This is a genomic window from Moheibacter sediminis (assembly GCF_900176425.1).
Taxonomy (GTDB): domain Bacteria; phylum Bacteroidota; class Bacteroidia; order Flavobacteriales; family Weeksellaceae; genus Moheibacter; species Moheibacter sediminis.
Genome location: NZ_FWXS01000002.1, coordinates 57,672 through 464,982, shown reverse-complemented (window position 1 = coordinate 464,982; position 407,311 = coordinate 57,672). Strand labels below are relative to the sequence as shown.

The window sequence follows — 407,311 nt, the reverse complement described above, 5'->3', positions numbered from 1 at the left end:
GCTGAGAGGACTGGAAGTTTATCCCAATACGAGGCTTCAGATCTTTGACCGGTACGGAAAGATCTTCGTGGACAGGATGATCGAATCGAGCTTCAGTTGGGACGGGAAATACAATAACCAGCCGCTTCCAAGTGGTAGTTATTGGTATATACTTATTCTTGAATCGGGAGAGAAGTTGAGTGGAAGTGTGAATATCAGGAATTATTAAATTAAAATTGTTTCATCGCAAAAAACTGCCTCAAAGGGACGGTCTTTATTTTTTAATTTTGTTGTTTTTCAAATTGTTACTTAACTCTTCAGAATCAATTTCAGGTGTAATAACTGTGACAGAGTGTTATGCTTTTTCGTGAATTAAAAATTTAAAGCAGTGTTAAAGGTTTAATTTATTGGGAAATTAAACCATTTCACTCAGTATTTGCTGAATGTCTGCATGTGCAAATAATGTTTTGGAATCGCTCATCGCATAAGGCAAAATCAATCTTCCGTTAAATACCAAAGCACCACATGAATACAAGACATTGGGTACATATCCGAAACTTTCCTCGCCAACGGGCTCCAACAACGGCTGTTTCAATCTTCCTAAGACTTTATCTGGATTTTTTTTGTCGAGTAGTATTGCGCCGATACAATACCTGCGCATTGCCCCGACGCCGTGTGTAAGCACCAGCCAGCCTTCGTCCAATTCAATCGGCGAACCACAATTTCCAATTTGTACAAATTCCCATGCGTAGGTGGGCTTGGCAAGTGGTATTGCCTCTTTCCAATAAAGCGGGTCATCTGAAGCCATGAGGTAAATGGTTTCATTATCCTGTCTTCCCAGCATCATATAATTTCCGTCGATTTTTTTTGGGAACAAAGCCATTCCTTTATTTTTAGCTTTCGGACCGCTGAGGCTTGAAACTTTGAAATGTAGAAAGTCTTTGGTTTCAAGTAGTTCAGGAACGACTTTTCTGCCGTTGTATGCTGTAAAAGTTGCATAATATTTAAAATCGCCATTGTCTTCTTCAAACCTTACAAAACGTGCATCTTCGATTCCATTGGTCTGGCTGGGAGACATCGGATAAATTACCCTTTCAGAAATATCTTGATCACCCGAAAAAGCCATATCGTAATTGGAAAGTGCCAGATTTCTGATGTTGTTGATGGTATCCTCAACTATCATTGGACTGATTTTCATAGAAGTTTTTTGATGGATTTCCAGTAGTGAATTTAATTCCTCAAAAGAAAATTCATCGGATAATGTTTTGAATATTAATTCGCTTATTTCATTGTTTAATCCCGTACCATTTAAATTTCTGATAAATCTATTTTTCTCGTAAGGACGGTTCAAGGTTTTTTCAGGTTCCATGATAAATGGCTGCGGTTCTTTGATGGAAATTTCAAAATTTTCGTCAATGGTTCCTTCACGAAAAACGACGGAAGAAATATGACCTTCGCCAACTGCTCTTAAACTCAAAATGAAATTTAAACTTTTATCATTTAAATTTTTATTAGGATTAATAACAATCGAAGGATTGAAAAGGGCAGTAGATTCCAACGCATAAAATTGACTGAAATATGCACCGATAATCAATTTTACGTCATCATCGATTTGCATATTTGTTGGGATTCTGTGTTGAACATGTCCAAAATGCCTCAGAAAAATTTCTTCAATGTCTTTATGAAAATGCTTATATTTTTGAAAAACCCGGCGGTACATATCGTCAGTATGTTTTCGGTCAGTTGAAAGTATGCGAAGCAAAATGTGCTCAACCTGGTCGGGATTTCCGGGAACAAATGGTCTTAACAACCAACGTTTTGCAGAGGGTTTGATTCTGATTTTGGATTTTTCAACTTTCATAAGCACCAATTTAATGTTTAAATTATTAAAATTAACCACAACTAAAAGTGAAGTTTAATTTTTAACAGAGAGCAAAGCCATGAAATTGTGGATTCTGCGCCTTGGTTTTTATTAATTCCGCTGATATGCAAACCGTCTCTGCAGCCGCCTGTAGAAAAATCATACAGAGAAACACCATGTGAATTGTCTCCTAAAAACCAATCGAAAGCTTTCTTTGCATAGTGGTTATATTTATTATGGTTGGTGATCTTTGCAGCTGTTAAACAAGCATCTATCATTCCGTGTGCTTCTAATGGTTGTTGATCGAATTGATTTTTCTGACCTATTGAAAACCATCCATCATTTCCAACGGGAGAAAAATATTCATTTTCAAACTGATGCCCGATTAGCCAATCCAAAAGCTGAATTCCTTTGTTAATTAATTTGTTGTCATTCAATAAATAACCAGAACAAAGCATCGCTTCAGGGATTCTGCTGTTTCCATACGTGACCAAATCGTTAAACCATGGCCACTCCGTATTTTCCGAATTACTTTCAAAATAATTTAACAATCGCTGTGATTGTGTTCTGAGTAATTCAAAAATATTTTTATTGTCAGAATGTTTACTCAGATAGTCACCGACGCCCAAAAGTCCGTAAGAAATCGCACGCGGATGTGTAAGATGATGAATGATATTAATACTGTTATGAAACAAAGTTTCGACATGACCTAAAATATTTGAATTATATGTATGGGCTAAAACAGCTCCCAAAGCCCAAACCGTTCTGCCTTGGCTATCTTCTGAACCTTCAGTTTCAAGCCATTTTCTTTCATAACTCATAAAATTTCTGAAACGACCAGCTTCGGGATTGTAAGCATGGTCAATAAAAGAAAGGTAAGTATTACATATATGGTTGACCTTTTCATTTTCGCCTAACTTTTTTTTTAAAAGCATTGTCAGAAACAATGCACGAGCATTATCATCTATACAATAACCGTGATTTCGGTTGGGAATGTGAAAACGCGCGTGCTGCAGGATTCCCGTGTCATCAGTCAAGTTGAATAAATGATTTAAATTGAGTTCCGGAAAAACAGGAGATTTCTCATTTAATTCTGGAATTTTATAAAATTTGGCATTTTGAGGTTCTGTTTGTTGGATAAGAGAAATGTATTGCTTTCCAATATTTTCCCAGAGAAACTGCTTTGAATATTCACAAGCTTTGTTTTGATATTGTTTTAATTTTTCTTCATCCGAAAGCAAATCCGTCACAATTGCGGAAAGTTTTTCCGAATCATGGAAATCGAAAAAGATACCACGTTCATCAGTCAAGGCTTCTTCCGCATGCCAAAACGGGGTGGAGACCATCGCATTACAAGCGCCCATTGCATAAACCAAAGTTCCGGAAGTGATTTGTTTTTTTGATAAATAAGGAATGACATAAATATCGGATGATTGCAAAAAGCTGAACAATTCTTCATTGGAAACAAATCGGTCAATGAAAATTATATTTTTTTCGAGTTTTAATTTATTGGTCAGCATTATCAAAGAATTGCGGTAATCTTCTCCTTCATTTTTGACAACATGCGGATGGGAAGCACCCAAAACGATGTAAATCGTATCTGGATGTTTTTCCATGATTTTTGGTAAAGATTCGATAACGGTCTCAATACCTTTATTCTTCGAAAGCAAACCGAAAGTCAGAAGTACTTTTTTTCCTTCAATTCCCAATTCTTTTTTATAGCATTTGGTTTTGAACTTTTTGATGTTGTGTATGCCGTGTCCAATGATTTCAATTTTCTCATTTTCAACATCATAAATTTCCTTCAGCATTTTTTTTCCTCTTTCTGACATCACAATCACTTTTGATGAATGCTGGGCAATTTCTTGCATAATTTCTTTTTGTTCATTCGAGGGCGTATCGAGAACTGTGTGAAGCGTCGTGAAAATAGGAACATTAATTCTTTTTAAAAGTTGTAACACAAACCTTCCATATTCGCCTCCATAGATTCCATATTCATGTTGTAAATAAACAGCATCTAGCTGATTGGAATTGATGAAATCTGCAGCAGAAATATAATCTCTGATGATATTTTGTCGGATTTGAAATTTGACCTCCGAAGGATAGGTATATCCGGTTTCTGAATCATTCATGGCAATGACCCAAGCATCTGTTTCATCTTCTGAAATATGTTGACGTAAATCTGAAGAAAATGTAGCGATTCCACATTTACGTGGCAAATAAGAACCTATAATTGCAACTTTATTTTTCATCTTTTTGAATTTAGAAATTATTAAATTCTCCTGTCGAGAACACTCAATGAATTGTATGCAGGTTAGGAAAGAAACAAATTCATTTAAGTTGAATCCCCGATGTGGTTCATCAGATATAATTTTTCAAAAGAAATGAAAAAGAGGTGGTGGTTGGCACTTAATTTTGGAGTAAAATTTTTAACCATATCAATAGTGTTTAATTAATCCTAAAAAATGCACTCATAATAAATTCTATAAAACAAATACTTTACCAAAAAATAGGATTGCAAAAAAAACTTTGAAAAGGTTTTTTCTTGTCATAAAACTGTTTGATTACAAACTACCTATAAGATTAAAAAAAATAGAAATAAAAAAAGCAAGCAACTGATTTATGATTAATAATTTATACATACAAAGCATAACGCTATATATTTTGTAGCATTTACTTTATTGAAATAAAAAAGGAGTGATTTCTATAAAAGAAATAGTTTTAGAAGTATTGTTTATTGTAGGAGATTAAAAATTTACTTAACTAAAAAGATAATTTTTTAATTAACAAGATAAATTTAAAAACATATTTTTGAGATAATATTAAAAACCTATAACAACAATAACTTTTATGGCAAATAAGGATCGTACCTATAACAAAAAAATTAGAATATTATCACTTGATGGCGGGGGAATCAGGGGAATTATCACTTGTATCATACTTCGTTATATAGAAGAGCAATTACAAAAATATGATGATCCTAATGCTAAGTTGGGAGATTATTTTGATTTGATTTCCGGAAGCAGTACCGGCGGTTTGATTGCGTCGATCTTGTTGGTTCCCAACAGTCAGAAAAAAGCTAAATACTCTATCGAAAAGGCATTGGAACTTTATGCTGAAAAAGGAGAAAGCATATTTAACGTCAAGCTGTGGCAAAAGATCATTAATCCTTTTGGTGTCTTGGATGAACGCATTTCGGAAAAGGAATTGGAAAAGCAGCTGAATGAGTTTTTCGGAAACCTTAAGTTAAGTGAATTTATAAAACCATGTTTGATTACATCTTATGATACGGAAAACCGGAGAGCAAAACTTTTCAATACCTTAGACGGAGAAGATTTGGTGGATAACTTCTATGTAAAGGATGTCTGCAGGGCGACCTCTGCTGCACCCACTTATTTCGAGCCGGCCTATATCACATCTCTGTACGGACAAACCTATACATTGATAGACGGTGGGGTATATGCTAATAATCCCACTTTATGTGCCTATGCGGAAGCCCGAAAAATACCGTTTGCAAAAGTTTTGAAAGATGAATTAAAGCCGGATTATCCGATTGTCAATGAAATGATTATCATTTCCATAGGAACCGGTACTGTCCTGAAGCCCTATTCTCATAGGGAACTTAAGAATGCAGGGAAAATAAAGTGGATACAGCCTTTGATTGATATGCTCCTGTCGGCAAATGCTGAAACGGTTGATTATCAAATACTTCAGATGTATGAAACGCTTGGCGTGAGAAACAAACTGAATTATCATCGTATAAATCCTGCTCTGAAAAATGCTTCTTCTGAAATGGATAATGCTTCAAAAAAGAATATAGAAGCACTCATTCAGGCAGGACTGGCTTACATCGATGATAATCGTGAAGAATTAAATACCATTGTCAAAAAACTTATCTCTCATAAATGATCCATTTTTAAAAAAATAGCTACTTTAGTCATTACCTAAATAACCAACTTAATAATATGGGACAAAGAAGTTTTGTAAACTCGAGAGAGATAAACAGTCCTTTTGGGAAAGAAAGTATTTTTCATAATTACTATGACGACCCGATTGGGTTTACATTTTATGAAGGCGAAACACCTGAGGAAGACCAATATACATACACTATTATAGCTTTGGAATCAGGTTTGGAAGTATTTGAAAAATACAAATCAGACCAATATCAACCCAAGTCAAAAGAGATTTACATCTTTGTTGAAAAGCAAAATAGCGGAAAAAATAACTTGTTCGGTACAGCTTGTCGGGTTAAAATGGGCGATGAAAGGAGGGAATTGATGTGGAAGCTTTATGATAAAAAAACACAAATCTCCGTAAATGACGATACCAATCTTGCCGGGAGTATAGAACAGTGGGCAGAAGATATTTCTTACTTCAAAAGAGAAACAGACGAGGCTATTGATAAAGATGTTTTGGCTCATGCTGTAAAACTTGAGCTGAGCAATAAAACCGATGCCAATAAAATATTTCAAACATTATTTGGACTGAATGACAAACTCGCTGATTGGATTCGATCAGGCGTTGAAGCTATGGACGGTTGGAAACTGACCGAAGAAAACTACGATTTTGAGAAATATGGTGAAAAACTGAAACCCATTATTCCGGTCAATTTCTTCAGCCAGGCACCTGATTATCTTTATACAGGGAATCAAAACAAAAAAATCATCAAAGATTCCGGGTTAAATGCTCTAACACAGCTCTCCGACAATTTAGACCAGATTATCTTTACAAAAGCATATGTGCTTGTAAAAATAACTCCCGGATTTCATGATAACGTTGCCTATGGTGTTGTTTGGTTTATTAAAGAATTTTTAGAAGAGAGTCTTCCCGAAAATCTAAAAACACTTTTAAAAAAGATAAAAACCATATTTGCCCAAGCCAAACAGTTCATCCAAAAAATAGGAAAGGAACTGCAAAAAATGGCAGCAGTGTACAATGCTTTCCTGTGCGGACTGGTAAACGGTTTGATTTCACTGCTTCAAATGGTCGTTTGGTTGGTGGCTTTTGTAATTGATAATATTCCATTCCTGGAACTTGAAAATTTATCCAAAGAAAAGCTGACCGAATATGAAGAAAAACTTGAGTTTGTAGAAGATTTGATTGACCTCATCCGGGAAAACATTTCCGGTGTTTTTGAGGGCTTATTGGCAAGCTTAGATACTTTGGGTGAAGACATACAAGCATTTGCCCTGGTTGTGGGGCGAAAAATCAAAAATCTTTCACGGTACTGGTGGGCGTTCATCATCGGCGCAGTAGCTTTTGAGTTGATCATCGATGCAGTTTTTGCTTTCTTTACAGGTGGTACTTCATTGATCGCAAGTATATCACGTGTTTCCACGCAATTGGCTAAAAAAGGAATAAAAGTAGCGGAAACCACGGTAAAAAACATTGCGTCTTCTGCGAGCTCACTTTATACTTCTGTCAAAGCATTTTTTCGGGAAATCATAGAAGCCATAAAAAGCGGGAAATTTATAGATTATCTCAAGAAAAAGTTCTTTGAAATAACAGGAGATGTACAAGGATTACGCAAAATGGCGCTAAGTAAATGGTTGAAGAAATTTGACAAAAGTTTTTTTGCGCATATAGATGGTGAGGCAGGAATAAGAGAATATAGAAGCCACAATGTTAATTTAACCTTTGAATATTTGGAAGGACAAGGTGGTCACAATGCAAATGTGTTAAGCAAAAGCATCCGTCGGAGACCTTACACTAAATTTGATCCCGATCCGCCGATAGACGATTTGCCATTTAAAGCGGAGATTGATGTACTCTACAGAGGATACTGGCTTCCCAAAAACCAAACTTCTTCTATATTTCCTAAAAACTGGAAATTAGACCGCATACAGGAAGAAATTGCTTATGTTTATGAGAATACTGTTGCGAAAGGGGTAGGATTAAATCCTGATTCAGCAGGCAAAAGATTTAAGCAATATAAATTCAAGGACTCATCTAACAAATTTGATATAATAATTGAAATAGATGATTCGGGAAATATAATGAATTCGTATCCAAAATAATTTAAAAAAACAAATTAAAATGAAATATAGCTTTAATAAATATGACTGGGATGGCACCACAGTACTTGGAATAGAAATAGAAAATACTATAAGAAATATGGGTGGTTGGGATTGGACAGCTACCAAAGCACAGGAAATCATAGACGGTGTAAAATCTACGATAGATACAGATGTAGAGTATCAATGGGCAAATGAAGATGTGTTTTTGGTAAGTCATCCAACAGAAGGTGTTATTTTTTGGGATTTAATGAAAACAAGAGGTCAAGGGAGTGGTGTGAGAACAACACAAGATTTGGTTTTGCCATACGAAGAGTTTATTGCTTTTATGGAAGACTTTAAGAAGTTTATAGAAGAAAACAGTTGAGAAAACAGTCCGTTCTTTGAAATAATGAAATAAACCTTATACCGTATTTGATCCCGATCCGCCGATAGACGATTTGCCATTTAAAGCTGAAATAGATGTTAAATACCGTAGCGAGTGGTTACCCAAAAAGCAAACTTCTTCTATGTTCCCTAAGAACTGGAAATTAGACCGCATACAGGAAGAAATTGCTTATGTGTATGAAAATACTGTTGCGAAGGGAATTGGGCAATTAGAAAAAAAACCTACGGACTTATTTAATAAATTTATTGGAGAGTCCTCAAACGGTTTTGACATATTAGTTGAAGTTGACGATGTGGGAAATATTATGAACGCATACCCATATTTAAGATAATAATTGAAAAAATAATTGAAATGAAATATACATTTTTTATACAAAAAATATCAAAATCAACAATTTATTCTGTAAGAATAGAAGATGCAGAATTTTATGTCCTTGGTAATCTTACTGATATTTCTTGGATACCCGCCAAAGCACAGGAAATCATAGACGGTGTAAAATCTACGATAGATACAGATGTAGAGTATCAATGGGCAAATGAAGATGTGTTTTTGGTAAGTCATCCAACAGAAGGTGTTATTTTTTGGGATTTAATGAAAACAAGAGGTCAAGGGAGTGGTGTGAGAACAACACAAGATTTGGTTTTGCCACACGAAGAGTTTATTACTTTTATGGAAGACTTCAAGAAGTTTATAGAAGAAAACAATTGAGTTTTAAAACCGCTTAAAATAGGGCGGTTTGTCTATTTTTTAAACAATTCAAATACAAAATAAAATTTTAAATATTATGAAAAAAAGCAAATATCATTTCTTGGGGATTTTTATTCTTTTTCAGTTGTTGTTTTGGGACAAACAAAATTCATGGAAGAAAGAGCAATTCCATTGAAATCAAATAATTTATGGGGATGGGCAGATATTTATAACGCAAAAGAGATTGTTGAGCCAAAATACGATTCGGTTTTTTATTACTACAAAAAAGGATTCATAGTAATAAAAAACAAAAAATCAGGCGTTATTGAATGTGATAATTACAATCAGTGCAATCAAATTTTAGAACCTCTATATGATGATATAAATTATTATCCCCGTCACGGCTATGTTACAACAATTAATGACAAAAAAGGATTTATAAATAAAGAAAAATCAATTTTAATTGATAATTTATATGACAAAATTATACTTGTTGATGAGTTTATTTATGTAATAAACAATGAAAAATTTAAAAGTGGAGTATATAGCATGGAGGACAAGAAGCAAATAATATCATCAAATTACGAAATCATTTCTATTGAATATGAACATTTTTGGAAAGATAGGACTGAAGATAAAGAAAAAGCATTCATTAAGTTTGATATATTTTCAGGATAAAAACAATAAGCTTTATTATTTAAGCAAAAACTATCAACTTTCGGAAATTAAGAGGAAATCTAATTTGAATATAGATGAAATACAAGCAAAGATAAAAGATATTAGCCTAAAAGAAAGTAAAACAAAAGACAGCATAATAATAGCCTCTAATAAATATAATTATTGCAACAGATACGAGGAAGGAAAAAAAATAAAGTGAAAGGCATAAAATATTATGCAACAAATAATTGCATTCAAAGATATTTAATAATTAGCAATAAAGAGAAAACAAAATTTTGCTTATTAAACTTCAATGATTCTATCATTTTACAGTCAGAATTTGACGAAACTTTTATTAAAAGATGACCAAGGTAGAAATATTTTTACCATTTCAACAAGAAATGATGATTATGGAAAAATCTATTTTTGGGCTTTAGATGTGGGCGAACCGAGAAGAGAATTTGTAGCCGATTCTTTAGAAGAATTTTTCGGAGTTGATTCGTTTGAATAAAAAATATTTGAGAAATGAATAATACAGGAAAAACAATTATTTTAATTTTGTTGTTTGGGATATTTACAGAAGTTCGCGCTCAACAATCAGAAGAATGCAACCAAGTTTTAAAAGATAAAATCAAAATTAGTTGGAACAATGATCCCAGAGAAAAACTATATGAATTTACAAAATGTGGTATAGACTCAATTGATATAAACACTTACTATACAAAGTTGATTGCTAAGTTCTGGATAGAAAACCCACATGATTCTACAAGTGTTTCAGAGCTTAATATGCGTGATATATATGAAGATTTCCTTTCCTATAAGGAAACTTCTGAATTCAGCAAGCTCAAAGAAATAACAATCATTTCAAAGAAGCTCGCTTCAACTATAGTAAATCTTGAGGAGTGGGATGAATTTGAGCCATTGCTGTTAAAAGTCGAAATACCCAAAATTTATGTTGATAAATTCTTTGAGTATATTCAAGAGTTTGATTTATCTGAGTATACTTATACTCAAGCATTTGAAAAATTCATGAATAGTCATTGAAGAAAAATTAATCTCTCACAAATAATAACTATATGGAAACAAAATTAGGTTTTACAAAAATGAATATTTCTGAATTCAGAACTTATATTTCTCAGCTCAGAATAGCACGGACCATTCTAACTATCCAGCAACATCACACCTATATTCCTTCCTATATTCATTTCAAAGGAAATAACCATTTTGAGTTACAAAGGGGAATGAAAAATACACACATCAATCAAAACGGATTGGCAGACATAGGTCAACATTTTAGCATTTTCCCTGATGGGGAAATTCTTACGGGACGTTCTTTGGAAAAATCACCTGCCTGTATTTATGGGAATAATGCCAATTCCATCTGTATTGAAAATGTAGGATATTTCGACAAAGGCCATGATGAAATGACAGATGCCCAAAAAGAAGCAGTTATCGTGGTAACTGCCGCTCTATGTGAAAAGTTTAATTTCACACCTGATACTAATAAAATAGTATATCATCATTGGTTTAATTTAGCAACAGGAAAAAGAAATAACGGTTCGGGAAATAATAAATCATGTCCCGGAACTAACTTTTTTGACGGGAATAAAGTAGAAGATTGCGAAAAGAATTTTATACCACTTGTCAAAAAAGCTATTGAAAAAGAAGAGGAAATAATTTCTGTAATAAGATATGCTTATGTAACGGCTTCAACACTTAATATAAGAATCGGAGCTGGAACAAGGTATGCTTTGGCAACTGACCGTTCTGCCGCCCTGTTCGGTGCTATTTTAAGAGTTTATCAGGAAAAAGACGGGTGGTATAAGATTTCTTCATCTGCCAGTCATTGGGTTTCCGTTAAATATACCAAAGAGGTAAGACGAGCTATTGTTAATACAGATGATCTAAATATAAGATCCGGAATCGGTACCAAATTTCCTATCGTTGCAAAATTAATGAAAGGACAAGAAGTATTTGTCTATGAAGAAAAATCAGGTTGGGTAAAAATTGATCTGGAGCAAAAATGGGTAAATAAGAAGTATATTTCCGAGTAATTTTTACTCTCGAATTTTAGAAAAGAACTGATATTCCTATATTCTTTGCAATTCACCTGCTGTTTGTAATGCTGTGATATAAGGATTTTGAGAAGCAAGAACCGAAAACATAGCACCCAAATTCATTTTCTGGTTTCGGAATTTCGTTCCTTCTTCGCGTGGAATGGAAAAAGGATATTCCTTTTCCTCTTTTTCTAGTATTTTTCCTGACATATTTATAGAAATCCTCCTCCTTTTGTATGCATGCCATAAACTTACAACAGAATGAACAAAAATTAATAAAGCGTCTTTATTATTTCACCGGAATTTTTCTGAAACATATATAAGATGATTAATTGTGAGATTCATAGATAAAGAAAGGCACAAAAAATGTCACGAAATAATAAAAAATAGAAATAAAAAAAGCAATCAGCTGATTAACAGATGATTGCTTTTATATAGTGGTAGACCCACAGGGACTCGAACCCCGAATATCGGTACCAAAAACCGGTGTGTTACCATTACACCATGGGTCTTCCTTAAATTGCGAGTGCAAATATAATCAAATTATTTATCTGCACAAAAAATAATATTACTTTTTTCTTATTCCCACTCGATTGTTGCGGGTGGTTTAGAGCTTATGTCGTAAGCTACACGGTTTATTCCTTTGACTTCGTTGATGATACGGCTTGAAACGGTTTCTAAAAATTCGTAAGGTAATTTTGACCAAGTTGCCGTCATAAAGTCAATTGTATTAGCCGAACGAACCACTGCGGTGTATTCGTAAGTCCTTTCGTCCCCCATTACCCCTACGGATTTTACCGGTAAAAGCACAACGAATGCCTGACTTACCTCATCATATAAATTGTTTTTGTAAAGTTCTTGGATGAAAATATCATCGGCTTCTTGCAGTATTTCTACTTTTTCTTCATCTACTTCTCCTAAAATACGAATTCCCAATCCTGGTCCCGGAAACGGATGACGATAAACCAATTCTCTGGCTATTCCCAATTCAACGCCCACTTTTCTTACTTCGTCTTTGAATAATTCACGCAAAGGTTCCAGCAATTTTAATTTCATCGTTTCCGGTAATCCTCCTACGTTGTGGTGTGACTTGATGGTCGCTGAGGGACCTTTTACCGATTGTGATTCAATTACATCCGGATAAATTGTTCCCTGTGCTAAAAAGGATGCATCATCAAATTTTGTTGATTCATCATTGAAAACTTCTACAAATTCACGTCCGATGATTTTTCTTTTTTCTTCAGGGTCAGAAATTCCTTTTAATTTAGACATGAATTGTTCGCGCGCATCTACCATTTTGATGTTCATGTGGAAATGTTTTCCGTAATTTTCCATGACTTTTTTTCCTTCATCTTTACGCAACAATCCAGTATCGACAAAAATACAAGTCAATTGATCGCCGATGGCTTTGTGAATCAAAACCGCTGCTACAGAAGAATCAACGCCTCCCGAAAGACCTAAAATGACACGTTGGTTACCTACTATATCTTTAATTCTTTGAATTTCATTTTCGATAAAATCAGTCAATGCCCAATTCTTTTCTGCTTCACAAATGTTGAATACGAAATTTTTGAGCAACTGGGCTCCGAATTCTGTATGAGAAACTTCAGGATGGAACTGAACGGCATAAATTTTTCTTTCTTCATTTGCCATCGAAGCGATTACATTTTCAGATTTTCCGGCGATTTCAAACCCTTCCGGTAACTGATAAACTTCATCGAAATGACTCATCCAAACTGTAGATTTCGCAGGAATTTCATTCAATAAATCATTTGATTTTAAAATATTTAATTCTGCTTTTCCGTATTCGCCTTTTACTCCTTTTTTTACTTCACCACCGAGCAAATGCGCTGTGAGCTGCATTCCGTAGCAAATTCCTAAAACAGGAACGCCTAATTCAAATAATTCTTTATCAACTAAGTGTGCTTCCGATCCGAAAACGGAAGATGGCCCGCCGGAAAGGATAATTCCTTTTGGATTGTGGTTTTTGATTTCTTCAAGTGAAGCATTGAAAGGGAGAATTTCTGCATATACTCCAAATTCCCTAACTCTTCGTGCAATCAGCTGGTTGTACTGAGAGCCGAAGTCTAAAATGATGATTCCGTTTGTCATTGTGTGAAGTTTGCGCAAAAATACGAGTCAATTGCGAATTTTCAATCACGAATTTCAATTAAAATAGGTGGAATCTGAATTTATTTCACCAATTCTTCTATGTCTTTGTCTCCATCCAAATTTCTCATTTGACGTTCCACCCATTTCGCACGTTTGCTGACATAACCACTTGGTGGATTTACTTTATATTTTTTTGGATTGGGAAGATTAACGACAATTCTTGCTGCTTCATTTTTCGTAAGATTGGAAGCAGGCTTTTTAAAATAACGCTGAGAAGCTGCTTCGATGCCAAAAGTTCCGATTCCTGTTTCAGAGACATTGAGGTACATTTCGAGAATTCTTTCTTTACTCCAAACTAACTCAATCATAAAAGTGAAATATGCTTCCAACCCTTTACGGAACCAGCTCCTGCCTTGCCATAGAAATACATTTTTTGCAACTTGCTGTGAAATGGTGCTCGCGCCACGCACTTTTTTTCCTTCTTTTTTCTCGTTAAATTCTAGTGCTTTTTCTATGCTTTTTTTATCGAATCCGTTGTGGGTTGCAAACAATTGATCTTCTGAAGCAATGGCGGCGAGTTTGGCACTTTTAGGCATTTCATCATAAGAAATATAATCACGTGCGAGCCCGCGTCCTTCTATCAAACTACCGATTTGAGTAACTGTTATAGGCGGATTTACCCATTTCAAAATAACGATGTAAGCCAATTGTGCAATAAAGAGGATAATAAATGTTCTTTTGATGATTTTCCAGACTTTTTTCATCTTAAAAAATTGAGTTTCGAAATGCGAAGTTCGGGATTTTTTTTGAGTTGAAATTTCGTTAAAGAAGATTAGGAAATGAACTTTCTGTTGAGCAAACCTGCTTTCAAAGCAGATTAAGTTTTCATTTATTTCTAAATAAATTCAAATTTGCAAATCAATAATATTTTAAATTTACTAAATTCGCAATCCATTAAAAAAAATAATATGAAAGAAATCGTAGAAAAAATCAATTCAGAATTTGAAGCATTTAAAGCTGATGCAGAATTACAATCAGAAAAAGGAAACAAAGCAGCTGGTACTCGTGCTCGTAAATCTTCTTTGGCTATTGAGAAATTACTAAAAGAATTTAGAAAAGTTTCTTTAGACGAATCTAAAAAATAATCATTAAACTCCCTTCGGGGAGTTTTTTTTAGTTTTGAAAACTGATTCAACTAATTCATCAGCAATGATTTCTAACTTTAATTAAGTTATTCATAATTAAATCAATAATTTATTTTGCTCCCTAATCAAAATATTTCATAATTGTCAAGAATTCTAAACTCAAGCAGAATTCTTATTTTTGCACCAAATAAATTGATTCAATGGCATTCCATTCGCTGCAGGTAGCATCCGTACGAAATTTAACTCCCGATTCTGTCCAGATAACTTTTGACGTTCCAGACCATTTGAAACCTGAATTTAATTTTGTTTCAGGGCAATACATTACTTTAGATATCAACGGTTTAAGACGAGATTATTCCCTTTGTTCAAGCCCGTTGGATGAAGAATGGAGCATCGGCGTGAAAGCAATGTCAGAAGGAAATATTTCTAAATATTTAACCCGTGAATTGAAAATTGGCGATACTTTACAAGTTTCCACACCCAACGGAAGATTTGGAATACCCACCAAACCTAACGAAAAAAGAACTTTGCTTGCATTTGCAGCCGGAAGTGGAATCACGCCCATTTTGAGCATCATTAAATACTCTTTACAAACCGAAGAATGGGTAAATTTCTATTTATTTTACTCTAATAAAAGTCCGGAATCGGTCATGTTTCTTGAAGAAATGAAAGCTTTAAAGGAACAATATCCCAACAATTTTCATCCGCATTTGTTTTATACACAGCATAAACTGGAAGATTGGTTGTTTGAAGGAAGGCTAGACAAACATAAATTTGAATTGATTTTAAATCAATTGGTTGACATTAATGAAGTGGATGAAGCCATGGTTTGCGGTCCGAATGAAATGATTAAGGAAATTTCACAGGAAATCTTCAATGCCGGAATTCCTAAAAAACACATTCATTTTGAAATGTTTACTCCAGACGAAAATCCTTTTGAATTTTTGGTAGAGGAACCAAGTGCACCCGATGAGGTGGAAGTTACAGTAGAACTTGACGGAGAAGTGAGCACCATCACTTGGCACAAAGAAAAAAACCTGATTGATGCAATGATCGACGAAGATGTGGATGCGCCTTATTCTTGTAAAGGAGGCGTTTGCAGCAGTTGTTTATGTAAGTTGGAAGAAGGGGAAGTGCAACTCGCAGATAATTTCGTTTTGACAGATTCCGACATCGAAGAAGGATTAATTCTTGCCTGTATTTCTCGTCCGAAATCCGGAAAAATCCGAATTAATTTTGATGCCGTTTAAATCCATAGACTACCGCCAAGAGGAATTTTGGAATGTGTTTACACATGGGGTAGGGGCTTTATTGTCTTTTTTCGGTTTGTTTGTTTTGATATATTTTGCTTCCCAAAGCGGAAGTAAAATTGAATTAATTTGTGCTTCAGTTTTTGGATTGAGCATGGTTATTCTTTACCTAGCATCGACAATTTATCATGCAGTTTCAAACGAAAAAAGAAAACTCATTTTCCAAAAGCTCGATCATCTCTGCATTTATATTTTGATTGCGGGAACTTATACACCGATTGCTTTACTGGGACTAAAAGGAGCGTGGGGGTGGAGCATTTTCGGTTCTATTTGGGGCATGGCAGCCTTGGGTTTTGTTTTTAAATTTTCTCCGCTCCGCAAATCAGAAAAACTTTCGCTCATTTTGTACGCAGCCATGGGCTGGCTCATCATCATCGCTATCAAACCTTTGGTAGAAAATCTTTCTTCCGAGACGCTTTGGTTGATGGGATTAGGCGGATTGTTTTATACCGTTGGCATTTATTTTTATGTCAAAGAAAAAATACCTTATAATCATGCAATCTGGCATTTTTTTGTGCTGGCCGGAAGTACCTTTCATTATTTCGGAATTTTGTTGTATTTTATATAAACTTCGACTAGTTTATACATTTGAGATTTTATGTTTTTCTTTTCTATAAAGAAGTAAAAATAATCCTAGGGCAAAAACAATACAACTCACTAACATGTAAATTCCATCTTTCAATATGAAAAATGAAAAACCTACCATAGGTGCTGCAATAATTACCATTAAGGAACTGATGGGGAAAGTTCTAATGAAGTTTGATGCGTGAGCTGCCAGTCCCAAAAAAAGCAAAGATGGTCCGATAATAATAAATGGATACAATATAGATGGAGTGTTGCTTATATGTTTGCTTAATTCTTCTTTAGCGAGATCATCATTTCCAAAACTCCACATGATAAAATCAATTGTACAAAGACCTATATGAGCAATAACTCCCAATGTTGTTAAAAAAGAGGCGAAAGAATTTAGATTATTTTTGGGAAATACTTTATTAAATGAAATTAGAAATACAGCTCCAATTAAATTAAACCAATGTGCAAAATCAATTGGTTTTTGAAAATATGCCAATTTAGAACCTTGAGAAAACATGATGTAGCTCAATACAAAAAAGAATAATCCAATTAAGCAATTGATTTTTGGTTTCATATTTTTTTGCTAAAGACGGCTGCTTTTATAATTTGTTACACTTATTTGAAATCACATATTTAGATAATAATTTGAATAATTTCATACCATCACTTTCCTTTTTACATTGTAAAAATCAAACTTCGGATGTTGGAGAAATGCTTCGATCCCGATTTGGTTGTAAAGCTCTATTTCCGATTTGTAAATAGGGTAGAGCGCTGAAAGATTGATTTTATAATCGAGTCCTATGTCAATATTGAGAAATTCATCCTGCTCCAAAATGGTTGGCGTGAAAATGAGAAAGGCATCCATTTCTGATTCTTCGTTTATTTTTTCTCCAAAATTGATTGTATTTCCGTAAGTAAAAGGAAATTTCCCACGCAAATGATTGGCGATGTAACCGATGACGATGCCCCAGTCGATGCTTTCAGATTGCACACAAATGAAAAGTTCGGCACGTGCATTTTTCCAATCATCATGCTCTACAAGCGAAAGTCCGTAAGTAACTGCGGTCACATAACCAATCGTCGGAAAGTCTTTGTAAACAATTGCTGTTACATTGTTCACACCTTCGATAAGGCTGTCGTTTTTGAAAAATTCAGGCTCGCGCTGAAAGATTTTATCTAAATGTTGTAAATATTTTTCTACGGGTGTCATTAATTGTAATTTAAAATTGATTTGGAATAATGGGTTTAGGGTTTTTCGTCTTGATTTCGGCAAACCAATAAATCATACTACCTAAACCGAAGACCATTACAAAAACGATTACCAAAATCCAGATCAATCTCATGTTTTCTTTTTCAAGATTTGGATTTTTGGCGGCGTGCAATACAAAGAACACAATATTGGCTAAGGATAAAATAAAGCTCAAAATCATCAGTACAAAAAAGAATAACATACCTCCTGTGAAAAATAAAGAAGGATCTGATTCTGGTTCTTCCACTATAGCATAGATTACAGTTCCAAATGCAAAAATAAAATATCCTAAAAGGGTTATTATAATCGAAATCATTGGTCCAATTGCAAGAAATGTTTGTAAGGATTTGTTGTTGAGTATTTTCATAGTATTTTATTTAATTAATTTTCCAAATTCTTCTTCAATTCTCTTCGCATCTTCTTCGGCAGTATTTTTTGAAATCAATAAAAACAAAGTTCCTTTTTCGCCATGGTGTTTAATGATTTGATAATCCGGACGTACATTTACATAATTCATCTTGATGATATAAAAATCTTGATCGGTTCCGGTTTTTCTTGCATAAACAATTACATTTTCGAAAAGAGGTTTACTATCTTTACTGATAGATTTAAATTCTCCCAGATTACTGGCAAACTTATAATCGTTAAAACTTAACGATTTTACATTTAACTCTTCATTGTAAAACCTCAACATTCCATCTTCTTTATCAAAGCGATTGTATTTCGAATATTTATTATAAATAGAAGAAGAACAACTTGTTATCAAAAACAAAACCGATAGAATTAAAACTATGTTTTTCATGTATTAATTAATTAAATCCTGCACGTTTCAACAACGCATCATTACTTGGTTCTTTTCCCCGGAAAGATTTGTACAATTCCATCGGATCGATGCTTCCACCACTTTCTAATAAATGTTTGAATTTTTTGGCAGTTTCAGAATTGAAAATACCGGTTTCCTGAAAATAAGCAAATGCATCAGCCTCCAAAACTTCCGACCATTTATAAGAATAATATCCGGACGAATATCCGCCATGAAATATATGCGAAAACGAAACACTCATGTTCGTTCCCTCGACAATCGGATACAATTCCGTAGGTTCAAATGCTTTTCTTTCGTAATCGGAAACAGAATTAATTCCAAGCTCTTCAACACCATGCCAGGCCATGTCCAGCAATCCGAAACTTAACTGACGGACTGTTTGATAACCTTCCATAAAACTGGATGATTTTTTTACTTTTTCAATTAATTCTTGCGGAATGGTTTCTCCCGTTTTGTAATGTTGTGCAAATAATTCCAAAGCTTCAGGTTCATAGCAGAAATTTTCCATGAACTGCGACGGTAATTCTACAAAATCATAATAAACATTTGTACCCGATAAACTTTCATAAACCGTATTGGCCAACATTCCGTGCAAAGCGTGCCCGAACTCATGAAACAAAGTCGTCACTTCATTAAAAGTCAAAAGTGAAGGTTTATCTTTAGTAGGTTTTGTAAAATTACAAACTATAGAAATGTGCGGACGTTTTGAATTTCCCTGCACATTTGATTCGCCACGAAATTCCGTCATCCAAGCGCCTGCACGTTTCCCTTTTCTCGGAAAAAAATCAGTGTAGAAAAGTGCTAAATGATTGTTTTGTTTGTCAGATACTTCATAAATTTCTACATCTTCATGATATTTCTGGATGTCAAACCTTTTTTCAAAACGAATTCCAAATAACCTTTCAGCGATTGTAAAAGTACCATTTACTACATTTTCCAAAGAAAAATAAGGTTTCAATTCTTCTTCCGAAAGACTGTATTTTTCTTGTTTTAATTTCTCTGCGTAATAAGCATGATCCCAACGCTGCAGAGTTTCGATATTGTCTTTTTTTTGAGCGAATATTTTCAATTCGTTTACATCATTTTCTCCGAATTTTTTAGATTTTGAAAGTAAATCCAGCAAAAAATCTTTAACAATTTGTGGAGAATTTGCCATTCTTTCTTCTAAAACAAAATCCGCATGGGTTTTGTATTCCAATAATTTAGCACGCTCCAAACGCAATTCTACAATTCTTTTTACAATTTTTTCGTTATTGAATTCATTGTTTTGAAAAGACCGTTTTCCATAAGCCAAAAATAACATTTCACGCAAATTGCGGTTGTCATTGTAGGTCATAAACGGAAGGTAACTCGTCGCTTGCAAAGTAAAAATCCATCCCGTTTTTTCTTTGGATTCGGCTTCTTTTTTTGCTTCTTGTATGGCATAATCTGGCAAACCTTTCAATTCATTTTCATTTGTGAGATGTAATTCATATGCATTTGTTTCCGCCAAAACGTTTTGTCCAAACTGAAGTGAAATTGAAGATAATTCTTTGTCTATTTCGCGTAATTTTTCTTTTTTGTCTTCAGATAAATTTGCTCCGTTTCGGCTGAAATTTTTGTATTTTTTTTCGAGTAAACGAAATTGTTCGTCTGATAAATTCAATTCAAATTTCTGATCGTAAACTGATTTAATTCTTTCAAATAAGACTGGATTTAAACGAATGTCATTTGAAAATTCTGACAAAAGCGGAGAGATTTCTTGTGCAATTTGCTGCATTTCATCATTGGTTTCAGCAGAATTTAGATTAAAAAAAATTGAAGAAATTCTGCTCAATCTTTCACCGCTGATTTCCATGGCTTCGATTGTGTTTTCGAAAGTTGGGATTTCTGAATTGTTGCAGATTTCATTGATTTCCGCTTTAGCCATTTCAATTGCTTTTTCAAAAGCAGATTTGTAATATTCGTTTTTTACACTTAGAAATGGAGCGCTGTCAAAAGGGGTGTTAAAAATATCTAAAAGTGGATTATTCATTGAAATGTATTAAAGTTCAAATTTAATGTGTTTTTCAAAAATTAAGCATAAATAAACCGTTGTTTACTGTTGTAAATAATGATTTATTTTAGATTTTTATAGAAGTTTATAAATTGGTGTAGGTAAATTAAAGTATAAATGAGGGGATTAATGATTTTTGAAAATAGCTTTATAGCTGTTTGTCTCAGCTTTTCCCATCTGGTAAAAAATGAAATTAGATCAATTATTTAAACGAGGTAAATTATATTCCAATCTCTATCTGGAAACGCACGTACCAATTGGTCTCTTTCGTTCCGATGTAGAAATCCTGGATTTCGTAAGTGGCCTCAGCCTGTAATTTGAAAGCATGTTCCCAAATGTATTTGGTCAAACCTAAGCTGAATTGTTGTGTATTGGGTTCAAACATTTCGATTTTGTCATCTACCCATTGATTTGAATATCTTCCGATCAATTCAAAATTATTTCGAAATAAATAACTTCCCTGAAAGTCCATTCCTTCTCCCACAAACACATAACGTACGTCATTGTTGTCTTCAGGATTGAAAGTAACCGGATTTTTGGAAGTTCGGTTCATATAAGCTGACATAAAAGACCAGCCGTTGTATTTGAAAATCAAATCTGCAAATGCCGAGCGCATTGTGCGGGATTCAAACAAATCTCTTCCAGTTTGACCGCGTTCTCTTTTCGCTTGGTTATTTTGATGATAAGCTCCCGAAAGCATCAATTTAGGTTTGGGTTCTCGCATCAAATCTCCTTCAAAATAAGCTCCAGTTTTTTTGAATGCACCGAATGGATAAATTTCGGCTTTTCCTGTCAAAGCAATTCCGGTGTCTTCATTGTCAGTCCAGTTGCGTCCGTCACCCATGCTGACAGCACCGCGGAAATTATAGGAAAATTTATCCTGAAATTCGTTTGTATTGTGAACTTGAAAACCAAAATCACGATCAATATTGAATCTTGAATTATTGATGGTTCGATCCGTTAACTGTAAACCTCCGGAAGAATTCAAACGTTGTCTGTTACCGGGAAGCTTAGTCTGTCCGAAACTAAAATCCCAATGATCATTGGGTTTATAAACCAAAACCGCATCGCGGATGATGTTGATGTTTCTTCCGTCTTCCACTTCACCCACATCTTCAGGCGCAAAGGAAAGCTGTATGGAATACATAAATTCAGGGCTTCCCACATAACCATCGAAACGCAAACGCAATCTGCGGATTTGTCCATCAATAGATTCTTCTTCGCCTTCATTGTCAAAATAAGTGACTCTATTTTGCATGCGAAAACGAATGTTCAATTGAAAAATACTGTCAGGAGAAGTTAATCCCAAACCTTTTCCGTAGCTATAATAAGGCAGAGCGGCATGTTGAACTTCAGTTCTCAGCGTATCATATTTTACAATCTGTGCAGACGCAGAAACCCCCACGAGCAGAATTCCAACCAACAAATAAAGTTTATTCATCCATTTTTAAATTGACGTGCAAAATTAATGTGAATTAATTCAACCTAAAATTAAATTAATGTTAATCAATCAGGAAATATAAATTGGCAGTTCCGGGTGCGTATTGGTAGTTTTTGGTTTTCTGTTCCTCAATTCTGTCAGTTAACAAAATACCATCCAAATGGTCACGCTCATGCTGGAAAATCACTGAAGTAAATCCTTCTAAAATTTCTGTAATGGATTCGCTTTTCAAATTGAAATATTTCACCTGAACGATGTAATGGCGCATGACTTCACCTCTGTCTTCGAATGACAAATCACCTTCAGGACCTTTTTGCATCAATTCAGAACCCCAAATAATTTCAGGATTGATAAACAATTCAAAAGGTTTTCCTTCTTTATCAAATCTTTGGACTAAAAGCATTCGGCGATTGATGCCAACTTGTGGAGCAGCAATTCCAACGCCTTTGTGAGCAGGGTCATTTACCGAAAGCAACATTCTCTCTGCCAGTAATTTTGTGAATTTATTTTTTGGGTCAACGGTTTTCGAACTCGAATTCAAAACAATCGAATCATTTGAATTAACCAAATTATAAACACGCATCATTTCAGAAGAATTGGATTGAATCAATGATTTTTCATCTTCTGTAAATTTTTCATATTTCTGTGCGAAATTAAATCCAAACAATAAAAACAGAAAAACTGAGCTAAATAATAATTTCAAAATGAAGTAATTTAAGTTCTGTATTTTAAAATTAATGCTTTCAGAATTGCCCAGGTTTCAGCATCTATAATACCATCGAAACGTTCCGGACGGAAATGGTATTGAAATGCTGTGATGACTTTTTTCGTTTGTTCGTCCCACATTCCTGTTTTCTGGATTTCATAGCCGTACTTTTCTAAATCAGCCTGTACCGATTGAATAAATGTAAAAGAATCTATTTCAGCATAAGGAAACTGAGAAAGATAAATTGATTTTTGGCTTTCTTCGTACCACGCACCAATATTGTATTGATCATAAAGTCTTTTCCAAGGGAATTTCGGTCCCGGATCGTGTTTGCGCTGCGGTGCAATGTCAGAATGTGCTACCACATTTACAGGATCGATTTTGTATCTGTCGATGATATCACGCGATAATTCAGCAACTTTTTTGATTTGATATTCCGGAAAATCGAAGAAATACCTTGTGGCAGTTGCCAAATCAGGATTTCCTGTCAAAGTTTTGTCAGTCGTATAACCTTTGTTCACAATCTCAATCCCGACGGATGAAAAATTAATATTATTTACACCTTTCCAGAAACTCGCACCTGCATGCCATGAACGTTTTGTTTCATCTACCAACGCATAAATGGTATCGTTATTTAAATCACCTATTAAATAATGCGAACTTACTTCATTATTGGTTAAGGCTCTCAGTGAAGATGCATTATCCATTGCGGTGTAATGAAGCACCAAATAACGGATTCTTTCATCCTGTCCTTTTGCAGGATAATGTTGCGTGGAAACTTTGTAATTGTCTAATTTGGCAAAACGCGCATATTCGTACTTCTCTGTAATGCTATTGATAACTACTGTATCTCTGACAATTTGTTTGATGACTTTTGGAGGCTGGGAAGCACACGAAGCAATCAATAAACTTAGAATAGCGACTAGAAAAGGGATCTTATAGGTCATAAATGAATTTGAAATGTTACTGAAACAAAGTTAATTAAAAAGAAATTAGAAAAAATGTATAAAAATTATTGAAAATTGTTTGCATAAAAGAAACATTCAATTTACTTTTGCATCCGCTTTCCTACTAGAAAGAAGGACAGCAGGGAGAGGTGCCGGAGTGGTAACGGAGCAGATTGCTAATCTGTCGACGGGTAACCGTCGCCAGGGTTCGAGTCCCTGTCTCTCCGCAATTTTGAAATAACACGGGGTGTAGCGTAGTCCGGTCATCGCGCCTGGTTTGGGACCAGGAGGTCGCAGGTTCGAATCCTGCCACCCCGACAACTTACAGTAAGTAAAAAAACCGCAAATTCATTGAATTTGCGGTTTTTCTGTTTTGTTACTTTATAAATAAAATCTAAATATGAGTGAAATAAGATTTTTTTAATTCTTACTCATTTGAAATGATTTTTTCTACGGATTTTATGATGTAATCCATATCAAAATTATTAGTGTTTATCGATATACTTTCGTCATTATAAGGTTCGTATTTTTTGTCATAAGTTACCTCGAATAAGCCAATTGTAGGGGTTTGAGAAGCACTTGCTAAGTGCATCATACCGCTGTCAGCTCCTATGAAAACGGAAGTATTTCGGATGACTGAAGCGATTTCCCGAATGTCTTTGCTGTAAAATGTATGTGCCTGAAAATTGATTTGAGAAACATTTTCGACCGGTAAAATTTCTACAATATTATAATCAGGGAAAGCTATTTTTAATTTTTCATAAAATTCAGTCCACCATTCTTTTGAATAACATTTTGCTCCCGTCGCGAAAGTAAATATACTGATGATTTTTTTGTCGTTTTTTACAATTGAGTCAATTATCGTTTTTCCTTTCTCAATTTCCGAATGATTTAACTTTATATCTAAATAAGGCATTGTGTTTTTTGAAGTATCTATGCCTATTTGACTCAGATCATGTCTTAAATTATAAATGGGATGTTTCGCAAAGTGTATATAATCAGCTGGTTTTTCATCTGTTTCAGCATAACTGTCACCATAGAATTTAATTTTAGATTTGGTAAATTTTGTTGAGAGCCTGCCGGAAGATGATTCACTGTATATATTTATGACTAAATCATAAGATTTCTTTTTCAAAGATATCCATGAACTAACGTATTTGAATTTTTGATTAAATGGCTTTTTCGGCAGTTGTATAATCTTGTCTATATTTTCATAATTTTCAAATATGACAGGAGCCAAACCGCCTCTTACAAACATATCTATTTTACAATTTGGAAAAGTATTTATAACCTCTTGAACCAAAGGTGTTATCAGCAACAAATTACCCAATCTTTGATTGGGTCTGCATATTAATATTTTTTGAATATTTATGTTCTGATAATTAGTCTTGGTTTTACCCACGCTAGCCGTCAGCCCACGAGTTATACGGCGTCTAATGCTATTGATCCTTCCGGGAATTTTCATGACCAGTATTCTTTAAAATAATTGAGGTAACCTTCTTTATATTCCAAGGGAATTCTAAAATTAAATATATTCATTGGCTTAAAAAAATCCATTTTTACCGATTGCGAACATACAAAAAATATTATCTTCTTTTGAATCTCGATTGTTTGTTTTTAGAGCTTTTAGGTTGTGATGATTTCTCTGTGTCAGATTTAAATTTTCTTGTAGGACGCGGTTGTTTTGGTTTTACAGGCGTTAATTCAAAATTTTTCATCGGATAAGGATTGTTGGCCGCTTCCGGGATTTTCATTCCGATGATTTTCTGGATGTCTTTTACATACTCTTTCTCGTCGATGTCACAAAGAGAAATTGCAATTCCTTCCGCTCCGGCACGACCGCCACGACCAATCCTATGAACATATGTTTCCGGAATATTAGGTATTTCAAAATTTACAACATATTTAAGTAAATCGATATCGATTCCACGTGCTGCAATATCGGTAGCGACCAAAACCTGAATCTTTTTATCCTTGAAATTATTCAGCGCATTTTGTCGTGCATTCTGAGATTTATTTCCATGAATGGCTGCGCCTGAAACACCCAATTTTGCCAAAGCTTTTACCAATTTATCTGCACCATGTTTCGTTCGTGTAAAAACCAAAACGCTTTCTTTGATTTGATCTTTTATCAATCCATGTAACAAAGGAATTTTATTGTCTTTGTCTACATAATAAATTGCTTGCTGAATGGTTTCTGCGGTGGTGGATTCTGGCGTAACTTCTACTTTTACAGGTTGGTATAAGATGGTATTCGCCAATTCTTGAATAGGTTTCGGCATCGTAGCCGAGAAGAAAAGATTTTGTCTTTTTGGAGGAAGAATTTGTAATAATTTTTTGATATCATGGATGAATCCCATGTCCAACATTCGATCTGCTTCGTCCAGCACAAAAATATCAACATCTTTTAAAGAAATAATTTTTTGACCGATTAAATCGAGCAAACGTCCGGGCGTTGCTACCAAAATATCAATTCCGTTTCTCAATTTCCCAACTTGGGGATTTTGTTTCACACCTCCAAAAATTACTGCGTGTTTAAGCGGAAGATGTTTTCCGTAATCTGCAAAACTTTCTTCAATCTGAATCGCCAATTCACGCGTTGGTGTAACGATGAGCGCTTTTATATTTTTTCTTTGATTTTGAACTTTATTTTGTTCCAAAAGTTGAAGGATAGGAATAGCAAAAGCAGCCGTTTTTCCTGTTCCGGTCTGTGCGCATCCCAATACATCTTTTTTTGCTAAAACATTTGGAATAGCTTGTTGCTGAATAGGTGTAGGGTTTTCATAACCCAATTCATCCAATGCTTTTTGTATAGGTTGTATTAGATTTAATTCTTTAAAAGTTGTCATATTTTTTATACATAATGAGTGAAGTATGATTTGGAATTTGGATCCAAATGATACATTTTTTTGTTTGATTAAAATGGGCTGGATTTTGGTTAAATTTTTCTTTCTAATTAGCTTCTTTTTTTGAAAGAATAGCCCCGCTGTGAAGATTGACGAAAAGATTTTACTTTTCTTAAATGGGTTTAACCGCTGCAATATTACGACAAATTAACGAGTAGTTAATTATAATTTACAATTAACAAATATGTATGATTTTTTGATGCTTTACATTTTCAAATTAAAAACTATCTTTACAAAAACTTTGCAGATGATGATGGACGCCGTCAAACAAAAGAATTATGAGATTGTAAAACAAGTGTTTACGAATTTTTTGGAAGAACAAGGTCACCGAAAAACACCTGAACGATATGCGATTTTAGAAGAAATATATTCGACTGATGAGCATTTTGACATCGATCGCTTGTACATCATGATGAAAGATAAAAAATACCGTGTCAGCCGCGCTACGCTTTACAATACGATTGAATTGTTGTTAGATGCAAAGTTGGTTCGCAAGCACCAATTTGGAGACCAGCAAGCGCATTACGAAAAATCTTATTTCGACAAGCAGCATGACCACATTATCCTTTCTGATACCGGAGAAGTGATAGAATTTTGTGATCCTAGAATTCAATCTATAAAGTCAACGATTGAAGAAGTTTTTGGCATCAAAGTGGACAGCCATTCTCTCTATTTTTACGGTAGAAGAAATTAATATTAAATGAATTTTTTCCGGATAATTCTTATTTTTTTGATAGGATTTTGTGTCTATGGACAAAACAATCCTCAAAAACCACCTGTCAAAAAAATCAAACACATCCATTCCGATGTGATGAAAACCACTCCTCTCAAATTTGAGGGAAATCCTTTCGCATACGGAAATGTAGTTTTTGACCACGACGGCACTAAGCTATACAGTGATTCTGCGGTTTGGTACCAGGATTTGAATTTTTTCCGCGCATGGTCAAGAGTGAGAATTATAAATGATACGGTTTCCATGGCTTCCGATAGTTTGGAGTATGACGGAAATACACGCATCGCAAAAGGTTTCGACAATGTTCATTTGAAAGACCAGAAATCAGAATTATTTGCAGATTATGTGGAATACAATCGTTTGACGGATGTAGCTGTGGCAACTGGAAATGTAGTGATGATTGATCCAAGTCAGCGCATCGAAACACCTCACATGATTTACGACAGGAAAACAGGAATTGCTAGAACAGATGCCGGCGCAATCATTCGTGGAAACGACGGCACAGTCACGCATACTCAGACTTTGGTTTACAATGCCAATTCCAAAGTGATTGAATTCGACAGACAAGTAAGCATTGAAACTCCTGAATATAAAATAGACTCAAAAAAAATGACGATGAATCAGACAACTGGTGAAACGGTATTTTTAGATTACAGTCGTGTTTCTGACAGAAAAGATCCGACCAATTATATTCTGATGCCGGAAGGAGGAGGGGTTTTCAACAAAAGAACAGGTGAAGCCTTTTTGAATAAACGTTCCACAGTTTATAGGCAGGGAAAAGAATTGCATGGAAATCAAATGTATTTCAATGACAAAACCGGTTATGGTTGGGCAAAAGGTGATGTGTTGATGGATGATCCGGATGAACAAAGATTTATACGTGGAGAATATGCTGAAGCATACCGGGATTTAGATTCAGCCTACGTTACTCAAAATGCTTACGCTGTAAAAGCTTTCAAAACCGATTCTTTGTACTTCCATGCAGATACGCTGATGGCGGTTCAGCGAAAGGATTCTACCCGAATCATCAAAGGATATTTCAATGCGAGATTTTTCAAAAGCAATGCACAAGGAAAAGCAGATTCTATAGTTTATAATGAAACAAAAGGTATTTTAAAATTTTTCCGTGATCCGATTATGTGGTCTAGCGAACAGCAAATTACCGGTGATACCATTTATGCTTATAATAATGTCATCAAAGAAGTGATGGATTCTGTCCGCGTTTGGAACAATGCTTTTGCAATTTCAAAAGTAGATTCTCTGACTGAGAAAGATTTTAATCAGGTCAAAGGCAAATTTATGTTGGGTCTTTATTTGGATAACAAATTAGATTGGATTGAAGTTCACGAAAATGCACAATCGGTCACATTTGTAGACGAGGAAGCCGACCCTGCAAAAAACAAACCCAAAGAACGGATTGGAATTAACTTATCTGACTGTGGAATTATAGAAGCTGACATCAATGGAAATGATGTTGATGTGCTTTCCTGTAGGATTCAAGCAACTTCTAAACTTTACCCGGAATCAAAACTTCCAGATAAATCAAAATACCTCAAAGACTTTCAATGGAGAGGAGATGAGATGATGAAAAGATGGCAGGACATTTTTGACAATCCTCCTGAACATCTGTTGATAAAGCCAAATCCGGAAAACCCACAAGGTGAAATTATTTTGTTAGATGATTTGACCAATGAAAATTCGGATGAATCAAAAGAAAATGAAGAATAATCCGTTTAGATTTATAAATTTACAACCATGAAGACTAATAAATATTTACTATTTCCGATCATACTATTGTTGACAAGCTGCTATATCTATAAGCCTTATTCTGAAAAAGAAATTGTAGAAACTATTAAAAAGAATAACACTTCTCCCGCAGAGCAAAAATCAATAAGAACTGAAAGAAGCAGTGACGTAGCAGCACAAAAAACAAAAGAGCAACAGGGAACACCTCAAATTTCTTTGGAAGACACAGAGCCTCAAAAAGTACTAGAAAAAGATCAGCAGCCATCAAAATCAGATGAAAAATCAAATATGGGTTTTTCTAGATCTGATGGAAGTTCAGACGACAAAAGCAAAAGAAATACAAATAAAGGAATTGTAAAAGCTGAAGATACCAAATCCACAGAGGCAGGAATCAAATCCAAACTACTACCGAATAAATACTATAAAATAACTGCATTAGACCACCAATATAAAATTCAGGTAGACAAATGGGAAGGCGATACTTTGGTTTCTCATAAAATACGTAAACCTGGAAAAGTTTACCGCCATCATATGAATGACATTCAGGAAGAATCTATTTTAGAAAGAAGATTCTCAAAACCTTTCTCTGATTTATTTACAATTGGTGCTTACGCTTCAGGTGCAGCCATTGTATTGTTATTGATTTTATAGATGAACACAAATCTTAAAAGGGATTTTTTTAAATTTCAAGCAAAAACCACTCAGTTCGCTTCTGGATTTGAAGTCGATTATGCAAAAGGAAGTTATATCTATGGAAAAGATGGAAAAGCCTATTTAGACTTTGCAGCCGGCGTTTCAGTAAATACTTTAGGGCATTCACATCCCAGAGTCAATCAAGCAATCATCGATCAGGTCAATCGTCACCAGCACGTCATGGTTTATGGCGAATATGCCCAGGACAATCCTGTTCAATTGTGCAAAAGATTGGCCGAAGTTTTGCCTGCGCCATTAGATACAACCTATCTCGTCAATTCGGGTACAGAAGCCATAGAAGCTTCTATGAAACTGGCAAAACGCTATACAGGACGCGAAGAAATCATAGCCTGCAAAAACGCTTACCATGGCAATACGCATGGCTCATTAAGTTTGGGAGGAAGAGAAGAAAAAAAACGTGCTTTTCGTCCGTTATTACCCATGATTAATTTTATCGAATTCAATTCGGAAGAAGATTTAAATAAAATTACTTCTAAAACCGCCGGCGTAGTAGTAGAAACTATTCAGGGAGCATCCGGATTTCGTTTGCCGCAGGATAATTATTTAAAGAAATTAAAAGACCGGTGCGAAAAAGTTGGAGCCTTATTAATCCTTGACGAAATCCAACCCGGATTCGGGAGAACCGGTAAATTATTTGCATTTGAACATTACGATTTCGCTCCCGATGTACTTGTTATTGGGAAAGGAATGGCTAGCGGAATGCCCATTGGAGCCTTTGTTTCAAGTGCAGAAAAGATGGAATCGCTTTCACACAGTCCTACCTTAGGGCATATCACTACTTTTGGAGGAAATCCCGTTGTAGCCGCCGCTGCTTTAGCAACATTAGATGAATTGATTGAATCTGATTTAATGATTCAAATCGATGAAAAAGAAAAATTATTCAGAAAATTATTAGTTCATCCCAAAATAAAAACCGTTGCAGGAAGAGGACTGATGCTCGCTCCTGAATTAGAATCACCCGAATACGCTCTCCAGGTCGCCAAAAAATGCATGGAAAAAGGGCTCATTGTTTTTTGGCTCATGTACAGCATCCAAAACCTCAGAATTACGCCGCCTGTCACCATTTCTTTAGATGAAATAAAACAAGGCTGCGAAATTATTTTAGAAGTTTTAAATGAAAATTAGAAATTTTCCAGAACAAGCGGCATATTTATTAAAGCATAATATTCAGCAAAATCTCAAATATCTTTATTAAAATTATCACAGTAATTATTAATATAGTTACTATAATTATAATTATGAGCGTCATTATTAGTAAAATGAATGTTGCGCAAATTACTTTTCTGTATTCGAAACTCAAAATCAGCAACCCAACACCCGCAAAACAAAAATTTCCGTATTTTTGAAAACGGTTTTTTGCTCAACTCAAAATACAGAATGTAAAACCCGCAAAGCAAAACATAAAACAATGTCACAAACAATAGAGAAAACCAATTTCGATATTCGCAAAGATATCTACCAACCCCAAAACGCCATCCGTGTAGTTACCGCAGCCTCACTATTTGACGGCCACGACGCAGCTATCAATATTATGCGCCGTATGATTCAGCGCACCGGAGTTGAAGTCATCCATTTAGGACACGACAGAAGTGTAGAAGAAGTGGTTGACACTGCCATTCAAGAAGATGCACAGGCAATCGCTATGACTTCATATCAGGGCGGTCATAACGAATATTTCAAATATATGTTTGATTTATTGAACGAAAAAGGAGCAGGGCACATAAAGATTTTTGGCGGTGGAGGCGGAGTGATTCTTCCTTCTGAAATTGAAGATTTGATGAATTATGGCATTTGTAGAATTTACTCTCCAGACGACGGTCGCGATTTAGGTTTGCAGGGGATGATTAACGACTTGGTAATGAAATCTGATTTTCCAACTGGTGACAAATTGACCCAAAACATGATTGATACTTTAGAAGAAAAAGACAATCATTACCTTGCCCAAACCATTTCAGCATTCGAAAACAATATCCAACAATACGAATCTCTTTACGAAGAAATAAAATCCAAAGCCAAACAAAGCCAGGTTCCCATTCTGGGAATGACGGGAACGGGTGGTGCAGGTAAATCATCTTTAGTTGATGAATTGGTACGCAGATATTTACTCGATTTTCCTGATAAAACTATCGGAATTATCTCCGTAGACCCAACGAAACGTAAAACAGGAGGTGCTTTGTTAGGAGACAGAATTCGTATGAATTCAATTAATTCTTCCAGAGTTTATATGCGTTCCATGGCGACCCGTCAGGCAAATTCATCAATTTCAAAACACATCGCTCCAGCATTAGATGTTTTGAAAGCTGCCGGATTTGATTTAATTATTTTGGAAACTTCTGGTATCGGTCAGTCCGGCGCTGAGGTAATGGAGTATGCAGATCTTCCTTTGTATGTGATGACTCCCGAATACGGTGCTGCGACTCAGTTAGAGAAAATTGACATGCTCGATTTTGCGCAAATTGTAGCCATCAATAAATTTGATAAAAAAGGTGCGGAAGATGCTTTGCGTGATGTCAAGAAACAATTCCAGCGCAATCACGAACGTTTCAATGAAATGCCTGATCAAATGCCGGTTTATCCGACACGTGCTTCCCAATTCAATGATGCCGGAACCAATCAGTTGTACAAAGCTTTGATGGAGAAATTAAATGAATTCTCTCAAGGAAAATTTGATTCAAACTTACAATTTGACAAAGTAGCGAAAGAACAAATCACTGCAGTAATCCCCCCAAAACGTGTGCGTTACCTTTCAGAAATTGCAGAAAACAATCACGCGTATGACAAATGGGCAAATGAACAAAGCAAATTGGCTCAAGAAATTTACGCATTAGACATTTCATCTAAAATTTTAAATGAAGAAGGGAAATCTTCTGATTTAGAAGTGATTAAAACTAAAAAATTAGAAAAATTAACACCCGAAAATAAAGAAGTGATTCAAACTTGGGAAGACAAGAAGAAAAGATATTCCGACGAAATCTATTCTTTCAAAGTTCGCGACAAAGAAATCAAAATTAAAACCCATACAGAATCTCTTTCTCACACACAAGTTCCCAAAGTAAGTTTGCCTAAATACGAAGCTTGGGGCGACATTCTGAAATGGACTTTACAGGAAAATCTTCCGGGAGAATTCCCATATACTGCCGGGATTTATCCGTTCAAAAGGACAGGGGAGGATCCAACACGTATGTTTGCCGGAGAAGGTGGACCGGAAAGAACAAACCGTCGTTTTCATTACGTGAGTTTGGGGATGCCGGCAGCGCGTTTGTCCACGGCTTTTGACAGTGTAACATTGTACGGACAAGACCCTGAAGTTCGTCCTGATATTTATGGTAAAATTGGAAATGCAGGTGTTTCAATTGCAACTTTGGATGATGCTAAGAAACTATATTCCGGGTTTGATCTGTGTGCACCCTCGACTTCTGTGAGTATGACCATCAATGGTCCGGCTCCGATGTTATTAGGATTTTTCATGAATGCCGCAATCGATCAGCAATGTGAATTGTACATCAAAGAAAATAAACTGGAAGATAAGGTAGAGCAGAAATTAAAAGAAAAATTCGACGGTAAAAATCTCTCCCGTCCACAATATAACGGCGGTCTTCCAGAAGGAAATAATGGTTTAGGTTTGATGCTTTTAGGTTTAACTGGAGACGAAATTTTACCTGCGGATGTTTATCAGGAAATCAAAACCAGAACTCTATCAACCGTTCGCGGAACCGTTCAGGCAGACATTTTAAAAGAAGACCAAGCACAAAATACATGTATTTTCTCGACAGAATTTGCATTAAGATTAATGGGAGATGTTCAACAATATTTCATCGACAAAAAAGTAAGAAATTTTTATTCAGTTTCAATTTCCGGATATCACATTGCAGAAGCAGGCGCAAATCCTATTTCACAGTTGGCATTTACTCTGGCTAACGGATTTACGTATGTTGAATATTACCTTTCAAGAGGGATGCACATTGATGATTTTGCACCGAATCTATCTTTCTTTTTCTCAAATGGAATTGATCCTGAATATGCCGTAATCGGACGTGTTGCGAGAAGAATTTGGGCGAAAGCCATGAAACAAAAATATGGCGGAAATGAACGTTCGCAGATGTTGAAATACCACATTCAGACCTCGGGTCGTTCTCTACACGCTCAAGAAATTGCATTTAATGACATTCGTACAACTTTACAAGCTTTGTATGCTATTTATGACAATTGTAATTCATTGCATACTAATGCTTATGATGAAGCAATCACTACGCCGACTGAGGAATCAGTCCGTCGTGCGATGGCAATTCAGTTGATTATCAATAAAGAATTAGGTTTAGCCAAAAATGAGAATCCGATTCAGGGTTCATTTATCATCGAAGAATTAACTGATTTGGTTGAGGAAGCGGTTTATGCTGAATTTGACCGGTTGACGGATAGAGGAGGCGTTTTGGGAGCGATGGAAACCATGTACCAACGTGGAAAAATTCAAGACGAAAGTATGTATTATGAACATTTGAAACATACCGGAGAATTTCCGATTATTGGTGTAAATACATTTTTAGGAGCTGATGGTTCGCCGACTATGCAACCGAAAGAAGTCATTCGTTCGACAGAAGAAGAAAAACAATATCAAATTGAGGCAGTAAAAAACTACCAGAATTCAAATGAAAACTATTCAAAAGAACAATTGAAAAAATTGAATGAAGTAGCATTGAACAATGGAAATCTCTTTGAAGAAATTATGGAGTCTGTAAAATATAATTCATTGGGAGAGATTACCAATTCGCTTTTCAACGTAGGAGGGAAATATAGACGAAACATGTAGTATATCCCAGCCTTTAAAAGAAATAAGCTGGAAGATTGATACAATAAAAAGAATTTCGAAAGAGATTCTTTTTTTAATTCAATTGAATTAAAAAAAAATGATTAATCCAAAATTAAAGTGTAAATTTGAATTAATAAAAGTTTAAAATTATACCACTATGAAATCTTCTTATCCATCAAAAGAAAATCTTGATTTTGTAAATGATGCTCCCACTATGTATTATAGTGGAAACGCAGCAATTCCATTAAATGATTTAACTTCTATTCAGAAAATGCAAATCATCAAAAATGGTATTTCAAAAAGTTATTTGGAAACCCTCAAAAAGGCAACTTCTTTGGATTACGATTCTTTGGCAGATGCGCTTTCCGTAACTCGTGCTACTCTCATCAACAAAAAGGGTGCTCAGAAATTCAGTGATCAAATCAGTGAAAAAATCGTTTCATTAGCAGATTTGTATTCATTTGGTTATGAAGTTTTTGAAGACAAAGAAAATTTTAACAAATGGATGTTTTTACCCAATCAAGCTTTGGGCGGTTTGGCGCCATTTGATATCATAGACAACTACTACGGAAAAGAAGAAGTCCGTAACCTCATTGGTCGCATCGCTTATGGCGTTTACTCATAGTTATGCTTGTTTATCGAGTTAGTAAAACGCAATATGCGAATGATTTAAATGGAACGGGTGCGAAATTATTTGGGGGGCGCTGGAATCATATCGATACGCCTTGCATTTATACTGCGGAAAGCCGCTCATTAGCAGTTTTGGAATATTCAGTAAATGTAAATATTGAATTCATTCCTAGGGCGTTGAGTATTTGCATTTTCGAGATTGATGAAAAATCAGTTAAAGAAATTAAACAAAAAAAATTACCTGGTGATTGGCAGGAAATACCTGCGCCTTATTCAACTAAAGATTTCGGAACAAAGTTACTTCTAAAAGGAACTCCCATAATTAAAATTCCTTCAATTGTTATCAAAGATGAATTCAATTATATATTGAATCCTAATTATTTAGATAAAAATTTTAAATTGATTGAAATTAAAGATTTTGTTTACGATTTACGTGTCAAAAACAAATGATTTGACGGGATGTAATTCTAATGGTTCGAATGTTTTTCATTCGTTTCCAAGCAATTTTATGGCGTAATTTATAGAAATATAAACTTCCCAAATCCAATCCGAAATAGAAAAAACTAATTCCAGAGGGTGGATTTGCGCTTTTCAAAAAAGTATCTTCTAAATTGAGTGCATATTTGGGCCAATACCAGCAATCATACCATGTCCCAACGATCTCGAGAAAAACTACGCACAGATACATCGTTAGGTAAAAAAAGCGTTCACGAGGTCTTTTCATCAATATTAAAAGTGTAAATGCAGTTAATATAAACCCGAAAATATCACTTTTGAAAATTAGAAATAGAGCAGCGTAGGCAATGATAATTACTATGAAAAATAATTCCAATTTATTACGAAATACCTTTACAACATTCGCTTTACAGAAGTACAAAACTGATACATATAACAATGCATGACCAAAAAACACATACATTGGAACATTTTGCAGTCTATAAGTGTACATTTCTAACAAGAGGGAAAAGAAACATTCGCCAGCAATAGCAATCAGAATGGCATAAATGAGAAATTCTCGAATCTTTTGGGTAGATTTAATAAATACAAGCAAAAATATAATTGCTACAACGATATTTGCAACGATTTGCCCTTGTGGGAAATAAGGAATCACAAATTTACTGTCTAATAACAATCCAAGAAAAATTGCCAGAAAAAGAGCACCAATCGTTTTTAAAGAAGCTTCAAATAAAGAATCGGACTTTTTTGCAAGTAGCATTTGGTTTTAGATTAAATTTTAGAGAGAGAAATATTAATTTACTCGTTTGTATTTTTATTCGCTAATTGTCCACAAGCCGCATCTATATCGCCGCCACGGCTTTTTCTTACCATGACTGTAATTCCGGCTTTTTCAAGTTCGCGAACATATTTATTTTCTGCATCGATGCTTCTATGGTCAAATTTTCCTTCGCCAATCGGATTGTATTGAATCAAATTTACTTTTGAAGGAACTTGTCGGCAGTATTTAATCAAAGCCTTGATGTCTTCATCACCGTCATTAATCCCTCCCCAAACGCAATATTCAAATGTGATTTTTGAGCCTGTTTCTTTGTACCAATATTGCAAACTTTCCATGATTTCAGTCAAAGGAAATTTCTCTGAAAAAGGCATGATAGAATTTCGTTTGTGCTCAATAGCTGTATGCAATGACAAAGCTAATTTGACTTTTAGGTTTTCATCAGCAAGCATTTTGATCATTTTCGGAATACCTGATGTTGAAACAGTAATTCTTCTTGCAGACATTCCCAATCCTTCATCAGTAGTAATTTTTAGGATGGCATCGACGACATTTTTGTAGTTCATCATGGGTTCGCCCATTCCCATAAAAACGATGTTGGAAAGCGGACGATCAAAATATTCTTTGCTTTGTCTGTCGATTAATGCAACTTGGTCAACAATTTCGGCAACTTCTAAATTTCGCATTCTTTTCAACTTGGCAGTTGCACAAAATTCACAATTGAGCGAACAGCCTACTTGAGAAGAAACACAAGCGGTAGTACGGGTTTCAGTCGGAATTAAAACCGATTCAACCATTAATCCATCGTGTAATTTAACACCATTTTTGATGGTTCCATCATTGGATTTCTGCAACAAATCTACACTCGCATTTTGAATCGAAAAAATAGTGTCCAATTCTTCCCTTAATTTTTTGGACAAATTGGTCATGTCTTCAAAATCGTGGGCATTTTTCTTCCAGAGCCACTCATAGATTTGTTTGGCTCTGAAAGATTTTTCCCCTATTGAAGTCAGATGATTTTCTAAATCTTCAAGATTTAGTTTTCTGATATCTTTTTTGGTCTGATTCAAATTATATAATTAGCATTGCGTCACCGTAAGAATAGAATTTATATCCTTCTTTAACGGCTTCTTTGTAAGCTTTCATCAAGAAATCGTGTCCTGTAAAAGCACTTACCATCATAATTAATGTTGATTTTGGTGTGTGGAAATTTGTAATCATACAATTCGCAACACCGAAATCATAAGGTGGATGAATGAATTTATTGGTCCAAGAATCAAATGGATTCAAATGCCCATTTGCCGAAACTGAACTTTCAATCGCACGCATAGAAGTCGTTCCCACAGCACAAACGCGTTTTTTAGCATCGATAGCTTCATTCACACGGATGGCAGTTTCTTCAGGAATGATTACTTGCTCAGATTCCATTTTATGTTTTGATAAATCTTCTACTTCAACCGGAGCAAAAGTTCCTAATCCGACGTGTAAAGTTAATTCAGCAAAATCTACTCCTTTGATTTCCAATCTTTTCAGCAAATGTTTAGAGAAGTGTAAACCTGCAGTCGGAGCCGCAACCGCACCTTCATGTTTTGCATAAATAGTTTGATAACGTTCTGCATCTTCTGGTACAACTTCGCGTTGGATGTATTTCGGAAGTGGCGTTTCGCCCAAATCTTCCAAAGCCTGACGGAATTCTTCATAACTTCCATCAAACAAGAATCTTAACGTTCTACCGCGAGAAGTTGTATTATCTACAACTTCAGCTACTAAGCTGTCATCATCTCCAAAAAATAATTTATTTCCAATTCTAATTTTTCTTGCAGGATCCACTAAAACGTCCCAAAGACGAGTTTCAGCATCCAATTCTCTCAACAAGAAAACCTCAATTTTGGCTCCGGTCTTTTCTTTATTACCCATCAAACGTGCCGGGAAAACTTTGGTGTTGTTCATGATCATCACGTCACCTTCGTCGAAGTAATCCACGATATCTTTAAATAACCGATGTTCAATGGTTTCATTCTTTCTGTTAAGAACCATCAAGCGTGCTTCGTCTCTTTGTTCAGAGGGGTGCTCAGCTAGAAGTTCTTCAGGAAGTTTGAAGTTAAAATCGGAGGTTTTCATTTTCATATATTCGAATTTTATTTTGTTATGGTAATATATGGAATCACTTTAATTTATTTGAGTTTGCAAGCAAACTTTTAGTCATTGGCGATTTCATATTGCAAAATTGTGGTGCAAATATACGATTCGAGTACCCCCTTTGTCAAGTTTATTATTGATTTTTCGCTTTTCGCGCGTCAATGAAGCTCTTTATGAACACAAACAAAGCCAACAAATTACTTAAAATACAAACCAAAAAAATGTATTTCGGAGTATTCCAGTCTTCAATTTTGGTAAATCTCCAAATGCACATCGCAAACATAATTAAGGCTAAAGTAACTGCAATGTGTGCAACCACTTTTGGACTTTTGTTCCAGAACAATCCTAAAATTATAAAAATAATTCCGGCAAAAGTGGGAATCAGTGCGGTCATAGATTGTGGGACAACGGTTAAATAACCAAATAATCCTGCGGCAATCAATACCAAACCGTTGAAATAATTGATAGATAGTGGCTTCATATATTTTATGTTTTTAAATGATTTTTTCAAAGATAATTCATCTGAATTAATTAAAAACCTGATTTTTGTTTGAGAAAGATAGTTTGCATATTTTTGTTTGAATTAAAATTATGGTTTCATGAAAAAATCTTTGTTCGTTTTGGTATTAACCTTCATTCTTTTTGCTCAATGTAAAAAATCGGAAGAAATCGAAATCGGAACCGTAACGGAAAGAAGCGCGGAAGAAATTGCAGCCATGAAAGAATATGCACCTGCATTTAATTTGAATTCAATTGAAGGAACTCAAATTTCATTGAATGAATTAAAAGGTAAATATTTGTTCGTTGACATTTGGGCAACTTGGTGCAGACCATGTTTGCAACAAATTCCTGCGATGAAAGAATTAGAACAAAAATACGAAGGAAAAAATATCGAATTTGTAAGTATTTCTGTCGATAAGGATGCTGATAAAACAAAGTGGGCTAGAATGATTCAAGCCAAAGGAATGGGGGGAATGCAGCTTTTTGCTGGCAAACAGACAACTTTTTCAAGAGATTATGAAGTTTCATCGATTCCCAAATTTTTAATCATCGGAAAAGAGGGGGAAATCATCAACGAAAATCCACCGCGCCCGATGGATTACAGGACAGGGCAAGTTAACCAGGAATTGGTAACGATACTTGACAATTTATTGAAAGAAAAATAAAAATTATGACACAAGACAATACACAGAATCAAGAAGAATTCTATAAAAAATTCAGAGACAGATTAGATGACACTACTGAATTTCCTTCTAATTATACATTTAAATTTATCATTCCATCTGACAACAAACGAATTGCAGAAGTGCAAAGATTGTTTGATGGCGCACGTCCGCAATTTCAAATGAAAGAATCCAAAACCGGAAAATATACGTCTGTCACGGCAGTTGTGTACGTTTTGGATGCTGATCAGGTAATTCATTATTACCAGTCTGCATCTTCGATTGAAGATGTTTACATGCTTTAATTTAATTTTAGATTTCAAATTATAGATTTTAGAACGTTTTTAACTTGAAATAAAAAAAATCTACCTTCTGAAATCTAATTTCTAAATTCATAACTTTGCACCCGCAAAATCAAATTATGTCTTTAGAACAAGAAATCAGTCGCAGAAAAACGTTTGGAATTATTTCTCACCCCGATGCCGGGAAAACTACACTAACCGAAAAATTACTTCTTTTCGGAGGAGCTATTCAGGAAGCAGGTGCGGTGAAGAGCAATAAAATCAAAAAAGGAGCAACTTCCGATTTCATGGAAATTGAGCGTCAGAGAGGTATTTCTGTCGCAACTTCCGTTTTGGCATTTGATTACAGAAACAAAAAAATTAATATTCTCGATACACCTGGTCACAAAGATTTTGCTGAGGATACTTTCCGAACTTTGACCGCAGTCGATTCTGTAATTGTCGTAATTGATGTTGCAAAAGGTGTGGAGGAACAAACCATAAAATTGGTGGAAGTTTGCCGCATGCGAAACATTCCGATGCTCGTTTTTATCAATAAAATGGATAGAGAAGGGAAGGATGCATTTGATTTGCTGGACGAAGTTGAATTAAAATTAAATTTAAGAGTTACTCCGCTTTCATGGCCGATTGGAATTGGCTCTACCTTTAAAGGTATCTATAATATATGGGAAAAGAACATTCAACTTTTTTCAAATGAAAACAAACAAAAAATTTCTGAAGCGATTGCTTTCGGAAATTTAGAAGATCCTGAATTGGAAACAATTATCGGCGAAACTTATGCAGGAGATCTTCGCAATGAAATTGAATTAATTTCAGAAGTATACCCTTCATTTTCGCATGAAGATTATTTAGAAGGACATTTGCAGCCTGTATTTTTTGGTTCGGCTTTGAATAATTTTGGTGTGCGTGAATTGCTTAATGCTTTCGTGGACATTGCCCCACAACCGCAGCCCAAAGAAACCGACACGAGATTGGTTATCCCAACAGATAATACTTTTACCGGATTTGTATTTAAAATCCATGCAAATATGGATCCGAAACACCGCGACCGTTTGGCATTTATAAAAATTGTTTCAGGAAAATTTGAAAGAAATAAGAATTACCATCACGTTCGTTTAGATAAAAATTTGAAATTCAGTAGTCCGAATGCATTTTTTGCCGATAAAAAAGAAGTCGTTGATGAAAGTTTTGCAGGCGATATTGTAGGTTTACACGATACAGGAAATTTCAGAATCGGCGATACTTTGACAGAAGGTGAAAATATGTCTTTCAAAGGAATCCCATCTTTTTCACCTGAACATTTCCGTTATATAAACAATGCTGACCCAATGAAATCCAAGCAATTGGAGAAAGGAATTGACCAGTTAATGGATGAAGGTGTTGCGCAATTATTTACTCTTGAAATGAATAACCGCAAAATCATCGGAACGGTTGGCGCTTTACAATATGAAGTAATTCAATACAGGCTGGAGCATGAATATGGAGCAAAAGCTACCTACGAACCGATTTCCATTCATAAAGCTTGTTGGGTGGAAGTAGAGGATGAGCGTTCAGAAGAGTTCCAAGAATTTAAACGTGTGAAACAACGTTATTTGGCTTATGATAAATTCAAGCAGTTGGTATTTTTGGCAGATTCATCTTTCACCATACAAATGACACAGGAAAAATATCCTTCAGTCAAATTGCATTTTGTGAGTGAATTTTAATCAAAAAGGCTGTCTCCAAACCAGCCATTGCCTTTTCCCAGCAAAAAGTTTTCACAGATAATAAAAAAAATCAAGAAACAGTAAAAGAACAGAAAAGTAATTTTTTGTATCATAATCCTCAGTTTTAATAGTTAGACGGCAAACATTTGACGGGGTTGCGTCATCTTTTTGTTAAATATAGAAATTAAATTTTCTTAAAAAAAACTTAAATTCATAAACTGAGTAAAATTTAACTTAGCTTGTTGCTTTAAATTTGTGAAATGAAAAATATTGTCCTTTTGGTCCTGTTCATGAGTCTATCGGTTAACGCACAGATTCTCAGTCATAAAAAAGAATTTACCCAGCAAGATAGTCTTCGCGGAAGCGATAATTCATACAGAAACTGGTGGAATGTTTTACGCTATGACATAGAAGTAGAACCTGATTTTAATCAGAAATTTATCAAAGGAAAAAATACGATCACTTTTAAAATTGAAGATAATTCCAAAGAAAAAATCATGCAAATCGATTTGCAGCAACCCATGCAAATCGATAAAATAATCTTGAACGGAGAAAATTTTACATTATTCCGAAGAGATGAAAATGTTTATTTCTTTGATTTAAAAAAGTATAAATTAAATTCAAAGGAAAATAAAATTGAAATTCATTTTTCAGGAAATCCACGCGTTGCTGTAAAAGCTCCTTGGGATGGCGGCTGGATTTTCAAAAATGATGAGCAAGGCAGACCTTGGATGTCGGTTGCTTGTCAGGGATTGGGTGCAAGTGTCTGGTATCCGAACAAAGATTATTTGGGCGATGAGCCCGATAACGGAGCAAGTTTATCGATGATAGTTCCCGAAGATTTGGTGGCGATAGGAAATGGTCGTTTGACAGATATGAAAGAAATCGATGGTTCAAAATTGATGTTCAAATGGGAAGTGAAGAATCCAATCAATAATTACAATATCATTCCATACATCGGACATTATTCGGTTATCAAAGACAGTTACAAAGGTGAAAAAGGCAAACTTGACATCGAATATTGGGTTTTAGATTATAACAAAGAAAAAGCTCAAAATCAATTCAAACAAACACATGATATGCTCAAAAGCTTTGAGTATTGGTTGGGAGCTTATCCTTTTTATGAAGATAGTTTCAAACTCGTTGAATCTCCGCATTTAGGCATGGAACACCAAAGTGCGATTGCTTATGGAAACGGTTTTGAAAATGGATATTTGGGAACAGATTTATCGGGTTCTGGTTGGGGATTGAAATGGGATTTTATTCTCGTTCATGAAGCGGGGCACGAATGGTTCGGAAATAATATTACTAATAAAGACGTGGCTGATATGTGGATTCATGAAAGTTTTACCGCTTATTCAGAAACGCTTCATACACAAGAATTGTATGGCATAGAAGCTGGAAATGATTACGTAATCGGAACACGCCAGAATATTTTGAATGACATTCCCATGATTGGAATTTATGGGGTGAATCAGGAAGGAAGCGGCGATATTTATTACAAAGGAGCCAACATGATTCATACTTTTCGACAATTATTGGAAAACGATGAATTGTTCAGAAAAATTCTACGCGGGATGAATGAAAAATTTTACCACCAAACCGTTACCACCAAACAAATCGAAGATTACATGAGCGAAATGAGTAAAATTGATTTGACCGAATTTTTCAATCAATACTTACGCACGATTCAAATTCCGACTTTAGAATATAAAATCAAAGGAAATGACATCACTTACCGCTGGACAAACATTGTTGACAAATTTGATATGCCGATTAAAATCAACAATTCAAACGAATGGCTTTTCCCAACTTCAGAATGGAAAACTGAAAAGCTAACATCCGGATTGGAAAAGGATTTCAAGACTGACAGAAATTTTTACATCAATATCAAAGAGTCTAATTAAGAAAATTTACTCAAAATATTGATTGGCATGTAATATTTTTACATCGCCCTTTTCGTTCAATCTTTTATATTTTTCCATTCCATTTTCAATTTCTCTTTCATATCCAGATTGAGCAGGAAGTGTAGAACTTGATCTGTCCAAATCCTTATTAGAAAGTACTGGGAACAATCTTTTTTGGTGTTTAGGATACTTTTTAGCATCGAATCTGTCAACCACATCCAAAGTGACTTGAGCATATAAAACACCCATTGCACCGACGACCTCAATCACATATATTTTTCCGGCATCTAATTCTGATTTTACAAAATAAGAATTTTCCGAGGCAGCCCAGAAAATATGTTCTCCCGGTTCACATTCATATCGTAAATATCCTTTTCCTGAAAATTTTCCAAGAAATTTATTACCCTCAAAATATCTAAAATTAACCATTGATCCTGCGCCTCCCGTTCTCACCAAATAAACCACCGCTTTTCCTTCACTAGGATTCTCAAGTTCTATAGTTTCATCTTTGTATTTGAAAGTTGAGTAAGTTTTAACTTTAGGTGTCGGGGCAACATATTTTACATACTCGATTTCATCCAATTTTTGTTTGTCATAAACCACTCCCTCTGTTTCCTGAATAGATTTGACCGATGAAAGATAAAGAAACTCAGACTGATTATTTTCTGAATTCATAAATTTCACCTTGCCATCTGTGGCAAATTCTAAATCATAAAAACTAAGAGGCTGATCATTAATTAAAGTCAAAATTCCGACTTTGATTTTGTCGCCAACTTTCAGTTTTTCCTGAGCCAATGCGGTAATTGAAAATAAAAAAATAATTAGTAGAGTAAGTCGTTTCATTTTGGATTTTTAAAAATTTTTCAAATCTATGATATTCTTGTAATTTTCAAAATTAATTTTGAGTAATCATTTGCAAAAATTCATCTTCGGTTAAAACCTGAACAGTTCCCAAAGCTTCCGCTTTTTTGAGTTTACTTCCGGCTTTTTCACCCGCAATCAAGTAATTTAGATTTTTACTGACAGCAGAAATATTTTTACCCCCGTTTTGTTCGACCATTTTCTGTGCTTCCTCACGTGTAAATTGAGTCAGGCTTCCCGTGAAAAGAAAAGTTTTTCCTTCTAATAAATTAGAAACCGGTTTTTCTCCTTCGCCTACCTCCATCTGAACTCCTGCATTTTTCAATCTTTCTATAATGATCTGGTTTTTCTCTTTGGAAAAGAATTCTTGAATGCTGACGGCAATTTTCCCACCGATGTCTTCCACATTTTCCAATTCTTCCAAAGAAGCATTCATCAAATTGTCAATCGAATGAAAACGCTTCGCTAATTTTTTCGCTACAGTTTCACCTACATGACGAATTCCAATGGCATATAAGACTTTTTCAAAAGGAATTTTCTTGGATTCTTCGATTGCATCAATGATATTTTGAGTTGATTTTTCTGCCATTCTTTCTAATGGCAGAATATCAATTTTCTTCAAATCATAAAAATCAGCTACATCTTTCACCAAATTATTTCTGTAAAATAATTCTGCCGTTTCGCCACCTACACTTGCCATATCCATAGCTTTTCTCGAAACATAGTGTTCCATTCGACCGATTATTTGAGGCTTACATCCATCTTCATTTGGACAAAAATGCTGGGCTTCCCCTTCTTTTCGAACGAGTTCAGTTCCACATTCAGGACAATTTTTGATGAATTCAATCTTCTCTGAATCGGGCTGGCGAACATCCAAATTCACTTCTACAATTTTCGGGATGATTTCTCCGCCTTTCTCCACATAAACCATGTCCCCGATGCGAACATCGAGTTTATTGATGATGTCTTCATTGTGTAGTGAAGCGCGTTTCACAACCGTTCCGGCTAGACTTACAGGTTTTAGATTTGCCACAGGTGTAATGGCTCCGGTGCGACCTACTTGATAAGAAATGCTCAATAATTCTGTTTCTGATTTTTCAGCTTTGAATTTATAAGCCATTGCCCAACGCGGTGATTTCGCAGTGAAACCCAACTCTTGTTGCTGGTTGAATGAATTCACTTTGACTACAATTCCATCGGTTTCAAACGGTAGGTTTTTTCTTTCAGTTTCCCAGAAATCAATGAATTGTAAAACTTCTTCCAAACTTGAACATAATTTTGCCGTCTTGGGAATTTTAAATCCAAAATTTTCTGCTGATAAAAGCATTTCCCATTGCGAGTCAAAATTCAAATTTTGACCGATAATCGAATATAAATAACAATCCAATTTCCTTTTGGAAACCTCGCTGCTGTCTTGTAACTTCAAACTTCCGCTCGCTGTATTTCTTGGGTTGGCATACAGTTCCAAACCAGATTCGGCACGCTCTGCATTGATTCGGTTAAATTCTTTGTGAGGCAAAACAATTTCGCCCCGGATATAAAATTTATCCGGAAAATTTCCTTTTAATTTTAATGGAATCGAACGAATGGTTTTGATGTTAGATGTAATTTCATCGCCTTGAAATCCATCTCCGCGTGTTATCGCCTGTTTCAATTTTCCATCTTCGTATAAAATAGAAATGGAAGCACCGTCATATTTTAATTCACAAACAAATTCCACTTTTTCGTCCAGAGCTTTTTCGATTCGTTTTTCCCAATCTTCCAAATCTTCGATGGAGTAGGAGTTATCGAGTGAATACATTCTATTTTCGTGTATAACCGTCGGGAAATTTTTAGTAATTGTTCCGCCAACGCGTTGTGTAGGAGAATTCTCATCAAAGAACTCAGGATGCTGATTTTCCAAATCCTGCAGTTCTTTCAACATTTGGTCAAAATCAAAATCAGAAATCGTCGGATGGTCTAAAATGTAATAATTGTAATTATGCTGATTTATTTGCTCGCGAAGTGTATTGATTTTTTCCTCGATGTTCATTGCAGTTTGCGTTTGTGCAAATATAAATTTTCAGAATGAGAAATATCTAATATTGTATGCGAAGTTAAAACAAGTTCAATTTGACGAAGGAAAAGAATTTACGTCATGCTGAATTCATTTCAGCATCGCATCAGTTCTCTTAGCAGTATGAATTTCAACTTGACATTTATAAAATTAACTGGTATTTTTATTAAAATTTAACCAACCATGCAATTATCCTATGTTTATATTCTTACTAACCAATATAGAACGACTTTTTATATCGGAGTAACTTCAAATTTGAAAAAGAGAATAATACAACATAAAGAAAAGAAAGGCTCAATTTTCACTTCAAAATATAACCTTGATATTTTGGTATATTATGAAGAGCATTTATACATAACGTTAGCAATTCAAAGGGAAAAACAACTTAAAAACTGGAAACGAGAATGGAAGAAAAACTTGATTCGTCAACAAAACCCAACATTTGCTGAACTTGAAATTTAATTTCCTCTTCTGGGTTACGAAACCAATTCACGTGATGCCGAATTCGTTTCAGTATCATTTCGGTTGAATGAACATCATGTGAAGTTGAAACAAGTTCAACTTGACGGGGATTTCCAATTACATTCTCGAAAGCACTTCTTGCTTTTTAGCTTCGTATTCGTCACGGGTAATTAGAAAATTATCCATCAATTTTTTGAGTTTGCTCAAAGTTTCAACGGGATCTTCCTGAACCGGTTTTTCTTCAGTTGGTTGTTGGCTTTGTGGCGTATCTAAACTAATTCTGCCTGCTGAAGCTTTGATGACTTCGATTTCGCGCTGTCTGCGGATTTCATTTTGGATTTCTTCTTGTTCCTGACAATAAGAATAAATTTTTCTTGCTTGGGTTTTAGGAAGATAATCAATTTCGCTGGTCAGATTGTGAATTGTTTTTACAGTAATTGTCGCACCTAACATATTTTCTTTCAAGTTACAATCCTTCAAATCGCGCCAAATGAAATCCTGAAATTCCATCGATAATCCTAAATTTTTAGGACGGCAGAAAATGATTCTTTTGTCCGTGATTGCTACATAATCAGGAGAAATGTTAATGGCTGGCTTCTTTTGAACAGCGATGTAAATTAATTCTTCAGCATTCATCAGAATACCATTTAATTTATCGAGAATTTTCTCAATGTCTTTTTCGTCCTGGTTGTCGTTGATATATTTTGAAATATCCATTCAATTTTAATTTGAAATAAAAGTAACGACAATCCGATGAATCTGGAAATAATTCTTTCATAAAAACGCGTTAAAAGAAAAAAGCCATTCTAATTTTTATTTCAGAATGGCTTTCAAAATTATTTTAAATATATATTTTACTTCTTCACAACATTAATTGCCAATTCGTCCAACTGCATTTGATCAATCGCCGCAGGCGCATCAATCATCACGTCGCGTCCTGAATTATTTTTCGGGAAAGCAATGTAATCACGAATCGTTTCGCTGCCGTCTAAAATAGAAACCAAACGGTCAAATCCAAAAGCAATACCACCGTGCGGCGGCGCGCCGTATTGGAAAGCATTCATCAAGAAACCGAATTGTTCCTGAGCTTGTTCGGGCGTAAATCCTAACAAAGAGAACATTTGCGCTTGCAATTCACGGTCATAAATACGAATAGAACCCCCACCGATTTCATTTCCATTTAAAACCAAATCGTACGCATTCGCTCTGATTTCGCCTGGATCTATGGAAAGTTTATCCATGTCTTCCGGTTTCGGAGAAGTGAACGGATGGTGCATCGCATGCCAACGGTTTGATTCTTCATCAAATTCCAACAAAGGAAAATCAACTACCCAAAGCGGCGCAAATTCGTTCGGATTTCTCAATCCTAAACGTTCTGCCAATTCCATTCTGAGCGCACTCAATTGTTTACGTGTATCGTTTGCTTTTCCTGCCATGAGGATCATCAAATCACCTTTTTTCGCATTCATTTTTTCTGCAAAAGCAGACAAATCTTGTTCAGAATAAAATTTATCAGCAGAAGATTTGAAAGTTCCATCTTCATTCACTCTAACCCAAACAAAACCACGTGCACCGATTTGCGGACGCTGCATCCATTCGAGCAAACGGTCAATGTCTTTTCTTGTATATGAATTCAAAGTAGGAGCAGAAATACCGACTACCAATTCTTCTTTGTCAAAAATGTCGAAACCTTTTCCTTTTGCCAATTCATTCAATTCATGAAATTCCATTCCGAAACGGATATCCGGTTTATCGTTCCCGTATTTGCGCATCGCTTCGTCATATGTCATGCGCGGAAATTTTTCAATTTCTACATTGTGAACAGATTTCAGTAAATGTTTGGTCAATCCTTCAAAAATTTCAAGGATATCTTCTTGTTCCACAAATGCCATTTCGCAGTCGATTTGTGTAAATTCCGGCTGACGGTCAGCACGTAAATCTTCGTCACGGAAACATTTTACGATTTGGAAATATTTGTCTAATCCACCAACCATCATCAATTGTTTGAAAGTTTGAGGCGATTGTGGCAAAGCATAAAATTCACCCGGATTCATTCTTGAAGGAACCACAAAATCACGTGCTCCTTCCGGTGTAGATTTAATCAAAACCGGAGTTTCAACTTCTATGAAATCTTTGTCTGAAAGATATTTACGAACTTCCTGAGCAATTTTATGACGGAAAATCAATTTATTTTTTACAGGATTTCTTCTCAAATCCAAATAACGGTATTGCATTCTCAATTCCTCACCGCCGTCTGTATTGTCATCAATCGTGAACGGAGGAAGTTTTGATTCATTTAAGATTTCTAATTTTTCGATTAATATTTCAACTTCGCCAGTAGGGATATTTGGATTTTTAGAAGCTCTTTCGATGACCGTTCCCGTTGCCTGAATCACAAATTCACGTCCAAGTTTTTTAGCAGTTTCAAAAAGAGATTTGTCAGAACGCTCTTCATCTATGATCAATTGTGTGATTCCATAGCGGTCACGAACATCAATCCAAATCATAAATCCTTTATCACGAAGGACAGACACCCATCCGCTGAGTGTTACTTTTTCGTTTAAGTTTTTTAGGGTCAATTCCCCACAGTTATGCGTTCTGAACATTTTTAGTTGAAATTTTTTAACGCACAAAGGTAAGATTAGAAGTTAGAAATTAGAAGTTAGAAGTTAGATTTTTTTGAATTTTTCATTAATTCAAAATACTTAGTACTTTTTACATCATACTTTCGACAAATTTCATACTTTTGCCGTCCATAACTACACACGTGGTGGAATTGGTAGACACGCCATCTTGAGGGGGTGGTTTCCTACGGATGTATGGGTTCGAGTCCCATCGTGTGTACATAAAGCGTGTTGGATAGTTTCTAATGCGCTTTTTTAATACTGTTAATCAATGCTTTAGATGTTTGTTGGGAACATAAAGAAACATCTAAAAAACATTTAGCGCTACATTTGTCTGACCTAAAAATGACTAATTATACCTCGATCAAATTTTTAATTCAAAGTAAAAATAATCCAGCTAATGTTTATGCAAGACTTTCTATGATCAGGATGGAACCAATAAATTTCATTCTCGGTTGCACCGTGTGTAAAACCCTGAACAGGGGAGAGGACAGGGTTACTATTATATTCCGGAGCATCGATTCCCAGTTCATCATATACCTGGATAACTCCTTCTTCTGCATTTGCCAGGATTCCGTGGGAACTTCCCACAATATCCACCGGGCCTCCCGTACCTTGTGTAAACCAATCCTGTAAGAAGTCTCCGAGGTTTTCATCAACACATCTGAAACACTTAAAAAGGAAAAATAAATTTTTAAACGATTTGAGGAAATAAAAATAAAAGAAACAACCTTTGAGCTGTTTCTTTTTTCTGTTTTTTCATTTTATAAATTACTGAAAATAAACACTGTTTATTCCGTCAAAATACATATCAACACATTTAATACATTTCCCATTGTCAATCTAATATCAGGATAAAAATATTCTAATTTATATTGAAATAACTTTTTCTCATTAATTATAGTATTTGAGTACTCTTCATCTAAATAATAATATGCATTTATTTTTTCTGAATTATCCCAAATAGTTAATTTAATCGAATCTTCATTATTTAGGGTTTTATTAAATTTTATCCACAGCCATGTTTTAGTTGGTTTAGAATAATTACAAGTATTTACAAATATGCACTATCAGAAACTTCATAAGGACGTTTGAATCTTTCTTCATTTATTTGATTACATAAATTATCTGTTTTTTATCGTTGTTTGAACAACTAAACATTAAAATTAACTGTAATAAAAGCATAAAGTTTATTATTTTTAATCTAATTACCATCAGATTTTCCTAATTTTATATAATCTACTTTTAAGTGAGTCGGTTTATAATCCGTAGCTACATCTTCTACATTTGCTTCTCCTGTAAACGATGAGTTATCAAAATCTAAACCACCGGCACCCGCTACTCCTCTTGCAAATTTAGCACAATAAGTAGGGTTACTTTTATCACTAACTCTGATACACTACCCATCTCCTAATAAAATTGCTTTTTATGTTTTCTATAATAAAGATTATCATTTACTTGTATGTAATTTTCATCTGTGTCGCAATCAGAAAAACAGTAAATAATAGATCTGCGATTTCCTATAAAAGGATTATAATCTGTTGAGTAAATAATTATTGAATCTTTATTAGTTTTTTCTGTTCTCCACAGATGTATACTAAAAATATTAAAATCTTTCTTAAATTTCATTATTTCTTCATTTTTAAATATTTCATTTTCAGAAGATAACGCTATATGTCGCGAACTGTCTCCGTTTAATTTATTTTGAATTTCTAATGATAAATTTTTAATTAAATCTTTATTCTGAGCTATCTTATCAAAGTATTTATCTTTTCTTTGAGCTGCACAAGAACTAACAAATAATACTATCAGCATTTGTAAGCTTATATATTTAATGTACGCCATCTTTTTCCAATTTTTGAATAATACCAGTACTAAAATTAGGATCGCCAGGATTTGGAGGCAAATCTTGCGAAGCTCTATAATGAGGGTCATTTGCTCTTCCACTTTTTGAAAGCATTTTAAATATAAATCCAATCCCTTTTGCTAATGCCCCTACCTTTGATTTTGAAGCTAATCCAGTTACTCTATCATTATACTTGCCATTTTTATCTTTAGATTGATAATCTTCGTATAGGATATTACCTATTTTGCCTTGGTCTTTGAGCTCATATAATTTATCCATTAATTTTGAATCTTCATGTATTGGTGAGCCTACTAGAACCAAATTATCAATTTTATAAGAACCATCTAACCCATATTCTTCGGGATTTACTAACAATTGGATTACAGCTTGAGCTACAGTTACAGATCCCTGACTTGCTCCTACAATATTATTTTGCTCTCCATCTTTTAATGGATTATTTATTATGTCTTGTGCTATACCACTTGCTACATTATGAATTCTAGAACCTATGGGTGCAACATCTAATAACGGTTTTTGTCCATTCCACATTACATGCAGCATATCGCCTATTGTAGAAAAAGACCCATCAATTGTTTTTGAATAAGTATTATGCTTTTGAAGATAAATTTTTAAAGATTCCTCAAAACCAGATACATAAGGACTAGGGTCATTCGGATCATAGCCTAATCCTGGGACAAAAATAATTCTTTCTCCATCCGGATCAATAAATACTATTGGATTTTGAGCACAATAAGCATAGGGGGAAATGTTTGGATATTTCTCGGCCAACGGATCCACACTCAACCACACACTTGTCCTCGCATCATAATATCTCGCACCGTAATAGTACCAACCCGTTTCCTCGTCGAGTTCTTTGCCATTGAACTTGTAAGGACTGTTATTTGAGCTTCTGTGCTCTTCAACGAACGTCTCCCCAAAAGCGAAATACTCCATGTGCTGGCTTACTTCTCCTAAAACGTTGGTAATATACGAAGTACTTCCCAAATGATCAGGATGGAACCAATAAATTTCATTCTCGGTTGCTCCGTGTGTAAAACTCTGAACAGGATAGAAGACAGGGTTACTGTTGTATTCCGGAGTATCGATTCCCAGTTCATCATATACCTGTATAACCCCCTGCTCTGCATTTACAATCACTTGGTTAGAAGATCCTACAACATCTACCGGCCCGCCTATGCCACCGGTAAACCAATCCTGCAAGAAGTCTCCCAGATTTTCAGTCGTTCCTATCTTGGAAGAGACACGTTGTGTTCCTGCATAGTAATGTTTGGTATAAGCAAGGGTTTGTTCATTTTCTTCGTCTCCATTGCTGCCAAGTCGTGCTACGACCATACCGCTCGGGTAGAGCATTGCATCGGTTTTGATCTCGTCCGCAACCTTTTTACCGTTGAGGTAGATGCTGACACTTGTATTGTTGTGCTTGAGGATACGTTCACCTCCTGCGTCATAGGTATAGATGGCAATCGGTCTTATTCCTTCGGCATCCGGTGTGATATCTACTGCACGCAGGCGGTTTTCTTCATCCCAAAGATTGGTTCTGAGCTTCTCTACCGTTTCAGACTCGCCTGTGGCTTGGGTAAGGTGTGTCATATTACCATTGGCATCATACTCATACATTTTGATTTTGATGTCATTGCCTGTACTTGTTTCGTAAGGTTTGTCAATGATCTTACGCGGCGCATGAGGCTGTGAATAAGAATATCCCGCTACATTGTATGATGCGGAGTTGTATCCGTCATTAGCTGCATCCATATAATCCAACCTATAAGTGGTTGCAGGAATATCTGTCCAGGTTCCTCCGCTTTGTCCGGGCGCTTTCTGGTGTAATTGCTCTTTACTTAGGATATTGTGCATCTTGTCATAAGACATTTCCAGTGAATATTGCTGCTGTTCGTAACCATCATCCGCAGCATTTCTTCCGGTGAAAATTCCGGTTGCTGTTTTCAGACGGTTCAAATCATCGTAGGTATAGATGTATTCTGTAGCTCCGCCAATCTTTCCTGCACCAGGTAATGCCGCACTGTTCATCACAGAAGTAACATTGGACAATACATCATAATTGTAATTGTTGTCGAGGAAGGTACGGTTGGCATTATTTACGGTCATGTTATCCAGTCTTCTGCGATTGTCCTCATATTCGTAATTGGTTTCCGTTCCGTTTCCGTAGCGCAGGTATGTTCTTTGTCCGAATTTATCATATCCAAGCTGGCTGATGATATTTTCATTCTGCTGTGCTTGTTTTTTACTTGTGATGGCATGAAGCTCGCCGCCACGGTTGTAGAAATAAGTAACTTCTTCCTCATCAGGATAGATGATCTTTTTCACACGGTTCCATGTATCATATTCCCATTTGGTCTGGAACCAGTAAGCCTTATCTCCCGGAACCGCAACAGAACGTAAATTATAGGTAACTTCACCCAATCTACCATATTTGAATTGCTGTACACCTGAAGCATCGATCTGATACCAAAGTCTTCCCACCGTAAAATCATCTGCAGCCGAGGCATCTTCTGCTTGTCCGTAAAAGAACTGAACATTATTATGAGGGTTCAGCGGATAGCTGATGCTGTCCAATCGGTTGAATGTGTATTTGTATTTTATTTTATCACCTTCACTTGCAGCCAACAAATTGGAAGTTTCCTTTTCAATCAGGTTACTTGCATTGTCATACGTGAATTTAGTTATACCATTGTCAGGATGGCGGAGCTCCGTTCTTCTTCCTGCTTTATCGTATTTGCTTTCGGTGATATTTCCATCAGTATCTTTTACTTCCTGTAATTCACCTATGGCATTGTACTTAAATTCCGTTGTAATCGTTCCGGCATTTGTTGATTCTTCAACAACTTTTGTGGTACGTCCTCTTATGTCTGTAAAGCTGTGTTTTGCCTGCCCTGATTCATTAACTACTCTTGTTTTGAACAAGCTTTGATCGATACTATATGAAGTAGTCATTAAGAAGCTTTCCCCAGGCAGTTTGGTGGTCAGTACACGATCGAGTGCATCGTATGTTGCTTCGGTCGGAGGAATGAGGGGTTCACCTGTATTATAGGTGTCGGCATTGTAAAGAAGTGCTGTACCTGTTAAAGGGTTACTTGTATTAAATGCTTCTAAAATTGGATAATATGTTTTTTCAGCACGACCAAATGCATCGGTTTGTACCTTTCCGTTTACCAACCAGTGTCGGGTTTCTCTGTTGTCTATGACCGTTTTTGTAATTTCTGCGGTATCGTTTGTTATGTCACTTTTTATAGAGGTACTTTTCTTAACCTGAATAGGCCTTCCTAAACCGTCCGCCAATGTAATGGTGTATATTTCATTGTCAGTAGCCGGTGTTTCTGGGTTACTACGGAATTCCGGGTCAAAGTGTCTCGTAACAGCGTAATGCAATGCTTTTTCTCTTCCGCCGCTTTCTGATATAACTACATTAAATTTTCCCTTTGCAGGTATCATATACTCATTGAAATCCAAATTTTGTACTCTTGAGGCTACAGATTCTTCTCCTTTGTATTCAAATCGGATTGTCCATGCCGGATCGCTTATTGTCAATCCCTCTACAAATAATTCGTAAGGCCCGGTAATTTCTACCACACGTCCGCGTTTGTCAATGCGGGTACGCATAGGCTGATAGTTCATGTCCTCAGTGTACACCAAAGTTCCAAAAAGGTATTCGTAAGTATTATTTGAACTGTAACCAAATGCGTCAGTGATATTTATCGGGTAGGTATGTACTTTGTCATCATAAGTATATTCGTAGAAGAATTTCTGGTTATTACTATCCACGCTTTCTTCATGGATTACTTTTTGGATGTTTCCAAAATCGTCATATTCAAATGAAACTACTGCACTTTCTTCAGCCTCATTCAGGTACGTACTCACTGAAGTCAGATTTGCTGTGCCGCCGGAAAAGTCATAGGAAGCCCCTCTTTGTCTTAACCATCCTTCTGACGATACAACTCTCATGGATAATGGGAATCCTTTGAAGTATTGCGTGTCATACCCTGAAGTCTGATAAGAAATACTTGTGGTAACTTCATCATCACCCCCTTCACCGTTATCTACGTACCGGGTAATATTTCCATATTCATCAAATCTTTTAATTTCAGTAAATGTTGTCTTGCTGCCTGTTCCTCCCTCTGTAAATGTTTTAATTGTTTTAATAGGCGAAACAAAAAGACTTGATTTGTCAATAGGATTTCCGAAATCACCAGAATTAAAGACATAATCAGATTCTTTTACTATTTGAGTTTGAACTGAAGGATCAATAGTTCCTCTTAACATAATTGCATATGAGCTTTCAGTAGATGTCCACTCTACGATGCTTCCCTGCTGATTTTTACCAAATAGAGATTCTTTCTTAACTGCTCCTTTTAAGTAATAACTGTTATTGTGAAATTCCTGTAATGAATATCTGTAAATCTCATCATTATTTTTTACATCCAGTTGATTTACTTTAACAGTCTCATATCCCATGAATTCTCTTTCACGACGGTCATGTTTTGGATTTTCGTATTCTACTGTTGATTTTGCTTCATCTGGCGTGAACGCATTATCTTCACTAAAATTATCATTAACATTAATGCTTGTTAGTTTCCATTTGGCATTCGGCATTTCATAAGAGTTTTGCTCTCTTTCATAATCTATAGTCCAGGATCCTCCGAGCGGGGTATAAACTTTTTTCAGCAAGTGGGTTTTTCCTGTTTTGTTGAGGCGGACTTTTAGATCACCGTCGTTAGCATTACTGCCGGTAGCTGTATAGAGTATGTCCGGCAAGCCATCTCCGTTTATATCTGCAATGGTTTTTTCAGTCCTGTCTACCGACTTACTAATAGAAATTCTTGGGGTAACAGTAAATTTAGCGATAATCAGACTAAATCCGACAGTAAAAGCAATATTGGCGCCTTCTCCCACACTACGATTCATATTAACTGTAGCGTTGTTGATGGTACCGTAAGATGTGCTAAACCCATTTCCGGTATTCAAATAATATCTAATAGCATTCCCATTTGGATTTTCCACAAAATCTGGCAAACCATCTCCATTTAAGTCAATGAAATTTTGTTCAGTATATGATTCTCCTGCAGAGACAGATACTCCTCCTGCAATACTGTTCATCCAGATGCTAAAGCCTATCCCACCACTGAAATTGGAGTTTTTTGATTTCAATTCTACATTGTTTCGCCAGACATAGCCTGTAGTTTCAAATGAATGTCCTAAATTCAATTTTACGATTACCTGTCCGTTTTCCACATTTACTTTATCCGGTAGACCATCTCCATTCATATCTATCCATAAACTTTTCTCTTCTGTTTCACTCCAATTACCTGAAACATTTATCCCTGCAGAAGAGGGCAACTGTACATCGGCATTAGCAGCGACTTGTATGCCTCTGCTTTTTGCAATTGCTTTTTGGACATCTTGAGTGGATGCCGGCGTTGAAAAATTTATGAACGTACCACTGGCTGTAGCTCCTTCACCGTTAGTTTCACTTTCAGAAGGAATTCCTAAGTTATTAGGAACTACTTCATTTAATTTGCCAATAGAATTTGTATACTGAATCTTATTCTCAGTTATGATATCCGGATAACGATCCCCGTTCAAATCCATGTATTGAATAAGAGTTTTGTTATCATTGTCGCTGATTGATCCTCCTGCACCTACAGGTCCTGCTCCAAAACTGCCTGCATATGAATTACCGTCTCCTTTACTTACTAAAGGCATCCTTCTAACTGCACCTGCGTCTACAATACCATCAAAATTAATTCTGATCGATTCCAGGTCATTTACGCCCAACCTTGAACTGCTCATGGCATTTGCCTGAACGTAAGTTTCGGGATCATTCCCTTCCCATACTTCATAATATGGTCCATCATCCTCAAATTGCTTATTAGCATTTGGCACCAAAATTATAAATGGTATGCTCTGAGGATCAATGCCCAAGTCAGGGCTGTTTGCTTCGAAACAATCCGGATCATCTCCACAGTTATCATATACATCTGAATCAGGAATATTGTTTTCATCTATTTCAGGTAATTTGAGCTTGGATTCATCAATGAGAGAGCCCGGTTCATTTCCATTGTATGCAAAATGTCCCCAAAACCTATAGTTCGGACCAAAGTTGTCATTTCCTATTTTAGCAGACGTATAGCCGTTCCTTGCAAAGAATTCATATTGGGTAGCGTTAATTTTATCATAAATTTCTGTGCCAGGGCTTAAATGATTAGCTAAATGTTTATTTACTGTAAAAAAATCAACATATATTTTAGGGGTGAATTTACTTGTATCATCAATAATCCAATCTCCTATATTACTAAGTTGGATTACTTTGCGAGGACCTAAAAAATTAATATTAATAACTGTAGCCGTCATTAATCTTTTACCTATAACCTGTTTGTTAGAATTCTTAATAACTAAACTAACAGGATATGAACCTTCCGGAAATTCTGCTTCGAGATCTTCTGGAAAAGAAAACATAGAATCATTATATGAAATTATTAATTTCAGCGGGCGATTAATATTTCTTAAGTTTATATCTGATGCTCCTTCTGTCCAAGGTTTGTAATTATATATTCCATAATTCACTACCCCGTTAATTCTTACTGAATTGGTATTTTCTTCAAATTCCACGTAAGGCTTCCAATTGATTTGTTTCCAATCTACATTTGAATCAGAAGTAACTTCAAACCTGATTATTCTGTCATAATTCACTGATGTAAAAGTAGCAGGAATAACAGGACTCATATTTGAAGGGTTCAGCATGTAGGTTGATAGGTTTGTATGATCTACTGTTCTTGTATAAGAGGAACCTGGAATAAATACTCCATCATTATTGAGAGTACCGATAATTACTTTAAAAGTTAAATCATCTGAATATTGATTAGGAGTTATTGTCAACGGATCCCACTTGATGGAAAAAGCTTTGTTTTTAGGGACAGCCAAATCAATTTCACCTGATAAAATAAAACCCTCACTCGCAGAGGAAGAAAAAAAGCTCAATGCATTGGCATCCAGATTATTTGTGCCGGTATATAAAATTGTAGGATCCCATTCTACTCTGTCATGGGTTCCTTCTTCTTTTGATTGAACTCTAAAATATAAACGATCACCTTTTGTCACAGAAAGTAAGGTGTTCATAGCTGCTGTATTGGAAATCACATCTCCGTTTGGATCTAAAGTAAAGTTTAAAGCGTACTTATTTGCACCACATGAGCCTGTTCCAAATGGAACTAATTTCGGAAAACCGATTGTTGGATTACCTTCTGGAGTATTCGGACTACTTCTGTGATGTTCAACTGAAATACATACCCCATCATTATTTTCTAAGGACTCATCATTTTCTAAAGGTATTGGCATAGGTGATAATTTGGCTATACCACTTATATTAATGGTTCCTGTAGTTGGAGCGACCCACTTTTTTATTATATCCTGAAGAGGATTATCCCTTTCAATATCTTCGTCTAACTGATCATTAATGTCGCCTATAATTTCAGAGTTTAAAGATGTGTCACTCGGAATTAGGTTGGGAGTCGTTAAGCTTGCAATATTAAAAGAACTAAATAAGGGTCCGGGATTAAATAAAACTCTCCCATTATTGACGATGTCGATCAGACCGTCTCCATTAACATCGGCATAATACACTTTTGTGACATTTTTGGAAAAATTCTTTGTATATCCTAAATATAATAGAAAATTAGATTCCAGACCTACACTATGTGAGTTAGATGTAGATTCTAAAAAATTGTTAGATCCTGATAAGGATTGTATGGGTCCAAATCCAAAAGGAGTTCCATTTCCCTTATTTTCTCCTAAATTTAGTCTATATTTTAATCCACTTGAAGTTTTGAAAACTTTATCCGGCAGGTTATCTCCATTTATGTCGATAAAGGAAATATAACCTGTATTTTTAGAAAAGCTATAGTCATATGTTACTCCTACAGTATTTTGCTTTGATGCAAAATTAGAACCCAATCCAACACCTGCTGAAAGACCTCCTGAATAACCATTCCCATTATTAAAACCAAAAGGGCTCCCTTTCCATACAAATTTTTCACCTGCACTAGGAAGTTTAGGGCTTACATTAATATTATCATTTATTCCATCCCATGATAAATCAGTATTGGAATTCATAATATTATTATCAGTTACTTCACTGTAATATTCCAAAGTATTGGAATAAAATAGCATATCATCTGCATCGAATTCTGAAATTTTAACCAGTTGTTGTTTAGAAAAGTTTGGAGCATCGTATTCAAACTGGTAGGTTCTGATGCGTTGAGGTTCTTTATAAACATAGTCTATATGAATTTCTGTTAAGTTATCTGAAATGACTTGTACCAAACCTAAACGAGCATTTATGTTTATATCCTTTCTTTCTGTGAAACTTGCAGTTCCGAAAGAATAATTATTTCTGATAAAGTTTACCTGATAGTATGCTCCAGGAGATTCATTCTTATTTTGAGTATATATAATATTTTTCAAATAAAACTCTTTACCAGTATTCCCGGCACCTGCTCCTAAATAAATAGGGGAATCATAACTGTATTCTACATAATTTCCATTTGTATCTTCGGTACGATAAAGTGCCCAGTGAGCAATGTTACCATCCGCTGTCTTAATAACAGCATTTGGTGTTGTAGGATTATTAGGATCTCCATAAATGCTTTTATTTCCCATCTTATCGGTTACTTCCCACCAATAATTTTTAGGAGAAGTTCCATACCTTACAACTTTCAAGTAGCTGCCATGTTCTTTTCTTGGGTAAAATTGTCTTTCGCCAGCTATTCTACAAATATCAGAAGTACGATGAGGATTTGTAAAATCTTCACCAACCTTCATAGTCAACATTTCACCTGCAAGTGAATATATTTCTGTTTCAAACGGTCTACCATTACAGCCACTGCTTTCATCAAACCTAGGAGCGCCCCATCTTGTATCGATACTTATTGCAGGAACCGAAAGATCCCATCCAATCCCCATCCAGCCGTTGCCACCTTCGGAGTTGTAATTCACAGAAAGAGAGGGTTGCATACCTGCACGTCCTGCAGGTAGTTTAATTGGAAAACTTGTATTTGCCGTTCCCATATTGTTAGGGGTGGGAGGAGCTATGCTGACAACTCCGGCGGCCGGGTCGGCGGCTTTTATGTCCTTTATGCTTGTAGGAGTAAAGCTTCCTGTTTCAGGAGATTCGGGTACTTTTATAATTCCGTTTACAAAATCTGTGAAGTGTGAAGTTTTGGATACAATTATTTTCTTATCTAAAAGAATAGTATCACGTTCTAGGGCTATCCATTTTTTCTGAGTTAAATCAAAATAAAATGTTTTGATGTCCTGAGGTTTATAACCAGCCGGTATTTTAGATTCGTCATAAGGTATTTCCAATGTTGCCGGAACAGTAGTAAAGTGCTCCCCGTGAGGAAGTAATCGATAACCGGAATGGTTTCCTGTTACATTTACCATTTCAGGAGAAACAACTGATAAATCCTGGTATCTTAGAGCGGACATGAAGAACGTTGTCTCCTTGTCAATGCTGTTGGCAGCAACTTTTAAGGAAGCTCCCTGATGAGACAGTAAATTTTCAGTTGCAGGAAAAAATTGTTTATTTACAAAAGTATTGTCATTGCTTAATTCAAAAATATTGTCAACTTTGTCATCTTGCTGATTGATTATGGGTAATGTGGTGATTTGGTTACCTTGAGAAATTTTAATTTCATCACCTACATTTTCTATAATTGATTCAAAAATTCCATTTCTTACAGGAATTTCGATTTCGTTAATCATGATGACATCAAAGGTTTTGTCGGCAAATCCAGAGATGTATAATTTTCCATCATACGCATTTAACTGAGTTTGATGTATGGTAAATAAATTATTCTCTGTTGTATCATCTTTTTTATCTTCAATTATCAACTGTACGTTTCTCACCATGTACTGATAATTAGCCCTTTCCAATGTTGAAAAACGAATAAAGTTAACTCCTTCATTCAATTCCTCGTGACTGATTTTTTCTTTTTGGACAGACCATGCATTTGACTTTTTGATAAGGTATCCGCCTCTGGAATAATTATCGTTAATTGTTACTGATGCTCCTGAAGCATCCGCCAATCCATAAATTTCATAAGTTAGGTAAATGTTCTTTTCTGATGATGGAAGTTCATTTAATGAAAGAGGAAATATATTGTCAGAAGGATCATCTATAGGAAATGTTTCGCTTTTACCAATAATACCTTGTTTGTTTACTTCAGGCTCTTTAATATAATCACTATTACTAAAATCAGAGGAAATGTAATCTACCGGAGCAGGTAAAATTTCTTTTTCATTAATAAAAATCTTGTCAATGACTTCATCATGAGTTTCCTTTTCTAAAAGAGAAGAATAGTCTTCTACAGCGTCTTCAGAAAAAGGATTTGAACTATATTCTTCTAAAGGCAAATAAGTATTTTTATCTACTTTATTAGATATTTGTGGTTGTTCTACGAATACGGTCTGTCCAAATATTTGTATAAATGCAACCACCATGCTCGTGGTTGCAAGAAGTTTCTGCTGTTTTCTAATGTATGAAATTGGTGAGATTCTTTCCATGACTATTTTATTTTAGAGAGCTTACTTAACGATTAATTTTTTGGTCAGTTTTTTGTTTTTTGTAATTACCGTAATAAGGTAAGAACCAGACTGAAGGAGTCTGTGGCTCCATTGGTATTTTGAAGAATTTTTCAATAATTCATTATGAACTAAGCTTCCTGCGAAGTCATAGATTTGTATCTGTGCATCTTGTTCTTCAAACAGATTTATTTCTACTGTGAACGAATTATTTATTTGTGTAGGATTTGGATAAATTGTTATAGTTTCCTTTGCAAGTAAATCATCCACTGAACCGTCTTTTTCCAAAGGACGTGAGGAACCTTCTGCCACTACTTGTGTGGTATCTTCTACCTGACAACCATTTTCATTTGTAAGAACAACTGTATAAGTTCCCGGCCTGCTAATTGTAATTTCTGCGGAATTACCTACGCTTATACCTGCACTAAACCATTCGTAAGTTACAACACCTGTAGCAGTAACATTTTCTGAAGCATCAATTGTAACATTAGGATCGTATATGACAGTAAACGGATCATCAATCATTAAATATTGATCCTCGAGTATATTGTCATTCATGCCGGCTGTCGGAGAAACTTCAAAAGCGATTTCACGAAAATATCCAGTGGCGTCTGTTACTTTTAAAGTATGCCAACCAAGTGGCAGGTTTGTAAAACTGATATTTCGGGATAAAATATTTAGTTGAGAATCAATAATTAATTCATTTTCATCAAATATTTCAAAATCGAAATTTGGTTCTCCAAAAGTAATTTGAATATCTATGTTTCCTACTTCAGCGTTGCATTCCATCGGTTGCAGATTCACATCCACTATCATTTTAGGTCCTACAGCAAATGTAAATTGGTCAAACCCCGATTCTTCTTCATCCCAATTCAAATCTGAATAAATGACATAATCCCCGTCAGTAGCATCGTACATGTAAGCTGTACAATCCACACATTGGTTTAAATCAAATGTTGATACTGTTTGTTCATTTGCCGAACGATCAACTAACAGCCAAATAGTGATGTCATCCCAGTATTCCGGCTCATATTCGTTTTGGATCCTGTTAGTTAATTCTGCTGCATTGTATCGAAGTTCAGTTGTTATTTCATCAGAAGTTGTTCTGTAAGGCTGAACCAGCCAAGTCCTTTTCATTTTATGAAGCTCCCAATCATTTATACTTTCATTTTCCTCTGTCACATCAGTGATACCATCATTATCTCCTATGAATATGAAATTATCGTCTTCCAAATAAAACTCATTTGATTCATTATCCTTTGCAAACTCTCCAAGGCTTAATATGATTTCTTCATTTAAAGAATGGCTGCTTTTACTTTGTTTTTGATATAGTTCTGAGGCATCATCTCTACCAATAGCTAAAATGCGGTTACCAAAAACAGAATTATTTTGTTTATCCCAAATAATATCATATTTTGAATTAAAGTAATGAACATCATAAGTCAATGTGATACCATATTTTACAGCCAAATAACTTTCTACTTTTTGTCGTTCTTCTTTACTTAAAGCCTTTCTGTAAATAATAAATTCCGGAATCAAACCTCTAAATGCATCCATAGAAGGATTTGAGTTTGCTTTACCTACATATACAGTGCTTTCACCTCCTGTTCCTATACTATTATTTATTTTTTTAGAATTAAAATCAAACCAGTTAAGCGTATTAATCAAAGCATTCGGAATTTCCTCTTCCTCTTCAGGGTATTCTAAAGAAAAAGTTTCTTTAGTTAAATGATTTGTTGAATAATAAAAACCTTTTTCATTGATTCCATTTCCTTGATAGCCACCCGTTCTCCAGTCAGAATAAATCAAAGAGCTGTTTTCGTTTCCTTCATTGATGTATACCGTGAAAATGGTTGCCACGGCCATATCTTCTACTGAATAAGGGAAATTTAAATTTCCTGCACCTTCAACTCTAATGCAGTGGTTGTAATTAAATAAATCCTCTATAACAGTACCTGTTCGGGTAATGGGATATGCATTTGGACCATAATCTTTTGATAAGGGAACAGTTGAGCCAGTTTTATACCACATATCAATCCCTGAAACCCCTCCGGGAAGCTGACTTAAAACGAAAGAAACAAGTAAAACGGTGAAGAGAGAGAGAAACTTTTTCATGGCTATTATTTTTTAATGAGTTTTTGGGTATGCATTTTTTCAGAGGTAATGACTTTAATTATATAAACACCTTTCGGGTGTCTGCTTAAATCAATGACCTGCTTGTGTTTTCCTTTTTCAAAATTTTGCAAAGGAATGTCCTGAACTATTTTGCCTTGCAAATCGTATAACAAGATTTGAATTGGTGACTTTTCGGTCAATTCGAATTGTACATTTAAGAAATTATTGATAACAGGATTAGGATACACCACTATGTTTTCAATCATAGGAATCGTTTGATCAGCGATTGGATTTTTCAGCATGGAATCAATTTCCCGCTTACTGAAAGCTCCCATAAATTCTAAATCACAATCTATATGTGCATAAAAATTGGATCCGTAATCTGCTGTAAAACCACTATTTCCCTGAGGTATTAAATCAATTTTAGAATAAGCTTCATATTCCACCAAATTTTCATCTGAATTTTGATTTGCTACAGGCTCAATGATATTAGATGCAGTGATATAATCAGCTTTTAAGTGTAATCCTTCTTCATACTCGGTAAGGATATTATCTTGATTTTGATAAAGAATGATTTCATCTTCACAGAATGAAACCCCTGAAACAATAAGTGAAAAATTTTGCCCACTACTAACGCAGGTATTTTCTAATTCTCCTTTATGGGTAATTTCAATTCTGAATACGCCACCGTCTTGAGGCAAATGTTCTACCGGAATTTCAATTTTCTCAATATTATCTACATTGTTAATGCCTCTTGTTGCAGGAGCATTAAGGAGATTTACATCATTAGTGATACCATCAAGTCTTTTCCATGGATAAAGAATATTATTTCCGTTTACGGTTATTGCACTCTCATTCCCATTAGAATCAAGTCTGATTAATCGGATGTCCAAATCATTTACTAATTTATGTGTAATATCATCAATAACAGCAGGTAACGTGACTTCTCCTTCCGGGTCAGTCCAAGCTAAAGTAACTATAAGAGGTTGATATCCGTTAGAAACTATATTTAATTTAAATTCCTCACCATTTTTTAAATTCTCTTCACGAATAATGGTACTTTTTCCTCTTTGGCTTATTATTTCTGCTGCTGAAACAGCATTCATTACGCCCCATCCATATTTATAATCAGGACCTGCTTCACCTACTTCATCTGCTGTATGAATAATTAAACCGCGAATACTCGAAGACCATAAATAAGGTACTTCAAAAGGGTCAAATAAATGTCCAAACTTTTCTTTATAATATTGTTGCAATAATGTAATGGCTCCAGACACTCCAGCTGTTGCCATGGATGTTCCTGAAAGTAGCCCATAAGCACTGTTTGAACTTTCAATTGAAGAATAAACACTATGGCCGTGAGCTGTTATATCGGGTTTTATACGGCCATCGTCAGTTGGCCCCCAACTACTGTAAGGAACTTCTACTAGATTAATATTATAAACCGGATTTGATTCTGATGGTTCATCTTTTGTAAGATCAAATGCAGAAACAACCAACACGTTTTTTGATGTACCGCTACTTTCTAACAAATCAAATCCTTGTTTAGCATTCACCTGAGGAACGACTACAGGAGAGTCATCTCTTACATTTCCGGCGGGTTTTACAATCTGAAGGTATGGTGCGGCACACATAACAGCATCCCATTCTTGAGAATAAGCAGAGTACCTTCCATAATTAACAGTATCCAATGGGGCAGGTGCATATCCAAAACTTGTATTGGCTACTAATAAACCTGCAAGAGCTTCAGTTGCCATTTCAGAGGCAGCTAAATTCCAATCATACGCTTTTATTTTAGATTCAAATGCAACACCTTGCACATTTTCTTGATTTGGGGAACTTACGTTTGTTTGCTTACCTATCAGAGTTCCTGCAATATGAGTTGCATGACGATCTACTCCCGACAATTGTCCGGCAGCATAGGTAATTCTAGTATTACCTAAAATCTGATGTGGTAAGCGTGGGCTTTTTGGTTCCCATAAACCTATTATCATTCCAAGTCCCGTCAGATTAAAACCGTCAAAACCAGAATGAAGAATGTTAGTTCCCAGCGTATTGACTACATTTTGATTCATAGTTTGTAAGTAGATGGGGGCGCCCAATTCATTGGTTCCGATTAATTGGGAAAATGTCCCGTCGTCTCCCTCAATGAATTCTTCGTAGCCATTTCTTATAAGCCGAGCAACTTCACTTCGCTGAAATAAATTTTCTTTTTCATTCTTCTGAATGATATTATGAAGTTTATCTTGATTGATATTTTGAGAAATGGCCGTCTTTTCTGTTTGATTTTGCCCGAATACGATGTTAGCTATCCCTGAGAGAAGTAATAATCCCCCTTGTACTAATAATCTTTTCATGATTTTGAGTTTTTAGGGAATTATTTATTTGACTCTAACTGCTCAACTCTTTTTAATAATTCTTCAAGCAATATTTGTTGCTCTTGATTTTCTTTTTGAAGATTTTTTGTTTCTTCTTTTAAGTCATAATTTTCTTTATATAAACCAATACTGTAAAGTGTCAGTTCTTCAATTTTTTCCAGCAACTTTGCATCCATTTCGCCTAGATCAATACCATCTTTCATAACCTCAGATGCAGTAGGAATGTTGGGCAAGTGTTTGTTTTTCAAAATAAATTTCTCCAACTCGTCAATGTTCATTAAATCGTAATCATCATTAAACACATAATCTGCCCAGTCATTGGTACTGGCTAACTCAACTCTTACTTTTTCTGTTTTAATACCATTTTTTACGATTAACTGATAATTTGCATTCTCAATGTTGGAAAATACTTGAGCTACATTTGTGAAGTTTCCAATAGCTATTTTTCCATTATGTCCATAAATCCAGTTTCCTATATTTAATTGATTACTAGCACTGTTTGAAATAGGAGCGTTTATTACAATATTCGGAGTAACAGTAAGATTTTCACTTCCTATCATAATATTGTTTGAACCTGTTGTTAAATTTTTCCCAGCATTGTATCCAATTCCTATATTTCTTGTTCCAGTTGTAATTCCGGTTGTAGCAGTATAATAACCTAAATGAATATTATATTGACCGGTGGTAACTTTATTTAGTGTTCCATTTCCTAATGCGACATTATAGTTACCGGCAGTAGTAGCAGCAACCAATGCATTGTTTCCTACCACGACGTTTTGTATGCTTGTAGTTCCTGTATTCATGGAATTGTTCCCTATTACTATATTGAGATTTCCTGTTGTATTATTTATCATGGAATTCACACCAACAACTGAGTTTTCATATCCCGTAGTGTTTTTATAAAGTGAATTAGCTCCAAATATTGTATTTTTATAACCTGAGGTATTGGCTTTTAGTGAACCTAAACCTACAACTGTATTTAAAACATTTTGTCCAGCGGGATATAGGCTGACCGGATCATTTCCACCTCCTAAATATAGATTAAGATTGGTAACAGGTGTCGTATCTGAATTATGAAAAACGAAGCGTCCGGAAATATTTATTTTAAGCCTTTCTGTATTATTAGTTTTGATCACTAAAGGTTGAGAATCAGTTGTTCCTAAAAAATTAATTGACGGATTGGTTGCAGGGTTTCCTGTTAGAAGCCATCCACCACTGCTTGACCCAACATCAACTCTAACCACCTTTCCTGTGGAGTCTACACCAATTGGCATCGCTCCTTTAGTTGGGCTGTTTCCTGAAGTAAGTTGAGTTAATTTCAATCCACTGTTACCCAAAGGATCAAAAGTAGAGGATCCCGCATTAATTTCCAAAGTTGTAGTCGGACTAAGTGTACCGATTCCTACATTTCCATTGGTTAATATGTTTATACCTAAGATGCTATTTTGAGGATTTGATCCGTGAGTCATATAAAGTCTATTTAGCTGAACTAAGTTTCCCGTTGCTCCTATACCTCCCCACTTAATAAGTGAAGGTTTTTTTTCTTTGTAGAAATCTATACCTTCCTTCCAAGAAGAAGTAGCAGGATAAATCATATCAATCATGTTATCCATTATTTCTATTTTTCCACTATAAATTTCGTCAAAAATTCCATGATCTCCAGTCACTCCACCTGATGCCTGAATATTATCTGAAACTTGTAGACTTCCATTTATTGTAGTTGTATCATCTATTGTAATTGTTCCACCCGCATTATTGTTTCTTATAACTCCTCCATTAATAAAAAGATTATTTCCATTACCTAAAACAGCATTACCCGTAGGAACAGGAAATACATTCTGAGCATATGCAAAACCTGCAAAGAGAATTAAAACGTATAGAATTGATTTTTTCATGATAAGCTTATTTTTGAGAAATTTATATGTGAATTGAAATTGTTATTTAATGATGCCAATGAATGATATCCATATCAGGAATTGAGTCTACTCTAGCTCTGTTGTTCAATTCATTGCTTTTATTTGTTTTATCAAAGGAATCAGAAAAATCTCTTTTGAGATTAGAAGATTTTGAATTCTCAAATTCTTTAATTGGAATTTCATCATCGCTTTCACAAGCAATAAAGGACAAGAAAATACCAACAAACAGAAGATTTTTTTTCATAATTTAAAGTTTAGTAGTCTTCAAATTTAAAATTATAATATACTGTAAAACAAAATGTTAATGTTTCAATCAATGAATTATTAAGTAATGATTTATAAATTATTCCCTAATAAATAAATCCTTATATAACTGATTTATAATGTCTAATGATGATATTCGATTTGTTAATATCAATGTTAAAGATTTATTAAAAAAAATGATTAATTTGCTAGCTAGGAATTTGAATACAACTCAAAACATTATGATGAACCATACTTTTTTAGTTATATGTGTATTTTTTTTGACAACATTTAATTCATTTCCAGCTTATTCTCAGCATAAGAATTCCAACTTTCCGGAAGGATTTGATCAGTTGAGAAATAAATACATGAGATATGAAGAAAATGATACAGCTGCATTCAAATATTTGCAACAATTTTTAAATAAATCATCGAAAGAAAAAAATTTCAGACAATTATCAAGAGGATATATTGATGCTATATATTTCTCAAAAACAAATAAACTGGAATATGCCGATAGTGCTATTGCGGCAGCGAATTTTAGTAAGCAAGAAGATTTTATTGCAAGAGCATATTTGTCAAAAGGAAGTATTTATTATTTCAATTATAAACAATATCAAAAGGCTTTGAATGAATATCTGAAAGCTCATAAGTTTGCAGAAAAATCTGATGACGATTATCTAAAAAATAGAATAATTTATCAATTGGCGGTCGTGAAAGGATATTTAGGTTACTATCCTGAAGCTATTGAATTGTTATATGGTTGCATTGATTTTTTTGAAAGCAAATATAACAATCCGGAATCCCACCCTAATATAAAATTTAATCATCAAAAAGGCTATTTGAATAGCATCCATCAATTAGCTCAATTTCACTTTAATAATGGAGATAATGCAAAAGTTGATTCCCTGGTAAGGATTGGTTTAAGTCATACACCATCGACTGAAGCATTTAGCCTGGAGCAAAGCTCTTTTTATAAATTAAAAGGCATGCATTACTATTCAGTTAAAAATTATTCAAAAGCTATAGAATACTTAAAAAAATCCATGCCTGAAATAGTTCGTATAAATGACTTCGCCCAACTATCTATCATTCATTTTTATTTAGGTAAATCATTTATCAATATGGGGAATGAAGATGAAGGGATTGCACACTTGTATAAAATTGATTCAATATTTAGCAAGGAAAAGTTTCTATTACCCGAATTAAGAAATACTTATGAAATTTTAATCTCACATCATAACAAAAGCAATCAAATACAAGAAGAACTTTATTATACAAATCAATTACTAAAAGCAAACCATTACTTCTTATCCGATTTTAAGTATTTATCGCAAAGAATATCAAAGGATTATGATAATTACAATTTATCGCAACAAAACAAGGTTTTATATACAAAAACCAATAGATTCTTACTCTTATTAATTTTATGCATAATCGGAATATTTCTATTGATTCTAAAAGTTTATTTGCAGCGCGTTAAACAAAAAAAGATAATTGATAGTTATAATAAAATTATTACAGCTTTGAAAAAAGAAACAGGTTTTTTGAAGCCAAACAGTATTGATATTCCTAAATCCAAAAGTAACATACAAAACTCTGAACTTTTAAAGGAAATTTTGCAAAAATTAGCGTTTTTTGAGTCCAGCGAAAAATATTTGGATTCCGAACTTACGCAAGCAAAATTGGCAGTACACTTCAAAACTAACACAAGTTATTTATCCCAAATAATAAATGAATATAAAGATATGAATTACAACGATTACATAAATACGTTGAGAATAAATTATATCACGAAACAACTATATATAGATAAAAAGTACCTAAACTATTCTATAGAGGCATTAGCAGAAAAGTCTGGATTTAGTTCTCGTCAGGTTTTTTCAAATGTATTTTTTAAAATCAATAATTTGAGGCCTAAAGATTTTATAGTAAATAGAAAAAATGAACTGGCAAAAGTTAAAGAAAATGTGATTCAATGATATTCTAAGATAAAAGTTCTCCATATTCTATTGTTCCAAATCTTTGTGATTGAGAGGAAATATTGCCTATTAGAAAACCAATCAATCAAAGAAGAAAAATAGAGAAGCTGAGCTTTCTATTCTTTCCAGAAAGATTAAATAGCTAAAAAAAGACCGATCGCGATATTCAAATTTTAATGAAGCACGGTGTTATTCACATAAAAAATCAGCAATACATTTTGGTAATGAAAAGTATATTTTGCTTGTAAAAGAGCAGTTTGCGCACTCAATAAACTATTTTTCGCTGAAAAATATCCATAAGCATCCACCATTCCTTGACGAAATTTCTTTTCCGTTTTTTCAAATGATTTTTGTTGTGCAATTACATTTTGTTCTCCTGATAACCAGCTTTCGTAAGCATTTTGTGTTTGCAGATATGCTTCGCTCAAAGCTTTGTAATAAGCTTGTTTTTGCTGTTGGTTTTGTAGTGCTGTCTGCTCAAATTCAATTTTGGCTTGTTGAATTGCAGTTCTGGTCTGGAATTTATTTAAAATCGGAATGTTGATGGAAAGCCCCAGAAAATGATTTCTATTATTTTTAAGCTGGTCTTCAAAAGCAGCTGTTTCCAAATCTACATAAAAAGATGAAAGAGAATAATTTCCATTGATTGTCGGTAAGTATCTGCTTCTCATTTCCTCCACAGATTTCTGTTTTATTTCCAGTTGAATTTCTGCAGATTTCAGTTCAGGTCGCGATGTTAATCCCGTTTGGTACAAATCTGAAAGCGAATCTGAAACAAGAAAGGGATCTAATGTTTCTTCGGGAATGAAATTTACATCTTCTCTTAAATTCAATAAATTCTGTAGGTTTAATTTTGATAATTCATATTTGTTAACAGCAACCAGTAAAGTTTGATTATCTGCAGTTTCATTCGCTTGTAATTCATATAAATCGCTCTTGGCTTTGTTGCCTAATTCTACTTCTTTTTCGATTCGTTTCAAATGAGTCCTTGTATTTTCCAATTGTTGTTGTGCTAATTTTATCTGTTCATCATCGAATTGAATTTGATAAAACATCTGTACGATTTGAATGATTAATTCATTCTTTTTAATTTCCAAATCATAAATAGCCTTTTCTTTTTGAAGTTTTGCAGATTTGATTCGTATGAAATTTCCCCAGTTGAATAATTCTAGGTGAGTTGAAAAATTAAAAGAATTGGAACGAATGTCTGAGCTGACACGTGAATTGGTAGTAGGGTCGATCACAGAGCCGAAATTGTATTGGTTATCAGCATACAGAGATGCGGAGGGAATCAATTGTCCGTAAGCGCCTATAATTCCCTTCTCATGAAATTCCTGATTGAGAGCTGTTTCTTTTATGACCAAATCATTTTCCATTGCATATTGAATGCATTCTTTCAGCGACCAGTTTTTATGCTGGGCTTGGAGAGCGATGTAGTTTAAAAAAGTTATGATTATGATTAATTTTTTCATTTAAATTTAATATTATTCATATTTCAAATATTTCACAGAATTGCTTCTTGTAGCTTTAAAAGCTCTGATAGAAACCACGAATAATGCTAGACACAACAAGACAATCAAACCCATGACATAAGGCCATAACGGCATATCAATTCGGAAAACAAAGTTTTCCAGCCATTTCTGCATCAAATAGAAAGTTATCGGAATACTGCACAAAATAGATATCGCCGCAATAATGATGTATTTTTTGCTGAACATAAAGACAATATTTCTTTGTGACGCGCCCAATGTTTTTCGGATGGAAATTTCACGCATACGTTGCTCAATGATAAAAGAAACAAGTCCGAATAATCCAAGCAATGCAATTGTTATGACGGTTATAGTAAGGATGAAAAATATGATTTTTTGATTTTGATATTGTTGATAGGTTCTTGCAAACTGTTGATCTACGAATTTGTATTGAAAAGGATAACCCGGTTCTATCTGTGTTTTCCATCTTTTTTCGATTTCTTCCAAAGTTGATTCTGTTTTTTCAGGATTAATTTTAAATAATACAGCCTGTAAATTATATTTCTGCCAGCTCACCAATTTCCAATGATAAAATATAGTAGGTCTTATCTCATTTTGAAATCCTTCTACGAAATAATCCTGAACAACACCAACAATTTTAAACTTCTGATTGTTCATGCCAGATTGGACTTCCGCACCCAAAGGTTCTTTCAATCCAAGCTCTTTCACCAGTTTTTCATTTGCCAGAATATTTTGCAGGGTATCTGAAGATATTTCCGGCGAAAGCTTGCGCCCTTTGACCAATTTAACTTTCAATAAATCAAGATAATTATAATCCATAGCGCTGTTGGTCGTTTGAACCGATTTACCCAAATATTCTAGATTGCTGGAATTACTGCTGATGTATCCCGGAACGCGCATTCCGGAGGATATTTCCTCAATGCCATCAATGTTTTTAAACGATTGTTTGATTAATTCATATTTATTGTATTTCAAGGTATCTGTATAATTGTTAAAGTACACCACAATAGTCTGGTCTGCATTGAAGCCCAAATCGCGGGTCATCATATAATTTACCTGAAGGTAAACGATCAAACCTCCTATAAAAAAGAAAGCAGAAATGAAAAATTGAAATCCCATCAAGGCATTTCTTACCCAAACACCTGATTTGCTTCTGGAAAAATTTCCTTTGAGTACTTCTAAAGGCTGAAACTTAGATAAATACAGTGCTGGGAAAAGCCCGGAAATCAAAATGACAAACCCTAAAACCAAAGACAAATATCCCAGCATGGAACCGAATTCCAGTTTTAAACTTTTATTGAGGTAATCGTTATAATATGGCAAGATAATTTCAGATAAAGCAAGCGCCAACACAAACGCAAATACACAGAGAATAAAACTTTCAAACATGAATTGAAAAATCACATTTTTACGTTGTGCTCCCAACGCTTTTCGGACACCCACTTCTTTGGCACGTTTCATCGCATTAGCAGTCGATAAATTGATGAAATTTACACAAGACAGAAGTAAGATTACAATAGATAAAGCAGTCATAATGTACAAAAGAGAAACATTTCCTTTGCCCATCGTACCGCCATCTCCGAGGGAAAACAAGCGCATTTCGCTCAATTTGTCAAATATCATTTTTGTCTCACCAAACTTTTCTATATATTGTTCTGGTGTAACTCCGCCTTCTTTTGAATTTGGAAGAACCTGATTTACATAAAAAATTTCATGATTAATCTTTTTCATCAAATCAGGAGAATAACTTTCAGGCTGTAATTTCACGTAAAGCTTGTATTGGTAATTTCCCCAGGCAGTTGAATAGTCTCGCCAAAGTTCATCCCAATTCAGTGCAATCACAGCTTCCGGCAGTTCAGATGAAGCTGCTTCATTGTCAAAGACGCCTCTTACTATGTATTCTTTGTCCTTAATTTTCAGGATTTTCCCCAAAGCAGATTGATTCTCAAAAAGCTGAGTAGCCCATTTTTTTGAAATCGCAATATTCTGCTGGTTGTTCAATATATCTTTAGAAGAACCTTCTATAAATTTAAATGGGAAAAACTCAAAGAAATTAACAGTTGCCGGTAACAATCCATCTAGATAAGCTGATTTTTTCCCTGATTGCACCAAAGCACTTCCCATCCAGTTGATGTAAAGATAATCTTCAACTTCAGGAAAAATCTCTTTCATTTTTGGACCTTGCGGAATGGTTCCCGAAGACCAGAAATCTCCGCTGCCCATATCATGAACAACCTGATATACATTTTCTTTCTGTGGATTCCATTGGTTATAGCTCAGCTCGTCTTTCCAGTAAAGAATTGTGAGGATGACACCGACCATACCAATGGTCAACCCAAAAATATTGATGAAAGCCGCCAGTTTATTTTTGGCAAAATTTCTAAATGCTATTTTTATCCAGTTTTGTAACACAATCTTTTATTTTTAGTTCTTAATTTTAAAACTATTCGTATTTAAGGTATTTAACTGCATTTGTCCTCATGGCATACATTGTGCGGATTTTGATGATGGTCAACACCAATGAAAAAAGTACAATCAGGCCCACAACAAACGGCCAGATCGGAATTTCAATTCTGTAAGCAAATTCTTCGAGCCATTTTTGTAATAAATAATAGGTGAGAGGTATGCAAAGCAGAAATGAAATTGAAGCAATCACCAAATATTCTTTTCCGATAAGTCTGATTAAATTTCCTTGGGAAGCACCTAAAATTTTTCGAATCGAAATTTCTTTCATTCTTTGTTCCACCACGAGTGAAATCAATCCAAAGAGTCCGCATAACGCAATGGAAATCGCAATAATAGTAAGAATGGCGAACAAGTTTTGCTGTCGGGTATATTCTTTATAAGTATTTGCAAATTCCTGATCGATAAAATGGTATTTGAAGGGATGCCCTTCTGTTTCAATTTCTGATTTCCACTTGCTTTCGATTTCAGCCAAAGTTTTTTCTGAATTTTCTGAGTTAATTTTAATCAATGCGTAATTCATTTGATTTTTAGCCCATGGAATCGTGTTCCAATGAAAATAAACTACAGGATCGATTTCAGTTTGAAACCCTTGCACAAAATAATCTTTGACAACTCCGATGATTTTAAATGTTTTTTCAGCTGGTCCATATTCAATTTCAGCTCCTATCGGATTTGTCAATCCTAACCGCTGTGCTAAAGTTTCATTAATCAAAATACTAGAGATGGTATCTGATGCATATTTTTCAGAAATGTTTCTTCCCTGTACTAATTTCAAATCAAGAATTTCCATAAAATTGAAATCCATCGCCCCAGATAATGCCAGATCTACAGTCTTTCCTGTTTTGATATCTTTAGCAGCACCGCCAATATAGTTTGCCGAAGCTGGAATTTGAAATCCGCTGCTTACATCAACTACTCCGGGTATTTTTTTGAATTCCTGTTTAATTACATTGTATTTCTGGTTAGAACTTCTTTTGGAAAAATTAATTGCTACGACCTGATCTCCTTTGAAACCTAAATCTTTTTTGGACATATAACTTACCTGAAGATAAATTACAATTCCTGCAATTAAGAAAAACAACGAAACGATGAATTGAAGCCCGAGCATCATATTACGAATCCATATTCCCCTGCTGCTGCGTGTGAAATCTCCTTTTAAAACATTAAGCGGTTGGAAATTTGAAAGGTATAGTGCTGGAATAATTCCCGAAATCAAAGTTGTAAGTAATAAAATTAAAAGTAAATCAAAGTAAATTTTGAAACCTTCTATTTTTAATTCTTTCTCAAAATACTCATTGAAGTAGGGGAGTAAAATTTCAGATAAAGCCAAAGCAAGAACCAATGAAAATAAGCAAATGATTACATTTTCAAATACGAATTGAAGCACAAGTTTTGAACGGGATGCACCGAGCGTTTTTCTTATTCCTACTTCCTTTGCTCTTTTGATGGAAGAAGCGGTTGTAAGATTGATGTAATTAAAAGCCGATAAAATCATAATTACTGAGGACAGTCCGGTAAGCAGATAAAGCATGGTTGCGTTTCCTTTCTCAGCTCCGCCGCTTCCGGAAGCTTTACCAAATAAACGTATGGTTGAAAGTTGATCCAAAGCCAATTTGCTGTTGCCATATTGATCCATATACTCTTTCACAGAAATGTTCTGATTTTTAGCAAAAGGTTCTATGGCATTCTTCAGGATAATCTGATTGTAAATTCTGTTTTCGAGAGATTGAATGTCAGTTCCTTTTCTGACTTTGATGTATATACCAATTTGATAAGTTCCCCAGTTGCTGCCATTGTCTTTCATGTTTTGTTTCCAATCTATAGGAGTGACAGCCTTAGGCGAAACGGAGGAAATTCCCGGGATACGGTAAACTCCTTTTACGATGTATTCATTTTGATTAATGTTTAGTTTTTTACCAACCGGATTTTTTCCATCGTAAAGTTGATTCATCCAATCTTCTGAAATAACAATACTTTGCAAATCAGAAAGAGCACCTTTTGCATTTCCATGAATGAATTCAAATGGGAAAAAATCAAAGAAATTAGGTGTGACCGGTAAATAATTTTCTAAGTACAATGAGCGGTTCTCTGTTTTTACCACAGCATTTGAAAGCCAGGAACAAGCCATGAAATCTTCAACCTCTGAAAAGGTTTCTTTAATGGTTGGGCCTTCCGGAATTGAAGCAATTGACATATAGGTTGCTTTGCCGCTCCAGTCAAATTGATGCCCGATGGAGTAAATTTCTTCTCTGTTGGGATTCCATTGGTTGTAATTCAATTCATCATTCCAATAAAGTGAAACGAGAATGATGCCGACCATTCCAACCGTCAGCCCCAATATATTTATCATCGTGAAAAATATATTTTTACGAAAAGAACGAAACGCTATTTTAATCCAGTTGTTAATCATAATTTAATTCAACTCTTAATTTTTCTTGAATTTTTGTGTGTTATTTATGAATGCCGTATTTTAACCAATGCTAACTTCCTTTTTATTGGAGTGTTCAGCGATGATTTGCCCGTCTTTGAGCTCGATGGTTCTTTGGGAAAATGACGCATCATAAGCGGAATGTGTAACCATGACGATAGTAGCACCTTTTGCATGCAAATCAGTGAGTAATTCCATCACTTCATTGCCGTTGCGGCTGTCGAGGTTTCCGGTTGGTTCATCTGCAAGGATTAATTTTGGTTCTGTTACCAAAGCTCTTGCAACTGCCACACGTTGTTGCTGTCCTCCTGAAAGTTGTTGTGGGAAATGCTTTGAACGGTGAGAGATATTCATTCTTTCCAGGATTTCATTTACTTTTTTCTTTCTTTCAGATGGATTTATACCATTGTAAATGAGAGGTAATTCTATGTTTTCAAAAACATTTAATTCATCAATCAGATTGAAATTCTGAAATATAAATCCGATGTTTTGCTTGCGGACTTTGGAACGTCCGTTTTCCCTGAGCTTTGCCATTTCTTGTCCATCAAACAAGTAGCTTCCGGAAGAAATATCGTCCAGCAATCCTAAAATGTTCAGTAAAGTTGATTTCCCACAGCCTGAAGGTCCCATGATGGAAACAAATTCTCCTTTTTTGATGTGCAAATTGACATTGTTGAGCGCTGAAGTTTCTACTTCTTCCGTTCGATATACTTTGTTTAGATTTTCTGTTTTTATCATTTTATTGTTGTTTTAATTAAATATTAAACCTCACAAATTTCAAAAACCTGTGAGGTTTTCTTTGGGAAATGGAATTGATAATGTTGTTATTCTGATTTATTATTTGATTAGTTTAAATTTAAAACTTCTACATTTTTGTAATCCTGATAAGAAGAAGTGATTATCCTGTCTCCGATTTTTAGTCCTTCAATGATTTCGTAATAAATTGGATTTTCTCTTCCAATCTTAATGTTTCTCCTCATAGCTTTTTTATCTCCATCCAATACAAATATCCATTTCCCGGCGGTTTCCTGATAAAATGCTCCTTTCGGAATCAGTAGACTTTCTGTGCTTTCTGAGAGAAATAATTTAATGCTGAAAGACATTCCCATTTTCAGATTTTCCGGGAATTTATTTTTAAAAACCAGATCTACCTGAAACTGTCCGTCCTTTACTTCCGGTAAAATTTTTGAAATCATCACGTCATAAGTTGTACCCTCAAATTCAATGGTTCCGCTGTGTGCAGGCTGAAGTCTGGAAATGTAGTATTCATCTACTTTTGCTGTGAGTTTATAACCGTCCATAATGTCAATTTTCCCTACACTTTCTCCTGCATTGATGTGTTGACCCAAACTAGGGTCAAATGAAGAAATCCTACCGGTAGAAGAAGCCAAAACGATAAAATTTTGTTTATTGCTGCGCAAAATTTCCAGATTCCTTTCCATTTTTGTCAATGCTTCATTGATAGAATTAATCTGTGTAGAACGCGCTTGTTTTTCTTTTTTGACACTCGTTTGGATAACTTCTTTACGTTTTGACTGGTAACTGAAATTTTCTTTGGATTTGTTGTAATCTTTTTCAGGAATGATTTCAGAAGTATATAAATTTTTATCCAAATTATATTGTTGTTCCGAATCGATGTAATCATGCTGAATTAAAATCATTTCTTTTTCAAGTTCCAATTCCTGATTGGTCAAACTGATTTTTAAGTTTTTTAAATTGTTGATTTGTTCAATAATTGCTGTTTCCTGCTGCAGATAACTCAGTTCGGTATTGGGGTTATATATGCGCATAAGCGGTTCACCTGCACGAACCATAGAACCATCTTCTACAAAAACTTCCTGAACTGCACCCCCTTCCACAACATTGATCAAAACTGAATTCAAGGGTTCAATTTTACCATTTAAAATTACAATGTCATCAAATTTCCCATTTTTCACTTCGCGGATTGCAATTCTAGATTGATCTACATTTAATGATTTCTTCTTTAATAATGATGAACTTAAAAATCCAATCAGAATTAGAGCGGGAATAGTAATGAAAATTATTATTTTGTATTTCGATTTTTTATTTTGAACTTTCGTGTCCATTAATGGCTTATTTTTCAGTTAGATACATTCAAAAATATGCCAGCGAATTATAAGTTGTTAATGGGCTGTAAATTAGGAAATACTGTTTTTAGAATAATTTATGACTGTTCGTTTTCGGACATATTTTATTTCAAAAACGAACACTTAAGTTTGAAAAATGCGAAAGAAAGAAGCAACGATTTTAATTGTAGATGACGATCAGGACATATTATTTTCAGCAAAAGTCTGGTTGAAACGATTTTTTAGTCTGGTTTTGACTTGTGATGCCCCTCAGAAAATCCGTTCCATCATTCAGGAAAATGAATTGGATGCGGTTTTGCTTGATATGAATTACCGTAAAGGTTACGAGGATGGAAAAGAAGGATTGTATTGGTTGGATTATCTTCAGGAAGTTTCTCCCAATACAGTTGTGATTCTCATGACGGGTTTCGGAGATGTTGCTTTGGCAGTAGATGGGTTGAAACGAGGAGCTTTTGATTTTGTATTGAAACCTTGGGACAATGATAAATTGTATGCTTCGGTTAAGGCTGCGGTGGATTTGGCACGAAAAAATAAGAAAGTTGACCAGCTCGAAAAAATTACTGAGTCCAATATGGTTTCCTATTTCGAAGGGAAATCTTCAGCGATGACAAGTACATTTAATTTTGTAAGAAAAGTAGCTCCCACAGATGCAACGGTTTTGATTTTAGGTGAAAATGGTACGGGCAAATACATCATGGCTCAAGAAATTTATAGCAAATCTGAACGAAAAAATGCACCATTTGTACACGTAGATTTAGGTTCAATCAATGAGAATCTATTTGAGAGTGAACTCTTTGGTTATGCAAAAGGCGCTTTTACAGGTGCGGAAAAAGATGTAGCCGGAAGGTTTGAACTCGCTGATGGAGGAACTATTTTTCTGGATGAAATCGGGAATTTATCGTTACCACTTCAGGCTAAATTACTCACGATTTTGCAAAATCAAAAAGTAAATAGGTTAGGGGAAAGCAAAGAACGAAAAATAAATGTACGTGTCATTTGTGCGACGAATGCTCCAATTTATAAAATGGTAAAAGAAGGAAAATTCAGACAGGATTTATTGTTCAGAATCAATACCATGGAGATTACAATTCCACCGCTCAGAGAAAGGAAAGAAGATATTTTTCCTTTGGCAGAATATTTACTTCAAAAATTTAAAAATAAATATAGAAAGCAGGATTTAATTTTTTCTAATAATGTTAAAAATGAAATTCAGCAATATACATGGCCTGGTAATATAAGGGAAATGGAGAACGTTCTGGAAAGAGCTGTGATTTTGGCGGATAAAGCGGAAATTGATAATTATGATTTACATTTTTCCCCGATTGATGTTTCAAATGAATTTACTTCCAATCTGACTTTGGAAGAAATGGAAAAGGAAATGGTTCAAAAAGCAATGCGAAAACATCATGGAAATATAAGTAAGGCGGCAGAAGACCTGGGCATTACCAGAGCTGCATTGTACAGAAGAATTGAAAAATTTAATTTGTCATAATGGGAAAGTTATTTGGTTTCAAGATGGCATTGAGGATTTTTCTGATTTGTACATTGGTAGTGTGCAGCGTATTTTTATTGGTTAATGAACTCATTTTCTCTGGAATTTTTCTATTATTGATTGTTTTGATTTTAGGAATTGAATTTTACCAGTTTTTGTTGAAACCTTATCAAGATGTTCATAAAACTTTGTCGGCAATGTACAACGAAGATTTTTCGCTCAAAGCGCCTTCAAAAGATAAAAATGAACTCTTTCATAATCTGTCCAATTTATACGAAAAACAAAGACAATCTTATTTTGAACAGCAATCGATTCAGATTATTTACAATAATTTGCTGAATAGTATTTCGACCGGAATTTTAATTTTGCGAAAAGCTGAAAATCAAGATTGGGACATTTTTTTGATGAATGAATCTTTTGCTAAAACCTTTCAGATGCCTGTTTATAGTTCTTGGAAAAATCTGAATAAGAATCTGCCCGAATTTGTGCTACGTCTAAATGAAACAGAATTTAATGAAGTGCAGCAAACGTTGGAGATTTCAATTGATAATCAGGAAAATCAAACGTATTCGCTCAAAACTTCAAAAATCAAAACTTATAATTATACCTATTTCATTGTTTCGCTTGATTCCGTACAGTCGATCATTGAAAAAAAAGAGAAGCAGGCTTGGTATGATTTGATGAAAGTAATTTCTCATGAAATGATGAATACGTTGACACCAATTAACTCATTGGTAAATAGTTTGCAATATTTTGCAGAGCAGGAAGAGTGGAGTAGTGATGACAAAATAGATTTCAAAGAAAGTCTGAAAACAATCCAGAAAAAGACGGTTCACATGCTCGCATTTGTGGAAAATTACCGTGAGTTGACCAATTTTCCAAGCCCTAAAAAAGTCGAAACCAATTTGGTTTCAATTGTCAATAGTTGTTTGCAAGTAATGAAACCTACGTTTGCTGAAAATGAAATTCGAATCAAAACTGAATATGAAAAAAATGAAATTATTTTTCCGGTTGATTTGATATTGATAGAACGTGTTTTGATTAATTTATTGACAAATAGTGTTTATGCTTTGCAAAATATCAAATTTTCTAAAGAAATAATTATAAAAATTTACAGTCAGAATTTTAGAGTTTTTATAGAAATCAAAGACAATGGACATGGCATAGAAAATGAAATACGAGACAAGGTTTTTATTCCATTTTTTACAACGCGTGAAAACGGAGCAGGAATAGGATTGTCGCTTTCAAAGAACATAATGGAAGCCCATAATGGTCATCTGACCTTCAGAAGTAAGCCGGGAGAAACTTTATTTATAATGAGCTTTAATTAAATTTTAAGTATAAATGAGATATGAGTTGTCAATCCATACATCTATAAACAATTTTGCTTTGGATGATGCTCCTAAAACTTTTTGTCCTTCCAATTCACTTTGCTGCTTTCTGTCTGAATGTTAAATTGTCATTGTTTTCTTTTAAAATTGCACAGCAAAATTCAGCTGATAGACCATTAAACAAAGGATGTAGCGCATAAATAAAATGTGATGTAAATCAATTCATTATAGAATATCAGAGTCCAAAAGCACTAAATATATGGATTGTAACATGCTTAATTAAAATGCGTCTTTAGCCAAAAGTATTTTATGAAGCATTTTTCAGTATTTATGATTTGTTTTCTGTCCCTGATCATTAAAGCACAGGATAAAGCATATATTGAGTGGTACTTACAAAGAGAAGATACAGATATTTTTGTAAAAGAGATAGGCACTGGAGCTGATACGGTAATTGTTGTCCATGGAGGATTTGGAGCCAATCATGATTACATGCTGGATGCGCTGGAAGGTTTAAAAAACGAATTCCGCTTTGTACTGTATGATCAGCGTGGCTCATTGCTTTCACCTGCAGCAAAAGAAAATTTAACCTTTCAGAAGAATGTGGAAGATCTGTATGCGTTGGTAAAAGCTTTGAAATTAGAAAATGTAAAATTATTCTGTCATTCGATGGGTACATTGGTAGGAATGGAATTTGCACGTCAGTATCCTGTGAGTGTATCTCACCTAATTCTTACAGGAAGTATTTTTCCCAAGTCAGACAGCATAGAGAATATATTTTCAAAACGGATGGAAGATCAGGTTGCCTTCCTTGCAAACAGGGTAGAAGTAAAAAAAATGCTTGAACCCTATAAGTTAAAAGGTTTAGAAAATCTTCGGACCATTCAGGATATAGAAACTTCATCATTGACCCATAAAGATCTCACGGAATACTGGCGTATAAGCTTTGCCTCGGTTAATATTTATGATATCAGCAAGTTTAATCTTGTGAAAGGGGGAAGGGCCTATTATAAACAGGAAGCATCTGTTATGTCAGAAACAGTAAACTGGAAATACGACTACAGGGATATTTTAAACAAGATAAAAACAACTTTCATCAATGGTGACCATGACTTTTTTGACTTCCATGCAGAAATCCTGAAACAACAATTGGAAGATTACAGCAGTATAGAATTAAAACTGGCACCTCAAGCCGGCCACAATATCTGGATTGATCAACCCATGCTGTTTGAAAATTATTTAAGAGGGGCTTTGAAGAGATAATATATTGCATAAAGATTAGAATTTCCGGTTTCTTTGTTTGAAGATTAATCGAAATACCTCTCAACAATATTTAAATTCCCCGGAAACTAAATCATATGACGGGAACTACAAGTCGATGATAAATTCACAATTTGACTACATATTCGGTTGATTTGGCTACGGTAAAGAGATTATAAGACCGCAATTTTGCTTCATCAAATTAAATAAATTATGGAAGCAAAAAAAGTATGGTTGGTAACAGGAGCGTCAAAAGGTTTGGGGCTTACTTTGGTCAAAAAGCTACTGAAAAATAACTATCGTGTTGTTGCCGCCTCCCGAAATGTAGAATCTTTAAAAAGTGAGATTAAGGATGGTTCTGATGCCTTTTTACCAATTGAAATTAACCTGTTGGATGATAGTGATGTAAAAAATGCGATCGAAAAAAGCATCGCTCATTTTGGTCGTATTGATGTGGTGGTAAACAATGCGGGTTATGGACAGATAGGTACTTTGGAAGAATTATCTGACGAGGAATCGCGAGAAAATTTTGATGTAAATGTTTTTGGAACACTCAATGTGATTCGAAATGTAATGCCTTATTTAAGAAAGCAAAGATCGGGTCATATTTTTAATATTTCATCTGTGGGCGGTTTATTTGCAGGTTTCCCGGGCTGGGGAATTTATTGTTCGACCAAATTTGCAGTGGCGGGATTCACCGAAGCGTTGGCCGAAGAAGCAAAGGAATTCGATGTAAAGGCTACCATTGTTTATCCGGGCTATTTCAGAACTGATTTTCTGGCGAAAGGTTCTGTGAAAACACCTAAACAAATCATCACTGATTATGAAGCTGCTAGAGCATCTGAAGTTGTACACCTTGAAAACATTAACGGTAATCAGCCCAATGATCCTGAAAAAGCAGCTGATGTACTGATTGACATAAGCAAAGAAAAAAATCCTCCGGTACATTTGCTCTTAGGTAGTGATGCTTATGAAATGATGAAAAATAAAATCGATATCCTCACAAAAGATGCAGAGCAATGGAAAGACTACACGGTGTCAACTGCATTTTGATGCTTAGCTGCTGGCTGGCAATAAATTGTTCAAACCATAACAATACAATCATGGAGTATAACAAAACGATAGAGGAAACCCAGGAATACATCGGGATGTGGGTGACAGGTGATGGATATATCCGTCATGAACTGCTACCCGGCAATCGCTATGATGAAGCACGAGGTAACCGCAAAAGTGCTTACCAGGGCAGCTATCAAGTGAAAGGAAATCATATCGATTACAGAGACGACACGGGTTTCACTGCAGATGGAGAATTTAAAGACGGAATTTTATACATGCCGGAATGATTTTATACAAAGAAAAAAGTTAAATTAGTATGATGGAAAAAACATTCCGCCTTAATTCGATAGCTGAATTTCATAAATTCTGCAACCTTCCTCACCCTGATCATCCTTTGATCAGTCTGATTGATTACAGCAAGGTTTCCTATCCCTTTGATGAAACAAATGTGAAATGGATACAGAATTTTTATACTATCGGTTTAAAGCGGAATGTCAATGCAAAATTCAATTACGGGCAGCAGGAATATGACTTTGATTCCGGGGTTTTGTCCTTTATCGCACCACTTCAATTCCTGAAAATAGAAGTTAACCCGGATATTGTTGCAGAACCTACCGGCTGGCTACTGCTCGTGCATCCTGATTTCTTATGGAATACCCCTTTGGTCAAAAAAATCAAATCATTTGACTTTTTCCAGTATGCGGTCAATGAAGCGCTTTTTCTGTCTGATAAAGAAGAAAATATCATCGTTGAAATTCTTCTGAAAATAGAGCAGGAGTACCAATCAAACATAGACAAATTCAGCCAGGAGCTTATTGTGGCACAATTGGAAATTTTACTCATTTATGCAGAACGTTTTTATGAAAGACAATTCATCACGCGTAAAAAATCTAACTATGAACTGGTAGAGCGATTTGAAAAACTGCTTAGTGATTATTTTGAAAGCGATCCATTACCGGAACAAGGCCTGCCTACGGTTACAAGCATAGCCGAACAACTAAATATTTCTCCAAATTATTTAGGAACGCTTTTAAGATTGCATACCCTGCAAAATACCCAACAGCATATTCAGAACAAATTGATTGACTACGCCAAGGAAAAACTATCCACAACCGGTCTTTCTATCAGTCAGATAGCCTATGAATTAGGTTTCGAGCATTCTCAGTCTTTCAGTAAGCTTTTCAAACAAAAAACCAATCAAACACCATTGGAGTTCAGACAGTCGTTCAACTAAATACAAATTCTTTGATGAGAAAAAACCTTGTAAAACAGCATGGTTCACAGCAAAATTGAGAGCCTGTATTTTACAACTGCATTCATTTTTTCTTTTTAGAATTATTAATGGTATTTCGTTTAATATTAAATATGAACCTGAAGTACCTCTTCCAAGAAATTTAAAATAATTTTTCAGTTACAAAGTATTGAAGATTAGATAATGCTTGAGTTGATTCAATTACATTCTGCTTTTTTCCTCATCGAGTGAAGTATTCTTTACTTTTTTCTCTTTATTCCCGCCAAATCTATAGGTTAGCTGTAAATAAAATCTTCTTGTTTCCCATTTGTTGATCCAATGTGTTTTGACATTGTCCACAGTTGAATAATTATTATACATGCTTTTTTTAAGGATATTGGAACACCCTGCAGCAAATTCTAATTTATCCTCCATAAAAGACTTCTTAACGGAAGTGCTGAAATCATACAACAATGGCCTATACCCTGTCGGGGTTTGATTTCGACCACTCAAAAATCCGCTCAATGTAAATATCCAACTTTTGGGTAAATTAAACCGATGGTACATATTGACTTCATACCCATAGCCATTTCCTTCATAAGCGTAATTTGGAATTTCTGATTTTTCATCAGATAAGTAAGCATCCAGACTGAACTGCATCGTCCACCATTTTCCGAGCTCGTATGGTATGCTTGCAGAAAAACCAAATCGGGAACCGCTCGAAGCATTGCTTTCATAAATAATGTTATAGTTTTCTGAATCTTGATAATCTATTACATTGACAAATCCATCCTTGTACAGATAACCATAAAGTCCAAATGAAAGAGAATTTTTATAGATGTAATTAATTTCAAAACTATCATAAAATTCAGGCTTCAGGGCAGGGTTTCCTTTTTCTATACTGTAGGCATCCAAATATTGATAATAAGGATTCAATCCCAGGTAACTTGGTCTGGAAATTCTCCTGCTATAGCTCAAACGATATTGATGATTGTCATTCTGATAACTCACGGAAGCTGATGGAAACCAATTTGTATAATTGTCTTTGTTAGTTTGATTATTAACTTGTGAAATTGCCTCGTAATTGTAATTTTCCATTCGTAAGCCAGCCAGAAAAGTCCACTTCTCAATAGTATAGTTCAACTGAGAATAAGCTGAAGTAAGTTTTTCTTTGTATAGAAAATCGTTAACCATCAAACTATCCGGAATTATAAAGTTGTTCCCTTCCTCGGCTGTGTACTGATTGAAATAATCCATATCGACATATGAAAATTTTGCACCGGCTTCTAAATTCAATCTTTCGGAAAGTTTTTGATTCCAGTCAACTTGCGCATTCATCAGATTGTAATTGGTTTTATTCAGACCATCTAATTGATTGAAGGCGCCGCTGGAAAAATCATTTCTTTGAAATCCATTGATCGACTTTTCGTAATAACTGTAGTTAATTTGTGCATCAATTTTGGTCTTCAAGCTGTCGGAGGTGAAGTTGTAAAATAAATTACCCGAAATCTGATCTATGGGCGTTTTTACGTTTTTGAGCAGATTAACTTCATTCTGCAACTCACTATTCAGATAATCCAATGTTTTCCCGTTGGTGAGTTCAGTTCCTCTTTCGGTATAAATTTGCCATTCGGTGCTGATGAGTTGATTTTTATTCAGTTTTCTTTCCACGCCCAAATTAAAACTTTTGCTTTCGGTTTCGGGAAGCCAATAGTTGGTTTGTAATATATTTCTTTGGCCATTTTCTAATTCGATGGTCTGATTAACTTCACGGTCATTAAAAGACTTCCCTTTGTAATAAGAACCACTTGCATTGATACTCCATTTTTCGTCATTATAAAAAAAACGACCTCCCGTCTGGTGTTTGAAATATTCGCCATATCCTGCGTATGTGTAAATATTTCCTCCTAAAGTTTGAGAAATATTTCTTTTCAAAACAATGTTTAGTATCCCTGTCGTTCCGGATGCTTCATACCGTGCCGAAGGCTGAGAAATGATTTCTACAGATTTTATGTCATCTCCTTTCAGGGAACGGATGAATTCCCGTAAGGCATCTCCCTGAAGCATTGATTTTTTGCCATTTATCATTATTTGAATGCCTGTACTTCCTCTGAATTTTAAATTTTCATCTTTATCAAGGCTGATTCCCGGCAGTTGCTGCATGGTTTCCAATCCATTGTTCCCGTCCGAAATACCCATTTGTTCGACATCATAAATGATTTTGTCTCCTTTGATTGAAATCGCTTTTTTCTTTGCGGAAATCACAGCGGCGGAAAGCTCAATGCTTTTATCAGTTTTCAGTTTAATGAGAATCGGATTTTGATTTTCGATGACATAAGTTTGCGATTCGTAACCTATGGATTCGATTTCTAAATAAAACGCGGTTGGATTTTGGTTTAATTCAAACTCAAAATTTCCATTTTCATCCGTATAAAATGTATCAACAAACTGCTTGTTTTCTTTTTCAAATACAGAGATATCAGCAAACAAGACTGTTTCATTTGTTTGTTCATCAACTACCTTTCCTTTTACAAGCTCTTGCGCATTTAACTGTAGAAGGCATAATTGCACAAAGGCCAAAACCAATATTTTTTTCATTTTATTAAATTATGATGCAAGTTTATAATCTTCCAAAAGACGAATAATTTATAAAGGATGTTACAGCTATTTTATAAAACAAAAACGGAGATTGATTCTATGAAAAGTTTGGTTGTGTGAAAAAGGCATTTCATATAAAGTTTGGTTGAGTTAGATTTATAAATAAGAAAAACCTATTGTTTTCAGCTTATTTTTACAAGATGAAAAAACAGCAAGAAATATCAGTTCATCTGGGATTTTGGGTATTGTTCTTCGGAATGAATATTTTATTTGAAAAACTGAACAGTGACAAAAGTTTACCTCTTTTATGGTCAACCTTGCAGGAAATAGGGTTTTCGCTTTTGCAAATGATTGTTTTTTACATAAATTATTTATGGATATGCCCGAAAACCATTCCTCAAAAGAAATGGTTTTTATTGATACTGGGACAAGTTTTTCTATTGTTTTTATTCCCGGGATTAAGACACATTATAGAAGAAATTATCATTTATCAAATCACCGGAAATCATAATTACCCAATACAGTCTCAACTCACACCTTACTATGTTTACGATAATTCTTATTATTCTGTCCGCATCATTTTATTTAGTTTTGTTTTTTATTTCCTAAAAATTATTTGGGACAATGCACAAAGAATCAATGAGCTGCAACTTGAGAATAAACACGCAGAACTGCAAAATCTAAAGAATCAGTTGAGTCCACATTTTTTATTTAATACGCTCAACAGTTTCTACTCGGATCTGATGGACACACAACCTAAAATAGCAGAAGATGTCCTGAAACTATCCGATATGCTGCGTTATGTGACTTATGAAAATGAAAAAGACGAAGTTTCTCTGGAAAGCGAAATTCAATTCATTCAAAATTATATAGATTTGTTTTCAAGAAGATTTGACAATCAGATTGCCGTTGAATTTCAGTATGAGAACCATAATAATTTCGTGACAATCCCATCTTTGTTATTGATTCATTTTGTGGAAAATGCTTTGAAACATGGAATCTCTAATGACAATTTCAAACCTATCAGGATTGATCTGAAAACAAAAGAAAACCGTCTTTTGTTTCGGGTAGAAAATTCCTATAAATTGTCTGAAAATTATGATGAATCCGGCATTGGATATAAGAATGTACGACAGCGGTTAGAACTTTTGTTTCAGAAAAATTATACCTTAGAAGTTCAGGACGCAAATGATTTTTATAAAATTGAACTAAATATCCCATTGTCCCAATGAGTAAAATTTTAAGTTGCATCATAGTTGATGACGAACCTCCGGCAGTGCGGGTTTTACAGAAATATGCAGAGCAATTACCTGATTTGAATTGCATTGCTGCTTCTAATAATTCAATCGAAGCATTACAATTGATTCAGGAATTGAAACCCGATGTTTTATTCTTAGATATTCAAATGCCTGAGTTAACAGGGATTCAGCTTTCCACTTTATTGAAAGATAAAGTTTATATCATTTTTACGACAGCTTACGCACAATTTGCACTGGATGGATTTGAATTAAACGCAGTAGATTATTTGTTGAAGCCTATTTCTTTTAATCGATTTATACAATCGGTAGAAAAGGTTAAAACGCGAATTCAAAAACCTGAAAATAATGTTTGGGGAATTGAAGCAGATTTTTTCTTTGTAAAAACAGATGGTAAAAATCGTTTCAAAAAAATAAAATTAGACGATGTTTTTTATCTCGAAAGTATCAAAAATTATGTTGTAATTCACTTGGGAAATGAGGAGATAGTAACTTACAACACATTGAAATATTTTGAGGAGAGTTTGCCTGAAAATCAATTTGTAAAAATTCATAAATCTTATTTGATCTCGATGAATAAAATTGAAAAAACAGATACAAATGAAGTTTGGATTTCCGACAAAAACCTGCCACTAGGAGACACCTATAAGAATGAATTTTTCGATAGAATTAATAAAAGAGTTTTATAGTGATTAAAAACGCAACATTCCTTCACTTAAAATCATACAATGCTGCTTCCAGTAATTTAATTATATATATTTGATAGGTTATTTAACTGATTTAGCTTTCTCAAATCTTCTAATAATAAATCCGGGTTTTGTACCATAGAGTACAGAGCGACTTCAGCAATGATTCCGCTTTTTTATTGACTATTAAATTTACAATTATGAACAAATCATATTTTTTAGAAGAAGTCTTCGACAAAATAAATTCATCTGAAAACCCTTTATCAAAAGGAGATTATGAGAGATGTACTTTTTCTTTTTGTGATTTTTCTAATTTTAATTTTTTAGGAATTAATTTTATCGATTGTGAATTTGTTGACTGTAATCTGAGTTTATCTAAATTAAATGGGCTTTCATTTCAGAATATTCTTTTCGAAAACTGTAAAATGATAGGGATGAATTTTGAAAATTGCAACGAATTTTTGCTCTCATTTCAGTTTCATAGTTGCATTTTAAATCATTCTACTTTTTATGGGTTACAAATTCCAAAAACAATTTTTCGAAATTCAGAATTGAAAGAAGTTGATTTTTCTAATTGTAATTTGAATCAGTCTGTCTTTGACAATTCTAATCTATCTGAAGCAATTTTTGAGAATACTTCTTTGGAAAAATCCGATTTCAGAACAGCTCAGAATTATTCAATCCATCCGGAAAGCAACAAGATTAAATATGCTAAATTTTCTATCCATGGAGTGGCAGGATTGCTTTATAGATATGGGATTGAGATAGAATAATTCAAAAAAATGACTGAAATAGATTAATCAGTTTTTTTGGTCCGATTTTTTTTTATTATAAATTAATTGCACATATTAAAATATAAACTATAAATTTGTGCTGGTTAAAAAACACAAAAAAATGTCAATTCAATTACATCATCATCATTTTCATACTTGCCCTCAAGCGAGCTGATAAGGATATGCTGTAACTTCAAAATATCTAATCCCGTTTGAGTAAATCAAACGGGATTTTTCTTTTAAGACTTTTCACAGATTTACTCAGACATTTAATTAAAAAACAATGAGTAAACTGAAAATTGCCCTTCAAAAAAATGGCAGGCTTAGCGAAAAATCAATCAAATTATTAGAAGAATGCGGAATTAAATTCCCAAATGGCGGTGGGAAATTAATTACAGAATCTACCAATTTTCCATTGGAAATACTCTTTCTGAGAGACGATGACATACCTCAATATGTGGAACAAAAGGTAGCTGACATAGGAATCATAGGCGAAAATGTATTTGCAGAAAGTCTAAAAAACATTAATTCAATTGAAAAACTAGGATTTTCTGCCTGCCGTCTAAGTTTAGCTGTTTCGAAGGATGTTGATTACCAAGGACTAAGTTTTTTCAACAACAAACGCGTTGCCACTTCTTATCCAAATATCTTATCAGGTTTTTTTCGAAATAATGACATCCACACAAACATTGAAATCATATCCGGAAGTGTTGAAATTGCTCCGGGAATTGGTCTTTCTGATGGAATTTGTGATATCGTAAGCAGTGGAAGTACTTTGCTTTCAAACGGATTGAAGGAAGTCGTAAAAGTAATGGATAGTCAGGCGATTTTGGTTGCTAACCCGGATTTAGAAGTAAATAAACAACAAATTCTGGAGAAATTATTATTCCGAATCCGCTCCGTCAGAAATGCAAAAGAAAACAAATACATACTTCTCAATGCTCCGGATGAAAAATTAGAAAAAATTAAAAAAATTCTTCCGGGAATGAACAGCCCTACGATTCTTCCTTTGGCTCAAGAAGGTTGGAGCAGTTTACATTCTGTAATCAGTGAAGATAAATTTTGGGATGTAATTGACGAGCTAAAAGAGGCTGGTGCGCAAGGGATTCTTGTTGTGCCAATCGAAAAAATGATTGTTTAATCTGAAAATTTATTGAAATGAAATTATATAAAAATCCACCTCAGTCCGAATGGGATAATTTGGTAAAAAGACCAGTTCTAGATTCAGAAAACTTAGAAGAATTAGTTAAACAAATAATTGATGAAGTTAAAATAAGTGGAGACAAAGCCTTAAAAAATTTTGCATTGAAATTTGATAAAGTAAATCTCGAAAACTTAATAGTATCTCAAACAGAAATTGAATCAGCATCAGGGAAAATTTATTCTGAACTCAAAACTGCAATTTCAATAGCAGCGGCAAATATTAAAAAATTTCATTTATCCCAAATAAATTCAGAATTATCAGTTGAAACGATGAAAGGCGTAAGTTGCTGGAGAAAATCTGTACCCATAGAAAATGTAGGATTATACATTCCCGGAGGTTCAGCTCCACTATTTTCAACAATTTTGATGTTGGGGATTCCGGCCCAGATTGCAGGTTGTAAAAGAATCATTCTCTGCACCCCATGTGACGAAAATGGACAAATCAATCCTGCAATTTTATACACAGCAACAAATTTAGGAATCACAGAAATTTATAAAATTGGAGGAGCTCAAGCCATCGCAGCGATGGCTTACGGAACAGAATGCATTCCTAAAGTTGACAAAATATTCGGTCCGGGAAACCAGTATGTAACCAAAGCAAAAGAATTGGTACAAAAAAACGGGATTGCAATCGACTTACCTGCGGGACCGAGCGAAGTTTTAGTGATTGCAGATGAAAATGCTGATGCAGATTTTATTGCTTCCGATTTACTTTCTCAGGCAGAACATGGAGCTGATAGTCAGGTGATTTTATTAACCGATGACATTTCGATGCCTGAAAAAATTAAGTATTCATTAAACGGGCAATTGAAAATTTTACCCCGAGAAAATATTGCACAAAAAGCAATTGAAAATAGTTTTGTAGTTGTGTTTGATTCAATTGACAGATGTTTTGAATTCAGTAATTTATATGCTCCTGAGCATTTGATTTTAGCAATTGAAAACGCTGAAAATTACATTGCTCAAATACAAAATGCAGGATCTGTTTTCCTCGGAAATTATACTTGCGAAAGTGCTGGAGATTACGCAAGCGGAACCAATCACACGCTTCCTACAAATGGTTATGCGAAAAGCCATAGTGGTGTTTCTCTGGATAGTTTTGTGAAGAAAATTACATTTCAAAAAATCACAAAAGAAGGACTTCAAAGTATTGGACAAACTATCGAAGTGATGGCAGAAGCAGAACAATTATTAGCTCATAAAAATGCAGTTTCAATTCGATTAAAAAAGATAAATAATGAATAGTAAAATCAAACGATTGCTCAGAAAAAATATTTTTGAACTTTCTCCTTATTCAAGTGCAAGAGAAGAATATGTTGGGAAAGAGGGGATTTTTTTAGATGCAAATGAAAACCCCTACGGGATTTACAATCGTTATCCGGATCCTTATCAAAACCAATTAAAACAGAAATTAGCTGAGATAAAAAAATGTAAATCCAATCAGATTTTTATAGGAAACGGAAGTGATGAAGTGATTGATTTGGCATTTCGTATTTTTTGTGAACCTTATCAGGACACGGCACTTACTTTCGCTCCGACCTATGGTATGTATCAGGTTTCTGCAGACATCAATGCAGTGGAATTAATTCAGATTCCTTTGAATAAAAATTTTCAGATTGATAGAAAAACTGTAGAGAATTGTTTAAAAGATGAAAACCTGAAATTGATTTTCATTTGTTCGCCCAATAATCCCACGGGCAATCTTTTGAACACGGACGATATCGAATTCATTTTGCAAAAATTTAGTGGAATTGTAATAATCGATGAAGCTTATATTGATTTTGCAGCGCAAAATTCTTTCATTGAAAAATTAAATATTTATCCTAATCTGATAGTGAGCCAAACACTCAGCAAAGCCTGGGGATTGGCGGGAATCCGATTAGGAGTTGCTTATATGAATGAGGAAATTCTGGCTTTTTACAATAAAGTGAAATCTCCTTACAACATCAGTTCAATCAATCAGGAAATGACTTTGAAATATTTAAATCAGCAGGAAGAATTTAATTCAAAATTAAATGAAATTTTATTTGAAAGAACGAAACTGATAAATGAATTAAACCATTTGAATTTAGTGAAAAAGGTTTATCCGACGGATGCTAATTTTATTTTGATGGAAGTGAAAAATGCAGATGAATTGTACAAAAAATTAATTGAAAAACAAATCATAATTCGAAACAGAAATTCTGTAATACCAAAATGTTTACGGATTACAGTAGGAACTCCTGAAGAAAATCAAAAATTAATAACCGAGTTAAAAGTAATTGACAATGGCTAAAAAAGTATTATTCATAGACCGTGACGGTACCATCATCAAAGAACCTGAAGATTTTCAAATTGACAGTTTTGAAAAACTGGAATTTCTCCCGCTAGTGATTAGTAACCTGTCCAAAATCTCCAAAGAACTAGATTTTGAATTGGTGATGGTTACCAACCAAGATGGATTGGGAACCGATTCGTTTCCGGAAAACACTTTTCATCCGGTGCAAAATTTCATTCTGGAAACTTTAAAAAATGAAGGTGTTGTCTTTTCTGAGATTTATATTGATGCATCGTTCGAACATGAAAACAAACCAACCAGAAAACCCGGAATTTCGATGCTCGGAAAATACATTTACGGAGATTATGATTTGGAAAATTCTTATGTAATTGGTGATCGGAAAACTGATATGCAACTGGCTGAAAATCTTGGGACTAAATCTATACTTATCAATAAAGAGCTTCTTGCAGATGCAACATTTACTTCACTGGATTGGAGTGAAATCTATCAACATTTAAAAGCTTTGCCAAGAATTGGAATTAAAAAACGAAAAACCTTGGAAACAGATATTTCGGTAGAAATTAATTTAGACGGAAACGGAAATTCATCAATTGATACCGGATTGCCATTTTTCGATCACATGCTGGAACAAATCTCTAAACATGGAAATATGGATTTAAATATCAGAGTAAAAGGTGATTTGGAAATTGATGAACACCACACGGTTGAAGATGCTGCACTCGCACTTGGAGATGCTTTTTTACAGGCTTTAGGAAGTAAAAAAGCAATCGAACGTTATGGGTTTTTATTGCCGATGGATGATTGTTTGGCGCAGGTAGCACTTGATTTTGGAGGACGTCCTTGGATTGTTTGGGATGTAGATTTCAAGCGAGAAAAAATCGGGGATGTGCCCACAGAAATGTTTTTTCATTTCTTCAAATCTTTTAGTGATCAGGCACAATGCAATTTGAACATCAAAGCAGAAGGTAAAAATGAGCACCATAAAATAGAATCTATATTCAAAGCATTTGCAAAAGCCATTAAAATGGCTGTCACTAAAACCGAAAATTACAACATCCCAAGTACCAAAGGAATAATATGATAGCCATTTTAAAATACAATGCCGGAAATGTGAAATCTGTAGAAAATGCGGTAAGAAAATTAGGTTATGAAGTAATCATAACAGATGATGATAAACTATTGAAATCAGCTGATAAAGTGATTTTTCCGGGAGTTGGTGAAGCTGCTTCAGCCATGAAATATCTGAAAGAAAGAGGAATTGATGAAGTGATTAAATCTCTCCAAAATCCAGTTTTGGGAATTTGTTTGGGCATGCAGCTTTTGTGTGAACATTCAGAAGAGGGAGATACCAAAGGATTGGGAATCTTTAAAACGAAAGTTAAAAAGTTTCCGACTGAAAATCTCGTTCCTCATATGGGTTGGAATAATTTCAGCTTTCTCAATGGAGAATTATTTCAAAACGTAAACTTGGAAGATGACTGCTATTTTGTTCACAGTTATTATGCCGAAATCTGTGAAAATTCTACTGCTTTTACAGATTATATTTTGACGTTCAGTGCGGCTTTGCAAAAAGATAATTTTTATGCGACGCAATTTCACCCCGAAAAATCAGCAGACAATGGACTTCAAATTTTAAAAAACTTTCTACAATTATGAGAATTATTCCCGCAATAGATATCATCAACGGAAAATGCGTCCGTTTGACCAAAGGTGATTACAAAACACAAAAAATATATAATGAAAATCCACTCGAAGTAGCCAAAATGTTTGAGGATTTTGGAATTAAATATCTGCATCTGGTGGATTTGGATGGAGCCAAATCGAAGCAAATCATTAATCAAAAAGTTTTAGAAAATTTGGCTTCCAAAACTGATTTGCAAATAGATTTCGGTGGAGGAATTAAATCTCTGAATGATGTGGAAATTGCTTTTAATGCAGGGGCAAAACAAATAACGGTAGGGAGCATTGCAGTTCAAAATCCTGAATTGATGATAGAATGGATAAATCAATTTAGCACAGATAAAATAATTTTAGGAGCTGATTGCAAGAACAGAAAAATCGCAACCCATGGCTGGCTTGAAAGTAATGATTTGGATGTAATTGATTTTATTCAGGAATATGAGAAAAATAAAATAAAATACTGTATTGTCACTGATATTGAAAAAGATGGAATGCTTTCCGGTCCTTCTGTAGAATTATACAAAGAAATTTTATTTGACACCCAAATTTTCCTCATCGCAAGCGGTGGAATTACAACAATAGAAGATCTGAATGTATTAAAAAGCTTAGGGTGTGAAGGCGCAATCATTGGTAAAGCAATTTATGAAGGAACAATTAATCTCAAAGAATTAATCGAATTATGTTAAAGAAAAGAATCATTCCTTGTTTAGATATAAAAAACGGGAGAGTCGTCAAGGGAATTAATTTTGAAGGAATAAAAGACGCTGGAGATCCGATTGAATTGGCTCAACGATATGTAAAAGAAGGAGCAGACGAATTGGTTTTTTTGGACATTACTGCCACATTAGAGAAACGAAAAATTTTATGTGAATTGGTGAGTGAAATTGCTTCGGAAATCAATATTCCCTTTACCGTCGGTGGGGGAATTAATTCTCTTGAAGATGCGAAAATGATTATTAATTCCGGTGCTGATAAAATCAGTATCAATTCTTCTGCTATTCAAAATCCTAAGCTCATTGCAGAAATTGTAAATGAATTTGGAAGCCAATGCGTAGTTCTCGCAATCGACACAAAATTTGTTGACAATCAATGGATTGTTTTCAGAAATGGAGGAAATGTTAATACCCAATTAAATGCTTTGGAATGGGCTGAAAAAGGAGTTGAACTGGGTGCGGGAGAAATCTTATTGACATCGATGAACAATGATGGAACGCAATCCGGATTTGCTTTAGAAATTACTCAACAGGTTTCAGAGAAGGTTTCGGTTCCCGTCATTGCCTCAGGTGGAGCAGGGAAGAAGCAAGATTTTGCAGAGGTATTTGAAAAGAGCAAAGCGACAGGAGCTTTGGCTGCAAGTGTTTTTCACTTTGGACAAATTCCAATACCCGAACTCAAAGAATTTTTAAACAAACAAAACATCCCGGTAAGAATATGAATATAGATTTTAACAAAGCAAATGGATTGGTTCCGGTAATCATACAAGCTGAAAAAAGTCTTCAGGTATTGATGATGGGCTATATGAATGAGGATGCTTACCTGAAAACATTAAAAGAAGAAAAAGTTACTTTTTTTAGCCGCACGAAAAATCGTTTATGGACAAAGGGTGAAACTTCGGGCAATTTTTTATGGGTTAAAAAAATCCATATAGATTGTGACAACGATGCACTGCTTATTCAAGTTAAACAAGAAGGTCCGACTTGTCATACAGGCGCAGTATCATGTTTTTGCAACGATACTTCTAATGGCTTTTTGTATCGTCTGGAGGAAATCATCAATCAACGAATCGATGAAAACACCAAAAACTCTTACACCAATGAATTGTATCAAAAAGGCATTAATAAAGTTGCGCAGAAAGTTGGGGAAGAAGCAGTCGAATTGATAATTGAGGCCAAAGATAATAATGATGATTTATTTAAAAATGAAGCGGCAGATTTATTATATCATTTTTTAATTTTATTAAAATCAAAAAATATGGGTTTCCAAGAAATAGAAAAAGTATTGAGTCAAAGATTATAACAATAGCTTCAAACTTTCTGTTATTTTCGCCTATTTGATTATTCCGTGCTGTAAATTATAAATTTGTATAGTCAATCACTATTAACTAAATTTGAGTAATAAGCAATAACTTTAAACATAACAATATGATGTATCTCCTAATGCCAATTATTTTTCTGGCAGTATTTATAGTTTATATCTTGTATGTCTTAATTGTTGAAAAAGACAAGAAAAAACTAAAATCTGTACTCCCTGTGTTGGCTGTTTTCACTACACTATGGATTTTCTTATATTTTTTTATCCATAATATATAAGGAAGGCAACAAAATTAGAAACCCTTTTTTGAGGAAGATGTCCTAAAAATTGGTATGTATAAAGATTTAGAGTAATTTAAAGCAATCAAGTTCTCTCTTAATTTGCAGGAATATATATCTTTGTTTTTCACAGAAATACATTCTCATGATAAAAAGAAAAATCTCATTTATTATTTTAACCACAGGATTGATTATGACAGCTTGTAAAAAAGATGCTTCAACAGATAAATCAGAAAATCCGTTTTTTACAGAATACGAAACGCCTTATCAGGTGCCTCCTTTTGATAAAATCAAAAATGAACATTTTGAACCTGCTTTCATAGAAGGATTCAAAGCTCAGACAGAAGAAATCAATAAGATTGCAAATGAAACGGCTGAACCGACTTTTGAAAATACCATCATTGCAATGGAAAATTCAGGTAAGTTGTTGAAGAAAACTTTAACTGTATTTTTCAATTTAACTTCCTCAAACACAAATGATACTCTTCAGGCTTTGGCACAGAAAAATGCACCATTGTTATCAAAACACAACGATGATATTTACTTAAACGAAAAATTATTTCAACGTGTAAAATCAGTTTATGAAAATCAGGACAAATTCAATTTAAACCCGGAACAAAAAAAATTACTCGAAGAAAAATACAAGAAATTTGTAAGAAGCGGAGCTAATTTAAATGCGGAAGGGAAAAATAAATTGAGAAAATTAAATGAAGAATTATCGGTTTTATCCGTAAAATTCGGAGACAATCTTTTGTCTGAAATCAATAATTATGAGTTGGTCGTTGACAAAAAAGAAAATTTAACAGGATTGCCAGAGTCTTTGGTTGAATCTGCTGCAAATACAGCCAAAGAAAAAGGAAAAGAAGGAAAATGGATTTTTACTTTGCAGAATGCTAGCGTGATGCCATTCCTCCAATTTGCTGACAATCGTGATTTGAGAAAAGAAATCTGGACCGCTTACCAAAACCGTGGCAACAACGGAAATGAATTCGACAACAAAGAATTGGCCATCAAACAAGCCAATCTCCGTAACGAAAAAGCAAAACTTTTGGGTTATACAAACCATGCGGCTTATGTTTTGGAAGAATCGATGGCAAAAACACCTGAAAAAGCTTTTGATTTGTTGAATCAATTGTGGAAGCCAGCGTTGGAAAATGCTAAAAAAGAAGAAGCTGAAATTGCAGCTTTGATGAAAGCTGACGGAATCAACGATGCTGTTCAACCTTATGATTGGAGATATTACACCGAAAAATTGCGCAAACAGAAATTTGATTTGGAAGAATCTGAAATCAAACCATACTTCGCAATCGACAATGTACGTGATGGTGTTTTTATGGTTACCGAGAAATTATATGGATTGAAATTCGAACAATTGACGAATCTTCCGATTTACCACAAAGACGTTACAACTTGGAAAGTAACCGAAGCTGACGGAAAAGAAGTTGGAATTCTTTACATGGATATGCACCCGAGAGAATCGAAGAGAGGAGGAGCGTGGATGAGCTCATTCCGCGAGCAAAAAATGGAAAATGGCAAAAGAATTCTTCCGGTAGTTACAATTGTATGTAATTTTACACAACCTACTGCAGATGCGCCGGCTTTGTTGACGTATGATGAAACCATTACATTTTTCCATGAGTTTGGACATGCATTGCACGGGCTTTTATCTAACGTAACTTACGAAAGTCTTTCCGGAACTAATGTTTCAAGAGATTTTGTGGAACTCCCATCTCAGGTTATGGAAAACTGGGCAGCCGATCCTGAAGTTTTGAAAATGTATGCAAAACATTACAAAACAGGAGAAATAATTCCGGATGCTTTGATTCAGAAATTGGAAAAAAGCGGAACTTTTGACCAGGGATTTGCGACGACGGAATATTTAGCTGCTTCACTTTTAGATTTAGATTACCACACACAAGCAGGAAATATCACAAAATCCGTTACTGATTTCGAGAAAGAATCTATGCAGAAATTAGGATTAATTTCATCCATTATTCCACGTTATAAAAGTACTTATTTCCAACATATTTTTGCGGGTGGATACTCCGCAGGTTATTACAGCTACATCTGGTCAGGTGTTTTAGATACGGATGCTTATTCTGTATTTAAATCGACTTCTTTATTTAACCAAGAAAAAGCGCAGTCATTTAGAAAAAATATTCTTGAAAAAGGAAATACGGAAGATGCGATGGAACTTTACAAAAAATTCCGTGGCTCAGAACCAAGCATCGAACCGCTTTTGAAAAAAAGAGGTTTAACTGTAAATCAAAATAATTTGAAGAATTAATTCAATTTGAATTGATTATAAAATGAAAAAGGCAGTCGATTTGACTGCCTTTTTTGTATGCTTAATTTAAAGATTAAACGGTTTTAGTTCCGTAACCTTTCATTGTTTTAAAGATGTAAAGCAACAAGTGGATAATTCCAAATGCCATTGAGAAATAATACAAACCTGCGTCATTAATTTGTCCTGTTGAAGGATTGACTTCAGAAACCTGATGATGTGCTACAGCAACGATAATCAAAGCAATAGAAAGAACCAAACCGCTAATTCCTACAAATTTATTGGCATTGTTTATAATTCCGGGTTGATGACTAGTTAAATGACTGTTTTTCAATCCGTAAAATAAATAAACATCCAAACCAACAATCATCCATAAAATCAAACGCATCCAGGTGTCCAATGGCAAAAAAGCCATCATAAAGAAACAAACCAAAATCCCTAAAATCGGAATTAATGGAACCAATGGAACTCTGAAAGCTCTTGGTGCATCAGGCATAGATTTTCTCAAGACCAAAACGCCGGCACAAACTAAAATGAATGCAAATAAAGTTCCGATACTCGTCATTTCTCCCACAACACGTCCTGGAACAAATGCCGCAAAAATACTTACGAATAACAAAAAGAATAAATTCGATTTATGTGGTGTCTGGAATTTAGGATGAATTGAAGAAAATATTTTCGGAACCAATCCATCTTTACTCATCGAATAGAACACACGGCTTTGCCCTAACAATAAAACCAGGATTACAGAAGCATATCCCAATAAAATCGCTACCACAATAGAAGTATTTAACCAAGGGTAAGCAGCATGAACAACACCGTCCGGTCCTAAATCTCCCATATTGCTGATCGCAATGGCAACAGGTGCCAATTTATTGGTTGGATCTGCACCATAAGCCTCATAATTAGCAACTCCCGTCATTACAAATGCAAACAATATATATAAAACTGTACAGATCAATAATGACCCTAAAATTCCTAAAGGCATAGACTTTTTAGGATTTTTAGTTTCCTGAGCTGCAGTACTCACAGCATCAAAACCAATATAGGCAAAAAACACGACGGCGGCGGCCCGAATGATTCCGGAGAAACCGAACTCTCCAAATTTTCCGGTATTTTCAGGAATGAATGGGACATGGTTTTCAGGACGGATGTATTGAAATCCTACTACGATAAATATTAGTACGATTACCACTTTCATAACTACAATAATTGCATTTACAAAGGATGATTCCTGCGTTCCTCTGATCAAAACCAAAGACATAATGGTTACGATGAAAACAGCGGGTAAATTAATTAAACCCGTTACCACGTCTCCGTTTGCCAAAGTCATTGAATCAAAAGGTGTCATCAATAATTCAGGAGGGAAATTAATTCCAACGGATTGTAAAAATTTATCGAGATAACCCGACCAGCTCGAAGCAACTGTAGCGGCTCCAACAGCGTATTCCAAAACCAAATCCCATCCGATGATCCAAGCGACAAATTCGCCCATTGTTGCATAAGAATAGGTGTAGGCACTTCCCGCAACTGGTATCATCGATGCAAATTCAGCATAACATAATCCTGCCAGCGCACAGCCCAAAGCTGCAATGATAAAGGAAATAACGATTGATGGTCCGGCATAGTCAGCGGCGGCCATTCCCGTGATGGAAAAAAGTCCAGCACCAATGATGGCTCCGATTCCCAGTGAAATCAATCCCCAGGTTCCCAATGTCTTTTTGAGAGTGTGTTCTCCGCTGTCGCTGGCTTCTGCCAATAGCGTGGACAAAGGTTTTCTTGTAAAAATACTCATGTGTTTTGTTTTTCGATTTGTGTTATCAAGATGAACAAAAGTAACAAATTCTTTATATTTCCATTGGTAAATTTATCGTTTCGACAAAAAAGAAACAGTTTTTTTAATATTTCGTACCAAATAAAATCCTAAAATTCGATTAAAATTCTTTGTGATTAAAGGTATATCTGATTTTATAATTAACTTGCCCCAAATTTGAAATTGAATGAAGAAATCACTGATAATTCTTGCTGCTTTTGCATTGATTGCAAGTTGTAAAAAAGAAAATGAAAAAGTTGTAGGAACAAATGAAAACGGAGAAAAATTAGTTGTAAATGAAGCAGGAGATACTGTTGTCTTTTCTACTGAAAATGTAAAAGAAATCCCTAACGAAGAAGCTGCTTTGCAAAAAGCAGAAGATGGAACTTATACTTTTAGATACAATTTGAAGAAAGGAGAAACTTATCCTTTTTCTTTGAAAATCAATACGAACCAAAGTTTAAGTGACGGTACGCAATCTCAGAAGATGACAAGCTCACGTACAACTGATGTTTCTTATTTTGTAGAAGATGTTGTCGATAATAAATTCAAATTGAAAGCTACTTTCAAAGCATTTAGTGAGGAATTTACTTCTCCCGAAGGAGAAAAAATGTTTTACAACACAGGTTCAACTCAACCGGCTGATAAAGACATTGCACAAAGCTGGAAAATTTATAAGGCAATTACAGGGGAGACTTTTCAAATGGAAGTCGACAATAAAGGTAAAGTGCTAAATGTTAAAGGATTGGATAAGGTTTCTTCATCGGTTCAATCAAAGCTAAAAAATGATTTTACAGCTGAAGAACAAAAAATGATTGGTGAACTTTTGAAAGGAACTTTAAATTCAGAATTCATCAAAATGCAATTTGAAGAAACATTAAACATTTTTCCAGATAAATCCATGAAGATAGGAGAAAATTGGGAAGATTCTCAAAATATCAGTGAAGGCCCGATCAAAGGAACCAATAAAGTTACAAGAACATTTAAATCAATAGATGGAAACATCGCAACAATTACTGTAGATGGAGTTCAAAATGTAAACGGAAAGGAAACGCAACAAGGTGTTACAATGTCAATGTCAAATAATGCAACACTCAAGGGTTCAATTGATTTAGATTTAGGTTCAGGTTGGATTAAAAAAGTAGATTTAACCAAAAGCGAAACCGTAAAACAAACTATGGAAGGACAAGGTCAGAAAAAAACGATGACACAGACTTCCACTACAAAAACATCTGTAAATTAAATTATGTCACTGCTCAAATTCGTATTTTATTCATTGGTTGCTTATTTGGTTATAAGGATGGTTGTGCGTATTTTTTTCACACCGAAACGCCCGCAGCAAAATCCTTTTTCCAATCCAAATCAAAACCAAAACAGAAGCCAGACTTATTCTAATTCAGAAAGTTTGGAAAAGCCGAAATTTACTATCGAAGCCGAATCGGTAGATTATGAAGTCATAGAAGAAAAAGATGAAAAAAAATAATCTCATTTTCAGTGCCGTAGCAATCATTTTATTTGCAATAATTGCGGTTGCTTATTGTTCGCCGGTACTTTCCGACAATTCGATTATCCAGCCCGATATTGTGAATTATAAAGGAAGTGCGGAAGAAATGCAAAAATTTCAAGAAAAAACCGGAGAAAATACCTATTGGTCCAACGCCATGTTTGGCGGAATGCCCACGTACCAAACCGGCGCGAAATACGATTATGATTTTATCAAAAAAATAGACCAGACGCTCAGGTTTTTACCACGTCCTGCCGATTACATTTTCTTGTTGTTCGCAGGATTTTTCACTCTTGGAATGGTAGTCTTCAAAAACAATTGGAAATATGCTTTGACCGGAGCAATTTTCTTTGCATTAGGTGCTTATTTCTACATCATTATCGCTGCCGGACATAACGCAAAAGTGCATGCAATTGCTTATTTTGCGCCATTGGTAGCGGGAATTATTTTGCTTTATCAGCGGAAATACATTGCCGGATTTTTACTCACGGCTTTGTGTATGGGGTTGGAGTTATCTGCCAATCATCCGCAAATGACGTTTTATCTTTTCCTGGTGATGATGGTATTTTTTGTGGTTGAATTAATTGATGCCATCAAATTAAAAGAAATCAAACCTTTTACCATCGCAACCGGATTGTTAATTGGTGCAAGTATCATCGGTGTCGGATTGAATTCCACTAGATTGATGACGACTTACGAATACAGCAAAGAAACCATCCGAGGAAAGTCAGACATGACTTTGTTAACTGAAAAAGATTCAGGATTAGACCACGATTACATAACACATTGGAGTTATGGAAAACTGGAAACTTTCAATCTTTTCATTCCAAATTTTATGGGTGGTGGAAGCCAGCCTCAAGAAGAAAATCTAAAGAATTATATTGCTGAAATCCAAAAGCAACAACATCTTTTGGACATGAACAATGAATTCAATGCACAAGCATTTGACTATTTGGCTTCAAGTCCGGTTTCGACTTACTGGGGCGACCAGCCGGGAACTTCAGGACCTGCTTATCAGGGAGCGATTGTTATATTTTTATTCTTTTTAGGATTGTTTTTAGTTCGAAATAAATGGTCAAATTACAAATGGTGGTTACTTGGTGCAACTGTTTTAAGCATCATGTTGGCTTGGGGTAAAAACTTCTCATTTTTGACGAATTTGTTTGTGGATTATTTTCCTTTCTACGATAAATTCAGAGCGGTTTCGTCAATGCTCGTCATGGCAGAATTCACCATGCCTTTATTAGCGATTCTGACTTTGTATGTTTTCTTCAAAGATGAAAGTTTGACAGATGAATTCAAAAAGAAAATCCTGATGTATGCCGGAGGGGGAGTTGTAGGTTTATTAATCATTTTCTATTTATTTGGAGGAAATTTATTCAGCTTTTCAACCGAATATGATTTATATACCAAGCAAGATATTATGGGAGCAGTCAAACAAGGATATCCGGATGGTTATGGTGTTTGGGATACTTTATTGAACAACGTGAACAAAGCATTGATTCAAGACAGAATCGATATGTTCAGAGCGGATACATTGAGAACTTTGATTTTTGTAATTCTGACTTTGGCTTTGTTGTTAGCTTATCAATTCAAATACCTGAAAAACAGTTTGATAATCGTTTTAGGAATCGGGTTTTTAGCATTAATTGATGGTTGGCAAATCAACAAACGTTATTTAAATGAAGATAATTTTGTTTCTAAATTATTTGTGGATAATCCTTTTCCGACTGAACTTTCACCAAGATTATTGGAAGGAGCAAGGGAAAATCAACATTTGATGGGCGTTGCACAAAAAGTCCCATTCAACAAAAGTTTAGACAGTTTGCGCAAAGCGGACAAAACGCAATACCGTGTGTTTGACAATGTTTTCAGCACATTCAATGATGCCACGACATCTTATTTTGTAAATTCAATCGGTGGTTACCACGGAGCAAAACTTCATAATTTTCAAGATGTAATTGATTTGTATTTTTCAGGTTCTGAAAAAACTCAGAAATTAGGCATCAATCAGCAAGTGGATACGCAGAAGATCTTAAATTTATTAAATACAAAATACATCGTTCACGGAAACGCGAGAACCCCAATGATTCAAGCAAATCCAGATGCTTTTGGAAATGCTTGGTTAGTTTCGGAAGTGGAGTATGTGAACAATGCAAATGAGGAAATTTTAGCGTTGAAAGACGTTGATTTGAGAAGAACAGTTGTTTTAAATAATAAATTAAACAAATCATTTACATCAGATAATTCATCTTCCATTAAATTAATGAATTACCAACCTAATAAATTGATATACGAAGCCAATGTTTCTTCGCCGAAAATTGCTGTTTTCTCAGAAATTTATTATCCATACGGTTGGACAATAAAAGTCGATGGAAAAGAAAGAGAAATGTTGAAAGCGAATTATTTCTTACGTGCAGTTCAGTTAGAAAAAGGTGACAAACAAATCGTGATGGAATTCAATCCACACACGGTAAAAACAGGGAATATGGTTACGATGGCTTTCAATGTTTTGTTTGTTCTTTTGGTTTTAGGTGGAGGATTTTATTGTTGGAAAAATAGAAATAGTGAACTTAGTGAAAAATCTTTGTGAACTTTGTGTACCACAAAGAATTACACAAAGCACAATTTTATGAAAAAAAAAGTTTTAATCATCACTTACTATTGGCCACCGGCAGGTGGTCCCGGTGTACAGCGTTGGTTGAAATTTGCAAAATATTTACCTGAATTTGGCATTGAACCGATTATTTACACACCGGAAAATCCATCTTATCCGATCATTGATGAATCATTATTGAATGAAGTTTCTCCTGATTTAAAGATTCTAAAAACCAAAATTTGGGAACCTTATCAAATCGCAGAAAAGCTCAATTCAAAATCAAAACAATATAAAGCCGGACAATTTGAGAAAGCTGAAAAACAATCTTTTCTGACGAGGCTGGCGGTTTTTGTACGTGGGAATTTTTTCATTCCTGACGCACGTCAATATTGGGTTGAACCTTCGGTTCGGTTTCTTAGAAAATATTTGAAAGAAAACCAAATTGAAACCATCATCACGACGGGGCCACCGCATAGTTTGCATTTGATTGGTTACAAACTAAAAGAATTTTACCCTGAGTTGAAGTGGCTGGCAGATTTTCGAGATCCGTGGACGCAAATCAGTTACCACTCCGAATTAAAACTGACTTCTTTTGCGCAGAAATCGCATGAAATTTTGGAACGAAAAGTTTTAAAAAATGCTGATGCTGTAATTGCAACGAGTTTTACCGATGCGGAAAATTATAAAAATCTCGGAGCGGGGAGGGTGGAAGTCATCACGAATGGATTTGAAGAGCCTGATTTTAATAATTCATTCAAAATTCAAAATTCAAAATTCAAAATTTCTTATAGTGGTGGTTTGGAATTTGCTAGAAACCCATTAGTTGTTTGGCAAGCTCTAGATGAATTAATCCAAGAAAATTCTGAATTTTCTACGGATTTTGAATTAGAATTTATAGGGAATTTAAGTCAGGAAGTTGAGAATTCTATTATTAATAATAATTTAAGTGATTATTTAATTAAAAAAGGATATGTATCTCATAAAGAATCAATTGAATTAATAAAAAATTCAACTTTATTATTACTAACGAATTTTCCTGACGAGAAATCTAAAGGAATTATTCCTGGAAAAATATTTGAATACATGGCAACTGGAAATCCGATTTTAGCCATTGGACCGGGTGGAGCAGATGTAGAGAAAATTTTAACTAAAACCGAGTCTGGAAGCTATTTCACACATCAACAAAACTCAGAAGTGAAATCTTTTATTTCGGAAGAATATAAAAAATGGAAGACGAATTTTTTTAAAAATCCATCTTCCAAAATCCATCAATATTCCAGAAAATCTTTGACTGAAAGACTTTCACAACTTATTTCAAGTTTATAAATCAATTCTTTTCAGGCGTTTGTTTCAAAACTTCTAAGAAATAATTCCAAAATTTTTGTACGGATTTGATTTCCACACGTTCGTCAGGAGAGTGCGCTCCGTAGATATTTGGACCGAATGAAATCATATCTAAATTTGGGTAATGTCCGCCAATGATTCCACATTCCAAACCGCCGTGTGTTGCACTGATTTTTGGAGATTCGTTGAATTTTTCGGTATAAATTTTCTCCATTAATTTCACGATTTCAGAATTTGTATTGGGTCTCCATCCGGGATAACCACCTGAAAATGTGACTGTAAAATCAGCCAACTCGAAAGTAGATTTAAGTGTCTCAGACAATAATTTTTTATTGGAATCCAACGCAGAGCGTGTCAAACACAATATTTTCATTTCTCCGTTTCCAACTACCACATTTGCAACATTGTTAGAAGTTTCAGTCAACCCTTCAATTTCCGGACTCATTCTGTAAACACCATTGTAAGCGGAAAGTAAAGCAAAAGTGAATTTTTTAGTTTCGTCAAATGAAGCCACATAAGAATTAAATTCCGTATTGGAAATTTCAATTTTCAAATTAGGCTCAACTGATTGAAATTCAGTATGAATATCATTTTTCAAAGTTTCAAAAGCAGATTTCAAATTTTCAACTTCCGAAGTCGAAGCAGAAATGATAAAATGACCTTCACGTGGAATTGCATTGCGCAGACTTCCGCTGTTCATGCTTGCAATCTGCGCTTTGAACTGAAGGGATTCATTTAAAAATCTTGCCAATATTTTGTTTGAATTTCCCAATCCCAAATGAATGTCTCCACCTGAATGACCACCTTTTAAACCTTTAACATCTACTTTTACAGAACTGAAATCTCCGTTCAAAGTTTCAATTGAATATTTTTTTGTGGCGGTTACATCCAAACCACCTGCGCAACCCATTGTCAATTCATCATCTTCCTCTGTATCAAGGTTTAAAAGAATTTCTCCTTGAATAACGGTTTCATCCAATTCAATTGCACCTGTCATTCCGGTTTCTTCGTCGATTGTGAACAAAGCTTCAATCGCAGGGTGCTCAATTTGGGTAGATTCTAAAACTGCCATAATCGTCGCAACGCCAATTCCATTATCTGCGCCCAAAGTTGTTCCTTTCGCTTTCACAAAGCCATCCGTATCAATGTACATTTGGATTCCTTGTGTTTCGAAATCAAAATTCACATCGTTGTTTTTTTGATGAACCATGTCCAAATGCGATTGCAAAACCACTGTTTTACGGTTTTCCATTCCGGCAGAAGCAGATTTTTTGATGATGACGTTTCCGACTTTGTCAACGATTGTTTCCAAGTTTAAATTTTTCCCGAAATCCACCATAAACTGTATGACTTTTTCTTCTTTTTTAGACGGACGCGGAACTTCATTTAGTTTGGAGAAATTTTTCCAGATATTTTGAGGTTCTAAACTCAATATTTCATTCATAATTGTTTGTTTTATTCTTCGATTCTATCAATTTTTTCTTCTAAATTTTCTTTGGCGACCTTAGCTGGTTTCAATCTTTTTTGTCTTTCTGTCCACAAATATTTTTTCTCTGGTTCGCTTAGCAAAAATCCATAAGGTTTTAGTTCAGAGACCGCATCAAATAAGACTTTGATGATAGCCATCAGCGGCAAAGCTAAAATTAATCCTGCAAAACCAAAAAGCATGCTGAACAAAAATAATGACAATATGGAAACGAGTGGATTTAAGCTGACTTTATTTCCCACAATGTTGGGCGTAATGATGTTTCCTTCGAGTGTTTGAATGAACTGAAACCAAGCGACAACGCCAACTGCGTACCAATAACTGTCTTTGGTTGCGAGCGCAAATAAAGCAGGAATTATAGACCCGATGGCGATTCCAATGTAGGGAAGGAGCATCAATAAAGAAGCGAGAATTCCGAAAAACCAAGCGTATTCGATGCCTAAAATCATCAAACCAATAGTGTTTAAAACTGCTATCAATCCCATTACCATGAGCATTCCGCCAAGATAATTGTTCAAAGCTTCATACATTTTGGTCAATGTGGCTTCAACTTTTTCCCGTGGTGCGCTGTAACAAGCTCTTACAAAGAATTCTTTAAAAAAATCGCGGTAATAAAGGAAAAAGAAAATGATCAATGGAACCAAAATTCCCATCGAAAGAAAACTTCCAATCGAACCAAAAAATCTGGTGACAAAACCTCCAATATCAGGCGCGGCTTTATTTAGTTCTTCTTTAGCTTTGGAGATAATATCAGTTCGAGAAAGATTGAGTTTGTCATTGGCGTATTTTTCACCTTCTTTTAAAACGGTTTCAATTTTACCAACAATTTCACTTGCGTCACGTCCGATGTTAATGGTTTGAGAAACAAATAAATAACTTATTCCTAAAAATAAAATAATCGCCAAAACCAATGTTGTGAGTGAAGCCATGAGTCGGTTGAATCCCCATTTTTCAAGAAAATTACAAACCGGAAATAATGTAACCGACAATATCAATGAAAATAAAATCGGTATCAAAATGCTTTGCAAAGCATATAAAAATGCAATTACCAATCCAACAGCCAATAAACTATAAGTAATTGATTTTCCTAATGAACCGGATTTTTCTTCAGCAATTAATGCTTCAGAATTATCGTCAATTTCAAATTCTTCTTTATTTAATAGTTTTGAAATTAATTGTTTAAATGATTTTCGTAAATCCATAGTTAGTTTTGTGTGTATGTCACGAAGATAGTTAATTATAGGCAAATTCAGATTTAATAAATTTGATGGATATTTTTCCTATAATTTATATTATGTTAAATAGAGTGTTTTTAAAGACTAATCTTTCTTTATGAAAATCAACAATTCTCCCTCGTCATATTTTATTGAAACTTTATTTTTAACCGCTTGATTTCTGATGCCTATTCTCTGTGATAAATCTAAGTCTTCATTGTTTAATCCATAAAGCAAACCCTCGGTGAAAATATTTTTTGCAACTGGAAAAGGATACAATGAAATAATTCTTCCTTTATAATCTTCGAGAACTGTTTCTTTTTCTGAAAAAAAATAATAACTGTAATCATCAAAGAAAACCAAATTCAATTTGTCCTTGTATTTCAAACCGGTTGAAAGATTTCCTAAAAAATGATCGTGTTCCATGCCGCTGCTTCCATATATATATACGTCATGGAAATTTCGGTTTTGAATGATTTGTAAAGCTTTTTCAAAATCTGTGAAATTCTGATCCGGTGTTTCTACTATTTCTATTTCAGTTAAAATTTCATTTGGTGATAAAGAATCAAAATCACCACTGACTACATCAGGTTTTATCCCTTTTTCCTGTAAATACCGATAAGCACCGTCTGTACAGAAAATAACTTCAAATTGATTTAAATCCGGAAAGATTTTAGGCGCCTGACCATTTAGGAATAATGCTACTCTATTCATTCGGAAGCCATTTTATTTCCTCATGAGCTGCATCCTGCGAAATCTTTCGAGCCAAAACAAACAAATAATCTGACAATCTATTTAAATATTTGAGTACAAATCCTCTGATTTCTTCCAAATCATTCAAAGCAACGGTAATTCTTTCGGCTCTCCGGCAAATGCAACGCGACAAATGCGCATGAGAGGCAGCTAAATATCCACCGGGTAATATAAAGTGCATCAATGGCGGCAGCTCCTCCTCCATTTCGTCTATCCAATTTTCCAATTGTTCAATATCGATTTCTGAAACCAATTTAGGCAATCGAGATTTCCCGTTGGCCAGGTACATTTTTTCTTGTGGTGTGGCCAATTCAGCGCCGACATGAAATAAATCTTTCTGAATTTTAATTAATTGTTCTATATATATAGGAAGGATTTCTGTACTTCTGATGAGTCCGATGGCTGAATTTAATTCATCTACAGTTCCATAAGCGTCAATTCTCACATGATTTTTAGAAACTTTTACGCCTCCGTAAAGTGAAGTTGTACCCTTATCCCCTGTTTTGGTATAAACTTTCATTTGATTTATATTTTAACATTTCAAATATACAATTTATTAAAATGAACAAAATACTGCAATCGATTGCTTTAGTTTTGGATTATTTTGAATGTGTAAAACGCTGTTAATAAATTTGGTTTGATTTTTGTTGATAAATTTACAAAGCATTTATACATTTAGCGTCGATATAATTTTGAATTTAATAGTCTGTATTTAGGTTACTCAATTAGTGTTAAATAAACATTAATTGAGAAATTTTTTTAAAGAAAAATTCAAAATATTAATTAAAAATTATAGATTCGCAATCTTGTTAACAAAATCAAAGTAATTAAAATTAAAAATGGAAATGGAAACAAAAGAAACTGTTCAAAGTAAATCTACTAAAAAAGGAGGTCTTAATGCTCCTATTACGATTATCATTTTAATTCTTATCTCAATGGGAATTTTTTATGGATTATTTGGAAGCACCAGCAATTTTAAAGGTGGTACGACCGATGGAGATCCTGAAAACTTTATGGGTATTATTTACAAAGGAGGTGTGATTATACCATTCCTTATTTCTTTCTTCTTGATGGTTATTGTATTTGGTATCGACAGATTTTTTGCACTTAACAAAGCTGCAGGAAAAGGAAATATTTCAAAATTCGTTGATACTATCAGAGACTTGGTAAGTAGAAACCAAATCAATGAAGCCTTAGAACTTTGTGATGAGCAAAAAGGTTCTGTTGGAAATGTTGTGAAAGAAGGTTTGACAACATACAAAGCTTTGTCTAATGATAACTCAATGAATAAAGAGCAAAAATTAATCGAATTAAACAAAACATTAGAAGAAGCAATGACCTTGGAAATGCCTGCATTAGAGAAAAATACAGTTATTATTTCAACAATTGCTTCAGTAGGTACGCTTATTGCATTGATGGGTACTGTAATCGGGATGATCAAGGCATTCTTCGCGTTGGGTGAAGGTGGAGGAACTCCTGATGCTGCGGCTTTATCTGTAGGTATTGCAGAAGCACTTATCAACACAGGTATGGGAATTGGTGCATCAGCGATTGCAATTATCGTTTATAACATGATAACAAGTAAGATTGATGATTTGACTTTCAAAATCGATGAAGTTGGAATGAGCATTCAGCAATCTTTTGCATCGCACCATTAATTCATTTTTCAAATTTAACGCGGTTAGTTTTTGATTAGCCGCAACGAGTAACGAATAATTAAATTTAAAAATTGAAAAATGGCAAGAGTTAAACCAAAAAGACAGGGTATCCATATGGATATGACGGCGATGAGCGATATGGCTTGGTTGTTGCTTACATTCTTCATCCTTACCACTCAGTTCAAAAAACCGGACATCGTTTCTGTAAAAACACCGAGCTCTGTTGCTGAAACTAAACTCCAGGACGGAGACTTGATGAGAGTGACCATTAATAATGACGGTAAATATTACTTTAGTATTATTGATGATAGAAATAAGATAGCTGTGCTTGACAAAATGGCTTCCAAACATGGACTTTCTTTTTCAGACAGTGAAAAAAGAGTATTCATGGGATTGTCTGAAGTACCTGTGCCTATCCGAGCTTTAAATTCATATTTAAATCTCTCTGATTCGCAAAGAGAAAAAACTATCCCCGGAATTCCTTTAGATAGTGTAGATCTTCAATTAGTAGACTGGATTACATCTACTATAGAAGTTGATCCGAAAGTTCAATTAGCAATTAAAGGGGATGTGAAAGCACAGTATCCTAAATTTAAAGAGCTGATTAAACAATTACAAGAAAGGGATATAAATAAATTCCAGTTGATCACAAGTTCAGAAGTTAAACCTCAATAAATAAGCCGTGGCACAGATAGAAGAAAAACAGAGTAATGACGGTGGCAAGGTTCGCGCGAAGAAAGCTTCCACCAAGGTCGATATGACCCCATTGGCAGATTTAGGTTTCTTATTGATTACTTTCTTTATGTTTACTACTACATTTAGTAAGCCTAATGTAATGGGACTGAATATGCCTCCAAAGAATATAGAAAAAAACAAACCACCTGAGGTTAAAAATGAGAATACATTGACTTTAATTTTAGGAAAAGATGATAAGGTGTATTGGCATCAGTTGGATAAGACTTTATTGACTTTGGATAAAATAAGTGAAACGAACTATTCTCGTGAGGGTTTGAGAGAAATTATCAAAACAGCAAAAAGCAATGCGCCTGATAAAGAATTGTTTACTATAATCATCAAACCGACCGATGATGCTACCTACGAGAATGTAGTCAATACCCTGGATGAGATGGAAATTACCGAATCAACCAAATATGGTATTGTAGATATCCCTACTTGGGAATTGGATTTATATGAGCAAAAAAGTGGAACCTCTAGTAGTAACCCTTAAAAAGAAGAGAAATTATGTCAGACAAACATTTTAAAACATTAGACGACATCGTATTCGAAAATAGAAATAAAGAATATGGTGCATATGACCTAAGAACTTCTGAGCGTTTCAACTTAACTAAATCCCTTTTGATTGGTTCATTGATTGTATTGTTGTTGGTTGGTGGTATTGTTGGTTATAACTATGCTATCAATCGCTCAGATGAAAAAGAACGTGTGGTAGAAATTGAGTTGACGGATGTAGAAATCCCAGATATTCCTGAGGAAATCATTGAAGACGTACCACCTCCACCACCTCCACCTGAAGTAGAAGTGGCAGAAATTAGAGTGGTTATGCCGGAGCCTGCTCCCAATCCACCTAAACAAGAAACTATCCCTCCCCAGGAAGATATGAAAGATAAAAACTTGGGTGACAAAAATGTAGAAGGTGACAAACCTACAAGTATTCAAATGCCTACAACGCCACCTCCAGGACCTACCGGTGATGGGAAACCAAAGGACAAACCTGCTCCAACAGGTAACTTTACAGCTCGTGAGGTTTCTGAAATGGCGATTTTTCCGGGCTGTGAAAAGTTCAAAGGAAAGAAAGAAGAATTGCAAAAGTGTCTTGCTCAGAAATTGAATGAGCAGTTAGGAGACCAATTATCTGACTTTGCTGAAACCTTAAATGATAGAGGGGAAAGCCAAGCAGTAGCAAAACTTCAGTTCGTAATTGACAAATCAGGTAAAATCATTCAGGTAAAACCTATGTCAGGTGGTAGCGCTGAATTGGGAAGAGAATCTAAAACTGCGTTAGAAAGAATTGCAACAAGACTTTCTAGTAGTGGAAAAACTATTCAACCTGCAAAATTGGAAGATGGATCTCCAGTAAACTTGGTTTTCCAATTACCAGTTAAATACGTAGTTCAATAAGTTTAAATTTTCTTTTAATATAAAAAAGAGAAGCTCAAAAGGCTTCTCTTTTTTTATATAAGAAATGACCTCTTTACAATCTATAAATTAATTTAGTTTTTCAAAAAAATAATTCTCAAGAATTTTTTAAGATGCTTTTATTTATCTTTTTTACAAATCCTGGACCTTCGTAGATAAATCCGGTATAAATTTGAATCAAAGATGCACCTGCATTTAATTTTTCAATGGCATCTTCCGGAGAATGAATCCCTCCTACTCCAATAATTGGAAATGCTTTCCCGCTTTTTTCAGATAAAAATCTAATTACTTCGGTAGAACGTTTCGTCAAAGGTTTTCCACTCAATCCACCTGTTTCTTTTTTGTTTTCAGAGTTTAAATTTTCTCTTGAAATTGTTGTATTGGTTGCAATTACGCCTGCAATCTGTGTCGTTTTTACAATATCGATGATATCCAATAATTGTTCATTGGTCAAATCCGGCGCAATTTTAAGCAAAATCGGACGTGCTTTGGGTTTGGATAAATTTCTATTTTGTAAAGTTTGAAGTAAATTCATGAGTGGTTCTTTGTCTTGTAATTCCCTCAAATTTGGTGTGTTCGGGCTGCTCACATTGACCACAAAATAATCAACTACGCTGTACAAAGCATCAAAACAAATTTCATAATCGTGGATTGCATCTTCGTTCGGAGTCACTTTATTTTTTCCGATATTTCCACCGATTAAAATCTTTTTATTTTTTCGCAATCGCTTCGCTGCTTCCCATGCACCTTCATTGTTGAAACCCATTCGGTTGATTAAAGCTTCATCTTGTTTCAAACGAAACATTCGTTTTTTATCATTTCCCGATTGTGATTTGGGTGTTACTGTTCCGATTTCGATGAATCCAAATCCGAGATTGGATAGTTCTTTGTACAATTTTGCGTCTTTGTCAAATCCTGCCGCCAACCCCACTGGATTTTTAAATTTTAATCCAAAAACTTCACGTTCCAGTTTTTTATCTTCAATTACAAATAAACTTCTGAAAATCTGCGGTACAAATGGAACTTTGTGAATGACTTTTAGAAATGAAAACGTAAAATGATGAATTGCTTCAGGATCAAATTTGAATAATATGGGACGAATGACGGATTTGTACATTGTTAATCGAAAACTCTGGCAAAAGTATGAATTTGAATTTAATCTTCATAAACTTCAGGATTTACAGGAGTTTTCATTCTTTTTCCATTCAACGCCAAAATCATATTTTCCACCGCCAATTTACCCATCGCAGTCCTTGTTTCTTTAGTTGCAGAACCGATATGTGGAAGAACAGCAACATTTTCCAAAGCAAGCAGAGGATTATCAGCAGACATCGGCTCCGGATCGGTCACATCCAAGCCTGCTCCCCAAATTTTACCTGATTTCAAAGCTTCATACAAAGCTTTTTCATCGATAACTTTTCCGCGCGAAGTATTGATGATGACTGCTGAATTTTTCATTTTCTGAAATGCGTCTTTGTTAAAAATCATCTCCGTTTCGGGTGTCAAAGCGGAATGAATCGAAATCACATCACTTTGTGCCAACAATTCATCAAATGAAACATATTTTGCATTTAATTCATTTTCAACTTCTTCATTTCGAGAACGGTTGTGGTAAATGATGTTCATGTCAAATGCGGCTTTGCTGCGCTTCGCTGTCACAAAACCAATTCTACCCAAACCAAAAACCCCCAAAGTTTTTCCGCTCAAATCAAATCCCAAATGGTCATTGAATTCCCGTTTCCAATTTCCGTCTAAAACCCTTTTATAATTGAAAAAAGCTTTTCGGGCTACATTTTGCATCAACAAAAAAGCAATATCAGCTGTCGATTCACTCAAAACATCAGGTGTATTGCTCACCGGAATTCCAAATTCGGTCGCCGCTTTCACATCTACATTCTCAAATCCGACGGAAAGCAAAGAAAGCGCTTTGATATTTTTACTTGAAAATTCAATGATTTCGCGGTCAAATTGCGTACTCATTACAAAAATCCCATCATAACCCGGAATCAATTCCATCAATTCGTGTTTCGTAATCGAATGATTTTCATGCCATTCGTCTAATTCTATTTGATTTTGTTCTAATAATTCTCGGGTGATTTTCGGGACTTTTCTCGTTGCAAATACTTTCATTCCATAAATTTATCACTTTCTAATTTATTCAATTAAATTTTAGGAGCCAATCCCGCTATCCGCTGTATCTTTTTTGTCTTGTCTTTCAGACCGCCAAAAAAGGATGTCGCTGCTATCGGGGCTATTATTTACCGTTAATATTTCAAAAGAGAATTTGTCTTACAGATTTTGTACTTTTGCGCCATGAAGATTTTAGCTTACAAGAATTTGTTTATCGGGATTACCGAAACTTTGAACAACATATTTTTTAACCACAAATATGCAGACCGCGAATTGGAAAAAATGTTGAAATCCAACAAAAAATGGGGTAGCCGTGACCGTGCTTTCATCGCCGAAACTGTTTATGACACCGTTCGCTGGAAACGCATGATCGAAGCATCGATGGGCAAAGAAGTTTCTCCTGATAACCTTTGGGAATTTGTAGGCACCTGGTTTTCACTCAATGATGAAAAACTGCCTTATTGGGACGAATTCAAAAAAATAGACCAAAGAGAAGTCCTGAAAAAAAACCATGCGGCAACTGATAGAAATTTCGCTGTAAAAGCTTCTATTCCAGATTGGTTAAACCAATTGGGAATGAAAGAATTGGGCAAACAATGGGAAACGGAAATCGATGTGATGAATGTTCCTTCGCCTGCTGTAATCCGTACCAATACGTTGAAAACCGACCGTAAAACTTTGCAAAGAAAATTGAAAGAAGAAGGCATCGAATCAGAGATTTTATCTAAATATCCGGACGCTTTGGAATTGGCGCAAAAGGCAAACATCTTCAAAACGGAAGCTTTTCAAAACGGATGGTTTGAAGTGCAGGATGCAGGTTCACAGCTGATTTCTCCTTACTTGAATGTACAGCCAGGAATGCGGGTGGTTGATGCTTGTGCGGGTGCCGGTGGAAAAGCTTTGCACCTGGCTGCTTTGACGGAGAACAAAGGTCAGATTTATGGGTTGGACATCCACGAATGGAAATTGCTGGAATTGAAAAAAAGAGCCAAAAGAAACGGCGCACAAAACATCCAAACCAAAGTAATTGATTCATCCAAAGTTGTCAAAAAAATGGAAAATACTGCTGATAGACTGCTCATCGATGCACCTTGCAGCGGACTGGGAGTACTTAGCAGAAATCCTGATGCAAAATGGAAACTTTCTCAGGAATTCATCGATAGTGTAAAAAAGGAACAGGCTAAAATCTTGGACGAGTATTGCAAAATTGTCAAAGTTAGCGGTGCAATGGTATATGCTACCTGCTCAATTTTGCCAAGTGAAAATCAAAATCAAGTCGAAATATTTTTAGAAAATCACCCTGAATTTAAATTGGTAAGAGAAAAACAATTGCTTCCATCACAAACCGGCTTTGACGGATTTTATATGGCTTATTTGGAGAGAATTAGTTAACTTTATCGGAGTTAATTAATTCTAAACCCTTATGAAAAAACTCTACACTCTTTTTATCTTACTTTCCGGCTCAATTCTTTTTGGGCAGGAATATCGTCCTTTGTTAGACAATAATAATCTCTGGACAACTTCCGAATCAATAAGTGATGGTGGAGGTGGTTACTATCGTTATCAAAATGAAATTAGACTAAACGACCAAACAATAAATCACAACGAAAAAGAATATATAAATTTAGAAATAAGGACACGAATAGGTCACGAATTTGGACCTGATTATGGAGAATGGGGAGAATGGTATGATTCAAGTATTTATTTACATGAAAATTTAGAAGAAAAAAATATATACATCTATTATCGTGATTATGAAGTCGAATTCCTTTTGTACAATTTTGATATAGAAGTTGGAGATACAATTCCTACGCAAGGTTTTTCTCCAAATTTTGGATTTCAACACCCAACAATTGTTACATCAATAAATTATGAAAATCATTACGGGTTAGAAAATGTAAAAACGTTTCAAACAAATCACCAGGATGATGATTTAATAATATATGAAGGGATTGGTGGTTCACATGGCTTATTTACGCTCATTACTTTAGAACATTATTATTCTCTAGAAGATTTTAATCCCATTTTAAATATTATTGAAATGGCAAATAATAAATCTCAAATTTTTCCCAATCCATTCTCTGATAAAATCCAAATTCAAAATTCAAAAGAAATTAAAGAACTTCAATTATTTGATTTACAAGGAAAATTAATTTCTACAAACAAAAACTTAGACGAATTGAATTCTAAATTAAGTTCACTCAACAATGCCGTTTATTTCTTAAAAATCAATTACAAAAACAATAAATCAGAAACAATTAAGCTGATTAAAAACAAATAATTAAATTTGTTTTCAGATTTTGATAAAATGCAGGATGTAGAGAATCTTTTTTTGGAAGTAAGCAAAGCCATTGACGAGCGCGATATGTCAGGTGCAAAAGATTTATTGGAAGAAATTCTTTCCATCGATCCAGGTTACGGACGTGCGCACAATCATCTCGGCTGGATTTACGAAACCAAAATCAAAGATTTTGACCGAGCAAAGCAACACTATAGTTTAGCCATCAAATTCTGCAAAGGAACCTATCCTGTCGCTTATGTGAATTATGGTTATTTACTGATTGAATTTGGTCATTTCGAAGAAGCCGAAAAAGTTATCGAAGAAGGATTAAATACCAATGGCGCAGACAAATCCACTTTAAATTACCAAAAAGGAAAAATTGCCGAACACAGACAGCAATATAAAATGGCAATAAATTACTACCAGTACGCACAAAAAGTCTGTTTCAATAAAGAATTTTTCACGTTACTGGAAAGTGAAATCAACCGCGTAAAATCCAAAATGAGCTTTTGGGAAAAACTTTTTTAAATGCTGGTATTAATTACACTTCCAAAATTATCTTGTCAAATCAAAGAAAAAACCGGAGTAGAATGTCCCGGATGTGGAATTCAAAGGAGTTTTGAATTGCTTATCAATGGAGATTTTATCGAATCTATAAAAATGTATCCCGGTTTGATTCCTTTATTTTTTACCTTGGGTGTTTTGGCTATACATTCCTACAAAGGAAATTTAAAAACGCTCAGACTTCTTAAAATAAGTTTTATATTAACAATCTTAATTATTATCATAAATTATTTAATTAAATTTCCACAATTATGAACGATTTTAATCAATTTGAATCACAGAACAAATTACCAAATGACCCATTGGCACTTATATTGGCGATTGGTTCTATCTTATTTGTTATTTTAGGCTGTTGTTGCGGTCTTTTTACAATCATACCCGGAATTATTTTAGGTATTACTGCCTGGATATTGAGTTCCAAATCCTTACAAACATACAATTCCTCACAAGGGATATATAGCGCAACAAGTTTCCAAAATACAAAAACAGCCAGAGTTTTGGCAATTATCGGTACCGTTTTAAATGGAATAGGTTTATTTATCTCTATACTTTTCTTAATTGGAGCTTTGGCTCAACCAGCCTTCCTAGAAGAATATAGACAACAACTTGAAAATTTTGAGTCTCATAATAATAGTTTTGACAACGATAATTAATTTCATAAAATGTTAAGAGGAATTTACATTTAGATTTCTTAATTTTATGCAGACAAAACAAACTCAAAATGATCTACCATAAATTAGGCGAGATTCCCAACAAGAGACATACCGTTTTTCAAGATGAAAATGGAAGGTACCGTTATGAGCAATTATTTGGAACGGAAGGTTTTAGTGGAATTTCATCATTACTTTATCATCTTCACCGCCCAACGCAAATCATCAGCATTGGCGAACCGATTGATGTAAGTCCAAAAGCTGCCATCGAAAAAAACATCACACCAAGATGTATCAAGGGCTTTGAAGCCAAGCCGACGGATGATTTCTTGGAATCCAAGAAAAATTTATTTTTCAATAATGATTTGATTATGGGCGTTGCTTCGCCTAAAAAGTCAATGACTGATTATTTTTACAAAAATGGTCAGTGCGATGAATTGATTTTCATTCATAAAGGAAGCGGAACTTTAAAAACATTTTTGGGCGACATTAAATTTGAGTACGGAGATTATTTGATTATCCCGAGAGGAACGATTTACCAGATTGAATTTGACACAGAAGACAATCGTTTGTTTTTTGTGGAATCCTTTTCTCCTATCGAAACGCCAAAACGTTACAGAAATAAATACGGGCAGCTTTTGGAGCACTCGCCATTTTGCGAACGCGACATCAAAATGCCTGAATTCCGTGAACCGATTGACGAAAAAGGAGAATTCCTTATCAAAGTCAAAAAAGCTGGAATGATTCATCCGATTACTTATGCCACGCATCCTTTTGATGTAGTGGGTTGGGACGGATATTTTTATCCATATGCGACATCCATTCACGATTTCGAACCGATTACAGGACGCATTCACCAGCCGCCTCCGGTGCATCAGCATTTTGAAGCAAATAACTTTGTGGTTTGTTCCTTCGTGCCGAGATTGTACGATTACCATCCGAAATCGGTTCCGGCGCCATACAACCACAGCAACATTGATTCGGAAGAAATTTTATACTACGTGGATGGAGATTTCATGAGTAGAAACCACATCGAGCAAGGTTACTTCACTTTGCATCCGGGTGGGATTCCACACGGGCCGCATCCGGGAGCAATGGAACGAAGCATTGGAAAAACTGAAACTGAAGAATTAGCTGTAATGGTCGATCCGTTTCATCCACTGAAACTCACACAAGAAGCATTGGATATGGAAGATGATTCTTACAAAACCAGCTGGTTAGAATAAGAGTTTCATTACATATTATTAGATTTAAATTGTTAATATAATCCCGTTTAGGCGGGATTTTTTTTGTTTGAATTAATCCAATAAAAAACCTCGAAAGTTTTTAGAATCTTCGAGGTTATATTTTTATTTCTACTGGAAAATTTAGTCTCTTCCGCGCATTGCTATCATGATGAAATAAAGCAATTGAGCCAAAGAAGCAATCGCTGCTACAACATAAGTTCTTGCTGCCCATTTCAAAGCATCTTGTGCACCTGCATATTCATTTGGCAAAACCATATTTCGTTCTTTCAACCAAGCTAAAGCGCGGTTACTTGCATCATATTCAACCGGTAAAGTTACAAATGCAAAAGCGGTCGTTACCGCAAAAAGCGCAATACCAATATACAACACGTAGGGAATTCCCGCTGAGAAAAATAAAACAATTCCTCCCATCAAAACCCATTGCAATAGATTACTTGAAATGTTTACTGCAGGCACCATTTTGGAACGCATTTCCAACCAGGAATATCCTTTCGCATGCTGAACTGCATGACCAACCTCGTGTGCTGCAACCGCAGCCGCAGCCGCATTCCTTTCGTGGTAAACCACTTCAGAGAGATTAACGGTTTTGTTAGCAGGATTATAATGATCGGTCAGTTGACCTGGAGTTGAAATTACTTTCACATCATAGATTCCGTTATCTGCAAGCATCTTCTCAGCGATTTCTTTACCGCTCATTCCATTTGCAAGATAAACTTTTGAATAATGTTTGAATTTGTTTTTCAGTTGATAGCTGATGTACATGCTCACAAGCATCGGAACACCAATTACTACCAAATAAAGTGGATCAAATACCATAATTTTCTATTTTAATTTAAAGGTTACTTTGTAAAAATACTCTTTTCCATCTACTTCAAAAACTATTCCATCGGAACGGGTGTCAGTCTTGGGTGGAGAAAAATCTTGAATCATTTTGGATTGAATTGGAAAATATTGTTCGATAAAGATTTCATTTTCCGTCATTTTAGTAAAATGAACATTCTCAAAAAGCTTATTCTGAAAGACTATTCTTTTAATAATCGGATTTTCAGGAATTTTATCAATTACCAAAAAAAGTTCAAAACCTCTTTCAAATTCAGAATGAGCTCTGATTTCATACGTGGCTGTCAAAATTTCAGGTTTTATTGGAATTGATGATTTTTGACAAGAGAAAATCAATCCTGAAATAACTATTAATAAAAAATTTATATGCATTTTGAATTGGTAACGATTGTCATTCCGAGGTAAGATATTTGAGATTAATACAAGAAACGAAGTTTCGGAATGGATTCTTCCTTTGTCAGAATGACATAATTTGAAATAATTTATAAATTTTTCCATACCTTTAAATATAGATTTAATTTTCTAAACATGAAAACCAAATTTCTTTACTTTTTTTTAGCTATCTTATTTTCAATCAATTTCATAAGCTGCAAAGATGACGATGATACCCCGGGACCTTCAACCTCGGTCAATGATTTCGTGTGGAAAGCAATGAATACCTGGTATTATTGGCAGGAACAATCTCCAAATTTAGCAGACAATCGTTTTTCTAATGATGCGGATTATACCAATTTTCTCAATTCTCAACAAACCGATGAATTGTTTTATAGTCTGCTTTTTGATTATGGCAATACTGACCGATTTTCTTGGATTGTAGATGATTATGAAGTATTGGATAATTCATTTGCCGGAATTAATTTTTCTTACGGAATGGATTACGGGCTTGTTCGTTTGACGCCGAATTCGAGTACTTTGTTTGGCTACGTTCAATATGTTTTGCCTGATTCTCCGGCTGCTAATGCAGGATTTCAGCGAGGTGATATTTTTACAAGAATTAACGGAACACAATTGACAGATTCCAATTACACCCAGCTTTTACGAGAAATGTCCGCAACATTCGGAATGGGTTATTTGCAAAGTGGAGAATTATTTAATTCAGAGGAACAAATTTCAATTACAAAAACACAAATCAATGAAAATCCGGTTTACATTTCAACGGTTATAGAATCGGACGGACATAAAATCGGATACCTGATGTACAATAATTTTCGTGCAAATTACAATGATGAACTCAATCAAGCCATCACACAATTAAAATCTCAGGGAATTACAGATTTGGTAATTGATTTGCGTTACAATGGTGGAGGCTCTGTACAGACTGCAGCTTATTTCGGGAGCATGGTTACAGGGCAATTTAACCAACAGGATTTTACAAGATTGACATACAATCAAAAAAGGTCTAACAATAATTCAACCTATAAATTTGAAAATACTGCCAAATTGTTCAATGATGATTTACAGCAAACCGGAACATTTAATCTTACAAATTTAAATTTGAGTGAAGTGTATGTATTGACGACCAGAGGTTCAGCTTCCGCAAGTGAAATGCTCATCAGCTGTCTGAAACCTTACATCAACGTAGTCACAATTGGCATGCAGACTTATGGTAAAACGGTGGGTTCCATCACGCTTTATGACTCGCCTTCATCCTACTATACTTCGACTGACGGCATCAGCAACGCTCACAAATGGGCAATGCAGCCCATTGTTTTTGAATACAGAAATTCTCAAAATCAAGCCTCACCCACACAAGGAATTGTTCCCGATCATGAAATCAATGAAATCAGTTATTTAGAAAATTTACCGCAATTAGGAAGTTTGGAAGAGCCATTATTAAATCAAGCAATCACTTTGATTACCGGAGCTCCGAAGACTTCTCCAATTCCTATATTTACCAATCAGGAATTATTTAAAACTTCTAAAACGATGGAACAATTCGGGACTGAATTATATTTAGATAAGGGATTTAATCTAAATCCATAGTTTCCCTATCTTTGCCGACCATTATGAGCATCGAAATAAAAGAAATCTACACAAGAAACGAGTTAAAAGAATTTGTAAAATTCCAGTTTGAACTTTATAAAAACAACCCTTATTTTGTTCCCCCATTAATCAATGAGGAATTAAATGCACTTGATTCTGAAAAAAATCCGGCACTTAAACAAGCCGAAGCCCGTTATTTCCTTGCATATAAAAATGAAAAAATTGCCGGGCGAATTGCAGTTTTCATCAACAGAATTGAAACAAAAGAATTGAAAATTCCTAAAATCCGGTTCGGATTTTTCGATGTGATCGATGATATCGAAGTCACCAAATCACTTTTTGCAAAAGTGGAAGAAATTGCGAAGGCCAATAACCTTAAATACATGGAAGGTCCGATGGGTGCTTCCAATCTCGAAAAAGCCGGGATGCTCACTTTTGGTTTTGATAAAATTGCAACTGCCATCGGGATTTATAATTATGAATATTATCCAAACCATCTTGAGCAATTAGGATTTGAAAAAGAAAAGGAATGGGTGGAAAATTACCTGACCGCTCCCGAAACGCTTCAACAAAAAATCTACGATTTTGCCAAGCTGGTAACTGAGCGTTATAAATTGAAAATACTTCAGTTTAAAAGCCCGAAAGATATGCAGCCTTATATCAAACCGGTTTTTGATTTGCTGGAAGAGTCTTACAAAGATTTAGAAACTTTTGTGCCTATATCAGAAGAACAAAAAGCATTTTATGCCAAGAAGTATTCGACTATTTTAAATCCTGAATTCATTACATTTATAGAAGACGGCGAGGGTGAATTGTGCGCATTTGCAATTACGATGCCTTCTTACGCAAAGGCTCTTCAGAAAGCAAAAGGAAGTTTATTTCCACTGGGTTGGTACCATTTACTAAAAGCACAAAAGAAAAATGATATCGTCGAATTCGTGCTTATTGGCGTTCATCCGAAATACCAACGAAAAGGCGTGACAGCTATTATATTTCTGGAAATGTTTAACACTTTCAAAAAACACAATATCAAATGGCTGGAAACCAATCCCGAATTAGAAGATAACCAAAGCGTACAGGCACTTTGGACAGATTACAATCCCGTTTTACATAAAAGAAGAAAGACTTTTAAAAAGAATATTTAATTAAAAGAATATACATCCGGATCATTTTCAGATAAATTATTCTGGCATGAAAAATGGTTAAGTGTCATATAGTTAGAAATTTAAAACTATTAAAATATGGCATCAAAACAAACTACAAAAGGAAAAGTAGCTCCGAAAAAGGATGCTGCAGAACAACTTAAAGATTTCATGGTAGATGGGCTTAAAGACATCTACTGGGCAGAAAAAGAGTTAGTAAAAAGTCTTCCGAAGATGAAAAACAATGCTACTTCTTCCAAACTCAAAAAAGCCATTCAAAGTCATTTGACGGAAACAAAAGGTCATGTGAAAAAAGTTGAATCTACATTCAAAGCACTTGGTGAAAAAGTGGTTGCTGTGAAATGTGATGCGATGGATGGTTTGCTCAAAGAAGCCGATGGGATTTTGGAGGAAACAGAACCCGGAGCTGTAAGAGATGCTGCTATTATTGCCGCTGCTCAGAAAGTTGAACACTATGAAATTGCTTCTTATGGAACACTTGTTGCATATGCGAAATTGCTCAAAGAAAAAGAAGCAAAAGATTTGTTGGAAGCTATTTTGAAAGAAGAAAAAGCTTGTGACAAAGACTTATCTAAACTTGCAACTTCTGAAATAAATTTAAAAGCCAGATAAATTATTTTATTTAGTCTTTTGAATTTCCCTTGTTTGAATAAATTTCGGGCAAGGGAAATTTATTTTTATTAATAACTGACTAGTCCCTGAATTTCACTCGTAAATTTATTCAATTTTTCTCTTCCATTTAGGAAAGATAATTCTGCTATGAAGCTAAATTGTGTAACGATTCCACCGCATTTTTCGATTAAAGCGGCAGAAGCTTCGGCAGTTCCGCCCGTTGCCAATACGTCATCATGAATGAGCGCACGCATTCCTTTGTGGATATATTGCGGCTGAACTTCTATTGTAGCGCTTCCATATTCCAAATCATACGATTGAGAAATCGTCGGAGGAGGAAGTTTTCCTTGTTTTCTAATCAGTACAAAAGGCACATTTAGTTTTTGTGCAATCATAATCCCAAAGAGAAACCCACGGCTTTCGATACCGCAAACCACATCCACTTTTCCTCGGCTGAATTCGGCAAAAGTATCAGTGATTTCTCCGCATAATTCCGGATTTTGAAACAATGTAGTAATGTCTTTATATTGAATTCCCTGTTGTGGAAAATCTGCTACACGTGCGATGTTCTCATCAATTTTTTGGGCAAATGAATTATTCATTTAATTTTTGATTTAATCGCTGTAAAGCTAATGATTTTGTGGCATAGTAAAGACTTTGTAACAAATAGTTAAATTTAATTTCTTCAAGTTTAAGGATGAATGAAACTAAGAGTTCAAATAATTTAAAAATTCAATTTATAATATTAATTAAATTTCAAAAATTCCTTCTTCATGAAAAGCATAACAAATTTGATTTTCTAAAATAGATGAAGCGTCTAATCCTGTGAAAGCGCTAAAAGCGGGTAAAATCAGTTGATTTTCTGTCACGACATAACATGGAAAACGCATTCTTTTTGTCGCAAATTCAACGTTTATCCCAGGATGAACATGTCCGCTGATGGTTTGGTATTTACTACTTTCGGGCTGATGAATGAAATGCAAATTATCTATTACTAATTCTTTAAAAATATGGTAAATGCCTAAAGAATTTAATTTATTTTCTGAAATTCTGTCATGATTACCTTTAATTAAAATGAATTTGGTTTGATGGTGATTTTGAATTAATTCTTTGAAAAAATCCAATTCATTATTAGCGCCTGCATGAATCAAATCCCCTACTATCAAAACTTGCTTAGGTTGAAAATAATTGATCAAAAGGTTTAACCGATTTAAATCTTCTAAACTGATTTGAACGGGAACCGGAATTCCATTTTTCCGAAAATGTGCTGCCTTTCCCAAATGTAAATCAGACAAAATCAATATGTTTTTACTTGCCCAATACACAACTCTTTGATTAGTTAAAGTCAAATTTTCATTTGCAAAAAATATAGATTTTTCTACTAAATTCATTTTTTTCTTTTGGTTGAATTGATGCTTCTTTCTTGCAATTTTCGAATGCGTGCTGATAAATCCTCACTTGACAAAGATTGACGCAAACTATCGACTTTTATAGGAAAACTAAGGGGCGTAAACGCAGTTGCAAATTTATAAATGATTTTGCTTTTGCTGATTCTTTCAAATGCTGTACGCAAACGATATTCTTCCAACTGCTGATTAAAAACTTCACTGTAAGCCTGTTTCAACAAAAGATTTTCAGGGTCGTGCTCTTCCAAAACCTTAAATATAATCCCCGCCGAAGATTGCAATGATTTATTGGTCCGCTGTGCTCCGGGCAAAGTCTGAATAACCAATCCCGAAATCACGGCAATATCACGAAATTTCCTGCGTGCCATTTCTGTGGCATTTATACTGCTTAACAAATCTTGTGTGAGATTTTCGATATTTAAAATTTGATGCAATTCTTCTTTGTTTAATTTAATTTCAGAATCTGAAAATAATTCAAATCCATAATCATTCATCGCCATCGAAAAACTGATCGGATACAATTTACTGATGCGGTAAGCGATGAGTGCAGACATCACTTCATGCACCAAACGCCCTTCGAACGGATACATAAATAAATGATAGCCTTCGCGGGTTTTGATCAATTCTACTAAAAATTCATCTTCAGCCGGGATGTGCGAATGTTCATTTTGTCGGGAAACTAATGGATGCAGGAACTGCAATTCTTTTTCCTTTGAATTCGGATGCGTGGATTGGGCTAATTTTTGCCGTAAAAAATGACTCAGATTTGAACTCAACGGAAGCCTTCCTCCCAACCAGCTCGGTGTGATTGCCCTTCCTGAAGATAATTTTACATAAGCGGTCATTTCTTTGATTCTTAGGAATTCCAAAACGCGTCCGGCCAAAATAAATTTATTTCCGGGTTTTAATTTTGAAACGAAATATTCTTCAATCATTCCGATGTAACCACCTGAAATGAATTTCACACGCAACATGGCATCGCTTACAATCACACCGAGATTCATTCGATGAAGCATTGCAATTTTTCTGCTTTTTACAATTAATAATCCTTCTTCAGATTTGATTACTTTATGGAATTCATCATAATTTGCACCAATTTTTCCGCCTGATGTAATGAAAAAAATGCACCACTCCCACTCTTCTATGCTCATAAAACTAAATGCATGAGAATTTCGAATTACATCAAAAAGTTCATCTTCTTTAAAACCGCCGCCCAATGCTAATGTAACCAGAAACTGAACCAAAACATCAAAAGTCTGTACCATCGGTTCGCGGTTTTCGATGGTTTGGGTTTTCACAGCTTCTTTTAAGGCAGCAACTTCAATTAATTCCAAAGAATGCGTCGGAACGAAATAAATTTTAGAAACTTCAAATGGCGAATGTCCGCTCCTTCCCGCCCGCTGCATAAAGCGAGCAACACCTTTCGCAGAGCCAATTTGAATAACTGTATCTACCGGTTTGAAATCCACTCCTAAATCAAGAGATGAAGTAGAGACAACCGCTTTGAGTTTTCCTTCGCTCAACGCATCTTCAATCCACTGTCTGATATTTCCGTCGATGGAACTGTGGTGCAAGGCAATCTGCCCTGCAAAATCAGGATAAGCTTCCAATAACAATTGATACCAAGCTTCGCTTTGGCTTCGCGTGTTCGTAAAAACAATAGTCGTTTGGCTATTTAAAATGATGGGAACGACCTGATTGACCAACTTTCCGCCAAGATGTCCAGCCCAGGGAAGTACTTCTACTTCCTCAGGATAAACCGGAATGATTTCTATTTTCTTTTTTTCTTTGGCTAGAATTTTCACTTTCTTTTTAAAATTTGGAAGCAAAACATTCATGGCTTCCTCAAGATTACCGATGGTTGCGGTAATTCCCCAAACCTTGATTTTAGGGTGCTGGCTTTTCAAATATGCCAAAGCCAGTTCCACCATCACGCCGCGTTTGGAACCTAATAATTCGTGCCATTCATCAACCGCTGCACAATGCAACGATTTGAAAAAACGCTCTCTTCCTTTTTGTGCTAAAAGCAAATGAAGGCTTTCCGGTGTGACCAAAAGCACATCAGGCATTTGGCGCGTTTGCCGCTGTTTGTCTTTAATCTCTGTATCTCCATTTCGAACTTCTACCGTCCAATCCAAGCCAATTTCATCAATCGCTTCTTGCATCGCCCGACCCAAATCTTTGGCCAGTGAACGAAGCGGAGTTATCCAAACCAATTTTAAGCCTTTTTCATATTTTTCAGGATGATTCATAAAATCAATCAGAACTCCTAAAAAAACAGAAAAAGTTTTCCCAAAACCAGTCGGCGCAATCACCATTCCGCTATACCCATTGTTCAATTTCTCCCATGTTTTGGATTGAAATTCAAAAGGTTGATTTCCCTTTGATTCCATCCAATCGGCAATGATCGTGTAACCGTCTGTATTTTGGAATTTCTCTTTCAAATCAATGAATCATTAATTTAATTTCTTCTATATCGTCAATGTCAGCCACAGTTTTATCTTTTCGCCACCGCACAATTCTCGGAAAACGCAAAGCAACACCGGATTTGTGGCGGTTGCTGAAACCGATCCCTTCAAAAGCAATTTCAAAAACCAATTCAGGTTTTACTGTTCGTACCGGACCAAATTTTTCAATTGCATTTTTGTTGACAAAACGGCTCACTTCCTGAATTTCCTTGTCCGTCAATCCTGAATAAGCTTTGGCAATCGTAACCAATTTGTCCTCTTTTTTGACTGCAAAAGTGTAGTCTGTATAAAAACCGCTTCTTCGTCCGCTTCCTTTTTGTGCGTAGATCAAAACCGCGTCAATGGTCAGCGGATCGATTTTCCATTTCCACCAATCTCCTTTTTTTCTTCCGGTATGATAAGGTGATTTTTTGTTTTTCAACATCAATCCTTCGTTGTTGACCGAGCGTGAATTTTCTCTGATTTCCTTTAATTTGTCCCAGTTATTTTCTGAAATGATTTGAGACAAAAAGATATTTTTAGAAAGATTTAAATTGAATAATTCTTCAAGTTTTGATCGTCGTTCCTTCATAGATTTACTTCGCCAGTCTTCATTTTCCCATTCCATCAAATCATATGCAAAAACCACAACCGGAATTTCTTCCATCATTTTTTTGGTTAAATTTTTTCGATTCAATCTTTTTTGTAATTCAGAAAAATTCAAAACCTGATTTTCTTTGTAAGCTAAAATTTCTCCGTCGATTACAAAATTCCCTTTCCAATTCATTAATTGTTGTTTGATTTCGGGAAATTGATCAGTCACCAATTCTTCTCCACGTGACCAAATGAAAACTTCGCCGCCCCGTTTGATGAACTGTCCGCGGATTCCGTCCCATTTATATTCAGCCTGCCAGTCATTAATTTCTCCTAAATCTTCAGGTTCTTTTTCCAATGCATACGCCAGACAAAATGGATAAGGTTTCGATAATTGTGTGTCGGCATATTTTCCTTGAATCAAATCATCAAAATTCGCTTCAGTAATGTTCCATTCTCCCATAATGCTGTGTGTAACGGAGCTTGCATCCATGTCGTAATGTTTTGCTAAAGCGTTGATTAAACCTTTTGACGAAACACCGACACGGAAACTTCCGCCTAATAATTTATTGAAAATAAACCGTTCGTTGTGAGGTAGATTGTTCCAAGCATTTAGGACAAATTCTTTCTTTTCTACATCAGATTTATCCTTTAAATCCATAATTAAATTCATCCATTCGGACAAACTTTTTTCGATTGAAATTTCAGGTTGTGGTAAAATCAAAGAAATCGTTTCGCCCAAATCGCCAACTGACGAATAGGATTCCAAAAACAACCATTCGGGAATTTTCGCCAATTCCATCGCCCACTGTTTCATGAAGCCTGTGTTGACGTTTCTTTTGGGACGTTTTCCGGTAAATAATGCCAGAAACCAAAGTTTGTCATCGTTACTTGCATCGATTAAAAATTGATTGATGGCTTCCAGTTTTAAAGTAGTTTTATTGGTGCTGTCGAGTGCGTTGATGAGTGTTGCAAATTCTTTCATATTTCTAGAGAATTTATAGATTCAACTTCCTCATCATCAGAACCGAATTCGGTTTTTAATTCTTCCGCATAAATTCCCATTTCATTCAAATATTTGCTAAAAACCGCTGTTTGTCCGTGCGTTACATAAACTTTCTCGGCTTCTGTAGCTTTAATTGCTTCGAGCAATCCGCTCCAATCTGCGTGGTCGCTGATAGCAAATCCGGCATCAGCACTGCGCCATCTTCTAGCCCCGCGAACCTGCATCCAACCAGAACAAATCGCAGTTGCGCGGTTAGGAATTTTTCGTATTACATTGGAATCAAGCAAAGATGGAGGTACAATTACAATTCCTTTGTTTAAATATTTTGCATCTTCACGCAGATCCATGGTCGAATATTCAGGCAATTTAATTCCAACGCTTTCATAAGCTTCATTTAATTTACCGATGGAATAATGCACATTTATAGGTGAAATTCCTTCAATGGCTTTCATGATTCGCTGTGCTTTTCCTAAAGAATAACCCACAAAAACTGAAGTTTTTCCATTGGATTGATTGTTCAAAACCCAGTTTTGAAGTTGTTCATTTTGTTTTTCTACACTCAACCAATTGTAAATCGGAAGTCCAAAAGTGCTTTCTGTTATAAATTCATGGCATTTAACTACTTCATAAGGTGTAGAAAGATTATCATCCTGAACTTTATAATCACCGGAAATCACAACTACTTTTCCTTTGTGTTCCAAACGAATCTGCGCTGAACCAATGATGTGTCCTGCCGCATGAAAAGAGACTTTCACATCATTAATCAGCAGATTTTCATTGTATCCAATTCCTTGAACTTGAATGTCTTTTCCGATTCTGCTTTTCAAAATCGGAACTGTAAAGTGATGACATAAATATTTTCTCATTCCCCAACGGGCATGGTCAGCGTGTCCGTGCGTAATCAATGCTAAATCTACAGGCCGCCAAGGGTCTATGTAGAATTTACCGGGAACGCAATAAATACCTTTTGGAGTGAATTTGAGCATGAATTTTAGTTAGTTTAATGAATTTGAATTCATTAATAACAAAAAAAATACCGAAGAATAAATCACTAGAATTTATGAAGCAAAAAATAAAAAAAAACCAAATGAAAATTAATTCATTTGGCTTTAGTGACCCGGCTGGGGCTCGAACCCAGGACCCCAACATTAAAAGTGTTGTGCTCTACCAACTGAGCTACCGAGTCTTTATAAAAATACCCTTTTGATATCAATTAAAAACTGATAAATTTTGAAAAAAAAAACGAAACAATAGTTTCGTTTCTTAGTGACCCGGCTGGGGCTCGAACCCAGGACCCCAACATTAAAAGTGTTGTGCTCTACCAACTGAGCTACCGAGTCATTCCGCATTGCGTTATTGTAACGTTAACGGGGTGCAAATATATAAATAACATTTTATATGCAAAACCATTTCTGATTTTTTTTGGAAGTTTTTTTCATTCCTTTTTTAATGTACTGATTTTAAGATTTTTTGCACTTTTGCAAAAAGATTAAATTCATGAAAGTTTCTTTGATTGGGTATATGGGAAGTGGAAAAACCACGATTGGAAAAGAATTAGCTGAAAAATTAAAGACTGATTTTTTAGATTTAGATAAATTAATTGAAAATCATACCAAAAAAACCATTTCTGAATTATTTAAAGAATTGGGCGAAATTCGATTTAGAAAGATTGAAAGAGAAGTTTTGATGGATATTTTAAACACCAAATCTGATTTCATTTTGGCTGTGGGCGGTGGAACGCCTGTTTATTATGACAATATGAATTTGATTAATGAAGAGACAATTTCTATTTATTTACGGGCAAATCCCAAATTCTTATCGGAAAGATTAATTAATGAAAAATTAAGCAGACCGATGATTGCACATCTTGCTGATGAAGACCTGCTTGAATTTATTGCGAAACATTTGTTTGAAAGAAGGAATTTTTATGAAGAGTCAAATTTTAAAATTGATATTCAATTTAAATCAGTAAGTGAAATTTCGGAAGAAATCATTCATCTTGTTGATCTTCCTCAGAGGTAAATTCATCCAAATCCCTGCGGTCTTTTTTCGTGGGTCTGCCCTCTCCTCTTTCACGGTAATAATCTTGTGAAAGTTTTCTGAGTTCTAATTTTTCCAATTCTTCTTTAGGTGTTTTGTCAACAATATGAAGCGTTACCAATTTAGGTCCTATACGGCTTTTAGGGACTTGTAAAACCTGAAATTGGTAATCGATCTGGTCTCTTCTGACCTCAATTGTATCTGATGCTACAATTTCACGCGAAGCCTTTGCTACGGCACCATTTACTTTTATCCGGTTCTTTTTGCAGGCTTCAGTTGCCTGGCTGCGGGTTTTGAAATATCGTACGCTCCAAAGTAATTTATCTAAACGCATTGTTAAATTTCTGCTAAGGAACTATATTTTTGTAAATTCGCAAATTAAATAACAAAAATTATGATGAAAAAATGGGGTTTGACCATTCTTGCTCTGGGAATATTCTTCACAGCTTGTAAAAATGATGACGATGGAATTGATGAACTTCCCGTAGAAGAACAAAATCAAGTCGATGATGATGCCATAATAGAGTATCTTAAAAATCACTATTTTGATTCTGAAAAAGGTTTAATTAAAGAATTTAGTGATATAGATTCTACGGACAATGACTACCCTACGCTTCATTCTCAAGGAACAAAGTTACCTTCCGGTGTTTGGATTGTGAAAAGACCAGGCGTTATTGCTGAAGGACCGATTGCTGATGACAATACAAAAGACAGTATTTTGATATCGCATGAAACAAAAGCATTTAAAGCAAGTTATAAAGACCTACCAGAAGGAGGGAAACCTTATAGACCTATATCAGTATTTTTCTCAACTCTTAATCCTTCAGGTACACCAGCTTGGGATCCTATTTTTTATTATGTTCATTTAAATGCTACACAAATTGATAATGGTATCAATCTTAGACATTATGTGATGGAAGGTTTTACGGAAGGTTTGAAACATTTTAATTCCACTAATACTAACGGATCTGATTTGTATAATTTTCAAGGAGCGATTGTAGTTCCTTCAAGATTGGCATATGGAAGAGATATCGATTATTTAAGTGGATCCAGAAACTATAGCTGTAGAGATTGTAGTTTTGTAGTTAATTTCGAATTGCACAAAGTAATCGAAAGAATTCCTTAAAATATTCTCTGATAATATATTTAAAAGTGTAAATGAATTTTTCGTTTACACTTTTTTATTTTCTTAAATTTGGGACTCTTTTATGGAATTTTTACTCTCAGAATTTAAAAATAACATCAATAGATTGAGTAAGATTTCTCAATCTAAATTTTTGATAGCAGTAAGCGGTGGTATTGACAGCATGGTTTTATGCGATTTATTTCTGAAATTAAAACTGAATTTTTCTGTAGCTCACTGCAATTTTCAACTCAGAGGAAATGATTCTGATTTAGATGAAGAATTCGTCAGAAATTATTGTATCCAAAATCAAATTAAATTTCATTCTAAGACATTTAATGTAAAAGAATATAAACAGTCGGGAAATCATTCCACACAAATGGCAGCGCGTGATTTGCGTTATGCTTGGTTTAAAAAATTGATGCAGGAAAATCAATTTAATCTATTAGTAACAGCCCATCATTTGAACGATTCGTTGGAAACTTTTTTGATCAATCTTTCGCGTGGTTCTGGCATAAATGGTTTGACCGGCATTCAATTCCAGCAAAATGAAATCATTCGCCCGCTTTACAATATTTCCAAAAAATCCATTTTAGAATATGCAGGATTGAATCAAATTCGGTGGCGGGAAGATGTAAGTAATGCAACCGATGATTACATTAGAAATAAAATTCGCAATCAAATAGTTCCTGTTTTGAATGAAATTCATCCTGAATTTTTAGCTAATTTTTCCAAATCCATTCAAATTTTAAAAGACGAAAAGACAATCATTCAAAATCAATTCGAAAATTTATCAGATGAATTGTTCATTTCTGCGAAAAATAATTATTCAGTTTCCATTCAAAAATTGAAAGAATTGCAGCCGTTTAATTCTTCTTTGTTTCATTTGTTTTCAAAATTTGGATTTATGCATCCGCTTGAAATTGAGAGGTTAATGGATGCAAATGAAGGAAGTGAAATCAACTCAAATGAATATAGATTGATCAAAAATCGTGGAGAATTAATTCTTTCCCGACAAACAAAAATAAAGGAATCAGAGGAATTTATAGTGGAAGATGGAAAGTTAATACAAAAACCGCTAAATTTGAGACTTTCAAAATCAGAAGTAAGAGATTTTTCGGCTTCAGAAACGCTGGATGTCGAGAAAATTTCTTTTCCGCTTCGATTGAGAAAGGCAAAAACCGGAGATGTTTTTTTTCCATTTGGAATGAGGGGTTCAAAAAAGTTGAGCAAATTTTTCAAAGACGAAAAATTCTCCAAAATTGACAAAGAAGACAGTTGGTTGTTAGTCGATGATGAAGACCGAATCGTTTATGTAACAGGGATTCGAATCGATGACCGATTTAAAATAACAGAGAACACACACAAATTCTTAAATATTTACTTATGCTAAAGAGGACTTTATTTTTTTTACTGCTGTTGCCCTTTCTGGTCAATGCGCAGGTTTTGACTCCTGTGAAATGGAGCACGGAAACCAAAGATTTAGGTAACAATGAATACGAAATTTCGCTTCATGCCAAAATAGAGAGTGGCTGGCACATGTATTCACAGCAACACCCTACGGATGGAACGGGAATTCCAGCAACTATCACATTTGAAAAGAATTCTAATTATGAGTTAATTGGAAAAACTACCGAATCGGGAAAATTATTAGACAAATACAGTGAACTGTTTGAACAACAGGAGAAATATTATGAGAGCAAAGTTACTTTCAAACAAAAAGTAAAATTAAAATCTGAGAAACCGGTTGAAATTAAATTCAGCGCGGAAACTCAGGTTTGTGATGCTGAAAAATGTTTGCCGCCTGATTGGTTGGATTATTCGGTAAAAATAATTCCAAAAACAAAAGAAGAAAATTCTGATGAAAGTACTAATAAAGAAGACGTTACATCGGTTGATTCAACTGAAATTTCAACGCAAGATTCTACAGAAGTTATTGCAGCAAATATTATGGAATCACAAGATTCGACAAAAACTACTACTGTTTCATCAAATATTCAATCTGATTCTGAAGAAGAAGGCGGACTTTGGGGTATTTTTTTAAAAGGAATAATTGGTGGATTTCTAGCTTTGTTAATGCCTTGTATTTTTCCAATGATTCCATTAACAGTAAGTTTATTTACAAAACAGAGTGGTAATAGAAGCCAAGGAATTTTTAAAGCATTAATCTACGGATTGTCTATTGTTGTAATTTTTGTGGGATTTGCTTCATTAATTACGTTGATATTTGGGGGCTCTGCACTAAATGAATTTGCTACAAATCCATGGTTAAATATTATGTTATTTGCAATATTTATACTATTTGCAATATCATTTTTCGGTGCCTTTGAAATTACACTTCCTTCTAGCTGGGCTAACTTCACTGATAAACAGGCAGACAAAGGAGGCTATGTAGGGATTTTCTTTATGGCATTTACACTTGTTCTGATTTCTTTTTCTTGTACTGTACCTATCATTGGAGGTTTAGCTGCACAAGCTAAAGATTCGGATAGTTATTTAGCTTTAATAATTGGGTCTTTAGGCTTTTCTATTGCATTAGCTCTGCCTTTTGTATTATTTGCCATATTTCCAAGTTGGTTAAACTCGCTGCCAAGATCAGGAGGATGGATGAATGTAGTGAAAGTTTGTATAGGATTTATTGAGTTAGCATTTGCTTTTAAATTTTTATCAAATGCTGATTTAGTTTGGCAAGCACATATTTTAGAAAGAGAAGCTTTTTTAGCTATATGGATTGCAATAGGAAGTCTACTAGTGATATATCTCATTGGAGGATTTAGAATGAAAATGGACTCTCCACAAGACCGGATAGGAGTACCAAGATTATTTTTTGCAACTTTATTTGCCTCTATTGTGATTTATATGATTCCGGGAATGTGGGGTGCGCCTGTAAAATTACTTAGTGGATTGACACCTCCTATTCAATATTCAGAGTCGCCAAATGGAGTAGGATTTTCAGGTGGAACTATTAGCAGTTCTTCTTCGACTTCCACGGGATTAATCCAAGGGCAAAAATACGGTCCTCATCAGATTCCTGCATTTTTGGATATGGCTGACGCCATTGAACATTCCAAAAAAATCAATAAACCAATTATGATTGACTTTACTGGTCATGCCTGTGCGAATTGCCGTAAGGTAGAAGAACGTGTTTGGTCTGATCAGAAAATCAAACAGTTACTCTTGGATGAAGTCGTTTTGGTCTCTCTTTATGTAGATGAAAGAACGGAATTACCAAAAGACCAACAAATTTTTTCCAAAGCTTTAGGGCGTAATTTGAAAACTGTCGGGAACAAATGGACTGCATTTGAAATTGAACAATACAACAATAATGCACAGCCTTATTACATCATTGTAGATGAAAATTTAAATGAATATAACAAACCCTTGGGTGCGATTTATGATGTTGAAGAATATTATAAATGGATGAAACAAGGCATCGATGGTTATAATGCCAATAAGAAATAGCATTTTCAATTCGAGTATAGTCTAAAATCAATGACTGTGACTTAAACTGATAGTCAGATAAGCAATAGCAAAACCCAGAAGTAGTGTTACTATTTTCTGGGTTTTGAATTTATGGCTGTCTGTACTTTCGAATAAAATAACGGTTGCGATGTGAAGGAAAATCCCTCCGACAAATGCAGTTACTTCTTTATGATACTGAGCTAAAATTGTATCTCCAAACAAAACGCCAAGTGGTCCTGCGATTGCAAATAACGACAAGAATAAAATTTTGTTTCTCAATGAATCCGTCATATTGGAAATTGCTCCAAACAAAACCATTGTAATAGGAATGTTATGAATGACAATTGCCCACAAAAGACTATCCGAATGCTGGTGTCCGACAGGCATTCCCTCAAAAAAAGAATGAAGAAAAAGACCAATGAATATACTTACGGGAATTTGCTGATTTTTTTGAAAATGAACATGACCATGCTCTGCTCCTTTACTCAAAGATTCTACAATAATTTGAAATAACAATCCTGCTAAAACAAATAACCCGATTGTATGACTATGTCCTTCATAAACACCAGGAAAAATTTCTAAGACAGTGATTCCCAAAAAATAAGCTCCACTGAAAGTCAGTAAAAACTTAGACAAAATTTTATTGGATGAAAAAAAATAACCTAAAATACTACCGATTACTACGGATAAAATAAGCAGCAAAATGTCAATCATGACGCAAATGTAGAACTCTTTCGTTAAATTATAGTTAATTCATTAATTATCATTAAATTCGTTCAACACAATTAATTAACACATGAGACATTTTTTACTATTGCTTCTGGCAATGGTTTCATCATTTATATTTGCACAAAGTATAATTGTGAATCCTGCTTCTGCACCTGAATCTGCTTTGACCGCGGAACAACTTACGCTCGAAGTTCTTATCGATGGAGGAGAATGTTCGGCAATTGAAAATTTTAGCATCAAACATAACACAAATGCGAGTGCGCAAAACCGTAGTTGGGGCTATTTCGAAAAAGGTAATTCCAATTTTCCTTTTGAGAGTGGTATTGTTTTAACCTCTGGGAAAGCTAAAGAAGCAGAAGGTCCGAATGATGGTCCAGTTGTTTCTTCTGGAAGCTGGGCTGGAGATAATGATGCTCGCATATTGTCTGACTCTGGTTATCAAAGTCATGATGCAACAGTTTTTGAATTTGATTTTATTCCACAGGCAAATGAAATTTCATTCAATTATATTTTTGCATCTGAAGAATATCCTGATTACGCTTGTCCCGGCCCTTTCGGTAATTATAATGACGTATTTGGCTTCATAATAAGTGGGCCAGGAATTGTGAATGATCCCGGATTATCTGGAAAGAATATTGCATTATTACCAAATGGATTACCGGTTACTATCAATAATGTGAATGATGAGTGGTGTGGATATGAAGAGTTTTATGTTGGAGGAACTTCTCCGTGGCCAGCGTTTCAAGATATACGATATGGTGGAAGAACAGTCCCATTAACAGCTTACTCAGAGGTAATAGCAGGACAAACTTATCATATTCGATTATTGGTAAGTGATATTGGGGATAGTAATTACGATTCAGCCGTATTCCTCGAAGCAGGCTCTTTCAGTTTAGGATCAACGCTTATGGATGAAGGCGGAATTGAATTGGAAGATGTGCAAGTAGTTTGCGATGATCCGGAATATACATTGTATGTTGATGTACATAATCCCGATGCTATCATAAAATGGTATTTAGAAGATGAATTAATTCCCGGCGAAAGTGGCGAATCTCTAACAATTACAGAATCAGGAAACTATAAAGTAACCGTAGCGCTTGAAGATGGTTGTGAACAAGAAGATACTGTAAATGTGCTTTTTAGAATTTCTCCTGAAGTAAATAATTATACAGAACCTTTAATGTGTACTGTTGATGGTTCTTACAATTTCAACTTGGAAGATTTTAATTCAGAAATATCCACCAGCTTAGATGTAACATATACTCATTATAATACTGAAGCCGGAGCTGAAACAGCTGATGCAGATGATTTCATAGCATCGCCTCAAAACTTTCCCGTAAATGGGGAGATCACTGTTTATGTAAGAGTTGAAAGTGGATTGGGCTGCTATAGAGTAGCTTCACTAACATTACAAACTTCACTATTACCAGTTATGCAAGCTCAAAATTATTCAGTTTGTGATGAAAACGGAGATGGAGTTGTTGAATTTGATTTGACTACTTATAACGATTTGATGGTGACTTCAAGTTTGACGGACTTGGAATTTGAATATTACACCGATCCGGCACTTACACAGCAAATTACCTCACCAGAAAGTTTTGAAAACACACAAAATCCTCAAATTATTTATGTAAAAACTTTTTACGCTAATGCTAATTCAACATGTTCAGCGACAGAGGAACTGACACTAATTGTAAATGAATTTCCGGAAATTCAAAACTGGACGATGCCTTTGATTTGTGATAATTTGAACGATAATTACGAAATTATAGATTTAACACAAAATGAATTGGTAGTCACAGAAGGAATTAACGTAACACTTCAATATTTCCCCTCATTTGGAGATATGACAAGCGGAACTGAAGAAATTTTTGATCCGGAAAATTATGAATATACAGGCGACCTTACTGAAATTTATGTTTCAATTGAAAACGGCAATCAAACTTGTAAAGAATATGTAGTTTTAACTTTAGGATTTAATTCTGCACCGGATGCTCATGACCTAACATGGGAAAACTGCAGTATAGATGGTCTTTTTGAATATCATCTGCCTGATGTAAACAATGAAATTAATTACAATCCAGACGGACTAGAATTCACTTATTACCTTTCTTATAATAATGCGTTTGATGCCGTGCAACCCATTAACGAAAACTATACGAATTCCAATCCTGATGAAATCATTTACGTAAGAGTTGAAAATGAAAATGGTTGTTTCAACATTTCTGAAATAAATCTTATCACCACTCACCTTTTGCACGAAACTTTAAACGATATTTTAGAAATCTGTGATGATCCACTATCGGAAAATGATGGAATTGCTGAATTTGATTTGACAGAAATGGATGAAGAAATTCAAAATCAATTTGGAGGTTTGAATTATACAGTCAAATATTATACAACTCTTGAGCGCGCTCAGGAAAATTCAGATGAAATTTCAAACACAACCCAATTTGAAAACACAACCAACACACAAACCATTTACGCACGTGTTTTTGATGGTGAAAATGCTTGCATCGGAACAGCTGAATTTTTGCTGAGAGTAAATCCTGTTCCTGAATTTGAATTAACTCCTAGCATAACATTCTGTGTCAATGAAACAAAGTTTTTTGAATTTGAAGAGCAGTTTGATTCCTACACATGGATAAATCCAAATGGAGATATAGTAAGTAACCAAAATTCTGTTACATTCGAGCAGGGAGGAATTTATACCCTGGAAGTTACTTCCAATGGATTTGATTGTCCGGCAGCTCGCGAGATTAATGTTATTGTAGAACCATCTCCTATCGTATCGGAAATTGAAGTTGACGGTAATTTTGTAAGAGTAAATGTTATAGGAAACGGTCCGTTTGAATATAGTTACAACAATGGTCTGACATGGAGTCCTTATAATACGTTTCCAAACATTGAGTCGGGAATATTCTATATGCTGGTTCGTTCAGCAAATGGATGCATCTCAGAAGGAAAATTATTTGGCGTATTAGGAATCCCAAATGTAATTACTCCAAATGGAGATGGTTACAATGATTACATGACGGTTAGAGGATTGGAAGCTTATCCTGATGCTCATATCAAAATATTTGACCGATATGGTAAAATTTTCATTGACAGAAATATGCAGGGACAATTTGAATGGGATGGAAAATACATGGGACGACCGCTTCCATCTGGTAGTTACTGGTACATCATAATTGTTGATAAAGACAAATCTCTTTCTGGTCACATAACAATTAAAAATTAATCAAAATTTAATTTACATTTACAGCGTTTTCTCTTAAATAATACATGATAAAAAAAATCAGCCTTTCAACATTACTAATGCTTTTGGTGATAGTTGCAAAATCTCAAGCGATAGACTATAGATTTAGCTTTCTTGGTAAATATGATTTTACCATGATAGGTAACACAATGAATGAATTCCCAAATGGCGGAGGAGGTGCTTATTGTGATTTTTTAACTCAGACAAGTGCGACTTTAAATTTATCAGCTGGTCAAAATATTGAAGCTGCATATCTTTACTGGGCAGGTTCTGGTTCACTGACTCAAGCAGATTTAGACATAAAGTTAAACGGTAATACAGTATCTGTAGATAGAACTTTTACGGTTACAATGGGAAGTTCTCCTGCTCGTCCTACTTTTGGTGCTTTTTCAGATGTGACTGCATTAGTTCGAGCTACAGGGAATGGAATTTATACAGTTTCCGATTTTGATTTAAGCGCTGTGATACCTCCTTATTGCTCAACAGGTGGTAATTTTGGTGGTTGGTCAATTTTAATTGTTTATGAGGATGCAACTTTAAGTAATAACTTAGTAAACATCTATGATGGATTTACAAGACTTGACAGAAATGATCCTAATGTGGCTATACAATTAAACAATTTAAATGTTTTACACTTGGTAGGGAACAAGATAGCTTTTTTGTCATGGGAAGGTGATGTAGGGAACAGTCAAGATGAAGAATTAAGAATAAACGGTACTCTTGTAAGTAACCCGCCTTTAAATCCTGCCGATAATGTCTTCAATGGCACTAATAGTTTTACAGGAAGTGATGAACTCTATAATATGGATATGGATTATTTTAATATAAATGATCTCACAAATATTGGAGACAATTCTTTACTGATTGAATTACAAACCGGTGGCAGTTTTTCAACTTTTAGCGATGCCGTAATTCTCAACAATATTGTAGTAGTCTTGAATAGTGAAGTTGCTGATGCTACCATCGAGATACAGCATGCCATAGGTGATTGTGATGATAGAGACATTTCCATTGATTACACAGTTTCCAATTTAATTGCTACAGATATTTTACCAGCCGGAACACCCATTGCCTTTTATGCAGACACAACGCTTGTCGGAACTTCTGCAACTGTAAGCGATATAGCCATTGGTGGAACAGAAACAGGAGGCACAATTACAATTACGATTCCAGATACAATACCCGTTAATTTTGATTTGATAGCCAAAGTAGATGATGATGGCACAGGTAATGGAATAGTCATCGAGTTTAATGAAAATAATAACACGGACCAGCAGCAGATAAGACTTAGATTCACCCCAGTTTTTAACGAACCACAACCATTGGTTTTATGCGATGCAAATGACGATGGTGAAGTTCTGTTTGATTTGGATATCGCCGGACAGCAAATCATCGGTGGACAAAATTTTGTAAATATCCGCTATTATGAATCCATGACTGCTGCACAAAACGGCACACCATTTATCACAACTCCAAACAGTTACCCAAACACCTCTCCCACTCAAACTATCTATGCAAGATTAGATGATGGAACGGGATGTTTCATTATAGATGATTTTACAATTCAGATTACGCCTCCTCAAAATTTAGCATATACAATTCCTGATATGATTTCTTGTATAGACGGACCCAATGAAACAGGAATCATAACAGATTTGACAACTCAAAATAATTTTGTTTTAAATGGCGCAAATCCTACCGATTATACAATATCATATCATCTTTCTGAAGCGGGAGCCAGACAAGGAAACGCAATCATAAATACACCAACAAATTATCCTAACATTCAAAGTCCACAAACAATCTGGGTAAGAATGATTGACAATCAGGGTTGTGTGCAGGTAGGTTCATTCATTTTAGAATACAATTTAAATCCTGTTGTTTCAAATCAAATTTTTGAAAATTGTAGTTTCTCAGAATATACTACTTACAACCTTCCTGACATCAACGATGAAATTGTAGCCAATGTTACCGGGTTAGATTTTTCTTATCATTTAACTCATCTTGAAGCTGAAAATGATGAAAATCCGCTTCCTTTAAATTATAACAATACATCTCCAGATCAAGTAATTTTTGTGAGAGTAGAAACAGCAGATGGGTGTTATTCTATATCTGAAGTGACACTTACTACATTAATTTTACATGAGGAAATTCAAAATTTATTTCAACAATGTGACGATCCGACCAGAATAAATGATGAAAAATCTACGTTCGATTTAACCACTATGAATCCGGATATTACCAATGCTTTGGGTGGCACAAATTTCACAATCACCTACCATACCAGCATTGAAAATGCACAAGTGGGCACCGGAGCTATCCAGAATCCTACTGAATTTATGAATACTTCGAATCCTCAGTCAATTTATGCAAGAGCGACAAGCAGTGATGGTTCATGCGGTGGAACCGCAGAATTTGAAGTAGAAGTATTGCGCGTGCCTGAATTTGAAATGCCGCCTTACATTGCATTTTGTGAAGATGAGGAAAGAATTTATCAATTCGAAGAAAATTTTGTGACATATACCTGGAGAGATGCTGAAGGAAATGTAGTGGGAAATTCTGCTATGGTAGAGTTCCAAAATGAAGGAATGCACACTTTAGAAGTGACAAGCAACGTAAATGCCTGTCCAGCGATTCGTAAAGTCGAAGTTATTTTTGACCATTCAGCAACTATCATGGACATCAAAGTAGATGGGAATACTGTTTCCGTTTTCCCGGCAGGCGGCGAGGCTCCTTACCAATATAGTTACAATAATGGATTGACGTGGCACGACTATTTTATATTAGACAACGTTCCTTCAGGTGTCCACAGCATGCTCGTAAAGACAAAATACGGCTGTATTTCCGAAGCTAAATTATTTGGTGTATTGGGAATTCCAAATCTAATCACGCCAAATGGGGATGGATACAACGATTATTGGGAAATCCGTGCATTGGAAATGTATCCGGATGCAACCATCAAAATATTTGACCGATACGGTAAAATGTTCATGGATAGAAAAATGCAAACAAATTTCAGATGGGATGGTAAGTATTTAGGAAATCCACTTCCATCAGGAAGTTACTGGTACATCATCACCATTGAAGAAGGAAAATCAATTTCAGGACACATCACAATTAGAAACAGGTAAAAAATAAAGCCTACTTTTGCAAAAAAATTCTCATTGGAAAATTTCAGAATGCAAGCCAAAACCTTTTTCGGATTCGAAGAAGTTTTAGCAAATGAACTTAAATCTCTTGGTGCCGCAGATGTGGAAATCAAAAATAGATTGGTTGAATTTTACGGCGATCAAGGCTTTTTGTACAAAGCCAATTACAGCTTACTAACAGCCTTAAGAATCATCAAGCCAATCTTTTCATTTTCAGCCAAAACTGAACATCAATTGTATGATAAGTTTAGAAATTTCCATTGGGAAAATTACATAGACATTGACCAAACTTTTATCATCGATTCGACTGTTCATTCTGATTATTTTACGCATTCGCATTATGCAGCATTGAAAGTTAAAGATGCTTTGGTCGATCGTTTTCAGGAGAAATTGGGCAAACGACCGAGTGTTGACAAAGACAATCCGGACATTTGGTTTAATCTGCACATCAGCCACGACAAAGTAACGCTTTCGCTGGACAGCAGCGGAGAATCTCTTCACCGAAGAGGATATAAAGTGGAATCAGGTCCCGCACCCATCAACGAAGTTTTAGCAGCTGGATTATTGAAGCTTGCCGGGTGGGACGGAAAAGGAAATTTCCTCGATCCTATGTGCGGTTCAGGAACGATTTTGACAGAAGCGGCTTTGATTGCTGCAAACATTCCGCCTCAAATCCACCGCAGACATTTTGCTTTCAAAAATTGGAAAGATTATGACAAAGATCTTTTTGATAAAATCAAAGAAATGCGATTGAACAAAGTACGTGAATTCAACGGTAAAATTATAGGTTACGACATCAATTCAACGATGTTGGGAATTGCTGAAAGAAACATTACCAATGCGGATTTGGAAGATTTTATCGAAGTGAAATACCAAGATTTTTTCAAGTCTGAAAAAGATTTGTTTCCGGTTTTGGTTTTGTTTAATCCGCCTTACAACGAAAGAATTGAAAGCGACAATGAAGTCCTTTACAAATCCATCGGCGATACTTTGAAAAATAACTACCCAAATACTTTAGCTTGGTTCATCACTTCCGATTTGTCAGCCAAAAAATACGTAGGACTGAAACCTTCTAAAAAGCTCAAAATATTCAATGGAAAACTCGAATGTGATTTCCTCAGATATGATATTTACGAAGGAAGCAAAAAAGCGGCTAAGAATTAGAATTTCTATTCTTGTACAAATAAATGAAACTAAAAATAATTCCAATAAAACCGCCGGTATGTGAAAATCCATGCATATGCATACCAGCAGAATAGTTTTTATAATTAATTACATCAATTGGAATATGATTTGGGAAAACTGAATTATCCCAAAAAACATATCCAAACAAAAGTCCAGTTAATCCGATGACAATAGTTGTTATTAAATGAATTTGAATCGCTCTGATAACTATTTTAAACTTTGGTTTTAGTAGTAAAGTTGCTACAAAATAAAGTGTGGAAATTAGAAAAGCAATGAATAATATCGCCCATATTCCTATTATAGAAGCTGATAATCTAGGGGTATCAGTTCCATATTCTACAAATCCAAATCGAATAAAAAATAGTTCAGTGAAAATTTCAGGAGAAATTGCATATGTGAATTGGTTATGAATTACAGCATAGATTAATATAAGAATAAACACAATAAAACTAAACAGTAGAGATTTAAAGAATTTTTTCATAATTATTTCTCCAAAACCCGATAAACCGGATACTGTCTGTATGCCGGTTCAAACCACGGCGAATTTTTGAAAACGAATTCCAATTGAGCATCCGCATCTTTTGCAAATTCCGGATCAGATTTTCTTTGGTCTTCTAATTTTTTTCTTACTTCAGGATTTGATTTTAAAAAATCTGCTGCAATATCTTCAAAAACATAGGCGGAAAATCCTTCTTTTTGCGAGAGAATCCCATCGAAAAAATTCCAGGCAAAATAAGAATCCTGTGCCTGTGGTTCCAAAGTTTCAATCAAAAATCGATTCGCCGTCTGGTTCATCGGAATGTACCAATCTCCTTTTCTAAATGTTTTATTTTTAGTTGACTTTGAAATTTTCACATTTGAATTGATATGATGCGATTCGTAAGCGTGTTTGCTTGACTCGTAACTTTCGATAGTATAAACTTCGACTTCAATGTCAGTATCATTTTCCAATTGATTCATTTTCACCTGATTTAATTGAAGCAATTCAATCACTTCCGACCAAGCTTGCGGAATGATGTAAGCTTTTGGTTTTTGGATAAATGTTTCAGGTTCGTAATAATTATACAACGGAATCATTTTTTCAAAAGGTTTGGATTGATCATAATACAAACGTGGCAAACCCGAAACTTCGCTCGTTTTATGTCCCGCTTCGTAACCTTTCAGCAAATATTCCTGATATTTTGATTTGTCCAGCATCCAGGAAATTGGAAATTCTTTTGAATGAATGTTTTTCTTGTTGGTCTCTTCTCTTAATTCTTTAATTTTTTCACTGTTTTTTGAAGTGAATTCGATGAGAGAAAGCATCAGTTCATAAGTCGAATCAACTCTTTGATGATAAGGTTTGAGCATGTGCGTCTCCGGCACGAAACTAAACGTGTTCCAAAGTGTTCCGTAACCGCTGCTGAAGCGGGGAGAATCCATAGAATCAATCCAACCGTTATCAGGCGTTTCGCCACCCCAAACATTTACATAAGGAATTAAATCATATCCTTTTGATTGCATGGATTTGTAAATAGCAGGTTCGAAGACTTTGTTCAGATATTCACCCATTTCTCCTCCCAATCTACAATATTGAGCCGTCAAAAAAGTCATTACATGCTGATAATCTGCGCCATTGCTCACATGATTATCTACCAAAACATCCGGATTTACTTCATGAAAAATTTCCGCAAATGAACGCGCATTTTTAGAATCAGATTTGATAAAATCCCGATTCAAATCTAAATTTTGTCCATTGGCTCTTGAACCAAACTCATCCGGTCCGTTTTGATCCACACGAAAATTCGCGCTTCTGTTCAACATCCCGCCAATATTATAAACAGGAATGATGGCCAAAACGATGTTGTCCGGCAATTTGATTTTATTTTCTGTAATGTCTCGCGCCAGCATCATGCTTGCATCAATTCCATCAGGTTCTCCCGGATGAATTCCGTTGTTGATAAGGATGACGCGTTTGTTATTTTTCCGAGCGGAGTCAAAACTTTCATTTTCTAAATTGCCTATAATAACCAAATGAAGCGGAAATCCCGCATCGGTCATTCCCCTCTCTTCCATTTTTATTTTGGATGAAAATTTATCTAAATTTTCCCAGAAATCGATTGTTTCAAAATAGGTTGAAGTTTCTTTTGCATTGGAAATTTCGTATCGGGTTTTCATATTTTGTGCTTTTAAAAATGATGCGCAAAAAATTATTATGAGTAAATAATTTGAATTCATTTTAGAAATTATTTCACTGCAGTTACTTTGTATCCTTCTTTTCGAAGCAAATTAATCACGCCTTTTTCTCCCGCCAAATGAGCCGCTCCCACCGCAATGAAAATTGGTTTTTCTTTGATTGATTTTTCGATAATAGGAATCCAGGCAACATTTCTATTATCTAAAAAATCATCCAGATTTCCCTGCGGATATTTCGGATCTTCAAAAGTCGCTTTGGTCATATCATACAAATCCTGCACATCTTCAGATTTGTATGTAGTAATCAATTTTTTCATTTCAGATTTGACTTCACCAAAATTATTGACAATGTATTCTATTGCTTTTTTGGATTCCTCATCAGATTGCGAAAGCAATGTCTGAATCTGTAATTCAACTGATTCTAATCCATGAATTTCTTTATTATTTGCTTTGGCTTCCTGCACAAATAACATATCGTAACCTAAATCCATTTCACAATCCAATCCAAACATTCCAATCTGCATCGAAAGTGTAGGAAGATTTAAGTTATTGACCATCTGCAAAGTCATGGGAGAATTTTTTCTGAGAATCGTATCTACTTTTGCCGACAATTCTTTTCCTAATTTTTCTGAAACCGTTTTCCCATCCTGAGAAAGAGAAGCCTGCATCATTTTCATCATCAGCGAAGGATCATCCATGTCTAATTCTAGTAAAACACTTTGGGTTTTGTTAAAAGCATTTTGGATTCTAGAAGTCATTTCCACATCGCCTGCACACATTATGTGCATCGTTCCGAATATGTAGGAATTTTGCTTGAGTCCGTTTCCGCTGATTTCCCAAAGAAGGGATTTTTCATTGATTTGGGCAAAAATAATTTGAGATAAAATTAAAAACGTTAACGTGAAAATGTTTTTCATATTTAAATTTAAGAAATGAATTTTTGTTTGAGTTCAGGGGTTGGAAGCCAACAGGATTCTTTTTTACCAAACCAATTGTAGCGATTTTTAGAAATGAATTTATAAATTAAATTTCGGATAAATTTTGGAGTCCAAAGCAGATATTTTGAAATTTTATAAATTCCTTTCAGCTCCTTCCCTATTCTCAATGCTGCATCTGATTGCGTGTAAAATTTATCCCCATCAATTAAAATCATAGAATTAAATTCTTCATGATTAAAATTATTTTTCTTCAGAAATTCTTGTCCGAAATCCGATTGAAGCGAAGCAAATTGAAAGATGTTTTTATCATCGTTTTCTATTACTTTCTGGATGCTTGAATTACACAGATTACAAACGCCGTCAAACAATATGATTTTATGGGAATTCATAGTGTAAAGTTAATCATTATGAATTTGAAATGGAAACTTAGATTTATAAAGATTGGTTATAAAACGATTGCCCAATTAAAATTTTGCATTGTATTTGTAATTAAATTTACATTAATCTAAAAATTAAAATTATGAAACCGAAATTATTATATGAGTTTTCTGTGGGGGAAAATCATGCAATTAACATAAAGAGAGAATTTGCTGCAAGCTTGGACAAAGTATGGGGGGCCTGGACAAAAGCTGAATTTTTGGATAAATGGTGGGCTCCAAAGCCTTATCGTGTTGAAACGAAAACGATGGATTTCAGAGAAGGCGGCAAATGGTTGTATGCGATGGTAAGTCCGGAAGGTGAAAAACATTGGTGTAATTTCAATTATTCAGGCGTTGCTGATAGTGTAAGTTTCCGTGGCGAGGAAGTTTTTTGTGATGAGGATGGAAACGAAAGAAATGATCTTCCGAAAACAACTTGGGTCAATATATTTAATGAGGAGGCAGGAATCACAACAGCTTCTATCACACTCGAATTCAAAAGTGAAGAAGATTTAAAAGCGATTATCGATATGGGATTCAAAGAAGGATTTGAAATGTGCCTGGACCAACTGGATGAATTGCTGGAAGAGCTAAAATAATCTAATTCTCACTAATTGCTTTCCTGTACGCAATACCCCAATTGGCAATTTCCTCGATGATGGGTTCAAGGGTTTTACCGAAATCTGTGATTTCATATTCGACTGTTACAGGTTTGGTATTGAGAACGGTACGGCTGATGAGATGGTTCATCTCCATGTCCTGCAATTCTTTGGAAAGCATTTTTGCGCCGATGCCTTCTACTTCACGCAATAAATCCATGAACCGCATTCTTTCTCCCCTTATCAATGTACCGAGAATATGAAACTTCCACTTGCCGGAAAGTACCTGCATGGCATCTGTAATGGCGATGATACGGCTTCTGCACTCGGGTGAATTGTTGAGAACGGCTTCTTTTTTCATTTGAATTAATTTTCAGGACAAAATTACTCCTTAAAGTTATAAAATATATGGTTAGTTTCCTCAAGGAAACTAGTTTCTAAAAGGAAATCAATAGCTATTGTAAACTCAATAGACTTTAGATTTGTACCCATAATTAGAAATATAATTTTTATAAAAATGAAAAAAGTAATGATTTTGGCTTTTGCAGCCGGCAGTTTTATGATCTCTTGTAAAGACTCAAACAGTGACCAATCAATAACCCAGGCCGAACAAGAAGTAGCTGCAGAAACAGGGGTAACTTATACACTTGACCAAGAAAACAGTTCTCTGAAATGGAAAGCTTACCACAAAGGAGGTTTGGATCCGAGATTTGGAACTGTGAAAAGTACGGGAACTATCTCTGCGGAAAATGGTACTGTAACCGGCGGTTCTTTCGTTATTGACATAAATTCTTTAACCACCGATCCTGCAGCTGTAGATGCAGCAAAGAGTGGTGGAAAAACTTCAGCGGATTTGGATGCGCATTTGAAAAATGCTGATTTCTTTGAAGTTGACAAATATCCTACTGCGAAATTTGAAATTACAAAAGTTGCGGCATTTGATACAAGTAAAGATAAAAGTAACATTGCAGATGCGAATTTTATGGTTAGCGGTAATTTGACTTTGAAAGATAAAACTGTGAATGTAACTTTCCCTGCAAAAATAACTGTATCAGAAATGGAAGTTGTTTTGTCGTCAAATTTCACAATCAACAGACAAGATTGGGGATTGACTTACGGAGCTGAAGGTGACGTGAAAGACTGGGGGATTTCTCAGGAAGTTGACATCGAACTGAATGTGAAAGCTAAGAAATAATGATATTTAGATTAGTTTTTTTATAGTGTTTAAATTTCAAAAAACATTATTAGGAAATTAAGGAAACTGATTTAAAATCTGAAATATAATTAAAAGAGGTGCATTTTTGTACCTCTTTTTTGTTTTGGATTAAATTATAATATTGAATAAAAACATTTAATTTTACTCTCAAGAAAATGACATCATGAGCAAATTAAAATCTTTATCGGCAAAAGAACAGAAAGAATTATTGGGAAAACTCAAAAACCGTTTTGAGAAAAACATGAATCGTCATAAAGATTTGAAATGGGATGATGTTCAGAAGCGACTGGAATCAAATCCTGAAAAGATTTACGTTTTAGATGAAATGGAATTAACCGAAGGAGAACCTGATGTTGTTGGATTTGATAAAAAATCGGGAGAAATTAACTTTTACGATTGTGCTCCAGAAAGTCCAAAAGGACGCAGAAGTTATTGCTACGACCGTGCTGCTTTGGATGCGAGAAAGGCGCATAAACCTGCAAATTCAGCCGTTGATGCTGCCAATGAAATGGGCATTGAAATTTTAACAGAAGAGGAATACAGAACTTTGCAGGAATTAGGTGATTTTGACTTGAAAACATCGAGCTGGATAAAAACACCGGAAGACATCAGAAAAAAAGGTGGTGCTATCTTTTGTGACAAACGCTATGGCAGGACATTTATGTATCATAATGGCGCAGATTCTTATTATGCGGCAAGAGGTTTTCGTGGTAAACTAATTGTTTAAATATTTTTAATTTTGAAGAAATTTTCACAGCCACAGGGATGTCCAAATTAAAATCTTACAGAGAAAAATTAAATCTTACTCAGGAAGAATTAACTGAGCTGTCGGGTATTTCTGTAAGGACAATTCAGCGCATCGAAGCCGGAACAGAACCCAAAGGTCAAACGCTGAAAATCTTAGCAAAAGCTTTAGGAGTCGAAGAAAAAGAATTGTTGAATCAGGAAGAAACTTCTCTTATTGCCGAAGTTGAAACTCCTGAAATCAATTATTCGTTACTAAAAATTATCAATCTCTCCTCTCTCCCATTCACAGTTTTTCCACCGGCAAATATCATCGTTCCGTTGATTTTAATGTTCGTATTGAAACAATTTAATCCGCTTACAAAACAATTGGTTACAGTTCAGCTTTTATGGATAATAAGTTCGGTTATTTTATTCATGCTATGTGCATTGATCAAGAATTGGTTTTCGCTTGGAAATCCTTTTACAATGATAGTAATGGTCATTTTGGTAATTATAAATGTGTTTATTATTCTAAGAAACACAGCTGAAATCGACAGAAAGAAAAAATTATATTTCAAACTGAATTTCAGTATTATATAAACCCTGTCGGGCAATTGGCGGGTCATTGTCAGGCAAATTTTTAGGTTAAAATTTTTGCAAGGATAATATTTGTCGGAAAATTACTGAAATGACAAAACGAATTTTATTGAGCTTAGTTTTCATAAGTTTAACCCTCAATTTAAACGCACAAATCGCAACTGATTCTCCCCTGTTTCTTGAATTGAAAAAAGAAGACAGTTTATTTTTTGAAAGAGGATTTAATCAATGCGACATCAAATACATGGAAAGTAGAGTTTCCGCTGATTTGAAATTTTACCACGACGTCGGAGGATTTCAGGATAGAAAAGTTTTTCTGGAAAGAACCAAAAACAACATTTGCGGAAATTCAATTCAAAAACCCGTCAGGAAATTACAGCCGGAAACACTTGAAGTTTTTGCACTTTACAATGATGGCGTTTTGTACGGAGCAATCCAATCCGGAATTCATCATTTTTACATCCGAGAAAAAGGAAAAGAAGATGTTTACGGCGGAACAGCAAAGTTTACTTCGGTTTGGACCAAAGAAAATAATATCTGGAAATTGACCGATATCCTGAGTTACGATCATCAGGAAGTAAAAGCAGAAAATCAAACATTAAATAAATTTGATAAAATCATTCAGGAAAGCAATGTTCCTGCGATGGGAATCGGCATTATAGAAAACGGAAAATTGACAAAAGTTGATGTATACGGAACTTTGGATAAACAAAATACGGCGCCTTACAATACGATTTTCAAAGTAGCTTCATTAACCAAACCTATTTTTGCCATGACTGTTTTGAAATTGATTGACGAAGGTTTAATCGGATTGGATGAGCCTTTACATAAGTATTGGATTGACCCACATGTAAAATCAAATAATTGGCATAAAAAACTAACGCCAAGAATTATTCTTTCGCACCAAAGCGGTTTTCCGAACTGGCGTTATCTGAATGAATCTAACAAACTCGAATTTCAATTTGAGCCTGGAACGAAATATCAATATTCAGGCGAAGGTTTTGAATATCTTCGAAAAGCAGTCGAAAACAAATTAGGAAAAACAATCGAAGAATTGGCTCAAGAATATTTGTTTAAATCTGCAAAAATGACCAATACAAGATTTTGGTGGGATGAAAAAATGGATGAATCACTCTATGCTAAAAACTTTGATGAAAAAGGAAATTTAATTCCGACTGAAAAATATTACGAAGCGAATTCAGCCGCCAATCTTTTGACAACGATTGAAGATTATGGAAGTTTCATGACTTATGTGATGAATGGTGCGGGAATTTCTGAAGAATTATTTCAGGAAATGCAGACAAAACAATCAACTGTGAAAGATGGTGAATATTTTGGATTGGGATGGGAAATCCTGGTTGGATTTAGTAATGATGAATACGCTCTGTTTCATACAGGAAGAGATCCGGGGGTGAATACGCTCGCTATCATGTTTCCAAAAACAAAAAACGGATATTTAATTTTTATGAATGGTGACAATGCTATGAAAAATTATGACCAAATCTTAAATGAATTATATCTGGGAAATGAGCTGTGGGAAAAAAAGTGATCACCTGCTCAAAATCTTTTTGGTCACAAATTCATCAAAGAAAAAATCCCTGTAAATATTTGCTATGGGGATTTCATTTTCCCTGATGTAAACTGTATTCAGTGTAAATATATTGACTGTAGCAACTAAAAATTGCAGTAATAATTATAATCAATAAAACAAATAAACTATATTTTTAATATTCGTTTTTTAGGAAATAAGAAATACACATTCCGCTAAAGAAGTAGACAAGAATGTTGAAAAATTTCGCAATAGAGCCTATAGACCTCTATCAAGAAATATAGAGGATACTTTAAATGTTTTAAAATTTATTAACCCTAACATATAATTAATAAATTTCTGAAATAATTTATAATTCTTTTTTTCTTCTGTCATAAATGGATTTTTCGACCGGATTGATTTTGAAAATTCGGATGATGAATCCCATCAAAATGGCATACAATGCGCCTCCAAGTACAAATCCCATGTATTGTTCATAAATAAACCCGACAGTTACAGTAATGATGAATCCAATGGAATAATAATGAAAAGGTTTTAACTTCATTTTATTTTGCGTTAAACGAAATTCGAGTTTCGTTGTTATTAATTAGCGTAAGTCCTGCTTACTTTCTGTATTCCTTCAACCAATTTCAATTCTTCAAGAATTTTATCAAGTTGAGATTTATTTTTGACCGAAACAGAGATTTTCCCGTCAAAGATACCATCTTCTTCAGAAATATTGATACTTCTTATATGAACTGACAGATTTGAAGATATGATTTTGGTTACGTCATTTACCAATCCGATTCGGTCAAGTCCGTGAATGTTGAGAATCGCACGGTACAATTGTGATGAAGAATCGATCCACTTTGCTTTGATAATTCTATATGCTTGATTTGCCTGTAAAGAAACCGCATTTGGACAATCTTTTTTATGCACACGAATTCCTTTTGCAACGGTCACAAAACCAAATACTTTATCGCCCGCAATTGGATTGCAGCAGGATGCTAAATCGTAATCAAGTTTTTCTTCGTCAGGTCCAAAAACCAAAGAATCCAGTTTTTGTCTTTCCGGCTCTTCTGTAACGACTGATTTCGTTCCCATCTTTGGGCGGAAACGGTTTATAAATCCTGTAATTCCCGATTTTCCTTCGGCAAATTTGCGTAAGCTTTTGTTGTCGATTTCTCCCGTTGCAACCTTATAAAAAACATCTTGACTATTTTTCGTCTTAAAGAAAAGCTGTAAATCAGTAGTTATTTTTTCATTGAAATCTATTTTCAAATGTCTAAGTTTGCGTATCAAAATTTCTTTCCCTTCTTCTGAAGTTGCCCTTTTTGCCGCATTCAGCGAAGCTTTAACCTTGGAACGCGCCTTACTTGTGACCACAAATTCCAGCCAGTCAGGTTTTGGTTTTTGGTGAGAAGAAGTGATTATTTCAACCTGATCTCCACTTTGCAATTCATGGCTGAGCGGATATAATTTTCCGTTTACTTTTGCTCCTAAACAAGTATCTCCAATGTTACTGTGAATCGCATACGCAAAATCAAGCGAAGATGCGCCGCGTGGAAGCGAATACAAATCACCTTTGGGCGTAAAAACGTAAATTTCTTTGGCGTATAAATTAAATTTGAAATTGTCTATGAACTCAGTTGCATCCTGGGTTTCATGATTTTCCAGCATATCACGCACCTGATTGATCCATTCATCGACTTTGGAATCTTCAACTTTGTAATTTTCTTTGTATTTGTAGTGAGCCGCAACGCCATGTTCAGCCAATTCATCCATGCGTTCTGAACGCACCTGAACTTCCACCCAACGTGCCATCGGTCCCATAACCGTAATGTGAAGCGATTCATATCCGGTCGATTTTGGCTGGGATATCCAGTCGCGAAGCCTTTTTGGATTGGGGCGAAAAATATCAGTTACAATGGAATAAATCTTCCATGCAATAAACTTTTCATTTTTCTTATCAGATTTGTAAATGATTCTAATTGCAAATCGATCATAAATTTCTTCAAAACCAACATTTTGAGCCAACATTTTTCTATGAATGGAAAAAACAGACTTCGAACGGCCTTTGATGTCAAAATGCAAACCTTCGTCTTCTAGTCTTTCTTTAATTGTGTTCGTAAAATCCTCGATGTATTTTTCACGTTCTTCTTTGGTTTCCTGAAGTTTGCGTTCAATACTGCTGTAATCATCTGGTTTTGTATATTTTAAGCTCAAATCTTCCAATTCAGATTTGATGTTGTACAGCCCCATTCTGTGCGCCAAAGGTGCATAAATGAAAATGGTTTCTGATGCGATTTTGAGCTGTTTGTCTTCATGCATTGATTCCAGTGTACGCATATTGTGCAGACGGTCAGCGATTTTGATCAAAATCACACGTACATCTTCGGAAAGTGTCAGCAATAATTTTTTATAATTCTCAGATTGAATCGAAACATCTTGTTTATTAAGTATTGAAATTTTGGTCAGACCATCTATAATTCTGGCAATTTTGGGTCCGAATAATTCTTCAATGTTTTCAAGCGTATAGTCAGTATCTTCAACGACATCGTGCATCAGTGCAGCAGCAATGCTGGTCGCACCCAAGCCGATCTCATCAGCAACAATTTTTGCCACTTCAATCGGATGAAATATATAAGGTTCTCCCGTTTTTCTTCTTTGGTCTTTGTGGGCATCTGAAGCCAGGTCAAATGCCTTTCTTATAAGTTTTTTATCTTCTTTATTCAGGGTTTGGTAGGTATGCTTCAACATATCCTTGTATCGTCTGGAAATTTCCAGATTCTCTTTCTCGAGCGCGTCTAAAATCTTCTCTTCTGCCATAGGTATAAAGTTAGTTATTTTGCCGGGAAATTACAATATGTCTTTTATCAAAACAGGAGGACGCCCAATCACAGCTTTATTTTCATTCATCACGATTGGTCGTTCTATAAGTTTAGGATTATCGGCCATTGCCTTGACGATTTTTTTGTCAGTCAATTTTTTATCCTTAAAATTCTGTTTCCAAATTTCTTCATTTTTTCGAACTAAATCAATCGGATTTATATTTAATTTTTTTATTAATTCATTCAGCTCATTTTCAGAAACATGCGTTTTCATGTAATCAATTATTTCAAACTCTTTTCCTGATTCTTCAAGAATGGAAAGTCCTTCCCTGCTCTTGCTGCATCTGGGATTATGATAGATTTTGATCATTGTATTTTCTTTTTCACTAAATTTATACAAATAATTTTCAAATGAAGAATTTACTTTACATAATAATTTGTTGTCAATTATTTTCAAATTGCACCACAAAAATACCTCCCGTAAAAGAAGAAAACACGCTTTCTTTTGAGAAAAATGATGAGGATGAATATGACATCATCGTTTTAGATCCACAATATGAAACTTACCTTGTGAGCATTGCGCGACCAATGAATTTCTATTCTGAGAGTTATTATAAAAACCGAAATCAGATTTATGTAAATGAGTGGAATTTAAGACATTCACAACCCTTTAATTATGATCCTGATTTTTATGCACTGAGAATTGATTATGAATCCAATAAAGATTACGGAATCAATTTAGAATATAAACTTTATAATTTCTTTGAATTCATCAAATGGAAATACAAAGTTGATTTATACTTTGGGAGATAAGCATTATCTTTGCATTTATGTTCAATAACGACCTTTTAAAGGATTTAAGTCAGAGAATCAAAGACTTACACTCCTATTTACAGATAGAAAATAAATTAATTGAAGTAGCTAACGAAGAAGAACGTGTGGCTTCGCCTGATTTTTGGGACAATCCAAAACAAGCGGAAATTTTCATGAAAGAACTTCGTTCTAAAAAGAAATGGGTTGAAGCTTATAATGATATTTCAAACGGATTCAATGACTTAGAAGTTTTAGTTGAATTCAATAAAGAAGGTGAAGCTTCTGATGAAGACACTCATGCTCAATACCAATCCACTTTGAAATTACTCGAAGACATAGAGTTCAAAAATATGCTTTCCGAAGAAGGCGATAATTTGAGTGCCGTGCTTCAAATTACAGCCGGAGCTGGTGGAACGGAAAGTTGTGATTGGGCAAGTATGCTGATGCGTATGTACCTGATGTGGGCTGAAAAAAGCGGTTATAAAGTAAAAGAACTCAACTTTCAAGCAGGCGATGTAGCCGGAGTAAAAACAGTTACACTAGAAATCGAAGGTGAATTTGCTTTCGGTTATCTCAAGGGAGAAAACGGCGTTCACCGTTTGGTGAGAATTTCTCCGTTTGACAGCAATGCCAAGCGCCACACGAGTTTTGTATCTGTTTATGTTTATCCTTTGGTAGATGATTCAATAGAAATTGACATCAATCCGAGCGATGTAGAATTGCATACTTCGCGTTCCGGAGGTGCGGGTGGACAAAATGTAAACAAGGTTGAAACCAAAGTTCAGTTAACCCACAAACCAACGGGAATTGTAGTTGTTTGTCAGGTCGAACGTTCGCAGTTGGCTAACAGAGAATTGGCGATGCAGATGTTGAAATCTGAATTGTATAAAATCGAGCTCGAAAAGAAAATGGCCGCCAGAAGTGAAATAGAGGCCAACAAAATGAAAATCGAATGGGGTTCGCAAATCCGCAATTACGTGATGCATCCTTATCAATTAATCAAAGATGTAAGAACAGGAATAGAAACAAGTGATGTTCAATCTGTTATGAATGGCGATTTAGATGAATTTTTGAAAGCATTTTTAATGCTTATGGGACAGAAACAAGAAGATTAAATCCAATGAAAAATTTAACTTCCCTTCTTTTTTTTAGCTTTTATTCAATAATTTTATCCCAGGAAATTCCAAAGTCAGGAAAAGATTTAAAAGATTTTGTTCCTATAAATTGGAGAATTATTGAACAAGTCGAAGGAGATTTAAATAAAGATAAAAAATCAGATATTGTTTTGATTATTGAGGATACAAATCCTGACAATCTTTTTCAAAATGAAAATTTAGGAAGTTCGATTATCAATACAAATCCACGCTATTTGTTGGTTTTATTTAAAACTGAGAAAGGTTATGATTTAAAAGAACTGAACAAAACATTCGTCCCAACCGAAGGAGACATGGAATCTACTTGCTTAGCCGACCCTATAATGGATGGTGGTATTGAAATTAAAAACGGATCATTGGTTTTGTCACTTAATTATTGGATGAGCTGCGGTTCTTGGTACGCAAGTACAAATGCATATACATTTCGTTTTCAAAAGAATGAATTTGAATTAATTGGTTTTGATTCTCAGGAATTTCACAGAGCTTCAGGCGAAATGAATTCCACAAGTATAAATTTTTCTACTAAAAAAATGAGCATCACTTCAGGCGGAAATATGTTTGGCGAAGACAGCGAAGGAAATGAAGTCAAGTCAGAAGAAAAAGTAGAATGGAAATCATTCAAAATAGATAAACTGAAAAATTTAAAAGATCTCAAAGCTCCTTTGGAATGGGAATTTATGGGTAATTTTATTTAAAACTATAAAATGAAAATCGTAATCGGCGGTGCGGGAGAAGTTGGATTCCATTTGGCTAAATGGTTGTCCAAAGAAATGTTGGATGTGGTTGTAATCGACACTGACAAAGAGAAATTGCACAACATTGAAAGTAATCTCGATGTGATGGTTCACCGTGGAGACATCACTTCTTTTGATGCTTTGCGCGCCATCAAAGCGGATGAAGCCGACATTTTCATTACGGTCACACAACTTCAAAATACCAATTTGACAAGTGCGTTGATTGCCAAAAAAATGGGAGCAAAAAGAACCATTGCAAGAATCACCAATCCTGAATTTTTACGAAGAGAAAATGCCGTTCCGGTTCAAAGGATTGGTATTGATGTATTAATCAGCCCTGAACAATTGGCGGCGTTGGAAATTCATCAATTAGTAGAAGAATCTGCGTTTAATACAACCCACGCCTTTGCCAATGGCGAACTAAAACTTTTCGGAACTGTTTTAGATAAGGATTGTAAAGTACTTGGAAAACAAGTTCGTGACGTAATTGATGTTACAAAACAAACGCCTCATTTCATGCCGATTGCAATCATTCGTAATAATGAACGAGGCATTCATGAAACGATTATCCCACGCGGAGATACGATTTATCAATTGAATGACCAGGTTTATTTCATCGCGTTGAAACATGCTACAGCAGAGATTTACAACCTTTTAGGAAAAAAACAAGAATTTTATAAAAACGTAATTGTGTTGGGCGGCGGAAGCATTGGTAAAAAAACTGTAACGCTTCTCAAAGAATCAAAACATAATGTAAAATTAATTGAAAAAGATAGAAACAAAGCTTTTGATTTGGCTGATGAATTGAGTAACGTTTTGATTATCAATGGAGACGGTCGTGACGGAGATCTTTTAGAAGAAGAAGGAATTGGAAATTCAGACGCATTTATTGCGGTTACCGGAAGTTCTGAAGCCAACATCATGTCATGCTTGGTTGCAAAATCCAAAGGTGTCAAAAAAACCATTGCTTTGGTGGAAAATATGGATTATATCCATCTGAGTCAAGAGGTTGGAATCAGCGCATTCATCAATAAAAAATTATTGGCAGCAGACAGCATTTTCCGTTACATCAGAAAAGGTGATGTGGTTGATGTTACCGGACTTTCTGATGTAGATGCTGAAGTTTTGGAATTTAAAGTGGATGAATCTTCGCCAATTGTAAACAAAACTTTAAAAGAAATAAAACTTCCCAAAGAATCAATCGTTGGAGGAATTGTAAGAAAAAATGAAGGGTTTATCCCAACCGGTGACTTCAAAATCATGAGTGGCGACCGCGTTGTAGTATTTGTTCAGCCTTCTGCCATTTCCAAAATTGGAAAATACTTTCAATGAGAACGATAAATTTCAAAATCATATTTAACCTCATTGGCATGCTGATGCTCATCAATGCGCTGTTTATGCTTTTATGCGTTCCGGTTGCTTTGTATTACGGAGAAGAAATTTATAAATCTATGGCATTTTCCAGCTTCATCACCGCCGGATTGGGTGCTGCAGCTTATTTCGGAACTAAAAATGCACATAAAAAAGTCAACAGAAGAGACGGTTATTTGATTGTTAGTGCAGGCTGGGTTTGTTTGATTTCATCAGGTTCACTCCCCTATTTTCTTTCGATTCCTTATTTATCAGAGCAAATATTTCAGGCAAATGATTTCAGTATTACCAACATTTTTTTTGAAACAATCGGAGGTTATACGACAACCGGCGCAACTATTTTTAACGATGTGGAAATATTGCCAAAAGGGCTTTTATTTTGGCGAAGTTTGACGCAATGGATTGGTGGGATGGGAATTATAGTTCTCACGATTGCTATTTTACCACTTTTAGGAATCGGTGGAATGCAACTTTTTGTGGTGGAAGCACCCGTAATTTCTGCAGATAAAATTCATCCGAGAATTACAGATACAGCAAAACGTTTGTGGTTTGTTTATGTAATTTTAACTGTGGTTCAGGCTACACTTTTATTTTTCTCGGGAATGGGATTGTTTGATGCATTGAATCATGCGCTTACAACCTTATCCTCAGGAGGTTATTCTACCAAAAATGTAAGTACATCTTATTGGAATTCTAATCCGATGATTCAGTACATTATGATTATCTTTATGTTTTTATCAGGTGTAAATTTTGTTTTGAATCACTTTTTACTAAAAGCAGATTTCAAAAAAATTATAAAAAATGAAGAATTCAGGTGGTATTTAGGAACAATTTCTTTGGTAACAGTTATAGTTGCATTCATCGTTTTTCAATTCGCTCAGCCTTTTCACAATAGCATTCCCTATGCAGAATTATCAGCTGACGGAAGCCATTATACATTTGAAGAGTCATTGCGATCTTCTTTGTTTCAAGTCGTTTCAGTAATTACGTCAACCGGATTTACATCAGCAGATTACACACAATGGACGCCATTTATATCGATGATATTTTTTGCATTGTTATTTGTAGGTGGTTCCGCAGGTTCTACATCAGGTGGTGTAAAAATAATAAGACACGTTATCTTATTGAAAAACAGCTGGATGGAACTAAAAAGATTAATTCATCCAAATGCTATTTTACCGGTTCGTTACAACAAGAAAAGCATTTCTCAAAACATTGTATATAACATACTTGCGTTTTTTGTGATGTACATGTTCATATGGATTTCGAGTTCGGTTATTTTAGCTTTGATCAATGAAGGATTATATCCCGGTTATGAAGAATTCATTTCAGCCATGAGTCTTTCTGCTGGTTCATTGGGAAATATTGGAACCGGTCTGGGTAACTATGGACCAACCGATACGATGGCTGATTTGACACCTGTTGCCAAATGGTTTTGTGCGTTTCTGATGATTCTTGGACGTTTGGAGATTTTTGCAATTTTGATTTTATTCACACCATTTCTCTGGAGAAATAATTAAATAAAATGATTAAAAAATTAAATAAATATATTGATTTTCTTCAAAGAATTTCCAGCCAAAACAAAATTATTGCTGAACTAAAATCTCACAATAATTCCACTTTAAATACGATTTTAGATACCATTTTTCAGGTAAAAAATTCTAAATTCTCAAATGAAGATTTAAAAATTTTTAATGAGATTGAATCTTATAGAAATAATTTAAGTCAAAGCACACAAGTTATTACATATGAAATATTTGGAAGTGATTCAACTGCTAAAGTTAAATTCATCAGCAAACAAGCTGCTTCACCAGAAATCTGGGCAAAATTTCATTATGCTTTGGCGAAAAATCTCAAAGCAAAAAACTACTTAGAGATTGGAACGAATTTAGGCGTTTCATGTTCGTACATCATTTCTGCATTAAAAGAAAATGATGATTTTAATTTCGTGACGATGGAAGGTATTCAGGCTTTGTGTGAAATTTCTCAAAAGCAATTTTCAACCCTTACTGACGAGAAAAATTTCAAAATTATACAAGGTTTGTACGAAAATACTTTTCCTCAGGTTTTGGATTTACCGTTTGATTTTGATGTGATTTTCATCGATGGAAACCATCAGAAAAGCCCGACTTTGCACTATTTCGAATCATTAAAATCTAAAATAAATTCTCCGGCTGTGGTTGTATTTGATGACATCAATTGGAGCGAAGAAATGAAGGAAGTTTGGGCAATCATCAAAAATGACTCAATAGTCAATTATGCAATTGATTTATATAAATTGGGAATTGTGTTGATTGATAAAAATGATATAAATAAAAACATCAGTAAAAACTTATTTCTGACGATGCAATAAAAAAGAAAATCCTGAGTGACAAAAGCCAAACAGGATTTTCCGTTTTTGGAACCGTTGTGTAAAACTTTCTAATTCTGTAAGGAATCTTCCGCGATACAAACCTTAAACCATTAATAATGAAATGAAGGTTGCTCCAAAAACTGAGAAAATACTTGAAAATAGTTTAATCTAATTAAACAATGCTTTTAAAACTTCTGATTTTCTTATCGAAAATCTTTTGATTTCAAATACCTTAGTAATCTGAAACGTAGAAGTCGGCAATCTATTTAAAATTAAATATTTAAAAATGATTTCCTCTTTTTGTTCAAACTAAATCTATCATTTAGGATGAAACCTAATTTGATTAACATTATATTTTGAACTATGTAAAAGAACGTGAGTTCTATCAAAATGAGATTTTAAATCCTTTAAATTTATTCTTCCTTAAATGATACATTCAATTCAGAAATTCATTTTGATATTTCAAAGTTAACTTAAGATTAAATTTTATGCAAATAAAAACCAAGGTACTTATTTACAATAAATTAACCTTGGTTTTCAACAATTGTTCATTATTTCTGAAACACTTTATCAGAAAGAGATAAAGATTATTTACATCATTAAACCTTTTACTTTATTAACAATATCAGTACTGTCTAATCCGTATTTTTTCATCAATTCTGCAGGTGTACCACTTTCCCCGAAAGTATCATTCGTTGCTACAAATGCTTGTTTCACAGGATATTTTTCTGTCAACAAACGCGCAACACTTTCTCCTAAACCACCAAATTTGTTATGTTCTTCACAAGTCACAACCTTTCCAGTTTTGCGGACAGAGTTCAAAATGATTTCTTCGTCTAGTGGTTTAATTGTATGAATGTTAATTAGTTCCGCAGAAATTCCTTCTTTTTCCAATTCGTTTACAGCCAACATTGCTTCCCAAACCAAGTGACCTGTAGCTACAATTGTTACATCGATTCCTTCGTGGATCATCACACCTTTTCCAATTTCAAAATCTTGTTCAGGGGAAGTGAAAACCGGCACGGCAGGACGACCAAAACGCAAATAAACCGGACCGTGATGTTCCGCGATGGCAATGGTTGCGGCTTTGGTTTGGTTGTAATCGCATGGATTGATTACCGTCATTCCCGGAAGCATTTTCATCAAACCTATGTCTTCCAAAATTTGATGTGTCGCGCCATCTTCACCCAAAGTCAAACCTGCGTGAGAAGCACAAATTTTCACATTTTTGTCCGAATACGCAATCGACTGACGAATTTGGTCATAAACGCGTCCGGTTGAGAAATTAGCAAAAGTTCCCGTGAAAGGAATTTTCCCGCCTATGGTCAAACCTGCCGCAATTCCCATCATGTTGGCTTCTGCAATTCCAACCTGAACAAATCTCTCAGGATTTTCCTTGATGAAATCATCCATTTTAAGGGAACCGATTAAGTCAGCGCAAAGTGCAACTACGTTAGGATTGGTTCTTCCCAATTCCGTTAATCCGTCTCCGAATCCACTTCGGGTATCTTTTTTTTCGTTATATGTTACGTCAATCATCTTAATCTAAGCTATTTAAAAATTCGTCTAATAATTCTTTGTCTTTTTTCGAAAACTTGTCTTTATTGTTGTTGAAATAAAGTTGTTCTGCGCGTATTGCATCGAGCGTTCCTTTGTACCAAACACCCGTTCCGTCAAATTCGCCCATGTACATATCACAGATTTGTCCTGCATAATTTTTTGCATGTTTCTTCAAATCAGCATCTTTGAAATCTGGTATTACCGAATCCATTTTTTTGCAATAAGTCGGCATTCCTTTCCAATAACTAGAATTAGTATCCTGCATCAAAGATTCGATTGCAAAATTAGAATTGTCAGGTGTTACAGTTTTATAATTTGACTCATAATCACTTACATAAACATCATAACTGTAGCCATCTTCATAGTAAGCAGAATCAACAGCAACGGCATACGCAGCTGCATCAGCTTCCGCAGCGGCGGCTTCAATAGCTAGTTCAGCATCAGTTTTAGGTTTTGATTTTTCCAATTTCTCTAAGTCTTTTTTCAAAAATTCGTAGAAGATTGCTGCATCCTTTTTAGGCATCAAACCTGATTTTACATAATTCTTTTTGATGTTTTTGATTTCCTTTAATGCGAAATTTTTGAACTTTTCCTCATCACCTTTTTTCAGATAATAAGTATTTGAACAAAGATTTGACATATAAGTACTTGCAACGCTAAATGAATTATCTCCTTCAAATACCAAATCATAAAATCCTGTATAATTACAGAATTCCGGCTGGTTCATATATTCGCTGTAATAATCATAAGCAGCTACATCAGTTGTAGCATAAGCCGTATCGACCGGATAGTCATAACTATTGTAAACTTTATCTAAAGAATCTTTTTTGATTTGATAAGCAGCCAATTCCTTTTCTACATCAATTTTAATCGTTGAATTGATGTTCGTTATTTTTTGCAATGCAATTCGTTCATTTTTATCTGCGTCAGTCGGGGCAATGGCCAAAAGCAAGCCTTTTACCGGATTTTCTTTTTGCTGGATTAAAAAGCTAACATTGTCAATTTCACTTGTTTCATCGATACAAAAAATCAAATCAACATTCGTTTCAGGTGCACCGTCCATAGCTGCAAATACCTGATAATGGTTGCAACTTCTGTCAAGAATTTTCAAAGGTTCTCTTTCTATTTTTTTCAGAATAGCATAATCATACAAAACCCGTACACTTTCACCATAGTTGTAGTAATTAGTATTACTGATTTTATACGTATTGTCCAAATCTTGATTTGTAACCCCAATCACTTTATTTCCATGAATCAATGAAAAATCAGCCGATGACGAGAGAGAAAAATATGGGAAAATGACCAATGAAGTTTTTGATTTATCAGTAAATTTTTCGGGTAAAAAATGTTTGCCGTTGAAATAGCTGGCTTCATCGCTCTCTACTCCCTCCAGCTTATAGTCCAAACGATATTTGAACGTATGCATTTCCTGTGCAAATAAATTAATTCCAAAAAAAATTAAACCTAAAAAAAGTTTATTTTTCATATTAATAATCTTTTAAATCTGTTTCCGGATTTTGAAGCAAACCTTTTTCCAGCAATTCATCATTAGGCGCTTTTCCATGCCAGGAATGTGAACCCATCATATAATCAATTCCATTACCCATTTCAGTATGTAGAATGATTGCAACCGGTTTTCCTTTTCCTGTTTCAGATTTAGCTTTCTGTAAAATTGCAATCACTTTTTCCAGATTGTTTCCTTCTTTTTCTTCCAAAACCAACCAATCAAAAGCTTCCAATTTTGCTCTCAAGTTTCCTAAATCCAAAACATCTTTGGTATCTCCGTCGATTTGTCTCCCGTTGTAGTCAATGGTCGAAATCAAGTTGTCAACTCCTTTTGCAGAAGCAAACATCAATGCTTCCCAAATCTGTCCTTCCTGTAATTCGCCGTCACCGTGAAGTGTATAAACCAATTTATCATCGTTGTTTAGCTTCTTCGCCAAAGCCGCTCCGATGGCCACGGAAAGTCCCTGTCCCAAAGAACCTGACGCAATGCGGATTCCGGGCAAGCCTTCATGAGTAGTTGGGTGTCCTTGTAAACGAGAATCGATTTTTCTGAAAGTTTTCAATTCCTCTACAGGAAAAAATCCGAAACGAGCCAATGTACTGTAAAATACTGGCGAAATGTGTCCGTTGGAAAGGAAAAATAAATCTTCTCCGATGCCATCCATTTTGAAATCGGTCGAATAATCCATAATTTCTCCGTAAAGTGCCGTAAAAAATTCCGTACATCCCAACGAACCTCCCGGATGTCCGCTGTTTACAGCATGGACCATTCTCAAAATATCTCTTCGGGTTTGTTGAACGTGATCTTCTAATTGTGTTAAAGTCATTTATTTGAATTTCTAAGTTGTGCAAAAATAGCTTTTTCAAAGCGAAATTGACAGCGAATTTTCATAAAATCAACAACAGTTTTCCACAAAATTTGATAACTAATATTTGGGCGTCACCCCGCGGGTTCAAAACGGGATATTATTACAAAAAATTCAGCCGCACGGTCGCGCTATCCGCTATATCTTTTGTTCCGCCAAGGCTCCACAAAAGGATGCCGCTCCTATCCCTGACGCTACTTCCCGTTATAAATCAACCAAAAAGTTGTTTATAAGCAACAGGAATATAATTGATGATGTCCGAAGCCATCAAACTTTCTTCTCCCAATTGTTCTTTCGCCAAATCTCCTGCAAGTCCATGCAAGTAAACTCCAAAAACAGCCGCATTCAAAGCTTCAAATCCTTTTGCAAGCTGTCCTGTGATGATTCCTGTCAAGACGTCACCGCTTCCTGCAGTGGCCATTCCCGGATTTCCGGTTGAATTGAAATAAACTTCTCCGTCTGAAGAAAAAACTGCGGTATGTGCATCTTTGGAAATAATTATTAGTTTATATTTCTGAGCGAATTCTTTTGTTTTTTCGATTCGGTCATAATCGTCTTCCCACTCGCCTATCAATCTTTTCAATTCGCCAATGTGCGGTGTGAGGATTGTATTTTCAGGCAATTTGGAAATCAGATTTTGATTTTGTGCCAACAAGTTAATTACATCCGCATCCAAAACTAATGCTTTTTCTTTTAAATCCGTTTCATTTAAAAATTGTTCAAAAGCCTGCAAAGTTTTTCCATCCATTCCCATTCCCGGACCAATTGCAATCGCATTGAATTTCTCAATTGTAGGAAATTGAATGATTTTATCTTGTGAAAAATCTGTCAAAACCATTGCTTCTGGAAATACCGTTTGTAGAATTTCGTATCCGCATTTCGGAACATACGAAGTAACCAAACCTGCTCCGGATTTCAGGACTGCTTTTGTAGTCAAAACATTTGCACCGATTTTCCCGTGACTTCCACCCACAACCAAGGCGTGCCCGTAATTTCCTTTGTAAGAAAATTTATTTCTAGCTTTGTGAAAATAAGGAATAAACTCATTGCTTAAATAAAAGTATTTAGACTCTTGATTTTGAATGGATTCCAAATCTAAACTGATGTCCAAAATTTCAAAATCTTTTACATATTCCTGGTTCTCAGAAAGCAGCAATCCTAATTTCGGCGTTTGAAAAGTCAGCGTAATTTCAGACTTTACAACTAAGTCATTTTCTTCATTTAATTGATTACAAAACAAACCCGAAGGTACATCCACCGAAATAACCGTATTCTGCACTTCATTGATTTGAGAAATGACCGATTTCCACTCATTGCCAATCGGACGCGTAAGCCCATAACCAAAAATACAATCAACTATAATCGTGTAAGGCGGAAATTCAAACCGGGTCTCATCTGTAAATCGTTCAACAGGAATTTTAGCAACTTTCAACCGTTTTTGGTTCGTTAGATTGTCGAGCGAATAAGAATTATTGTCTTGCAGATAAACTTTCACATTGGATTTTTCTTCTGTCAGCAAACGTGCCAACGCCAAACCGTCACCGCCGTTATTTCCAATTCCACATATGATCGTGAAATGATTTTGCGTCAAATCCAATCTTGCTTTCAGCCAATGCAAAACTGAAGTTGCAGCACGTTCCATCAAGTTGATTAAATCGATATCTTGTGATTCGATGGTTTTGGTTTCTACATCTCTTAATTGCTGTGGCGTAAGGATTTTCATTTGATTTCAAATTTCGTGAATTATAAAAATAAAAAAATCCCGAATTATTTTCGGGATTTTAATATAAGATTTATGATTTTTTATTGTTTTGTGAAAATCAATCTCGTTGGTATTCCTCCCGCAGAAAGATTTAATTCAAACTTACTGATATTACTTGTAGTAGTAATTGGTGTAAACGTAGCAGGTAAAACTGTAGATGTTACATTAGCGATTGTATAACTATTTCCGCTTTTCGTCCAGGTTCCGGCTGCAGTTTCTTTCGCTGTACAATTGTTTTCAACCAATTCAAATCCATTTTCAACAAAAGTATTCGGATTGATGAATTGAAAAGTTCCTCTGTAAGAGCAATAATTATTTACATCACTTTCTACTCCATTGATAAAAATCTGAGTTACTTTCCAAGTTCCAACAATATTAAACTGCGGTTCGTTACTTGTATTATCATCGTCAGAACTACATGAAATCAATCCTAAACTCATGGTAATTGCCAGCATTAAAAAAATTACTTTTTTCATAATTCGATTTTGTTTTATAACGTAATAATAACGTTGATTAGATTTAAAAATTTTGGACAAATATGATTTATTTTAAGGAATTAACGAATTTTTAAATATGCTATCCTTCATACCATTCACCCCTGTGCGGTTTCAAAGCATCACGAACAGCAATCATCCCATCTTCATAAACCACCAAAAAAGCCGTTGAATGCACATCAGAAATCTGCTCTGCTCCCGTTACATTCAGCGGTAATTTTTCTCTTTCTATAAATTGTTTCAAATGAATTTCGTGGTGTTCGGCAGTTTTCTGCGCATCAGGTCCGTGAAAGTCCCAGATAAGTTTTAATCTTTTCATAAGTACATTTTATTTGAAAGGTCTTATGGAATAGCCATGTTTTATCAATGATTTTGGAAACATGGATATTTCACAGTTCAAATGTATAAATACTTTTCAGTTTACACCGAAACCTTTGTCTTTTTCGTACCTTTGCGCGTTATTATTTTGCGCTCAAAAACGATTGAACTGACATTAAATGAAAAAAGACTTATCCAAATACGACGCTAAACAATTTGTGCTTATAAAAGGTGCTAAATTACACAATCTCAAAAATATAGATTTAGCGATTCCTAAAAATAAATTGATTGTGATTACCGGACTTTCGGGCTCTGGAAAGTCATCGCTTGCCTTCGATACTTTGTATGCTGAGGGTCAGCGTCGTTATGTAGAAAGTCTTTCTTCTTATGCACGTCAGTTTTTAGGAAAATTGGACAAACCGCAGGTTGATTATATAAAAGGAATTGCTCCTGCGATTGCCATTCAGCAAAAAGTAATCAGCACCAATCCTCGTTCCACAGTAGGAACCACGACTGAAATTTATGATTATTTGAAACTTTTATTCGCACGTATCGGACAAACTTATTCGCCTGTTTCAGGAAAAGCAGTTCAGAAAGACACAGTGACAGATGTTGTAAATTACATTCAATCTTTGAAGGAAGAAACCAAATTATTGATTCTTTCGCCGCTTCATTTCAACAAAGAAGAAAGGAGTTTCGTCGAGCACCTAAATATTTTACAGCAACAAGGTTTTGCGCGTTTGGAAGTCGATGGGAATCTGGTTAAAATCGAAGATTTGATTGAATTTAAATTTGAACCGCAAAAAGGAAGCTTCATTTATTTGGTCATCGACCGCGTTGCTGTTCAGGAAGACGAATCTTTTTACCATCGTTTGGCAGACTCCATTCAGACAGCATTTTTCGAAGGAAAAGGTTTCATGATTGTCCGAAATGCAGATGATTCTTCCATCAGAAATTTCTCCAATGCTTTTGAATTGGATGGAATTACATTCAACGAACCCACAATTCATTTTTTCAGTTTTAACAATCCTTACGGCGCTTGTCCGACTTGCGAAGGTTACGGAAAAGTGATTGGGATTGATGAAAATTTAGTAATTCCCAACAAAAAATTATCTATTTTCGAAGATGCGGTAGTCGCTTGGAAAGGTGAAAAAATGAGCGAATGGAAAGATCATTTCATCAAACTTGCTTCTAAATTTGATTTCCCGATTCATCGTCCTTATTATGAATTATCTGACGAACAAAGAGAAATTCTTTGGGCAGGAAAAGGAAACTGGGAAGGCATTGATGGTTTTTTCAAAATGGTCGAATCCAATACTTATAAAATCCAATACCGCGTCATGCTTTCGCGTTATCGTGGAAAAACGGCTTGCCCGACTTGCAAAGGAAAACGTTTGCGTCCAGAAGCTGCTTATGTAAAAATTCAGCAAAAAGCCATTCAGGATTTGGTAGATTTACCTTTGGATGAATTAAAAATTTTCTTTGATGAATTAAAATTAAACGATTACGAAGAAAAAGTTGCCAAAAGAATTCTCCACGAGATCCGAAGCAGAATTGAATTTTTACTTGATGTAGGTTTGAGCTATTTGACCATCAACCGCGCTTCCAATACACTTTCCGGAGGTGAAAGCCAACGAATCAACTTAGCCACTTCACTGGGAAGTTCGCTCGTAGGTTCCATGTACATTTTAGATGAACCCTCGATTGGATTACATTCAAAAGATACCGAAAGATTAATCGGAGTTTTAAAAAAATTGCGCGATTTGGGCAATACGGTGATTGTGGTCGAACACGACGAAGACATCATGAAAGCAGCCGATCACATCATCGACATCGGCCCCGAAGCGGGAACCCACGGGGGTGAAGTAGTTTTTGAAGGAACTTATCCTGATTTATTAAAATCAAAAACTTTGACCGCTCAGTATTTAAATGGTCAATTGGAAGTGGAAATTCCACAGAAACGTTTACCATTTAAAAACTACATCGAAGTAAAAGGCGCACGTGAAAATAATCTCAAAAATGTCGATGCCAAATTTCCTTTAAACACCTTGACGGTCATCACAGGCGTCAGCGGTTCAGGGAAAAGTACGTTGATGAAAGATATCTTCACCCCTGCTCTGCAAAGAAATTTAGGAATTTATGGAAATAAAATAGGTGAGTTTGATGAACTATCCGGTTCCATCAATAAAATTCAAAATATTGAATTAATTGACCAAAACCCCATCGGTAAATCTTCCCGTTCCAATCCCGTGACTTATGTCAAAGCTTACGACGACATTCGTGCATTGTACGCCAAACAAAAAGCAAGCAAACTCCACGGTTACGAAGCCAAACATTTCTCATTCAACGTAGACGGGGGACGCTGCGATGCTTGTAAAGGCGAAGGGACCATCACTATCGAGATGCAGTTCATGGCAGACGTGGAACTCTTGTGCGATACTTGCCACGGACACCGTTTCAAAAAGGAAATCCTCGAAGTCAAATACCACGGAAAAAATATTTCCGACATTCTCCACATGACCATCGACGAAGCCGTTGAATTCTTCCAGAAACACGAAGACAAAAAAATAGTAGAGAAAATCCTTCCCTTGCAGGAAGTCGGTTTGGGTTATGTGCAGCTCGGACAGTCCTCCAATACCCTTTCGGGCGGAGAAGCACAGCGGATCAAACTCGCATCCTTCCTTACAAAAGGGCAGACCAAAAACCACTCGTTATTTATATTCGACGAACCATCAACGGGATTGCATTTCCACGATGTCAAAAAACTGCTCAAAGCTTTACGCGCCCTGATTGAAATCGGACACACCGTTTTTGTCATCGAGCACCACATGGACATCATCAAAGCAGCAGATTGGGTCATCGACATCGGACCGGAAGGTGGTAAAAAAGGCGGAACCATCGTTGCACAAGGAACTCCCGAAGAAATCGCCAAAACCAAATCATCTTTTACAGGGCAGTTTCTGGTGGAGAAGTTGTGATTTTAAAAACATTATTTACACTTAAATGATTTTTATGTAAGTTTGGTTATTTCTAATAAGACACTCTACTTAAAAATGAAAAAGAAAAAAATCTCTGTAAACGATGAAAATGTCAGCTTTTATCTTGAAGAAATAAAAAGCATGAGAGACGAGATCAACTGGAGAGTCAAAATGGCTTATACCGGTAGTCTTATTTTTTTATCTGCAATTATTATACCTCTCAGCAGTTTTTTCCAAGCTGACAATACTTTAGTGAGAGATATAAAAGAAAATCCAGACACCCTGACTGTTGTAGGTATCATTGCTTTATTGGCTATTTCAGCATGGGCTGGAGTTCAAAACGCGAATCATATTGTAGAAAAAAGAATTGAATTATATACGCTGGAACTCATGACTGTAGTAACTAAAATTACAGGTCATCCTCATGCATCTTGGTTAGGCTTTTTGTATGGTAATTCATTTTTTAAGAATAACATGAAATCCTCCATTGCTAAAACCCTGAATGCTTCGATAGGTTTTTTTATATATTTCTTACCCAATCTAGTAGCAATATTTGGATGGGTAACCATACTGAAATACGGGAATGTTTCCGCTTATATTTTTTGGTTTTCAGTTGCAACTTTCTTTGTTATTGTAGCAGCAAGTTCTACGATGATGTTTTTCATTTATGTAAATAAAGTAAACCGACTATTTACAAATTTTTACAAAAAAGAAATGGCAGATTATTTTAGACAATTCAAATAATTAATCATAAAATTTTTTTATAATATTTGCCTCATCAGATATAATTCCGTCCACACCAAAATTTACAGCACGGGCTATTTTTTTTTCATCATTGAGCGTAAAGGCCATTACTTTAATTCCTTTTGAATGCATTTTTTTCACGAAGGAAGAATTTAAATACATATAAAAAATGTTTACAGAAGAAACCCCCTCTAACGGTTCAAATTGTCCAAATCTGAAATGATTGTCATAGTAAATCGGTAATATTTTAGATAAACCAAATACTAGTTGATGACATTCAATCTGAGGATATTTCTCGATAACATCTTTCAGATAATCTTTCTCGAATGATTGAATTATAGACCATTCTACAGCTTCATTTTGAACAATACAAGCCAAAGTTTTAGATACAAGATTTTTGTAAATTCCTTTGCGAGGCCATTTTAGTTCAATCATGATTTTTTTCTTACCATCAATGAGTTTAAGGACTTCATTTAATGTCGGAATTTTTTCATTCACAAAGCCATCACCAATATTTAACTTCTTAATCTGTTCATAAGTTAAATCTTCAATATCTTCATCCAATTTGGCAATCCTTTTTAAATTATAATCATGAGAAACAACGACGACATCGTCTTTTGTCAAATGAACATCAATTTCTATTACATCTATATTTTGTTTCAATGCTATTTGAAAAGAAGTTAAGGAATTTTCAAAAGCTAATTTAGAGGCACCGCGATGAGCTATAGCTATGATTTTTTTGTCTTCTTTATTGACAATACTACTCTGTAAAATAAAATTGAGGTAAGGTATAAGAACTGTAATGATAAAAAACGCAAAAAGTCCAATCGTCATATACAATAATATTTTTTTAAAAAAAAACTTTATCATCATACAAATATACTCATTAAATAAGAATTATTTCTAAGATTAATTGGCCTGTTGAATATTCCAATTATAATTATCCAAGCCTAAGATTCACTACTAACTAATACTAAGTTCCAAAAACTTATCTTTGCACCGTTTTTCGATAAAGAATTATGATAACAGTCAATGACATTGCCGTTAACTTCGGCGCGACAACCCTTTTCAGCGGAGTAAGTTTTGTGATCAATGAAAACGATAAAATAGCCCTCATGGGTAAAAACGGAGCCGGAAAATCAACCTTGCTGAAGATAGTTGCGGGCATCAATAAACCCAGTTCAGGAAATATTTACGCTCCCAAAGAAGCAGTCATCGCTTATTTGCCGCAGCATTTATTGACTGAAGACAATTGCACTGTTCGGGAAGAAGTATCCAAGGCTTTCCATGAATTTTTATCAATGAAAAACGAAATAGATGACATCAACGAACAATTAACTGTACGCACCGATTATGAAAGCGACGATTACATGAAATTAATTGAGCGCGTGTCAGAATTGAGCGAGAAATTTTATTCCATCGAAGAAGTCAATTACGATTCCGAAGTGGAAAAAGTACTGAAAGGAATGGGTTTCCTACAGGAAGATTTAGACCGTTCAACTTCTGAATTTTCAGGTGGATGGCGTATGCGCATCGAATTAGCAAAAATCTTGCTTCGTAAACCTGACTTGATTTTATTAGACGAACCAACGAACCATTTGGACATCGAATCGATCCAATGGTTAGAAGAATTTTTGAAAAACCAAGCCAAAGCCGTGATGGTTATATCCCACGATAGAGCGTTTGTAGATAACATTACTAACCGAACGATCGAAGTGACGATGGGACGCATTTATGATTATAAAGCGAAATATTCAGATTATTTAATTCTTCGTCAGGAACGACGTGAACAACAGCAGAAACACTACGAAGAGCAACAAAAAATGATTGCGGAAAACCGTGATTTCATCGAGCGTTTCAAAGGAACTTATTCCAAAACTTTGCAGGTTCAGTCTCGTGTCAAAATGCTGGAGAAACTGGACATCATTCAGGTTGATGAAGTTGATTCTTCGGCTTTGAAATTGAAATTCCCACCTGCGCAACGCACGGGACAATATCCGGTCACCGTTGAAAGTTTATCTAAAAAATACGGAGACTATGTTGTGTTCAAAGATGCTGATATGGTCATAGAACGCGGACAAAAGGTAGCTTTGGTTGGTAAAAATGGTGAAGGAAAATCGACCATGATAAAAGCCATGATGGGCGAAATTGATTTTGATGGAAAATTAGAAATCGGACACAACGCCAAGATAGGTTATTTCGCACAAAATCAGGCGTCTTTGTTAGACGAAGATTTAACAATTTTTGAAACTGTTGACCGCATTGCAGAAGGTGATGTCAGAACGCAAATTAAAAACATTTTAGGTGCATTTATGTTTAAAGGAGATGACATCGACAAAAAAGTAAGAGTCCTTTCGGGTGGCGAAAAAACGCGTTTGGCAATGGTTAAATTATTGCTTGAACCTTACAATGTTTTGATTCTCGATGAGCCTACCAACCATTTGGATATGAAAACCAAAGACATTATCAAAGATGCTTTAAAAGATTTTGAAGGAACAGTAATTTTGGTTTCTCACGACCGTGATTTCTTGGATGGATTGGCGGAAAAAGTTTTTGAATTTGGAAACAAACGCGTGCGTGAACATTTCGAAGATATCAAAGGCTTTCTTGCTAACAAAAAGATGGAAAGCTTGAAGGAGATTGAAAAATGATACAAATCAAAACTCATAAAATAAATAATTCCCCAATCGCAGAGATCATTTCGGATGGAATTCTGATTAAAAATGAACAAGACGGTTTGGATTTGATGGGAAATGTTTATTATCAAGGATTTGATAAAATCATCATTCACAAACACAATCTTACCGATGATTTTTTTGAATTGAAAAATAAACTGGCGGGAGAGATTCTACAGAAATTTTCCAATTACAGAATTCGTTTGGTCATTGTTGGAGATTTTTCTGAATTCAATTCCAAAAGTTTGAACGATTTCATTTTCGAAAGCAACCAAGGAAAACAGATAAATTTTCTCAATTCTGTTTCAGAAGCTTTAGAGAAATTGAGTTAAATTTTAAAATTCAATTTCTATTTACTTTAAATAGGATACTTTATTTATTTTTGTGAGTTATATTGGAAAAAATGATTTTGGAGAAAACTTATCTTTGTGGCTAAATAAGATTTTATGTCATTTGAAACCTTGGGATTATCAAGCAATATCATTCATTCCGTAAAAAAGTTAGGGTATCTGAAACCATTTCCTATTCAGGAGCAGACAATTCCTGTTATTTTACAGGGAAAAGACCTGATGGGAATTGCACAAACGGGTTCGGGAAAAACGGCTTGTTTTGTGATGCCGATTTTGGATAAGCTACAAAATACAGAAATCAAAAAAGACCGTAATATTCAAGTTTTGGTATTGGTTCCTACGAGGGAATTGGCTATACAGATTGATGAAGTTTTCAGAGCTTTTACAGAAAATCTGAAGCGTGAAATCCGTACGATGGCAGTTTATGGCGGTGTTTCTATCAATCCTCAAATGAAAGGTTTATATGGTGTGGAAGTACTGATCGCAACACCAGGCCGTCTTTTGGATTTGATCGACCACAATGCTTTGAGTATTTCGGCAATCCAACATTTGGTAATAGATGAAGCGGACAAAATGTTCCAATTGGGTTTTGGAGAAGAGATGGATAAGCTTTTTGGATTGATGCCTACTCAGAAACAAACGACAATGTTTTCTGCTACTTTAGACGACAAGGTTGCTGAAATGAAGCAACGTCTTTCCAAAAATCCTACACTGATTGAAATCAAAAAAGAGGAAGTTGAAATTGATGACATTGAACAAATCGCTTATCACGTTTCGCCTGAAAACAAAGGACCGTTTTTACGTTATTTAATTAAGGAAAAGAAAGTGAAAAAAGCTTTGATCTTCGTTTCCTCTACGAGGTCTGCTGATAATCTGGTTGAAAAACTAAAGAAAAATAAAATAAAAGCGGTTGCCATTCACAGTCAGAAATCGCAAGGTGCGCGTAGAAATAATCTGGAAGAATTCAGGGTTAACGGTGCACAGATCTTGGTAGCGACTGATTTGATCGGCCGTGGAATACACATCGAATCTCTGCCTTGTGTTATCAATTATGAATTGCCACGTTCACCCTTGGATTACATTCACAGAATCGGTCGAACGGGTCGTGCAGGTGAAAAAGGGACGGCTATCAATATTTTGACAGATGACGAATTGCAACATTTCAGGGTAATCCAGAAAAAAATGGGTAAGAAAGTTACGCTACAACGTACAGAAGGAATTGATATGCATGGATATTAATTTACAATCACTTTTTTTGTTCTTGCTAAAATAACTTCCCTCAACCGTTTTTCATGAGCATCGCCCCAGTTTCCCAATGTGGAAATTACAGGAATCAATGTTTTCCCAAAATCCGTCAGGAAATATTCTACTTTGGGTGGAACCTGCGCGTAGATGATTTTGCAAACCAATCCGTGTTCTTCCAATTCTCTGAGCTGGATGTTCAAAACCCGCCTTGAAGCATTAGGGATTTTACGCTGGAGCTCGCTGGGACGGAGGTGTCCTTCATTGATGAACCATAACAAACGGATTTTCCATTTACCGTAAAGGACTTCACCGATAAGGTCGAGACCGCAATTTAAGTTCAGTGGTATTTTTCTTTCATGCATACTGTAAAATTAACCCAATGTTCCAAAATGCACAATAGGGGAAAAAATTATCCCTATGCAATTCGATTTTCCGTTATTGTCAGAAATTGAGATACTTCGGAATTTTGCACCAAAGAAATAACAAAATGGAAAATCAATTTAATTACAACAACGAACTTCAAGGTAAAATTGCCTTGGTAACCGGGGGAACAAAAGGAGCCGGAAAAGCAATTGCAGAAAGACTATTACAAGCTGGTGCAACGGTTATTATTACCGCAAGGAATGCACCTGAAAAAGAAAACAACAATTTGCATTTCATTTCTTCCGATTTGAGTAAGGCAGAAGGAACTCGAAAAGTAATCAACGAAGTATTGTCAACTTACGGGAGGCTGGATATTCTTGTGAACAATCTTGGCTCTTCATCAACACCTGCAGGTGGTTTTACCGTATTAACGGATGAAGATTGGGAATCAACTCTACAAACTAATTTGCTTGCTCCTGTTCGACTCGACAGAGGATTTTTACCACAAATGATAGAGCGAAAAACTGGTGTAATTATTCACATCGCTTCCATCCAGGGTAAATTGCCTTTGTATGATTCTACTTTGCCTTATGCAGCTGCAAAGGCAGGATTGATAAATTACAGTAAAAGTTTATCAAATGAAGTCACGCCAAAAGGTGTTCGCGTCCTGACTGTTTCACCAGGATGGATCAGGACAGAAAATGTCAAAGTATGGTTGGAAACAATTGCCCAAAATTCAAAAATATCTATTGAGGAAGCTCAGCAAAGTGTTGTGGATGCGTTGGGAGGAGTACCTTATGGCAGACCTGCAGAACCGGAAGAAGTAGCTGAATTGGTTGGTTTTCTTGTTTCTCCAAGAGCCAATTATTTAACAGGAACTGAATTTGTAATAGATGGCGGCACCGTACCAACAATTTAATAATCTTAAAATACAATAATATGAATTTACCAAAAATTGTCTCAGAATTAGTGAAAGCGCAAAACGAATTTAACAGTATAGCTTATGCAAATTGTTTTACTGAAAATGCTGAAGTATTCGATGAAGGCAAAACTCACAACGGAAAAGCAGAAATTGAAAACTGGATTGACAAAGCCAATAAAAAATACGAAGCCACAATGAAACCATTAGATTATAACGAAAATGACAATGTCCTATCGGCAGAAGCCTCAGGAACATTTCCGGGAAGCCCTATTGTTTTAAAATATCATTTGGAACTGAATCAGGGATTGATTCAATCGTTGAAAATCACAGGATGATGTAAATTTCAGCAAATTATTTTATTTAAAAATGTTTTCTTAAACCAGTTTAAGTTTTTTGAAATATAGAAAGCGCAACTTTGTCTTGTTTAAAAATTATAATCATGAAAAGTCAAAAAGTTCAGTTCGCTCAATTATTTTTAAGAATCGCTATTGCTGTTACGATGCTTTCAGCAGTTGCAGACCGCTTTGGATTTTGGGGTGAAAATTCTGTCTGGGGCAATTGGAATAATTTTGAAAAATATACCCGGCTACTTACGTTTTTCTTACCTGAATTTTTGAGTAAAGTTGGCGCTTATACTGCTACCTCATTGGAAATTATTTTTCCGCTGATGCTTCTTTTGGGGTATAAAACCAAGATTGCGGCTTATGGCTCAGGTTTTCTGCTAATGACTTTTGCGCTTTCGATGATGATTGCTTTCGGGATGAAGGTGCCACTGGATTATTCGGTATGGATTGGCTGTGCAGCTTCATTTTTATTGGCAAATCAAAATGAATATTCATTGAGTTTGGACGAATTAAATAAATAAAATATAAACAATTAAATTTAAAAAAATGGAAACAAGATTTAACATGGCAACGACAGAATCCGCAGCTTACAAAGCAATGATGGGATTAGAAGGTTATTTACAAACAGTTTCAATCAGCAAAACGCTCAAAGAACTAATCAAAATCAGAGCCTCGCAAATCAATGGTTGTGCTTACTGTATCGACATGCATACAAAAGATGCGATCAAGTATGGAGAAACAACTCAAAGAATTTTTCTTTTGAATGCGTGGAGTGAAACGAATTTGTTTACCGAAGAAGAAAGAGTAATTCTAGCTATGACAGAGGAAATCACTTTGATTTCTCAACATGGATTGACTGATAAAACTTATGCCGAAGCTGAAAAATTCTTCGATAAAAATACCATAGCGCAAATCATCATGGCCATCGTGACTATCAATGCATGGAACAGAATCGCAATCACCACACGTTTGCAGCCGGGGATGTGATTAAATTAATAATGGGTAATTAAAATGAAAGCGAAGAATTTCTTTTGAGATTATTCGCTTTATTATTTTATAATCTAATTTACAAGGGTTTTGTTTTGAACGGACAACCCTGATTAAAAGGTGAACCATATACAAACGGACATTCATCTTTATCATCCGGAACTCCATCTAAATCGGAATCTGTAGATTTTTCTTTGTTAAATGACAATGACAATTGAGGTTCGTCATCGGGACAGCCAAAATTAAAAATAGAACCAGGTTCATTCGGACAAGCATCGCGATTATCGTGCACACCGTCTAAATCGGAATCAATAAAATTATGCGTCAACAACTTCTGCTGTGTGCAGGAAGTGATAAAAATTAAACTGAGAATTATAAAAGAGGCTTTCATTTTTAGTTAGTGATTTCTACAAATTTAATTTAAAGTCTTGAAAATAACTCGACGGTTTTCAAAATTTTTCTGGTCATCACAAACTTCCTGCGGTCTGCATTCAGGATGTTTCAATTCTGTATCGCCCTTCCCTATTAGTTTCATCTGCGATTCTTTTACACCTTTTTGAACTAAATAATCTGACACAGCCTTCGCACGACTCATTGATAAATTTTGGTTGTATTGGGGCGTTCCCGCCGCATCGGTATGCCCTTCCACGACATAAACTTGTTCAGATTGTGAAGAAATAATCGAAGCCGCCGTATTTAATTTTTCATAAAATTCAGATTTAATTAAAAACGAATCAAAATCAAATTCAATTCCTTCCAACATGCGGTTGATTTCGGTGGTGATTTTTTCCTGTTTGGTTTTCGGACAACCTTTTCGGCTGATCAAACCTCTGTCATAAGGGCATTCATCAATGGTATTGGGAACTTTATCAAAATCAGAATCATAATCATTCTGGAAAATCACTTGGTTATTTGGATTTTCATAAAGAGAGTATTTGCGTCCTCGATTGTTGTTATTATTTACATAAGATTCTTCGATAAATGAAGTATAAGGCGTGGCGATGTTGAGTTCCTCACCTATTTTGATAATTTGATTTCGGTATTTTCCATCATTGATACAACGCGAACCGCATCGTTCTTCTTCCTGAAGTAAAAATTCAATTTTTTCTTTCCCCCAAAGGTATTTCAGGATTTTTAAATCTTGATTGTTATCGACATTTGGAAGCGAAAATTCTTCCTGGTAATTTTCTTCACCGTTAATTCCGGTCAGAATTAATTTTGGATCACGCGTTCCACTGCATTCTTTGCTGACGAAACTTGAAGATTCACTTGAAAGAAATCCATTGAATTGGCTCGGATAAGTTTCAGATAAATTCAGATTTTTAGATTGCACCTGAATGTATCTCAAAAGCGGCGTACGAATGGTATTGAAAAATTTATCCATTTCCTTTTTGGCATCGATTTGGTCAGCAATCAAAACTGATTCTGTTCCTGAAATCTGCGAAATCTGCTGAATCGTCTTACGGTCAATGTCATAACCAATCCCGAAACAGAAATACTGCGCATCTTTGAGGTTTTGTTTTAAATCAAAATAAAGGCTTTTTTCTTCGTTTAATTTCCCATCGGTCACCAAAACGACAATCCTATTGTAAGCTTTATCAGGCTTGTAAGTATAAACTTTTTTGAGTGCCTCGGCCAGTTTGGTTTTACCCGTTCCGCGCTTGTCATTTATCATCTGAATTGCCAAATCGATATTTTCAGGCGTGGCATAAACAGATTCTTTGGCAAAAAAATCACTGCTTCCTGCAAAAAAGAGAATGTTGAATTTCTCTTCGGGTTTCAAATCGTGTAAAATGCGATTTACTAATTCTTTGGAAGTCTCAATCGGAAATCCTTGCATGGAACCGGAAATATCCATCACAAAAACATATTCTCGAGGTGCTATTTGTTCAGGTTTGATTTCTTTTGGCGGCTCCACAACTCCTAAAATATAACGGCAACCTTTTTCTTCATAAACCAACATTCCTGCATCGGCCTCTTTTCCTTTGGAATTGTAATTTAATTGAATTGAATTATTCCATTTATTTCCTGTGTATGAGAAAGTTTGGTACTTTTCTGAAACTTTTTTGTTTACAGTTTCGTGTGAATTAATTTCTGCATGGTCGATCGGTGTGGGACTGATTAAGTTGATTTTAAATTCAAATTCTTTCAAATTCAATTCGTAAGCAGAATTGATAAAAGAGAGAATTTCAAGGTTTTTCGATTCGTTATTAACAGCTAAATTCTGAGTATATTTTAAAACGACTTTGATTTCCTCATTTTCCGGAATGGAAGGTATATTTAATTTGATAAAATTAGAATCGTCCTGATGCTTGAGCGTGACTTTTTTTCCTTTTTTATTTTCAGCTAAAACCTGTTTGCGGATGTTGTCCATATTTCTGACATCCATCGAAATAATTTTATCAGAAAGATAAACAGTCAGTTCATAAAGCGAAGATTCCAAATTTACCGGATAAAGGTAATATCCGTTGATTTTATTTTGAACAGTAAAAGATTGATACAAATGAACATCAGCTGCTTTTCCGACTACATTTACTTCTATGGATTGGAAATTTAACTGTGGTTTACCTGAATCCACCTGAAAATGAGGAATTTCTTTGGTCTGAGAAAATCCAATTGCAGAAGTGAAAATTAATATAAAAAATAGAAATTGACGCATGTAGCTAAAATCGAAAGCAATTTACGCAAAATCAGATAAATTGTGTTTAATTTAAGGTTATTGGTAATAAACATTTATATTATTGTAATAATTTTTGTTACATTAAAAATTTTAGTATAAATTTATCCACGAAATGAACAACACAAGATTTGCAACGGCGATTCACATCTTAACACTTTTGGCTTCAGAGCCAGATGAATGGTTGAGTTCCGAGTACATTGCAGGAAGCATCAATGTCAATCCAGTTGTTATCAGAAGAGAAATCGGTACCTTGAATGAAGCAGGGTTAATCATCACTAAAAAAGGTAAAGATGGCGGCGTTCGGTTGAATAAATCGAGTCAGCAAATCTTTCTTTCCGATATTTATAATGCTGTAAAAAATTCAGAAATTTTGGGCCGGAAAAATAAAAAAACAAATCCAGACTGCCCTATTGGAAAACAAATCAATGAAAAACTCGAAAATTTATTTGAAGAAACAAATGCTGTCGTCAGTGAAAATTTAAACAATCGTACGCTGGCTGAGTTTTTTGAACAATTTAAACACTAATATTTTTTTGAACATAAATGTAACAAATGTAATTACAATTAAATTTTTAATATAAATGAAAATAGCCATCACAGGCGCTACAGGTCAATTGGGAGAAATTACCGTAGCCAAATTAAAAGAAAGAACAAGCGCTGAAAACCTGGTAGCGTTGGTGCGGAAACCAGAAAAAGCAAAAGATTTAGGAATTGAAGCCAGAGTTTTTGATTATTCCCAACCTGAAACTTTAACTGATTCGCTAAAAGGAATTGATACTATATTTTTGATTTCCGGAAATGAAATCGGACAAAGAGAAATCCAACATAAAAATGTGATTAAGGCTGCTGAAAATGCAGGAGTAAAATGGATCGTCTATACAAGTCTTTTACATGCCGATACTTCTACATTGATTTTGGCCGCTGAACATTTGGCAACGGAAGAAGCTTTGAAAGCATCAGGAATTTATTATACTATTTTGAGAAATGGCTGGTATACTGAAAATTATGCTGGTTCAATTTCCGGAGCTATAAAAGCAGGTGCTTTTATCGGAAGTGCAGGCGATGGGAAAATTGCTTCTGCTACGCGTGAAGACTTCGCTGAAGCGGCCGCAGTAGTTTTGACAACTAATGGTCATCAAGCAAAAACTTATGAATTGGCGGGAGATGAAGCTTATACTTTGACCGACTTTGCCTCAGAAATTTCAAAACAAACAGGAAAAGAAATTCCTTTCAATAACTTACCAGAATCAGAATTTACAGAGGTGCTCACTTCGTTGGGCTTACCCGAAGATTTTGCAAAAGTTTTGGCGAACAGTGATATCGGCGCTTCCAAAGGTGACCTTTATGATGACAGTAAAACTTTGTCAGGATTGATCGGTCGTTCCACTACTCCATTTTCAGCTGTTATAAAAGATTTTTTAGCATAAAATAATATCATTTTTATGGAGCATTTGTTTTTAAATCGAATGCTCCATGTATTTAAATTTCAATTGAATTGGTATCATAATTGATTTAATTTTGGTAAAATAAGTAACATGAAAATTAAATTAATTATAGCAGTTGCCGTTTTTGCGGGAGCAGGTTATTTGACTTATAAAATTTTAAAGCCTATCAAACCTTCACAAGATATCGTTCAAAATTTTAATGTAAAAAAATATGCGGGAAAATGGTATGAAATTGCACGTTTGGATTTTAAATGGGAAAAAGGTTTATCAAAAGTTACGGCTGAATATACTTTGAATGAAGACGGTTCTATCAAAGTTGACAACAAAGGATTTCATGCCGAAGACAACGAATGGCGGCAATCCATCGGTAAAGCTAAATTTGTAAATGAAGCAAATGAAGGTGCTTTGAAAGTTTCGTTTTTCGGTCCTTTTTATAGCGGATACAATGTTGTAAAAATTGATGATGAATATAAATATGTATTGGTGTTTGGAGAAAGTTTAGACAATATGTGGATTCTTTCAAGGGAAAAAACGATTCCTGAAGAAATTAAAGATCTTTATACATTAATTGCAGCAAAATCTGGTTACAAAATCAATGAATTAGTCTGGACAGCTCAGGATTAATCAAAGTTGGCTTGTTTTCTAAATTTCATTTCATTAAATTTGAAAAAATGAAAAGCTATGGCTAAATTAATCAAAGTACATCCGGAAAACCCACATGAAAGAGCAATCAATCAAATCGTTGATGTTTTAAAAAATGGAGGACTGATTATCTATCCGTCCGATACGGTTTACGGTTTGGGTTGCGATATCACGAATATGAAAGCGATGGAAAAGCTTGCGAAAATAAAAGGTGTTAAGCTCGACAAGTCACAGTTTTCCTTTGTTTGTAATGATTTGAGCCATTTGTCACAATACACAAAACCAATTTCCAATTCAAATTTCAAATTGTTGAGAAGAGCCTTGCCCGGTCCTTTTACATTTGTTTTGGAAGCTTCCAATAATTTACCGAACGCTTATAAACATAGAAAAACTATTGGAATCCGTGTTCCTGATCATCATATTCCAAGGTGTATCGTGGAGAAATTAGGAAATCCAATTGCTTCAACTTCAATTCACGATGAGGATGAAATCATTGAATACATTACTGATCCGGAATTGATTGCAGAGAAATTTGATAAACTTGTGGATTTGGTTGTGGACAGCGGTGTCGGCGATAACCGAGCTTCAACAATCGTAGATATCACAAATGATGATGTTGTGGTTTTGCGTGAAGGAAAGGGGGATATTAATGAGTTTATGTAGTATCATTTTATTAGTATATTACTAATTTATTTGGAAGTGCAATTCTAAATTTATCGACTTCCAAAATTTCCATTCTTGATTTACAATTTTTGAATTCAAAAAAAGAAATTTGATAATTTTCCTTAGTATTCAGTTCTTGACCAATTAAATCAACGATTTGAAATGAATTTTCAATGCTTTTCTCAAATGGTACGAATAAAAAATTAAAATCCGACTTCTCAATATTTACAATGAATTCATAATCAATATTTTTCTTTCGTTCGTTACGAAATTTTTTAATGATGAATTCAGTTTCAGTATTTTTTGTAATTTCATAAAGTTCTTTATTAAACTCTTTTCCATTCATCATTTTAATACTGTATTTATACTCAAATTGATAAGAGTTATTTTGACTATTTGAAAATTCAAAGAAATGTAACATTCTGTTTTTTTCATCCCTAATCACTCCATTATTTTCATCCGTAACAAAAAACGCATAACTACGTTCATTTTCATTCATGAAACTTAAACTATTAAAGTATTTATTTTCAATAATTTCAGAAGTATTTTTAATCGAAACAGATTTGTCAAATTCATAAATCTGACCAAAGGAAATAGAAAATCCAAGAAGAATGAATGCTGCAACAATACTTTTCATAAGTTTCAATTAGATTTTAAAACTAAAGAAATGTTTTAAATTTACAAAATGAAAATATTACTTTCTCCTGCAAAATTGATGTCTTTGGAAACAAATGGTGAATGGCAAAAATCGACCACACCTAAATTCCTTTCCCATTCTGAAAATGTGATGAATGAATTAGTAAAATTAACTCCAAAAGATTTAGAAAAACTGATGTCAATTTCGACGGATTTGGCAGAAATGAATATAGAGCGCTACGCAGATTGGAAACCAAAACCCACCAAGAAAAAAAGCGTGCAAGGCGTGCTGGCTTTCAAAGGGGAAGTTTACCGTGGATTGGATGCAGAAAGTTTAAATGGAAACGCACAGGACTATTTGAACCAGAATTTGTTCATCCTTTCCGGATTATATGGAATTTTAAAACCGAGCGACCGCGTGATGTTGTATCGTTTAGAAATGGGTTCAAAATTGGATGTAAAAGGTTCGAAAAATTTATATGGATTTTGGAAAGAAACTTTGACTGATTTCGTGAATTCCAAAATGAAAAAGAATGAAATTTTACTCAATTTAGCCAGCAATGAATACGCAAAAGTGTTGGATGCTAAAAATTTAAAAGGGCAAAAAATCGATGTTGAATTTTACGATTATAAAAACGGAGAATTGAAACAAATCATGGTTTTCTTTAAACAAGCACGTGGAGCGATGGCAAGATTTTGTGCTGAAAACAACGTTTCAACCATCGATGAAGTGAAAAATTTTAATGTCAATAATTATTCATTTGATGCGAAATTATCGACTGATGAAAAATTAATCTTCATAAGATAAATTAAATTCATAAAATTATGAATATCAAAAATATAAATTTCATTATTTATGTAGAAAATCAGGAAATCAGCACCGATTTTTACAAAAAATTATTCAGAAAAGAACCTGTTTTAAATGTTCCTGGAATGACCGAATTTGAATTAAATGATAACTGTAAATTAGGTTTGATGCCCAATGCAGGAATGGCTGCAATTCTAAATAATCAAACTCCACATCCAAATGAAGGAACGGGAATCCCGCGTTGCGAATTGTACTTCTATATAACTGATATTGAGGATGAGTTTAAAAATGCAATCGAAATAGGAGCAAAATTAATCAGTCATGTTTCAGAAAGAAATTGGGGTGATAAGGCATGTTATTTTACTGATCCTGACGGTCACATAATTGCGTTTGCAGAAAAAATTAATTTGAATTAAAAATTTCAATTATCTCTTTTACACCTTGATTTTCTGCTTGTTCTACAACCGTCATTCCGCGGTTGTCTTTTATGGTTTTGTCCGCACCATTTTTCAAAAGTAATTTCACCAAATTAACTTTATTGAACATCGCTGCAAAATGCAATGCCGTTCCACCCGTAGAATTGGTTTCATTTACATCGGCTCCAGCTTTGATTAGCTTTTCTGCAATCGATTCGTGGCCTTTGAAACAAACACCCATCAATGCAGTATTCCCTGAGCCATCTTTTTCATTCAATTCCGGATTGAGCGACAAAATAAAATCAGTAATGTCCTCAAAACCATAATAAGTAGCCAATAACAAAGGCGTTGAACCTCTTTGGTCTTTTACGTTGATCAATGATTTATCTTTTTTAAGAATTTCTTTTACAGAATTCAAATCTTCACTTCGGATGGCATAAAAAAGTTTCTCAGACATATTGAATATTTTGATGGATAAAACTACTAAAAAATTAATAAAAATTGTGTTCCAAATGCTTTAATCCTGACAAACCATTCCAATTGCGTTAACTTTGCCAAATGGAATTAGAATCAATTTATCAAAAACTCCAGATTCAGGATATGAATCAAATGCAGAAATCAACATACAAAACTTCTGAAAAAGAGCAAGATACCATCCTGCTTTCGCCGACAGGCTCAGGAAAAACGCTGGCTTTTTTGTTTCCTGTTTTGAGAAACTTAGACAATGACGTTGACGGAATCCAAGCTTTGGTTTTGGTTCCGGCGAGAGAATTGGCGTTGCAGATTGAACAGGTTTTTAAATCCATGGGCACTGATTTCAAAGTTTCGGTTTGCTACGGCGGGCACGATAAAAAAATTGAAATCAACAATCTAACCGAGGCTCCTGCCCTGTTGATCGGTACTCCGGGAAGAATTGCTTATCATTTAAAAACTGAAAATTTTGATCCCTCGACCATTAAAACTTTGGTTTTAGATGAATTTGACAAATCATTAGAATTTGGATTTCAGGAAGATATGGGTTTCATTATTAAATCAATGAAAAGCCTTTCTCAAAGAATTTTAACTTCAGCAACTGCGATGCATGATATTCCAGAATTCACTGGTTTGAGAGATGTAAAAACGGTTGATTTTCTCAAAATGCATGATTCGAAACCGGACATTCAAATGAGAAAAGTGATGACGACCTCTGAAGAAAAATTAGATACTTTGTTTCATCTCATTTGTAAAATCGGCAATAAACGAACTTTGATTTTCTGTAACCACAGAGATGCTGTGGACAGAATTTCGGATTTGCTTTATGAAAAAGGAATCGAACGCGAAACTTTTCATGGTGGCATGGAACAAGACGAACGCGAACGTGCTTTGCTGAAATTCAGAAATGATTCTGCCAGAATTTTGATTACTACAGATCTGGCTTCCAGAGGTTTGGATATCCCTGAAGTAGAGTCGATTGTACATTACCAATTGCCACCAAAAGTGGATGCTTTTATCCATAGAAATGGTCGTACAGCGCGCATGAATGCCAAAGGTTTTTCTTATCTCATCATGACGCCGGACGAAAATTTTCCTTTCATCAAAAAAGATACGCCAGAAGAATCTGTTGACGGATATAACAAAGTGCCGCAAAACTCACCGTTGCAAACCATCTACATCAGCGTGGGAAAAAAGGACAAAGTGAACAAGGTTGACATCGTGGGTTATTTAATCAAAAAAGGAGAATTGACCAAAGAAGACATCGGCTTAATTGAGGTCAAAGACACAACTTCTTATGTGGCTGTCAACCGCAAAAAAGTCAAAGATGTTTTGAATAAATTGTCCAATGAAAAGTTGAAGAACAAAAAAATAAAGATGGAAGTTGCTTATTAAATAATCAATACAATTTATTTAATTTCAATAAAATAGATTTCAAATCCTCTGTTTCAATTAATCCATTGTACTGAAAAATGACTTCAAATTTTGGATTCATAATAACCCAAGCAGGAAAAGCATTCGAGTCAACAGAAATTGCTTTGGCAAATTCATGAATTTTGCCGTTTTTGTTTTCAAACTTAATTCCATTTAGGATAAAGGATTCGGTTGATTCTGCATCGAATTTGACATGATATACTTCATTTTCAAGCAATTTAATCAATTCATCATTTTTCTGAATTTTCTTGTCTTGAATCGCACAAATGCCACACCAACCGGTATACAATTCGATTATGATGTATTTTTTATTTTGAATTAATTTACTTTCGATTTCGTTTATAGAAATGGATTCTTGTGCCGAAGTCACTTTAAAATTCAACAACAGAATAAATATAAATATTTTAAGGCAAAAATTCATTCAATTAAAACAAACTGTATCTAATTCCTAAAAAACCGCGAATTCCTTGCAACGATGCATAATTATATGTCGTATCAAAAGTATAACCATTCGGATTGTTAATCGGGTCATCCACATTTTGGTCAAACGGATCGAAAGCACGCATCAACGGATCTTCACTCGGAATGAAATCAAATAAATTTTTAATTCCTCCATAAATTTCGATACCATTGTTAAATTTCTTGGTCAATTGAATGTTGGCAATTACAAACCAAGGCGAATATTCTGGTCGATAATCATTGGGTAAAATGGGCAAACGCATCGGACCATTCCAGTTTCCGGTCAAATCCACCATGAAATTTTTCGGAAAAGTATAACTCACAATAAAAGTTCCTGACCATTCCGGCGCAAACCATTGCTGATTTTTCTGTAAAATTCCGTTTTCATCTTTCTCTTTTTGGTAAACATCCATGTAAGAAACTCCCAACGAAGCCCGCAAAGGAAAATCAAAAGTTAGGTTTGTATTGAGTGAAATCCCCTGTGAAATCGCATGACCATTTAAATTATCATAAACAATCTGGTTCGGATCAATGTCATAATCGCCTATAATTTTATTGGTAAAATAAGAATAGAATCCGGTTAAATCAACGTCAATATTCACAAAATCAGTTGAAAAACGAGTAACATAATTCAAATTACCATTGTATGATTTTTCAGGTTTTAATTCTTCCAAAATAATTACTTCACGCGATCCTGTCAGCGCAGCATGGTCTTCTGTAAACAAATTCACCACACGAAATCCAGTTCCGAAACTTCCACGCAAAGTTTGTCTTTTATTGAATGAATTCCATTTATAAGCTACACGCGGTGAATGAATGCTTCCGTGGTTTTTGTCGTAATCATATCGATAACCTAACAACAATGTATTTTGTGAATTAAATTTAATTTCATCTTGGATGAAAACGCCTGGCAAAGTAGTCCTCGAAGGTTCGTTTTTCACTCCATCTAGTGAAGCAGTTGCAGGTGTATTGTCATCATAATTGGTGTGGCGAAGCGTTGCACCGAGCATCAAACTATGCTTACCAAAGGTTTTGTCCCAATAAGCCTGCCCGAAAATCACTTCCTGATTGGCCATATAAGGTATATTTCCATACCATGAATTTTGGTCATGGTAGTTATATGAAAATTGAGTTATAATCCGCTCTTTTATTGGGAGTTGATACATTCCAATTGCTTCGATTCTTGAAGTGAAAATAGATTCTCCATAAATCTTGTCGCTTCCTCGATCGGTTCGTTTATTCCATTGCATTTCACCGCCCCAACGGTCTTCATACACATAACGCAAACCCAAGCTCGCAATGCGGTTTTCCTTGCGTTCAAAATTCCATTTGTTAAAAACTGAAATCCTGTCTTGCAAAGTCAAATCGGTAAAATTATCCCCATTGTCATCGACCAAATTATCATATTTGAAATAATTCACACCCAACAAACTATTTGCTTTTCCGATTTTAAATTTAGTTGCGATGTCCGCGCTGTATTCCAACCAAGAAGTAGTAAAGAAATCCGCAGAGAATTTAGGTGCTTTGGAAGCATCTTTCGTAATCACATTGATGATTCCGCCCATGGCTTCCGATCCATACAATGATGATGCCGGGCCTTTTACCACTTCGATGCGGTCAACCATACTGTTAGGAATTCCATTTAAACCATAAACCGTTGAAAGTGAACTTACAATAGGCATTCCGTCAATCAAAATCAAAGTATAAGGACCTTCCATCCCATTGATATGAATATCGCCTGTATTACAAACGTTACAATTCATCTGTGGACGAACTCCGTTGACCATCCCGATTGCTTCAAACAAACTTGGTGTAGGATTTTTTTTAAATAATTTAGAGGTGATAACTTCCACCGGAACAGGACTTTCCAAACGACTTACTTCTTTCATGGTTCCTGTAATTACCGCACCTTCTAGCTCATTGAAATCATCTTCAAAATTGGTTGAATCTTGTTCTTCGGCAATTTGCGAAAACACATTCATACTTGAAAATAGAATCAAACCTAGTATATATAAATTTTTAAATTTCATGCAGCAAATATAATATGTTAGAATAATCTAACAAAATTATTTTATGTTAATTAATTGCACAGCTCCATATTCACACTCGCTCCAGCCATATTTCCGGAAGCTACCGCAGCTGAAACCGATCGGAACATATTGGAATTGTCACCACAAGCAAAAATGCCTTCTACATTGGTCTTTTGAAATATATCAACTACTAATAATTTATTTGGATTTAATTCACAACCCAACGATTCCGGGATTTTACAGCTTTGTTCAGAATCAGGTCGCACATACAAAGCATTTAATTCTATAAATTGATCATTATCTAATTGAACCCCTTTAATAAAACCGTCTTTATGCTGGACTTCAATTAATTTATTTTCAATGACCTGAATTCCTTTTAATTTTAAATATTCCGATTGTTCATTTGTAAATTCTGAAATTCCATTGTTGAAAATAGACAATTCATCAGTTAAATTCCCAACTAGTTTAGCATAATGAAAAGCGGCTTCTGTGTTTGCTAAAATTCCGGTTTTCACTTGTTTAAATTCATACCCATGACAATAAGGGCAATGAATGGCAGAGATCCCCCAACAATCTTTCAAACCCTGGATATCGGCAAGATTGTCTTTTAGACCAGTTGCAAAAATTACTTTTTTTGAATGGAAAAATCTACCTTCAGAACTCAAATCCACTATGAATAACTCAGTGTCTTTAACCACATTTTGAACTTCTCCATCGTAAAATTCAACGGTTTCATATTTTAAAATCTGCGATTTTGCAGTTTCTAAAATTTGGTTTGGAACAATTCCATCTTGCGTCAAAAAGTTATGTGAATGAGGCGTAAAACGATTACAAGGTTTTCCACCATCAATTACCAAAACCGTTCTTACTGAACGCCCAAGGGTCAATGCAGCAGATAAACCAGCCATGCTTCCGCCTATGATGATGACATCGTAAATTTTCATAAATTGTGTTTTTTTAGATTTAATAAATGTCCGATTATCAACCCAATAGCTCCGACGTAAATTAACGGAGAATGAAAATGAAACAAAATGTCAAGCAGTACGGAAATTAAAATCAAAGAGATAGACGACAATAAAATGTACTTAACATTTTGATTCAGGTTTTTAATGCTGAAAATGGCGAATAAACCTATTAAGGCAAAACCCAAATCGATGTAATGATTATGGCTCAATCCCAGTGGAATGATGGTAAGTAAGGGAAAAATAACGCAATGAATCAGACAGATTCCGGCGGATGAAATTCCCAACAAGTCAAGAGTTTTATTTTTAATAATTTTCATTAAAGCAATTTTGTTGCAATAATACAAAATGATTTAATTAATGCAACAATGTTTCATTAAAATTTTTATTAAATTTGCTTTATGGAAATCAAAAGGAGAAATACGCCTGCCAAAGAAATGGTTCTGAAAATACTGCAAGATTCTGATAATGCGCTCAGTCAGGATATGATCGAAAAGGAATTGAAAGGAATTACGAATCGTGTTACGGTTTACAGAATTTTAAATTCGTTTTGTGAAGACGGTTTAGTGCATAAAGTCACTTCCGAAGCAGGGAAGAATTATTTCGCTTTGTGCAAGGATTGTGAAAACCAAAAACATACGCACAATCACATCCATTTCCAATGTGTGAAATGTTCAAAAGTTGAATGTCTGAATCAGAGAATTGAAGTGAGTTTACCGAAAGGCTATCAATTCATCAACATGAACAATATAGTGTCAGGAATTTGCAAAAATTGTCATTAATACATCATTTCTAATTCTTTGTTTTTAAATAATTTAATTTCCTCATTTTCAAGTTTTACATGAAGAAAACCTGATTCATCCACAAATTGAATTATACCGTTAAATAATTCATTTTCTTTTTTAAAAACGCTCACTTTATCTTTCCTAAATAATTTAGAATTGTAAGTTTTCATAATCAGATTCCATTCTTTATTCTGAATCAAATAATAAGAACTTTCCAGTTTTGTCAGTAAACCTGACAAAATTTCCTCAATGTCATAAATCTGATCGGTTTGTGATGCCAAAGAACCGGCTTTATTCAGATTTTCAAAATAAGTTTGATTGACATTTAAACCAATCCCTGTAATTATATTTAACTGATTTTCAGATTTATGCGTTTCAATCAAAACCCCACAAACTTTCTTATTTTTGATAATGATGTCATTAGGCCATTTGACACAAACTTCATCTGAATAGTTTTCTAAAAATTCACAAATGCAATTACAAATCCATTGATTGAAATGAACCAGTTTTTCATAATTTAAATCACTATTAATCAAAAAACTAACTGCTAGATTTTTATCTTTTTCCGTACGCCATACATTTCCTGCATATCCTTTTCCTTCTGTTTGATTGGAAGTCCAAACTACCGTCCATGATTTGGCATCTTTTTTGGACATTTCCAAGATAACCGTATTGGTGCTGGGAATAGAATCATATTGATGAATTTCCATACTTTTTAAATAATATTATTTCTGCGGTTTAAAGTTATTTAAATTCACTAAACTTGAGGATAATTCCTTAATTTTGTAAACTTATAAAAAACGAATGATTAAAAAGAATATCGATTCAAAACTACTCATTGATACTATCATAGACGCAATCGGCGACGTAAAAGGAGAAGACATTACCCTTCTGGATTTGAGAGAAATAGAAAATGCATTTTGTGAATACTTCATCATCTGCACCGGAAATTCGAACACACAAGTGAGCGCAATTGCCGGAACTGTAGAGAGAAAAGTGAGAAATGAAACCAAAGAAAGACCTTGGCATGTAGAAGGAAATGAAAATGCGCAATGGATTTTGATGGATTATACCAACATCATCGTGCATGTTTTTCAAAGAGAATTCAGAGAATATTATGACATCGAAGGACTTTGGGGAGATGCCAAAGAAATTAAAGTAACCGTTTAAAAAAGAAGCAATTGAGCAATAACAATAAAGATAACAGGCGCCCTAAAAATACTTTTAATCCGATGTGGATTTATGCCGCAGTAGGATTGGTTCTTATTGGGTTTTGGTTTTTTTCTAATTCCATGATGACGCCTGTCAAACCACTTGACAGAAGTACCTTCTTTGATTATCTATCAAAAGGTTACGTACAAAATGTAAAACTTCATTTAGAAGAAAATAAGGTTGACGTTTATTTGACGAAAACTGCTTTGGAATCTGAAGAATTTAAAAAAATAGCGCCACAGAATTCTAATTCAAATATGTTGAGCGCGCCTTCACCTCAATATTCATTTATTGTAGCGGATAATGCCAATTTTGAAAAAGAATTTGAACAAATTAAATCTGAAAAAAGTTTAAATACCACTTTTGAAAATGTAGCTCCGGATGCTTTCAGCAAAATATTCTGGAACATTTTGATTTGGGTTTTATTCTTTGCTTTGATTTGGTATTTGCTTTTCAGAAGAATGGGCGGTGCCGCAGGTGGCGGTCCAGGTGGACAAATTTTCAACATCGGAAAATCTCGTGCAAAATTATTTGACGAAAACGAAAAAGTTCGTGTGACATTCAAAGATGTAGCTGGATTGGAAGGTGCAAAAGAAGAAGTGGAGGAAATTGTTGATTTCCTTAAAAACCCTGAAAAATTCACCAAATTAGGAGGTAAAATTCCTAAAGGTGCTTTGTTAGTAGGTCCTCCGGGAACGGGTAAAACCTTGTTAGCAAAAGCGGTTGCCGGTGAAGCTAATGTTCCGTTTTTCTCACTTTCAGGTTCTGATTTTGTGGAAATGTTTGTGGGTGTTGGTGCTTCACGTGTGCGTGATTTATTCAAAAATGCAAAAGACAAATCCCCTGCGATTATATTCATTGACGAAATTGATGCAATCGGTCGTGCCCGTGGTAAAAATAATTTTACCGGAGGAAATGACGAACGCGAAAATACTTTGAATCAATTATTGACTGAAATGGACGGTTTCGGGACAGATACAACAGTTATCGTTTTAGCCGCCACCAACCGTGCTGATATTTTGGATAAAGCATTGATGCGCGCAGGTAGATTTGACCGTTTGATTCATGTGGATTTACCGGAATTAAATGAAAGAAAAGAAATCTTTGAAGTTCATTTGAAACCATTGACTTTAGGTACAGATGTTGAAAGTGAATTTCTAGCAAAACAAACGCCTGGATTCAGTGGTGCAGATATTGCCAATGTTTGTAACGAAGCGGCTTTAGTTGCGGCAAGAAAAAATAAAACCGTTGTTGAAAAACAAGACTTCTTGGACGCTGTTGACAGAATCATCGGTGGATTAGAAAAGAAAAATAAATTAATCAAACCCAAAGAAAAAAAGAGAATTGCTTACCACGAAGCAGGTCATGCGACTGTGGGTTGGCTGCTTCCACATGCGGCTCCTTTGGTAAAAGTTACCATCGTTCCTCGTGGAAAATCATTGGGTGCAGCTTGGTATTTACCAGAAGAAAGACAAATCACTACAACAGAACAAATGTTGGACGAAATTGCATCTACAATGGGCGGACGTGCAGCTGAAGAAGTTGTTTTCGGAGATATTTCTACCGGTGCATTAAGCGATTTGGAGCGTGTGACAAAACAGGCTTCAGCTATGGTCAGCATTTATGGATTGAACAATACACTCGGAAATATTTCATATTACGATTCTTCAGGACAAAATGAATACGGTTTCAGCAAGCCTTACAGCGAGGAAACTGCAAAGACGATTGACTCCGAAGTTTCTAAAATTATTGAAGGTGAATACGAGCGTGCAAAAGAATTATTGCGTACCAATCGCGATAAATTAGATTTATTGGCTCAAAAATTGTTGGAAAAAGAAGTTATTTTCAGAGAAGATCTGGTTGAGATATTTGGAGAAAGAATTGTAAATGAGGAAGATGCAGTAATGGAACCTGCAGGAAATGCAACTTCTCCTATTGATACAAATCCGTCTGAATTAATAGAAACTGTAATTACCAAAAATAGTGAAGAAGCTGTTGATAAAAAGGATTAACAGCTACTTTAGTTTAGTTTAATTTAATTATTTTCGCTTATCCTCAATAATCAATGAGTATGTGGAAAAAACTCAAGCAATTATTAACTGCACAAAGTGATGAATCATCTACAGATGAATCTGATCTGGAATTCGTGGCTTTTCAATCCAACGACCCGATTGATGTTTTGTTTGCTAAAAATTTCAATGCAGGAGGCGGACAGTTTTTCTATTGTGACGGCGAACAGGAAGCACTTGAAACTTTAAAGGAAATTATCGGAAACGAACAAATAGATCAAATCATCTGTTTCGAAGATAAATTACAATCTTTTTTAAATCGTTTAAATGTAAAACATACTTCGATGTTAGGAGATTCTGATTTTTCCTTTATCGAATGTGAATATCTGGTGGCTTATGACGGAGCTATTATGCTTTCTTCTCATCAAACTTCAGGTAGAAAACTGAATGAACTTCCCGATAATTTCATCATTTACGCGAATCCTAAACAATTGGTTTCCAATATAAGTGAAGCACTTCAAAGACTTAAATCCTGTAAAGGAGATAACTTACCATCTAACATAACTTCGATAAGAGGAAAAAATATGCACAATTTTGATTCCTCACCTAATGCGAAAAACATATTTTTGCTGCTGGTAGAACAAATTTGATCAATTTCAATTGGAAGCAAATCTAAGTACAAGTAAAAACGAAAAATCAAAAATGAAAGATTTAGTTCCGCGAATTATTTCAGGAATTGTTTACATCGCTTTGATTTATTTTGGAACCACCGGAAGCCCTTGGTTTTTTACAGGATTGATGGGATTATTCCTTATTATGTGTTTTATAGAATACGTGCAAATTACTGAGTTGTCTGATAAATTATACATCGGACTTTCATTTTTGGCCTCTGCTGGCGTTTTTTATTATTTCACCTATTACTTATTCAACGCACAAAGTGCATTTGTGCTTCAATCCATGAGTTTTGCAGGCCCTGTTTTATTTTTATTGGCTTGTTTTACAATCATGTTTTCGAGTAATGAATTGTACATAGAATTTGGAAAAGCTACTGTTGCAGTGATTTACATCGCAGTTCCATTTGGATTGGCATTGACAATTCCAACTGTTTTTTTAGACTCAGGTGTGGAAATAATTTCAAATGAAATCCTATTCATTTTTGTATTGATTTGGCTCAGTGACATCATGGCTTATGTTTTTGGAAGTTTATGGGGAAAACATCCGATGGTTCCGAAAATTTCAAAAAAGAAAACTTGGGAAGGCGCCATCGGTGGATTTATATTTACAGTCGCATTTGGATTTATTTTAAATGAATACATGTTCCCGGACAGCCGCGTAAACTGGATTGTAATTGGATTAATTGTATCTATCACAGCTCCTATCGGAGATATCATTGAATCCAAATTAAAAAGATTATTTAATGCCAAAGACAGCGGAAAATTGATTCCGGGTCATGGCGGTTTTTTAGATAGGTTGGATAGCTTTATATTTGTTGTTCCAATGGTATATTTTTATTTATTGCTAAACGAAGTTTTATGAGACTACATAGAGAAGGGAAAATTATATTAATCGTATTTTTTCTTTTATTTTTAGGAATTGGATTAAGCATTTTCACATTTATTCCTAATTATTATGCATTAATTTTAATTGTTCCTTTCTGGATTTTATATGGATTTATCATTTGGTTTTTCCGAAATCCAATCAGAAATACAACTTCTCAGGCATTGGACGTAATCGCGCCTGTCGATGGAAAAGTTGTAATCGTGGAAGAAGTTGACGAACCTGAATATTTGAAAGGCCGTTGTCTTCAGGTTTCCATTTTTATGTCGCCTTTGAATGTACACGTGAACCGCTATCCTGTTTCAGGAAAAGTAGTTTACACCAAATACCATCCGGGAAAATTTTTAGTAGCTTTTCACCCAAAATCTTCTACTTTAAATGAAAGAACAACTGTCGTAGTCGAAACAGAGAACGGAAAAGATGTTTTGTTTAGACAAATTGCGGGAGCTGTTGCGCGCAGAATCGTTTTGTATGCAAAAGAACAAGACACAGCTGTTGCCGGAGCAGAATATGGATTTATAAAATTCGGTTCGCGATTGGATATATTTTTACCACTTGGAACAGAAATTTTGGTAAAAGTTGGCGATAAAACTCGCGGAGGAGTTCAGAAAATCGCAGAATTAAAGTAAATTTGTCAGGAATAAAATTCAGAATCAAAAAATTAAATCATAAATGAAAAAATTAGGACTTTTAATCGTTGGAGCTTTTTTATTAACTGCCTGTGATGCAACTCCAAAAGGAAATAAAAGCATTTTGCCGGTTGTACATGATGAAGCAGTTGAACATGTTGACCATCACGAAGGACATGATGCTCATGAAGGTCACGATGCGCATGCCGCTGAAGGACATGGTAACCAAGATGCTCATGCTGCTGAAAAGAAAGATTCTTCCAACAAAACAGAAACACATACAGTTGAGAAAAAAGATTCAGCTCACTAAAAATATAAATTTTAAATTCTGAAGTTTCTGGATCAAAAGTTCAGAAACTTTTATTTTTCAATTAATTCGCATGTTCAAAAAAATAGCAATTCTTTCTCTCCTATTCCTTTCTTTTTTTCAATCTAAAGCTCAAGATTCAGATTTTGGAAATTGGTGGATTTATTTCGGAAATAAACAAATCGATGAAAAATGGAATTGGCATCACGAAGTCCAATATAGAAATTACAACTTCGTAGGAGATTTGGAACAATTGCTTTTGCGTACGGGGATTGGTTATAATCTCACTCCAAATAACAACAATATTTTATTAGGTTATGCTTTCATTCACAGCGAAAATTATACGGGAATTGAGGATGAAAAAATCAATGTAAATGAACATAGAATTTACCAGCAATTCATAACCAAACAAAGTTTTTGGCGATTCAATCTGCAGCACCGTTACCGTTTTGAACAAAGATTTATCGAAGAAGATTTTAAAATGCGTTTGCGTTATTTCTTGGCTTTAAATTTCCCACTGAATCAAAAAGAAATGCTCGATAAAACTGCTTATCTGTCAGCTTATAACGAAATTTTCATCAATACTAAATCAGATTTTTTTGATAGGAACCGAGTATTTGCCGGATTGGGTTACAAATTCAATTCTAATTTGAGATTAGAAGTAGGTTACATGAATCAGATTTTAAATAATTTTTCAAGAGACCAGCTAAATATTATGGCTTTTGTAACACTTTAAAATCAAAAAAATCGAATTCTGTCTTTCAGTTTAACATCTGAAAAATACTTTTCTTTAGATTTTTTACTTGGAGAAATCAAAATTATGTTTTCAGACTTATAAGCCAAAGCGGAATCATCCCAGCTGTCTGTATAAACATTTTTCAGAATTTCATTTTCATGTAGAAATTGAGATTTGTAAAGATTTTGAAGCTTGTATTCTTTATAGTTATCTACCCATTCATTATTATGAGGTTTGGAACCAATAATCAAGATTTCATCTGAAATTTCAGGTAAAATTAATTCGATTGTTTTTCTCAAATAATTTTCCGGTGCAGCTGAAGAAATGACAATCTTATGTTTTTCAACATGAAGCCTTCTCAGTTCATTTATCAATTCTTTTCTTGTAAAAAAAGAAAGAAATCCTGCAAATTTTTGGTTGCAATTATCTGAAACAGAAAATTTTAAGAGTTCCTTTTTAAAGTTATAATGAGAAATGTTCTTTCTGATTTTCCTTTCAAATAAAAGTTTTGAAAATTTTGCAGTCAATTTAAAATCAAATGACAGAGCCGAATAACTGATTACAAACAGAATCCAATATGGAAACGAATTGATACGAATAAGCGTTTCGTCAAAATCAAAAAAAGATTTATTTTCTTCCATCCAATGACCAGGGAAATCTGATTAATACATCACGAAGCCAGAAATAATCAGGCAAAAAAATGGGATTTTGCTGCGTCAAAACCACTGAGACTGCTTTCACAACAACTGAATTTTCAGTTTTTTCTTTCACAAAATCAACTACCGTTTTCATCGAAGCTCCACTATCAACAGCATCATCAACCACCAAAATCAAATTATACAAAGAAAAGTTAATTTTAGAATTGAGTTTAATTTCTCTTTCCAAATCGGACTGACTTCTTTTGCTAAATTTTTTGTGCTCAAAAATTCTCAAATAATCCAAAACAAATTTAGGCAAAATTGAAAATACAAACTTTAATGATTTTTCAGTTATGGGATTGGCTTTTTTCTGTTTTGTGGAAGGTCTTTGTACTTTGATGAAATCTAAATTTATTTCATTTTGCGTTTTATTTTTGAAAAATTGATACACAATTTCAGCCACAGGAATTCCACCATCAGCAATTCCCAAAACCAATATCTTTTTATTTACTTCAATTAATTCTTGAAAATTTTCATTCAAGAAATTTATGAATCCATCTTTTTTAAAATCTAAAACTTTCATTTAATGAGATTTAGAATTAAAAAAATTATGATATGTTTGCTCAATCCAATTCATTTTTTCCTGAATAGATATTTTATAACTTGATTGATATTCTGACCGAAACGTATCATTATTCAAAAGATTTTTCAACCAGTTTACATCAATATTTTCATCACTTAAAACAACGTCTTCAAAATTACTTCCGACAACCCCTTCCCTATTTGAAATCACAGGAATTCCAAAATTCATAGCCTCCATCAATTTGGTTTTAACACCGCTTGGATTCGACGAAAAATTCAGAAAGAACTTTGAAGTTTTATAATTTAATTTTAATTCTTCTGAATTCACATTGAACTGAAAATCAACATTTTCAATTGCTGAGAAAATTTCTATTATTCCTGCCTTTCGATTTTCATCTGAACATTTTCCAACAATTTTTAGTTTGAACTGATTTAAATTATTTTTATGCAAAAAAGAATTAATTTTATGAAGCGCATTAAAATTATCATCCAAATCTAAATTTCCAACATACAGAAAATCAATTATTTTGGGATTAGAATTAAATGATTCAATTTCCTTTAAATGAGCATATACCGGAAGCAAAATATTCGTTTTTTCTTCTATAATCAAATTATTCAAATTATCTTTTTCTGTTTGAGAAATAAATAGAAAACCGTCCAACAAAGAATTTGACAAAATGCTCTTTTGAAATTTATTGTACTTAATTGATTCTGAATAAAAAAAGAATCGTTTCAAGCCTCTTGACACTGAAGAAAGATTTCGGTAATAATCTGCTTCATCATTATGAACTCTCAAATAAAAATCAGGATTATTTTTTAAAATTTTCTTTAATTTTTCAATTCTATTTACAGATTTTAAATGTTCTACCAAAACCAAAGAATACTCATTTGATTTTAGAAATTCTACTTTATCATAATTGATTTTACGAACCAATACTGAAAACGGAATTGAACTTAAAAAACTAAATGAATTTAAAATATTCGGTTTAATTAATTCCACATGAAAACTATCGATAACCGTTTCATTTTTAGCAATAAAATTCCTAAAATATTTCAAACGTTTTTCATCAAAACACGTACAAATTAAATCAACTTTGATATTGTTTTTTTTATAAAAATCAAACTTCGCTGCAATATCATAAACTCCTCCGTAATTGGTTGGAAAAGGCGTATCAAAACAAACGATGAGAATTTTTTTCTGCATTATTTAATTCATTTCAGTAGCATAAGGAATTCTATTTTGGATAGAACGAACTAAAGTTGCTTCATCCGCATATTCCAACTCGTCTCCTACGCCGATTCCGCGTGCAATTGTAGAAAATTGAACTGAGGAGTCTTTCAAAACTTTGTACAAATAAAAAGAAGTTGTATCGCCTTCCATAGTTGAACTCAAAGCAAAAATCAATTCTGAAATTGATTCATTCTGAACTCTTTGCGCTAGTGACTCAATTTTCAATTGTCCCGGACCTACTCCCTCCATCGGAGAAATTCTTCCACCTAAAACATGATAAACACCGCGGTATTGACCTGTATTTTCAATTGCCATCACATCACGAACATCTTCCACAACACAAATTATCGAAGAATCGCGCAAAGGATTGGAACAAATATTACAAATGTGTGCATCGGAAATCGTATGGCATTTTTCGCAATACTGAATATCATTAACCAAGTGTTGAAGGGAATCTGCGAGGTTTTCAGTTTTGGAAGCAGAACGATTGAGCATGTGCAAAACAAGACGCAGCGCAGTGCGTTTTCCGATTCCGGGCAGCTGTGACATTTCTTCAACAGCTCTTTCAAAAACTTTACTTGGGTAATTCATTCCACCAAAAGTACTATTTTTGGATGAAATTTAAACGAGATATGAACTCAAACATCATCCTTTTCTTTGTTGCGATTTACTTCGTGGGTCTTTTGTTTATCGCTTGGCGCACCAGTAAAAATTCTGATAATCAATCATTTTTCATAGGAAACAAGAAAAGTAAATGGTGGCTCGTGGCATTTGGGATGATCGGTACAAGTTTGAGCGGCGTGACGTTTATTTCCGTTCCCGGGACGGTTGGGAAGCTAACTGGAACCGATTACATATACGGCGGATTTGAATATTACATGATGGTCATCGGATTTTTTCTCGGATACTTCATCGTTGCATTTGTCTTGCTTCCTCTTTATTATAGAATGAATCTGACTTCGATTTATACTTATTTAGGAAGAAGATTTAATGTTGAAGCGCACAAAACCGGTTCCATATTTTTTATTATTTCAAGAGGAATTGGTGCAACCGCAAGATTATTTCTGGTTATCAATGTTTTACAAATATTTTTATTGAATCAAATTGGAATTCCATTTTGGCTGACAACGATTGTCATTCTCTTGATGGTAGTACTATACACTTATGAAGGCGGCGTGAAAACCATTGTGGTAACGGATACTTTGCAGACGACTTTTATGCTTTTAAGTTTGGTGGTTTGTATCATTTATGTTTTAACGCAATTGGATTTATCTTTCGGAGAAGCTTACACTACTTTGAGCGAAAATAGTTATACGCATTTGCTTAATATGGACGGAAATTCAGCTACATTTTTTCTAAAAAGTTTAATTGGTGGAATGTTCATAACCATTGCCATGACGGGTTTAGATCAAGAAATGATGCAAAAAAACATAAGTGTAGACAATCTTTATAATTCAAAGAAAAATATGCTAACGTTTGCGTCTACCTTGTTGATTGTAAACTTTGCATTTTTGTTTTTGGGTGGATTACTTTATCTCTATGCAATGCAAAACGGAGCGGTTTATGGCGAGGGAATTTTTGGATTTGCAGACGAATCCGGTGAAATCACCAACATCATGGGCGACGACCTTTTTCCGGCGCTTTCCCTACAAGGTTTTTTCCCTATGTTTATTGCGGTAATTTTCATAATTGGTTTGATATCAGCATTGTTCCCTTCAGCTGATGGAGCATTGACTTCACTTACAAGTTCATTTTGTGTAGATTTATTGAAAATGAACGAAAATGAAAAATTACATGAAAAGCAAAAAAAGAAAATCAGAATTTGGGTGCACATTGCATTTACTTTAATATTCTTCTTGTTGATTTTAATTTTCAAATGGATCAATGACAAATCCATAGTATATCTCATCATGGGAATTGCAGGCTACACTTATGGTCCTTTATTGGGGTTATTTGCATTTGGGATTTTCACCAAACGAACCATTTCAATAAAGTTTTCAATTCTAAGTGTTGCATTGATTGCTCCCGCTGTAACTTATTTAATTAATGAATTTGTTTCAACCAATACAGATTACAAAATCGGTGTGGAATTAATTGTGTTGAATGGATTGTTAACTTTCATTGGACTTTGGTTTGTCAGTAAAAAGAATAATTCTAAATAGAATCCTAAAATTTAACCTTTTATTTATACATTTACGAATTCACAATAAATAGGTAATACATGAAAAAACTTTATCTCTCGGCTTTGCTGGCTTTTTTATCGGTCACAGCATGGTCACAGGAATCCCGTGTGCTGAATATGGCAAAAGGGTATTTCATTCAACATTCTACAGAATTAGGATTAAAAAATGCTGATTTTCAGGAATTAGAACTTCAAACCAATTATACGAATGAAAAAACAAATGTTGAACATGCTTATTTTCAACAATATCATTCAGGAATTCCGGTTTATAATGCGATTGCTAACTTTACTTTGAAAAATGGAGAAATCGCTCAATTCAATCACACATTTCAAAACAACGTTCCTCAAAAAGTTAATACTTCTCAAGCAAATTTAACGCTAGAACAAGCTGCGGCAACTGCTGCTCAGAATTTTGGTTCAACTTTAAACGCTGAAAACGGAGCTAGAATTAACACTAGCTTTGACAATGTTTTGGTTTATTTTCCTACTGAAGACGGAAAACTTACTTTGTCTTGGGTTTTGCATTTAAATGTAAAAATTGAAAATGAAATGCAAATAATGGAAGTTGTGGTAAATGCTCAAACAGGAGCAATTTTATCTCAACACAATCATCTGTTGAGCTGTAGTTTTGAACATGGGCATTTTACTAATCCAACTACAGAGTTTAAACAAAGTGAAAATGTTCAGTGGTTAAAAAATCAATTTGCAGTAAATACATTAAATGATGGCGCTCAATACCGTGTATTTAAACTTCCTATAGAAGCTCCAACTTTTGGAGAAAGAAGCTTGATATCATCCCCTGCTACGACTAATGGTTCTCCATTTGGATGGCATGACACCAACGGTTCTGAGGGAGCAGAACACAACTTTACGAAAGGAAACAATGTAGAAGCCGTAAATGATCAAAACAGTGACGGATTAAATTGGATCTACAATGGTGCACCATATACGTTTGCAGGACACGCACATGCAACAGACGGACTCATATTTGATTTTCCAATTGATTTTAATTCAAGTTTATACCAAAGTCCTGACGCATCTACAACTAATTTATTTTATATGAATAACGTAATGCATGATGTATGGTACCAATATGGTTTTACAGAAGCTGCAGGTAATTTCCAAGTAAACAATTATGGAAATGGCGGTGTCGGAGGTGACGAAGTAATGGCTTTCGGACAAACCGGGGAAGCATTAGGAGAAATGAACAATGCACGTTTCGGAACTCCTTCAGAAGGTGGCAATCCATTTATGATTATGTTTATGTGGACTTCTGCTCAGGGTGATGATCATTTATTTTCTGTAAATACAGCCGGTGAACATCAAGGGAATTATAGTGGAATTTTAGCCGGATTTGGAGGAGGACTCCCAATTCCGCCGATTACTGAAGATTTAGTTGTAATTCAGGATGCCGGAGGTGTCGATGTAAATGATGGTTGTGAAAATATCACAAACGGAGCTGCATTGAACGGAAAAATCGTAATGATTAAAAGAGGAAACTGTGACTTTGTTGTAAAAGTAAAAAAAGCGCAGGATAATGGTGCTAAAGCCGTAGTTATGGTAAACAACGTAGCGGGTGCTCCGATCACAATGGGCGGTGAAGATGCTTCAATCACAATTCCATCTGTAATGATTAGAAACACAGATGGAAACCCTATCATTGATGCCTTATTGGCAGGCACTACATTGAACGGCTCAGTTCCTAAAGAAGGTCACAATGATGGATATAAAGATGGAACATTTGATAATGGAATCGTTGCTCATGAATACGGACATGGAATTTCAACAAGACTTACAGGTGGCCCTGCTAATTCAGGGTGCTTGAATAATCAAGAACAAATGGGTGAAGGATGGAGTGATTATTTTGCATTGGTTATGACCATAGAACCTGGAGATCAAGGTGCTGACGGTAGAGGAATTGGAACATATGCCGTTTCTCAGCCAACTACAGGTGTGGGAATCAGACCAACCAGATATTCAACCAATATGACAATTAACCCATCTACCTATAATTCAATCAGTTCTGTTTCTATACCACATGGTGTAGGGTATGTTTGGGCAACTATGTTGTGGGATATGACTTGGGAGTTGATTAGCCAATATGGATTTGATCCGGATATCTACAACGGTTCAGGTGGAAACAACTTAGCAATGCAATTGGTAACTGACGGATTGAAATTACAGCCATGTGGTCCAGGTTTTGTAACAGGTCGTGACGCAATTTTGGAAGCAGATGAAATCAATAATGAAGGAGCAAACCATTGTAGAATCTGGAAATCTTTTGCAAGAAGAGGATTAGGTTATGGTGCATCACAGGGAAGCCCAAACAGCGTAAACGATGGTGTAGCTTCTTTTGATATGCCTCCGACTGAAGTATTAGATTGTACCAATATGGGTGTTTCAGATCTTACTAATTCTGAATTGAGTATATATCCTAATCCTACACGTGGTGAAGTTTACATCTTGACTGAAAAATCTTATAAAGACACTAACATTTCTATTGTAGATCTGACAGGTAAAACTGTTCATCAGACAAATTTAGATTTGAGCTCTAAACGTGGAACTTTAGATGTAAGCAGCTTACCAACGGGTGTGTATGTTATTAAAATAGATACAAAAGAAGGAATTATAACTAAAAAATTAATCAAAAAATAATTCTAAATTCTTTCAATAAAATTAAAGCCGTTTCGACCGAGTTGAAACGGCTTTAATAATTAATATTATATGATAATAATATGAATTGAAGAAAAAGAATGTGACTGCTCCTCAATGATTCAAAGAATCTTCCAAACTATCACACAATTAAGTTAAAACAATTTATAAGTCAATCCCCAAAAAACGCTGAAATTAATTGGTCCGATGTCTTTTCCGTATCCTGGAATTAAGAGCGGGTCGATACCTTCCTGTTTTTTGCTTCCGATATAAATTTCGGGACGGATAGAAACATCTGCATAAAAATTACTAAACAACTGAATCCTGCCTCCGCCAACAATTTCTACCCAGTAAGCACTCACGTTCTCTGCAGGAAGACTTCCATAATCATCTACTTGGTTTCCGGATAATCGAATCGGATACTGATTGATTTTTTGTTCATACATGGCATAGGCCACACGTGCACCGGTATAAAATCCGTTAGAAGGATCTTGATAATCCTGAGAAATGAACCAATTAAATCCAAGTTTGAAATAAAGTCCGTTCACATCTATATTCCAATCAAGTTCGTCATAAATATTTTTTTCATAACCTACTTCGGCTACGGCATTCCACTTACCTGTTATTCTGTATGAAATCATTGCTTGACCGCCCTGTTTATCAGAAAGCACGGACATAACCGGATTAAACAAATCGACACCTATGAAAAGATTTCCGCTTCTGTTTTTAGGTTTTAAGCTGTCAATTTTTTCAGAAACGACACTGTCAATTTTTACATTGATGCTGTCTTGCTGCGCAAATGACTGTGCTGCAAAAAGATTAATTATTATAATAAATATACAGATTTGTAGCTGCTTCATTTTCTAATACGTTTGATTCGCTTGGAGTTAAGTTTCTGATGGCGTTTTCAGTTGACTCATAATCTAAATCATCATAAGTAAGCCTGAAACCACAGGCCTTCGACACAAAAGAAGTGGTTGGAGTATAATTTACCGTCAATATGTCTGACTGTCCGGTAGGACGTAATTTGATTCTGAAATAATTAACAGATTCATCAAGTCCACCCAAAGGTAATTTAATGCTATCAGTTATTAACCATTTGTACAATGTATCGATGAGTTCTCCTTCAGAAGTTACTCTTTCAACAAATAAAGTATCAGTAAGATTTTCCTGCGTCTGAAGGGTTCTGAAAACTACTGTAAGATTAGGAGTTCCCTCTCCTACACATACGTCATCTTCTTCACAGGAAACTGCAAAAACTGCGGTGAAAATTATTCCTAAAACTAAAATTCTTTTCTTCATCATTTATAGATCAATTCTTTCCAAAAGTACAACATTTTCTACATGGTGCGTTTGCGGAAACATATCTACCGGACGAACCTTTTTGATTTCATACTGGTGTTTCATCAGCTCCAAATCACGCGCCTGTGTTGCCGAATTACAACTTACATAAACAACCCGTTTTGCATTGATTCTCAAAATGGTTTCCACTACATTTTTGTGCATACCATCGCGTGGCGGGTCTGTAATGATAACATCCGGCATTCCATTTTGTTCGATAAAATTATCATCGAAAATGTCTTTCATATCGCCACAATAAAAAGTACAATTGGTAATGTTATTGCGTTCCGCATTTGCATTTGCCGCATCGATTGCTTCCTGCACTGCTTCAACTCCTACAACTTTTTTCGCTTTTTTTGAAACGAATTGCGCGATGGTTCCCGTTCCTGTGTATAAATCGTAAACAACTTCATCTCCTTTCAAATCTGCAAAATCGCGTGTGATTTTGTACAATTCATAAGCTTGAGCAGGATTGGTTTGGTAAAAACTTTTGGGTCCGATTTTGAAATGCAGATCTTCCATTTCTTCCATGATGAAATCTTGTCCTGAAAAAATCTGAACATCCAAATCATAAATCGAATCATTTCCTTTTGGGTTAATGGCATAAAGCAACGAAACTATTTGCGGAAATTTATCTTGTAAATTTTGAAGAAATGCTTCGCGTTTTTCTTTGTCTTCTTTAAATAATTGAACCAAAACCATGATTTCTCCTTTTAAATTTGAACGAATCATCATCGTTCTCAGAAATCCTTCCTGGTTTTGCAAATCATAAAACTCATATCCGTTTTCATTTGCAAAACGTTTGGCTTCCAGGCGAATGGCATTGGAAGGTTCCGCCTGCAAATGGCATTCTTTGATGTCAAGAACTTTACTCCATTGCCCCGGAATATGAAATCCCAAAGCATTTCGGTTGTAATTTTCTTCCGTATTTCTGATTTCTTCCAAAGTCAGCCAGCGCGCATTGGAAAAGGAATATTCCAATTTATTTCTGTAATAATAATCTTCTGATGAACCTAAGATCGGAGTGATTTCCAAATCATGAAATCCACCAATTCTTTGCAAATTATTTTCGACTTCGTCTTGTTTAAATTTCAATTGGGTTTCGTAAGACATATTCTGCCATTTACAACCCCCACAAGTTCCAAAGTGAATGCATTTCGGATCGATCCGGTAAGGCGATTTCTTCAAAATTTCAACCGCATTTCCTTCCAGATAACTGCTTTTCTTTTTGTAAACGTTGACGTTGACAACATCTCCTGGAATTGCATCTTTGACCAAAACCGTTTTACCGTCAGGCGATTTACCTATTGAAATGCCTTTCGCACCTGCACGCAGAATTTCTATGTTTTCTAGAAAAATATTTTTTCCTTTTTTTCTTGCCATGACGCAAAGATACTTTTAATGTATAAATTGTATAAAGTAAAATTTAGAAAGTATTATCTGTAATAGGTTTAATTGTTTTATTTCTAAATATTGAATAATTACCACTTATTTAGAATTTCATATTTAATCCTACAAAAAGAAAATCGGGCACTGAGATTAAATCTCAATACCCGATTCCAATTATAAAGAACTATGATTTTTTGACTAGGCTAGAAATGATAATCTAGATGGATTAATGTTTTGGAGTAAATCCATCGTCGCTTAGTTCACGGTGCTCATAATCAGCAACCATTTCGTCAGCATAATCAATCTTATTCTTTTTGCCGAATCTGCGGATCAGACTGTCAAAGATTGAATAAACAACCGGGACTATAATCAACGTAAGGAACAATGATGAAATCAATCCACCGATGATTACCCACGCCAGACCATTGTTCATTTCAGCAGCTGCTCCACTTGCAATCGCAATCGGGATCATCCCGCAAACCATCGCAATGGTCGTCATCAAAATCGGTCTTAGACGCGCGTGGTTAGCCTGAACCAAAGCATTGTAAGTCGTTTCTCCTTCTTCTTTCCTATGGTTGGCGAAATCGACCAGTAATATCGCATTTTTACACACCAAACCAATCAACATGATCATCCCTAAAATGGTAAATATGTTCAAAGTATTATTGGTCAATGCTAAAATTACCATCACACCAATTAATGAAAGGGGTATCGAAAACAATACCACAAACGGGTATACATAACTGTTGTATAAACCAACCATTACCAGATAAACCAATATAATAGCCGCAAGCAAAGCGATACCCAATGTTCCGAAACCTTCTGACTGCATTTCCATATCACCACCCCAAACATAACTTACTCCTAATGGTTTGGGGATTTGGGAGAATTTTGTTTCCCATTCTGCAGCAACATCACCCAAAGGTCGACCAACTGACTGACCTCTTACAGTCACGGAAGGACTTTTATCTCTTCGATCCAAACCACTTGGCCCTGAAGTTTCAACTACTTCTGCAAATTGAGAAAGTTTAATCTGCTGTCCTTGATTATTGACAAAAATGAGGTTTTTAACATCATCAATGTTGGAGCGATTGAATTGGTCGTAACGGATGTTGATGTCATATTCATATTCTCCTGCACGAAACTTCGCATCTGTGTTTCCGCTGAAAGCTGTTTGCATGGTCATACCTACTGTAGTCAAATCCAGCCCAAGCAATGACATTTTGTCGCGGTCTACTTGCACGCTGATTTCAGGATTTCCATCTTCTACTGATAATTCAACCTCTGAAGCACCGCTGATTTTTTTCAATTCAGCTTCTGCTTTTTTTGCAAATACCATGGCACTATCAACCGACGGTCCTATCACAACCAGTTGTAATGGAGCGTCTTCTACACCCATAATTCCCATCGGGATTGTGCTAACCTTCGCTCCTATCAATTCTTTCTCTAATTCTCTTTTGAGCTTCGCCGCAAAAATGAAAGTACTCTCATCACGCAGCTTTTTATCGGTCAAAATAACTTGAATTTCAGATTGATAAGCAGTTGCTTGCGAACCGCTGAACCCGCTACTTAACTGACCAACAGTTGTAATCATATCGACTACTTCCGACTTTTGACGAATGTATTTTTCAGCTTTTTGTGTAGCAATATTGGTTTGCTCAAGTGAAGCATCTTTTGGTAATTCGATCTGAACGAGGAATTCTCCTTTGTCCATTTTTGGGAAAAATTCCCCACCGACAAATCCCATTCCTACCAAAGCCAGAGAAGAGAAGAATAAAATAACTGCAATAACAATTGTAAGAACTTTAGACCACCAAGCTTTAAGGGACCATTTTAGGATTCCGGAAACCCAGTTAGTAAATCTTGTCAATAATCCTTCAAATGCAAGAATAATTTTTTCGAAGAAATTTTTTCCTGTTATATGTTCTAATTTTCCAAACCTGGAAGAAAGCCAGGGAACAATTGTAAATGAAGCTAATAAAGAGAATCCGGTTGCAATCATTACCGTTACGGCAAATTGTTTAATGATGTTTGAAACGAAATCATTACTAATTGAAATCGGTAAGAATACTACTATAATTACCAATGTGATCGCTACTACAGTAAAACCAATCTCAGATGCACCATCATAAGCTGCACGGACTTTGTTCTTCCCCATTTCCATGTGTCGGTGTATATTTTCGAGCACAACAATCGCGTCATCCACCAAAATACCAACTACCAATGAAAGCGCAACTAAAGACATCAAGTTGAGGGTATAACCCATGAAATAAATCCCGATGAAAGTTGCAATCAATGAAGCCGGAATCGAAACCATAACGATGAATGCGTTTCTCAAACTATGCAGGAACAACAACATTACCGCTGCTACTAAAAAGATTGCTAGAAACAAGTCAAACATTACATTGTTTGCTGCTACCAAGGTCATTTCGCTGGTATCATTTGCCACTTTGAGCTGTACATTCTGAGCTTTATAGTCTGTCTGTATTTTATCAAGTTCTGCACGAACTTCTTCGCTTACTGCTACTGCATTTGCATCAGATTGTTTTTTTATCTGAAGCAAAATCGTGTTGCTTTGATTAAGTCTGGAAACCTTATCTGCTTCTTTCTGACTATCCTGTACATCAGCTATTTCTGATAATCTAACTTGTATTCCATTGTTACTGGAAACTACAAGATTTCTTAACTCCTCAACCGTTTGATATTTACCTGAAAGGCGTATAAGTGTAGTATTTTCACGTGTTTTTACATTTCCTGTCGGGAAGTCAAGATTGGAACTTTGGATCATCTGCATAACCTGCGGTACTGAAAGTCCATAACCCTCCAATTTATTTTGATTTAAACTTACTTGAATTTCTCTTTCCTGTCCTCCAATGATGTCAATCTGTGCCACACCTGGCACACGTGAAAGTATAGGTTGAATTTTTTTGTCGAGCAAATCATAAAATTCTATACTGTTCATATCAGATGTTGCCGCAATAGTTATGATAGGGAAATCATCTGCCGAAAGTTTTAATAATGACGGCGGATCTGCATCTTCAGGCAAATCTGCCAAAATGGTATTGACTTTACGCTGTGCATCATTTAGCGCATAATTGGTATCAGTTCCCGGATTTAACTGAATCATTACCATTGATAAACTTTCAAAGGATTTTGATTCAATTTTTTTAATGTTTTCCATGGAAGCAACTGCATCCTCGATTTTCTTGGTAACTGTGTTTTCCATTTCCGATGGTGATGCTCCCGGATACACCGTGGAAATTGTAATCATGTTGAACTCAAATTTCGGTATGAGTTCGTAACCCAACTGCGTATAGGAAAAAAGTCCTCCTAAAGTCAGAATTGTAAACAATGCGACTACAAGCGTGGGTCTTTTAATGGATATTTCTGCTAGTTTCATTCTTAATTTATTTTAGATTTTAGACATTAGATTTTAAACATTAGACTCTTTTTTCTTGTGTCTAGTGTCTTGCTTCTAAAATCTATTTAATGATTGACACTTTTGATCCGTCGGCTAAATTGACCTGCCCGCTCGTAACGACCGTTTCGCCGTCATTTAATCCGCTAAGAACTTCAATTTTATCACCGAAATTTCTTCCTGATGTAATTGTCGTTAATTTAACAATGCTGTCTTTCACTACAAAAACCTGATTGCTGTTTAAGCCTCCAACAAATGCTTGTCTTGGAACAACTAAAGCCGGTTTGGATGTAATTTCGTCTTTTGATTGAGAGAAAATTGCTGTTCCGTACATACCTGCTTTTAATTCATTTCCTGCACTGTTTGAAACCTGAATTTCAACAGGGAAATTCAAAGATGAGCTTGCTTTTGGAGCAATGAAAGTTACTTTTCCCGCGAATTCTTTTCCTGGAAAAACACTTGCAGTTACTTTGATATTGTCACCGACTTTTAAGTTTACAATCTGGTTTTCATTTACTTCTGCTCTTAATTTCAAGCTTGAAACATTTACGATTTCAAACATTTCTGTACCCGGATTTACATATGAACCAGGCTCGATCAATCTTGAATTTACAACACCGCTGATGGTTGCGCGAATGTTCATATCGCCTACTTTAAGTCTTGATTGATCTAATTGTGCTTTTGCATTTTTCAATTGTAATCTAGATTGATCAACTTGTTGTTGTGTTACACCGCCTGTTTTCAAAGCGTTTTCATAACGTTGATTATCTGTAATCGCATTTTGGTAAGCAGCCTGAGCAGCAGTTAAATCGATGGACTGAGAATCACCGCGAATCACCGCCAGAGTTTGTCCGACACGCACATAACTTCCTTCATCAACGAAAACTTTCAATACTTTCCCTGAAACTTCAGAAGGGAATTTCATTTCCTGAAATGGTTCGAAAGTTCCGTTGGCAACATAATCTACATTCATGTTTTCGAACTGGACTTTTGCTACGTTTACCGCAACACTTTCGTTTACCTGAGCTACGATTTTTGTTTCTTCTTCAGATTTTTTCTTATTATTTACAAGTGTCATTCCACCCCAAACCAAGAGCGCTCCGACGATGACTACAGTGAGTATAATTCTTACAATTTTCATAATCTTTATTTAATTGTTTTGATGTATATATTTTATTGTTGAGTTAATGTTTTTAATTCTCCTTTTGATTTTAATAACTGAACTTCAGCTAGTTTATATTGTAGAACAGCGTTTGAATAATTATTTCGGGCATCTACCAATGTATTTTGAGCTTCTAATAAATCGGTCAAAGTTGCCAATCCAAGCTGGTAATTACTTTGTGTATTGTTTACAACTTTCTGTGCCAAATCAACATTTTGCTGCTGGTTTTCGATTGCGATGTAGTTGTTTTCAATCTGAGATTTAGCATTTTGGTATTCCAAATCCAATCCGAGTTTTGTATCGATGATATCTTCCTGTAATTCTCTGATCTCGATATCTGCCATGCTAACTCTTGCTTTGGTTGCAAATCCGTTGAAAATTGGGATTTTAAGATTTAATCCAATTGAAGAAAAATCAGACCAATAAATGCCATCTTCCAACCCTGCTCCGATTGGGAATTTTGCTCCTTGTCCCATGTAATTGTAACTCGCAGACAAAGATAAAGTTGGATAATAAGCAGCTTTACGTGCTTCTTTCTGTAATCCTAAAAGTTCTTCCTGTTTTTTCAAAACTTTCATTTCGGTACGTCCTTCCACATCAATTTCATCAGCCAATAACATTTGTTCTACTGTAAAATCCTGATCTGCTAATTCAATTGGTTGCGCAATTGGCATTCCCATGTAAAATTTCAAAGAATTTTCCTGAAGCTGAACTGCATTTACCAGTTGCTGACGCTGCGTTTTGATGTTAGTTAACTGAACTTCTACTCTGTCTAAATCAATTTCGCGCGCCAATCCATTATCAAACAAACTTTTGATTACATTTCTTGTCTTTTCAATGTTAACATAGCTGCTGTCAATGGTTTCCAATTGCTCTTTCTGAACGAAAACATTGTAGTAAGCAGTTGCAACACGCTCGATTACTTGTTCTTCTGTCAATTGCGCATTGATTTGATAAAATTCACGTGTTGTTTTAGCCGCTTTCAAACCCGTGAAAACGGTCTGGTCAAAAATATTTTGCGTCAAAGTCGCTCCTGCAACTGAATTCCATTTTTGTCCCATTGCTAAAATGAGAAATGGTTCATCTGATGGTGGCATTCCTGGAAATCCATCAGCCGGAATTGCAGTTTCCTGTAAAATAGGATTGTAAGTAATAGAACCATTTGCACTTAAATTAGGCAAAGCTCCTGCACGTGCTTCCTGTATCTGGTATTCACTATTTTCGATTGCAAGCTTTGCTTTTTTGGCTTCGGCTTTATTTTGCAAAGCATACTCAACCGCATCTTTCAATGTGATTGTCTGCTTTTCCTGAGCAAAAACCGTTGCTGAAAAGAGCAAAGCCAGCAGATTAATTTTCAATATATTCTTCATTATCTATTAATTTTTAAACAATACTTTCATTATAATATCTTTTCTTTCATTGATGATTTTATCAAATTCTTCATCGCTTAATTTCATTGTCGATTGAAACAAAGGCCTTGCAGCCAAAGGAAAAGAAATAAGGGATACCATATTTAATATAAACTGAATAGGTTCCATCTTTTCGATGGTTCCTTTTTTCATTTCTTCTTCAAATTCTCTGTAAAAACGAGCCATAAATTTGTCCCAGTCTTCTTCTTCCTTATAAAAACAACCATCATTTATCCTTGTTATGATGTAAGTTTCCAGATATGGGAATTCTTGCCCTATTTTAAGTGAATCTTCAATAAATTTTTCAATTTTTTGTTTGAATGGCAATTCTGACAATAAAATTGCTTCTCTTTGTTCCTCTTCTGCACGCATTGCATCTTCAAAAATCAAGTTGAATAAATTGTCTCTTGAACGGAAATAATAATTAATCAAAGTTCGGTTGACACCCGCTGCATCTGCTACTTCCTGTGTAGTAGCATTGAATTTACCTTCAACAAAAAACAAGCGTTTGGCGGTCGATCTTATCAACTCTTCCGTTGCTTCATCTTTTTTAAGTGCTGACATTTACGTTTAATCTTTATGTTTAACTTTAATGTTTGACATTTTTGTCAATGCAAATGTATAACACGATTTTAACATGAACAAATGATTGTTGTCAGATTTTATATAAAACTAATTTTAATGTTTGCAGTAAACGTTTTTAGCGAATTTATTCTTCCAGTTCTCTTTAAATTTTTCTCTTTCTTCGGGTGACATATTTCTAATTTTAGAGAAGAACTGATCTCTTTTTAAATCTTTATTTTTCTTGAATCCATGGAATCCTCCGAATAAAATTTTACTCAAAACTAAGATTCCCATAGCCTGCCAGTAAGTGATTTCTTTCACTCCTACGACTTCCGGTAAAATCGAATTCCAAAGCCACATCACAATTCCTGTTAGTGCAAAAAGAATGAAAAATGGTATAATAAAAAGGAATTTTTTGTTTCTGAATTTATGTTTCATGACTGTTTTCTTAATTGTTATTTAAATCGTTATAAAGTTGGTTTAGCCTCATTCTCAAATGCTTTACAGCATACTGTTTTCGGCTGATAATGGTTTTTACATTTTCGTTTTGTTCGTCGGCTATTGTTTGTAAAGTTTTACCTTCAATTTCATTTTCTAAATAAACTTGTTTTTGCTTTTCGGGAAGCTCATCCAAAGCATTGAAAATTTCTTTCCAGATTTCATCTTGAAAATATTTTGCTTCCGGATTTTCATCATTATTTTCAAGTAAAAATTCCTGAATGAGCAAGCTTCCTTCTTCGTCTTCGTAAGTAAAATTTTCTAAGCTTTCAGTTCGTTTTTTCCTATAGTTATCAGTGATTTTATTTCTTGTTACTGAAAATAACCAACTGCTGATATTAACAATGTCTGAGATGTTGGATAAATTGCTGAATTGGTACCAAACTTCCTGCAAAATGTCTTCGGCATCCTCTAAGTTCCTGACTTTGGGACGAATGAAATCCATCAGCTTTCCATCATACTTGTCAACGGTCTTGGAAATGATATTTTCTTTTTCTGATTGGGACATTATGACGGATTCCATGCGTTCCATACTTTATAAGACGTATGAAATTTGGTTTTACTTTAAATTTATTTAAGAATTTTTATAAGTTTTAAGTAAATATCTGAAAATTAGCGTTATTTGATTCAATAATAATTCCCTTAGACTTTAATGAAGATTAAAAATTTAATCCGGAAACATTCATCTGCAAATTGGCTTTGGTGTCAATTACAACTGTCAAATAATTATCAAACAAAAGTATTTCAGAAGGTTTCAGCTCCAGAACATTTCCTTTGAGAAAAATTCCGGGATAATATTCTTTATTGAAACTGTCTTCAAGGCTTTGTTTGGAAGAAATTTCTATTTCCTGCATGGGAATGCCATATTCTTCGCCAATCATTCTTTTAATTTTCCCTTCGAACAAAGTAGCAACTGCTTTTTGGAAAAGATTTTTGGTTTTTAATTTGAAATCAATTTCGCTCAAACCAATTTTATGGTTGACCGCATCATACACCGGAATGCCTTTGATGATGGAAGTTCCCGTTACCTCACCCGTTGTTTGAGCTTCTATAACTATTTGTTGTTTTTCGGAATAAACTTTTATGTCTGTGATTTTGACTTTATTTTTTTCACTTGTGAGTACAAATTCTTTGTTTAGAAATTGTGCTTTTGCGAGATTGGTCGCTTCAATAAAAGAAATACTCGCCGTGGTTTTCAAATTAAAATCAGAAGGAATTGTTTCTTTCAGAATGAAATTGGGAAAAGTCTGAAGAGGAACGGAATTCGTAGGAATCTGCGCGATAAATGTTTCGGAATACAAATCTAAACTTACGGTTCCTTTGATGAAATCTGCATAAATTTTAATAGGCGACATGTAAACTGTCTGGGGTGTGAGTTTGAGCCATGTTTTGAACTCGGGAGAAATATTAAGAGGTGCATTAAATTGATTCCAAACTAATAATAAATAAGGTTTCAGGTCGAAACTTTCTTTGATTTTATCGTCGATTACGGCAGTAAATTTCTGTTGCTGTTCGATAAGTGTAGATTCAATTAAAGAAGCAATTGGAATTTTTACACTTCCATAATCGAGAACTGGTTTGACTCCCCATTCAAATCCATAAGTTTTTGTTTTAGTGTCCAAAGTCCAGTTGTTTTTCAAATCAACGGAAGTTATAAATTTCATTGTGATTTTGAAATTGGTATCGTTGTACACATATTTACCCATCGCGCCATATCCTTTCTCGGCCCATATTTTCAGCGGAACTTCGATAAGGAAACGGTTGTCTTTGATGGAGGTGAGTTTGATGTGTCCGTCTTTTTCTACTTTGGTTTTGAACTGGTCGTTATTGTTGTCTGTAAATGATTTGTCTTCATACAGAACACCTTTCACGGAATTGTTAATGAGGTTGTTGATTTCATCTACGGAAATAGAAATGGGTAGTGTAATACTGGATTTTATTCTGGGAAATGTATAAGATTCTGTTTGTGAAAATGCAAAGCTGCTGATTAAGAGCAGTGTGATGATAATTGATTTCATGCTGAAATGTTTCGTTGCCATACTGAGAACAAAAATAATCATCTAGAGAATTCGAATTTCATAAATTTTTGAGAAATTTGTTGAACCATTATTCTTAAAAAATACTCATCAACCTATAATCAATAAACCGTTTTCAATTTCCACCGCCTCTTTTCCCTGCTGAAACAACCTCGCGGTCAAATTACCTTTTAGTTCGATATTTCCATTCTGAACTTCTAACCAGCTTCCTTCACGAAGTCCCAAAACAGGTTGTGAATTAAACTTATGAAATTCCTTGATTCTCGTTTCTCTGGTTTCCCCTTTGTGCGTAGAATTAGGGTCAGGGTCGAGATAATGCGGGTTCAGATTAAACGGCAAAAACTCCAACGCCTCAAAACTCGGCGGATAAACAATCGGCATATCATTAGTCGTACCGATGGTCAATCCAGTGATATTGCTTCCGGCGCTGCTTCCCATGTACGGAATACCTTTTCCTATAACTTCACGCAACGTCGAAATCAAATCCAATTCATACAAAGTTTTTAGCAATAAAAATGTATTTCCGCCTCCGGTAAAAATTGCTTTTGCATTAAGTAAAGCTTCTTTTGGGTTATTAAATTCATGTAAACCTTTTACTCTTATACCTTTTGCAAAAAAGGCTTTTCGCGGTGCTTCCGTATAGTCGTCATATGTAACGCCTGACGGACGTGCGTACGGAATAAAGATAATTTCATCTACACCTAAAAATCTTACGGCATTATCTATTATATATTCCAGATAACCGCTTCCATGAACGGTGCTTGTGCTTGCAATGAGCAATTTGTAGTTGTTATTAATTTCCATAATTTCCGCAATTTATATTGAAAACCTAAATTATGGAAAGATTTTTGGTATTTTCGTTGAAACTTCTAACTAAAGACAATGTATAAATTCATTCTCACCCTGCTGACTTTGACTTCAATTGTTCCTTTGCTTGCTCAAACTGACAATGATCCGGTTTATGTAAACTATTATTTATTTCCGTCTCGGGACTTTAAGGAAATGGAGGGAAGCGCCGTTTACAGCCAGATAGAAGCCAATGTGATTTTGCCGGGATTTAACCTCGGCGAAAATACAAAAGTTTATACCAACCTTAATTATAAAATTTCCAGTTATAATTTCGAAGAGACTAATGCAGATTATTTGCCCGAACAGTTAAATGACATCCGTTTAGGGTTCATCGTTCGTCATAAAATCACTGAAAACTGGGAAGCAATCTTGGCACCACGCATCAATCTGAGAACCGATTTCGAAGAAAAATTATCAAAAAGAGATTTCTTTCCAAGCGTCCATTTATTAGGTGTACGCACAGCCAAAAACAATCCGGACTTCATGTATGGATTGGGCGTAAGTTACAACAATGAAGGCATCAAAAACCTTGTGGTTCCATTGGCAATTCTCCAATATAAAAATGAAGATATGCGTATTTATACCATCATTCCGAGTTTTGCGTATTTCATGATGACGCCTTCGCCTAAGTTTGAATATGGTCTGAGTGTCAACCTGGAAGCGGGATTATTTCACATAGACAGATTTTCTACTGATAATTCTCCTAATTACCTGAGCACACAAAACATTACAATTGCACCGACGATTGGTTATCAATTCTCTAAAAACTTTTGGTTAAATGTCAGGGCAGGTTATGCATTACCGGGCAAATACCATCTTCTAAATGCTGATTTTGACAATATCCCATTGACCGAAGAAAATTCTTTCAAAGGCGGATTGTATTTTTCAGGAGGTATTAGTTTGAGGGTAAAGGAAAAGGCGGAGTAATTTTTAAGATTTTGTTTGGATTAATTTAAAAACCTCAATCCCGATACAAAATCATATTTTCAAAAAGGATTAATTTACCCTTTGTATTAAACAAAAAATCATAATAAACTTTTAAAGAATCCTGATGAAACTTTGTTTGATTTAATGTTTTTTCATCAAACCATTTGATAAAAAACCTCTGTGAATCGGTTATTTGCTTATCGTACTCTTTTTTTTCAACTTTTTTATTCAAAGAATCAATCGTCAAACTGTCATAATATAGAATCGCAGAAATGTAACTATCAGAAGGTCCTGGAAGTAAACCTTGCGAATTATCAATAAACACATATTGAAACTTCACTTTATTAGGCTCTAAATTATTTACATCAAGAAGACTTTTAAACTTAGTCAGATTTTCAGAAGTTGTAATCGATTTGTTTTTTATCTGCACAGTTTCACTATCAGTATTTGGATTCCTATTTTGACATGAGAGAACAAAGAAAATGCAGGTAATTAAGGATAGATTTTTCATGACTTACTCATTTGACAGACTTTACTTTCCAAATAATTTACTCCAAAACCCCTTCTTGTTATTCTCAGGATATACAGTTGAGTTAGCTTTCCCAGAATCAGTATCAGATAAATTAAAAGATTGTGTATTGAATGCTGTTGTGCGGTAACTTATTGATTTTATTGCCTTATTTTTTGTATCATCAATTGTAGATAAAACAATTGAATCACCATTTTCGAAATTATCAATTTGAATATTATATTCCATTCCTAAAAACAAATCTTCTATAATATATTTTACTTTTTCAAAAACTTCTTTATCATCAAATACAATACTTCCCATTATTTTTATCCAACTATCACTTATTTTCATGAAGTAAAGGTTAAATTTATTAGGGCAATCTAAAAACATCTCATGTTCAGCAGCCTGTAAAGTATAATCATTATCATTGCCAAATTCCTGACTGACCATCATCCAAACTGCCGGAAAAGTAATGTTGATGAGATCTCCGGTTATGCCCCCTTTGTCAGAAAAATAAGTTCTTGTAAAAGGGTAAAAGAACCAACTGTTATAATCCGGATAGATTTGTTTTAATATTATTTGATGCCCGGAATGATGAGATTCCTGCTCTAATATTTTTTCTTTATTTTTAATGACATATCCCTCAGATGTACAGCGACCTCCATAACAATCTATATATACAAAAGCTATTTCCTTTTCAGGAAATTTACTTGATAATTCAGATACTCTGTCATGAATTGCTTCCCCAAAATAATTTTCGACCTCTATTTGATTTTTAAAATATTCATCAGGAAATTTATCAAAAGGATAATCTTTCCAATTTTCATTTGCTTGACAAATCAAACCGGCAAAAGGTTCAAAAAAATGCTTTGACATTAAAGAACTTAAAATTATTCAATAAATAATCTTTTATATCACTTTCATCATTTTCAGTTTTGATGATTATATTAAATGTCCTGTAACTCATTCATTTTTATTAAAGTAGTTGATAAATATCAAATATAAGAATTTTTAAATATTAAGTAAACTAGAAGAGTAATTGATATAATTATCACATTCAATATGCTTTCTTAATTTTCATCATTTAAAAAAGTTTCGAAAATTTCTTTTCTCATTCCATTTTCGTAATTGATATTTATAATGGAACTTAAATTATATTTTGTTGGGAAAAAGATTTGTCTTTTTTCTATGCTTTTCCCCATATAAAATTCTTTCAAAACAGTTTTTCCATTGATGCTGTAAATTAGAATATTTTCGTCCAAATTTTTAATTTCAAAAAGTTTACTGATACAATTAGAATTGCTTTCAAATTTATCAGGGAACCCCGAGTAATTTATTTCCAATTTGAAACATTCATTCTGATTTTTATCTTTAAAAATAATGCCTGATTCAATATCTGGAAAAGTGCTTTTCGAATCATTAAAAAAGAGAAGCAGTTGAGAACTATCGACTTTATTAATTATCAAGGTCACTGACTTTTCAAATCCACTCCCATTTTTTATAGAACTCTTGGCGATTTCAAATAAATTATTTTCACGGTTGGTAAATGCAGTATCATTTTTTATCTGCCATCCGTTTTCATAGACTTCCTTTATTTTTACAACATCTAAATAGCTTTTTAAAACTACTGCATTTAGAGGTTTCTCATCAAAAACATAATAATTTCTAAAGTCTTCGTTTTCTGCAGTTGAATACAGATTTGAATGATATGAACCAGTATAAACTATCGTGTCATAGACTTGTGAAAAAACAAAGCCGGAGAATAGATTGAAAATCAATATTATACAATGTCTAAAATTCATAACTTTTTTGATGATTATAGATAAACGCGCATAAATATATTTATTCAGATAGGTTTTTTTTGAGGGCAGCCGGTATATAGTTAGGAAAAATATCTGTTGAAATGGAGAGTATAGAGTTTTTTATTGATTGTATGATTATTTTACGCTCAGTGATTGTTCTATTGTTAAATAATTCTACAAAGTTTTCAGTTTCAATGTATAGATATCCATAAATCTCGTTATAGTTACCTGCTTTACTGTTTGAGGATGGAAGAGTAGAAAGCAAATTCTGAATTAGTTCAGTGTATTTTTGAAGAAAAGACTGACCCTCATTTGTCAATTTATCATCTCCTATAAAATCAAGATTTGTTCTTTCGTTTGCATCCAGAAAATTTGTAATTAAATTCGTCGCTAAATTAATCTCGTTTGCTTTCTGTTTGATAATATTAAAATCAGGTGAAATCATATTATCAATTATCTTTAAATATACATTATTGCTCCCTTGCAAGATAGAGTTTGTATTTAAATAATTATTATAAATCAATTGATCATATTTATCTTGACACTGACTGAAAATAGACGTAAGGACTATAATTAAAGTATAGAAATTTTTCATGGTTTTTAAAATTACAACAAAGATTATAATTCATTTATAATTTTAATGCCAAAGTAATTTTAATCACTGTAATAAAAAAATTGCTGAATGCAATAAGAGATTTCCTACCCAATCCTGCTCCACGCAATTTTATCCTGATGATACTTCAAAAAGTGGTTTCTTATCGGCGCATTTTCCGGCAAGTTGAGCTGAACATCCGCATTCAAAAGTTCTTCCGCCGAATGTCTTGCTGCCGTCAGCACTTTCTGATCCTTGGCCAAGTTTGCTAATTTGAAGTTAAGGTCACCGCTTTGCTGCGTACCCATCATATCCCCCGGACCGCGCAATTGCATGTCCACTTCCGCAATCTCAAAACCATCATTCGTATTACACATCGTCTGGATTCTCTTGTGTGCAGTTTCATTCAATCCGTCCGCTGTCATGAGGATGCAATAACTTTGTTCCGCGCCGCGTCCCACACGCCCTCTGAGCTGGTGCAGCTGCGACAAGCCGAAACGCTCTGCACTTTCTATCACCATCACCGACGCATTGGGTACATTTACTCCAACTTCTATTACAGTCGTAGCAACAAGTATCTGTGTTTCTCCTTTGATGAACCGTTGCATTTCATATTCTTTGTCCACAGGTTTCATCTTCCCATGGACGATGCTCACCGCATAATCAGGGAGCGGAAAGGACCTCGAAATGCTCTCATAACCATCCATCAGGTCTTTGTAATCCAGTTTTTCCGAACCCTCTATCAGCGGATAAACCACATACACCTGACGGCCTTTTGCAATTTCATCTTTGATGAATTTAAAAACCGCTAATCGATGCGTATCTTTTCTGTGAACCGTTTGGATAGGCTTTCGTCCACTCGGCAATTCATCAATGACCGAAACATCCAAATCCCCATACAAACTCATGGCGAGTGTACGCGGAATCGGCGTCGCCGTCATCACGAGTATATGTGGCGGCAGATTGTTTTTCTTCCAGAACTTCGCTCTTTGCGCCACTCCGAAACGATGTTGCTCGTCGATGATCGTTAATCCAAGATTGTTAAAAACTACATTGTCTTCCAGAAGCGCATGAGTACCAATGAGTATTTTTAATTCTCCTGAATTTAATTTTTCAAAAATGATTCTGCGCTCTTTTATTCTGGTGGAACCTGTTAGCAAAGCTACTTCCACGTCCATATCCGCAAGGTATTCTTTGATGGAATTGTAATGTTGCTGCGCAAGAATTTCGGTAGGTGCCATGAGTGCTGACTGGTAACCATTGTCTGTCGCAATCAGCATCGACAAAAGTGCCACCATCGTTTTGCCGCTTCCCACATCACCCTGCAAAAGACGGTTCATCTGTACAGGTTTTCCCAGATCGGAACGGATTTCCTTGATCACTCTTTTCTGCGCACCCGTCAGTTCAAACGGCAAATGGTTTTCGTAAAATGTATTGAACTGATTTCCTACAGAAGTAAACTCATGACTTCTAAATTTACTTTTATGGCTTAATTTTTTGATCAATAATCCCAGCTGTAAGAAGAAAAATTCTTCAAATTTTAGCCTAGATTCCGCTTTTTTTAAATCTTCAGGATTCTGAGGGAAATGTATCGCCTGAAATGTTTTCTTCCTCGGGAGAAATTTATACTGATTGATAATTGATTCGGACAAAGTTTCCTCCATCAATTGAATTTCGGACAACAACTGCATCTGAAGTTTTTGCATTACACGATTGCTGATGCCTTTTTTCTGCATTAACTCCGTACTGGAATAAACAGGATACAAACCGACGGGAACGGATTGGTGATTTTCCACCGTTTCCATTTCGGGATGTACGATGTTAAATCTTCCATTGAATTCAGAAGGCTTCCCATAAATGACCATCGGAACGCCGACTGATTTTTCGATGGTTTCTTTGAGCCATTTGGTGTATTTGAACCAAACAAGTTCCATCTGTCCGGTTTCGTCTTCGAGTTTAGCGACCAATCTTTTCCCTCTCGCCTGACCAATTTCCTGAATATTTGAAATCTTCCCTATAATCTGAACTTCCGCAGAAGAATCAATCATCTGGTTGATTTTATAATACTTTGAACGGTCCACATACCGAAACGGAAAATGGTTCAATAAATCTTCATAACGGAAAATTCCCAGCTCAGACTGAAGCGTTTTGGCCCGTTCAGGACCGACGCCTTTGAGGTATTCAATCGGAGTTTTGAGGAAATCAGCCATTTAGTCAACTAATTTTTGTGCGACAATAAAAACATGTTTCTCAGGAAATTGGTCGAGCTCCAAATGTTTGCATTCACAATTTGATTCAGCCAAAATTTTTAAATTTTCATTGATCCCAATTGAACTGTAATAAAATTTCTCATCATGCCAATCGCTGTAATGTTCGCCCACAGCATCGCCTAATGTATAGATTAAAATCCCTTCCGGATGGAGAATCGAACAAATTTTGGTCAAAACATTTTTTTGTTCATTCAAAGGAAGGTGAAACAAACTGTCCCAGGCAACGATGAAATCAAATTTTTTATCGGTTTGCCAAGTGATGATATTTTCATTGAGGAATTTAGGTTCGGGATGTTTCTTTTGTGCCAATTCAATCATTTTTGAAGAAGCATCGATTCCGGTAACTTCAAATCCGTACTGAATTAACCTATCAATCATTCTTCCACCCGAACCGCAACCAATGTCCAACGCAGAATTTGTATGTTTTACAAATTGCAAAGCAAGTTCAAGCTGTTTCATTCCATAATCTGAATCGATATGGAACTCATCCCACCAATTCGCTATTTTATCATACAATTCTCCCGTATTGTGCATTCTGCGAATTTAATTAAACAATTCGGAAACGATTTTAAAAGATTCCAATTTTGTTTCCAAATCATGGATGTGGCTCGTGACCATGATTTCGTCAATTTCCGTATCAGCAATGAATTTTTCGAGTTTAGTTTGAACCGTTTCTTTACTTCCGATGAAACTGTAAGTGGTCATGGAATTGACTGCATTTTGAATTTCGGGTACGCTGATTAATTCAGACAATTCACCTGCAGGCAACAATCCGCGCCCTGTATTTCCCGTCACCAAATTGATGATCATGTTGAAATAACTCGAGGAAATGTAATGCGCTTCGTCGTCTGTTTCGGCTACAATTGCGTTGATACAAGCCATCATGTAGGGCTTTTCTAAATATTCAGAAGGCTGGAAATGATTGCGGTAAATGTTAATCGCAGGATGAAATTGGTTCGGCGCAAAATGCGTCGCAAAAGCATACGGCAAGCCCATTTGAGCTGCCAAATATGCGCTGTCAGTACTTGAACCTAAAATCCAAACCGGAACATCTAATCCTTTTCCCGGGAAAGCATTTACTTTTGAATCAGGATTTTTCGGATTGAAATAATTCATTAATTCTTCAACTTCCTGCGGGAAGTTTTGTGCGTTTTTGAGATGATCTCTGCGCAAAGCATGAGCGGTCAATTGGTCGGTTCCGGGTGCGCGTCCCAAACCTAAATCAATGCGTCCTGGATAAAGGGTTTCCAGTGTCCCGAATTGTTCAGCAATGACTAGTGGTGAATGGTTCGGAAGCATAATTCCGCCTGAACCTACCCGGATCTTTTTGGTATTTAATGCTGCCAGTTGGATTAGCAAAGCTGTCGCCGAACTGGCTATGTGCGGCATATTGTGGTGTTCCGCATACCAAATCCGGCTGTAATTTAATTCATCGGCCTGTTGTGCGATTTTGACGCTATTTTCAATTCCTTCTTTGGCATTTGAGCCTTCATTTACGATGGCCAATTCCAATACGGAAACAGGTATTTTCAACATATTTTAATTTTGTAAACAAAGTTACAGCGTGTAAAATTGAGATAACCTGGATTTCAATCAAAAAATCAAATGGGGCGATTTTTTAAGTTTAAATTTCTAATAACCAACCAAAATAGATTTGTAATTAAATAAAAAAACCTTTGAGGTTGGACTTCTAAATCTTAAAGGTTAATGTTTCTTCCTATAAGGACGAATGATCAAACGAACGCTTTTGTTGTACTGGAAATATTGAACAACCCAGTTCATCAGTGCAATTACTTTGTTTCTGAATCCAACTAATGAAACCAAATGTACAAACATCCAAACCAACCATGCAAACCAACCTGCGAATTTCCATCCAGGTAAATCAACGACGGCTTTATCACGACCGATGGTCGCCATGGAACCTTTGTCATTGTACTTGAAAGGCTTCATCGGTTTGCCGGATTTCAAATGGTTTAAATTTTTCGCCAATAATTGACCTTGTTGGATTGCAACCTGTGCAACCATCGGATCACCTTGCGGATTTTTCTCCGTAATCATCAGTGCTATATCTCCAATTGCATAAACGTTATCGTAACCTTTTACAAGATTGAATTCATTGACGAGCAACCTGCCCCCTTTTGCATTTTCATCGTTTCCGACTCCGGGAATCATAGCTCCTTTTACGCCGGCAGTCCAAATCAAAGTTGTAGCTTTCAGGTCTTTACCGTCAGTATCGACATGAATGCCGTCATAATCCTTTACTAAAGTATTGAACCACACCTGTACACCCAATTCTTCCAGATACTTACGTGCCTTGTCCGAAGCATTGTGAGACATGGTAGGCAAAAGTCTGTCTGCTGCCTGTATAAGGTGAACGTTCATCCTTCTGATGTCCAAATCGGGATAATCATTAGGTAAAACGTGCTTTTTCAATTCACCCATTGCACCTGCCAGTTCAACTCCGGTAGGACCTCCTCCGACGATGACGTAATTCATTAAACGGTACCGTTCATCCAAATCATTCGTCAAAAGTGCTGATTCTAAATTCTGTAAAATCAAACTTCTCAAATCCAATGCCTCTGGAACAGTTTTCATTGGCATGGAATGTTTCTGGATGTTTTCGTTTCCGTAATAATTGGTTTCAGACCCGGTGGCTATAATCAAATAATCGTAATGAATATTGCCGATATCCGAATAAATTTTTTGATCCAATGTGTCCACTTTTTCTACATTGGCAATTCTAAAAAAGAAATTTTCTTTTTTCGCAAAGATGGTTCTGATGGCATGTGCAATCGAATCAGGCTCCAATCCGGCAGTCGCAACCTGATAAAGCAAAGGTTGAAATGTATGGTAATTGTGTCTATCCAATAATACGACTTGGAAGTTCTGAGTCGTTAGTTTTTTTGCCAATCTGAGTCCGCCAAATCCGCCACCGATGATGACTATGCGTTTCAGGTTTATATCAGGAATGTTCATTTGATAAATTTTATTTACGCTTTTTCCAGTAACCGGATTTCCTTTTGTGGTGGGCTACTGCAATGATTATTATTTCTTTTTCTTCAATTTTGAAAACCAATTTATATGGAAATCTTTTCAGGTTTACTTTTCTGAAACCCTGATTTAATTTTTGACTTAATAAAGGTTTTTCTTCAATTTCAATTAATGCTTGTTGAAATTTCAATACCAAATCTTTTCCTAATTCCGGTTGAATTTCATTGTACCAATTTACTGCATCATCCAAATCTTGCAATGCAGCAAATAAAATGGTAGTTTTAAATTCCATATTTGGACTTTAATAAAAGTTTTGTTTCTTCTACGCTTAAACCTAAATCCGGGTTTTGTTTATATTCTACCAATCTTTCATTGAGCATCAAAATTTCTTGGTCTGACAATAATTCTTCCACATCTTCTTCAAATGTTTCGATTTCTTCTTCGAAATCAGTTGTTTCAAGAATTTTTTTCAACAATTCCAAATCGTTTTCGTTTGCTAATTTTACAGTAATGGTTGCCATAACTTTATAATTTAAGTTATTATTTGGTTTTATATACTCTTGTTAAATTCAATAATTTCACGGGATTCATCGAAAATCCTTTCACATTTTTACGCAGGAAAATACTTGTCTGGTCATAAAATAAAGGGACGATGGGCGCCGACTGCATCATCAGGCTGTCCATTTGCCGGTAAATTTTTTCCCGCTGTTTTTCGTCATTTATCTGAAAAGATTTTAAATACAATTCGTCAAATTTTTCATTTTTATAATGAGAATAATTCGGTCCTTCCGGCGCAAAATTTTTGCTGTAATACAAGGATAAAAAATTCTCAGCGTCCGGATAATCCGCACCCCAATTTGCTCTGAAAAAGGAAAATTTCCCCGTTGCTTTTCCGTCGCGCATGGTCGGTCCGGGCACGACATTTACTTCAATATTCAAGCCAACTTTCGCCAATTGCGCCTGCATGTATTCGCATACATCAACGTACTCCTGAACGGTTGTCAGTGTAATTTTGGGAAGGCTTCCCTTTTCTTTTTTATAAGTTTGAATTAATTCTCGGGCTTTGGCCGGATTGAATTGGTAGCCAATATCTTCGGCATAACCTTGCAAACCTTTTGGTATAAATCCTCCTTCGGCTGCAGTGGCGACACCGTTCATCATGTATTTCACCATTTTCGGCTTATCAATTCCATAATTGATGGCCTGGCGCAATTTTTCATCAACGGGGGTTCCGTCGTCTAAATAAAAACACAAATAAACAGTACTCAGGTAATCGTATTTTTTCAAGTCCAGAATGTCGTTATATTTCGGATTTAGTTCACCTAAAGGCGTGAGAATTTCGTTTTTGTATGACGGGTCTAAATCCGCCATCATGTCCACATTTCCCTGAATCAATTCTAAGAATTCACTGTGTTTTTCGGGTAAAAAAGTCATGGAAACCGCTTCGAGATAAGGAAGTGAATTTCCTTTTTCATCTTTTTCAAAATAAAGCGGATTTTTTCTCAAGACTAATTTTACGTTGTCTTCCCACAATTGAAACTGAAATGGCCCAGTTCCGATGGGTGTTTTGCGGAATTGTTCTTGTCCGTTTTTGAACATTTCTTTGGGAACGACGGAACAATATTTCATGCTCAACAGTCCAAGAAAAGGTGAAAACACTTCTTTTAGATTCATCTGAAAAACAGAATCATTGACAGCTTTATAAGAATCTACATTGTTCAAAACCCAGCTTCCTGCGCCACCTACTTTGGTGTCCGACAATCGGTCGAAGCTGTAAACAAAATCTTCAGCATTCACAGTTCTGGTAGAATCTTTCCCAAATGACTGGTTTTTATGGAAATAAATATCGTTTCTTAAAGTAAAAGTATAGGTTTTTCCGTCTTCTGAAATTTCCCATTTTTTGGCAATATCGGGAACGATTTGCAGGCTGTCATTGAGCTTGACCAATCCATTGTACATCAAATTGCAAACCCAATTGTTGGCTTGTGTGCGTGCAAATGTCGGATCTAACGAAGATATGTTGTCGTAGCGGTTTAACCTGAAAATTTGGGAATCGTCGATTGTTTTCCGTTCGGAACAGCTAAATAGAATTGTCGTAAGAGACAGTAACAAAAAAAGGACTTGAATTGTTCTTTTCATCTTGCTAAAATACGTTTAATTTTAGAAGTTGAAAATGGGTTTTGATATGATTTCAGGTAGCTTTGGATTTGCACGAGGGATAGTAGCGGCATCCTTTTGTGGAGCCTTTGGCGGAACAAAAGATATAGCGGATAGCCCGACCCGTTGGCTTTCACTCTAACTTTAAATACAGATTCTTGTTTCCAACGGGACGTGCCCAAATGAAAACCATTAAGAAGTTAAGGTAATTAAGATTTTATAATAACCAGAGGCAGATGAGGGCGATGCCGGCAGGTGCGAGCTGAACGGTGAAAATCTTTTTACTTGCGGTGATGCCACCATAAAAGCCGGCTACAGCTACGCAAATGAGGAAAAATGTAGCGATGTTTTTTTGCCAAATATAGTTGTCAATAAAGAAAGACCAGATGAGTCCTGCGGCTAAAAACAGATTGTACAAACCCTGATTTGCAGCCAATCCTTTGGTGTAAGGGAATAGTTCGGCAGGGATTTTTTTGCCAAAGGCCTTTTTACCGATCGTGTTCCAAGCGAACATTTCGAAATAGAAAATGTAAAGGTGTATGGCGATGACGATGCCTATGAATATTTTGGATAGATTGTCCATATTTTAATTTTATTCAAAAATAGACTAAAATCATTTCTTGTGTGCATGAAACTTTCTAAATTGCGATTATGCAGACAACGTATGATCTGATCATTGTGGAAGCCGTTCTGATTGGGATGGCTTGCGCAATTGAAGCAGAACGGAAACAACTGAATTAATTGATTATATAAAAGAGTGTTGCTGTAAACAGTTTGTACAATTAGCTTTATAAGCACTGTTTCTGTGGATGACCGGGATTTTTAAAAGAAAATTATTTTTTCTTTAATATTTCGATCTGTTCGTTTAGCAGGGAAATTATAGTTTCTTTTTCTTCAATCCTTTTTTCGTATTGTTCGATAAGCTTATCAGGAACAGTTATATACTGCCCGAACGCACCGCCATTTTGGTCATGGTTATTGAATGTTGCAGTTGCTTCGCCGTATAATTCGGAAATGTTGATTTCCAACACAGCGGCAATTTCTTCTATTTCGGCAGCGCTAAAGGGAACCCGCCCGTTCTCTCTTCTGCTGTATTGGGATTGATCAAGATCAAGCTTGTAAGCAATAGCGTTTTGAGAAATTCTTTTTCTCTCTCTTATGGTTTTTACTCTTTCAAATACTTTCATCATATTAACTTATAGAAACAGATTAGCATTATCTATCCGCATAACAAATGGCCTGAAAGCATAGAATATGGTTTAGTAAGTAGTTAGTTTTGCTTAGTATAAATTTAAACCTCTAAGTTATGAAAAAACATTTATTATTTCTAAGTCTTTCATTAACTTTTATATCGGCATTTTCCCAGGTGGGCATCAATACAGAAACCCCGCAGAGGACTTTGCACGTTGACGGTTAGCTGCAGGTAACAAGGGAACTTAACGTGGGTGGAGACGACAGTACGGCAGGCAACGCAGGTACCGCAGGACAAGTGTTGGTCTCTAAAGGCGCAGACGAAGCCCCCGCCTGGGAAAACCCTTTGGTACCAACGGTGGCACCTACCGCCAATGGTACCGTCATAGCCATTGACGGGCAGTTGAAAATAGCCCAGGAGATAGCAGTACAGATTCCTACATTTTTCCAACTGACAGGCCCTGCTAATGTAGCGACACCAATCCCAATAGGTAATCTGACCGATGTGATTATAGATAATGAAAATACTTATTCCGGTAATGCTGTAACGAATTCATTTACCGTCAGTGAAGATGGTATCTACCAGGTTGTTATGAGTATACAATTTACTTCTAACCTGACAACACCAGGGGATCGTCCTACTTTCTATGCAGGAGTTTGGAATAATGCGGCAGGCGAATGGATCGCTATGGGAGTTCAGTCTGCTAATGTTAGTGATAATGGTTTCACCGGTTTTCAATATAATACTCTCACGTCTTCTATATCTTTGTTAGCAGGCGAGGTTTATTCTTTTCGGATCGCTAAAACGACCGGTTCCACTATAACTATGTATGGCTATTCCTCTGGATTTGCACTGCCGAGACATGCTTCACATATAATGGTGAAAAGGCTGAGGTAGAGCGGTTGTAATTATAAAGGCTGTCTCAAAAGTGACTAAGCTCCCTTTTGGGGCAGCTTCTTCTGTCATGGGAAATCAAATTAAAAAATAGAACCGGCTCATAAAATCATTTGAAAATCCCTGTTTTTAGTAATCTTTAAATTTAATCAGGTCAACAATTCTTAACTTCGCAATATGCAAAAAGAATATGATCTGATTATTGCAGGGGCAGGGCCAATAGGGATGGCTTGTGCAATAGAAGCAGAACGGAAACAACTGAATTATTTGATAATTGAAAAAGGTGCGCTGGTAAATAGTCTCTATAATTATCCTCTTTATATGACCTTCTTTTCTACGGCCGAAAGACTGGAGATCGGAGGAATTCCTTTTACGAACATCACTTCAAAACCAGGCAGACAGGAAGCGCTTGAGTATTACCGCAGGATTCATGAATATTTCAAACTGAAAGTTAATTTTTACGAAGAGGTTTTGGATATTGATTCAAATGAGGAATTTAAAAATGTAAAAACCAATAAATCAACTTATCAAACTAAAAATGTAATCATCGCAACGGGATTTTACGATATTCCGATTTACCTAAATGTTCCGGGCGAAAATCTGGCGAAAGTTTCGCATTATTTCAAAGAAGCGCACCCTTACACTGGACAAAAAGTAGTAGTTGTTGGAGCTAATAATTCCTCGGTCGATGCTGCTTTGGAATGCTGGCGCAAAGGTGCTGATGTTACGATGGTCATAAGAAAAGGAGAAATTCATGACCGCGTGAAATATTGGGTCAAGCCTGATATCGAAAACCGAATTGCAGAAGGAAGCATCAAGGCTTATTTTCATTCAAGTGTTAAATCGATTCAGGAGAAGTTTGTTACTGTTTCAACGCCTGATGGCGAATTGGAAATCGCAAATGATTTTGTGTTGGCTTTGACGGGTTATCGTCCGGATTTTGAGTTTTTACAGAAATGCGGAATTGAAATTTCCAATGATGGCTTGTGCATTCCGAATTATAATCCCGAAACGATGGAAACCAATGTGAAAGGTATTTATCTCGCTGGCGTGGTTTGCGGCGGAATGGAAACGCACAAATGGTTTATCGAAAATTCACGCGTGCATGCGGAGGTGATTTTGGGGGATATTTCCGCAAAATGTAAATCGTAGAGACAAATAATTATCTGTCTCTACGAATGTTTTAATCATTCAACACCCAAACAAAAGCTTTTTCTTTTGTTGCACGGAAAATAGTTTGATGCTGTTCTTTGGGTTCGTCAGAATATTTCCAAGTGAGATTTGAGAGATTTTCAGTTTTTAATATTTTTTCTAGATCACGCGTGTTTTTATAGATATCTTTTGCATCAGAACCTGCAAACCAAAATCGTTTGTTTTCTGTAGGTAATTTTACCAGATTTTCTCTTGCTGTTTTTACAAGATGACTATCATTCCACCATAGAGAAGGGTCAAATGCTATGTAATAATCAAACATTTCAGGATGAATCATCAAAGTTTCGACTACGAAAAGTCCCGCAAGTGATTCGCCTAGAATTCCTTTTTCGGCAGTTGTACGGTAGCGTTTGTTGATTTCAGGAATCAGTTCATTCTGGAGAAATGCTCTGAATTTTGCAGATTCTCCTACTACTGGTGCGATTTCTTTGTCTTTTTTCACATTTGTTGGCGGAGTCAGGTCTCTTCTACGTTGCGTGTTTTCAATTCCAACCAAAATGACAGGTTTGATTTTCTTTGAAGCAATCAATTCCGCAATCGTATTGGCAATATGTGGAAAATCTTCTGCAGTGCCGCCATCCGGCATGTACAAAACGGTTAAATATTCATCATTTTGTGTATAATCCGGAGGAGTCCAAATATTGACGGTTCTGGTTTCACCCATTTCTTTGGATTCTATGGTAAATGATTGGTGTTCCGGAATTGAGTCTTGGGCTTTTAGATTTTTCTGAAATCCTAAGATTATGATAATCAAAGATGTAAGATAAATTTTTATTGAGTTCATTAAATTATTTCTTAATGATTTTGTTAAATTCAGTTTTTAAACTATCCGAAGTATTTACCAATCTTAATTTTTGTTCTTCGGTCATTTCAGAATGGTGTCTGCTCATCAATTGATTCAAATCATTTTGGATCTTAAAATAATCATGACTTAAATTTACTTTCCATAAATTACCATAAAATTCATTGATTGATTTTTGAGCTTCTTCACTTTTATATGCTTCAAAATTACTCTTGAGATATAAAAACCCTACAATAATTCCAATGAAAATTACTACTAAAAAAAATCTTAAACTCCATTTATTCATATCATTTGTAATTTAAATTATTTAATTAACCCGATTTCTCTCAAACGTTGCGTCAGAAATTCTCCCGCAGTAATGTCATCAAACAATTTTGGATTTTTTTCATCCACACAATTCTCTAAAACATTTAATTTCATTTCACTTATTGGATGCATGAAAAACGGAATCGAAAACCTAGGTTTCCCCCACTCCTCCTTAGGTGGATTTACAACTTGGTGAATAGTTGATTTAAGTTTATTATTGGTATGACGAGAAAGCATATCACCTACATTGATGACCAATTCATCCGGTTCTGCAATAGCATCGACCCATACACCATCTTTGCGCAACACCTGCAAACCGCCAGCAGAAGCTCCCATCAAAAGCGTAATCAGGTTTATGTCACCATGCGCACCCGCTCTGACGGCACCTTTCGGTTCTTCTTTGATGGGCGGATAATGAATCGCTCTCAAAATTGAGTTTCCTTTCTGAACTTTTTCATCAAAATAAAATTCATCTAATCCTAAATACAAAGCCAACGCTCTCAGTACGTAAATCCCGGTTTTCTCGAGCTGTTGATAAGCTTCTTTTCCTGATTCATTGAACCCCTCAACTTCCGAAACATTGATATTATCAGGGTAACCAAATTTCTCTTTTTCTGAATCATCGATATATTGGCCGAAATGCCAGAATTCTTTCAAATCACCTTCTGGTTTGTCCTTCGCATGTTCCTTCCCAAAAGAAGTATAACCGCGTTGTCCACCGATTCCCTCTATTTCATATTTTTCTTTTGTTTCAACCGGGAGTCCAAAAAAATGTTTCACATTTTTATACAAACCATCTACCAGTTCATCAGACAAAAAATGTCCTTTGAGCGCTACGAATCCTATATCTTCGTATGCTTTTCCGATTTCATTTACGAACTTTTTTTTTCTTTCCGGGTCATTTGACAAAAAATCACTCAAATCAACCGATGGGATTCCGCTTGTTGTCATTTTATTATTTTTTAGTATTTAAATTTATTTAATTAAAGTATAATTCTAAATCACTCCTATTCTTTTACCTTCTCATACAAATACCGAATCATTCCGTCAGAAATCCCAATTTTGGGTACATGGATTTGTTTGGCGCGTGACCATTTCATGACTTTGGTATATATTTCCAAAGCATATTCCACCACGTCGGCACGGTCTGGTTTCATATTGAGGTCTTTGAGCCTTTGTTCGTAAGGCATTTCCCGGATTTGACGATAACGGCTTCTCAGGTATGCTCCCTTCATAGGTCTGCCAACCTGGATGCCTGAATATTTATAAACGTGGTTGATGTTTCCTCCGGAACCGATAAGATCTACGTTGTATTTCCGGGCATTTTCTTCAATCCATTTTTTCATCTGCGGATAAGTAGATTTCTCCACTTTTCCTTCAAGCAAACGTACAGTTCCGATAGGGAACGAATGAGAAATACTCACTTTTCCATTAGTAATCAAAGTTAATTCGGTGCTTCCACCACCTACATCTACATAGAGATAATTATTTTCATCCAGAATAAAATGCTGTAATTCTGTGGCAAAAATCAATTCAGCTTCCGTATTTCCATCGATGATTTCTATCTCTACGCCAGTTTTCTTGGCAATTTTCTTGGCTATGGCTTTTCCGTTTTCCGCTTCACGCATTGCGGAAGTTGCGTAGGTGAGACAATGTTCTACTCCATGAATGTCCATCATCAGTTTATAAGCTTTCATCGCATCGCCAAGTCGTTCCGCATTTTTTTCAGAAATGGTTTTATTGGTAAAAACATCTTCTCCCAAGCGGATAGGCATTCTTACCAAACTAGTTTTGTTGAAAACAGGGCTGCTGCCCGGAATTTCATATACATAATTGATCAATAACCTCACGGCATTGGAACCTATATCTATCGCAGCTAACTTTCTTATTTTCATTTACTTATTTTTTTTGTAATGTATGGAACGCTTTATTTAAATTTCTTATCAAACTGAAAGATTTAAGTTTAAGCGTTTAATACGTTAATTATTTACAGAGGATGTTTCATATTTTTCATTTAATTCATGTAAATAGTTATAGGTTGCAAATTGGGAACGCAAAGATGGCAAATCATTGACCCTGTAGTCCAGGCTGAAATCTGCATCATGCTGACGAGCCTTGACATTGTCATTGAAACTCAAATCAAATGTATCCATCACCATTTTCTTCAAATTTGGATCATAAATCGGGCAGGCAACTTCAACTCGGTAATCCAAATTTCGCTCCATCATATCGGCAGAAGAAATGAAAACACGGTCATCTCCCCCATTTTTAAACCAATATAAACGTGGATGCTCTAAAAATTTATCAATCACACTGACTGATTCTATGTTCTCGGACATACCCATCACTCCGGGAATCAAGGAGTGAATTCCTCGGACAACCAGTCGGACTTTTACACCTTCGTCAGAAGCTTTGTAAAGCAAATCAATAATCTCTCTGTCACTTAAACTGTTCAATTTAAGGTTTATGCCTGCAGGTAATCCTTTTCTTTGGTTTTTAATTTCTTTTTTGATGAATTTAATGATTTTCTTTCGGGTATGAATCGGCGAGACCAATAAATGTTCATACGACTGCACAAGATAATTTGCATCAAAAAATTTAAATACTTGCTGCACTTCATCTGTGATTTCTTTTTGAGAAGTCAAAAGTGTATAATCGGTATAAATCTTAGCCGTTCCCGCATGGAAATTTCCGGTGCTGATAAAAGCATATCCTGTTGCCATTCCCGCTTCTGGTAGTCTTTCAATGTATCCGATTTTGGAATGAACTTTCAGACCAGGAACACCAAAAATCACATTTACGCCTGCATCCTGCAAACGTTTTGACCATTTTACATTATTCGCTTCGTCAAATCGGGCCCGCAATTCCAAAACGGCGGTCACTTTTTTTCCATTTCTGGCAGCATTGATGAGTGCACTCATCACTTGAGATTCCGTTGCAACTCTGTAAATGGTAATTTTTATTTTGGTTACTTTGGGATCAATTGCAGCTTCTCTCAGAAATTTCAAAAAGACAGAATAATCATGATAAGGTGCATAAAGCAAATGGTCTTCATGAGAAATCGCTTTGAAATGATTTTTATATTTCTGAATGCTTTTTAAAACAATAGGTTCTATTTTTTCATATTCCAAATCTTTTCTGTCAATATTTGGAAACTGCATCAAATCACGTTTATTATGGTATTTCCCGCCGGGATTGATGCTGTCATAATCATCAATATGGAGCTTTTTCATAAGAAATTCCAAAGTATCGGTGGCAAGTTCACGGTCGTAAACAATTCTAACCGGTTCGCCTTTTCTTCTCCCTTCCAAGCTTCTTGCCACTTTTTCCAACAAACTGTTTTCCAAATCATTGTCCATATCTAATTCAGAATCACGGGTAATTTTGATGGAATGTGCTTCGATGAAATCGTATTTAAATGCTTTGAAAATTTCATCCAAATGAAAACGAATGATATCCTCTATGTACATCACATATTGGTTTTCACCAATTTTCGGCAACTTTACAAATCTTGGAAAAATGTGCACAGGAACGTCAATCAAAGCATAATTTGCTTTTTCAGAATTTGAAAACTTAACCGCGAGATAAAATGCTCCATCGCGGATGGAAGGTGCTTTGAGTTTTTGCTGTAAAATGTAAACACCGATGGAATGACTCAATTCTGAATTAAAATATTGTGCCACAAACGGCAAATATTCTTTCGGAATGTTTTCATCATTTATGAAATAGATATTTTCCTGTTCCAGTTCCATCAGGATCTCATCATACAAACGGTCATATTCATTGCGTTGAACGCCAACTATTTCGTTGATTTCTTCGATTAATTCTTCGTCAGACTGATCTTCGATTATATTTTTATAACCTTTACTTTTTAGCTGAATGGAGCGCAGCAGCGCAGAATAACGCACGGAATAAAATTCATCCAGATTATTTGAATAAATTCCCATAAATCTCAATCTTTCGAGCAAAGGAACATTAGGGTCGGCGACCTCCTGCAAAACCCTGGCATTGAATCTCAGCCAGCTCGTTTCTCTGTTTACATATTTATCCATTATAAATGCTTAGGTTTTATGATAAATTGGGTCATTCCTTTTTCTATTTTGCTCCAGCTTTCCGTTTCAAATCGAAGCCATGCAACCCCCGAAGTGGGAAGATTTTCTATGTAATGATCTCCCATGCGGTTGACAAATTCTGTGAAAGCTTCGTTGTGCCCGAAAATAATCACTGAATTGAGATTGTCGTCTAACTTTTTCACTTCTTTGAGTAAATCAAAGAATGAAAATGTATAAAGGTTTTCTACGATTTCAATTTTGGGTTGGTTGACGAAATATTCTTTTGCGATTCCTGCAGTTTTTCTGGCTCTGACTGCCGGGCTTGAAAACCATTTTTCGGGTTGAAAAGGCAAAGTTTCACTTAATTTTTCGGCAGATTTAATGGTTCTTTCTACGCCAATCTGCTCCAAATCGCGCTCTCTGTCATTTACTCCAAAATCCCAACTACTTTTTGCGTGTCGAAATAGAATTAACTGTTTCATTCGTTTCTAACGTTATTTTATTTAATTCTGATTTGATGGTTTTATTTTGTTGTCAAATAAGTTAATGCAACATCAAATTCTATAGAAACAAATATATGGAATCGGGCTCTAAGAAAAATGAAAACCCCCGATATAATCGAGGGTTTTATATAAATGTTAAGAAAATTTAACCTGTGATTTTATTTGTTCATCACTCTTTTGGTAATTATTTCTCCTTTTTGAGTCAGAACTTTTATGATTAAAACACCTTTGGATTGAGATTTAAATTCGTAATGATTTGTGTTTACTTTTTCATTTCTGAAAATATTTCTTCCGACCATATCAAACAATTCAACTGAAAGTATTTTTTCTGATTTTGAACTCACTACGATGTTGTCATTGTGGGTATAAATCTGAATTGAGTTTGAAGTTAAATCACCAGTTCCCATCGTTTCACCTTCTTCATAAACAATTTCAAATCTTGATGTAAATTCACCTGCTTCAGATTCAAATATGTAATCTGACTCCATCAAATTATGATAAGTATTTGTCTGATTATCTTTGAGATAAATGGTTACTCCGCCTTCGGTAAATAATCCATCAAAATCAGCCAAAGAAATTACAAATTTACCAGCTTCCACCGCTTTGAATCCAAGCGCAACTAAATCTGCAGTTTCAAATGGAAGCGCTCTGCCTTGAACTGTAAATTGTTCTTCATTGATGATGCTGTAAAGTGCTGAACCCTCGTATCCGAAAAGTTTCCCATCAATCTGATTGTCGATTCCTGAGGTTGCGCCCGTCATATAACCAACCAAAATTTGGTTATATTTCTCACTGTTTTCATTTGTTAAATCTAACCAAAATCTATGTTTTTCTATTGCGTCAGCCTTGAAGAAATTGGCAGGATCTCCAACTCTCATCGTATTGTCAAAATTAACTGAAGAACCTGTTGTCGCTACAATAAATCCTTGTCCGACAGAAATAAATTGACCAGGAATATCGCTTCCGCCACCTGCAGCAGTACCTCCAAGGAAGGTATATGTGGCATAATTGTTTCCTGCAACGCCGGTATTGTTCCAATAATAAATTGCTGCTACTCCTGTATTTGCGGTCATGAGCAAATCAGCGTTTATATTTGAAGGATAAGGGTTTCCTAAAGAAGTGAAATTATTTGCAACAGTAGGTACATTCACATTTCCGTTGTTCGCAACACCATTAAATTCTCCAACATAAGGAGTATGTGTCATTGCACTCCAATTGTTAGGTGAGCGGAAAAGATAACCTACGGCCTCATTCATAATGGCATCAGCGGTAAACGGATTTGGATTTATATATCCATTTGATCCATTGTAAACATAAATTCTACCTGTAGAACCGGGATAGTTGGTCACTCCATTTACTGTTTCGGGAGAGAATCCAAAGAGATTTTGGTTATTGACAGGAGAAGACCACATGGTATAGTCTAGTCTTACCATCGGTTTGCTTTCACGAATTACAGTAATTTCTCCTACGTTTGCCACGTCATTAATCTGGATTAAATTCCCTCCGTTTGCTACAATGAAGTTTTCAGCTAAAGCATTATTAATGACTAAATCATTGACAGTAAAGGAAAATCCTGAAGGTATTTGCAGACTTCCGTTTTGTGTAACTTGTAATTGACAAGCTTCTAAATTACTGTTCAAAATCAATTCTCCCCTGATTATTGCTTTTTTGCTAAAATCTGGTAGTCCATTGGACCAAGTCAATCCGTCCCAAATAGTAGATGATGGACAAAATGCCGGCTCATAAACAATCTCGAATCGGTCATTGAATTCTCCTACTGCTGAAGTAAATGTATAAGCTATGGAAAGATTGTGCGTTACATTCAGGTATTTGTCATGTATATAAATTTGTTGACCTTCTGCAAACAATCCGTCCATTTGCGTGATGCTTATTGTAAATTGTCCTGCAGTAGTTATACGAACTCCCATGTTTACTACATCTGAGGTTACAAAAGGCAATGCTCGTCCTTGTATCACATATTTATCATTACTTCCTTCGATGAGACTATATAATACGGTCCCTGTAGAATTAAATAATTTACCATCGATTTGATTATCTACACCATTTGTAGCTCCGGTCATATAACCCGTAAGCGTTCCATTATAAGAAATATTGTTACTGTCTTTTAGGTTAAGCCAATATCTGTGTCTTTCAACTAATTCGGTTTTGAAGAAAGTAGCATCATTGCTACTTCTGATATTATTTGTAAATTTTACTGATGCATCCTCTGTTGCTACAATAAATCCTTGTCCAACAGATATAAACTCATCTGGAATAGCACTTCCACCAGCTGCAGCAGAACCTCCAAGGAAAGTGTAGGATGCATAATTATTTCCAGGAATACCTGTATTGTTCCAATAATAAAGTGCTAAAATTCCTTGATTTTCAGACATCAATAAATCAGCATTTATATTGGATGGATAGGGATTTCCTATAGAAGTAAAATTATCTGCATGAGTAGCAATGCTAACATCTCCATTGAAAGGAATTCCAGTGAACTTACCATTGTAAGCAGTTGCAGTAGTTGCATTCCAGTTATTTGGCGCTCTGAATAAATATCCTTCTGCTTGATTAAATATGCTGTTTGCCGTAAATGGTGTCGGATTTACATATTCATTAGAACCATCATAAACGTAAATTCTTCCTGTAGAACCTGGGAAATTAGTAACACCATTTACTGTATTAGGAGAGAAATTAAATAAATTTTGTCCAATTACAGGTGAAGACCACATGGTGTAATCTAATCGTTTGAAGGGCTGACTGTCACGGAAGACAGTGATTTCTCCTATGTTGTTTATATCTTGTAGCTGGATTAAATTTCCATCAGTGGCAACTATAAAATTATCTGCTACAGCATTATTTGTAATTAATCCCTTAACTGTGAAACTAAATCCTGAAGGAATTTCAAGCCTTCCAGTTCCTGTAATTTCTAATTCACAAGCTTCCAAATTAGCATTTAAGACTAAGTTATCCTGTATAATTGCTTTTTTATCTATGTCAGGCAGTCCATTACTCCAAGCAATTCCATCCCAGGTTGTTACAGGGCAAGAAAAGAAATCACTTATAGTCACATCATCAATTACAATTCCATTACCTGCATGATTAGTTCCTTCAAAGGCTACATAAAATTTATCACTAACCGAAGGTAAATTTAACTCTATATAAGTCCATGTACTTACATTTGAATTATAAGTACCTCCTGGAATCAAAGTCCATGGTCCAGCAGCACTGGTTTTATAATAAATTTTTAATTCGTTTTGATCTGATGGATCTAAACCTTGCTCATTGGCATACCAAAAAGTTAATTTAGGCTCAACCATGTCAGCAATATCGAATGCTGGTGAAACTAATTTAGTCCTGGTAACTGCAAAAGAATTAAAATAGAATAACGCATTTGAAATTCCTCCATGAGCACTCGTAATATTTCCTCCCGCAGCTCCATTGTACAAAGACCAGTTAGTATTTCCATTAACATATTCCATAGTCCAGCAATCTAAAGAAGTACTATTGCTTTCAAACGTTTCGGTGAAAGGAAAACTGTTTATAGTTTCGCATTGGGTCACAAACGAAAATACTTCGGATAAGTTACTCATACCATCCGTTAAACCACAATTTGCTTCTACATAAAAATCATATTCCGTACTGGACATTAAGTCTGTAATACTTACAGTAGCCGTAGAAACTGTCCCACTCTTGAGAGGAGTCGCAGTATTTGGGTTTGCGCCAGAACTAAATACAAACCAATTATAGCTGGCCGCGTTTGAAATAGAACTCCATGAAATCTGAGCTGTATCGTCTCCTACCGAATTTAAAAACAAATCTTCCGGTGCAACGCACATTATTGGCTGACCGATATAGAAATCATCAAATCCTATGAAATAATCTCCTAAAGTCCTGGTAGCTGTTATTTTAATCCTCACATATTCACCATCATAGGCAGACAAATTCAAACTAAAGTTTTGCCATCCGGCTATTCCATTGTTTGGAATGGTTTGAACATTGGTATAGGTCATACCAAAATCGGTTGATACTGAAACAATAAAATTACCAGATCCTGTAGGTGGCGGATTATGCGGAGAAACATTTTCTCCTAAACGATAAATAAAATTTAGAACATCTCCTGATTGAACCTCGCCGACAGAAATCGTACTAAAGTTTCCCGTAGAAACAGAAGCATTTAAATTTTTAAATATGATATTATTTTCGGCACCGGGAAGTCGGCTGGAAGTTGCAATTGCAAAACCATTATTCACCCAACCATTTGGCAGAGAATTATTTATAAAATCATGAGACCATGGTATAGTAGCTGTCAGCGGCGCAACTGTTGTGAATGTATATTCGGTGCAACCTGTTGCATTTCCGTTGGCATTATATGGCGTTATACCTACATAATAAATTGTACTGTAATTTAAAGAGATGGGATAACTTGTTGCATTTCCTGCATCAGCATTATTTATAATGTTGGTTCCACCAGGAGTTGTTCCAACTCTTACTCTATATCCTGTAGGAATACCTGTAGCTGTGGACCATGTCAATGAACTTGTAGTCACAGGTACGTTTGTAGCTCCATTTAAAGGAAAGGTAAGTTCTGCATTACAATTTGGAGGAGAAGCAGTAGCCTGAGCAACTACTACGTCATCTAAATGTATATAATAAGTGCCATTTGCATGAGTTCCTAAAAAACGAAGACGGAAGCTGTTTCCGGATGGCACATTTGTACCCGGAATTGTGAAATTCACAGTAACACAACTAGTTGATGGAATATGATTGGAACTGATAGTATGAGCAGTAGTATAGGTACTGCCATTGTTTAAGGAATATTGTACCTGTAAACTTCCAAAATTCTCAGGGGTAGCAGTTACTGGAGAGGTTTGATTAATTATTTTGTAATTAAAAGATACACTTATATTATTTCCGTTAGAAGCAGAAACCTGATTCGGAGATTCTAAGTTATTGGTAATGACTGTAGAATTTAAAAGTCCTCTGACTGATCTGACAGTACAAGCATTTGTGGTAGTTGGACTATAACCCGTAGTTGACCATCCCATAGCGGAGACAGTTGATCCGGTATCAAAAGTTTGACTAAAATTAATTTGTGCTGAGAGCGAATTGAATGTGAAAAGCAAAATTGCCAAAAACATCAATTTTTGTGAAGAAAATAAATTTTCTTTCATAGGGATTTAAGGTTTGTAATTTGATGCAAAATTAATTTAATTTGTGCTCATTTTCAAAAAATTAAATAATTAATTTAATTTTATAATATTCTGAATTTGAGTCATTTATTTTAATGCTTCAAGCCATTGCAAAAACTAGGGGAAATTAAGTTTATCAATCTTCGTCATTTTATGAATTATAATTTATATTTGAGAGTTTGAACACAGATTAAATAAGACATGAAAACATCTATACTTGCAGAAAATCTCAAAGGTTCGGCAATCATCAAACTTGCCGGAGAAGTAAACGCACTCAAAGCCAAAGGTGAACAAATTTACAATTTGACCATAGGCGATTTTGATTCGACGATATTTCCGATTCCACAAGAATTAAAGCAGGAAATAGTTAATGCTTATGAATCTGATGTGACCAATTATCCCGCAGGAAACGGCGAAGCATCTTTGAGAAAAAGTGTTTCAGAATTTTTATCCAAAATTTTAAAATTAAATTACAAAGAAAATGAAATCCTGATTTCAGGCGGTGCACGCCCGTTGATTTATGCGGTTTACCAAGCAGTTCTAGATATTGACGATACCGTTTTGTACCCTGTTCCCTCTTGGAACAATGACGCTTACACTTACCTCGCAAGAAACAAGGAAATCGTCATCGAAACGCTTCCTGAAAATAAATTCATGCCGACAGCAGAAGACATAGCGCCACACATCCAAAACGTAAATCTGATTGCAGTTTGTTCACCTTTAAATCCGACGGGAACAACATTTGACAAAGAAGCTTTAGAACAAATTTGTGATTTGATTGTAACAGAAAATCAAAGAAGAAATTCACTTGGAATCAAACCTTTGTATTTACTTTATGACCAGATTTACTGGCAGTTGACTTACGGTGAAACGGTTCATTACAATCCGGTTTCTTTAAATCCTGAAATGCGCGATTATACGATTTTCATCGATGGGATTTCTAAAGCTTTTGCTGCGACCGGCGTGCGCGTAGGTTGGGCCTTCGGACCTGATTTTATCATCGATAAAATGAAAGATATGTTGGGGCACATTGGCGCTTGGGCACCAAAACCGGAGCAAGTTGCGACGGGTAAATATTTAGAATTAAATGAAAAAGTTTCAGATTATTTAACTCAAATCAAATCAGAACTTTCTTTTCGTTTAGATGAATTTTACAAAGGATTTAACAAATTGAAAAACCAAGGTTTTCCTGTGGATGTCATCGAGCCAGAAGCCGCACTTTATTTGACTGTGAAATTTGATTTGGTTGGGAAGAAAACAGAATCAGGAGACGTACTAAATTCAATTGCTGAAGTAACAAATTATCTTTTAAAAGATGCAAAAGTCGCTTTGGTTCCATTTTCAGCATTTGGAGCTTCGAAAGATTCAAACTGGTTCAGATTGTCAGTCGGAACTACGAAAAGAGAAGACATCGAAATCATTATTTCTCAATTGAAAAATTCATTGGAAAAATTGAATTAATCCAATACTGAGTACTTCGCAAAAAATTCTGCTTTGAAAATTTCTCCCAAAGGAATTTCCGATTCGTCGATGTAAATCGTGTGGTTGTCAAATGATTGTATATGGTTGAAATTGACAATGTAAGATTTGCTTACACGCATAAATGAATCTGAAATTATTTTTTGATGAATGGTTTTCAGGTTCATTGCCGTGATTAATTTTTGCGTTGTCGTGTGGATGACAACATAATCTTTCAAACCTTCTATAAATTTTACGTCGTCAAATTTAATTTTATAAAACCTGCGGTCAGATTTGATAAGCAGGAAATCTTTATCACTTGATTCGACAGAATTTTTCAACGTATTTTCAGAAAGCAGATTTTGATACGTAATAGCTTTTTGAATGGCTTTTTCCAAGCGAGGTTTGTCAATCGGTTTGAGTAAATAATCAATCGCATCCAGATCATAACTTTTTACCGCATAATTTGAAAAAGCCGTAGTAAAAACAATTAAAGTCTGCTGATCAAGCTGCTGCGCAAATTCAATTCCGGTAACTTCCGGCATTTGGATGTCCAAAAAAATCAAATTAACCTGATTGGATTTCATGAAATTCAAAGCCGCAGGTGCATTGGAAAAATTTCCAATGATTTTTAATTCTGAAATTTCCTCAATCAGCGATACCATTTCTTCTCTTGCAAGCGGCTCGTCATCTACAATTATACAATTCATAACGGAATGATTAGTGTGATTTTATACAATTCATCGGTCGATGCTATCTGAAGCGAATGCTTGTCTTCATACAAAAGTTCGAGTCTTCTTTTGATGTTTGCCAACCCCAATCCGCTGTATTCTTTGTTTTGGTTTAAATTTTCGGTTGGTTTGGAATTAATGCAGGTAAAATGAAGTTTATTGTTATCAATCTTTAAAATTATTTTTATAAAAACTTCTTTGTCGGTAAGAAAAGAACTATGTTTCACAGCGTTTTCTACAAAAGTTGTAAATAAATTCGGAGGAATGAACACATGAAAAAATTTCCTTTGTTCAGATTCAAATTCTATGTCAAATTTGAAATTGTCTCTTCTGATTTTTTCAAGATTCAGAAAATTTGAAATGAAATTAATTTCAGAATTGATGGAAGTCTGGTCTTCATTGTTTTCATAAAGCTGGTAGCGAAGAAATTCAGAAAGTTTGATGATAATTGTGGTTGCTTTTTCCGGATCTTTTCTGATCAAAGCTTTCACATTGTTGAGCATGTTGAATAGAAAATGCGGATTGATTTGATTTTTCAATTCATTCAATTCCATATTCAAAGTCAGATTCTTCAATTCCGAAATTCTTTCATTGTCCTTTACCCATTGTTGTAATAATTTTACAGTAGTCGTGACCATAATGATGGGAATCGAAATCATCATTCCGTCATACATATTTTTGATAGGCCGGTGTTCCCTTCTTATTTCTTCCGGAATTTCAAAATAATTTATTAACAAATAGGACAGTACATTAATTCCTGACAAAACCAACGCAATCAGGCAAAGTAGGTAAAGTAAATATTTCGCCTTGAAGAATAACCGTGGAACGAGCACATAAATATTGATATAAAACATGACAAGAAATATGGCATAAACCAAAAATATTCTTGACCATTTTTCATTTCCTACATCTTCGTTATTTAATGAGGAAACATAAAAAAGAAATAAAAGCCCAAGTGTAAAAAAAACATGTCTATGAATCCGAAACCTATCTTCCACCAGAAAACTGATAACTTTTTTGTCTTTTTCTTCTCTTGTTAAATGCCCCATGTTTTTATTTGCTTTGCAAAAATACATCATATAGAAGCTTACTTCGTATTTTTTATACCAAACTGCTTTTTCCTTCTACTAAAAATTTTCATTTTCCCGTGTTTGTAGAAAAAAACAAAGGTTTGGTAGAAGAAAAAATTTGTGAATCACTTTTCTGAGTTCATTTGTTTTGAAAATGATTAATTCATGAATATGATGAAAGTACAAACATGGTTTGATGAAGTATTGGTAAATCCCATGCTGAATGAAGAGCAACAGGAAGAAAAAATCATCCAACTGACAGATCTGCTCAGGTTTATTGAAAGTTATAAACCTTCGATGGAAATTCTGGATTATTCCAAATCCATCAATATCGTGATGGATGATTATGTAAGGAAAGGAATTATGTTTTATGATTATAAATTGTTGCAGGATCCATTGTTTTTTTCTTCATTTTTCAGTCAGTCTTATCTTGAAATTTTAAAAATTCAAAATAATGTAAATGAATTATGGTTTGTTTTTGTAGATGATAATTTGAATTCAGACAATCAGAAAATAGTTGAGTTTGTCAAAGAGAATGATGTGAAAGATTTATATGACGAAGTATTTCTCTTTGACTTTTTCGAATCTCAAACTCAAAATTTCTCCTAAATGAATTTCACAAAAAAAGTCCTTTTAATTTCTTTTTTGACGCCAGCAGCATTCAATTTTGCACAAAACAAAGACAGTATTCCACAGAAAATAACGGCTTACTACGCCGATAAATTTGCACTTGCAAGACCTTTGAACATTGAATTTAGCCAACTTACGCCCTATAAATTTTCTTCTGAACATTTGGGAAATTATTTTGCCGATGGAAAAGTCCGAAATTTATACCAGGTAAAAGTTAGTACAAGCGGTAATTTCATTGTAAAAAAGAAATGGATGCTCGGTGCTACTTTGAATTACAATTATACTTCGACTTCGGTTGAATTGAATTATCCGGATGGAACGATGCGGGTGCAAGACAATGATTTTCATTTTCATTCTTCTTCATTGAATTTCACATACATTTCAAAATTATGGAATAAACCTGTGATTTATACAGCAAGTGCAGTGGTAGATGGAAGTGAAAAACATTTTGAAAGAGTCAAAGGACTTGCTACAGCAACCCTGCTTCTCAAGGCCAATGCTACCACGAAAACGGCAATCGGCTTGGTGGGAATCATAGATCCCAGTGCTCAGATTCCGGTAATTCCTACTTTTATTTACGATCAGAAATTTGAAAACGGATGGAGAATCGATTTGATTCTTCCAAAACAAGTTTACCTCAAGAAAAGCTTTTCAGAAAACAGCAGGTTTTCTTTAGGATCAGAATTGGGCGGAACTTCTTTTTATCTATACGATGTACTTCAAAGCCAGGAAAAATATGAACTTCGTCAAGTTGAAATCAATTCAGGATTTATGTATGAGCATTTCCTCGGAGGTTCTTTTGTAGCAACATTTAAAACCGGAATGAAAAACATTCCCAATAGCAGAATTTTTAAGAAAAATGAATCCTTTGATTCTTATATTTTTGAAGCCAATCCCAAACCTACATTCTATTTCAATCTTGGGATTTCATTCAATCCCTTTGGAAAATTCATTAAATAATTTGACCTTTTTTTGAAATAAATTCAGATTTAATTCTTTCCCAGTTTCCACCATTTATCGGCTTTGTAGCATTGTCGATGATGGTTGTTTTGAAACCCAAATTTAAAGCATCATTTGCTGTAAACTGAACGCAGTAATCAGCAGCCAAACCACAGACTAAAATTTCGGTTACATTTCTGTCTTTTAAATAGCCGAAAAGTCCGGTGTTTTTTCTTTTTCCATTATCAAAGAATCCTGAATAACTGTCAATTTCGCTATCCATTCCTTTTCTGAAAATGGCCTCGATTTTATTTAAATTTAAATCTTGGTGAAATTCAGCACCGAAACTTCCCTGTACACAATGCACAGGCCAAAGCACTTGTGGTAAACCATTTAAATCTATTACTTCAAATTCTTTTTTATCAGGATGATTTGCTGCGAAGCTTTTATGATTTTTTGGGTGCCAGTCTTGTGTAGCGACTATCAAATCAAAATCATTTTGAAGTTGATTAATGATAGGAATGACATCATTTCCATGAGGAACGGCAAGACTTCCACCTTCCAAAAAATCGTTTTGTATATCGACGATGATGAGTGCCTTCATAATAAATTTTGTGAGCAATTTACTTTATTCTGTTGAATGTAAGTTTTTTTAATTATTTGTCAAAATTCCTTTGAGATGAAAAATACCCATTTTCTAAGTAATTCATCAACTTGACAAAAAATAACAACTAATTTTAACCTATTTTTTGTAAAATTTAAATAGATATCAATCGTTTTTTACAACCAACAAACGATTTTCTTCGATGAATTTGTAGCCAATATTGTAAATAAAACGATATTCAGCGCCGTTTTTATAAACCTTGAAATTGGTAAAAAAATTAAAATCAAAGCCTTTGGATTCTAAAACTTCATTAGTTGTTTGAGTTTTATTGTCTTTAAATTTAAGTTCTGATAATATACGATGATTTTTTCGAAGTCTATTATTCACATTTCGCATTCGGTTGCTTGAATCTTTGTTTTGCTTGTTGTTATAAGTATTCCGGCAACCATCATTACAAAATTTTTTGTCAGCGCGACCAATGATTTTATCTCCACATTCTAAGCAGGTTTGCATAATTGGTTAGGGTTAGATTAAAATGTGAATTTAAGAAAAATTACTTCATGAGCTCCAATGATTAAATACAAATATGTTTTTCCATTGTCCATCAATTTTCTTAAAAACATACGTTGCTCCTTTATTGGATTCGTTAAGTGTAATTAAAGCAAATCCTTTTTTAGACATTAAAGGTTTTGAAAACCAGAAATAGTCAGAATCTTCCTTTTTTATATTTTTATAATTCTGATTATAAACATCATGACATTCTCGTTGGATTCTTTGCTCATCCCACTCTTTTTTCACTCGAACTACTGCCACATCAGATTGTTTGTTTCGATTGATTTCATCTAATTCTTTTTTTGAAATGTCGTAAGGAACGAGTTGATAATTTCGAATTAAATTACGGAATTGAGGGATATTTTGGTACTGATGAATTCTTGCATTCTTAATTTCAAAATCATTCCAATCAATTAACGATGTATCTGATTTTGCCAAACTTAAAAATTCCTCATATGGAAAATCCGGAAAGTCATTTCTTAATTTCTGTAATTCATTTGAAGTCATGGATTTTTCATCAAAGTCTATCGGAAAACTGGAATCTACCAAATGAAAATATTTAAAATTATTAGGAACTACAACAGAAGTTGCATTTTTCATAAGTAATTTTATTTCAGAATTCTGACTGAATCCCATTAATCCAAATAGTAAAATAAATGCAGTGGAAAAGAAAATCTTTTTCATGTTAAAAACTTTGAATAGAGATAGAGAATTGTTGGATGAAATGCTATGATTATAGCAGCTTTTAAGAAATAGAACGATTTTATAATCGTCAATTTTGATGCAGTTATGCATAGTAGGTAGTTTAGATTGGTGCAAATGTATAAAAAAATTTAAATTAAATTAACATAAATTTAAAGATTTTTCAAAAAATCATAAGCTTTTTGGACACCTGTGAGAACCTCATTGTAATGAGATGCCGAAAATTTATTGTCGAGAACTTCTTTGAAATTTTTCCAAAACTCTCCTGTTTTTTCACCATAACATCCAAAAAAATGAAAATCCATATCGATAAATTCATGATTTTGAGAAAGTTGTTTTTTAATAACATTTCCGCCCAAAGAAGAACCTTCCATGACATACAAAATGCCCAAAGCTTCGGCTTCATTTTTTACCGAAATTTCCTCATTGGCTTCAGATGTTTCCATGTCTAAACTTTTCAAATCAATTTCAAGCAAATGAATTTTTCTACGTGAATCCAAATTGATGGCACTTGCTGTTTCTTCACTTATAGCTGCAAATGCTTTGTTTTCATAATTCAAATGAAAAAGATAATTAAACCAAATAATTTGCCTGTAATCGTTGAGTGTGTAAGATTTGTCGAAGATTTTCTGCGATTGAAACTTCGCTTCCACATCATCGTGGAATTGTTTGGTATTTTGCTTTAAATATTCTGAAAGTAAATTTGCCGTCATCTGGTTTAATTTAAATCCTGCATAGGTTTTTGAAATTTAAGAATGAAAGTAGTTCCTACATTTTCCTGACTTTCAAATGTCAGTTTACCACTGAGTTTTTTCATCACACTTTGCGCTATGCTGAGCCCTACTCCACTCCCTACAAAGGATTTCGCATTGTCAAACCTTTTGAAAAGTTTAAAAACATTTTCTCTTTCTTGTTCGGGAATTCCGATTCCGTTGTCAGTAATTTCATAAACTACCCATTGTCCGTTTTCTTTTCCGCGGATTTCCACTTTTGGATTTTCTTGTTGGGAAGAATATTTAACAGCATTGGTTATTAAGTTCTGGAAAAGCTGATATAGCAAAGTGTTCTCGCCCATGATTTCAGGTGTAGGACCGATGTAAATATCTGTGAATGAATTGTATGAAAGTTTTGAATCTTCACAGATTTTTTCGATGAAACCACGCGGATTTATTTTCTGAAGCTGGTACTCTGAATGTTTCATTCGACTGAGCTGCAAAACGTTTGACATCATGGTTGACATGTTGTCGATTTCATTTAATATATAATCAATTTTTGATTTCTCAGCTTCATCCGTTTTATTTTTCCCGAGCATCTGTACATTCAGTTTTATCACAGTCAGCGGCGTCGCAAGATCATGGGAAAGTGTATGTGAAAAACTGTCGAGTTCTTCATTTACCTGACTTAATTCTTTATTTAATAATGAAACTTTCTCAAATTGGTACTGAACGGTTTCTAGAATCGTATCGTGGATTTTCCGAATTTCCAATATGTCTTTTTTAGACCAATATTTAGATTTCCCTTGAATCTCCTCTGAAAAAACCATAAACGAGGTCCTAGGAGAAATTACCTTTTTCTTTTGGTCATAAAAATCCAAAACATTAACTTCCTTTTTTTCAGGATTTCCTGCCCAGTCAATATGTTCTCGGAATTCTTTTCTGAACCATATTAGCATTTTGCTTCGTTCTTTTCCCAAAAATGAAATGGCTACTCCGCTGCATAATAAATTTAACCCCGGAATTTCATCATAATATTTCAAAGCAAATGCATGATTGGTATAAAAAGAAGTCGTCAGATGCTTCCTTGCCCATTTGACAACGTTTTGAATCACTTCATGAGAAGGAGTTTCGCCCGCAGCTTCAATTTCGTCTTCAAAAGCCACTGCAAATCCATCTGCATGAGAAATTTCTAAAACGGTATTTAAATTTTGGAAAAGAGATTCTTTCAGATTGTCATATTGGTAAAGTCTGTTTTTTAATTGGATAGATTTAAGGGTAAACAATGCTTCATTCTCCATTATCATCTGCGATTTTATGGAAGAATAAGCATTCGCCGCCATTACCGTACAAATTTCAGCCTGAATTCTGTTGAACAAATCGATATGTTTTGCTTCTGTGTTATGACATGTAACTAACCCCCAAAGCTTATTATCCACAATAATCGAAGTACTAAAACTTGAAGAAGCGCCGGAATTTTTAATGTAAACCGCATGAATTGGGGACATTGCACGAACGGTAGAATATGTGAGATCTATTTCTTTCAAATTGCTTTTTACAGGAACAGGTTTTGAGTGTACGTCGCTGAAAATCCGTTTGTAGTTCAAAAGATACAATGCGCGGGCTTGTTTAGGAATATCACTTTCGGGATAATACAAATGCATGTAGGATTCCATGTGATCATGCTTTTGCTCTGCAATTACTTTGCCCGATCCGTCATTCATGAACTTATAAATCATCACACGATCGTAATTGGTAATTTTACAAATGTTGTGTACGAGTGCAACCCAGATTTCATCTTCCGTTTTGGCAGCTTGTATTTCTTTGATACCTCTGTAAATGGTGTTTCGGGAAATCTGCTTTTTCGTGTATTCTTCAAGCTCGATATAAATCAAACCTTTGAATTTATAAACCGTCAAATGATACTCTTTATCTTTGAGAATTATTTTATCCAAATCTTTAGTAGTTTCTTTTGGATTTGCATCTACATTTTTATAGGAATATGATTTTAGAATCTTTTGAAAAAGATTTGAATAATCCTCAAATTGTTTTCCTAAAATCTCTTCGTCAACGTCAAAAATTTCCAAAATATTTTCACTATAAAACTGAATAGTTTTATGAGAATCCAATCCGATAAGGTAGCCATAGCTTTGAATGTGAGAAGGGATGTGAATCTGCTCCTCGTGACAGTCTTGAAAATTCATGTTAGTAATTAGCCAAACAAATATAACTTAATTTTTCAACGAATTAATTTATTGAGACAGCTCAAATTTGAAGTTTTAAGTTAAATTTTAAGATTCTTTTTTTGTTTTGATTCTTATATGATTTAAATTAAATTTAAAAAAGAAAATGTTAATTATTTCTTTTGAAATTCGAAATCAATTTTAGTTGTGTCTGCCGAGATTTCAGCATGGAGCTTATCATTTCCATTTTTTCTGTATTGGATTAATTTAGGAAATTCATTCTGTTGATTTTCACAAACAAATGAAATATCTGTATATCCTGTCAACTTAAAATCAGTAGAAATGCTGTCGTTAGGACTTTTAACTTGAAAATACCATTCGCCTTTGACGGGCGAAAGCACTACCCTTTCCTGCCAGATGGTATCTTTTCCTTTTATAGTAAAACCATGTCCGAGATAAGTGGAATCATTGGATTTCTTCCAGCTTTCAAAAGTTGCTTTTCCTTCCTCGTCATTTGTGCGGAACCATTCGCCAATTAGGAAGTCAAAATTAGCTTTCAGAGTAGTTTCATCTTGTGCTTCTGTCTTTTTCTTTTCTTTGGAATTACAAGAAATAAAAATAAAGAAGATGGAAATAATCACGAGTTTTTTCATAGTAGAATTTTATTTTAGTAACTAAATTTAAGAAAAATATTTGGGTTAAATTTTATTAAAAATTTATTTTTCAAGCTATTCACGAAATTATGCTGTGTTACTTGGCTGTTTATAAGATTTTTTAAAGTATTTAATTATGTTAGAAATACTTATGAAATCTATAAGAAATAAATCAAAAAATTCCAATTCTTAATTATGAGTCTCAAATATGATGAGCTTACTTCTTCAGAACAACTTTGATTTCTGTACCGGAATCTTTGTCAGATTTCGCTACAAATATTTTTCCTTTGTGGTAATCTTCGATGATTCTTTTTGCGAGTGAAAGCCCCAATCCCCAACCTCTTGTCTTGGTCGTGAATCCGGGTTCGAATATTCTTTTGTAAAGTCTTTTGGGCATTCCGCTTCCGGTATCGGCAACCGAAACCGTGACATTGTCCCGCGTATCGGAAATGTAAACGCTGAGCGTACCTTTGTTTTGCATGGCATCGGCAGCATTTTTCACCAAGTTTTCTATTACCCAGCTGTAAAGCGCAACATTAAGAGGGATGCGGATTTCTTCTTTTTCTGATTTGAATTGAAATTCGATCTTTTTAGAAATCCTGGCTTGGAGATAATTGACTGTTGTTTCCGTTATTTCAACCAAATTATTCATTTGCAATTCAGGGAGCGAACCAATTTTTGAAAAACGTTCAGTGATTTGATTCAGTCTATGGATGTCTTTTTCGATTTCATCTACAGATTCCGGATTGGCATCTTCCAATCTTAGAATTTCAACCCAGCCCAAAAGTGAAGAAAGCGGCGTTCCAATCTGGTGTGCAGTTTCCTTTGCCATTCCCGCCCAGAGAAAACTTTGTTCGGTATTTTTTAAAGTTCTGAAATACCAATAACTGAAATAAACAAAAAGGATTATGACAAAAATTAATATGATGGGATAGTATTGCAGGCGTGTCAGCAATCTTGAATTTTCATAATAAACATATTGTTTTCCGAACTCGCCTAAATCTATCTCAATAGGCGGATGCTGTTCTTTCATTCTCAAAATCAAAAGGCTCATCTTTATGGAATCATTTTGAATCTCTTCAGCAATGTTAAAAGTTTGGTTGATTTCCCCTATTTCATCCAATAAAAGAACCGGCATCGTGGTATTTCCGGTTGTGATGTTGAGCAGATAATCCTGAACTGCTGAGCTGAAAACCTCGTCGCTTCCCAAAAGTTGTACAGCTTTGGCGTAATTTTCAATTTTGGTTTGTTCTTCTCTTTTTAATTCCTGCGCAAATTGATTTGAATACCAAACCGTCGCCCCGAAAATCAGAAACGCAACGACAAATCCTATCCATTTGCTGAGATTTCTGTTTTTAAGAAGACTAAATCGGTTCATAAAATCCAAATTATGTGTAAATGTAATTAATTTATTTGGGGATTAATTTCATAAAAAAACTCTGTCAATACCTTAAATATTGACAGAGTTTCATTTTTCTTGTTAATTAAATCAATTCCTTATGGATAGATGTCCTACAAATTTTTGAGCTACGATAACTCCGTCGGTAGGCACCTCCAGAATGTACCAATAATCACCTGAAGGAATAGGTCTTCCGCCATATTTACCATCCCAAATATAATTTCCATCGAAATTGGTATCTACGAATATTTTACCATATCGATCAAATATTTTGATAGTTGCTTTAGGAGTAACTTCAATACCTCTTATAGTCCATTGGTCGTTGTGACCATCCCCATTTGGAGAAAGGAAGTTAGGCACATCTAAAATCACTGCCTGATAGCTTGTTACTAAACAACCGTCTTGACGTACATAAACTGTATAAAGTTGTCCTTTGATCAAACCTTCAAATCTTGGGCTTGCCTGCCATAAAACTCCATTGAGCGAGTATTCGAGCATTCCGCCACCGGTTGCCTGTGCATAAACCACTAAGTAATCATTTCCTGATTCAATAGATGTAATAATGGGCTGTCCTCCAGGTCTGACAATTAATTCCTGTGTACTTCGGCAGCCATTGCTTCCAATTACAGTTAAAGTATAAGTTCCTGTTTGGGTTATAGTTATTACAGCACCGGAATATGTCTGGTTATTACCCCAGCTCCACTCATAACTAGCATTTGGGTCATCACTTTCTGCTTCTACTTCTATCGTATCCTGACCTTCGCACAATACCAGTTGAGAAGGTAGGTTCATAATTTCAGGAGATGGAAGTTGTGCATAAGGCAATTCTAATATTACAGTACATCTGTCTGTTTTTTCTAATCTCACGTAGATAATCCCGCTTCCTGAAGGTTCAAAAACTGTTTCATCAGGAATAGGATTGGTTCCATTTTCCGCATTTGTGAGAGTTTCATAATAACTTAGTGTTACTCCAGATTCAATTGCCATACCGGAAGTAAAGGTTGTAATGTCTACAATTTCTTCTTCACAATATTCAATCGGACCAAACGGACCTGTATTATGTGAAACTTCTTCTCCGGCAATAAATTCGATTTCTGCAATTTCAGGACATAGAGAACCATTATCTTTCTCAATTCTCACATAGATGCTTGTACCAATTCCCAAAGGGATAAAATTTGTGATTTGGGTAATCTCGGATATTTGGTCTTCGGCATCATTTAAGCTCGGATAATATTTATAATTTACATCTGGTTCATTGGTTAAAAAATTATTTTGAAATAAATTTAAATTAACTCCATCACCCTCACAGAATGGGATTTCGTAAGGTCCTGTAAGCAATGAAATTGCCTGACCTTCGATGAAATCTACTTCTGCATAATCGGAGCGACATCCATCGGCATTTTCGGCTACAACTAAAATTGTTGTTGGTAAAGTCATTGGATAATTATTCCATTGCGATGAAGGTATTTGTATGTCGCTATTGTAATTTGCTAATGAAGAGTAATAACTAAATGTCAATCCTGTTGTTGAAGTTATTAATTCTCCATTTAATAAGGTTAAATCATATTCAAATGTGCCATCAAAATTTTCATCGCAGAGTTCGATTTGAAGATTGTCATTTAGTGTTAATCCTTCATATATTTCTACGATGAGATCAATAGGATTAGAACATTGATCAGGATCATTCGGCGTAAATGTATAAGTAAAAAACCCCGTTGTAGATGTATCAATTAAAGTATCATTCCATGTTCCTGTAATACCGTTATCAGATATTAATGGTAAAGGATTGGTTGTGGTATTCATACAATAAGTCAAAGGAAAATCGAAAGTTGGAATAATTTCTTCAGAAATCGTAATTTCAATAGTAACTTCTTGTGCACATGAAGAGCTAGATGGAATAAATGTATATTCAAAAATTCCTGGTTGAGTAGTATCTATGACGGAAGGACTCCAAGTACCTGGCACTCCTTCATTAGAATTAGGCAAAATCGGAGCAACAGTATTCTGACAAATTGGATCAATAGGTAAAAAAGTAGGGATAATTTCTTCTTCAATAATAACCTCTAATGTTGTGGGTTGTGTAGCACATTGTCCTGCAGTAGGTGTGAATGTGTATGTGGTTGTATTATTTGGATCGAACGCAGGAGACCATGTTCCAGTGTATCCTTCAATAGATGTCGGAGGCAATGGATTAGTTCCACCTACACATTGAGGAGGAATTGGATTAAATGTAGGTGTATCGCTCGGAGGGGAGCATGGACCAACAATTACAGGAACTCTACTATCACAATCTGTTCCTTGAGGACAACACTGAGCATAAACAATAGTACCCTCTGGACAAGCATCGCCTGGAGCATCATATATAAAAGGAGAACCAGAACCTATCATAGTACCACCCGTTTCTGCTGTCCACCATGTAATTTCATTATCATTTCCGCACCCTCCTGTTAACTCTACTAAATAGTTCATTACGCTATTATTACAAGTAGTGATAACATCTGGATTTATTGGAGCTGGATCAAAAAGTATGATATCGCTTTCTACTGTATTTATAGAGAAGGAAACTTTATTAATATTTAAATCTGGGGAAGACCAACATCCAGTGTTTCCATCTGATGTACCTTGCAAAGTAAATTCAGTAATTGCCGTTTCTATCTTACTATTACAGAAAGTCATATCGAAGGCTATTAAAAAGGGAGTGTTACAATCCATATTTGACTGCCCATAATTATTGCTGGGATTTCCGTCATTTACAGTTCCTCCAGAACAACATGACTGCCCTGCTGTTCCGTCATAATAAAACCCAACTCCGCCTGTATCTCCAGCAGAGCAAGAAGCTCCCGTACAAGAAGTTTGAGAAATCCATCCGGCAGGTAAAGTTACGTTTGCAACAGAGACATTGTCACCTGTTGGGAAAAAGAATCCATGAGGCCAATTGGCATCAGGCTGATAATACCTTAAATTACTCATTGTTATCCTAAGTGTTGTAAAACCACAAGGATCTGTAATAACTAATGCACCATTTTCTACAGAACTTCCATCACCATCTATGATTTCCGCTGTTATAGTTGGATTAGGATTAGGAGAACATGCGTTAAAATTTCCTTGTCTTACAATGTTAGTTACGTTTACTTGTTGAGCTAAAGCAAACTGAGTTAAAAGCAAAAACAATATATATATATGATTTCTCAGCATTTGATAAATTTTATTGTGTTATTGTATCATTTTCAACTTTCGATTTTAAAGTGAACCCCTATCTATATACTTCTGAAGCAGAGGATGTATAGGGTTAACTCCTTGACTGTCGGTGATTTTCAAATGATGATTACAGAGAAATCGTTTATCCTCGGGACTAATTCTCTCATTATATATTACTTTCAATATTTCAGTCCTTTGATAAGTATATTTAGTATGTAGATTCGAGTCGTTTCCATCAGGAATAGATTCTAAAAATTCAATTATTTCTAATGGCAAATCAACTTCGGCACTATTTATAGTTAAATAATATAAATAATCGAGCGTCCTATTATTCGGATGGGATTTGGACAAGTCAATTACTATATAATCCTCTTTTTCAGTATTTTTTTCTTGTGAAAATACTATGCTACATCCTGTCATAATTGCAGGAATCAGCAAATTCATTAATCTCATATCCTATAAAATGTGTTAATTCATCTAAAATCAATCATTTAAATAAAAAGACCGATTTTTTCTCAACCCCTTGAGAATTTCAAATATAGAAAAATTTATTAATGTTTAGTTAAAAATTAACTAATGAAGAATTAATATAAACAATTTGATTTAGAAATTATTTCTTAGCAGGCTCTTCCAAATCGGTATTAAAAACCTTTACTTTATCAGTCTTTTTCAAACCATTTTTGATTTCAGTATAAACTCCGTCAGAGATTCCTGTCTCCACAAAAGTTTTCTGAAAGACCGGGTTATCGTACTTTTCCGTTCCCGGTTTAAGTATTTCCACATAAGCTTTTCCCTTATCATCATAACGAATGTGCGCAGATTCCAAAGCGATGCTGTTTTTAGCCTGAGAAAGTATGATTTCCGCATTGGCACTGTAGTTGGCTCTGAGAAAAATATTTTGTTTCAAATTGACATCTGCTTTAATTTCAAATTGGACGATTCCGCTTGTATCCACACCAGAGGGAGAAATATAATTTAAAATTCCTTCAAAAGTTTCATCAGGCAAAGCACCAATGGTAATACTCAATTTCATTCCTTCTTGTAATTTTCCAACGTCAGCTTCGTCCACATTTCCTTCGAAAATCATTTGGTTCACGTCAGCCATCGTAGCAATTGTCGTTCCCACACTGAAGTTGTTGATTTCCTGAACGGTATTTCCGATTTCTACCGGAATAGAAAGTATCATTCCTGAAATCGTAGCACGAATCTGAATCGTTGCATATTGTTCCAACCCTGGTGCTATACCCGTTTGTGCAATTTTATAATTGCTTTGCGCTTCATTTAAATTTTGCTGCGCCATTTTATAACTTGCATACGCATTGTCATAATCCTGCTTAGGCAAAACGCCTTGGTCATGTAAATTTTTCGTTCTGTTGAATTGAATTTGTTCGTTGTTCAAAGTAATTTTTGCTGCATTGATTTGCTGTTGTGCAGCATTCAGATTCGCTACATTTGGAATCACCTTCAAAGTTGCTATCAATGCACCTTTCTCCACAGTTTGCCCTTCTTTCACGTGAATTTCAGAAATAACTCCGGAAATATTGGGTTTGATTTCAATCACCTCACGTGGCTTTACAGCGCCGGTTGCAACTGCCTTGGTTGAAATATCTTTGGTTTCCGCTTGTGTGGTTTCGTACTTTTCGTTGTCTTTTGTACTGGTTTGATACATATAAAAACCAGCGCCCAAAACAGAAGCGATAAACACAATAATCAATACAATTTTTACAAACTTTTTCATTCTTTTTTATCGTTTTTCGAAATTCGAAGCTCGAAATTCGTTTAATTTTTCAAATCTAAATGCTCATTAATTTAATTCAACAATTAAAAATTTATAATTCAAAATAATTTTATTCGTCCCGCAAAGCATCAATCGGTTTTATTGCTATGGCGCGCTGAGCAGGAATCAATCCGGCTATCATTGCCATAATTATCATGATTAGTAGCGCAACGCCTAAAGTTGTTACATCTACCGACGCATTTATAAAAGGAAATTGATCTTCGCCACCTGCCGCGACCATCGTGTTTATGCCAAAAAGTAGTAATGTTGCTCCAACAATGCCTGATAATCCAGCAATTAGAGTCAAAATGATTGATTCCAAAAGGATTTGTGAACGAATCTGATTAGGCACCGCGCCCAAAGCACGGCGAATGCCAAATTCTTTGGTTCGTTCAGAAACAGTAATTAATAAAATACTTGCAATTGCAATCACGCCGGAAAATAAAGTAAGCGCGCCTACAACGATTGCGAGCAATTGCAATCCGCTCATAAACGAAAACATCTTCGCCATGTTTTCGCCTAAATTAAACCCACCAATTGCTTGTGTATCATCTGGATGAACTCTTTTTCTTTCTTTTAAAAATGTTTTGATTTGTTTTTCAAAATCTACAATATCAACATTATCTTTTGCATTTATAATTACATAATTTACAACACCTTGTCGGTTATAAACTCTTTGAAATGTAGTAAATGGAATGTGAATTTCATTTCGTGGACCAAATGAAATACTCCCGGTTTTGTAAATTCCAACGATGGTATAAACACCCGAACCGATTTTTAAACCTTTTCCGATGGGATTCACCTTAGGAGAAAAAAGTTCATCTTGAATTTCTTTTGAAATTACACAAACTTTTTTGCTGTATTTGATGTCATCATCATTGATAAATCTTCCCTGAATCACCGGTTTTTTGAACATTTCATTCTGAGCAGGATAATCTCCACCAATCAGATAACTATTGTGTTTCACACCGTAACTTACAGTTTGGCTTGGCTGCTGGCTTCGCGGCGCAATCATTTTGATTTGATGGAATTTTCCTTTGATGGCTTCGATATCTTCCATCTTCAATTCCAAAGTTCTTCCGCGCTGATAACCTTCAAACGGAATGGAAGTTTGTTCCATCCAGACAAATAAACTGTTGGTTGCGGCATTGGCAAAAATTTTATCAAAACCATTCTGAATTCCACGCGAAGCACCCAAAAGTGCAACGAAAAGAAACATGCCCCACGCAACACCAATCATCGTCAATATAGTCCGCATTTTGTTTTTGCGGATAGCGGCGTAAACTTCAGACCAGGCGTCTCTGTCAAATATTATCCACTTCATCATTTATCGTCTCTTAATGCATCAATAGGTTTAATTTTCGCAGCATAACGCGCCGGAATGAATCCCGCAAAGAACCCCGCCAAAAACAAAATTATACAAGCTACCACCAAAGATTCGGTGCTTACTCCCGGATTGTAAATAAAATAATCAACCAAACTGTCGTTTATATTTTCTACCAATAAAGTAGCCAATAAAATTCCAATTATTCCAAATAATAACGTAATCACTATGGATTCTTGCATCACTAAAGAAATGATGTTTCTGGGTGTTGCTCCTAAAGCTTTTCTTATTCCGATTTCCTTTGTACGTTCTTTCACGCTGAAAACCATAATGTTACCGATACTTACAATTCCGGCAATCAAACTTCCGCCACCAATCACAAATACTATGATGGTCAAAACAAAAAAGAAAGCGTTGGTATCACTCATTTGTTCCGAAGAATCCCAAATCCTGATTCCTGATTCGTCTGTAGGACTTACAGAATGTCTTGATTTCAAATCGGCTCTTACTTCTTCTGAAAACTCTTTCAATTCAGCTGTTGACAGCCCGTCTTTCGGCGCAACAGTGATGGAAGGCAAATCATCTGTTCCATAAATCGTTTGCAAGGTCGTAATGGGAACATAAATCATTCGCTCTTCACGGTCATCATTGGTATTGCTTGAAAACACACCGACGATTTCATACATTCCCGAACCGATGTTGATGTATTGCCCAATAGGATCCTGACCTTTCATCAAATCCTGAATCACCATTCTACCCAAAACCACTGATTTATTTCTTTTGGTCAAATCTTCTTTTTTCAAAAATCTACCATTATCCAATTTTATATTGATCATTTCAATATAATCCTGATTGATTCCTTTTACCGAATAACTTCCTGATTGTCCGGAAAATTTCACAGTCATGGACTGGTCATATTCGCCTGTGATGTATTTGATTTTATCAGAATAATTATCAAGAATATAATCCAAATCACGGTTTTCTAAAGTTATCTGTCTTCCTTTTTGGTAACCGGCAAAAGACTCAGAAGTCTGTGTTCCGAATATATACATGTTCATCGCACCGGCCTGGAAAAATTCTTTCTGAAAACCGTTTTGCAGCCCATTTCCCATACCAAACAAAACGATGAATACAAACAATGCCAACGAAATCGTCAATCCCGAAAGAAATGTCCTGAGTTTGTTACTCGAAACGGAAGACCATATTTCGCGCCAGCGGTCTATATCAAACATTTATTAATTGAATTTTGAATTAATTCATAACTATAATTTCTCATCCCTTCCATTATCCAGCCTTTTTCAGACTCTTACCTGATTTACTTTTTCGTCACTGATGATGATACCGTCTTTCAGTCTTACAATGCGTTTGCACATGTGTGCGATATCGTCCTCATGCGTTACCATCAAAATCGTTTTTCCTTCGTCATTGATTTCCTGAATCAAATGCATCACTTCCTGCGAAGTTTTGGAATCCAAAGCTCCAGTTGGCTCATCTGCAAGCAATAATTTAGGTTTCGCGGCCAAAGCTCTTGCAATCGCAACCCTTTGTTTTTGACCACCCGAAAGTTCATTTGGCAAATGATGCGCCCAAGGTTTCAATCCCACTCTTTCCAGATAATTCAATGCCATCTCGGAACGTTTGGAACGGCTTACCTTCTGATAGTAAAGCGGTAAGGATACATTCTCCAATACATTTTTGAAATTGATCAAATTATAAGACTGGAAAATAAATCCAAGGAATTTATTTCTATAATTCGCTGCTTTTGTTTCGTTGAGTTTTTCGATTTTAAAATTGTCCAATTCATATAAACCTGTATCGTGCGTATCCAACATACCGATGATGTTCAATAGAGTAGATTTTCCTGAACCGGACGAACCCATAATCGCAACAAATTCACCTTCTTCCACATCCAAATCGATTCCTTTGAGGACATGAAGCGAGTTCGCTCCCATTTTATAAGACTTATTTAAATCACGGATTTTAATCATTATTATTAATTCATGAATTTAATGATAAGTAGCACGAAAGTTTTTTTTGTTACAGTCTAATGCGGGTCCACATCCACATCTATACGCACCGAACGGTAAACCTGAACGGTATTAATAGAATCTAAACTTTTCTGAACCAATTGTTTGATGTGTTTAGCAGATTGATTTTCAGGAATTTTAATCAAAACTTTTCTGATGAATTGATTTCTGATTCGTCCAATCGATGGTTCTTCAGGACCCAATAAATGTTTTTCGTCAAGGAAATTTTTCATCAATTTCACAAATTCACCCGAAACTTTATCAACTTTTTCCTTTTTGATATGTTTAAATGTAAGTTGAATCAAACGCACATAAGGCGGATACAGAAATGATTTCCGTTCATATAAAATTTCATTGACCGTCTTCAGATAATCATAAGTCGTTACATTTTGCAAAACCTGATGGTCTGGATTATAAGTTTGGATAAGAACCTTTCCTTGCTCTTCTCGCCTGCCGGCTCTTCCTGAAACCTGCGTCAACAATTGAAATGCTTTTTCATGTGCACGGAAATCAGGGAAATTCAACAAAGAATCCGCACGAACCACACCCACCAAAGCAACATTTGAAAAGTCTAGTCCTTTCGCAAGCATCTGTGTTCCAACTAAAATATCAATTTCCTGATTTTCAAAAGCTTCAATTGTCTTTTCATAAGCATTTTTTCTCCGCATCGCATCGACATCCATTCGGGCAATTCTTGCTTTCGGGAAAATAGTATTTAATTGTAATTCAATTTGTTCCGTACCAATTCCTTTGGTTGTCAATTCCAAACTCTGGCAATTCGAGCATTTGGACGGTTTCGCTTGCGAATGTCCACAATAATGACATTTAATTTGATTTGAAAATTTATGAAAAGTCAGCGGCACATCACAGTTGGGGCAATAAGGCGAATGTCCACAGCTCATGCATTCCACAACCGGCGCAAATCCACGGCGGTTTTGAAAAATAATCACTTGCTTTCCTTCATTCAAAACGTCTTGGATCTCATCACGTAATTTATGTGAAATATCCCCAGTGATTTCCTTTTGGTTCATGGCTTTTCGCAAGTCAATCAATTCTATTTTTGGCAGCTTGGATTCACCGAAACGATTCAACAATTCCGCATAACCGTATTTATTTTCTTTTGAATTGTAAAAACTTTCCAATGAAGGTGTTGCAGAACCTAATAATACTTTTAATTTAAATAAATTCCCTAAAACCAAAGCCATATCTCTAGCATGAAAAAACGGTTTAGAATCGGTTTGTTTGTAAGCGGATTCATGCTCTTCGTCGACGATAATCAATCCCAATTTCTGAAAAGGTAAAAATAAAGCAGAACGTGCACCGATGATGATTTTATAATCGCCTTTTAACGTCTTTTCCCATAATTCAACACGTTCATTTTGGTTGAATTTGGAATGGTAAATCCCAACTGTTTCTCCAAAATGTTTGCGAATTCTAAGTACCATTTGAGAAGTCAAAGAGATTTCAGGAAGTAAAAAAAGAACAGTTTTATTTTCTTTAAGTTTTTGTTCAATTAATTTAATATAAACTTCTGTTTTTCCGCTTGATGTAATTCCATATAATAAAACAGGTTTGTTATTTGAGAAGTCATTTTCAATGATTTTCAAAGCTTTTTCCTGCTCCAAAGTCAGGGAACTTATTTCATATTGGGTATTGTCTATTTCTCCGATTCGCGAAGTATTCAATTCATAAATTTCCAAAATTCCTTTTGAAGCCATCGAATTCAAAACCGCATGTGTTCCGCCAAATGATTTCAAAAATTTTGAAATTTTGATCGGTTTAGAACTTTGGGTTTCTTCAACGATTAACTGCAATAAAATTTCTCTTTGTTTCGCTGCATTTTTTAATGAGTTGATGGCTTCGTTGAATTTTTTTCCATCTGATTTTAATTCAGAAATTACCTTTACAAATCGTTCGATTTTTGGGGAATATTTTTCTTTCAAAACTTCATCTAAACGAATCCAGCCTTTTTCCCAAAGTGATTTTACAATTTTGATGACCAATTTTTGATTAACAATCGCAGATGCTTCATTGATCGAAATCAAACCTTTATTTCCCAATGAATTAATGAGAATTTGTTCATCTTCGGACAATTCATCATAATTTTCATTGATCGCATCATTCAGGCGGATGAAAGTTTCACTTTCCCATTTCAAAGCGGTCGGAAAAGCATTGCGGAAAACATCACCCAAAGTGCACATATAATAATCCGCCATCCATTCCCAAAATTGAATCTGAAACTTTGTAACCAGAGGATAATCATCTAAAATCGAATCAATTCCTTTGGTTTTGTATAATTCAGGTTTGTTTTGATGGAATGAATGAATTATTCCAGTATAAAGTTTTTTGGAACCAAACGGAACAGACACGCGCTGGCCGATTTGCAGCTGAGATTTTTCCTGCTCAGAAATATGATAGGTAAAAGTTCCCGGCAAAGCCAGCGGAAGAATGATTTCAACAAATAATTGATTTGCCATAAAGGTTTGGCAATTTACAAAAATCAAGCGTTTTGCTTTCTCCTTTTGATTTCTTTTTCGATTAAAGAAAGTTCACGTCCGGTTTGTCCGGCCACGGAAGTGTTTTCCTGCGCACGGCGGATAAGGTAAGGCATCACTTCTTTGATGGGTCCGTAAGGCAGATATTTAGCAATATTATAACCCAAATTCCCTAATTTAAAACTTATGTTATCGCTCATTCCAAATAACTGCCCAAACCAGATTTTATGATAGCCGTTTTCTATTCCATTGTCTTTCATCAGTTTCGTCAGCAACTCAGAGCTGTGTTCATTATGCGTTCCTGCAAAAAGTGAAATCCTGTGGTTATGTTCTACTATAAATTTCAATGCGGCGTCGTAATCTCGGTCGGTTGCAGCTTTATCAGGCTGAATGGGCGAAGGATAATTCTCAACTTCTGCACGTGCACGTTCTTTTTCCATATAAGCACCGCGAACAACTTTAAATCCGATAAAATAATTCTCAGCCTCTGCTTTTTGATAAATATTTTTAAGATAATCCAAACGGTCGTGACGGTACATCTGCAAAGTGTTGCAAACGACGCACCTTTCCTTGTTGTATTTCTGCATCATTTCATCGACCAAATTATCGGCAGAATCCTGCATCCAGCTTTCTTCGGCATCAACCATCATCGTCACATCGGCTTCAAATCCTTTTTTACAAACTTCTTCAAAACGGTCGCAGATCTTTTTCCAACTTAGTTTTTCTTCCTCAGTCATCGGAAGCTTCTTCCCTACTTTTTCAAACAGATCAATTCGGCCAAAACCTGTCGGCTTGAAAACCACAAAAGGAAATTCTACCGGATTTTTATTTGCGATGTCGATGAGGCAAAGTATCTCATTTTTCACACTGTCAAATTCCTCTTCGTGTTCTTGCCCTTCTACCGAATAATCCATGATGGAACCAACGCCGTATTTAGATAATTCTTTTGCGACTTTCAGACATTCGGCAGTGGTTTCTCCACCTACGAATTGTTTGTAAATGGTTCGGCGAATCATTGGTTTTACCAATGGTATTTCTGTTGCAAACGGTAATTTGAACATAACCGTTCCGACTTTTGTCAGAAAGGGATTGGCAATCATTTTAAAAAGGAAATGTGCCTTTTTTAAATCTTTGTCAGATTTTGATTCAAAAGCTGTTTGTGTATCGTCAAATAAGGGCATTTGTAGTCTATTTTGCCCGACAAAAGTACGTAAAGAAATTGTGAATTGAAAGGTTAGATTTTAGAATAAATACAATTCAATAACGAGTTAAAACCTCAAAGAGGTTTCATATTTATAAAAACATACATGTTGAATAATTCGACTCCAGCCGGAGTCGAACTCTGTTTAGATAAGATTTTACTATCAATATGTTAATCCTCCGGATTCGTGGTTGGAGAATAATTTATAAATATTTTTTCAACCGAATCAGTTAAAAAGCCAATCCGTCATCTTCATCTTTGGAAGCATCATCATATTCGTCAAACGAACCGAAGGAATCCGCAGGATTGAATGTCGGCAGATTGATAGAGCTACCAATTTCCTCATTGCCGGAATTAGATTTATTCATTGAACTTTGGAATTCAAAATCCCCACCAAAAGGAGAATCTTCTTCTAAGTTGGCAAACTTGGCTTGGTTTTGTACAAACTTCAAACGCACATTGTCCAAAGCTCCATTTCTATGTTTAGCGATGATGAATTCTGCCTGTCCAGCACAAGGTGTTGCATTTTCGTCGTCCCAAACTTCCAATTTGTAATATTCCGGACGATAGATAAAGGAAACTATGTCGGCATCCTGCTCGATCGCACCCGATTCACGCAAGTCAGAAAGCAAAGGGCGTTTACTTCCACCACGTGTTTCTACTGCGCGGGAAAGCTGAGAAAGGGCGATTACCGGAATGTTCAATTCCTTCGCGATTGACTTCAAACTTCGAGAAATCGTAGAGATTTCCTGTTCACGGTTTCCGTTAGACTTTCCACCTCCTATAGTCATCAGCTGCAAATAGTCAATCACAATCAGCTTCACACCATGTTGTGAAACAAGTCTTCGTGCTTTCGCTCGCAAATCAAAGACCGAAAGTGCCGGCGTATCATCTATATATAATGGCGCATCTTCCAAAGCTTTCACTTTGGTATAAAGCTGCTTCCATTCGTGGTCCTGTAACGTAGCTTTTCTTAATTTTTCAGAATCAATACCCGTTTCACTCGAAATCATACGTGTAATCAACTGCACGCTCGACATCTCCAGAGAGAAAACCGCTACCGGGACCTGACTTTCTACCGCCATGTTTCTTGCCATAGAAAGGATGAAAGCCGTTTTTCCCATACCCGGACGTGCTGCAAGAATGACCAAATCGGATTCCTGCCACCCTGAAGTGATTTTATCAATCCTTTCAAATCCGGACGGAACACCGCTCATTCCTTCCTTTTCAGACATTGCTTTGATCTTGTCAATCGCTTGTCTGACCAATGTATTGGAATCAGTAAAGCTTTTTTTAATTCCACCTTCAGTAATTTCGAATAACTGGCTTTCTGAGAAATCCAATAAATCAAAAACATCTGAAGTATCATCGTAAGCTTTCTCAATTACATTATTTGAAATTTCAATCAAACGGCGAAAAATATATTTTTCAGTCAATACACGCGAATGGTATTCAATATGTGCTGAAGAAGAAACTTTTTGGGTCAATTGCACCAAATAATAATCTCCTCCCACTAAATCCAATTTACCTTCGTTTCTCAATTCATTAGAAACTGTAAGCAAATCAATCGGTTGGGTATTGTGAAACAATTTCTGAATAGCTGCAAAAATGGTTTGATGTGCGATTTTATAAAAAACCTGCGGCGTCAATACATCGATGACTTCATCAATTCCTTTTTTGTCAATCATCATGGCGCCAAGCACGGCTTCTTCCAAATCGACTGCTTGAGGCGGAATTTTACCACGCTCTAAGTTAATGACCTTCTGCGGTTTAGATGTTGTTAATTTTGTAATGTCCGGATTTTCCATAGGACTTGCGAAGGTATGAATTTGAATTTCATTTTGAACTAATTCAGGTGAAATAAAGTTTTTAACACTCCGACTTTAGTTAAAATTTCAATTTTAAGATTTCAGGGCATACAATTTGATTTATGATAAATATCATGTTTATCATGTGTTTAGAGAACAAAGTCGTTAAATATCGAACCTAAATCAAGTTCTATAATCCGGCTGAGTAGAATAATTAACTTTTAATTTTTAATTTATGAAAACAAATCAACACAATTCACTGGACGAAATTGTTTTTGAAAACAAAAACAAAGCGTATGGAGCTTATTACAACCGTATCACTGCGGGATTTGACTTGATGAAATCTCTTTTCATTACTGTTTTTGGTATAGGGATTTTGACTTTGATTCTTTCTTTTACTATTAATAAAGAAAAAATTATAGCTGATACCGGCGGTGTTACAGTAACTCTCCATCCTGATGTTTACAACCCTCCTTCAGAAGATAAAAAAGTAGAACCTATAAAAAATGATGAGCCCGCACCAAAAATAAAAATGGTTAAGAGTGATGAAACCGATATAGTTCCCACTCCCACAAATCAGCCTGAAACCCAAACTCCAATGAGAGATAATGATAACTTGTCAACAGTAATTTCAGGAGATAGAGATATTGACGGTGATGTAAATACAGGAATCAAAACCCCTCAGCCTGGCGGAGAAGATAACGGTCAAGGAAAAGGCGGTAACGACGAGGGTGGAAATGGTGAAAAAGTAGAAGAAAATAATAATACTTACTACGCCAGAGATGTTTCAGAGATGGCTGTTTTTCCCGGGTGTGAAAGATTTACAGGAAATAATTTAAAATTAACCAACTGTATGTCCGAACAATTGCAAAAAGAATTGGCTAATCAGATAACTGATTTTGAATCAACTGCTCAAAGACAAGGAATTAACGAAGCTGTTGCGAAGATTCAATTTGTAATCGATAAATCCGGAAAAATTGTAGGAGTAAAAACCGTGAATGGTGGAAACGTTGAATTGAGCAAAGAAGCTAAAGAAGCTTTAGAAAGAATTTCTAAAAGATTAGTTCAAAAAGGTAAATATATAAAACCAGCAAAATTTAATGACGGAACTGATGTCAATCTTATTCTTACCATACCTGTGAAATTTACTTCTAATTAGATTTTAAATCTGATTAAATTTTGAAAGCCCTTTTATATAATAAAAAGGGCTTTCATTTTTTTCTTTACCTTTGAGGCATGATCAGACAGGTTATATATGTATTCATGGGATTTCTGTACGCAGGCATGGGAGTTTTTGTGATTTTGAGAGAATGGTTTTTAACTGAATTAACACCCGTTGCCGCCAAAGCATTGGGCATATTATTTATAGCTTATGGCACATTTAGAACTTACAGAGCGATCAAAGCAATTCGCACCAAAGATTTTTAATTTTTTAGGGTTAATTTTTCTTGGATTAATTGTTTTTTCCTGCAAAGATAAAAAGGAAGAAATTTCACACCAACGTGGCGAAATGACCATTTGGGTAGATCCCGCAAATAAAAATTTAATCGAAGCTTTGACTGATGTGTATGTGATGAAATTTCCTGAAGTGAAATTTAAATTCGTTTACGAGCCCGAAAATATAATTCTCCAAAATTTAATTAACTCTAAAGCAACTGCAGCTTTTATTAACAAACCACTTTCAGACCAACAAACAAAGTATATCTATCAACAAACAACCATAGAACCCCGTTCGACACTTTTAGCTTATGATGCAGTTATTTTCATTGCAGGAAAGGAAAGCAGCATAGAGTCGGTTTCTATCGATGATTTGAAAAACAGCCTTTTGGCAAATGATAATCGATTTGTTTTTGATGATGGAAACTCAGGAAATTTCAATACGGTTACAAATATTTTAAAAATTGAAATTCAACAAGGACAAAAAGTACGCGCCTTGGAAAATTCACAACAAGTAATCGAGTTCGTAACGCAATCTACCGGAACAGTTGGAATCATCGGCATGAATGTCATCAGTGAAAAAGACAATCCCGAAGTAAAAGAAATTCTAAGCAAAATAAAAGTGCTTCCCATAAAAGATTCTGCAAATGTCTTGAGAGAACCGACAGTTGAAAATATTTTAGAATTCAATTATCCGTTTTTCAAAGGCGTTTATTTCATCGTGAGCGAACCGGGATTTGGTATCGGAAGCGGTTTCTCCCGTTTTGCAGGTTCACAACAAGGACAATTAATTGTCGGACGCGAAGGTTTGCAGCCAAATTTTTTATATGACCGACAAGTTAAAATCAATAACAATCCATTATAATTGTTGATAGTTCGTTTATAAATGTTGATAGATTTTAAGTTAATTTCACTTTGAACCCTTAAAAATTTCGTCAATTTATAATTCACAAATAAAATGAATTGTAAATGGCACGCGCGAAAAAAAAGATATTTGTACTCGACACTTCGGTCATCATTTATGACCATAAGTCTATCATGAACTTTGATGAACACGATGTTGTACTTCCCATCACCGTTTTAGAAGAGTTAGACGATTTCAAAAAAGGAAATGACACCAAAAATTTTGAAGCAAGGGAATTCATTCGTTTTCTGGACAAAACTTCCAAAGACCATTTGATTCAGGATTGGATTCCGCTTCCGGGTGATAAAAAAGGTTCATTCCGGATTGTTATGGAAACCAACGGTATCGAAACCAGCGCCACAAAAATTTATGGCGATTCCATGGACAATAAAATTTTAAATTCATGTTTAATTATTACCAAACAGGAACCCAAACGCCAAATCGTCCTTGTCACAAAAGACGTTAATTTAAGGCTAAAAGCGAAAGCATTAGGAATTCGTGCAGAAGATTATGAAACTGGAAAAGTTCAGATTGTTGACAATCTGCCAACCGGAATTCAGACTTACACAGATTTTGACCAGGAAATAATTGATTCCTTATATAAGGACTACGCTGTTCCTTTGGATGTTATCGAAGGAAAATTGAACATCTATCCCAACGCTTATTATATATTACAAGGAGAAAAATCTTCTGCGCTTGCTTATTACAACCCGTTTGAAATGCAACTGGAAAGAGTTAACAAACAAACGAGTTTCAATGTAAAACCACGAAATGCAGAGCAGGCATTTGCATTTCACTCCATCATGAAAAAAGACATAAAGCTGGTTGCGCTTCACGGCGTTGCCGGGACCGGAAAGACTTTGATCGCGCTTGCCGGAGCTTTGGCTCAGAAAAAAGATTATAAACAAATTTATTTGGCGCGACCAATTGTTCCATTAAGTAATAAGGACATCGGTTATCTGCCGGGCGACATCAAATCTAAAATTGATCCTTATATGCAACCGCTTTGGGATAATTTGAAATTTATTCAGTATCAATACGATGAACATGATAAGGAATACAAACAAATCACTTTGATGGTGGAACAAGAGAAATTATTGATTACGCCGCTTGCCTATATCCGGGGAAGAAGTTTGTCTGACGTAATTTTCATTGTAGATGAAGCGCAAAACTTAACGCCACACGAAATCAAAACTATCATCACGCGTGCGGGAGAAAACACGAAATTCATTTTCACAGGAGATATTAAACAAATTGATACACCATATTTAGATGAACAATCCAACGGTTTGTCTTATCTGGTTGACCGCGTTCAAGGGCAGAAATTGTTTGCTCATATACAATTAATCAAAGGAGAAAGAAGTGAATTGGCAAATCTGGCGAATGAATTACTTTAAGTTTTGAACTTGAATTATTAATTACTTGTTAAAAAAAACTTATTAACTCAGAGACTTATTTTGGTTAAGTTAACTGAGACCACTATATTTGCCCGTTTAAAAATTCTTAATAAGACACGAAATTATGCGAGGAAAATGGCTCATTGCAGGAATTGCAATTATATTAGGGTTTCTTTGTATCAGACAGTTAAGTTACACTTGGTACAGTAACAAAATAGAATCTGACGCCAAAAGATTATCGAAAAATGCTGTTCAGGAACAGGAAGTGCTTGATAGTTTGGCAAAAGACACTCTAAATCTGGGGATCATTCAGTACAACTACCAAAATGCAAAAGAAAAAGAGTTAAAGCTCGGTTTGGATTTGAAAGGTGGTATCAACGTTATTCTTCAGGTACAGGTTAGAGATTTATTGCAAAATTTAGCAAACAACAGTCAAAATCCTGTTTTCAACGAAGCTTTGGATGCTGCTGACATCACACAAAGAAGTCAGGGCGGTAGAGCTTATGTTGATATTTTCTTTGAAGAATTTGAGAAAATTCGTCAGGCAAAAAATCAAACGCTTCCTTACGCTTCTCCAGAAGTTTTCGGAACGCGCCAGAATGCTGAGAAAATCAAATTTAACGATACCGATGAAGTTGTAAAAGAAACTGTAAAAGCAGACATCGATGCGAAAATCGGGACTGCTTATCAGGTAATTTCCTCACGTATCGACCAGTTTGGTGTAGTTCAGCCTGTCGTTCAGCGTTTGGGTAGCCGTGGTGACGGACGTATCTTGGTGGAATTACCGGGAGTTAAAGATACTGAACGTGTAAAAAGATTATTACAAAGTACAGCGAAACTGGAATTTTGGAAAGTTGAAGCAGGAAGACAAGACGTAGTTTCTTTCTTTTATGGTTTGACTCCATCTAAATTTGGAATTACAGACGTTCAAAGCCTGCAGACAATCATGCAGCCTTCTCCAAGTAATTCTACTTTTGTTGTGCAAACCAAAGATACAGCTGTTGTAAATAAAGTTTTGAAATCTTCATTGTTAAAAGCAGAAATGCCTTCATCAATCAGAAATTTCAAATATTTCTGGGCTAACAAAACAATGCAGTTAGGCAAAAACGCTCCGGCAAGTAATTCATTAGAATTATATGTTTTGAGCGGAAATGCTGAAGGAAACCCACTTTTGGGTGGGGACGCTGTAAAAGAAGCAAGAGGTGAAAGAAATGCAGGTTCTATTTCAAATGAACCAATCGTCTCTATGCAAATGACAACTGCGGGAGCACGTGACTGGGGAAGACTTACCACGGAATTGAGCCAGAAAGGCGGACAGTCAAGAGAAAGCGTTGCAATTGTTTTGGATCATTTGGTTTATTCAGCTCCAAGCATCAACGAACCGATTTTAGGAGGAAACTCACAGATTTCCGGAAACTTCACCTTGACAGAAGCACAAGATTTAGCAAACATATTACAAGCAGGTAGCTTACCGGCTTCAGCAAAAATCGTTCAGGCGGAAGTTGTAGGACCATCACTCGGACAAGAAGCCATCAACAGTTCATTGATTGCATTCGTTGCGGTATTTGTCTTGATTTTGGTTTGGATGATTTTCTACTACAGCCAAGCAGGTGTATTTGCAAACATTGCTTTGGTTTTGAATATTTTATTCCTTTTAGGAATTATGGTTTCGATGGGTGCGACCTTGTCACTTCCTGGTATTGCGGGTGTTATCTTGACGATTGCGATGGCAATTGACGCCAACATTATTATCAACGAAAGGGTAAAAGACGAATTATTTTTAGGTAAAAATATAAAAGAAGCAGTTTCTATCGCTTATTCATGGAAAGGTGCAATTTCTGCAATCGTAGATACGAACGTAACTTCAATCCTTACCGCAATTATCTTATTGATTTTTGGTAAAGGTCCGGTTCAAGGTTTTGCAACTACATTGATTATCGGTTTATTGTTATCGATGTTTACTGCAATTTTCTTAACGAGATATTTCGTAGAAAAACGTTTCGAGAAAAATAAAAATGTTTCTTTCTATACATCAATTACAAAAAATTGGTTCCAGGGAATGAAAATTGACTTCATGTCAAAACGTAAAATGTTCTATATAATTTCAATTGTGGTTTCTATTCTTTGTATTGCTTCATTGGCAATCAGAGGATTAGATTTAGGAATTGATTTCCAAGGGGGCAGAACTTATACGGTAAGATTTGAAAAGCCAGTAAATGCAAATGATGTTGCACAAAGTATCGAAGAAACTTTGATAGATGAAAGTGGTACTAAATACACACCGGAAGTGAAGATCTTCGGACCATCAAACCAAGTAAAAATTACAACTAAATACAAAGCTGAAGAAGAAGCGACAGCTGTAGATGATGAAATCAAACAAAAAATCTACAACGGCGTGAAGACTTTCCTTCCTGCGAATATGACTTATGAACAGTTCTCAGCAGACGGAACGACCATCGGTATCTTATCTTCTGTAAAAGTTGGACCGACCATCGCAAGTGACATCACAAGAGACTCAATCATTGCTGTTGTTTTGGCATTGTTAGGTGTAGGACTGTACATTTTGTTCCGATTCAAATGGCAGTATGGTGTAGGTATCGTTGCCGGAGTTGCGCATGATGTTATCGTGATTCTTGGTTTGTTCTCTTTGTTCAAAGGAGTTCTTCCTTTTAACCTGGAAATTGACCAGGCATTTATCGCAGCAATTTTGACAGTAATCGGTTATTCATTAAATGACTCGGTGGTAATTTTTGACCGTATCCGTGAATACATCGGATTACACCCGAAAATGCCGCTTTATGAATTGATTAACAATGCAACCAACAATACCCTTTCAAGAACTATCAACAACTCGATCAGTATGTTCTTGGTAATTTTAATCATCTTCATTTTCGGAGGTGAAACCATCAAAGGATTTATGTTTGCGATGTTGATTGGAGTAATTGTCGGAACTTATTCATCTATTTATATTTCATCTCAGATTATGTATGATTTGAGTAAGAATAAAGAAGATGCTAAAAAAATATAATTGATAATACAAAGTTAAAATAGAAAACTCCGGAAGCAATTTCGGAGTTTTTTTATTACAGATTGTTTACATTTGCAATGATGAATTCATTAACAATACTTCCGGCATTTATCAGTTTTCAAGAATTAACGATAATTCTTCTTTTTGCGGTAATTATATTCGGTCCTAAAAAAATCCCTGAAATAGCAAGAGGATTAGGGCAAGGAATTCGTGCCATGAAAGAGGCAACAGAAGACATCAAACGTGAAATCATGAATCCTGTGGATGACATCAATCCCGTGAAAGACATTCAAGATACAATCGAAGATTCTAAGAAAGAAGTTGAAGAAACTATTGAAGATGCATTGGGTCCGGTAAAACGTAAATAGTGCAGGAAATAATCCAGTTAGATAAAGACTTATTTTTATACCTGAACACATTAGGAACTCCCATGTGGGATGGTTTTTGGACTTTTATCTCAGAACGTTTCTATTGGGTTCCACTCTATATTTTTTTAGTTTATCTGGTTTACAGAAATTTCGGGTGGAAAAACATGTTCATCATTTTAGGACTTACAATTCTGATGATTGCTTTGACAGATCAGATAACTAATTTTTTCAAAGGAACTTTTTTAAGATTACGCCCTTGTTTCACAAAAGAGTTTGAAGGAATCATGCGTCCCGTAGGATGCGAAAGACGTGGAGCTCACGGTTTCACTTCCGCACATGCTTCCAATCACATCGCGCTTGCGATATTCTTAGGCTTAATTTTCAAGGATAAAATTAAATGGTTAATCTATGCACTACTCGTATGGGCAATTGTAATCTCTTACAGCCGTATATATTTGGGTGTACATTTTCCTTTAGACGTAATTTGCGGTGGAGCGATGGGACTGATATTCGGATTGATTTTTTACAAGATTTACATCTGGATCACAAAAAAATACAACCTCTCCTAGCCTATTTCTTTTTCTTTTTCAATCTCTTTTTCAGGATTTTCAAAACATCGCGCAAACCAAATCCCCGCGCATGAAGTGCCATCAGATAATAAAAGAAAACATCAGCAGCTTCTTCTAGGAAATTCTCATCACTTCCTTGCTCGGATGCGATGACCATTTCAACTGATTCTTCGCCCATTTTCTTGGCAATTTGCGAAGTTCCCTTTTGGTAATAGCGTTTGATTTTATCTTCGGGAGCATCAGGACGTTTCCCATGCTCTATCTTTTCTTCTAATTTCTTGAGAAAAGGAAAATCTTTTTTTATTTCAGGATTTATCGGAGTTTCCATCGGAGTTTTCTGAATTGTAAAAATATCAAAAAAACCTAATTCTAATTATTTTTGAGTTAATTTTTTATCTGTTTCAACTAAATTTTATACGAATTACAGATTGTCAGCCAATTACATCTCTTCTCTGATTCTTCTATCACTCCTTTTTCGGTGAATGGTCACTCTTTCATCAGATGAAACATCCATTTTTTCTTTCGATTCCCAACCAAATATTTTGAAGCTGTATTCATGTTTGTCCAAAAGATAATCATAAGGACCTTTCGGAGAAATTAATTTCACCAAAACCGGAGCCATTTCCAAAGAAATAAAAACACCCATGATGAAAAGTGAAGCCAATCCCAAAATTTCATTGTTTTTGCTCAATTCACTCAAAGCCTGCATCCGTGCAGCAAATCCAGTATAATTATCCTCCGTCGGTTTCGCCGCATCCAACTCTTTTTGTTTTTGGGTTGAAAGATTATCCACTTCCTTGTCCAATTCTCCCAAACGCGGTTGCATCTGTGCGATGTAACCTTCGAGTTCTTCTTTTTTTGCTTGTTTTAATTCTTCTTTTCGTTTCGCATTCGGACCATAACCCACTTTTCCGGTTGTAGTTTCCGTAGCCGTTCCTACAACTTCTTTTTCCAATTCTGAAGAAGCAGAATTGTATTCATTTCTTAAAGAATTAATTCTGTTGTAAATTTCATTTCGTTCATTCGTGAAACTACCTGAAAGTTGTGTGTAACGGAAATTGACAGAATCCTGAAGCATCGTTTTATTTCGGTTAATAATGACGTTCAGTTGTTTGTCAATTTCCTTTTCAAAAATCCTTAATTCCAAAGGTTTAGAAATTACAATTCCCAACAAGGCTGCCAAAATAATCCTCGGAGTCGCCGCAAAAAATTGTCTAAAGAAATTTCCTGATTTACGCATCGAAGCCACGATAAATCTATCCAAATTAAAAATCATCAATCCCCACAAAATTCCAAATCCGACGGCTGACCAAATGCTATCAAAAACAGAATACAAAGCATAGCCCGAAGACAGGGCTGCCAATATAGCAGTAAACAAAATCACACCGCCGATTCCTGCATGTTTATTGATTTCAGTAGGAGATTTTTCCAATAAAGTGATGCTGCTTCCCGAACACACCACCAAAAATTTTTGCATCCAATTCATTTTATAGAAGGTACTTTGTTTTACCAATTACCATAAATATCGTGCCAAATGTTACATTATGTTAAAATTATCTAGCTTCATTCAATTCTAAAAATCAAATTTCATTACATTTGGACAACAATTTTAAAAAATAATTCAATGAGCATTATTACGCACATTCACGCGAGACAAATTTTAGATTCAAGAGGAAATCCAACAATAGAAGTTGATGTAGTTACAGAAACAGGAATTCTCGGAAGAGCGGCAGTACCATCGGGTGCTTCGACCGGCGAACATGAAGCAGTTGAACTTCGAGATGGTGGCGATGCCTTTTTGGGAAAAGGAGTTTTGAAAGCAATCCATAATGTGAATGAAATAATTGCTGAAGAATTAGTAGGTTTCAATGTTTTTGAACAAGCATTGATTGACAAAACGATGATCGAATTGGACGGAACGGAAAACAAATCCAAATTGGGTGCAAATGCAATTTTGGGCGTTTCGCTTGCAGTTGCTCACGCTGCTGCAGGTGAATTAGGCTTACCGCTTTACCGTTATGTAGGCGGTACAAACGCAAAAGTTTTACCGGTTCCGATGATGAACATCGTAAACGGCGGTTCTCACTCTGACGCTCCGATTGCGTTTCAGGAATTCATGGTATTTCCTGTTGTAGCAAATTCTTTTTCACACGCTTTGCAAAAAGGTGCAGAAATTTTCCACAACTTGAAAAAAATCCTTCATGACAGAAACCTTTCAACTGCCGTGGGTGACGAAGGGGGCTTCGCTCCTACTTTTGAAGGAACGGAAGATGCTTTGGATACCATTTTGGAAGCGATCAAAAAAGCAGGTTACAAACCGGGCGAAGAAATCAAAATTGCTTTGGATTGTGCTGCTTCTGAGTTTTTCGTAAACGGTAAATATGATTATACCAAATTCGAAGGAGATAAAGGAGCTGTTCGTTCTTCTGCAGAGCAAGTTCAATATTTACAAGAATTAAGCGAAAAATATCCAATTATCTCAATCGAAGACGGAATGGACGAAAACGATTGGGAAGGCTGGAGATTATTAACTGATGCAATTGGCGACAAAGTTCAATTGGTAGGAGATGATTTGCTGGTTACGAATGTGAAAAAATTGAAAAAAGCAATTTCAGAAAAAACTGCGAATTCAATTTTAATTAAAGTAAACCAAATCGGAACTTTGACCGAAACAATCGATGCGGTTCAAATGGCTCAAAATGCAGGTTACACAGCAGTAATGTCACACCGTTCAGGTGAAACGGAAGACAATACAATTGCTGATTTAGCAGTTGCTTTGAACACAGGGCAGATCAAAACTGGTTCAGCTTCCCGTTCAGACCGTATGGCAAAATACAACCAGTTAATCAGAATCGAAGAAATCTTAGGAGAAACAGCAGTTTATCCCGGAATGTCAGCATTTAAAATCAATCAATAAACCATTAGGAATATTGATAAATCTCATATCAAAAATTGAAAGAGTTTATCGTATATTGCTAACAAACTTTTAGATACAATGTCAGATAAAGCAAAATTTATTTATAACGGGGCAGAATTAGACCTCAATATGGGAATCGGAACGATGGACGAGAAATATGTAGATTTTTCAAACTTCCGTTCTCAAACAGATGAAATTATCACCTTAGACCCAGGATACAAAAATACCGGATCATGCAAAAGTGAAATCACTTATTTAGATGGTGAAAAAGGTGTGTTGATGTACCGCGGTTATTCAATCGAACAATTGGCGGAAAAGTCAAGCTTCGTAGAAGTGATGTACCTTTTATTGAAAGGTGAATTACCGACTGCAACAGAATTACAGAAATTCAAAGACGATATCAACGAATATAATTTTGTATCAGAAGACATCGCAAAGATATTGGCGGCTTTCCCAAGCTCAGCCCACCCAATGGGAGTTTTGTCTTCATTGACAAGTGCTTTGACAGCTTTCAATCCAAAAGCAGTGAATGCTAAATCAGAAGAAGAAATGTACCGCGCAGCAGTGACTTTGATTGGTAAATTTGCAGTACTGGCCTCATGGACACTTCGCAAAGTGAAAGGTTTGCCTTTGAACTATTCAGATTCGAAATTAGATTACGTAGAAAATTTCTACCAATTGATGTTCAAAAATCCAAACAAAGATTTACAAATGGATCCGATTGTGATTGATGCTTTGGACAAATTATTGATCTTACACGCAGACCACGAACAAAATTGTTCGACTTCTACAGTTCGTTTGGTAGGTTCAGCACACACAGGATTGTTCGCTTCGATTTCTGCCGGAGTTTCTGCACTTTGGGGGCCGCTTCACGGTGGTGCCAACCAGGAAGTAGTAGAAATGTTGGAAAAAATTAAAGAAGATGGCGGAGATGTTCAGAAATGGGTGGACAAAGCAAAAGATAAAAATGATGATTTCCGTTTGATGGGCTTCGGACACAGAGTTTACAAAAACTTCGACCCGCGTGCACGCATCATTAAAAAAGCAGCAGACCAGATTTTAGAGAAATTAGGAATCCAGGACGAAGCTTTGGAAATTGCTAAAAAATTAGAATTGGCCGCTTTGGAAGACGAATATTTCGTATCAAGAAAATTGTATCCAAACGTAGATTTCTATTCAGGGATCATTTACAAAGCATTGGGAATCCCAACTGAAATGTTCACCGTAATGTTCGCAGTAGGAAGACTTCCGGGATGGATTGCGCAGTGGATTGAAATGCGTCAAAACAACGAACCAATCGGTCGTCCAAGACAAATCTATACAGGTGCACCAAAACGTGACTACATTGATATCGAAAACAGATAATTAAATTTATCTTCATAATTTACAAGAGGTTTTTCTTTCGGGATTTACCTCTTTTTTATTTTTCAAATTGACGTTATTACATGTATTCACATAAATTAAGTCATTGAAGAAAAAGATTGAAATCTATTGAGCATTATTTAAAAAAACAGAGATATTCAATATTTTGGTCTATAGAATTTATAATAAAATAAAATCTGCACCAGGGATATGAAGTGGAGCCGAGGAACGAGACGGTGTAGAGTGAAACGGAAGACCGAAGCGAAGTATAGACCTGAACAGCCCGCCCTGCTTTTTCCGCAGGCGGGGTGCCCAAATAATTTTTAATTTTGTGTATGAATTTATGCTTTTGCGGGGAGAATTTTGCCTTCTACTTCGCCAAATCCAACACGAATTTCACCGTTTTCGCACCAGCCGCGCATGATGACAGTGTCGTTGTCGTTGATGAATTTACGTTCTGTCCCATCTGAAAGTGTCAGTGGTTTGGTCCCGCCCCAGGTAAGTTCGAGCATAGAACCGAATGAATCTTCGGTGTGCCCGCTAATAGTTCCACTTGCGTACATGTCGCCGACTTCGATGTTGCAACCGTTGATGGTGTGATGCGCGAGTTGCTGGCTCATGTTCCAATACATGTATTTGAAATTGCTATTGCAAATTACGTTTTCTACTCCTGACTCAGGTTTGAGGGTGGTTTGAAGTTTGAGATCGATGTTTTTATTCCCTTCGAATTGCAGATATGGGAAAACTTCAGGTTCTTGTTTTGGACCTGCTGTGCGGAAAGGTGCCAGTGCTTCTAAAGTCACAATCCAAGGGGAAATGGACGAACCGAAATTCTTTGCCAAGAAGGGTCCGAGAGGTACGTATTCCCATTGTTGGATGTCGCGTGCACTCCAATCATTGAAAAGTACAAGTCCGAAGATGTTGTCTTCCGCGTCTGCAGTGGAAATGGTTTCGCCCAATTCGGTATAAGCATTAGTAATAAAAGCTACTTCTAGCTCAAAATCTAATCGTTGTGACGGTCCGAAAACGGGAACGTCGGAATCTTTGGGTTTGGATTGTCCCGATGGTCGGTGAATCGGCGTACCGGAAACGACAATTGACGAAGCGCGTCCGTGGTAACCCACCGGAATGTGTCGCCAGTTGGGAAGCAAAGCATTTTCAGGATCACGGAACATCTTCCCTACATTGGTTGCGTGTTCGATACTGCTATAAAAATCTGTATAATTAGGAATGTGCACAGGCAACTGCATAAATACAGTATCTATAAAATGAAATGCTTCTGTTTGGGTTTCTTCGTCTTTGGATAATTCAGAATCTTCTAAGAACAATTGCTGAAGGTATTCACGAAAAGGAACGGTAATTTCTTTGCCTAAAGAGATGAATTCATTTAATCCAAAAGCTTCGAAAAGATTTTCTTCTAATTCAAATTGGTCAAAATATCCTTTTTCATACAAGTATGCCAAATCAATTACCGTATCTCCTACCCGTGTTACACAAACGACAGAATCGTCCTGTAAAATAGCTACGCCGAATGGAATGTTATGAATGGAAAAATCTGACTGGGAATCGTATGTGATAAATGATTTCATTTGTTTGTTTTTATTGTGAGCTCAAAAATACTAATTTTAAAACTATCGCACGAATAGTCTTTGGTCAAAAGAAAAGGATTCCGTTTTCTTAATCTTAACTTTTTTAATTTTAGGATGAAGTGGATTAATCAAATAATTAAATTCACCCTGAACCACCGCAGAAGGAACTTTCAGGATTAAATGTTTAGCGTTCTTCACAAATTCATCTCCAAAAGTTTGGGTGGAATAAGAATTGGGAAGCGATTTCCAATCTTCAGGTAACTGAGATTTTTTGAGATCGGTGATTTCATTTTCAGGAATTTCTATGGTAATTAATTCATAATCCACAGGAATGATTCCAAACGGGATGTGCACCGCAACTTCCGTCATACAAAGCGCAATCGTTTGTCCGGCATAAACCAGAGCCGTCCCTTTACTGTTCCAACGACCTCCCGCTAATTCTGCTCCTTTTCCAGATAAATCATGAGAATATTTCGCCCTGCTCAATCGGTAAACTATCATGCCAAGACACCGTGTTCGATGCGCATCAATTCCTCTTCTAATAAAGCAATCCCAAATGCATTGTCGAGTAATTCTTTAGGCTTGACGTTGCCGAGTGCTATATTGTTGGCAGACAACCAAGAATTAAAATTGTTTTTGTCGCCGAAAATTTCAACACCACGTTGATAAAGTAAACTAATCTGAAGAATTTTCTCAGACTGCAGCGAATCAAAGTTTTTTTCTTCTTTTTTATAACGCTGGATTGTACGTTCTGAGAGATGTAAAAACTGTGACCACTCTTCCGAAGTAAAAGGAAATTTTGAAACCATGTCTTGAAACATGTCAAAATCAATGCCTCCTCTCACCCACTGCATCAGTACGGAACGGTTACGGTTGGCGATTGTTCCGGTGCGTCGGTACTCCACTACTGCTTCTTTTACGATATCCATATCATTTGTCTTTGAAACGAATTTACGACATTTTTCTGTATAAAAAAGACAATTGTCAGGTTTTTACCAATTAATTTTTCCTGAATTATTTTGAAGTAAATATTCATTGGTTTTAGAAAAAGGTTTGCTTCCTAAAAAACCATTATAAGCTGAGAACGGAGAAGGGTGAGCTGATTTGATGATAAAATGTTTCGACTCATCAATGATATTTCCTTTTTTTTGAGCATAAGCACCCCAAAGAATAAAAACCAATTTTTCTTTTTCGTCTGAAAGTTTTTGAATAACGGCATCTGTGAAAAATTCCCAACCTTTATTTTGGTGCGAGCCCGCTTGTGAAGCTCTAACTGTCAGAGTTGCATTGAGCATCAAAACACCTTGTTTTGCCCATCTTTCTAAATTTCCGCTTTGTGGAATTGGAATTCCTAAATCTGAATTTAACTCTTTAAAAATATTTTGCAAACTTGGTGGATGACGCACTCCATCTGTAACAGAAAAACTCAAACCGTTTGCTTGATTCGCTCCGTGATAAGGATCTTGTCCAATAATGGCCACTTTCACTTCATCAAAAGGTGTAAAATCAAAAGCAGAAAAAATCCTTTTTCCAGGCGGATAAACCGTTTGCGTTTGGTATTCTGACTTCACAAATTCAACCAATCGTTTGAAATAAGGCTTTTCAAATTCATCTTTCAAAGCTTCTTTCCAAGAAGATTCAATCTTAACATCCATAAATTCAATTTGAATTTGTCAAATATAGCTTAATTTTGTACCAATGCAGGTATCAGAACAAACTTTACATGACCTTGAATTTCCTAAAATTCTTGAAAATATAGCTCAATTTGCTTTCAATGAACGCACTTCTGAATTGATTTTAAATTTGAAACCTTATGAAAATAAGGAGCAATTGATTATCGATTTAAAAACGACAAATGAATATTTGACAAGTATAGAAAGTGAAAATAAAATTCCGTTTTCTGAATTTTATTACATGAAAGATTTCTTGCCGCGACTGGAAATTGAAAATTACTATCTGAGCGTTGAAGAATTTTTTAAAATTAAATCAAATGCTTTACAGATAAAGGAAATTACAAAATTCATCCTTCAATTTGAAGAGTATTTTCCTAAATTGCAAAAAATCGTTTCAGAAGTAATTTTTGAAAAAACAATTGTAACTGAAATTGATTCGGTTTTCAATAAACATGGTGAAATAAAAGACGATGCAAGTCCAGAATTGCATTCCATCCGTAAAAAATCAAAATTATTAGGCGGGAAAATCACCGAATTGTTCAACAAATCGATGACTGCAAATCTGGCATTTTTGGACGATATCAGAGAATCTGTATTTGATGATAGAAGAGTTTTGGCTGTAAACTCTGCAATGCGAAAACGTGTAAAAGGACGATTTTTAGGAACGTCAAAAACTGGCTCTATTTCCTTTATAGAACCGGAAAGTGTTCAAAAACCACAGCGAGAATTAGATGAATTAAAAGAAGAAGAAAAAAAGGAAATTATCAAAATCCTGAAAGATTTAACCATAAAAATTGCGGTTTACAAACCTTTGCTGGAAGAATATGAAGAGCTTTTGGAATACATGGATTTCACCCAAGCCAAAGCAGAATTTTCATTGCTTACTAAGGCTTGCCTTCCTGAAATCACTTCTGAAAAAGGTTTGGAATTGATTAATGCTTACCATCCTCTCCTCTATTTATCGCACCAACAAAAGAAAATCAAAACGTTTCCGCAAACGCTCAAATTAGATAAAAACCAAAGAATTATCATCATTTCAGGTCCTAATGCAGGTGGAAAAAGTATTACACTGAAAACCATCGGTTTAAATCAATTAATGATTCAAAGCGGAATTTTGATTCCGGTACATGAAAAATCTAAAATCGGATTTTTTGATAAAATATTTACTGATATTGGAGATAATCAATCTATTGAAAATCAATTAAGTACATACAGTTACCGATTGAAACAAATGTCTTATTTCATCAGAAATGTAGATGAAAATAGTTTGCTTTTGGTGGATGAATTTGGAACGGGTTCAGATCCGGAATTGGGTGGAGCTTTGGCAGAAGTCTTCTTTGAAGAGTTTTATGAAAGAAATGCCTACGGAATTTTTACGACGCACTACACCAACATCAAATTGGTTGCCGAAGAATTACCCGAAGCCATAAATGCTTGTATGTTGTTTGACGAAAAGACGTTGACCCCTTTGTATCAATTGGAAGTTGGGCAATCCGGAAGTTCATTTACGTTTGAAGTTGCGGAGAAAAATAAAATTCCTTTCCGATTAATTAACCGTGCTAAAAAGAAAGTGGAACAAGACAAAGTCCGTTTAGACAAAACGATTTTGAAATTACAACAGGAAAAATTCCACATTCAGAAGACCAAAAATGAAGTGGACGAATTGAAAATTTCATCCGAAGAACAAACCAAAGAATTAGAATTTACACAAGAAAAAATCCAACAGAAACTGGTTGATTTCCAACAAGTTTATGACAATGAACTGAAGACACTTCAGGTTGGCAGAAAGATGAATGAACTGGCTGATTCTTATTTGAAATCAAAAAATAAAAAAGTACTTGTAAGCCAGTTTTTGAAATGGGTTGAAATGGAGAATTCTAAAAAAACTCCGATTAATTCAATAGAAAAAAAGAAAGAAAAAATAATTCAAAAAGAAATTCAGAAAGAACTCAAACATAATACAGAATCCATAAAAGAAAAGCAGCTTCAAATTGAAGAAAACAAAGAAAAAGAAATCAAACAATCCATCGAAAATCTAAAAATCGGTGACCGTGTTAAGCTAAAAGACAGCCAAAGTGTGGGAACCATCGAGGAAATAAAAGGAAAAAGATTAACTATTAACTACGGACATTTTACAGCGAAAGTTTCTATATTTGAAATCAATAAAGTTTAATTCAAAGCGAAAATGAAAAAACAATTACTCATTCCTATATTTATGCTGGGGATTTTAGTTAACGCACAACAAAAAATCAATAAGCAAGAACTTGATAAAATAGCAACCGAAGAACAAGCTATTTATGATGAAGCGAAAACTTTCGAGAGAAATAATCTTTCAGAACATGATTTTGGTCCAGGTGTAAATTTTAGTGGATTTTATAATGGAATTCCTGTTTATTTGGCTTCCGATAGCCAATCGCAAATAAACTCTATGGATGTTGATTATCTATATAATAATACGATTCCGGGTGTTGCAGTTACCGGAAATGGGATGATGGTTTATATCTGGGATGGTGGTGCTGTGAGAACTACACACAGAGAATTTGGAGATCGTGTAACTATAGTTGAAGCAGGCTCAGTTTCTGACCATGCGACTGGCGTTGCCGGTGTAATTATTTCAGAGGGAATTACTGCTGCAGCAAAAGGAATTGCATATGAAGCAAATTTAAAATCTCTAAATTTCACCAACGGTAGTACAACAAGTGAAATGGTTGCACAATCTAATTTAGAAGCCAATGCTGATTATATGGTTTCAAATCACTCTTACGGATCTCTAACAGGTTGGTACCAGAACCCGAGTGGAGTTTGGTATTGGTATGGTTACCCTCATCTTTCTGAAACAGAATCTGCCTTGTTTGGTTTTTATCATCCTACCGATGCTACATATGATAATATTGCTTACAATGCTCCGCAACATACAATATTCAAATCTTCAGGAAATAATAGAAGTGAAGGGCCGTCAGGTCCAGTTAATCATTATGCTTTCAATGAAACTGGTGGTTGGGTTATGATTGAAGATGGGACCGTACGTCCTAACGACTGTGTTGCTACAAATGGATTTGATTGTTTATCTTATGCAGGATCTAATTCTAAAAATATAATTATTGTTGGAGCTATCAATCCAATCGGTGGAAATAATCGTTACGAAGACCCATCTGATGTTGTAACAACATGGTTTTCAAGCAGTGGACCTACAGATGATGGTAGAATCAAACCCGATGTTACAGCAATTGGAAGCGGAGTAGCTGCACCAAATAACACATCTGACATCTCTTATACTTCATGGGCGGGAACTTCTTTTTCTTCTCCTGCTGCAGCCGGAGTTGGGGTTCTACTTCAGCAAATTGCAAAGGAAAAATCAGATGGAGCTGAATATTTGAGATCAGATATGATGAAAGGACTATTAACCCACACAGCAAATGAGTCCGGTTCAAATTTAGGACCCGATTATGTCTATGGATGGGGATTGATTAATGCACTATCAGCTGCAGAAACCTTTTTAAACACCAACCAAAATTCTTACACAGCAAACAATTTACTGTCCAATAATGCAACAGAAACACTAACTGTTACGGCTTCAGGAGAGGAACCATTGAAAGTAAGCATTACTTGGAACGACCCTGCGGGAACACCTAGCGGACAGGTTGTTTTGAATGACAGAACACCTAAGTTGGTAAATGATCTGGATTTGAGAGTGAGCAATGGAGGAACTACTTATTTCCCTTGGAAATTAGATGTTGAAAATCCTGCCGCCGCAGCAACTCAAGGTGATAATGTTGTAGACAATATAGAACAGGTTTACATTGAAAATCCTGTAGCAGGACAACAATATACAATAACAATTTCTCACAAAGGCAGTTTAACTGATGGTCAACAAAATTATGCATTGGTTGTTACAGGTGTAAATTCTGAAATGGCTACTAATGAAGTTAATCTAAATCAATCAGTTAATGTATATCCAAATCCTGTCATTGATAATTTGAATTTCCAAATTACTGATAAATTGACAAATGCGACTGTGAGAGTTTTTAATCCGATGGGACAGGTTGTTTACCAAAATGAATATAAATCATTGAACAATACTCAAAGCATTGATTTCAAATCAATTCCTTCCGGGATTTATATGGTTTACATCAAATCTGATGAGGGAACTATTACTAAAAAGGTAATCAAGAAATAATTAAAAATATAAATTTATTGAAGCGTCTGAATTAATTCAGACGCTTTTTTTAAACCTAAAATTTAGAAAATTAATCACAAAAAATATGAGACCAAAAATTAATTTTATCACTTTGGCAGCAGAGAATCTGGAGAAATCAATTGCTTTTTATAAAAATGCTTTCCAACTTTCTATTTCTGACAAAAATGAGAATCTTTGTTTGTTTGAAATGGAGGATGATTTCTATCTAGTGCTTTCTCAGAAGGAAGATTTTGCCAAACAAGTAAATGATTTCAAAGGTTCTTCAGGATTTATTCTAAGCAATAGTGTGGCTTCAAAAAAGGAAATGGAACAAGTGGTTTCAAAGGCTGAAAAATTTGGAGCAAAACGGGTGAAGGAATTGAATGAAGAATGGGGTGATTCAATTACTATCATGGATTTGGATGGTCACCATTGGGAAATTGTTTATACAAAGGATTAATTATCTAAAATAAAAACCTAATCCATCAACTCAGGGTTCTCCGGCTGTTCCAACTGTTTGGAATCTTTAAGTTCGTTGATGACAGATTTATCCCAAAGCTTTACACCGCTTACATAAGCTGTACGTGAAATCATATAAGCTGCAACAGGAGATGTAATGAATATAAAGAACACAATCGCAAACACTTTGGTTGTTACCGAAAAATCAAAAAAATAAATGGCTGTTGCTGCCAAAATACACCCAACTCCGATGGTTCCGGCTTTTACAGTTACCGATAATCTCGTGTAAAAATCTGGCATTCTGTAAATCCCCAACGCCGCAATCAGTATAAAGAAGGCGCCTAAAGTGCATAATATTTTAATCAGTAAATCATTCATTTTTGTCGGTTCTGTTTCCTTTGTCTAAATAATAAGCAAATGCAATTGTACTCAAAAACGCAATCAGCGCCAAGATAGTCGCGGTATCCAGGAATGAGGAATTCTCATAAAGAATACAGAAAACTCCAATCAATCCTACTCCGGAAGTGATGATCAAATCAAGCGCAACAACCCTATCCACAACGTGCGGACCTTTGATGAACCTTACAAAAATGATTATCAAAGCCAGACACAAAATGGGTATCACCACATAAAGAAGGTACTCTTGAACTGTCATATTATCTTATAATTTCTATGAGTTTGGATTCCAATCCGTTTCTCAATCGTTCTATAAATTTTTCTTTGTCTTTCAGGTATAAACTATGGATAAATATATATTTTCTGTCATCACTGATTTTCAAAACCATCGTTCCTGGTGTAAGTGCAATTACATTTACAAGCATGGTAATTTCAAAATCGGTTTTAAGCCTGTGTTCAAACGCCACGATTCCGGGAGACATTTTAAACTTGGGACGCAGAATTTCTCTTGTCACATCGATGTTTGCTTTTATCATATCATAAAAAAAGAACAAGATGAACAAAAGTATTTTGGGTACACGGTAGAAATATTGTTTGTCTTCACTGCTTCCAAATCGGGTCAAAATCCAAAGAATGAAAAATCCTAAAGCAAAGCCAAATAGAAAATTGGTATAATTCAAGTGTCCCGTGAGGGCTACCCAAACCAATGACAACAATATATTTAGTAAAAGATGCTTTATCATTTTGAAATATTTCCGTTTAAAACTGCGTCTATGTACATCGACGGATTCATGAGTTCAGTTGCTGTTTTACTTGCCAGATTGATAATGGTTTCTGCTCCAAACCCAATGTATAAAGATACAAAAGTCAAAATAGTAATCGGAAATATCAGCGCAAACTTGCTCATAAAATTAAGTTTTGAAAATTGATCAATTTCATCGGTCAAAGGTTTTGGAGATTCTTTCCAGAAAACTTCAGACCACATTCTAGCCACTACAAAAAGTGTGATGAAACTTGCAAAAATAATAGTTCCCAACAATACGTACTCTCCTGCTTTAAAAGCTTCGCTAAACAAATAAATCTTTGGCCAAAATCCTGACAACGGCGGGATTCCTACCAATGAAAACAAAACAATCGCAATGAGTAATGATAATTTAGGATAATCTTTGTACAATCCTCCCAAACGCTGCATATCTATCGTTTCTCTGATTTTTTGAATCACACCTGTAATCATGAGTAAATTACTTTTCACAATCATGTCATGAATTAAATAAAAAATTAATCCAACAAATGCCAGTTCCGTATAAATTCCCATTCCCGCAATCAAATATCCGATGTGACAAACAATCAGATACGACATCATCCTTCTGATACTTCGTTTATTTATAGTTCCCAATGCACCGGTAATCATGGTCATAATTGCGATGACAATGAAAACATTCAATATAAATTCATCTGGTCTGAATATCAAAGTAAATACGCGAATCATCGCATAAATTCCCATCTTGGTTAGCAATCCTCCGAAAATTGCAGCAATCGCTGAAGGTGGCGTATGGTAAGAGGATGGCAACCAAAAGTAAAGTGGAAATACAGCAGATTTAATTCCAAATCCGGCAAAGAATAACAATGCAGTTACTGATACCAAACCTTTGTTTTCAACTTTTGTAATTTTTACAGCTAGATCGGCCATATTAAGTGTTCCGGTTATCCCATATAAAATCCCGATTGCAGTTAGAAATATCACAGAAGCGAGCATGTTCATCGTCACGTACTTAACCGCACCTTCCATCTGCATTTTCTTTCCCCCAAGGGTTAACAATACAAAAGATGAAATAATTACGACTTCAAACCAAACGTATAAATTGAATATATCTCCGGTCAGAAATACACCCATCAATCCCATTATCAGGAAATGAAATATAAAGAAATACCCAAATTTAATCCGGCTGATATTTAATGCTACAGTAGAATAAATCCCAACGGTCAAACTCACAAGGGAGGTGAGCAAAACCATGATCACACTCAATGAATCAGCCACAAATGTAATCCCAAATGGAGCTTCCCATCCGCCGGCATTGACGATTAAAAAATTATCCTGAGCTGCCGAGAACAGCATAATGCTTGCTGCAAATGCAACTATATTTCCAATGATACTGATTATTTTTTGCGCTTTCACTTTCTGCCAAAAGAACAGCAACAGGATTGCCGTAATCATGTGGATAAAAATGGGTGCAAGTATAAAATTAGTCATCATATATCTAAATCCTGTATGTTTAGCGAGTCCAAATCATCGGAACCGGTTGTTTCATATACTTTTTTAAGCAGAATAATCGCGAATGCAGTCAATGCAAAACTGATTACAATCGCCGTCAAAATCAAAGCTTGTGGAACAGGATCAGCATACGCATCTATAAAAGTTTTTTGGTTTGCCTCTATAATCGGTGGTTTTCCTTTTGTAAGTCCCCCGGTCAAGAATATAAGAATATTTGCTCCGTTACCCAGCAGTAGCAATCCGATGAGTAATTTGACCATGCTTCTTCTCAACATCAGGTAAATTCCTGCTGAATATAGAATTCCGACCAATAAAACTAAAATTAACTCCATACCAAATCAGACGTTTTCTTTAATTGTAAATAAAATAGTCAACGCAACGCCAATTACCACGAGGTAGACTCCTACATCAAAAAACAAAGCCGTTCCTACAGAACCAATTACCGCAATGGGTTCATCCAACCAAAGTCCTGTCATAAATGATTTTCCGAAAAAAATGGATAACAATCCACTTAACAATGACAATGACAAACCAATCGGAATCAATGTTTTAGGAGAAAATCTAAACATTGCCAAAGTTTCTTTTGTTGTATGCGCGAATGAATGTAATACAAATGCAATCGAAGCAATCAATCCGCCTACAAATCCTCCACCGGAAAGGTAATGTCCTCTCAACAAAACAAATATGGAAAACATCAACAACAACGGTATCAGATAGTTTGTTGCCGTTTTGATGACTATTAAATCCGCTTTGGAATTTAATTTATTGGGTTTAGTCTGCTTCTTCATTGATTCCTCTGTATTTTAATAATCCATAAACTCCTAATGCCGCAATCGACAAAACTATCGTTTCTATCAACGTATCAAATCCTCTAAAATCTACCAGAATTACGTTTACCACATTTTTACCTTTTGCCAGTTTGTAGGCATTTTCAGCGTAAAAATTACTCACTTCCATATCCGCAGGAGAAATCAACGCCTGGAGTGTAATTATCATAATTAATGCTCCAAACCCAATCGAAATAGAAGCATCTCTTAATTGTATTTTTCTGCTTCTGAATGTCAGGAAAGAAGGTAATTTGAACAAAACCAATACAAATAAAACTACGGTCAGCGTATCAATCGTAAACTGCGTCATAGCCAAATCGGGTGCGCCGTAAAACACAAAAATCAAACAGATTCCGTATCCTATAACTCCCATTCCAGCAATCGCTGTCAGTCTTGAAGTCGTTCTCAAAGTGAAATAAATAGAAACGACGATGATAACAAAAATGGTTATTTCATACATTCTCAATCCCGTCAAATCATCAGTATTGATTCGGATGGGTGTCGTCGTAAAAAGTCGGTACCCCACCAATAATGTAATGAATAAAATCATCATAATGATGTAGTTACGTAAATAACCGTTGTGCAGAAATCTTGTATAGATAAATGCAAATATTCTGAATTTATCTCCTAAAAATTCTACGATATTTTGTGGTGAGACTTTGTTAAATTTTTCAATTGAGTTTTCTGCTTTTCTGAAATATTTATTAAACAGGAAAAGAATTAATCCTAAAACAATTGTGATTCCGCTTAACAATAAAACAAAGTTGAATCCATGCCAGATTTTCAAATACAATCCCGAGGGCTTGGCATTTACAGATTGAAATGCAAACGTGAGAATTCCTTTGTCAGCAATAAATGGAAATATACCAAACAATAAAGTCAGCGTACTCAGAATTACTACAGGAAGCCATAAATAAATTTTAGGTTTTTTGATTTCAGTTTCGGTTTCGGCTCTTTTGCCTAGAAATGGTTTTATTCCAACTATAAATCCTGAACAAGCAAGCAAAACATTGGTCGCAACTGCAAAAATCGTTAAATACATTCCCCATTTCGGAAAATGTAAAGTCGATTCATAAATCAAATCTTTACTTATAAATCCAAAAGTTAACGGAATTCCGGCACTTGACAAAGCCGCTACCGCAGAAGCAATCGCCACGACAGGCATTATTTTTCCCAATCCATAAACTTGACTCAAATCTCTTGTATGCAAAGTATGGTCAACGATTCCCGTCACCAAAAATAAAGTTGCTTTGTAAAGTGCATGCACCAAAATGAAAGTCATAGCGGCATACAACGCATATTCGTTTCCTAATCCCAATAAAAATACGATAATCCCCAATGCAGAAATAGTTGAATACGCCAACACAGATTTCATGTCAGATCTGAAAATACTGTGAAAAGCGCCGAAAAACATGGTCATTCCACCGACAATCATCAATGTATAATTCCAAATAAATCCATCGCTCAAAACAGGAGTCAATCGCGCCAAAATATAAATTCCTGCTTTTACCATCGTTGCTGAATGCAGATAAGCCGAAACCGGTGTAGGTGCCTGCATCGCTCCCGGCAGCCAGAAATGAAACGGAAATTGTGCGGATTTGGTAAATGCTCCCGCAAATATGAAAACCAGAATCAACGGAAACCAAGAATGATTTTGGATTAATTCTGATGAATTTAATAATTCATTGATTGAAAAAGTTCCGGTAATATTTGCAATAATTAGAAATCCGCTCAACAATAAAAATCCTCCCAATCCCGTAACACCCAATGCAGTCAACGCGCTCTTACGTGAGCTTTCATCTTCATTGTTAAATCCAATCAGGAAAAATGAAGTGATACTCGTTAGTTCCCAAAACATAAAAATCGTAATGAGATTGTCGGACAAAACCAATCCCAACATCGCACCCATAAAGAGTGTCAAGTAGCAATAAAAGCGACTGAGATAGGGATATTTTTTAAGGTAATAAGATGCGTAAAAATAAATCAAACTTCCGATTCCCGTTATCAGCAAAGCAAATAACAACGATAATCCATCGATTTTAAAATCAAAATTAACGCCCAAGGACGGAATCCATTTGTATGAAATAATGATTTCCTGCTCCCAATGAATAGGGTATAAAAAATATGAAAAATAAACAAATAATAACAACGGAAAAAGCGCTGTGAATTTGTAATATTTAGTGTGGATGTAATTCCCCGAAAAGAGAATCAGAAATCCAAAAATAAAGACTGAAATTAAAATTCCTAACATAGATTTTTTTTCAGAGGAGCGTAAAAATACAAAAAACGATTTAAATGAGTTTTGTATTTCATCGATTAAATGGGATTTAAAAGCAGATTTTATTCAAAAAATAAAGATATTTCACTAAAATTACTTCCCTTTTTCAACTAACTTCCAAAAGGTTAAAGCATCTCCGGGAAATTCAACATTTTTATTTTGAAAAGATTTGAGAAAATTTCTAAAATCCATTTCTGTGAAGGATTGTTTGAATTCATTTCTTAATTCTTGATTGTTATTTATTAAACAAAGATTTCCGGAAATGGATTCATTAAGGAATTGAAGTCCGATTTGCTCTTCAATTTTTTTAATAAGATTTAATTTTTCTTCTTCTGAAATCATTTTTAAAATTAAATAAAAAACCTCCAAAGTTTAAAGATTCGGAGGTTTAAATTTATGGATGAAATATCTTAAAAACTCTTCAACTGCTCTTCGATCTGAGCGATTTTCTCCAAAGCATCTGCTTCTTTCTTTTTTTCGGCATCTACAACTTGTTGAGGAGCGCCCGAAACAAATTTTTCATTGCTTAATTTTCCGCGAACCGATTTCAAAAATCCTTGTAAATATTCTTTTTCTTTTTCTAGTTTTTCACGTTCCGCTTCCAAATCGATGTTTTCTCCTACAGGAATTAAAAATTCAAAAGTTCCGACTCTGAAAGTAAATCCTTTGTCCGGAAATTGATTTGAGAATTGAATTGTCGTATTTCCTAATTTTTCAACCAAATTTTGATTGAATTCATTTTGAGAAGCTTCAACTGCAAATAATTCCAAATTTTCTTTTGGAGAAATTCCCTTTTCATTTCTGATAGCACGGATTCCGGAAACCGTTTCAGCTGTGAAATCAAATTCTTTCAGAATTTCTTCCGAATAATTCTCAGCTTTTGGATACTCAGAAATGATTATCGCATTTTCCGGCGTTCTTTCTTCAATCAGTTGCCAGATTTCTTCCGATAAAAATGGCATGAACGGATGCAAAACTTTCAAACATTTTTCCAAATTCTCAATTGTCAAATCATAGGTTTTTCTATCGATTGGCTTTCCAAATTCAGGTTTGATTGCTTCCAAATACCACGCACAAAAATCATCCCAAATCAATTTATAAACACCCATCAATGAATCTGAAATTCTGAATTTTTCATAATTCGATTCGATTTCTTCCAAAGATGAATTGAATTTTGCATCAAACCAATCCGTAGCAAACTTAGAAGCTTCAGGCGTTTCCAAAGATTCATCAACTTCCCAACCTTTGATCAATCGGAATGCATTCCAGATTTTATTGGCAAAATTTCTTCCTTGCAAACACAAATCCTCATCAAACGGCAAATCGTTTCCGGCTGGCGAAGAAAGCAACATTCCCACACGAACACCATCGGCACCATATTGTTGCATCAACTCAATCGGATCGGGAGAATTTCCCAAAGATTTGGACATTTTTCGTCCCAATTTATCACGAACAATTCCGGTATAATAAACGTTTTTGAACGGATATTCATTTCTGTATTCATATCCCGCGATGACCATTCTTGCCACCCAGAAAAACATAATTTCCGGTGCGGTAACCAATGCCTGTGTAGGATAATAATAATTGATTTCTTCGTTATCGGGCTCATTGATTCCATTAAAAACAGAAATCGGCCACAACCATGACGAAAACCAAGTATCCAAAGCATCCTCGTCTTGTCTCAAATCTTCTTCACCCAAAACCAAATTTCTTTCTCTGGCAATGATTTCGAGCGCTTCTTGTTTGTTCAAAGCTACTACAAAATCTTCCTGTCCGTCGCCATAGTAAAATGCAGGGATCTGGTGTCCCCACCACAATTGACGCGAAATGTTCCAATCATGGACATTTTCCATCCAATGCTTATAGGTGTTTTTAAATTTTGAAGGATGAAATTGAATTGTGTCGTTCATCACATTGTCCAAAGCGGGCTGTGCCAATTCTTTCATTTTCAAAAACCACTGAACAGAAAGTTTGGGTTCGATAACTGCTCCGGTTCTTTCCGAAGTTCCGACTTTATTATTGTAATTTTCTACTTTTTCAAGTAAACCTTTTTCCAACAGTTCCAATTCAATTTCTTTACGAACTTTGAATCGGTCCATTCCTTCATAATGGTAAGCATTCTGGTTCAAAGTCGCATCATCATTAATGGAATCGATGATTTCCAAATCGTGTTTTTTACCCAATTCGTAATCATTGATGTCATGAGCTGGTGTAACTTTCAAACAACCTGTACCAAATTCAATGTCCACATATTCATCTTCGATAATCGGAACTGAACGACCTGCAATCGGCACAATTACTCTTTTTCCTTTCAAATGAAAATAACGTTCATCATTTGGATTGATGCAAACTGCCGTATCTCCGAAAATCGTTTCAGGACGCGTCGTTGCCACGACAATAAATTCTTCAGTTCCCTCAATTTTATATTTTAAGAAAAATAATTTCCCTTGTTTTTCTTTATAAATAACTTCCTCATCGGAAATATTTGTTTTCGCTTCCGGATCCCAATTGACCATTCGGTAACCGCGGTAAACCAAACCTTTGTTGTACAAATCGACAAAAACTTTGATTACCGATTCCGATAGGTTTGCATCCATCGTGAATTTAGTACGCGACCAATCACATGAGCAGCCCAAAGTTTTCAATTGTTCCAAAATGATTCCGCCGTGTTTGTGCGTCCATTCCCAAGCGTGTTCGAGGAATTTTTCTCTTCCGATCTCAAACTTCGAAATTCCTTCTTCTTTCAGTTTCGCAACTACTTTCGCTTCTGTCGCAATCGAAGCATGGTCAGTCCCGGGAACCCAGCAAGCATTAAATCCCTGCATACGTGCGCGACGAATCAAAACGTCCTGAATCGTATTGTTCAACATATGCCCCATGTGCAGAACACCAGTGACGTTGGGCGGTGGAATTACAATTGTGTATGCTTTTTTATCGTTGGGTTTCGAAGTGAAATAATCATTCTGCATCCAATAAGAATACCACTTGTTTTCTACGTCTTTTGGATTGTATTTCGTTTGTAATTCCATTTTTGAATTGGTATATTTTTTGTAATGATTTGCAAATTTAATATTAGAATCTACTTTATATAGATTTTATTTATAAATTTGTTTAATAAAATTTTTTAATCAAGATGAAAAAATTACTTTTTATAGGTGCCTTTGCTTTTGTAGGACTTGGATTCTTATCAGCTCAGGAAATTGAACTAAGCGAATCAACTGTTGATTTAGGAAATGTAAAATTGGGTGGAAAAGCCATTGCAACTGTTAAAGTTAAAAATACAGGTGACAAACCATTGATCATTTCTGAAGCCAAAGCATCTTGCGGGTGTACAGTTCCAAAATACCCGAAAGAGCCGATTGCTCCGGGAAAATCAGCTGATATGACTGTAGAATACACAACTACATCAAAAGCAGGTGCATTCAACAAAACCGTGACTTTGAGTTCAAATGCTGTAACAGAAGGTCGTAAAATTTTCCGTATCAAAGGAGTCGTAGAATAAAGAATCAAACATATCAAAAACGAAATCCTTCAAGTTTTTGGAGGATTTTTTTGTTTTTATAAAATCAATGCAATACCGTGACTTATAAAGAACACCTCAGAAAAAACCTAACCCTTGCCGTTCCCGTTATGATCACCCAAGCCGGACAAATAATGGTCAACTTGGTCGATAATTTCATGGTCGGTGGTTTGGGCGGTCATTTTGACCACATAAAAGACGAGAATATTGGAAAAGTTGCACTCGGCGCAGTTTCGTTGGGAAACGCAGTTTTTGTAACTGCACTGGTTGTAGCATTTGGATTCAGCTTTGCAATGTCTCCGTTGATTGCGGCGGCTGATGCAAAATTGAACAGAGGACGCGTTACCCGGATTTTCTCTCACGGAATGGTGCTCAACATGCTCTTAGCAGTGATTTTATTGATTCTTTTGGAGTGCTCCACTCCCCTGCTTCACTACATGGGACAACCGCCGGATGTGATTGACAAGGCAATTCCTTTTTTATCAATCATGGCTTGGTCAATGATTCCGATTATGATCTTCCAATCTTTCAGACAATTTTCCGAAGGACTTTCCCTCACAATTCCGGTAACATTTGCGACAATCATTGGAAACATTGTCAACATCGTTTTGAATTATGGTTGGATTTACGGTCATTGGGGATTCCCAAGATTGGAAGTGGAAGGTGCAGGCTGGGGAACTTTCTGTGCCAGAATTGCAATGCTTATCAGTTTGGTCATTTCATTGATGTTATTTAAGAAAACTAAAAACTATTTAAAAGAAGTTTCATTTAAAAATTTCAACAAAAATATTTTCAAAAAAATCATTAGTATGGGCGTTCCGACTGCATTGACTTCCTTTTTTGAAATCAGTGCATTTGCCGGAGCAGCATTTGTTTGCGGATATGCGTTTTCACAAGAATTGGCTGAACAGCAAATTGCCAAAACCAATCTTGCCGCACACCAGATTGCCATTAGTCTGGCGTCCACAACATTCATGATGTGCATGGGGTTGGGTGTTGCCGCAACAGTTCGTGTCGGAAATCAATTAGGACTAAAAGATTTCAAGACATTGCGTGAAGCTGGCTGGTCCGCAATTTTCATGGTAACTGTTTTCATGATGTTTTGTGGAATTTTGATGATTATTTTCAGATTTGATTTGCCAACATTTTATTTAAATAACCAAGCTGTAATTATTTTGGCAGCTAAATTACTGATTGTCGCAGCATTTTTCCAGCTTTCTGATGGAATTCAGTTAGTGGTTTTGGGTGCTTTGAGAGGAATGCAGGATGTGAAAATCCCCTCTATCATCACATTTATCTCTTATTGGCTCATCGCAATTCCTTTAGGAGTAACACTTGCGATTTATTTTGAAATGCGCGCATTCGGTATGTGGATTGGTTTGGGATTTGGTTTGACTATCTCAGCAATATTGTTACTTTTACGTTATCATAAACAAACAAAAAAATTATTACATGGAAACTCCTAAATTTTTAATCGCAGACAATTCTGAATTCCCCGAAAAAATATACATTTTACACACAGATTTCCCAAGATTTTTATTGGATATAGAAACCGAAGAAATTGAAATCTATGACGAAATTGAAGAAGATTCTGAAACAGATGTTGAAGCTGAATTGGCAACTTTGTTAGAAGAAGCTTATACATTTTTTGACAAAGAAATGGATACTTACGAAGAAGAATAAAGCATTCAGGTTGAATTAAAATTGAATTTTTCATAAAATATTAGTAATTTGTGGCTTTATAAATCTATTTATGGACATATCAAGACTTTTTGATTTTTTAGAATACCAGCTGAAAAACAGTCCTCGCGAAGACAGCATCGTGATGAAAAAAAATGGCGAATGGCAACCAACTTCTACCATAGAATTTGCCAGCAAAGCCAATATGATCAGCAGAGGATTGCTCAAATTGGGAATCAAACATGGAGATAAAATTGCCATAGCTTCTACAACCAATCGTACTGAATGGAATGTAATTGACATTGGTTTACAGCAAATTGGATGCATCAGCGTTCCTGTTTATCCGACCATTGCACCGAAAGATTTTCAATATATTTTCAATGATTCTGAAATCAAACTGGCTTTTGTTTCTGATTCTGATTTGTTCGAAAAAATTTCATCCATCAAAGAAAATGTTCCTTCACTGGTTTCAGTTTATACTTTTGATAAAGTTGAAGGCGCACCCAACTGGCTTGAAATTCTGGACATGGGCACAGATGAAGCCAATCAACATGAAGTGGATGCTGTAAAGAAACAGGTAAAAGCTGACGATTTAGTTACAATTATCTATACTTCAGGCACAACCGGAAATCCTAAAGGAGTAATGCTGAGCCATAGAAATATCGTTTCAAACGTTTTGTCGAGCAATCCGCGAGTTCCGAAATTTCCTTCTGAACAACCCAAAGCTTTGAGTTTTTTACCATTGTGCCACATATTTGAACGAATGCTGATTTACTTGTACATGTACAATGGGATCGGAATTTATTATGCAGAAAGCATGGAAACCATTGGCGATAACCTCAAAGAAGTTCATCCGGATGTGATGACAGTGGTTCCGCGTTTGGTAGAAAAAGTCTATGCTAAAATTTACGACAAAGGTGCTTCAGCAGGGGGAATTAAAACCAAAATTTTCATGTGGGCTTTGGATTTGGTAAGAGATTACGAACCTTATGGAAACCATGGATTTGTATGGACAATCAAACATAAAATCGCAGATGCCATCGTCTTCAAAAAATGGCGCGAAGGTGTTGGAGGAAATCTGACTTGTATGGTTTCGGGAAGTGCTGCACTTTCTCCGAAATTAAACAGGATGTTCTGGGGAGCTGGAATTCCGATTTTGGAAGGTTATGGATTGACGGAAACTTCTCCGGTAATTTCTGTAAATGGAATGAACAAAGAAGGTTTCGGAATTGGTCAAGTTGGAAAACCAATTGACGGCGTCGAAATCAAATTGGCCGAAGACGGAGAAATTTTGGTAAAAGGTCCAAATGTGATGCTGGGTTATTACAACAAGCCTGAAATGACGGCTGAAGTAATGACTGCCGACGGTTATTTCAAAACCGGAGACATTGGAGAAATGATCAATGGCAATTTGAAAATTACAGACAGAAAAAAAGAAATGTTCAAAACATCGGGTGGAAAATACATTGCGCCGCAGATGATTGAAAATGATGTGAAACAATCACGATTCATCGAACAAATAATGGTCGTTGGTGAAGGTGAAAAAATGCCTGCCGCTTTGATTCAGCCAAATTTTGAAAATTTAAAAGCTTGGGCGCAAAGTGAAGGAATTAATCTTTCTGATTCAAAATCTGAAATCATACAAAATGAAAAAGTTTTAAAATTATTTCAGGATGAAATTGAAAAACACAACAAATCTTTAGGACATTGGGAACAAATCAAGAAGTTTGAATTGACACCCGAAGAATGGACGATTGACGGCGGACAGCTCACTCCTACTTTGAAATTGAAACGAAAAGTAATTCTGGAGAGATACAAAGATTTATATAAGAAAATATACGACCGATTTCCAGGAGAATAATTTATAAAAATCATTGACTTATAATATTCTTGGTCGGAACTTCTTCCGACTAAGAGTTGTTATAGTTGTTTCAAATTATTTTAATCTAAAATTAATTAAATTTATTTTAAAAATTTTAAGATGAATCATTTTCTTGATATTTTTTAAACCAAAATTTAATCATCTAAAATAAAGTCACATATTGAATATTAAAAGTCAACTACTCAAAATTATTCGTATAAATAGACTTCGTTAATTAAATTTGTTTCTATTATGAACAAGAAAATCTCCGTGTTTTGGTTCAGACGGGATTTGCGTTTGGATGACAATACAGGGCTTTCTCATGCACTTTTATCAGAAAATCCGGTTTTGCCTATTTTCATTTTCGATAGTGATATTCTTAATCAATTGGAAGATAACTCTGACCGTCGTGTAGATTACATTCATCAAGCATTAAACGAGATTAATAAGGAGTTAAAAAAATACAATTCCGGATTGAAAACCTTTAATGGGAAACCGATTGATATTTTTAAAGAATTAAATGAAAAATATCAAATTGAATCCGTTTATTGTAATCGGGACTATGAACCACAAGCCATCAAAAGAGACAGTTCCATCCAAGAATTTCTACAAGCAAAAGAAATTGAATTTTTAGATTTCAAAGACCAAGTCATTTTTGAGAAATCTGAAATTGTAAAAGCTGATAAAACACCTTATACGGTTTATACGCCCTATTCCAAGAAATGGAAAACCCTTTTAAAACCAGAAAATTATGCTTCTTTTGAAATAGATTTTCAGAATTTCTTAAGTATTCAAAATACTGAAATTCATACTTTAGAAGAAATTGGATTTAAACCTACTAACATTGAATTTGAAACTCCAAATCTCAATTCTAAAATTATCGATAATTACGATAAGTACCGAGATTTCCCTGCAATGAATCATACAACACATTTGGGAATTGCGCTTAGATTTGGAACGGTTTCGGTTCGAAAATGTATAAATTTTGCAATAAAACATAATGAAACCTGGTTAAATGAATTGATTTGGAGAGAGTTTTTCATGCAAATTTTATATCATTTCCCAAAAGTCGTTACCCAAAGTTTCAAAGCCAAATATGATTTAATTGAATGGCGGAATAATGAATCAGAATTTCAGAAATGGTGTGAAGGAAAAACTGGTTATCCGATTGTAGATGCGGGAATGCGCGAATTGAATACAATCGGATTTATGCACAATCGTGTGAGGATGATCACTGCGAGTTTTCTCTGTAAACACCTGTTGATTGATTGGCGTTGGGGCGAAGCTTATTTTGCTCAGAAATTAAATGATTACGACCTTTCTGCAAACAACGGAAATTGGCAATGGGCGGCAGGGAGCGGTTGCGACGCGGCTCCTTATTTCAGGATTTTCAATCCAACTGCACAAACGTTGAAATTTGATAAAGAGCTGAAATACATCAAAAAATGGAATCCTGATTTTGAATCAGATTCAAATCCACCCATTGTTGAACATACCTTTGCAAGAGAAAGAGCATTAGCTATTTACAAAAAAGCTTTGAATGAAGAAATTTAATATATTTATTCAAAATTTCTAAAGCTGACATGTCCGAATCCTCTCATCTTTTCGCTGCACTTTCTCATTTTTCAGGTTTGTCAGAAACCGAATTCCGACGTTCGCAATCGTTCTGGCAATTCAAAGATTACAAAAAAGGGGAATATTACAACCAACATCAAACAGTTTGTAAACACCTAGGTTTTGTAATGCAGGGCGTGTTTCGTTCGTATATAATTGATGAAAAATCAGGCGAAGAAAAAAATGTTTTCCTTTATTCATCAAATGGATTTGTCGTGACTTTTAAAAGTTTTATCAATCAAATTCCATGCGATTACCATACGCAGGCTGTGACTGATGCGAGAGTGATTTACATTCACATTCAGGATTTGATGAAGCTTTACAAAGAATCTCATGAATGGGAAACTTTTGGCAGACTACTCGCTCAGGAAGCATTCAATGTAACGATGGGAAGAATCGAAGGTTTCATGTTCAAATCGCCCGAAGAACGATATTTAGATTTAATTAAACAACATCCAGAGATTTTCAATTCTGTTCCGCTGTACCATATTTCTTCTTATTTAGGGATTCAGGGACCTTCCCTCAGTCGAATCAGAAAAAGAATTTCGGGTAAATGATACGATTTTAACTTGGGTTAAAATTATCCTCGTTCCATTGTTTGAAATTTGCTTCATAATTAAAATTATAAAACAATGGAAAAATCAAAAACAATTGTTCTCATTCATGGAATGTTTGTGAACAACAAGAGCTGGTCAGAATGGAAAAATTATTTTGAATCAAAAGGTTACAAAGTTCATGCGCCTGCCAATCCGGGACACAAAGGAAATCCTGCTGAACTGAGAAAAAACATTCATCCGCAACTTACCCAAACCGGATTTGAAGATGTGGTAATGAACATCGTAAAATTAATTGATACCTTGCCTGAAAAACCAATTGTCATTGGACATTCAATGGCAGGATTAGTCGTTCAGAAATTAATTGAAATGGATAAAGCCGTTGCAGGAATCAGCATCGATGGCGCACCTCCAAAAAATGTAATGGCGCCACTTTCAACAGTAAAAATCGTTTGGCCGGCAGTCAATATTTTCAAAAAATCTGCTTACATGGGAAGTTTGGATTGGTACAGAAGAGCTTTTTTCAATACTTTGCCTGAAAATGAAATTCAAAAAGCCTTTGATGAAATCGCAGTTCCGGAAAGCAGAAAAATCGGACAAGACACTTTGCTGAAATCATTTTCAAATGTTGATTTCAAAAAACCCCATCAGCCGTTATTGTTCATCGCAGGAGAAAAAGATGCAATTTTTCCGCCCGATTTAACCCAGAAAATTGCGAATAAATATTCAGACAAAAACAGCATCGTCGATTATAAAATGTTTGAAGGAAAAAGTCATTTTCTTTGTGGTGAAAAGGGTTGGGAAGAAATTTCGGAATACATTTTAAACTGGATTGAAAAAAGATGAAAAGATTAATTACAAAGTGGAGGAAGTCAATTCAACAACTTTCTCCGCTTTAATTCGCAATGTCTTTTTCGTTCACTTTTACACTTATAATTTCATTGACTACCCCCGTATTTTCAACCCGAGCCGCGGTCAATTTTTTACCAAAACCCGCTCCTGTATCTAAATACCAAGCATCAGAATTTTCATCAAATTTTGGTTCATCCATCACCACATGCCCTACAAACTGAAGCTTACCAATATTTTTCAAAGGTTTTCGGTTAAATAAAATTTGAACATTGTCATCTTCCACCGGAAAATCCGCGTCTTCAGCTACGCCTGCGTGACTTGCATAAACAACTCCATTCTGCCATTGGTGCGGCAACTTATTCATCCAATTTAAAGTTTGTATATAGTCCAGATTATAATTCTCAAACTTCTGTTTTGCGCTTAAAGTAATGGAATCGCGGTAATATTCCTCAAACAAATATTCATTATTTCCTTTCAAAATGACCATCTTCTCCCCTAACTTTTCTTTGAGGTTAATCAGAAATTCCAACACCGCAAAAGTATGTTTGCCTTTGTTTACAAAATCGCCCAAAATCACAAGTTTTTCTTCCGCCGAATGCCAGTGATTGTCCAGCATTTCCCGTAAAGTATAATAACAGCCGTGTATATCTCCGACGATAAAGTAGTTCATCTGTAAGTTGCGTTGTAACAAATCTAACCAACAAATTTCATACCTACTTTAAATTGAAGTAAAGAACCAATTATATAATAGTAAAATTGAATAAGAAGGTTTTTTCTTATTTACTTCCTTTTCCCTGGCGTTTTCGGGAAGTGGTTTTGTGCTTGTTTTCGAGAATCGGATATTTTTTGAACATTTCTACCTGAAGCGTTGCATTCATTTCAGAAGCTTTTTTAAATGCAGAATCTCCCATTTCTTCTTCGCCCAACAAATAGTAACAGTTGCTCAACTGATAGTACAATTCAGCACGGTTGAAATGTTTCAGCCCACGATAAACTGCTTCGATTGCTTTCTGGTAATCACCAATTGTTATGAGCGTTTCGCTCAATCCCAACCAATTGTAAAAATTATTCGGCTCCAATTCCACCAATCGGTAATAATCCAAAGTCGATTCTTCAAATCTCACCAATTGAATGTGCAAAAATGCTCTGCGTTTCCAATAGTCAACATTCAACGAATCCAAATCTATCGCACGATTCAGATAATATAATGCTTCATCAAAATTCCCTAAACTTTCATACAAATCAGAAGTAGCTACCCAACTTTGATCCAATTGCGGATCTTCGTGGATGGATTGATGAAATGCTTTCAAAGCTTTGAAAGGTTTACCCAATTTCATATAACAGCTACCGATTTTCAGATAAGTATAAGCCGCTGAATCGTCTAATTCAAGTGTTTCTTCGTAAACAGAAATAGCTCCTGCAAAATCTTCTAATTTCTCCAAACTCAACGCTTTTTGCGTGTAAGCCATTATTCCTTTTGGATTAATCAAAGTCGCATAATCAAAAGCGCGGTGCGCTTCTTCATAATTTTTCAGAACCATGTACTGCGTTCCCAACTGGGACCATGCGATTTCTGAGTACGGACGCAAATCGATGTATTGCAAAAGAAATTCAATGCATTCTTTGTTCAAATGCAATTCTTCAAAACACTGGATACATGAGAAAAATGCAAAATCATCGTCCAAGTCCAATTCCAATGCCTTTTTGAAACAATACAATGCCTGACTCAATTCATTGAGATTCAGGTATTCATTACCCATGCAGTTGTAAATGTATTCTAAATCATCACCAAATTCCAGAGCTTGTTCATAATATTGAATGGCTTTTTTCGGAACTTCTTTCAATGACCAGAAACGCGCCATACAAATGATAAAATCTGTATCGTTGGCTCCTACTTCTTTTAATTCTTCAATCAATGAAGCTGCCATTTTCAGGCGGTTGATGGATAAAAGATATTCTAATTTTTTGATTTGAATTTCTGTGCTAGATGGATACATATCCATGGCATAATCAATGGCTTTTTTGGCATAAGGCAAGTCACCTACATCCAAATAGTAAGCAATGATTTCGTAGAATTCTTCCGTATCGAAATACAACTTCTGCTTGTTGTCAAGCATCTGCTCGAAACGTTCAATCAATTCATTATTATTTAAAAATCCGTCATCCATATTTATGTTACGAATTTACGCATAAAGCATAAGTTTTCCGCTATGAGTTATTTCAGTTTTGCACAATAAATGAACAAATCCAAATTTGTAATCTATAATATTCCTTTAATTAGTAAAAGATGACAATTCAGAAATAAACCTATCAGCCAAAGCATCTGCTTTTTCCTGCGTTGGTGCCTCCGTATAAATTCTGATAATCGGTTCTGTATTGGATTTGCGTAAATGAACCCATTGATCTTCAAAATCGATTTTCACACCGTCAACAGTAGATATTTCTTCTGATTGATATTTTTCTTCTACTTTTTTTAGAAGTTCATCTACGTTGATTTCAGGCGTCAATTCGATTTTCTTTTTACCCATGAAATAACTTGGATACGCATCACGCATTTCTTTCACAGATTTTTCCTGCTCCGCCAAATGGCTCAAAAACAAAGCAATTCCAACCAAAGAATCACGACCATAATGCAATTCAGGATAGATGATACCACCGTTTCCTTCACCACCTATTTTCGCGCCGATTTCTTTCATTTTCTCCACTACATTCACTTCTCCAACCGCAGATGCAGCATAAGTTTGGTTGTGTTTGGAAGCGATGTCACGTAAGGCTCTGGAAGAAGAAAGATTAGAAACCGTACCTGAGCCCACTTTGCCCAAAACATAATCTGCCACTGCAACCAAGGTATATTCTTCACCGAACATTTCTCCATCTTCAGAAATAATCGCCAAACGATCTACATCGGGATCAACAACGATTCCAAAATCTGCTTTTTCTTCAATAACTTTTTTAGAAATATCGGTCAAATGTTCTTTCAAAGGTTCCGGATTGTGCGGGAAATGTCCGGTCGGATCGCAATACATTTTCACATATTCAACTCCCAATTTATCCAATAATGGCGGAATGGAAATTCCTCCGGTAGAGTTTACAGCATCAATTACAACCTTGAATTTCTTTTCAGCAATTGCTTTTGCGTTGACCAAAGGCAAAGCTAAAATTTGTTCTATATGGATTTTGATGGCATCATCAAAAGTTTCATAATTTCCTAAATCATCCACTTCTGCAAAATTGAATTCATCTGCTTCAGCGATTCTCAAAATTTCAGCACCATCATTTCCGGAAACGAATTCGCCCTTGGCATTTAATAATTTCAAGGCATTCCATTGTTTTGGATTGTGGCTTGCCGTCAAAATAATTCCACCATCGGCTTGAAAATGAGGAACCATTACTTCTACTGTCGGTGTTGTTGACAATCCCAAATCTACTACATCAATTCCCAATCCCTGCAAGGTTGAGCTTACCAACTGGCTTACCATCTGACCTGAAATTCTGGCGTCACGACCGATAATTACTTTGCATTTTTCTTTTCCGGAATTGGTTTTTAACCAAGTTCCATAAGCCGCTGCGAATTTTACGGTATCGATTGGGGTAAGATTATCATTGATTTTTCCGCCGATGGTTCCCCGGATTCCTGATATTGATTTTATAAGTGACATAATGGAGTTTTAAAAATTTATCTGCAAAAGTAAGCTTATTTGGAAAATAGAAGGTTAAAGCAATATTGTTAAAAATTTTAAGAATTATGATAAAAATCATTACATTTGAACTTAATCAAAATCTTAATTATTTATGGAAACAATGTCTGTATTACTTTTCGGCGCTATTGACGGCGTATGGAGTTTTTTAGTTTATGTGGTGTTTGGCTTAATTGCTGCCGGAATTGCAAAAGCGATTATGCCGGGAAAGGATCCGGGAGGATTTTTTGTAACAGCATTGATCGGAATCGTAGGTGCTTATTTAGGTCATAGTATGCGCTCTTGGCTGGGGATGGATTCTGATGGAGAATTGAACTTTTTTAGTTTTATGGACTGGGTTTTCACAATTCTAGGTGCACTTATTTTGTTGTTTATCTGGAAAATGATTGCAAAAATGTTGAATAAAGAATCATAATTTTAAAATATTATCATTAATTAGGAGGTTTGTCTTTCGGGATGAGCCTCTTTTTTATTGTAAAGTTGTTAGTTTTGGTTTGTGTGATTTTGAGTTTTGAGTTGATAGGCTGGAAATTGTTTTGGAAATGGAATGTTTGAGCTTGTTTAGAGTGATTAAAAGCATGTTAACATTCATTCCGAACTTACTAAGGTTTATTCTGAACTTGCAGATGTGTGTTTAATTGGTTCTAAGTTATTTTAAATGAAAAACAGACACTTCGATAATGGAGGTGTCCGTTTTATATTGTTACTTATTTAGTTTTTATTTCATGCCTTCATAGCCCCGATTGAAGTGAAAATCCTTTTTTGTTTTTTTGAAAACAAAAAAGATTGCAACGAAAAGCGGGAATAGCTACAAAAAATTAGAATTTAATTTTTATGAATGAATCGAACGTTTTGCAGTCGCATCTAAAGCAGCTTCTTTCATCGCTTCGGCAAAGGTCGGGTGTGCGTGGCTCATGCGTGCGATGTCCTCAGCAGACGCGCGGTATTCCATAGCGACAACGGCTTCGGCAACCAAATCGGCTGCACGCGCTCCGATGATATGGATTCCTAACACTTCGTCAGTTGCTTCGTCAGCCAAGATTTTCACAAACCCATCCAAATCCATGCTTGCTCGGGCTCTACCCAAGGCGCGGAAAGGGAAACTTCCTACTTTGTATTTGGCTCCTGATTCTTTCAATTGCTCCTCAGTTTTCCCAACTGCGGCTACCTCCGGCCAAGTGTAAACTACTCCCGGAATCAAGTTGTAATCGATATGTGGTTTTTGACCTGCCAATTGCTCCGCTACCAAAACACCTTCTTCCTCTGCTTTGTGAGCCAACATGGCTCCGGCAACTACGTCACCGATTGCGTAAACATTTGCAACGTTGGTTTGTAAGTGGGAATTGGTTTTGATTCTTCCGCGTTCGTCTGTTTCGATGCCTGCATTTTCTAAACTTAAACCTTGTGTGTAAGGACTTCTACCTACAGAAACCAAGACGTAATCTCCTTCGAAAGTCAACTGTTCGCCTTTTTTATCTTCGGCTTTTACAGTTACGCCACCACCATTATTTGTAACTTCTGTAACTTTGGTTGAAGTGTGGAATTTCATTCCTTGTTTTTTCAATACTTTGGTCAATTCTTTTGACAAAGCACCGTCCATACCAGGGATGATTCTATCCATGAATTCTACAACAGTAACTTCTGAACCTAATCTCAAATAAACAGAACCTAATTCCAAACCGATAACCCCTCCACCTATTACAATCAAATGTTTTGGAATTTCTTTTAATTCCAATGCTTCAGTTGAAGTAATGATTCTTTCTTTATCTGTTTTAGCGAAAGGTAATTCAGTTGAATATGAACCTGTGGCTACAATGATATATTTTGATTCGATTTCTTCTGTGGAACCGTCATCTTTGGTTACGATAACGTGTGTAGCATCTTTGAAAGAACCAATTCCGTTGTGAACTTCGATTTTGTTTTTGCCCATTAAGTATTCAATTCCTTTTACATTGGCATCAACTACTTCTCTTTTGCGTTGAATCATTTGAGAGAAATTCACTTTCGGAGCTTCTACATCGATACCATGCGCAGCAAAATTGTGAACGGCATTGTGGTAATGTTCAGACGAATCCAACAAAGCTTTTGACGGGATACAGCCGACATTGAGGCAGGTACCACCTAAACTTGTTTTTTCAATAATCGCAGTTTTAAAACCTAATTGAGCAGCACGAATGGCTGCTACATAACCTCCGGGTCCCGAACCAATCACCGTTACATCGTATGAATTCATATTGTAATTTTTTATTTTAAAATTGAAAGGGTAAAATTAACAATTCTAATTGAATTAATTCAAGTGATTTTGTCATGTATTACGCAACCTTTTGAGAAAATTACATCTATAGTTTAAATTAATATTTAAAGAAAATGAAGTTAGATTTAAAAAAACTGGGAGTATTAGGAACTGTTTTATTTGGAACAATAGGATTGACCTCTTGCCTGAACAATGATGATGAGCTTCCGGTGGTACAAGATGCAGGTTTTGTTGCATTTTTTAATGTTTCTCCTGATTCAAACGGAGTAAGATTTTATTCGAATGACAGATTAATTAATCAGAATTCGACTAATTATTCTCAATTTTTCGGTTATGTGACTATGGAGGCCGGAACACACCAAATCAAAGTAAATTCAGGGAGTGGCAGTGACCTGGATACGATTTCGATGAATGTCATGAAAGATAAACGATATAGTGTTTTTGCTGTGAATGAATTTGAAAATTTAGAATTAGTTGCTTATGAAGATGCTTTAGTAGCTCCAGGAGCTGGAAAAAGTTCTTTGAGATTTATTCAACTTTCTCCTGATGCGCCACAATTGACAATTGCGATTGAAGGCATTGAGGCACCAGTTGGTAACTTAAATTATAAACAAGCCACTTCTTTCGTTCAGATCAATGAATTGATTAATAAAGATTTATACTTAATTAGTACTGAAACACAGGATACTTTGTTTACAAAAGAAATCAGATTGGAAAATGGAAAAATCTATTCTGTTTTCTCTAAAGGATTTGTAAATACTACAAACACTAACCAAAAATTAGACGTACAGATAGTTCCTGTCAATTAAAAATTCCATTACATTTACTTACAAAGAAAAACCGCTTTTGAAATAAGATTCAAAGCGGTTTTTATATTTTAGAAAAATTAATTTTAATTAATATTGGACATAATCTACATCCATATCTTCAGCTGCTTTTTTGTAATATCCTGAATCTAATTTTTCACGAATTGCATCAAAAGCATTCAAGGTATAATCGATGTCTTCATCAGTATGCGCAGCAGTTGGAATAATCCTGAAAATAATTGTTCCTTTTGGAATTACCGGATATACGACAACCGATACAAAAACACCATGGTTTTCACGCAAATCTTTTGACATCAAAGTGGCTTCGATTGGGCTTCCTTCTAAAATAATCGGTGTAACTGGTGTATTAGTCAATCCTAAGTTGAAATTTTTAGCTCTCAATCCAGCTTGGATTTTCTCTACATTTTCCCAAAGCTTATCTTTTAACTCAGGTTTATTTCTTAATAATTCCAGACGTTTCAACCCTCCGATTACCATAGGCATACACAAAGATTTTGCAAAAATCTGCGAACGCAAATTGTATTGTAAATAACGAATTACAGTTTTATCTCCCGCAAAAAATCCACCAAAGCCTGCCATTGATTTGGCAAAAGTTGAGAAATAAACATCTATCTGATCCTGACATCCTTGCTCCTCTCCTGCTCCTGCTCCCGTTTTACCTAGAGTTCCAAATCCGTGCGCATCATCAACCAATAATCTGAAATCAAATTCTTTTTTCAAATCACAGATTTCTTTCAGTTTCCCTTGTTCAGCCATCATTCCGAAAACTCCTTCGGTAACTACCAAAATCCCACCTCCTGTTTGTTCAGTGATTTTTGTAGCACGAGCTAAATTTTTACGTAAACTTTCGATATCGTTGTGCTGGTAAGTAAATCTTTTTCCAAAGTGCAAACGAACGCCGTCAACGATACAGGCGTGACATTCAATGTCATAAACGATTACGTCATTTTTGGAAACCAAAGCATCAATTGCAGAAACCATTCCCGGATATCCGAAATTTAATAAATAAGCAGATTCTTTACCTACAAATTCAGCCAATTCATTTTCTAATTGTTGATGGTATTTTGTCTGACCAGTCATGGCTCTGGCTCCCATTGGCGCAGCCATACCGTATTTTGCTGCAGAATCAGCATCTGCTTTTCTCACTTCAGGATGATTTGCCAAACCTAAATAGTTATTCAAACTCCAAACTACAACCTCTTTCCCTTTGAATTTCATTCTTGGTCCTAATTCACCTTCCAATTCAGGGAAGATGAAATATCCTTCTCCATAATCTGCAAACTGACCCAATGGACCAGGATTCTTTTTAATTCTTTCAAAAATATCCATTTAATTATATTTTGATTAGTTTATTATTAATGTAAAAATGCTCCCACTGTAACGGGAGCATTTTGTTTTTATATATTTATTAAATACATTTCTTATTTAATGTGTTGAATGGTTGCGTTTGATTCCAATCCATTCAAGCGGCTGTTGGTAAATCCTTGTTGTTCCATCCAGCTGTCACTGAAAACTTTTGTGATGTATCTGGAACCGTGATCAGGAAAAATTAAAACAACGATGTCTCCTTCTTTGAAATCAGCAGCCAATTGTCTGTAAGCCTGAACTACTGCACCACAAGTGTAACCACCCATGATTCCTTCTTTCAAAGCTATTTCTCTTGTACGGTATGCACTTTCTTCATCGGTTACTTTTTCAAATTTATCAATCAAACTAAAATCAGTCGCTTCGGGAACTAAATTTTTTCCTAAACCTTCAATTTTGTATGGATAAATTTCATTTTTGTCAACTTCTCCGGTTTCGTGGTATTTTTTCAAAATCGAACCATAAGCATCTACGCCGATGATTTTGATTTCAGGGTTTTGTTCTTTCAAATATTTTGCTGAACCTGAAAGCGTTCCACCAGTTCCACAACAAGCAATTAAGTGCGTTATTTTTCCTTCGGTCTGTTTCCAGATTTCAGGACCTGTCGTCACGTAATGCGCTTCAATATTTTTTAAGTTGAAATATTGATTGATATAAATTGAATTCGGGGTTTCAGCGGCGATTCTTTTTGCAACTTCATAATAAGAGCGAGGGTCATCTGCTGCTACGTTAGCAGGACAGATAAAAACTTTCGCTCCCAAAGCTTTTAGGTAAGCTATTTTCTCGTCATTGGTTTTATCCGAAACAGCCAAAATACACTTATAACCTTTCAAAATACTAACCATAGCCACACTAAATCCGGTATTTCCTGATGTCGTTTCAACGATAGTAGCTCCTGGTTTCAATAATCCTGATTTCTCCGCTTCTTCAATGATGTGCAGCGCGATTCTATCTTTGGTCGAGTGTCCGGGGTTGTAACTTTCTAACTTAGCGTAAACCTCGCCTGGAATTCCCTGGCCTATTTTGTTTAGTTTTACGATAGGTGTATCACCTATCAATTCCAAAACGCTATTATAAGTTCCAGTCATTACATTTTGTTCTTTACTTACAATCGGCAAATTTAGTACTTTTTGTGAAACTAACCATTTTTCAGGTTATGATTATCAACACTTTTCTCACAAATAAGTTAATTATTTTTTAATTTGTCTTTCGTAATCATTAATATTCAGTTAATTGAAAAATATATTCAATAATTCTTTTATCTTTTTCTGTTAATATTTTTTTTCGTCTTTCCATCATTTTTTCTGCTGCTTCGTAAGATTTTTCCAAATCAAATTTAGCTGAATTTTTTCCTCCGCCCCAACTAAATGATGGTATAAATTTAGGCGGGAAGCCTGCATCGAATACATTGGCGGAAATACCAACGACCGTACCGGTATTAAATTGTGTATTGATGGCAGATTTTGCATAATCACCCATCATCAATCCGCAAAATTGGAGTCTTGTATCGATGTAATCTTTTGATTCATAATCCCAAACTTTAATTTCGGAATAATTATTTTTCAGATTAGAATTATTTGTATCTGCACCTAAATTGCACCATTCGCCCAAGATAGAATTTCCTAAAAAACCGTCATGTCCTTTGTTGGAATAGCCCATCAGAATCGAATTATTGACTTCGCCTCCGACTTTGCAATAAGGTCCGATGGTTGTTCCCGGGTAAATTTTCGCCCCTAGGTTTAATTTTGCATTTTCACACAAAGCCAAACTTCCACGCACCAGAGAACCCTCCATGATTTCAGCATTTTTGCCAACATAAATTGGCCCCTCCTTTGCATTTAGAACTGCAAATTCTACGACTGCTCCTTCTTCCAAAAATATATTTTCAGGATTGATAACACCATTTGTAGATGAAACCGGCTGAGATTTTCTTCCTTTTGTAATTAATTCAAAATCAAACTGAATCGCTTTATCATTATATGTAAATAAATCCCATAAATGATTGATATATGTAACTTCTTCTTTTAAATCTATTTTCTGATTTGATTGATTTCTTGCTTCAAACTCTTCTAATGAAAAATTTCCCGCAATCATTTGATTTTCAAACCAAATACTCTCACTTTTCTTTAAATCTCGAATTGAACTTAAAAGATTTTCATTTGGAAAAAATGATGGATTGATAAATAAATTTTCATCTGAAACATTTAATTCAAATTTTTCTGAAAGATAATCTTGTGTGAAATAACTATAATTTCCTTCTATTAGCTTCTCCCATCGTTCTTTGAAGGTCAAAATACCCATTCTCAATTCAGAAACAGGTTTATTTAGTGTAAGCGGTCGAAGGTTTTCCCATTCTTTGTCATCAAATAAGACGATGTTCATCAAATATGTAGTTTCCAACAAATTTATAAAAATATGTTAATAAACTTTATTCTAATGAATATTTAACGCGCAAACAAAATGAAAATTTAATTTTGTAACATGAAACAAGCACCTATTTTATTCGATAATATCTTTCTTGAACTAAATTCATTTTTGACTGAAAAAAATTACTCCAAAATTTTCATTTTTGTGGACTCCAACACACATGAACATTGCCTTCCTTTGTTTTTGGGTGAATTGGAGGCAGTTGCAGAAATCGAAGTGATTGAAATTCCACCGGGAGAAGAAAACAAAGTCATCGAAATCGTTGCGAATGTTTGGGAATCGCTTACAGAATTGGGTGCATCCCGCAACAGTCTGCTTATCAATTTGGGCGGCGGAGTTATTACGGATATGGGCGGATTCATCGCTTCCACATTCAAACGTGGAATTGATTTTATAAATGTACCTACAACGCTTTTATCACAGGTTGATGCTTCTGTCGGAGGAAAAACAGGAATTGATTTTGCCGGATTGAAAAATCAAATCGGAACTTTTTCTCAACCGAAAATGACGCTGGTTTTTTCAGAATTTTTATTGACTTTACCACCAAGAGAATTGACTTCGGGTTTGGCAGAAATGATGAAACATGGTTTGATTTATCAGAAATCACATTGGGATAGCATTCATCAAATTGAAGGTTTTACAGGAGAAATTCTTCATAGACTGACTCAGGAATCGGTCAAAATAAAAATGGAAATCGTTGAAAAAGATCCGTTTGAATCCGGATTAAGAAAAATCCTGAATTTCGGACATACCATCGGACATGCAGTTGAAAGTTATTATCTTGAAACTGAATTTCCTTATTTGCATGGAGAAGCAGTTGCTATTGGAATGTTGGTAGAATCGATTTTAAGTTTTGAAAATGAAATGATTTCACTTTCAGAATTGGATGAAATTTTCACAAATATTACTCAATTATTTGCAAAAGAGACAATTAAGGAAGAAATAATTCCTGATTTAATTGATCTGATGAAACATGATAAGAAAAATCAAAATAATCAGATAAGTTTTAGTTTACTGAATGGAATCGGAAATTGTAAACATGACATTTTATTGAATGAAAATCAAATTTCGGAAGGAATTTTGCTATACAATAAGAAGTTAGCCTCATTATGAAACATTCAGTCCTAATATTATTCATCCTATTTTCTTGTTCCAAACCTACTATTAAAGAAACTAAAATGGAAAATTCAAAACAAAATACATTCAAAATAGAAAAAACCGACGAACAATGGAAACAAGATCTTTCGCCCGACCAATACGCAGTTTTGCGTGAAGCAGGAACTGAAAGACCTTTTTCCGGCGAATATAATATGCACTTCGAAGAAGGAACTTATAAATGCGGTGGCTGCGGCGAACCGCTTTTCACTTCCGAATCCAAATTTGACGGACACTGTGGCTGGCCGAGTTTTGACAAAGAAATCGAAGAAGGAAAAATCGTCGAAAAATTAGATAAATCTCACGGAATGTTGCGTAGAGAAATTCTATGCGCTAACTGTGGAAGTCACTTAGGTCACGTTTTTGACGACGGACCTACAGAAACAGGGCTTCGTTATTGTGTAAATTCGCTTTCGCTTGATTTTGAAGGGGATTCTATAAAATGATGTTATTCTCATAAGATGCTGATATTTATCGCGTTGAATACTTTCAACTTTTGACTTCTTACTTTTGAGTTTTAATGTAAATTTGTCAAATGAATTATACCCGTTTGACTTTAAAGCTGGGAGGCATTTTGTTTTTTGTAACGATTGCTCTTTTTCTGATCTTATATTTTGTATTTTCTACTCAAGGAAGTATTTCTGAAGCAGATTATTTCAATTATTCCTCTTTGATCAATTGTTTCGTAATGCCTGCGTTATATGCCGGAATTGGATTTTATTCAGCTTTTAGTGCCGCAAAACAACAGGCTTTGAAATTTGGGCAAGGATTCAGAAAAGCATTCATTCCGCAATTCATTGGAGGACTATTAAGTCTTGCTTTTATTTTCATATTTTTCAATACAGTAGGCAGCTGGGCTGAAGATAGTTTGCAACGAGGCTGGTACAGTTTGATTGAAACAAATCCCAATCAGGAATTCATGGAAAAAAATGGTGAATTTGTAGCCGGCATGAAAGATTTGAACTACAATATGTTCACTTTCCGCACGTTTACAATTGCATTCATGACCGTTCTCTTTTTTTACGTGATGATATCGACTATCTTCGCAGTATTTCTTAAAAACAGGAAAATGTGATGCATCTATCCATCGTTATACCTTTGCTCAACGAACAGGATTCTCTGGAAGAATTATTCCAAAGAATAAAAAACGTATGCAACCAAAACGGATTTGAGTTTGAAGTAATTTTCATAGATGACGGCAGTACAGACGACTCCTGGAAAGTGATTCAATATTTAAGCGAAATGCACCCTGAGGTTAAAGCCATTCGTTTCCGTAAAAATTATGGAAAATCACAAGCATTAATGGCCGCATTTAATCAAACTTTAGGCGAAGTTATAATTACAATGGATGCTGATTTACAGGATTTCCCGGAAGAAATTCCAGAACTTTACCATAGTTTAAAATCTAATAATGCGGACATCGTTTCGGGTTGGAAACAAAATCGCCAAGACCCAAGATTGACAAAAAATCTTCCTTCGAAATTATTCAATTCAATTGCAAGAAAAACTTCCGGATTAAATCTGCATGATTTCAATTGTGGATTGAAAGCTTACCGCCGCGAAGTTGCTCACGAACTAGAATTGCATGGTGATATGCATCGATACATTCCTGTTTTGGCAAAGAATAAAGGTTTTGGAAACATCATCGAAAAACAAGTTCGTCATCAGGCAAGAAAATATGGAAAATCTAAATTTGGTTCAAGACGGTTTGTAAATGGATTTCTGGATTTAATTACACTTTCATTCATCTCAAGATTTGGCAATAAACCGATGCATCTTTTTGGTGCGGTCGGGACTTTGATGTTCATCATCGGTTTTTTGGCAGCGGCATATCTGGGAGTTGATAAATTGTACAAAGTTTACATTGTCGAACAAAAAGCAAGGTTGATTACTGACAATCCTTATTTTTATATTTCATTGACTGCCATGATTTTAGGCACTCAATTATTCCTTGCTGGATTTTTAGGTGAAATTTTGGTTCGTTCCAAAAGAAATTCAAAAGAATTTGAAATAAGGGAAACCCTTAATCTCAATTCAAAAAAATATTCCAACACTTAAATTTACTTTTAAATGAATTCATCTAATTCTATTATCAATCAATACAATACAAAATTTCAGGAATTCTGGTATTGGTTTGCTGAAAATAGTAATTCTTTTCATCAAGCAATAAAAACGAGAGAATTACTCGAAGAAAATTTCTTTGATAAACTAACGCCACAATTAAATGAATTGTGCGAGGGTATTTATTTTCTGACTGGAATGATGAATGAGATCACTGCAGAACTGATTTTTACACCTGATGGAGTGATTAAAAATATTGCGTTTGTAGAAGAATTGGTTAATGCTGCACCTGAAATTCCAAACTGGAAATTTACTGCTTTGAAACCTGAAACCGACATAGAAAATGTGGGTATTCAAATGGATGAATTTACATTCAGTTCAGAAACGGTTTCATTTTATCCAAATGAACATGCTGAATATCCGGATGAAATCGACATCACCATCGTTCACAAAAACTTCAATGAAGAAAACAAAGAAGTCATCATCAATGGTGTTTACATATTCATTGATAATTATTTAGGAGAATTAAACAGCGTTACAACCATCGATAATATGACAGTTATCGGAGAAAGTGATGCCACACAAGAAACCATTTCCATCGACAAATTAAAAGATTATCTAATCTGGAGAGAGAAAGAATTTCTGGAAAAATATGAAGGAACCCGTCACAATACCCAAGAAGATGCTTACAATAGTTTACAAGCTGAATTAGAGAATGGGATGCCTTACATTGCAATCGTAAATTCGACTGTTTTGCAATGGGAAAATAAAGCTTCTCATCCTTGGATTTTGAGTGTTGAAATCGATTATGAAGGCGACGAAAGCGGTTTACCGGATGAATTTACTTACGATTTGATGAATGACTTTGAAGATGAAATCTTACAAGAACTTACTGATTCTGAAGGTTATTTAAACATTGGGCGGGAAACGGCTGAAAACCTGAGAGAAATTCATTTTGCCTGCAAAGAATTCAGAAAACCATCTCAAATACTTTACAATTTAATTTCTAAATTTGAAGGAAAACTAAACATCGATTTCCATATTTATAAAGACAAATATTGGCAATCCTTTCAACGATTTGATGTAAATGAATCCAACTAAAATACAGATATGAAAAAATTATTTTTAACATTATCAGCAGCCATTTTGCTCGTGTCCTGCGGTTCAGGATTGGAAGGCGAAGGTGCAGCCACCGCAAAAAAAGAATTTGCAGTTGAACAATTTACTTCAATTGAAGCCAATTGCAACTGCGACATCACAATCATTCCTTCAGCTACATCGAAAGTTGTAGTGGAATCTCACCAAAATTTAATTGACAATTTAGAGCTGAGTTCCAAACGCGGAAATTTAGTTATCAATGAAAAATCAAACGTAGGTGAATATTCATTGTACAACGTAAATATTTATTCACTAGCAGCTCTGAATGAAATCGAACTGAATAATCAGGCACGAATGAAAATTTCAGGAACGCTGAAAGCTGAGAAATTTAAGATTGAAGCCAATGATCAATCGATGATTGAACAAGCTTATGTCGATTTCAAAGAATTTGAATTAGATATTTCAAATCAAACAAATGTAAACATTACAGGTACAGCTATTAATCTAGAAGTAAGTACTTCTGACCAATCCATCGGAAATCTTTCAGAATTACAAACTGTAGAAATCGATTTTTCGGCAAAAAATCAATCCAGTCTTTCGCTTTGGGTAATGAAAGACTTGTCGGGAGAAGCTTCTGATAATGCACAAGTCACCTATAAAGGCGACCCAAACAAAGACACAAAAGAAACCGGACAAGCCACTATTAACAAAAAATAAACCCTTATGAACAATGCTATTGAAAGAGCTCAAATTTGGTTAGGCTCTGAATATGATGAAAATACAAGAAAAGAAGTTCAAAATTTAATCGACACCAATCCAACCGGACTAGAAGATGCTTTTTACCGCAATTTAGAATTCGGAACCGGCGGCATGCGCGGCATCATGGGCATCGGAACCAATCGAATCAACAAATATACCTTAGGCGCTGCCACACAAGGTTTGGCCAATTATTTAAAGAATGAATTTCCAAATAAGGAAAAATCTGTAGCCATCGCTTACGATGTTCGCCACAATTCTGAATTGTTTGCAAGAATTGTTTCAGATATTTTGACCGGAAATGACATCAAAGTTCATTTGTTTGAAAGTTTTCGTCCTACGCCGGAGCTTTCATTTGCCGTTCGTCATTTGGGCTGTGATGCGGGAATTGTTTTGACCGCTTCGCACAATCCGCCTGAATACAACGGTTACAAAGTTTACTGGAACGACGGTGGACAAATCGTTCCTCCTCAAGACACCGGAATTATTTCTGAAGTGATGAATGTAAAACCGACAGAAATTCAATTCAATGGAAACGATGAATTATTAAACATAATAGGAAAAGAAATCGATGATGAATTCATCGATGCCTGTGTGAAAAACGCAAGTTTTACCGATAAAGGTAAATCTGCTTTGAGCATCGTTTTCACTTCTATTCATGGAACTTCGATTGCAACGATGCCTGAAGCGTTGAAACGTGCCGGATTTACAAACGTGCATATCGTGGAAGAACAAGCCACACCAAGTGGTGATTTCCCAACGGTAAAATCTCCAAATCCGGAAGAACCAGAAGCTTTGAAAATGGCTTTGGAATTAGCAGAAAAAGTAAATGCAGACATCGTTATCGGAACCGATCCTGATGCCGATCGTTTAGGAATTGCGGTTCGTGATTTTGATGGAAAAATGGTTTTATTAAATGGTAATCAAACGAACACCGTTTTGACCAATTATTTATTGAATAAATGGAGCGAAGACGGACTCGAAGGAACTGAATTCATCGGTTCGACCATCGTTACTTCTGACATATTTTTCGATTTGGCTAAATTGTACAATGTCGAATGCAAAGTAGGTTTGACAGGTTTCAAATGGATTGCAGATATGATCCGCAAAGCTGAGGGAAAACAAAAATTCATCGGTGGTGGTGAAGAAAGTTTTGGTTTCATGGTCGGTGATTTTGTTCGCGATAAAGACTCAATCTCCTCCACCCTGCTCGCTTGCGAAATCGCAGCTTTTGCCAAAGCTAATGACAGCAGTTTTTATGAAGAATTGATTAACATTTATACAAAAACAGATTGTTACCAGGAAGGTTTGGTTTCGGTTGTAAAAACCGGAAAAGACGGTGCAGAGCAAATTGCACAGATGATGGTAGATTTCAGAAATGATCCCCCAAAAACATTTGACAATTCCAAAGTGATTCGTTTAGATGACTACCAAACTTCGGTTTCTAAAGATTTAATTTCAGGAAGTGAAACGCCGATTGAAATTCCAAAATCCAACGTATTGATTTTCTATACAAAAGACGGAAGTAAAATCGCTGCAAGACCCTCAGGTACAGAACCTAAAATTAAATTCTATTTTTCAGTGAAATCTAATTTGGATGAAATTCAGGATTACGAAAATGTGAAAAATGAATTGCTTGAAAAAATAGAAAGACTTAAAAACGAATTCTAATAACATAAAATTCCGTTGTTATTCCGAGGTACGAGGAATCTAAGATTCTTCCTTAATCAGAATGAAAACAAAATGAAAAAATGAAAATATTTTCCATTCCAGTCACGATTATTTATTATTTCTTTTTTGGATTGACTTTACTACTCATGCATGTTTGGCAATGGTTAGCCTATAATTTGGGCGGGTATAAATCCCATCATTTTTCAGTGAAAGTGATGAATTTACTACTCATTTACTGCACTAAAATTTTAGGAACTACACATCGATTCTCTGGAAAAGAAAAGTTACCCAAAGGTGTTCCAATCATTTTTGTGAGCAACCACCAAAGTATGTTAGACATTTCTCCGATTGAATGGTACTTAAGCGAATTCCATCCGAAATTCATCAGTAAAATCGAATTGGGAAAAGGAATTCCAAGTGTTTCATATAATTTGCAAAGAGGTGGTTCTGCGTTGATTGATCGAAAAGATTCGCGTCAATCTCTTCCTGAAATCAAAAAATTGGCAGAATTGGTTCAGAAAAATAATTATTCAGTAGTTATCTTTCCCGAAGGAACCAGAAGCCGTGACGGGCAATTGAAACATTTTCACGAAAATGGCTTAAAAATGTTATTAAAATTTGCGCCATCTGCTCTGATTGTTCCTATAACCATCAATAATTCGTGGAAAATTGTTAAAAACGGCAATTTTCCCCTATCTTTGGGTGTTCGCTTTTCTTTACAAGTACATGAACCTTTCACTCCGAAAGAAATGAGTTTTGAAGAATTAATGGAGAAAACAAGAGAAGCAATTCAATCAACGCTTGAAACAAGCAAATCAAATTAACTAAAAAATGAGCGCCAAACATAATGTACGTTTAGAAGTAATGAATTTCCTCGACCCGGAAGTAGATTCCTTTTTGGAGAAATTCCTTATCAGTCCAGAGAAAATTTGGCAGCCTACAGATTTCCTTCCCGATTCACATTCCGATAAATTTTTAGAAGAAGTGACCGAATTGCGTGAATTAGCGAAAGAATTACCTTACGATTTCTGGATTACTTTAATTGGCGATACCATCACCGAAGAAGCACTTCCGACTTATGAATCTTGGGTAATGGAGATCGAAGGTGTGAAAAATGAAGAAAGAAACGGTTGGTCGAAATGGTTCCGCGCTTGGTCTGCAGAGGAAAATCGTCACGGTGATGTCTTGAACAAATACCTTTATTTATCTGGAAGAATCAACATGCGAGAAGTTGAAATCACAACGCAATACTTGATTTCGGATGGGTTTGACATCGGTACCAGCAGTGACCCTTACAAGAATTTCGTTTATACTAGTTTTCAGGAATTGGCAACTTATATTTCGCACAACCGCGTTTCGATTTTGGCAAAAGACTACGGAGTTCCAAAGTTGGCGCGTATGTGTAAAATCATTGCGGGAGACGAAATGCGCCACCATTTGGCTTATTGCGAATTCGTAAAAAGAATCTTTGAAGTCGATCCGAGCGAAATGATGCTTGCCTATCATTATATGCTCAAACTAAAAATCGTGATGCCGGCGCATTTCATGCGTGAATCTGGCGAACCTGTTGGCAAAGCATTTGAATTGCTTTCTGATTCCGCACAGCGTCTCGGAATATATACAGCACTCGATTATGTGGACATCATCCGCAAGCTCAATAAAATCTGGAACATCGACAAATTCGAAAGCCTTACAGCCGAAGCTGATAAAGCGCGAGATTACATCATGGGACTTCCTGACAGACTTGAAAGATTGGCTGAACGCATCGTCGTTCCCAAAGAAACACCACAAATCAAATGGATTTACCCTTTATAATTTAATTTTATGAATCTTCTACCCTATCTGGAAAATGGGTTTTCATATCCCGATTATTTAAAAAAAATCGAAGAACAATTACACGATATTGAAAATTCAGGCGATGAAAAAGGTTACGCAAAATACTATTCCATCAATTTAAAAAGAATTGAAAGGCTCGACAAAACTTTTGATTTGACTGATGAGCAAAAAGAAAGGTTGAACAAGTTCAATTCTGATTTCAAATTATTGGTCATAAGCGAAGGCTGGTGCGGCGATGCTGCACAGGTAATGCCCGTTGTTAATGTGATGATGAATGAAATCGGTGTCGAACAAAAGATCGTTTTACGCGACGAAAATCCTGAATTGATGAATGAATTCCTGACCGATGGCGCGAAATCCATTCCGATTTTAATTGGAGTGAACAACGAAGGGAATGAAATTTTTCGTTTCGGACCTCGACCACAGCATGGAATGGAATTGCTCAAAAAACATAAAGAAAATCCGCAGGAATATACAGACGAACAATTTCACCAAGACCTGCAAGTTTGGTACAACCGGGACAAAGGCGTTGGTATTTTTGAAGAATTTCTTTCTAAGATGAATTAAATTTCTTTTTCGATGAATCAGAAAGAATTCTTTTCAGAAAATGGATTTGCATTAATCGATAATATTTATTCTGAAGAAGAAATCAATTCAATTTTGCATGAAATTGAAAATGCAGATTCGCAAAATGATACATTCAGAAAATCATCTGATTTATTCGCCATCAGGCAGATTCTAAAAGAAATTCCTGAAATCAGTCCTATTATTTTCAATGAAAACTTGAAAAATTTAATCCGGGAATTTATCGGAAATGATTTTTTCATTGTCAAAAGCATTTATTTTGACAAACCCGAGACTTCCAACTGGTACGTTGCTTATCACCAGGATTTGACGATTTCTGTGGATAAAAAAGTGGAGCTTGAAAATTTTAATTTCTGGACAAAAAAACAAAACCAGTTTGCGGTTCAGCCTCCGATCGAAATTCTGAAAAATATCGTTACGATTAGAATTCATTTAGATGAAACAAATGAAGAAAACGGCGCGCTGAAAGTCATCCCAAAATCTCATTCCAAGAAAATTTACCGCACCAAAACTACTGACTGGTCCGCAGAAAAAGAAGTTAGTTGCAATGTTTTAAGAGGTGGAATTATGTTCATGAAACCACTTCTGCTACACTCTTCCAGCCGTACCACCAATAACCAGAAACGCCGCGTCATCCACATCGAACTTTCTAATTTTGATTTACCAAATGAAATAAATTGGTCAGAGAAACAGATTATTAATTAGAATTTCTTGGATAAATTTAAAAACATAGAATACCTCCAACAAGGAAATCCAAAACAACAACTCGTTTTTGCTTTATTGAACGAATTCAAAATAATTGAAATTCTAAAAAATTATAATCCTTTGGTTATTGGCACAATTCCGATTGAAATTGATTTGCCGGAAAGCGATGTCGATATAATTTTAGAAACAGATAATTTCAATGAATTGGAAAAATTTCTCACAATCGAATTTCATCATTTTCAAAATTTCACAATCCAACAAAGAATTGACGAAGACAAAACCATTCTAGTCTGTAATTTTATAATTGATAAAGTTCCATTTGAAATTTATGCAGAAAACAAACCCACATATCTCCAAAATGGATTTCTTCACATGATAAAAGAATATGAAATTTTGAGAAAATTCGGAAACGATTTCAAAAACCAAATAATTCAGCTCAAAAAAGAAGGCTTCAAAACTGAGCCTGCTTTTGCAAAACTTTTAAATCTTCACGGTAATCCTTACATCGAATTGCTTCATTGCAAAGTCTAATTGAATTATATTTGTCAGTCAAGAATTCTCAATAATTTAAATTAAATCTAGAAATGAAAATAGACAAAGGCATTATTACCAGCGCAGCTGCACTTATTTTATTAGGCTTATTCTTTTTCACTCCCGTTGGCGATTGGGTAAAAGGTATAATCAATGAAAAAACTTTAGCGGGTCCCAATACTGAAAAACCTTTGCGTGAGTTTTCTTTGAATGATAAAAATCTTACCATTTCCCTCAAAGGCTACAACGGAACACCCGACGGAAATCTTGCAGATTTCCGTGGTCAGGTTGTTTTCCTGAACTTCTGGGGAAGTTGGTGCCCGCCTTGTGTTGCAGAGATGCCAAGCATCCAGAAACTCCATGAAACTTACGGGGATAAAATAAAAATTGTATTGATTACGATGAATGACAAACCGGAAAAATTTATTCCATTTCTGGAAAAACACAATTACAGCATGCCGGTTTATGAAGCCAGCAGCTTGATTCCGAAAGTTTTGATTCCAAAATCATTTCCAACAACTTATATAATCGATAAAAGAGGGGAAGTAGTTTTAAAAGAAATAAAATCAGCCAACTGGGACAGCAAAGAAGTTCATAATTTAATTGAGAAATTAATAAATCAACAATAATTTTAACTAATTCATTTTGTTAACATTCAGATAAAATAATTAGATTTACCAATTATGAAATTTAATAAAAACATATTTTTATTTGCGGGGATTACGTTTTTGTCTTTGAATTTGTCTTGTTCTAATTCTAAAAATATGAATGCAGCACAGTCACAAAACTTTATCGAATTCACGGAAGAAAGAAAATTAAATCATAGTCTCAACTTAAAAGAAACAACCATCATCAATTCTGCTCAGGAACTTACTGAATTGTACAGTAAGTTGCGTGATAAATCTATCCCCAGGTCTGCTCCTATTCCAGCATTTGATGAAAATACAGAATCAATTATAATTTTAAAACCAACTTTAAAAAACCTGACTTATGCAGATATCGAAATCGAAAGTATAGAAAAAGTAAAATCCAAACTTAGGATTAATTACAGAGAGATTGAAAACTGGGAGTTTACAGAAAATAAGTGGAACAATCCTATCGTAATTCTCAGGATCTCAGAAAAACCGAGCGAAATACAACTAAATAGAATCAATTAATTTTTAACACTCAAAAAACATGAAACAAAAATTTTTACTGTTATCATCTTGTTTTCTGATGTTTACCGGAATTACATTTGCCCAGCAAAATAGTTGGACAAAGTTTCACGGAAAAAACATTGAAAATCCAAGAGAAAGAACTAACACTCCCACTGAATATCAACTTGTAAAGTTGAATACGGAGCAAATCAGCCAACAATTATCAAGTGCTCCTGCAAAAAGTCAAAATACAGCTGCCGGAATCAATGTCAAATTTCCAAATGCAGAAGGAACTTTTGATACATATAAAGTGGTTGAGTCATCTACGATGCACCCTGATTTGCAGGCAAAATATCCTGAAATCAAATCCTATACAGGCTATAAAATTGACGACCCTTCTACCAAAATTAAATTTAGTGTATCTCCTTATTTTGGTTTGAATGCTGTTATCAGAAGTACCTCTGGCCTTAAATATATCGACTCTTATTCCAAAGATAATCAAGTGTACATGGTATATAACAGAGCAAATGCAGACCATCAGCATACATTTGAATGTAAACATGATGGTTCAGACATTTATAATACTGATGTTCCTATTGACATAGACTTAGGTGAAAATACAGTAATTGATGGTCAGATGCGTAAATATCGTCTTGCACTAGCCACAACTATTGAATATACAGCTTATATAGCACAACAAGCAGGTGTGGGAAGCGGAACAGATGCTGAAAAAAAAGCAGCAGTAATGGAAGCATTAAACTTGGCTGTTACACGATTAAATGAAGTTTATGAGAATGAAGTTTCTGTTCAATTAGAAATAGTTCCAAATAATGATTTATTGATTTTCATAACTACAGACTCATACAATCCTTTAGATGCAGAATCTATGTTACCGGTAAATCAAACGGTTGTTGATGGGGCAATTGGTTCAGCAAATTACGATATTGGGCACGTGTTTTTCCGAGCAACTGCAGGAAATGATAATGGTATAGCCATGAGACCTTCTGTATGTAATAATAATTTCAAAGCACAAGGTGTAACCGGAGCAGGAAATCCTGTAGGAGATACTTTTGTAATTGATTTTGTTGCACATGAAATGGGACATCAATTTGGAGCAAACCACACACAAAATAATGCTTGCAACAGAAATGGAGGAACTGCAATTGAACCAGGTAGTGCAAGCACTATTATGGGTTATGCCGGAATCTGTCATCCGAATGTTCAAGGTAATAGTGATGCCTATTTTCATGCAGTTAGTGTAAGAGAAATGTACAATTATATAACAGCAGGAGGAAACTGTGGTGCAAATACAGCAACTGGAAACAATGAGCCTACCGTAAATGCAGGTGCAGACCGAACTATTCCAAAAGAAACTCCTTTTGTTTTGACGGGGATAGCAACTGATCCTGATGGAGATTTATTAACTTACAACTGGGAACAAATTGACCCTCAAACCGCTACTATGCCTCCAAGACCAACCAATACAGGTGGTCCAATGTTCCGTTCATTATGGGCAACAGAATCTGCTGAAAGATATTTCCCAAGATTATCTACTCTTATTGCAGGCTACAACCCAGATGTTATAACTCCAGGAAACTTCAGAGCTTGGGAAAAATTACCTGCAGTTGCCAGAAATATGAACTTCTCATTATTGGTGAGAGATAATAATCCTGCAGGTGGGCAAACCGGAAGAGATGATATCAGATTAACTGTAACTGCTGATGCAGGGCCTTTTATTGTAACTTCACAAAATTCTTCTGGACAAGTTTGGAATTTAGGAGAATCTCAAACAATTACTTGGGATGTAGCTAATACAAACGTAGCCCCTGTAAATACTGCAAACGTGACTATCCTTGTATCTACTGATGGAGGTCTGACTTTCCCACATACATTGGTGGAAAGCACTCCAAATAACGGTTCATATACGTTCAATGTACCAAATGGGCTTGGAACAAGTACAACTGCCAGATTGATGATTAAAGCGATTGACAACGTTTTCTTAAACGTAAACTCAACCCACTTTGCAATTAACTCTAACATGAGTGTTGATGACGTAAACAAAGCAGACGCATTGACAATCTATCCAAATCCTTCAACAGGTGTTTTCACAATTGAATTAGACAGTAAATCAAATAACATTTCTTACTCTGTTTATAGTTTAGAAGGAAAATTAATTTCACAAAATAATGTAAATCATAACGGAGGTAAATTCTCTCAAAAATTAAATCTATCTCATTTACCATCAGGAACTTATTTAATACAAGTAAATAATGGTGCTGAGAAAATATCTAAAAAATTGATTATCAAAAAATAACTTTTTTTTTAGAATTAATTCTAAATATTAAACCGCTCAATCTAGATTGAGCGGTTTTTTCATTTACTGTTCCATGATTCCTAATTAATTTATGTAGTTTTGAAAAAACGAATAAAAGAATGAAAATTTTTAAATTAAAAACATTACTGATTCTTTTAATTTCAGGATTTACTTATGCCCAGCAAGGCGGCGGAATGTGGATTCCTACGGAGTTAAACGAATCCGAAATGAAAAAAATGGGAATGAAAATCGATGCACAAGACATTTTCAATCCAAACTCTCCAAGCATCAAAGACGCTATTGCGCATTTTGGCGGAGGTTGTACGTCTGAGGTCATTTCTTCCAGAGGATTATTACTTACCAATCATCATTGCGGTTATGGACAAATTCAGTCACACTCTACACTTCAAAATGATTATTTGAAAAATGGTTTCTGGGCGATGAATGCTTCCGAAGAATTACCCAACAAAGGCTTGACCGCAACTTTCATCGTTGATATAAAAGACGTAACCGATAAAATTTTGCAAGGAGTTTCTGACGACATGACTGAAGAAAAAAGACAGGAATTCGTAAAATCAAACATAGAAATTGTTTCTAAAAATGTAGTGAAAGAGGCTTATCAAGACGTTCTTATCCGTGCATTTTACAAAGGAAATAAATATTACCAATTCATCACAGAAACTTACCGTGACGTGCGATTGGTAGGTGCTCCCCCAAGCAGCATTGGGAATTTTGGAGTTGACACTGACAACTGGTCGTGGCCACGCCATACAGGAGATTTTGCGCTTTTCAGAATTTATTCCGATAAAAACAACAAACCTGCTGAATATTCTACAGATAATGTTCCCTACACTCCCAAACACTTCCTTCCCGTTTCCATCAAAGGTGTCAAAGAAGGCGATTTCACTTTTGTATTTGGTTTTCCCGGAACGACAGATGAATATTTACCTGCCGTTGCTTTAGAACAAACGTTGCAGACAATCAATCCTGCACAAATCGGAATTCGCGATGTAGCTTTAAAAATTTTGATGAATAAGATGAAAAAAGATGACGCAACGAGAATCAAATATGCTTCAAAATATGCCAGAATTTCAAATTACCACAAAAAATGGACGGGAGAAAGTTTAGGCTTAAATAAATCGGGAGCAGTAAATCTGAGAAAAGATTATGAAAAAGAATTTACCCAAAGAATTGAAAAAGATCCGAAGCTAAAAGCTGAATACGGAAATATTTTGAAAGAATTGGGAGAATTATACCAAGGAAAAGAAAAATATGAATTTGCAGAAATTTATTTCGACGAAGCGATTTACAGAAATTCTGAAACTTTCCGCGTTGCATTACAATTACAACAATTATTGAACGCAAAAGGAACTGCTGATTATTCAGGATTGAAAACAAGATTAATTAATTATTTGAAAGGACTTTACAAAGATTATGATGCTAATTTAGACCAGGAAGTTTCATTGGCTTTGATTGATTTGTACAAGAAAAATGTTCCAAAAGAATTTTTACCTGAAAGCACTATTCAGATTGATGCTACAACCTTTGCCAATTCAATACTTTCAGGACAGAAAGAAGTAAATGGAGTAAAATTGACCGAAAATGCTGAACAAGCCTTGTCAAATGATGAGATATTTTTAGCTGCTTTGGAAAATGATCCTTTGATGAAACAGGTTATTGCAATCGGAAAGGCTTATGAAGATAAAGTTTCTCCAAAATACACCGCACTTTCAAATCAAATCAATCAGCTGCAAAGAAAATACATGAAAGCTCAACTGGAAGTTTTTTCTGATAAAAAATTCTTTCCGGATGCCAATTCAACTTTGCGTGTAACTTACGGAAAAGTAAATGGTTACAAACCAGAAGACAAGCCAAGATACGAAGCGGTTACTTATTTGGATGGCGTGATGGAAAAATACAAGCCAGGGGATTACGAGTTTGATGTTTCTCCGAAATTGATTGAATTACAGAAGAAAAAAGATTTTGGTATATATGGTGTGGGCAAAAATAATAAAGCTAAAATGCCTGTGAATTTCATCGCTTCCAATCATACAACCGGCGGAAATTCCGGAAGTCCGGCATTGGATAAAGACGGGAATTTAATCGGATTAAATTTTGACCGTGTTTGGGAAGGAACGATGAGTGATTTGCATTACGATGCAGAAATATGCCGAAACATAATGGTCGATACGCGTTACATTTTATTCATTATCGATAAATATGCTGGTGCCGGCTATTTACTAAATGAAATGAAAATCGTGAAATAATTCTTATTATAAATTGATAATTAGAAACTTCGGTGAACTTAAAAATGGGTTTACCGAAGTTTTTTCTTTTGAATTCTTAAATAAAAATCGAATATTTGCGCAAATTTAAAAACAAAAACATGAAAATTAAATTACTCTCTTTTGCGCTTTTAATGTTTTGTACATTGAGCTTTGCACAAAAAAAAATCAAATATTCAAAGGAAGAAATAGACAAAATGGAAACCTATTTTTTCAATGAAGGTTTTTCCAAACCTGACAAGAAAAAGACTTCAACAATCATTACCAAAGACGGAAAGACTTATGTGGGTTACTGTGACGGTATAGATACAAAAAAAGGACAGATTTACGAAATTACAATCAAAGACAGCATCAGCGGAAAAGAAAATACTTACAATGCCGAAAACGTAAAAGAAATGTATGTATATGCAAGCGGATGGGAAAAAGCAATAAAAGTTTCAAAATATATGTCAAATATGAGAAACTGGGGCACCAAAAGTTTGAATAATAATGTGACCAACGACCGCATTTATTTTGTGAATCAAAAAGTTTCGTTGAAAAATAAAAAAGATGACAAAGAATTTTTGATGCAGCTTATAAATCCTGAATTCAGTCAGTTAATTTCTGTTTATCACGATCCGAGAGCAAAAGAAACTGGTGGGTTCGGTGTTCCTACAGGTCCTATGGGAGGAGTTCAGTTTGGTGGCGGCGTGATAAAATCTTACTATGTAAAAAAAGGAGACAAAATTATGTGGCTGCACAAAGATGATTTCGAGGAAAATTATGATTTCCTGTTTGGAGACAATACTGAATTTATAAAAAAATATCCGAAAAACTCTGTAAAATGGGACTTTTTAAGCTATTTGGTATTGGAATATACCAACATGAGTTTACCAAAAGAATAAATAAATCTTTATATAAATTGAAAAGGGAAACAATGTTTCCCTTTTTTTATTTCTATTTATTTGCAATAATATATTTATCAATGATATAAGGCGTAACAGGTTTTAAGTCCTTACCATTAATTGGATGTTTTCCATCTGCTGAATAAAACTCAATAATCCCATCTACCTTCAAATACCATACAATAGGCTTACCTGCCTCAAAAAAGGTAGTAGTATCCGAAACTTCTATTTTATGCAAGTATTCCAACAATCGCTCATCTATAGGAATTATTTGCGCATTTGGATGAATAATTTCTGCACAATCAACCTTTTCATAACTATTTCCTTTCCAATACATACATTGCGGCTGATTGTAAGCACTGATTCCAAAATAGCCTAAGCCGAGAGTGGCAACTCCCAACCCGAAAATTGCAGTTTTAAATTTGTTTTTAGATTTAATAGAAACTTTTTTACCTGTAAACTCCTCTCCTATTTTTATTTCAGTTGGTTTTTCTTTAGGAAAAATTTTATTATAAAATTCAGCAAAACTATTGTATCCAATAAATACTGATGCAGAATCAAGACTGTATAAAAGTGGGATCGATTTTGTTTCATCACCCAAAATATATCGATCATACATCCTGGTAAATGTCTTATAGCCCAGTTCAGAATTTTCTTCGATAAAATTTCCCCATGCATTTTTCGTGCTTCCCATTGATTCTTTTTTCGCTTTTTCCACAACCAGGCGAACCAATTCTTTTATTTCCTTTTCAAATTCTGCTTTTTCTTCGTCTTCTTCGGTTGACATGATTTTTCATTTTAGTTTTTTAGAGAATTTATTTCAGACATGAGTGCCTGCAATCGCTTTACTATAGCGTGTCCATGAAATGTCTACAACTTGTCTTCTACTTGTCCGACAACTTGGGCAGCTACCGATGTTTCTTTGCTTCACGATTCACTTTTGCCTTTGCAATTAGCTAAAAGCAAATGTACAAAATGGATTGAAACCCAAACAAGTCAGATAACTACAATCACCGGGAAGTAATTGAAAATTATCTGCTTGCTCACTTCCCAAACAAAAATGAAGCGCTTCATTTTTCATTAACGCAAGGCTCTGTCTAAGCCCGTGCTTGGTTATTCCATGCGCTTTTTAAACAAATTAAAATTTATCAAAAATGAAAAGAACTATTTTATTGATGGGAATAATTGCATCTTTTTTTGTATTAACATCATGTCTGGACAATGAGGAATTTGACTTCGTACCAAAGGCTGCCGAAACAGATAATATCTACTACGAAAGAGGCGGCGATAAAAATGACAGCATTCCCTCTGATTCTACAGGCACAGTAAGACCGCCTACAGGAGGGGAGCAAGGACAAAATCCAATAAAGCCCTAATTAAATTTTATTGGGACTAATTGACAAATGTCTTATTTTAGAGGTATGAAACTCAACATTTCCTGCCTCTTTTTATTTATTTTTTTGTATTTTATTTATTCTTGTTCAGACAAAGAATCCTCTGCTTCGATCTTGAATAAAAATAATAATAAAGACTCTCTGCAAATGAAAAATTATTTGCAAAAAACTATATTATTGATAGATAATAATGATATGGATTCCGCAGAAATTTCAGCTACACAACTTCAAATATTATCCAAGAATACCTATAATCATTATTATTCAGGAAAAGTAAATTCGATATTAGGTTATTTGAACTTGATAAAAAAGAATGAAGATTCCGCATACCTTTATTACAGCATTTCAAAAAATCATTTCTTAGAAATAAATGATAGCATTAACACTTCAAAAGTTTTAGGAAATATGGCTATCATACAATCCAATCAAGGTGATTATTCCGGAAGCGAAATCACAGCCATTAATGCGTTGAAATTCATTAAAGACTATGAAAATCAACCTTTTAAATCTTCCATTTTTAATTGCTTAGCCATTTCTTCTTCTAATTTAGATAACCATGATGAATCCATTTATTGGCTAAAAAAATCAATAGAATCCACCGATGACAAATACAGTAAATCACTTTATCTAAATAATTTATCCGTTTCACATCTTTATTTAAAGGATTACACAAACTCAATTAGGATTCTTTCCAATCTCTTAAACGACTCGATTGTTTTAAATAATCCAGATTTAAAATCAAAAGTCATTGACAATTTGGCTTATTCAAAATGGAAACAAAACCCAAAATTAAATTTAGAAAATGAATTAAATAATGCCTTGGAAATCAGGATTGAAAATGATGACAAATGGGGTCAAATTGCAAGCAATGCACACCTTTCAGAATATTTTTCAGATAAAAACCCAACCTCTGCTCTTTTCTATTCGCGGGAAATGTACAGATTGGCGACCGAGCTCAAAAGTCCCGATGACCGTTTGGAAGCTTTGCAAAAATTGATTTCGTTTGAATCTCCACAAAATTCAAAAAAATATGCAATCCAATACGCGTCTTTGAACGACAGTCTTGTAAAAACCCGAAACCAGTCAAAAGATAAATTTGCCAAAATCAGATATGATTCCGAAAAAAATCGTGAGGAAAATGAAATCCTGAGAGCCGAAACTGCAGAACAGCAATTGGAAATCGAACGCAGAAAATTATACGGTGTGCTTTTTGCTTCGGGAATTGTTTTGATTTGTGGCGGATTTATAGCGTTTCAACGTATTCAAAGAATTAAAAATCAAAAGAGAATCAATGATGAAATCCATGCGACTGAAAATAAAATTGCAGGAAAAGTTCATGATGATATTGCCAACAATGTGTATGGTTTGATGTCTTTCATTGAAATAAATAATGATTCATTTAACACTGAAAAACACAATTTAGTAATGGAAAAACTAGATGAAATCTATAATTTGTCCAGAAACATTTCCCGTGAAAACAGCCCGATTGAAACTGGGGAAAAATATCCGGATGAATTGCTGGGTTTATTTTCAAATTATAAAAGTGATAAGAGAAATGTGGTTTTGATTGGTTTTGAAGAAAATCCTTGGGTTAATGTAAAATCTGAACCCAAAATTCAATTTTACAAAATAATTCAGGAATTGTTGACCAATATGAAAAAACACAGCAAAGCCAGTTTGGTTGTGCTCAAATTTGAATTCAATGAAAATAAATTAAACTTTTTCTATACAGACAATGGGATAGGATTTATTGAAAATCAACCAAATACAAAAAATGGCATCCGCATTACGGAAAACCGTATTGAAAAGATAAAAGGTACGATTAGCTTTGTAAGCGAACCCAATAAGGGCTTGAAAGTGAATATATCGATACCAATATGAACAAATTACCTAAAATAAGAAAAGTTATCATCGCCGAAGATGTGGAAAGTATAAGTGCTGGAATTGAAAAGGCTTTAAAAGAATTTAATCCTCAACAGATTGTCCATACAAGATATTGTGACGATGCCTGGCTGAAACTCAAAAAAGCGGAATTAGATAATGACCAATTTGACTTGCTGATTACCGATCTTTCGTTTAAGCAAGATCATCGGGAAGTAAAACTTAAAGGTGGTGAAGAATTGATCACCGCCGTTCGAAAAGACAATATTTCGTGCAAAATTATTGTATTCTCTATTGAAGATAAACCTGTAAAAATCCAATCTTTTTTTAATGATTATTTCATCGATGGTTATGTTTTGAAAAGTCGCCGCGACAATGTGGAGCTGGCAAAGGCATTCCGAAGTTTGATTTTAGGAGAAACTTATATGTCTGATGAAATCAGGGAAAAAATCCATTCCAAAAAAAACATCTCAAAAGTTGAAGAAATCGACTTGCTGATCATACGCCAATTATGTGAAGGAATGACGCAGGACGAAATAAGCCAGTTGTTTCAGCAACGTGACATAAAACCCAACAGCATAAGCACAATAGAAAAACGTCTGAAAAATTTGAAAGAAGATTTCAGTGCAAAAACCAATATAGAGCTCGTTTTGATTTTTAAAGAATTGGGACTTGTTTAATTTTTTATAATCAATTTATTTGATTTCAAAACTCTTTAAAAATAACGGATATTAAATAAAATTTAAAATTCCTTCGATTACGGAAAACCGTAAGGAATTGATTTATACATTTTTTAAGTTTGTCAACACAAATTCTCTGCTAGTATATATATTGTTTATCCTAACCAATATATACCTCTAAAAACCACTTGATTTTCAGGTGGTTTTTTTATTTCAAGAAAAATTAAATATTTTAAAAGATTGAAAAATAGTATTTTAAACCCTGAATTATTTATTCCTTCTCTTCTTCTCAGTATTAAATGAAGTATGCCTCTTTCTATTTCAGTTTTTGTTAATTTTGCACGCGATTCATTTATACTTTTTAAATTCTCAATTTGCAATCTTGATTTTTTGCTTTTTAAAATTTATAAAAGTTCAAGTGCATTCAGCCAAAAAAGCAAAATAAATTTATAAAATGGAAACGAGTATTTTAGATTTACATCCCGGTCTGGTTTGGGGATTTGTTGTAACGGTAGTGATAATGTTGCTGTTGGACTTGGGTGTATTTAACAAAAAAAGCCACGTAGTGACTTCCAAAGAAGCGACCGTTTGGTCGGCAGTATGGATTTCGCTTGCCATGATATTTTCCGGAGTTGTATATTGGGTTTTTAACCAAGATGCGGGCGGACACAAACTGGCGATTGAAAAATTCACACAATTCCAAGCTGCTTATTGGATCGAAAAAGCATTATCAGTCGATAATCTTTTTGTTTTCATTTTAGTATTTTCTTATTTTAAAGTTCCGCGCGAACTGCACCATAAAGTTCTGTTTTGGGGGATTTTAGGTACTTTGATCTTCAGAGCTATATTTATCTTTGCGGGTGTGGAAATCATCAATCTTACTTATTTACCTGCATTTCAAATATTCGGAAAACCTGTTGAAATCAATGTAGTTCTTACTGTGTTTGGATTTTTCTTAATCTATGCGGGAATCAAATCCTGGGGAGGCGGAGACCACGACGAAGAACAAGATTTCAGTAACTCTGCCGGAGCTAAATTGGTTAAAAAATTCTACAAGGTCAGTGATAGTTATGATGGTGATAAGTTTTTTACTGTCAAAAATGGCGTTAAAATAGCAACCCCATTATTAGTTGTCGTTGCAGTAATTGAATTTACAGATGTGATTTTTGCAGTCGATTCCATACCTGCCATATTTGCGATTTCGAAAGATCCATTTATCCTTTATACATCCAACATTTTTGCTATTCTGGGACTGCGTTCATTGTATTTTTTACTGTCTAACTTCATCCATATGTTTAGCAAATTACCTTATGGGTTAGCAATTATTTTGGTATTTATTGGTGTAAAAATGTTGATTGCGCCTTGGTTCCATTTTTCATCTCCTGTTTCATTGGGAATTGTAGGTGGCGTTTTATTATTATCTGTAATCCTTTCGATTATATTTCCTGATAAAAAAGAAGAGATAGCAAATCATTAAAAACTGATATTCATATATATCTTCCAAAACTATCTGATTTTCAGATGGTTTTTTTATTTCTAACAAATCATTCTCATTACGGAAAGCCGTATGGAAATGAAATGAGTAGTTTTTAGGTTTGGGGAAAATTAAAATAATTATTACTTTAACTTCTAAAACAAACTAAATGAAAACTAAAACACTCACTACCCTTGCCCTCCTATCCTTTCTGACATTAATGTCATTTTCAACTCCAATTGAAGACGCACCCCAGACCTCTGTCTATCTCTGCGACAGTTCCGGTGGAAAAAAATATCATTACAGTAAAGGATGCCGTGGACTTTCTAACTGTCAACACGAAATCATAAAAGTAAGTTTGGAAGATGCTAAAAAAAGAGGAAAGACATTATGCGGATGGGAATAATTCTATGCGCTTATCTGTTTGCTTTTTCTTGTTCAAAAAATTTAAATGACTCATTTTCTACTGGAAAAATCGTTTACATCTGTAAAGGCGCTTACAGCAAAAGTTATCATTTTGATTCCGAATGTCAGGGGCTCAGAAGCTGTTCCACAGAAATTTTTGAAATAGAAATAGAATCTGCTCAAAAGAAAGGACGAACTTTATGCGGTTATGAACTTTAAACCTATGGTTATAAACCTTATTTACATTGCCTTACTTCTATTTGTGAGCTGCAGTTCGCCTCAAGTTCAAATTACTGAATCTAATGCGGAAATTACTTCGGCAAAAAATAATTCTGAAAATAATTTCACCGCAAAAGTCATCAGAATCATTGACGGCGACACGATTGAAGTCTTGTACCATGAACTTCCCGTGACCATTCGTTTGGAACACATCGACTGTCCTGAAAAAAAGCAGCCTTTCGGAACGAAAGCAAAACAAACCCTTTCTGAATTATGTTTTGGTCAAAATATCGAAATAGAATTCAATGGCGATAAAGATCGCAACGGACGCTATATATGTGTGCTTTATAATGAAGACGGTACAAATATTAACAAAAAAATGATTAGTCTTGGTATGGCCTGGCATTTCAAAAAATATTCTAAGGATAATTCTTATGCAGAATTAGAAAATGAAGCCCGCAAAAATAAAGTCGGACTTTGGCAGGAATCCAATCCAATTCCTCCTTGGGATTGGAGGAAATAAGAAACTCTACTTATCATGAAAAGAAAAGTAGAGTTTAAATATTATTTTCTAATGAATTTACTGCCCTAAAATCCATGCAAAAATCAAGGGTGCAACAATAGTCGCATCTGATTCTACGATAAATTTAGGAGTGTTGATATCTAATTTTCCCCAAGTAATTTTCTCGTTAGGAACCGCTCCCGAATAAGATCCGTAAGAAGTCGTCGAATCTGAAATTTGACAGAAATAAGACCAGAAAGGAACATCTGTCCATTCCAAATCCTGGTACATCATCGGCACCACACAAATTGGGAAATCTCCTGCAATTCCGCCACCAATTTGGAAAAACCCTACTCCTTTTCCTTCTGAATTGGCTCTGTACCATTCAGTCAACCAAACCATATATTCAATTCCTGATTTTACAGTTGAAGCTTTTAGTTTTCCTTTGATAACATTCGAAGCAAAGATATTTCCGGTTGTCGAATCTTCCCATCCCGGAACGACAATCGGAATATTTTTCTCTGCCGCAGCAACAATCCATGAATCTTTCGGGTCTATTTCATAATATTGTTCCAACACACCGGATTTCACAACTTGGTATAAGAATTCGTGTGGAAAATATCTTTCTCCTTTTGACTCTGCACTATTCCAAACATCTTCCAAATGTTTTTGCAAACGACGAAATGCTTCTTCCTCAGGAATACAAGTATCGGTTACACGGTTGTAATGGTTTTCTAACAAATCCCATTCGTCCTGAGGCGTCAAATCACGGTAATTTGGAACGCGTTTGTAATGAGAATGTGCAACCAAATTCATTACATCTTCTTCCAAATTTGCACCTGTACAAGAAATTATATCAACTTTTCCCTGACGAATCATCTCTGCCAACGAAATGCCTAATTCAGCTGTACTCATTGCTCCGGCAAGCGAAACCAACATTTTCCCTCCTTCATTGATGTGCGTTTCATATCCTTTCGCTGCATCCACCAAAGCGGCCGCATTGAAATGTCTGTAATTGTGCTCTATAAACTTGCTGATCGGTCCTTTGTTCATTTTGATTTTGTTTTACTTGTTTTATTTGTCTTTTTTGATGTATGACTCGTATTGTAACCTAAAATGTCCAAAACTTCTTCGTGTGTCTGTTGTTCTGAAAATACTTCAACATCGTAATTTTCATCGATTAAAAGGTATTTGGGCTGAGGAATCAGACAGTGATGAATTCCGCCAAATCCACTGATATTATCTTGGTAAGCACCCGTGTTGAAAAATCCTACATACAAAGGTTTATTCGGATTAAATTTCGGCAGATAAATCGCATTGACATGCTGTTCTGAGTTATAATAATCATCGCTGTCACAAGTCAACCCTCCTAACAAAACACGTTCGTAACGGTCTTGCCAGCGGTTAACTGCAAACATGACAAATCTCTTTGAAATCGCCCATGCGTCAGGTAAAGTCGTCATAAAGGAAGAATCAATCATGTTCCAAGATTCACGATCATTTTGTTTTTTTTGCTGCAGGACTTTATAAATCATCGCCCCGCTCTCTCCTACCGTAAAGCTACCGAATTCCGTAAAAATATTCGGAACCGGAACTTCCCAATCGTCACAGATAATTTTGATTTGGTTTAAAATTTCTTCAACCATATAAGCATAATCAAACTCAAAACTTGGTGAATTTTTCACAGGAAATCCTCCACCGATGTTCAAGCTGTCCAAATCCGGACATACTTCTTTCAGTTTCACATAAACCTGTAAACATTTGTTCAATTCATTCCAATAATAAGAATTGTCTTTCATTCCGGTATTGATGAAGAAATGAAGCATTTTCAGCTTTACATTTTTTTCATCTTTTACATAATTATTGTAAAACGGAACGATGTCCTTGTAGCCAATACCCAAACGAGAAGTATAAAACTCAAATTTTGGTTCTTCCTCAGAAGCAATTCGGATTCCGATTTCAAATTTCTTGTCAGTTGCTTCCAGAAGAAGCGGTAGTTCTTCATAATTGTCAATGATCGGCATCACTTTTTTGTGACCGTTATTAATCAATCTTGCGATGTTTTCGATGTACTGTGCACGTTTGAATCCGTTGCAAATCACATATTTGTCTTTTGTCAAAAGCCCTTCTTCCAACAAATTCTCGACGATATTGATGTCATAGGCAGATGAAGTTTCGATGTGGATGTCATTTTTCAATGCTTCTTCCAAAACGTGGTGGAAATGTGAACTTTTGGTACAGTAGCAATAATTGTATTTTCCTTTGTAACCTAATTTTTTTCTTGCAGATTCAAACCAGCCTTTAGCTTTGTTGATGTTTTCAGAAATCTTTGGCAGATAAGTAAATTTCAACGGTGTACCGTGTTCTTCGATGAGTGCCATCAAATCGATTCCGTGAAACTGTAAATTTCCATCTACAAGCTTGAACTCTTCTGTTGGAAAATAAAAGGATTGCTCTATTAAGTCTAAATATCTTGTATTCATTGTTTTGTTGTAGTTTATTTAAATTAAAATTTTAAATTGATTTAGCATCAAATTTCAATTTAAACCCGCAATGACCAGATCACTTTACGAAGGATTTTCTTTTCAGAATTCCATTCTTTCAAAAATAATTTTACCAATTCTAAACTAACTTATTATATGAATAATTTTATCTGAGTTTATTTAAAGGAGCAAATATAAATAAAATAAAAAGCGTTTCTCAGATTTTAGTTTTAAGATTTATAATTTGGATTAATTATTGTGATATTTGTGAGTCAAAATATATTTACAATCATGAAACATTTGTTTATTATTCTTTTTCTGGGATTGGGTTTACAAACTTTAAACGCTCAAGAAAAATTTAATTTATACAATCCTGAAGCAGATGCAAAATCTGACATTGCAATCGCAACTTCAAAAGCAAAACAAGAAAACAGACACGTTTTCATTCAAATAGGTGGAAATTGGTGCGGCTGGTGCAAATTATTCAACGATTTGACCACAACGGACGAAGAATTAAAAACTTATATCGCAGAAAATTATGAAGTAGTTCATTTGAATTATAGCAAAGAAAATCAAAATTTAGACGTTTTGGAACAATTGGAGTTTCCGCAGCGATTTGGTTTTCCGGTTTTTGTAATTCTTGACGGAAATGGAAAAAGAATCCATACCCAAAGCTCGGGTTATTTGGAAGAAGGTAAAGGACACAGCAAAAAATTGGTTTTAGAATTCTTGCAATCCTGGTCGCCAAAAGCACTAGATGCAGCGAGCTATAAGAAGTAGTTTATAACTCTAGGAATGCTGATTAAACATTTATTGTAAAATTTAGTGGAGCTTAGGAGATTTGGGTACTAAACGTTATAATGCTCAAAATATCAAAATACCCTATGACTAAATCATATAAAATAGCTTCCATATCCTATAGAACCCTTCTGGTTTTATTTACTTTATTTTTTCTTATAAAGTTTTTGGTTGTTGGAATTGATGATGATAATTCAGGATTATGGTTTCTGTTATTTAGTATCGTGACTTTACCGGCAATTACAATTTTTCATAGCTTAGACAATGAGAATACGTATAAAACTATCATGCAGTTTCTGGTTTGTATTTTGGTTTTATTTAGTTTAGGATTTCTAGCGTTTTTAGCATTTTCAATTTTTAAAAATCGTGATGGAAATTTACTGGTTAACTCAATAGTCCTGATAAATATAGTTGTAAATGTATCTTTATTATTTTATGTAATTCAAGATAAAAAATATAACCACAACGATTAATAGCCTGTATGACATGCTGTATTTGTTACAAAAGTTCGTCTTTATTTTCATTAAACGAATCCCTAAAATCTAAACTCTCTTTGCTGTTGATATTAACAGATACTCCTACAATCCCTCAATTTATTCTATTATAAACCTATACCCTTTACCGTGTACATTTACAATCTTAACAGACGGATCACCACTTAATTTTTTACGTAACTTGGATACCAACACGTCCACATTTCGATTAATGACAAAAACACCTTCAGCTTCCCATATCTCCTGCCTCAACCTGTCTCTTTCCACTACCATATTTTGGTTGGATGCAAATATGCTCAAAGCTTTAATCTCTTTTTCAGAAAGTTCAATGGTTGCATCATTAAGGCAAAGCATACCTTTTACATCATAAAATCGGAATGCTCCTAATTCTTTATATTCCAAAACCTCCGAAATAATGTTATCATTAACGGATACAGATGCCTCTTCATCTATAGTTTCTTTTACTTCAGGTTTATCAGTTTCCGGCTTATTTCGTTGGCGATTCAGATAAAAACCTGCAAAAGCTATGGGAACAAATGCAGTTAAAAGCCAGGCGTAATTAAAAGATGTATCATTAGCTAAAAATTCAATCTGGATAAGATAACACCCTGTTTCCTGTTCTCTTCCTCCGCAGGGTTTCAAATCGCCATTGAATGTATTTATTTCAAAGGCAAAGATGGTTTTATTTCCATGGCAGTCATTTACACTCACTATATAATCCTTTGGCATATCCGTTTTTGTCAATTGTTGATGTACAAGACGCATCAAAGTATCGGGTGTAAAGCCAAAACCGTTCTCAAAAGAAATCTGATAGGTACGTTCATTTATCATTTTGACAGGTAATACCCTTGAGGTAGAATCTTTGGAATGAAGCAATAATTCATGACCGATATTACGAAGCACAACTTCCAGATGCTTATCGGGAAGCTCTTTTTTTGTGTTCATAAATGCCATCGCTGCTACAAATAGCATCAATGAAACGGCAACCGATAAGAAATAGTAAAAATGCTTCATACAGTACAATATTACCCTAAAACCTACAATGTAAATACATTTTACACATTATTTACAATGTTTTACAAGCTTTTTACACTCTTTTCGCATGCACAGAAAGGATTACAGATAGCTTTGTTATATCACACGCTATTTACAACGTACCTCTCTAAAAAATTATCCCTTTTTAATTCATACACAAAGCTAATAAAATTCAATATGAGAAAACTCTGTTTTACTGTTCTGCTTTTTCATGGTCTGACGACAGCCATAGCACAACAATACTCCAATACTGTAAAGGAACAAATAACCCGGGTTGAAAACAATCTTTCGGGAGGTGTCGTCATGGACGGTTACCATATTCAGGAAAGAATGAAGCATTACAATGTAACCGGATTAAGTATCGCTGTTATTGACAACTACCAGATTGTTTGGGCAAAAGGATATGGCTATGCTGACAAAAAGGAAAACAGGAAAGTAACAACCAACACTTTGTTTGAACCCGGCTCCATTAGTAAGTCCTTAAATGCAATTGGAGTTTTACAATTGGCGCAACATGGTAAACTAAATCTCCATGAGGACATCAACCGGTATTTAACCTCATGGACATTTCCTTATGACACACTGTCAAACAACAAAAAAATTACAACTGCACAATTGCTAAGCCATACTGCAGGCGTATCGGTTTATGGTTTTCCCGGTTATGAAAGGAATAGTATCATTCCAGGAATTACAGAGATTTTAGACGGTAAGTATCCCGCAAACACACCACCGATACGTTCTCTGACAGAACCTGGCACAGCATTCAGCTATTCCGGAGGAGGTATTCTCATTTCCCAGCAAATACTTACCGATATTACCCAACAGCCTTATGAGCAGTTTATGTATAAAAATGTCCTTAAGCCATTGGGCATGTCTAATAGTTTTTACAACCAGCCACCTCCAGCCGACCAACAGAAAAATCTGGCAACAGGTTATGAAAGGAACGGGGCTGAAGTCCCGGGAAAGTATTTTGTGTATCCGGAAAAAGCTGCTGCCGGATTGTGGACGACACCAACGGATATCGGTAAATACATCATTGAAATGCAGCTGGCTTACAAAGGGCTATCATCAAAGGTTTTGAATCAGGAAATAGCCGGATTACATTTGACACCTTATGGAGATGAAAGCGCAGCGATGGGAACATTTTTACAGGACAGAAATGGTGAAAAATACTTTTTTCATGATGCCCGTAACCAGGGTTTCAGTGGCTTTTACATTGCAGGCTTAACCAATGGAAAGGGAGTAGTTTTGTTTGTCAATTCAGAGGATGGTACTATTTTATTAGAGTTGCTCAACAGCATAGCACTGGTATATGACTGGGAAGGTTTTGCAAAACCCCAACAGATTAAAGGCAAGTCAGACTAAAAGGAGTTATTGGAAGAATTGATTAATGATTTTAAGTATTTTAGTAATACCGGATTTAATAATACATTCATGATAAAACTAAAAATGATATACAAAAATACCGGATGGATTACGACCGGAGTATGGTTGCTGCTCCTACTCCTTAATTCGTGTAACGGACAAAGCAATCCTCAGAATATAATAGCAGTGAAAGAGAAACCAGTCGATAACAAAGTACATACTATTGATTTTAGTACGAAGGTTGTTAACAAACTAAGCGAAAATATCCTTTGTATGCTGCAAGATAAAAACGGCCATTATTGGTTTGGAACCAATGGCGATGGTATTTATAAGTATGATGGAGTTTCTTTAATACAATTGACAGAGCAGGATGGTTTGGGCAGTAACCATGTTTCGGCTATTCAAGAAGATGCTGCGGGTAATTTGTGGTTCAGTACCAGCCAAGGTCTTTGTAAATTTAATACCGGATTTTTTAGTAATTATGCACATACTTTAAAAGCCATCTCGAAAGAAAACCTGCACTATAAAAGCGATCATCTCTTTTTTGAAAACGAAGGGATTGTGTATCAATACGATGGAGTAATATTTACAAAATTTCCGATTCATCCTTCCCACTATCAAACCTCTGCTTCCAACTTAGACCGGCCTTATGGTATTTATTGTATGCTCAAAGATAAAGCAGGTAATCTTTGGTTTGGTACGGATCAAAAGGGCGTATGCCGCTACGATGGCGAAGCATTTACCTACTTTACTGAAAAAGGATTAAGTGGCGCTGCGGTACGTACAATATTTCAAGACAGCAAAGGCAATCTCTGGTTTGGCAATAATGGTTACGGGCTATTCCGCTATGATGGGAAAAAGCTGACAAATTTCACCGAAGAAAAAGGATTAAGCAATCCTGAATTCCTGAAAAAAACAAATACATCCAAAAACTCTGAAAACCTTGCACGGGTCTGGGCCATCAACGAAGACCGGAATGGAACCCTTTGGATAGGTACAATTGACGCCGGAGTCTGGAGTTATAACACTTCGGATACGCTCACGACAGGCGGGAGAAACTTACGGAATTTCACAACAAAAGATGGCATTGAAAATAACAAAATGAACACCATCTATAAAGACAGTAAAGGTGATTTATGGTTTATAACAGAAGGAGAAGGTGTACGCAAATTCAACGGAGAAAAATTTGAGAAAGTTACTATTGGACAAAAATGAACTATAAAAATAATTATACATGAGGAAGCTTACATTCAAAAATCCAGTTTTCTTTTTACTGCTGGTGTCAACATTTTTCATCTCCTGCAACGGACAAACCCAAACACAACAACCAGATAAAGTGGTCATTGATCGACTATCATTCACAAGTAAAAATATAAAGCTGACCAAAACACAAGGCACCGATATATATCAAAACGTTCATTGTAGTTTGCAAGACAAAGACGGCAACCTTTGGTTTGGTACAACGGGCGAAGGTGTTTACCGATATGATGGAAAAGAATTTACGCAGTTTACAGAAGAAGATGGTTTAAGTAATAATAAAGTTTGGTCTATTCTGGAAGATAGTTTAGGAAATATTTGGTTTGGAACGGACGATGGCATTAGCCGTTACGATGGAAAGATTATTTCAAAAATTCCGTTTACGATTACCAGCTTAAATGGTTTAGAAATTGCAACATCTCAGTCAGGCAAGAATGAAGTGTGGAGTATGATGCAGGATAAAAGTGGAACAATCTGGTTTGGCACTTCGCTGGATTTGTATTGCTATGATGGAAGATCGTTTAGCCGATTTTTGGACAAGATTGGCATTGCAAACCATCAAAATCTTCAGCTTAAATGGATACAATGCTTATTGGAAGATAACAATGGAACAATCTGGATAGGTTCCGGACCCATTGCCGAAGAAGGTATTATACGTTATGACGGAAAATCCATAACGAGTACTAAACCCAATAATGACGGGTGGATCAGGTATATGCTGGAAGATAAGAACGGACACATCTGGTTCAGCGGCAGACATAACGGAGTGTTCCGTTATGATGGTCAGGAATTTAAAATGTTTACAGAAAAAACAAATATCGGTTCCGCCATTTTCAGAGACAAAATTGGAAATATCTGGTTTGACGGAGGCGAAAAAATCAATTCAATAGAAAGCATAGATGGATTATGGCGTTACGATGGAAAAACCTTTGAAAATTTTACAACCAAAGACGATATGAGTAAAAATTCAGTATGGAACATGCTTGAAGATCGCAATGGAAACCTCTGGATTGGCACACGAAACTGCGGGCTCTTTCGTTACGATGGTAAAAGATTTGAAAATTTTTCCGAATAAAATAGTAGTCATAATTAATAGTTTGGTAAAAACAAGGAAATACTAATACAGCGTTTCCTTTTGTCTCAAAAGCTCTTTTTATTTACTCTTTTTTGATAATTTAGCAAATAGCTTATGCCAAAATTGGAGGAAAATTGAAAGTCTCTGTTTTCTTAACTGCCACTATCTTCAAGCCCCGAGCCATTAGTAAATAATATTTTAATGGCAGGACTGAAATCCTGCTATTTTATTATTTAAATTTTAAAATCGAAATTAAAGTTATGAATCTCATTCACAAACTCTTCAAAAACAGATTTCACAGATTTCACATCGTCAATCAAAGAAGAAACCTGCCCTATTTCGATTTCACCATTTATCAAATCGCCTTCAAACATCCCACGTTTGGCTCTGGCTCTTCCGAGTAAATTGATTAAATCTTCTTTTGTTGCACAATTCGAATATGCATTTTGAATTTCTTCATAAAATGAATTTTTAATCAATCGTACAGGAGCCAATTCCTTCAAAGTCAAAACCGTTGCTCCTTCCTCCGCTTTTACTATTTCTTGTTTAAACAAATCATGCGAAGAAGATTCAAAAGTTGCCGCAAAACGTGAACCGATTTGCACGCCGTCTGCTCCTAAAACCATTGCAGCAAGGATTTGTCTTCCTGTTCCGATTCCTCCGGCAGCTATCAATGGAATTTCAATTTTGCGTTTTACATCGGGAATCAGACAAAAAGTCGTTGTCTCTTCTCTGCCATTATGTCCGCCTGCTTCAAAACCTTCTGCCACAACTGCATCTACTCCGGCTTCCTGAGACTTCAAAGCAAATTTCGCGCTGCTCACTACATGAACCACTATAATTCCTTCTTTTTTCAGGGTTTCAGTCCATGTTTTTGGGTTTCCGGCTGATGTAAAAACGACCGGAATTTTTTCTTCTATTATGGTTTTTATATGTTGGTCAATGTCAGGATAAAGCATCGGCAGATTGACACCAAATGGTTTGTCAGTCGCGAGTTTACACTTCTTTATATGTTCTTTCAAAACATCAGGATACATACTCCCGGCTCCCAGCAATCCGAGGCCTCCGCAATTACTCACTGCTGAAGCTAGTCTCCAGCCGCTGTTCCAAATCATTCCGCCTTGTACAATCGGGTATTTTATCTTAAATAAATTAGTTATATTATTTGTCATTTTTTTCGATAAATTTGCCCAAAAATAGGAAATAAACATCAGAAACCTGACACGTATAATTTGGCAGATTTTTTGATACCGCAACAACGTCTCGGTTGAGACAATAAATGAATGATAAAAATTAAGTTACCCATTTTATTTAAAAGAATATGTATTGGACTTTAGAATTAGCATCTTACTTGAGTGATGCGCCGTGGCCGGCTACAAAAGATGAATTGATTGATTACGCAATCCGTACCGGAGCGCCTTTGGAAGTTGTAGAAAACCTACAATCTATCGAAGATGAAGGAGATTCTTATGAAAGCATAGAAGAAATCTGGTCTGATTATCCAACAGATGATGATTTCTTGTGGAATGAAGACGAATATTAAAAAAATCCAAAGCCCGAAATAGGGCTTTTTTAATTTATAAAATTTAACCTGTTCGATTGATTTATCGTACGTCAGGAATTTCCTGACTGTAATTGAATTGGCTATGAAATAACGAATTATGAGTATTATTGAAAAAGTGTTGAAAGGATTTTTGGGGGACAAAAATCAAAAAGACGTAAAAGAATTACAAAAATATGCTGATAAAGCCCTTGAAGCCGAAAATCAAATCAGCAGTCTTTCGATAGATGAATTAAGAAATAAAACGAAAGAATTTCAAAATAAATTACAGGAAGCAACGAAAGCTCAGAAAAATGAAATTTCTGAATTGAAATCCAAAGCGGAAACCACTGAAAATTTTGAAGAGAAAGAATCAATTTATAATCAAATTGACAAAATCAACAAAGAAGCTTACGAAATAGAAGAAAAAATCCTTTTGGAAATTCTTCCCGAAGCTTTTGCGGTGATGAAAGAAACTGCCAAAAGATTTGCCGGTAACTCTACAATGGAAGTTACCGCAACTCCTTTTGACAGAGAACTTTCTGCACAGAAATCTTATGTTGAATTGGTAAGTGAAGACAAAGCCATCTGGAAAAACTCCTGGGATGCTGCCGGAAAACAAGTTACCTGGGACATGGTTCACTACACTGTCCAGTTGATTGGTGGTACTGCTCTTCACCAAGGTAAAATTGCGGAGATGCAAACCGGTGAAGGTAAAACTTTGGTTGCAACCTTGCCTGTTTATCTGAATGCTTTGACTGGTCGCGGTGTGCACTTGGTGACCGTGAATGATTACCTTGCAAAACGTGACTCGGCTTGGATGGCACCTGTTTTTGAATTCCACGGGTTGAGAATTGATTGTATCGATAACCATCAGCCGAATTCTCCGGGAAGAAGACAAGCTTACAAAGCAGACATCGTTTATGGAACCAACAATGAATTTGGTTTCGATTATTTACGTGACAATATGGCAAATTCGCCGGACAGTTTGGTTCAGCGTGAATTAAACTTTGCAATTGTCGATGAGGTTGACTCGGTTTTGGTAGATGATGCGAGAACGCCATTGATTATTTCCGGTCCGGTACCACAAGGTGACCGTCAGGAATTTGATAATTTAAAACCAAAAGTTGATCAACTTTACAACATCCAACGTGATGAATTAAATAAAACCTTGAACGAGGCAAAAAAACGTTTCGAAGGTGGAGATAAAAAAGACGGAGGATTTCATTTATACCAAGTTTTCAGAGGTTTACCTAAATATAAACCTTTGATTAAATTTTTAAGTCAGGAAGGAATTCGTACTCAATTACAAAAAACAGAAGCGCATTATATCGCTGACAACAACCGCGAAATGCCTGAAGTTGACCAACATTTATATTTCGTAATTGATGAAAAAAACAATCAGGTTGATTTGACTGACAAAGGAATTGAGTATTTGTCTCAGGGGATGGAAGACCCAAATTTCTTTGTTTTGCCAGATGTTGGAACTGAATTGGCTACAATTGAAGCTAAAAATTTACCAAAAGAAGAAGAACATTTAGAAAAAGAAGAATTTTTCAGAGATTTTTCAATTAAATCTGAAAGAATTCATACGCTTACCCAATTGTTAAAAGCATATACTTTGTTTGAAAAAGACAATGAATATGTGGTAATGGAAGGTCAGGTAAAAATCGTTGACGAGCAGACAGGTCGTATCATGGATGGTCGCCGTTATTCAGACGGATTGCACCAAGCCATAGAGGCAAAGGAAAACGTAAAAATCGAAGCAGCGACGCAGACTTTCGCTACGGTTACTTTGCAGAATTATTTCCGTATGTACAATAAATTGGCCGGGATGACGGGAACGGCAGAAACGGAAGCAGGTGAATTCTGGGAAATCTATAAATTGGATGTGGTAGTAATTCCAACCAACCGTCAGATCCAGAGAAACGATTTACAAGACAAAGTTTATAAAACAAACCGTGAAAAATTCAACGCGGTAATTGAAGACATCGTTGATTTATCCCAAAACCAAAAACGTCCGGTTTTGGTCGGAACGACAAATGTTGAAACTTCGGAATTGTTGAGCCGTGCTTTGCAATTGAGAAAAATTCAACACAATGTATTGAATGCAAAATTGCATAAAAAAGAAGCAGACATCGTTACCGAAGCAGGAACTGCCGGAATTGTAACGATTGCGACGAATATGGCGGGTCGTGGTACCGACATTAAAATCAACCAAGAAGTAAAAGAAGCAGGTGGTTTGGCAATCATCGGTACGGAACGTCACGATTCGCGTCGTGTTGACCGTCAGTTGCGTGGTCGTGCCGGTCGTCAGGGAGATCCGGGAAGTTCGCTTTTCTATGTTTCTTTGGAAGACAATTTGATGCGTTTGTTTGGTTCGGAAAGAATTTCAAAATTGATGGACAGAATGGGTCACAAAGATGGCGACATGATTCAACACTCCATGATTTCAAAATCCATCGAACGTGCCCAGAAAAAAGTAGAAGAAAATAACTTTGGAGTTCGTAAGCGTTTATTAGAATATGATGACGTGATGAACAAACAGCGTGAAGTCATTTACAGAAGAAGAAAAAATGCTTTGTTCGGCGACCGTTTAGATGTCGATATCGCCAACATGATTTACGATACTTCCGCATCGATTGTAGGCGAAGCGAAGAACAACGAAAATTTCAAACAGTTAGAATTTGATTTGATTAAATATTTCACAATGGATACACCTATCCAGGAAAGTGAATTCAAATCAACTTCCACAAAAGATTTAACTGAAAAGGTTTACCAAGCCGCTTTAGAAGATTATAAATTAAGAATTGAACATCAGGCACAAAATGCTTTCCCAATCATCGCAAGCGTTTTTGAAAATCCTGGAAATCAGTTCTCAAGAATTCAGGTTCCATTTACAGACGGAATCAAAACCTTGATGGTGGTTACCGATTTGAAAGAAGCTTATGAATCTCAAGGGAAAAGATTGATCAAAGATTTTGAAAAAGGAATCGTTTTGAGTCTGATTGATGACCATTGGAAAGAACATTTGCGTGATGTGGATGATTTACGCCGTTCGGTTCAGAATGCGGTTTACGAACAAAAAGATCCTTTGGTGATTTACAAACAAGAATCTTTCTATGTATTCCAAAGAATGTTAGATCGGGTAAACAAAGAAATCATTTCATTCTTATTCAAAGGAGAATTGCCAACGCCGGATCCACAACAGATTCAACAAGCTCGTCAGGAAAAAGTTGAGAAAGTTGAAACCAACCGTGGTGCGGACGAAACGCAACCTCAACAAAGAACTTCGGCCGATGCGCCTACGCAAAGACCTGCAGTGACCGCTCCGAGAAACGTTGTAAAAATTTTACCAAATGACAAAGTAAGTTTACGTAATGTTGCTACCGGAGAGAAGAAAGAAATGAAATTCAAACAGGCAAAACCACTAATCGATGCAGGTGAATGGGTTTTGGTTGAAGAAAATTAATTCTGAAATAAAATATTTGTCAAAGTAAATTTCAAACAGATTAAACTTTGAGAAAGTTGAAGCAATAAAAAACGGACACTAAGTAAAGTGTCCGTTTTCTGTTAAAAAATAACTATATAATGAATAAAGGAATTCTTATTTTGCGACAACTGTTCCTTTGAAGGTCAATTTTTTAGGAGCATCGCTGTCACTTGTAGTTACGGTTACACTTTTGGTAAACGCACCCGCATTCGCTGCATTATAAATTGCATTTACATATCCCGTTTTTCCCGGAGCGATTGGTTCTTTGCTATAATCCGTTGCAGTACAACCACAAGCAGCTTTCACATTCGTTACCAAAACCGGTTTTGCAGTCGCGTTTGTAAATTCAAATTTGATGGTTTTGGGAGTTCCTTGTGGAATTTGTCCAACGTCAATCGTTTCAGATTTCCAAGAAATCACCGCATCAACAAGATTTTCGATGATTGTGTTTACATTTACAACTGAAGCAGAAACCGGAATTACTGCCAATGAAAGTGCAATTAAAGTCGTTTTTAGAATTTTCATAATAAATAATTTTTAAGATTAAACTAATTTTGATTTGTTACATGACAAAAGTAAGTTGAGAATTAATTGCCTCTTGTTAACCGTTTTCAATCTTTTGTTAATGAGTTGTTAATCGCAAATGAACTCGGTTCTTTTTAAGTAATATTGCTCTGAAAATGAACATCAAAAAACTAAATATCATCATCGTTCTCGGCTTGATTGCGACCATCGGGATTCTGATTGCGCAATTGATTTGGACGTACAAAGCATTTACTTTGGAAGAAAAAAAATTCTCTCAAAAGGTTCATATCGCTTTGCTCGAAGTTGCGCGAGAATTGTACGAAAACAACGGTCATGAATTTTCCACCAAAGATTTAATCCAAAGAATTTCAAACGATTACTACATCGTCAACGTAAATGACAACATCGAGCCCAAAGTTCTGGAACATTACCTCAAAACAGAATTTTCAAAATTTAATATCGTAACTGATTATGAATATGCGATTTACAATTGCGAAAGTGATGATATGATGTATGGAAAATACATTTCGATTGATGATGATTTAACGCCGAAAAGAACGATTGAATTTCCGAAATCAAATGATTTGGTTTATTATTTTGCGATTCGATTTCCGCAAGAAACCTCGTATCTGATCAGTTCTTTGCAGTTTTGGTTTGTGCTTTCTTTTGCGCTGATTGTGATACTTTTGGTATATGTTTATTCCATTTATACGATCATTCAACATAAAAAATATTCGGAATTGCAGCGTGATTTCATCAACAATATGACGCACGAATTCAAAACTCCCCTCTCCTCTATCCTACTCGCTTCCAATTATTTGAGCAATCAGGATTTGATTCAAAATGATTCAAAATTAAATAATTATACTTCGATCATTACAACACAAGGAAAAAAGCTCAATAACCACATTGAGAAAATTCTAAACATCGCCCGAAATGACGAATCTGCATTAGCAATCAATCCTATAAAAATTCATTTGTTTTCTTTATTGAATGAAATTGTTGAACCAATGCTGATGAAACATGAAAATTTAAAAGTTGAAATTGAGGTAAATCCTGATGAAACTATAAAAGCGGATGAATTTCACTTTACCAATGTTGTGCATAATTTATTCGACAATTCCATAAAGTACAGCGATGAAAATCCTGAAATAAAAATTACTTCGACAAGAAAAAACAAAGAATTAAGGCTAGATTTTTCTGACAATGGAATTGGAATTCCATCGAAAAATATTTCATTTATATTTGATAAATTTTACCGTGTTTCCAACAAAAAAAGTACAGAAGTAAATGGTTTCGGATTGGGTTTATTTTATGTAAAAAAAATAATTCAGCAGCATCATTGGAAGATTTCTGCCAAAAATAATTCAGACAAAGGCTTGACGATTTCCATTATTTTTCCAAATTCTTAAATCATGAAATACAGAATTTTATACGCAGAAGATGACGAAACGATTGCTTTTTTGACGCAGGACAATTTGGAACCCAATTACGAAGTTGTGCATTGTGCAGACGGGAAATCTGCTCTGGAAATGTTCAAATCAGATTCGTTTGACATTTGTTTATTTGACATCATGATGCCGAAATTGGACGGATTTGAATTGGCGCAGGAAATCAGGAATTTGAATTCTGAAATTCCAATTATTTTTATTTCAGCCAAAACACTGAAAGAAGACCGCATCAAAGGTCTGAAAATCGGTGCGGATGATTATTTGATAAAACCTTTCAGCATCGAGGAATTAGTTCTGAAAATTGAAATTTTCCTGAAACGAACACAGAAAAACAATTTTAAAACTTATTTACCTAAAGTCGGAAAATATGTTTTTGATTCGAAAAATTATAGGCTTTCACATGAAAGTGAAGTCATTACGTTAACTCAGCGCGAATCTGAACTTCTCAAATTTTTCTTAGAAAATAAAAATTCCGTCCTCAAGCGCGAAGAAATTTTGAAAGCACTTTGGGGCGACGATGATTATTTCATGGGAAGAAGTTTAGATGTTTTCATTTCCCGATTGCGTAAAATTTTTGTGGATGATGATTCTGTTTCTATCGAAAACCTGCATGGAATTGGGTTTAAATTTAAAATCACTAATTAAACTTTGTCAAAGTTTGAACAAAAAAGAAAACCCCGGCAAACTAAATTTTCACCGAGGTTTAAAGAAAAAAGTGGAATTTTAAAGGTAGCTCAGATTACCCTTTTATTTTATTTCTGCGTATATCCTTGCTGATTCGCAAATTTCAAAACCGCATCGGTAATTGCTTTTCCTAAATCAGTTTCGCCTTCTCCTGTTTTTTCCAATTCAGTTTGGATGAATTTTTCTCTTTGTGAAGACAAATCAATTATTTCTTTTTGGATTTCAGAGCGCTGTTTGTTTAGCTTTTCGATTTCAGTTTGAAGCTGTTTGGTGGTCATATTTTTATACTTTTCAGGTAATGTAGATTTATCCAAATCTTCCAATTTGATTTGTTTTTGGTTAAATGCATCTACCAAATCCCAACCTGCATTTGAATAATTGCTACCGGCCTTTGCTTCTGCACGGCTCGCTTTATTTTCATAGCTGATAGATTCTGCGGCCTTATCTTGTTGTTCCTGACGCTCTTTCATCATGTTTCCTTCACGTCCATAATACATATAAGTGGCATTTAACCTCGTATTACAATCATCAATTTTCACATCATAAGGCGTGGAAATGTATCTGACTTTTTGGTTTTGGTCGATAAAGAAATATTCGCCTTTCCCTTTTACTGCACCATCTTTCCAAAATCCCATCTGTCCGGACTGGTCATCTCCACAATGAATCGTATTGACAAACACATTTTTTGAAACCGCTTCAGAAATTGCTTCTGTATAATTAATGCTTCCTTCTTGATTAAACGGCTCATTTCCCGCGATGTAAATGAGTTTCATGCTTTTTTTGTTACTGTCCCATTTCAGTTCATCCAAAGATGTTTTGATGACTTGACCGCAAAATTCTGCCCCACCATTGGTTCGCAAAGCAAATAATTTTTCTGATAATAAATCTAAATCAGTCGTCAATGCTGTTACTTGTCGGATGAAACCACTTTCTGCTGATAATCCATCGTTTCCATATTCATACAAACTAATTTCAATCACAGGCATTTTTCCGTCATATCTTAAAGTGGTCAAAGTATTGACAATGTTCCAAAGGCGAGATTTCGCTTGGTCTATCAATCCATCCATGCTGCTTGAAGTATCTAATAACAAAGCAACCTGGATTTTAGTTTCTGCTAAATTTTCTTCCGCTTGAATTGAATTTGAAGCTAAATAAGTTTCATCTTGAATATTTTTTTTAATTCCGGGATTAAATGTAGTTGACAATGCAATTGTAGTTCCTACTGTAAATAATATCGTTTTCATTTTGAATATTTTTTTGGTTTCTATATACATTGATGCAAACGACTTGAAAAAGGTTGGTTGGTTGGAAAATTATTTTGAAAAATCAAATTAAATAAACACCATCTCTAATATTCCTAAACAAAAAACCATCAACCTACAACTATCAACCAAAATATGTATTTTTGCAAAATGTTTTCAACTAATAAAACGGTTGCTTTTCACACGCTCGGGTGCAAATTAAATTTCTCCGAAACTTCCACCATTGCCAGAAACCTTTTGGACAACGGTTATAAGCGCGTAGAATTCAACCAGCCTGCAGATGTTTATGTGATTAATACCTGTTCTGTAACAGCAAATGCCGATAAGGAATGTCGTACCATCGTCAAAAATGCAATGAAAGTAAATCCAAAGGGATTTGTGGCTATTGTTGGATGTTATGCGCAATTGAAACCGCAGGAAATTGCTGAAATGGATGGTGTAGATTTGGTTTTGGGTGCTACTGAAAAATTTAATATTGCAGATTATCTTGAGGATTTAAACAAACAAGAAGATACTTTGATTCACTCTTGCGAGATCAGCGAAGCCGATTTTTATGTTGGCTCGTATTCGATTGGTGACAGAACCCGTGCTTTTCTGAAAGTTCAAGATGGATGCGATTACAAATGTACTTATTGCACTATTCCTTTAGCACGTGGAATTTCCCGCTCAGATACGGTTGAAAATGTTTTGAAAAATGCAAGAGAAATTGCTGATAGAGGAATCAAAGAAATTGTTCTTACAGGAGTAAATATCGGTGATTACGGAAAAGGCGAATTCGGAAATAAGAAACACGAACATACTTTCCTTGAATTGGTTCAGGAACTGGATCAGGTAGAAAACATTGAGCGCGTCAGAATTTCGTCTATCGAACCCAACTTACTAAGAAATGAAACGATAGAATTTGTTTCCAAAAGTGAAAGATTTGTTCCACATTTTCACATTCCACTACAATCAGGGAGCGATGCTATTTTGAAAAAAATGAAACGCCGTTACCTGACAAAATTATATCATGAAAGAATTTCAAAAATCCGTGAAGTTTTGCCTCATTCCTGTGTCGGAGTCGATGTGATTGTTGGTTTCCCGGGCGAAACAGATGAACATTTTTTAGAAACTTATAATTTCTTAAACGGTCTGCCAATCAGTTATTTGCATGTATTTACCTATTCAGAAAGAGACAATACAGAAGCCACAAATTTTGAAGGAATTGTTCCACAAAATGTTCGTAAACAACGCAACAAAATGCTCAGAATTCTTTCTGAGAAAAAACGTTTAGCTTTTTACCAATCTCAATTAGGTACTACCCAAAAAGTTCTTTGGGAATCGGATAATAAAAACGGAAAAATCCACGGATTTACAGAGAATTACGTAAAAGTTGAAACTGATTTTTCTGAAGAATTAATCAATAAAACCGAAACGGTTGATCTGGCTTTTATGAATGTAAATGGCTGTGTCGAAATTTCAAGAAGACCTTCTCGAAAATTTGAAGAAGTTTATGAATAATTATTTTCAAATTAACTAATTTTCAAATTTCATCATGAAAATCTACCAGGTAAGCGGATTAGGCGCCAATCAGAAAGCATTTGATTATTTGAAAATCAATCCTGATTTTGAGCGTGTTTACATTCCCTGGCTTTTGCCGGAAACAGATGAATCTTTGGAGCATTATGCCGAAAGAATGGCTGAAAAAATTGATACTTCGGAAGATTTTATTTTAATGGGACTTTCATTTGGTGGAATTATCGTGCAGGAAATGAATCGTTTTCTGAATCCGAAATTAAACATTTTGATTTCAACCGTAAAGGACAGAAATGAACTGCCACAATTCATGAAATTTTCTGCGAGTACAAATGTCCATAAACTGATTCCGCCAAGCTTTATTTCATCTGAAAAAGGATTTTCTTATGCGATGTTCAGAAAACTCTACAGTTCAAAAATGCCGGATATGAATGAATTTTTTGAATTCAGAGATCCTTATTATTTGAGATGGTCAATTGATAAAATTGTGAAGTGGAAAAACCATGTTGACATGGGAGAATTCATTCATTTTCACGGGGACAAAGATGTTGTTTTTCCTTTTTCAAAACTACATCATGTTGAAAGGATTTCAGGAGGAACCCATTTAATGATTATGCAAAAAGCCAGAAAATTGAGTGATTTGATCAATAAAAAATTAGAAGAAATTTAAAAATTACTTATACCAACCACTGTATTTTACATAATTATTGGCAATTCTTTCGATTTCTCCTTCCTTCAGGCCTTGTGAAACCATTCCGATTTTTTTTGCAGGAATTCCCGCCCAAAGCTCGCCTTCCTTTATATGTGTTCCTTGTGTCACAACCGCTCCTGCAGCAACGATACTATAAGATTCCACCACACAATCATCCATCACGATTGAGCCCATTCCTATCAAAACATTATCATGAATCGTACATCCATGAACGGTTGCGTTATGCCCAACCGAAACGTTATTTCCAATTGTCATCGGGAATTTCTGATAAGTACAGTGTACCATCGCATTGTCTTGGATGTTTACTTTATTTCCCATTTTGATGAAATTCACATCGCCTCGTAAAACCGCATTGTACCAAATGCTGCAATCATTTCCCATTTCTACATCGCCGATAATCACTGCAGTTTCTGCCAAAAAACAATTTTCTCCGAACTGAGGATTTTTGCCCAATAATTCTCTAACTAAAGCCATAAAATTTAACTATCAATTTATGGTTTAAATATAAGGAAGTTGATTTAATTTTGCCTTATGGATAGAGTTTACGTAGAAACAACACACAGCCCGCAAATCATGAAATTTGTGTGCGACGAAACATTGACCAACGGAAGCATGGAGCTTGAAAAAAATGATCAGGCAAGTGAATCTCTTTTGGCACAAGAATTATTACAATTTCCTTTTGTCACAAAAGTTTACATAACGGCTAATTTCGTAGCGATTCAAAAAACGGAAAACATAGACTGGGAAATGGTTATAGAAGATTTGAAAGAAATCGTCAACCGCCATTTGAACGAAGGTACAATCATCGCGCGCCAACAAGCAGACCCTTTTACATTGTATGCTGAAGTAACGCCCAATCCGGCGGTGATGAAATTCGTTTCCAATAAATTAATTTATGCAGGAATCGCGGAAGTAAAATCTGTTGAAGACTCTGAGAAAGTTCCGGTTGCCAAAGAATTATTTCAGTTTGACTATGTAAAAGAAGTTTTTGTCTCGGAAAATTACATTTCGGTAACCAAAACGGAAGATGCTGACTGGAATGGATTGGCTTTGGAATTGCGTTATTTTCTTTTGGATTATTTGCAGTCAGGAAAAGAAATCGTTCAAGCGGATTACGTTTACACTCCGTCTTATCCTTCGTTTGAAAATACTTATGCCAAAGTGGAATATTCGGACATCGAACAGCAAATAAAAGATATTTTGCAAGAATACGTACAACCCGCAGTTGCTGGTGATGGTGGAAATATTGAATTGATTGAATTTGAGGAAGATACAAAAACTGCTAAAATGCTTTTACAAGGTGCTTGTTCGGGTTGTCCTTCTTCGACTTTCACTTTGAAAAACGGTATCGAAGCGATGTTAAAAGAAATGATGCCCGGAAAAGTGGAGCACGTGGAAGCGGTCAATGGGTAAATTTAGATGGATGATGGATGTTGGAAAATTGAAGTGCAAATATGTTTTCAATGTTGTTGACTCGAAACGTTTAACATTGAACTTTAAATTTTTCATATCCTTCTTATTTTCAACGATTTGTTTCGCTCAAAATGCTGAAACGAATTATGCACGTTCCGTCATTACAACTTTAACTTCTGAAGAATTTGCAGGACGTGGATATGTTGATGATGGAATGGAAAAATCTGCAGAATTTATCGCTAATGAATTTGAAAAACTAGGTTTAAAAAAAATAAATGATTCTTATTTTCAGGATTTTACTATGCCCATCAATGTCATCAAAAATGCGAAATTGAAACTGAATGACAAAGAATTGAAATATGGTGAAGATTTTATAGTAAAGCCAAGCTCATATAGTCAAAACTTTCATCAAAAAGAGATTTATCATTTCGAACCTGAATATTTTGCAATTTCGTTAAAATATGAATCATCGTTTATAGATTTCATTCAAAAAGATATGTTGGCACAAAAAGGAAAACATGTAGTTTTTCCTCCGTATCAATTTGAAGTCGATTCACTCAACCAATATTATAAACATTGGGCAAATTTTTATAAGCCCGAAGAAAACCAAAACCGTTCGATTTTCTATTTTACAAAAGACAAATTAACGGCTTCGCTCTCGCAAGTTCAGGACAGTATTGCAGAATTTATCGTCAATGAAAAATATTACAGTAAAAATTTAAATATTGATGATTATGGAATTGAAAGTGAATTCATTAATAATTTTAAATCAAAAAACGTAATTGGTAAAATTGAAGGTGAAAATAAAGATTCTTTAATAGTAATTACGGCGCATTATGACCATTTGGGGAAAGTCGGAAATGTATATTTTCCAGGAGCAAATGACAATGCAAGCGGTACTGCTTTTTTGCTCAATCTGGCAAAATATTATTCCAAAAACAAACCAAAATACACATTAATTTTCATTGCTTTTGGAGCCGAAGAAGCCGGATTAATCGGATCCTATCATTTCGTAGAAAATCCATTAATTGATTTGAAAAGGATAAAATTTCTTTTGAATTTTGATATTATGGGTGCTGGTGAAGATGGTATTCAAATCGTCAATAGTTCTATTTTCACGAAAGAATATGAACTGCTGAATCAAATTAATTCAAAAAATAATTATCTCAAACAAATCAAGAAACGCGGCGAGGCTTGTAATTCGGACCATTGCCCATTTTATGAAAAAGGTATTCCTTCATTTTTCACTTATACTTTGGGCGGCGCAGGACATTACCACGACCCATTTGACAAAGGAGAAACTTTGAATTTATCTGAATTTCAGAACATTCGGGATTTGTTTGTAGAGTTTATAAATAAACTTTAAATCTTAGTTGCAGAAATACTGTAAACCATCGGAATTTTATTTTCTAAATGTTTGATTCTGAATTTTCCAGCTTCGAATTCTTCAGTTTTGTTGAAACAATTATAAGGTGAATAATCATATTCATCCAACGAATTAATTTCCAAACTATTTGAAATCAAACTGTTTATAACTTCTCCCAAACCATGGTTCCAACTGACGAATTCATCTTTTTCTTCTGCGTTTTCGGTGTAAGTACTTTCCACAGTTTCGATTGCTTCTGATTTAAAATAAGTGTATTCAATCCGTTGAAAATCATCATCAAACATCCAAACAAGCGGATGAAATTCAACAATCACAAATTTTCCTTGAGGTTTTAAAAAGTATGAAACAACTTTTGCCCATTTGTCCAAATCTGGAAGCCAGCCAATCGTTCCATAACTCGTAAAAACAATATCAAATTTTTCGTTTAAATGATTGGATAAATCGTAAATATCTGAACAAATAAATCTCGCATCAGAATTATCTTTTTCAGCTAAATTTCTGGCTGCTTCAATCGCTTTGTCAGACAAATCTACTCCAACTGATTTTGCGCCCAAACGGCTCAACGAAATCGTATCCTGACCAAAATGACACTGCAAATGCAAAATGCTTTTTCCTTCAACATTTCCCAATAACTCCAACTCGATTGAATTCAGAGATGATTTCCCTTCAAGAAAACTTTTAACGTCATAAAATTCAGACTCGAGATGAACTGAAGTTCTGTTGTTCCAGGATTTTTTATTGATTTCTAAATAATTTTTCATTTAAATTAATTTTCATTCGACATCGAATAAGGAGCATGTTCCTTTTTCGAAGCCCAGTTTTTGTTAGGTTTATCATTCATTTCAAAATAGAAAAGTCCGCCTTTCATAATTTCATCAAAATTAATATATGCTTTTTCAAATGTTTTATTGTTAAGAGTGGTTTTGTTTATATAGATATTTTCAGGAGATATTTTATTTTGCTGAATGACGAAAGACTTTCCATTTTCCAATTCAATGGTGGCTTTCTCAAACAAAGGTGCACCTATCACATATTGATTGACCGCCGGCGTTACGGGATAAAATCCCAGCGCACTAAAAACGTACCAAGCCGAAGTTTGTCCATTGTCTTCATCACCACAATAGCCATCTGGAGCAGAACTGTATAATTTATTCATCACTTCCCTTACCCAATATTGGGTCTTATAAGGCTCACCTGCATAATTGTACAAATAAATCATGTGCTGAATCGGCTGGTTTCCATGAGCATACTGTCCCATATTGACAATCTGCATTTCACGAATTTCATGAATGACAGAACCGTAATAAGAATCATCAAAAACCGGAGGCAACTCAAAAACTTCATCTAATTTTTGAGTGAATTTCTTCCTTCCCCCCATCAGATCAATCAACCCCTGCACATCATGAAAAACTGACCAAGTGTAATGCCAACTGTTACCTTCCGTAAATGCATCTCCCCATTTGAATGGATTGAAAGGGATTTGAAAAGTTCCGTCTTTGTTTTTACCGCGCATCAAACCGACTTGTTTGTCAAACAAATTTTTATAATTTAAACTGCGCTGACGATAAATATCAATCTCAGAATCAGGTTTCCCTAAAGTTTTCCCCAATTGCCAGATGCAAAAATCATCGTAAGCATATTCCAAAGTTCGCGCTGCATTTTCATTGATTCCAACATCATAAGGTACATAACCTAAGGAGTTGTAATAGTCTACTCCTGCCCTTCCTACCGCAGTCATCGGGCCTTCATGATTCGCGCCGTGAACAACCGCTTTCCACAAAGTTTCAATATCATATTCTCTGATTCCTTTGATGTATGCATCTGCAGCAACCGAAGCAGAATTATTTCCAATCATGATGTTGGCAAAACCAGGACTCGACCACTCAGGCAAAAACCCACCTTCTAAAAATGTGTTCGCCAATCCTTCCTGCATTTCCTGATTGATGGACGGATAAATTAAATTCAGCAAAGGATAAAGTGCTCGAAAAGTATCCCAAAATCCAGTTCCGGCAAACATTTTTCCCGGAAGAATCTGCCCGTTATATGGGCTCCAATGGACAATTTCATTTTTGGAATTAATTTCATACAATTTATTCGGAAACATCAAAGTGCGGTATAAACATGAATAAAAAGTCTTCATTTGTTCCTCCGTTCCACCTTCGACTTTTATTTTCCCTAATTTTTCATTCCAAATAGTCCGCGCATTTTCTTTCGTTTTATCAAATGAATCTCTGCCAATTTCTCTTTTCAGGTTTAATTCTGCTTGTTCAAAGCTGATAAAAGATGAAGCAACTTTTGCATGAATAATTTCGCCTTTTTTAGTTTTAAATTTAACTGCTGCGATTGAATGATTTGAATTCATTTCTGTCTTTCCAGATCGGATTTTATTACCGTCCCAAACTCTGAAATCTTCAATTTTTTCATCAAATTCAATTACAAAATAATTTTTAAAATTGATTAATTCACCACGGCTGTAACGCATACTGTAACCTATAATTTTCTTTTCTTCGGGAATAATTTTCACATAAGAACCTTTATCAAAGGCATCAACAACTATCCATCCGTCATCAGTTTCGGGAAATGTAAAACGAAATTGTGCTGCTCTTTCTGTAGGCGTGATTTCAGTCGTGATGTCATGGTCTGCCAAATAAACGCTGTAATAATAAGGTTTTGATATTTCGGCTTTGTGTGAAAACCAGCTTTCGCGCTCGGTTTCAGAAATTTTTAATCCTTTTGTCGGCATGATGGAAAACTGACCATAATCGTTCATCCAAGGAGAGGGCTGATGTGTTTGTTTGAAACCTTTAATTTTATTAGCTGTGTAAGTGTACATCCAGCCATCGCCCATTTTTCCGGTTTGCGGAGACCAATAATTCATCCCCCAAGGAACACCGATTGCCGGATACGTGTTTCCGTTGGACAATTCATAAGTTGACTGCGTTCCCATCAAGGGATTTACGTAATCGACATAAGAAATTTCAGTTTGGGAAAAAGAGGTTTGGGAAAGAATTATAATGAATAGTAAAAGAATTCGCATTCGTTCAGTTTTATAAATCGAAAGCTACAAAAAAAGTTTTAATTCAGATTTGAAATAATTCTTTGGTAGAAATCATCAAAAGTTTCTTCGTTTTCCAGATTGAGCTTCTTGCGTAATCGATACCGTTTGATATAGATGCTTTTATCTGAAATATTTAGAATACGGCTGATCTCTTTGGAGCTGACATTTAATATAATATACGCCAATAATTGTTCATCGCCTTTTGAAATTCCGGGATAATTTTGGCGGATGTAAAAGAAAAAATCCTGATTGAGCTCGGAAGTCAGAGAGTTGATTTGTTTGATTTGGGTTTGTCCGTTCAACAATTCGGAAAAAGACATTTTCAAGGAATTTATTTCTTCTCGGCTGCCCGGAATATTTTTGAATTTTGATTTGGTTTCATCCAAAAAATTTTCAATTTTCTGAATCTGATTGGCAAAAGAAATCAAATGTTCCTGGCTGAATTTTATTTTTTCTTTCAATAATTCATCTTCTAATTGTTGATTTTTGAGTTTGATTTCTGTAATAATTTGACTTTTTTCGATGCTGTCAATTTTGCGTTTTTTGTTTTTGATGATCAAATATGAAATTCCACCAATAAATAACGCAATCAATAAACTACTAAAAATCAATATTTTATTTATTTTAGAATTGGCTTCGTATTTATTTAATTGCAATTTATTTTCAGTAATATTTTTTTCCAATTCCAAAATCTGCATTTTGTCGTTGTTACTTTGTTCAGTCAATTCAATATTTTTCAGATTGTGTTTTTTACTGAATTCAAGTGCTGATTTATAATCATTAATACTGGAATAAACTTTTATATATTCATCATAAATCAAAGCCAGATAATCATTGAACTGGTATTTTTCTGCGAGCATTTCCGACTCTTTCAATAGATCTAAAGATTGAGAGTAGTAGGTTTGTTCATTGGCAATTTGCGCCAATTTCAAAATGCAGTAAGTATTTGCTTTGGAATTTTTTAGATTAATTAAAATTTCTTTCGCTTTGTTAAAATATGAAATTGCGTTTTCATAGTCTTTTTCATATTTGTACCATTCACCGTAATATATGTACAAAAAAGCTTCCAACTCTGTGTTTTTCAGATGCTTATTTATTTGCTCTGCTTTTTTATAACATTGAAATGATTTTTTTTTGAATTGGGCAATTTCATTTACGGAATAATTGGAGTCCATCATCCGGTTTTCTGCTTCGTACAAGACGCCATAAGCAGCACCAATATTCATACTTACTTTAATTAAATTCAAAGAATCCTTGACAGCTTCAAAGATTTCAGAAGCTTCCTGTAAAGTATTTATTTTTTCAACTGAATTATCGAACAATGTAGATTTGTTCATCAAACTATTTGCTAATAATTTTTGATCATTGATTTGACGGGCAATAGTTTCGGTTTGCAGGTAATTTTCAAAAGCTTTTATTTTATTGGCTTGTCTGTGCCAGAAATTTCCAAGAATTAAATAAGTCATCCCTAAAGTTGACTGGTCATTTTTCTTTTTAGAATATTGAATATTTCGATTTAATTTCTCGAGAATATACTCAGGTTCAAATGGTTTATCATCTTTCAGGACTTTGTTGATGGCTTTAATTTCTCCATTTTTATATAATATTTCGATTTTAGATTTGAGTAATTCTGCATCATTTTGCTGTCCCAACAGAAAATTTGAAAGCAAAAAAAATGTCAGAAATATGGAGAAAGTAGTTTTCATCTTTGGATAAATATAAAGACAAAAGGCACACACTCGCATGCTGCCTCTTGTCTTAATTAACAATTTAAAATATGAAATGAATTATTTTTTGATAATTTTCTCAGTATGAATTCCTTTGTTGGTTTTCACTGAAATTAAATAAGTGCCTGAATTTAAATGAGAAAGATTAATTTTAGAATCTGAATTATTAGAATTCAAAACCAATTTTCCTGTCAGGTCAAAAACATTTACGCTTTCAATTTTCGTTGAATTCTTGATTGAAATATTTAGAATTTGCTTTGTTGGAACCGGATAAAAGGTGATTTGATCAGCATCATTCATTTCTTGCATACTCAATTCGCACAATTCAAGAATTTCTTCTGATGAATTACAACCCGTTGTGTTTCCATTGATTATGTGTTCGCCACCATTGGAAAGATAACCGCAAATGCTAGGAACATTACAAACTGAAAGACCTGGAGAAGCCGTAATTTCAACATAACTCATCGAAGAAGGAATGATGTTATCTACACCACTCAAAGTTGTCAAAGCAGGATTTCCATAAACGAAAAGATATCCTGTATTTAAGTTTATAAGGTTACTCAGTGGCTCTAAGCTGTTTACCAACCCATTGTTTGCGATCCCTAATAATCCCGGCCACTCAATTCCGAGCCTAGAAATATTATTTACCCCTTCCAATGATACAAGAGATGGATTTTCTTGAATGATCAATCCTTCTGCAATTGAGATATTGCTTAGTTTCTCAATGTTGTTTAATAACTGATTTTGAGACAATTCAATTTGCCCCATAACGTTTGAAAGGCTGTTCAATCCTTCCAAACTTACCATAGCATCGTTGTCATAAATCACGATGTCAAGTACTGATTCCAATGAATTCAATCCTTCTAAATTTGTCAAGGAGTGGTTCGTGCCAATATTGAGAACGTAGGTTGAAACTAAATTTTGAAGACCTTGCAGGCTTTCCAATTCAGGATTGGAAGATATTTGCAAAAGAAATGGAACTTCAGTTAAACCGGTCAATGATTCTATTGATTGCAAATTTGGATTGCTTTTGATTTCTAAATTATCAGCGAGAGTCGCTAAATTTTCCAATCCATCGAGTGAAATCAAACTCGCATTTGAATCAACTCTCAGCGTACCATTAACCGCCTGTAAATTTTCAAGTCCTGTCAAATCAATCAAAGCAGGATTCTGTGAAATAGAAGCTGTTGCACCTCCTGGACTATTTACAGCTATTAAATTATTTAATCCTTCTAAACTGCTTAGGCTTTCATTTGAAGTAATGCCTAAATCTCCCACTACTAACAAAGAATTTATTCCTTGAAGATTCACTATCAAAGGGTTTGACTGAATTGTAAAGCCTCCAATTACAGTTGTTAAATTATCTAATCCTTCAAGACTTTGTAATTGGTCATTTAATAATGCCTGAAAATTTCCTGTTTGTGTTAAATTCTCAAGACCATTTAGATTTACAAGAGATGTTTTATCAACTGACAATGAACCATTTATACGAGTTAAGTTACTCAAAGGTTCTAAATTGTAAATATCTGTAACACTTGTTCCTCCGATTTTTATACTTGCATTTAGAATTGAACAATCAGGATATTGAACAACAAAATGATCTAATTCTGCCTGACTTAAAAACTGAATATCTTGAGAAGGACAAGTCGGCAATGTATCCTGACAAGCTTCCAAAACCTCATCAAAAGAATTACATCCGGTTGCATTTCCCGAGATTGAGTATGTCGCTCCGAACGTAGAAATATATGTGCAAATACTGTTTACATCACAAGTAGATAGATTTTGAGAAGAGGATAAAGTAAGGTCTGTAATAGATCCTGGATCAATGTTATCTAATCCAGACAAACTTGTCAAAGAATTGTTTTCATAAATAATTAATGCTGAATAATTTATAGAGGTTAAGCTATTGAATGCTTGTAAATTTTGCAATAAATCATTTCCTGCAATTACAAAATCGTCACCCATCTGAACCAAAGCATTTAATCCGGTCAAATTGGTCAAAGAAGTATTTTCGATGGTCAATCCACCTACAATTCTTTCAATATTTTCTAAGCCTGAAATGTCATTGATATTGGAGGTTCCTTCAGCGATTCCAATGTATAAATTTCCAAAAATAGTAGTGCAATCCGGGTATGTTGTATGAAATAAATCTACTTCAGCTTGTGTTGTCAAAATCACGTCACCAGTTGGGCAATTGGTCGCTTCTTCGCAGAAATATTCAATTTCATCAATTGAATTACAACCTACAGAATTTCCGGAAATCGTGGCTTGTCCATTTCCACTTAAATAATCGCAAATGCTTTGCACATTACAAGTTGAAAGTTGCTGAGAAGAAGTCAAATACAAATGCGTAATTGAGCTAGGATCTATATTATCAAGACCTGAAAGCGAAGTCAATAAGTTATTTGAGTTGATTTGTAATGTTGAATTTAGAATCGTCGTCAATTGTGAAAGTCCTTCTAAACTTGTAAGTGAGGCATTAAAGGAAATATTTAGACCAGGTGTAATGGCAGAACCAGTAAAAGATTCAAGAGCATTTAATCCATCTAAATTGGTCAAACTATTGTTAAAAACAATACTTAAAGAACCTATTTTGGTTATGTTATTTAAGCCGTCAACAGTTACCAAAGAGTTGTTCAGACGAATTTCTAACAAATCTGATATTTCGGTTAAATTTTCCAAACCATGAAGATTTACCAAAGCGGGATTTTGTGTAATTTCAACGGAAGATTGAACAGTTCCTATATTCAAACCTTCAAGGGAAACCAAAACTGCGTTTCCATCAATATCAAGAGTTGAGACTTCTGTAATTCCGCCTAATGCAGATAAATCTGTAAGACTATTATTATATCTGATAGCCAATTCTCCGTCGTCGTCAATTAGATTTTCAAGTCCTACTAGATTTGTTAACGATGTGCTTTGAATTAAAAGACCTTTTACTGAAGTAAGATTTTCGAAAGGTGTAAGGTCGGTTATATCACTTGTATTGTTAGATCCGATGATCAGTCTTCCATCTAACGAAGTACAATTGGGATAATCAACCAGAAACTGATTAACTTCTGCTTGGGAATTAAATTGAAGATAACCATCAATCGTTGGACATTGTGCTGAAATACAACACGAACCAATAAGTGAAACGGTCACGCAAAACCACTTAAATAAATTTGTTCTCATAATGTTATTTTAGAATTATTTTTGAGAACAATTTTAGATGTTTATATCGAAATTGACATTAACACATATATAAACATCATATATACATGATATTTAATTAATTGAAATTTAATGCTTTATAAATTCGGTTTAAACGATTTCAATTTCAAAAACTTCTTCAAAAGCTGATTTAGTTTTTTCTTTTATATGTTCCATTGAAAGTTTTTTGTCTATTTCGCGTTCAATTGAAGTTACGGCTTTGTCTTTTATTCCGCAAGGAATGATATATTCGAAATATTTCAAATCAGTATTTACATTCAATGCAAACCCATGCATCGTCACCCAACGTGAAGCTTTCACGCCCATCGCACAAATCTTTCTTGCATAAGGTTTCCCAACATCTAACCAAACACCTGTTTCTCCGGAAGAACGCTCGCCCTTTAATCCATAATGCGCAATGGTTTTGATGATAACTTCCTCCAAATTTCTCATGTACAAATGAATGTCCGGCTTGAAATTATCCAAATCAAATATCGGATAACCAACCAATTGACCGGGACCGTGATACGTAATATCTCCTCCCCGATTCGTTTTCACAAAAGTTGCGTCTATTTGTTTGAGCAAATCTTCATTCGCCAGCATGTTTTCGATATGACCACTTTTACCTAAAGTATAAACGTGCGGGTGCTCGACAAACAAAAGATGATTTTGAGTTAATTCAAAATCAGATTGTCCGTTTTTTTCTTTCTCACGATTTCTGGATTTGATTACAACCGTTTCTGCCAGCAGATTTTCCTGAAAATCCCAAGTTTGCTGGTAATTCTGATGAATTCCTAAATCTTTGAAAAAAACTTTATTCATTTTACTCAAACTCAATTTTAAAATTATATTTTTCCGGATCTTCCATCAATTCAATCATGGGAACATCCACCGTCATCGTTTTGCCATCTAGGCTGTAAGTAGCATTTTCGATATTTGATTTTTTGATCTTTTTCGGGAAATGATATTCTATCTTGTATTGAAACATTCCCATCATTTGACGGGTCGATTCTGCGGTGCTGTCATTCATTTCACCTAACATTTTTGAAGTTTCACTGGAAGCAATTCTTTGGAAAGATTTCCCGTCATATTTAAATTCCATAAAATTCAACATTCCGGATTGTGCCAAATTATCTGCTGCTGCTTTGTCTTCTTTCGCCAGCTTCTCACCTGCCGTTTTTATTTCTTTCATGTAAGAATTAAAACTTTTCACATCTTTTTCCTCAACACCGAAACTGATTTTCCCTTCATTGTCATTCATCACCATGCGTACTTTCATTTTATCCATCACGTTTAAAAACTCACGTTCAGCATCTCCGGTTTTATCAGGGTTCAATTTGGGATCCATTTTTTCCAAATCAGAGAAAGTCATTACAGAATCAATGGGGAATTGGCCAATTAGCCTGAGTGAATCTTTGCTTTCCTGCGAAAACATCATTCCCATCATTTCGGTGAAATTCATTTCAGTTTCATATTTCACACCACCGTTTTCCTGTATATAAACACGTTCTGTTATCTGACAAGAAACTAATAAAATTGCAATACTAAAAAGGTAGAATAGTTTTTTCATTTAAAATTTAATTTCAACAAATTTAAGGCTTTCAGCTCAATTTTATTCTATAAAATTCAATCCGGAAGCAAAGTAAATCTTGACATAAGATTTAATTGGAATGTTTTTTGTAATAATCATAAACCGAACTTAAAACCAATACAATGAACAAATTAAAATTAATGAAACTGGCAGGTGTTGTAGCCATGCAGGCAAAATCTGCAGATGGCTCAATCGGAGACAAAGCAAAAGCTTTTTCCAGATTGGTGATTGATACTGTGACCGGAAAATATAAACCCAGAACCCGCAATTTATTGATTGGAACTGCGGTTATAGCGTATGTCTTATCTCCTATTGATTTGATTCCGATGTTTATTTTGGATGATGCTGCGATAGTTCTGATTGCCATGAAATATTTTTCTCGTGAAATTGACCGATATTTGGCATGGGAAAAACGGCAAAAAGAAAGTGTCCAAGTCGTTTACACAGACGCTGAGATTATAGATGAATAAATTTTACAGGAGCTTAATTATCATCACAGGCCCCACTGCCATTGGCAAGACGGGGCTTGCTGTTTTTATAGCAAATCAATTGCAGACAGAAATCATTTCTTTTGATTCCCGTCAGTTCTACAAAGAAATGAAAATCGGAACCGCAGTTCCGACCGATGAGGAATTAGCCGAAGTTCCGCATCATTTTATTCAAAATTTAAGTATTCATGATGAATATTCCGTAGGCGATTTCGAAAGAGATGCATTGCAAAAAATTGAAGAATTGTTCCAAAAGTATAATTCAATAGTAATGGTCGGCGGTTCCGGATTGTATGAAAAAGCAGTTACGGAAGGTTTGGATGTTTTTCCGGAAGTGGATGTGTCGATTCGTGAAGAATTGATTTCAGAATTAAATGAATTCGGAATTGCAAAATTGCAGGAAGAATTGAAAATTTCAGATCCTGAATATTTTGAAAAAGTAGATATTCAAAATTCACATCGCGTCATTCGCGCTTTGGAAATCTGTCGTGGAACCGGAAAAACTTTTTCTTCATTTAGAAGAAATAATCTTCAGCCACGAAATTTCAAAGTCATCAAAATCGGTTTGGAACTTCCCCGCCAAGAAATCTATGAGAGAATCAATCAGCGTGTCGATGTCATGATGAATTCAGAATTGCTTGATGAAGTAAAATCTTTGTATAAATTCAAAAACTTAAACAGCTTACAAACTGTTGGGTACCGTGAGTTATTTGATTATTTAGATGAAAAAATAAGTTTTGACTTTGCTGTCGAAGAAATCAAAAAAAATACACGTCGCTATGCCAAAAGACAATTGACCTGGTACCGAAAAGATGAAAATATCAAATGGTTTTCGCCTTTTGAAAAGGCTAAAATACTTGAATTCATCAAAGCTTCTTTAAGGTAAATTTTCTAATTTGCTTTTAAGTTCATTTCTGTCCATAATGAAAATGACAAAATATAAAGGTATCGAAATTATAAATATAATTACATAACCTAATAAGGATCTATCTGATTCTGTTTCTTTTATGGTGTGAAAGAAATTTTTACGATTGTTCAATGTTAAAATTAAAAAGAAAATAAATAATACAGCGAAAATTGTATACCCTATAACCATTTGCGAATAATACGTAATAGCAGCCAATAAATGAATTACTAAAGCGCTGATTCCATTCTTTTTAAATTGTTTAAAAATATGTTCAGCTTCCCTATACATATTATTGGAATATCCACCTGATAATTTTATGGCTTCATCTCCAAATCCTCTTTCTTCAAGAATTTTCAATGCCTCTTCCTTAAATGATTCGGGATAATTATAACGTTTGTAATTTTTAATTACATCTAATAATTTATAATCATCTAAATCTTTTAAGCGATTAATTCTTTCATCCATAATTACTTAATTTAATTGCTCATTCTTTAAATAATCAACCTATTTTACATCCGTTATCCGTTTTTTTATCAGGAGTTAACAAAACCACATCACTATTTTCATTGTAAACACCTAACACCAAACACTCTGAAATGAAGTTTGCAATTTGTTTTGGAGGAAAATTCACGACTGCAATCACTTGTTTTCCGATCAATTCTTCTCTATTGTAAAGCGAAACGATTTGTGCGCTTGACTTTTTGATTCCCAATTCTCCAAAATCCATAGTCAATTGATACGCAGGTTTTCTGGCTTTTGGAAAATCATTTACTTCCAAAATAGTTCCCACGCGCATATCTACTTTTTCAAAATCATCCCAACTTAAAGCATTCATTTTTTATTGAATTAAATTCGAATTTAATGAATTCATTTTAAAATCAAATTTCCACGATAAATGATACTTGTTACCTGATACCAAATTATTTCATAATTTAGCAACCATAATAAACAAAAGTATGGAATTACTCAAAGGGAAAACCGCTATCATAACGGGAGCTACAAGAGGAATAGGAAAAGGAATTGCAGAAATTTTTGCTAAGAATGGATGCAACATCGCATTTACATATGCTTCTTCGGTTGAAAAAGCAAAACAACTTGAAAATGAATGGGAAAGTTTAGGAATAAAAGCCAAAGGATATCAGTCGGATGCATCAGATTTCGATGCGGCTCAAAAATTGGTCGATGATGTATTGGCTGAATTTGGGCAAGTCGATATTGTAGTGAACAATGCTGGAATTACCAAAGATAATTTATTGATGCGCATGAGTTTAGAAGATTATGAAGAAGTGATCCGTGTCAATCTGAATTCCGCATTCAACCTTACAAAAGCAGTTGTAAAACCGATGATGAAACAACGCAAAGGTTCTATCATCAACATGAGTTCCATCGTGGGAAGAAAAGGAAATGCTGGACAAGCAAATTATGCAGCATCTAAAGCAGGATTAATAGGGTTTTCAAAATCAGTAGCTTTGGAATTGGGTTCCAGAAATATCCGCTGTAATGTCATCGCACCGGGATTCATCGAAACTGAAATGACCGAGAAATTAGACGCAAAAGTAGTTGAAGAATGGAGAGCGGGAATTCCACTAAAACGAGGCGGAACGCCTGAAGATATTGCAAACGCTTGTTTATTTTTAGGCTCTGATTTATCAGATTACATTACCGGTCAGGTTTTGAGCGTGGATGGCGGGATGTATACTTAATTAATGAAATCTATTAAATTTATTTTAGGTGTCATTTGTTTACTTGTTGGATTGTTTTTCTTTCTGGCATTTATTTTTGAATATGTACCAAATCAGTTAATAAAATCAAACAATCCAGAAAGAAAATTATTAGGTGGAATTTTCATGATTGCTCTTATTTTCTTTTTCTTTAAATTTGGATTAAAATGGGTAAAGAAGAAATAATTCTATAATTTCAAACTAAACTTTGACAAAGCTGAAAATTTGTCAAAGTTTTTTAATTTTGGGTAATGTCTTTATCGATTCCGCACCACCGAAACTCCGTTTTCAGCATTTTTATTTTTGCTGCATTCACGACTTTTTGGGTCTTTACCGGAAAAGCTAATATGTTTTTTTTGATTTACATTTTCTGGTGGGATGAATTCATCCAATCAATTTTCGGAATTTTCAATCGTATTTTCCGAAAAAGTCAAATCGAAAATCTGACTTCTTATCTTAAAATGCTCAAAGAACGATTTTTCATGTTGTTTATTTATTTCATATTTATTGTTGTAATATTTGCATTTGTATTGACATTTTCATCCAAAAATTTAGAAAATAATTACATCACATTTGAAGTCTTACTTTTTAGAAACTGGGGATTTAACCTGAGTCTACTATTCATTATTCTACGAGAAATTTTCAATTATAAAATGAAAAAATCCACAGAAAAAATTACCGACAAAAATCTTTCATTTGGCGCTTTGATTGTACTTCATGTTTCAATTATTTTGGGTATTTTGCTTTGGGCGCTTGCTTCCGGTCAGTTTAAAATTTTTGAAGGAATCGGTGAAAATGCAGATAAATTTATAATTCTTCCTTTTATTCTGATTAAATTTATTTTTGATTGGATGCGTTTAAAATCAGAATCGAATTAATTGATTTTTCATTTCAATTTTAACACTAATTCAAACATAATTTTAAGAAATCAAATTCTATAATTGAATTAATTCTCCCTAATTTGCTACGGTAACTTCAAATAAAAAATGTCCGATAGAATCAGGGAAAAACTACAAATTTTAGCCGACGCGGCAAAGTACGATGTGTCTTGCTCATCGAGCGGAAGCAATCGAAAAAATACCAATAAAGGAATCGGCGATACCGGTTCCGGAATTTGTCATACCTATACAGAAGACGGTCGATGCGTTTCTCTTTTGAAAATTTTACTCACCAATTATTGCATTTACGATTGTGCATTTTGTGTTTCGCGAAGCAGCAATGACATCAAACGTGCTGCTTTCACGGTGGATGAAGTTGTAGAATTGACCATGAATTTTTACAGGAGAAATTACATCGAAGGATTATTCTTGAGTTCTGGAATTTTTAAAGATGCAGACTATACAATGGAACGAATGCTTCGCATCGTAAAAAGATTGCGTTTGGAAGAAAGGTTCAATGGTTACATTCATTTGAAAACGATTCCCGGAGCAAGTGAAGATATGGTAACGGAAGCCGGATTGTATGCGGATCGTATGAGCATTAACCTTGAAATGCCAACCGAATCGGGATTAAAATTACTCGCTCCAGAAAAATCACACCAAGAAGTAAAACGAGAATTGGGAATTATCAGAAATCGCTCTGTTCAATACAATTCCGAAAGGAAGATCATAAAAAATACACCGAAATTCGTACCTGCTGGACAAAGTACCCAAATGGTCATCGGTGCAACACCTGAAACCGATAAAGACATCATGTACACAGCAGATGAATATTATAAAAAATTTTCTCTTAAACGCGTGTATTACAGCGGTTACATTCCCATAAGCGAAGATTCTCGAATGCCTATGATTGGTACTCAACCACCACTTTTGCGTGAAAATAGATTGTATCAAACCGATTGGCTGATGCGTTTTTATGATTTTGACATCAAGGAAATTTTAAATGAACAAAATCCGAATCTTGATGTCGATGTAGATCCTAAATTAAGTTGGGCTTTGCGAAATCTGCATCATTTTCCGATTGATATTAACACGGCGGATTATAAAATGATTTTGCGAGTTCCTGGAATTGGCATGCGTTCGGCACAGAAGATTGTGGCAGCGAGGAAATTTGGGAAACTTCATATTTATCAATTGAAAAAAATAGGAATTGCATACAACCGTGCGCAACATTTTATTCGATGTCAGGATTCTCCTTATCAATTACGGGATCAAGAAGCATTTAAAATTAAAAATACAATCCTGAAAGAAAGCCAAAGCAAATATTTAAAAAACGCTCAGAATCAATTGACTTTATTTTAAATTGATGAAAATTTATGTTTTTGATGGTTCATTTTATGGGATTTTGACGGCGATTTTTGATTCGTATTTTCGGAAAGAATATCCAATTCAATTGATTTCAAAAGACAATTCTTCATTGAATATGTTTGATGAACAAATTGAAGTCATTACTGATTCCGATAAAGCGAAGAGGGTTTGGAAAGGAATTCAAAATAAAATTTCGAAAACGCATCAGAAACATTTTTACGATTCGCTTCTTTCGGAAAAACCGGAAATTTTCCAGCATTTATTAGATTATGCACATTATATTTTTGACAATCCTGAAGGTTTTGATGGAAATTACGGAAATGAACACGTGCTTGCTTTGGCGCAAATGTCGCAAAAAGTGCATCGGGAGAAACACCGAATGGAAGCTTTCATTCGTTTTCAAAAAAGCGCTGACGGGATGTTCTTCGCGATCATCCATCCAGATTATAATGTGATTCCATTGCTCACAAGACATTTCAAAAACCGTTACACAGACCAGTCTTGGGTTATTTATGATGAAAAAAGAAAATATGGAATTCATTATGATTTGAATTCCGTTCATGAAATCACCATTCATCAAATCGATGCGAAAACCGCTTTGACGAAATCAGATGAAATTTTCATCGATGAAAACGAAAATCTTTACCAACAACTTTGGAAAGATTATTTCAAAAGCACCAACATCATTGAAAGAAAAAACACAAAACTCCATATCCAACACGTTCCGAAAAGGTATTGGCGTTATTTGACGGAGAAGCAGGTTTGATTTATTTATCTTGTATATTTATATAAATAATCTACGCCATGAATAAGATAATTTTTATTTCAATAGCTTCCCTTTTTTTTTATTAACTGTAATAAGATTGAGAATTCTCAAAAATAGGATCAAAGCAAGAGAAAGAGAATTATATTTTTCATTTACATCTCTCAAATTTGAAGATCAATAAGAAAAAATATTGAAATCTTTCTAGTCAACCATCGACAACTGAATTCTATTTCGTTCGATGTCGATTTCAGTTACGGTAACTTCCACAATTTGATTCAATTGAACGACTTGATTGACATCAGAAATAAATTCTTTGGTGATTTTTGAAATATGAACGAGTCCGCTTTGTTTGATGCCGATGTCCACAAAACATCCGAAATTGGTAATGTTGTTGATAATACCTTGTAACTTCATTCCAGTTTTCAGGTCTTCAATTTTTTTGATGTTTTTATCAAATTGAACCATGACTGCTTTCTTTCGCGGATCTAATCCGGGTTTCTTTAATTCTTCCAAAATGTCTTTCAACGTAGGTAATCCAACTTTTTCTGAAACATATTTTTCTAAATTAATCTGAGAAATCAGACTTTCATTTCCGATTAATTCTTGGGTCGAAATTTTCAAATCTTTCGCCATTTTTTCGACTAATTTATACGATTCGGGATGCACGGCTGAATTATCCAAAGGATTTTCTCCATTCGGAATTCTTAAAAATGCAGATGCCTGCTGAAAAGCTTTTCCACCCAATCTTGGCACATTTTTCAAATCTTCTCGAGAACTGAATTGTCCATTTTCTGAACGGTAATTCACAATGTTTTCTGCCATTTTTTCACCGATACCAGAAACATAATTCAACAAATGTTTACTCGCAGTATTTAGGTTTACGCCGACTTTGTTTACGCAAAGCATGACTGTTTCGTCCAATTCATCTTTGAGCAATTTCTGGTCGACATCGTGCTGGTATTGCCCTACTCCGATGGATTTGGGTTCGATTTTTACCAATTCAGCCAAAGGATCTGCCAAACGACGACCTATGGAAACTGCGCCACGAACCGTCACATCATACTGCGGAAACTCATCACGCGCAATTTTGGAAGCCGAATAAATAGATGCTCCTGCTTCGTTGACCACAAAAACTTTCAGATTTCTATCGAATGGAATATTTTGAATCCAGTTCTCCGTTTCACGTGAAGCTGTCCCGTTTCCGATGGAAATAGCCTCGATTTGATAGGCATTGACCAAGGATTTTATTTTGTTGGACGCTTGTTGTTTCTCATTTTGTGGTGCATGCGGATAAACGGTTTCGTTGTGAATTAAATCTCCTTTTTCATCCAGACAAACGATTTTACAACCCGAACGGTAACCGGGATCTATCGCCAAAATTCGTTTTTCACCCAAAGGCGCAGCCAATAAAAGTTGTTTCAAATTATTGGAAAAAACTTGGATAGAATTTTTATCTGCCAATAATTTTGCTTCGTTCAAACGTTCGGTGGAAAGTGAAGGTTCGAGCAATCTTGAATAGGAATCTTTGATAGCATCTTCCATGATTTCTACCAATTCGGGTTGGTTGGATTTGATGATTGTATTTTCTATGATTTGAAGTGCATCTTGTTTTTCGATGCCCACTGAAACTTTTAGGAAGCCTTCGTTTTCTCCTCGAAGGATTGCCAATAGTCTATGTGGGGCGCATCGTTTCAAAGGTTCTGAAAAGTCAAAATATTGAGTAAATTTCTGTGCGTTTTCTTCGTCTTTTTTGGATTTTACTATTTTAGAAGCAATGACCGTTTCATAATTGAATTTTCTTCTGAGTTGATTTCTGACGCGTTCGTTTTCGTTGATCCATTCAGCCATGATGTGTTTGGCGCCTTGGAGGGCTTCTTCGATGGAATGGACTTCATCATTTAAATATCGGTTAGCCAATTCATCTAAATCACGAATCGGATTTTGTTTCATGATGATTTTTGCCAGAGGCTCGAGACCTTGTTCTTTGGCTATGGTCGCTTTGGTTTTCTTTTTCTTTTTGTAAGGTAAATAGTAATCTTCCAACAGGTTTTCGTCGTAGCAATTTTGGATTTTTTGCTGGAGTTCGATGGTTAATTGACCTTGTTCATCGATTGCTTTAAGGATAGTGATTTTTCTTTTTTCAATTTCTTCGAAATTTAATTTGAGTTTGGCGATGGTGGATATCTGCACTTCATCCAAATTACCTGTCATTTCCTTTCGGTAGCGGGAAATGAAAGGTATTGTACAGTCTTCATTGAGTAATTGAATGGTATTGTCAATTTGTTTTGGAGATATGGATATCTGCTGCTGGATATAATCGGTAATCGTCATTTTGTTGTTTTGAAAAGGAGTCAAAAGTACGGGTTTTTGGTGGAAAACTGGAAAATGCACTTCGACAGGCTCAGTGTGACAGATATTGGAGAATTAAAGTCTTCCTTTTAGTTTTTAAAAATCAGATTTTACACTTTTTGGCATATGGTTCAACGCTACTTGCATACGATACAACTCTCTCGACATAGGGACTAACGCTCTCGGGTTATGGCGTAATATTATTGAAATTTGAAAAATATTTCTGGTCCTTCTATGGTTTTAGGGTTGGATTGCGAAAGGGATAGCAGCGGTTACCCCGCAGGGCTGATGGTGCGGAGAACCGCCAGACCGAGGAGTATGAGCGTATAGCCCGACCGCCGGGATGCCCGACTAAAGGGCAGCATGGGGGACTCGCCTAATTAATTTTGGATTTTAGAATTTTGAATTTAGATTTAGGTTTAAAGAAGTTTTTGAAATTGCGTACTTTTGCGCTTGAAAATTAAAAAAAATGCAATTAACAGAACAAGAAATCATTCGTCGTGAGAAATTGACGCAGCTACAGGAGATGGGCATAGAGCCTTATCCGGCTGCGGAATTTGAGGTAACTTCTACTGCAGAAGACATTCATAAAAACTATGAAGAGAAGAAGCAGGTGAAGATCGCGGGGCGTCTGATGAGTGTTCGTGTGATGGGAAAGGCTTCTTTTGCGGAATTGCAGGACAGTACCGGGAGAATTCAGATTTATGTTTCGCGTGATGATATTTCGACCGATGAGGAAGGAACGGCTTATAATGTGTTATTTAAAAAGCTGTTGGACATCGGGGATTTTATCGGGATTGAAGGGTATGAATTCAAAACCAAAGTGGGAGAAATTTCGGTACATGTAACTAAATTGACTTTGCTTGCGAAAACGCTTCGTCCTTTGCCTGTTGTGAAAACGGATGAGGGGGGAAATGTGCATGATGCGTTTACGGATCCTGAATTGAGGTACAGAATGCGTTATGTAGATCTGGTAGTGAATCCGCAGGTAAAAGAAATCTTTGTAAAAAGAACTAAGTTGTACAATGCAATGCGTAATTTCTTCAATAAAAGAGGTTATTTCGAAGTGGAAACGCCCATTTTGCAAGCGATTCCGGGTGGTGCTGCGGCACGTCCATTCATGACGCATCACAATGCTTTGGACATTCCGCTTTACATGAGAATTGCGAATGAATTGTACCTTAAAAGGTTAATCGTAGGTGGATTTGACGGGGTTTATGAATTCTCTAAAAACTTCAGAAATGAAGGGATGGACAGAACGCATAATCCGGAATTTACGGCAATGGAAATCTATGTTGCGTATAAGGATTATAACTGGATGATGGATTTCACGGAACAATTGCTTGAACAATGTGCAATTGCTGTGAATGGTACTTCGAAATCTACTTTTGGTGAACATGAAATCGAATGGAAAGCACCTTATCCACGCATTTCAATGCGTGAAGCTATTTTGAAATTCACTGATTTTGATATCAAAGGAAAGTCGGAAGAGGAATTGAGAACGGCAGCTTTGGGAATGGGCATCGATGTAAATGATACGATGGGCAAAGGAAAACTCATCGATGAAATCTTTGGAGAAAAATGTGAAGGAAATTTCATACAACCAACTTTCATTACAGACTATCCGATAGAAATGTCTCCATTGACAAAAAAACATCGAAGCGAAGAAGGTTTGACGGAGCGTTTTGAATTAATGGTTTGTGGCAAAGAGATCGCAAATGCTTATTCGGAATTAAATGATCCAATTGACCAAAGAGAGCGTTTTGAAGAACAAATGAAATTGTCTGAAAAAGGTGATGACGAAGCGATGTTCATCGACCATGACTTCTTGCGTGCTTTGGAATATGGTATGCCTCCTACTTCGGGATTGGGAATCGGAATGGACAGATTGATCATGTTCTTGACGAATAATCCGTCGATACAGGAAGTTTTGTTTTTCCCTCAAATGAAGCCGGAGAAAAAAGCTGTTGCTTTGAGTGAAGAAGCGAAAGGTGTATTTGAGCTTTTAAATAAGATTGGTAAAACTGATTTGAACAACCTGAAAAACCAATCAGGTTTATCAGGAAAAAAATGGGATAAAGCCATCAAAGAAATCACGGCTTCTAAACTTGCAAAAGTTGAGAAAAATGATGAAGGGCTTTTTATAGAGCCTTCAAATTGATGAAACAATTACAAGTAATTAAAATAGCAAATCTCATAGTCATAGGGCTGTCTTTAGGCCTTATGGCTATGTTTTTTTATGTTGAAGAAAAATTTTCCAATGAAATTGAATATCGGGAGAATTATTCAGAAAACATAACTACAATAGGAGGTATGTCTGCAATAATCTTTTTACTTGGCCTGCTCATTTACTATATCCTTAAAAATGTTTTTTGGTATAAGTTTAATAAATCGAAAAAACTATACAAACTTCAAACAATCTACTTTATATTTCCTCCTTTGAATATATTTCTATCTTATATACTACTTTTTGTTTATTTTAAAAGAAATAAGAGTGATTTGCTTTTAATAAGCATTATAATGAATTTACTTTTCTTTTTGTTTATTTTATTTTCCGGCTACAATATATTTATTCAATCGGGTTACGTACCATACATTGCCTTTTTTTCAGGAGCATTATCATTTTTAATTTTAGCATTTTTAGTTTATAAAATTGACACTTCATCAATTGATGATGAAATAAACCAAATCGGAGAAATCCCATAAATCTATGTCTCGCAAGCTCCTCGCCCGTTTCCAGTTTTTAGCAGAATCTGACCAATATTTGGAATTGTTGGAGCAAGATAAAATCCTTTATTATCTTTCCGGAATGGGAATTGAGCAAGATGGTCAAACGAACTACAGCGAATCTTTAGAGGTTTGGGTAGATGAAGAAAATTTTGACAAGGCTGTTCAGATAATCAAACAAAATGAGTATTTTTCTTCTTGCCCTAAATGCGATTCCAAAGATTTATCTGAAGCTCTCATAGAAAATTTAAAGAAAAATGCATTGCAACTTCTGAAAGTGTTTCTTCCAAATATAATATCTAAAAATGAAAATGTATATTATAAATGTAACAGTTGTAATTATATTTTCAAGAAGTAAAGAATACGAATATACTCATATCATAAGCATTAAAAACCTCATCCAGAAAGGGTAATTCTACGCAATACACTTCCCAGCTATAGCAATTTAAACAACTGAAACAAAATTGTTTAAAAAATTTTGAAAAAAATTATTAGATTAGTAAAACAATTTTATTAATCGTATTTAATTTTTAAATACCTTTATTGTACTAATTTAAAAATAACCGATTTTTATGAAAACAATTTTATCTATTTCAATGCTTGTTTTAGGCTTTTTTTCTCAAGCACAAGAGACATTTAACATTACATGGATGATGGGCATCAGCAATGAAGATGCCAGTCTGACAATCAGTGCGGGTGACACAGTTATTTGGACGTGGGGTGATGGAACCCCACACAGCGTGGAAAGTCTGGATGCAGATGCTCCTGATGATTTTGGAAGCGAAATTATGAGCGGTGTCGGACAAACCTATCAATACACTTTTACAGATTCAGCTGTTATTGATTACAGATGCGGGGTTCATACTACAATGATGACCGGAACGATTACAGTTGAACCAGGAATGAGTGTAGAAGATAAATTTGTAAAAAATCTTAAGTATTATCCAAGTATTGTAAAAGAGTCTTTGAATATCACTTCTCTCGTTCCTGCAGCTTCTTATGAAATTTATGACGCGCAGGGAAGAAAGGTTTTAGAAGGTAAGTTTGCAAATGCGAATCATTCTGTGATCAATACCTCTTCTTTATCTCAGGGAGTTTATTTTGTAAGTGTTATTTCAAAGGATAAATTGAAAACTTCTTTCAAAATTGTGAAAGAATAAATTATTTATTTCAACAAAAAAGCAAGAAGCCAAAGGAAATATTTCTTTGGCTTTTTAATTACCCTTAATTGTAAATATCTAAGCTATTTTTTCCTTTATGATTTAAATTCATGAAAATTATTGCAAATAAAATGATGAAGATTCCCAACCATTGAATTGCTAAAACCTGTTCACTCAACAATATGTAAGCCATCAAAACGGAAACGGGCAATTCCATCGAAGAAATGATGCTTCCCAATCCCAATCCGGTTTTAGGAAATCCAAGATTAAATAAAATCGGTGGCAAAACCGTTCCGAAAAGTGAAAGAAACAAACCGTATTTCCATAAAATATTGAAATCAAAGGCTTTTGCCTGGTAAAAAGTAAATCCCATTTCATCATAAAAATGTGAAATCCCTTCTGAAAAATAAGGCCCGATTTGCGTCAAAAATGAAAATAAGAAAACCACAATTGCTCCACCGCTGAGCATCAAAAAACTTTTGCGAAGCACGGGTAAATTTAATGCAATTTTATTGGAAGTAAACATAGTAGTGGCGAATGACATCGCAGCCAACATTCCAAACATAATTCCTCTCCAGTCGAGATTTATTTCAGAATTGATGACATTGGTAGCCAATAAAGTTCCTACTAGAATGATGAAAGTTGCTATGATTTTTCGCGCAGCAGGAAGTTTTCGATTCAAAATACTTTCCACTACAACCCCAATCCAAACCGACTGCATGAGCAAAACGATAGCAATGGAAACGTTGATAAATTGTACCGATAAATAATAGAATAAACTCGTAAAACCCAATGAAGTTCCTGCCAGCATCAATTTCCAAATGTCTGATTTCTGTGGTTTCGGCAAAGGTTTTTTAGTGGTTTTGGTTTGAATTAAATTCAAAATCAAAAGTGCAATCAACCCAATTGAAAATTGAGAAGTGGTTACTTCCGCCGTTGTAAACCCTTCTTTGTATGCGATTTTCACAATGGTGGCGAGCATTCCGTAAATACTTGCGCCAAACCCTACCAGCAAAACGCCTTTCAGCAAATCATTCTTTCCCATAATTCAAAACAAGCCTGCAAAAGTCTTACATTTTTGCAAGACAGCCAAACGAATATTCTGCTAAAATTTTAGACTAAATTTTGAGAAGTCACAGAAAGTTTTGCCAGTTCATCAAAAGAATTGATTTCAGCAAATACTTTTGAATTTTCGTCCAATTCTCCAAATCCATAATTACAAAAAACGAAATTCAAATCGTTTGCTGTTGAGGAACTGTAATCGGTTTGCGTGTCGCCGACGTAAATTGTTTGTTCCGGATTCAATTCATTTCTTTCTAAGACCAGTCGGATATTTTCTTGTTTATTTTTTCCTGTTCTCCCTGCAGATTCATAATCTTTGAAAAAATGGCTGAATTTTGAAAATTCCAAAAATGCTTCGATGTATCCGTCCTGACAATTACTCACAATATACAGATCATGGTTTTTAGACAATACATTCAAAGTATGTTCTACTTTTTCGTAAATGATTCCGCCTTTTGTAGAAAGAGTTTTGCATTCATGTTCGATGATTTCTTTGAGGATTAAATCAAATTGTTCCGGTGTTCCATTTGGAAATAAAATCGGTAAAATATCAGGTAAAAGCAACCCCATGAATTTAGTCAAATCATCTTCTACTAAAGGTTTTTCAATCAATTGATGCTTATCCAGAACAGAATTCCAGGCTTCAATCAAAGTAGAGCGGGAATCCCAAAGCGTTCCGTCTAAATCAAAAATTATATTCTTCATCATTTATCTTTTCTATTTGTAAATCAGATATTTTTCCCTGATTTTTTTAAATTCTACTAAATCCTTTTGCCAAGTAGCTTTGATTTGCTCTTCACTCATTCCTTGTTCGATTTGTTTCCTCAATTCATCGGTTCCGGCAAGCGTATCAATCCAGAATTTCCCTGATTGCTTAATCCAAAACGGTTCTTTTCCTTCGTAATTTTTAAATGCTTTGATTAACCATTCCAATTTAATTTCAGATAAAAAAGGCGTTTCTGTCAAATCTTCTCCATAACAAACTTCTCCGTTGAATCTCGGTGATTTCGCTCCTGCATTGGGTTTCGGAGTAAATTCATACGACATATTTTTTAGAAAAGGCGAACCGTAAACCTGAAACGGTTTATCCGTTCCGCGTCCTTCACTCCCATGAAATGCTTCAAAAAAACAGGTTGACGGATACAAATTAATGGATTTGTCATTAGGTAAATTAGGCGATGGCGGAATCGGTAAAATGTAATGTCTCTGGTGCGTATAATTTTTCAAAGGAATCACCGTCAAATCCGTCTGAACACCATTTGCAAGCCATTTTTCGCCATTGATCATTTTGGCATATTCGCCGATTGTCATTCCGTAAACGACCGGAACATTGTGCATTCCCACAAAAGTTTTGAATTTGTCTTTCATCACCGGGCCATCTATGTAATGCCCGTTTGGATTGGCTCTGTCGAGCACAATTACTTTTTTACCGTTTTCAGCGGCGGCTTCCATGATGTAATGCAAAGTCGAGATATAAGTATAAAATCTCACGCCAACATCCTGAATATCAAAAAGAATCACATCTAAATCTTCGATTTGCGCTTTCGTTGGTTTTTTATTGTTTCCATAAAGTGAAACGATAGGCAATCCCGTTTTTACATCTTTTCCTGATTTTACGGTTTCCCCTGCATCAACATCACCACGGAAACCATGCTCAGGCGAAAATATTTTTTTCACATCTACTTTCCGGCTTACCAAAAAGTCAACCAAGTGCACATCCTGTTTTAACTTTTCAGCACTCATGGAATAAAGCTGAGTACCGGCAAATAAGACTCCTGTTTGATTTGTAACTACTCCAACTCTTTTATTGAGCATGAGTGTAAGATAAAGCTCCGGATTTTCTGCTCCGGCATAAATTCTTTCGTAATCGTCATTTTGTGCAAATGAAATCTGATTTGCAAAGAGGAATACAGCAATTAATGTATATTTGAAAAGTTTTTGAATCATATTTAAATTTTAATCAGTTTGAATTTCTCCTGGTGGTTTGCTAATAAAATTGCGTTTGGTAAAAGTAGTAAAAATAACCTTTCTACTACCATCATCCGCATAGGACAGATTGCAGTTGCAATAGGCATTATGGTGGCGTTGATTACGCTTTCTACCGGAATCGGAGCGCGCAAAGGCATCAAGCAAAAACTGGCTGATTTCAACGGACACATCACTATAAAACCTTATAACAGTAACCTTTCATTTAATTCGGATTCGCTTTCTCTGAAGCAGGACTTTTATCCCAATTTCCGTGCCGTTCCTGAAATAAATCACATTCAGGCAATTGCCGTGAAAGGCGGAATTATTCGTACAAAAGACAATTTCAGCGGGGTATTTTTGAAAGGTGTCGGAACGGATTTCGATAGAGTTCGTTTTCATAATTACATAACCAAGGGGAAATTTCCAATCATCGGTAAAACTCAGGTTTCAAATGATGTGGTTATTCCCGAAAAAATTGCAAAAGAATTACACCTCGATGTAGATAGTTCTTTTGTCATTTATTTTTCTCAAAATAATGGAAAACCGATTTACAGAAGATTTCAGGTTTCCGGTTTGTTTTCTACAGACATAAAAGATTTTGATGACATCTATATCATCGGTGACATCAAACAAGTTCAGCGTTTGAATAAGTGGGACAGCCTGACTGTAGGCGGATTTGAATTATTTACAGACATAGAAAAACTGGATGAAGTTGCACTGAAAGTCAACGAAAATATCAATTTTCAATTGTATGCGCAATCTGCTTCTACTTCTTTTACACAAATCAATGACTGGATTGCAATTTTCGACACCAATATTTTTGTCGTATTATTTATCATGATGATTGTCGTTGTGATCAATATGGTCATGGTATTGTTAATTTTAATTCTCGAAAGAACACATTCTATTGGGCTTTTGAAAACTTTGGGTGCTACAAACTGGCGCGTACGAAAGATTTTTATCTATTACGCAGTTTTCATCATGATTCCGGGATTGGTTGTCGGAAATGTATTAGGAATTGGATTGTTATTAATTCAGAAATATTTCAAAATCATCAAATTACCCGCAGAGAATTATTACCTCTCTTATGCGCCGGTTTATTTGGACATAGGTTATATTTTAATTTTAAATATCTGTGCGATCATTATTTCTGCAATAGTTTTGATTCTTCCATCTTATTTAATTTCTAAAATCACGCCCAACCAGGCAATGAAAATCAACCAAAGTTGAGAGTTTTATTAATCGATAATTACGACAGCTTTACATACAATTTGGTTCATCTTTTGGAAGAATTAAATTTTGAAGTGGTTGTGAAATTTAATGATGAATTTGAATTAGATGAAGTGAATGAATTTCACAAAATTTTGCTTTCTCCCGGTCCTGGACTTCCCCAAGATGCCGGATTGATAAATGAAATAATTGAAAAATATGCTCCGACAAAAAGTATTTTAGGGATTTGTCTGGGAATGCAGGCAATCGGAGAAGTTTTCGGCGGAACTTTGAAAAATCTCAATCAGGTTTACCATGGAATGACTTCTCAAATAAAACTGACGGTAAATGATGAATATTTATATAAAGGAATAAATTCTGAAATTAGGGTTGGCAGATACCATTCTTGGATTGTCGATTCTCCCCTTCCCGATTGTCTAGAAATTACTTCTTTGGATGAATTTGGAAATATCATGTCGCTTCGCCATAAAATATTTGATGTTCGCGGTGTACAATTTCATCCGGAAAGCTACATGACTCTAATTGGCTCAAAATTAATAATTAATTGGCTTAATGAGTCATAAAATGCTATTATTTATTAATGCAATCGATTAAACTTTAAAGAGAATAATTAAAATATTTTTTAATTTATTTTTTGTAATTCAAAATCTTCGTGTATCTTTGAACCGGAAATAGCAAAAATACTATTTTCATTAGGTTTAAGTTGGTTAGGGGGAATACCCTCGTTCTTTTTGAGCGAGGGTTTCTTCGTTTATATAAATTCGTAAAATAATTATTGTTTTTTGTAACAACTCTCCTATTTTTGCTTACTAATTATCCAGCGTTGTGAAATCCAAAGAAACTGAGTTTACACAATTAATAGAATCAAATCAGGGGATCGTACACAAAGTGTGTAGGATTTACTGTGATACACCCGAAGCACGCGAAGACTTGTTTCAGGAAATCGTATTACAGCTCTGGAAATCATTTGATTCATTTAAGGGTGATTCTAAATTCAGTACGTGGATGTACCGCGTAGGACTGAACACAGCCATAACATTATTTAGACAAAAAAACAGAACGGTCAACACAACTTCATTGGACGATGGAAGTTTTTTCAACATCAAATCCAATGATTATGACGAAGATTATGAAGAAAAGTTAAAGTTCCTTTATGCCTGCATAAAAAAACTAAACGATGTGGAAAGAGCGCTTATTTTACTTTATCTGGAAGATTTGCCCTACAAAGACATCGCAAGTACGATAGGAATTACTGAGGTAAATGCACGTGTAAAAATGAACAGGGCCAAAACTAAACTAAAAGAAATGATGAATCCTCAACCGAAATGATCAACAACGAATCCAACATACACGACGACGAGCTAAATGATTTGAAATCACTCTGGCAAAATCAAACGGACGAAAAATCCTACGATAAAAATCAGATTTTCAAGATGATTCATCGAAAATCTAAGAATTCTGTGCAATGGTTATTTTACATCACCCTTGCTGAGCTCGCACTTGCAATCGTATTTTCAATTTGGGCAATCGTCTCGGGAACTAACATGATTAGTGAACATCTCAAAGAAGTGATGAATGAGGAGACGCTGAAAAGCTATGATTATATTTCACACATCAGTTTAGTAGGTTCTTGTATTTTCGTCGCCATTACATTTATTTATTTCAGAAAAATATCAGCACAATTATCAGTCAAAGCATTGATTGATAAAATTATAGAATTTAGAAAAGTACTCTCCTGGTTAATTATTCTTTGGGTAGTGCTCAGCCTGGCTTTTATTTTCCCGATGTATGTCGAAATGGGACAACAGGTTTTTATGCATGATTATGACAAAGGAAATATGTCTCCACAAGAAATCGAACAAACCGCAAAAGGCGTAGGAATCGGTTTGGCTGCCATTTCATCTTTTTTAATTATTTTATTTTCAGTACTTTATTACGGAATCATATATGGGATTTTCTTGAGACGATTAGGCAAAAATCTGAAAGAATTGAAAAAAATAGAACCTTAATACCTAAATACCTATCTTTGCCAAATGAGTTTACGGGAACAGATCACAAATTCTTGCTCAGCAATTCTTTTTTTGCTGGCGATTTTGCTGCAACCCATTCACCAGCTGGAACATTTAACGCATAACCATGCACATACTGACAAAGCTGAAATCTCATTTATCAATTACCACGAAGCACATTGCAACCTTTGTGACTTCAATTTCACGCCTACTTTAGAATTAAAAATTGAAACTATTGAAATTCCTTTGGTGTTTAGTTCCTCTGAATTAAAACCTGAATTTACGATTTCAAGTTTCTATAAATCTGAATTAAATTTCCACAAACAGCTCCGCGCACCGCCATACAACGTATAATTCCAGCTTAACCGATTGCCTTTGGCAATTTTTTAGAATTTATACGAGTCAAAATTATGCGCACGCTGTATTTAGTATTTATTTCCATTTTTGTGGGAATCAATGCTTATTCACAAATAAAAATTTCCGGTAAAATCACGGATGAACAAAAAAATCCATTGTCCGGAGTTCAAATTCATATTGGAGAATCAGAAACCATTTCTGATGCAAATGGATATTATCAAATCCATTCATTAGAAAAAGGGAATTACGAAATTCATATTTTTCTGGATGGATTTAATGAATTAATTAAAGAAATTAATTTAACTCAAAATCAAACACTTAATTTCACACTTTCGAAATCTGTAATGGTTTTGGAAGAGTCTGTCATTACGCATATACATCAAAAAAATGTCAATAACGTAGAAACAGTCAATCAAGAATTTCTACAAGCTGAATATTCAGGTTCGCTCGCCAAGTCTTTAGAAAAAATTCCTGGAATCCAAGCCATGGAAATCGGTTCCGGAACTTCAAAACCCGTCATTCGCGGATTAGGATTTAACCGCGTTTTGGTTGCCGAAAACGGAATCAAACAAGAAGGGCAGCAATGGGGCGCCGACCATGGACTCGAAGTAAATCCTTGGAGTGTGGAAGAAGTCAAAGTCATCAAAGGCGCTGGGACTTTGGAATACGGAAGCGATGCAATCAGCGGGGTAATTGCACTCAACAATGATTCAAAACCTTTGCCTAATTCTTTTTCAGGAGATTGGATTTTGTTTGGAAGAATTGCCAATCAGGCTATTGGTTCCTCGTTAAATTTACGTCACCGCAAAGAAAATTTCTTTTACAAATTCTCTGCGAGTTACACAGATTTTGCAGATTACAATATTCCGACTGACCATATTGTTTATCTGACTCGACAAATTCCGATTTTCAATGAAAGATTGAAAAATACAGCAGGAAATGAACATTCGGTTTCGGCACAGGTTGGCTACACATCCACTGATTTTGAATCGGTTTTGACGGTGAGTAATTTTTATCAGAAAATCGGATTCTTTCCTGGTGCGCACGGAATTCCAACGTTAGATCGTGTGCAGGACGACGGCGACCGACGCAATGTTGAATTTCCTTATCAAAATGTAAATCACTTCAAAGTTTTGAGTGAAAGCACTCTAAGATTTCATCCGAATTCTTTGAAATTCAGTTTTGGATTTCAGAATAACCAACGTCAGGAATGGAGTTTGTTTCATACGCATTATGGAAACAGTCAAACATTGCCAGAAATTGATCCGGATTTAGAATTGGATTTTAACCTTTCAACTTTTGATGCACAAGTTAAATATCAACATCAATTCAACCGAAAAAATAAATTAAACATCGGTGTTCAATCCCAATCTCAAAAGAATTCAATCAAGGGATACAATTTTCTTTTGCCAGAATTTACAAGGTTTAATATCGCTTCTTACATCACCAACGAATGGGAAATCAATCCGAAATGGAATGTAAATTATGGGGTTCGATTCGATCATACAGAAATTGAAATTCAACCTTTTTATGACAATTACTTGTATGAATTTCTATCACAAAATGGAAATGAGCAAGCCGATGAATTTGCGCAGCGAAGCCAACATTTAGAAAAATCGTTTAATAATATCAATGGTTCTGCCGGAATTTTATTTCAGCCTAATTCTAATTTAGATTTTAATTTGAACTTAGGAAGCAGTTTCCGCATGCCAACTGCAATTGAATTGGCTTCCAACGGGATTCATCACGGTTCATTCCGTCACGAACAAGGAAATCCAAATCTCGATACAGAGCAAGGATGGACAAGTGATTTGAAGATTTCTTATCACCCTCAAAGTTGGAATCTTGAGTTGAATCCATATTTTTATTATTTCAGCAATTACATTTTCTTACAACCTTCTGGCATCTTCTCCCCGCTTCCACATGGCGGACAGATTTACAAATACAGCCAAAGTGAAGCGATGTTAACAGGTGCAGAATTAAAAATCGAAAAGAAATTCTGGGACAGACTGAATGCTTTTGTTTCCGTGGAATATCTGTACAACCGACAAATTACTTCGAGCAATTCTACCGATTATCCGTTGCCGTTCAGTCCGCCGATGGTTTTCTTTACGGAATGGAGTTATGAACTGGTTAAAAACAAAGGATTTGTAAAAAGCCTGGAGATTTCTGCAGATGCGAAAATTGCTTCAAAACAAGAACGAATTGCACAAAATGAAGAAATCACCAATGGCTACACCATTTTCGGTGCAGGCATTAAATCTGAATTGAATTTTAATCAATTCAGAGCTAATATTCTTTTGACAGCAGATAATTTGACCAATGAAAAATATTTCAACCACATGAGTTTTTACCGTGCGTTGGAAATTCCTGAAATGGGCAGAAACATTCAATTGATTGTGAGAATTCCTTTTGGAAAATAAAATGAACTTATTGAAGAAAAATATATGGATTTATATTTTGGTTGGGGTTTTCCTTCAGCCACACATTTTCAATAACCTGCATTTTGCGTTGGTTTCGCACGAACATCGTTGGGAATTTGAAATTTCTAAAGAAAAATCGTTTCATGCTCAGGATAAATTTCACAATTGTGAACAATATTTATTTAAAGTTCCACCCGTAACGGAAGTGAATTTATTTCAGGAGAGAATTATTTTAGTGGATTTTAATTTTAGAGAAATTTTCCCGAAAGAAGAAAAAATCCTCATTCAAAAAATAAATAACCATCATCACAAAAGAGGTCCTCCTAAATTAATTTAAAATTGGAATCAACTTAAATCAAAATTATAAATCAATTTTTAAATTAATATAAATAAAATGAAAAAATACATCATAGCATCTTTGGCAATCGTTTCAGCAATTACGTTTCAATCTTGTTCAAGTGATGACGACAATGGATCTGTAGATACTGAAAAGCCGGTAATCGTTTTGAATGAGCCGACTGATCACGAAGCATTTTTACCTGGAAGTGAAATTCATCTGGATGCAGATTTCTCTGACAATGTGGAATTAGGTTCGTATAAGATTGAAATCCACAGTGCGGCGGATGGACACGAACATAAAGGTGCAAATGCTGTCGGTGAATGGTTTTACAGTGAAACGAATCAAATCGAAGCAGGTTTAAGAAATACACACATTCATAAACACATCGCGGTTCCGACTACGGTAGATGGTTTGCCGATCGTTGAAGGTCATTATCATTTAGGGATTTTCTTAACTGATAAAGCAGGTAATGAACAACAGCATTTCATCGAAATCGTTGTGGGAGAAGACCATGATCACTAAAATTTTAGGATTTTATGGAATTAAAAGAGGTTTGTCTTTAGTGATGAGCCTCATTTTTTGCTTTAAAGTTAAAATTTAACCCTTCGAAGAGGATAAAAAAATTGGTGGGATATAATTTTTTTTTTTTAATTTTTAGGAGATTTAGAAACTCACTATTGTTTCTTCAATACAGCCTTTTGATAATTTCCAACTTTATGATTTAACACAAAAGGAGAATCTTCAGTCCCTTTACCTGTTTTATCTTCGGATTTCAATTGTGTTGAATAAAATTCTACCAAAATGTTATCTTGATTGAATTCATAAGAATTGATGATTAGCGAATTTTCAATTGAAAAAGAACCTACAAGCCTGTTTCCTAAAAGCATTTGAAAAAGTACAATGCCATTCTTTTCATCGATTTGCCATTCATTTTTCTCAGAATTTACAGGTTTCAGTTCATATTTTCTGATATCGCCATCACCTATTAGATAACCGATTTCCCATGACCAGGTTTTATCATCGATTGGAAAAATTTTCAGCTGCATTTCTAAAGTCTGAACCGGTTGATCGGACTGAGCTGTATAGATATTAAGTTCTCCTTTCCAGATACCTTCATGTGATTGGGGGAAAGTTTGTGCAAAAGAAATTGAGCTAATGAATAGAAAAGTGATAATGAGTGATTTCATTATATAAAAATAAATAAAAATCGGGCATTATCAATAAATCTCAATTCCATAATTAATTGGATTGATTTTTGGTTATTTGATGTAAATTATTTTAAATAAGAGACTATGAAAAGGTATGTGACTTTATTGATTTATATGATGACCTTTGGGACATTCATTTCATGCGGAACAAATAAAACTAATGATTCAAATGCCGAAAATAAGTACAAAATTGAGCGAATCGAATATTTTACCTCAGCTTGTTTTGGGACTTGCCCGCAATTTAAAATCGAGATAGAAAAAGACAGAAAAGCTGTTTACACGGCTGTACGTTTTAATTTTAGTCAGGATTTTGATTCCCAAAGCCCGGAAGGCATTTTTACAGGTAAAATCAATGAACAGGATTATAATTTAATCTTAAAAAAACTGAATGATATGGATTTCCCTGTACTTCAGGATCGCTATAAAGTAGATTATACAGATGCCCAAACAGGAAATCTCAAAATCACATACAATGGCGGTCAAGTAAAATCTATCACGGATTATGGGATGCGCGGAACGCCTGAATTGCAGGAGGTTTATGAGCTGTTTTTAGAATTAAGAGAAAGTCAGGATTGGGTGAATAAATAAATTTTCTTAACATTTTGCGAAGTTGATTATATTTGGGTTTCTAAAACTAAATATAATCATGAAAAAATTATTTTTGATATTATTTTTAATTCTTTCTTTTTATTCCTTTTCACAAAATGTAGAATCTTCAACAAGAAAATTTATTGATGAAGCTCAATTTACACAAATAAACAAGGATTGGAATACCATGGCCGAATTTCAGTCAGGTATTGGTGAATATGTCAATTTTTTCCCAATAGAAGTTATTAATCTTAAATCTAATGAAAAGGTAAAAGCACTCCAACTTGATATGTATATTAAGAAACCTGAAGTATACAAAACTGCTTGGGTTGGCTTAGATGAGATAGATGAATTTATATTCTTTATAGAAAAAAATGTTATTCCAAATCTTGACTTAAAATTTAAAAAGCAATCAACAGAATATATATTTAAGTCTAAAGAAATGACTTTCTCTTATTTAGTTGATGAAAAAAGAAAAAGAATTTCTATTACATTAAATAATTATGATGGAACAGGTGTTCCTAATTATTATTTCTGGACAGAAACGCAAGTAAATAAAATTCCAAATCTTTTAGAGGTTTTAAAACAAATTAAATAAAATTTATACTTTATATTTTAATTAAGACAATTCTTTCTCTAAAATCCATTTTCTAGATTACTTACCGTAAATTTGCACTTCGAATTTTCAATTTAATTATGCGTACAAAATCCACGGGAAGAAAACGAATCAACATCGTCACGCTTGGCTGTTCTAAAAATGTTTATGACTCTGAAGTTTTGATGAGCCAGCTCAAAGCCAACGGCAAAGAGGCGGTACATGAAAAAAAGGGAGAAATCGTGGTGATCAACACCTGCGGTTTTATCGACAATGCAAAGGAGGAATCTGTGAATACCATCCTGGACTATGTACAGCAAAAAGAAGACGGGATTGTGGAAAAAGTTTTCGTGACAGGATGTCTTTCTGAGCGTTACAAACCAGATTTGGAAAGAGAAATTCCCGATGTGGATCAATATTTCGGGACACGTGATTTGCCTCTACTTTTGAAAGCTTTGGGTGCAGATTACAAACATGAGTTGGTTGGCGAAAGGCTGACTACTACTCCACGCCACTATGCTTATCTGAAAATTTCGGAAGGCTGCGACCGTCCTTGTTCGTTTTGTGCAATACCGCTGATGCGTGGTGCACACAAATCTACACCTATCGAAGATTTGGTAAAAGAAGCAAAACATCTTGCCAAAAACGGAACGAAAGAATTGATTTTAATTGCCCAAGACTTGACTTATTACGGTCTTGATATCTATAAAAAACGTGCACTTGCTGATTTGTTAAATGAATTGGTAAAAGTAGAAGGAATTGCGTGGATACGTCTGCATTATGCTTTCCCGAGCGGATTTCCGGAGGATGTTCTGGATGTGATTAATTCAGAACCTAAAGTTTGTAATTACATCGATATTCCTTTGCAGCACATTTCTACCGATTTGTTGAAATCTATGCGCCGCGGAACTACTTTCGAAAAAACAAATGCTTTGCTGGATAAATTCCGTGAGAATGTGCCGAATATGGCTATTCGTACGACTTTGATTTGCGGATACCCGGGCGAAACGGAGGAACATTTTCAGGAAATGAAAGAATGGGTGCGCACGCAGCGTTTTGACCGATTGGGCTGTTTTACATATTCGCACGAAGAAAATACACACGCTTACGATTTGGAAGACAATGTGCCACAGGAAGTGAAACAACGCCGTGTCGATGAAATCATGGAAGTTCAATCTCAGATTTCTTGGGAATTGAACCAGGAAAAAATTGGGAAACAATTTAAGGTTTTGATTGACCGCAAAGAAGGTAATTATTTTGTAGGAAGAACAGAATTTGATTCTCCTGATGTGGATAATGAGGTTTTGATCGCAGCGCAAGACGTTTATCTTTCTATAGGGGAATTTGTACAAGTCGAAATTGAAAGCGCGGAGGAGTTTGATCTTTTTGGGAAGTTGATTTAGACAAAGGATACAAGACGCAAGTATCAAGATTTTTTTGTTCTTGATTCTTACTACTTGATACTCGATACAAAAACAAGTGAATTCAAAATACTATTTATCAGTCGTCGTGGCTTTCACGATTTGGGGACTTTTTAGTTTAGTCCTGAAACCGTTGAGTGCTTATTCATCGGTTGATATCTTGCTTTACAGGATGTGCCTGGCTTCGATTTTTATTTTGTTTGTAAGCTTTGTCGTAAGATGGAAAATCACGAAAGCAAACATTATACTTTTTAAAAGCTTTAGCTTCAAAGAGCGTTTTGATATTGTTTTGACAAATCTTTCAAGTGCAGGTTTGCTTGCGCTGAACTGGTTTTTGTTCATCTATGTTATGAACCATATCAGTGTAAATGCCACTTCCCTCGCCTATCTTATCTGTCCGATTTTGACGACGGTACTTGCATTTTTCATATTGAAAGAAAATTTATCGGTCAAACAAAAACTCGCCATCAGCATCAGTATTGTAAGCTGTTTAATGCTTTCTATAGGACATTTGATGGATTTGGTTTACAGCATGATCATCGCGCTTTCGTATGCAATTTATTTGATTTTACAGAAACGCAACAACCAATTGGATAAATTTTTCACACTTACCGCACAAATCGTTTTTGGCTCAATCTTGCTTTCACCATTGTTTTTTACCGGAAATGAAAGTTCGATTGAAAAATCTAATTTGTTTTACATTTTAGTAATTGTAATTGCGATTGTCTTTACCATCATTCCGATGTACTTAAATGTTTTTGCATTGAAGAAATTGAATTCTTCGGTGGTTGGAATTTTCATCAACATCAATCCGATTTTAAGTTTTTTACTGGCTGTTTTGTATTTCCACGAAAAGGTAAACTTAGTTCAAGGAATTGCTTATACTTTGATTTTCTTTTCGGTTTTGTTATTTAATCTGGATGCTTTACAGGGAAATCTGAAGAAAAGATTTATAAAATCTACATAATTCTCCCGTGGATTTTACAGATTTTTGCTGAGTTATTTTAAAATAAAATCCTGCAGACTCTCATCTGCAGGACCTTAACAATAAATGATAATGAAAAAGTAATCTATTGCACCGTAACTTTCGTTACAGTCTCTTTGATTTCTTGTTTAGGCAAGGTTACAGTTAAGATTCCTTGTTCGTAATTTGCCTGTATGTTTTCGAGTTGAATGGTGTTTTTCGGTAATGCAAAATTTCTTTCAAACTTTTGAAAACCAAATTCTTTTCTAGTGTAATTTTCAGTTTTTTCTTCTTCTTGTTTAGTTTTCGAAACGCTCAATTTCAAAATTCCTTCTTTGATTTCCAGGTTAAAATCTTCTTTGTTCAATCCCGGTGCAGCCAATTCCAATTGGTATTCAGTCTCGTTTTCTTTGATGTTGACAGCAGGCGTTGAAAAATGTCTTTTAAATTCTGCAGGTCTGTTCCAATTGTTTTCGTTCCAAAGATTTTCCATCAACCCACCAAATAAATCAGGATTTTTTCTCATTAAAGTATTCATATTCTATTTTTTTTAATTTGTTATACTTCCTTAAAATCAATTAGCATTCCGATTGGAAAAACAATGAAAACAACTGACTTTTTGTCTTAATTTTAATTATATGTTAAAATAATTAAGACATTTTGTCTGAATTTGTATTGAAATTTAATTTTAAAGTCTGACAATTAATTCCTAACTTCGGTTCGGCTAATCATTAAATACCATTTAATTATGAAAAAAACTTTACTTCTTAGTTCTATTTTAATCGCCGGAACCTTTGTGAGCGCACAAGACATCACTGCTGTAACCGGCTTGACAAAAGGAAAAATTGAATTCAATGATTTCAGAAAAATTGATCTGAATAATCTGAATTCATCAAACATCTTACTTTCAAAAGCAGATAACCTGAATTTGATTTCAGAAGCTGGAAAATCTTGCAATTGCGGGAAATACATTGCGGCGATGACCACAAATACTGCAGGGGATATTTTCTTCATCCCGATGACACAAAGCCGTTTGATGACTGTAAATACAACTTCGAAAAGCGGAACTTTCAAAGAAATTGAAAAATCTTCATTAGATACAAAAGATCAGGGAACTTATTTCGCACGTATGACGACTGCGGCTGACGGTTTCATGTATGCTTTGAACAACAACGGAACTGAATTGCTGAAAATTTCTCCAAGCGGAAATGTTCAGAATTTAGGGGCTTCAAGTGGATTCATCGCTGAAATGAAAAAGCTCAGCAATGAAACACATGCTTTCGGAGGAGATATGATTGCTGACGCTTTTGGTAATTTATATGTAATCAGTGCGGCAGGAAACGTTTTTAAGCTGAATCCAAATAATCAAAATGCTTCTTTCGTTGGTAAAATCAAAGGTTTGCCTGAAAATTATACTGTAAACGGTGCGGCTGTTGCAAAAGATGGAAGCGTTGTATTGGCTACGACTTCTGAATCAGGATTTTATACTTTGAATTTCGATTCTTTGGAAGCTAAATTTGCTTCGAATTATGATGTTCCTGTTTATGATCTTTCAAGTCCTTATTTGTTGAAACAAAATGTGGCTGATAATTTAAGCAATTCAAGCTACAGCTTGTATCCTACAATCGTGAAAGCAAGCGAGCTGAACATCGTTTCTAAAGTAAATGAATCTACAAAATTAGACATCACAGTTTGGAATTTAAATAACAAAATGGTTTATTCTAACTCAGTTGCAGTCCAGTCTGTAGGTGATTTCAAAGTAAATTTAAACGGTTCATTACAACCAGGAATTTACATATTGAAAGCAGTAAACCAAAACGGTGCAGAAGTAATCAATACCAAATTTACTTTGGTTAGATAATAGACTACTTTTTGTCAAGCATAGCTCAATTTTCAAATACAGACAATGCGTTCTGTGAAGTCAATTGAGCTATTTCTTTTTCAGAAATCTGGTAAATGTCAACCAACTTTTCAACCACATTTTTCAGATAAGCAGATTCATTTCTTTTTCCACGATAAGGAACCGGAGCTAAATAAGGAGAATCTGTTTCCAGAACAATATGTTCGAGCGGAATTTCATTTAAAAACTGATCTATTTTCCCATTTTTAAAAGTAACTACTCCTCCTATTCCCAATTTCATATTGAAACCAATGGCACGCTCCGCTTGTTCTTTCGTTCCTGTAAAACAATGGAAAATTCCGAAAAGTTTTTCGTCTTTTTCTTCTTCCAGAATTTCAAAAATTTCATCAAAACTTTCGCGGCAATGGATCACAATTGGCAATCCTTTTTCTTTTGCCCACCCAATCTGAGTTTTAAATGCTGTTTGCTGAATCCCTAAAGTAGTTTTGTCCCAATACAAATCAATCCCGATTTCTCCAACTGCTGAAAACGCTCTTTTATCTAACCAATTTTTCACATTTTCCAATTCATCCAAATAAGTTCCAGGCTGTACAGAAGTTGGATGCAAACCCATCATGAGATTCATTTGTTCAGGATATTTCGCTTCCAAATCAAACATTTTTTGTGTGTAAGACGAGTCGATAGCGGGCAGATAAAATCTTTCGATTCCAATAGAGTTTGCGCGATGAATCATTTCATCGCGGTCATTGTCAAATTCATCCGAATAAAGATGTGTATGTGTATCAATCAGCATTTCTCATTAAATTTTTTAATATTTCTTTTTCAGCATTGAAGCTGCCTTTGGGAAATCCGGTTTCGGTTTGTTCAATTTTTTTCATTGTGTTAAACAAGAATGTTTTATATGCAATCGAACTCGTGTTCATCGGTCTGTGTGACAATGACGAATTGATTTTTTCAGCTACCCGGATTTTGATAGAAGTTTCTTCTGTAAAATATTTTTCTGAAAATTTATCCCAAATGTATTCAATCGCCATGTCATTCGGATGAATCAAATCTTCTTTGTAAAAACGATAATCTCGTAAATCGTCCATCATCAATTCATAAGCAGGAAAATATTCTACATTTTCATATTGTGAAATCAAATCATGTAAGTTTGAAATCAACTTGGATTTACTGATGTTATTTTCAATCACACCGTCTTTGACATGACGTACAGGACTGATTGTTGTAATGATTTTCGCATTTGGATTGATATCCAGAATGAAGTTAAAACAATTCCTCATTGAAGATTTTATCTGTGCATCAGTCAATAAAACTTTCTCAAAATGCTGCCCCGGAACTTTGTGGCAATTAGCAACAATCAAGTCCAATTGTTTGATTTTGTAAACCCTTGAAGTTCCGAAAGTCAAAATGAAAATGTTTGCATTTTGAATGAATTCATTGGCTTTTTCCAACTGAGAATTAATGCCTTCCAAAGTCGATTTCATCGAAGTTTTATTGAAAGAAGTATGATGGTCCCAACTGAAAAACAACTCATCACGGTTGAAAATTTCTGATTCGGCGTAAGTGACGTTGGAATGAATTCTAGCCAAAGCGTTTTCCATCGCAACAGGATGAAACAAAGTGCCAAAAGGATTTTGGAGAATTCTGAATTTTCCTAAATTTAATTTATCTCCAATGGCATCCACAAAACAAGAACCGATTCCGAGGATTTTATCGTTGTGAGATAATTTCCATTTCGATTCGGGTAAAAAAAGTTCAGTTCTGAATTGCATTAGATCTGTCTCTCGATAAGGGATGAAGCCAATTGTCTAAGTTGTATTTTTTTCTCTTCAGAGGCAGAAACTTTGTCCAGGTATTCCATTGACTTTTTGGTATATTCTGAAATTAAATCCATAATTGCATGATCCACTTTCAACATACGGAAAATCTTTTCTACCGCATAAACTTTATCGACATTATCGGTTTTCATGCTGTACCAGAATTTCAATTCATCTATTTCTTTTGGCCCCGCTTTCTCTAAGGCTTTGATAAATAAAATTGTTTTTTTATTTTCGAACACATCACCTGCATGAATTTTACCAAAATCCTGCTGACCAAAAACATCTAAATAATCATCTTTCAACTGAAATGCAATTCCAAGGTTTTTCCCAAATTCATATAAATTATGGCAATCTTCCTCACTTCCATCTGCAATCAAAGCGCCTATATTGAGAGAAGCTCCCATCATGACACCAGTTTTGAGGGTAATCATTTTGATGTATTCTTCATATGTAACAACTTCCTGTGTTTCAAAATTCATGTCATATTGCTGACCTTCACACAATTCAACTGCAGTTTTAGAGAACAATTTCGTTACTACTTTAAACTTATCGGCAGGCAAATCTTCGAACATTTCGTAAGCTTTGATAAGCATCGCATCCCCGGAAAGAATCCCCACATTGGTATTGTATTTTATATGAACGGTCTGTTTACCGCGTCGCAAGGGCGCAGCATCCATGATATCATCGTGCATCAAAGAAAAATTATGAAAAAATTCAATCGCCAAAGCAGGCTTCAAAACATCTTCAACTTTTCCATCAAAAACATAAGAACCCAACATCACAATAATTGGACGAAGCCGCTTCCCTCCTATGCTCAAAATGTAATCGCATGGTTCATACAATTCTTTCGGCTCCCATTCATCGAATGAAAATTCTTCTAATGCCTTGCTAACTATTTCCTGATATTCCTCTATAACACTATTCATATAAACGGTATGATTTCTTAGTGGCAAAGATAGCGCATAGGATTTTGAGAAATTAAATGTAACCTTGAAAAATTTATTAAAAATTCTTATCAATAGTTTTTTAAACATAATTCTTCAAAAACAATTAATTTTGCAACGCTTAAAATCAAAATGAAATGGGAAGAGCGTTTGAATTCAGAAAAGGAAGAAAAATGAAACGTTGGGCCACGATGGCCAAAGTTTTTACCCGAATCGGGAAAGATATTGTAATGGCTGTGAAAGAAGGCGGTCCCAATCCGGAAGCCAATTCACGTTTGCGTGCAATCATTCAGAATGCGAAAACGGCCAACATGCCGAAAGAAAACGTGGAACGCGCCATCAAAAAAGCATCGGACAAAGAAACTGCCAACTTCAAAGAAGTTTTATTTGAAGGTTATGCCATGCACGGAATCGCTGTTTTAGTTGAAACTGCCACAGACAACAACAACAGAACCGTTGCCAACATCAGAAGTTATTTCAACAAAACCGGTGGAAGCTTAGGTACACAAGGTTCCGTTGAATTCATGTTTGACCATACTTGTAATTTTACTGTGAAAGGTGAAAATATGGATGTGGAAGAATTGGAATTGGAATTAATAGATTTTGGTGCAGAAGAAGTTTTCGAAGACGAAGGCAACATCATGATTTATGCTCCTTTTGAAAGTTTTGGGTCTCTTCAGAAATATTTTGAAGAAAACAATTTCGAAATCCTTTCGAGTGGATTTGACAGAATTCCGCAGGTCACCAAAGAATTAACCGAAGAACAACAAGCCGATATTGATAAACTTCTTGAAAAAATCGAAGAAGACGATGACGTTCAGAATGTTTACACGACAATGGCATAATAAAAATTATTATAAATTATATATTTTGAATTAAAAATGAGAATGTTTCAATGCATTCAAAATTCAAAATTTAAAACCCAATTAAATGAATCTCAAAAAACAAGTAATAGAAATCGTATCAAATTCAATAACCGAAATTTATGGAATCACTCCGGAAAGGATTGAAGTCCAAAATACACGTAAGGAATTTGACGGAGATTACACGCTTGTTGTTTTCCCATTGATTCAATTATTGAAAAAGAAACCTGAAGATATCGGAAATGAAATCGGAGAATTCCTGAAAGCAAATGGGAACATCAAGGATTTCAATGTGGTAAAAGGTTTTCTGAATTTAAGTTTTGAAAATCAGTTTTTACTAAATGGAATCATTGAAAATGCTGAAAATCCTAAATTTGGTTTTACACCAAAAACAGATGATTCTTCTTCGGTAATGGTTGAATATGCTTCGCCCAATACCAACAAACCGATTCACTTAGGTCACATCCGAAACAATCTTTTGGGTTATTCCGTAGCACAGATTTTTGATGCAGCTGGATTCAAAACACAGAAAATCCAAATCATCAACGACCGTGGAATACATATTTGTAAATCGATGTTAGCTTGGGAAAAATTTGGAAACGGAGAAACACCGGCATCTTCAGGAATCAAAGGCGATCATTTGGTTGGGAAATATTATGTTGAATTTGACAAACATTATCGAGTTGAAATCAAAGATT

At 35.1% G+C, this 407,311-nt stretch carries 371 protein-coding genes and 6 tRNA genes (1 of these 377 running past the window's edge); 197 read left to right on the top strand and 180 right to left on the bottom strand.

Annotated features, from left to right (window positions below; translation table 11 throughout):
- Positions 1 to 208, top strand: a 208-nt coding sequence (locus B8977_RS05050) for a T9SS type B sorting domain-containing protein (protein ID WP_159447453.1), incomplete at its 5' end; no start/stop codon positions are given.
- Positions 209 to 394: 186 nt separating this feature from the next.
- Here the strand turns inward: B8977_RS05050 and B8977_RS05045 are convergent.
- Together B8977_RS05045 and B8977_RS05040 are read right to left on the bottom strand one after the other, a co-directional pair.
- Positions 395 to 1,840: a glycoside hydrolase family 130 protein gene (locus B8977_RS05045; RefSeq protein WP_143736327.1), complete on the bottom strand. Its 1,446-nt coding sequence runs from the start codon at positions 1,838 to 1,840 to the stop codon at positions 395 to 397.
- 41 nt (positions 1,841 to 1,881) lie between these two features.
- Positions 1,882 to 4,092 (bottom strand): glycosyltransferase family 4 protein, encoded by a 2,211-nt coding sequence (locus B8977_RS05040; RefSeq protein ID WP_084016576.1) that lies wholly within the window; start codon positions 4,090 to 4,092, stop codon positions 1,882 to 1,884.
- Positions 4,093 to 4,690: 598 nt separating this feature from the next.
- Here B8977_RS05040 and B8977_RS05035 point away from each other — a divergent pair.
- The 9 genes from B8977_RS05035 to B8977_RS04990 all read left to right on the top strand — a co-directional run bounded on the left by B8977_RS05035 (position 4,691) and on the right by B8977_RS04990 (position 11,640).
- Complete coding sequence (locus B8977_RS05035; protein ID WP_084016575.1) at positions 4,691 to 5,749, top strand: patatin-like phospholipase family protein; 1,059 nt, start codon at positions 4,691 to 4,693, stop codon at positions 5,747 to 5,749.
- A gap of 56 nt (positions 5,750 to 5,805) precedes the next feature.
- On the top strand, positions 5,806 to 7,857 hold the full coding sequence (locus B8977_RS15195) for a phage tail family protein (protein WP_245828437.1): 2,052 nt from the start codon (positions 5,806 to 5,808) through the stop codon (positions 7,855 to 7,857).
- A 19-nt stretch (positions 7,858 to 7,876) separates the two neighbouring features.
- Positions 7,877 to 8,221: a hypothetical protein gene (locus B8977_RS05025; RefSeq protein WP_084016574.1), complete on the top strand. Its 345-nt coding sequence runs from the start codon at positions 7,877 to 7,879 to the stop codon at positions 8,219 to 8,221.
- A gap of 73 nt (positions 8,222 to 8,294) precedes the next feature.
- The gene (locus B8977_RS05020) at positions 8,295 to 8,573 is read left to right on the top strand and encodes an EndoU domain-containing protein (RefSeq protein ID WP_262494074.1); all 279 of its coding nucleotides are present in this window, start codon (positions 8,295 to 8,297) and stop codon (positions 8,571 to 8,573) included.
- A 20-nt stretch (positions 8,574 to 8,593) separates the two neighbouring features.
- A complete protein-coding gene (locus B8977_RS05015; protein WP_084016573.1) occupies positions 8,594 to 8,950 on the top strand; it encodes a hypothetical protein in 357 nt (118 codons plus the stop codon).
- Positions 8,951 to 9,100: 150 nt separating this feature from the next.
- The gene (locus B8977_RS05010; protein ID WP_084016572.1) at positions 9,101 to 9,607 is read left to right on the top strand and encodes a hypothetical protein; all 507 of its coding nucleotides are present in this window, start codon (positions 9,101 to 9,103) and stop codon (positions 9,605 to 9,607) included.
- A 292-nt stretch (positions 9,608 to 9,899) separates the two neighbouring features.
- Positions 9,900 to 10,097 (top strand): SMI1/KNR4 family protein, encoded by a 198-nt coding sequence (locus B8977_RS05000; RefSeq protein ID WP_084016570.1) that lies wholly within the window; start codon positions 9,900 to 9,902, stop codon positions 10,095 to 10,097.
- Between the two features lie 14 nt (positions 10,098 to 10,111).
- On the top strand, positions 10,112 to 10,630 hold the full coding sequence (locus tag B8977_RS04995; protein ID WP_084016569.1) for a hypothetical protein: 519 nt from the start codon (positions 10,112 to 10,114) through the stop codon (positions 10,628 to 10,630).
- Between the two features lie 32 nt (positions 10,631 to 10,662).
- Positions 10,663 to 11,640: an N-acetylmuramoyl-L-alanine amidase gene (locus B8977_RS04990; RefSeq protein ID WP_084016568.1), complete on the top strand. Its 978-nt coding sequence runs from the start codon at positions 10,663 to 10,665 to the stop codon at positions 11,638 to 11,640.
- 36 nt (positions 11,641 to 11,676) lie between these two features.
- On the opposite strand, the gene B8977_RS15075 is transcribed toward B8977_RS04990, so the two are convergent.
- From B8977_RS15075 to mtgA, 4 genes are all read right to left on the bottom strand, one after another.
- The gene (locus B8977_RS15075) at positions 11,677 to 11,853 is read right to left on the bottom strand and encodes a hypothetical protein (protein WP_159447452.1); all 177 of its coding nucleotides are present in this window, start codon (positions 11,851 to 11,853) and stop codon (positions 11,677 to 11,679) included.
- A gap of 228 nt (positions 11,854 to 12,081) precedes the next feature.
- Positions 12,082 to 12,155 (bottom strand) — tRNA-Gln (locus B8977_RS04985).
- A gap of 67 nt (positions 12,156 to 12,222) precedes the next feature.
- The gene (gene guaA / locus B8977_RS04980; protein ID WP_084016567.1) at positions 12,223 to 13,755 is read right to left on the bottom strand and encodes a glutamine-hydrolyzing GMP synthase; all 1,533 of its coding nucleotides are present in this window, start codon (positions 13,753 to 13,755) and stop codon (positions 12,223 to 12,225) included.
- 80 nt (positions 13,756 to 13,835) lie between these two features.
- A complete protein-coding gene (gene mtgA / locus B8977_RS04975; RefSeq protein ID WP_084016566.1) occupies positions 13,836 to 14,519 on the bottom strand; it encodes a monofunctional biosynthetic peptidoglycan transglycosylase in 684 nt (227 codons plus the stop codon).
- Positions 14,520 to 14,723: 204 nt separating this feature from the next.
- Between mtgA and B8977_RS04970 the strand changes: the two genes are divergently transcribed.
- The 3 genes from B8977_RS04970 to trhA all read left to right on the top strand — a co-directional run bounded on the left by B8977_RS04970 (position 14,724) and on the right by trhA (position 16,778).
- Entirely contained in the window at positions 14,724 to 14,900 is a 177-nt protein-coding gene (locus tag B8977_RS04970; protein WP_084016601.1) for a histone H1, read from the top strand.
- A gap of 200 nt (positions 14,901 to 15,100) precedes the next feature.
- On the top strand, positions 15,101 to 16,150 hold the full coding sequence (locus B8977_RS04965; RefSeq protein ID WP_084016565.1) for a 2Fe-2S iron-sulfur cluster-binding protein: 1,050 nt from the start codon (positions 15,101 to 15,103) through the stop codon (positions 16,148 to 16,150).
- Positions 16,140 to 16,778: a PAQR family membrane homeostasis protein TrhA gene (gene trhA, locus B8977_RS04960; protein WP_084016564.1), complete on the top strand. Its 639-nt coding sequence runs from the start codon at positions 16,140 to 16,142 to the stop codon at positions 16,776 to 16,778. The genes B8977_RS04965 and trhA overlap by 11 nt, the downstream gene beginning before the upstream one ends.
- 12 nt (positions 16,779 to 16,790) lie before the next feature.
- Here trhA and B8977_RS04955 read toward each other — a convergent pair whose 3' ends face one another.
- From B8977_RS04955 to B8977_RS04920, 8 genes are all read right to left on the bottom strand, one after another.
- The gene (locus tag B8977_RS04955; RefSeq protein ID WP_084016563.1) at positions 16,791 to 17,357 is read right to left on the bottom strand and encodes a hypothetical protein; all 567 of its coding nucleotides are present in this window, start codon (positions 17,355 to 17,357) and stop codon (positions 16,791 to 16,793) included.
- Between the two features lie 81 nt (positions 17,358 to 17,438).
- Positions 17,439 to 17,993, bottom strand: a complete 555-nt coding sequence (locus B8977_RS04950; protein WP_084016562.1) for a suppressor of fused domain protein — start codon at positions 17,991 to 17,993, stop codon at positions 17,439 to 17,441.
- 10 nt (positions 17,994 to 18,003) lie between these two features.
- Positions 18,004 to 18,399: a hypothetical protein gene (locus B8977_RS04945; protein ID WP_084016561.1), complete on the bottom strand. Its 396-nt coding sequence runs from the start codon at positions 18,397 to 18,399 to the stop codon at positions 18,004 to 18,006.
- Positions 18,400 to 18,405: 6 nt separating this feature from the next.
- Positions 18,406 to 18,834 (bottom strand): hypothetical protein, encoded by a 429-nt coding sequence (locus B8977_RS04940; protein WP_084016560.1) that lies wholly within the window; start codon positions 18,832 to 18,834, stop codon positions 18,406 to 18,408.
- 7 nt (positions 18,835 to 18,841) lie between these two features.
- Positions 18,842 to 20,869, bottom strand: coding sequence for a M3 family metallopeptidase (locus B8977_RS04935; RefSeq protein WP_084016559.1), 2,028 nt, complete (start codon positions 20,867 to 20,869; stop codon positions 18,842 to 18,844).
- Positions 20,870 to 21,110: 241 nt separating this feature from the next.
- Positions 21,111 to 22,331: a porin gene (locus tag B8977_RS04930; RefSeq protein ID WP_084016558.1), complete on the bottom strand. Its 1,221-nt coding sequence runs from the start codon at positions 22,329 to 22,331 to the stop codon at positions 21,111 to 21,113.
- A gap of 61 nt (positions 22,332 to 22,392) precedes the next feature.
- Complete coding sequence (locus tag B8977_RS04925) at positions 22,393 to 23,034, bottom strand: peptide deformylase (RefSeq protein ID WP_245828432.1); 642 nt, start codon at positions 23,032 to 23,034, stop codon at positions 22,393 to 22,395.
- 11 nt (positions 23,035 to 23,045) lie between these two features.
- Complete coding sequence (locus B8977_RS04920) at positions 23,046 to 23,984, bottom strand: N-acetylmuramoyl-L-alanine amidase (protein WP_084016556.1); 939 nt, start codon at positions 23,982 to 23,984, stop codon at positions 23,046 to 23,048.
- A 143-nt stretch (positions 23,985 to 24,127) separates the two neighbouring features.
- Between B8977_RS04920 and B8977_RS04915 the strand changes: the two genes are divergently transcribed.
- Together B8977_RS04915 and B8977_RS04910 are read left to right on the top strand one after the other, a co-directional pair.
- Positions 24,128 to 24,211, top strand: a tRNA-Ser gene (locus B8977_RS04915).
- A gap of 16 nt (positions 24,212 to 24,227) precedes the next feature.
- Positions 24,228 to 24,302: transfer RNA gene (locus tag B8977_RS04910), tRNA-Pro, on the top strand.
- Positions 24,303 to 24,411: 109 nt separating this feature from the next.
- Here the strand turns inward: B8977_RS04910 and B8977_RS04905 are convergent.
- Together B8977_RS04905 and B8977_RS04900 are read right to left on the bottom strand one after the other, a co-directional pair.
- The gene (locus B8977_RS04905) at positions 24,412 to 25,449 is read right to left on the bottom strand and encodes a glycosyltransferase family 9 protein (protein ID WP_084016555.1); all 1,038 of its coding nucleotides are present in this window, start codon (positions 25,447 to 25,449) and stop codon (positions 24,412 to 24,414) included.
- A 121-nt stretch (positions 25,450 to 25,570) separates the two neighbouring features.
- Positions 25,571 to 26,833 carry a DEAD/DEAH box helicase gene (locus B8977_RS04900; protein ID WP_084016554.1) on the bottom strand — a complete coding sequence of 421 codons (1,263 nt, stop codon included), beginning with the start codon at positions 26,831 to 26,833 and terminating at the stop codon, positions 25,571 to 25,573.
- A gap of 307 nt (positions 26,834 to 27,140) precedes the next feature.
- Here B8977_RS04900 and B8977_RS04895 point away from each other — a divergent pair, with 307 nt between their 5' ends.
- The 7 genes from B8977_RS04895 (at position 27,141) to B8977_RS04865 (ending at position 35,970) form a co-directional block, all read left to right on the top strand.
- A complete protein-coding gene (locus B8977_RS04895) occupies positions 27,141 to 27,584 on the top strand; it encodes a Fur family transcriptional regulator (RefSeq protein ID WP_084016600.1) in 444 nt (147 codons plus the stop codon).
- Positions 27,585 to 27,620: 36 nt separating this feature from the next.
- Positions 27,621 to 29,351, top strand: coding sequence for an OstA-like protein (locus tag B8977_RS04890; RefSeq protein ID WP_245828429.1), 1,731 nt, complete (start codon positions 27,621 to 27,623; stop codon positions 29,349 to 29,351).
- 27 nt (positions 29,352 to 29,378) lie between these two features.
- The gene (locus B8977_RS04885) at positions 29,379 to 30,020 is read left to right on the top strand and encodes a hypothetical protein (RefSeq protein ID WP_084016552.1); all 642 of its coding nucleotides are present in this window, start codon (positions 29,379 to 29,381) and stop codon (positions 30,018 to 30,020) included.
- A complete protein-coding gene (locus B8977_RS04880) occupies positions 30,021 to 31,208 on the top strand; it encodes an aspartate aminotransferase family protein (protein WP_084016551.1) in 1,188 nt (395 codons plus the stop codon).
- Positions 31,209 to 31,491: 283 nt separating this feature from the next.
- Entirely contained in the window at positions 31,492 to 34,890 is a 3,399-nt protein-coding gene (locus B8977_RS04875) for a methylmalonyl-CoA mutase family protein (protein ID WP_084016599.1), read from the top strand.
- Between the two features lie 157 nt (positions 34,891 to 35,047).
- The gene (parS, locus tag B8977_RS04870) at positions 35,048 to 35,515 is read left to right on the top strand and encodes a type II RES/Xre toxin-antitoxin system antitoxin (RefSeq protein ID WP_084016550.1); all 468 of its coding nucleotides are present in this window, start codon (positions 35,048 to 35,050) and stop codon (positions 35,513 to 35,515) included.
- A 2-nt stretch (positions 35,516 to 35,517) separates the two neighbouring features.
- Positions 35,518 to 35,970 (top strand): RES family NAD+ phosphorylase, encoded by a 453-nt coding sequence (locus B8977_RS04865; RefSeq protein WP_084016549.1) that lies wholly within the window; start codon positions 35,518 to 35,520, stop codon positions 35,968 to 35,970.
- Here B8977_RS04865 and B8977_RS04860 read toward each other — a convergent pair.
- The 4 genes from B8977_RS04860 to B8977_RS04845 form a co-directional block, all read right to left on the bottom strand.
- Positions 35,957 to 36,736: a hypothetical protein gene (locus tag B8977_RS04860; RefSeq protein ID WP_084016548.1), complete on the bottom strand. Its 780-nt coding sequence runs from the start codon at positions 36,734 to 36,736 to the stop codon at positions 35,957 to 35,959. The two genes, B8977_RS04865 and B8977_RS04860, sit on opposite strands and share 14 nt — an antisense overlap.
- A gap of 38 nt (positions 36,737 to 36,774) precedes the next feature.
- Complete coding sequence (rlmN, locus tag B8977_RS04855; RefSeq protein WP_084016547.1) at positions 36,775 to 37,824, bottom strand: dual-specificity RNA methyltransferase RlmN; 1,050 nt, start codon at positions 37,822 to 37,824, stop codon at positions 36,775 to 36,777.
- A 1-nt stretch (position 37,825) separates the two neighbouring features.
- Positions 37,826 to 38,875: a tRNA preQ1(34) S-adenosylmethionine ribosyltransferase-isomerase QueA gene (gene queA / locus B8977_RS04850; protein WP_084016598.1), complete on the bottom strand. Its 1,050-nt coding sequence runs from the start codon at positions 38,873 to 38,875 to the stop codon at positions 37,826 to 37,828.
- Positions 38,876 to 39,026: 151 nt separating this feature from the next.
- Positions 39,027 to 39,374, bottom strand: coding sequence for a hypothetical protein (locus tag B8977_RS04845; RefSeq protein WP_084016546.1), 348 nt, complete (start codon positions 39,372 to 39,374; stop codon positions 39,027 to 39,029).
- A 118-nt stretch (positions 39,375 to 39,492) separates the two neighbouring features.
- Between B8977_RS04845 and B8977_RS04840 the strand changes: the two genes are divergently transcribed.
- From B8977_RS04840 to B8977_RS04825, 4 genes are all read left to right on the top strand, one after another.
- The gene (locus B8977_RS04840; protein WP_084016545.1) at positions 39,493 to 40,059 is read left to right on the top strand and encodes a TlpA family protein disulfide reductase; all 567 of its coding nucleotides are present in this window, start codon (positions 39,493 to 39,495) and stop codon (positions 40,057 to 40,059) included.
- A 5-nt stretch (positions 40,060 to 40,064) separates the two neighbouring features.
- A complete protein-coding gene (locus B8977_RS04835) occupies positions 40,065 to 40,361 on the top strand; it encodes a DUF493 domain-containing protein (RefSeq protein ID WP_084016544.1) in 297 nt (98 codons plus the stop codon).
- A gap of 116 nt (positions 40,362 to 40,477) precedes the next feature.
- The gene (locus B8977_RS04830) at positions 40,478 to 42,064 is read left to right on the top strand and encodes a peptide chain release factor 3 (RefSeq protein WP_084016543.1); all 1,587 of its coding nucleotides are present in this window, start codon (positions 40,478 to 40,480) and stop codon (positions 42,062 to 42,064) included.
- A gap of 260 nt (positions 42,065 to 42,324) precedes the next feature.
- A complete protein-coding gene (locus B8977_RS04825) occupies positions 42,325 to 43,971 on the top strand; it encodes a M1 family metallopeptidase (protein WP_084016542.1) in 1,647 nt (548 codons plus the stop codon).
- A 6-nt stretch (positions 43,972 to 43,977) separates the two neighbouring features.
- On the opposite strand, the gene B8977_RS04820 is transcribed toward B8977_RS04825, so the two are convergent.
- Together B8977_RS04820 and ligA are read right to left on the bottom strand one after the other, a co-directional pair.
- On the bottom strand, positions 43,978 to 44,814 hold the full coding sequence (locus tag B8977_RS04820) for a hypothetical protein (RefSeq protein ID WP_084016541.1): 837 nt from the start codon (positions 44,812 to 44,814) through the stop codon (positions 43,978 to 43,980).
- Between the two features lie 52 nt (positions 44,815 to 44,866).
- A complete protein-coding gene (gene ligA / locus B8977_RS04815; protein WP_084016540.1) occupies positions 44,867 to 46,864 on the bottom strand; it encodes an NAD-dependent DNA ligase LigA in 1,998 nt (665 codons plus the stop codon).
- A gap of 207 nt (positions 46,865 to 47,071) precedes the next feature.
- On the opposite strand from ligA, the gene B8977_RS04810 reads away from it, so the two are divergent.
- Positions 47,072 to 47,350, top strand: coding sequence for a GIY-YIG nuclease family protein (locus tag B8977_RS04810; RefSeq protein ID WP_084016539.1), 279 nt, complete (start codon positions 47,072 to 47,074; stop codon positions 47,348 to 47,350).
- 117 nt (positions 47,351 to 47,467) lie between these two features.
- Here B8977_RS04810 and B8977_RS04805 read toward each other — a convergent pair whose 3' ends face one another.
- A complete protein-coding gene (locus B8977_RS04805) occupies positions 47,468 to 48,067 on the bottom strand; it encodes a PH domain-containing protein (protein ID WP_084016538.1) in 600 nt (199 codons plus the stop codon).
- A 137-nt stretch (positions 48,068 to 48,204) separates the two neighbouring features.
- Positions 48,205 to 49,956: an aspartate--tRNA ligase gene (aspS, locus tag B8977_RS04800; RefSeq protein ID WP_084016537.1), complete on the bottom strand. Its 1,752-nt coding sequence runs from the start codon at positions 49,954 to 49,956 to the stop codon at positions 48,205 to 48,207.
- Between the two features lie 155 nt (positions 49,957 to 50,111).
- Between aspS and B8977_RS04795 the strand changes: the two genes are divergently transcribed.
- Positions 50,112 to 50,194 (top strand) — tRNA-Leu (locus B8977_RS04795).
- 152 nt (positions 50,195 to 50,346) lie between these two features.
- Here B8977_RS04795 and B8977_RS04790 read toward each other — a convergent pair.
- The 7 genes from B8977_RS04790 to B8977_RS04760 form a co-directional block, all read right to left on the bottom strand.
- Positions 50,347 to 50,565: a hypothetical protein gene (locus B8977_RS04790; protein WP_143736325.1), complete on the bottom strand. Its 219-nt coding sequence runs from the start codon at positions 50,563 to 50,565 to the stop codon at positions 50,347 to 50,349.
- A gap of 819 nt (positions 50,566 to 51,384) precedes the next feature.
- A complete protein-coding gene (locus B8977_RS04785) occupies positions 51,385 to 51,819 on the bottom strand; it encodes a hypothetical protein (protein ID WP_084016535.1) in 435 nt (144 codons plus the stop codon).
- Positions 51,806 to 62,416, bottom strand: coding sequence for an RHS repeat-associated core domain-containing protein (locus tag B8977_RS04780; protein ID WP_084016534.1), 10,611 nt, complete (start codon positions 62,414 to 62,416; stop codon positions 51,806 to 51,808). The genes B8977_RS04785 and B8977_RS04780 overlap by 14 nt, the downstream gene beginning before the upstream one ends.
- 21 nt (positions 62,417 to 62,437) lie before the next feature.
- Positions 62,438 to 64,549: a DUF8202 domain-containing protein gene (locus B8977_RS04775; protein ID WP_084016533.1), complete on the bottom strand. Its 2,112-nt coding sequence runs from the start codon at positions 64,547 to 64,549 to the stop codon at positions 62,438 to 62,440.
- A 5-nt stretch (positions 64,550 to 64,554) separates the two neighbouring features.
- Positions 64,555 to 66,906, bottom strand: a complete 2,352-nt coding sequence (locus B8977_RS04770) for a S8 family serine peptidase (protein ID WP_084016532.1) — start codon at positions 66,904 to 66,906, stop codon at positions 64,555 to 64,557.
- Between the two features lie 20 nt (positions 66,907 to 66,926).
- The gene (locus B8977_RS04765; RefSeq protein WP_084016531.1) at positions 66,927 to 68,822 is read right to left on the bottom strand and encodes a cell division protein ZapB; all 1,896 of its coding nucleotides are present in this window, start codon (positions 68,820 to 68,822) and stop codon (positions 66,927 to 66,929) included.
- Positions 68,823 to 68,868: 46 nt separating this feature from the next.
- Positions 68,869 to 69,087, bottom strand: a complete 219-nt coding sequence (locus B8977_RS04760; protein WP_084016530.1) for a hypothetical protein — start codon at positions 69,085 to 69,087, stop codon at positions 68,869 to 68,871.
- A 241-nt stretch (positions 69,088 to 69,328) separates the two neighbouring features.
- Here B8977_RS04760 and B8977_RS04755 point away from each other — a divergent pair, with 241 nt between their 5' ends.
- The gene (locus B8977_RS04755) at positions 69,329 to 71,068 is read left to right on the top strand and encodes a helix-turn-helix domain-containing protein (RefSeq protein WP_159447451.1); all 1,740 of its coding nucleotides are present in this window, start codon (positions 69,329 to 69,331) and stop codon (positions 71,066 to 71,068) included.
- Positions 71,069 to 71,241: 173 nt separating this feature from the next.
- Here B8977_RS04755 and B8977_RS04750 read toward each other — a convergent pair whose 3' ends face one another.
- From B8977_RS04750 to B8977_RS04730, 5 genes are all read right to left on the bottom strand, one after another.
- Positions 71,242 to 72,540, bottom strand: coding sequence for a TolC family protein (locus B8977_RS04750; RefSeq protein WP_084016528.1), 1,299 nt, complete (start codon positions 72,538 to 72,540; stop codon positions 71,242 to 71,244).
- 12 nt (positions 72,541 to 72,552) lie between these two features.
- The gene (locus B8977_RS04745) at positions 72,553 to 74,970 is read right to left on the bottom strand and encodes an ABC transporter permease (protein ID WP_084016527.1); all 2,418 of its coding nucleotides are present in this window, start codon (positions 74,968 to 74,970) and stop codon (positions 72,553 to 72,555) included.
- 31 nt (positions 74,971 to 75,001) lie between these two features.
- The gene (locus B8977_RS04740; protein WP_159447450.1) at positions 75,002 to 77,374 is read right to left on the bottom strand and encodes an ABC transporter permease; all 2,373 of its coding nucleotides are present in this window, start codon (positions 77,372 to 77,374) and stop codon (positions 75,002 to 75,004) included.
- Positions 77,375 to 77,494: 120 nt separating this feature from the next.
- Entirely contained in the window at positions 77,495 to 78,190 is a 696-nt protein-coding gene (locus B8977_RS04735; RefSeq protein ID WP_084016525.1) for an ABC transporter ATP-binding protein, read from the bottom strand.
- 107 nt (positions 78,191 to 78,297) lie between these two features.
- Positions 78,298 to 79,539: an efflux RND transporter periplasmic adaptor subunit gene (locus tag B8977_RS04730; RefSeq protein ID WP_084016524.1), complete on the bottom strand. Its 1,242-nt coding sequence runs from the start codon at positions 79,537 to 79,539 to the stop codon at positions 78,298 to 78,300.
- A gap of 157 nt (positions 79,540 to 79,696) precedes the next feature.
- Here B8977_RS04730 and B8977_RS04725 point away from each other — a divergent pair, with 157 nt between their 5' ends.
- The 6 genes from B8977_RS04725 (at position 79,697) to B8977_RS04700 (ending at position 85,930) form a co-directional block, all read left to right on the top strand.
- Positions 79,697 to 81,052, top strand: a complete 1,356-nt coding sequence (locus tag B8977_RS04725; RefSeq protein WP_084016523.1) for a sigma-54-dependent transcriptional regulator — start codon at positions 79,697 to 79,699, stop codon at positions 81,050 to 81,052.
- Entirely contained in the window at positions 81,052 to 82,383 is a 1,332-nt protein-coding gene (locus tag B8977_RS04720; RefSeq protein WP_084016522.1) for a sensor histidine kinase, read from the top strand. Before B8977_RS04725 ends, B8977_RS04720 begins: the two co-directional genes overlap by 1 nt.
- A 309-nt stretch (positions 82,384 to 82,692) precedes the next feature.
- Entirely contained in the window at positions 82,693 to 83,643 is a 951-nt protein-coding gene (locus tag B8977_RS04715; protein ID WP_084016521.1) for an alpha/beta fold hydrolase, read from the top strand.
- 210 nt (positions 83,644 to 83,853) lie between these two features.
- The gene (locus B8977_RS04710) at positions 83,854 to 84,693 is read left to right on the top strand and encodes an SDR family NAD(P)-dependent oxidoreductase (protein WP_084016520.1); all 840 of its coding nucleotides are present in this window, start codon (positions 83,854 to 83,856) and stop codon (positions 84,691 to 84,693) included.
- On the top strand, positions 84,660 to 84,983 hold the full coding sequence (locus B8977_RS04705; RefSeq protein ID WP_221405777.1) for an Atu4866 domain-containing protein: 324 nt from the start codon (positions 84,660 to 84,662) through the stop codon (positions 84,981 to 84,983). The genes B8977_RS04710 and B8977_RS04705 overlap by 34 nt, the downstream gene beginning before the upstream one ends.
- Positions 84,984 to 85,015: 32 nt before the next feature.
- The gene (locus B8977_RS04700) at positions 85,016 to 85,930 is read left to right on the top strand and encodes a helix-turn-helix domain-containing protein (RefSeq protein WP_084016597.1); all 915 of its coding nucleotides are present in this window, start codon (positions 85,016 to 85,018) and stop codon (positions 85,928 to 85,930) included.
- A gap of 219 nt (positions 85,931 to 86,149) precedes the next feature.
- On the opposite strand, the gene B8977_RS04695 is transcribed toward B8977_RS04700, so the two are convergent.
- Entirely contained in the window at positions 86,150 to 88,525 is a 2,376-nt protein-coding gene (locus tag B8977_RS04695; protein WP_084016519.1) for an outer membrane beta-barrel protein, read from the bottom strand.
- Positions 88,526 to 88,725: 200 nt separating this feature from the next.
- On the opposite strand from B8977_RS04695, the gene B8977_RS04690 reads away from it, so the two are divergent.
- The 12 genes from B8977_RS04690 (at position 88,726) to B8977_RS04635 (ending at position 100,997) form a co-directional block, all read left to right on the top strand.
- Complete coding sequence (locus B8977_RS04690) at positions 88,726 to 89,757, top strand: sensor histidine kinase (protein WP_084016518.1); 1,032 nt, start codon at positions 88,726 to 88,728, stop codon at positions 89,755 to 89,757.
- A complete protein-coding gene (locus B8977_RS04685; protein ID WP_084016517.1) occupies positions 89,754 to 90,470 on the top strand; it encodes a LytR/AlgR family response regulator transcription factor in 717 nt (238 codons plus the stop codon). Before B8977_RS04690 ends, B8977_RS04685 begins: the two co-directional genes overlap by 4 nt.
- Before the next feature lie 197 nt (positions 90,471 to 90,667).
- A complete protein-coding gene (locus B8977_RS04680; RefSeq protein ID WP_084016516.1) occupies positions 90,668 to 91,240 on the top strand; it encodes a pentapeptide repeat-containing protein in 573 nt (190 codons plus the stop codon).
- Between the two features lie 283 nt (positions 91,241 to 91,523).
- A complete protein-coding gene (hisG, locus tag B8977_RS04675) occupies positions 91,524 to 92,381 on the top strand; it encodes an ATP phosphoribosyltransferase (protein ID WP_084016515.1) in 858 nt (285 codons plus the stop codon).
- Between the two features lie 17 nt (positions 92,382 to 92,398).
- Positions 92,399 to 93,688 carry a histidinol dehydrogenase gene (hisD, locus tag B8977_RS04670; protein ID WP_084016514.1) on the top strand — a complete coding sequence of 430 codons (1,290 nt, stop codon included), beginning with the start codon at positions 92,399 to 92,401 and terminating at the stop codon, positions 93,686 to 93,688.
- A complete protein-coding gene (gene hisC, locus B8977_RS04665) occupies positions 93,678 to 94,718 on the top strand; it encodes a histidinol-phosphate transaminase (RefSeq protein WP_084016513.1) in 1,041 nt (346 codons plus the stop codon). Before hisD ends, hisC begins: the two co-directional genes overlap by 11 nt.
- Complete coding sequence (gene hisB / locus B8977_RS04660; RefSeq protein ID WP_084016512.1) at positions 94,711 to 95,802, top strand: bifunctional histidinol-phosphatase/imidazoleglycerol-phosphate dehydratase HisB; 1,092 nt, start codon at positions 94,711 to 94,713, stop codon at positions 95,800 to 95,802. Before hisC ends, hisB begins: the two co-directional genes overlap by 8 nt.
- A complete protein-coding gene (gene hisH / locus B8977_RS04655) occupies positions 95,799 to 96,377 on the top strand; it encodes an imidazole glycerol phosphate synthase subunit HisH (RefSeq protein ID WP_084016511.1) in 579 nt (192 codons plus the stop codon). The genes hisB and hisH overlap by 4 nt, the downstream gene beginning before the upstream one ends.
- Positions 96,374 to 97,087, top strand: a complete 714-nt coding sequence (hisA, locus tag B8977_RS04650; protein WP_084016510.1) for a 1-(5-phosphoribosyl)-5-[(5-phosphoribosylamino)methylideneamino]imidazole-4-carboxamide isomerase — start codon at positions 96,374 to 96,376, stop codon at positions 97,085 to 97,087. Before hisH ends, hisA begins: the two co-directional genes overlap by 4 nt.
- Positions 97,081 to 97,836 carry an imidazole glycerol phosphate synthase subunit HisF gene (gene hisF / locus B8977_RS04645; RefSeq protein WP_084016509.1) on the top strand — a complete coding sequence of 252 codons (756 nt, stop codon included), beginning with the start codon at positions 97,081 to 97,083 and terminating at the stop codon, positions 97,834 to 97,836. The genes hisA and hisF overlap by 7 nt, the downstream gene beginning before the upstream one ends.
- Positions 97,833 to 98,417 (top strand): bifunctional phosphoribosyl-AMP cyclohydrolase/phosphoribosyl-ATP diphosphatase HisIE, encoded by a 585-nt coding sequence (gene hisIE / locus B8977_RS04640; protein ID WP_084016508.1) that lies wholly within the window; start codon positions 97,833 to 97,835, stop codon positions 98,415 to 98,417. The genes hisF and hisIE overlap by 4 nt, the downstream gene beginning before the upstream one ends.
- A gap of 438 nt (positions 98,418 to 98,855) precedes the next feature.
- On the top strand, positions 98,856 to 100,997 hold the full coding sequence (locus tag B8977_RS04635) for a M3 family metallopeptidase (RefSeq protein ID WP_084016507.1): 2,142 nt from the start codon (positions 98,856 to 98,858) through the stop codon (positions 100,995 to 100,997).
- A 73-nt stretch (positions 100,998 to 101,070) separates the two neighbouring features.
- Here the strand turns inward: B8977_RS04635 and B8977_RS04630 are convergent, their stop codons facing one another.
- The gene (locus B8977_RS04630) at positions 101,071 to 102,789 is read right to left on the bottom strand and encodes an amino acid permease (protein ID WP_084016506.1); all 1,719 of its coding nucleotides are present in this window, start codon (positions 102,787 to 102,789) and stop codon (positions 101,071 to 101,073) included.
- A gap of 205 nt (positions 102,790 to 102,994) precedes the next feature.
- Between B8977_RS04630 and B8977_RS04625 the strand changes: the two genes are divergently transcribed.
- The 4 genes from B8977_RS04625 to B8977_RS04610 are packed head-to-tail and all read left to right on the top strand — an operon-like array spanning position 102,995 to position 108,236.
- Positions 102,995 to 104,050: a DUF6263 family protein gene (locus tag B8977_RS04625; RefSeq protein WP_084016505.1), complete on the top strand. Its 1,056-nt coding sequence runs from the start codon at positions 102,995 to 102,997 to the stop codon at positions 104,048 to 104,050.
- A 3-nt stretch (positions 104,051 to 104,053) separates the two neighbouring features.
- Positions 104,054 to 104,290 (top strand): hypothetical protein, encoded by a 237-nt coding sequence (locus B8977_RS04620; RefSeq protein WP_084016504.1) that lies wholly within the window; start codon positions 104,054 to 104,056, stop codon positions 104,288 to 104,290.
- A complete protein-coding gene (locus tag B8977_RS04615; RefSeq protein WP_143736323.1) occupies positions 104,277 to 106,904 on the top strand; it encodes a YfhO family protein in 2,628 nt (875 codons plus the stop codon). Before B8977_RS04620 ends, B8977_RS04615 begins: the two co-directional genes overlap by 14 nt.
- A 39-nt stretch (positions 106,905 to 106,943) precedes the next feature.
- Positions 106,944 to 108,236, top strand: coding sequence for a glycosyltransferase family 4 protein (locus B8977_RS04610; protein WP_084016503.1), 1,293 nt, complete (start codon positions 106,944 to 106,946; stop codon positions 108,234 to 108,236).
- Position 108,237: 1 nt separating this feature from the next.
- On the opposite strand, the gene B8977_RS04605 is transcribed toward B8977_RS04610, so the two are convergent.
- The 4 genes from B8977_RS04605 to B8977_RS04590 all read right to left on the bottom strand — a co-directional run bounded on the left by B8977_RS04605 (position 108,238) and on the right by B8977_RS04590 (position 112,227).
- Positions 108,238 to 109,698: an aminoacyl-histidine dipeptidase gene (locus tag B8977_RS04605; RefSeq protein WP_084016502.1), complete on the bottom strand. Its 1,461-nt coding sequence runs from the start codon at positions 109,696 to 109,698 to the stop codon at positions 108,238 to 108,240.
- An 11-nt stretch (positions 109,699 to 109,709) separates the two neighbouring features.
- On the bottom strand, positions 109,710 to 110,942 hold the full coding sequence (locus B8977_RS04600; protein ID WP_084016501.1) for an AI-2E family transporter: 1,233 nt from the start codon (positions 110,940 to 110,942) through the stop codon (positions 109,710 to 109,712).
- 117 nt (positions 110,943 to 111,059) lie between these two features.
- On the bottom strand, positions 111,060 to 111,668 hold the full coding sequence (locus B8977_RS04595) for a thiamine diphosphokinase (protein WP_084016500.1): 609 nt from the start codon (positions 111,666 to 111,668) through the stop codon (positions 111,060 to 111,062).
- Positions 111,661 to 112,227, bottom strand: a complete 567-nt coding sequence (locus tag B8977_RS04590; RefSeq protein ID WP_084016499.1) for a cob(I)yrinic acid a,c-diamide adenosyltransferase — start codon at positions 112,225 to 112,227, stop codon at positions 111,661 to 111,663. The genes B8977_RS04595 and B8977_RS04590 overlap by 8 nt, the downstream gene beginning before the upstream one ends.
- 319 nt (positions 112,228 to 112,546) lie before the next feature.
- On the opposite strand from B8977_RS04590, the gene B8977_RS04585 reads away from it, so the two are divergent.
- The 4 genes from B8977_RS04585 to B8977_RS04570 all read left to right on the top strand — a co-directional run bounded on the left by B8977_RS04585 (position 112,547) and on the right by B8977_RS04570 (position 115,504).
- Positions 112,547 to 113,365, top strand: a complete 819-nt coding sequence (locus B8977_RS04585) for a MotA/TolQ/ExbB proton channel family protein (RefSeq protein WP_084016498.1) — start codon at positions 112,547 to 112,549, stop codon at positions 113,363 to 113,365.
- Positions 113,366 to 113,443: 78 nt separating this feature from the next.
- On the top strand, positions 113,444 to 114,040 hold the full coding sequence (locus B8977_RS04580; protein ID WP_084016497.1) for an ExbD/TolR family protein: 597 nt from the start codon (positions 113,444 to 113,446) through the stop codon (positions 114,038 to 114,040).
- Positions 114,041 to 114,047: 7 nt separating this feature from the next.
- Positions 114,048 to 114,593: an ExbD/TolR family protein gene (locus B8977_RS04575; RefSeq protein ID WP_084016496.1), complete on the top strand. Its 546-nt coding sequence runs from the start codon at positions 114,048 to 114,050 to the stop codon at positions 114,591 to 114,593.
- 14 nt (positions 114,594 to 114,607) lie between these two features.
- Positions 114,608 to 115,504, top strand: a complete 897-nt coding sequence (locus B8977_RS04570) for a hypothetical protein (protein ID WP_084016495.1) — start codon at positions 114,608 to 114,610, stop codon at positions 115,502 to 115,504.
- Positions 115,505 to 115,619: 115 nt separating this feature from the next.
- Here the strand turns inward: B8977_RS04570 and B8977_RS04565 are convergent, their stop codons facing one another.
- Both B8977_RS04565 and B8977_RS04560 read right to left on the bottom strand, forming a co-directional pair.
- Positions 115,620 to 116,639, bottom strand: coding sequence for a quinone-dependent dihydroorotate dehydrogenase (locus B8977_RS04565; RefSeq protein WP_084016494.1), 1,020 nt, complete (start codon positions 116,637 to 116,639; stop codon positions 115,620 to 115,622).
- 38 nt (positions 116,640 to 116,677) lie between these two features.
- Positions 116,678 to 117,652, bottom strand: a complete 975-nt coding sequence (locus B8977_RS04560; protein WP_084016493.1) for a 2-hydroxyacid dehydrogenase — start codon at positions 117,650 to 117,652, stop codon at positions 116,678 to 116,680.
- 183 nt (positions 117,653 to 117,835) lie between these two features.
- Between B8977_RS04560 and B8977_RS04555 the strand changes: the two genes are divergently transcribed.
- The 6 genes from B8977_RS04555 to B8977_RS04530 all read left to right on the top strand — a co-directional run bounded on the left by B8977_RS04555 (position 117,836) and on the right by B8977_RS04530 (position 122,373).
- On the top strand, positions 117,836 to 119,044 hold the full coding sequence (locus tag B8977_RS04555) for an RsmB/NOP family class I SAM-dependent RNA methyltransferase (protein WP_084016492.1): 1,209 nt from the start codon (positions 117,836 to 117,838) through the stop codon (positions 119,042 to 119,044).
- A 31-nt stretch (positions 119,045 to 119,075) separates the two neighbouring features.
- Positions 119,076 to 119,933 (top strand): T9SS type A sorting domain-containing protein, encoded by an 858-nt coding sequence (locus tag B8977_RS04550; RefSeq protein WP_084016491.1) that lies wholly within the window; start codon positions 119,076 to 119,078, stop codon positions 119,931 to 119,933.
- A 27-nt stretch (positions 119,934 to 119,960) separates the two neighbouring features.
- Entirely contained in the window at positions 119,961 to 120,461 is a 501-nt protein-coding gene (locus B8977_RS04545; protein WP_084016490.1) for a tetratricopeptide repeat protein, read from the top strand.
- A complete protein-coding gene (locus tag B8977_RS04540; protein WP_084016489.1) occupies positions 120,462 to 120,752 on the top strand; it encodes a DUF2752 domain-containing protein in 291 nt (96 codons plus the stop codon).
- Positions 120,749 to 121,150 (top strand): CCC motif membrane protein, encoded by a 402-nt coding sequence (locus B8977_RS04535; protein WP_084016488.1) that lies wholly within the window; start codon positions 120,749 to 120,751, stop codon positions 121,148 to 121,150. The genes B8977_RS04540 and B8977_RS04535 overlap by 4 nt, the downstream gene beginning before the upstream one ends.
- A gap of 68 nt (positions 121,151 to 121,218) precedes the next feature.
- On the top strand, positions 121,219 to 122,373 hold the full coding sequence (locus B8977_RS04530; protein WP_084016487.1) for a homogentisate 1,2-dioxygenase: 1,155 nt from the start codon (positions 121,219 to 121,221) through the stop codon (positions 122,371 to 122,373).
- A 141-nt stretch (positions 122,374 to 122,514) separates the two neighbouring features.
- Here B8977_RS04530 and B8977_RS04525 read toward each other — a convergent pair whose 3' ends face one another.
- Complete coding sequence (locus B8977_RS04525; protein WP_084016486.1) at positions 122,515 to 123,210, bottom strand: zinc metallopeptidase; 696 nt, start codon at positions 123,208 to 123,210, stop codon at positions 122,515 to 122,517.
- 6 nt (positions 123,211 to 123,216) lie between these two features.
- Positions 123,217 to 123,732 carry a hypothetical protein gene (locus B8977_RS04520; protein WP_084016485.1) on the bottom strand — a complete coding sequence of 172 codons (516 nt, stop codon included), beginning with the start codon at positions 123,730 to 123,732 and terminating at the stop codon, positions 123,217 to 123,219.
- A 30-nt stretch (positions 123,733 to 123,762) separates the two neighbouring features.
- On the opposite strand from B8977_RS04520, the gene B8977_RS04515 reads away from it, so the two are divergent.
- The 3 genes from B8977_RS04515 (at position 123,763) to B8977_RS04505 (ending at position 126,992) form a co-directional block, all read left to right on the top strand.
- A complete protein-coding gene (locus B8977_RS04515; protein WP_084016484.1) occupies positions 123,763 to 125,217 on the top strand; it encodes a S41 family peptidase in 1,455 nt (484 codons plus the stop codon).
- Positions 125,218 to 125,237: 20 nt separating this feature from the next.
- Positions 125,238 to 126,362 (top strand): N-acetyltransferase, encoded by a 1,125-nt coding sequence (locus B8977_RS04510; protein WP_394334466.1) that lies wholly within the window; start codon positions 125,238 to 125,240, stop codon positions 126,360 to 126,362.
- Positions 126,363 to 126,458: 96 nt separating this feature from the next.
- Positions 126,459 to 126,992 carry a YciE/YciF ferroxidase family protein gene (locus tag B8977_RS04505; RefSeq protein WP_084016482.1) on the top strand — a complete coding sequence of 178 codons (534 nt, stop codon included), beginning with the start codon at positions 126,459 to 126,461 and terminating at the stop codon, positions 126,990 to 126,992.
- A gap of 68 nt (positions 126,993 to 127,060) precedes the next feature.
- Here B8977_RS04505 and B8977_RS04500 read toward each other — a convergent pair whose 3' ends face one another.
- From B8977_RS04500 to B8977_RS04470, 7 genes are all read right to left on the bottom strand, one after another.
- Complete coding sequence (locus B8977_RS04500; RefSeq protein WP_084016481.1) at positions 127,061 to 127,594, bottom strand: adenine phosphoribosyltransferase; 534 nt, start codon at positions 127,592 to 127,594, stop codon at positions 127,061 to 127,063.
- A gap of 147 nt (positions 127,595 to 127,741) precedes the next feature.
- Entirely contained in the window at positions 127,742 to 128,383 is a 642-nt protein-coding gene (gene pdeM, locus B8977_RS04495) for a ligase-associated DNA damage response endonuclease PdeM (RefSeq protein ID WP_084016480.1), read from the bottom strand.
- On the bottom strand, positions 128,380 to 130,842 hold the full coding sequence (locus B8977_RS04490) for a ligase-associated DNA damage response DEXH box helicase (protein ID WP_262494073.1): 2,463 nt from the start codon (positions 130,840 to 130,842) through the stop codon (positions 128,380 to 128,382). The genes pdeM and B8977_RS04490 overlap by 4 nt, the downstream gene beginning before the upstream one ends.
- A 1-nt stretch (position 130,843) precedes the next feature.
- Positions 130,844 to 132,424, bottom strand: coding sequence for an ATP-dependent DNA ligase (locus B8977_RS04485; protein WP_084016479.1), 1,581 nt, complete (start codon positions 132,422 to 132,424; stop codon positions 130,844 to 130,846).
- The gene (locus tag B8977_RS04480) at positions 132,421 to 133,431 is read right to left on the bottom strand and encodes a ligase-associated DNA damage response exonuclease (RefSeq protein WP_084016478.1); all 1,011 of its coding nucleotides are present in this window, start codon (positions 133,429 to 133,431) and stop codon (positions 132,421 to 132,423) included. The genes B8977_RS04485 and B8977_RS04480 overlap by 4 nt, the downstream gene beginning before the upstream one ends.
- 127 nt (positions 133,432 to 133,558) lie before the next feature.
- A tRNA-Lys gene (locus B8977_RS04475) sits at positions 133,559 to 133,631 on the bottom strand.
- Positions 133,632 to 133,712: 81 nt separating this feature from the next.
- Positions 133,713 to 133,785 (bottom strand) — tRNA-Lys (locus B8977_RS04470).
- Positions 133,786 to 133,942: 157 nt separating this feature from the next.
- Between B8977_RS04470 and B8977_RS04465 the strand changes: the two genes are divergently transcribed.
- On the top strand, positions 133,943 to 134,467 hold the full coding sequence (locus tag B8977_RS04465) for a shikimate kinase (RefSeq protein WP_084016477.1): 525 nt from the start codon (positions 133,943 to 133,945) through the stop codon (positions 134,465 to 134,467).
- On the opposite strand, the gene B8977_RS04460 is transcribed toward B8977_RS04465, so the two are convergent.
- Positions 134,436 to 134,819: an RNA-binding S4 domain-containing protein gene (locus B8977_RS04460; protein WP_084016476.1), complete on the bottom strand. Its 384-nt coding sequence runs from the start codon at positions 134,817 to 134,819 to the stop codon at positions 134,436 to 134,438. The genes B8977_RS04465 and B8977_RS04460 overlap by 32 nt on opposite strands.
- Before the next feature lie 60 nt (positions 134,820 to 134,879).
- Here B8977_RS04460 and B8977_RS04455 point away from each other — a divergent pair, with 60 nt between their 5' ends.
- The 3 genes from B8977_RS04455 (at position 134,880) to B8977_RS04445 (ending at position 139,070) form a co-directional block, all read left to right on the top strand.
- Positions 134,880 to 135,611, top strand: coding sequence for a hypothetical protein (locus B8977_RS04455; RefSeq protein WP_084016475.1), 732 nt, complete (start codon positions 134,880 to 134,882; stop codon positions 135,609 to 135,611).
- Between the two features lie 82 nt (positions 135,612 to 135,693).
- Positions 135,694 to 137,001, top strand: coding sequence for a tRNA lysidine(34) synthetase TilS (tilS, locus tag B8977_RS04450; protein ID WP_084016474.1), 1,308 nt, complete (start codon positions 135,694 to 135,696; stop codon positions 136,999 to 137,001).
- Entirely contained in the window at positions 136,995 to 139,070 is a 2,076-nt protein-coding gene (locus B8977_RS04445) for a protein-disulfide reductase DsbD family protein (protein WP_084016473.1), read from the top strand. Before tilS ends, B8977_RS04445 begins: the two co-directional genes overlap by 7 nt.
- Before the next feature lie 27 nt (positions 139,071 to 139,097).
- Here the strand turns inward: B8977_RS04445 and B8977_RS04440 are convergent, their stop codons facing one another.
- Positions 139,098 to 139,784, bottom strand: a complete 687-nt coding sequence (locus tag B8977_RS04440) for a ZIP family metal transporter (RefSeq protein WP_084016472.1) — start codon at positions 139,782 to 139,784, stop codon at positions 139,098 to 139,100.
- Positions 139,785 to 139,866: 82 nt separating this feature from the next.
- On the opposite strand from B8977_RS04440, the gene B8977_RS04435 reads away from it, so the two are divergent.
- From B8977_RS04435 to B8977_RS04425, 3 genes are read left to right on the top strand one after another with little or no spacing between them, the layout of a single operon-like run.
- A complete protein-coding gene (locus tag B8977_RS04435; protein ID WP_084016471.1) occupies positions 139,867 to 143,040 on the top strand; it encodes a T9SS type B sorting domain-containing protein in 3,174 nt (1,057 codons plus the stop codon).
- A 44-nt stretch (positions 143,041 to 143,084) separates the two neighbouring features.
- Positions 143,085 to 146,189: a T9SS type B sorting domain-containing protein gene (locus B8977_RS04430; RefSeq protein WP_084016470.1), complete on the top strand. Its 3,105-nt coding sequence runs from the start codon at positions 143,085 to 143,087 to the stop codon at positions 146,187 to 146,189.
- Between the two features lie 48 nt (positions 146,190 to 146,237).
- A complete protein-coding gene (locus B8977_RS04425; protein WP_084016469.1) occupies positions 146,238 to 147,371 on the top strand; it encodes a THUMP domain-containing class I SAM-dependent RNA methyltransferase in 1,134 nt (377 codons plus the stop codon).
- Here B8977_RS04425 and B8977_RS04420 read toward each other — a convergent pair.
- The 4 genes from B8977_RS04420 to B8977_RS04405 all read right to left on the bottom strand — a co-directional run bounded on the left by B8977_RS04420 (position 147,361) and on the right by B8977_RS04405 (position 150,894).
- Positions 147,361 to 147,873: a hypothetical protein gene (locus B8977_RS04420; RefSeq protein ID WP_084016468.1), complete on the bottom strand. Its 513-nt coding sequence runs from the start codon at positions 147,871 to 147,873 to the stop codon at positions 147,361 to 147,363. The two genes, B8977_RS04425 and B8977_RS04420, sit on opposite strands and share 11 nt — an antisense overlap.
- A 2-nt stretch (positions 147,874 to 147,875) precedes the next feature.
- The gene (locus tag B8977_RS04415; RefSeq protein WP_221405776.1) at positions 147,876 to 149,549 is read right to left on the bottom strand and encodes a M14 family metallopeptidase; all 1,674 of its coding nucleotides are present in this window, start codon (positions 149,547 to 149,549) and stop codon (positions 147,876 to 147,878) included.
- Between the two features lie 68 nt (positions 149,550 to 149,617).
- Positions 149,618 to 150,484 (bottom strand): TraB/GumN family protein, encoded by an 867-nt coding sequence (locus B8977_RS04410; protein ID WP_084016466.1) that lies wholly within the window; start codon positions 150,482 to 150,484, stop codon positions 149,618 to 149,620.
- Between the two features lie 8 nt (positions 150,485 to 150,492).
- Entirely contained in the window at positions 150,493 to 150,894 is a 402-nt protein-coding gene (locus B8977_RS04405) for a thiol-disulfide oxidoreductase DCC family protein (RefSeq protein WP_084016465.1), read from the bottom strand.
- Between the two features lie 131 nt (positions 150,895 to 151,025).
- Between B8977_RS04405 and B8977_RS04400 the strand changes: the two genes are divergently transcribed.
- Positions 151,026 to 151,523, top strand: coding sequence for an SRPBCC family protein (locus B8977_RS04400; protein WP_084016464.1), 498 nt, complete (start codon positions 151,026 to 151,028; stop codon positions 151,521 to 151,523).
- Position 151,524: 1 nt separating this feature from the next.
- On the opposite strand, the gene B8977_RS04395 is transcribed toward B8977_RS04400, so the two are convergent.
- Complete coding sequence (locus B8977_RS04395) at positions 151,525 to 151,884, bottom strand: winged helix-turn-helix transcriptional regulator (protein WP_084016463.1); 360 nt, start codon at positions 151,882 to 151,884, stop codon at positions 151,525 to 151,527.
- 156 nt (positions 151,885 to 152,040) lie between these two features.
- On the opposite strand from B8977_RS04395, the gene B8977_RS04390 reads away from it, so the two are divergent.
- The 4 genes from B8977_RS04390 to B8977_RS04375 all read left to right on the top strand — a co-directional run bounded on the left by B8977_RS04390 (position 152,041) and on the right by B8977_RS04375 (position 155,611).
- Complete coding sequence (locus tag B8977_RS04390; RefSeq protein ID WP_084016462.1) at positions 152,041 to 152,718, top strand: YceI family protein; 678 nt, start codon at positions 152,041 to 152,043, stop codon at positions 152,716 to 152,718.
- A gap of 184 nt (positions 152,719 to 152,902) precedes the next feature.
- Positions 152,903 to 153,466 (top strand): DUF4256 domain-containing protein, encoded by a 564-nt coding sequence (locus B8977_RS04385; RefSeq protein WP_084016461.1) that lies wholly within the window; start codon positions 152,903 to 152,905, stop codon positions 153,464 to 153,466.
- Positions 153,467 to 153,504: 38 nt separating this feature from the next.
- Positions 153,505 to 154,065 carry a helix-turn-helix domain-containing protein gene (locus B8977_RS04380; RefSeq protein ID WP_084016460.1) on the top strand — a complete coding sequence of 187 codons (561 nt, stop codon included), beginning with the start codon at positions 153,505 to 153,507 and terminating at the stop codon, positions 154,063 to 154,065.
- Positions 154,066 to 154,153: 88 nt separating this feature from the next.
- Positions 154,154 to 155,611 carry a serine hydrolase domain-containing protein gene (locus B8977_RS04375; RefSeq protein ID WP_084016459.1) on the top strand — a complete coding sequence of 486 codons (1,458 nt, stop codon included), beginning with the start codon at positions 154,154 to 154,156 and terminating at the stop codon, positions 155,609 to 155,611.
- 349 nt (positions 155,612 to 155,960) lie between these two features.
- On the opposite strand, the gene B8977_RS04370 is transcribed toward B8977_RS04375, so the two are convergent.
- From B8977_RS04370 to arsC, 3 genes are read right to left on the bottom strand one after another with little or no spacing between them, the layout of a single operon-like run.
- The gene (locus tag B8977_RS04370) at positions 155,961 to 156,155 is read right to left on the bottom strand and encodes a hypothetical protein (protein WP_084016458.1); all 195 of its coding nucleotides are present in this window, start codon (positions 156,153 to 156,155) and stop codon (positions 155,961 to 155,963) included.
- A gap of 38 nt (positions 156,156 to 156,193) precedes the next feature.
- Positions 156,194 to 158,419, bottom strand: coding sequence for a RelA/SpoT family protein (locus B8977_RS04365; RefSeq protein ID WP_084016457.1), 2,226 nt, complete (start codon positions 158,417 to 158,419; stop codon positions 156,194 to 156,196).
- A gap of 30 nt (positions 158,420 to 158,449) precedes the next feature.
- On the bottom strand, positions 158,450 to 158,791 hold the full coding sequence (arsC, locus tag B8977_RS04360) for an arsenate reductase (glutaredoxin) (RefSeq protein WP_084016456.1): 342 nt from the start codon (positions 158,789 to 158,791) through the stop codon (positions 158,450 to 158,452).
- Between the two features lie 41 nt (positions 158,792 to 158,832).
- Here arsC and B8977_RS04355 point away from each other — a divergent pair, with 41 nt between their 5' ends.
- Genes B8977_RS04355 through B8977_RS04330 form a run of 6 tightly spaced genes read left to right on the top strand, consistent with a single transcriptional unit; the run spans position 158,833 to position 164,846 of the window.
- Positions 158,833 to 159,234 (top strand): DUF6146 family protein, encoded by a 402-nt coding sequence (locus B8977_RS04355; RefSeq protein WP_084016455.1) that lies wholly within the window; start codon positions 158,833 to 158,835, stop codon positions 159,232 to 159,234.
- Positions 159,235 to 159,251: 17 nt separating this feature from the next.
- A complete protein-coding gene (prfB, locus tag B8977_RS04350; RefSeq protein WP_084016454.1) occupies positions 159,252 to 160,349 on the top strand; it encodes a peptide chain release factor 2 in 1,098 nt (365 codons plus the stop codon).
- Positions 160,350 to 160,354: 5 nt separating this feature from the next.
- Complete coding sequence (locus tag B8977_RS04345; RefSeq protein WP_084016453.1) at positions 160,355 to 161,083, top strand: hypothetical protein; 729 nt, start codon at positions 160,355 to 160,357, stop codon at positions 161,081 to 161,083.
- 9 nt (positions 161,084 to 161,092) lie between these two features.
- Entirely contained in the window at positions 161,093 to 162,454 is a 1,362-nt protein-coding gene (gene trkA / locus B8977_RS04340; RefSeq protein WP_084016452.1) for a Trk system potassium transporter TrkA, read from the top strand.
- Positions 162,451 to 164,013 carry a TrkH family potassium uptake protein gene (locus tag B8977_RS04335; protein WP_084016451.1) on the top strand — a complete coding sequence of 521 codons (1,563 nt, stop codon included), beginning with the start codon at positions 162,451 to 162,453 and terminating at the stop codon, positions 164,011 to 164,013. The genes trkA and B8977_RS04335 overlap by 4 nt, the downstream gene beginning before the upstream one ends.
- 5 nt (positions 164,014 to 164,018) lie before the next feature.
- Positions 164,019 to 164,846, top strand: coding sequence for an O-methyltransferase (locus tag B8977_RS04330; protein ID WP_084016450.1), 828 nt, complete (start codon positions 164,019 to 164,021; stop codon positions 164,844 to 164,846).
- 591 nt (positions 164,847 to 165,437) lie between these two features.
- Here the strand turns inward: B8977_RS04330 and B8977_RS04325 are convergent.
- The 6 genes from B8977_RS04325 to B8977_RS04300 all read right to left on the bottom strand — a co-directional run bounded on the left by B8977_RS04325 (position 165,438) and on the right by B8977_RS04300 (position 171,353).
- Complete coding sequence (locus B8977_RS04325; protein ID WP_084016449.1) at positions 165,438 to 166,385, bottom strand: transketolase family protein; 948 nt, start codon at positions 166,383 to 166,385, stop codon at positions 165,438 to 165,440.
- Position 166,386: 1 nt separating this feature from the next.
- Positions 166,387 to 167,892 carry a hypothetical protein gene (locus tag B8977_RS04320; protein WP_084016448.1) on the bottom strand — a complete coding sequence of 502 codons (1,506 nt, stop codon included), beginning with the start codon at positions 167,890 to 167,892 and terminating at the stop codon, positions 166,387 to 166,389.
- Position 167,893: 1 nt separating this feature from the next.
- Positions 167,894 to 168,739, bottom strand: a complete 846-nt coding sequence (locus B8977_RS04315; RefSeq protein ID WP_084016447.1) for a transketolase — start codon at positions 168,737 to 168,739, stop codon at positions 167,894 to 167,896.
- Positions 168,740 to 168,989: 250 nt separating this feature from the next.
- Positions 168,990 to 170,501, bottom strand: coding sequence for an NAD(P)H-hydrate dehydratase (locus B8977_RS04310; protein ID WP_084016446.1), 1,512 nt, complete (start codon positions 170,499 to 170,501; stop codon positions 168,990 to 168,992).
- Between the two features lie 80 nt (positions 170,502 to 170,581).
- Positions 170,582 to 171,016 (bottom strand): lipocalin-like domain-containing protein, encoded by a 435-nt coding sequence (locus B8977_RS04305; protein ID WP_143736318.1) that lies wholly within the window; start codon positions 171,014 to 171,016, stop codon positions 170,582 to 170,584.
- A 100-nt stretch (positions 171,017 to 171,116) separates the two neighbouring features.
- Complete coding sequence (locus B8977_RS04300) at positions 171,117 to 171,353, bottom strand: hypothetical protein (RefSeq protein WP_084016444.1); 237 nt, start codon at positions 171,351 to 171,353, stop codon at positions 171,117 to 171,119.
- Positions 171,354 to 171,531: 178 nt separating this feature from the next.
- Between B8977_RS04300 and uvrA the strand changes: the two genes are divergently transcribed.
- Positions 171,532 to 174,330: an excinuclease ABC subunit UvrA gene (uvrA, locus tag B8977_RS04295; protein ID WP_084016443.1), complete on the top strand. Its 2,799-nt coding sequence runs from the start codon at positions 171,532 to 171,534 to the stop codon at positions 174,328 to 174,330.
- Positions 174,331 to 174,405: 75 nt separating this feature from the next.
- On the top strand, positions 174,406 to 175,074 hold the full coding sequence (locus B8977_RS04290) for a hypothetical protein (protein WP_084016442.1): 669 nt from the start codon (positions 174,406 to 174,408) through the stop codon (positions 175,072 to 175,074).
- Here B8977_RS04290 and B8977_RS04285 read toward each other — a convergent pair whose 3' ends face one another.
- Positions 175,075 to 175,908, bottom strand: a complete 834-nt coding sequence (locus tag B8977_RS04285) for a glycerophosphodiester phosphodiesterase (RefSeq protein ID WP_159447449.1) — start codon at positions 175,906 to 175,908, stop codon at positions 175,075 to 175,077. It abuts the gene before it with no gap.
- A 185-nt stretch (positions 175,909 to 176,093) separates the two neighbouring features.
- Here B8977_RS04285 and B8977_RS04280 point away from each other — a divergent pair, with 185 nt between their 5' ends.
- The 3 genes from B8977_RS04280 (at position 176,094) to B8977_RS04270 (ending at position 179,338) form a co-directional block, all read left to right on the top strand.
- Positions 176,094 to 177,725, top strand: coding sequence for an ABC-F family ATP-binding cassette domain-containing protein (locus tag B8977_RS04280; protein ID WP_084016440.1), 1,632 nt, complete (start codon positions 176,094 to 176,096; stop codon positions 177,723 to 177,725).
- A complete protein-coding gene (locus B8977_RS04275) occupies positions 177,722 to 178,081 on the top strand; it encodes a DUF4180 domain-containing protein (protein WP_221405775.1) in 360 nt (119 codons plus the stop codon). The genes B8977_RS04280 and B8977_RS04275 overlap by 4 nt, the downstream gene beginning before the upstream one ends.
- A 114-nt stretch (positions 178,082 to 178,195) precedes the next feature.
- A complete protein-coding gene (locus B8977_RS04270) occupies positions 178,196 to 179,338 on the top strand; it encodes a DEAD/DEAH box helicase (protein ID WP_084016439.1) in 1,143 nt (380 codons plus the stop codon).
- Here B8977_RS04270 and B8977_RS04265 read toward each other — a convergent pair.
- Positions 179,335 to 179,706 (bottom strand): winged helix-turn-helix transcriptional regulator, encoded by a 372-nt coding sequence (locus B8977_RS04265; RefSeq protein ID WP_084016438.1) that lies wholly within the window; start codon positions 179,704 to 179,706, stop codon positions 179,335 to 179,337. The two genes, B8977_RS04270 and B8977_RS04265, sit on opposite strands and share 4 nt — an antisense overlap.
- A 125-nt stretch (positions 179,707 to 179,831) precedes the next feature.
- Between B8977_RS04265 and B8977_RS04260 the strand changes: the two genes are divergently transcribed.
- The 4 genes from B8977_RS04260 to B8977_RS04245 all read left to right on the top strand — a co-directional run bounded on the left by B8977_RS04260 (position 179,832) and on the right by B8977_RS04245 (position 181,960).
- Positions 179,832 to 180,626, top strand: coding sequence for an SDR family oxidoreductase (locus B8977_RS04260; RefSeq protein ID WP_084016437.1), 795 nt, complete (start codon positions 179,832 to 179,834; stop codon positions 180,624 to 180,626).
- Positions 180,627 to 180,646: 20 nt separating this feature from the next.
- Positions 180,647 to 180,964, top strand: coding sequence for a hypothetical protein (locus B8977_RS04255; protein ID WP_084016436.1), 318 nt, complete (start codon positions 180,647 to 180,649; stop codon positions 180,962 to 180,964).
- A gap of 104 nt (positions 180,965 to 181,068) precedes the next feature.
- Positions 181,069 to 181,494, top strand: coding sequence for a DoxX family membrane protein (locus B8977_RS04250; RefSeq protein WP_084016435.1), 426 nt, complete (start codon positions 181,069 to 181,071; stop codon positions 181,492 to 181,494).
- Between the two features lie 25 nt (positions 181,495 to 181,519).
- A complete protein-coding gene (locus B8977_RS04245; RefSeq protein WP_084016434.1) occupies positions 181,520 to 181,960 on the top strand; it encodes a carboxymuconolactone decarboxylase family protein in 441 nt (146 codons plus the stop codon).
- Between the two features lie 79 nt (positions 181,961 to 182,039).
- On the opposite strand, the gene B8977_RS04240 is transcribed toward B8977_RS04245, so the two are convergent.
- Positions 182,040 to 182,351 carry a thrombospondin type 3 repeat-containing protein gene (locus B8977_RS04240; RefSeq protein WP_084016433.1) on the bottom strand — a complete coding sequence of 104 codons (312 nt, stop codon included), beginning with the start codon at positions 182,349 to 182,351 and terminating at the stop codon, positions 182,040 to 182,042.
- 24 nt (positions 182,352 to 182,375) lie between these two features.
- Positions 182,376 to 184,619: an OmpA family protein gene (locus B8977_RS04235; protein ID WP_084016432.1), complete on the bottom strand. Its 2,244-nt coding sequence runs from the start codon at positions 184,617 to 184,619 to the stop codon at positions 182,376 to 182,378.
- Between the two features lie 133 nt (positions 184,620 to 184,752).
- Between B8977_RS04235 and B8977_RS04230 the strand changes: the two genes are divergently transcribed.
- From B8977_RS04230 to B8977_RS04215, 4 genes are all read left to right on the top strand, one after another.
- Positions 184,753 to 185,166, top strand: coding sequence for an Rrf2 family transcriptional regulator (locus B8977_RS04230; RefSeq protein WP_084016431.1), 414 nt, complete (start codon positions 184,753 to 184,755; stop codon positions 185,164 to 185,166).
- 55 nt (positions 185,167 to 185,221) lie between these two features.
- Positions 185,222 to 186,067 carry an SDR family oxidoreductase gene (locus B8977_RS04225; RefSeq protein ID WP_084016430.1) on the top strand — a complete coding sequence of 282 codons (846 nt, stop codon included), beginning with the start codon at positions 185,222 to 185,224 and terminating at the stop codon, positions 186,065 to 186,067.
- 108 nt (positions 186,068 to 186,175) lie between these two features.
- Complete coding sequence (locus B8977_RS04220; protein WP_084016429.1) at positions 186,176 to 186,709, top strand: lipocalin family protein; 534 nt, start codon at positions 186,176 to 186,178, stop codon at positions 186,707 to 186,709.
- Positions 186,710 to 186,766: 57 nt separating this feature from the next.
- A complete protein-coding gene (locus tag B8977_RS04215) occupies positions 186,767 to 187,390 on the top strand; it encodes an L-threonylcarbamoyladenylate synthase (RefSeq protein ID WP_084016428.1) in 624 nt (207 codons plus the stop codon).
- A 10-nt stretch (positions 187,391 to 187,400) separates the two neighbouring features.
- Here B8977_RS04215 and B8977_RS04210 read toward each other — a convergent pair whose 3' ends face one another.
- Positions 187,401 to 188,027, bottom strand: a complete 627-nt coding sequence (locus B8977_RS04210) for a hypothetical protein (protein WP_084016427.1) — start codon at positions 188,025 to 188,027, stop codon at positions 187,401 to 187,403.
- A 48-nt stretch (positions 188,028 to 188,075) separates the two neighbouring features.
- On the opposite strand from B8977_RS04210, the gene yaaA reads away from it, so the two are divergent.
- Both yaaA and B8977_RS04200 read left to right on the top strand, forming a co-directional pair.
- On the top strand, positions 188,076 to 188,834 hold the full coding sequence (yaaA, locus tag B8977_RS04205; RefSeq protein ID WP_084016426.1) for a peroxide stress protein YaaA: 759 nt from the start codon (positions 188,076 to 188,078) through the stop codon (positions 188,832 to 188,834).
- A 17-nt stretch (positions 188,835 to 188,851) separates the two neighbouring features.
- Positions 188,852 to 189,250: a VOC family protein gene (locus B8977_RS04200; RefSeq protein WP_245828426.1), complete on the top strand. Its 399-nt coding sequence runs from the start codon at positions 188,852 to 188,854 to the stop codon at positions 189,248 to 189,250.
- Here the strand turns inward: B8977_RS04200 and B8977_RS04195 are convergent.
- Complete coding sequence (locus B8977_RS04195; protein ID WP_084016424.1) at positions 189,237 to 189,707, bottom strand: ankyrin repeat domain-containing protein; 471 nt, start codon at positions 189,705 to 189,707, stop codon at positions 189,237 to 189,239. The genes B8977_RS04200 and B8977_RS04195 overlap by 14 nt on opposite strands.
- Before the next feature lie 101 nt (positions 189,708 to 189,808).
- Between B8977_RS04195 and B8977_RS04190 the strand changes: the two genes are divergently transcribed.
- Positions 189,809 to 191,116 carry a DEAD/DEAH box helicase gene (locus B8977_RS04190; RefSeq protein WP_084016423.1) on the top strand — a complete coding sequence of 436 codons (1,308 nt, stop codon included), beginning with the start codon at positions 189,809 to 189,811 and terminating at the stop codon, positions 191,114 to 191,116.
- 4 nt (positions 191,117 to 191,120) lie between these two features.
- Here the strand turns inward: B8977_RS04190 and B8977_RS04185 are convergent, their stop codons facing one another.
- The 4 genes from B8977_RS04185 to B8977_RS04170 form a co-directional block, all read right to left on the bottom strand.
- The gene (locus tag B8977_RS04185) at positions 191,121 to 191,540 is read right to left on the bottom strand and encodes a thioredoxin fold domain-containing protein (RefSeq protein ID WP_084016422.1); all 420 of its coding nucleotides are present in this window, start codon (positions 191,538 to 191,540) and stop codon (positions 191,121 to 191,123) included.
- A gap of 40 nt (positions 191,541 to 191,580) precedes the next feature.
- Positions 191,581 to 193,596 carry a TonB-dependent receptor plug domain-containing protein gene (locus B8977_RS04180; RefSeq protein WP_245828424.1) on the bottom strand — a complete coding sequence of 672 codons (2,016 nt, stop codon included), beginning with the start codon at positions 193,594 to 193,596 and terminating at the stop codon, positions 191,581 to 191,583.
- Positions 193,597 to 193,694: 98 nt separating this feature from the next.
- The gene (locus B8977_RS04175; RefSeq protein ID WP_084016420.1) at positions 193,695 to 194,588 is read right to left on the bottom strand and encodes an NAD(P)/FAD-dependent oxidoreductase; all 894 of its coding nucleotides are present in this window, start codon (positions 194,586 to 194,588) and stop codon (positions 193,695 to 193,697) included.
- Positions 194,585 to 194,926, bottom strand: coding sequence for a MerC family mercury resistance protein (locus B8977_RS04170; protein ID WP_084016419.1), 342 nt, complete (start codon positions 194,924 to 194,926; stop codon positions 194,585 to 194,587). The genes B8977_RS04175 and B8977_RS04170 overlap by 4 nt, the downstream gene beginning before the upstream one ends.
- Before the next feature lie 81 nt (positions 194,927 to 195,007).
- On the opposite strand from B8977_RS04170, the gene B8977_RS04165 reads away from it, so the two are divergent.
- Positions 195,008 to 195,388 (top strand): Fur family transcriptional regulator, encoded by a 381-nt coding sequence (locus tag B8977_RS04165; RefSeq protein WP_245828422.1) that lies wholly within the window; start codon positions 195,008 to 195,010, stop codon positions 195,386 to 195,388.
- Here the strand turns inward: B8977_RS04165 and B8977_RS04160 are convergent.
- On the bottom strand, positions 195,385 to 196,101 hold the full coding sequence (locus B8977_RS04160) for a biotin--[acetyl-CoA-carboxylase] ligase (RefSeq protein WP_084016418.1): 717 nt from the start codon (positions 196,099 to 196,101) through the stop codon (positions 195,385 to 195,387). The genes B8977_RS04165 and B8977_RS04160 overlap by 4 nt on opposite strands.
- A gap of 94 nt (positions 196,102 to 196,195) precedes the next feature.
- On the opposite strand from B8977_RS04160, the gene rsfS reads away from it, so the two are divergent.
- The 7 genes from rsfS (at position 196,196) to B8977_RS04125 (ending at position 201,841) form a co-directional block, all read left to right on the top strand.
- A complete protein-coding gene (rsfS, locus tag B8977_RS04155) occupies positions 196,196 to 196,561 on the top strand; it encodes a ribosome silencing factor (protein WP_185116598.1) in 366 nt (121 codons plus the stop codon).
- A gap of 62 nt (positions 196,562 to 196,623) precedes the next feature.
- Positions 196,624 to 198,615, top strand: a complete 1,992-nt coding sequence (gene ftsH / locus B8977_RS04150) for an ATP-dependent zinc metalloprotease FtsH (RefSeq protein WP_084016417.1) — start codon at positions 196,624 to 196,626, stop codon at positions 198,613 to 198,615.
- A 59-nt stretch (positions 198,616 to 198,674) separates the two neighbouring features.
- The gene (locus B8977_RS04145; RefSeq protein WP_084016416.1) at positions 198,675 to 199,262 is read left to right on the top strand and encodes an LUD domain-containing protein; all 588 of its coding nucleotides are present in this window, start codon (positions 198,675 to 198,677) and stop codon (positions 199,260 to 199,262) included.
- A 52-nt stretch (positions 199,263 to 199,314) separates the two neighbouring features.
- Positions 199,315 to 200,148, top strand: a complete 834-nt coding sequence (locus B8977_RS04140; protein ID WP_084016591.1) for a phosphatidate cytidylyltransferase — start codon at positions 199,315 to 199,317, stop codon at positions 200,146 to 200,148.
- Complete coding sequence (locus B8977_RS04135; protein WP_084016415.1) at positions 200,145 to 200,798, top strand: phosphatidylserine decarboxylase family protein; 654 nt, start codon at positions 200,145 to 200,147, stop codon at positions 200,796 to 200,798. Before B8977_RS04140 ends, B8977_RS04135 begins: the two co-directional genes overlap by 4 nt.
- A gap of 43 nt (positions 200,799 to 200,841) precedes the next feature.
- Positions 200,842 to 201,108, top strand: a complete 267-nt coding sequence (locus B8977_RS04130) for a hypothetical protein (RefSeq protein WP_084016414.1) — start codon at positions 200,842 to 200,844, stop codon at positions 201,106 to 201,108.
- 70 nt (positions 201,109 to 201,178) lie between these two features.
- A complete protein-coding gene (locus B8977_RS04125) occupies positions 201,179 to 201,841 on the top strand; it encodes a DUF2490 domain-containing protein (RefSeq protein WP_084016413.1) in 663 nt (220 codons plus the stop codon).
- Between the two features lie 2 nt (positions 201,842 to 201,843).
- Here B8977_RS04125 and B8977_RS04120 read toward each other — a convergent pair whose 3' ends face one another.
- Genes B8977_RS04120 through recR form a run of 4 tightly spaced genes read right to left on the bottom strand, consistent with a single transcriptional unit; the run spans position 201,844 to position 204,883 of the window.
- Positions 201,844 to 202,482 carry an HAD family hydrolase gene (locus tag B8977_RS04120; RefSeq protein WP_084016412.1) on the bottom strand — a complete coding sequence of 213 codons (639 nt, stop codon included), beginning with the start codon at positions 202,480 to 202,482 and terminating at the stop codon, positions 201,844 to 201,846.
- Positions 202,469 to 203,062 (bottom strand): phosphoribosyltransferase family protein, encoded by a 594-nt coding sequence (locus B8977_RS04115; protein ID WP_084016411.1) that lies wholly within the window; start codon positions 203,060 to 203,062, stop codon positions 202,469 to 202,471. The genes B8977_RS04120 and B8977_RS04115 overlap by 14 nt, the downstream gene beginning before the upstream one ends.
- Positions 203,063 to 204,265 carry a glycosyltransferase gene (locus B8977_RS04110; RefSeq protein ID WP_084016410.1) on the bottom strand — a complete coding sequence of 401 codons (1,203 nt, stop codon included), beginning with the start codon at positions 204,263 to 204,265 and terminating at the stop codon, positions 203,063 to 203,065.
- A gap of 3 nt (positions 204,266 to 204,268) precedes the next feature.
- The gene (gene recR / locus B8977_RS04105; RefSeq protein ID WP_084016409.1) at positions 204,269 to 204,883 is read right to left on the bottom strand and encodes a recombination mediator RecR; all 615 of its coding nucleotides are present in this window, start codon (positions 204,881 to 204,883) and stop codon (positions 204,269 to 204,271) included.
- A 41-nt stretch (positions 204,884 to 204,924) separates the two neighbouring features.
- Here recR and B8977_RS04100 point away from each other — a divergent pair, with 41 nt between their 5' ends.
- Positions 204,925 to 206,454: a sodium:solute symporter gene (locus tag B8977_RS04100; RefSeq protein ID WP_084016408.1), complete on the top strand. Its 1,530-nt coding sequence runs from the start codon at positions 204,925 to 204,927 to the stop codon at positions 206,452 to 206,454.
- 59 nt (positions 206,455 to 206,513) lie between these two features.
- Entirely contained in the window at positions 206,514 to 209,129 is a 2,616-nt protein-coding gene (locus B8977_RS04095) for a T9SS-dependent M36 family metallopeptidase (protein WP_084016407.1), read from the top strand.
- 152 nt (positions 209,130 to 209,281) lie between these two features.
- On the opposite strand, the gene B8977_RS04090 is transcribed toward B8977_RS04095, so the two are convergent.
- The 11 genes from B8977_RS04090 to pepE all read right to left on the bottom strand — a co-directional run bounded on the left by B8977_RS04090 (position 209,282) and on the right by pepE (position 221,747).
- On the bottom strand, positions 209,282 to 209,986 hold the full coding sequence (locus B8977_RS04090; protein WP_084016406.1) for a DUF6048 family protein: 705 nt from the start codon (positions 209,984 to 209,986) through the stop codon (positions 209,282 to 209,284).
- Positions 209,946 to 210,431, bottom strand: a complete 486-nt coding sequence (locus B8977_RS04085) for a DUF6452 family protein (RefSeq protein ID WP_084016405.1) — start codon at positions 210,429 to 210,431, stop codon at positions 209,946 to 209,948. Before B8977_RS04085 ends, B8977_RS04090 begins: the two co-directional genes overlap by 41 nt.
- Complete coding sequence (gene rlmD / locus B8977_RS04080; protein ID WP_084016404.1) at positions 210,432 to 211,850, bottom strand: 23S rRNA (uracil(1939)-C(5))-methyltransferase RlmD; 1,419 nt, start codon at positions 211,848 to 211,850, stop codon at positions 210,432 to 210,434. It lies immediately after the preceding gene.
- A 232-nt stretch (positions 211,851 to 212,082) separates the two neighbouring features.
- Positions 212,083 to 215,256, bottom strand: coding sequence for an efflux RND transporter permease subunit (locus B8977_RS04075; protein ID WP_084016403.1), 3,174 nt, complete (start codon positions 215,254 to 215,256; stop codon positions 212,083 to 212,085).
- An 82-nt stretch (positions 215,257 to 215,338) separates the two neighbouring features.
- Complete coding sequence (locus tag B8977_RS04070; RefSeq protein ID WP_185116597.1) at positions 215,339 to 216,415, bottom strand: efflux RND transporter periplasmic adaptor subunit; 1,077 nt, start codon at positions 216,413 to 216,415, stop codon at positions 215,339 to 215,341.
- Positions 216,416 to 216,447: 32 nt separating this feature from the next.
- Positions 216,448 to 217,806 carry a TolC family protein gene (locus B8977_RS04065; RefSeq protein WP_084016402.1) on the bottom strand — a complete coding sequence of 453 codons (1,359 nt, stop codon included), beginning with the start codon at positions 217,804 to 217,806 and terminating at the stop codon, positions 216,448 to 216,450.
- A gap of 6 nt (positions 217,807 to 217,812) precedes the next feature.
- Complete coding sequence (locus B8977_RS04060; RefSeq protein WP_084016401.1) at positions 217,813 to 218,409, bottom strand: TetR/AcrR family transcriptional regulator; 597 nt, start codon at positions 218,407 to 218,409, stop codon at positions 217,813 to 217,815.
- A gap of 114 nt (positions 218,410 to 218,523) precedes the next feature.
- Positions 218,524 to 218,847, bottom strand: coding sequence for a hypothetical protein (locus B8977_RS04055; protein ID WP_084016400.1), 324 nt, complete (start codon positions 218,845 to 218,847; stop codon positions 218,524 to 218,526).
- Between the two features lie 10 nt (positions 218,848 to 218,857).
- Positions 218,858 to 219,430 (bottom strand): RNA polymerase sigma factor, encoded by a 573-nt coding sequence (locus tag B8977_RS04050; protein ID WP_185116596.1) that lies wholly within the window; start codon positions 219,428 to 219,430, stop codon positions 218,858 to 218,860.
- A 136-nt stretch (positions 219,431 to 219,566) separates the two neighbouring features.
- Positions 219,567 to 220,925: a DUF4403 family protein gene (locus B8977_RS04045; RefSeq protein WP_084016589.1), complete on the bottom strand. Its 1,359-nt coding sequence runs from the start codon at positions 220,923 to 220,925 to the stop codon at positions 219,567 to 219,569.
- Positions 220,926 to 221,033: 108 nt separating this feature from the next.
- Positions 221,034 to 221,747 (bottom strand): dipeptidase PepE, encoded by a 714-nt coding sequence (gene pepE / locus B8977_RS04040; protein ID WP_084016398.1) that lies wholly within the window; start codon positions 221,745 to 221,747, stop codon positions 221,034 to 221,036.
- Between the two features lie 78 nt (positions 221,748 to 221,825).
- Between pepE and B8977_RS04035 the strand changes: the two genes are divergently transcribed.
- Positions 221,826 to 222,719, top strand: coding sequence for a DUF6268 family outer membrane beta-barrel protein (locus B8977_RS04035; protein ID WP_084016397.1), 894 nt, complete (start codon positions 221,826 to 221,828; stop codon positions 222,717 to 222,719).
- Between the two features lie 34 nt (positions 222,720 to 222,753).
- Here B8977_RS04035 and B8977_RS04030 read toward each other — a convergent pair whose 3' ends face one another.
- The 13 genes from B8977_RS04030 to B8977_RS03970 form a co-directional block, all read right to left on the bottom strand.
- On the bottom strand, positions 222,754 to 223,230 hold the full coding sequence (locus tag B8977_RS04030; RefSeq protein WP_084016396.1) for a hypothetical protein: 477 nt from the start codon (positions 223,228 to 223,230) through the stop codon (positions 222,754 to 222,756).
- Between the two features lie 21 nt (positions 223,231 to 223,251).
- Positions 223,252 to 224,106: a hypothetical protein gene (locus tag B8977_RS04025; protein WP_084016395.1), complete on the bottom strand. Its 855-nt coding sequence runs from the start codon at positions 224,104 to 224,106 to the stop codon at positions 223,252 to 223,254.
- A gap of 194 nt (positions 224,107 to 224,300) precedes the next feature.
- Positions 224,301 to 225,032, bottom strand: coding sequence for a hypothetical protein (locus B8977_RS04020; protein WP_143736316.1), 732 nt, complete (start codon positions 225,030 to 225,032; stop codon positions 224,301 to 224,303).
- A 40-nt stretch (positions 225,033 to 225,072) separates the two neighbouring features.
- Positions 225,073 to 225,627 carry a hypothetical protein gene (locus tag B8977_RS04015; protein WP_084016393.1) on the bottom strand — a complete coding sequence of 185 codons (555 nt, stop codon included), beginning with the start codon at positions 225,625 to 225,627 and terminating at the stop codon, positions 225,073 to 225,075.
- Between the two features lie 104 nt (positions 225,628 to 225,731).
- Entirely contained in the window at positions 225,732 to 227,834 is a 2,103-nt protein-coding gene (recG, locus tag B8977_RS04010; protein ID WP_084016392.1) for an ATP-dependent DNA helicase RecG, read from the bottom strand.
- Positions 227,835 to 228,428 (bottom strand): class I SAM-dependent DNA methyltransferase, encoded by a 594-nt coding sequence (locus tag B8977_RS04005; protein ID WP_084016391.1) that lies wholly within the window; start codon positions 228,426 to 228,428, stop codon positions 227,835 to 227,837. It lies immediately after the preceding gene.
- A gap of 9 nt (positions 228,429 to 228,437) precedes the next feature.
- Positions 228,438 to 229,430: an LLM class flavin-dependent oxidoreductase gene (locus B8977_RS04000; RefSeq protein WP_084016390.1), complete on the bottom strand. Its 993-nt coding sequence runs from the start codon at positions 229,428 to 229,430 to the stop codon at positions 228,438 to 228,440.
- A 168-nt stretch (positions 229,431 to 229,598) separates the two neighbouring features.
- The gene (locus B8977_RS03995) at positions 229,599 to 230,870 is read right to left on the bottom strand and encodes an NAD(P)/FAD-dependent oxidoreductase (RefSeq protein WP_084016389.1); all 1,272 of its coding nucleotides are present in this window, start codon (positions 230,868 to 230,870) and stop codon (positions 229,599 to 229,601) included.
- Between the two features lie 10 nt (positions 230,871 to 230,880).
- On the bottom strand, positions 230,881 to 231,177 hold the full coding sequence (locus B8977_RS03990; protein WP_084016388.1) for a type II toxin-antitoxin system RelE/ParE family toxin: 297 nt from the start codon (positions 231,175 to 231,177) through the stop codon (positions 230,881 to 230,883).
- Positions 231,167 to 231,406 carry a hypothetical protein gene (locus tag B8977_RS03985; protein WP_084016387.1) on the bottom strand — a complete coding sequence of 80 codons (240 nt, stop codon included), beginning with the start codon at positions 231,404 to 231,406 and terminating at the stop codon, positions 231,167 to 231,169. The genes B8977_RS03990 and B8977_RS03985 overlap by 11 nt, the downstream gene beginning before the upstream one ends.
- Before the next feature lie 19 nt (positions 231,407 to 231,425).
- Positions 231,426 to 233,024, bottom strand: coding sequence for an ABC transporter substrate-binding protein (locus tag B8977_RS03980; RefSeq protein WP_084016386.1), 1,599 nt, complete (start codon positions 233,022 to 233,024; stop codon positions 231,426 to 231,428).
- Between the two features lie 235 nt (positions 233,025 to 233,259).
- Positions 233,260 to 233,625, bottom strand: coding sequence for a DUF1304 domain-containing protein (locus B8977_RS03975; protein ID WP_084016385.1), 366 nt, complete (start codon positions 233,623 to 233,625; stop codon positions 233,260 to 233,262).
- A 250-nt stretch (positions 233,626 to 233,875) separates the two neighbouring features.
- The gene (locus tag B8977_RS03970) at positions 233,876 to 234,232 is read right to left on the bottom strand and encodes a helix-turn-helix domain-containing protein (protein WP_084016384.1); all 357 of its coding nucleotides are present in this window, start codon (positions 234,230 to 234,232) and stop codon (positions 233,876 to 233,878) included.
- Positions 234,233 to 234,483: 251 nt separating this feature from the next.
- On the opposite strand from B8977_RS03970, the gene B8977_RS03965 reads away from it, so the two are divergent.
- On the top strand, positions 234,484 to 235,131 hold the full coding sequence (locus B8977_RS03965; RefSeq protein WP_084016383.1) for a hypothetical protein: 648 nt from the start codon (positions 234,484 to 234,486) through the stop codon (positions 235,129 to 235,131).
- A gap of 174 nt (positions 235,132 to 235,305) precedes the next feature.
- On the top strand, positions 235,306 to 236,280 hold the full coding sequence (locus B8977_RS03960) for a YpdA family putative bacillithiol disulfide reductase (protein WP_084016382.1): 975 nt from the start codon (positions 235,306 to 235,308) through the stop codon (positions 236,278 to 236,280).
- A gap of 31 nt (positions 236,281 to 236,311) precedes the next feature.
- On the opposite strand, the gene B8977_RS03955 is transcribed toward B8977_RS03960, so the two are convergent.
- From B8977_RS03955 to B8977_RS03925, 7 genes are all read right to left on the bottom strand, one after another.
- Positions 236,312 to 237,124, bottom strand: coding sequence for an alpha/beta hydrolase (locus B8977_RS03955; protein WP_084016381.1), 813 nt, complete (start codon positions 237,122 to 237,124; stop codon positions 236,312 to 236,314).
- A 4-nt stretch (positions 237,125 to 237,128) separates the two neighbouring features.
- Positions 237,129 to 237,428, bottom strand: a complete 300-nt coding sequence (locus B8977_RS03950) for a hypothetical protein (protein WP_084016380.1) — start codon at positions 237,426 to 237,428, stop codon at positions 237,129 to 237,131.
- A 17-nt stretch (positions 237,429 to 237,445) separates the two neighbouring features.
- Positions 237,446 to 238,399: an isopenicillin N synthase family dioxygenase gene (locus B8977_RS03945; protein WP_084016379.1), complete on the bottom strand. Its 954-nt coding sequence runs from the start codon at positions 238,397 to 238,399 to the stop codon at positions 237,446 to 237,448.
- A gap of 56 nt (positions 238,400 to 238,455) precedes the next feature.
- Positions 238,456 to 239,343: a Ppx/GppA phosphatase family protein gene (locus B8977_RS03940; RefSeq protein ID WP_084016378.1), complete on the bottom strand. Its 888-nt coding sequence runs from the start codon at positions 239,341 to 239,343 to the stop codon at positions 238,456 to 238,458.
- Between the two features lie 84 nt (positions 239,344 to 239,427).
- Positions 239,428 to 241,500, bottom strand: a complete 2,073-nt coding sequence (gene ppk1 / locus B8977_RS03935) for a polyphosphate kinase 1 (RefSeq protein ID WP_084016377.1) — start codon at positions 241,498 to 241,500, stop codon at positions 239,428 to 239,430.
- Positions 241,500 to 241,982: a SixA phosphatase family protein gene (locus B8977_RS03930; protein WP_084016376.1), complete on the bottom strand. Its 483-nt coding sequence runs from the start codon at positions 241,980 to 241,982 to the stop codon at positions 241,500 to 241,502. Before B8977_RS03930 ends, ppk1 begins: the two co-directional genes overlap by 1 nt.
- Before the next feature lie 179 nt (positions 241,983 to 242,161).
- Positions 242,162 to 247,177: a T9SS sorting signal type C domain-containing protein gene (locus B8977_RS03925; RefSeq protein WP_084016375.1), complete on the bottom strand. Its 5,016-nt coding sequence runs from the start codon at positions 247,175 to 247,177 to the stop codon at positions 242,162 to 242,164.
- 219 nt (positions 247,178 to 247,396) lie between these two features.
- On the opposite strand from B8977_RS03925, the gene B8977_RS03920 reads away from it, so the two are divergent.
- Positions 247,397 to 248,656, top strand: coding sequence for a pyridoxal phosphate-dependent aminotransferase (locus B8977_RS03920; protein ID WP_084016374.1), 1,260 nt, complete (start codon positions 247,397 to 247,399; stop codon positions 248,654 to 248,656).
- On the opposite strand, the gene B8977_RS03915 is transcribed toward B8977_RS03920, so the two are convergent.
- Together B8977_RS03915 and B8977_RS03910 are read right to left on the bottom strand one after the other, a co-directional pair.
- Complete coding sequence (locus B8977_RS03915; protein ID WP_084016373.1) at positions 248,653 to 249,363, bottom strand: LytR/AlgR family response regulator transcription factor; 711 nt, start codon at positions 249,361 to 249,363, stop codon at positions 248,653 to 248,655. The genes B8977_RS03920 and B8977_RS03915 overlap by 4 nt on opposite strands.
- The gene (locus tag B8977_RS03910; RefSeq protein ID WP_245828419.1) at positions 249,360 to 250,463 is read right to left on the bottom strand and encodes a sensor histidine kinase; all 1,104 of its coding nucleotides are present in this window, start codon (positions 250,461 to 250,463) and stop codon (positions 249,360 to 249,362) included. The genes B8977_RS03915 and B8977_RS03910 overlap by 4 nt, the downstream gene beginning before the upstream one ends.
- 162 nt (positions 250,464 to 250,625) lie before the next feature.
- Between B8977_RS03910 and B8977_RS03905 the strand changes: the two genes are divergently transcribed.
- Together B8977_RS03905 and B8977_RS03900 are read left to right on the top strand one after the other, a co-directional pair.
- Positions 250,626 to 251,063 (top strand): hypothetical protein, encoded by a 438-nt coding sequence (locus B8977_RS03905; RefSeq protein ID WP_143736314.1) that lies wholly within the window; start codon positions 250,626 to 250,628, stop codon positions 251,061 to 251,063.
- Complete coding sequence (locus B8977_RS03900) at positions 251,064 to 252,044, top strand: DUF6268 family outer membrane beta-barrel protein (RefSeq protein ID WP_084016370.1); 981 nt, start codon at positions 251,064 to 251,066, stop codon at positions 252,042 to 252,044.
- Here the strand turns inward: B8977_RS03900 and pncA are convergent.
- The 15 genes from pncA to dnaB all read right to left on the bottom strand — a co-directional run bounded on the left by pncA (position 252,037) and on the right by dnaB (position 272,659).
- Positions 252,037 to 252,627: a bifunctional nicotinamidase/pyrazinamidase gene (gene pncA / locus B8977_RS03895; RefSeq protein ID WP_084016368.1), complete on the bottom strand. Its 591-nt coding sequence runs from the start codon at positions 252,625 to 252,627 to the stop codon at positions 252,037 to 252,039. The two genes, B8977_RS03900 and pncA, sit on opposite strands and share 8 nt — an antisense overlap.
- 165 nt (positions 252,628 to 252,792) lie before the next feature.
- Entirely contained in the window at positions 252,793 to 253,140 is a 348-nt protein-coding gene (locus B8977_RS03890; RefSeq protein WP_084016366.1) for a hypothetical protein, read from the bottom strand.
- Positions 253,141 to 253,185: 45 nt separating this feature from the next.
- Positions 253,186 to 253,863 (bottom strand): hypothetical protein, encoded by a 678-nt coding sequence (locus tag B8977_RS03885; protein ID WP_143736312.1) that lies wholly within the window; start codon positions 253,861 to 253,863, stop codon positions 253,186 to 253,188.
- A 170-nt stretch (positions 253,864 to 254,033) separates the two neighbouring features.
- Positions 254,034 to 254,594: a biliverdin-producing heme oxygenase gene (locus tag B8977_RS03880; RefSeq protein ID WP_084016362.1), complete on the bottom strand. Its 561-nt coding sequence runs from the start codon at positions 254,592 to 254,594 to the stop codon at positions 254,034 to 254,036.
- 5 nt (positions 254,595 to 254,599) lie between these two features.
- Positions 254,600 to 256,798: an ATP-binding protein gene (locus B8977_RS03875; protein ID WP_084016360.1), complete on the bottom strand. Its 2,199-nt coding sequence runs from the start codon at positions 256,796 to 256,798 to the stop codon at positions 254,600 to 254,602.
- Between the two features lie 152 nt (positions 256,799 to 256,950).
- A complete protein-coding gene (locus tag B8977_RS03870) occupies positions 256,951 to 257,430 on the bottom strand; it encodes a DUF6265 family protein (RefSeq protein WP_084016358.1) in 480 nt (159 codons plus the stop codon).
- 217 nt (positions 257,431 to 257,647) lie between these two features.
- A complete protein-coding gene (locus B8977_RS03865; RefSeq protein WP_084016356.1) occupies positions 257,648 to 258,808 on the bottom strand; it encodes a sensor histidine kinase in 1,161 nt (386 codons plus the stop codon).
- A 111-nt stretch (positions 258,809 to 258,919) separates the two neighbouring features.
- On the bottom strand, positions 258,920 to 262,024 hold the full coding sequence (locus B8977_RS03860) for a T9SS type B sorting domain-containing protein (protein WP_084016355.1): 3,105 nt from the start codon (positions 262,022 to 262,024) through the stop codon (positions 258,920 to 258,922).
- 613 nt (positions 262,025 to 262,637) lie between these two features.
- The gene (locus B8977_RS03850; protein ID WP_084016352.1) at positions 262,638 to 263,765 is read right to left on the bottom strand and encodes an efflux RND transporter periplasmic adaptor subunit; all 1,128 of its coding nucleotides are present in this window, start codon (positions 263,763 to 263,765) and stop codon (positions 262,638 to 262,640) included.
- A 109-nt stretch (positions 263,766 to 263,874) separates the two neighbouring features.
- Positions 263,875 to 265,131: an ABC transporter permease gene (locus tag B8977_RS03845; protein WP_084016350.1), complete on the bottom strand. Its 1,257-nt coding sequence runs from the start codon at positions 265,129 to 265,131 to the stop codon at positions 263,875 to 263,877.
- Positions 265,128 to 266,360 (bottom strand): ABC transporter permease, encoded by a 1,233-nt coding sequence (locus B8977_RS03840; RefSeq protein ID WP_084016348.1) that lies wholly within the window; start codon positions 266,358 to 266,360, stop codon positions 265,128 to 265,130. Before B8977_RS03840 ends, B8977_RS03845 begins: the two co-directional genes overlap by 4 nt.
- A gap of 66 nt (positions 266,361 to 266,426) precedes the next feature.
- Positions 266,427 to 267,116 carry an ABC transporter ATP-binding protein gene (locus B8977_RS03835; protein WP_084016346.1) on the bottom strand — a complete coding sequence of 230 codons (690 nt, stop codon included), beginning with the start codon at positions 267,114 to 267,116 and terminating at the stop codon, positions 266,427 to 266,429.
- A 56-nt stretch (positions 267,117 to 267,172) separates the two neighbouring features.
- Positions 267,173 to 269,632, bottom strand: coding sequence for a replication restart helicase PriA (gene priA / locus B8977_RS03830; RefSeq protein ID WP_084016344.1), 2,460 nt, complete (start codon positions 269,630 to 269,632; stop codon positions 267,173 to 267,175).
- 23 nt (positions 269,633 to 269,655) lie between these two features.
- Entirely contained in the window at positions 269,656 to 270,831 is a 1,176-nt protein-coding gene (locus B8977_RS03825) for a proline dehydrogenase family protein (protein WP_084016342.1), read from the bottom strand.
- A gap of 250 nt (positions 270,832 to 271,081) precedes the next feature.
- Positions 271,082 to 272,659 carry a replicative DNA helicase gene (gene dnaB, locus B8977_RS03820; protein ID WP_084016340.1) on the bottom strand — a complete coding sequence of 526 codons (1,578 nt, stop codon included), beginning with the start codon at positions 272,657 to 272,659 and terminating at the stop codon, positions 271,082 to 271,084.
- Between the two features lie 235 nt (positions 272,660 to 272,894).
- Between dnaB and B8977_RS03815 the strand changes: the two genes are divergently transcribed.
- The 7 genes from B8977_RS03815 (at position 272,895) to B8977_RS03790 (ending at position 280,362) form a co-directional block, all read left to right on the top strand.
- Positions 272,895 to 273,818 (top strand): energy transducer TonB, encoded by a 924-nt coding sequence (locus tag B8977_RS03815; protein ID WP_084016338.1) that lies wholly within the window; start codon positions 272,895 to 272,897, stop codon positions 273,816 to 273,818.
- Positions 273,819 to 273,895: 77 nt separating this feature from the next.
- Positions 273,896 to 274,087: a C4-dicarboxylate ABC transporter gene (locus tag B8977_RS14985; protein ID WP_143736310.1), complete on the top strand. Its 192-nt coding sequence runs from the start codon at positions 273,896 to 273,898 to the stop codon at positions 274,085 to 274,087.
- Positions 274,032 to 274,961 carry a PstS family phosphate ABC transporter substrate-binding protein gene (locus B8977_RS03810; protein WP_084016336.1) on the top strand — a complete coding sequence of 310 codons (930 nt, stop codon included), beginning with the start codon at positions 274,032 to 274,034 and terminating at the stop codon, positions 274,959 to 274,961. The genes B8977_RS14985 and B8977_RS03810 overlap by 56 nt, the downstream gene beginning before the upstream one ends.
- Before the next feature lie 104 nt (positions 274,962 to 275,065).
- Positions 275,066 to 276,397: a PhoH family protein gene (locus B8977_RS03805; RefSeq protein ID WP_084016334.1), complete on the top strand. Its 1,332-nt coding sequence runs from the start codon at positions 275,066 to 275,068 to the stop codon at positions 276,395 to 276,397.
- Positions 276,398 to 276,521: 124 nt separating this feature from the next.
- Positions 276,522 to 279,425 carry a protein translocase subunit SecD gene (secD, locus tag B8977_RS03800; RefSeq protein ID WP_084016333.1) on the top strand — a complete coding sequence of 968 codons (2,904 nt, stop codon included), beginning with the start codon at positions 276,522 to 276,524 and terminating at the stop codon, positions 279,423 to 279,425.
- A gap of 77 nt (positions 279,426 to 279,502) precedes the next feature.
- Complete coding sequence (locus tag B8977_RS03795; RefSeq protein ID WP_245828417.1) at positions 279,503 to 279,793, top strand: Sec-independent protein translocase subunit TatA/TatB; 291 nt, start codon at positions 279,503 to 279,505, stop codon at positions 279,791 to 279,793.
- Entirely contained in the window at positions 279,793 to 280,362 is a 570-nt protein-coding gene (locus B8977_RS03790) for a phosphatase PAP2 family protein (protein ID WP_143736308.1), read from the top strand. The genes B8977_RS03795 and B8977_RS03790 overlap by 1 nt, the downstream gene beginning before the upstream one ends.
- Position 280,363: 1 nt before the next feature.
- Here B8977_RS03790 and hisE read toward each other — a convergent pair whose 3' ends face one another.
- The gene (gene hisE, locus B8977_RS03785; RefSeq protein WP_084016327.1) at positions 280,364 to 280,690 is read right to left on the bottom strand and encodes a phosphoribosyl-ATP diphosphatase; all 327 of its coding nucleotides are present in this window, start codon (positions 280,688 to 280,690) and stop codon (positions 280,364 to 280,366) included.
- A gap of 111 nt (positions 280,691 to 280,801) precedes the next feature.
- The gene (locus B8977_RS03780; RefSeq protein WP_317043182.1) at positions 280,802 to 281,839 is read right to left on the bottom strand and encodes a DUF4407 domain-containing protein; all 1,038 of its coding nucleotides are present in this window, start codon (positions 281,837 to 281,839) and stop codon (positions 280,802 to 280,804) included.
- Between the two features lie 147 nt (positions 281,840 to 281,986).
- Here B8977_RS03780 and eno point away from each other — a divergent pair, with 147 nt between their 5' ends.
- Both eno and B8977_RS03770 read left to right on the top strand, forming a co-directional pair.
- Complete coding sequence (eno, locus tag B8977_RS03775) at positions 281,987 to 283,279, top strand: phosphopyruvate hydratase (RefSeq protein WP_084016323.1); 1,293 nt, start codon at positions 281,987 to 281,989, stop codon at positions 283,277 to 283,279.
- A 78-nt stretch (positions 283,280 to 283,357) separates the two neighbouring features.
- Positions 283,358 to 284,644, top strand: a complete 1,287-nt coding sequence (locus tag B8977_RS03770; protein ID WP_084016321.1) for a citrate synthase — start codon at positions 283,358 to 283,360, stop codon at positions 284,642 to 284,644.
- Between the two features lie 338 nt (positions 284,645 to 284,982).
- Here B8977_RS03770 and fahA read toward each other — a convergent pair whose 3' ends face one another.
- From fahA to B8977_RS03750, 4 genes are all read right to left on the bottom strand, one after another.
- Positions 284,983 to 286,230 (bottom strand): fumarylacetoacetase, encoded by a 1,248-nt coding sequence (fahA, locus tag B8977_RS03765; protein WP_084016319.1) that lies wholly within the window; start codon positions 286,228 to 286,230, stop codon positions 284,983 to 284,985.
- Between the two features lie 42 nt (positions 286,231 to 286,272).
- Entirely contained in the window at positions 286,273 to 286,731 is a 459-nt protein-coding gene (locus B8977_RS03760; RefSeq protein WP_084016317.1) for an RES family NAD+ phosphorylase, read from the bottom strand.
- Positions 286,728 to 287,159 carry a type II RES/Xre toxin-antitoxin system antitoxin gene (gene parS / locus B8977_RS03755; RefSeq protein WP_084016315.1) on the bottom strand — a complete coding sequence of 144 codons (432 nt, stop codon included), beginning with the start codon at positions 287,157 to 287,159 and terminating at the stop codon, positions 286,728 to 286,730. The genes B8977_RS03760 and parS (B8977_RS03755) overlap by 4 nt, the downstream gene beginning before the upstream one ends.
- Positions 287,160 to 287,222: 63 nt before the next feature.
- Positions 287,223 to 287,885: a uracil-DNA glycosylase gene (locus B8977_RS03750; RefSeq protein ID WP_084016313.1), complete on the bottom strand. Its 663-nt coding sequence runs from the start codon at positions 287,883 to 287,885 to the stop codon at positions 287,223 to 287,225.
- Between the two features lie 43 nt (positions 287,886 to 287,928).
- Here B8977_RS03750 and B8977_RS03745 point away from each other — a divergent pair, with 43 nt between their 5' ends.
- The 3 genes from B8977_RS03745 (at position 287,929) to B8977_RS03735 (ending at position 292,540) form a co-directional block, all read left to right on the top strand.
- A complete protein-coding gene (locus tag B8977_RS03745) occupies positions 287,929 to 290,076 on the top strand; it encodes an endonuclease MutS2 (protein WP_084016311.1) in 2,148 nt (715 codons plus the stop codon).
- A gap of 12 nt (positions 290,077 to 290,088) precedes the next feature.
- Positions 290,089 to 292,080 (top strand): S8 family peptidase, encoded by a 1,992-nt coding sequence (locus tag B8977_RS03740; protein ID WP_084016309.1) that lies wholly within the window; start codon positions 290,089 to 290,091, stop codon positions 292,078 to 292,080.
- Between the two features lie 85 nt (positions 292,081 to 292,165).
- Positions 292,166 to 292,540 carry a VOC family protein gene (locus tag B8977_RS03735; RefSeq protein WP_084016307.1) on the top strand — a complete coding sequence of 125 codons (375 nt, stop codon included), beginning with the start codon at positions 292,166 to 292,168 and terminating at the stop codon, positions 292,538 to 292,540.
- A 17-nt stretch (positions 292,541 to 292,557) separates the two neighbouring features.
- Here the strand turns inward: B8977_RS03735 and mnhG are convergent, their stop codons facing one another.
- From mnhG to B8977_RS03690, 9 genes are all read right to left on the bottom strand, one after another.
- Positions 292,558 to 292,917, bottom strand: coding sequence for a monovalent cation/H(+) antiporter subunit G (mnhG, locus tag B8977_RS03730; RefSeq protein WP_084016305.1), 360 nt, complete (start codon positions 292,915 to 292,917; stop codon positions 292,558 to 292,560).
- The gene (locus B8977_RS03725; protein ID WP_084016303.1) at positions 292,910 to 293,194 is read right to left on the bottom strand and encodes a cation:proton antiporter; all 285 of its coding nucleotides are present in this window, start codon (positions 293,192 to 293,194) and stop codon (positions 292,910 to 292,912) included. Before B8977_RS03725 ends, mnhG begins: the two co-directional genes overlap by 8 nt.
- A gap of 1 nt (position 293,195) precedes the next feature.
- On the bottom strand, positions 293,196 to 293,678 hold the full coding sequence (locus B8977_RS03720; protein ID WP_084016302.1) for a Na+/H+ antiporter subunit E: 483 nt from the start codon (positions 293,676 to 293,678) through the stop codon (positions 293,196 to 293,198).
- Positions 293,675 to 295,189 (bottom strand): proton-conducting transporter transmembrane domain-containing protein, encoded by a 1,515-nt coding sequence (locus tag B8977_RS03715; RefSeq protein ID WP_084016300.1) that lies wholly within the window; start codon positions 295,187 to 295,189, stop codon positions 293,675 to 293,677. The genes B8977_RS03720 and B8977_RS03715 overlap by 4 nt, the downstream gene beginning before the upstream one ends.
- Positions 295,186 to 295,539: a Na+/H+ antiporter subunit C gene (locus B8977_RS03710; protein WP_084016298.1), complete on the bottom strand. Its 354-nt coding sequence runs from the start codon at positions 295,537 to 295,539 to the stop codon at positions 295,186 to 295,188. Before B8977_RS03710 ends, B8977_RS03715 begins: the two co-directional genes overlap by 4 nt.
- A 6-nt stretch (positions 295,540 to 295,545) precedes the next feature.
- A complete protein-coding gene (locus B8977_RS03705) occupies positions 295,546 to 295,995 on the bottom strand; it encodes a Na+/H+ antiporter subunit B (RefSeq protein WP_084016296.1) in 450 nt (149 codons plus the stop codon).
- Entirely contained in the window at positions 295,979 to 298,285 is a 2,307-nt protein-coding gene (locus tag B8977_RS03700) for a putative monovalent cation/H+ antiporter subunit A (protein WP_084016294.1), read from the bottom strand. Before B8977_RS03700 ends, B8977_RS03705 begins: the two co-directional genes overlap by 17 nt.
- A gap of 120 nt (positions 298,286 to 298,405) precedes the next feature.
- A complete protein-coding gene (locus tag B8977_RS03695; protein WP_084016292.1) occupies positions 298,406 to 298,654 on the bottom strand; it encodes a hypothetical protein in 249 nt (82 codons plus the stop codon).
- A 68-nt stretch (positions 298,655 to 298,722) separates the two neighbouring features.
- Entirely contained in the window at positions 298,723 to 301,341 is a 2,619-nt protein-coding gene (locus tag B8977_RS03690) for a valine--tRNA ligase (RefSeq protein ID WP_084016290.1), read from the bottom strand.
- A gap of 104 nt (positions 301,342 to 301,445) precedes the next feature.
- Here B8977_RS03690 and B8977_RS03685 point away from each other — a divergent pair, with 104 nt between their 5' ends.
- From B8977_RS03685 to B8977_RS03655, 7 genes are all read left to right on the top strand, one after another.
- Positions 301,446 to 301,814 (top strand): DUF1573 domain-containing protein, encoded by a 369-nt coding sequence (locus B8977_RS03685; protein ID WP_084016288.1) that lies wholly within the window; start codon positions 301,446 to 301,448, stop codon positions 301,812 to 301,814.
- A 77-nt stretch (positions 301,815 to 301,891) separates the two neighbouring features.
- Complete coding sequence (locus tag B8977_RS03680; protein WP_185116595.1) at positions 301,892 to 303,298, top strand: MATE family efflux transporter; 1,407 nt, start codon at positions 301,892 to 301,894, stop codon at positions 303,296 to 303,298.
- Complete coding sequence (locus B8977_RS03675; protein WP_084016286.1) at positions 303,285 to 303,515, top strand: hypothetical protein; 231 nt, start codon at positions 303,285 to 303,287, stop codon at positions 303,513 to 303,515. The genes B8977_RS03680 and B8977_RS03675 overlap by 14 nt, the downstream gene beginning before the upstream one ends.
- 70 nt (positions 303,516 to 303,585) lie before the next feature.
- Positions 303,586 to 305,373, top strand: coding sequence for an AMP-dependent synthetase/ligase (locus B8977_RS03670; RefSeq protein WP_084016284.1), 1,788 nt, complete (start codon positions 303,586 to 303,588; stop codon positions 305,371 to 305,373).
- Between the two features lie 252 nt (positions 305,374 to 305,625).
- On the top strand, positions 305,626 to 306,927 hold the full coding sequence (locus B8977_RS03665; RefSeq protein ID WP_084016282.1) for a cryptochrome/photolyase family protein: 1,302 nt from the start codon (positions 305,626 to 305,628) through the stop codon (positions 306,925 to 306,927).
- A gap of 29 nt (positions 306,928 to 306,956) precedes the next feature.
- Positions 306,957 to 307,544, top strand: coding sequence for a Crp/Fnr family transcriptional regulator (locus tag B8977_RS03660; protein WP_084016280.1), 588 nt, complete (start codon positions 306,957 to 306,959; stop codon positions 307,542 to 307,544).
- Positions 307,545 to 307,619: 75 nt separating this feature from the next.
- Positions 307,620 to 308,387, top strand: coding sequence for an alpha/beta hydrolase (locus tag B8977_RS03655; protein WP_084016278.1), 768 nt, complete (start codon positions 307,620 to 307,622; stop codon positions 308,385 to 308,387).
- 49 nt (positions 308,388 to 308,436) lie between these two features.
- Here the strand turns inward: B8977_RS03655 and B8977_RS03650 are convergent, their stop codons facing one another.
- From B8977_RS03650 to glmM, 3 genes are all read right to left on the bottom strand, one after another.
- Positions 308,437 to 309,063, bottom strand: coding sequence for a metallophosphoesterase (locus B8977_RS03650; RefSeq protein ID WP_084016276.1), 627 nt, complete (start codon positions 309,061 to 309,063; stop codon positions 308,437 to 308,439).
- Positions 309,064 to 309,169: 106 nt separating this feature from the next.
- Positions 309,170 to 310,561 carry a tetratricopeptide repeat protein gene (locus tag B8977_RS03645; protein WP_084016274.1) on the bottom strand — a complete coding sequence of 464 codons (1,392 nt, stop codon included), beginning with the start codon at positions 310,559 to 310,561 and terminating at the stop codon, positions 309,170 to 309,172.
- 105 nt (positions 310,562 to 310,666) lie between these two features.
- Complete coding sequence (gene glmM / locus B8977_RS03640; RefSeq protein ID WP_084016272.1) at positions 310,667 to 312,052, bottom strand: phosphoglucosamine mutase; 1,386 nt, start codon at positions 312,050 to 312,052, stop codon at positions 310,667 to 310,669.
- Between the two features lie 133 nt (positions 312,053 to 312,185).
- On the opposite strand from glmM, the gene B8977_RS03635 reads away from it, so the two are divergent.
- On the top strand, positions 312,186 to 312,506 hold the full coding sequence (locus tag B8977_RS03635) for a GlsB/YeaQ/YmgE family stress response membrane protein (protein WP_084016270.1): 321 nt from the start codon (positions 312,186 to 312,188) through the stop codon (positions 312,504 to 312,506).
- Positions 312,507 to 312,923: 417 nt separating this feature from the next.
- Here B8977_RS03635 and lpdA read toward each other — a convergent pair whose 3' ends face one another.
- Complete coding sequence (lpdA, locus tag B8977_RS03630) at positions 312,924 to 314,324, bottom strand: dihydrolipoyl dehydrogenase (protein ID WP_084016268.1); 1,401 nt, start codon at positions 314,322 to 314,324, stop codon at positions 312,924 to 312,926.
- 134 nt (positions 314,325 to 314,458) lie between these two features.
- Here lpdA and B8977_RS03625 point away from each other — a divergent pair, with 134 nt between their 5' ends.
- On the top strand, positions 314,459 to 315,154 hold the full coding sequence (locus tag B8977_RS03625) for a DUF4397 domain-containing protein (protein WP_084016266.1): 696 nt from the start codon (positions 314,459 to 314,461) through the stop codon (positions 315,152 to 315,154).
- An 87-nt stretch (positions 315,155 to 315,241) separates the two neighbouring features.
- Here B8977_RS03625 and B8977_RS03620 read toward each other — a convergent pair whose 3' ends face one another.
- From B8977_RS03620 to B8977_RS03610, 3 genes are all read right to left on the bottom strand, one after another.
- The gene (locus B8977_RS03620; RefSeq protein ID WP_084016265.1) at positions 315,242 to 316,501 is read right to left on the bottom strand and encodes an aminotransferase class I/II-fold pyridoxal phosphate-dependent enzyme; all 1,260 of its coding nucleotides are present in this window, start codon (positions 316,499 to 316,501) and stop codon (positions 315,242 to 315,244) included.
- A gap of 92 nt (positions 316,502 to 316,593) precedes the next feature.
- On the bottom strand, positions 316,594 to 317,625 hold the full coding sequence (locus B8977_RS03615; RefSeq protein WP_084016263.1) for a PLP-dependent cysteine synthase family protein: 1,032 nt from the start codon (positions 317,623 to 317,625) through the stop codon (positions 316,594 to 316,596).
- A gap of 130 nt (positions 317,626 to 317,755) precedes the next feature.
- Positions 317,756 to 318,919: a GlmU family protein gene (locus B8977_RS03610; RefSeq protein WP_084016261.1), complete on the bottom strand. Its 1,164-nt coding sequence runs from the start codon at positions 318,917 to 318,919 to the stop codon at positions 317,756 to 317,758.
- Positions 318,920 to 319,018: 99 nt separating this feature from the next.
- Between B8977_RS03610 and aroB the strand changes: the two genes are divergently transcribed.
- From aroB to B8977_RS03525, 17 genes are all read left to right on the top strand, one after another.
- Positions 319,019 to 320,077: a 3-dehydroquinate synthase gene (gene aroB, locus B8977_RS03605; protein ID WP_084016259.1), complete on the top strand. Its 1,059-nt coding sequence runs from the start codon at positions 319,019 to 319,021 to the stop codon at positions 320,075 to 320,077.
- A 65-nt stretch (positions 320,078 to 320,142) separates the two neighbouring features.
- Positions 320,143 to 320,565 (top strand): peptide-methionine (R)-S-oxide reductase MsrB, encoded by a 423-nt coding sequence (gene msrB / locus B8977_RS03600; RefSeq protein ID WP_084016586.1) that lies wholly within the window; start codon positions 320,143 to 320,145, stop codon positions 320,563 to 320,565.
- An 89-nt stretch (positions 320,566 to 320,654) separates the two neighbouring features.
- Complete coding sequence (locus B8977_RS03595) at positions 320,655 to 321,194, top strand: DUF4199 domain-containing protein (protein ID WP_084016257.1); 540 nt, start codon at positions 320,655 to 320,657, stop codon at positions 321,192 to 321,194.
- Complete coding sequence (locus tag B8977_RS03590) at positions 321,194 to 322,177, top strand: glycosyltransferase family 2 protein (RefSeq protein ID WP_084016255.1); 984 nt, start codon at positions 321,194 to 321,196, stop codon at positions 322,175 to 322,177. Before B8977_RS03595 ends, B8977_RS03590 begins: the two co-directional genes overlap by 1 nt.
- 12 nt (positions 322,178 to 322,189) lie before the next feature.
- Complete coding sequence (locus B8977_RS03585; protein WP_084016253.1) at positions 322,190 to 323,281, top strand: DUF695 domain-containing protein; 1,092 nt, start codon at positions 322,190 to 322,192, stop codon at positions 323,279 to 323,281.
- 9 nt (positions 323,282 to 323,290) lie between these two features.
- Positions 323,291 to 323,995, top strand: a complete 705-nt coding sequence (locus B8977_RS03580; protein ID WP_084016251.1) for a GIN domain-containing protein — start codon at positions 323,291 to 323,293, stop codon at positions 323,993 to 323,995.
- 6 nt (positions 323,996 to 324,001) lie between these two features.
- Complete coding sequence (locus B8977_RS03575; RefSeq protein WP_084016249.1) at positions 324,002 to 325,705, top strand: phospho-sugar mutase; 1,704 nt, start codon at positions 324,002 to 324,004, stop codon at positions 325,703 to 325,705.
- An 80-nt stretch (positions 325,706 to 325,785) separates the two neighbouring features.
- Positions 325,786 to 326,529, top strand: coding sequence for a lysophospholipid acyltransferase family protein (locus B8977_RS03570; RefSeq protein WP_084016247.1), 744 nt, complete (start codon positions 325,786 to 325,788; stop codon positions 326,527 to 326,529).
- Between the two features lie 7 nt (positions 326,530 to 326,536).
- Complete coding sequence (locus B8977_RS03565; protein ID WP_084016245.1) at positions 326,537 to 327,520, top strand: acyl-ACP desaturase; 984 nt, start codon at positions 326,537 to 326,539, stop codon at positions 327,518 to 327,520.
- A gap of 9 nt (positions 327,521 to 327,529) precedes the next feature.
- On the top strand, positions 327,530 to 328,108 hold the full coding sequence (locus tag B8977_RS03560; RefSeq protein WP_084016243.1) for a thioredoxin family protein: 579 nt from the start codon (positions 327,530 to 327,532) through the stop codon (positions 328,106 to 328,108).
- Between the two features lie 12 nt (positions 328,109 to 328,120).
- Positions 328,121 to 328,831, top strand: coding sequence for a phytanoyl-CoA dioxygenase family protein (locus tag B8977_RS03555; protein WP_084016241.1), 711 nt, complete (start codon positions 328,121 to 328,123; stop codon positions 328,829 to 328,831).
- 6 nt (positions 328,832 to 328,837) lie between these two features.
- Entirely contained in the window at positions 328,838 to 329,362 is a 525-nt protein-coding gene (locus B8977_RS03550) for a DUF4269 domain-containing protein (protein ID WP_084016239.1), read from the top strand.
- A gap of 53 nt (positions 329,363 to 329,415) precedes the next feature.
- Entirely contained in the window at positions 329,416 to 329,991 is a 576-nt protein-coding gene (locus tag B8977_RS03545; RefSeq protein WP_084016237.1) for a TlpA family protein disulfide reductase, read from the top strand.
- 54 nt (positions 329,992 to 330,045) lie between these two features.
- Positions 330,046 to 330,519, top strand: coding sequence for a hypothetical protein (locus B8977_RS03540; RefSeq protein WP_084016235.1), 474 nt, complete (start codon positions 330,046 to 330,048; stop codon positions 330,517 to 330,519).
- A gap of 19 nt (positions 330,520 to 330,538) precedes the next feature.
- The gene (locus B8977_RS03535; protein WP_084016233.1) at positions 330,539 to 332,812 is read left to right on the top strand and encodes a reprolysin-like metallopeptidase; all 2,274 of its coding nucleotides are present in this window, start codon (positions 330,539 to 330,541) and stop codon (positions 332,810 to 332,812) included.
- A gap of 119 nt (positions 332,813 to 332,931) precedes the next feature.
- Entirely contained in the window at positions 332,932 to 335,079 is a 2,148-nt protein-coding gene (locus B8977_RS03530; RefSeq protein ID WP_084016231.1) for a S46 family peptidase, read from the top strand.
- A gap of 119 nt (positions 335,080 to 335,198) precedes the next feature.
- On the top strand, positions 335,199 to 335,981 hold the full coding sequence (locus B8977_RS03525; protein WP_084016229.1) for a hypothetical protein: 783 nt from the start codon (positions 335,199 to 335,201) through the stop codon (positions 335,979 to 335,981).
- 52 nt (positions 335,982 to 336,033) lie between these two features.
- On the opposite strand, the gene B8977_RS03520 is transcribed toward B8977_RS03525, so the two are convergent.
- The gene (locus B8977_RS03520; RefSeq protein WP_084016227.1) at positions 336,034 to 336,768 is read right to left on the bottom strand and encodes a hypothetical protein; all 735 of its coding nucleotides are present in this window, start codon (positions 336,766 to 336,768) and stop codon (positions 336,034 to 336,036) included.
- A 90-nt stretch (positions 336,769 to 336,858) separates the two neighbouring features.
- Between B8977_RS03520 and B8977_RS15070 the strand changes: the two genes are divergently transcribed.
- The 4 genes from B8977_RS15070 (at position 336,859) to B8977_RS03505 (ending at position 339,936) form a co-directional block, all read left to right on the top strand.
- Positions 336,859 to 337,005: a hypothetical protein gene (locus B8977_RS15070; RefSeq protein WP_159447447.1), complete on the top strand. Its 147-nt coding sequence runs from the start codon at positions 336,859 to 336,861 to the stop codon at positions 337,003 to 337,005.
- A 130-nt stretch (positions 337,006 to 337,135) separates the two neighbouring features.
- The gene (locus B8977_RS03515; RefSeq protein WP_084016225.1) at positions 337,136 to 337,357 is read left to right on the top strand and encodes a hypothetical protein; all 222 of its coding nucleotides are present in this window, start codon (positions 337,136 to 337,138) and stop codon (positions 337,355 to 337,357) included.
- A gap of 165 nt (positions 337,358 to 337,522) precedes the next feature.
- Positions 337,523 to 339,256 carry a sensor histidine kinase gene (locus B8977_RS03510; RefSeq protein ID WP_143736306.1) on the top strand — a complete coding sequence of 578 codons (1,734 nt, stop codon included), beginning with the start codon at positions 337,523 to 337,525 and terminating at the stop codon, positions 339,254 to 339,256.
- Positions 339,253 to 339,936, top strand: a complete 684-nt coding sequence (locus B8977_RS03505) for a helix-turn-helix domain-containing protein (protein WP_084016221.1) — start codon at positions 339,253 to 339,255, stop codon at positions 339,934 to 339,936. Before B8977_RS03510 ends, B8977_RS03505 begins: the two co-directional genes overlap by 4 nt.
- A 155-nt stretch (positions 339,937 to 340,091) precedes the next feature.
- Here B8977_RS03505 and B8977_RS03500 read toward each other — a convergent pair whose 3' ends face one another.
- Positions 340,092 to 340,316 (bottom strand): hypothetical protein, encoded by a 225-nt coding sequence (locus B8977_RS03500; protein WP_084016219.1) that lies wholly within the window; start codon positions 340,314 to 340,316, stop codon positions 340,092 to 340,094.
- Positions 340,317 to 340,390: 74 nt separating this feature from the next.
- Here B8977_RS03500 and B8977_RS03495 point away from each other — a divergent pair, with 74 nt between their 5' ends.
- The 3 genes from B8977_RS03495 (at position 340,391) to B8977_RS03480 (ending at position 342,557) form a co-directional block, all read left to right on the top strand.
- Entirely contained in the window at positions 340,391 to 341,413 is a 1,023-nt protein-coding gene (locus B8977_RS03495) for a TerC family protein (RefSeq protein WP_084016217.1), read from the top strand.
- Between the two features lie 217 nt (positions 341,414 to 341,630).
- A complete protein-coding gene (locus B8977_RS03490; protein WP_084016215.1) occupies positions 341,631 to 341,816 on the top strand; it encodes a hypothetical protein in 186 nt (61 codons plus the stop codon).
- Between the two features lie 207 nt (positions 341,817 to 342,023).
- Positions 342,024 to 342,557 (top strand): thermonuclease family protein, encoded by a 534-nt coding sequence (locus B8977_RS03480; RefSeq protein ID WP_084016211.1) that lies wholly within the window; start codon positions 342,024 to 342,026, stop codon positions 342,555 to 342,557.
- A gap of 57 nt (positions 342,558 to 342,614) precedes the next feature.
- Here B8977_RS03480 and B8977_RS03475 read toward each other — a convergent pair whose 3' ends face one another.
- Entirely contained in the window at positions 342,615 to 343,589 is a 975-nt protein-coding gene (locus B8977_RS03475) for a deoxyhypusine synthase family protein (protein ID WP_084016209.1), read from the bottom strand.
- The gene (locus B8977_RS03470; RefSeq protein WP_084016207.1) at positions 343,586 to 345,019 is read right to left on the bottom strand and encodes a type III PLP-dependent enzyme domain-containing protein; all 1,434 of its coding nucleotides are present in this window, start codon (positions 345,017 to 345,019) and stop codon (positions 343,586 to 343,588) included. The genes B8977_RS03475 and B8977_RS03470 overlap by 4 nt, the downstream gene beginning before the upstream one ends.
- Before the next feature lie 291 nt (positions 345,020 to 345,310).
- On the opposite strand from B8977_RS03470, the gene B8977_RS03465 reads away from it, so the two are divergent.
- Positions 345,311 to 345,799: a thioredoxin family protein gene (locus B8977_RS03465; RefSeq protein ID WP_084016205.1), complete on the top strand. Its 489-nt coding sequence runs from the start codon at positions 345,311 to 345,313 to the stop codon at positions 345,797 to 345,799.
- A 611-nt stretch (positions 345,800 to 346,410) separates the two neighbouring features.
- On the opposite strand, the gene B8977_RS03455 is transcribed toward B8977_RS03465, so the two are convergent.
- Positions 346,411 to 347,325 (bottom strand): helix-turn-helix domain-containing protein, encoded by a 915-nt coding sequence (locus B8977_RS03455; RefSeq protein WP_084016201.1) that lies wholly within the window; start codon positions 347,323 to 347,325, stop codon positions 346,411 to 346,413.
- 198 nt (positions 347,326 to 347,523) lie between these two features.
- Here B8977_RS03455 and B8977_RS03450 point away from each other — a divergent pair, with 198 nt between their 5' ends.
- From B8977_RS03450 to B8977_RS03440, 3 genes are all read left to right on the top strand, one after another.
- Positions 347,524 to 348,711, top strand: coding sequence for a serine hydrolase domain-containing protein (locus tag B8977_RS03450; protein ID WP_159447446.1), 1,188 nt, complete (start codon positions 347,524 to 347,526; stop codon positions 348,709 to 348,711).
- 84 nt (positions 348,712 to 348,795) lie between these two features.
- Positions 348,796 to 349,926, top strand: coding sequence for a ligand-binding sensor domain-containing protein (locus B8977_RS03445; RefSeq protein WP_159447445.1), 1,131 nt, complete (start codon positions 348,796 to 348,798; stop codon positions 349,924 to 349,926).
- A gap of 19 nt (positions 349,927 to 349,945) precedes the next feature.
- A complete protein-coding gene (locus tag B8977_RS03440) occupies positions 349,946 to 351,043 on the top strand; it encodes a ligand-binding sensor domain-containing protein (RefSeq protein WP_084016195.1) in 1,098 nt (365 codons plus the stop codon).
- A gap of 233 nt (positions 351,044 to 351,276) precedes the next feature.
- On the opposite strand, the gene B8977_RS03435 is transcribed toward B8977_RS03440, so the two are convergent.
- Complete coding sequence (locus B8977_RS03435) at positions 351,277 to 352,215, bottom strand: NAD(P)H-dependent flavin oxidoreductase (protein ID WP_084016585.1); 939 nt, start codon at positions 352,213 to 352,215, stop codon at positions 351,277 to 351,279.
- Between the two features lie 149 nt (positions 352,216 to 352,364).
- Between B8977_RS03435 and B8977_RS03430 the strand changes: the two genes are divergently transcribed.
- Together B8977_RS03430 and secA are read left to right on the top strand one after the other, a co-directional pair.
- The gene (locus B8977_RS03430) at positions 352,365 to 352,586 is read left to right on the top strand and encodes a DUF2795 domain-containing protein (RefSeq protein ID WP_084016193.1); all 222 of its coding nucleotides are present in this window, start codon (positions 352,365 to 352,367) and stop codon (positions 352,584 to 352,586) included.
- A gap of 118 nt (positions 352,587 to 352,704) precedes the next feature.
- Positions 352,705 to 356,055 (top strand): preprotein translocase subunit SecA, encoded by a 3,351-nt coding sequence (gene secA / locus B8977_RS03425; RefSeq protein WP_084016191.1) that lies wholly within the window; start codon positions 352,705 to 352,707, stop codon positions 356,053 to 356,055.
- A 135-nt stretch (positions 356,056 to 356,190) separates the two neighbouring features.
- On the opposite strand, the gene B8977_RS03420 is transcribed toward secA, so the two are convergent.
- A complete protein-coding gene (locus B8977_RS03420) occupies positions 356,191 to 356,601 on the bottom strand; it encodes a DUF1573 domain-containing protein (RefSeq protein ID WP_084016189.1) in 411 nt (136 codons plus the stop codon).
- Between the two features lie 155 nt (positions 356,602 to 356,756).
- Between B8977_RS03420 and B8977_RS03415 the strand changes: the two genes are divergently transcribed.
- Positions 356,757 to 358,013: a sensor histidine kinase gene (locus B8977_RS03415; RefSeq protein ID WP_084016187.1), complete on the top strand. Its 1,257-nt coding sequence runs from the start codon at positions 356,757 to 356,759 to the stop codon at positions 358,011 to 358,013.
- Between the two features lie 3 nt (positions 358,014 to 358,016).
- Positions 358,017 to 358,697 (top strand): response regulator transcription factor, encoded by a 681-nt coding sequence (locus B8977_RS03410; protein ID WP_084016185.1) that lies wholly within the window; start codon positions 358,017 to 358,019, stop codon positions 358,695 to 358,697.
- Between the two features lie 107 nt (positions 358,698 to 358,804).
- Here B8977_RS03410 and B8977_RS03405 read toward each other — a convergent pair whose 3' ends face one another.
- The gene (locus B8977_RS03405) at positions 358,805 to 359,980 is read right to left on the bottom strand and encodes a vWA domain-containing protein (RefSeq protein ID WP_084016584.1); all 1,176 of its coding nucleotides are present in this window, start codon (positions 359,978 to 359,980) and stop codon (positions 358,805 to 358,807) included.
- 168 nt (positions 359,981 to 360,148) lie between these two features.
- Between B8977_RS03405 and mtaB the strand changes: the two genes are divergently transcribed.
- Both mtaB and B8977_RS03395 read left to right on the top strand, forming a co-directional pair.
- On the top strand, positions 360,149 to 361,498 hold the full coding sequence (mtaB, locus tag B8977_RS03400; protein ID WP_084016183.1) for a tRNA (N(6)-L-threonylcarbamoyladenosine(37)-C(2))-methylthiotransferase MtaB: 1,350 nt from the start codon (positions 360,149 to 360,151) through the stop codon (positions 361,496 to 361,498).
- Positions 361,499 to 361,532: 34 nt separating this feature from the next.
- The gene (locus B8977_RS03395) at positions 361,533 to 362,183 is read left to right on the top strand and encodes an alpha/beta fold hydrolase (protein ID WP_084016181.1); all 651 of its coding nucleotides are present in this window, start codon (positions 361,533 to 361,535) and stop codon (positions 362,181 to 362,183) included.
- 3 nt (positions 362,184 to 362,186) lie between these two features.
- On the opposite strand, the gene B8977_RS03390 is transcribed toward B8977_RS03395, so the two are convergent.
- Positions 362,187 to 362,699 (bottom strand): gamma carbonic anhydrase family protein, encoded by a 513-nt coding sequence (locus tag B8977_RS03390; RefSeq protein WP_084016179.1) that lies wholly within the window; start codon positions 362,697 to 362,699, stop codon positions 362,187 to 362,189.
- Positions 362,700 to 362,756: 57 nt separating this feature from the next.
- On the opposite strand from B8977_RS03390, the gene B8977_RS03385 reads away from it, so the two are divergent.
- Both B8977_RS03385 and B8977_RS03380 read left to right on the top strand, forming a co-directional pair.
- Positions 362,757 to 363,638 (top strand): NifU family protein, encoded by an 882-nt coding sequence (locus tag B8977_RS03385; RefSeq protein WP_084016177.1) that lies wholly within the window; start codon positions 362,757 to 362,759, stop codon positions 363,636 to 363,638.
- Positions 363,631 to 365,004, top strand: a complete 1,374-nt coding sequence (locus B8977_RS03380) for a M28 family metallopeptidase (RefSeq protein WP_084016175.1) — start codon at positions 363,631 to 363,633, stop codon at positions 365,002 to 365,004. The genes B8977_RS03385 and B8977_RS03380 overlap by 8 nt, the downstream gene beginning before the upstream one ends.
- Here the strand turns inward: B8977_RS03380 and B8977_RS03375 are convergent.
- The 6 genes from B8977_RS03375 to B8977_RS03350 form a co-directional block, all read right to left on the bottom strand.
- Positions 365,001 to 365,786, bottom strand: a complete 786-nt coding sequence (locus tag B8977_RS03375; protein WP_084016173.1) for a class I SAM-dependent methyltransferase — start codon at positions 365,784 to 365,786, stop codon at positions 365,001 to 365,003. The two genes, B8977_RS03380 and B8977_RS03375, sit on opposite strands and share 4 nt — an antisense overlap.
- Positions 365,787 to 365,791: 5 nt before the next feature.
- Positions 365,792 to 368,062 (bottom strand): GH92 family glycosyl hydrolase, encoded by a 2,271-nt coding sequence (locus B8977_RS03370; RefSeq protein ID WP_084016172.1) that lies wholly within the window; start codon positions 368,060 to 368,062, stop codon positions 365,792 to 365,794.
- A 38-nt stretch (positions 368,063 to 368,100) separates the two neighbouring features.
- The gene (locus tag B8977_RS03365) at positions 368,101 to 369,789 is read right to left on the bottom strand and encodes a transcriptional regulator (protein WP_084016170.1); all 1,689 of its coding nucleotides are present in this window, start codon (positions 369,787 to 369,789) and stop codon (positions 368,101 to 368,103) included.
- An 81-nt stretch (positions 369,790 to 369,870) separates the two neighbouring features.
- Positions 369,871 to 372,984, bottom strand: a complete 3,114-nt coding sequence (locus B8977_RS03360) for a T9SS type A sorting domain-containing protein (protein ID WP_084016168.1) — start codon at positions 372,982 to 372,984, stop codon at positions 369,871 to 369,873.
- A gap of 129 nt (positions 372,985 to 373,113) precedes the next feature.
- Positions 373,114 to 373,824, bottom strand: coding sequence for a lipoyl(octanoyl) transferase LipB (gene lipB, locus B8977_RS03355; protein WP_084016166.1), 711 nt, complete (start codon positions 373,822 to 373,824; stop codon positions 373,114 to 373,116).
- A 1-nt stretch (position 373,825) separates the two neighbouring features.
- Positions 373,826 to 374,572, bottom strand: coding sequence for a hypothetical protein (locus tag B8977_RS03350; protein WP_084016165.1), 747 nt, complete (start codon positions 374,570 to 374,572; stop codon positions 373,826 to 373,828).
- Between the two features lie 143 nt (positions 374,573 to 374,715).
- Here B8977_RS03350 and B8977_RS03345 point away from each other — a divergent pair, with 143 nt between their 5' ends.
- Together B8977_RS03345 and miaA are read left to right on the top strand one after the other, a co-directional pair.
- The gene (locus B8977_RS03345; protein WP_084016164.1) at positions 374,716 to 375,063 is read left to right on the top strand and encodes a YkvA family protein; all 348 of its coding nucleotides are present in this window, start codon (positions 374,716 to 374,718) and stop codon (positions 375,061 to 375,063) included.
- On the top strand, positions 375,056 to 375,967 hold the full coding sequence (miaA, locus tag B8977_RS03340) for a tRNA (adenosine(37)-N6)-dimethylallyltransferase MiaA (protein WP_084016162.1): 912 nt from the start codon (positions 375,056 to 375,058) through the stop codon (positions 375,965 to 375,967). The genes B8977_RS03345 and miaA overlap by 8 nt, the downstream gene beginning before the upstream one ends.
- Here the strand turns inward: miaA and B8977_RS03335 are convergent.
- The gene (locus B8977_RS03335; protein ID WP_084016160.1) at positions 375,959 to 376,453 is read right to left on the bottom strand and encodes a hypothetical protein; all 495 of its coding nucleotides are present in this window, start codon (positions 376,451 to 376,453) and stop codon (positions 375,959 to 375,961) included. The genes miaA and B8977_RS03335 overlap by 9 nt on opposite strands.
- A gap of 34 nt (positions 376,454 to 376,487) precedes the next feature.
- Positions 376,488 to 376,823 (bottom strand): tRNA-binding protein, encoded by a 336-nt coding sequence (locus B8977_RS03330; protein WP_084016158.1) that lies wholly within the window; start codon positions 376,821 to 376,823, stop codon positions 376,488 to 376,490.
- A 121-nt stretch (positions 376,824 to 376,944) separates the two neighbouring features.
- On the opposite strand from B8977_RS03330, the gene fabG reads away from it, so the two are divergent.
- From fabG to B8977_RS03305, 5 genes are all read left to right on the top strand, one after another.
- Positions 376,945 to 377,691 carry a 3-oxoacyl-[acyl-carrier-protein] reductase gene (gene fabG, locus B8977_RS03325; protein ID WP_084016583.1) on the top strand — a complete coding sequence of 249 codons (747 nt, stop codon included), beginning with the start codon at positions 376,945 to 376,947 and terminating at the stop codon, positions 377,689 to 377,691.
- Positions 377,692 to 377,694: 3 nt separating this feature from the next.
- On the top strand, positions 377,695 to 377,895 hold the full coding sequence (locus B8977_RS03320) for a hypothetical protein (RefSeq protein WP_084016156.1): 201 nt from the start codon (positions 377,695 to 377,697) through the stop codon (positions 377,893 to 377,895).
- Positions 377,896 to 377,960: 65 nt separating this feature from the next.
- Positions 377,961 to 378,587 (top strand): hypothetical protein, encoded by a 627-nt coding sequence (locus B8977_RS03315; RefSeq protein ID WP_084016154.1) that lies wholly within the window; start codon positions 377,961 to 377,963, stop codon positions 378,585 to 378,587.
- 108 nt (positions 378,588 to 378,695) lie between these two features.
- Positions 378,696 to 379,949: a putative DNA modification/repair radical SAM protein gene (locus B8977_RS03310; RefSeq protein ID WP_084016152.1), complete on the top strand. Its 1,254-nt coding sequence runs from the start codon at positions 378,696 to 378,698 to the stop codon at positions 379,947 to 379,949.
- A 4-nt stretch (positions 379,950 to 379,953) separates the two neighbouring features.
- On the top strand, positions 379,954 to 380,721 hold the full coding sequence (locus B8977_RS03305; protein ID WP_084016150.1) for a TIGR03915 family putative DNA repair protein: 768 nt from the start codon (positions 379,954 to 379,956) through the stop codon (positions 380,719 to 380,721).
- Positions 380,722 to 380,922: 201 nt separating this feature from the next.
- Here the strand turns inward: B8977_RS03305 and B8977_RS03300 are convergent, their stop codons facing one another.
- Positions 380,923 to 383,052 carry a Tex family protein gene (locus B8977_RS03300; RefSeq protein WP_084016148.1) on the bottom strand — a complete coding sequence of 710 codons (2,130 nt, stop codon included), beginning with the start codon at positions 383,050 to 383,052 and terminating at the stop codon, positions 380,923 to 380,925.
- Between the two features lie 487 nt (positions 383,053 to 383,539).
- On the opposite strand from B8977_RS03300, the gene lysS reads away from it, so the two are divergent.
- The 4 genes from lysS (at position 383,540) to B8977_RS03280 (ending at position 386,957) form a co-directional block, all read left to right on the top strand.
- Positions 383,540 to 385,231, top strand: a complete 1,692-nt coding sequence (gene lysS / locus B8977_RS03295; RefSeq protein ID WP_084016146.1) for a lysine--tRNA ligase — start codon at positions 383,540 to 383,542, stop codon at positions 385,229 to 385,231.
- A complete protein-coding gene (locus tag B8977_RS03290) occupies positions 385,231 to 385,776 on the top strand; it encodes a hypothetical protein (RefSeq protein WP_084016144.1) in 546 nt (181 codons plus the stop codon). Before lysS ends, B8977_RS03290 begins: the two co-directional genes overlap by 1 nt.
- 4 nt (positions 385,777 to 385,780) lie before the next feature.
- Positions 385,781 to 386,155 carry a hypothetical protein gene (locus tag B8977_RS03285; protein WP_084016142.1) on the top strand — a complete coding sequence of 125 codons (375 nt, stop codon included), beginning with the start codon at positions 385,781 to 385,783 and terminating at the stop codon, positions 386,153 to 386,155.
- Positions 386,156 to 386,369: 214 nt separating this feature from the next.
- The gene (locus tag B8977_RS03280; protein ID WP_084016140.1) at positions 386,370 to 386,957 is read left to right on the top strand and encodes a T9SS type A sorting domain-containing protein; all 588 of its coding nucleotides are present in this window, start codon (positions 386,370 to 386,372) and stop codon (positions 386,955 to 386,957) included.
- Between the two features lie 64 nt (positions 386,958 to 387,021).
- Here the strand turns inward: B8977_RS03280 and B8977_RS03275 are convergent, their stop codons facing one another.
- From B8977_RS03275 to B8977_RS03265, 3 genes are all read right to left on the bottom strand, one after another.
- Entirely contained in the window at positions 387,022 to 388,002 is a 981-nt protein-coding gene (locus B8977_RS03275) for an EamA family transporter (protein ID WP_084016138.1), read from the bottom strand.
- 68 nt (positions 388,003 to 388,070) lie between these two features.
- The gene (locus tag B8977_RS03270; protein WP_084016136.1) at positions 388,071 to 388,727 is read right to left on the bottom strand and encodes an HAD family hydrolase; all 657 of its coding nucleotides are present in this window, start codon (positions 388,725 to 388,727) and stop codon (positions 388,071 to 388,073) included.
- Between the two features lie 9 nt (positions 388,728 to 388,736).
- On the bottom strand, positions 388,737 to 389,966 hold the full coding sequence (locus B8977_RS03265) for an exo-beta-N-acetylmuramidase NamZ family protein (RefSeq protein ID WP_084016134.1): 1,230 nt from the start codon (positions 389,964 to 389,966) through the stop codon (positions 388,737 to 388,739).
- A gap of 18 nt (positions 389,967 to 389,984) precedes the next feature.
- Between B8977_RS03265 and B8977_RS03260 the strand changes: the two genes are divergently transcribed.
- The 8 genes from B8977_RS03260 to B8977_RS03225 all read left to right on the top strand — a co-directional run bounded on the left by B8977_RS03260 (position 389,985) and on the right by B8977_RS03225 (position 396,868).
- A complete protein-coding gene (locus B8977_RS03260; protein WP_084016132.1) occupies positions 389,985 to 391,217 on the top strand; it encodes an ABC transporter permease in 1,233 nt (410 codons plus the stop codon).
- Positions 391,214 to 391,780, top strand: coding sequence for an anthranilate synthase component II (locus tag B8977_RS03255; RefSeq protein ID WP_084016130.1), 567 nt, complete (start codon positions 391,214 to 391,216; stop codon positions 391,778 to 391,780). The genes B8977_RS03260 and B8977_RS03255 overlap by 4 nt, the downstream gene beginning before the upstream one ends.
- A gap of 262 nt (positions 391,781 to 392,042) precedes the next feature.
- The gene (locus tag B8977_RS03250; RefSeq protein WP_084016129.1) at positions 392,043 to 392,546 is read left to right on the top strand and encodes an RNA polymerase sigma factor; all 504 of its coding nucleotides are present in this window, start codon (positions 392,043 to 392,045) and stop codon (positions 392,544 to 392,546) included.
- A complete protein-coding gene (locus tag B8977_RS03245) occupies positions 392,543 to 393,226 on the top strand; it encodes a hypothetical protein (protein WP_084016127.1) in 684 nt (227 codons plus the stop codon). Before B8977_RS03250 ends, B8977_RS03245 begins: the two co-directional genes overlap by 4 nt.
- A gap of 24 nt (positions 393,227 to 393,250) precedes the next feature.
- Positions 393,251 to 393,580: a hypothetical protein gene (locus B8977_RS03240; protein WP_084016125.1), complete on the top strand. Its 330-nt coding sequence runs from the start codon at positions 393,251 to 393,253 to the stop codon at positions 393,578 to 393,580.
- Positions 393,581 to 393,636: 56 nt separating this feature from the next.
- Positions 393,637 to 396,006, top strand: coding sequence for a TonB-dependent receptor (locus B8977_RS03235; RefSeq protein ID WP_084016123.1), 2,370 nt, complete (start codon positions 393,637 to 393,639; stop codon positions 396,004 to 396,006).
- A 10-nt stretch (positions 396,007 to 396,016) separates the two neighbouring features.
- Positions 396,017 to 396,343: a hypothetical protein gene (locus B8977_RS03230; RefSeq protein WP_143736296.1), complete on the top strand. Its 327-nt coding sequence runs from the start codon at positions 396,017 to 396,019 to the stop codon at positions 396,341 to 396,343.
- Positions 396,344 to 396,400: 57 nt separating this feature from the next.
- Positions 396,401 to 396,868: a DUF4625 domain-containing protein gene (locus tag B8977_RS03225; RefSeq protein ID WP_084016119.1), complete on the top strand. Its 468-nt coding sequence runs from the start codon at positions 396,401 to 396,403 to the stop codon at positions 396,866 to 396,868.
- Between the two features lie 152 nt (positions 396,869 to 397,020).
- On the opposite strand, the gene B8977_RS03220 is transcribed toward B8977_RS03225, so the two are convergent.
- Positions 397,021 to 397,533: a hypothetical protein gene (locus B8977_RS03220; RefSeq protein WP_084016117.1), complete on the bottom strand. Its 513-nt coding sequence runs from the start codon at positions 397,531 to 397,533 to the stop codon at positions 397,021 to 397,023.
- 105 nt (positions 397,534 to 397,638) lie between these two features.
- Between B8977_RS03220 and B8977_RS03215 the strand changes: the two genes are divergently transcribed.
- From B8977_RS03215 to B8977_RS03200, 4 genes are all read left to right on the top strand, one after another.
- Positions 397,639 to 398,142, top strand: coding sequence for a DUF6438 domain-containing protein (locus B8977_RS03215; RefSeq protein WP_084016115.1), 504 nt, complete (start codon positions 397,639 to 397,641; stop codon positions 398,140 to 398,142).
- Between the two features lie 58 nt (positions 398,143 to 398,200).
- Positions 398,201 to 398,740: a hypothetical protein gene (locus B8977_RS03210; protein WP_084016113.1), complete on the top strand. Its 540-nt coding sequence runs from the start codon at positions 398,201 to 398,203 to the stop codon at positions 398,738 to 398,740.
- Positions 398,741 to 398,838: 98 nt separating this feature from the next.
- Positions 398,839 to 400,140 (top strand): 30S ribosomal protein S12 methylthiotransferase RimO, encoded by a 1,302-nt coding sequence (rimO, locus tag B8977_RS03205; RefSeq protein ID WP_084016111.1) that lies wholly within the window; start codon positions 398,839 to 398,841, stop codon positions 400,138 to 400,140.
- A 76-nt stretch (positions 400,141 to 400,216) separates the two neighbouring features.
- The gene (locus tag B8977_RS03200) at positions 400,217 to 401,125 is read left to right on the top strand and encodes an EamA family transporter (RefSeq protein WP_084016109.1); all 909 of its coding nucleotides are present in this window, start codon (positions 400,217 to 400,219) and stop codon (positions 401,123 to 401,125) included.
- Positions 401,126 to 401,228: 103 nt separating this feature from the next.
- On the opposite strand, the gene B8977_RS03195 is transcribed toward B8977_RS03200, so the two are convergent.
- Positions 401,229 to 401,660, bottom strand: coding sequence for an Hsp20/alpha crystallin family protein (locus B8977_RS03195; protein WP_143736295.1), 432 nt, complete (start codon positions 401,658 to 401,660; stop codon positions 401,229 to 401,231).
- A gap of 210 nt (positions 401,661 to 401,870) precedes the next feature.
- Here B8977_RS03195 and B8977_RS03190 point away from each other — a divergent pair, with 210 nt between their 5' ends.
- Entirely contained in the window at positions 401,871 to 402,983 is a 1,113-nt protein-coding gene (locus B8977_RS03190; protein WP_084016107.1) for a T9SS type A sorting domain-containing protein, read from the top strand.
- A 25-nt stretch (positions 402,984 to 403,008) separates the two neighbouring features.
- Here B8977_RS03190 and B8977_RS03185 read toward each other — a convergent pair whose 3' ends face one another.
- From B8977_RS03185 to B8977_RS03175, 3 genes are read right to left on the bottom strand one after another with little or no spacing between them, the layout of a single operon-like run.
- Entirely contained in the window at positions 403,009 to 403,776 is a 768-nt protein-coding gene (locus tag B8977_RS03185) for a TatD family hydrolase (protein ID WP_084016105.1), read from the bottom strand.
- Entirely contained in the window at positions 403,766 to 404,758 is a 993-nt protein-coding gene (locus tag B8977_RS03180; protein WP_084016103.1) for a GSCFA domain-containing protein, read from the bottom strand. Before B8977_RS03180 ends, B8977_RS03185 begins: the two co-directional genes overlap by 11 nt.
- The gene (locus tag B8977_RS03175; protein WP_084016101.1) at positions 404,758 to 405,732 is read right to left on the bottom strand and encodes a polyprenyl synthetase family protein; all 975 of its coding nucleotides are present in this window, start codon (positions 405,730 to 405,732) and stop codon (positions 404,758 to 404,760) included. Before B8977_RS03175 ends, B8977_RS03180 begins: the two co-directional genes overlap by 1 nt.
- A gap of 155 nt (positions 405,733 to 405,887) precedes the next feature.
- Here B8977_RS03175 and B8977_RS03170 point away from each other — a divergent pair, with 155 nt between their 5' ends.
- Positions 405,888 to 406,595: a YebC/PmpR family DNA-binding transcriptional regulator gene (locus B8977_RS03170; RefSeq protein WP_084016099.1), complete on the top strand. Its 708-nt coding sequence runs from the start codon at positions 405,888 to 405,890 to the stop codon at positions 406,593 to 406,595.
- Positions 406,596 to 406,680: 85 nt separating this feature from the next.
- On the top strand, positions 406,681 to 407,311 hold the start of the coding sequence (gene argS, locus B8977_RS03165; protein WP_084016097.1) for an arginine--tRNA ligase. 1,139 nt of this gene lie beyond the right edge of the window; 631 of the gene's 1,770 nt are visible here — the first part of the coding sequence; it begins with the start codon at positions 406,681 to 406,683; its stop codon lies beyond the right edge, outside the window.

Bases quoted from the DNA above. Each gene is read 5' to 3' on its own strand.
- B8977_RS05045 (WP_143736327.1), bottom strand. From the start codon at position 1,840: ATGAAAGTTGAAAAATCCAAAATCAGAATCAAACCCTCTGCAAAACGT.
- B8977_RS05040 (WP_084016576.1), bottom strand. From the start codon at position 4,092: ATGAAAAATAAAGTTGCAATTATAGGTTCTTATTTGCCACGTAAATGT.
- B8977_RS05035 (WP_084016575.1), top strand. From the start codon at position 4,691: ATGGCAAATAAGGATCGTACCTATAACAAAAAAATTAGAATATTATCA.
- B8977_RS15195 (WP_245828437.1), top strand. From the start codon at position 5,806: ATGGGACAAAGAAGTTTTGTAAACTCGAGAGAGATAAACAGTCCTTTT.
- B8977_RS05025 (WP_084016574.1), top strand. From the start codon at position 7,877: ATGAAATATAGCTTTAATAAATATGACTGGGATGGCACCACAGTACTT.
- B8977_RS05015 (WP_084016573.1), top strand. From the start codon at position 8,594: ATGAAATATACATTTTTTATACAAAAAATATCAAAATCAACAATTTAT.
- B8977_RS05010 (WP_084016572.1), top strand. From the start codon at position 9,101: ATGGAAGAAAGAGCAATTCCATTGAAATCAAATAATTTATGGGGATGG.
- B8977_RS05000 (WP_084016570.1), top strand. From the start codon at position 9,900: ATGATTCTATCATTTTACAGTCAGAATTTGACGAAACTTTTATTAAAA.
- B8977_RS04995 (WP_084016569.1), top strand. From the start codon at position 10,112: ATGAATAATACAGGAAAAACAATTATTTTAATTTTGTTGTTTGGGATA.
- B8977_RS04990 (WP_084016568.1), top strand. From the start codon at position 10,663: ATGGAAACAAAATTAGGTTTTACAAAAATGAATATTTCTGAATTCAGA.
- B8977_RS15075 (WP_159447452.1), bottom strand. From the start codon at position 11,853: ATGTCAGGAAAAATACTAGAAAAAGAGGAAAAGGAATATCCTTTTTCC.
- guaA (WP_084016567.1), bottom strand. From the start codon at position 13,755: ATGACAAACGGAATCATCATTTTAGACTTCGGCTCTCAGTACAACCAG.
- mtgA (WP_084016566.1), bottom strand. From the start codon at position 14,519: ATGAAAAAAGTCTGGAAAATCATCAAAAGAACATTTATTATCCTCTTT.
- B8977_RS04970 (WP_084016601.1), top strand. From the start codon at position 14,724: ATGAAAGAAATCGTAGAAAAAATCAATTCAGAATTTGAAGCATTTAAA.
- B8977_RS04965 (WP_084016565.1), top strand. From the start codon at position 15,101: ATGGCATTCCATTCGCTGCAGGTAGCATCCGTACGAAATTTAACTCCC.
- trhA (WP_084016564.1), top strand. From the start codon at position 16,140: ATGCCGTTTAAATCCATAGACTACCGCCAAGAGGAATTTTGGAATGTG.
- B8977_RS04955 (WP_084016563.1), bottom strand. From the start codon at position 17,357: ATGAAACCAAAAATCAATTGCTTAATTGGATTATTCTTTTTTGTATTG.
- B8977_RS04950 (WP_084016562.1), bottom strand. From the start codon at position 17,993: ATGACACCCGTAGAAAAATATTTACAACATTTAGATAAAATCTTTCAG.
- B8977_RS04945 (WP_084016561.1), bottom strand. From the start codon at position 18,399: ATGAAAATACTCAACAACAAATCCTTACAAACATTTCTTGCAATTGGA.
- B8977_RS04940 (WP_084016560.1), bottom strand. From the start codon at position 18,834: ATGAAAAACATAGTTTTAATTCTATCGGTTTTGTTTTTGATAACAAGT.
- B8977_RS04935 (WP_084016559.1), bottom strand. From the start codon at position 20,869: ATGAATAATCCACTTTTAGATATTTTTAACACCCCTTTTGACAGCGCT.
- B8977_RS04930 (WP_084016558.1), bottom strand. From the start codon at position 22,331: ATGAATAAACTTTATTTGTTGGTTGGAATTCTGCTCGTGGGGGTTTCT.
- B8977_RS04920 (WP_084016556.1), bottom strand. From the start codon at position 23,984: ATGACCTATAAGATCCCTTTTCTAGTCGCTATTCTAAGTTTATTGATT.
- B8977_RS04905 (WP_084016555.1), bottom strand. From the start codon at position 25,449: ATGAAAATTCCCGGAAGGATCAATAGCATTAGACGCCGTATAACTCGT.
- B8977_RS04900 (WP_084016554.1), bottom strand. From the start codon at position 26,833: ATGACAACTTTTAAAGAATTAAATCTAATACAACCTATACAAAAAGCA.
- B8977_RS04895 (WP_084016600.1), top strand. From the start codon at position 27,141: ATGATGGACGCCGTCAAACAAAAGAATTATGAGATTGTAAAACAAGTG.
- B8977_RS04885 (WP_084016552.1), top strand. From the start codon at position 29,379: ATGAAGACTAATAAATATTTACTATTTCCGATCATACTATTGTTGACA.
- B8977_RS04880 (WP_084016551.1), top strand. From the start codon at position 30,021: ATGAACACAAATCTTAAAAGGGATTTTTTTAAATTTCAAGCAAAAACC.
- B8977_RS04875 (WP_084016599.1), top strand. From the start codon at position 31,492: ATGTCACAAACAATAGAGAAAACCAATTTCGATATTCGCAAAGATATC.
- parS (WP_084016550.1), top strand. From the start codon at position 35,048: ATGAAATCTTCTTATCCATCAAAAGAAAATCTTGATTTTGTAAATGAT.
- B8977_RS04865 (WP_084016549.1), top strand. From the start codon at position 35,518: ATGCTTGTTTATCGAGTTAGTAAAACGCAATATGCGAATGATTTAAAT.
- B8977_RS04860 (WP_084016548.1), bottom strand. From the start codon at position 36,736: ATGCTACTTGCAAAAAAGTCCGATTCTTTATTTGAAGCTTCTTTAAAA.
- queA (WP_084016598.1), bottom strand. From the start codon at position 38,875: ATGAAAACCTCCGATTTTAACTTCAAACTTCCTGAAGAACTTCTAGCT.
- B8977_RS04845 (WP_084016546.1), bottom strand. From the start codon at position 39,374: ATGAAGCCACTATCTATCAATTATTTCAACGGTTTGGTATTGATTGCC.
- B8977_RS04840 (WP_084016545.1), top strand. From the start codon at position 39,493: ATGAAAAAATCTTTGTTCGTTTTGGTATTAACCTTCATTCTTTTTGCT.
- B8977_RS04835 (WP_084016544.1), top strand. From the start codon at position 40,065: ATGACACAAGACAATACACAGAATCAAGAAGAATTCTATAAAAAATTC.
- B8977_RS04830 (WP_084016543.1), top strand. From the start codon at position 40,478: ATGTCTTTAGAACAAGAAATCAGTCGCAGAAAAACGTTTGGAATTATT.
- B8977_RS04825 (WP_084016542.1), top strand. From the start codon at position 42,325: ATGAAAAATATTGTCCTTTTGGTCCTGTTCATGAGTCTATCGGTTAAC.
- B8977_RS04820 (WP_084016541.1), bottom strand. From the start codon at position 44,814: ATGAAACGACTTACTCTACTAATTATTTTTTTATTTTCAATTACCGCA.
- ligA (WP_084016540.1), bottom strand. From the start codon at position 46,864: ATGAACATCGAGGAAAAAATCAATACACTTCGCGAGCAAATAAATCAG.
- B8977_RS04810 (WP_084016539.1), top strand. From the start codon at position 47,072: ATGCAATTATCCTATGTTTATATTCTTACTAACCAATATAGAACGACT.
- B8977_RS04805 (WP_084016538.1), bottom strand. From the start codon at position 48,067: ATGGATATTTCAAAATATATCAACGACAACCAGGACGAAAAAGACATT.
- aspS (WP_084016537.1), bottom strand. From the start codon at position 49,956: ATGTTCAGAACGCATAACTGTGGGGAATTGACCCTAAAAAACTTAAAC.
- B8977_RS04785 (WP_084016535.1), bottom strand. From the start codon at position 51,819: ATGGCGTACATTAAATATATAAGCTTACAAATGCTGATAGTATTATTT.
- B8977_RS04780 (WP_084016534.1), bottom strand. From the start codon at position 62,416: ATGGAAAGAATCTCACCAATTTCATACATTAGAAAACAGCAGAAACTT.
- B8977_RS04775 (WP_084016533.1), bottom strand. From the start codon at position 64,549: ATGAAAAAGTTTCTCTCTCTCTTCACCGTTTTACTTGTTTCTTTCGTT.
- B8977_RS04770 (WP_084016532.1), bottom strand. From the start codon at position 66,906: ATGAAAAGATTATTAGTACAAGGGGGATTATTACTTCTCTCAGGGATA.
- B8977_RS04765 (WP_084016531.1), bottom strand. From the start codon at position 68,822: ATGAAAAAATCAATTCTATACGTTTTAATTCTCTTTGCAGGTTTTGCA.
- B8977_RS04760 (WP_084016530.1), bottom strand. From the start codon at position 69,087: ATGAAAAAAAATCTTCTGTTTGTTGGTATTTTCTTGTCCTTTATTGCT.
- B8977_RS04755 (WP_159447451.1), top strand. From the start codon at position 69,329: ATGATGAACCATACTTTTTTAGTTATATGTGTATTTTTTTTGACAACA.
- B8977_RS04750 (WP_084016528.1), bottom strand. From the start codon at position 72,540: ATGAAAAAATTAATCATAATCATAACTTTTTTAAACTACATCGCTCTC.
- B8977_RS04740 (WP_159447450.1), bottom strand. From the start codon at position 77,374: ATGATAAATATATTGGGGCTGACGGTTGGAATGGTCGGCATCATTCTC.
- B8977_RS04735 (WP_084016525.1), bottom strand. From the start codon at position 78,190: ATGATAAAAACAGAAAATCTAAACAAAGTATATCGAACGGAAGAAGTA.
- B8977_RS04730 (WP_084016524.1), bottom strand. From the start codon at position 79,539: ATGGACACGAAAGTTCAAAATAAAAAATCGAAATACAAAATAATAATT.
- B8977_RS04725 (WP_084016523.1), top strand. From the start codon at position 79,697: ATGCGAAAGAAAGAAGCAACGATTTTAATTGTAGATGACGATCAGGAC.
- B8977_RS04720 (WP_084016522.1), top strand. From the start codon at position 81,052: ATGGGAAAGTTATTTGGTTTCAAGATGGCATTGAGGATTTTTCTGATT.
- B8977_RS04715 (WP_084016521.1), top strand. From the start codon at position 82,693: ATGAAGCATTTTTCAGTATTTATGATTTGTTTTCTGTCCCTGATCATT.
- B8977_RS04710 (WP_084016520.1), top strand. From the start codon at position 83,854: ATGGAAGCAAAAAAAGTATGGTTGGTAACAGGAGCGTCAAAAGGTTTG.
- B8977_RS04705 (WP_221405777.1), top strand. From the start codon at position 84,660: ATGGAAAGACTACACGGTGTCAACTGCATTTTGATGCTTAGCTGCTGG.
- B8977_RS04700 (WP_084016597.1), top strand. From the start codon at position 85,016: ATGGAAAAAACATTCCGCCTTAATTCGATAGCTGAATTTCATAAATTC.
- B8977_RS04695 (WP_084016519.1), bottom strand. From the start codon at position 88,525: ATGAAAAAAATATTGGTTTTGGCCTTTGTGCAATTATGCCTTCTACAG.
- B8977_RS04690 (WP_084016518.1), top strand. From the start codon at position 88,726: ATGAAAAAACAGCAAGAAATATCAGTTCATCTGGGATTTTGGGTATTG.
- B8977_RS04685 (WP_084016517.1), top strand. From the start codon at position 89,754: ATGAGTAAAATTTTAAGTTGCATCATAGTTGATGACGAACCTCCGGCA.
- B8977_RS04680 (WP_084016516.1), top strand. From the start codon at position 90,668: ATGAACAAATCATATTTTTTAGAAGAAGTCTTCGACAAAATAAATTCA.
- hisG (WP_084016515.1), top strand. From the start codon at position 91,524: ATGAGTAAACTGAAAATTGCCCTTCAAAAAAATGGCAGGCTTAGCGAA.
- hisD (WP_084016514.1), top strand. From the start codon at position 92,399: ATGAAATTATATAAAAATCCACCTCAGTCCGAATGGGATAATTTGGTA.
- hisB (WP_084016512.1), top strand. From the start codon at position 94,711: ATGGCTAAAAAAGTATTATTCATAGACCGTGACGGTACCATCATCAAA.
- hisH (WP_084016511.1), top strand. From the start codon at position 95,799: ATGATAGCCATTTTAAAATACAATGCCGGAAATGTGAAATCTGTAGAA.
- hisA (WP_084016510.1), top strand. From the start codon at position 96,374: ATGAGAATTATTCCCGCAATAGATATCATCAACGGAAAATGCGTCCGT.
- hisF (WP_084016509.1), top strand. From the start codon at position 97,081: ATGTTAAAGAAAAGAATCATTCCTTGTTTAGATATAAAAAACGGGAGA.
- hisIE (WP_084016508.1), top strand. From the start codon at position 97,833: ATGAATATAGATTTTAACAAAGCAAATGGATTGGTTCCGGTAATCATA.
- B8977_RS04635 (WP_084016507.1), top strand. From the start codon at position 98,856: ATGATAAAAAGAAAAATCTCATTTATTATTTTAACCACAGGATTGATT.
- B8977_RS04630 (WP_084016506.1), bottom strand. From the start codon at position 102,789: ATGAGTATTTTTACAAGAAAACCTTTGTCCACGCTATTGGCAGAAGCC.
- B8977_RS04625 (WP_084016505.1), top strand. From the start codon at position 102,995: ATGAAGAAATCACTGATAATTCTTGCTGCTTTTGCATTGATTGCAAGT.
- B8977_RS04620 (WP_084016504.1), top strand. From the start codon at position 104,054: ATGTCACTGCTCAAATTCGTATTTTATTCATTGGTTGCTTATTTGGTT.
- B8977_RS04615 (WP_143736323.1), top strand. From the start codon at position 104,277: ATGAAAAAAAATAATCTCATTTTCAGTGCCGTAGCAATCATTTTATTT.
- B8977_RS04610 (WP_084016503.1), top strand. From the start codon at position 106,944: ATGAAAAAAAAAGTTTTAATCATCACTTACTATTGGCCACCGGCAGGT.
- B8977_RS04605 (WP_084016502.1), bottom strand. From the start codon at position 109,698: ATGAATGAAATATTGAGTTTAGAACCTCAAAATATCTGGAAAAATTTC.
- B8977_RS04600 (WP_084016501.1), bottom strand. From the start codon at position 110,942: ATGGATTTACGAAAATCATTTAAACAATTAATTTCAAAACTATTAAAT.
- B8977_RS04595 (WP_084016500.1), bottom strand. From the start codon at position 111,668: ATGAATAGAGTAGCATTATTCCTAAATGGTCAGGCGCCTAAAATCTTT.
- B8977_RS04590 (WP_084016499.1), bottom strand. From the start codon at position 112,227: ATGAAAGTTTATACCAAAACAGGGGATAAGGGTACAACTTCACTTTAC.
- B8977_RS04585 (WP_084016498.1), top strand. From the start codon at position 112,547: ATGGAAATGGAAACAAAAGAAACTGTTCAAAGTAAATCTACTAAAAAA.
- B8977_RS04580 (WP_084016497.1), top strand. From the start codon at position 113,444: ATGGCAAGAGTTAAACCAAAAAGACAGGGTATCCATATGGATATGACG.
- B8977_RS04570 (WP_084016495.1), top strand. From the start codon at position 114,608: ATGTCAGACAAACATTTTAAAACATTAGACGACATCGTATTCGAAAAT.
- B8977_RS04565 (WP_084016494.1), bottom strand. From the start codon at position 116,639: ATGTACAAATCCGTCATTCGTCCCATATTATTCAAATTTGATCCTGAA.
- B8977_RS04560 (WP_084016493.1), bottom strand. From the start codon at position 117,652: ATGAAAGTATTTGCAACGAGAAAAGTCCCGAAAATCACCCGAGAATTA.
- B8977_RS04555 (WP_084016492.1), top strand. From the start codon at position 117,836: ATGAAGATTTTAGCTTACAAGAATTTGTTTATCGGGATTACCGAAACT.
- B8977_RS04550 (WP_084016491.1), top strand. From the start codon at position 119,076: ATGAAAAAACTCTACACTCTTTTTATCTTACTTTCCGGCTCAATTCTT.
- B8977_RS04545 (WP_084016490.1), top strand. From the start codon at position 119,961: ATGCAGGATGTAGAGAATCTTTTTTTGGAAGTAAGCAAAGCCATTGAC.
- B8977_RS04540 (WP_084016489.1), top strand. From the start codon at position 120,462: ATGCTGGTATTAATTACACTTCCAAAATTATCTTGTCAAATCAAAGAA.
- B8977_RS04535 (WP_084016488.1), top strand. From the start codon at position 120,749: ATGAACGATTTTAATCAATTTGAATCACAGAACAAATTACCAAATGAC.
- B8977_RS04530 (WP_084016487.1), top strand. From the start codon at position 121,219: ATGATCTACCATAAATTAGGCGAGATTCCCAACAAGAGACATACCGTT.
- B8977_RS04525 (WP_084016486.1), bottom strand. From the start codon at position 123,210: ATGGTATTTGATCCACTTTATTTGGTAGTAATTGGTGTTCCGATGCTT.
- B8977_RS04520 (WP_084016485.1), bottom strand. From the start codon at position 123,732: ATGGAAAAATTTATAAATTATTTCAAATTATGTCATTCTGACAAAGGA.
- B8977_RS04515 (WP_084016484.1), top strand. From the start codon at position 123,763: ATGAAAACCAAATTTCTTTACTTTTTTTTAGCTATCTTATTTTCAATC.
- B8977_RS04505 (WP_084016482.1), top strand. From the start codon at position 126,459: ATGGCATCAAAACAAACTACAAAAGGAAAAGTAGCTCCGAAAAAGGAT.
- B8977_RS04500 (WP_084016481.1), bottom strand. From the start codon at position 127,594: ATGAATAATTCATTTGCCCAAAAAATTGATGAGAACATCGCACGTGTA.
- pdeM (WP_084016480.1), bottom strand. From the start codon at position 128,383: ATGAATTTAGTAGAAAAATCTATATTTTTTGCAAATGAAAATTTGACT.
- B8977_RS04485 (WP_084016479.1), bottom strand. From the start codon at position 132,424: ATGAAAGAATTTGCAACACTCATCAACGCACTCGACAGCACCAATAAA.
- B8977_RS04480 (WP_084016478.1), bottom strand. From the start codon at position 133,431: ATGCTCAAATTCACTCCAAAAGGTATTTATTGCGTTCCCGGTAAATTC.
- B8977_RS04465 (WP_084016477.1), top strand. From the start codon at position 133,943: ATGAAAGTTTCTTTGATTGGGTATATGGGAAGTGGAAAAACCACGATT.
- B8977_RS04460 (WP_084016476.1), bottom strand. From the start codon at position 134,819: ATGCGTTTAGATAAATTACTTTGGAGCGTACGATATTTCAAAACCCGC.
- B8977_RS04455 (WP_084016475.1), top strand. From the start codon at position 134,880: ATGATGAAAAAATGGGGTTTGACCATTCTTGCTCTGGGAATATTCTTC.
- tilS (WP_084016474.1), top strand. From the start codon at position 135,694: ATGGAATTTTTACTCTCAGAATTTAAAAATAACATCAATAGATTGAGT.
- B8977_RS04445 (WP_084016473.1), top strand. From the start codon at position 136,995: ATGCTAAAGAGGACTTTATTTTTTTTACTGCTGTTGCCCTTTCTGGTC.
- B8977_RS04440 (WP_084016472.1), bottom strand. From the start codon at position 139,784: ATGATTGACATTTTGCTGCTTATTTTATCCGTAGTAATCGGTAGTATT.
- B8977_RS04435 (WP_084016471.1), top strand. From the start codon at position 139,867: ATGAGACATTTTTTACTATTGCTTCTGGCAATGGTTTCATCATTTATA.
- B8977_RS04430 (WP_084016470.1), top strand. From the start codon at position 143,085: ATGATAAAAAAAATCAGCCTTTCAACATTACTAATGCTTTTGGTGATA.
- B8977_RS04425 (WP_084016469.1), top strand. From the start codon at position 146,238: ATGCAAGCCAAAACCTTTTTCGGATTCGAAGAAGTTTTAGCAAATGAA.
- B8977_RS04420 (WP_084016468.1), bottom strand. From the start codon at position 147,873: ATGAAAAAATTCTTTAAATCTCTACTGTTTAGTTTTATTGTGTTTATT.
- B8977_RS04415 (WP_221405776.1), bottom strand. From the start codon at position 149,549: ATGAAAACCCGATACGAAATTTCCAATGCAAAAGAAACTTCAACCTAT.
- B8977_RS04410 (WP_084016466.1), bottom strand. From the start codon at position 150,484: ATGAAAAACATTTTCACGTTAACGTTTTTAATTTTATCTCAAATTATT.
- B8977_RS04405 (WP_084016465.1), bottom strand. From the start codon at position 150,894: ATGAATTCCCATAAAATCATATTGTTTGACGGCGTTTGTAATCTGTGT.
- B8977_RS04400 (WP_084016464.1), top strand. From the start codon at position 151,026: ATGAAACCGAAATTATTATATGAGTTTTCTGTGGGGGAAAATCATGCA.
- B8977_RS04395 (WP_084016463.1), bottom strand. From the start codon at position 151,884: ATGAAAAAAGAAGCCGTTCTCAACAATTCACCCGAGTGCAGAAGCCGT.
- B8977_RS04390 (WP_084016462.1), top strand. From the start codon at position 152,041: ATGAAAAAAGTAATGATTTTGGCTTTTGCAGCCGGCAGTTTTATGATC.
- B8977_RS04385 (WP_084016461.1), top strand. From the start codon at position 152,903: ATGAGCAAATTAAAATCTTTATCGGCAAAAGAACAGAAAGAATTATTG.
- B8977_RS04380 (WP_084016460.1), top strand. From the start codon at position 153,505: ATGTCCAAATTAAAATCTTACAGAGAAAAATTAAATCTTACTCAGGAA.
- B8977_RS04375 (WP_084016459.1), top strand. From the start codon at position 154,154: ATGACAAAACGAATTTTATTGAGCTTAGTTTTCATAAGTTTAACCCTC.
- B8977_RS04370 (WP_084016458.1), bottom strand. From the start codon at position 156,155: ATGAAGTTAAAACCTTTTCATTATTATTCCATTGGATTCATCATTACT.
- B8977_RS04365 (WP_084016457.1), bottom strand. From the start codon at position 158,419: ATGGCAGAAGAGAAGATTTTAGACGCGCTCGAGAAAGAGAATCTGGAA.
- arsC (WP_084016456.1), bottom strand. From the start codon at position 158,791: ATGATCAAAATCTATCATAATCCCAGATGCAGCAAGAGCAGGGAAGGA.
- B8977_RS04355 (WP_084016455.1), top strand. From the start codon at position 158,833: ATGAAGAATTTACTTTACATAATAATTTGTTGTCAATTATTTTCAAAT.
- prfB (WP_084016454.1), top strand. From the start codon at position 159,252: ATGTTCAATAACGACCTTTTAAAGGATTTAAGTCAGAGAATCAAAGAC.
- B8977_RS04345 (WP_084016453.1), top strand. From the start codon at position 160,355: ATGAAAAATTTAACTTCCCTTCTTTTTTTTAGCTTTTATTCAATAATT.
- trkA (WP_084016452.1), top strand. From the start codon at position 161,093: ATGAAAATCGTAATCGGCGGTGCGGGAGAAGTTGGATTCCATTTGGCT.
- B8977_RS04335 (WP_084016451.1), top strand. From the start codon at position 162,451: ATGAGAACGATAAATTTCAAAATCATATTTAACCTCATTGGCATGCTG.
- B8977_RS04330 (WP_084016450.1), top strand. From the start codon at position 164,019: ATGATTAAAAAATTAAATAAATATATTGATTTTCTTCAAAGAATTTCC.
- B8977_RS04325 (WP_084016449.1), bottom strand. From the start codon at position 166,385: ATGATTGACGTAACATATAACGAAAAAAAAGATACCCGAAGTGGATTC.
- B8977_RS04320 (WP_084016448.1), bottom strand. From the start codon at position 167,892: ATGAAAAATAAACTTTTTTTAGGTTTAATTTTTTTTGGAATTAATTTA.
- B8977_RS04315 (WP_084016447.1), bottom strand. From the start codon at position 168,739: ATGACTTTAACACAATTAGAAGATCACGTTCAACAAACCCGAAGAGAT.
- B8977_RS04310 (WP_084016446.1), bottom strand. From the start codon at position 170,501: ATGAAAATCCTTACGCCACAGCAATTAAGAGATGTAGAAACCAAAACC.
- B8977_RS04305 (WP_143736318.1), bottom strand. From the start codon at position 171,016: ATGAAAAAAGTAATTTTTTTAATGCTGGCAATTACCATGAGTTTAGGA.
- B8977_RS04300 (WP_084016444.1), bottom strand. From the start codon at position 171,353: ATGAAAAGATTAAAACTTATCTGGGACTTTCACGGACCTGATGCGCAG.
- uvrA (WP_084016443.1), top strand. From the start codon at position 171,532: ATGAAAAAAGACTTATCCAAATACGACGCTAAACAATTTGTGCTTATA.
- B8977_RS04290 (WP_084016442.1), top strand. From the start codon at position 174,406: ATGAAAAAGAAAAAAATCTCTGTAAACGATGAAAATGTCAGCTTTTAT.
- B8977_RS04285 (WP_159447449.1), bottom strand. From the start codon at position 175,908: ATGACGATTGGACTTTTTGCGTTTTTTATCATTACAGTTCTTATACCT.
- B8977_RS04280 (WP_084016440.1), top strand. From the start codon at position 176,094: ATGATAACAGTCAATGACATTGCCGTTAACTTCGGCGCGACAACCCTT.
- B8977_RS04275 (WP_221405775.1), top strand. From the start codon at position 177,722: ATGATACAAATCAAAACTCATAAAATAAATAATTCCCCAATCGCAGAG.
- B8977_RS04270 (WP_084016439.1), top strand. From the start codon at position 178,196: ATGTCATTTGAAACCTTGGGATTATCAAGCAATATCATTCATTCCGTA.
- B8977_RS04265 (WP_084016438.1), bottom strand. From the start codon at position 179,706: ATGCATGAAAGAAAAATACCACTGAACTTAAATTGCGGTCTCGACCTT.
- B8977_RS04260 (WP_084016437.1), top strand. From the start codon at position 179,832: ATGGAAAATCAATTTAATTACAACAACGAACTTCAAGGTAAAATTGCC.
- B8977_RS04255 (WP_084016436.1), top strand. From the start codon at position 180,647: ATGAATTTACCAAAAATTGTCTCAGAATTAGTGAAAGCGCAAAACGAA.
- B8977_RS04250 (WP_084016435.1), top strand. From the start codon at position 181,069: ATGAAAAGTCAAAAAGTTCAGTTCGCTCAATTATTTTTAAGAATCGCT.
- B8977_RS04245 (WP_084016434.1), top strand. From the start codon at position 181,520: ATGGAAACAAGATTTAACATGGCAACGACAGAATCCGCAGCTTACAAA.
- B8977_RS04240 (WP_084016433.1), bottom strand. From the start codon at position 182,351: ATGAAAGCCTCTTTTATAATTCTCAGTTTAATTTTTATCACTTCCTGC.
- B8977_RS04235 (WP_084016432.1), bottom strand. From the start codon at position 184,619: ATGCGTCAATTTCTATTTTTTATATTAATTTTCACTTCTGCAATTGGA.
- B8977_RS04230 (WP_084016431.1), top strand. From the start codon at position 184,753: ATGAACAACACAAGATTTGCAACGGCGATTCACATCTTAACACTTTTG.
- B8977_RS04225 (WP_084016430.1), top strand. From the start codon at position 185,222: ATGAAAATAGCCATCACAGGCGCTACAGGTCAATTGGGAGAAATTACC.
- B8977_RS04220 (WP_084016429.1), top strand. From the start codon at position 186,176: ATGAAAATTAAATTAATTATAGCAGTTGCCGTTTTTGCGGGAGCAGGT.
- B8977_RS04215 (WP_084016428.1), top strand. From the start codon at position 186,767: ATGGCTAAATTAATCAAAGTACATCCGGAAAACCCACATGAAAGAGCA.
- B8977_RS04210 (WP_084016427.1), bottom strand. From the start codon at position 188,027: ATGAAAAGTATTGTTGCAGCATTCATTCTTCTTGGATTTTCTATTTCC.
- yaaA (WP_084016426.1), top strand. From the start codon at position 188,076: ATGAAAATATTACTTTCTCCTGCAAAATTGATGTCTTTGGAAACAAAT.
- B8977_RS04200 (WP_245828426.1), top strand. From the start codon at position 188,852: ATGAATATCAAAAATATAAATTTCATTATTTATGTAGAAAATCAGGAA.
- B8977_RS04195 (WP_084016424.1), bottom strand. From the start codon at position 189,707: ATGTCTGAGAAACTTTTTTATGCCATCCGAAGTGAAGATTTGAATTCT.
- B8977_RS04190 (WP_084016423.1), top strand. From the start codon at position 189,809: ATGGAATTAGAATCAATTTATCAAAAACTCCAGATTCAGGATATGAAT.
- B8977_RS04180 (WP_245828424.1), bottom strand. From the start codon at position 193,596: ATGAATGTGTTTTCGCAAATTGCCGAAGAACAAGATTCAACCAATTTT.
- B8977_RS04175 (WP_084016420.1), bottom strand. From the start codon at position 194,588: ATGAAAATTTACGATGTCATCATCATAGGCGGAAGCATGGCTGGTTTA.
- B8977_RS04170 (WP_084016419.1), bottom strand. From the start codon at position 194,926: ATGAAAATTATTAAAAATAAAACTCTTGACTTGTTGGGAATTTCATCC.
- B8977_RS04165 (WP_245828422.1), top strand. From the start codon at position 195,008: ATGGAAATCAAAAGGAGAAATACGCCTGCCAAAGAAATGGTTCTGAAA.
- B8977_RS04160 (WP_084016418.1), bottom strand. From the start codon at position 196,101: ATGGAAATTCATCAATATGATTCTATTCCCAGCACCAATACGGTTATC.
- rsfS (WP_185116598.1), top strand. From the start codon at position 196,196: ATGATTAAAAAGAATATCGATTCAAAACTACTCATTGATACTATCATA.
- ftsH (WP_084016417.1), top strand. From the start codon at position 196,624: ATGTGGATTTATGCCGCAGTAGGATTGGTTCTTATTGGGTTTTGGTTT.
- B8977_RS04145 (WP_084016416.1), top strand. From the start codon at position 198,675: ATGTGGAAAAAACTCAAGCAATTATTAACTGCACAAAGTGATGAATCA.
- B8977_RS04140 (WP_084016591.1), top strand. From the start codon at position 199,315: ATGAAAGATTTAGTTCCGCGAATTATTTCAGGAATTGTTTACATCGCT.
- B8977_RS04135 (WP_084016415.1), top strand. From the start codon at position 200,145: ATGAGACTACATAGAGAAGGGAAAATTATATTAATCGTATTTTTTCTT.
- B8977_RS04130 (WP_084016414.1), top strand. From the start codon at position 200,842: ATGAAAAAATTAGGACTTTTAATCGTTGGAGCTTTTTTATTAACTGCC.
- B8977_RS04125 (WP_084016413.1), top strand. From the start codon at position 201,179: ATGTTCAAAAAAATAGCAATTCTTTCTCTCCTATTCCTTTCTTTTTTT.
- B8977_RS04120 (WP_084016412.1), bottom strand. From the start codon at position 202,482: ATGGAAGAAAATAAATCTTTTTTTGATTTTGACGAAACGCTTATTCGT.
- B8977_RS04115 (WP_084016411.1), bottom strand. From the start codon at position 203,062: ATGAAAGTTTTAGATTTTAAAAAAGATGGATTCATAAATTTCTTGAAT.
- B8977_RS04110 (WP_084016410.1), bottom strand. From the start codon at position 204,265: ATGCAGAAAAAAATTCTCATCGTTTGTTTTGATACGCCTTTTCCAACC.
- recR (WP_084016409.1), bottom strand. From the start codon at position 204,883: ATGAATTACCCAAGTAAAGTTTTTGAAAGAGCTGTTGAAGAAATGTCA.
- B8977_RS04100 (WP_084016408.1), top strand. From the start codon at position 204,925: ATGAACTCAAACATCATCCTTTTCTTTGTTGCGATTTACTTCGTGGGT.
- B8977_RS04095 (WP_084016407.1), top strand. From the start codon at position 206,514: ATGAAAAAACTTTATCTCTCGGCTTTGCTGGCTTTTTTATCGGTCACA.
- B8977_RS04090 (WP_084016406.1), bottom strand. From the start codon at position 209,986: ATGAAGCAGCTACAAATCTGTATATTTATTATAATAATTAATCTTTTT.
- B8977_RS04085 (WP_084016405.1), bottom strand. From the start codon at position 210,431: ATGATGAAGAAAAGAATTTTAGTTTTAGGAATAATTTTCACCGCAGTT.
- rlmD (WP_084016404.1), bottom strand. From the start codon at position 211,850: ATGGCAAGAAAAAAAGGAAAAAATATTTTTCTAGAAAACATAGAAATT.
- B8977_RS04075 (WP_084016403.1), bottom strand. From the start codon at position 215,256: ATGAAACTAGCAGAAATATCCATTAAAAGACCCACGCTTGTAGTCGCA.
- B8977_RS04070 (WP_185116597.1), bottom strand. From the start codon at position 216,415: ATGAAAATTGTAAGAATTATACTCACTGTAGTCATCGTCGGAGCGCTC.
- B8977_RS04065 (WP_084016402.1), bottom strand. From the start codon at position 217,806: ATGAAGAATATATTGAAAATTAATCTGCTGGCTTTGCTCTTTTCAGCA.
- B8977_RS04060 (WP_084016401.1), bottom strand. From the start codon at position 218,409: ATGTCAGCACTTAAAAAAGATGAAGCAACGGAAGAGTTGATAAGATCG.
- B8977_RS04055 (WP_084016400.1), bottom strand. From the start codon at position 218,847: ATGAAACATAAATTCAGAAACAAAAAATTCCTTTTTATTATACCATTT.
- B8977_RS04050 (WP_185116596.1), bottom strand. From the start codon at position 219,430: ATGGAATCCGTCATAATGTCCCAATCAGAAAAAGAAAATATCATTTCC.
- B8977_RS04045 (WP_084016589.1), bottom strand. From the start codon at position 220,925: ATGAAATCAATTATCATCACACTGCTCTTAATCAGCAGCTTTGCATTT.
- pepE (WP_084016398.1), bottom strand. From the start codon at position 221,747: ATGGAAATTAATAACAACTACAAATTGCTCATTGCAAGCACAAGCACC.
- B8977_RS04035 (WP_084016397.1), top strand. From the start codon at position 221,826: ATGTATAAATTCATTCTCACCCTGCTGACTTTGACTTCAATTGTTCCT.
- B8977_RS04030 (WP_084016396.1), bottom strand. From the start codon at position 223,230: ATGAAAAATCTATCCTTAATTACCTGCATTTTCTTTGTTCTCTCATGT.
- B8977_RS04025 (WP_084016395.1), bottom strand. From the start codon at position 224,106: ATGTCAAAGCATTTTTTTGAACCTTTTGCCGGTTTGATTTGTCAAGCA.
- B8977_RS04020 (WP_143736316.1), bottom strand. From the start codon at position 225,032: ATGAATTTTAGACATTGTATAATATTGATTTTCAATCTATTCTCCGGC.
- B8977_RS04015 (WP_084016393.1), bottom strand. From the start codon at position 225,627: ATGAAAAATTTCTATACTTTAATTATAGTCCTTACGTCTATTTTCAGT.
- recG (WP_084016392.1), bottom strand. From the start codon at position 227,834: ATGGCTGATTTCCTCAAAACTCCGATTGAATACCTCAAAGGCGTCGGT.
- B8977_RS04005 (WP_084016391.1), bottom strand. From the start codon at position 228,428: ATGCACAATACGGGAGAATTGTATGATAAAATAGCGAATTGGTGGGAT.
- B8977_RS04000 (WP_084016390.1), bottom strand. From the start codon at position 229,430: ATGTTGAAAATACCTGTTTCCGTATTGGAATTGGCCATCGTAAATGAA.
- B8977_RS03995 (WP_084016389.1), bottom strand. From the start codon at position 230,870: ATGAACATTCCTGATATAAACCTGAAACGCATAGTCATCATCGGTGGC.
- B8977_RS03990 (WP_084016388.1), bottom strand. From the start codon at position 231,177: ATGGAATTTAAAACTACCATTTTATTTGCTGCATTGCAAGATTTGGAT.
- B8977_RS03985 (WP_084016387.1), bottom strand. From the start codon at position 231,406: ATGGCAACCATTACTGTAAAATTAGCAAACGAAAACGATTTGGAATTG.
- B8977_RS03980 (WP_084016386.1), bottom strand. From the start codon at position 233,024: ATGAAAAGAACAATTCAAGTCCTTTTTTTGTTACTGTCTCTTACGACA.
- B8977_RS03975 (WP_084016385.1), bottom strand. From the start codon at position 233,625: ATGGACAATCTATCCAAAATATTCATAGGCATCGTCATCGCCATACAC.
- B8977_RS03970 (WP_084016384.1), bottom strand. From the start codon at position 234,232: ATGATGAAAGTATTTGAAAGAGTAAAAACCATAAGAGAGAGAAAAAGA.
- B8977_RS03960 (WP_084016382.1), top strand. From the start codon at position 235,306: ATGCAAAAAGAATATGATCTGATTATTGCAGGGGCAGGGCCAATAGGG.
- B8977_RS03955 (WP_084016381.1), bottom strand. From the start codon at position 237,124: ATGAACTCAATAAAAATTTATCTTACATCTTTGATTATCATAATCTTA.
- B8977_RS03950 (WP_084016380.1), bottom strand. From the start codon at position 237,428: ATGAATAAATGGAGTTTAAGATTTTTTTTAGTAGTAATTTTCATTGGA.
- B8977_RS03945 (WP_084016379.1), bottom strand. From the start codon at position 238,399: ATGACAACAAGCGGAATCCCATCGGTTGATTTGAGTGATTTTTTGTCA.
- B8977_RS03940 (WP_084016378.1), bottom strand. From the start codon at position 239,343: ATGAAAATAAGAAAGTTAGCTGCGATAGATATAGGTTCCAATGCCGTG.
- ppk1 (WP_084016377.1), bottom strand. From the start codon at position 241,500: ATGGATAAATATGTAAACAGAGAAACGAGCTGGCTGAGATTCAATGCC.
- B8977_RS03930 (WP_084016376.1), bottom strand. From the start codon at position 241,982: ATGAAACAGTTAATTCTATTTCGACACGCAAAAAGTAGTTGGGATTTT.
- B8977_RS03925 (WP_084016375.1), bottom strand. From the start codon at position 247,177: ATGAAAGAAAATTTATTTTCTTCACAAAAATTGATGTTTTTGGCAATT.
- B8977_RS03920 (WP_084016374.1), top strand. From the start codon at position 247,397: ATGAAAACATCTATACTTGCAGAAAATCTCAAAGGTTCGGCAATCATC.
- B8977_RS03915 (WP_084016373.1), bottom strand. From the start codon at position 249,363: ATGAATTGTATAATTGTAGATGACGAGCCGCTTGCAAGAGAAGAAATG.
- B8977_RS03910 (WP_245828419.1), bottom strand. From the start codon at position 250,463: ATGATGTATTTTTGCAAAGCAAATAAAAACATGGGGCATTTAACAAGA.
- B8977_RS03905 (WP_143736314.1), top strand. From the start codon at position 250,626: ATGATGAAAGTACAAACATGGTTTGATGAAGTATTGGTAAATCCCATG.
- B8977_RS03900 (WP_084016370.1), top strand. From the start codon at position 251,064: ATGAATTTCACAAAAAAAGTCCTTTTAATTTCTTTTTTGACGCCAGCA.
- pncA (WP_084016368.1), bottom strand. From the start codon at position 252,627: ATGAAGGCACTCATCATCGTCGATATACAAAACGATTTTTTGGAAGGT.
- B8977_RS03890 (WP_084016366.1), bottom strand. From the start codon at position 253,140: ATGCAAACCTGCTTAGAATGTGGAGATAAAATCATTGGTCGCGCTGAC.
- B8977_RS03885 (WP_143736312.1), bottom strand. From the start codon at position 253,863: ATGAAAAAGATTTTCTTTTCCACTGCATTTATTTTACTATTTGGATTA.
- B8977_RS03880 (WP_084016362.1), bottom strand. From the start codon at position 254,594: ATGACGGCAAATTTACTTTCAGAATATTTAAAGCAAAATACCAAACAA.
- B8977_RS03875 (WP_084016360.1), bottom strand. From the start codon at position 256,798: ATGAATTTTCAAGACTGTCACGAGGAGCAGATTCACATCCCTTCTCAC.
- B8977_RS03870 (WP_084016358.1), bottom strand. From the start codon at position 257,430: ATGAAAAAACTCGTGATTATTTCCATCTTCTTTATTTTTATTTCTTGT.
- B8977_RS03865 (WP_084016356.1), bottom strand. From the start codon at position 258,808: ATGAACCGATTTAGTCTTCTTAAAAACAGAAATCTCAGCAAATGGATA.
- B8977_RS03860 (WP_084016355.1), bottom strand. From the start codon at position 262,024: ATGCTGAGAAATCATATATATATATTGTTTTTGCTTTTAACTCAGTTT.
- B8977_RS03850 (WP_084016352.1), bottom strand. From the start codon at position 263,765: ATGAAAAAGTTTGTAAAAATTGTATTGATTATTGTGTTTATCGCTTCT.
- B8977_RS03845 (WP_084016350.1), bottom strand. From the start codon at position 265,131: ATGATGAAGTGGATAATATTTGACAGAGACGCCTGGTCTGAAGTTTAC.
- B8977_RS03840 (WP_084016348.1), bottom strand. From the start codon at position 266,360: ATGTTTGATATAGACCGCTGGCGCGAAATATGGTCTTCCGTTTCGAGT.
- B8977_RS03835 (WP_084016346.1), bottom strand. From the start codon at position 267,116: ATGATTAAAATCCGTGATTTAAATAAGTCTTATAAAATGGGAGCGAAC.
- priA (WP_084016344.1), bottom strand. From the start codon at position 269,632: ATGGCAAATCAATTATTTGTTGAAATCATTCTTCCGCTGGCTTTGCCG.
- B8977_RS03825 (WP_084016342.1), bottom strand. From the start codon at position 270,831: ATGCCCTTATTTGACGATACACAAACAGCTTTTGAATCAAAATCTGAC.
- dnaB (WP_084016340.1), bottom strand. From the start codon at position 272,659: ATGGAAAATCCGGACATTACAAAATTAACAACATCTAAACCGCAGAAG.
- B8977_RS03815 (WP_084016338.1), top strand. From the start codon at position 272,895: ATGAAAACAAATCAACACAATTCACTGGACGAAATTGTTTTTGAAAAC.
- B8977_RS14985 (WP_143736310.1), top strand. From the start codon at position 273,896: ATGATCAGACAGGTTATATATGTATTCATGGGATTTCTGTACGCAGGC.
- B8977_RS03810 (WP_084016336.1), top strand. From the start codon at position 274,032: ATGGCACATTTAGAACTTACAGAGCGATCAAAGCAATTCGCACCAAAG.
- B8977_RS03805 (WP_084016334.1), top strand. From the start codon at position 275,066: ATGGCACGCGCGAAAAAAAAGATATTTGTACTCGACACTTCGGTCATC.
- secD (WP_084016333.1), top strand. From the start codon at position 276,522: ATGCGAGGAAAATGGCTCATTGCAGGAATTGCAATTATATTAGGGTTT.
- B8977_RS03795 (WP_245828417.1), top strand. From the start codon at position 279,503: ATGATGAATTCATTAACAATACTTCCGGCATTTATCAGTTTTCAAGAA.
- hisE (WP_084016327.1), bottom strand. From the start codon at position 280,690: ATGGAAACTCCGATAAATCCTGAAATAAAAAAAGATTTTCCTTTTCTC.
- B8977_RS03780 (WP_317043182.1), bottom strand. From the start codon at position 281,839: ATGCAAAAATTTTTGGTGGTGTGTTCGGGAAGCAGCATCACTTTATTG.
- eno (WP_084016323.1), top strand. From the start codon at position 281,987: ATGAGCATTATTACGCACATTCACGCGAGACAAATTTTAGATTCAAGA.
- B8977_RS03770 (WP_084016321.1), top strand. From the start codon at position 283,358: ATGTCAGATAAAGCAAAATTTATTTATAACGGGGCAGAATTAGACCTC.
- fahA (WP_084016319.1), bottom strand. From the start codon at position 286,230: ATGAAATCATTTATCACATACGATTCCCAGTCAGATTTTTCCATTCAT.
- B8977_RS03760 (WP_084016317.1), bottom strand. From the start codon at position 286,731: ATGATAGTTTACCGATTGAGCAGGGCGAAATATTCTCATGATTTATCT.
- parS (WP_084016315.1), bottom strand. From the start codon at position 287,159: ATGGATATCGTAAAAGAAGCAGTAGTGGAGTACCGACGCACCGGAACA.
- B8977_RS03750 (WP_084016313.1), bottom strand. From the start codon at position 287,885: ATGGATGTTAAGATTGAATCTTCTTGGAAAGAAGCTTTGAAAGATGAA.
- B8977_RS03745 (WP_084016311.1), top strand. From the start codon at position 287,929: ATGCAGGTATCAGAACAAACTTTACATGACCTTGAATTTCCTAAAATT.
- B8977_RS03740 (WP_084016309.1), top strand. From the start codon at position 290,089: ATGAAAAAACAATTACTCATTCCTATATTTATGCTGGGGATTTTAGTT.
- B8977_RS03735 (WP_084016307.1), top strand. From the start codon at position 292,166: ATGAGACCAAAAATTAATTTTATCACTTTGGCAGCAGAGAATCTGGAG.
- mnhG (WP_084016305.1), bottom strand. From the start codon at position 292,917: ATGAATGATTTACTGATTAAAATATTATGCACTTTAGGCGCCTTCTTT.
- B8977_RS03725 (WP_084016303.1), bottom strand. From the start codon at position 293,194: ATGACAGTTCAAGAGTACCTTCTTTATGTGGTGATACCCATTTTGTGT.
- B8977_RS03720 (WP_084016302.1), bottom strand. From the start codon at position 293,678: ATGATAAAGCATCTTTTACTAAATATATTGTTGTCATTGGTTTGGGTA.
- B8977_RS03715 (WP_084016300.1), bottom strand. From the start codon at position 295,189: ATGATGACTAATTTTATACTTGCACCCATTTTTATCCACATGATTACG.
- B8977_RS03710 (WP_084016298.1), bottom strand. From the start codon at position 295,539: ATGGAGTTAATTTTAGTTTTATTGGTCGGAATTCTATATTCAGCAGGA.
- B8977_RS03705 (WP_084016296.1), bottom strand. From the start codon at position 295,995: ATGAAGAAGCAGACTAAACCCAATAAATTAAATTCCAAAGCGGATTTA.
- B8977_RS03700 (WP_084016294.1), bottom strand. From the start codon at position 298,285: ATGTTAGGAATTTTAATTTCAGTCTTTATTTTTGGATTTCTGATTCTC.
- B8977_RS03695 (WP_084016292.1), bottom strand. From the start codon at position 298,654: ATGATTTCAGAAGAAGAAAAATTAAATCTTATTAAAAAAATTGAAGAG.
- B8977_RS03690 (WP_084016290.1), bottom strand. From the start codon at position 301,341: ATGGAATTACAAACGAAATACAATCCAAAAGACGTAGAAAACAAGTGG.
- B8977_RS03685 (WP_084016288.1), top strand. From the start codon at position 301,446: ATGAAAAAATTACTTTTTATAGGTGCCTTTGCTTTTGTAGGACTTGGA.
- B8977_RS03675 (WP_084016286.1), top strand. From the start codon at position 303,285: ATGGAAACTCCTAAATTTTTAATCGCAGACAATTCTGAATTCCCCGAA.
- B8977_RS03670 (WP_084016284.1), top strand. From the start codon at position 303,586: ATGGACATATCAAGACTTTTTGATTTTTTAGAATACCAGCTGAAAAAC.
- B8977_RS03665 (WP_084016282.1), top strand. From the start codon at position 305,626: ATGAACAAGAAAATCTCCGTGTTTTGGTTCAGACGGGATTTGCGTTTG.
- B8977_RS03660 (WP_084016280.1), top strand. From the start codon at position 306,957: ATGTCCGAATCCTCTCATCTTTTCGCTGCACTTTCTCATTTTTCAGGT.
- B8977_RS03655 (WP_084016278.1), top strand. From the start codon at position 307,620: ATGGAAAAATCAAAAACAATTGTTCTCATTCATGGAATGTTTGTGAAC.
- B8977_RS03650 (WP_084016276.1), bottom strand. From the start codon at position 309,063: ATGAACTACTTTATCGTCGGAGATATACACGGCTGTTATTATACTTTA.
- B8977_RS03645 (WP_084016274.1), bottom strand. From the start codon at position 310,561: ATGGATGACGGATTTTTAAATAATAATGAATTGATTGAACGTTTCGAG.
- glmM (WP_084016272.1), bottom strand. From the start codon at position 312,052: ATGTCACTTATAAAATCAATATCAGGAATCCGGGGAACCATCGGCGGA.
- B8977_RS03635 (WP_084016270.1), top strand. From the start codon at position 312,186: ATGGAAACAATGTCTGTATTACTTTTCGGCGCTATTGACGGCGTATGG.
- lpdA (WP_084016268.1), bottom strand. From the start codon at position 314,324: ATGAATTCATACGATGTAACGGTGATTGGTTCGGGACCCGGAGGTTAT.
- B8977_RS03625 (WP_084016266.1), top strand. From the start codon at position 314,459: ATGAAGTTAGATTTAAAAAAACTGGGAGTATTAGGAACTGTTTTATTT.
- B8977_RS03620 (WP_084016265.1), bottom strand. From the start codon at position 316,501: ATGGATATTTTTGAAAGAATTAAAAAGAATCCTGGTCCATTGGGTCAG.
- B8977_RS03615 (WP_084016263.1), bottom strand. From the start codon at position 317,625: ATGACTGGAACTTATAATAGCGTTTTGGAATTGATAGGTGATACACCT.
- B8977_RS03610 (WP_084016261.1), bottom strand. From the start codon at position 318,919: ATGAACATCGTCTTATTTGATGACAAAGAATGGGAAAACCTTCGACCG.
- aroB (WP_084016259.1), top strand. From the start codon at position 319,019: ATGAAACAAGCACCTATTTTATTCGATAATATCTTTCTTGAACTAAAT.
- msrB (WP_084016586.1), top strand. From the start codon at position 320,143: ATGGAAAATTCAAAACAAAATACATTCAAAATAGAAAAAACCGACGAA.
- B8977_RS03595 (WP_084016257.1), top strand. From the start codon at position 320,655: ATGAATTATACCCGTTTGACTTTAAAGCTGGGAGGCATTTTGTTTTTT.
- B8977_RS03590 (WP_084016255.1), top strand. From the start codon at position 321,194: ATGCATCTATCCATCGTTATACCTTTGCTCAACGAACAGGATTCTCTG.
- B8977_RS03585 (WP_084016253.1), top strand. From the start codon at position 322,190: ATGAATTCATCTAATTCTATTATCAATCAATACAATACAAAATTTCAG.
- B8977_RS03580 (WP_084016251.1), top strand. From the start codon at position 323,291: ATGAAAAAATTATTTTTAACATTATCAGCAGCCATTTTGCTCGTGTCC.
- B8977_RS03575 (WP_084016249.1), top strand. From the start codon at position 324,002: ATGAACAATGCTATTGAAAGAGCTCAAATTTGGTTAGGCTCTGAATAT.
- B8977_RS03570 (WP_084016247.1), top strand. From the start codon at position 325,786: ATGAAAATATTTTCCATTCCAGTCACGATTATTTATTATTTCTTTTTT.
- B8977_RS03565 (WP_084016245.1), top strand. From the start codon at position 326,537: ATGAGCGCCAAACATAATGTACGTTTAGAAGTAATGAATTTCCTCGAC.
- B8977_RS03560 (WP_084016243.1), top strand. From the start codon at position 327,530: ATGAATCTTCTACCCTATCTGGAAAATGGGTTTTCATATCCCGATTAT.
- B8977_RS03555 (WP_084016241.1), top strand. From the start codon at position 328,121: ATGAATCAGAAAGAATTCTTTTCAGAAAATGGATTTGCATTAATCGAT.
- B8977_RS03545 (WP_084016237.1), top strand. From the start codon at position 329,416: ATGAAAATAGACAAAGGCATTATTACCAGCGCAGCTGCACTTATTTTA.
- B8977_RS03540 (WP_084016235.1), top strand. From the start codon at position 330,046: ATGAAATTTAATAAAAACATATTTTTATTTGCGGGGATTACGTTTTTG.
- B8977_RS03535 (WP_084016233.1), top strand. From the start codon at position 330,539: ATGAAACAAAAATTTTTACTGTTATCATCTTGTTTTCTGATGTTTACC.
- B8977_RS03530 (WP_084016231.1), top strand. From the start codon at position 332,932: ATGAAAATTTTTAAATTAAAAACATTACTGATTCTTTTAATTTCAGGA.
- B8977_RS03525 (WP_084016229.1), top strand. From the start codon at position 335,199: ATGAAAATTAAATTACTCTCTTTTGCGCTTTTAATGTTTTGTACATTG.
- B8977_RS03520 (WP_084016227.1), bottom strand. From the start codon at position 336,768: ATGTCAACCGAAGAAGACGAAGAAAAAGCAGAATTTGAAAAGGAAATA.
- B8977_RS03515 (WP_084016225.1), top strand. From the start codon at position 337,136: ATGAAAAGAACTATTTTATTGATGGGAATAATTGCATCTTTTTTTGTA.
- B8977_RS03510 (WP_143736306.1), top strand. From the start codon at position 337,523: ATGAAAAATTATTTGCAAAAAACTATATTATTGATAGATAATAATGAT.
- B8977_RS03505 (WP_084016221.1), top strand. From the start codon at position 339,253: ATGAACAAATTACCTAAAATAAGAAAAGTTATCATCGCCGAAGATGTG.
- B8977_RS03495 (WP_084016217.1), top strand. From the start codon at position 340,391: ATGGAAACGAGTATTTTAGATTTACATCCCGGTCTGGTTTGGGGATTT.
- B8977_RS03490 (WP_084016215.1), top strand. From the start codon at position 341,631: ATGTCATTTTCAACTCCAATTGAAGACGCACCCCAGACCTCTGTCTAT.
- B8977_RS03480 (WP_084016211.1), top strand. From the start codon at position 342,024: ATGAACTTTAAACCTATGGTTATAAACCTTATTTACATTGCCTTACTT.
- B8977_RS03475 (WP_084016209.1), bottom strand. From the start codon at position 343,589: ATGAACAAAGGACCGATCAGCAAGTTTATAGAGCACAATTACAGACAT.
- B8977_RS03470 (WP_084016207.1), bottom strand. From the start codon at position 345,019: ATGAATACAAGATATTTAGACTTAATAGAGCAATCCTTTTATTTTCCA.
- B8977_RS03465 (WP_084016205.1), top strand. From the start codon at position 345,311: ATGAAACATTTGTTTATTATTCTTTTTCTGGGATTGGGTTTACAAACT.
- B8977_RS03455 (WP_084016201.1), bottom strand. From the start codon at position 347,325: ATGAAGCATTTTTACTATTTCTTATCGGTTGCCGTTTCATTGATGCTA.
- B8977_RS03450 (WP_159447446.1), top strand. From the start codon at position 347,524: ATGAGAAAACTCTGTTTTACTGTTCTGCTTTTTCATGGTCTGACGACA.
- B8977_RS03445 (WP_159447445.1), top strand. From the start codon at position 348,796: ATGATATACAAAAATACCGGATGGATTACGACCGGAGTATGGTTGCTG.
- B8977_RS03440 (WP_084016195.1), top strand. From the start codon at position 349,946: ATGAGGAAGCTTACATTCAAAAATCCAGTTTTCTTTTTACTGCTGGTG.
- B8977_RS03435 (WP_084016585.1), bottom strand. From the start codon at position 352,215: ATGACAAATAATATAACTAATTTATTTAAGATAAAATACCCGATTGTA.
- B8977_RS03430 (WP_084016193.1), top strand. From the start codon at position 352,365: ATGTATTGGACTTTAGAATTAGCATCTTACTTGAGTGATGCGCCGTGG.
- secA (WP_084016191.1), top strand. From the start codon at position 352,705: ATGAGTATTATTGAAAAAGTGTTGAAAGGATTTTTGGGGGACAAAAAT.
- B8977_RS03420 (WP_084016189.1), bottom strand. From the start codon at position 356,601: ATGAAAATTCTAAAAACGACTTTAATTGCACTTTCATTGGCAGTAATT.
- B8977_RS03415 (WP_084016187.1), top strand. From the start codon at position 356,757: ATGAACATCAAAAAACTAAATATCATCATCGTTCTCGGCTTGATTGCG.
- B8977_RS03410 (WP_084016185.1), top strand. From the start codon at position 358,017: ATGAAATACAGAATTTTATACGCAGAAGATGACGAAACGATTGCTTTT.
- B8977_RS03405 (WP_084016584.1), bottom strand. From the start codon at position 359,980: ATGAAAACGATATTATTTACAGTAGGAACTACAATTGCATTGTCAACT.
- mtaB (WP_084016183.1), top strand. From the start codon at position 360,149: ATGTTTTCAACTAATAAAACGGTTGCTTTTCACACGCTCGGGTGCAAA.
- B8977_RS03395 (WP_084016181.1), top strand. From the start codon at position 361,533: ATGAAAATCTACCAGGTAAGCGGATTAGGCGCCAATCAGAAAGCATTT.
- B8977_RS03390 (WP_084016179.1), bottom strand. From the start codon at position 362,699: ATGGCTTTAGTTAGAGAATTATTGGGCAAAAATCCTCAGTTCGGAGAA.
- B8977_RS03385 (WP_084016177.1), top strand. From the start codon at position 362,757: ATGGATAGAGTTTACGTAGAAACAACACACAGCCCGCAAATCATGAAA.
- B8977_RS03380 (WP_084016175.1), top strand. From the start codon at position 363,631: ATGGGTAAATTTAGATGGATGATGGATGTTGGAAAATTGAAGTGCAAA.
- B8977_RS03375 (WP_084016173.1), bottom strand. From the start codon at position 365,786: ATGAAAAATTATTTAGAAATCAATAAAAAATCCTGGAACAACAGAACT.
- B8977_RS03370 (WP_084016172.1), bottom strand. From the start codon at position 368,062: ATGCGAATTCTTTTACTATTCATTATAATTCTTTCCCAAACCTCTTTT.
- B8977_RS03365 (WP_084016170.1), bottom strand. From the start codon at position 369,789: ATGAAAACTACTTTCTCCATATTTCTGACATTTTTTTTGCTTTCAAAT.
- B8977_RS03360 (WP_084016168.1), bottom strand. From the start codon at position 372,984: ATGAGAACAAATTTATTTAAGTGGTTTTGCGTGACCGTTTCACTTATT.
- lipB (WP_084016166.1), bottom strand. From the start codon at position 373,824: ATGAATAAAGTTTTTTTCAAAGATTTAGGAATTCATCAGAATTACCAG.
- B8977_RS03350 (WP_084016165.1), bottom strand. From the start codon at position 374,572: ATGAAAAAACTATTCTACCTTTTTAGTATTGCAATTTTATTAGTTTCT.
- B8977_RS03345 (WP_084016164.1), top strand. From the start codon at position 374,716: ATGAACAAATTAAAATTAATGAAACTGGCAGGTGTTGTAGCCATGCAG.
- miaA (WP_084016162.1), top strand. From the start codon at position 375,056: ATGAATAAATTTTACAGGAGCTTAATTATCATCACAGGCCCCACTGCC.
- B8977_RS03335 (WP_084016160.1), bottom strand. From the start codon at position 376,453: ATGGATGAAAGAATTAATCGCTTAAAAGATTTAGATGATTATAAATTA.
- B8977_RS03330 (WP_084016158.1), bottom strand. From the start codon at position 376,823: ATGAATGCTTTAAGTTGGGATGATTTTGAAAAAGTAGATATGCGCGTG.
- fabG (WP_084016583.1), top strand. From the start codon at position 376,945: ATGGAATTACTCAAAGGGAAAACCGCTATCATAACGGGAGCTACAAGA.
- B8977_RS03320 (WP_084016156.1), top strand. From the start codon at position 377,695: ATGAAATCTATTAAATTTATTTTAGGTGTCATTTGTTTACTTGTTGGA.
- B8977_RS03315 (WP_084016154.1), top strand. From the start codon at position 377,961: ATGTCTTTATCGATTCCGCACCACCGAAACTCCGTTTTCAGCATTTTT.
- B8977_RS03310 (WP_084016152.1), top strand. From the start codon at position 378,696: ATGTCCGATAGAATCAGGGAAAAACTACAAATTTTAGCCGACGCGGCA.
- B8977_RS03305 (WP_084016150.1), top strand. From the start codon at position 379,954: ATGAAAATTTATGTTTTTGATGGTTCATTTTATGGGATTTTGACGGCG.
- B8977_RS03300 (WP_084016148.1), bottom strand. From the start codon at position 383,052: ATGACGATTACCGATTATATCCAGCAGCAGATATCCATATCTCCAAAA.
- lysS (WP_084016146.1), top strand. From the start codon at position 383,540: ATGCAATTAACAGAACAAGAAATCATTCGTCGTGAGAAATTGACGCAG.
- B8977_RS03290 (WP_084016144.1), top strand. From the start codon at position 385,231: ATGAAACAATTACAAGTAATTAAAATAGCAAATCTCATAGTCATAGGG.
- B8977_RS03285 (WP_084016142.1), top strand. From the start codon at position 385,781: ATGTCTCGCAAGCTCCTCGCCCGTTTCCAGTTTTTAGCAGAATCTGAC.
- B8977_RS03280 (WP_084016140.1), top strand. From the start codon at position 386,370: ATGAAAACAATTTTATCTATTTCAATGCTTGTTTTAGGCTTTTTTTCT.
- B8977_RS03275 (WP_084016138.1), bottom strand. From the start codon at position 388,002: ATGGGAAAGAATGATTTGCTGAAAGGCGTTTTGCTGGTAGGGTTTGGC.
- B8977_RS03270 (WP_084016136.1), bottom strand. From the start codon at position 388,727: ATGATGAAGAATATAATTTTTGATTTAGACGGAACGCTTTGGGATTCC.
- B8977_RS03265 (WP_084016134.1), bottom strand. From the start codon at position 389,966: ATGATTCAAAAACTTTTCAAATATACATTAATTGCTGTATTCCTCTTT.
- B8977_RS03245 (WP_084016127.1), top strand. From the start codon at position 392,543: ATGATCAACAACGAATCCAACATACACGACGACGAGCTAAATGATTTG.
- B8977_RS03240 (WP_084016125.1), top strand. From the start codon at position 393,251: ATGAGTTTACGGGAACAGATCACAAATTCTTGCTCAGCAATTCTTTTT.
- B8977_RS03235 (WP_084016123.1), top strand. From the start codon at position 393,637: ATGCGCACGCTGTATTTAGTATTTATTTCCATTTTTGTGGGAATCAAT.
- B8977_RS03225 (WP_084016119.1), top strand. From the start codon at position 396,401: ATGAAAAAATACATCATAGCATCTTTGGCAATCGTTTCAGCAATTACG.
- B8977_RS03220 (WP_084016117.1), bottom strand. From the start codon at position 397,533: ATGAAATCACTCATTATCACTTTTCTATTCATTAGCTCAATTTCTTTT.
- B8977_RS03215 (WP_084016115.1), top strand. From the start codon at position 397,639: ATGAAAAGGTATGTGACTTTATTGATTTATATGATGACCTTTGGGACA.
- B8977_RS03210 (WP_084016113.1), top strand. From the start codon at position 398,201: ATGAAAAAATTATTTTTGATATTATTTTTAATTCTTTCTTTTTATTCC.
- rimO (WP_084016111.1), top strand. From the start codon at position 398,839: ATGCGTACAAAATCCACGGGAAGAAAACGAATCAACATCGTCACGCTT.
- B8977_RS03195 (WP_143736295.1), bottom strand. From the start codon at position 401,660: ATGAATACTTTAATGAGAAAAAATCCTGATTTATTTGGTGGGTTGATG.
- B8977_RS03190 (WP_084016107.1), top strand. From the start codon at position 401,871: ATGAAAAAAACTTTACTTCTTAGTTCTATTTTAATCGCCGGAACCTTT.
- B8977_RS03185 (WP_084016105.1), bottom strand. From the start codon at position 403,776: ATGCTGATTGATACACATACACATCTTTATTCGGATGAATTTGACAAT.
- B8977_RS03180 (WP_084016103.1), bottom strand. From the start codon at position 404,758: ATGCAATTCAGAACTGAACTTTTTTTACCCGAATCGAAATGGAAATTA.
- B8977_RS03175 (WP_084016101.1), bottom strand. From the start codon at position 405,732: ATGAATAGTGTTATAGAGGAATATCAGGAAATAGTTAGCAAGGCATTA.
- B8977_RS03170 (WP_084016099.1), top strand. From the start codon at position 405,888: ATGGGAAGAGCGTTTGAATTCAGAAAAGGAAGAAAAATGAAACGTTGG.